The 428,546-nt window shown below is 71.6% G+C and carries 371 protein-coding genes, 18 tRNA genes, 1 other RNA gene, 7 pseudogenes and 1 riboswitch (1 of these 398 cut by a window edge); of the genes and pseudogenes, 195 read left to right on the plus strand and 202 right to left on the minus strand.

Annotated elements, in window-relative coordinates; genetic code table 11:
• On the minus strand, positions 1 to 1,339 hold the start of the coding sequence (locus tag AMK33_RS14090; RefSeq protein WP_073933153.1) for a helix-turn-helix transcriptional regulator. It extends 1,550 nt beyond the left edge of the window; only the first 1,339 of its 2,889 coding nucleotides appear in the window; the start codon lies at positions 1,337 to 1,339; its stop codon lies off the left edge, out of view.
• Positions 1,340 to 1,802: 463 nt separating this feature from the next.
• On the opposite strand from AMK33_RS14090, the gene AMK33_RS14095 reads away from it, so the two are divergent.
• The 3 genes from AMK33_RS14095 to AMK33_RS14105 all read left to right on the plus strand — a co-directional run bounded on the left by AMK33_RS14095 (position 1,803) and on the right by AMK33_RS14105 (position 5,344).
• Positions 1,803 to 2,486, plus strand: coding sequence for a helix-turn-helix transcriptional regulator (locus tag AMK33_RS14095; protein ID WP_079194863.1), 684 nt, complete (start codon positions 1,803 to 1,805; stop codon positions 2,484 to 2,486).
• 180 nt (positions 2,487 to 2,666) lie between these two features.
• The gene (locus AMK33_RS14100) at positions 2,667 to 3,311 is read left to right on the plus strand and encodes a DUF4255 domain-containing protein (protein WP_073933155.1); all 645 of its coding nucleotides are present in this window, start codon (positions 2,667 to 2,669) and stop codon (positions 3,309 to 3,311) included.
• Positions 3,308 to 5,344, plus strand: coding sequence for an ATP-binding protein (locus AMK33_RS14105; protein ID WP_073933156.1), 2,037 nt, complete (start codon positions 3,308 to 3,310; stop codon positions 5,342 to 5,344). The genes AMK33_RS14100 and AMK33_RS14105 overlap by 4 nt, the downstream gene beginning before the upstream one ends.
• A gap of 31 nt (positions 5,345 to 5,375) precedes the next feature.
• Here AMK33_RS14105 and AMK33_RS14110 read toward each other — a convergent pair whose 3' ends face one another.
• Positions 5,376 to 6,752, minus strand: a complete 1,377-nt coding sequence (locus tag AMK33_RS14110) for a ricin-type beta-trefoil lectin domain protein (protein ID WP_073933157.1) — start codon at positions 6,750 to 6,752, stop codon at positions 5,376 to 5,378.
• Positions 6,753 to 6,866: 114 nt separating this feature from the next.
• A complete protein-coding gene (locus AMK33_RS43800; RefSeq protein WP_443030917.1) occupies positions 6,867 to 8,468 on the minus strand; it encodes an eCIS core domain-containing protein in 1,602 nt (533 codons plus the stop codon).
• Positions 8,469 to 8,689: 221 nt separating this feature from the next.
• Here AMK33_RS43800 and AMK33_RS14120 point away from each other — a divergent pair, with 221 nt between their 5' ends.
• From AMK33_RS14120 to AMK33_RS14190, 16 genes are all read left to right on the plus strand, one after another.
• The gene (locus AMK33_RS14120; RefSeq protein ID WP_073933158.1) at positions 8,690 to 10,291 is read left to right on the plus strand and encodes a phage tail sheath family protein; all 1,602 of its coding nucleotides are present in this window, start codon (positions 8,690 to 8,692) and stop codon (positions 10,289 to 10,291) included.
• Positions 10,292 to 10,357: 66 nt separating this feature from the next.
• On the plus strand, positions 10,358 to 10,801 hold the full coding sequence (locus tag AMK33_RS14125; RefSeq protein ID WP_073933159.1) for a phage tail protein: 444 nt from the start codon (positions 10,358 to 10,360) through the stop codon (positions 10,799 to 10,801).
• A complete protein-coding gene (locus AMK33_RS14130) occupies positions 10,801 to 11,331 on the plus strand; it encodes a hypothetical protein (RefSeq protein ID WP_073933160.1) in 531 nt (176 codons plus the stop codon). The genes AMK33_RS14125 and AMK33_RS14130 overlap by 1 nt, the downstream gene beginning before the upstream one ends.
• Positions 11,328 to 11,486 carry a DUF6760 family protein gene (locus AMK33_RS42830; RefSeq protein WP_095534630.1) on the plus strand — a complete coding sequence of 53 codons (159 nt, stop codon included), beginning with the start codon at positions 11,328 to 11,330 and terminating at the stop codon, positions 11,484 to 11,486. The genes AMK33_RS14130 and AMK33_RS42830 overlap by 4 nt, the downstream gene beginning before the upstream one ends.
• A gap of 153 nt (positions 11,487 to 11,639) precedes the next feature.
• Positions 11,640 to 14,831, plus strand: coding sequence for a hypothetical protein (locus AMK33_RS44710; protein WP_073933161.1), 3,192 nt, complete (start codon positions 11,640 to 11,642; stop codon positions 14,829 to 14,831).
• A 47-nt stretch (positions 14,832 to 14,878) separates the two neighbouring features.
• Positions 14,879 to 15,304: a phage tail protein gene (locus AMK33_RS14140; RefSeq protein WP_073933162.1), complete on the plus strand. Its 426-nt coding sequence runs from the start codon at positions 14,879 to 14,881 to the stop codon at positions 15,302 to 15,304.
• Between the two features lie 60 nt (positions 15,305 to 15,364).
• Entirely contained in the window at positions 15,365 to 16,102 is a 738-nt protein-coding gene (locus tag AMK33_RS14145) for a CIS tube protein (RefSeq protein ID WP_073933163.1), read from the plus strand.
• Entirely contained in the window at positions 16,102 to 18,012 is a 1,911-nt protein-coding gene (locus AMK33_RS14150) for a VgrG-related protein (protein ID WP_073933164.1), read from the plus strand. Before AMK33_RS14145 ends, AMK33_RS14150 begins: the two co-directional genes overlap by 1 nt.
• A complete protein-coding gene (locus AMK33_RS14155; RefSeq protein WP_073933165.1) occupies positions 18,012 to 18,470 on the plus strand; it encodes a GPW/gp25 family protein in 459 nt (152 codons plus the stop codon). The genes AMK33_RS14150 and AMK33_RS14155 overlap by 1 nt, the downstream gene beginning before the upstream one ends.
• Positions 18,470 to 20,428: a putative baseplate assembly protein gene (locus AMK33_RS14160; protein WP_073933166.1), complete on the plus strand. Its 1,959-nt coding sequence runs from the start codon at positions 18,470 to 18,472 to the stop codon at positions 20,426 to 20,428. The genes AMK33_RS14155 and AMK33_RS14160 overlap by 1 nt, the downstream gene beginning before the upstream one ends.
• The gene (locus tag AMK33_RS14165; RefSeq protein WP_073933167.1) at positions 20,425 to 21,021 is read left to right on the plus strand and encodes a phage tail protein; all 597 of its coding nucleotides are present in this window, start codon (positions 20,425 to 20,427) and stop codon (positions 21,019 to 21,021) included. Before AMK33_RS14160 ends, AMK33_RS14165 begins: the two co-directional genes overlap by 4 nt.
• Positions 21,018 to 22,502 carry an NADase-type glycan-binding domain-containing protein gene (locus AMK33_RS14170; protein WP_073933168.1) on the plus strand — a complete coding sequence of 495 codons (1,485 nt, stop codon included), beginning with the start codon at positions 21,018 to 21,020 and terminating at the stop codon, positions 22,500 to 22,502. The genes AMK33_RS14165 and AMK33_RS14170 overlap by 4 nt, the downstream gene beginning before the upstream one ends.
• A 221-nt stretch (positions 22,503 to 22,723) precedes the next feature.
• Positions 22,724 to 24,178 (plus strand): FG-GAP-like repeat-containing protein, encoded by a 1,455-nt coding sequence (locus AMK33_RS14175; RefSeq protein WP_073933169.1) that lies wholly within the window; start codon positions 22,724 to 22,726, stop codon positions 24,176 to 24,178.
• A gap of 256 nt (positions 24,179 to 24,434) precedes the next feature.
• The gene (locus tag AMK33_RS14180) at positions 24,435 to 25,886 is read left to right on the plus strand and encodes an FG-GAP-like repeat-containing protein (protein ID WP_073933170.1); all 1,452 of its coding nucleotides are present in this window, start codon (positions 24,435 to 24,437) and stop codon (positions 25,884 to 25,886) included.
• 38 nt (positions 25,887 to 25,924) lie between these two features.
• Positions 25,925 to 27,349 (plus strand): FG-GAP repeat protein, encoded by a 1,425-nt coding sequence (locus tag AMK33_RS14185; RefSeq protein WP_073933171.1) that lies wholly within the window; start codon positions 25,925 to 25,927, stop codon positions 27,347 to 27,349.
• 118 nt (positions 27,350 to 27,467) lie between these two features.
• Positions 27,468 to 28,484, plus strand: a complete 1,017-nt coding sequence (locus AMK33_RS14190; RefSeq protein ID WP_073933172.1) for a Yip1 family protein — start codon at positions 27,468 to 27,470, stop codon at positions 28,482 to 28,484.
• 57 nt (positions 28,485 to 28,541) lie between these two features.
• On the opposite strand, the gene AMK33_RS14195 is transcribed toward AMK33_RS14190, so the two are convergent.
• Positions 28,542 to 29,039: a phosphoribosyltransferase gene (locus AMK33_RS14195; RefSeq protein ID WP_073933173.1), complete on the minus strand. Its 498-nt coding sequence runs from the start codon at positions 29,037 to 29,039 to the stop codon at positions 28,542 to 28,544.
• The gene (gene dcd / locus AMK33_RS14200) at positions 29,036 to 29,611 is read right to left on the minus strand and encodes a dCTP deaminase (protein WP_073933174.1); all 576 of its coding nucleotides are present in this window, start codon (positions 29,609 to 29,611) and stop codon (positions 29,036 to 29,038) included. Before dcd ends, AMK33_RS14195 begins: the two co-directional genes overlap by 4 nt.
• A 509-nt stretch (positions 29,612 to 30,120) precedes the next feature.
• Between dcd and AMK33_RS14210 the strand changes: the two genes are divergently transcribed.
• A tRNA-Gly gene (locus AMK33_RS14210) sits at positions 30,121 to 30,194 on the plus strand.
• A 197-nt stretch (positions 30,195 to 30,391) separates the two neighbouring features.
• A pseudogene (locus AMK33_RS14215) lies at positions 30,392 to 30,655 on the plus strand (NUDIX hydrolase); the annotation flags it as partial.
• Between the two features lie 594 nt (positions 30,656 to 31,249).
• Here AMK33_RS14215 and AMK33_RS14220 read toward each other — a convergent pair.
• On the minus strand, positions 31,250 to 31,609 hold the full coding sequence (locus AMK33_RS14220) for a helix-turn-helix transcriptional regulator (protein WP_073933483.1): 360 nt from the start codon (positions 31,607 to 31,609) through the stop codon (positions 31,250 to 31,252).
• A gap of 107 nt (positions 31,610 to 31,716) precedes the next feature.
• On the opposite strand from AMK33_RS14220, the gene AMK33_RS14225 reads away from it, so the two are divergent.
• The gene (locus AMK33_RS14225; RefSeq protein ID WP_235618097.1) at positions 31,717 to 32,124 is read left to right on the plus strand and encodes an STAS domain-containing protein; all 408 of its coding nucleotides are present in this window, start codon (positions 31,717 to 31,719) and stop codon (positions 32,122 to 32,124) included.
• 501 nt (positions 32,125 to 32,625) lie between these two features.
• Here the strand turns inward: AMK33_RS14225 and AMK33_RS14230 are convergent.
• The 3 genes and pseudogenes from AMK33_RS14230 to AMK33_RS14250 form a co-directional block, all read right to left on the minus strand.
• A pseudogene (locus AMK33_RS14230) lies at positions 32,626 to 32,829 on the minus strand (winged helix-turn-helix domain-containing protein); the annotation flags it as partial.
• Positions 32,786 to 33,082, minus strand: a complete 297-nt coding sequence (locus AMK33_RS14235) for a hypothetical protein (RefSeq protein WP_327379184.1) — start codon at positions 33,080 to 33,082, stop codon at positions 32,786 to 32,788. The pseudogene AMK33_RS14230 and the gene AMK33_RS14235, both read right to left, overlap by 44 nt.
• Before the next feature lie 481 nt (positions 33,083 to 33,563).
• Positions 33,564 to 33,842, minus strand: coding sequence for a hypothetical protein (locus AMK33_RS14250; RefSeq protein ID WP_073933177.1), 279 nt, complete (start codon positions 33,840 to 33,842; stop codon positions 33,564 to 33,566).
• 80 nt (positions 33,843 to 33,922) lie between these two features.
• Here AMK33_RS14250 and AMK33_RS14255 point away from each other — a divergent pair, with 80 nt between their 5' ends.
• Both AMK33_RS14255 and AMK33_RS14260 read left to right on the plus strand, forming a co-directional pair.
• On the plus strand, positions 33,923 to 34,678 hold the full coding sequence (locus AMK33_RS14255; protein WP_073933178.1) for a GntR family transcriptional regulator: 756 nt from the start codon (positions 33,923 to 33,925) through the stop codon (positions 34,676 to 34,678).
• Positions 34,679 to 34,705: 27 nt separating this feature from the next.
• Positions 34,706 to 34,966, plus strand: a complete 261-nt coding sequence (locus AMK33_RS14260) for a cold shock domain-containing protein (RefSeq protein WP_073933179.1) — start codon at positions 34,706 to 34,708, stop codon at positions 34,964 to 34,966.
• Positions 34,967 to 35,201: 235 nt separating this feature from the next.
• Here AMK33_RS14260 and AMK33_RS14265 read toward each other — a convergent pair whose 3' ends face one another.
• The 4 genes from AMK33_RS14265 to AMK33_RS14280 all read right to left on the minus strand — a co-directional run bounded on the left by AMK33_RS14265 (position 35,202) and on the right by AMK33_RS14280 (position 37,291).
• Entirely contained in the window at positions 35,202 to 35,447 is a 246-nt protein-coding gene (locus tag AMK33_RS14265) for a hypothetical protein (protein WP_143203831.1), read from the minus strand.
• A gap of 39 nt (positions 35,448 to 35,486) precedes the next feature.
• Positions 35,487 to 36,326, minus strand: a complete 840-nt coding sequence (locus tag AMK33_RS14270; protein ID WP_073933181.1) for a formylglycine-generating enzyme family protein — start codon at positions 36,324 to 36,326, stop codon at positions 35,487 to 35,489.
• A 258-nt stretch (positions 36,327 to 36,584) separates the two neighbouring features.
• The gene (locus AMK33_RS14275) at positions 36,585 to 37,028 is read right to left on the minus strand and encodes a PIN domain-containing protein (protein WP_073933182.1); all 444 of its coding nucleotides are present in this window, start codon (positions 37,026 to 37,028) and stop codon (positions 36,585 to 36,587) included.
• On the minus strand, positions 37,025 to 37,291 hold the full coding sequence (locus AMK33_RS14280) for a CopG family transcriptional regulator (RefSeq protein WP_073933486.1): 267 nt from the start codon (positions 37,289 to 37,291) through the stop codon (positions 37,025 to 37,027). Before AMK33_RS14280 ends, AMK33_RS14275 begins: the two co-directional genes overlap by 4 nt.
• 589 nt (positions 37,292 to 37,880) lie before the next feature.
• Here AMK33_RS14280 and AMK33_RS14285 point away from each other — a divergent pair.
• On the plus strand, positions 37,881 to 38,714 hold the full coding sequence (locus AMK33_RS14285; RefSeq protein ID WP_073933183.1) for a PIG-L family deacetylase: 834 nt from the start codon (positions 37,881 to 37,883) through the stop codon (positions 38,712 to 38,714).
• 384 nt (positions 38,715 to 39,098) lie between these two features.
• Here AMK33_RS14285 and AMK33_RS14290 read toward each other — a convergent pair whose 3' ends face one another.
• The 3 genes from AMK33_RS14290 to AMK33_RS14300 are packed head-to-tail and all read right to left on the minus strand — an operon-like array spanning position 39,099 to position 42,042.
• Positions 39,099 to 39,725, minus strand: a complete 627-nt coding sequence (locus tag AMK33_RS14290) for a hypothetical protein (RefSeq protein ID WP_073933184.1) — start codon at positions 39,723 to 39,725, stop codon at positions 39,099 to 39,101.
• Positions 39,722 to 41,359: a sensor histidine kinase gene (locus AMK33_RS14295; RefSeq protein ID WP_235618098.1), complete on the minus strand. Its 1,638-nt coding sequence runs from the start codon at positions 41,357 to 41,359 to the stop codon at positions 39,722 to 39,724. Before AMK33_RS14295 ends, AMK33_RS14290 begins: the two co-directional genes overlap by 4 nt.
• The gene (locus AMK33_RS14300) at positions 41,356 to 42,042 is read right to left on the minus strand and encodes a response regulator transcription factor (protein ID WP_073933185.1); all 687 of its coding nucleotides are present in this window, start codon (positions 42,040 to 42,042) and stop codon (positions 41,356 to 41,358) included. Before AMK33_RS14300 ends, AMK33_RS14295 begins: the two co-directional genes overlap by 4 nt.
• 164 nt (positions 42,043 to 42,206) lie before the next feature.
• On the opposite strand from AMK33_RS14300, the gene AMK33_RS14305 reads away from it, so the two are divergent.
• Together AMK33_RS14305 and AMK33_RS42435 are read left to right on the plus strand one after the other, a co-directional pair.
• Positions 42,207 to 43,088, plus strand: coding sequence for a DUF3152 domain-containing protein (locus AMK33_RS14305; protein WP_443030918.1), 882 nt, complete (start codon positions 42,207 to 42,209; stop codon positions 43,086 to 43,088).
• A gap of 194 nt (positions 43,089 to 43,282) precedes the next feature.
• On the plus strand, positions 43,283 to 43,423 hold the full coding sequence (locus tag AMK33_RS42435; RefSeq protein ID WP_158075122.1) for a hypothetical protein: 141 nt from the start codon (positions 43,283 to 43,285) through the stop codon (positions 43,421 to 43,423).
• Positions 43,424 to 43,836: 413 nt separating this feature from the next.
• Here the strand turns inward: AMK33_RS42435 and AMK33_RS14310 are convergent, their stop codons facing one another.
• From AMK33_RS14310 to AMK33_RS14320, 3 genes are all read right to left on the minus strand, one after another.
• Positions 43,837 to 44,964, minus strand: a complete 1,128-nt coding sequence (locus AMK33_RS14310; protein ID WP_073933187.1) for a hypothetical protein — start codon at positions 44,962 to 44,964, stop codon at positions 43,837 to 43,839.
• Between the two features lie 199 nt (positions 44,965 to 45,163).
• Positions 45,164 to 46,249, minus strand: coding sequence for an SPFH domain-containing protein (locus AMK33_RS14315; RefSeq protein ID WP_073933188.1), 1,086 nt, complete (start codon positions 46,247 to 46,249; stop codon positions 45,164 to 45,166).
• Positions 46,250 to 46,278: 29 nt separating this feature from the next.
• Entirely contained in the window at positions 46,279 to 46,716 is a 438-nt protein-coding gene (locus tag AMK33_RS14320; RefSeq protein ID WP_073933189.1) for an NfeD family protein, read from the minus strand.
• Between the two features lie 224 nt (positions 46,717 to 46,940).
• Between AMK33_RS14320 and AMK33_RS14325 the strand changes: the two genes are divergently transcribed.
• From AMK33_RS14325 to AMK33_RS14335, 3 genes are all read left to right on the plus strand, one after another.
• Positions 46,941 to 47,942: a TIGR00341 family protein gene (locus AMK33_RS14325; protein WP_073933190.1), complete on the plus strand. Its 1,002-nt coding sequence runs from the start codon at positions 46,941 to 46,943 to the stop codon at positions 47,940 to 47,942.
• Between the two features lie 163 nt (positions 47,943 to 48,105).
• Positions 48,106 to 49,107 carry a TerC family protein gene (locus AMK33_RS14330; protein ID WP_073933191.1) on the plus strand — a complete coding sequence of 334 codons (1,002 nt, stop codon included), beginning with the start codon at positions 48,106 to 48,108 and terminating at the stop codon, positions 49,105 to 49,107.
• 71 nt (positions 49,108 to 49,178) lie between these two features.
• Positions 49,179 to 49,415, plus strand: coding sequence for a hypothetical protein (locus AMK33_RS14335; protein ID WP_073933192.1), 237 nt, complete (start codon positions 49,179 to 49,181; stop codon positions 49,413 to 49,415).
• A 186-nt stretch (positions 49,416 to 49,601) separates the two neighbouring features.
• On the opposite strand, the gene AMK33_RS14340 is transcribed toward AMK33_RS14335, so the two are convergent.
• From AMK33_RS14340 to AMK33_RS42440, 7 genes are all read right to left on the minus strand, one after another.
• Positions 49,602 to 50,822, minus strand: a complete 1,221-nt coding sequence (locus AMK33_RS14340; RefSeq protein ID WP_073933193.1) for an FAD-dependent monooxygenase — start codon at positions 50,820 to 50,822, stop codon at positions 49,602 to 49,604.
• Positions 50,819 to 52,216, minus strand: a complete 1,398-nt coding sequence (locus AMK33_RS14345) for an MFS transporter (RefSeq protein WP_073933194.1) — start codon at positions 52,214 to 52,216, stop codon at positions 50,819 to 50,821. The genes AMK33_RS14340 and AMK33_RS14345 overlap by 4 nt, the downstream gene beginning before the upstream one ends.
• A 263-nt stretch (positions 52,217 to 52,479) precedes the next feature.
• The gene (locus AMK33_RS14350) at positions 52,480 to 55,023 is read right to left on the minus strand and encodes an FtsX-like permease family protein (RefSeq protein WP_073933195.1); all 2,544 of its coding nucleotides are present in this window, start codon (positions 55,021 to 55,023) and stop codon (positions 52,480 to 52,482) included.
• Positions 55,020 to 55,865, minus strand: a complete 846-nt coding sequence (locus tag AMK33_RS14355) for an ABC transporter ATP-binding protein (RefSeq protein ID WP_073933196.1) — start codon at positions 55,863 to 55,865, stop codon at positions 55,020 to 55,022. The genes AMK33_RS14350 and AMK33_RS14355 overlap by 4 nt, the downstream gene beginning before the upstream one ends.
• A 132-nt stretch (positions 55,866 to 55,997) precedes the next feature.
• Positions 55,998 to 56,705: a response regulator gene (locus AMK33_RS14360; RefSeq protein ID WP_073933197.1), complete on the minus strand. Its 708-nt coding sequence runs from the start codon at positions 56,703 to 56,705 to the stop codon at positions 55,998 to 56,000.
• A gap of 12 nt (positions 56,706 to 56,717) precedes the next feature.
• Entirely contained in the window at positions 56,718 to 57,950 is a 1,233-nt protein-coding gene (locus AMK33_RS14365; protein ID WP_201263024.1) for a sensor histidine kinase, read from the minus strand.
• Between the two features lie 377 nt (positions 57,951 to 58,327).
• The gene (locus AMK33_RS42440) at positions 58,328 to 58,480 is read right to left on the minus strand and encodes a hypothetical protein (protein ID WP_158075123.1); all 153 of its coding nucleotides are present in this window, start codon (positions 58,478 to 58,480) and stop codon (positions 58,328 to 58,330) included.
• Positions 58,481 to 58,643: 163 nt separating this feature from the next.
• On the opposite strand from AMK33_RS42440, the gene AMK33_RS14370 reads away from it, so the two are divergent.
• The gene (locus AMK33_RS14370; protein WP_073933199.1) at positions 58,644 to 59,417 is read left to right on the plus strand and encodes a polysaccharide deacetylase family protein; all 774 of its coding nucleotides are present in this window, start codon (positions 58,644 to 58,646) and stop codon (positions 59,415 to 59,417) included.
• 59 nt (positions 59,418 to 59,476) lie between these two features.
• On the opposite strand, the gene AMK33_RS14375 is transcribed toward AMK33_RS14370, so the two are convergent.
• Genes AMK33_RS14375 through AMK33_RS14385 form a run of 3 tightly spaced genes read right to left on the minus strand, consistent with a single transcriptional unit; the run spans position 59,477 to position 63,920 of the window.
• On the minus strand, positions 59,477 to 59,986 hold the full coding sequence (locus tag AMK33_RS14375; RefSeq protein ID WP_073933200.1) for an inclusion body family protein: 510 nt from the start codon (positions 59,984 to 59,986) through the stop codon (positions 59,477 to 59,479).
• Between the two features lie 59 nt (positions 59,987 to 60,045).
• On the minus strand, positions 60,046 to 61,884 hold the full coding sequence (locus AMK33_RS14380) for an alpha-keto acid decarboxylase family protein (RefSeq protein WP_073933201.1): 1,839 nt from the start codon (positions 61,882 to 61,884) through the stop codon (positions 60,046 to 60,048).
• Entirely contained in the window at positions 61,881 to 63,920 is a 2,040-nt protein-coding gene (locus AMK33_RS14385; protein ID WP_073933202.1) for a flavin monoamine oxidase family protein, read from the minus strand. The genes AMK33_RS14380 and AMK33_RS14385 overlap by 4 nt, the downstream gene beginning before the upstream one ends.
• A 955-nt stretch (positions 63,921 to 64,875) precedes the next feature.
• On the opposite strand from AMK33_RS14385, the gene sigJ reads away from it, so the two are divergent.
• The 3 genes from sigJ to AMK33_RS14400 all read left to right on the plus strand — a co-directional run bounded on the left by sigJ (position 64,876) and on the right by AMK33_RS14400 (position 68,384).
• Entirely contained in the window at positions 64,876 to 65,820 is a 945-nt protein-coding gene (sigJ, locus tag AMK33_RS14390; protein ID WP_073933203.1) for an RNA polymerase sigma factor SigJ, read from the plus strand.
• 100 nt (positions 65,821 to 65,920) lie between these two features.
• Positions 65,921 to 67,120 carry an NAD(P)/FAD-dependent oxidoreductase gene (locus AMK33_RS14395; protein WP_073933204.1) on the plus strand — a complete coding sequence of 400 codons (1,200 nt, stop codon included), beginning with the start codon at positions 65,921 to 65,923 and terminating at the stop codon, positions 67,118 to 67,120.
• Positions 67,121 to 67,547: 427 nt separating this feature from the next.
• The gene (locus AMK33_RS14400) at positions 67,548 to 68,384 is read left to right on the plus strand and encodes a DUF2182 domain-containing protein (RefSeq protein ID WP_073933205.1); all 837 of its coding nucleotides are present in this window, start codon (positions 67,548 to 67,550) and stop codon (positions 68,382 to 68,384) included.
• 18 nt (positions 68,385 to 68,402) lie between these two features.
• On the opposite strand, the gene AMK33_RS14405 is transcribed toward AMK33_RS14400, so the two are convergent.
• From AMK33_RS14405 to AMK33_RS43810, 4 genes and pseudogenes are all read right to left on the minus strand, one after another.
• Entirely contained in the window at positions 68,403 to 69,059 is a 657-nt protein-coding gene (locus tag AMK33_RS14405; protein WP_073933206.1) for a DUF1326 domain-containing protein, read from the minus strand.
• A gap of 369 nt (positions 69,060 to 69,428) precedes the next feature.
• Positions 69,429 to 70,937, minus strand: a complete 1,509-nt coding sequence (locus AMK33_RS14410; protein ID WP_073933207.1) for a DEAD/DEAH box helicase — start codon at positions 70,935 to 70,937, stop codon at positions 69,429 to 69,431.
• 243 nt (positions 70,938 to 71,180) lie between these two features.
• Positions 71,181 to 71,384 carry a cold-shock protein gene (locus tag AMK33_RS14415; protein WP_030856788.1) on the minus strand — a complete coding sequence of 68 codons (204 nt, stop codon included), beginning with the start codon at positions 71,382 to 71,384 and terminating at the stop codon, positions 71,181 to 71,183.
• A gap of 507 nt (positions 71,385 to 71,891) precedes the next feature.
• Positions 71,892 to 72,318 (minus strand): annotated as a pseudogene (locus AMK33_RS43810) (IS200/IS605 family accessory protein TnpB-related protein); the annotation flags it as partial.
• Here AMK33_RS43810 and AMK33_RS41380 point away from each other — a divergent pair.
• From AMK33_RS41380 to AMK33_RS14440, 4 genes and pseudogenes are all read left to right on the plus strand, one after another.
• Positions 72,319 to 72,765, plus strand: a pseudogene (locus AMK33_RS41380) (UDP binding domain-containing protein); the annotation flags it as partial.
• 452 nt (positions 72,766 to 73,217) lie between these two features.
• The gene (locus AMK33_RS14430) at positions 73,218 to 74,309 is read left to right on the plus strand and encodes an acyltransferase family protein (protein WP_235618099.1); all 1,092 of its coding nucleotides are present in this window, start codon (positions 73,218 to 73,220) and stop codon (positions 74,307 to 74,309) included.
• A 372-nt stretch (positions 74,310 to 74,681) separates the two neighbouring features.
• Positions 74,682 to 77,003 carry an esterase-like activity of phytase family protein gene (locus AMK33_RS14435; RefSeq protein ID WP_073933208.1) on the plus strand — a complete coding sequence of 774 codons (2,322 nt, stop codon included), beginning with the start codon at positions 74,682 to 74,684 and terminating at the stop codon, positions 77,001 to 77,003.
• Between the two features lie 271 nt (positions 77,004 to 77,274).
• Complete coding sequence (locus AMK33_RS14440; protein WP_073933209.1) at positions 77,275 to 78,855, plus strand: carbohydrate-binding protein; 1,581 nt, start codon at positions 77,275 to 77,277, stop codon at positions 78,853 to 78,855.
• Positions 78,856 to 78,923: 68 nt separating this feature from the next.
• Here the strand turns inward: AMK33_RS14440 and AMK33_RS14445 are convergent, their stop codons facing one another.
• Positions 78,924 to 80,087 carry a sugar ABC transporter substrate-binding protein gene (locus tag AMK33_RS14445; protein WP_073933210.1) on the minus strand — a complete coding sequence of 388 codons (1,164 nt, stop codon included), beginning with the start codon at positions 80,085 to 80,087 and terminating at the stop codon, positions 78,924 to 78,926.
• Between the two features lie 233 nt (positions 80,088 to 80,320).
• Between AMK33_RS14445 and AMK33_RS14450 the strand changes: the two genes are divergently transcribed.
• The 4 genes and pseudogenes from AMK33_RS14450 (at position 80,321) to AMK33_RS41395 (ending at position 82,981) form a co-directional block, all read left to right on the plus strand.
• Positions 80,321 to 81,175: an SCO2400 family protein gene (locus AMK33_RS14450; RefSeq protein ID WP_073933211.1), complete on the plus strand. Its 855-nt coding sequence runs from the start codon at positions 80,321 to 80,323 to the stop codon at positions 81,173 to 81,175.
• Between the two features lie 128 nt (positions 81,176 to 81,303).
• Positions 81,304 to 82,104, plus strand: a pseudogene (locus AMK33_RS42155) (recombinase family protein); the annotation flags it as partial.
• Between the two features lie 235 nt (positions 82,105 to 82,339).
• A pseudogene (locus AMK33_RS45170) lies at positions 82,340 to 82,402 on the plus strand (hypothetical protein); the annotation flags it as partial.
• Between the two features lie 33 nt (positions 82,403 to 82,435).
• On the plus strand, positions 82,436 to 82,981 hold the full coding sequence (locus AMK33_RS41395) for a hypothetical protein (RefSeq protein ID WP_167748570.1): 546 nt from the start codon (positions 82,436 to 82,438) through the stop codon (positions 82,979 to 82,981).
• A 110-nt stretch (positions 82,982 to 83,091) separates the two neighbouring features.
• On the opposite strand, the gene AMK33_RS14470 is transcribed toward AMK33_RS41395, so the two are convergent.
• Together AMK33_RS14470 and AMK33_RS14475 are read right to left on the minus strand one after the other, a co-directional pair.
• Positions 83,092 to 83,835, minus strand: a complete 744-nt coding sequence (locus AMK33_RS14470; protein WP_073933213.1) for a hypothetical protein — start codon at positions 83,833 to 83,835, stop codon at positions 83,092 to 83,094.
• 437 nt (positions 83,836 to 84,272) lie between these two features.
• A complete protein-coding gene (locus AMK33_RS14475; protein ID WP_073933214.1) occupies positions 84,273 to 84,548 on the minus strand; it encodes a winged helix-turn-helix domain-containing protein in 276 nt (91 codons plus the stop codon).
• A 750-nt stretch (positions 84,549 to 85,298) separates the two neighbouring features.
• Here AMK33_RS14475 and AMK33_RS14490 point away from each other — a divergent pair.
• Positions 85,299 to 85,448: pseudogene (locus AMK33_RS14490) on the plus strand (antibiotic biosynthesis monooxygenase); the annotation flags it as partial.
• A 22-nt stretch (positions 85,449 to 85,470) separates the two neighbouring features.
• Here AMK33_RS14490 and bla read toward each other — a convergent pair.
• Both bla and AMK33_RS14500 read right to left on the minus strand, forming a co-directional pair.
• Complete coding sequence (bla, locus tag AMK33_RS14495) at positions 85,471 to 86,391, minus strand: class A beta-lactamase (RefSeq protein WP_073933217.1); 921 nt, start codon at positions 86,389 to 86,391, stop codon at positions 85,471 to 85,473.
• A gap of 66 nt (positions 86,392 to 86,457) precedes the next feature.
• Positions 86,458 to 88,086, minus strand: a complete 1,629-nt coding sequence (locus AMK33_RS14500) for a penicillin-binding transpeptidase domain-containing protein (RefSeq protein WP_073933218.1) — start codon at positions 88,084 to 88,086, stop codon at positions 86,458 to 86,460.
• A gap of 114 nt (positions 88,087 to 88,200) precedes the next feature.
• On the opposite strand from AMK33_RS14500, the gene AMK33_RS14505 reads away from it, so the two are divergent.
• Positions 88,201 to 89,139: a LysR family transcriptional regulator gene (locus AMK33_RS14505; protein WP_235618100.1), complete on the plus strand. Its 939-nt coding sequence runs from the start codon at positions 88,201 to 88,203 to the stop codon at positions 89,137 to 89,139.
• The gene (locus AMK33_RS14510; protein WP_107425107.1) at positions 89,136 to 90,038 is read left to right on the plus strand and encodes a serine hydrolase; all 903 of its coding nucleotides are present in this window, start codon (positions 89,136 to 89,138) and stop codon (positions 90,036 to 90,038) included. The genes AMK33_RS14505 and AMK33_RS14510 overlap by 4 nt, the downstream gene beginning before the upstream one ends.
• A gap of 82 nt (positions 90,039 to 90,120) precedes the next feature.
• On the opposite strand, the gene AMK33_RS14515 is transcribed toward AMK33_RS14510, so the two are convergent.
• Both AMK33_RS14515 and AMK33_RS14520 read right to left on the minus strand, forming a co-directional pair.
• Positions 90,121 to 90,324, minus strand: a complete 204-nt coding sequence (locus AMK33_RS14515) for a cold-shock protein (RefSeq protein ID WP_003969786.1) — start codon at positions 90,322 to 90,324, stop codon at positions 90,121 to 90,123.
• 241 nt (positions 90,325 to 90,565) lie between these two features.
• Positions 90,566 to 90,946 carry a MerR family transcriptional regulator gene (locus AMK33_RS14520; protein ID WP_073933220.1) on the minus strand — a complete coding sequence of 127 codons (381 nt, stop codon included), beginning with the start codon at positions 90,944 to 90,946 and terminating at the stop codon, positions 90,566 to 90,568.
• A gap of 705 nt (positions 90,947 to 91,651) precedes the next feature.
• Here AMK33_RS14520 and AMK33_RS14525 point away from each other — a divergent pair.
• On the plus strand, positions 91,652 to 92,023 hold the full coding sequence (locus AMK33_RS14525; protein ID WP_073933221.1) for a DUF6479 family protein: 372 nt from the start codon (positions 91,652 to 91,654) through the stop codon (positions 92,021 to 92,023).
• Positions 92,024 to 92,025: 2 nt separating this feature from the next.
• Here the strand turns inward: AMK33_RS14525 and AMK33_RS14530 are convergent, their stop codons facing one another.
• Positions 92,026 to 92,802: a hypothetical protein gene (locus tag AMK33_RS14530; RefSeq protein ID WP_073933222.1), complete on the minus strand. Its 777-nt coding sequence runs from the start codon at positions 92,800 to 92,802 to the stop codon at positions 92,026 to 92,028.
• A gap of 198 nt (positions 92,803 to 93,000) precedes the next feature.
• Here AMK33_RS14530 and AMK33_RS14535 point away from each other — a divergent pair, with 198 nt between their 5' ends.
• Entirely contained in the window at positions 93,001 to 93,387 is a 387-nt protein-coding gene (locus tag AMK33_RS14535; protein WP_073933223.1) for a hypothetical protein, read from the plus strand.
• 42 nt (positions 93,388 to 93,429) lie between these two features.
• Here AMK33_RS14535 and AMK33_RS14540 read toward each other — a convergent pair whose 3' ends face one another.
• On the minus strand, positions 93,430 to 95,133 hold the full coding sequence (locus AMK33_RS14540) for a glycoside hydrolase family 13 protein (protein WP_073933224.1): 1,704 nt from the start codon (positions 95,131 to 95,133) through the stop codon (positions 93,430 to 93,432).
• Between the two features lie 185 nt (positions 95,134 to 95,318).
• On the opposite strand from AMK33_RS14540, the gene AMK33_RS14545 reads away from it, so the two are divergent.
• On the plus strand, positions 95,319 to 95,852 hold the full coding sequence (locus AMK33_RS14545) for a copper chaperone PCu(A)C (RefSeq protein ID WP_073933225.1): 534 nt from the start codon (positions 95,319 to 95,321) through the stop codon (positions 95,850 to 95,852).
• 25 nt (positions 95,853 to 95,877) lie between these two features.
• Here the strand turns inward: AMK33_RS14545 and AMK33_RS14550 are convergent, their stop codons facing one another.
• Both AMK33_RS14550 and thrS read right to left on the minus strand, forming a co-directional pair.
• Positions 95,878 to 96,861 (minus strand): nucleoside hydrolase, encoded by a 984-nt coding sequence (locus AMK33_RS14550; RefSeq protein WP_073933226.1) that lies wholly within the window; start codon positions 96,859 to 96,861, stop codon positions 95,878 to 95,880.
• A 39-nt stretch (positions 96,862 to 96,900) separates the two neighbouring features.
• Positions 96,901 to 98,124, minus strand: coding sequence for a threonine--tRNA ligase (thrS, locus tag AMK33_RS14555; RefSeq protein ID WP_073933227.1), 1,224 nt, complete (start codon positions 98,122 to 98,124; stop codon positions 96,901 to 96,903).
• Positions 98,125 to 98,424: 300 nt separating this feature from the next.
• Between thrS and AMK33_RS14560 the strand changes: the two genes are divergently transcribed.
• Positions 98,425 to 99,237: a hypothetical protein gene (locus tag AMK33_RS14560; protein ID WP_073933228.1), complete on the plus strand. Its 813-nt coding sequence runs from the start codon at positions 98,425 to 98,427 to the stop codon at positions 99,235 to 99,237.
• 36 nt (positions 99,238 to 99,273) lie between these two features.
• On the opposite strand, the gene AMK33_RS14565 is transcribed toward AMK33_RS14560, so the two are convergent.
• Positions 99,274 to 99,483, minus strand: a complete 210-nt coding sequence (locus AMK33_RS14565; protein WP_073933229.1) for a 4-oxalocrotonate tautomerase family protein — start codon at positions 99,481 to 99,483, stop codon at positions 99,274 to 99,276.
• Between the two features lie 131 nt (positions 99,484 to 99,614).
• Between AMK33_RS14565 and AMK33_RS14570 the strand changes: the two genes are divergently transcribed.
• Entirely contained in the window at positions 99,615 to 100,475 is an 861-nt protein-coding gene (locus tag AMK33_RS14570; RefSeq protein WP_201263025.1) for a helix-turn-helix transcriptional regulator, read from the plus strand.
• Between the two features lie 19 nt (positions 100,476 to 100,494).
• Here AMK33_RS14570 and AMK33_RS14575 read toward each other — a convergent pair whose 3' ends face one another.
• Together AMK33_RS14575 and AMK33_RS14580 are read right to left on the minus strand one after the other, a co-directional pair.
• Positions 100,495 to 100,770: a hypothetical protein gene (locus AMK33_RS14575; protein WP_073933230.1), complete on the minus strand. Its 276-nt coding sequence runs from the start codon at positions 100,768 to 100,770 to the stop codon at positions 100,495 to 100,497.
• 27 nt (positions 100,771 to 100,797) lie between these two features.
• Positions 100,798 to 101,541, minus strand: a complete 744-nt coding sequence (locus tag AMK33_RS14580) for a GAF and ANTAR domain-containing protein (RefSeq protein WP_073933231.1) — start codon at positions 101,539 to 101,541, stop codon at positions 100,798 to 100,800.
• A gap of 600 nt (positions 101,542 to 102,141) precedes the next feature.
• On the opposite strand from AMK33_RS14580, the gene AMK33_RS14585 reads away from it, so the two are divergent.
• The 8 genes from AMK33_RS14585 to AMK33_RS14620 all read left to right on the plus strand — a co-directional run bounded on the left by AMK33_RS14585 (position 102,142) and on the right by AMK33_RS14620 (position 110,353).
• Positions 102,142 to 104,370 (plus strand): glycoside hydrolase domain-containing protein, encoded by a 2,229-nt coding sequence (locus AMK33_RS14585; protein WP_073933232.1) that lies wholly within the window; start codon positions 102,142 to 102,144, stop codon positions 104,368 to 104,370.
• Positions 104,367 to 104,783, plus strand: coding sequence for a hypothetical protein (locus AMK33_RS14590; protein WP_073933233.1), 417 nt, complete (start codon positions 104,367 to 104,369; stop codon positions 104,781 to 104,783). The genes AMK33_RS14585 and AMK33_RS14590 overlap by 4 nt, the downstream gene beginning before the upstream one ends.
• A 17-nt stretch (positions 104,784 to 104,800) precedes the next feature.
• Positions 104,801 to 105,559 (plus strand): hypothetical protein, encoded by a 759-nt coding sequence (locus AMK33_RS14595; RefSeq protein WP_079194870.1) that lies wholly within the window; start codon positions 104,801 to 104,803, stop codon positions 105,557 to 105,559.
• A 52-nt stretch (positions 105,560 to 105,611) separates the two neighbouring features.
• Complete coding sequence (locus AMK33_RS14600) at positions 105,612 to 106,076, plus strand: hypothetical protein (protein WP_073933235.1); 465 nt, start codon at positions 105,612 to 105,614, stop codon at positions 106,074 to 106,076.
• Positions 106,077 to 106,198: 122 nt separating this feature from the next.
• A complete protein-coding gene (locus AMK33_RS14605) occupies positions 106,199 to 107,113 on the plus strand; it encodes a hypothetical protein (protein ID WP_073933236.1) in 915 nt (304 codons plus the stop codon).
• A complete protein-coding gene (locus AMK33_RS14610; RefSeq protein WP_235618101.1) occupies positions 107,113 to 108,414 on the plus strand; it encodes a hypothetical protein in 1,302 nt (433 codons plus the stop codon). Before AMK33_RS14605 ends, AMK33_RS14610 begins: the two co-directional genes overlap by 1 nt.
• 2 nt (positions 108,415 to 108,416) lie before the next feature.
• Positions 108,417 to 109,121, plus strand: coding sequence for an ABC transporter ATP-binding protein (locus tag AMK33_RS14615; protein ID WP_073933237.1), 705 nt, complete (start codon positions 108,417 to 108,419; stop codon positions 109,119 to 109,121).
• On the plus strand, positions 109,118 to 110,353 hold the full coding sequence (locus AMK33_RS14620; protein WP_073933238.1) for an ABC transporter permease: 1,236 nt from the start codon (positions 109,118 to 109,120) through the stop codon (positions 110,351 to 110,353). The genes AMK33_RS14615 and AMK33_RS14620 overlap by 4 nt, the downstream gene beginning before the upstream one ends.
• Positions 110,354 to 110,380: 27 nt before the next feature.
• Here the strand turns inward: AMK33_RS14620 and AMK33_RS14625 are convergent, their stop codons facing one another.
• Entirely contained in the window at positions 110,381 to 111,724 is a 1,344-nt protein-coding gene (locus AMK33_RS14625) for a helix-turn-helix domain-containing protein (protein ID WP_073933239.1), read from the minus strand.
• Positions 111,725 to 111,821: 97 nt separating this feature from the next.
• Between AMK33_RS14625 and AMK33_RS42840 the strand changes: the two genes are divergently transcribed.
• The gene (locus tag AMK33_RS42840; RefSeq protein WP_167748572.1) at positions 111,822 to 111,986 is read left to right on the plus strand and encodes a hypothetical protein; all 165 of its coding nucleotides are present in this window, start codon (positions 111,822 to 111,824) and stop codon (positions 111,984 to 111,986) included.
• 376 nt (positions 111,987 to 112,362) lie between these two features.
• Here AMK33_RS42840 and AMK33_RS14630 read toward each other — a convergent pair whose 3' ends face one another.
• Entirely contained in the window at positions 112,363 to 113,445 is a 1,083-nt protein-coding gene (locus tag AMK33_RS14630; protein WP_073933240.1) for a hypothetical protein, read from the minus strand.
• Positions 113,446 to 113,508: 63 nt separating this feature from the next.
• Entirely contained in the window at positions 113,509 to 114,675 is a 1,167-nt protein-coding gene (locus AMK33_RS14635; RefSeq protein ID WP_079194883.1) for a PP2C family protein-serine/threonine phosphatase, read from the minus strand.
• A 162-nt stretch (positions 114,676 to 114,837) separates the two neighbouring features.
• Here AMK33_RS14635 and AMK33_RS14640 point away from each other — a divergent pair, with 162 nt between their 5' ends.
• From AMK33_RS14640 to AMK33_RS14650, 3 genes are all read left to right on the plus strand, one after another.
• Positions 114,838 to 115,284 carry a hypothetical protein gene (locus AMK33_RS14640; protein WP_073933242.1) on the plus strand — a complete coding sequence of 149 codons (447 nt, stop codon included), beginning with the start codon at positions 114,838 to 114,840 and terminating at the stop codon, positions 115,282 to 115,284.
• 271 nt (positions 115,285 to 115,555) lie between these two features.
• Positions 115,556 to 116,617: a hypothetical protein gene (locus tag AMK33_RS14645; RefSeq protein ID WP_235618102.1), complete on the plus strand. Its 1,062-nt coding sequence runs from the start codon at positions 115,556 to 115,558 to the stop codon at positions 116,615 to 116,617.
• Positions 116,509 to 117,507, plus strand: coding sequence for an endonuclease/exonuclease/phosphatase family protein (locus AMK33_RS14650; protein ID WP_073933243.1), 999 nt, complete (start codon positions 116,509 to 116,511; stop codon positions 117,505 to 117,507). Before AMK33_RS14645 ends, AMK33_RS14650 begins: the two co-directional genes overlap by 109 nt.
• A 164-nt stretch (positions 117,508 to 117,671) precedes the next feature.
• Here the strand turns inward: AMK33_RS14650 and snpA are convergent, their stop codons facing one another.
• The gene (gene snpA, locus AMK33_RS14655) at positions 117,672 to 118,358 is read right to left on the minus strand and encodes a snapalysin (protein ID WP_073933244.1); all 687 of its coding nucleotides are present in this window, start codon (positions 118,356 to 118,358) and stop codon (positions 117,672 to 117,674) included.
• A 209-nt stretch (positions 118,359 to 118,567) separates the two neighbouring features.
• Here snpA and AMK33_RS14660 point away from each other — a divergent pair, with 209 nt between their 5' ends.
• Positions 118,568 to 119,488 carry a LysR family transcriptional regulator gene (locus AMK33_RS14660; RefSeq protein ID WP_073933245.1) on the plus strand — a complete coding sequence of 307 codons (921 nt, stop codon included), beginning with the start codon at positions 118,568 to 118,570 and terminating at the stop codon, positions 119,486 to 119,488.
• 24 nt (positions 119,489 to 119,512) lie between these two features.
• Here the strand turns inward: AMK33_RS14660 and AMK33_RS14665 are convergent, their stop codons facing one another.
• The gene (locus AMK33_RS14665) at positions 119,513 to 121,585 is read right to left on the minus strand and encodes a PhoX family protein (protein ID WP_073933246.1); all 2,073 of its coding nucleotides are present in this window, start codon (positions 121,583 to 121,585) and stop codon (positions 119,513 to 119,515) included.
• A gap of 253 nt (positions 121,586 to 121,838) precedes the next feature.
• Between AMK33_RS14665 and AMK33_RS14670 the strand changes: the two genes are divergently transcribed.
• The 4 genes from AMK33_RS14670 to AMK33_RS14685 all read left to right on the plus strand — a co-directional run bounded on the left by AMK33_RS14670 (position 121,839) and on the right by AMK33_RS14685 (position 127,583).
• A complete protein-coding gene (locus AMK33_RS14670) occupies positions 121,839 to 123,368 on the plus strand; it encodes a VWA domain-containing protein (RefSeq protein ID WP_073933247.1) in 1,530 nt (509 codons plus the stop codon).
• A 96-nt stretch (positions 123,369 to 123,464) separates the two neighbouring features.
• Positions 123,465 to 125,081, plus strand: coding sequence for a methionine--tRNA ligase (gene metG, locus AMK33_RS14675; protein ID WP_073933248.1), 1,617 nt, complete (start codon positions 123,465 to 123,467; stop codon positions 125,079 to 125,081).
• A 123-nt stretch (positions 125,082 to 125,204) separates the two neighbouring features.
• Positions 125,205 to 125,570, plus strand: a complete 366-nt coding sequence (locus tag AMK33_RS14680) for a PH domain-containing protein (RefSeq protein WP_073933249.1) — start codon at positions 125,205 to 125,207, stop codon at positions 125,568 to 125,570.
• A gap of 78 nt (positions 125,571 to 125,648) precedes the next feature.
• Positions 125,649 to 127,583 carry a glycosyltransferase family A protein gene (locus AMK33_RS14685; protein ID WP_073933250.1) on the plus strand — a complete coding sequence of 645 codons (1,935 nt, stop codon included), beginning with the start codon at positions 125,649 to 125,651 and terminating at the stop codon, positions 127,581 to 127,583.
• Positions 127,584 to 127,655: 72 nt separating this feature from the next.
• On the opposite strand, the gene aspS is transcribed toward AMK33_RS14685, so the two are convergent.
• A complete protein-coding gene (gene aspS / locus AMK33_RS14690) occupies positions 127,656 to 129,419 on the minus strand; it encodes an aspartate--tRNA ligase (RefSeq protein ID WP_073933251.1) in 1,764 nt (587 codons plus the stop codon).
• A gap of 145 nt (positions 129,420 to 129,564) precedes the next feature.
• Here aspS and AMK33_RS14695 point away from each other — a divergent pair, with 145 nt between their 5' ends.
• Complete coding sequence (locus AMK33_RS14695; protein WP_073933252.1) at positions 129,565 to 131,688, plus strand: ATP-binding SpoIIE family protein phosphatase; 2,124 nt, start codon at positions 129,565 to 129,567, stop codon at positions 131,686 to 131,688.
• A 7-nt stretch (positions 131,689 to 131,695) separates the two neighbouring features.
• Here the strand turns inward: AMK33_RS14695 and AMK33_RS14700 are convergent, their stop codons facing one another.
• The 3 genes from AMK33_RS14700 to AMK33_RS14710 all read right to left on the minus strand — a co-directional run bounded on the left by AMK33_RS14700 (position 131,696) and on the right by AMK33_RS14710 (position 133,991).
• On the minus strand, positions 131,696 to 132,328 hold the full coding sequence (locus tag AMK33_RS14700) for a sulfurtransferase TusA family protein (RefSeq protein ID WP_073933253.1): 633 nt from the start codon (positions 132,326 to 132,328) through the stop codon (positions 131,696 to 131,698).
• 90 nt (positions 132,329 to 132,418) lie between these two features.
• On the minus strand, positions 132,419 to 133,411 hold the full coding sequence (locus AMK33_RS14705) for a pirin family protein (RefSeq protein ID WP_073933254.1): 993 nt from the start codon (positions 133,409 to 133,411) through the stop codon (positions 132,419 to 132,421).
• A 115-nt stretch (positions 133,412 to 133,526) separates the two neighbouring features.
• Positions 133,527 to 133,991, minus strand: coding sequence for an SseB family protein (locus tag AMK33_RS14710; RefSeq protein WP_030856883.1), 465 nt, complete (start codon positions 133,989 to 133,991; stop codon positions 133,527 to 133,529).
• Between the two features lie 172 nt (positions 133,992 to 134,163).
• On the opposite strand from AMK33_RS14710, the gene AMK33_RS14715 reads away from it, so the two are divergent.
• The 3 genes from AMK33_RS14715 (at position 134,164) to AMK33_RS14725 (ending at position 137,768) form a co-directional block, all read left to right on the plus strand.
• A complete protein-coding gene (locus AMK33_RS14715; RefSeq protein ID WP_073933255.1) occupies positions 134,164 to 135,990 on the plus strand; it encodes an acyl-CoA dehydrogenase in 1,827 nt (608 codons plus the stop codon).
• A gap of 139 nt (positions 135,991 to 136,129) precedes the next feature.
• Positions 136,130 to 137,428, plus strand: coding sequence for a M18 family aminopeptidase (locus AMK33_RS14720; protein WP_073933256.1), 1,299 nt, complete (start codon positions 136,130 to 136,132; stop codon positions 137,426 to 137,428).
• 88 nt (positions 137,429 to 137,516) lie between these two features.
• A complete protein-coding gene (locus AMK33_RS14725) occupies positions 137,517 to 137,768 on the plus strand; it encodes a DUF6458 family protein (protein ID WP_030215226.1) in 252 nt (83 codons plus the stop codon).
• Between the two features lie 92 nt (positions 137,769 to 137,860).
• Here the strand turns inward: AMK33_RS14725 and AMK33_RS14730 are convergent, their stop codons facing one another.
• Positions 137,861 to 138,253 (minus strand): cupin domain-containing protein, encoded by a 393-nt coding sequence (locus AMK33_RS14730; protein WP_073933257.1) that lies wholly within the window; start codon positions 138,251 to 138,253, stop codon positions 137,861 to 137,863.
• Between the two features lie 51 nt (positions 138,254 to 138,304).
• Between AMK33_RS14730 and AMK33_RS14735 the strand changes: the two genes are divergently transcribed.
• Entirely contained in the window at positions 138,305 to 139,309 is a 1,005-nt protein-coding gene (locus tag AMK33_RS14735) for a GlxA family transcriptional regulator (RefSeq protein ID WP_073933258.1), read from the plus strand.
• A complete protein-coding gene (locus AMK33_RS14740) occupies positions 139,306 to 139,800 on the plus strand; it encodes an LURP-one-related/scramblase family protein (RefSeq protein ID WP_073933259.1) in 495 nt (164 codons plus the stop codon). The genes AMK33_RS14735 and AMK33_RS14740 overlap by 4 nt, the downstream gene beginning before the upstream one ends.
• Before the next feature lie 59 nt (positions 139,801 to 139,859).
• Here the strand turns inward: AMK33_RS14740 and AMK33_RS14745 are convergent, their stop codons facing one another.
• Positions 139,860 to 140,654: a carbon-nitrogen family hydrolase gene (locus AMK33_RS14745; RefSeq protein ID WP_073933260.1), complete on the minus strand. Its 795-nt coding sequence runs from the start codon at positions 140,652 to 140,654 to the stop codon at positions 139,860 to 139,862.
• A 219-nt stretch (positions 140,655 to 140,873) separates the two neighbouring features.
• On the opposite strand from AMK33_RS14745, the gene AMK33_RS14750 reads away from it, so the two are divergent.
• Complete coding sequence (locus AMK33_RS14750; RefSeq protein ID WP_073933261.1) at positions 140,874 to 141,698, plus strand: maleylpyruvate isomerase family mycothiol-dependent enzyme; 825 nt, start codon at positions 140,874 to 140,876, stop codon at positions 141,696 to 141,698.
• Between the two features lie 111 nt (positions 141,699 to 141,809).
• Here the strand turns inward: AMK33_RS14750 and AMK33_RS14755 are convergent, their stop codons facing one another.
• Complete coding sequence (locus tag AMK33_RS14755; RefSeq protein ID WP_073933262.1) at positions 141,810 to 143,120, minus strand: MFS transporter; 1,311 nt, start codon at positions 143,118 to 143,120, stop codon at positions 141,810 to 141,812.
• Entirely contained in the window at positions 143,117 to 143,773 is a 657-nt protein-coding gene (locus tag AMK33_RS14760) for a GntR family transcriptional regulator (protein ID WP_073933263.1), read from the minus strand. The genes AMK33_RS14755 and AMK33_RS14760 overlap by 4 nt, the downstream gene beginning before the upstream one ends.
• A gap of 305 nt (positions 143,774 to 144,078) precedes the next feature.
• Between AMK33_RS14760 and AMK33_RS14765 the strand changes: the two genes are divergently transcribed.
• Positions 144,079 to 144,927 (plus strand): D-alanyl-D-alanine carboxypeptidase family protein, encoded by an 849-nt coding sequence (locus AMK33_RS14765; protein ID WP_073933492.1) that lies wholly within the window; start codon positions 144,079 to 144,081, stop codon positions 144,925 to 144,927.
• 139 nt (positions 144,928 to 145,066) lie between these two features.
• Here AMK33_RS14765 and AMK33_RS14770 read toward each other — a convergent pair whose 3' ends face one another.
• Positions 145,067 to 145,666, minus strand: coding sequence for a hypothetical protein (locus AMK33_RS14770; RefSeq protein WP_143203834.1), 600 nt, complete (start codon positions 145,664 to 145,666; stop codon positions 145,067 to 145,069).
• Between the two features lie 272 nt (positions 145,667 to 145,938).
• On the opposite strand from AMK33_RS14770, the gene AMK33_RS14775 reads away from it, so the two are divergent.
• On the plus strand, positions 145,939 to 146,916 hold the full coding sequence (locus AMK33_RS14775; protein WP_073933265.1) for a BRO-N domain-containing protein: 978 nt from the start codon (positions 145,939 to 145,941) through the stop codon (positions 146,914 to 146,916).
• Positions 146,917 to 146,999: 83 nt separating this feature from the next.
• Here the strand turns inward: AMK33_RS14775 and AMK33_RS14780 are convergent, their stop codons facing one another.
• The 4 genes from AMK33_RS14780 to AMK33_RS14795 all read right to left on the minus strand — a co-directional run bounded on the left by AMK33_RS14780 (position 147,000) and on the right by AMK33_RS14795 (position 152,601).
• On the minus strand, positions 147,000 to 148,373 hold the full coding sequence (locus AMK33_RS14780; protein ID WP_073933266.1) for a dihydrolipoamide acetyltransferase family protein: 1,374 nt from the start codon (positions 148,371 to 148,373) through the stop codon (positions 147,000 to 147,002).
• 10 nt (positions 148,374 to 148,383) lie between these two features.
• Positions 148,384 to 149,361, minus strand: a complete 978-nt coding sequence (locus tag AMK33_RS14785; RefSeq protein ID WP_073933267.1) for an alpha-ketoacid dehydrogenase subunit beta — start codon at positions 149,359 to 149,361, stop codon at positions 148,384 to 148,386.
• A gap of 1 nt (position 149,362) precedes the next feature.
• Entirely contained in the window at positions 149,363 to 150,586 is a 1,224-nt protein-coding gene (gene pdhA, locus AMK33_RS14790; RefSeq protein WP_073933268.1) for a pyruvate dehydrogenase (acetyl-transferring) E1 component subunit alpha, read from the minus strand.
• 371 nt (positions 150,587 to 150,957) lie between these two features.
• Positions 150,958 to 152,601 carry a protein kinase domain-containing protein gene (locus AMK33_RS14795; protein ID WP_073933269.1) on the minus strand — a complete coding sequence of 548 codons (1,644 nt, stop codon included), beginning with the start codon at positions 152,599 to 152,601 and terminating at the stop codon, positions 150,958 to 150,960.
• Positions 152,602 to 152,949: 348 nt separating this feature from the next.
• Between AMK33_RS14795 and AMK33_RS14800 the strand changes: the two genes are divergently transcribed.
• Complete coding sequence (locus AMK33_RS14800) at positions 152,950 to 154,605, plus strand: protein kinase domain-containing protein (RefSeq protein ID WP_073933270.1); 1,656 nt, start codon at positions 152,950 to 152,952, stop codon at positions 154,603 to 154,605.
• 108 nt (positions 154,606 to 154,713) lie between these two features.
• Here the strand turns inward: AMK33_RS14800 and AMK33_RS14805 are convergent, their stop codons facing one another.
• Positions 154,714 to 155,253, minus strand: coding sequence for a bacterial proteasome activator family protein (locus AMK33_RS14805; RefSeq protein ID WP_073933271.1), 540 nt, complete (start codon positions 155,251 to 155,253; stop codon positions 154,714 to 154,716).
• Between the two features lie 603 nt (positions 155,254 to 155,856).
• Between AMK33_RS14805 and AMK33_RS14810 the strand changes: the two genes are divergently transcribed.
• Entirely contained in the window at positions 155,857 to 156,087 is a 231-nt protein-coding gene (locus AMK33_RS14810; protein WP_073933272.1) for a hypothetical protein, read from the plus strand.
• Positions 156,088 to 156,380: 293 nt separating this feature from the next.
• Here AMK33_RS14810 and AMK33_RS14815 read toward each other — a convergent pair whose 3' ends face one another.
• A complete protein-coding gene (locus tag AMK33_RS14815) occupies positions 156,381 to 157,364 on the minus strand; it encodes an NAD(P)H-quinone oxidoreductase (protein WP_073933273.1) in 984 nt (327 codons plus the stop codon).
• Between the two features lie 136 nt (positions 157,365 to 157,500).
• Here AMK33_RS14815 and AMK33_RS14820 point away from each other — a divergent pair, with 136 nt between their 5' ends.
• Together AMK33_RS14820 and AMK33_RS14825 are read left to right on the plus strand one after the other, a co-directional pair.
• Positions 157,501 to 158,550: an ATP-binding cassette domain-containing protein gene (locus AMK33_RS14820; protein ID WP_073933274.1), complete on the plus strand. Its 1,050-nt coding sequence runs from the start codon at positions 157,501 to 157,503 to the stop codon at positions 158,548 to 158,550.
• Entirely contained in the window at positions 158,547 to 159,395 is an 849-nt protein-coding gene (locus AMK33_RS14825) for an ABC transporter permease (RefSeq protein WP_073933275.1), read from the plus strand. Before AMK33_RS14820 ends, AMK33_RS14825 begins: the two co-directional genes overlap by 4 nt.
• 127 nt (positions 159,396 to 159,522) lie before the next feature.
• Here the strand turns inward: AMK33_RS14825 and AMK33_RS14830 are convergent, their stop codons facing one another.
• From AMK33_RS14830 to pdhA (AMK33_RS14855), 6 genes are all read right to left on the minus strand, one after another.
• Complete coding sequence (locus tag AMK33_RS14830; RefSeq protein ID WP_201263026.1) at positions 159,523 to 160,617, minus strand: potassium channel family protein; 1,095 nt, start codon at positions 160,615 to 160,617, stop codon at positions 159,523 to 159,525.
• A complete protein-coding gene (locus tag AMK33_RS14835) occupies positions 160,614 to 161,972 on the minus strand; it encodes a molybdopterin molybdotransferase MoeA (RefSeq protein WP_073933277.1) in 1,359 nt (452 codons plus the stop codon). Before AMK33_RS14835 ends, AMK33_RS14830 begins: the two co-directional genes overlap by 4 nt.
• Positions 161,972 to 162,865 (minus strand): NTP transferase domain-containing protein, encoded by an 894-nt coding sequence (locus tag AMK33_RS14840; RefSeq protein ID WP_073933278.1) that lies wholly within the window; start codon positions 162,863 to 162,865, stop codon positions 161,972 to 161,974. Before AMK33_RS14840 ends, AMK33_RS14835 begins: the two co-directional genes overlap by 1 nt.
• A 243-nt stretch (positions 162,866 to 163,108) precedes the next feature.
• Positions 163,109 to 164,569, minus strand: a complete 1,461-nt coding sequence (locus tag AMK33_RS14845) for a dihydrolipoamide acetyltransferase family protein (protein WP_073933279.1) — start codon at positions 164,567 to 164,569, stop codon at positions 163,109 to 163,111.
• The gene (locus AMK33_RS14850; RefSeq protein ID WP_073933280.1) at positions 164,569 to 165,573 is read right to left on the minus strand and encodes an alpha-ketoacid dehydrogenase subunit beta; all 1,005 of its coding nucleotides are present in this window, start codon (positions 165,571 to 165,573) and stop codon (positions 164,569 to 164,571) included. Before AMK33_RS14850 ends, AMK33_RS14845 begins: the two co-directional genes overlap by 1 nt.
• The gene (pdhA, locus tag AMK33_RS14855) at positions 165,570 to 166,712 is read right to left on the minus strand and encodes a pyruvate dehydrogenase (acetyl-transferring) E1 component subunit alpha (RefSeq protein ID WP_073933281.1); all 1,143 of its coding nucleotides are present in this window, start codon (positions 166,710 to 166,712) and stop codon (positions 165,570 to 165,572) included. Before pdhA (AMK33_RS14855) ends, AMK33_RS14850 begins: the two co-directional genes overlap by 4 nt.
• A 185-nt stretch (positions 166,713 to 166,897) precedes the next feature.
• Between pdhA (AMK33_RS14855) and AMK33_RS14860 the strand changes: the two genes are divergently transcribed.
• Complete coding sequence (locus AMK33_RS14860) at positions 166,898 to 167,383, plus strand: Lrp/AsnC family transcriptional regulator (protein ID WP_073933282.1); 486 nt, start codon at positions 166,898 to 166,900, stop codon at positions 167,381 to 167,383.
• 11 nt (positions 167,384 to 167,394) lie between these two features.
• On the opposite strand, the gene AMK33_RS14865 is transcribed toward AMK33_RS14860, so the two are convergent.
• Both AMK33_RS14865 and AMK33_RS14870 read right to left on the minus strand, forming a co-directional pair.
• Complete coding sequence (locus AMK33_RS14865) at positions 167,395 to 167,985, minus strand: TetR/AcrR family transcriptional regulator (RefSeq protein WP_073933283.1); 591 nt, start codon at positions 167,983 to 167,985, stop codon at positions 167,395 to 167,397.
• Positions 167,982 to 169,496, minus strand: a complete 1,515-nt coding sequence (locus AMK33_RS14870) for a 3-hydroxyacyl-CoA dehydrogenase (RefSeq protein WP_073933284.1) — start codon at positions 169,494 to 169,496, stop codon at positions 167,982 to 167,984. The genes AMK33_RS14865 and AMK33_RS14870 overlap by 4 nt, the downstream gene beginning before the upstream one ends.
• 160 nt (positions 169,497 to 169,656) lie before the next feature.
• Here AMK33_RS14870 and paaN point away from each other — a divergent pair, with 160 nt between their 5' ends.
• On the plus strand, positions 169,657 to 171,348 hold the full coding sequence (paaN, locus tag AMK33_RS14875; protein ID WP_073933285.1) for a phenylacetic acid degradation protein PaaN: 1,692 nt from the start codon (positions 169,657 to 169,659) through the stop codon (positions 171,346 to 171,348).
• Between the two features lie 9 nt (positions 171,349 to 171,357).
• On the opposite strand, the gene AMK33_RS14880 is transcribed toward paaN, so the two are convergent.
• Genes AMK33_RS14880 through AMK33_RS14890 form a run of 3 tightly spaced genes read right to left on the minus strand, consistent with a single transcriptional unit; the run spans position 171,358 to position 174,312 of the window.
• Complete coding sequence (locus AMK33_RS14880) at positions 171,358 to 172,131, minus strand: TrmH family RNA methyltransferase (RefSeq protein ID WP_073933286.1); 774 nt, start codon at positions 172,129 to 172,131, stop codon at positions 171,358 to 171,360.
• A gap of 10 nt (positions 172,132 to 172,141) precedes the next feature.
• Positions 172,142 to 173,395, minus strand: a complete 1,254-nt coding sequence (locus AMK33_RS14885) for an HTTM domain-containing protein (RefSeq protein WP_107425108.1) — start codon at positions 173,393 to 173,395, stop codon at positions 172,142 to 172,144.
• Positions 173,392 to 174,312, minus strand: a complete 921-nt coding sequence (locus AMK33_RS14890; RefSeq protein WP_073933287.1) for a DUF5819 family protein — start codon at positions 174,310 to 174,312, stop codon at positions 173,392 to 173,394. Before AMK33_RS14890 ends, AMK33_RS14885 begins: the two co-directional genes overlap by 4 nt.
• A 311-nt stretch (positions 174,313 to 174,623) precedes the next feature.
• Here AMK33_RS14890 and paaA point away from each other — a divergent pair, with 311 nt between their 5' ends.
• From paaA to paaE, 5 genes are read left to right on the plus strand one after another with little or no spacing between them, the layout of a single operon-like run.
• Positions 174,624 to 175,637, plus strand: coding sequence for a 1,2-phenylacetyl-CoA epoxidase subunit PaaA (gene paaA, locus AMK33_RS14895; protein ID WP_073933288.1), 1,014 nt, complete (start codon positions 174,624 to 174,626; stop codon positions 175,635 to 175,637).
• Positions 175,634 to 175,921, plus strand: a complete 288-nt coding sequence (paaB, locus tag AMK33_RS14900; RefSeq protein ID WP_030215302.1) for a 1,2-phenylacetyl-CoA epoxidase subunit PaaB — start codon at positions 175,634 to 175,636, stop codon at positions 175,919 to 175,921. Before paaA ends, paaB begins: the two co-directional genes overlap by 4 nt.
• Positions 175,918 to 176,652, plus strand: coding sequence for a 1,2-phenylacetyl-CoA epoxidase subunit PaaC (gene paaC, locus AMK33_RS14905; RefSeq protein ID WP_073933289.1), 735 nt, complete (start codon positions 175,918 to 175,920; stop codon positions 176,650 to 176,652). Before paaB ends, paaC begins: the two co-directional genes overlap by 4 nt.
• Positions 176,646 to 177,191, plus strand: coding sequence for a 1,2-phenylacetyl-CoA epoxidase subunit PaaD (paaD, locus tag AMK33_RS14910; RefSeq protein ID WP_201263027.1), 546 nt, complete (start codon positions 176,646 to 176,648; stop codon positions 177,189 to 177,191). Before paaC ends, paaD begins: the two co-directional genes overlap by 7 nt.
• The gene (gene paaE, locus AMK33_RS14915; RefSeq protein ID WP_073933290.1) at positions 177,191 to 178,249 is read left to right on the plus strand and encodes a 1,2-phenylacetyl-CoA epoxidase subunit PaaE; all 1,059 of its coding nucleotides are present in this window, start codon (positions 177,191 to 177,193) and stop codon (positions 178,247 to 178,249) included. Before paaD ends, paaE begins: the two co-directional genes overlap by 1 nt.
• Before the next feature lie 244 nt (positions 178,250 to 178,493).
• Here the strand turns inward: paaE and AMK33_RS14920 are convergent, their stop codons facing one another.
• The 4 genes from AMK33_RS14920 to AMK33_RS14935 all read right to left on the minus strand — a co-directional run bounded on the left by AMK33_RS14920 (position 178,494) and on the right by AMK33_RS14935 (position 182,116).
• On the minus strand, positions 178,494 to 178,823 hold the full coding sequence (locus tag AMK33_RS14920) for a rhodanese-like domain-containing protein (protein ID WP_073933291.1): 330 nt from the start codon (positions 178,821 to 178,823) through the stop codon (positions 178,494 to 178,496).
• Positions 178,824 to 178,875: 52 nt separating this feature from the next.
• Positions 178,876 to 179,715, minus strand: a complete 840-nt coding sequence (locus AMK33_RS14925; protein WP_073933494.1) for a hypothetical protein — start codon at positions 179,713 to 179,715, stop codon at positions 178,876 to 178,878.
• 91 nt (positions 179,716 to 179,806) lie between these two features.
• A complete protein-coding gene (locus tag AMK33_RS14930; protein WP_073933495.1) occupies positions 179,807 to 181,246 on the minus strand; it encodes a DUF2252 domain-containing protein in 1,440 nt (479 codons plus the stop codon).
• A 204-nt stretch (positions 181,247 to 181,450) separates the two neighbouring features.
• Positions 181,451 to 182,116, minus strand: coding sequence for a ScbR family autoregulator-binding transcription factor (locus AMK33_RS14935; RefSeq protein ID WP_073933292.1), 666 nt, complete (start codon positions 182,114 to 182,116; stop codon positions 181,451 to 181,453).
• 257 nt (positions 182,117 to 182,373) lie between these two features.
• Here AMK33_RS14935 and AMK33_RS43815 point away from each other — a divergent pair, with 257 nt between their 5' ends.
• Both AMK33_RS43815 and AMK33_RS14945 read left to right on the plus strand, forming a co-directional pair.
• Positions 182,374 to 183,333 (plus strand): ScbA/BarX family gamma-butyrolactone biosynthesis protein, encoded by a 960-nt coding sequence (locus tag AMK33_RS43815; RefSeq protein WP_073933293.1) that lies wholly within the window; start codon positions 182,374 to 182,376, stop codon positions 183,331 to 183,333.
• Entirely contained in the window at positions 183,330 to 184,256 is a 927-nt protein-coding gene (locus tag AMK33_RS14945; protein WP_073933294.1) for an NAD-dependent epimerase/dehydratase family protein, read from the plus strand. Before AMK33_RS43815 ends, AMK33_RS14945 begins: the two co-directional genes overlap by 4 nt.
• Positions 184,257 to 184,302: 46 nt before the next feature.
• Here AMK33_RS14945 and AMK33_RS14950 read toward each other — a convergent pair whose 3' ends face one another.
• Both AMK33_RS14950 and AMK33_RS14955 read right to left on the minus strand, forming a co-directional pair.
• Entirely contained in the window at positions 184,303 to 184,935 is a 633-nt protein-coding gene (locus tag AMK33_RS14950; protein ID WP_073933496.1) for a response regulator, read from the minus strand.
• Positions 184,936 to 184,958: 23 nt separating this feature from the next.
• On the minus strand, positions 184,959 to 186,242 hold the full coding sequence (locus AMK33_RS14955) for a sensor histidine kinase (RefSeq protein WP_235618103.1): 1,284 nt from the start codon (positions 186,240 to 186,242) through the stop codon (positions 184,959 to 184,961).
• A gap of 180 nt (positions 186,243 to 186,422) precedes the next feature.
• Between AMK33_RS14955 and AMK33_RS14960 the strand changes: the two genes are divergently transcribed.
• Both AMK33_RS14960 and AMK33_RS14965 read left to right on the plus strand, forming a co-directional pair.
• The gene (locus tag AMK33_RS14960; protein WP_079194873.1) at positions 186,423 to 187,169 is read left to right on the plus strand and encodes an ABC transporter ATP-binding protein; all 747 of its coding nucleotides are present in this window, start codon (positions 186,423 to 186,425) and stop codon (positions 187,167 to 187,169) included.
• Positions 187,163 to 189,607 (plus strand): ABC transporter permease, encoded by a 2,445-nt coding sequence (locus AMK33_RS14965; RefSeq protein ID WP_073933297.1) that lies wholly within the window; start codon positions 187,163 to 187,165, stop codon positions 189,605 to 189,607. The genes AMK33_RS14960 and AMK33_RS14965 overlap by 7 nt, the downstream gene beginning before the upstream one ends.
• A gap of 261 nt (positions 189,608 to 189,868) precedes the next feature.
• On the opposite strand, the gene AMK33_RS14970 is transcribed toward AMK33_RS14965, so the two are convergent.
• Positions 189,869 to 189,952: transfer RNA gene (locus tag AMK33_RS14970), tRNA-Leu, on the minus strand.
• Between the two features lie 527 nt (positions 189,953 to 190,479).
• On the opposite strand from AMK33_RS14970, the gene AMK33_RS14975 reads away from it, so the two are divergent.
• The 7 genes from AMK33_RS14975 (at position 190,480) to AMK33_RS15005 (ending at position 199,881) form a co-directional block, all read left to right on the plus strand.
• Entirely contained in the window at positions 190,480 to 191,334 is an 855-nt protein-coding gene (locus tag AMK33_RS14975) for an FhaA domain-containing protein (RefSeq protein WP_073933298.1), read from the plus strand.
• A 10-nt stretch (positions 191,335 to 191,344) separates the two neighbouring features.
• Complete coding sequence (locus tag AMK33_RS14980) at positions 191,345 to 191,857, plus strand: FHA domain-containing protein FhaB/FipA (RefSeq protein WP_073933299.1); 513 nt, start codon at positions 191,345 to 191,347, stop codon at positions 191,855 to 191,857.
• Positions 191,858 to 191,998: 141 nt separating this feature from the next.
• Positions 191,999 to 193,543 (plus strand): Stp1/IreP family PP2C-type Ser/Thr phosphatase, encoded by a 1,545-nt coding sequence (locus tag AMK33_RS14985; RefSeq protein WP_073933300.1) that lies wholly within the window; start codon positions 191,999 to 192,001, stop codon positions 193,541 to 193,543.
• A 27-nt stretch (positions 193,544 to 193,570) separates the two neighbouring features.
• Positions 193,571 to 195,019 carry an FtsW/RodA/SpoVE family cell cycle protein gene (locus tag AMK33_RS14990; RefSeq protein ID WP_073933301.1) on the plus strand — a complete coding sequence of 483 codons (1,449 nt, stop codon included), beginning with the start codon at positions 193,571 to 193,573 and terminating at the stop codon, positions 195,017 to 195,019.
• Positions 195,016 to 196,482 carry a peptidoglycan D,D-transpeptidase FtsI family protein gene (locus AMK33_RS14995; RefSeq protein ID WP_073933302.1) on the plus strand — a complete coding sequence of 489 codons (1,467 nt, stop codon included), beginning with the start codon at positions 195,016 to 195,018 and terminating at the stop codon, positions 196,480 to 196,482. Before AMK33_RS14990 ends, AMK33_RS14995 begins: the two co-directional genes overlap by 4 nt.
• Before the next feature lie 169 nt (positions 196,483 to 196,651).
• Positions 196,652 to 198,658, plus strand: a complete 2,007-nt coding sequence (gene pknB, locus AMK33_RS15000; RefSeq protein ID WP_073933303.1) for a Stk1 family PASTA domain-containing Ser/Thr kinase — start codon at positions 196,652 to 196,654, stop codon at positions 198,656 to 198,658.
• Positions 198,659 to 198,840: 182 nt separating this feature from the next.
• Positions 198,841 to 199,881 (plus strand): restriction endonuclease, encoded by a 1,041-nt coding sequence (locus AMK33_RS15005; protein ID WP_073933304.1) that lies wholly within the window; start codon positions 198,841 to 198,843, stop codon positions 199,879 to 199,881.
• Between the two features lie 90 nt (positions 199,882 to 199,971).
• On the opposite strand, the gene AMK33_RS15010 is transcribed toward AMK33_RS15005, so the two are convergent.
• The 5 genes from AMK33_RS15010 to AMK33_RS15030 all read right to left on the minus strand — a co-directional run bounded on the left by AMK33_RS15010 (position 199,972) and on the right by AMK33_RS15030 (position 203,658).
• Entirely contained in the window at positions 199,972 to 200,739 is a 768-nt protein-coding gene (locus AMK33_RS15010; protein ID WP_073933305.1) for a class E sortase, read from the minus strand.
• Positions 200,740 to 200,752: 13 nt separating this feature from the next.
• Positions 200,753 to 201,889 carry a class E sortase gene (locus AMK33_RS15015; RefSeq protein ID WP_073933306.1) on the minus strand — a complete coding sequence of 379 codons (1,137 nt, stop codon included), beginning with the start codon at positions 201,887 to 201,889 and terminating at the stop codon, positions 200,753 to 200,755.
• Positions 201,886 to 202,524 (minus strand): aminodeoxychorismate/anthranilate synthase component II, encoded by a 639-nt coding sequence (locus AMK33_RS15020; protein WP_073933307.1) that lies wholly within the window; start codon positions 202,522 to 202,524, stop codon positions 201,886 to 201,888. The genes AMK33_RS15015 and AMK33_RS15020 overlap by 4 nt, the downstream gene beginning before the upstream one ends.
• On the minus strand, positions 202,521 to 202,682 hold the full coding sequence (locus tag AMK33_RS15025; protein ID WP_185931086.1) for a hypothetical protein: 162 nt from the start codon (positions 202,680 to 202,682) through the stop codon (positions 202,521 to 202,523). The genes AMK33_RS15020 and AMK33_RS15025 overlap by 4 nt, the downstream gene beginning before the upstream one ends.
• 196 nt (positions 202,683 to 202,878) lie before the next feature.
• Positions 202,879 to 203,658, minus strand: coding sequence for a DUF881 domain-containing protein (locus AMK33_RS15030; protein ID WP_073933308.1), 780 nt, complete (start codon positions 203,656 to 203,658; stop codon positions 202,879 to 202,881).
• 141 nt (positions 203,659 to 203,799) lie between these two features.
• Here AMK33_RS15030 and crgA point away from each other — a divergent pair, with 141 nt between their 5' ends.
• On the plus strand, positions 203,800 to 204,054 hold the full coding sequence (gene crgA, locus AMK33_RS15035) for a cell division protein CrgA (protein WP_030857015.1): 255 nt from the start codon (positions 203,800 to 203,802) through the stop codon (positions 204,052 to 204,054).
• Between the two features lie 279 nt (positions 204,055 to 204,333).
• Here crgA and AMK33_RS15040 read toward each other — a convergent pair whose 3' ends face one another.
• Both AMK33_RS15040 and AMK33_RS15045 read right to left on the minus strand, forming a co-directional pair.
• Positions 204,334 to 205,224 (minus strand): rhomboid family intramembrane serine protease, encoded by an 891-nt coding sequence (locus tag AMK33_RS15040; protein ID WP_073933309.1) that lies wholly within the window; start codon positions 205,222 to 205,224, stop codon positions 204,334 to 204,336.
• A 103-nt stretch (positions 205,225 to 205,327) separates the two neighbouring features.
• Positions 205,328 to 205,864, minus strand: coding sequence for a peptidylprolyl isomerase (locus AMK33_RS15045; RefSeq protein ID WP_073933310.1), 537 nt, complete (start codon positions 205,862 to 205,864; stop codon positions 205,328 to 205,330).
• A gap of 338 nt (positions 205,865 to 206,202) precedes the next feature.
• Between AMK33_RS15045 and AMK33_RS15050 the strand changes: the two genes are divergently transcribed.
• A complete protein-coding gene (locus tag AMK33_RS15050) occupies positions 206,203 to 206,907 on the plus strand; it encodes a DUF5324 family protein (protein WP_073933311.1) in 705 nt (234 codons plus the stop codon).
• 124 nt (positions 206,908 to 207,031) lie between these two features.
• Here AMK33_RS15050 and AMK33_RS15055 read toward each other — a convergent pair.
• Positions 207,032 to 207,104, minus strand: a tRNA-Ala gene (locus tag AMK33_RS15055).
• A 182-nt stretch (positions 207,105 to 207,286) separates the two neighbouring features.
• Between AMK33_RS15055 and AMK33_RS15060 the strand changes: the two genes are divergently transcribed.
• Together AMK33_RS15060 and AMK33_RS15065 are read left to right on the plus strand one after the other, a co-directional pair.
• Positions 207,287 to 207,835: a helix-turn-helix domain-containing protein gene (locus AMK33_RS15060; RefSeq protein ID WP_073933312.1), complete on the plus strand. Its 549-nt coding sequence runs from the start codon at positions 207,287 to 207,289 to the stop codon at positions 207,833 to 207,835.
• Between the two features lie 87 nt (positions 207,836 to 207,922).
• Complete coding sequence (locus tag AMK33_RS15065) at positions 207,923 to 209,485, plus strand: serine/threonine-protein kinase (protein ID WP_073933313.1); 1,563 nt, start codon at positions 207,923 to 207,925, stop codon at positions 209,483 to 209,485.
• A 26-nt stretch (positions 209,486 to 209,511) separates the two neighbouring features.
• Here the strand turns inward: AMK33_RS15065 and AMK33_RS15070 are convergent, their stop codons facing one another.
• The gene (locus tag AMK33_RS15070) at positions 209,512 to 210,771 is read right to left on the minus strand and encodes a hypothetical protein (RefSeq protein WP_443030919.1); all 1,260 of its coding nucleotides are present in this window, start codon (positions 210,769 to 210,771) and stop codon (positions 209,512 to 209,514) included.
• 224 nt (positions 210,772 to 210,995) lie between these two features.
• Positions 210,996 to 211,124: a DLW-39 family protein gene (locus AMK33_RS15075; RefSeq protein ID WP_003999697.1), complete on the minus strand. Its 129-nt coding sequence runs from the start codon at positions 211,122 to 211,124 to the stop codon at positions 210,996 to 210,998.
• 339 nt (positions 211,125 to 211,463) lie between these two features.
• Here AMK33_RS15075 and AMK33_RS15080 point away from each other — a divergent pair, with 339 nt between their 5' ends.
• Positions 211,464 to 211,832 carry a DUF6344 domain-containing protein gene (locus tag AMK33_RS15080; RefSeq protein ID WP_073933314.1) on the plus strand — a complete coding sequence of 123 codons (369 nt, stop codon included), beginning with the start codon at positions 211,464 to 211,466 and terminating at the stop codon, positions 211,830 to 211,832.
• Between the two features lie 288 nt (positions 211,833 to 212,120).
• Here AMK33_RS15080 and AMK33_RS15085 read toward each other — a convergent pair.
• The 9 genes from AMK33_RS15085 to dnaA all read right to left on the minus strand — a co-directional run bounded on the left by AMK33_RS15085 (position 212,121) and on the right by dnaA (position 225,048).
• Positions 212,121 to 212,197 (minus strand) — tRNA-Ile (locus AMK33_RS15085).
• Positions 212,198 to 212,318: 121 nt separating this feature from the next.
• Complete coding sequence (locus tag AMK33_RS15090; protein ID WP_073933315.1) at positions 212,319 to 213,065, minus strand: DUF3566 domain-containing protein; 747 nt, start codon at positions 213,063 to 213,065, stop codon at positions 212,319 to 212,321.
• A gap of 18 nt (positions 213,066 to 213,083) precedes the next feature.
• Positions 213,084 to 215,678 carry a DNA gyrase subunit A gene (gene gyrA, locus AMK33_RS15095; protein ID WP_073933316.1) on the minus strand — a complete coding sequence of 865 codons (2,595 nt, stop codon included), beginning with the start codon at positions 215,676 to 215,678 and terminating at the stop codon, positions 213,084 to 213,086.
• Positions 215,679 to 215,720: 42 nt separating this feature from the next.
• Positions 215,721 to 217,781: a DNA topoisomerase (ATP-hydrolyzing) subunit B gene (gene gyrB, locus AMK33_RS15100; protein ID WP_201263028.1), complete on the minus strand. Its 2,061-nt coding sequence runs from the start codon at positions 217,779 to 217,781 to the stop codon at positions 215,721 to 215,723.
• 432 nt (positions 217,782 to 218,213) lie between these two features.
• Positions 218,214 to 218,756, minus strand: coding sequence for a DUF721 domain-containing protein (locus tag AMK33_RS15105; RefSeq protein ID WP_073933318.1), 543 nt, complete (start codon positions 218,754 to 218,756; stop codon positions 218,214 to 218,216).
• Positions 218,753 to 219,874, minus strand: coding sequence for a DNA replication/repair protein RecF (gene recF, locus AMK33_RS15110; RefSeq protein ID WP_073933319.1), 1,122 nt, complete (start codon positions 219,872 to 219,874; stop codon positions 218,753 to 218,755). Before recF ends, AMK33_RS15105 begins: the two co-directional genes overlap by 4 nt.
• Positions 219,875 to 219,962: 88 nt before the next feature.
• On the minus strand, positions 219,963 to 220,838 hold the full coding sequence (gnd, locus tag AMK33_RS15115; RefSeq protein ID WP_030857037.1) for a phosphogluconate dehydrogenase (NAD(+)-dependent, decarboxylating): 876 nt from the start codon (positions 220,836 to 220,838) through the stop codon (positions 219,963 to 219,965).
• A gap of 141 nt (positions 220,839 to 220,979) precedes the next feature.
• Positions 220,980 to 222,110 (minus strand): DNA polymerase III subunit beta, encoded by a 1,131-nt coding sequence (dnaN, locus tag AMK33_RS15120; RefSeq protein WP_073933320.1) that lies wholly within the window; start codon positions 222,108 to 222,110, stop codon positions 220,980 to 220,982.
• Positions 222,111 to 223,062: 952 nt separating this feature from the next.
• Positions 223,063 to 225,048 carry a chromosomal replication initiator protein DnaA gene (gene dnaA, locus AMK33_RS15130; protein ID WP_073933321.1) on the minus strand — a complete coding sequence of 662 codons (1,986 nt, stop codon included), beginning with the start codon at positions 225,046 to 225,048 and terminating at the stop codon, positions 223,063 to 223,065.
• A 392-nt stretch (positions 225,049 to 225,440) separates the two neighbouring features.
• On the opposite strand from dnaA, the gene rpmH reads away from it, so the two are divergent.
• From rpmH to AMK33_RS15180, 9 genes are all read left to right on the plus strand, one after another.
• The gene (gene rpmH, locus AMK33_RS15140; RefSeq protein WP_003956500.1) at positions 225,441 to 225,578 is read left to right on the plus strand and encodes a 50S ribosomal protein L34; all 138 of its coding nucleotides are present in this window, start codon (positions 225,441 to 225,443) and stop codon (positions 225,576 to 225,578) included.
• Between the two features lie 21 nt (positions 225,579 to 225,599).
• Entirely contained in the window at positions 225,600 to 225,971 is a 372-nt protein-coding gene (rnpA, locus tag AMK33_RS15145) for a ribonuclease P protein component (RefSeq protein ID WP_073933322.1), read from the plus strand.
• The gene (yidD, locus tag AMK33_RS15150; RefSeq protein ID WP_073933323.1) at positions 225,968 to 226,342 is read left to right on the plus strand and encodes a membrane protein insertion efficiency factor YidD; all 375 of its coding nucleotides are present in this window, start codon (positions 225,968 to 225,970) and stop codon (positions 226,340 to 226,342) included. The genes rnpA and yidD overlap by 4 nt, the downstream gene beginning before the upstream one ends.
• Positions 226,343 to 226,345: 3 nt before the next feature.
• Complete coding sequence (gene yidC, locus AMK33_RS15155) at positions 226,346 to 227,599, plus strand: membrane protein insertase YidC (protein WP_073933324.1); 1,254 nt, start codon at positions 226,346 to 226,348, stop codon at positions 227,597 to 227,599.
• Positions 227,600 to 227,614: 15 nt separating this feature from the next.
• Positions 227,615 to 228,127 (plus strand): Jag family protein, encoded by a 513-nt coding sequence (locus tag AMK33_RS15160; RefSeq protein WP_073933325.1) that lies wholly within the window; start codon positions 227,615 to 227,617, stop codon positions 228,125 to 228,127.
• A 122-nt stretch (positions 228,128 to 228,249) separates the two neighbouring features.
• Positions 228,250 to 228,966: a 16S rRNA (guanine(527)-N(7))-methyltransferase RsmG gene (gene rsmG / locus AMK33_RS15165; protein ID WP_073933326.1), complete on the plus strand. Its 717-nt coding sequence runs from the start codon at positions 228,250 to 228,252 to the stop codon at positions 228,964 to 228,966.
• Positions 228,967 to 229,257: 291 nt separating this feature from the next.
• On the plus strand, positions 229,258 to 230,334 hold the full coding sequence (locus tag AMK33_RS15170; RefSeq protein ID WP_073933498.1) for a ParA family protein: 1,077 nt from the start codon (positions 229,258 to 229,260) through the stop codon (positions 230,332 to 230,334).
• Positions 230,331 to 231,431 (plus strand): ParB/RepB/Spo0J family partition protein, encoded by a 1,101-nt coding sequence (locus AMK33_RS15175; protein ID WP_073933327.1) that lies wholly within the window; start codon positions 230,331 to 230,333, stop codon positions 231,429 to 231,431. The genes AMK33_RS15170 and AMK33_RS15175 overlap by 4 nt, the downstream gene beginning before the upstream one ends.
• 327 nt (positions 231,432 to 231,758) lie before the next feature.
• Complete coding sequence (locus AMK33_RS15180) at positions 231,759 to 232,376, plus strand: GNAT family N-acetyltransferase (RefSeq protein ID WP_073933328.1); 618 nt, start codon at positions 231,759 to 231,761, stop codon at positions 232,374 to 232,376.
• Between the two features lie 87 nt (positions 232,377 to 232,463).
• Here the strand turns inward: AMK33_RS15180 and trxA are convergent, their stop codons facing one another.
• The 7 genes from trxA to AMK33_RS15215 all read right to left on the minus strand — a co-directional run bounded on the left by trxA (position 232,464) and on the right by AMK33_RS15215 (position 242,298).
• Positions 232,464 to 232,802, minus strand: a complete 339-nt coding sequence (gene trxA, locus AMK33_RS15185; protein WP_030857059.1) for a thioredoxin — start codon at positions 232,800 to 232,802, stop codon at positions 232,464 to 232,466.
• 41 nt (positions 232,803 to 232,843) lie between these two features.
• Positions 232,844 to 233,812 (minus strand): thioredoxin-disulfide reductase, encoded by a 969-nt coding sequence (gene trxB / locus AMK33_RS15190; protein ID WP_073933329.1) that lies wholly within the window; start codon positions 233,810 to 233,812, stop codon positions 232,844 to 232,846.
• A 192-nt stretch (positions 233,813 to 234,004) separates the two neighbouring features.
• Complete coding sequence (locus AMK33_RS15195; RefSeq protein WP_073933330.1) at positions 234,005 to 234,922, minus strand: anti-sigma factor family protein; 918 nt, start codon at positions 234,920 to 234,922, stop codon at positions 234,005 to 234,007.
• The gene (gene sigM, locus AMK33_RS15200) at positions 234,919 to 235,644 is read right to left on the minus strand and encodes an RNA polymerase sigma factor SigM (protein WP_073933331.1); all 726 of its coding nucleotides are present in this window, start codon (positions 235,642 to 235,644) and stop codon (positions 234,919 to 234,921) included. Before sigM ends, AMK33_RS15195 begins: the two co-directional genes overlap by 4 nt.
• Before the next feature lie 31 nt (positions 235,645 to 235,675).
• The gene (locus AMK33_RS15205; RefSeq protein WP_073933332.1) at positions 235,676 to 237,403 is read right to left on the minus strand and encodes a protein kinase family protein; all 1,728 of its coding nucleotides are present in this window, start codon (positions 237,401 to 237,403) and stop codon (positions 235,676 to 235,678) included.
• Positions 237,404 to 237,544: 141 nt separating this feature from the next.
• Entirely contained in the window at positions 237,545 to 239,878 is a 2,334-nt protein-coding gene (murJ, locus tag AMK33_RS15210) for a murein biosynthesis integral membrane protein MurJ (protein ID WP_073933333.1), read from the minus strand.
• 44 nt (positions 239,879 to 239,922) lie between these two features.
• Positions 239,923 to 242,298 carry a DUF6049 family protein gene (locus AMK33_RS15215; RefSeq protein ID WP_073933334.1) on the minus strand — a complete coding sequence of 792 codons (2,376 nt, stop codon included), beginning with the start codon at positions 242,296 to 242,298 and terminating at the stop codon, positions 239,923 to 239,925.
• A gap of 198 nt (positions 242,299 to 242,496) precedes the next feature.
• Between AMK33_RS15215 and AMK33_RS15220 the strand changes: the two genes are divergently transcribed.
• Positions 242,497 to 243,963 carry a CCA tRNA nucleotidyltransferase gene (locus AMK33_RS15220; RefSeq protein WP_073933335.1) on the plus strand — a complete coding sequence of 489 codons (1,467 nt, stop codon included), beginning with the start codon at positions 242,497 to 242,499 and terminating at the stop codon, positions 243,961 to 243,963.
• 102 nt (positions 243,964 to 244,065) lie between these two features.
• Here the strand turns inward: AMK33_RS15220 and AMK33_RS15225 are convergent, their stop codons facing one another.
• From AMK33_RS15225 to AMK33_RS15240, 4 genes are all read right to left on the minus strand, one after another.
• A complete protein-coding gene (locus AMK33_RS15225) occupies positions 244,066 to 244,539 on the minus strand; it encodes an LppU/SCO3897 family protein (protein ID WP_073933336.1) in 474 nt (157 codons plus the stop codon).
• Between the two features lie 122 nt (positions 244,540 to 244,661).
• The gene (locus tag AMK33_RS15230) at positions 244,662 to 245,924 is read right to left on the minus strand and encodes an MFS transporter (RefSeq protein WP_073933337.1); all 1,263 of its coding nucleotides are present in this window, start codon (positions 245,922 to 245,924) and stop codon (positions 244,662 to 244,664) included.
• Between the two features lie 78 nt (positions 245,925 to 246,002).
• Complete coding sequence (locus tag AMK33_RS15235; RefSeq protein ID WP_073933338.1) at positions 246,003 to 247,085, minus strand: inositol-3-phosphate synthase; 1,083 nt, start codon at positions 247,083 to 247,085, stop codon at positions 246,003 to 246,005.
• Positions 247,086 to 247,129: 44 nt separating this feature from the next.
• Positions 247,130 to 247,813, minus strand: a complete 684-nt coding sequence (locus AMK33_RS15240) for a PadR family transcriptional regulator (RefSeq protein WP_030857073.1) — start codon at positions 247,811 to 247,813, stop codon at positions 247,130 to 247,132.
• Positions 247,814 to 248,209: 396 nt separating this feature from the next.
• Here AMK33_RS15240 and AMK33_RS15245 point away from each other — a divergent pair, with 396 nt between their 5' ends.
• Complete coding sequence (locus tag AMK33_RS15245; protein ID WP_201263029.1) at positions 248,210 to 250,852, plus strand: transglycosylase domain-containing protein; 2,643 nt, start codon at positions 248,210 to 248,212, stop codon at positions 250,850 to 250,852.
• Between the two features lie 98 nt (positions 250,853 to 250,950).
• Positions 250,951 to 252,459, plus strand: coding sequence for a glycosyltransferase family 87 protein (locus AMK33_RS15250; protein ID WP_073933339.1), 1,509 nt, complete (start codon positions 250,951 to 250,953; stop codon positions 252,457 to 252,459).
• 107 nt (positions 252,460 to 252,566) lie between these two features.
• Here the strand turns inward: AMK33_RS15250 and AMK33_RS15255 are convergent, their stop codons facing one another.
• From AMK33_RS15255 to AMK33_RS15265, 3 genes are all read right to left on the minus strand, one after another.
• Positions 252,567 to 253,598, minus strand: coding sequence for an alanine racemase (locus AMK33_RS15255; protein ID WP_030857077.1), 1,032 nt, complete (start codon positions 253,596 to 253,598; stop codon positions 252,567 to 252,569).
• 83 nt (positions 253,599 to 253,681) lie between these two features.
• Complete coding sequence (gene femX / locus AMK33_RS15260) at positions 253,682 to 254,803, minus strand: peptidoglycan bridge formation glycyltransferase FemX (RefSeq protein ID WP_073933340.1); 1,122 nt, start codon at positions 254,801 to 254,803, stop codon at positions 253,682 to 253,684.
• Between the two features lie 166 nt (positions 254,804 to 254,969).
• A complete protein-coding gene (locus AMK33_RS15265; RefSeq protein ID WP_073933341.1) occupies positions 254,970 to 255,284 on the minus strand; it encodes a hypothetical protein in 315 nt (104 codons plus the stop codon).
• A 317-nt stretch (positions 255,285 to 255,601) separates the two neighbouring features.
• Between AMK33_RS15265 and rpsF the strand changes: the two genes are divergently transcribed.
• From rpsF to rplI, 4 genes are all read left to right on the plus strand, one after another.
• The gene (gene rpsF, locus AMK33_RS15270; RefSeq protein ID WP_004929252.1) at positions 255,602 to 255,892 is read left to right on the plus strand and encodes a 30S ribosomal protein S6; all 291 of its coding nucleotides are present in this window, start codon (positions 255,602 to 255,604) and stop codon (positions 255,890 to 255,892) included.
• A 76-nt stretch (positions 255,893 to 255,968) separates the two neighbouring features.
• Positions 255,969 to 256,556, plus strand: a complete 588-nt coding sequence (locus tag AMK33_RS15275; protein ID WP_073933342.1) for a single-stranded DNA-binding protein — start codon at positions 255,969 to 255,971, stop codon at positions 256,554 to 256,556.
• A 42-nt stretch (positions 256,557 to 256,598) separates the two neighbouring features.
• Positions 256,599 to 256,835, plus strand: coding sequence for a 30S ribosomal protein S18 (rpsR, locus tag AMK33_RS15280; RefSeq protein WP_003949403.1), 237 nt, complete (start codon positions 256,599 to 256,601; stop codon positions 256,833 to 256,835).
• Between the two features lie 18 nt (positions 256,836 to 256,853).
• Positions 256,854 to 257,300 carry a 50S ribosomal protein L9 gene (rplI, locus tag AMK33_RS15285; RefSeq protein WP_030820148.1) on the plus strand — a complete coding sequence of 149 codons (447 nt, stop codon included), beginning with the start codon at positions 256,854 to 256,856 and terminating at the stop codon, positions 257,298 to 257,300.
• 82 nt (positions 257,301 to 257,382) lie between these two features.
• On the opposite strand, the gene AMK33_RS15290 is transcribed toward rplI, so the two are convergent.
• Positions 257,383 to 258,720 (minus strand): MATE family efflux transporter, encoded by a 1,338-nt coding sequence (locus tag AMK33_RS15290; protein WP_073933343.1) that lies wholly within the window; start codon positions 258,718 to 258,720, stop codon positions 257,383 to 257,385.
• 460 nt (positions 258,721 to 259,180) lie between these two features.
• Between AMK33_RS15290 and dnaB the strand changes: the two genes are divergently transcribed.
• Together dnaB and AMK33_RS15300 are read left to right on the plus strand one after the other, a co-directional pair.
• Positions 259,181 to 260,659, plus strand: coding sequence for a replicative DNA helicase (gene dnaB, locus AMK33_RS15295; protein ID WP_073933344.1), 1,479 nt, complete (start codon positions 259,181 to 259,183; stop codon positions 260,657 to 260,659).
• A gap of 23 nt (positions 260,660 to 260,682) precedes the next feature.
• Positions 260,683 to 262,071, plus strand: a complete 1,389-nt coding sequence (locus tag AMK33_RS15300) for a serine hydrolase domain-containing protein (protein ID WP_073933345.1) — start codon at positions 260,683 to 260,685, stop codon at positions 262,069 to 262,071.
• Positions 262,072 to 262,116: 45 nt separating this feature from the next.
• On the opposite strand, the gene AMK33_RS15305 is transcribed toward AMK33_RS15300, so the two are convergent.
• Both AMK33_RS15305 and AMK33_RS15310 read right to left on the minus strand, forming a co-directional pair.
• Positions 262,117 to 262,569: a GNAT family N-acetyltransferase gene (locus AMK33_RS15305; protein WP_073933346.1), complete on the minus strand. Its 453-nt coding sequence runs from the start codon at positions 262,567 to 262,569 to the stop codon at positions 262,117 to 262,119.
• Between the two features lie 9 nt (positions 262,570 to 262,578).
• Positions 262,579 to 263,043, minus strand: coding sequence for a MarR family winged helix-turn-helix transcriptional regulator (locus tag AMK33_RS15310; RefSeq protein WP_073933347.1), 465 nt, complete (start codon positions 263,041 to 263,043; stop codon positions 262,579 to 262,581).
• A gap of 142 nt (positions 263,044 to 263,185) precedes the next feature.
• Between AMK33_RS15310 and AMK33_RS15315 the strand changes: the two genes are divergently transcribed.
• Together AMK33_RS15315 and AMK33_RS15320 are read left to right on the plus strand one after the other, a co-directional pair.
• A complete protein-coding gene (locus AMK33_RS15315) occupies positions 263,186 to 264,394 on the plus strand; it encodes an MFS transporter (protein WP_073933348.1) in 1,209 nt (402 codons plus the stop codon).
• Between the two features lie 101 nt (positions 264,395 to 264,495).
• A complete protein-coding gene (locus AMK33_RS15320) occupies positions 264,496 to 264,918 on the plus strand; it encodes a GlcG/HbpS family heme-binding protein (protein WP_073933349.1) in 423 nt (140 codons plus the stop codon).
• 71 nt (positions 264,919 to 264,989) lie between these two features.
• Here AMK33_RS15320 and AMK33_RS15325 read toward each other — a convergent pair whose 3' ends face one another.
• Positions 264,990 to 265,856 carry a GNAT family N-acetyltransferase gene (locus tag AMK33_RS15325; protein WP_073933350.1) on the minus strand — a complete coding sequence of 289 codons (867 nt, stop codon included), beginning with the start codon at positions 265,854 to 265,856 and terminating at the stop codon, positions 264,990 to 264,992.
• Between the two features lie 197 nt (positions 265,857 to 266,053).
• Here AMK33_RS15325 and AMK33_RS15330 point away from each other — a divergent pair, with 197 nt between their 5' ends.
• Positions 266,054 to 266,683 (plus strand): HAD family hydrolase, encoded by a 630-nt coding sequence (locus tag AMK33_RS15330; protein WP_073933351.1) that lies wholly within the window; start codon positions 266,054 to 266,056, stop codon positions 266,681 to 266,683.
• Between the two features lie 10 nt (positions 266,684 to 266,693).
• Here AMK33_RS15330 and AMK33_RS15335 read toward each other — a convergent pair whose 3' ends face one another.
• From AMK33_RS15335 to AMK33_RS15355, 5 genes are all read right to left on the minus strand, one after another.
• Positions 266,694 to 267,176: an NUDIX domain-containing protein gene (locus AMK33_RS15335; RefSeq protein ID WP_073933352.1), complete on the minus strand. Its 483-nt coding sequence runs from the start codon at positions 267,174 to 267,176 to the stop codon at positions 266,694 to 266,696.
• An 87-nt stretch (positions 267,177 to 267,263) separates the two neighbouring features.
• Positions 267,264 to 268,169, minus strand: a complete 906-nt coding sequence (locus AMK33_RS15340) for a LysR family transcriptional regulator (protein WP_073933353.1) — start codon at positions 268,167 to 268,169, stop codon at positions 267,264 to 267,266.
• 216 nt (positions 268,170 to 268,385) lie between these two features.
• Positions 268,386 to 269,555, minus strand: a complete 1,170-nt coding sequence (locus AMK33_RS15345; protein ID WP_073933354.1) for a cystathionine gamma-lyase — start codon at positions 269,553 to 269,555, stop codon at positions 268,386 to 268,388.
• Complete coding sequence (locus AMK33_RS15350) at positions 269,552 to 270,043, minus strand: low molecular weight protein-tyrosine-phosphatase (RefSeq protein ID WP_073933355.1); 492 nt, start codon at positions 270,041 to 270,043, stop codon at positions 269,552 to 269,554. The genes AMK33_RS15345 and AMK33_RS15350 overlap by 4 nt, the downstream gene beginning before the upstream one ends.
• A 5-nt stretch (positions 270,044 to 270,048) precedes the next feature.
• On the minus strand, positions 270,049 to 270,426 hold the full coding sequence (locus tag AMK33_RS15355) for a phage holin family protein (RefSeq protein WP_073933356.1): 378 nt from the start codon (positions 270,424 to 270,426) through the stop codon (positions 270,049 to 270,051).
• A 59-nt stretch (positions 270,427 to 270,485) separates the two neighbouring features.
• Here AMK33_RS15355 and AMK33_RS15360 point away from each other — a divergent pair, with 59 nt between their 5' ends.
• From AMK33_RS15360 to AMK33_RS15375, 4 genes are all read left to right on the plus strand, one after another.
• Positions 270,486 to 270,803, plus strand: a complete 318-nt coding sequence (locus tag AMK33_RS15360; RefSeq protein WP_004929283.1) for a cupin domain-containing protein — start codon at positions 270,486 to 270,488, stop codon at positions 270,801 to 270,803.
• Positions 270,804 to 270,952: 149 nt separating this feature from the next.
• Complete coding sequence (locus AMK33_RS15365) at positions 270,953 to 271,165, plus strand: DUF5326 family protein (RefSeq protein WP_073933357.1); 213 nt, start codon at positions 270,953 to 270,955, stop codon at positions 271,163 to 271,165.
• Positions 271,166 to 271,475: 310 nt separating this feature from the next.
• Positions 271,476 to 272,189, plus strand: a complete 714-nt coding sequence (locus tag AMK33_RS15370) for an IclR family transcriptional regulator (RefSeq protein WP_073933500.1) — start codon at positions 271,476 to 271,478, stop codon at positions 272,187 to 272,189.
• 98 nt (positions 272,190 to 272,287) lie between these two features.
• A complete protein-coding gene (locus AMK33_RS15375; RefSeq protein WP_030857138.1) occupies positions 272,288 to 272,722 on the plus strand; it encodes an SsgA family sporulation/cell division regulator in 435 nt (144 codons plus the stop codon).
• A 67-nt stretch (positions 272,723 to 272,789) separates the two neighbouring features.
• Here AMK33_RS15375 and AMK33_RS15380 read toward each other — a convergent pair whose 3' ends face one another.
• Positions 272,790 to 274,214: a YibE/F family protein gene (locus AMK33_RS15380; RefSeq protein ID WP_073933358.1), complete on the minus strand. Its 1,425-nt coding sequence runs from the start codon at positions 274,212 to 274,214 to the stop codon at positions 272,790 to 272,792.
• Between the two features lie 255 nt (positions 274,215 to 274,469).
• Between AMK33_RS15380 and thiC the strand changes: the two genes are divergently transcribed.
• Both thiC and AMK33_RS15390 read left to right on the plus strand, forming a co-directional pair.
• Positions 274,470 to 276,266: a phosphomethylpyrimidine synthase ThiC gene (gene thiC, locus AMK33_RS15385; protein WP_073933359.1), complete on the plus strand. Its 1,797-nt coding sequence runs from the start codon at positions 274,470 to 274,472 to the stop codon at positions 276,264 to 276,266.
• A gap of 111 nt (positions 276,267 to 276,377) precedes the next feature.
• A complete protein-coding gene (locus tag AMK33_RS15390; RefSeq protein WP_073933360.1) occupies positions 276,378 to 277,832 on the plus strand; it encodes a VWA domain-containing protein in 1,455 nt (484 codons plus the stop codon).
• Between the two features lie 97 nt (positions 277,833 to 277,929).
• Here the strand turns inward: AMK33_RS15390 and AMK33_RS15395 are convergent, their stop codons facing one another.
• The 3 genes from AMK33_RS15395 to AMK33_RS15405 all read right to left on the minus strand — a co-directional run bounded on the left by AMK33_RS15395 (position 277,930) and on the right by AMK33_RS15405 (position 281,775).
• The gene (locus AMK33_RS15395; RefSeq protein WP_073933361.1) at positions 277,930 to 278,799 is read right to left on the minus strand and encodes a hypothetical protein; all 870 of its coding nucleotides are present in this window, start codon (positions 278,797 to 278,799) and stop codon (positions 277,930 to 277,932) included.
• 183 nt (positions 278,800 to 278,982) lie between these two features.
• Positions 278,983 to 280,074, minus strand: a complete 1,092-nt coding sequence (locus tag AMK33_RS15400) for a metallophosphoesterase family protein (protein WP_107425109.1) — start codon at positions 280,072 to 280,074, stop codon at positions 278,983 to 278,985.
• Positions 280,075 to 280,662: 588 nt separating this feature from the next.
• Positions 280,663 to 281,775 carry a LacI family DNA-binding transcriptional regulator gene (locus AMK33_RS15405; RefSeq protein WP_073933363.1) on the minus strand — a complete coding sequence of 371 codons (1,113 nt, stop codon included), beginning with the start codon at positions 281,773 to 281,775 and terminating at the stop codon, positions 280,663 to 280,665.
• 441 nt (positions 281,776 to 282,216) lie between these two features.
• On the opposite strand from AMK33_RS15405, the gene hisC reads away from it, so the two are divergent.
• From hisC to AMK33_RS15430, 5 genes are all read left to right on the plus strand, one after another.
• Positions 282,217 to 283,296: a histidinol-phosphate transaminase gene (hisC, locus tag AMK33_RS15410; RefSeq protein WP_073933364.1), complete on the plus strand. Its 1,080-nt coding sequence runs from the start codon at positions 282,217 to 282,219 to the stop codon at positions 283,294 to 283,296.
• Positions 283,297 to 283,556: 260 nt separating this feature from the next.
• Positions 283,557 to 285,062, plus strand: coding sequence for a cytochrome ubiquinol oxidase subunit I (locus tag AMK33_RS15415; protein ID WP_073933365.1), 1,506 nt, complete (start codon positions 283,557 to 283,559; stop codon positions 285,060 to 285,062).
• 20 nt (positions 285,063 to 285,082) lie between these two features.
• Complete coding sequence (cydB, locus tag AMK33_RS15420) at positions 285,083 to 286,087, plus strand: cytochrome d ubiquinol oxidase subunit II (protein WP_073933366.1); 1,005 nt, start codon at positions 285,083 to 285,085, stop codon at positions 286,085 to 286,087.
• A gap of 12 nt (positions 286,088 to 286,099) precedes the next feature.
• Positions 286,100 to 289,594, plus strand: a complete 3,495-nt coding sequence (gene cydD, locus AMK33_RS15425; protein ID WP_073933367.1) for a thiol reductant ABC exporter subunit CydD — start codon at positions 286,100 to 286,102, stop codon at positions 289,592 to 289,594.
• A gap of 149 nt (positions 289,595 to 289,743) precedes the next feature.
• Positions 289,744 to 290,802: a M23 family metallopeptidase gene (locus tag AMK33_RS15430; protein ID WP_073933368.1), complete on the plus strand. Its 1,059-nt coding sequence runs from the start codon at positions 289,744 to 289,746 to the stop codon at positions 290,800 to 290,802.
• Position 290,803: 1 nt separating this feature from the next.
• Here the strand turns inward: AMK33_RS15430 and AMK33_RS15435 are convergent, their stop codons facing one another.
• From AMK33_RS15435 to AMK33_RS15450, 4 genes are all read right to left on the minus strand, one after another.
• Positions 290,804 to 291,691: an HAD-IIB family hydrolase gene (locus AMK33_RS15435; RefSeq protein ID WP_073933369.1), complete on the minus strand. Its 888-nt coding sequence runs from the start codon at positions 291,689 to 291,691 to the stop codon at positions 290,804 to 290,806.
• An 87-nt stretch (positions 291,692 to 291,778) separates the two neighbouring features.
• Positions 291,779 to 292,681, minus strand: a complete 903-nt coding sequence (locus AMK33_RS15440; protein WP_073933370.1) for an LLM class flavin-dependent oxidoreductase — start codon at positions 292,679 to 292,681, stop codon at positions 291,779 to 291,781.
• A 63-nt stretch (positions 292,682 to 292,744) separates the two neighbouring features.
• Positions 292,745 to 293,293, minus strand: coding sequence for an RNA 2'-phosphotransferase (locus AMK33_RS15445; protein WP_073933371.1), 549 nt, complete (start codon positions 293,291 to 293,293; stop codon positions 292,745 to 292,747).
• Positions 293,294 to 293,410: 117 nt separating this feature from the next.
• Positions 293,411 to 295,171, minus strand: coding sequence for an SDR family oxidoreductase (locus AMK33_RS15450; protein ID WP_073933372.1), 1,761 nt, complete (start codon positions 295,169 to 295,171; stop codon positions 293,411 to 293,413).
• Positions 295,172 to 295,329: 158 nt separating this feature from the next.
• Here AMK33_RS15450 and AMK33_RS15455 point away from each other — a divergent pair, with 158 nt between their 5' ends.
• The 4 genes from AMK33_RS15455 to AMK33_RS15470 are packed head-to-tail and all read left to right on the plus strand — an operon-like array spanning position 295,330 to position 298,858.
• The gene (locus AMK33_RS15455) at positions 295,330 to 296,313 is read left to right on the plus strand and encodes an ABC transporter ATP-binding protein (RefSeq protein ID WP_073933373.1); all 984 of its coding nucleotides are present in this window, start codon (positions 295,330 to 295,332) and stop codon (positions 296,311 to 296,313) included.
• Complete coding sequence (locus AMK33_RS15460) at positions 296,303 to 297,220, plus strand: hypothetical protein (RefSeq protein WP_073933374.1); 918 nt, start codon at positions 296,303 to 296,305, stop codon at positions 297,218 to 297,220. The genes AMK33_RS15455 and AMK33_RS15460 overlap by 11 nt, the downstream gene beginning before the upstream one ends.
• Positions 297,217 to 298,128, plus strand: a complete 912-nt coding sequence (locus AMK33_RS15465; RefSeq protein WP_073933375.1) for an ABC transporter ATP-binding protein — start codon at positions 297,217 to 297,219, stop codon at positions 298,126 to 298,128. Before AMK33_RS15460 ends, AMK33_RS15465 begins: the two co-directional genes overlap by 4 nt.
• Positions 298,129 to 298,138: 10 nt before the next feature.
• A complete protein-coding gene (locus AMK33_RS15470) occupies positions 298,139 to 298,858 on the plus strand; it encodes an ABC transporter permease subunit (RefSeq protein ID WP_073933376.1) in 720 nt (239 codons plus the stop codon).
• Positions 298,859 to 299,219: 361 nt separating this feature from the next.
• Here AMK33_RS15470 and AMK33_RS15475 read toward each other — a convergent pair whose 3' ends face one another.
• The 9 genes from AMK33_RS15475 to AMK33_RS15515 form a co-directional block, all read right to left on the minus strand.
• Positions 299,220 to 300,023: an HAD family hydrolase gene (locus AMK33_RS15475; RefSeq protein ID WP_073933377.1), complete on the minus strand. Its 804-nt coding sequence runs from the start codon at positions 300,021 to 300,023 to the stop codon at positions 299,220 to 299,222.
• A complete protein-coding gene (serS, locus tag AMK33_RS15480) occupies positions 300,020 to 301,297 on the minus strand; it encodes a serine--tRNA ligase (RefSeq protein ID WP_073933378.1) in 1,278 nt (425 codons plus the stop codon). The genes AMK33_RS15475 and serS overlap by 4 nt, the downstream gene beginning before the upstream one ends.
• Before the next feature lie 537 nt (positions 301,298 to 301,834).
• The gene (pheA, locus tag AMK33_RS15485; protein WP_073933379.1) at positions 301,835 to 302,767 is read right to left on the minus strand and encodes a prephenate dehydratase; all 933 of its coding nucleotides are present in this window, start codon (positions 302,765 to 302,767) and stop codon (positions 301,835 to 301,837) included.
• 70 nt (positions 302,768 to 302,837) lie between these two features.
• Positions 302,838 to 304,124, minus strand: coding sequence for an iron uptake transporter deferrochelatase/peroxidase subunit (gene efeB, locus AMK33_RS15490; RefSeq protein WP_073933380.1), 1,287 nt, complete (start codon positions 304,122 to 304,124; stop codon positions 302,838 to 302,840).
• 6 nt (positions 304,125 to 304,130) lie between these two features.
• Positions 304,131 to 306,140: a copper resistance CopC/CopD family protein gene (locus tag AMK33_RS15495; protein WP_073933381.1), complete on the minus strand. Its 2,010-nt coding sequence runs from the start codon at positions 306,138 to 306,140 to the stop codon at positions 304,131 to 304,133.
• A gap of 13 nt (positions 306,141 to 306,153) precedes the next feature.
• Positions 306,154 to 306,609 carry a copper chaperone PCu(A)C gene (locus tag AMK33_RS15500; protein WP_073933382.1) on the minus strand — a complete coding sequence of 152 codons (456 nt, stop codon included), beginning with the start codon at positions 306,607 to 306,609 and terminating at the stop codon, positions 306,154 to 306,156.
• A complete protein-coding gene (locus AMK33_RS15505; protein ID WP_073933383.1) occupies positions 306,606 to 307,262 on the minus strand; it encodes an SCO family protein in 657 nt (218 codons plus the stop codon). The genes AMK33_RS15500 and AMK33_RS15505 overlap by 4 nt, the downstream gene beginning before the upstream one ends.
• A 93-nt stretch (positions 307,263 to 307,355) precedes the next feature.
• Positions 307,356 to 308,111 carry a YcnI family copper-binding membrane protein gene (locus AMK33_RS15510; protein WP_073933384.1) on the minus strand — a complete coding sequence of 252 codons (756 nt, stop codon included), beginning with the start codon at positions 308,109 to 308,111 and terminating at the stop codon, positions 307,356 to 307,358.
• Between the two features lie 188 nt (positions 308,112 to 308,299).
• Entirely contained in the window at positions 308,300 to 309,097 is a 798-nt protein-coding gene (locus AMK33_RS15515; protein ID WP_073933385.1) for a hypothetical protein, read from the minus strand.
• Between the two features lie 220 nt (positions 309,098 to 309,317).
• On the opposite strand from AMK33_RS15515, the gene AMK33_RS15525 reads away from it, so the two are divergent.
• Positions 309,318 to 309,782, plus strand: a complete 465-nt coding sequence (locus AMK33_RS15525; RefSeq protein WP_073933387.1) for an ATP-binding protein — start codon at positions 309,318 to 309,320, stop codon at positions 309,780 to 309,782.
• A gap of 95 nt (positions 309,783 to 309,877) precedes the next feature.
• On the opposite strand, the gene AMK33_RS15530 is transcribed toward AMK33_RS15525, so the two are convergent.
• Positions 309,878 to 311,335 (minus strand): aminopeptidase P family protein, encoded by a 1,458-nt coding sequence (locus AMK33_RS15530; RefSeq protein WP_107425122.1) that lies wholly within the window; start codon positions 311,333 to 311,335, stop codon positions 309,878 to 309,880.
• Positions 311,336 to 311,435: 100 nt separating this feature from the next.
• Positions 311,436 to 312,950, minus strand: coding sequence for a PP2C family protein-serine/threonine phosphatase (locus tag AMK33_RS15535; RefSeq protein ID WP_079194874.1), 1,515 nt, complete (start codon positions 312,948 to 312,950; stop codon positions 311,436 to 311,438).
• 504 nt (positions 312,951 to 313,454) lie between these two features.
• Here AMK33_RS15535 and AMK33_RS15540 point away from each other — a divergent pair.
• Positions 313,455 to 314,120, plus strand: coding sequence for a bifunctional DNA primase/polymerase (locus AMK33_RS15540; protein WP_073933390.1), 666 nt, complete (start codon positions 313,455 to 313,457; stop codon positions 314,118 to 314,120).
• A gap of 824 nt (positions 314,121 to 314,944) precedes the next feature.
• Here the strand turns inward: AMK33_RS15540 and AMK33_RS15545 are convergent.
• From AMK33_RS15545 to AMK33_RS15555, 3 genes are all read right to left on the minus strand, one after another.
• On the minus strand, positions 314,945 to 315,910 hold the full coding sequence (locus AMK33_RS15545; RefSeq protein ID WP_073933391.1) for a DUF5926 family protein: 966 nt from the start codon (positions 315,908 to 315,910) through the stop codon (positions 314,945 to 314,947).
• A gap of 151 nt (positions 315,911 to 316,061) precedes the next feature.
• The gene (locus tag AMK33_RS15550) at positions 316,062 to 316,706 is read right to left on the minus strand and encodes an ATP-binding protein (RefSeq protein ID WP_073933392.1); all 645 of its coding nucleotides are present in this window, start codon (positions 316,704 to 316,706) and stop codon (positions 316,062 to 316,064) included.
• A 166-nt stretch (positions 316,707 to 316,872) separates the two neighbouring features.
• Positions 316,873 to 317,703, minus strand: coding sequence for a glycerophosphodiester phosphodiesterase (locus AMK33_RS15555; RefSeq protein ID WP_073933393.1), 831 nt, complete (start codon positions 317,701 to 317,703; stop codon positions 316,873 to 316,875).
• 288 nt (positions 317,704 to 317,991) lie between these two features.
• Between AMK33_RS15555 and AMK33_RS15565 the strand changes: the two genes are divergently transcribed.
• On the plus strand, positions 317,992 to 319,527 hold the full coding sequence (locus tag AMK33_RS15565) for a S1C family serine protease (protein WP_073933394.1): 1,536 nt from the start codon (positions 317,992 to 317,994) through the stop codon (positions 319,525 to 319,527).
• A 64-nt stretch (positions 319,528 to 319,591) separates the two neighbouring features.
• Positions 319,592 to 319,678: transfer RNA gene (locus AMK33_RS15570), tRNA-Ser, on the plus strand.
• A 77-nt stretch (positions 319,679 to 319,755) separates the two neighbouring features.
• On the opposite strand, the gene AMK33_RS15575 is transcribed toward AMK33_RS15570, so the two are convergent.
• From AMK33_RS15575 to AMK33_RS15590, 4 genes are all read right to left on the minus strand, one after another.
• Complete coding sequence (locus AMK33_RS15575; RefSeq protein WP_073933395.1) at positions 319,756 to 320,235, minus strand: hypothetical protein; 480 nt, start codon at positions 320,233 to 320,235, stop codon at positions 319,756 to 319,758.
• 47 nt (positions 320,236 to 320,282) lie between these two features.
• A complete protein-coding gene (locus AMK33_RS15580) occupies positions 320,283 to 321,449 on the minus strand; it encodes a hypothetical protein (protein WP_235618106.1) in 1,167 nt (388 codons plus the stop codon).
• Positions 321,450 to 321,839: 390 nt separating this feature from the next.
• Positions 321,840 to 322,325, minus strand: a complete 486-nt coding sequence (locus AMK33_RS15585) for a hypothetical protein (protein WP_073933501.1) — start codon at positions 322,323 to 322,325, stop codon at positions 321,840 to 321,842.
• Positions 322,326 to 322,399: 74 nt separating this feature from the next.
• Positions 322,400 to 323,272 carry a bifunctional DNA primase/polymerase gene (locus AMK33_RS15590; RefSeq protein WP_073933397.1) on the minus strand — a complete coding sequence of 291 codons (873 nt, stop codon included), beginning with the start codon at positions 323,270 to 323,272 and terminating at the stop codon, positions 322,400 to 322,402.
• 371 nt (positions 323,273 to 323,643) lie between these two features.
• Here AMK33_RS15590 and AMK33_RS15595 point away from each other — a divergent pair, with 371 nt between their 5' ends.
• The 3 genes from AMK33_RS15595 (at position 323,644) to AMK33_RS15605 (ending at position 326,558) form a co-directional block, all read left to right on the plus strand.
• Positions 323,644 to 323,967: a hypothetical protein gene (locus AMK33_RS15595; RefSeq protein WP_073933398.1), complete on the plus strand. Its 324-nt coding sequence runs from the start codon at positions 323,644 to 323,646 to the stop codon at positions 323,965 to 323,967.
• Between the two features lie 241 nt (positions 323,968 to 324,208).
• Positions 324,209 to 324,775, plus strand: coding sequence for a SigE family RNA polymerase sigma factor (locus tag AMK33_RS15600; protein ID WP_073933399.1), 567 nt, complete (start codon positions 324,209 to 324,211; stop codon positions 324,773 to 324,775).
• Positions 324,776 to 324,914: 139 nt separating this feature from the next.
• Complete coding sequence (locus tag AMK33_RS15605; RefSeq protein ID WP_073933502.1) at positions 324,915 to 326,558, plus strand: long-chain fatty acid--CoA ligase; 1,644 nt, start codon at positions 324,915 to 324,917, stop codon at positions 326,556 to 326,558.
• 125 nt (positions 326,559 to 326,683) lie between these two features.
• Here AMK33_RS15605 and AMK33_RS15610 read toward each other — a convergent pair whose 3' ends face one another.
• Positions 326,684 to 327,925, minus strand: a complete 1,242-nt coding sequence (locus tag AMK33_RS15610) for an MFS transporter (protein WP_073933400.1) — start codon at positions 327,923 to 327,925, stop codon at positions 326,684 to 326,686.
• Between the two features lie 130 nt (positions 327,926 to 328,055).
• On the opposite strand from AMK33_RS15610, the gene AMK33_RS15615 reads away from it, so the two are divergent.
• Positions 328,056 to 328,634: a TetR family transcriptional regulator gene (locus AMK33_RS15615; protein ID WP_073933401.1), complete on the plus strand. Its 579-nt coding sequence runs from the start codon at positions 328,056 to 328,058 to the stop codon at positions 328,632 to 328,634.
• 12 nt (positions 328,635 to 328,646) lie between these two features.
• Here AMK33_RS15615 and AMK33_RS15620 read toward each other — a convergent pair whose 3' ends face one another.
• Positions 328,647 to 333,395, minus strand: a complete 4,749-nt coding sequence (locus AMK33_RS15620) for a PAS domain-containing protein (protein ID WP_079194875.1) — start codon at positions 333,393 to 333,395, stop codon at positions 328,647 to 328,649.
• A 284-nt stretch (positions 333,396 to 333,679) separates the two neighbouring features.
• Positions 333,680 to 334,189, minus strand: coding sequence for an SSI family serine proteinase inhibitor (locus AMK33_RS15625; RefSeq protein WP_235618107.1), 510 nt, complete (start codon positions 334,187 to 334,189; stop codon positions 333,680 to 333,682).
• 181 nt (positions 334,190 to 334,370) lie between these two features.
• On the opposite strand from AMK33_RS15625, the gene AMK33_RS15630 reads away from it, so the two are divergent.
• Together AMK33_RS15630 and AMK33_RS15635 are read left to right on the plus strand one after the other, a co-directional pair.
• Positions 334,371 to 334,461, plus strand: a tRNA-Ser gene (locus AMK33_RS15630).
• A gap of 190 nt (positions 334,462 to 334,651) precedes the next feature.
• Positions 334,652 to 334,724, plus strand: a tRNA-Arg gene (locus tag AMK33_RS15635).
• A gap of 102 nt (positions 334,725 to 334,826) precedes the next feature.
• On the opposite strand, the gene AMK33_RS15640 is transcribed toward AMK33_RS15635, so the two are convergent.
• From AMK33_RS15640 to AMK33_RS15655, 4 genes are all read right to left on the minus strand, one after another.
• Complete coding sequence (locus AMK33_RS15640; RefSeq protein WP_073933402.1) at positions 334,827 to 336,122, minus strand: hypothetical protein; 1,296 nt, start codon at positions 336,120 to 336,122, stop codon at positions 334,827 to 334,829.
• Between the two features lie 457 nt (positions 336,123 to 336,579).
• Positions 336,580 to 337,041, minus strand: coding sequence for a potassium channel family protein (locus tag AMK33_RS15645; RefSeq protein WP_079194886.1), 462 nt, complete (start codon positions 337,039 to 337,041; stop codon positions 336,580 to 336,582).
• A gap of 65 nt (positions 337,042 to 337,106) precedes the next feature.
• A complete protein-coding gene (locus tag AMK33_RS15650; protein WP_073933403.1) occupies positions 337,107 to 337,538 on the minus strand; it encodes a DUF7144 family membrane protein in 432 nt (143 codons plus the stop codon).
• Between the two features lie 83 nt (positions 337,539 to 337,621).
• On the minus strand, positions 337,622 to 338,098 hold the full coding sequence (locus tag AMK33_RS15655; RefSeq protein ID WP_073933404.1) for a MarR family winged helix-turn-helix transcriptional regulator: 477 nt from the start codon (positions 338,096 to 338,098) through the stop codon (positions 337,622 to 337,624).
• A 97-nt stretch (positions 338,099 to 338,195) separates the two neighbouring features.
• Between AMK33_RS15655 and AMK33_RS15660 the strand changes: the two genes are divergently transcribed.
• From AMK33_RS15660 to AMK33_RS15690, 7 genes are all read left to right on the plus strand, one after another.
• The gene (locus AMK33_RS15660; protein ID WP_073933405.1) at positions 338,196 to 338,597 is read left to right on the plus strand and encodes an HGxxPAAW family protein; all 402 of its coding nucleotides are present in this window, start codon (positions 338,196 to 338,198) and stop codon (positions 338,595 to 338,597) included.
• Between the two features lie 41 nt (positions 338,598 to 338,638).
• A complete protein-coding gene (locus tag AMK33_RS15665) occupies positions 338,639 to 339,523 on the plus strand; it encodes a DUF2797 domain-containing protein (protein ID WP_073933406.1) in 885 nt (294 codons plus the stop codon).
• 211 nt (positions 339,524 to 339,734) lie between these two features.
• On the plus strand, positions 339,735 to 340,637 hold the full coding sequence (locus AMK33_RS15670) for an amidohydrolase family protein (protein WP_073933506.1): 903 nt from the start codon (positions 339,735 to 339,737) through the stop codon (positions 340,635 to 340,637).
• Positions 340,638 to 340,739: 102 nt separating this feature from the next.
• Complete coding sequence (locus AMK33_RS15675; RefSeq protein WP_201263030.1) at positions 340,740 to 341,480, plus strand: response regulator transcription factor; 741 nt, start codon at positions 340,740 to 340,742, stop codon at positions 341,478 to 341,480.
• A complete protein-coding gene (locus tag AMK33_RS15680; RefSeq protein WP_073933408.1) occupies positions 341,477 to 343,048 on the plus strand; it encodes a sensor histidine kinase in 1,572 nt (523 codons plus the stop codon). Before AMK33_RS15675 ends, AMK33_RS15680 begins: the two co-directional genes overlap by 4 nt.
• 14 nt (positions 343,049 to 343,062) lie before the next feature.
• Positions 343,063 to 344,463: a bifunctional glycosyltransferase family 2/GtrA family protein gene (locus AMK33_RS15685; protein ID WP_073933409.1), complete on the plus strand. Its 1,401-nt coding sequence runs from the start codon at positions 343,063 to 343,065 to the stop codon at positions 344,461 to 344,463.
• Positions 344,460 to 346,655 carry an ArnT family glycosyltransferase gene (locus AMK33_RS15690; protein ID WP_073933410.1) on the plus strand — a complete coding sequence of 732 codons (2,196 nt, stop codon included), beginning with the start codon at positions 344,460 to 344,462 and terminating at the stop codon, positions 346,653 to 346,655. Before AMK33_RS15685 ends, AMK33_RS15690 begins: the two co-directional genes overlap by 4 nt.
• 52 nt (positions 346,656 to 346,707) lie before the next feature.
• Here the strand turns inward: AMK33_RS15690 and AMK33_RS15695 are convergent, their stop codons facing one another.
• Positions 346,708 to 347,187, minus strand: coding sequence for a PPOX class F420-dependent oxidoreductase (locus AMK33_RS15695; RefSeq protein ID WP_073933411.1), 480 nt, complete (start codon positions 347,185 to 347,187; stop codon positions 346,708 to 346,710).
• Between the two features lie 9 nt (positions 347,188 to 347,196).
• The gene (locus AMK33_RS15700) at positions 347,197 to 347,553 is read right to left on the minus strand and encodes an STAS domain-containing protein (protein ID WP_073933507.1); all 357 of its coding nucleotides are present in this window, start codon (positions 347,551 to 347,553) and stop codon (positions 347,197 to 347,199) included.
• A 245-nt stretch (positions 347,554 to 347,798) separates the two neighbouring features.
• Between AMK33_RS15700 and AMK33_RS15705 the strand changes: the two genes are divergently transcribed.
• The gene (locus tag AMK33_RS15705) at positions 347,799 to 348,524 is read left to right on the plus strand and encodes an ANTAR domain-containing protein (RefSeq protein ID WP_073933508.1); all 726 of its coding nucleotides are present in this window, start codon (positions 347,799 to 347,801) and stop codon (positions 348,522 to 348,524) included.
• Between the two features lie 27 nt (positions 348,525 to 348,551).
• Here the strand turns inward: AMK33_RS15705 and AMK33_RS15710 are convergent, their stop codons facing one another.
• The 3 genes from AMK33_RS15710 to AMK33_RS15720 all read right to left on the minus strand — a co-directional run bounded on the left by AMK33_RS15710 (position 348,552) and on the right by AMK33_RS15720 (position 352,539).
• On the minus strand, positions 348,552 to 349,373 hold the full coding sequence (locus AMK33_RS15710) for a YceI family protein (protein WP_073933412.1): 822 nt from the start codon (positions 349,371 to 349,373) through the stop codon (positions 348,552 to 348,554).
• Between the two features lie 117 nt (positions 349,374 to 349,490).
• Complete coding sequence (locus AMK33_RS15715) at positions 349,491 to 352,034, minus strand: MFS transporter (RefSeq protein WP_079194876.1); 2,544 nt, start codon at positions 352,032 to 352,034, stop codon at positions 349,491 to 349,493.
• A 13-nt stretch (positions 352,035 to 352,047) separates the two neighbouring features.
• On the minus strand, positions 352,048 to 352,539 hold the full coding sequence (locus AMK33_RS15720; protein WP_073933414.1) for a MarR family winged helix-turn-helix transcriptional regulator: 492 nt from the start codon (positions 352,537 to 352,539) through the stop codon (positions 352,048 to 352,050).
• Positions 352,540 to 352,826: 287 nt separating this feature from the next.
• On the opposite strand from AMK33_RS15720, the gene AMK33_RS15725 reads away from it, so the two are divergent.
• Positions 352,827 to 353,024: a hypothetical protein gene (locus tag AMK33_RS15725; protein WP_073933415.1), complete on the plus strand. Its 198-nt coding sequence runs from the start codon at positions 352,827 to 352,829 to the stop codon at positions 353,022 to 353,024.
• 106 nt (positions 353,025 to 353,130) lie between these two features.
• Here the strand turns inward: AMK33_RS15725 and AMK33_RS15730 are convergent, their stop codons facing one another.
• From AMK33_RS15730 to AMK33_RS15760, 8 genes are all read right to left on the minus strand, one after another.
• Positions 353,131 to 354,033 (minus strand): RNA polymerase sigma factor SigF, encoded by a 903-nt coding sequence (locus AMK33_RS15730; RefSeq protein ID WP_073933416.1) that lies wholly within the window; start codon positions 354,031 to 354,033, stop codon positions 353,131 to 353,133.
• A gap of 247 nt (positions 354,034 to 354,280) precedes the next feature.
• A complete protein-coding gene (locus tag AMK33_RS15735; protein WP_073933417.1) occupies positions 354,281 to 355,237 on the minus strand; it encodes an RNA polymerase sigma factor SigF in 957 nt (318 codons plus the stop codon).
• 177 nt (positions 355,238 to 355,414) lie between these two features.
• Entirely contained in the window at positions 355,415 to 355,708 is a 294-nt protein-coding gene (locus tag AMK33_RS15740) for a Dabb family protein (RefSeq protein WP_073933418.1), read from the minus strand.
• Positions 355,708 to 355,884: a hypothetical protein gene (locus AMK33_RS41400; RefSeq protein WP_107425113.1), complete on the minus strand. Its 177-nt coding sequence runs from the start codon at positions 355,882 to 355,884 to the stop codon at positions 355,708 to 355,710. The genes AMK33_RS15740 and AMK33_RS41400 overlap by 1 nt, the downstream gene beginning before the upstream one ends.
• Before the next feature lie 90 nt (positions 355,885 to 355,974).
• Positions 355,975 to 356,059 (minus strand) — tRNA-Ser (locus tag AMK33_RS15745).
• A 45-nt stretch (positions 356,060 to 356,104) separates the two neighbouring features.
• A complete protein-coding gene (gene tadA / locus AMK33_RS15750) occupies positions 356,105 to 356,536 on the minus strand; it encodes a tRNA adenosine(34) deaminase TadA (RefSeq protein ID WP_235618112.1) in 432 nt (143 codons plus the stop codon).
• 65 nt (positions 356,537 to 356,601) lie between these two features.
• Positions 356,602 to 357,147 carry a tRNA adenosine deaminase-associated protein gene (locus AMK33_RS15755; protein ID WP_073933420.1) on the minus strand — a complete coding sequence of 182 codons (546 nt, stop codon included), beginning with the start codon at positions 357,145 to 357,147 and terminating at the stop codon, positions 356,602 to 356,604.
• A gap of 368 nt (positions 357,148 to 357,515) precedes the next feature.
• On the minus strand, positions 357,516 to 357,725 hold the full coding sequence (locus AMK33_RS15760; protein ID WP_073933421.1) for a hypothetical protein: 210 nt from the start codon (positions 357,723 to 357,725) through the stop codon (positions 357,516 to 357,518).
• A 137-nt stretch (positions 357,726 to 357,862) separates the two neighbouring features.
• Between AMK33_RS15760 and upp the strand changes: the two genes are divergently transcribed.
• Positions 357,863 to 358,498 (plus strand): uracil phosphoribosyltransferase, encoded by a 636-nt coding sequence (gene upp, locus AMK33_RS15765; protein WP_030850262.1) that lies wholly within the window; start codon positions 357,863 to 357,865, stop codon positions 358,496 to 358,498.
• 58 nt (positions 358,499 to 358,556) lie between these two features.
• On the opposite strand, the gene AMK33_RS15770 is transcribed toward upp, so the two are convergent.
• The 3 genes from AMK33_RS15770 to AMK33_RS15780 form a co-directional block, all read right to left on the minus strand.
• Positions 358,557 to 359,168 carry a LytR C-terminal domain-containing protein gene (locus tag AMK33_RS15770; protein WP_073933422.1) on the minus strand — a complete coding sequence of 204 codons (612 nt, stop codon included), beginning with the start codon at positions 359,166 to 359,168 and terminating at the stop codon, positions 358,557 to 358,559.
• Between the two features lie 136 nt (positions 359,169 to 359,304).
• Positions 359,305 to 359,601, minus strand: coding sequence for a type II toxin-antitoxin system VapB family antitoxin (locus tag AMK33_RS15775; RefSeq protein ID WP_004943146.1), 297 nt, complete (start codon positions 359,599 to 359,601; stop codon positions 359,305 to 359,307).
• 452 nt (positions 359,602 to 360,053) lie between these two features.
• A complete protein-coding gene (locus AMK33_RS15780) occupies positions 360,054 to 360,776 on the minus strand; it encodes a siderophore-interacting protein (RefSeq protein ID WP_073933423.1) in 723 nt (240 codons plus the stop codon).
• A 76-nt stretch (positions 360,777 to 360,852) separates the two neighbouring features.
• On the opposite strand from AMK33_RS15780, the gene AMK33_RS15785 reads away from it, so the two are divergent.
• From AMK33_RS15785 to AMK33_RS15810, 6 genes are all read left to right on the plus strand, one after another.
• Positions 360,853 to 363,351, plus strand: coding sequence for a penicillin acylase family protein (locus AMK33_RS15785; protein WP_158075125.1), 2,499 nt, complete (start codon positions 360,853 to 360,855; stop codon positions 363,349 to 363,351).
• Positions 363,344 to 363,955 (plus strand): GNAT family N-acetyltransferase, encoded by a 612-nt coding sequence (locus tag AMK33_RS15790; protein WP_073933425.1) that lies wholly within the window; start codon positions 363,344 to 363,346, stop codon positions 363,953 to 363,955. Before AMK33_RS15785 ends, AMK33_RS15790 begins: the two co-directional genes overlap by 8 nt.
• Complete coding sequence (locus AMK33_RS15795; RefSeq protein WP_073933426.1) at positions 363,952 to 364,431, plus strand: cupin domain-containing protein; 480 nt, start codon at positions 363,952 to 363,954, stop codon at positions 364,429 to 364,431. The genes AMK33_RS15790 and AMK33_RS15795 overlap by 4 nt, the downstream gene beginning before the upstream one ends.
• Complete coding sequence (locus AMK33_RS15800; RefSeq protein WP_073933427.1) at positions 364,428 to 365,195, plus strand: SDR family NAD(P)-dependent oxidoreductase; 768 nt, start codon at positions 364,428 to 364,430, stop codon at positions 365,193 to 365,195. The genes AMK33_RS15795 and AMK33_RS15800 overlap by 4 nt, the downstream gene beginning before the upstream one ends.
• 148 nt (positions 365,196 to 365,343) lie before the next feature.
• Positions 365,344 to 367,089, plus strand: coding sequence for a copper resistance CopC/CopD family protein (locus AMK33_RS15805; protein ID WP_073933428.1), 1,746 nt, complete (start codon positions 365,344 to 365,346; stop codon positions 367,087 to 367,089).
• A 126-nt stretch (positions 367,090 to 367,215) separates the two neighbouring features.
• Positions 367,216 to 367,785: a DM13 domain-containing protein gene (locus tag AMK33_RS15810; RefSeq protein ID WP_073933429.1), complete on the plus strand. Its 570-nt coding sequence runs from the start codon at positions 367,216 to 367,218 to the stop codon at positions 367,783 to 367,785.
• A 28-nt stretch (positions 367,786 to 367,813) separates the two neighbouring features.
• Here AMK33_RS15810 and AMK33_RS15815 read toward each other — a convergent pair whose 3' ends face one another.
• Positions 367,814 to 368,479: a maleylpyruvate isomerase family mycothiol-dependent enzyme gene (locus AMK33_RS15815; protein WP_073933430.1), complete on the minus strand. Its 666-nt coding sequence runs from the start codon at positions 368,477 to 368,479 to the stop codon at positions 367,814 to 367,816.
• Positions 368,480 to 368,888: 409 nt separating this feature from the next.
• Between AMK33_RS15815 and AMK33_RS15820 the strand changes: the two genes are divergently transcribed.
• Both AMK33_RS15820 and gap read left to right on the plus strand, forming a co-directional pair.
• The gene (locus AMK33_RS15820; protein ID WP_073933431.1) at positions 368,889 to 369,845 is read left to right on the plus strand and encodes a GlxA family transcriptional regulator; all 957 of its coding nucleotides are present in this window, start codon (positions 368,889 to 368,891) and stop codon (positions 369,843 to 369,845) included.
• 121 nt (positions 369,846 to 369,966) lie between these two features.
• On the plus strand, positions 369,967 to 370,965 hold the full coding sequence (gene gap, locus AMK33_RS15825) for a type I glyceraldehyde-3-phosphate dehydrogenase (protein ID WP_073933432.1): 999 nt from the start codon (positions 369,967 to 369,969) through the stop codon (positions 370,963 to 370,965).
• 113 nt (positions 370,966 to 371,078) lie between these two features.
• On the opposite strand, the gene AMK33_RS15830 is transcribed toward gap, so the two are convergent.
• Positions 371,079 to 371,166, minus strand: a tRNA-Ser gene (locus AMK33_RS15830).
• A gap of 74 nt (positions 371,167 to 371,240) precedes the next feature.
• On the opposite strand from AMK33_RS15830, the gene ffs reads away from it, so the two are divergent.
• From ffs to AMK33_RS15860, 6 genes are all read left to right on the plus strand, one after another.
• Positions 371,241 to 371,335, plus strand: an RNA gene (gene ffs / locus AMK33_RS15835) — signal recognition particle sRNA small type.
• 50 nt (positions 371,336 to 371,385) lie between these two features.
• The gene (locus AMK33_RS15840) at positions 371,386 to 373,626 is read left to right on the plus strand and encodes a DNA polymerase III subunit gamma and tau (RefSeq protein WP_073933433.1); all 2,241 of its coding nucleotides are present in this window, start codon (positions 371,386 to 371,388) and stop codon (positions 373,624 to 373,626) included.
• Positions 373,627 to 373,715: 89 nt separating this feature from the next.
• Entirely contained in the window at positions 373,716 to 374,978 is a 1,263-nt protein-coding gene (gene purD, locus AMK33_RS15845; protein WP_073933434.1) for a phosphoribosylamine--glycine ligase, read from the plus strand.
• A 293-nt stretch (positions 374,979 to 375,271) separates the two neighbouring features.
• Positions 375,272 to 377,521, plus strand: coding sequence for a hypothetical protein (locus AMK33_RS15850; RefSeq protein WP_073933435.1), 2,250 nt, complete (start codon positions 375,272 to 375,274; stop codon positions 377,519 to 377,521).
• Between the two features lie 170 nt (positions 377,522 to 377,691).
• Positions 377,692 to 379,221 carry a N,N-dimethylformamidase beta subunit family domain-containing protein gene (locus tag AMK33_RS15855; protein ID WP_073933436.1) on the plus strand — a complete coding sequence of 510 codons (1,530 nt, stop codon included), beginning with the start codon at positions 377,692 to 377,694 and terminating at the stop codon, positions 379,219 to 379,221.
• A 69-nt stretch (positions 379,222 to 379,290) separates the two neighbouring features.
• On the plus strand, positions 379,291 to 380,190 hold the full coding sequence (locus AMK33_RS15860) for a phosphoribosylaminoimidazolesuccinocarboxamide synthase (RefSeq protein ID WP_073933437.1): 900 nt from the start codon (positions 379,291 to 379,293) through the stop codon (positions 380,188 to 380,190).
• Positions 380,191 to 380,232: 42 nt separating this feature from the next.
• Here the strand turns inward: AMK33_RS15860 and AMK33_RS15865 are convergent.
• The 8 genes from AMK33_RS15865 to AMK33_RS15900 all read right to left on the minus strand — a co-directional run bounded on the left by AMK33_RS15865 (position 380,233) and on the right by AMK33_RS15900 (position 384,818).
• Positions 380,233 to 380,308: transfer RNA gene (locus AMK33_RS15865), tRNA-Gly, on the minus strand.
• 22 nt (positions 380,309 to 380,330) lie between these two features.
• Positions 380,331 to 380,945, minus strand: coding sequence for a response regulator transcription factor (locus AMK33_RS15870; protein WP_030872152.1), 615 nt, complete (start codon positions 380,943 to 380,945; stop codon positions 380,331 to 380,333).
• The gene (locus AMK33_RS15875; protein WP_073933438.1) at positions 380,942 to 382,183 is read right to left on the minus strand and encodes a sensor histidine kinase; all 1,242 of its coding nucleotides are present in this window, start codon (positions 382,181 to 382,183) and stop codon (positions 380,942 to 380,944) included. The genes AMK33_RS15870 and AMK33_RS15875 overlap by 4 nt, the downstream gene beginning before the upstream one ends.
• 28 nt (positions 382,184 to 382,211) lie before the next feature.
• The gene (locus AMK33_RS15880; protein WP_073933439.1) at positions 382,212 to 383,006 is read right to left on the minus strand and encodes an ABC transporter permease; all 795 of its coding nucleotides are present in this window, start codon (positions 383,004 to 383,006) and stop codon (positions 382,212 to 382,214) included.
• Positions 383,003 to 383,965, minus strand: coding sequence for an ABC transporter ATP-binding protein (locus AMK33_RS15885; protein ID WP_073933440.1), 963 nt, complete (start codon positions 383,963 to 383,965; stop codon positions 383,003 to 383,005). Before AMK33_RS15885 ends, AMK33_RS15880 begins: the two co-directional genes overlap by 4 nt.
• Positions 383,966 to 384,092: 127 nt before the next feature.
• Positions 384,093 to 384,168: transfer RNA gene (locus AMK33_RS15890), tRNA-Gly, on the minus strand.
• A 98-nt stretch (positions 384,169 to 384,266) separates the two neighbouring features.
• Positions 384,267 to 384,338, minus strand: a tRNA-Gly gene (locus AMK33_RS15895).
• A gap of 162 nt (positions 384,339 to 384,500) precedes the next feature.
• Positions 384,501 to 384,818, minus strand: a complete 318-nt coding sequence (locus AMK33_RS15900) for a histone-like nucleoid-structuring protein Lsr2 (protein ID WP_073933441.1) — start codon at positions 384,816 to 384,818, stop codon at positions 384,501 to 384,503.
• A gap of 353 nt (positions 384,819 to 385,171) precedes the next feature.
• Here AMK33_RS15900 and purS point away from each other — a divergent pair, with 353 nt between their 5' ends.
• The 7 genes from purS (at position 385,172) to purM (ending at position 392,954) form a co-directional block, all read left to right on the plus strand.
• The gene (gene purS, locus AMK33_RS15905; protein WP_006133353.1) at positions 385,172 to 385,435 is read left to right on the plus strand and encodes a phosphoribosylformylglycinamidine synthase subunit PurS; all 264 of its coding nucleotides are present in this window, start codon (positions 385,172 to 385,174) and stop codon (positions 385,433 to 385,435) included.
• Positions 385,432 to 386,112 carry a phosphoribosylformylglycinamidine synthase subunit PurQ gene (gene purQ / locus AMK33_RS15910; RefSeq protein ID WP_073933442.1) on the plus strand — a complete coding sequence of 227 codons (681 nt, stop codon included), beginning with the start codon at positions 385,432 to 385,434 and terminating at the stop codon, positions 386,110 to 386,112. The genes purS and purQ overlap by 4 nt, the downstream gene beginning before the upstream one ends.
• On the plus strand, positions 386,109 to 388,367 hold the full coding sequence (gene purL, locus AMK33_RS15915; protein WP_073933443.1) for a phosphoribosylformylglycinamidine synthase subunit PurL: 2,259 nt from the start codon (positions 386,109 to 386,111) through the stop codon (positions 388,365 to 388,367). Before purQ ends, purL begins: the two co-directional genes overlap by 4 nt.
• A 264-nt stretch (positions 388,368 to 388,631) precedes the next feature.
• Entirely contained in the window at positions 388,632 to 389,429 is a 798-nt protein-coding gene (locus tag AMK33_RS15920) for a maleylpyruvate isomerase family mycothiol-dependent enzyme (protein WP_073933444.1), read from the plus strand.
• A gap of 49 nt (positions 389,430 to 389,478) precedes the next feature.
• Positions 389,479 to 390,264, plus strand: coding sequence for an META domain-containing protein (locus tag AMK33_RS15925; RefSeq protein WP_073933445.1), 786 nt, complete (start codon positions 389,479 to 389,481; stop codon positions 390,262 to 390,264).
• 62 nt (positions 390,265 to 390,326) lie between these two features.
• On the plus strand, positions 390,327 to 391,853 hold the full coding sequence (purF, locus tag AMK33_RS15930) for an amidophosphoribosyltransferase (RefSeq protein ID WP_073933446.1): 1,527 nt from the start codon (positions 390,327 to 390,329) through the stop codon (positions 391,851 to 391,853).
• Between the two features lie 33 nt (positions 391,854 to 391,886).
• The gene (gene purM, locus AMK33_RS15935) at positions 391,887 to 392,954 is read left to right on the plus strand and encodes a phosphoribosylformylglycinamidine cyclo-ligase (protein WP_073933447.1); all 1,068 of its coding nucleotides are present in this window, start codon (positions 391,887 to 391,889) and stop codon (positions 392,952 to 392,954) included.
• Positions 392,955 to 393,085: 131 nt separating this feature from the next.
• On the opposite strand, the gene AMK33_RS15940 is transcribed toward purM, so the two are convergent.
• A complete protein-coding gene (locus AMK33_RS15940) occupies positions 393,086 to 393,334 on the minus strand; it encodes a DUF3073 domain-containing protein (RefSeq protein WP_073933448.1) in 249 nt (82 codons plus the stop codon).
• Between the two features lie 323 nt (positions 393,335 to 393,657).
• Positions 393,658 to 394,746, minus strand: coding sequence for a Leu/Phe/Val dehydrogenase (locus AMK33_RS15945; RefSeq protein ID WP_073933449.1), 1,089 nt, complete (start codon positions 394,744 to 394,746; stop codon positions 393,658 to 393,660).
• Between the two features lie 220 nt (positions 394,747 to 394,966).
• Here AMK33_RS15945 and AMK33_RS15950 point away from each other — a divergent pair, with 220 nt between their 5' ends.
• Together AMK33_RS15950 and bldC are read left to right on the plus strand one after the other, a co-directional pair.
• Complete coding sequence (locus tag AMK33_RS15950; RefSeq protein WP_073933450.1) at positions 394,967 to 395,809, plus strand: hypothetical protein; 843 nt, start codon at positions 394,967 to 394,969, stop codon at positions 395,807 to 395,809.
• Between the two features lie 539 nt (positions 395,810 to 396,348).
• Positions 396,349 to 396,555: a developmental transcriptional regulator BldC gene (gene bldC, locus AMK33_RS15955; RefSeq protein WP_003949541.1), complete on the plus strand. Its 207-nt coding sequence runs from the start codon at positions 396,349 to 396,351 to the stop codon at positions 396,553 to 396,555.
• Between the two features lie 436 nt (positions 396,556 to 396,991).
• Here the strand turns inward: bldC and AMK33_RS15960 are convergent, their stop codons facing one another.
• The 7 genes from AMK33_RS15960 to AMK33_RS15990 all read right to left on the minus strand — a co-directional run bounded on the left by AMK33_RS15960 (position 396,992) and on the right by AMK33_RS15990 (position 403,829).
• Positions 396,992 to 397,177 (minus strand): DUF6274 family protein, encoded by a 186-nt coding sequence (locus AMK33_RS15960; RefSeq protein WP_073933451.1) that lies wholly within the window; start codon positions 397,175 to 397,177, stop codon positions 396,992 to 396,994.
• Between the two features lie 434 nt (positions 397,178 to 397,611).
• Positions 397,612 to 397,686, minus strand: a tRNA-Asp gene (locus AMK33_RS15965).
• Between the two features lie 93 nt (positions 397,687 to 397,779).
• Complete coding sequence (gene hrpA / locus AMK33_RS15970) at positions 397,780 to 401,760, minus strand: ATP-dependent RNA helicase HrpA (protein WP_073933452.1); 3,981 nt, start codon at positions 401,758 to 401,760, stop codon at positions 397,780 to 397,782.
• 107 nt (positions 401,761 to 401,867) lie between these two features.
• Positions 401,868 to 401,941 (minus strand) — tRNA-Phe (locus tag AMK33_RS15975).
• Between the two features lie 24 nt (positions 401,942 to 401,965).
• Positions 401,966 to 402,040 (minus strand) — tRNA-Asp (locus tag AMK33_RS15980).
• Positions 402,041 to 402,077: 37 nt separating this feature from the next.
• A tRNA-Glu gene (locus tag AMK33_RS15985) sits at positions 402,078 to 402,150 on the minus strand.
• 80 nt (positions 402,151 to 402,230) lie between these two features.
• The gene (locus tag AMK33_RS15990) at positions 402,231 to 403,829 is read right to left on the minus strand and encodes a metallophosphoesterase family protein (RefSeq protein ID WP_073933453.1); all 1,599 of its coding nucleotides are present in this window, start codon (positions 403,827 to 403,829) and stop codon (positions 402,231 to 402,233) included.
• A gap of 84 nt (positions 403,830 to 403,913) precedes the next feature.
• On the opposite strand from AMK33_RS15990, the gene AMK33_RS15995 reads away from it, so the two are divergent.
• From AMK33_RS15995 to AMK33_RS16010, 4 genes are all read left to right on the plus strand, one after another.
• Positions 403,914 to 404,264 carry a metallopeptidase family protein gene (locus AMK33_RS15995; RefSeq protein ID WP_073933509.1) on the plus strand — a complete coding sequence of 117 codons (351 nt, stop codon included), beginning with the start codon at positions 403,914 to 403,916 and terminating at the stop codon, positions 404,262 to 404,264.
• Positions 404,265 to 404,349: 85 nt separating this feature from the next.
• Positions 404,350 to 404,892: a hypothetical protein gene (locus AMK33_RS16000; RefSeq protein WP_073933454.1), complete on the plus strand. Its 543-nt coding sequence runs from the start codon at positions 404,350 to 404,352 to the stop codon at positions 404,890 to 404,892.
• 249 nt (positions 404,893 to 405,141) lie between these two features.
• Positions 405,142 to 407,262: a DEAD/DEAH box helicase gene (locus AMK33_RS16005; protein WP_073933455.1), complete on the plus strand. Its 2,121-nt coding sequence runs from the start codon at positions 405,142 to 405,144 to the stop codon at positions 407,260 to 407,262.
• A gap of 153 nt (positions 407,263 to 407,415) precedes the next feature.
• Positions 407,416 to 407,488 (plus strand) — tRNA-Lys (locus AMK33_RS16010).
• 77 nt (positions 407,489 to 407,565) lie between these two features.
• Here AMK33_RS16010 and AMK33_RS16015 read toward each other — a convergent pair.
• Positions 407,566 to 407,838 (minus strand): DUF3040 domain-containing protein, encoded by a 273-nt coding sequence (locus tag AMK33_RS16015; protein ID WP_073933456.1) that lies wholly within the window; start codon positions 407,836 to 407,838, stop codon positions 407,566 to 407,568.
• 419 nt (positions 407,839 to 408,257) lie between these two features.
• Between AMK33_RS16015 and AMK33_RS16020 the strand changes: the two genes are divergently transcribed.
• From AMK33_RS16020 to AMK33_RS16040, 5 genes are all read left to right on the plus strand, one after another.
• On the plus strand, positions 408,258 to 409,310 hold the full coding sequence (locus tag AMK33_RS16020; RefSeq protein WP_073933457.1) for a HAMP domain-containing sensor histidine kinase: 1,053 nt from the start codon (positions 408,258 to 408,260) through the stop codon (positions 409,308 to 409,310).
• A 30-nt stretch (positions 409,311 to 409,340) separates the two neighbouring features.
• Positions 409,341 to 410,000, plus strand: coding sequence for a response regulator transcription factor (locus AMK33_RS16025; protein WP_073933458.1), 660 nt, complete (start codon positions 409,341 to 409,343; stop codon positions 409,998 to 410,000).
• Between the two features lie 44 nt (positions 410,001 to 410,044).
• The gene (locus AMK33_RS16030; protein ID WP_073933459.1) at positions 410,045 to 411,178 is read left to right on the plus strand and encodes a dihydrofolate reductase family protein; all 1,134 of its coding nucleotides are present in this window, start codon (positions 410,045 to 410,047) and stop codon (positions 411,176 to 411,178) included.
• A 63-nt stretch (positions 411,179 to 411,241) separates the two neighbouring features.
• Positions 411,242 to 411,315: transfer RNA gene (locus AMK33_RS16035), tRNA-Met, on the plus strand.
• 319 nt (positions 411,316 to 411,634) lie between these two features.
• A riboswitch (cyclic di-AMP (ydaO/yuaA leader) is annotated at positions 411,635 to 411,792 on the plus strand.
• Between the two features lie 12 nt (positions 411,793 to 411,804).
• Positions 411,805 to 412,824: a M23 family metallopeptidase gene (locus AMK33_RS16040; RefSeq protein WP_073933460.1), complete on the plus strand. Its 1,020-nt coding sequence runs from the start codon at positions 411,805 to 411,807 to the stop codon at positions 412,822 to 412,824.
• A 91-nt stretch (positions 412,825 to 412,915) separates the two neighbouring features.
• Here AMK33_RS16040 and AMK33_RS16045 read toward each other — a convergent pair whose 3' ends face one another.
• From AMK33_RS16045 to AMK33_RS16060, 4 genes are all read right to left on the minus strand, one after another.
• Positions 412,916 to 414,268 (minus strand): PrsW family intramembrane metalloprotease, encoded by a 1,353-nt coding sequence (locus AMK33_RS16045; RefSeq protein WP_073933461.1) that lies wholly within the window; start codon positions 414,266 to 414,268, stop codon positions 412,916 to 412,918.
• 29 nt (positions 414,269 to 414,297) lie between these two features.
• Positions 414,298 to 415,152: a tRNA (guanosine(46)-N7)-methyltransferase TrmB gene (gene trmB / locus AMK33_RS16050; protein ID WP_073933462.1), complete on the minus strand. Its 855-nt coding sequence runs from the start codon at positions 415,150 to 415,152 to the stop codon at positions 414,298 to 414,300.
• A 376-nt stretch (positions 415,153 to 415,528) separates the two neighbouring features.
• Positions 415,529 to 416,785, minus strand: a complete 1,257-nt coding sequence (gene lhgO / locus AMK33_RS16055; RefSeq protein ID WP_073933463.1) for an L-2-hydroxyglutarate oxidase — start codon at positions 416,783 to 416,785, stop codon at positions 415,529 to 415,531.
• A gap of 55 nt (positions 416,786 to 416,840) precedes the next feature.
• Positions 416,841 to 418,265, minus strand: a complete 1,425-nt coding sequence (locus AMK33_RS16060; protein ID WP_073933464.1) for an MFS transporter — start codon at positions 418,263 to 418,265, stop codon at positions 416,841 to 416,843.
• Between the two features lie 717 nt (positions 418,266 to 418,982).
• On the opposite strand from AMK33_RS16060, the gene AMK33_RS16065 reads away from it, so the two are divergent.
• Positions 418,983 to 421,106, plus strand: a complete 2,124-nt coding sequence (locus AMK33_RS16065) for an asparagine synthase-related protein (protein WP_073933465.1) — start codon at positions 418,983 to 418,985, stop codon at positions 421,104 to 421,106.
• A 681-nt stretch (positions 421,107 to 421,787) separates the two neighbouring features.
• Here AMK33_RS16065 and AMK33_RS16070 read toward each other — a convergent pair.
• Complete coding sequence (locus AMK33_RS16070) at positions 421,788 to 422,543, minus strand: TetR/AcrR family transcriptional regulator (protein ID WP_073933466.1); 756 nt, start codon at positions 422,541 to 422,543, stop codon at positions 421,788 to 421,790.
• 378 nt (positions 422,544 to 422,921) lie between these two features.
• Here AMK33_RS16070 and AMK33_RS16075 point away from each other — a divergent pair, with 378 nt between their 5' ends.
• Both AMK33_RS16075 and AMK33_RS16080 read left to right on the plus strand, forming a co-directional pair.
• Entirely contained in the window at positions 422,922 to 424,301 is a 1,380-nt protein-coding gene (locus AMK33_RS16075) for an NAD(P)/FAD-dependent oxidoreductase (protein WP_073933467.1), read from the plus strand.
• 173 nt (positions 424,302 to 424,474) lie between these two features.
• Entirely contained in the window at positions 424,475 to 426,142 is a 1,668-nt protein-coding gene (locus AMK33_RS16080; protein WP_073933468.1) for an ATP-binding SpoIIE family protein phosphatase, read from the plus strand.
• Between the two features lie 53 nt (positions 426,143 to 426,195).
• Here AMK33_RS16080 and AMK33_RS16085 read toward each other — a convergent pair whose 3' ends face one another.
• A complete protein-coding gene (locus tag AMK33_RS16085; RefSeq protein WP_073933469.1) occupies positions 426,196 to 427,470 on the minus strand; it encodes an MFS transporter in 1,275 nt (424 codons plus the stop codon).
• 127 nt (positions 427,471 to 427,597) lie between these two features.
• Between AMK33_RS16085 and AMK33_RS16090 the strand changes: the two genes are divergently transcribed.
• On the plus strand, positions 427,598 to 428,146 hold the full coding sequence (locus AMK33_RS16090; RefSeq protein ID WP_073933470.1) for a MarR family winged helix-turn-helix transcriptional regulator: 549 nt from the start codon (positions 427,598 to 427,600) through the stop codon (positions 428,144 to 428,146).
• Positions 428,147 to 428,546 lie beyond the last annotated feature (400 nt).

A 428,546-nucleotide genomic window follows, 5' to 3' on the forward strand; every position in this document is an offset into this window, starting at 1 on the left:
GGACGGGCGCCATGGGCTCGTCCAGGGCGCGTCTCAGGAACGCCACGGCGCCCCGTGGGCAGCCGGCGCGGACCTCGTCGGCCGCGGCCTCGACCAGCACGTCGACGGCCCAGGGCTCGGCCACCGCGGAAGCGTGCGACAGGTGTCCGGCCACCACGGCGACCTCGGCGCCCCCGCGCATCAGCTCCTCGGCGGCGGTGCGGTGGGCCGCCCTGCGCCGGCCGCTCGTCCAGCCGCTCAGCACCGCGTCGCGCAGCAGCGGGTGCGCGTACCGGTGCGGGCCGTCCGCGTCCTGGCGCAGCAGACCCAGGCGGGTCATCGCGGTGAGCCAGCCCGCGACCCGGTCCGTGTCCGCCTGGGCCATCCTGGCGATGATCCGGGCCTGGGTGTCGCGGCGTTCGGCGGGGCGGCACCCCGGGTACCGGTTCCGCGCGGGCACGGTGCCGTCCGCGGACGGAGCCCGTGCGGCCCGTGCGGCACCGTCGTCCGCTTCCCCGCTCTCCAGCACGGCCAGGGAACGGGCGACCCCGGCCGTCGCCCCGCCCGCGCCGGCCAGCCACCAGGACACGGCGTCCGGGTAGGCGCCCGGATACAGCGCGGCGCAGGTGTCCGGCAGTGCCGCCGGCGGGGCGGACCCGTCGGTGGTGCCCCCGGACGACAGGTCCTCCAGCAGGGCGCGCAGCAGCAGCGGGTTGCCCGCCCCGGCCCGTACGCAGTCGGCCACCCGGTCGGGCGCGGCCTCGGGGAAGGCGGCGCGGACCAGGTCCGTGGCGGCGCCGTCGCTCAGCGGGGCGAGGGTGTGGGTGCGGGCGAGGGCGGGGGAGAGCCCGTGGGCGATGCCGGCGCCGGGCGGGTCGATGTCGTACTGGCTGCGCTCGGTGACCACCAGGAGCACCGGCAGCCCGTCGACGAGCCGGGCCGCCTCCGCCAGCCAGCGGCGCGAGAGCGGGTCGGCGGCGTGCACGTCGTCGACCGCCACGAACAGCGGGGCCTCGGCCGCGTACGTCTCCAGCAGCCGCCACAGCAGCGCGGACTGTGTCCGGTGGTGCGCGGTCCGGGAAGTACCGGGGTCCGCCGGGGAGTCGACGAAGTCCGCCTCCGCGCCGAAGAGCTGGTGGACGACGCCCCAGTCCGTACCGCTGTTCTCCGGGGTGCAGCGGGCCCGCAGCACCCACATGTCCCGGTCCGCCGCCTGCTGTGCGGCGGCCCTCAGGAGGGCGGTGCGGCCGGTGCCGGTGGCGCCGCGCAGCAGGAACAGGCGGCCCGATCCCTCACGGGCGCGTTCGGCCTCCGCGGCCAGCAGCCGCAGGGCGTCGTCCCGTTCACTGAGGGGTTCCACTGAGGGCAACGGTTCCTCCTGGGCCGGGGCGGATCGTGGTCGTGCGGGGTAAGGGCGGGTGACGGGGGACGGATCTCACGGGTGACCGGACGGAACAGCGGCCGTCCTCTCCCTGGAGGACGTGGAACAGGCCCTGCGGGTGCCCCGACGGGCCGGTCCGGGCGGCCTGTTGAGGCAAGAAGTTGAAACAAGGGGTGAATCCCTGCCGCAGGTATGGACGAAGTGCACCGGGTCGTGTTCCATTCCCGCAGAGCCGGGCCCCGTCCCCGTCCCCGGGCCCGGGCGGAAAGCGCAGTACGCAGGGCACGGCCGGGGTGTCCGGCGCGTGCCCGGCCGGTGAACGGCGCGCGTGATCTCGTGGTGCGTCTCGTGGTTCTCCACGATTGTCCGCGTCCCACCCGGCACAGGAGTGTGTGACCGAAGCATCGGACGCGGACACCACAGCGGTGCCCGCAACTCGGGTATGGGGAATCGGTTGCGCAGCTCGTTCGGAACCTCGGAAACGGCCCCGGCCGCCGGGCAGGGGACCCGGATCCCCGTGGTGGTCGACGCCCCGGACCCCATCTCCCGGGCCGGCGCGGCCAGTGAACTCCGCCGGCACCCGGTCATCGAGCTGGTGGAGGACGGCCGCCCCGGTCCGGACACCGTGGCCCTCCTCATCAACGACCACCTGGACGAGGGCCTGTTGACCCGGATGCGCAAGCTCGTGCGCAGTGACGGCAGCCGCGCCGTGCTCGTGGTCGGCGCGATCCGGGAGAACGAACTCCTCGACGTGGTCGAGTGCGGGGTCGGCGCGATCGTCTGGCGCCACGAGGCCACCGCGCACCGGATGGTGCGTGCCGTCGTGGCGGCCTCCCGCGGCGACGGGGACCTCCCCGGTGACCTGCTGGGCCGGCTGATCAACCAGGTGGGTACGCTGCACCGCACCTCGGCGGGCCATCCCGGTGGTCCCTCCTCCGGCCTGACGGCCCGTGAGGCCGACGTACTGCGCCTCGTCTCCGAGGGCCTGGACACGGGAGAGATCGCCGGAAAGCTCTCGTACTCCGAACGTACGGTCAAGAACGTGTTGCACGGCATCACCACCCGGCTGCACCTCCGCAACCGCGCGCACGCCGTCGCGTACGCCCTTCGGGAAGGTTACATCTGACCGAACAGGCAACCGAATTCGCCCTCTTGGGCAGCCCGTCGTGCCCGCTCCCGTCCCAGGGGGCGGGCACGGCACCGCGCGTCCAAGGGCACGATCGGTGGAGTCCGGCGGCCCGGTGGTACGGCAGCCGGTGAGCCGGTGAGCCGGTGAGCCGCATCACGGCAGAGCAGGAGTACGACGGTGATCCACGAGGTGGACGAGGTCCTCAAGGGGCTTCTCGGCAGCGGCGCCCTGGCCGGCTCGGGCATCGAGGTGTCACTGGACGCCCCGACCCGGGACTGGGCGGCCCGCCGCAACGCGCCCGCCCTCAACGCCTACCTCTACGACATCCGTGAGGAGGTCTCACGGCGCGAACGCGGCACGGTCGCGGTCACCGACGGCAGCGGCCAGGTCGCGAAGCGCCGCCTGCCCCCGCGCTGGTTCCGGCTGTCGTACCTGGTCACCGCCTGGACCAAGCAACCGCAGGACGAACACCGCCTGTTGTCCGCCGTACTGGCCACACTGCTGCCCCGCGAGATCCTGCCGCCCGCCGAACTGCCCGGCGCGCTGGGCGCGCTGGGGCTCTCCGTGTCACTGTCGGTGGCCGGCACCCAGACCGAGTCGCGGTCGCTGGCCGAGATCTGGTCCGCGCTCGGCGGTGAACTCAAGCCGTCGCTCGACCTGGTGGTGCTCGTCCCGTTCCCGTCCTTCCCCGAGTACGACGCAGGACCGCCGGTCACCGAGGGCGCGGTCGTACGGGTCCGCTCGGTCGACGGAGCCCAGGACGACTCACCCGGTCGCGGCCACCGTCCGCACCACGTCGAGCAAGGGAAGCGGAACCGTTGAACGGCCACCACCACGACCCGGCCGAGGCGCTCCTGGAGCGCGTCACGCGGCTCCGGGAACGGGTCGCCCTGCTGGTCGAGCACCGCGCCGCCGACGACCCGACCGCCGACGACCCGCTCCGCGGCCTGTACCTGTCCGAGGAGGCCGTACGGCACCGCCTCCGCGCCGTCCCCGCCCCGCCGGGGGACGACGGGGCGGGGGACGACGAGCCCCCCGGCGACCGGCTCGGTCCGCTCGCGCGGCGGCTCGGTCTGCGCCCGCTGGAGGTCTCGGTGCTGCTCGTGGCGCTCGCCCCGGACCTCGACCGCTCCTTCGAGCCCCTGTACGGCTACCTCAACGACGACGTGGGCCGCCGCCACGCCACCACCGGGCTCGCGCTCGACCTGTGCGGCGCCCCCGTGCACCGGCCCGAGGCCCGCGCCGTCTTCCACCCCTCGGCACCCCTGCGGTCCCTGGCCCTGCTCGACGTCGACGAACCGGAACGCCCCTTCCTCAGCCGGTCGTTGCGGGTCCCGGACCGGCTCCTCGCCCACCTCCTCGGCGACGACACCCCGGATCCGTCGTTCGCCGGGCGGGTCCGCCCGCTCACCGTGCCGTCCACCGCGGACACGCCCGGCGGCGACACCTTCACCGGGCGGCTCGCCGCCCGGCTGGCCGCCGCCCCGCTCACCGTCTACCTGCGCGAGCACCGCGAGGGCGAGGGCCTGGCGCACGCCGCGCGGGCCCTCCCCGGCGGCGCCCTGCACTACACCCCCCAAGGGCCGCACACCGGGGAACCGCTGACCGCCCTGCTGCGCGAGGCCCGGCTGCGGGACCGCGCCGTGGTCGTCTCCCCGCTCCCGGACGACCCCGGGGCACTCGTGCGGGCACTGTCGGTGCCCGATGTGCCGGTGGTGTTCACCGGCTCCCGGCCGTACGACCCGCAGTGGTGCGACCACGACCCCCTCGTCCTGGACGCCCCCCGGCTGGGAGCGGGCGCCGTGGACACCTGGGCCGCGGCCCTGGACGACGGGGACGGCGGGGCGGAACCCGATGCTCGTACGGGCACACCTGCCGCCCCCTCCGGCCCCCTCGGCTTCGATCTCGCCGCCACCGTGGCCCCGTACCACCTGAGCACGGACCGGGTGGCGCGGGCCGTACGGGCCGCCCGGCGCCTCGCCGCGTTCGACGGCACCGCCCTCGACCCCGGCCACCTCAGACTCGCCGCACGCCAGCAGTCGACCTCGGGTCTCGAACAGCACGCCCGGCGGATCCGGCCGGCGGTGACCTGGGACGACCTGGTGCTGCCCGAGGCGCCCCTGGCCCAGCTGCGGGAACTGGCCCGGCGGGCCCGGCACCGCGACCGGGTGCTCGGCGACTGGCGGCTCAGCGCCGGCGGCGGCCGGGGCCGGGGCGTGCTGGGGCTGTTCGCGGGCGAGTCGGGCACCGGCAAGACGCTGTCCGCCGAGGTCGTCGCCGCCGAACTGGGCCTGGACCTGTACGTCGTACGGCTGTCCTCCATCGTGGACAAGTACGTCGGCGAGACCGAGAAGAACCTGGAGCGCGTCTTCTCCGAGGCGGACCGCACCGACGCCGTCCTGCTCTTCGACGAGGCGGACGCGGTGTTCGGCAAGCGGTCCGAGGTCAAGGACGCGCACGACCGGTACGCCAACATGGAGAGCGCCTACCTGCTCCAGCGCCTGGAGTCCTTCGACGGCATCGCGCTGCTCACCACCAACCTGCGGGCCAACATCGACGAGGCGTTCACCCGGCGCCTCGACCTGGTGGTCGACTTCCCGTTCCCGGACGGCGCCCAGCGGCTCGCGCTGTGGCGGCACAGCCTCTCCCGCGTGCCGTGCGCGGACGGCGTCGACGCGCACGGGGTGGCGCGGGACTTCGAATTGTCCGGCGGTTCCATCCGCAGCGCCGTGGTCACCGCCGCCTACGCGGCCGCGGACCGGGACGGGCCGGTCAGCACGGCCGACCTGCTGGAGGGCGCGCGGCGGGAGTACCGCAAGGCGGGGCGGCTGGTGCCGGGCGAGGGCGCCTGGTAGCCGCCCCGGCCGGGGCGGGCCCGGTACCGGCTCAGGCCGACTGCCGCTGCCACTTCTGGTTGGGCGTGCCCCCGCACGTCCACAGGTGCAGCCCGGTTCCGTTCGCGGTGCCGCTCCACATGGCGTCGACGCACTTGTCCGCCTGCGGGTTGACGAGGTCCCACGCGGGACTCATCACGAAGTCCTGGGCGGGGTTGCCGCTGCACCGGGCAAGCTGGATCTCGGCGCCGTCCTCCTTGGAACCCCAGGCCACGTCCATGCACATGTCCATGGAGCGGACGGTGCCGTCGCCCCGGAAGTCCCACCGCTGGTTGGCGGCCCCGGGGTCGCAGTCCTGCAGCACCAGAGCGGTGCCGTCCTCCGCCTTGCCCTTCTTCAGCGGGACGGTGATGCACCGCTCGGACCCGTTGCCCACGATGAGGTCACCGACCAGGACGGCCGGCTCGTCCTCCTCCTCCTTCTGGCCGCCGCCGTCGCCGGACGGCTCCTCCTTCTCCTCGGAGCCCGCGCCGGCCGAGTCCCCGGTGTCCGCCGGCTTCTCCTGTTCGGGCGCCTTCTCCTCCTGCGACGGCTCGGCGCTCGGCACGGTGGCCGGTGCGGACAGCGCGGGGCTGGGGACGGGAATCGCACCGGCCTCGGTCTGCGCCATCTGCTCGGTGGCCAGGGAACGGACGTCGGGCTTGTACGTCAGCCAGATCACCACGAACGCGACCGCCAGCGCCACCGTCATCCCCAGCACCGTGGCCAGCCAGCCGGGCAGGAAGCCGCGCTGGACGAACTTCCCCTCCACCCCGAGCGGATCGACACCCGACCGCTGGACCGCCAGCGTGTACGGGCGCTCCTGCTTCGAACCGAACCAGATGATCTCCCGCGGCTTCAGCCGCGCCCTGACGAACACCGCACGTCCGGGCTCGATCTGCACATTGCCCGGATCCAGGTCGAACGAGAGCTGGTCACCGTTGTCGCTCCCGCCGATCGACGCGGTCACCTTCGTGTTCCCGAGGTTGTCCACCGCCAGCTTCGGACGCCCCCGCAGCCGCCCCTTCACCACCGGCGGCACCAACTCGGCGCGCACCTCGGTGAACGGGGTGACCGTCACGTTCCCCTCGGGGACGGCCGTCGCCTCGGGGTGTTCCGTGGGCGTGATCCGCACCGCGTACGGATGCGGTCCCGCCACCGCGTCCGGCGTCCGCGGCACGGCGAACGACACCTCCACCGTCCCCGTGGTCCCCGGGTACAACCGCAGCGACTGCGGCTCCACCCGCGTCCACGGCGCGAGATCCCCCACCGGCTCGAACCGGTACTCGTCCACCACGTCACCGGTGTTGCGCACCCGCAACCGCACCGTCGTGCCGCCACCGGGGTCCACCGTCGTGGACGCCGGTTCAAGAGAAGTCCAAAGGGTCACGTATCGACGTTAGGGGACACGCCCCGAGGGGTCAGGGGCCTGTGAGGCAGGGTCGGCTGCCCGGAAAGGCACCCGGTTGCCCGGCCCGGTGGCGGTACGTCCCCGGCCCGCCGGCTAGTCGTCCGCCTCCCATTCGGACGCGGACTCGTCCGGGTCGTGGCTGACGCCCTGGGCCAGCTCCGTCATGTCGCCCCTGAGGACCCCGTCCTCCAGGCGCTTGCCGGCCGCCTGCGCCATCCGCTCGACGGCGGCCTTGACCTCGGGGTGGGCCTTCATCCACTCCGGCATCACCCAGCCCGGGAAGAACTGGTCGTGGGTGCCCGCGGCCTCGACCTGGTACCCGTTGGGCCGGCCGATGTACTCGTTGACGGCGTCGAAGGCCCACTGGCAGCCGCGACAGGCCTTCTTGACACCGCCCATCATGACCGTCTCGACGGTGGCCTCTCCCTTCCTCGGGTTCGCCAGCCAGTGCTCGACGTGCTTGCCCAGCACGGTCATCTCACCGTGCAGGGAGGTTCCCTTCGCCGACTCGACACCGTCCGCGAACCACTGGACCGGCTTCCTCAGGGCCTCGTCGATGGCGAGCAGGCCCGCGGCCCCGCCGTGCGCCCCGGCGTAGGAACCGTCGACCTGGGCACGGAACTTGAGCCGGTCCTTGTTGGCTCGCGGGTCGACGTTGCGGTTCCGCGTCGCGGCCTTCGCCTGCTGCACCTCGTCGGACTTGTCGATGTAGAGCCGCAGTTCGGCCTCGACCACCTGCTTGTCGTTCGCGGTCACTTTCTTGTCACCGGTGTTCCCCGCGATGGCGAGGCGGCCGTCGGGCAGGAGCGACACGGCCAGATGGGGGGTGATCTTCTTCGCGCTGCGGGCGACGTTCTTCCTCTTCCGGTCGAGGAAGTCGCCGTTGGTGTCGACGATGGTCTGCAGCGCGATGCGGGACATCCGGTCCAGCATGCGCAGGGTCACGTCCCGGTCCTTGGCATCCGTCTCCCGGGTCTGCCGGAAACCGGGAGCGGCGGCGGGGGCGGGGGCGGCCTCCTCCGTCTCGGTGGCCCGCTGCACCTGTGGCGCACCCGTGTCCACGGCCCGCCGGCCGCCGTGGGCGCCCTCCGCGCCGGCCCGCGCCGGGGCCGCGCCGCTCATCACCCGGCGGGCGTTCGCCTCGGCCTCCCGCTCGAAGCGGTCCGCGGGGTCGCTGACCTTCAGCCCGCTGCCGTTGTCGTGACCGGAGACCGGCCCGCGCCGCTGCTGGACGACGTGCGTCAGCTCGTGCGCGAGGGTGTGCTTGTCCGCGCCGTCCCGGCCGACCACCACATGGCTGCCCGAGGTGTACGCGCGGGCCCCGACCTCCGCGGCGGAGCGCTGGGCCACCGCGTCCGTGTGCAGACGTACATCACCGAAGTCCGCGCCGAGCCGGGCCTCCATCTCCGTCCGCAGGGGCGCGTCCAGGGGCCGGCCCGCGCTGCGCAGCACCTGGTGCACGGCCGACCGCTGCACCGAAGGGGAGGCCGGCCCGGCGGGCAGGTGACCGCAGCTCGCGTCGTGCCGGTGGCGCTCCTCGGCCACGGCCCGGGACACCGCCGCGTTCCCCGCCGACCGTTGCAGGGCGAGCAGCCCGGCCGAGGGGCCTCCGGCGGCGCGTCCGCCGCCCTGGCGGGGCTTCGGCGACGGGACGCCCGGGGTCTGTTCGTTGCTCTGCTTGTCCTGCCCGCGCACGGGCACTCCCCTCGGCGGCGGATACACGTCACCGGCCAGGCTGCCAGGACCCCGGGGGGCCGGGAATGGCCTTCGGGGCAGCCTCGGGGGCAGGTACGGCGTGCCTTGCCCTTCCGGGCAACAGCGGTGCCCCGTACACGGCACTCGCAGACGTTCCGGGCGGCGCGCTGCGCGCGCGAGGGTGGGCGTAGACCTGACTCGTACCCCGAGGAGAGCAGAGCATGCCGTCCTACCTGTCGCCGGGCGTCTACGTCGAGGAGGTGGCCAGCGGCTCGCGCCCCATCGAGGGAGTGGGGACATCGGTGGCGGCCTTCGTCGGGCTCGCACCGTCCGGCCCGTTGAACGAGCCGACCCTGGTGACCAACTGGACCCAGTTCGTCGCCGCCTTCGGTGCCTTCACCGACGGGTACTACCTGGCGCACTCCGTCTACGGCTTCTTCAACAACGGCGGCAGCGCGGCCTACGTGGTCCGTGTCGGCGGCGCCCCGGGCGGTGCCGCGGGCGAGGCGTCCGGCGCCCCCGCCGCGGTGACCGGCGCAGCCGCGCCGGCCGCGCTGCCCGCCGGGACGCCCCAGCAGCTCGGCACGTTCACCGTGACCGCCGTGGCCGCCGGGTCCGGCCCGCTCAGCGTCGAGGTCTCCGACCCCGAGGGCGAGGGCCCCGCCGAGCGGTTCAGGCTCGTCGTCAAGGACGGCGACCGGCCCGTCGAGAGCTTCGACGTGAGCGCCAAGAAGAGCAGCCGCACCTATGTCGTCACGCAGGTGAAGGAGCGCTCCAAGCTCATCACCGTGCAGGAGGCGGCGCCCGCCGCGCAGCTCGTACGCCCGGAGAACCAGACCGTGGCCCTCGTCGCCCCGGCCGCCGCTCCCGCCACCCCGGCCGCCCCGGCCGCCGCCGGTGGTGCCGAGAGCCACCCCGGCCCGGCCCAGTACCTCGGGGACTCGGCGGACCGCACCGGCTTCGGCGGCCTGGAGGCCGTGGACGAGATCTCCATGGTCGCCGTCCCCGACCTGATGGCCGCCTACCAGCGCGGCGCCATCGACCTGGAGGCCGTCAAGGCCGTCCAGCTCGGTCTGATCGCGCACTGCGAGCTGATGGGCGACCGGGTCGCCGTCATCGACCCGCCCCCCGGCCTGAACGCCCGTGACATCCGCGTGTGGCGCCAGGAGACCGCCGGCTACGACTCCAAGTACGCCGCGCTCTACTACCCGTGGGTCAAGGTCTTCGACCCGGCGAGCGGCCAGACCAGGACCGTCCCGCCGAGCGGTCACATCGCCGGCATCTGGGCCCGCAACGACTTCGAGCGCGGGGTGCACAAGGCGCCCGCCAACGAGGTGGTGCGCGGCGCCGTCGACCTGGAGCTCCAGATCACCCGCGGCGAGCAGGACCTGCTCAACCCGATCGGCGTCAACTGCATCCGCGCCTTCCCCGGCCGCGGCATCCGCGTCTGGGGCGCCCGCACCCTGTCCTCGGACCCGGCCTGGCGTTACCTGAACGTCCGCCGGTACTTCAACTACCTGGAGGAGTCGATCCTGATCGGCACCCAGTGGGTGGTGTTCGAGCCCAACGACCACCAGTTGTGGGCCAGGATCCGGCGCAACGTCTCCGCCTTCCTCGTCAACGAGTGGCGCTCGGGCGCCCTCTTCGGCGCCCGGCCGGAGGAGGCGTACTACGTCAAGTGCGACGAGGAGACCAACCCGCCGGAGTCCGTCGACCTCGGCCGGGTCATCTGCGAGATCGGCATCGCGCCGGTCAAGCCGGCCGAGTTCGTGATCTTCCGGCTGGCCCAGTTCTCCAGCGGCAGCGGGGAGCTGGAGGAGTAGGGGAGGTCTTCTTCCCCTCTTCCCCGCGGTCTCCGCTCTCCCCTCCTCCGAAGGAAAGAAAGATAAATGAGTCTGCAGCCGGGTGACGCCCTCACGTCACACAATTTCGGCCTCCAGATCGACGGTGTGATGGTCGAGTACCTCGCCGAGGTCAGCGGCCTCAGCCTCGAACAGGACGTCATCGAGTACCAGCAGGTCTCGGCCCAGGGCAAGCCCGTCACCAAGAAGATGCCGGGTGTGAAGAAGGCCGGCACCTGCACGGTCGTCCGCGGCATGACCCAGTCCGCCGCGTTCAACCAGTGGATCAACGAGTCGGTCAACGGCGCGATGTCCACGGCCCGCAAGAACGCCACCATCATGGTGATGGACTACCAGAACAATCCGGTCAAGCGGTACAACATGCGCAACGCCTGGTGCAGCAAGATCGACACCAGCACGGTGAAGGCCGGTGAGGCCGCCGCGCTGACCGAGACCGTGACCATCACGTTCGAAGAACTGGTCATCGAGTAATGCGCCGCACCACCGCCCGGCCGGGATCCCTCCCGGCCGGCGCCGCCCCCGCCTCCGTCGACGGGGCCGCCGACGGGGGCGGCCAGGGGCCGTTCGCCCAGAGCCCGGCGCCACCACCGGAGCAGGCCGTGCCCGACCCCGTCGACCCGGCGGCCCAGGTGCTGCGCACCGAGTTCCCGTTCGAGCTGCCGCGCGGGTACGTCGACGACTCCGGGACCGTGCACCGGCACGGTGTGATGCGGCTCGCGACCGCCCGGGACGAGCTGATCCCGCTGCGCGACATCCGGGTGCAGGAGAACCCCGCGTACCTGTCGGTGGTCCTGCTCGGCCGGGTGATCACCAGGCTGGGCACGCTTCCGCTGGTGCACGACGGGGTGGTGGAGAACATGTTCGCCTCCGACCTGGCGTTCCTCCAGGACTTCTACCGGCAGGTCAACGCCGAGGGCCACACCCGGGCCGGCGTGACCTGTCCCCACTGCGAGCAGCCGTTCGAGGTCGAACTCGGCGGGAGCCGCCTGGGGGAATCGTGACGTACGCGACCGACCGGCTGCACGAGGAGATCGCGTACATCGCCTACCACTTCCACTGGAGCCTGGAGGACATCCTGGACCTCGAACACGGCGACCGCCGCCGGTACACGGAGCAGATCACCTCGCTCGTCACCCGCGCCACGGCGGAGGGCTGACGCGGCATGGGATTCCTCGACCGGTTGCGGAGGAACGCGCCGGGGAGGCGGGACGGGGCCGGCACGCCCGCCCCGTCCCCGGAGACGTCACTCACATCCGCGGGATCGGCCGATGCCGGTGGTGGCGATGACGGTGGCGGTGCGTCCGCGGCCGTGGTGCGTACCGCGGCCTGGCCCGGGCTGCCGCCGATCCAGCGGGCCACCGCCCGGCCGTCGTGGCCCGTCGCCGACTCCGGATTCGGCGGCAGGCTGAGCACCTGGCAGAACCCGGCCTTCACCGGCACGCTCTCCCACGCCGTGCTCGACGGCGCACCCGGCGGACTGGTCCAGGGTGTCCTCACCGCCTCGGCGCGGCCCTCGCCGGGACTCGAACTGCCCGCGCTCTCCCTGCCCGTCGCCGCTCCCGGCGAGCCCGGCACGGAGCAGCCGCCGGCGCAGCGCGCGGCAGCGCCCTTCACCGTCGACCGCCCCTCGGGCCCGTCGGTCACCCCCGTCCCCGCCCCGGCCCCCCGGTCCGCGGCCCTGACCCGGACGGCGGCCCCGGCGGCGCCCGTCCAACGGCGTGCCCTGCCGGTCGCCGTGGGCCGGGGCAGGGGCGGCTCCGGTACGCGCCCGGCCACCTCACCGGCCTCCCCGGCCACCGGGGGCAGCGCGCCCTCCGGCACGCGTCGCCGGCCGCTGCTCGGCGCACCCGTGACGGCCCCGCCCCCGGGATCCGCCCCGCTCACGAAGCCCGCGGCCTCCCACGACTCCCCGGCCCCGGGCACGCCTTCCGGTGTGCGGGCCGGGGCGGAGGTTCCCCGCGGCGTCGAGGAGGCCGGCCGTCCCGGCGGGCAGGATCCCGTGGTCCAGCGGGCCGTCGCGTCCGTGCGGCCGACGTCCGTACCGCGTGAGGACGCCGGAGAAGCGGCGGGGGAACAGGCACCGGCAGCGGCGTCCCCCTCCCCGGCTCCTCCGGTACGGTCCCTGGCGCCGGCCCGCGCGCTGACTCCCGCCGTGCCGTCCGCGCTGTCGCCCGTGGCGCCGAAGTTCCGCCCCGCGCCCGCGGCCGTACCCCTGCGGCAGACCGCGCCCGCCGTGCAGCGGCGGGCGGCCCGGTCCGGCGGCGGTGCCCCGAGCGCACGGCGGCCCGACGCCTCCGGACCGTCGGGCGGCCCAGGGGCCGAGGGCACCGGGCGGCCCGGCACCGCGCCCATGGACGGTGGCGCCGGCCTGGTGGCCCCTGCCGCCGTGCCGTCTCCCGTACCGACTCCTCCGGCAGGTCCTTCGGGGATGCCGGTGGCGTCACCCGGAGCGCCGACGGTGCAGCGCGCACCGGCCACGCCCGCCGGGCCGTCGACCGGTCCTTCCGGGAGTACCCGGGGCGACTCACCCGCGTCCGCGCCGGCCACCGTTCCCGTGACCGCCGTGCAGCGCCTCGCCCGGCCCGGCTCCACGGCGCCCGTCGCACCGCTCCGGCGGGTCCCGCCGGCACCGGTGCACCGGGGCACGGACGCTCCCGTGTCCCCCGGGGCCACGTCCTCGTCCGGTTCCTCCGCGTCCGTCGCCGCCGTCGGCGAGGTCCCGGCCGCGTCCGGCACCCGTCGGCCCTCCGCCGCTCCCACCATCGAGGCGGCCTCCGTCCAGCGGGCCGGGAGCACGGACGCCGCGCCGCGACCCGGTGTCCCGGCCACGGCTCCGTCCCCCGGCACGAACACTCCCGAAGCCGCCGCTCCCACCGTGCGGCGCCGCACGGGCCCCGGGACGGCGACCCCGACCGCCCCCCTCGGCGACACATCCGCCGTCCAGCGCCGCACGAACCCCGCAACGGCGATCCCGGCCACCCCCGTTCCCGCGCCCTCCGCCGCCACCCCCGGCGACACACCCACCGTCCAGCGCCGCACGAACGCCGGAACAGCGGGCCAAGCCCCCTCCCCCGTTCTTCCCGCCGCCCCCGGCGACACATCCGCCGTCCAGCGCCGCACAAGCCCCGGAACGGCGATCCCGGCCACCCCCGTTCCCGCACCCCCCGGCGACACACCCGCCATCCAGCGCCGCACGAACGCCGGAACAGCGGGCCAAGCCCCCTCCCCCGTTCTTCCCGACGCCCCCGCCGCCCCCGGCGACGTACCCCTCGCACCCGGTGCCCCGGCCGGCCCTCCGCCGTCCGGGACGACGGCTCCCGGAGCCGTCTCCCCCGCCGTCCAGCGCCGTACGGACCCCGGGCTGCCGGCGGAGGGCACGGGTCGTGCCGTGCTGCCGCCGCTCGGCTCCGCCTCCGTCCCCGTGCTGCCGCCGCTCGGCTCCACCTCCGTCCCCGTGCCGATGCCGAGCAGCACCGTCTCCGCCCCAGTACCTGCCGCCACGCCCATCGGGCCCCCCATTCAGCGGCTCTCGGCGACCCGGCCCAAGCCGCCCGCTCCGTCCGCGCCCGTGGTGCGGCGCTCCGGTTCCGCCGATCCGGTCGGCGACAACAGGAGCACCGCACCCGCACCCGGACCGGGCCCCCGCGCCGGGACGGGCACGCCCGTGCAGCGCCTCGCCCGGCCCGGCTCACCGGTGCCCGCCCGGCCCGGCCTCGGTGCTCCCCTTCAACGCCGCACCACGCCCGCGCCCTTGCCTGCACCCGCACCCGCACCCGCACCGGACTCCGCCCGCAGGAGCTCTCCGGACGCACCTGTGTCCGCACCCCCCGCCAAGCCCGCGTCGCCGCTGCTCGCCCCTGCCCCCGGGCAGTCCGTGCCGCCCGGCGCACAGGCCGCCGTCCCCGTCCAGCGCACCGTCGCGCAGAGCCCGGTGAAGAGCCCCGTGCCCGCGCCCACGGTGCCCGCCTCCCCCGGTCCGGTCCCGCTCCGCGCCCCCGCCGTCGCCGTCGCCCCGGTCCTTCCGGCCGCCCCCGCCTTTTCCTCCGCGCCGCCCGTGCAGCGGGCTGCCACGACGGCCGCTCCCTCGGTGACCCGACTGCACGCCCCCGACGCCCCGGCGCTCCCCGCTCTGCCGGTCCCCGTCCAGCGTGCCGCCGTGCCCGCCGCGCTGAAGTCGCTCTGGAAGAAGGCCGTCGGCCCGGCCCCGTCGAACACCCCCGGACCACCGCCCGCGCACACCCCCGAGCCACCCCCGCCGCACGACCCCGGCACCCCTCCGCCGCACGATCCCGGGCCGCCCCCGCCGCACGATCCCGGGCCACCCCCGCCGTACAGCCCCCACGACCCGCACGCCGGGCGGTCCTTCGATCCGCGTGCCCTGACCGACGGGCAGCTCGACGAGCTGACCCACCGTCTGGTCGGCCCGCTCACCCGCCTCCTCCGTACCGAGCTGCGGATGGACCGGGAACGCATCGGCAGACTCCGCGACCCCCGCACCTGACCCGTAACCGGCCGTCCCGTCCCCGCCCGCCTCCGAAAGGCCCTCCGATGTCCAGCGATCTCGATCCGGGATCCACCATCTTCTTCACCCTCACCATCGACGGGCAGAGCCTCGGCGCGTTCAACGGTTGTGAGGGGCTGGCGTCGACGGTGGAGGTCGAGCAGTACCGGGAGGGCGGCAACAACGGGTTCGTGTGGCAGTTGCCGACCCGGGTCACCTTCTCCACCATCCGGCTGACCCGTCCGCTGACCCCAGACACCTCGAAGGTCGCCGCCTGGATCTCCTCCGTGACGACCGGCGTCACCCGCCCCACCGCCCAGATCTCGGCGCTGCGCGCGGACGGCTCCCAGGTGGCGCGCTGGGGTCTGATCGACGTACTGCCGGTGAGCTGGCAGGGCCCCTCCCTGGACCCAGCGAACCCGGGCGTGGCCACGGAGGTCCTGGAGATCGCGCACCACGGATTCACGGACTGACCGCGACCGGCACCACAGACAACGCACCACACCGAACACCGAGGACGGAGACGAAGGACCATGGCAGCCAAGGGAGGCAAGGGCTCCAGGGGCGGAGCGGGCAAGAGCCTGGTGCGGGCCACGCTGGCCATCCACGAGCCCCCCATCGGCGACAGCACCACACCGGGCGGTCTGATCAAGACCTTCGACTTCGACTTCAACCCGGCGCAGCTCACCCTCACCCGCCGCGCCCAGTGGAAGAGCACCCCGTCCGCCGCCCTGCGCGACGGCCCGCTGCCCGAGTTCATGGGGGCCGAGGGCCGGAGCCTGTCGATGGAGATCTTCCTCGACTCCTCCGGCGACCCCGGTGACAACAGCGTGCTGAAGAAGGTCGAGGCGCTGTTCTCCTGCTGCGAGGTGACCGCCAAGAGCATCGCGGCGGACCAGCCGTCCACACCGTGGGTGGTGTTCGAATGGGGGTCGTTCTCCACGGCGCGGTTCACCGCGTACATCGGCAGTGTGGGGGCGAACTACACGCTGTTCGGCACCACGGGCGTACCGATCAGGGCGGCCTGCCAGGTGGAGCTGAACGAGATCCCCAGCCAGACGAAGGGGCAGAACCCGACCTCGGGCGCGCTCACCGCGCGGCGCGTGCACCGGGTCGTGGCGGGCGACACCCTGCAGTCGCTGGCCTGGCGGGAGTACGGGGACGCCGCGGCCTGGCGCTCGATCGCCGAGGCCAACGACATCGACGACCCGTCCCGGCTGCCCAACGGCACCGAACTGATCCTTCCGGCGGCCGGGGAGGTCGCGTTCTGATGGTCAAGCCCTCCTTCTCCAACATCGTCGACGTCACGTTCGACGGCAAGCCCGTGCCGCCCTACTTCGCCCCGCTGCTCGTCGGCGGCTGGGTCGACCTGGGTGCCGGGGTGCCCGGTGCCTTCCGGGTGACGTTCCGGGACGCGCACGGGCTGGTGCTCGGCAAACTGGGCATCAGGTTCGGCACCGAGGTGGTGATCTCCCCCGTCGCCCACGGCAAGGGCGCCGGCGACCCGCTGCTGACCGGCGAGGTCACCGGCATGGAGACCGACTACGACGGCACCGGCACCTTCACCGTGATCCGCGGCTACGACCGCGGCCACCGCATGATGCGCCGCCGCCGGGTCGCCGCCTACCGCAACCAGACGGCGTCCGACATCGCCCGCACCCTGGCCGGCCAGGACGGTGTCGCCGTCGGCGAGGTGCAGTCGACCAGGACGGTCTACGAGTTCATCAGCCAGGCCAACGTCACCGACTGGGACTTCCTGTCCCGGCTCGCCGACGAGAACGACATGGTGATGTCCCTCGACGCCAAGGGGAAGTTCCGGTTCGTCAAACCCGACCCGGCCTCCGGCGCGCCCCCCACCAGCACGCCCGGCGAGAAGAGCCCGTTCGTCCTCCAGGCCGGCACCGACGTGCTGCGCTGCCGGGCCGCGGTGACCTCCGCCGACCAGTACGGGCGGGTCGAGGCGCGCGGCTGGGACGTCGTCGCGAAGAAGGAACTGACCGCGACCGCGCCCACCACCGCCAACCCCGGCATCTCCATCGGCACCACCCCGCAGAAGGCCGCCTCGGCGTTCGGGATCGTCACCCTCGTGGAGACGGAGAAGCCCTACGACCGGCAGAACGAGGTGAAGTTCGCCGCGGACTCCCTCGCCGACGACGTCACCTCGTCCTTCGCCGAGCTGGAGGTCGTCGTGCGCGGCAACCCCAAGCTGCGCCCCGGCGTCCCCGTCACCCTCACCGACGTCGGCGCCCCCTTCGAGGGCAAGTACACGGTGACGTCCGCCCGGCACGTGTTCGGCGACGGCAAGCACTACGAGACCTGGATCACCGTCAGCGGCCGCCAGTGGCGCTCCCTGTTCGGGCTCACCTCCGGCGGCGGAGGCACCGGGGCGGCGGCCGCCGCACCCCGTCTGCCCAGTGTCGCCAACGCCCTGGTCACCGACGTACAGGACCCGCTCAAGCAGGGCAGGGTCAAGCTGCGGTTCCCGTGGCTGGACGACACGTACGTCTCCGACTGGACCCGTACCGTGCAGCTCGGCGGCAAGCGCGGCGGCGGGATCTTCCCGCTCGACGTGGGCGACGAGGTGCTGGTGGCGTTCGACCGGGGCGCCCTCGACCACCCGTTCGTCGTCGGCGGGCTCTACAACGGCGTGGACAAGCCGTCCCCCGTCCGGGACGTACCGCTGCACGACGGCGTGAAGCGGCGGGCGATCCGGCACACCCTGTCCGACCGCGACGCCAACCGCGTCGACCTGCTCAGCCAGACCACCGGCGCCCGCAAGCAGGGCGTCCGCGTCGCCTCCGGCGACGACAAGCTGATCATCAACCTGGACCGTACGAAGACGGAGATCACCGTCGACAGCAAGGGCACCGTCGTCATCAAGGGAAGCCGCTCGGTCTCCGTCGAGGCGGGCACCGACCTGACCCTGAACGGCAGGCGGTCCGTCACCATCAAGAGCGGCGGCCCGCTCACCCTTGAGGGCCGCGGCGCGGTCAGCCTCAGCTCGGCCGTCGGCGCCGTCAGCGTCGACGCCAAGGGCGCGCTGTCCCTGAAGGCCATGGGCCTGGCCACCCTCTCCGCGATGGGGAGCGTGCAGATCAACGCGGCGGCCGCCGTGGGCATCCGGGCCGCCACCGTCCCGGTCATGGGTCTGCTCACCGCCAACGGAAAGCCGGTGATCTGATGGCCGAGCAGTTCGTCGGATCCGGCTGGGCGTTCCCCCTGCGCATCGGACCCACCGGGGGCATCGCCCTGGTCAGCGGCGAGAAGGAGATCGAGGAGGCCATCCGGCTGGTCCTGGCCACCGCGCCCGGCGAGCGGCCGATGCGCCCGGAGTTCGGCTGCGCCATCCACGACCTGGTCTTCGCCCCCGTCAACGAGGCCACCGCCGGCCGCATCCAGCACGAGGTGTACGCCAGCCTCGACCGCTGGGAGCCGCGCATCGAGGTCGAGGAGGTGGAGGTCACCGCAGGCCCCGGCGAGGGCGTCCTGCACATCGACGTCCGCTACTCCGTCCGCGGGACCAACAACCCGCGCAGCCTCGTCTTCCCCTTCTACGTCATCCCCTCCCACGACGAGCCCGGTACGAGCGGCACGGCCGGTACGGGCGAGTCGGGCCCCCTCCCCGAAAGCGACCGCTGATGGCCCTGCCCTCTCCCCACCTCGACGACCGCCGCTTCCAGCAGTTCGTCGACGACGCCAAGCGTTACATCCAGCAGCGCGCCCCGGAGTGGACCGACCACAACGTCTCCGACCCCGGGGTCACCCTGGTCGAGGCGGTCGCGCACATGGCGGACCAGATCGTGTACCGCCTCAACCGGGTGCCCGAGAAGAACCACCTGGCCTTCCTCGACCTCGTCGGCATCACCCTGTTCCCGCCCACCGCCGCCCGTACCGACGTCACGTTCTGGCTGTCCGCGCCGCAGGACGAGCCGGTGGTGCTGCCCGAGGGCACCGAGGTGGCCACCACCCGCACCGAGCGCGACGAGGCCGTGGTCTTCGCCACCGAGCGCGAACTCACCGTCGTGCCCAGCTCGCTCGGCCGACTGGCCGTGCAGAACCGGGGCGAGCCGGTCGCCGACCGCACCGACGACCTGGCCGAGGGCAAGGACGTGCTCTGCTTCGCCGAGGCACCCCGCCCCGGCGACTGCATGCTGTTCGGCCTGAGCGCCGCCGTCCCGCACTGCGCCGTCGCCCTGGAACTCGACAGCCGCGTCGACGGCGTCGGCGTCGACCCGCGCCAGCCCCCGCTGGTGTGGGAGGCGTGGACCGAGGACGGCTGGACGGAGTGCGAGGTCGACCGCGACGCCACCGGTGGCCTCAACCGGCCCGGCGAGGTCGTCCTGCACGTCCCCGGCGGACACGTCCTCTCCCGCAACGGCGGCCACGAGGGCGGCTGGCTGCGCTGCCGGGTCACCGAGCCCCTCACCGGCCAGCCCTTCTACACCACCTCCCCGTCCGTGCGGGCCGCCGAGGCGTACACCCTCGGCGGCACCACCGGCGCCGTGCACGCCGAGACCGTGCGCGACGAGCCGCTCGGCGAGTCCACCGGCCTGCCCGGCCAGCGGCTGCGCCTGGCCCACGCGCCCGTCGTGGGCGACACCCCGCCCGTCCTGCTGCAGACCGCCGGGCACGACGGCTGGACCGACTGGGAGGTCGTCCCCCACTTCGCCGCCTCCCGCCCGTACGACCGGCACATCACCCTGGACGCCACCACCGGCGAGATCGCCTTCGGCCCCGCGGTACGCGAACCCGACGGCACCCTGCGCCAGTACGGCGCCGTCCCCCCGAAGGGCGCCGTCGTCCGCGCCCGCCGCTACCGCACCGGCGGGGGCAGGTCCGGCAACGTCGCCCGCGGCGCCGTCCGCGTCCTGCGCCGCTCCGTGCCGTACGTCTCCGAGGTCGTCAACCGGGAGGCCGCGCGCGGCGGTGTCGACGGCGAGACCGTCGAGGAGGCGAAGACCCGGGCGCCCATCACCCTGCGCGCCCAGGAACGCGCGGTCACCCTGCGCGACTACGAGGAACTCGCCCGCCGCGCCGCCCCCGACACCGCCCGCATCACCTGCCTGGAAGGGGAGGAGAGCGAGCACGGCGCGTACGCGGTCCGGGTCCTGGTCGTCCCCCAGGCCGTGCCGGACCCCGGCGGGCGACTGCGCTTCGAGCAGCTCGTCCCCGGCGACGCGCTGCTCTCCCGCATCACCCGCTACCTCGACGAACGCCGACTGATCGGCACCCGCCTCGCCGTCGGCCCGCCGTTCTACCAGGGCGTCACCGTCGTCGCCACCGTGCACGCCTTCCGCGGCACCGACACCGACCGGGTGCGCCGCCAGGCCCACGACGCCCTCTACCGCCACCTCGACCCGCTCACCGGCGGCGCCGACGGCACCGGCTGGCCCTTCGGCCGCCCCGTACAGGCCGGCGAGATCTTCGCCGTGCTCCAGCGCGTACCCGGCGTCGAACTCGTCGACCAGGTCCTGCTGCACCCCGCCGACCCGATCACCGGCAAGCGCGGCGAGGCCACCGACCGGATCGACCTGTCCGCCCCGTCCCTGGTGTTCTCCTTCGACCACCGGGTCCGCGTGATCGGGGACGGCGCGTGAGGGGCTCCGTCGACGGGCTGGGCTCCTCGGCGCCGATCGGCGCGACGCTGCCCGCGATCTTCGCCGACGACGATCTGGCGCAGCGCTTCGTCGCCGGGCTCGACGAGGTCCTCGCGCCCTTCCTGGTCGTCCTCGACAACCTGGACTCCTACTTCGACCCCGCGCTCGCCCCGCTCGACTTCACCCGCTGGCTGGCCGACTGGGTCGGCGCCGAGACCGACGGCATCGAGACCGACGGCGCCCCGGCGGACGGCCTCACGGGGGAGCAGCGGCTGCGGGCCGCCGTCGCCGCCGCCACCTACCTGCACCGGGTACGGGGCACCCGGCGCGGCCTGTCCGAAGCGGTGCGCCTGGTCTTCGGCGTGACACCGCGGATCACCGAGAGCGGCGCCGCCGAGTGGCACGCCCGCCCGCTCGGTCCGGTGCCCGGCGACCGCCGCCCGCACCTGCACGTCTCGCTGGCGCTGCCCGACCCGACCGCCGCCGACACCCACCGGCTGGACACCCTGGTCGCGGCCGCCCGCCCCGCCCACATGCCCTACACGGTCGAGGTCACCGCCGCGACCGCCGCCGAAAGGACCACCGACAGATGACCAGCCAGTCCTCCGGACCCGGCCGGGCCGCCCCCAGCTGCGCCGAGTGCGGCACCCCGGCGGAGCCCGGCCAGTCCTTCTGCGACTCCTGCGGAGCGGTCCTCGGCTGGGCCGACGACGGCCGGCCGGGACGCACCGAGCCCACGGCACGGACCACGACGGCCCCCGGCGCCGGTACCGGTACCAGTACCGGGTCCGCCCGGACCGACGCCGGCCACGGGGACGGCTCCGACGACCGGGGCCGTACCGCGATACCGCGGCCCCGTACGGCACCGGCAGCAGCCCCAGCAGCGGCACCGGCAGCGACGTCACGTGCCGACGACCGGGCCGCCGTACCGGAAACGCCCCCGCCCCACACCCCGTACGGACACGACAACGGACACGACAACGGGCACGACGACGGACCGGACCACGTCACCGGAACCGCCACCACCGCACCCGACCGGCCCCCCGTCACACCCCTCGCCCCCCACCCGGCCGACCCGCACGCCACGGCCCCCGACGACGACACCGAGCCCCTGCCGTCCGTGACGGACTCCCCCGAGCCACCGCCGCAGCACCACCACCGCCATGACGACGACGCTGCCGCCGCCGAGCGGGCCAGGTCCCTCCTCGTCCCCGTCGCCGACCCGGAGCCCCGCGCCCCGGACGAGCCCGCCGTCGCGCCGGTCCTGCCCGGACGTCCCGTCGCCCACCGCCCCCAGGTCCGCGCCGTGGGCCCGCAGTCCGACGCGGAGGGCGGCGTCCCCTGCCCCTGGTGCTCCACCCTCAACCGCCCCGAACGGCACTACTGCTCCCGCTGCGCCATGTCGATGACCCGCGGCGAGGACGTCCCGGGACGGCTGCCCTGGTGGCGCCGGATGTTCGGCGCCCGGGACGCCGAGTCGGCCTGGGCGGGCGAGCGCCCACGACTGCGCCGGGGCTTCGGCCACATCTGGAACTGGGTCGTCGCCGCCGTCGTCATCGGACTGGCCGTCGCCCTGATCATGAACCTGGGCGCGATGGTCCAGGCCACCCGCGACCACTTCGCCAAGCGGGCCCCGATCGGCCCGTCCAGCGTCAAGGCGTCCCGCTCCTTCTCCGAGCACGGCGCGCCCCTCGCCTTCGACAAGCTCAACAACACCTGGTGGGGCCCCGGCATCGCGCAGGCCGCCGAGGGCGAATGGCTGGAGGCCACCTTCGACCGGCCGACCCGCCTGCTGGACCTCGTGATCACCCCCGGCACCTCGACCAAGCCGGACCAGCTCTCGAAGTCGGCGCTCCCGCGTCAGCTCGACGCCCAGATCACCCTCGCCGACGGCGAGAAGATCACCCGCACCATCACCCTGGACCAGGGTGCCGGTGGTCAGCGCCGCAAGTTCCGGGTCGGTGAGGTGACCGCCGTGCGCTTCGTCCTGCGCTCGGCCTACGGCGCCGACCCGAAGAAGCAGGTGGCGATCGCCGAGATCGAGTTCTTCGGCCCTTCGAGCAACAACACCTAGGGGCCACCGGGGCCGGCTCCACGCCCGCCCCGGCTTCACCGTTTCGCCATTTCCCTATTTCGACATGTTCACGTACAACCCTCGGGTCCGCTCGGAGGTCTCTTGATCGGCGATCACCCATGAACCACAGGACAACTCGGGGCGAACACGGGTGACATGCCGCACCAGCATCCGTGGACGGCCGTACCCGGCGGCCGTCCCGCACACCGCAGGAGACCTCCTTGCACAAGAACCTCCGCACCGCTCTCGCGACCGCCACCGCGTCCGCGCTCACCGGCGGCCTGCTGGTCGCCATGGCCGGTCCCGCGTCCGCCGCCCCCTCGGGCATCGACAGCGACTTCAACGGCGACGGCTACCGGGACGTCGCCGTCACCGCCCCCCTCGCCTCCGTGAGCGGCAAGGGCAGCGCCGGTGCCGTGACGATCCTCTACGGCTCCCCCCAGGGCGCCGGCGCGAGCAAGACCCAGACCCTCACCCAGGACAGCGCGGGCGTCCCCGGCGCCGCCGAGAAGGACGACCAGTTCGGCGCCCACACCGCCCCCGGCGACTTCAACGGCGACGGCTACGCCGACCTGGCCGTGGGCGCCCCGGGCGAGGACGCGGGCACCGACGCCAACGGCGGCACCGTCGTCATCCTGTGGGGCGGCTCCGGCGGCCTGGCCGGCGGCACCACCGTGTCCGACCCCACCCGCTCCATCCACGACTGGTTCGGCCAGGTGGTCGCCGCCGGCGACTACGACGGCGACGGCAAGGCCGACCTCGCGATCGCCTCGGACATCAACAAGATCGACATCTACCGCGGCGGCTTCACCAAGTCCGGCTCCACCGGCGGCCGCTACACCGTCACCGCGCCCATCCTGAAGGTCTCGGGCACCGACATCTTCAACCTCACCCCCGGCGACACCAACGCCGACGGCCGCACCGACCTGGTCGTCGACGGCTTCGAGGGCGACAGCCAGAGCGACTACTCGTACAACGCCAACTACTGGCTGCCCGGCTCCTCCTCCGGAATCACCACCTCCGGCGCCCAGAAGCTCCCCGCCGGCGTCATCTCCGACATCGGCGACGTGAACGGCGACGACTACGGCGACATCGTCATCGGCAACTCGTGGGACCCCGGCACGGAGACCCCGGGCACCGCCAAGGGCGGATCGGTGGACGTCGTCTACGGCACGTCGTACGGCCCCGACGGCATCGAGCGCGTCAACCAGAACACCGCCGGCGTGCCCGGCAGCAACGAGACCGGCGACAACTTCGGCTACGAGGTCACCCTCGGCGACATCAACGGCGACGGCCACGACGACCTCGTCATCGGCGCGCCGGGCGAGGACCTGGGCGAGTTCAAGGACGCCGGCATGGTCACCGTGATCTACGGCGGGGCCGCCGGCCTCCTGGAGACCGGCTCCCAGTCCCTGCACCAGGACACCCCGGGCGTCCCCGGCGGCAACGAGGAGGGCGACGGCTTCGGCGGCGAGGTCCTCCTCTCCGACGTCACCGGCGACGGAAAGGCCGACCTGACCGTCGGCATCCCGTGGGAGAACGACTCCAACGGTCAGGCCGTCACCTTCAACTCCGACGGCCTGAAGATCAACGCCACCGGCCGCGGCATCGGCCTCGGCACCGTCGGCCTGTCGTCGGCGGGCTACCCGATGTACGGCTTCCACGTCAACGGCTGACCGTCCACGGCTGCTCGAACGCCCCGCGGGCCGGGACCGGCGATCACCGCCGGCCCCGGCCCGCGGCGCACGAAATTCCCGCGCACCGCGCGCACCGGCCCTCTACGGTTCTCGATCATGCGCCGTGCACGCGCACGCCGCCCCCGCACCACCCACGCGCCGTGCGCGCACGCACGCCGCCCCCGCACCACCACGGCACGTCCCCCTCACCCTTCCGGCACGCCGCCCGCGTCCGGCCCCCGCAGGAGAACCCCGCATGCACCAGCGCCCCGCCCGCCTCGCCCTGGCCACCGCCACCGCCGTCGCACTGACCGGCGGCCTGCTCGCCCTGTCGGCCCCTTCGGCCACCGCCGCCTCCGGCCTGGCCGGCGACTTCAACGGCGACGGATACCGGGACGTCGCCATCGGCGCGTCCAGCGCCGACGTGGGCTCCGTCCAGAGCGCCGGTGCCGTCGTCGTGCTCTACGGCTCGTCCTCCGGCGTCTCCGCCACGAGGAAGACCGTCGTCACCCAGAACTCCACCGGCGTCCCGGGCGCGGCCGAGACCGATGACCGCTTCGGCCAGAGCATGGCCGCCGCCGACCTGAACCGCGACGGCTACTCCGACCTCGTCGTCGGCTCCCAGTACGAGGCCATCGGCGACCGCGACGGCGTCGGCTCGGTCACCGTCCTGTGGGGCGGCAAGTCCGGACTGTCCGGCGGCTCGGGACTGCCCCAGCCGTCCGGCCTCGCCGAGTGGGGCGGCTACTCCTCCGGCATCGCCACCGGCGACTTCGACGGCGACGGCGACATGGACGTGACCGTCACCGGCCAGAGCCACACCCACCTCTACAACGGCCCCTTCACCCGCACCGGCACCCCCGTGAGCCACCAGGGCGTCGACGAACTCGGCTCCACCTACGAGGTGTTCGCGGGCGACCTGACCGGCGACCGGAAGGCCGAGCGCGTCTACCCGTTCGGCGTCGACGGCGACTCGGCCGGCGACATCAGCTACTTCCGCCACGACCCGGGCAACTGGGACGCCCACCCCGAATCCGACTACGCCCGCGTCAAGCTCCCGCACGCCGACGGCTCGGACGGCGTGATCGCCGACGTCGACAAGGACGGCTACGGCGACCTCGTCCTCGGCGACTACGGCGACCCGAGCGACGGCAACTCGGTCAACGGCCACACCGGCGGGCAGATCACCGTCTGGTACGGCGGCCCGGACGGACCCGACCCCGACCAGAAGCCGACCGTGATCCACCAGGACACGGAGGGCGTGCCCGGCGGCGGCGAGTACGGCGACCTGTTCGGCGCCGCGCTGAGCGCGGGCGACGTCAACGGCGACGGCTACGCCGACATCGCGGTCGGCGCCCTGGGCGAGGACCTGGGCACCAAGAAGGACACCGGCACCGTGACCGTCCTGTACGGCTCGGCCTCCGGCCTGACCGGCAAGGGCGCCAAGCAGTACTCCCAGGACACCGCGGGCGTCCCCGGCGCGAACGAGACCAACGACGCCTTCGGCATCTCCGTCCGCCTGGTCGACCTCAACAAGGACGGCAAGGCCGACCTCGTCACCGGCGCCGGCTACGAGAACGGCTACGGCGCCATCACCGTCATGCGCGGCACCGCCTCCGGACTCACCACCTCCGGCGCCGTCTTCCTCTCCGCCCGCGGCGTCTCCCTCCAGGGCAACGCCGGCTTCGCCTGGACGATCGCCCAGTGATCCCCCGCCCGCTTCCGCACGCCGCCCCGAGGTCCCCCATGCGCCTGCGCACCGCCGCGATCACCCTCGCCGTTGCCGCCCTGACCCCGTTCGCCCTCACGGCCCCCGCCGCGCACGCCGCCACGGCCGCCGTCCCGTACGACTTCAACGGCGACGGCCGCACCGACCTGGCGATCGGCGCCCCGGACGCCACCGTCGGCGGCCACGCGAAGGCGGGCGCCGTCTCCGTCGTGTACGGCGGCGCCGGCGGCCCGAACACCTCGGCCCGCGCCCTGATCACCCAGAACACCGCCGGGGTCCCCGGCGCCCCCGAGGCCGGCGACGCCTTCGGAGCCGCCGTGGCCTCCGCCGACCTGAACACCGACGGCTACGCCGACCTCCTGGTCGGCGTCCCCGGCGAGGACGTCACCGGCGACACGAGCAGCGGCACGGCCGTCGTCGTCTGGGGCTCGAAGTCCGGCCTGTCCGGCGCCCGGTCCCTCTTCAGCTTCTTCGACGAGGACTACGACCACTACGGCCAGGCCTTCGCCACGGGCGACTTCGACGACGACGGCGACCTCGACGTCGCGGTCGGCTCCACCGGCCCGGTCGTCCTGTCCATCGTGAACGGGCCGGTCACCAAGACCGGCGCGCACAACGGCGGTTCCGGCTCGCGGTACGACTGGTGGTCCTCCTCGCCCGGCGTCACCCACCTCACCTCCGCGGACGCCCCCGGCGACGGCCGCGGCCCGGTGGTCCTGCACGGCCGCGCGGAGCACACCGGCGACGCCGCCACCTCCCTGGCCGACCTGCGGATCGGCAACTACACGGACTGGCTGCAGCGGATGCCGGCCGGGTACGTCTCCGCGGCCGGCGACATCGACGGCGACGGCCACCCGGACTTCGCCGTCGGCAACGACCGGGAGACCTCCGCCGACGCCGGGGGCGCGAAGGGCGGCAAGGTCACGGTGGTCTACGGCGGCCCGGAGGGCCTGGACGCCGACCGCGCCCCGCTCGTCCTCACCCAGGACACCGCGGGTGTCCCCGGCGCCTCCGAGACCGGCGACCTCTTCGGCAGCGGCGTCGACCTCGGCGACATCGACGGCGACGGCTACGCCGACCTCGCCGTCGGCGCCGCGGGCGAGAACAGCGGGGCCGGCGCCGTCACCGTCCTGTACGGCTCGGCCTCGGGCCTCACCACCGAGGACGCCCAGTACTACACCCAGAACACCGCGGGTGTCCCCGGCGCCTCCGAGACCGGCGACCTCTTCGGCACCCGCGTCGTCCTCACCGACCACACCGGCGACGGCCGCGCCGACCTGTCCCTGTCCGCGCCGGGCGAGAACTCCGGCGACGGCTCGGTCTGGTCCCTGCGCGGCTCGGCGACCGGCCTGACGACCACGGGCTCCCTCAGCTTCGGCACGGGCACGACGGGCGTCTCCGCCACCGGCACCCCCCACCTCGGCTCGGTCCTCGGCGGCTGACCGCCGTCCGGGCCCGGCGGCGCCTTCCCCGACCGACGCGGGTCTCCGTCCTCCGTAGGACCGGGCCGCCCCGGAGCCCTACGGAGGACGGACGAACCGGCTGACGTCCCCTTAGGGGATGTCACAGCTCGGCAGCAAAGCCGGGCCCGAACGCCGGGGCCCGGCACGCGACCGGCCGGGACCAGGTACGTTCGAGGACGTGGCTGGATTCAGGATCGGACGCGGCCGGAACAACAACGGCGCTCCTCACGCGCGACCGCAACACCCCCCGCACGGGCAGCAGACGCCGCAGGGGCCGTCGTACGGCTACCCGCAGGCGCCACAGCCGTACCCGCAGCAGCCGTCGTACGGCCATGGCGGTGGTGGCGGTGGCGGCTGGCCGCAGGCGAACGGCGGCCCGGGCGGACCCGGCGGTCACGGCGAGCCGGAGTACTTCGGCGACGGCGCGTACCCGCACGGCGCCCAGGGCGCCCCGCACGACCCGTACGCGGCCAACAACCCGGGGCACACCCAGGCCTTCTCGATCAACGAGGACCCCTACAACCAGGGCGACACCTACCGCGCCGGCACGGCCCCGCCCCCCGGCCCGGCCGGCCCCCGCCTGCGCTGGAAGGACCTGCTCAAGGGCATCGTCCTGTCCCCCGCCCAGACGTTCCACCAGATGCGCGACTACTCGATGTGGGGCCCCGCCCTCGTCGTGACCTTCCTCTACGGCCTGCTCGCCGTCTTCGGCTTCGACACCGCGCGCGAGGACGCGATCAACGCCACGCTGTCGAACGCGATCCCGATCGTCCTGACGACGGCCGTCGCGATGGTGCTCAGCGCCTTCATCCTCGGTGTGGTCACCCACACCCTGGCCCGCCAGCTCGGCGGCAACGGCGCCTGGCAGCCCACGGTCGGCCTCTCCATGCTGATCATGTCCATCACGGACGCGCCCCGCCTGGTCTTCGCCATGTTCGCCGGCGGCGACGCCTCCTTCGTCCAGATCCTCGGCTGGGCCACCTGGGTGGCGGCCGGCGCCCTGCTCACGATCATGGTGTCCCGCTCCCACGACCTCCCCTGGCCGAAGGCCCTGGGCGCCTCGGCGATCCAGCTGGTCGCCCTGCTGTCGATCGTGAAGCTGGGCACGTTCTGACGCGGCGCACATGAAGGAGGGGGCTTCCGACCGGAAGCCCCCTCCTTCTTTCCGCCCTCAGGCGTCCAGCACCTGCCCGGACCGCCTGACGACCGGCGGCTGAACGCTCCACGGGAAGTTGATCCACTCGTCGGTGCGCTTCCACACGTACTCGCACTTCACCAGCGACTGCGTCTTCTCGTAGACCACGGCGCTGCGCACCTCGGCGACGGCGTCGAGGCAGAAGTCGCGTACGAGCTTGAGCGTCTTGCCGGTGTCGGCGACGTCGTCCGCGATCAGCACCTTCTTGTCGGTGAAGTCGATGGCGTTGGGCACGGGCGCGAGCATGACGGGCATCTCGAGGGTCGTCCCCACACCCGTGTAGAACTCGACGTTCACCAGGTGGATGTTCTTGCAGTCGAGCGCGTAGGCGAGCCCGCCGGCGACGAAGACACCGCCGCGCGCGATGCTCAGCACCACATCGGGCTCGTACCCGTCGTCGGCGATGGTCTGGGCGAGCTCACGGACGGCGACGCCGAACTGCTCGTAGCTGAGGTTCTCGCGCATGCCGCTCACACCTGCGTCCGGTGGAAGTTGAGGAAGGACCGCGAGGCCGTCGGCCCCCGCTGCCCCTGGTACCGCGACCCGTAGCGCTCACTGCCGTACGGGTGCTCGGCCGGCGAGCTGAGCCGGAACATGCACAGCTGCCCGATCTTCATACCGGGCCACAGCTTGATCGGGAGCGTCGCGAGGTTGCTGAGCTCGAGGGTCACGTGCCCGGAGAACCCGGGGTCGATGAACCCGGCGGTGGAGTGCGTCACCAGCCCGAGCCGCCCCAGCGAGCTCTTCCCCTCCAGCCGCGAGGCGAGGTCGTCCGGCAGCGTGATGACCTCGTACGTGCTGGCCAGCACGAACTCACCGGGATGCAGGATGAACGGTTCGTCCCCCTCCGGCTCCACGAGCCGGGTCAGGTCCGCCTGCTCGACCGAGGGGTCGATGTGGGGGTACCGGTGGTTCTCGAACACCCGGAAGTAGCGGTCGAGGCGTACGTCGATGCTGGACGGCTGCACCATGGCGTCGTCGTAGGGATCGATACGCACCCGTCCGGCGTCGATCTCGGCCCGGATGTCCTTGTCAGAGAGAAGCACGCCCCGAGAATACGCAAGGCGCGCGGACCGGCCACAATCGGCCACCCCACGCGCCCTCGCTCTACCGCTTGCTACCGCTCGCTACCGCTTCTGAAGACTCACCGGCACGACACTGCGAAGCCGCGCACAGCGCGGACACCGCAGAAGCCGGCCGGGGCCGAGTCGCTCGGCCTGCTGCATCGGAAACGAGGCGGCGGTGAACACGTGCCCATCGGCACAGCGGACGACGGTGCGCTCCATCAAGTCCAAGAGTCCCTTCCCCAAGAGGCCGCGTCCGGCCAACTGCCCTGACGCCAAAAGCCACATTACGGGATCAAAGGAACGACCCTCCAGGCGGCACCCCGCACTCGCGCCACGGCTTCACGGTACGCCCCAACACGTGCCCCCCGCAGCCACATCCACGCCCTGAAACAGGGTCAGGCCCCCGGGTCCTGAACACCGGAGGCCTGACATGGGGTAGAGTGAGCGAGCATCCGGACACCGTCGATTCGACGGGGCCTGGATCTTACGCGGGTGTAGTTTAATGGTAGAACATCAGCTTCCCAAGCTGAGAGCGCGAGTTCGATTCTCGTCACCCGCTCCACGCGAAACCCCCAGGTCATCGACCCGGGGGTTCTTTGTTGTCCAGACCAGTGGGCGGGTGCCGCACCACAACCGCACCATTAGCCCGCCGACAGCTCCTCCTGTGGTGCGCACGGTCGTCGGTGTGGCGCTTCGCACGCTCGGCGCGCACGAGGTCGCCAGTCCTGCGGCGACATCCCGCTGCCGCTCCTCGTCGGCGTGGTGGAGGAGACCGGCACCCACGTCGAGGTCGACGAACTCGCCGGTGTCCACAAGAACACGACCCGCGGCATCGTGGCCCTGGTCTTCCGCTGCAAGCCCTCCGGTGGCACCGAACGCACATCGAGCGAGTCGACAACGATCTCCTGGCTCACACCCGACGAGGTCAGCGAACGCATGGCCGAGGTCTACACGATCAGGCTCTTGGACGCCTTGGACGGCAACGGCCCCCACGTACGAAGCCACAACAGCAAGCAACTGCTCAGCCGGCGACAGAGACGAGTGGCACGCGCCGGCAGCCGAGGCATCTCACTGAGCTGTCCAACGTCCATGGCTTCCTCGAGGAGGTGCGACTTCGCCCCGGCGTGTGGCTGCGCAGCAACTCTCCCCCAGCATCAGGACTCCATACTGATCGGCAGCGATTGGCGTACCCACGATCGAGCTGTTCTTCAGCCTCCTCGATGAGTACCGAGCCGACCGCGACCCAGCTTTGTGGCCCCAACGGGATAAGACTTTCCCTACTTCATCAAGCCCGCGCGAGGCGCGGGCCGGCCCCTTGGGCTCGGCCCCTCTGCGCCTCCGGCGGGGGATCGGCCGGCACCGGGATGGAGGGGGTGCCGTCGCCGACCGCGGGCCCGTAGGGGTGTCTGCGGGTGCTCCCGTCCCGTCCGCCGCCGACCCAGACAGAGCCGAGCAGACGCGGCCCCTGGCGTCCAGGTCGTTCGTACAGTGGCGCGCTCCACCTGGACGCCAGGAACCACGCCCGCTCCACGGTGTGTGGGTCGACGGCGGACGGGATGGGAGCTGGGGTTGGCGGTGGGCCGAGGAAGAACGCGACGGCCGGCGTGTGACCTGGCACTACCTCACAGCGCTCGACCCCAACCGCCCGTACTGAGTAACCGGTTTCCTGACGCGTTCGGTCTCATCCCGCACGAGCAGGGACAGCAGAGAGGCTACTGAGAGGCCGGCTTCTGCCGGGTGCCGCAGCACCTTGTCCGGCTCGATTCGGTAGGTGTTCGTGCGCCCGTCGCGGGTGTGGGAGAGGTAACCATCCTGTTCGAGATCCGAAATGATCCGCTGGACGGCACGCTCAGTGAGTCGGCAGTGGGCGGCGATGTCGCGGATCCGGACGTTCGGGTTATCAGCGATGACTGCAAGTACACGCGCGTGATTGGTGATGAACGTCCATCCGGTGTGAGGTTCGGGCACTCCAACCATGCTCTGCATTTTAAGGCCCACCGTTGCTGGAACACAGATACATGACATACTTTTCAGGTAATCGATGACCTGCTCCCGCGAGGGGGCGGCGAAGGAGGAGGAGCCCGATGGTGCCCTGGGACGAGGCCGTCTCGCCGACGCTCATGAGCGACGCCGACGAGAAGCCGACGCCGAGACGGGCCATCGAGCATGTCCCGGAACAGGCCTCGGTGTACCAGTACGAACGGCGCGGTGCCTGGGTTGTCACCGCGCACGGCTCCTTCGACATGCACACGATCAGGCCATTGGCGGATGCGCTGAAGGCCGCTGTCGGACGGCATCCGAAGGTGGTGTTGGACGCCTCCGGCGTCACCTTCGCGGACTCGGCGTTTTTGAATCTGCTGATCCTCAACCACCAGATAGGCGCCCTGCGCGTGGTCTCGCCGTCACGGCAGGTTCGGCGGCTCTGTGAGCTCACCGGTGTCGACACAGTTCTGGAGGTACGACGGACAGTGGACGACGCCGCCGACTCCTGATGCGCCCTGCACCGAGCCACTGGACGCGCGTCGAGAGGGTCAAGCGGCACCGTCCTGGTTCAGGGAAGGGCGTAGCAAGCGGTTCCAGAGGTCAGAGCGCTTCCCTGTTCTCCTCCGGCGCCTGACCCGACCTGTGCGTTGGAGACAGCACACTCCAAGGCGAGTTGGCCCGGTGTTTGGCCGGCCGTACCCCAGCCGTGCCCGATCGAGTGGTAAGCCACGGGGAAAGCCGGACAGCGTCGGGGCCCTGACATGCAAACGGCCCCTGGCCAACTACCCAGGTCAGGGGCCGTTCTCAGTGCTCATCGCACGGAGGCGGTGGGATTTGAACCCACGGTGACATCGCTGCCACGACGGTTTTCAAGATCGTCGACCGCGACTCAACCATTGAGACTCCGCCGACCTTACGCTTTTCAGCCAAGTTCCCGTTGAGGCGAAGCACGACCGATGAAGACGCAGGCGAAGCAACCCGGACCAACGCCCGACGAACACCCAATGAATCCCCTTGCCGTGGGTCTTCTCGACGAGGCCTTCCGCCTGGAGTACGGCGAGGGCGTTCCGCAGCGTCGGTGTGCTGACCATGTACTGCGCGGCCAGATGCGCTTCAGAAGGCAGGCGTTCGCCGGGCTTGAGCCGACCGGTGGCGATCCGGTTCCGGAGGTCATCGGCGATGGTGTCGCGTCGCGAGGGCACGGGCGGGATCACCGCCTCTCACTCGCACGAGCCGCAGGGCGACGAGCCGGGTCATCGTGTGGACGGTCAGCAACTCACCCGAGTCGAAAACGAGTCGCTTGGCTCCGCCGGGCAGTTGGAAGAGGTCGGTCACCCGGCACTGCTGGCCCCCGACCTGGATGACGTCGCCGAGCTGCACGCTGGTCGAGGTGATCTCGACAGGGGAAAGCACCGCGCCGCTGAGTGCCGGCCCCCTCACCATGCCGCCTCCGCCGGTACCGAGCACTTGACGATGGTGTGGCACGAGCAGTCGCAGGTCTCGTAGATCACTGGCACGTCGACCGGCGCGGTGGCCGGGGACGACTCCGCGCAGGCGTGGTGTGTGCCGATGCGGCAGGAGGTCGACCGGTAGGAGTCAGGCCCGGGTTGGGTGCTGTGGGGTTGTTGGCGGGGAGGCATCAGCGGTCACCCGCCGCGGCGTACCAAGGGCCGGCGAGGGGAACGTAGCTCACGGCCGCCGAGCAGTGCCGTGCTCGTGCCTCACTGGCCAGTACGTATGGGCGGACGAGCGCCGTCTCCTCGCCCACGAGGACGCCCGTGTGCTCGCGGTGCCGACGCAGGAACAGCACTGCGCCGTAAGCGACTTCCGGGGACACGGCCACCGGCCGCGCAGGCGTTTCGGAGCGGCGGTGCCGACCCTTGTGGAGGTACCGCTCCCTGAGGCGCGAGGCGGTACGGCGGATACGATTGAGCACGGTGTTCAGCCCCTATCGCTGATGACCCGGTCCCCCCGACATCGCCCGTCGCGGGGACCGTTTGCGTACGACCGCCCAGAGGGTGCGGTCGTTCGAACTGGTGGCGAGGAGGCCGAAGCGGTCGGCATCGGCCACCGCTTCCAGGACCTCCCGCCATGACTCCGCGGAGAGTGGTTCCGGCACCTCCGCCTCGATGGCCGTGCAGTCGTCGCGCTCCTCCACGCGCGTGGCGAGCCCGACGGCCGATAACCGGGCTGCGATGGCCTCCGCGCGCACCTTGGAAGCAGGCACAAGACAGCCCTCCGGTTAGCGGCGATCACTTTGAGTGAAGCTAGTTAACTAAATTAGAGCTAGTGGACTAGATTTTCCATATGCCTGAGCAACCGCCCTACCTCCGCATCGCCGACGAGCTTCGACGGCGGATCGCGGAGCACGAGTGGGAGCCGGGGGACCGACTGCCCTCCCGCGCCCAGATCGGCCAGGAGTACGGCGTCGGCGACAACGTGGTGCGCCGGGCACAGGAGTTGCTGATCTCCCAAGGTGTGCTGGAAGGCCGCGCCGGTTCCGGCACCTATGTCGCCGAGCCACGGCAGCGCGTACGGGTGGTCCGGTCATCGGCACGCGAGCAGCTCAGCGGCTCCCCGTTCCGGGTGGACATGAAAGCCGTGGGCAGGCAGGGCGACTGGGAGAGCCGGACCGAGGCCAAGGTTCCGGCGCCGGTGGAGATCGCCGCGCGTCTCGGTATCACCGAAGGTGAGCTGTGCGTGCGGACGACGTACGAGTTCCTGGCGGACGGCAGGCCGGTGCAGCTGTCGACGAGTTGGGAGCCATATGACCTCACCGCCGGCACTCTCGTCGTTCTTCCCGAGGGAGGCCCGCACGCGGGAGCGGGTGTCGTGAACCGCATGGCCGCGATCGGCATCGCGGTCAGCCACGCCGTGGAGCAGCCGGAGCCGAGGCAGGCGACCGCCGAGGAGGCGTCGTTGCTCGGCGTCCAGAGGGCTGCCCTGGTCACGCACATCCGGCGGACGTACTACAGCGACGACGGTCGCCCAGTGGAGACGGCGGACATCGTGGTGCCCGCGGCTCACTGCGAGATCGTCTACGAGATTCCGATCAACCGGTGATGGCGCCATACGCGAAGGGAGCGGCAGATGGGTCGCCGCAGAGGGCCCCGTAAGGACACCGCAGTCGTGACCGCGACGGTGCGCGAGTGGAGCGACGAGGAGGGTTGGGGTGTCCTCGACTCGCCCGAGACTCCCGGAGGGTGCTTCGGCCACTTCTCCGACATTCAGGTGTCCGGCTTCCGCACGCTGTCACCAGGGCAGCAGGTCGATCTCACCTGGGAAGCGCCCGGCTTCAAGCAGGACGGATACGACTACCGGGCGGTGAGCATCGTTCCCCGCGCTGTCTGACATCCACGGCTGACATCGACGAGGCCGGACGGCGGTATACGACAGCGCCCCCGGACGACCGTCGGACCAGCCGACGACGGCACCAGGGGCGGGCGTAGATCGAACTCCTTGAAGCGGGTGTCGCCGGCTCAAGTCCTGCCGAGGGCGCCAGGCGAGACGGACTGGACAGATGACGGTCCGGGCCGTCTTGACGGCAGCGTTTGGCTGCAGTCGCCTACCGTGCCGACTGGCCGAGTCAGCGCGTGGGCTTCGCGACGTGCCCCAACGCGACGATCCCGATTCCGACCACGAGTAGCGACGGCGAGCCGAGATTCCAGCTCACCAGCATGAGCAGGGCTCCCGCTCCCCACAGCATCGGTTGCCGCACCAGCCCAGGGAGCCACTGCCCCGGCATACGGCCGAGAAGCAAGGCGTGCACTCCCAGGACTGCCCATGCGATGGCCGCAACGACCATCACCAGGCCAGCGATCATGAACAACATCCCCACCCCTTGGGTTGTCCCCGTCTCGTCGGCAGCTTCTCAGGCTGCCGGAACAGGCGCCGTCGCTGTGCCGGCGACCTCAAGGGACGCGTTCTCTGTACGTGTTGCATCTGCCGGATGCCGCTGGTGGGTTGGCACGGGTGCGACCGGGCGGACCGCGGTGAAGTCCTGGAGTTCGTCGCGGGTGGCGGAGAGCAACAGCAGCCACTCGTCGCAGCCCTGCCACGGAGAGATGTCGCCGCCGCCTCCGCGCACCACCCGCGGGCCGTCCCCGGTGCGGGGGCGTGCGTCCGCGAGCGCGTCCGTGAAATGGGGAATCCACACGTCGGCGCATATTTCGTTCGCCGACCCCATCGCCGCCAGCCCGAAGGCGTTCTCGGCCGCGGCGGTGCGGTCCTCGTCGGCGAAGTCGTCGAGCACCTGGTCCTCGTCCGGCCTCCCGTCCCCCCGGAAGGTCAGGGTGGTCGTACCTGCCCGGGCGGCATACTCCCACTCCGCCTCACTGGGCAGCCGGAAGGGCAACGGCCCGAGCAGGTCGTCCAGGTCGTCCTCGAGCCGTGCCGTGCTCGTATCCGATTCGGCGAAGCTGTCCTCGTACTCGGGCAGCCAGTGCCGTACTTGCGCCACCGTGAGCGGATGCCGGGCGATCAGGAACGGCTCGACCCGCACTTCCCGCACCGGCCGGGCCCGGTCAGCGCTGGTGAAAAACGCGTCGAGGTCGTCATCGGCGCCGTCGACCCGCTCGATGGCACGAACCGCGTCCAGTTCCGCGTCGGACAGGCCCATCCGGAACGTCCCACCGGGAACAGCCCGGAAGACCACTCCGGAAGGGGTGTGCCGCCAGGCCGGTCGGCCGGCCACGATCTCTTGAGCCCACATGGTGCCGGACGCTAGCAGCCGGGCATCCCGGCTGAAGGAGGGGATCAGGAAGGGAGTGTGGACGACTGGTCCCCTCCTGGACGCCGCAGCGCTGCACCACTACCGCACCAGATCGATCGGGGAACAGCGGGGAACCACGGTGAAGACGGTCGAGCCCAGAAGGAGTGAGGGCCGTACGTTCGTCCAGCTCAGCGCTCGAACCGTCCGCGAATGATCACAGCTTCCCAAGCTGAGAGCGCGAGTTCGACTCTCGTTGCATCAGAGCGGGAGATCGTCGGGGAGTACCCGGAACGCCTTGTGGTGGCCCAAGGGGCGTACGGCCCGGAAGCCACGGCGGTCGAGGGTGAGGATCGCGTCCGTGTCGTAGTCGGCAGCGAGCGCCACGTTGACCGCGTCAGCGAGGTCGAGGTCCAGCGCACGGTAGCGGACACGGACGGACTGGGCGGCACCCAGGTGGTCCTCCGTGATCTCCGGCATGACGACACGCCCCCGGCTCATCCAGCGCCGGAGGTCGTCGACCGCGCCGAGGGCGGCCATTCTGCCGAGCTCGCGCGTGGCGACATGATCCAGTTCGGCCAGCAGCAGCGGGGACATGACCAGGAGGCCGGCCGCCATGATCGCCTCGTTCGCCGCCCGGTGTTCCGGGTGAGCCGAGTCCAGGGCCGCCAGGAGGCCGGACGTGTCGGCGATGACAATGATCACGCGGCGGTTCCGGAATCCGGGTCGGTCTCACGGCGGACGGCGTCGGCGACCGTGTCACGCACCTCCGACTTGGAGGGCGTGCGCCCCGTTCCCTCGAAGGTGCGCGAGAACAGCGGCTCGTCCCAGACCCTGTTCGCCATGGCCGCGAGGTGGATGCCCTGGCGGATGATCTCGGCCTCGCTTATCCCCCGACGCTTCGCGGCCTCCTTGATGATCGCCAGGTCCTCGGGGTCGGCGTAGACGTTTGTGCGCTTCATGGACATGTACCAAGAGTAGTCCATGTACCGGATTGACACACGCGGGTTCCTCGTCCTTCGGCTCATCGGATGCCGCGATCGCAGAGGACAAAACCGGCCGCGTCCATCATGGGTGTGAGGCATTGGGCTGTGGCACCGCATCGTGCTCGCCGCCTCTTGCACCGAACCACTTCTCGTGGAGATCGGAGTCCGTAGGGGTGATCCCGCATTCTGCGATCTTCCGAGCCGAGGCGAGGTCCCGGCAGCCATGTGCGACCGCAACTGCCGCGCTCAGCCGCTCTGCGCATCCCCAGGCCCGCACACCGATCGGAATCTCACAGCTGGTGCCGGACGGAAGCCGAATCCGACGTGGTGCTGAGACGTGCAGGTCGCGCCCGCCCCCCGGTCTCGTTGAACGCCGACGCTCGAAGGCCGAGTGGTCGCGCCGGGAACAGCCGGTGCGTCCGGCGCGGTTGCACCGACCGAGGGGCCGGCGCCGGACGGCGGGGGCACCGAGGCCGCAAGGCCGTCCGCCCCACCAGGAGCCGGGCTCCAGGATCGCGGCACACCCGCCGCGTACCCGGGCCAGGACTTATATCCGCAGGAGGACTGTTTCATGACTGACCGGCCCTTGACGCTCATGGCAGTACACGCCCACCCCGACGACGAGGCCACCGGAACCGGAGGTGTCCTCGCGCGGTACGCGGCGGAAGGCATCCGCACGGTTCTCGTGACGTGTACCGACGGCGGTTGCGGTGACGGGCCGGGGGGTGTCAAGCCGGGCGATCCCGGGCACGACCCGGCGGCGGTCGCCTTGATGCGTCGTCAAGAACTCGAAGCGAGCTGTGACGTCCTGAAGGTCAGCGATCTGGAGACGCTGGACTATGCCGACTCCGGGATGGTGGGCTGGCCGAGCAACGACGCCCCCGGATCCTTCTGGCGGACCCCCGTGGAGGAAGGCGCGGCCCGACTCGCGGAGCTCATGCGGCACTACCGGCCTGATGTGGTCGTCACCTACGACGAGAACGGCTTCTACGGCCACCCCGACCACATCCAGGCCCATCGCATCACGATGGCGGCGCTGGAGATGACCGCGCTGACACCGAAGGTGTACTGGACCACGATGCCCCGCTCGGGGATGCGACGGTTCGGCGAGATCATGCGCGAGTTTCATCCGGACATGCCGGAGCCGGACCCTGCCGAGGCCGCCGCGATGGCCGAGATCGGCCTCCCCGACGATGAGATCACCACATGGGTGGACACCACCGCGTTCAGCGGTCAGAAGTTCGACGCGTTGGCCGCGCACGCCAGTCAGGGCGAGAACATCTTCTTCCTCAAGATGGGAAAGGAGAGGTTCGGCGAGTTGATGGGCACGGAGACCTTCGTACGTGTCCAGGACGCCACCGGCGCGGCCCTGCCCGAGAACGATCTCTTCGCCGGACTGCGCTGATCCGCCCGTAGGACCGGCCGGGAAAGCGCATCGACCGCACGGCGCGATCGAGCGGGTCGCTCACAGCGCTTCGGCGGTACTCCCCGGAAGGACTTCCCGCGCCTTCGAGTCGGCGGCGTGCCCATGACCTGCCCGTACGACGGGTCGACCACGGTCAACAGCGGTGCGGTCCTGGGCCCGCAGGGGTCACGCGGGAAGCAGACGGCCAGGCCGGAGGTGTCCGGCTGCACAAGCGCCGTCGCTTCCCGAGCTGAGAGCGCGAGTTCGGTTCTCGTCACCCGCTCTTCTTGGAACCCCAGGCCGGCGGCCTGGGGTTCTTTGCTGTCCGGACCAGTGGTCGGCCTGCCACCGTGCGGTCGGGCGCGGGGATGAAGTCACCGGTGGTCAGCCGGAGGGGTCCCACGGGGTCAGTGCTTCCGGCTGTTCCTGCGGAGAGGGTACGACGGGGCACGCGTGGTCCGACTGCGTCATCGCCCATCCGTCACCGAACACATGGAGGCTGCTGGGCGCGGCGGAACGGCGCGCGGTGTCGCCGTCGGCTTCCGCGTCGGCGCGGGGGACGGCGGTGGGGACCGGCGAAGCCGCGTGGTTCACCGTGCACGTCAGCTGGAGCATGGCCCGACGGCTCAGCGGAGCCGTCTCACCGGGGAGTTTGACGAAGAGGATGCCGCCGTCGATCGCCACCCGCGGCGCGTCCGTCAGGCGGGGCAGCTCCGTGGTGGCCGTCGCGGCCTCGTTCGCGGCCGGCCCCTCGAACAGCAGGCGTACGACGGCCTCGAAGTCCCCGGCGTCGTCGATCCGGCGGGGATAGGGCGTCAACTCCCCGTCGCGCAGGAAGAAGAGGGAGATGGTGGCGGGCGTCGAGGGTGGTGTCGCACCGGGGGAGAACATGCCGCTCGCCGGTGCGCCGGCCTCGATGACACCGGACGGGGGGACTCCGCACGCCGTGAGCGCGAGCGCGGCCACGGCCGTGAGCCCGGACAGTAGCGCTGCCGTGTGCGGGCCCCTCATCGAGTGCTCCCGCCGGCCTCGGTGCCGGTGGCGGTGGCGTCGCGGTGCAGGGGAAGTTCCACCGTGAAGACCGCGCCGCCCCGGGGCAGGTTCGCCGCCCGGATGCGCCCCCCGTGCAGGCGCACGTTCTCCGCCGTGATGGCCAGACCCAGCCCGCTGCTCTCGCTCCTGGCCCGTGAGGTGCTCGCCTTGTAGAACCGCTCGAAGATGTGCGGCATGGCCTCCTCGGTGATCCCCGGTCCGTTGTCGGTCACCTCGATGACGGCCCACGCCATGCCCGCCCCGTCCACCCGTACCCCCATGGTCAGCCGCACGGGCGGCTTCCCGTGCCGCAGCGCGTTGCCGATCAGATTGGCCGTCACCACGTCGAGCCTGCGCGGATCGACGTGCGCGCGGAGCACGCCCGGCCCGGGCAGCCGGGTCTCCACCTGCCCCGGCCGCCACCGGGAGTCGACGGTGCGCCGTACGGACTCGGCCAGGTCGATCTCGTCCCGGTTGAGTTCGGCCGCCCCCGCGTCGAAGCGGGAGATCTCCATCAGGTCGTTCACCAGCCCGCTCAGCCGGTTCGTTCCCTCGCTGATGAGCCGCAGCGCCTCACCGGTCTCCCCTTCCCCCTCCAGGTCCAGCACGTCGGTGACCGCCGACATCGCCGCCAGCGGTGTGCGCAGCTCGTGGGAGACGTCCGCCACGAAGCGGCGCCCCTGGGCCTCCAGGCGACGCAGCTCCCGTACGGTCCGCTCCAGTTCGGCCGCCGTCTCGTTGAAGGACTGGGAGAGATCGGCCAGTTCGTCGGAGCCGGTGACGTCCAGCCGTACGTCGAGATGCCCCGCGGCCATCCGGCGCGTCGCCCGGCGCAGCGCCCGTACGGGACGCAGTACGCCGCTCGCGGCGAGCAGCGCCAGGACGACGGCGAGGCACAGGGCCACCAGGGTGGCCCGCTCGATGCCGCTGACCATGGCCTCGACGTACCCCTCCTCGGTGGTCTGCGGGACCTCCAGGTACATCACGAGCCCGGAGAGCCTGGTCTCCAGGCCCTCGCCCCAGGTGTACGTGACGGGCATGCCGACGACGAGACGAGGACGCCCGTCGACGTTCATCCGCTGGAACACCGCGACACGTCGGTCCCGGACGGACCGGAGCATTTCGGGGCTCAGCTCGACGAAACCGGCGCTCGGCGCATAGGCGCGGTGGTCACCGTACGTGGCCATGATCCGCCAGCCCGACGAACGGTTCGCGTACAGCACCTGGTCCACCGCGGCCTGGAGGTCCGCCTGGTTCGGGGCAATGGGGATGTGGGGCGCGACGGCGTCGACGCTCGTACGGAACCGGTTGATGACGGAGTCCTGGCTCTGCTGGAGCACCCCCGTGCGCGCCTCGCGGAAGGCGAGGGCCCCGGTGCCCAGGGCGCTGGCCATGGCCACCAGGACGAAGGACGTCAGCAGGCGGGGGCGCAGGCCGCGCAGGGGGAGCGGGATGCGTGCCAGGGCCGCCCGGAGGAACCGCCGGGGGCCGGCACCCGGTACGGCGGCGGGGGGCTCTTCAGCCGTGGGGACCTCGGGTGCGGTTCTCCGCTCCCCGGCGGTCTTCCGCGTCCGTACGGTCCTCCGTGTCCGCGCGGACGTCCGGTCGCTCATGAGGTGCCGAAGCGGTAACCGAATCCGCGTACGGTCTGCACGTAACGGGGGTTCCTGCCCTCGCCGAGCTTGTTGCGCAGTCGCTTCACACAGGCGTCCACGAGCCGTATGTCGCCGTGGTAACTGTGTTCCCAGACCGCTTCCAGCAGCTGCTGACGGCTGAACACCTGGCCGGGCGAGGCCGACAGGGTCAGCAGCAGCCGCAGTTCGGAGGGGGCGAGGGTGACGGGTTCGCCGCGGTGCGTCACCACGAGCCCGGCGCGGTCGACGACCAGCTCGCCGTGCGTCTCCGCCCGGGGGCGGGTGCCGTCCGGCAGCGACGCGTCCTGTCTGCGCAGTACGGCCCGTATCCGTGCGTCGAGCACCCGGGCCTGCACGGGCTTCACCACGTAGTCGTCCGCACCGGTCTCCAGCCCCACGACCACGTCGATGTCGTCTCCCCGGGCCGTCACCATGATGATCGGCACCTGGTCGCGGTCCCTGATCCGGCGGCACACGTCCAGGCCGGACATGCCGGGCAGCATGAGATCGAGCACGACGACGTCCGGCCGGAAGGGGAGGAGCTGCTCCAGCCCCTCCTCCCCCGTTTCCACGGCGAAGACCTCATGCCCCTGATGCCGCAGACCCAGTTGGACGGCCCTGCGGACATCTAGGTCGTCTTCGACGATCAGGACCCGTGGCATTTCGGCAGTGTAAGCAGACCGGATGACGTGACCGTCCTGGGTGAGGCCCCTCTCCGACCGCCGTTACACAACGATCACACGGGCCGGGGAGCGCGGGGCGTCGTTATCGTTCCGTGACAACACCGGCTCATCGCGATCATCTGGAATGACCAGATTGACCTGCCATGCATTCGGCACGACGGCGGAAACCCGCACCCCCCACCGGCAGCACCGCGGTCGTTCACCGCGCAGGCCGCCGGCGGCGGTCCTCCCATCGCCGGGGACGGCCGCGCCGCCGGGGACGGAACCTGCTGACCGGCCTGCTGGTGGCCGTCGGCCTGCTGGGTTCGGCGGCGTATTTCACGGGAGGTGGGCGGAGCGACGCGTCGAGCGGTGCGCCGCGCCCGCGGAGCACGCACGTCACCCCCACTCCCACGCCGCCCGCTTCCCCCTCCCCCTCCCCCTCTCCCTCCGCGAGCCGGACCGAGATCGACGTCCCCCCGACGGGCAGCGGGACGTTCGTCACCGCGCAGGCCAGTGGGGAGACGGTGGGCAGCGGTTCCCGTCCGGTGCGCTACGTCGTGCAGGTCGAGACCGGCCTCGACATCTCGCCGTCCCAGGCGGCGAAGGAGATCGCCGGGATACTCGCCGCCCCGCGCGGCTGGACCCACGACCCGGACAACGCGTTCCAGCTGGTGAGCGCGGGATCACCGCACGACATCACGATAAAGATCGCGACACCGGCGACGGCGGACGCCCTGTGCTGGGCGGGCATCCAGCAGGACACCGGAGGCGAGTACAACTGCGAGGTTCCCGGAGGGGTGGTGGTGAACCTCAAGCGCTGGGTCAAGGGCTCACCCACCTTCGACGGACCGATCCAGGACTACCGGGCGCTGATCATCAACCACGAGATGGGGCACTTCCTCGGTCACTCGCACGTGACCTGCGGGGGCGCCGGGCGACTGGCCCCCGTGATGATGCAGCAGATCAAGGGCCTGCACGGATGCGTCTCCAACGCCTGGCCCTACGACGAGAACGGTGACCTCGTCACCGGGCCGCCCGTATGACCGGCGCCGGCCCCGAAGCCGGCCGGCACGGCGGTCGGCCGTTACAGCTCGGTCATGTACCGGCCCCAGGGCCATGAACTGCCGGCACCACTGTGAACTCCGCGTCCTTCCGCGCCCGCAGAATCCCCCCTCTCTCCGTCGAACGGAAGGAAACGACTCGATCCCGCACTGTCCGAAGACTGGCCGCGGCGGCGGTGAGCCTGCCGCCGCTGCTGGCGGCTTGTGGCACCGACGCCGACGCGAACGCCGGTCTCAAGAAGCAGTACCTCTTGGAGAACGCGATAGCGGCCTGCATGAAGAAGCAGGGATTCACCTACACCGTTCCTGGTCAGTGAGCAGGAGTGGGTCCTGGACCCGTTGCTGCTCGCTGCGGACATCCCGAACGGTGTTGGGTGTCCTGGACGTCCGCCTCGCCCTCGGTGGCGGGGGTGTCCGACGGGGCGGAGGCGTGCGCGGACGGCGAGGACGAGAAGGGCGCGGCCGAGGCGGCGTGGGACCCCGACGAGTCCTGGCACCCCGTCAACCCCGGGACGCAGGCCATCACCACCATCGCCGCCGGCACCGTCGTACCTCTGAGACCGGGCATGGGAAGTTCTTTCTTCGGCTCTTCGGCTCTTCGGCTCTTCGGCTCTTCGGCTCTTCGGCTCTTCGACCGACGAGGCTTCGGCTTCGGCCACGTCCTGTGTGACACCACGACCGGGGTGTGCGGCGCCGCTTCGTCACCGGACACACGGGAGGAGGGGGACCGTCATGCCGTCCGCACGTCGGCCGGAGGGCGGGGTGGCATGCCGCCGGCCGCCCGCAGGGTCACGGTGGCCGCGACGCCCGCGAGGGTGCCCCAGAGCAGTGCGGCGGTCACTCCCTCACCGAAGCCGGACGCCGCGTACAGCAGCCCCGAACCCATCCGCGATCCGTCGATCGCCATGCGCAGCGCCTGTCCGGCCAGCAGGCCGAGGACGACCGCGCAGACCCCGCACGCCGCCATGGCCGGGACGGACACCCGGGTGAGCAGACCGGGCAGCCACCGCAGGGCGCACCAGACCACGGCGAGGAGCAGGACGTCCCCGAGGCGGTACAGGAGCCAGTCGCCGAGCGGTGCGCCGGCCGGACCGGACCAGGCTCCGAGCAGCAGCCACTGGCGCAGCAGGTCACCCGGTTCACCGAGCGGCCCGTTCCCCGTGAAGGACGCCGTCTGGAGCGTGGCCGCGTTCGACCGGTACGACAGGACGACCAGGGACACCGCCACCACCGCGGTTCCGACGGTCGCGGCCAGCAGGGCGGGCCGCGCCGGAACGTTCTCGCGCGGCCGGGGCTCGTCGCCGCCCAGCGCGAGCCTCGCCACGAACACCGTCCATGCCGCCGCGGCCAGCGCCACCGGCACCACGATCGGCCGTCCGGCCGCGGAGAGGGACGCCAGCTGCGGCAGGAACCGGTAGCTGCCGTGTCCCCCGGCCGCGATGAGCCAGGGGGCCGACACCGTCACCGCCAGGGTCGCCGCCGCCAGGCCCCAGGCCCACAGCGCGAGCAGCGCGGCCCACGTCCGGCCGCGCTCCGGGGGGAGCCGGCGGACCAGGAGGAGCGCCCCGGCCGCGTAGAGGACGAACACGGCGGCGAAGCGGATCTGGATCGCCGTGTGGTGCAGACCGAGGTAGCGGGAAGCGCCGGTCCCGTCGGGGTACCCGCCCGCGGTCCCGCCGTAGGGTTCGTACGACCAGGGCAGCAGCCAGCTCTGGAGGCGGGCCGCGCTCTCCGGGCCGAGGACGTCGGTGGCGCCCTCCAGGCGCAGCGCGTCGGCGCTCGCCCCCGCCCACCAAAGGAGCAGCGTCACCATCAGCCCGCCCGCCAGCGCCGGTATCAGCGCGCGCCGGTATTCCATGTCTCCCCCGTGTCCGCCCGCCCGGCCAGGGGTCACCCCGGCCCACGGGACCTTACGGGGTCGCGGTCACGTACGGATCACGGTCCCGCTTCGTCCTGCCTGCGCTCACGGGGCCCTCCGCGTCGCCCCGGGGGGAGCGGCGTGCGCGGTCCGTCCGGGGCCCGGGAGCCCCGGACGCCTCACGGCGGGCCCGATGGGCTCAGCCACCGGGCGTCTGCCCCCGGTGCGGCGCCCGGGGCGACTTCGCGGCCTCGACGGCCTCCGCCTTGGCGTCGCTCACCGCGGCGGCGGCCTGCTTCTCGGCCTCGTGAGCGGCCGTGGCGGCGGCCTCGAGTTCCGGCGTCCGGCCTTCGGCCGGCGTGCCGTCGGCGGTGGCCGCCTCCTCCGGCCGCGTGGTTCGGGGAGGACCCTCCGCCGGCTGGTCACCGAACGCACGGGTGACGGTCCGGACCGCCTCGGTCAGCTCCCCCGGGATCACCCAGAACGTGTTGTTGTCGCTGCTCGCCAGGTGCGGGAGCGTCTCGAGGTACTTGTAGGCCAGGATCTTCGGATCGGCGTTGTTGCGGTGGACGGCCTGGAAGACGAGCTCCACCGCCTTCGCCTCGCCGTCCGCCCGCAGGATCATGGCCTGCTGGGTGCCCTGCGCCTCCAGGATGTCCTTCTGCTTCGTGCCTTCCGCGGTGAGGATCTTGGCTTGCCGCTCCCCTTCGGCGTGCAGGATGGCCGCGCGCTTGTCGCGCTCGGCCCGCATCTGCTTCTCCATCGCCTCCTTGATGGTGGCCGGTGGATCGATGGCCTTGATCTCGACGCGGTTGACCCGGATGCCCCACTTGCCGGTGGCGTCGTCGAGGACGGCGCGGAGCCGGGAGTTGATCTCCTCGCGCGAGGTGAGCGTCTCCTCCAGGTCCATGCTGCCGATGACGTTCCGCAGCGTGGTCACGGTGAGCTGGTCGATCGCCTGCAGGTAGTCGGCGACCTCGTAGGCCGCCGACCGCGGGTCGGTGATCTGGTAGTACAGCACGGTGTCGATGTTCACCACGAGGTTGTCCTCGGTGATCACCGGCCTGGGGTCGGACGAGTAGACCTGCTCGCGCACGTCGAGTTTGGTGTTGACGCGGTCCGCCACCGGCAGGACCAGGTTCAGACCGGGCTGCAGCGTCCGGCGGTACCGGCCGAACCGCTCGATGTTGTAGCGGCGCGCCTGCGGGACGATCCGCACGGCTGAGGCCATGAGGAAGACGACGACGATGACCGCCACGAGAGTGAGGACGACAACTGGATCCACAGTGCCTCCGTTGCTGCGTGTTCAGCCGTTCATGGAAGGAGTTCGCGGGGGTAGACGAGGGCCGTGGCGCCTTCGATCTCCATGACGTCCACCAGCGCGCCCACCGGGATCACGAGGCTTTCGTCGAAGGCGCGGGCGGACCACTCCTCGCCGGACAGTCTGATCAGGCCGCGGGTCGCGGTGACCTCCTGCATGACCTCGGCCCGCTTGCCGATCAGCGCGTCACTGCCTTCGTGCATGAGGGGTTGCTGTGCCATATGGCGCAGCGCGACGGGACGGACGATGAGGAGGCCCGCCGTCGCTGCCGCCGCCAGGGCCAGGAGCTGGCCGAGAAGGCCGATTCCCACACCGGCGACCACGGCGGCGACCAACGCGGCGCCCGCCAGCAGCCCGAGGACGAGTGTCAGGGTGAAGAACTCGGCGACACCCAGTGCCGCGGCGGCGAGCAGCCATACGAACCACGGCATCGCATTCGCCCTCCTTCAGGGGCCTTGTCCATCAAAGTTACCGCCCGGACCGCCGGACGGAACAGACATGGTGACCGTGGTTCTCGGCCGTGGGCGCTCCCACCACCCGGCTTCGGTCGGCTCGTCCCTCACACACCGGCCGAACCACCGGCCGAGGACTGGATCTGATCGCGTGCCCCGTGTCCTGCCCGCCGCGGCCACGCTGCTTGTGGTTGCTTGAGGACATGCTCAGCGGTGTACGCGCCCATGTTCTGCCGGCCTCCCAGCGCCGCTCGCTGGACGAGCTGGCGCAGGACCTGGTCCTGTCGTCCGGGGACACGGGGTCCAAGCGCTCGGCCTTCTGGACGATGCTGTCCCTGTCGTCGGTCATCGCGGCCGGCGGAGTACTGACGGATTCGACGGCCACCGTGATCGGGGCGATGATCATCGCTCCGCTGTCCACGCCGATCATGGGCACCGCCCTGGGCTCGGTGCAGCGGCGACGGACCGGATCGGCGGGAGTCGTCCTGGCCGCCTGCGCGCTGGTGATCGCGTTCGGGGCGGTGTTCTCCCTGGTGCTCCCCGGCGACTACGACCTGCTGTCGAACAGCCAGATCTCGTCACGTACGTCACCGGGGCTGATGGATCTGGTCGCGGCCCTGGCGACCGGCTTCGCCGGCGCGGTGGCGCTCGCCCGGCGGGACGTCGCCGCCGTTCTGCCCGGGGTCGCGATCGCCATCTCCCTCGTCCCGCCGCTGGTGGTGGTCGGAGTGTGCCTGGGGAAGCTGGCGGGATGGCTCGCGCTGGGCGCGCTGGTCCTGTTCGTGTCCAACCTGTTCGCCCTTCTCCTCGGCGGCATGACGACCTTCGCGGCCCTCGGCTACGGCACCCGTGCCGAGAGGACCGCCGGACGCCCCGCGCGCAGCGCCTACGCCGCCATGACCCTGCTGTTCGTCGTCGTGTTCGTACCGCTGGCGGCCAACACCGCGCTCACGCTCCTGATCAACACCTGGACCGGCCGGGCGAAGGACGCCGCGGACCAGTGGCTCGCCGACACACCGGGCGCGTCCGTCACCCGTGTCGACGCGGTGTCCCGGACCATGCACATCCACGTCCGCTCCCCCGGGGACCTCCCGTCGGCGAAGGCGCTGCTCGACCGTCTCCGGGGACAGATCCCGAACGGGATCCCGATCGTGGTGGACACGGTGCGCGGCCGACGCGTCGACGCCGGAAAGGTCGGCGACTGAGTGTCGCGCGGGCCCGGTACGGCTCGGCGTCCGAGGACCCGCCCCAGGTCGCGTACCGGCGCACGGACCCGGCCTGGGGGAGTGCGCCGAGGAGACACCCGCCGCCGCATGCACCAGACTCGGAGGGAGACCGCCGGTCGACCACGCCTGAAGGGCCGGGCCCGTGCACGATGTTCCGCTGTGGCTGTGGATGGTCTTCGCCGTCACCGTACTGGTGTCCCTGGCGGTCGATCTGCTCGCGCACCGGCAGGCCCACGTCATCGGGTTCCGGGAGGCCGCCGTCTGGAGCGGGGTCTGGGTGGGACTGGCGATCACCTTCGGTGCCGTGGTCTTCCTCGTGGTCGGGACGACCGCCGGAGTGGAGTACACCACCGCGTGGCTGCTGGAGAAGAGCCTCTCGGTCGACAACCTCTTCGTCTTCGCGCTGATCTTCGGCTACTTCAACGTCCCGCGCGCCTACCAGCACCGCGTCCTGTTCCTCGGCGTCCTCGGCGCCCTGGTCTTCCGGGGCGTCTTCCTCGCCGCCGGCGTCGCCGTGGTCAGCCGCTTCACCGCCGTCCTGTTCGTCTTCGCCGCCATCCTCTTCTACAGCACCTACAAGATCCTCAAAGAGGAGGAGGACAGCTTCGACCCCGGCAAGAGCATCGCCGTACGCCTGCTCCGCAAGGTCGTCCCCGTGCGGGACGACTACGCCGGCCCCCATTTCTTCGTCAAGGAAGCCGGCAGACGCGTCGCCACCCCGCTGCTCGCCGTCGTCGCCGCGATCGAAGCCGCCGACCTCGTCTTCGCCGTCGACAGCGTGCCCGCCGTCCTGGCCGTCAGCAACGACGCCTTCATCGTCTACACCAGCAACGCCTTCGCCATCCTGGGCCTGCGCGCCCTCTACTTCATGCTCGCCGGCCTGCTGGACCGGTTCCAGTACCTGAGCAAGGGCCTGGCACTCATCCTCGCCTTCATCGGCGTCAAGCTCATCCTCCAGGCGTCCCACGAGATCATCAGCCCCGCCGTGCCCGAGATCCCCTCTCCGCTCAGCCTCGCCGTCATCGCCGCCGTCCTGAGCGTCTCCATCGCACTCAGCCTGCTGCGTCCCCCGCCCGCCGGCCACGAGGGCGCACCGCCGGTGGCCGACACCGGAGCGTCCGAGGACCGCGCCGAGGACCGGTGACCGGGCCCGATCACCAGAAGGCCCCGCCAAAAGACCCCCAAAGGGGAATAAAAGGATAGTAATATGTCGGTATGTCCAGAACGAGAGAGCAGCCGACGCCGCCCCGGGCCGCGTACGTGTGCCGTTCGTGCAAACACCCCGTGACCGCCGTCCTGGAACGGCACAAGACGATGGGCGTCTACGTCCCCGCGTGGACCGCCGGTCCCTGCCACAACGCGAAGTGCCCCGACTACGTACCCGAACAGGTATCGGTCACATCCGTACGCGGCGAGACCTGGCGGACGCTCACCGGCTGGCAGCGCGACTGAACCGGAAGGGCGGCCGGCCCCCGCCGCGCGGGGGCCGGGCCGTCGAGCCCGGCGGTGGCGGCTCCCGTCACCGCCGCTCGTCGGAGTGCTGATGGATCAGGGTCGCCCTCCCGGAAGGGTGTGTCCGGTACGACGCAGGTCGTGGGTGGAGTCACCGGTCGGCCGGGGCCCGACCCGGCTCGGCGGTCATGCCGGGCGCGGGGGCTCGGGCAGAGTGAGCGCCGTATGAGCCGGTTTTCCCTCCGCCGGGGGCATGGCACTGAGGCTGCGAAGCCTGTCGTTCCGCTGCTCCAGGGCCTGGGCGGTGGTGGGGAAGAGTGTGGCGCCGCCCTGGCCGACCAGCCCCTGGTTCACGGTCACGAACTCCCGGGTGTCGCGTTCGTAGGCGGCGAAGCCCGCGACATGGTCCCGGTCCGCGAGGCAGCCGGCGAGCATGTACGCGCCGACGAGGGCGAGGCTGGTTCCCTGTCCGGTGAGGAACGAGGGCGCGTACGCGGCGTCGCCGACCAGCGCGACCCTGCCGCTGGACCAGCGGGGCATGCGGATCTGGCTGACCCCGTCGAAGAACAGGTCCTCCGCCTCGCGCAGGGCGGCCAGCATGCCCGGGACCTCCCATCCCGCGTCGGCGAAGACCTCGGCGACCAGGTCGCGTTGGGCCTGCGGGTTCCGGAACACGCCCATGGGCGGCTCCGGCCGGGCGAAGTTCAGGAAGGCGTGCACCTCGTCGTCGTCCCCCACGGCGTAGAGTGCCGCGGCCCTGCCCGGGGTGTTCCACATCACGGTCTCGTGGGAGAGCCCGAAGGTGTTGCGCATGGTGAACACGGCGAAGCAGTAGCCGAGGTAGCGGTGGAACTGCTCCTCGGGGCCGAACAGCATCTCCCGGGTGCGCGAGTGCATGCCGTCCGCACCGAACACCATGTCGAAGGTACGGCCGCCGCCCCCGCGGAAGGTGACGTCGACCCCGTGGTCGGTCTGGTCGAGGGTGTCGACGGAGTCGTCGAACAGGAACTCCACGTCGTCACGGACCGCCGCGTACAGAGCGTCGGTCAGGTCCCCGCGCCGTACCTCCAGATCCCGTCCCGCGACGCCGCCGGTGACGGCGTGCGGGTGCAGGGAGGTCACCTCGCTGCCGTACGAGTCGAGGAAGGTCAGCCGTCGCAGGTCGATGTGCGCGTCCCGCAGCCGCGGCAGGATCCCCATCCTCCGGACGACCTCCAGTGCGGTGCCGCGCACATCGATGGGATAGCCGCCCCCACGCAGGGTGGGCGCCTTCTCCACGACCGTGACCGCGTATCCGTAGCGGTTCAGCCAGAACGCGAGGGCGGGCCCCGCGATGCTGGCCCCGGATATCAGGACCTTGCGCCCCGGCGTGCCACGGACATCCGTCAGCTGATCGGTGAGGGTCATTCCTTGACTCCTTTGGGCATGGTGCGAGTGACGAACAAGGCCAGCGACGTGACGACGCCGGCTATGACGAAGCCGGTGACGTAGGCCGATTCGGCCGCGACCTCCGACCCGGAAGGGGTCGCGGCGGTGAGAAGCGCACCACCGAGCTGCCCGCCCACGGCGTAGCCGAGTACGCGGCTCACCAGGATCAGGCTGGTGGCGATGCCGGTGTCCTCGGCCTCGACGGCCGTGGCGGTGCTGGTCATCATCGCCGTGACGCACAGGCCGTTGGCCAGCGCGATCAGCGCCTTGCCGACGACGAGGTGCCAGATCTCGGTGTGCACGGACGCCAGGACGACCAGGGAGACGGCCATCATGACGACACCGGTGTCGACCACGGCACGCGAGCCGAAACGCCGGTCCCCGATCCCGCCGAGCGGCCCGGCCAGCGTCGCGGCGACGGCGCCGGGCAGCAGGAAGAAGCCGATCTCGGTGGCGCCGGCGCTGAATCCGTACCCGTCGCCGCGTTCGTCGAGCAGCTGCGGAACGAGATAGACCGCCATCGAGGTGCCGAGGCAGATCACGAACGTCAGCACACACGCCTTCCAGATCGCGGGCCGTGCCAGCATGCGCAGATCGATCATCGGAGAGGCCGCACGCCGTTCGACGGACACCCAACCCGTGACGAAGACGGCCAGAAGCACGACGAGGGCGCCGAGCACGAGTGGTTGCGAGGCCGCTTCGGGCGCCAGCGCGAGTACGAGCATGAGCGTGACCAGCATCCCGCTCAGGAGCAGCAGGCCGGGCCAGTCGACGCCGGCGTCGTCCGACCCGCCCGGCCGGTCGGACGGCATGAGCCTGTTCACGAGCAGGGTGGCCCCGACGACCGCGATCGTGGGCAGCGCGAACATCCAGTGCCGGGAGAGTTCTTCCGCCACCGGCCCGGCCGACAGCATGCCGGCCATCCCTCCTCCGACGAAGAGTCCGCTGACCACCCCGATGGCGACCTTCGACTCTCCCGGGGGCAGGTTTTTGCGCACGACGATGAACGACAGGGGAAGCGCGCCCACCATCGCCCCTTGCAGCACCTGCCCGAGCAGCAGCACGGGCAGGTTCGGGGCCAGGGCGGACACCGTGCCGCCGACCGCGACGACCACCATCAGCCGGATCAGGACCCGTTTCCCGCCGTAGCGGTCGCCGAACCTGCCTGCCAACGGCGTGATGAGCGCACCGGTGACGAGGAGCACGACGCTGAGCAGCGCTCCTTCGGACTGGCTCATGTCCAGTTCGCGTTCCAGGAGCGGGATCGTCGGTGACACCACCGACTCCAGAGCGCCGGTGGACAGCGCCAGTAAACCGAGGGCTCCGACAGCGGCCTTCCCGATGGCAGCCGGGGGAGCCGGGGTTGTGGTCATGAGTGTCCTTTCCGTCATTGCCGGGTGAGGAAGGGAGCAGCGGGGGGGTGCGCACGGCATGTGGCGCTGCCGCCCCGCGGCTCGTGCCGGACGTGGGCAAGGGCCGCCGCGGCACGGTGTGCGCTGCTCCGCGGTCCGAGAGACGGGAGCCGGTACGAGGTGGGAGCCGGTACGGGGCGGGAGCCGGTACGGGGTGGAAGCCGGGTACGGGATGGAAGCCGGGTACGGGGGCCGACGCGGTGCCGGCTGCCGCCCCGGACGGGCTAGGACCAGCGGCGCAGCGCGGCCCGGGCCGGCAGCGTGACCGCGAGCAGGGCCAGGCCGCCGACGGAGACCGCGAAGGATCCGTACATCAGCGGGGGCACGTAGGGCATGTCACCGGTCACGCCGTTCATCATCGGAATCAGCGTGGCCGCGGCGATCGCGGAGCCGAGGACCAGGCCCACCGCGGCGACCAGCAGGCCCTCCCAGCGGAGCATCGTCATCACCTGACGCCGGGTGGAGCCGACGAGGCGCAGCGTGCCCAGCTCGCGGCGGCGGTCCAGGACCGTCATCACCAGGGTGTTGACCGCGGCGACGGCGGCGAACCCGCCGAGGACCGCGGCCATGGTGTTGTTCATCCAGGCGCCCAGCCTCGCGTCGCGGTTCCGCTCGGTGGCGTAGCCGGAGGCGTCGGTGACCTCGCCCAGGGCGGTGAGCGACTTCTCCGAGCCGCCCCGTACCAAAAGCGTGCTGTCGAAGCCCGAGGTGACGTGCCCGGCCAGGGACGCCCGGTCCATGGTCACCGTGGCCAGGCCGAGGCCGCGGCCGTAGACCGCGACGATCTCGGGGCTGACCTCCGTCCCGTCGGGGAGGTAGAGCGGGAGCCGGTCGCCGACGCCGGCGTCCGCCGAGGTCGCCAGGGTCCTGTCGATGGCGATGCGGCCCTCGCCGAGCCGGTCGAGGCTGCCGTCGCGTACGTCCAGGTCCTGCACCTTCGCCAGCTCGGCGCCGGAGCCGGTGACGCCCTGGGTGGCCGCGCCCTGGAGCGCCTTGAACTCGCCGGAGCCGGTCGGCACGAGCACCTGCGTGTTCAGCAGCCCGACGGCCGCCTCGACGCCCGGCGCGCGGGCGGCGCGTGCCGCCGCGTCCACCGGGAGCCCGGCCGGGTCCGTCACCACGTGGTCCGCGGTGATGCCCGCGCGCAGCTGCTTGTCGGCGGCGTGGGTCTCGCTCGTGTGCATGAACACGAGGGTCGAGGAGAAGGCCACGGCGAGCACGATCGGGGTGATCGCGGAGGCGAGGCGGCGGGCGTTGGTGCGGGAGTTGGCGGCCGCGAGCCCGGCCGCCGGGCCCGCGCCGCGCAGCGGGAGGCCGAACAGGCCGGCGCACAGCCGGGCCACCAGCGGGCCGAGCAGCCCGACGGCGAGCATGAAGAGCATGACGACGCCGAGGGCGGCGCCGGCCGCGTCGTCTCCGGCGGAGCGGGCGGACACCCCGGTAAGGATCGCGCCTCCGACGAGGGCGCCGACGCCGAGAAGGGTGCGGACCGGGCCGGGCCGCAGCCGCTCCACGGACGCCTCGGACAGCGCCTGTCCGGGCTTGATCCTCGCGGGCCGGCGCCCGGCCGTCCAGCCTGCGCCGAGCGCGGTGAGCAGCCCCATGACGACGGCGGCGAGCAGCGGGAGCCCGGAGACGTGCAGGTCCACGGCTTGCGGGACGGCGCCCCGGTCCTGGAGCTGCCCGAACCACCAGTGCGCGAGCCCGATGCCGGGCAGGCAGCCGATGATCCCGGCGAGCGGCGCGACGAGCAGTGCTTCGGAGGCGACCGCGCGGCGGACCTGCCGCGGGGTGGCGCCGACGGCGCGCAGCAGGGCGAATTCGCGGGCCCGCTGACCGACCGAGAGCGCGACGGTTCCGGCGGCGGTGAAGACGGCGACGATGGCGGCGATGCCGCCGAAGGAGCCGCCGATTCCGAAGAGCGTCACCTTGGCGTACCCGAGGCCCGGGTCCTCGACGGCACCGCGGTCGTCACCGGTGTGGACCTGGACGCCGGTGCCGGCCAGGGCCTGCTTCACGGCGCCGGCGAGGGCGTCGGCGCCGGTGCCGTCCTCCGCCAGCACGACGACGGCGTCGGCCTTGCCGGGATGCCCGGCGAGCACGGGGGCCTGGGCGTCGGCGAACCAGGCCAGGGCGCCCGCCTCGCCGGCGTCGCGGGCGGTCTCCGCGGGGCCGGCCTCGGCGAGGCCCGCGACGCGGAAGTCCTGCTGCCCGGCGGCGGTCTCCAGCACGACGGTGTCGCCGACCGCGGTGTGCGCGGCACGGGCCGTGCCCGCGTCGAGCACGACTTCCCCTTCGCGGGGCGCGGAGCCGGTGGTCAGCGAGGTGCCGGTGAAGGTGTGCGAGCCCCATCCGTGCGCGGTGAGCACACCGCCCGGAACGGTCAGTGCACGGGCGCCGGAGCCGGCGCCGTCGTCCGTCGCGCGCACCGGGAAGGTGAAGTCCGCGACGGCGGCGGCCGCACCCGGCGCCCCGGCGGCCTTCGCCGCCAGCCCGGCGTCCATCCGTGCCGTGTCCGGCAGGGGCGTCGCCTCCTTCTCGCGGTCCTCGCCGCTGCCGGTGACGACGTACTTGTTCTGGTCCGCCGCCGCGACGACCGGCGCGTTCGCGTACCGTTCCGGCGGCACGGAGGCGCGCAGGCCGGTCTCGAGCAGGATTCCGCAGGCCGAGACGATCAGTGCGGACATCAGCAGCGCGAGGAAGGTCCCCGCGAAGGACGCGGGCTTGAAGCGGACGGCCTCACGGGCGAGTCCGTTGGGGCGCCTCATGCCGCCACCCCCGCCATCGCACCGGCGCGGGAGGCGCGCGAGGTGAGCACGGCCATCCGTGCCGCGATCTGCTCCGCCGAACCGCGCTCGAGGTGGTCGGCGAAGGAGCCGTCGGCGAGGAACAGCACACGGTCGGCCCAGGCGGCCGCGGCCGGGTCGTGGGTGACCATGACGACGGTGGCGCCCAGAGCGTCCACGGCGTTGCGCAGCAGGCCGAGGACCTCGGCGGCGGTGCCGGTGTCGAGGGCGCCGGTGGGTTCGTCCGCGAAGATCACGTCGGGGCTGGTGACCAGGGCACGGGCGACGGCCACGCGCTGCTGCTGGCCGCCGGAGAGCTCTCCGGGCCGGCGCTTCGCCTTGTCGGCGAGCCCGACCTGGGCGAGCACCGCCTGCGCCCGGCGCCGGTCCTGGCGCTGCCCGGCCAGGCGCATCGGGAGCAGGACGTTCTGCTCCACGGTCAGCGACGGCAGCAGGTTGAACGCCTGGAAGACGAAGCCGAGCCGGCTGCGGCGCAGCTCGGTGAGCTCGTTCTCGCTCATGCCGGTGATCTCCGTGCCGCCGAGGCGCACGGATCCCGCGGTCGGCCGGTCGAGCCCGGCGGCGCACTGCAGGAAGGTGGACTTGCCGGACCCGGACGGGCCCATGACCGCGGTGAACGTGCCGCGCGGCAGGGCGAGGTCGACGCCCGCCAGGGCGTGCACCGTGCCCGCCCCGCGGCCGTACTGCCGCCGGACGTCGCGCAGTTCGACGGCGAGACCGGGCGTGGCGGCCGGGACCTCGGGCCGGTTGTCCGCCTCCGGCCGGCTGTCCGCCTTCTGTCGCTTGTCCCTGCGTGGCCTCATGTCCCGTCTCCCTCGTACGCGCGCTTTCTGTGACGGGTGAAGAGTGCGGGGACGGCTGTGTGCCGGGCGTCATACCGGGGAGCCAATGTGGGGGTGCTACCGCGGTAGGGGATGGAGGAGGGGCGGGGGGTCCTACTCGCCCGGGGCCACCAGCCCCGACTCGTAGGCGAAGACCACCGCCTGGGCGCGGTCGCGCAGGTCGAGTTTGGTGAGGACGCGGCTGACGTGCGTCTTCACCGTCTGCTCGGCCAGCACCAGCGTCTGCGCGATCTCCCCGTTCGACTGGCCGCGGGCCACCAGGGTGAGGACCTCGGTCTCGCGTTCCGTCAGGCCTTTGAGCCGCAGCGCGGGCTTGCCCCGGGCGGCGGGGCGCTGTTTGGCGAAGTCCGCGATGAGGCGGCGCGTCACGGAGGGGGCGAGCAGAGCGTCGCCCGAGGCCACGACGCGGACCGCCGCGATGAGGTCGGCCGGCGGCGCGTCCTTGAGCAGGAAGCCGCTCGCGCCCGCCCGGAGCGCCTCGTAGACGTAGTCGTCGACGTCGAACGTGGTGAGCATCAGCACGCGCGGCCGGTGTTCCCCCACTGCCTGAAGGGCGTGGGAGGCGCCCCCGCCACCGGGTGCCGGCTCCAGGATGCGGCGTGCGGCCTCCAGCCCGTCCATCTCGGGCATCCGCACGTCCATCAGCACGACGTCCGGGTGGGTACGCCGGCTCAGCTCGACGCCCTGCGCGCCGTCGGGGGCCTCGCCCACCACGTCGATGTCGCTCTGGGCGGCCAGCAGCGCGGCGAAGCCGGCCCGCACCATGGCCTGGTCGTCGACGATGATGACGCGCGTCGTCACGTGAAGTCCTTTTCAGTCGAGGGAGTTCAGAGGAAGTCGGGCGGCGACCCGGAAGCCGCCGTCCGGCAGCGGCCCCGTGTCGAGGCTGCCGCCGACGAGCCGCACCCGCTCGCGCATGCCGACGAGCCCGTGCCCGGTGCCGCCCGCCTCGAGCGGCCCGTCGGGCGGCTGGGGCGGAGGTCCGTTGACGACCAGGACGGTGAGCCGCGCACCGCACCGCGGATCGGGCTCCGTCACCGACAGAGACACCTGCGTGCGGGCACCCGGCGCGTGTCGCACGATGTTCGCGAGGGCCTCCTGGACGATCCGGTACGCGGACAGGCCGACCGCCTCGGACACCTCGACGTCGCAGGGGGTGAACTCCACCGGTCCGACGGTCCTCGCCGTCGCCTCCACCAGCTGCCCGATCTGCGTCAGGCCCGGCTGGGGCACGAGCTCGCCGTGCGCCTCCTCGTTCCGCAGCACACCGAGGAGGCGGCGCATCTCGCCGAGCGACTCCCGCGCGGTCGCCGCGATGGACGTGAACTCCTCCCGTACGTCCGGCGGCAGCCTGTCGAGGCGGTACTCCGCGGTGTCCGCCTGCACCGTGATGACGGACATGTGGTGCGCCACCACGTCGTGCAGCTCGCGCGCGATCCGGGCGCGCTCCTCCAGCAGCGTCCGCCGGCCGCGCTCGGCCTCGCTGATCGTCTCCTGCTCGACCAGCCTGCGCTGCACCTCGTACCGCTCGCGCAGCACGCCGCCCAGCAGGAGCGCGACGCCGCCGAGGATGGTGAACAGCGACTCCTCGGCCCCGAAGCCGTGCGGCGCGACGAACCCCAGGCCGACATTCGCACCTGCCGTGGCGAGCCACACCAGCACCAGCGTCCGGCGCCGCTCGCGCAGCCCCAGGGCGAGGCAGAGGGCGACGTACCCGACGAGTTCCATGGGCGGGAACGGCCACAGCAGCCGCTCCTCGAAGTCGACGGCGAGCAGGGCCAGCGCCCCGGCCACGTCCGCGACGAAGACCACGCACCAGGCCTGCAGCGGCCGTACGACGGCGAGCAGCAGCGGCGCGGCCTGCGCGACGGCCAACCCGCCGGCGACGCCTCCGTTCAGGCCGTAGTCGGCGGTGAGGACCACGATGGTGGTGGGCAGCAGGGCGACGCACAGCACGAACGCCAGAGCCCACGGCAGCACCCGCACCCACGGCCGTGAGGCCCCCGCGAGCAGCGCGCGCGGACGTTCCTCCTCCACTGGGGTCATGGACACCAGCCTAGGTGCCGCGGGACGGCGTCAGGAGACGCGCGACCGCCGGGCGGAGTCGGCGGGGCTTGTCGCGCGGTGGCGTTCTCGGGGTGCGGCGGAGGCGGGCTTCGCCGTGTACTGCCGGCACGCGTGGTCACTACGGCGGTGGTCGGCAACGTCCTGGGGCGGCGCATCCATCCGTCTCCCTCTGTCTCGTCCGTGGGGAGACGAGAAGGTAGCGACGCGGTGGGCGCCGGGGCGTCACACCAGGGAGCCAGGACGCGGTGATACCCGGGTAGGGGGTGCGCCAGGTCCGGTCACCGCGCGGCATGGGCCGCACCGCCCCCGGTGGGCCCGTCCTGCGGGCAAGGACCTCCCGGAACGCCCGCCCTCCCCTACGCCACGATCTCCCCCGCGGCCGCGACGGTCCCCGGCGCCCCGCTCTCCCGCTGCTCGGACTGTGTCCGGTACAGCTCGGTGCAGCGGCCGCCGTCCTCCCCCGGTGCGCCCGGACCGGCCGCCCCCGTGTCCTGGTGCGTACGCACCACAGGCCGGCCCCCTGCGGCCGCCGCTCGTCGAGTTGTCCGCGAACTCCCCCGGCATTGTCCGTGATCGGTAACGGACGCATCCCGAGGGCACCGGACCCCGTCATGTCAGGTGGGTTCGGGGTGGCCGGGGCCCGACGGACAACTACGCGAGGGCGGGGCGGACATGGCACGGCACGGCGGCGGGCGGGGCTGGTACGGCAAGCTGGTCGGGGCGGCGCTCGGGGTGACGGTGCTCGCCGTCGGCGCCTCGGTGTGGACCGCGCAGGCCGACCCCGTGAGCGGTCCGTCGCCGAAGGCGACCGCGTCCGCCGCGCCGGGCGGTGACTCCGAGCAGGTCGACGTGAGCATCGCGCACGCCTCGGAGGCGGGGGCGCGCGGCGTCAACATCACCATCGACGACGGCCCCGACCCCGCGTGGACCCCCCAAGTCCTCGACATCCTGCGTGAGTACGGGGTGAAGGCCACGTTCTGCGTGACGGGGATCCAGGCCCAGGCCCACCCGGACCTCGTGAAGGAGGTCGTCGCGGCCGGGCACCGGCTGTGCAATCACACGGTGTCGCACGACGTCACGATGGACAAGAAGCCCGAGGCCTACCAGAAGAAGGAGATCCTCGACGCCGAACGCATGATCATCGAGGCGTCGGGGGGCGTACGGTCGATGTACTACCGCGCCCCCGGCGGGGCCTTCACCCCCTACAGCCGCGAACTGGCCGCCTCCCGGGGCATGCGCCCGCTGGGCTGGAACGTGGACACCAAGGACTTCGAGCAGCCGGGCGCCGACGCCATCGTCGCCACCGTCCAGCGGGAGATCGCCAACGGGCCGACCGTCCTCTTCCACGACGCGGGCGGCGACCGCGCCCAGACCGTCGAAGCCCTGCGCCGCGTCCTGCCCTGGCTCGAGGAGCAGGGCTACACCTTCGGCTTCCCGGTGCGCTGAGCCCTCGGTCCCTCCGCGACCGCCACCTCACGGAGGGACCGGCGTTCACCCGGGGGCCGTCAGGGCCGCTCGATGGTGATGAAGGGGTCCCACTGGAAGTACCCCTTCAGGTTGCGGTGGTGGTCCAGGATCTGGAAGAAGAAGTGGTAGGTGACCTTGCCGGTCCGCTTGACCGTCGTCCGCCAGTAGTGGTCCTCGTACTCCTGGGTCGTGAACGCCGGGCTGCCCTCGCTCCCCTCCCGCGGCATCGGGTAGACGCCGTCTACCACCTCGATCTCCGGCGTCCTGATGAGCACGTGCCCGCTGTCGTCGCTCACGTACCGGTACAGGAGTGCCGTGTAGTCGCTGCCGAGCGACAGCGTCGTCTCCCGCCACTTGACGCTGTCCCCGGGCTCGGCCCGGAGGTTCAGCTCGGCACCCGACGTGCCGATGATGTGGTCCTGACGGGTGGTCATGTAGATCAGGCTGTGGTCGACGTAGGTCGGCGCGTCGGGGTTCTTCGACGCGCCGGGGTTGCGTTCGACGATCGTCGCCGCGTCGAACGCGATCAGCACGTTGAGCTCGGCCATGTCCTGCCCCTTTCGGATACGGGTCGTGCTCTCTGCTCCCTGGCGGGCCGGGCGGCCCGTCAGGCGGTCGTGCCGGGCTTCGGCACCTTGTACGCCATCGCCCGCGGGTAGTCGTGCCGGTGCAGGCGGACGCGGACCAGCAGCGGTCCGGCGTTGACCGGGTCGGCGGGGTCGGTGAGGCGGGCCAGCAGGGCGTCCAGCTCGGCGGTGTCCGTGACGTGGACCCCGTGCGCCGGGGTGTCCCGGCCGGCGAACACGTCCGCGAGGCGGTCGTAGTGCCACGGGTGGAGGACGTTGTAGAAGTCCGGCTCGGGCCGGTCCTGTCCGGCGTAGTAGGACGGGTGGACCAGCATCTGCTCGATGCCGTAGAAGTGCCCGTTGTCCATGACGAACACCACCGACCGCAGCCCGAGCCGGGTGTGGGTGGAGATCTCCTGGCAGGTCTCCTGGAAGGCGCCGTCGCCGACGAACACCATCGGACGGGCGGGCGCGCGTTCGGGGGCGAGCGCGGCGCCGGTCGCCGCGCCGACCGACCAGCCGATGGACAGCCAGCTGACCTGGGACAGGAACCCGCCCGCGGGCAGCGACAGGTTCATCGAGCCGATGAGGGAGAACGCGGCGTCGGAGACGACCGTCCAGTCCTCCCGGGTCTCCTCGCCCAGGAAGTGGTTGATCCGGTCGAACACGCCGTCGTAGGTGAGGCGTCCGGAGTGCCGGGCCGCCGAGCCGGTGAGACGGAGTGAGGCCCGGTGGTGTTCCAGGGTGGCGGGGCGGTGCTCGGGCGCTCCGTGGTGGGCGTGGGCCTCGGCGTAGTAGTCGGCGGTCAGCCCGCCGGAGCCGTAGGCCTTGACCAGCGCGTCCTGGAGGGCGGGCAGCAGCTGTCCGAGCTGTACGTCGGGGAAGTAGGAGGTGCCGACGCTGACACCACCGTGCGCGGCCATCACCCAGTCGGTGCCGACGGACTGCTCGCCGCCGAGGTTCTTCGACGTGGACCAGGCGCCGAGCCCGATCCGGCAGGTGGCCCACTCCTTGAAGATCCGGTGCACGTCCGGATGGCTGGCGTGGCCGTTGTAGACGCCGTGGAAATGCGGCTGGTCCTCGTCGAGTACGGCCTTGGCGCCGACGGTGGTGCAGTACGGCACCCCGGTGGCCTCCACCAGGTCGGTGAGCTGCCCGCCGAGGCGGAACCGGTCGGTCTCCTCGCCGGCCCACACGATCGGGCGGGGCCTGCCGTCCGGGCCGGGGTGCTCCTCGATCAGGGTGAGGATCGCGTGCACGGCGTCGTCCAGCATCGTGCGGCCGCGGGCGCCGAGCGGCCGTTCGCGGGGGACGATCGGCGCCTCGGGTTCGGCACAGGGCTCGTCCCACAGGTCCTCCATGACCTCCAGGTAGACCGGCTTGAGCTCGGTCAGGCACGCGGTGAGCGCGGCGTCGATCTGGCCGGGGGCGAGGCCCGGGTGGGAGATGACCCGCGCGTCCGCGGTGACCTGCCGGTAGACGTCCAGGTTGCTCTCCGTGCGCGGGCTCATGTGGGAGGTCAGCAGGCCGAGGGCGCGCTGGTTCTGCCACTGCTCGTAGGGCGGGGAGGCGTTGACGGCGACGAGCGGGACCTGCTCGACGTAGGCGCCGCCGCAGGCGTTGAGCAGGTTGAACGCGCCCACGCTGTAGGTGACGGCGGCGGCGCCGATGCCGTGGATGCGGGCGTAGGCGTCGGCGGCCTGGCCGGCACCGCCCTCGGTGGGGGTGCCGACCCATTCGATGTCGCCCTCGGCGCGCAGGGCGGTCAGGAACGGGCCGAGGTGGTTGCCGGGGACGCCGAAGAGGTGGGTGATGCCCAGCTCGGCCAGGCGCAGGGCGAGGTAGCGGGCGACCGTGCACCCGGGGTCGACCGAGGTCATGACGTGTGCTCCTCCCGGTCCGGGCCCGGGGTGGTGACCGGCGGGGCCCGGTGGACGGCGACGGCGGCGCGGACGGCGCTCTCCAGGGCGCCCTCGATCCAGGCGTGCTTGAGGGAGGTGTGCTCCCCTGCGAAGTGCACGGGGCCCTCGGGCCGGGAGACGTCCAGGTGGAAGCTGGTCATCTGGTGCGGGGTGTAGATGGCGGCCTCGCCGAAGGCGTACGGGTCGCGGGCCCAGCTCTGGGTGGCGCCCCGGCCGCTGAAGAACACCTCGATGCGGCGGCCGTGCAGGGCCTGGAGGTTGCGCAGGGCGTAGACGTAGCGCTCGGCGTCGGGCATGGAGTCCCAGCGCGCGGCGTCGTCGGACCAGCAGTACGAGGCGAGGACGACGCCGCCGGTGCTGCCCTCGACCCGGTGCGACGGGTAGTACATGAACCGGTTGGGGTTGTCGGCGGCGGAGCCCCCGCCGAAGCAGTGGGTGGCGGGGCGGACGGCGGGGCCGCGCAGCGGCAGGGTGCTGTCGATCTGCCGCATCTCCTCGGTGACGCCGTTGTCCTTGACCGCGGCGCCGAGCAGGCCGGCCTGCGGATCGGGGAGGGTGACGCGGGGCGCGGTGTCCGCCCCGGCGCTGTGCCGGTAGTACGCGTACAAACCCGGTGCGATGTTCTCCAGCTCACTGCGCCAGTCGTCCTCGGTGAACTCCCACCACCGGTGGCTGAACTCCAGCAGCACCTTGGTGGCCTGGTCGTAGTGCGTCTCGATGATCGCGCGGCGCTTCTTGTACGACATCGAGGGGACGATCTCCACGAAGCGCAGCGCGGAGAACGGGACGGTGACGATCGCCAGGTCCGCGGTCCACAGCCGCGGCGGGGCCTGGGGGTCGTCCTCGGCGACGGTCTGTACGGCCACGCCCCAGCCGTCGGGACCGACGGCGCCGGTGCCCTCGGGATCGGCGTCGCGGCTGGGGTCGTGGTACTCGAGACGGACCATGCGGTGGCCGAAGCGCACCTCGTCGCGCAGGCCCTGGTGCAGGGCGTGCGGCAGGCGCCAGCTGCCGCCGGGGATCTCCCAGTAGCGGACGGCTGGGTTGATGTCGCTGCGGCTCAGGAAGCTGTGGAAGAAGGAGAGGTGCAGCCGGGAGGACATGTTCTCCAGCGTTCCGACGGCCTCGATCGCCTCGTCGCTGAGCCCGGCGTGGTCGCGCAGGAAGCCACCCATCGAGTAGCCGTCGAAGTCGCGGATCACCCGGGCCCAGCCCTCGACCCACTCGTCGAAGGGTTTGTCGACGCGCTTTCCGTCGACGATGTCGGAGTAGTAGTCGCGCACGCTCTCCAGCGCGTCGTCGACCATCTTCACCACGGGGGCGCGGACCTCGTCGTCGGTGAGGTGGAATTCCTCGTTGATCCGTTCGGGACCGGTGGTGTAGTCGGCCCGCCGCACCTGGACCCGGTTGGCGCGGATCCAGGAGTTGCCACGCTTGTCGGGCTCGCGGAAGTCGGGGCTGTCGTCGCCGTAGGTCCAGGTCCGGCCGGTGAAGGACGTGTACGTGACCGGGGGGACGGGGACGTCGGGGCCGCTGCCGGTGGAGGGGTCCACGTCCACGTTGTAGAACTGGCGGCGGCCGAGCCCGAGTTTGTCGACGAGGGCGAGGACGAGCGGATGGAAGTCGGGCAGCCGCATGGCGCCCGCCTCGGCGTACTGGGCGGGGTCGGTGAAGGGCTGGTGGTGCTCGGTGGCGCGGAAGGTCTTGATGCGCCCGCCGACGCGGCCGGTGTTGGCCTCGAGGATCGTGACGTCGTGGCCGGCGTCCTTGAGCAGGCGGCCGGCGACGAGGCCGGTGATGCCGGCGCCGACGATCAGGATCTTCTTGCGCGGGTGGTGGGTGGGGCCGAGGTGGCCCGTGTCGATCAGGGCGTGGAGGTAGTCGAGCTTGAGGTCCTTGTCGTCCGGGCCGACGAGAAGGAGTTCGCGGGCAAGTCGGAGACAGGTCTGCCAGCGCGCACGGGTGGCCGAGTTTTCCCGTGGAATGTCGGTCATAGCTTGCGATCGTAGAGATGGAGAAACGGTTTCCCGTTTTCCCCGGAAGGCAAAGTCCAAAAAACATCGATCGCACCGCTTGACGTGAATTCGGCTTGCTCGGATTATTCTTGCCGGACGACAGATTCACCAGGGACGGATGGGGAGCAAGGAACGAAGCCGAATCGATAATTCGCTTATGGAATGCGGAAATCCTGGTGTCTCGATGACGGTGGTCCCGCCGGCCGGCCGGGGGCGGAAAGGGCACGGCGACGGCGGTTTTCCGCCGAGCCGTCGCCGCCGCGGCCTCGCTCGACGTCGTCGGCGCCCCGACTGCCGTGGGTGCCGACGCGGGAGGCGGCGGCGCGATGCGGAGGGCATCTTCCCGCTTCCGCACGCCGGGTGACGGGCCGTCACCGGTACGAGGCGGGGGGCGGCGCCGGCGCAAGCCCCGCGCGCCGCACGCCGGTCGCGGGTACGGCCACGCCCGGACGTGGTTCACCGGAAGGGCCGCGCCGTTCCGGAGGCGTCCCGGTCCGAATTCGTATGAATGCGATGCGCGGCGCGCGAGCCCGCCCCTCCTCAGCCGTTCCGGAGACGAACCCCGGGATCACGGACCTGGATTCCCATCCCGTCGATGTGTGCGCGGGCTTCGGGGAGGGAAATCGCCTCGAGCGACGGCGCACTCCTCATCACCGAATTCCGCGACAACGCGCGGCCGGTTCCCCGTGTTTCCCCGGAGGGCCTGAGAGCGGCCGCCTCGGCCCGGTTCGCCGTGCCCGATCGCAAAGACACGACGACCTCGCGCCGGTGTGCGTCTCTCCGGTGCGCGTCGGAGCGGCCTCGGGGCGCGTTCGTCCCCGGCGGGAACGCCGGGCGCTCTCCGCAGGAGTCCCGGCGGGCGTCCGGAGCCCCGGCGGGCGTCCGGAGCCGCCGCCCGCGCCCCCGGGACCCCGGCCGGGCTAGGATCCGGAGCATGGCCCTGACCGTGAAGGACGTGGACCGGTTCGAGGCTTCCAGGCCCCGTCTGGAGGCCATCGGCTACCGCCTCCTCGGCTCCGCGAGCGAGGCCGAGGACGCCGTGCAGGAGACGTTCCTGCGCTGGCAGGCCGCCGACACCGGCCGCATCGAGGTCCCCGAGGCCTGGCTGACGAAGGTGCTCACCAACCTGTGCCTCAACCAGCTCACCTCGGCCCGCGCCCGGCGCGAGACCTACGTGGGCGAGTGGCTCCCCGAGCCGCTGCTCGCCGGCGACCGGATGCTCGGCCCCGCCGACACCGCCGAACAGCGCGAGTCGGTCTCGTACGCCGTCCTCGTCCTGCTGGAACGCCTCTCCCCCAACGAGCGGGCGGTGTACGTGCTGCGGGAGGCCTTCGACTACCCGCACCGGGAGATCGCCGGGATCCTCGACCTCACCGAGGCCGCCAGCCAGCAGATCTTCCACCGGGCCAGGAAGCACGTCGCGGACGGCAAGGCCCGTACCGAGATCGACGAGGCCGCCGCCCGGCGGGTCGTCGACGAGTTCCTCGCCGCCGCCACCAGCGGCCGGACCGAGCCGCTCGTACGGCTGCTCACCCAGGACGCCGTCGCGGTCGGCGACGGCGGCGGGAAGGTCCCGGCCCGAGCCAAGGCGTTCGAGGGCGCGCTCGCGGTCGCGACGTTCATGCGGGGCCTGTTCAAGCCGGGCAAGGCCAAGCGCGACATCGTGGGCGGCTCGCCCGGCGTCTACGCCACGACCGCCAACGGCGACCCCGCCCTGGTGGCGGTCCTCGACGGACGGATCGTCGGCATCATGTGCTTCGCGGTCACCCCCGAGGGCATCACCGCGATCCGCAACCAGGTGAACCCCGACAAGCTGGAACGCGCGACCCGGCTCTGGGCGGGCACCGACCACGGAGAACCCCTGCTCACCGCCTTCTGAGCATCATGTGACGCACGTCACTTCCCGCTCCTGTCAGGAAACGGCGGGCCGCCCGGTTCAAGGGGCGACCCGCCGAAGAGCCGACGACAGGAGCAGGGAAATGCAGCACCGCATCATCGTCCTCGGAGCCGGATACGCCGGAGCCGTCGCCGCCGGGCGCCTGGCCAAGCGGCTGCGCCGCGAAGACGTCGCGATCACCCTCGTCAACGCCGAGCCCGACTTCGTCGAACGCGTCCGCATGCACCAGCTCGCGGTGGGCCAGGAGCTCAGGCCCCGCCCCCTCGGCGAGATGTTCGCGGGCACCGGCGTGGAACCGGTGGTCGCGAAGGTGACGGGCGTGGACGCCGACCGCAGGACGGTCACCGTCACCGACGACACCGGGGGAAGCGAGCGACTGACGTACGACACCCTCGTGTACGCCCTCGGCAGCGGCTGGGACACCCGAGGCGTCCCCGGCGCCGCCGAACACGCCCACGAGATCGCGAGCCGCCCCGGCGCCCTCCGGCTGCGCGAGCGCCTGGCCGGCCTGGACGCGGGGCGGTCCGTGGTCGTGGTCGGCGGCGGACTCACCGGCCTGGAGGCCGCGACCGAGATCGCCGAGTCCCGCCCGGACCTCGACGTCTCCCTCGCCGCCCGCGGCGAACTCGGCGACTGGCTCTCCGCCAAGGGCCGCCGGCACCTGCGCAAGGTCGTCGACGGGCTCGGCATCACGGTGCACGAACAGACGTCCGTCACCGCCGTCGGGGCCGACCACGTCACCACCGCCGACGGCCGCTCCCTCCCGGCCGCGGTCACCCTGTGGACCACCGGCTTCGCCGTCCACCCGCTCGCCGGGGCCACCACCCTGGAGACCACCGGCACCGGCCGGATCGTGGTCGACGGCACCATGCGCTCCCTCTCGCACCCGGAGGTGTACGCCATCGGCGACGCGGCACTGGTGCAGGGGCCCGGCGACAAGCCGCTGCGGATGTCGTGCGCCTCGGGTGTCCCCACCGCCTGGCAGGCCGCCGACACCATCGCGGCCCGCCTGACCGGCGGCAAGCTCCCGAACACGCCGATGCGCTACTTCAACCAGTGCATCTCGCTGGGCCGCAAGGAGGGCCTGATCCAGTACGTCACCGCCGACGACCGCTCCGTCGACGTGGCCCTGACCGGACGCCTCGCCGCCCTCTACAAGGAACTGGTCTGCAAGGGCGCGGCCTGGGGCGTGGCCAACCCGACCCTCGGCGTTCCGAGCCGCCGCCGCGCCCTGGTCCACGAGCCGGCCGCCCCGGTCACCCCGCTCAGGCCGGCGGCCTGAACACGGCGGGGCGGTACGTGAGGGAGCGTCCGGTGTTGTGTCGTGGCGCGGACACAGCACCGGACGCGCCGCGTTCCCGCTCCTGCCTGACCGGGGCGGGCTCCGCGCTCTTCGGAGCCGCCGTGGGCGGTCGGCCGGCGTCCGGCGCCGCGCGTGGCGACGGCGGCGCTCCGGGTCCTCCTGCCGGCGCTGCCGGTGGTCGCCGTGACGGTCTGGCCGGCATGGTGGTTCTTCGCGACGCGGGGGACGCCGGCCGGCCGCCCCGGTGACTCGGGCCTCTGCCCGGCGAGCGACGTCCCGCCCCGGTGGTCCGCCCGGCTCCCCGCCTGACGCGACGGGCTCTTCGCGCTTCCCCGGCCGCGCGGCGTGAGGTCGCGGCGCGTGGGGATGCGTGCTGTCCTGGAGACAGCGGCAGGAGTACACACCGATGCGCCACAGCCGGACTTCCCCCCTCACTCCCGCCCGGCCGGCCGCGCCGACCGGGGCGGGCGGGGGCCTGCTGCCGGTCCGGGAGTTCGCGGTCGCCTGGTTCCTGGTCGTCCTGATCGCGGTGCCCGCCTGGGTTCTCACCATCGGGCAGGCCCGGGACATGGGCGTCGGGCCCGGCACGATGGGGATGGCGCTGCCGCTGTTCCTGCTGCTGTGGGTGACGATGACGGCGGCCATGATGCTGCCGTCCATGGCACCGGTGGCCCTCACCTGGGTGCGGGGGATCGGCCGGCGGTCCTCCGGCCGGGCGCGGGCCGCGCGCACCGCCGAGTTCTTGGGCGGGTATCTGCTCGTGTGGACCGCCTTCGGGGTCCTCGCCTACGCGGCCCTGGCCCTCACCGGCGACCTGGTGGACGACCGTCCGACCGCGGGACGCTGGATCGGCGCGGTGGCCTTCCTGCTCGCGGGCCTGTACCAGCTCGGCCCCCTCAAGAACGTCTGTCTGCGGCACTGCCGCGACCCCATGGGCCAGCTCGTGCGGTACGCCGCGTTCCGCCGGCCGGCCCGCGACCTGCGGGTGGGCGTCCACCACGGCGCCTACTGCGTCGGCTGCTGTGCGGGACTGATGGCCGTCCTGGTCCCGCTCGGCGTGATGAACGTGGCGGCGATGGCGGGACTGGCCGTGGTGATCTTCGTGGAGAAGCTGTGGTCCCGCGGTCCGCTGCTCGCCCGGGTCGTGGGCGTGGCGTTCCTCGTCCTGGCCGTGCTCGCCCCGTTCCAGGACTGGCTGCTGCCCGGCCTGGCGGGAACGATGTCCCCGATGCCCGGCATGTGAGTGAGCCGCCCCGGTCCTTTACTCCGGCCCGCTCCAGTCGAACCGGAAGTGCTTGCTCGACTTCCCCGAGCGTTCCCAGGAGAAGCCGAAGGCGTCGGCGCGGTCGGTGGTGGCCCGGCCCCAGGTGGCCACCTGGCCCGGCCCGACCTCGGAGCCCGGCGCGTTGTGCACCTGGACCCGTGCGCCGTCCGGCGTCGTCGGGCCGGTGAGCGCCTCGGCCGTGGCCGTGACCCGGCCGGGGATCTCCGCCCGCCACGTCGCGAGGTCCTCGTCGATCTCCACGTGGACGGGAGCGACGTCCGTGCCGCGCATCTCGGGGTGGAACATCTCCCCGAACTGCGCGGGCCATCCGCCCGCCTCACCGCCGAAGACGGCCCCGAGCGCGGCGCGCTGCCGCTCGTCGGCCCGTTCGTCGAGGAAGACCGCGGCGTACGGGTCGGTGTGCGTGCCGGCCCAGGGGTTGCCGGTGAAGGAGCCGAGCATCAGGACGTTGAGACCGTCGAGCCGCACGTCGCCGAAGCTGCCTTCCCGGATGTGCCAGACCAGTACGCCTTCGCAGTCGCCGTAGGTCGGGGGCTGGGCGAACGTACAGGGACACGGTATGGCGCACTTGCACACGTCGAACCAGTCGCCGGCCAGGTGCCAGCGCGTACCGGTGGTGACCTGCTCTGTCATCTCGCTTCCCTCCTGCCGGGCCCCAGGGGGCCCACTCGGAGCGGCGAGACCGCGTGTCCCGGGCCCGCGCCCGGGATGACGAGGCGGCCTCTCCTTTCCAGCTTGCACCTCACCACCGGGCAGGGGAACCCCATCCATGACGCCCCCGCCCCGCCGGACGGCGTCGCGGCCGGCCCGGCCCTTCGCGCCGGAGCACCGTGCTCGCGAGGTACTCCCGCCGACGAGGCGGCGGTACGACGACGAGGGCCCTGCCGGCGCGTGCCGGCAGGGCCCTGGTGTCTCTGTTGTCGCGGTTTTCCGCCTGTCCTCCTGTTGTCCTCCCGCGACGGCGGAGAACGGAACGACAGGGGGTTCGCGGTCCCGGCGGCTCTAGGCGGCCGGGCCGGAGTCGGGGCGTCGCGGTGTCCTGCGGCGGCCCTCTTCGCCGGCGGGGCGGCCCTGGCCGGCGCGGCCCCGGCGGCCTCGGCGGCTGCGGGAGGGGGAGGACGTGGCGCGGGGGCGTTCCACGGGCGGCGCGGCGATGACGACCGGGACACCGGAAGGGGCCTGGGCGCCTGTGATGCGGCTCAGCTCCGCCTCGCCCGAACGTACCTGGGTGATCAGGGGGGTGATGCCCGCCGAGGCCATCAGCCGGCTCATGTCGCGGCGCTGACCGGGCGTCACCAGGGTGACGACGCTGCCGGACTCCCCGGCGCGGGCCGTACGGCCGCCGCGGTGCAGGTAGTCCTTGTGGTCACTGGGCGGATCCACGTTGACGACCAGGTCGAGGTTGTCGACGTGGATTCCGCGCGCGGCGACGTTGGTCGCCACCAGCACCGTCACGTCCCCGCTCTTGAACTGGGCCAGGGTCCGCGTGCGCTGCGGCTGGGACTTGCCGCCGTGCAGGGCCGCGGCGCGGACACCGCTGCTCAGGAGGTGCTTGGTCAGCCGGTTCACCGCGTGCTTGGTGTCGAGGAACATGATCACTCGGCCGTCCCGCGCCGCGATCTCGGTGGTCGTCCGGTGTTTGTCCTCGTCGTGCACGTGGAGTATGTGGTGCTCCATCGTGGTGACGGCGCCCGCCGACGGGTCGACGGAGTGGACCACCGGGTCGGTCAGATAGCGGCGGACCAGGCGGTCGACGTTGCGGTCCAGGGTGGCCGAGAAGAGCATCCGCTGTCCGTCGGGGCGCACCTGGTCGAGCAGGGCGGTGACCTGGGGCATGAAGCCCATGTCGGTCATCTGGTCGGCCTCGTCGAGGACCGTGATGCCGACGTCGTCCAGCACGCAGTCGCCCCGGTCGATCAGGTCCTTGAGCCGTCCGGGCGTCGCGACGACCACCTCGGCCCCGGCGCGCAGCGCACCGGCCTGCCGGCCGATGGACATCCCGCCGACGACGCTGACCGGCCGCAGGCCCACGGAGCGGGCGTACGGGGTGAGCGCGTCGGTGACCTGCTGGGCGAGCTCGCGGGTGGGGACGAGGACGAGGGCGAGCGGCCGTCGCGGCTCGGCCCGCCGTCCCGCCGTACGGGCCAGTACGGCGAGGCCGAAGGCGAGGGTCTTGCCCGAGCCCGTACGGCCCCGGCCGAGTACGTCACGACCGGCCAGGGAGTTCGGCAGCGTCGCCGCCTGGATCGGGAACGGCGCGGTCACGCCTTCGCGGCCGAGCGTGGCCAGCAGCCGCGCGGGCATGTCGAGATCGGCGAACGACTCGACGGCGGGCAGTGCGGGCGTGATCGTCTCCGGCGGCGCGAACTCGCCCTGTACGACCCGTCCGGCCTGCCGGTCTCCGTGACCCTTGGAACGGCGCGGGCCGCCGGAGCGGGGGGAGCCCGAGCGGGGGGAGCCGGGGCCTCCCCCGGAACGGTCATGGGTGCGGGACGTGCGGGCACGCTTCATGCGGAACCTTCCTTGATGGGGCGCGTACCAAGGAATTCCCGCAGCACATGGGCGGCGCAGAGAATCTCGAGACGAGCCGAAGTCGATGGGGCCGAGCCGGGCCGGTGGAGAGGCCGACGGAGGATACGTCACCGGCCGGTGAGGTGGTGGAGCCGCCCCGTCACGTGCCCGGAAACGCAGCGAGCCGGGGCCCGCACCCCAGAGGTGCGGGCCCCAGCTGCGAAGTACGCGTCGGCGCCGGTGTCAGGCGGGAACGATGTTCTCGGCCGTCGGGCCCTTCTGGCCCTGCGCGATGTCGAACGACACCTTCTGGCCCTCGTGCAGCTCCCGGAAGCCCTGGGCGGCGATGTTCGAGTAGTGGGCGAAGACGTCGGGGCCGCCGCCGTCCTGCTCGATGAAACCGAAGCCCTTTTCCGGGTTGAACCACTTCACAGTACCGGTAGCCATGTCATTTCTCCTTCGGAGGCGTTATCGGGAATTCACCCTGCGCGAATTCCGTGTCGCCGTGATGATCAACCCGTAGGAAATGAACCCGCTGGCAACCACACCTGCAACCGATACCGACACTAGCACGGTGCGATCGGTCCCGCGTGATCGATAATTCCGTCCCGTCGGCGACCTGGGAATACGCACCGCGCCCGGCGCTTATTCCTCCCGTCACGGACACGAAGGTCACATCCCCGGTGCGCGACGGCCGCGGTACGTCACTGCCCGGAGGGGTGGATCGTGGCGTTCTCGGGACCTTCGGAGGTGTGTGGCCATCCGCCTGCCCCTGTTCTTGCGCGGTGCTCCCCCGTTCACGGGGAGGCGAAGCGCATCTCGATACTGCTCTGACCTCGTTTTTGGGCACGGATCCGCGCTGTTGGCTTCAGTCGGATCGCACGGGGTGCTGCTGGTTTTCGATCCGTCTCAGCCTCTCCGCCCTCTACGACCGGCCGGCAGTGGTCCTGCCGATCACCGTTCCCGGTCAGTGAGCATGAGTGAGTCTTGTGCCCGTTCCTGGTCGCTGCGGTCATCCCGAACTGTTCCGGGTGTCCTGGTCGCCCGCGTTCGCTCCGTGTCCGGCGGCACGGATCGTGTCCGTGGTCCGGGAAGGCGGGGGCGGGGTCCCTCACGCTCAGGAGTGTCCGGTCCGGCCTGGACGGTCCGGTGCCCGTGCACATCGCTCAGGTGTGCACGGGGCGGTGCCGTCCGACGCCGGACGGGACCGTCCCTGGGCGCGTCGTCCGATCGCGATGCCGGCCGCATCGTGACGGGTGGTCTTGCGGGTGGTGGTCGTCAGTGGCTCCTGCCGGTGCCGGGCGCCCCACTTCGAGGTGCAGGCGGGGTCGACGGCGACGATCGCGACACCGGTGGCGTCGGCCATGGAGGCCAGGCGGGCCAGGTGGACGACATCAACAAGCGCCGCCGCGCCCGTACCGTCGACCTCGTCCGCGAGCTCGCCGGCGGCGACCTCACCGGGGTCCGGGTGACCGCCCTCGGAGCGGCCTTCAAGCCCAACTCCGACGACATCCGCGACGCCCCGGCCCTCGACGTGGCGAACACCCTGCACCGGCTCGGCGCCCACGTCACCGTCGTCGACCCGGCCGCCACCGAGAACGCCCGGCGCAGCCACCCGCAGCTCGGCTACGGCACCGACGCGGTCTCGGCCGCCGCCGGCGCCGACGTCGTCGTCCTGCTCACCGAGTGGAACGAGTTCCGCCAGCTCGCCCCGGAGGCCATGGGCGCCGTCGTGAACCACCGCCGCATCGTCGACGGACGCCACGCCCTCGACCCCGCCCGGTGGCGTGCCGCCGGCTGGGAGTACCGCGCCCTCGGCCGCCCGTGACGAGGCGGTGCGCGAGGGCACCGGTTCCCGGGCCCGGCGCACCGGGAGCCCGAAGGAGCGGCCGCGGACACCTGCCGAGGACGTCGCCACCGCGGTGATCACGACCGTGGATCCGCCGGCCCCCGCCGCCCCGGGTTCCCGCGGTGCCGTCGGGCCGCGGGGCGGGCGGGCGGGGCGGTCCGGCGTGCCGCGGGCGTCAAGGCACCGGGGCCCGCGGCCGTGGTTTTCGTTCCGCCGACCCGGTGATCGGGTGCGGAAGAGGCATGCGTCCGCGGTTTCCGGAAAGGCGGAACGAGTTACTCCCATGTAGTCGGCAGCAGGGAGCGATCTCGTTCATGGCTCAGGAAGCGGGCCCGGCGACAGCAGAAGGATCCGGTACGGGGACGAAAGCGGCGGAGCCGCGCGGACGCTTCAGACCCGCCGCGGGGGGAGGCCGGGGCTTTCCGTCCGCGGTGGCGCGCAGCGGTCGGGTGAGCGGCCTGGACGGGCTGCGGACGGTGGCGGTCGCACTGGTGCTCGTCTACCACGTGGCCCCGGACGCGCTGCCGGGCGGCTCGGTCGCCGTGGACCTCTTCTTCACCATCAGCGGCTTCGTCATCACCCGGCTGCTGCTCGCCGAGTACGCCCGCACCGGCGGCGTCGCCCTGCTCCCCTTCTACCGGCGGCGCTGGCTGCGGCTCGTCCCCGCGCTGCTGGCCCTGTGCGCGGTCTGCGCGATCCTGTCGACGACCACCTCGCTGTGGGGTTTCGACAACTCCCTGCCGGCGGCGGGGCTGTCGGCGCTGTTCCTGGTCAACGTCGTACGGGCCACGGAGTCCGGGCCGTACGGCGACATGATGGGGCCGCTCGCGCACACCTGGTCGCTGGGGGTGGAGGAGCAGTTCTATCTGTTCTGGCCGCTCGTGCTGCTGGTGCTGCTGCGGTACGCCCGTGCCCGCACGGTGCTGCTCTGCACGGCGGCCCTGTGCGCGCTGCCCGTGCTGTGGCGCTTCGCCCTGTGGCAGCCGGACGCGGTCCACCGCATCTACAACGGCACCGACACCCGCGCCGACCAACTGCTGGCCGGCGCCCTCGTCGCCGTGGTCCTGGCGCGGCTGCGCGCCGACGATCCCCGGCTGGCGGCCCTGCGCACCTGGGCGGGCCGGCTGGCCTGGCCGGCGCTGGGCCTGCTGGCGCTGGCGGCCTGGCGGATGCCGGTGACCGCCGGCGCGGGCCCCTGGACGGCCTGCTGGTACACCGTCGGGTTCCTGCTGGTGGCGGCCCTGTCCGCCGCCCTGGTCACGGCCCTCGAACTGCGCCCCGCCCAGGGACCCTCCCGGCTGCTCTCACTCACGCCGCTGACCTGGGTGGGCCGCAACCTGAGCTACGGCATCTACCTGTGGCACTACCCCGTCGTACGCCTGCTGGCCTCCCTCGGCATGGAGGACGGACTCCTGCCGGCCACGGCCGTACTGACCGTCCTGCTGGCCCTGCTGTCGTACTACGCCGTCGAGGCACCGTTCCTGCGCAGGGCCCGGCGCCCCGTGCCGGCCCCGGCGCTCTGATCGGCTCCCGCCGCCCTCGGCCGGGGTGCGGGCGACCGGGGCGTCGGCTCGGCCGTGGCCCAGCCCGCGCCCGGCCCAGAGCCGATGGAGGGGAAACAGCCCGCCGGACTCCGCACCGCGTCGGTCACCGGGTTCTCCCGTCTCGCGTGCGCGTGGTCCTGTCGCGTGGACGACCGAGGGCGGGAGGCGAAGTCGTCGCCGCGGCGACACGGACGTCACAGGGCCTCGGTCCGGGACGGCCCGCGATACCGGTCCGCTCGCCGGACCGCCTCCGACGTACCCGGTGTTCGTCCGTTGTTCACCGGGACATCCGTCCGCGCTGGCCCCCGGCTGCGACGATCCGGCTCCGCAGTGGATCACACCGGAGGAACGATGCTCCCGAAGAGAACCCACGCCGCGCTCGCGGCCCTGGCCGTGACCGCGGGCGCCCTGGCGGGCGCGGGCGTGGCGCACGCGGGTCACGGGAAGGTCGCGGACCACGGCCGGCACCGGCCGGCCGCGTTCGAACGCACCGCGACCTACCCGGTCTTCCAGAACCGTCCGGCCGGTGAGGACGCCGCCTCCGAGACCGTCGCCGAGATCTCGGCGACCAGCGAGGACGGCCGCACGCTCGTCTACACGGACGCCGTCGCCCGGCGGATCGGCTTCCTCGACATCAGCGACCCCGGCCGGCCCAAGGGCCTGGGCACGCTGTCCCTGGCCTCGCTGGGCGACGCCGAGGACGAGCCGACGTCCGTGACGGTCGTCGGGAGTCACGTGCTGGTGGTGGTGAACACCAGTGCCTCCTACACCGAGCCCTCCGGCCGCCTCGACGTCATCTCGCTGCGCACCCGTACCCGGGTGGCCAGCCACGACCTCGGCGGGCAGCCCGACTCGATCGCGCTGAGCAGGGACAAGCGGTACGCCGCCGTCGCGATCGAGAACGAGCGCGACGAGGAGGCCGCCCCGGCCGGCGGCGAGGAGGGGGACCTGCCGCAGGCGCCCGCCGGGTTCGTACAGATCGTCGATCTGAAGGGGTCCTCGCCGGCCGGGTGGAACCTCCGGAAGGTCGCGCTGACGAAGGCCGACGGGTCCGCGCTGCCCGTACTGGCCGCCGCCGGGATCGCCGGACCCACCGACCCGGAGCCGGAGTACGTCTCCGTCAACAGTCGCGGACAGCTCGCCGTGACCCTCCAGGAGAACAACGGCGTCGCCCTCGTCGACCTGCCCACCGGGCGGATCACCAAGGCGTTCACCGCGGGCACCGCCTCCGTCGACGGGATCGACACCGTCGAGGACGGCGTCATCGACCAGACCGGCTCGATCACCGACGTGCCGCGCGAGCCGGACGCGGTCGGCTGGATCGACGACCGCTACCTGGCCACCGCCAACGAGGGCGACTGGAAGGGCGGCACGCGCGGCTGGAGCGTCTTCGACAGCCGCACCGGGAAGGTCGTCTGGGACGCGGGCAACACCTTCGAGCACATCGCCGCCCGCCACGGGCTCCTCGCCGAGGACCGCGCCGAGAACAAGGGCACCGAACCCGAGGGCCTGGCGATCGCCACGTACGACGGCGTGCGGTACGCCTTCGTCGGCTCCGAGCGCGGCAACTTCGTCGCCGTGTACGACATCAGCAGGCCCACCCGGCCGGTGTTCGAGCAGGTGCTGCCGACGACCAACGGCCCCGAGGGGCTGCTGCCGATACCGTCGCGCGGCCTGCTCGCGGTCTCCAGCGAGGTGGACGACGCCGAGGCGGGCGTGCGGGCCTCGGTGAGCCTGTTCCGTCTGGGCAGGGGCACGCCCGCACAGCCGTCCCTCGTCTCGGATGAGGACTCGGCCGGCGCGCCGATCGGCTGGGGCGCGCTCGGCGCGCTGTCGGCCGTGCCGGGCCGCTCCGACGAGCTGTACACCGTCACCGACGCCGCGTACGCCACGACCCGCATCCTCACGATCGACGCGAAGCGCGAGCCGGCCGTCGTCAAGCGGGAGCTGACCGTCAAGGACGCCGACGGCAACCCGGCCGGTTACGACGCCGAGGGGATCTTCGCCCGTCCGCGGGGCGGCTTCTGGCTGGCCGTCGAGGGCAGGACCGGCGCCGGGAACCGGCTGGTGCGCCTGGACCGCTCCGGTGTCACCCGGCAGGTCGTCCCGCTGCCGGCGGACGTCGCCGCGGGTCTCGGCTCGCAGGGCTTCGAGGGCGTCACCGCCACCACCGACGCCCGTGGCCACGAGATCGTGTGGGCCACGCTCCAGCGCGAGGTGAGGACGGACCCGGCGGGTGTCGTCCGGCTCGGCCGCTACGACGTCCGGGCCGGCACCTGGAGCTGGTACGGCTACCGGCTCGGCACCACCACCACGGCCGGCGACTGGATCGGGCTGTCCGAGATCACGGTGGTCGGCGACCGGCTCGCCGTCGTCGAGCGCGACAAGCTGAACGGCCCGGCCGCGAAGGTCAAGCGGATCTACACGGTCGCCCTGCCGAGGACCGCCGCCCCGGCGGACACGCTCCCCGTCCTGCCGAAGCGGCTCGCCCACGACGTGCTGCCCGACCTGCGGGCCACGAAGGGCTGGACGCAGGAGAAGCTGGAGGGCCTCACCGTGGCCGGCAACGGCCGCGTCTACGCCGTCACCGACAACGACGGCCTGAGCGACTCCACCGGCGAGACCGTCTTCCTGGACCTCGGCAGCAGCCGCCGGATGTTCGGCCGCGGCTGACCCGTCGCACACCGCCCGTGCGGCCGCCGGCTCCCACGCCGGCGGCCGCACGGGCGTGAGGGCGGCTACGCCGCCCGCTCCGTCGGCCCGGTCCGGTGCGAGCAGCCGGCGACACACCCCGGATGTTCATGAGTGTGAATCTGATTCAACGTCAAAGCTCTTGACGTGCCCACGGCAGGCCCCTACGGTCCCGGAAAGCGCTTTCTGCGTTCATGCACTCGAACGCACCGAGGAACTCGTCCCACCAGCCGACCGAACCTGGAGACGAACGATGCACTTGAGACCCGCCCTCGCCTGCGCCGGCCTGCTGGCCGGCACGCTCGTCGCGTTGTCCGGCAATCCCGCGCAGGCCGCCACCGTGCGGTACGAGGCCGAGGGGTCCTCGGCGGTCTGCACCGGCGCCGTCGAGAACGAGTGGGCCGGATACTCCGGCAGCGGCTTCTGCAACGGCACCAACGGTACCGGCGGCTACGCCCAGTTCACCGTGAGCGCCTCCGCCGACGGCACGGCGACGGTCCAGGTGCGCTTCGCCAACGGCAGCGGCAGCGCACGCGCCGCGAACATCGTGGTGAACGGCAGCACGGTCGCGTCCGCCTCCTTCGAGGACACCGGCGACTGGACGGGCTGGACGACGAAGACGCTCACCGTGCCGGTGCGGTCGGGCGGCAACACCGTCCGGTTCACGCCCACCTCGTCCGCCGGACTGCCCAACCTCGACTACATCGACGTGGAGACGAGCGGCGACACGACCACCCCGCCGCCGACCGGCTCCACGCTCTACGTCGCACCGGGCGGCAGCGCCGGCGCGTCCGGCACCCAGTCCGACCCGACGACGCTCACCTCCGCGATCGACCGCATCACCCCCGGCGGCACGATCTACCTGCGCGGCGGCACGTACAACCACTCCCAGACGGTCACCATCCCGGCCGGCAACAACGGCACCTCGGGCGACCGGACCGAGCTGGCCGCCTACCCGGGCGAGACGCCCGTACTGAACTTCTCGGCCCAGAGCGAGAGTTCGTCGAACCGCGGGCTCGCCGTGAACGGGTCGTACTGGCACGTCAAGGGGATCGTCGTCGAACGCGCCGGGGACAACGGCATCTTCGTCGGCGGCAGCAACAACGTCTTCGAGCGCACCGTGACCCGCTACAACCGCGACACCGGCCTGCAGCTCTCCCGGATGACCTCCGACACCCCCCGCGACCAGTGGCCGTCCAACAACCTCGTCCTGAGCGCGGAGTCGCACGACAACGCCGACTCCGACGGCGAGGACGCCGACGGCTTCGCCGCCAAACTCACCTCAGGACCCGGCAACGTCTTCCGCTACGCCGTCGCCCACAACAACATCGACGACGGCTGGGACCTCTACACCAAGGACGACACGGGCGCGATCGGCGCGGTCACCATCGAGGACTCCCTCGCCTACGAGAACGGCACCCTCTCCAACGGCGGCCAGGCCGGCAACGGCGACCGCAACGGCTACAAGCTCGGCGGCGAGGACATCGGGGTCGACCACGTCATCCGGCGCAGCATCGCCTACGACAACGGCAAGCACGGGTTCACCTACAACAGCAACCCGGGCTCGATGACCGTCTCCAACAACGTCAGCATCGACAACGCCGAGCGCAACTTCAACTTCGACGACGGCAGTTCGGTGTTCCGCAACAACACCTCGTGCCGCAGCGACGACGGGTCGAACGACAGGATCGTGGGCAACTCCGACAGCTCGAACCAGTTCTGGTCCGGCTCCAACGGCTCCCGGTGCGCCGGCTACTCCGGCGGGCTGGACTGGTCCTTCGCCTCGGACGGCCGCCTGGTCGTCACCTTCGGCGGTGACGTCGTGACGCCGTAGGGACCGTGACGCGATGGCCGGCCCCCGGGTGGGAACCGGGGCCGGCCATTTCCTTTCCCTATGACTCCCTACGACGTCAGGCCGATCTCCGCGCAGTCCGCCGCGTACGCCCCGGTGCAGATCTCCTCGACGGTGTAGACGCCGTCCTGGACCACTGTGGCCTCGATGTTCTCCCTCGTGAGGGCGACCACCGGGACCAGCATCGCCGGGATGTCCTTGCGCGTCGGGCTGTCGACCACGTCACGCGCCAGCGCGTCGAACTGGATCGACCGCTCCTGCACCTTCGCCACCGCCATGTCCGCGGCCCCCGTCGCCTCCAGCAGGAACGACTTGTACACCGTCATGTACTGCTTGCCCGAGACGACCCGGCGCACCGCCGCCAGATCGGCGTCCTGCCCGGTCACCGGTGGCAGGTCGGTGACACCCGCGTCCTCCAGCACCTCGATGACGGCACCGGCCATGCCGTCGTTCGCCGAGTAGACGGCGGCGATGTTCCCGGCGCCGACCTCCTTCACCGCCTCGCGCATGTGCTCCGCGGCGACCTCGGGCAGCCACTTCCTGGTGTCGTACGACTTGACGATGTCCACCTTGCCGTTCAGTTCACCGAGCGCGCCCTTGCGGAACAGCGCCGTGTTCGGGTCGGCGGGCGCGCCGTTCATCATGACGACCTTGCTGTTCTCGGCGTCCTCGCCGAGCGCGTTCACGAGGGCACGGCCCTGCACCTGACCGACCAGCTCGTTGTCGTGGGAGACGTACGCGTCGACCGGACCCTCGGCGAGACGGTCGTAGGCGATGACGGGTATGCCCGCCCCCTTCGCCTTCTCCACGTCCGGCGCGATCGCCCTGGAGTCCACCGCGTTCACCACGATCACGTCGACCTCGTCGGCGACCATCTTCCGGAACTGCTCGCTCTGCCTGTCCTTGCTGCCCTCGGCGTTGGCGTAGACGACCTCGCCCTGCTTGTCGGTGAGGGACGAGACACGGTCCTCGATGAGGGGGTGGTCGAACTTCTCGAAGCGCGCCGTGTCCTTGTCGGGCAGCAGCAGGCCCACGGTGATGTCGTAGCTCCTGCCCGGTGACGCGGACGCGTCGTCGCCGCCACCCACCGCGCCGACGACACCGCACGCGGTGAGCGACAGGGCCGACAGGCCGACGGTCAGGAGCAGGGCGGGGCGGCGTACGGAGGCGGCGCGGGTACGGGAGGTGGTGTGGGGGGTGGTACGGGGGTTCACGTGGGGGCCTTCCGGGCGAGTGCTGCGGGGCGACCAGGTGACTGTGTCCGTTGTGCGGTGGTGCGGCATCCATGCTCACGGCACTCTCGCGAGCTGCGCGGAGAATGTGCGCAGGAGCGGCACACAGGCTGCACACAGTGGGCCGGGAGCGTCGTTAGCGTGGCTGTCCCCTGCTCCGGACCGGTCGCCCCGGCGGGCGTCGGAGTCGGTACGTCAACTCAGGAAGACAGCGGATGGACTACTGCTCCACGTGTCGCCGGCACCTGAACGGCGCCCTCGTCTGCCCGGGCTGCGGTGCCTACGCCCCCGACATCGCGCCCGCCGTCATCGGCGGCCGCACCGTCCCCCGACCGGCGACGGCCGCCGCGACCGGTGCCGTCGTCACTCCCCCGCCCTCACCTCCCGGCGATGTACCGCGGGCTCCCGGGCCCACGGGTACGGGCCGGGCAGCGCGGCGGCGGCAACTGGTCCGCTGGAAGAAGACCCAGCGACGGGCCCTGGTCGCGACGGCCGTCGCCCTCGTCGGCGGCGGACTGGCCCTCGCCTCCCTGGACCGGGGCGGCACGGACCGCACCCAGGCCGCCACGGCACCCGACCTCCGGGGCATGGGCGGCGCGGAGGCCCCCGCGGACCAGTACGACGACGGCCTGGACGTCCCGACGTCCTCCCCGGACCGTACGGACCGTACGGACCGGTCGCCCTCGGCCGACGACAGGCGCGGGCGGACGGACGCCGAAGCCGCACCGGCGCCCACCACCCCCTCCGACACCCGCACGGACGGCGCCGCCGTCCCGGAGACGGCGGTGCCGTCGCAGCCGCGTACGACCTCCCCGGACTCCGTCTCCCGCTCCGGTGCGCGCTCGGACACGGGATCGGGATCAGGATCGGGACCGGAATCCGTGTCCGGCTCCGAGACGGCCACCCGGCCGGCGTCCCCGCCCCCGGCCGCCGACAGCGACGGCGGCGGCACCGACGGCCGCACCGATCAGGGTGACGGCTCCCAGCCCGCCCCCTCCCCTCCCGCCACACCACCGGCGACCGAGCCGGACCCCTCCCGACTCTGCCTCCTGGTGATCTGCCTCGGCTGACCTCCCGCCGGGGTGGCGCGCCCGCACGGGCCGCGCCCCGCCGCGTGACCCGGACCGGCCCTGCGGGGAATTCGGTATATGAGCATCATTGAAACCAAATAAGTGGTCAAATTGTGCACATGGCATTGATGAACGCCCAGAAGGGGACTCCCGACCAAGTCCGCGCCGTCGTCTACATCCGCCAGTCGAAGCGGCGCGAGGGCGATTCTCGTACGTCACCAGAGGCACAGCACGTGAAGTGCGATGCGCTCATCGCGGCGAAGGGCTGGCACCACGCCGGTACGTTCGCCGACATCGGCGTTTCCGGCTGGGACCCGGACGTCATCCGTCCGGAGTTCGAGGCCATGATGGAGGCCGCCCGTAACGGTGAGATCGACGCCGTCGTGGTCTTCATGCTGTCGCGGCTCACCCGACGCGGCGCGATGGAAGCCATGCACATCCAGGAAGAGTTGTCCAAGTACGGCGTCCTGCTCGTGTCCGTCGAAGAGCCCTACCTCGACACGTCCACTTCAATGGGTATCTCCATCTTCGGTCTGATCGCCGCCCTGGCCCAGCAGGAGTCGGACATGAAGTCCGCCTACGTCACCGCGACGAAAGAGACCCTGCGCAAAGCCGGCTCGCATGTGTCGGGCATGGCACCGTACGGCTTCACCACGGAACGCGTGTCCCGCGAGGGTCTGTCGATCGTCCAGCTCGTCCCGGACGACGACGAAGCGCCCGTGGTCCGGCGCATGGTCGAGGACGCGGTGAACGGCACCAGTGCTTCCGCGATCGCGACCAAGCTCACCCAGGAAGGCGAGCCGACCAAGACCGACCGGCTTGGCGACACAGGGAAGAATCGGCTCAAGGCCCGGCACGCGCGCGGGATGTCCAAGCCGCTGGAGCGGACACCGTGGCACAGCACGACCGTCTTCCGCGTCCTCCGTGACCCGCGACTCGCGACTCGCCGGGTACGCGATCACCGGCCAGGGCCGGAAGGCCGAGATCCTGTACGTCGACGGCGCACCGCTCATGGCACACAAGCCGATCATCCCGGCGGAAACGTGGTGGGAGCTCCAAGACGTCCTCAACGGCCGGTCGACCGTTCCCCGGCGCGAGAAGCGATCCGTCCCAACACTGCTGGCCGGGCTGCGCATCCTGCGGTGCGGCGTGTGCGGGGCGAACATGGTCGGCGACGTCCGCAGCGGGAAGCCGTACTACCGGTGCCACCGCCCGCGTGGTGCGGTCGCCGGGCACGGCGGGCTGGCGGTCTCCCAGGGCGTGGTCGACGACATCGTGGCTCGCCGCGTGTGGATGCGACTCTCCGCGCTGGACCCGGCCGACCCGGCGGACAGCCGCCTACTCACTGAAGCCTCGAAGCGGTTCACCGCACAGCGCGACACCAGTGAACGCAAGGCCGAGCTGGTCGCAGCACGCACCGAGCTGGAACACGTCCGCGCCGCTCGACACAACCTCCAGACCGACCGCGAAGCCGGGCTGTACGACGACGAGACCGGCCAGGTCATGTACCGCGAGTCGGCGCTGCGGCTGAGGGACCAGGAAGCCGTCGTCACGGCGCGCGTCGCCGACCTGGAAGCCGCCGCCGAGAACACGGTGGATATCCCGGCGGAGTGGACCGAGCCGGGCGAGGACCCGATCGGCCCCGGCTCACTGTGGGAGTCGTGGGACCTGGCCGAACGGCGCGCGTTCCTGGCACTGTTCGTCGATGCGGTCGATATCGCCAAAGCCGCCGGACGCGGCTTGCGCGCGAACACCGAGGAGCGCGTGGGCATCCGGTGGGCGGGTGAGGACGGCGACAAGGTGTAGGCACCGCGCTCGCCCACTGGCGTCCATCCAGCGCGATTACACGCCCTATCGGTCCCCGCCTTGCCCCACCACCGAACCCCCCGGGTGGCGGGGCCATCCCCTGTACAGATTCAGCCGACTGGCTTGAACGTTCCACAGTCGTTCTTGAACAACTCCCCAGCCTGCAGCGTCACCGTCAACGTACGGGCCTGGGTCACAAACTGGTTCGCGATGATGTCCCCGGACTGCGACGTGCGTTCCCAGTAACAATCCGAGAACTCACCCTTCGCCCGGTACGTGCCTGGACCGATCTCCTGCACATCCGACTCAGACTCCGGGTCGAACGGTGCCGGGTTCGCCTTCACCTCATACTCGCCGCCCGATATCCACCGCTCATAATTCCCAGACGCAGCAGCCTTGACCGTCTTCGACCACTCCGGGCACAGCTTCGGCACCCCGAACTTCAGGATCGCCTCACCGTCATCCGTCATGTAGCCGCCCTCGGCCAACCACTGCGCCGGTGACCAGTCCTCCGCCTGGTCCGGCAGTGAGTCACACATATCCTGCACGTACTCCGCCGCCGACCCGTACAGGCTGTCGTACACCCAGCCTTCCGCATCCGCCTTCGCGTTGATCTCCCCCTCCGGCCCCGATGTGGCCGGCTCCTCGTACACCTCTTCTTCCCTGATCAGCGAGTCTTCTTCCTCGACCAGCGAGTCGTCTCCCGGGTTCAGAACGTCGTCCTGCAACTCCTCGATCGACGGCTCCGACTCCCGGGCGGCCGGAGTCTCCTCGCCGTCCCCGCAGCCGCCCAATACCAGCATCGCGGCCGCAGCGAGCGCCACAGCCACCCCGCCCCCACGCACATCTCCCATACCGGGCATCGTGCCCCCACGACCCAGATCAAGGGAACAGATCGTGGAAGATCGACGATCATTCGTGACAGGGCGGGGCCAAGCAATCACATAAGAGCGGGAGCCCCCGCTCCGGTAACACGACCGCGACGACGCCGACCACTGGCGCACGGCGAACGACCGCGCGCTCGCCGTGCTGGACGTGCCGTTGAAACGCAACGCCGAGCTGGCCCTGGCGCTGATCGGTGGCGCGGCCCCGTACGCCCCGGCCGCATGACGCCCACTAGCGCCATCCCCACAACCGCATACACCCAACCTGCCCTGGAGCCGCTGGTCATCGCCTACCGCGTCACCACAGTGTCCGACGGCAGCGCCGCTCTGAAGCCGGTCACGTCCACCAGTCGCCGCCGTCCGCGTCGTGCGTCCGCCGCCGCGTCCGGCACGGCCGTGTAGATCGTTTACACGCCTTCGTCAGGATCCCCATTGCGGGACCCTGGCGGGGGCGTTTCTGCGTCTGGGGTTCCGGTCACGAAGGAGCCCTTGTGCGGGACCGTGGTCACCAGCCCGCGTTCGCGTAGCACCTTCACCGCGCGCCGGACGGTGTCGATGGACACGCCGTGCTCCGTGATCATCGCGCGTTCGCCAGGCAGGGCAGCACCCAGCGCGAACCGCACCGATCGAATGTCGGCCTCGATCTCGTCGGCGAGCCGAACGTAGGCATACCGCAAGTCCATGAGTTCAGCGTCGTCCGTGGCCCCGTACGGCGACGCTTGGCCACGCGGTGCCAAACACAGCCACGCGGGCCCACGCAGTTACGTACAGTGTCCATACGGAAAGACCCCGGCGACGCGTGCGAGGCGTCCCGGGGCATGGCCTAACGCTGACAAGAAGCGAACGACATTGCGAAGCCTACTGGCCGTCATCCTGAGCCTGTTCCTGCCTGCCGTGGAAAGCGACGAGCAGCCGTGCCGACCCGGGTACGCCGGGTTCCCTGGCCGTTGCCGACTCCGCGCCTTCCGCGTCCGGCAGAGGTGATCGGAGCGGACGCCTTCCCGCTCATCCGCCCGTACCTCATCCACCACGAGCGCGAACAGGAACGCCGAGGGCAGCGTGAGCGACGGCGTGCGGCGGTGCTGGCGACGATGGGCCAGGACTACGCGGGGGTGTCGGCATGAACGATGAACGGATGCCCGCCGAGCAGTCCGCCGACGAACAACCCGACCACGTGCTTATGACCATGAGCGTGTCCCGCGACGGCGGCCGGACCTGGTCGAAGCCGATCGAGGTCATGTCCGGCGATGACCTCCCGCCGCGCATGACGTCGACCTGCCGTCGTGCGAGTGCTATCGGTGCGTGCCGACCCGTAAGCACGAGCTGAGCGAAGCCCTCCGACTGGTCAACGAACGGTCCCGCAACCGCGTGTAAACGCACTTCCCCTGACAACGCCCCGTCTCCCACCCTCAGAGGCGGGGCGTTCGGTGTCGCGGACCGAGGAGGACTTCCAGCGCTGGATGGCCGGCCGCGGCCAGGCCGCCCACGGCGGGGCCCAGGGCGAGAAGCCCCGCCCGGCGGCCACGGACGCCACGCTGTGGTCCTTCGAGGTGGTCCAGCAGGCCGCGCCCAAGCAGGACTGACGCCGGAGCCGCCCCCCTCGGCTCAGAGCAGGGCGGCGAGTACGCGGCGGGTGGCCTCGGCGACCAGGGCGTCGCTGGGGTCGGCCCCGCGGTCGGGCCGCTCGGTCAGGACGGCGATCACCAGCGGGGCGCCGCGCGGCGGCCAGAGCACGGCGACGTCGTTGGCCCGGCCCCAGTCGCCGGTGCCGGTCTTGTCGCCGACCTTCCAGTCCCGGGGAACGCCGGCCCGGACGCGCAGGTCGCCGGTGGTGTTGCGGACCAGCCAGTCCGTCAGCAGCTCCCGCTTCGCGGCCGGCAGGGCGTCGTCGAGGACGAGGGCGCGGTAGTCGGCGGCGACGGCCCGGGGGCTGGTGGTGTCGCGCGGGTCTCCCGGCGGGTTGCTGTTCAGCTCGGGTTCGTCGTGGTCGAGGCGGCTCACGCGGTCGCCGAGTCCGCGCAGGTGGGCGGTGAGTGCGCGCGGGCCGCCGAGTTCGCGCAGCAGCAGGTTGGCGGCCGTGTTGTCGCTGTACCGTACGGCCGCGTCGCAGAGGTCGCGGAGGGACATGCCGGTCCCGACGTGCTTCTCGGTCACCGGTGAGTAGGCGACGAGGTCGGCCCGGGTGTAGGTGACGCGCCGGTCCAGACGGGTGACCGGGTGCCGGTCCAGGACCGCGGCCGCCGCGAGCGTCTTGAAGGTGGAGCAGAGTGCGAAGCGTTCGTCGGCGCGGTGGACCACGGTGGCGCCGGTCCCGGTCGCGAGGGCGTACACCCCGAGCCGGGCGCCGTACTCGCGTTCGAGGTCGGTGAGGCTCCGGGGGTCCACCGGTGAGGGCGTGGGGGTGCGGCTCGGTGCCGGCGGGCCGGCCTGGCCGCGCTCGCGCGCCGGGGTGCCGGTGGCGCATCCCGCCACGGGGGCGAGGGCCGCGGCCAGCAGTAACGCGCGGCGGGAGGGGCGTGCGGTCACGGAGGTCCCTTTCGGACGGTTCGGGCAGGACGGCTCGGACAGGACTGTCAGGTCAGGACGGTTCGGTCAGGACTCGGGTACGGCGGACAGCAGGGAGCGGATCACCGGTCCCGCCGAGCCGCCTCCGGTGACGCCCTCCTCGACCACGCAGGCCACGGCGACATCGCCCCGGTGGGCGACCATCCAGCCGTTGTTGTCCTGCTCGTCGGAGACCTCCGCGGTACCGGTCTTGGCGCCGATGTCGCCGGGCAGGTCCGCCAGGACGCGCGCGGTTCCCTCGGTGACGGTCGCCCGCATCAGCTCGCGGAGCTGGGTCGCGACCTCCGGCGGGAGCGGGGTCGTGGCGGTCGTGTCCTCGGTGCCGTCGACGAGCGAGGGCTGGTGGAAGGTGCCGGACACGGCCGTCGCGGTGACCGACGCCATGATCAGCGGGTTGGCCTGGACCCGGCCCTGCCCGATCATCGACGCGGCCTTCTCCGTCGCGTTACGGGGCACCGGCACGGAACCGTCGTACGACGGAACGCCCACGTGCCAGGTCTGGCCGACGCCGAAGTACTTCTTCGCCACCTCCCCGAGCTCCCCCTCGTCCAGCTTGCCGCGCAGGCTGATGAACGCGGTGTTGCAGGACTCGGTGAAGTCCTTGCGGAAGGTGGCGCCCGGGTGTTCGGACGTCTCCACGTTCTGGAACCGTTTGCCGACCGTGAGGTACTTGGGGCAGTCCACGACGTCGTCCGGGGCGACCGCGCCCTTCAGCAGCAGGGCACCGCTGGTGACGATCTTCCAGGTGGAGCCGGGCGCGTAGGTGCCGGAGACGGCGCGGTTGAAGCCGGAGGCGGGCGAGTTGGCCACGGCCAGGATCTCGCCGTCGTCGATGCGCAGGGCGACGAGCGCGGCGTTCTTGCCGTCGGCCTCGGCGAGGGCGCGTTCGGCGGCGGACTGCCAGTCGGCGTCGAGGGTGGTGCGGACGGGGCCGTCGTCCTTGAGGGTGTCCTCGCCGCCGAAGGACGCCTCCGTGCGTTCCACCTTCCCCGTGGCCCGGTCGACGAGCTGCACCGCGCCGCGCGGCCCGCCGCCGTCCCCGCCGCCGGCGAGCTGGGCGAGTACGGGGGCGAGGGAGGCGTGGGTGGTGCCCGACAGGGTCGCGCCGTCGCGGTCGGTGGCCTCGACCGGCTCGGTCTCCTCGCGTTCCAGGCGGAACTTCTCCGTATCGCTGAGCCGCGGGTGGACCAGCGACAGCTTCCAGTCCACTTTCCAGGCGCCGTCGTTCTGCTCCCGCAGCGGCAGCTTCGAGGCGTACGTCCAGGTGCCGAGGCCCTTGACGGGCATCCGCGCGGTGAAGGGCACGGTGACCGTGCCGTCTTCGGCCTCCTCCGGCTTTCCGGCCGTGAGCTTCGGTTTCTCGATGTCGAGCCCGGCGGTGAAACTCCGCAGCACCTCCTCCGCGCGGTCGGGTCCGGTCGTCCGGGCGGCCGCGTCGGGCAGGCGTCCGGCGGCCCAGTCGGCGAGGAAGGCGCGGGCCTCGGCCACCGCCTCCGGGTCGGGGCCGGCCTCGTCCTCGAAGGGGCCGAGGCCGGCCGCGTACGCCCCGCCGGCGGCGATCGCGGCCACCACCGCCACGGCGGTGAGGGCCTTCGCCGTTCTGCGCGGGCGGCGACGGCGGGGGGCGTCATGGGGGAAGTCGGTGTAAGAACTCATGCGCCGACAACAGCAGCGGCGAGGCCGTACGTCCAAGACCGCTATCGGTCACAGATCGATTAGTACTCGATATCATTACTGGTCGTGGACCTGGTGCGGCACCTGGAGTGCTTCGTGGCTGTTGCAGAAGAGTCACACTTCGGGCGTGCCGCGACCCGTCTGGGGATGGCCCAGCCGCCGCTGTCACAGCGCATCCAGCGGCTGGAACGGGAGCTGGGCGTCCGGCTGTTCGAGCGGACCAGCCGCCAGGTGACGATCACCGAGGCGGGGCGGCTGCTGCTGGCCGAGGCCCGTGAACTCCTCGCCCGTTCCGAGTCGTTCCTGGCGACCGCGCGCCGGGTGCGCGACGGCGAGACCGGGCTGCTGCGGGCGGCGCTGCCCCCGGACCTCTCCGGCGAGACCGTCGCCGCCCTGCTCGCCGACTTCGGGCGCCGGCACGGCGGCCTGGAGCTGGAGCTGCACGAGCTGTCCACCGCGCAGCAGCTCGCCCGGCTCGCGGCCCACGAACTGGACGTCGGCATCGTCCACCACCCGTGCGACGTCTCCGGCCTGGAACTGGGCCCGGTGCTGCGGCGCGAACTCGGCGTGCTGCTGCCGCGCGCGGCCGGGGCGTCCGGGTTCGACGAGGTACCGCTGGTCGCGCTGGCCGGCCACGACCTGATCCTGTTCCCGCGCGCCGCGGCCCCCGCCCTCTACGACGACCTGCTGACCACCTGCGCCCGGGGCGGCTTCACCCCCGCCGTCGTGCGCCACGGCCAGGGCGCCAGCTTCGTACGCGGTCTGGTGCTCTCCACCGGGGCCGTCGCCCTGTGCCCGCGCGACGCCCTGCCGCCGTCCCCGGAGGGCGGGGACCCGGACGTCGTATGGCGTCCGCTCACCGGCGGGGCGCCGGCGCTGCGGCACTCCGCCGCCTGGTCCAAGGGGCGCGGCGACGCCGCCGTGCACGCCTTCGCCGAGGCGGCCACGCACGCGCTGCGCACCACCGCCGGAGCGACCTCCGACGTACCGTCCCGCCCGCTGCACCTGCGCCCGGCATCGGAGTACTGGCTGTGACCGACGCCCTCGCCCGCATCCACGCGGCCTTCGCCGACGCCGGGGTCACCGGCCGGCTGCACGCGCTCGACATCGACTCCGGGGCGCAGCTCGACGCCGGGGCGGACCAGCCGGTCCCCACGGCCAGTGTCCACAAGCTGTGTGTCCTGGTCACGCTGCACGAACAGGCGGCGGCGGGCCTGCTGGACCTCACCGAGCAGGTGGAGTGCCCGCCCGCCGGACGCACCACGGGCCCCACCGGGGTCGCCGCCATGCTGGACGCGGTCCGGATGTCCCTGCGCGACCTGGCGTTCCTGATGATGACGGTCAGCGACAACGCCGCCGCCGACCTGCTGCTGCGCCGGGTGGGCCTCGACGCCGTCAACGCGACGACGGCCCGGCTCGGCCTCACCCGGACGCTCGCCGTGCACTCCTTCGGCGAGATGCTCGCCACCGTGAAGGAGGACGCCGGTCCCGACGGTGCCCGGGCGCTCGCCGACCCGCGGGTCATCACCCGGCTGCGGGCGCTCGACCCGGCCCGCACCAACCGCAGCACGCCGCGCGACATGACCCGGCTGCTGGCCGCCGTGTGGCGGGACGAGGCGTGTACGCCGGAGCACGGCGCGGCCGTCCGGCGGATCCTGGGGCTGCAGGTGTGGCCGCACCGCCTGGCGTCGGGCTTCCCCTTCGACGACGTGCACGTCGCCGGGAAGACCGGCAGCCTGCCGACCCTGCGCAACGAGGTCGGCGTGGTCGAGTATCCGGACGGGGGCCGTTACGCCGTCGCCGTGTTCACCCGGACCGCGCACACCGCGGCCACTCTTCCGGCGGCCGACGCGGTGATCGGCACGGCCGCGCGGACCGCGGTGGACGCGCTGCGGGCGAAAGGGCTGCGGTCACGTCGGTCCCGCGCCGAATGAAAGCGAATAAGGGGTCGGAAAACGAAGAGCAGGGGCCCGCACCGAAGTGCGGGCCCCTGCTCTTGCAATCCCTGCGCCTGGATCAGGCGGGGACGATGTTCTCCGCCTGCGGGCCCTTCTGGCCCTGCGTGACGTCGAAGCTCACCTTCTGGCCTTCCTGGAGCTCACGGAAGCCGGAGGTGGCGATGTTCGAGTAGTGGGCGAAGACGTCGGCGCCGCCGCCGTCCTGCTCGATGAAGCCGAAGCCCTTTTCCGAGTTGAACCACTTCACCGTACCGGTGGCCATATCAATTCTCCTGAGACAGTGCCGGGACTCGCACTTTACGAATCCCTTCATCGTCGCGATGATCACCTGCCCGGAGACCCGGTAGCAAACTGGCAACCACAACTGCAACTGGCGTCAGCCTAGCACGGAAAAAGTCAACGGCAAGCGAGGAAAATCACTGGAATAAAACGCCGGTGGCGTGTTTAGGGAAAGAGATTTTCTTCAGCGGGAGCGGAAATACTGTTTCGGCGGGTATAGATTTTCAGCGGCGTCCGTGGACCGTCCCCGCGTCGCGCCGGCGCAGCTCCTCGTTGGCGCGTTCGGCCTGTTCGAGCTGGTCCTCGAGGCTGATGATGCGGCACGCGGCGTCGACCGGTGTGCCCTGGTCGACCAGTTCGCGGGCCCGGGCGGCCAGCCTGAGCTGGTGGCGCGAGTAGCGGCGGTGGCCGCCCTCCGAGCGCGTCGGGGTGATCAGCCGCGCCTCGCCCAGGGCGCGGAGAAAAGCGGGTGTGACTCCGACCAGTTCGGCGGCCCTGCCCATGGTGTAGGCCGGGAAATGGTCGTCGTCGAGCCGGTCGGCGACGGGGAGCCGGTCCTGGTCCGGCTGCCGGCCGTCGGCGTACGGCTGACTTTCCGAGGGCATACGCACCTTTCCGCGGACCACGGTGGGCACGGTCCGCCACGGGGACGGGTTCCCCAGGGGGGAACTCTAGTCGGCCCGATGGAAAACCTGCCGTGGCGACGGCAGATGTCCTGCGCCTGGACGCGTACGGCTGCTACGCCTCCTCCCGGCGGGTGCGGTACGGGCCCGTTGCGCCGAGCCCGGTCCAGTGGTGGTGGGACCGCCACTGGACCGGAGGACCTCGACGTCCGGCAGATGGGTGGGCGGCCATGAAGCCGTCGGCGCGGAGGCCGGGCGCGTGCCCCTCAGTCGGCCACGGAAAGCCGCATCGCCGATGCCGACGCGGGTGGGGAAGCGACGGTGGAGCGTCGCACCGCCGGTGCCGGCCCGGCGGACGACGGCGGCCGCCGGGGCGTCGAGCCCCCGCCCGACGAAGACCACACGGACCACCCCCGGCAGCCGGCCCAGCCGCCCCGCCTCCCGGCGCCGGGAGGCGGGGGTGGTGGGCTGCTCGCCGCCGGGCGTCGGCGCCGACGGGTGCGGGGGCAGGAAGGCCGGGTACGGGCCCCGAGCTGCACACGTGGGGACGCGACGGCCCGTCCCGGCCTTCCTCTGGGCGCAATCTGTCATGCCGTGGGAGCGGGCGCCCGCCGGGGCGGGCCACGAGCGTGACAGGGTCGGACATTCCAGGCGCTTTATCTCATTTCTTCGGCCATACTCGGAAACATGAACACGGCAACGTATGTAGTTCTGGCCGTCAGTACGCACAGGTGGGCCGTCTTCGCGGCCTTCATCGGCGGACTGGTCGTGGCCGGTGCGCTGATCTGGGCCGTACGTGTCGGGATGCGGTACATGGACCGGGAGGAGCCCCGCCCCGCCCCGGAGGACCAGCCGAGACTGCCGGACGGCGGCGCGGTCCACGAGATGCGGGAGATGCGGGAGCCGGACGAGATGCCGGACATGTCGAGGACCGGCTCACGGCTCATGCCCTACGAGCTCCATCACTCCGCGACCAGAACGGGCAAGGACCAGCAACGCAAGCGTTGGCTGCCCGGTTCCAGCGGCGGCTTCGGCAGCGGAGGCCCCGGGCACGTGTGACGTCAGCGGGCCGCGGCGGCGGCCGGGGCGGCGGCCCCCACGGTGATCTGGATCTGCTCGCTCGACGCGCTCACGCCGTTCAGGGCGGCGGTGGCCTGGAGCCGGTTGGGGCCGTCCGGGAGGGCGGGACCGGGAGCGCAGCTCCAGCGGCCGTCGGACCCCGCCGTGTCGGTGCACACCTCGTGGCCGTCCTTGTCGGAGACGGTGATCCGCGCGCCCGGGTGGGCCGTACCGGCGATCGCCGGCCGCGCGCCCAGCGGCACACCGGACTCCGGGCGGGTCAGGGTCGGCTCGTCCAGCCCCACGGTGACCAGGCAGCCGCCGGTCGCCCGGAGCGCGCCGGCCGCGTCCGCGAGCCGCAGGACGCATCCGTTCAGCCGGGTCCCGGGCACCGCGTCCGCGGGGACCGCCAGCACGAAGGGGAAGGTGCCCGCCCGCCAGGGTAGCTCCGCCGAGACCGCGGTGTAGGCGGCGCCGCGGCCGTCGGCGGCCACGGTGCCCCGGTAGCCGGGGGCGTCGAGGGGAACACCCGTCACCCGGGCCCCGGCGGGGGCGGTCAGGGTCAGCGTGGAACCGTTGCCGAGGGCGGGGCCCGTGAGTCCCACGGCCTCGACGATGCCGTCCCGGCCGGGCGGGATCGTCACCTCGCCCCACAGGACCCGGTCGCGCGCCGCCGGGGCGCCGTCGGCGGCGGAGGCCCCGCCCGCCGGCCACGCGCCCGCGAGGATCCCGGCCGCCGTCAGTACGGCGGCCGCCGCTGTCCTGCCGGACCTGTTCATCGTCGGCGGGCTCCCTGTACGGCCGTCACGGACACCCCCGGAGCCGATTCTGCCGGGGTGTCCGCGCGGGCCGCCCGCACTGAACGGCCGTACGGGTGGGCCGGGCGCGGAACCCGCTTCCGGACCGGACGGCGGGAGGGGCACAGTGGAGCGAAGGGCATCGAAAGGCAGTGAAACGGGCACGGGAGGTGTTCCGGTGTGATCACCGAGCTTGCCGTCGAACGGGTCGAGTTCACGTGCGGCACGTGCTGGCACCACTGGAGCGTGGACTACGACGTCCAGCGCAACATGGACGGCCGCGGGGAGGAGTGGGAGTACTTCTACCGGGACAACACCGCCGTCCCCTCCCCGTACACCCCCGACGGCGCCCCGTCCTGCGAGCACTGCGGACGCCACTGGGTCGGACACCTGGTCGCCCGCCGTCCGGTACCGCTGCCGGGCGTCTCCGACGCGCCGCGCAGCCGCGTCCCGCCGGAGGGCCTGCACCGTCCGGAGCGCCACCGGGCCCCGCTGCTGGAGGCCGACGGCCATCCGCAGCCGCCCAGGGAGCCCCCGGAGGTCCGGTCGGCCACGGGCCCGCCCTGACCGCCCCGGTCCCGGCCCGCCGGGAACGGGGCGGTGTGCGGGTCAGCGGCCGAGCCAGGCCGTGGTGTCCGGGCCGAGGCGGCCTTCCTCCAGGGGTGCGCTGGTCAGCAGGACCTCGCCCGCCGGGAGGGAGACCGGGTCGGGGGACAGGTTGGTCACGCAGCGCCAGCCGTCGCCGCGGTCGAACTGCAGGACCCCCGCCGGGGTCTCCTCCGCCCAGGTCAGCGTCTCGCCGTCGATCAGCTTGCGGCGGGTGCGCAGGGCCGTGCGGTACAGCTCCAGGGTCGAGCCCTCGGCACCGTCCTGTGCCTCGACGGCGTACGCGGCGAAGGACGGCGGCTGCGGCAGCCAGGCACCGGCCGCCCCGAAGCCGTACGACGGACCGGTCGTCGTCCACGGCAGCGGCACCCGGCACCCGTCGCGGCCCTTGCGGACGTGCCCGGTCTGTTCCCAGATCGGGTCCTGGAGGACCTCGGTGGGCAGGTCGGCGACCTCGGGCAGGCCCAGCTCCTCACCCTGGTAGAGGTAGGCCGAGCCGGGGAGCGCCAGCATCAGCAGGGTGGCGGCGCGGGCCCGGCGCAGTCCGGCGTCCGGGTCGACGGCGGGGGCGCGGCCGCCGGACAGCAGCCAGGCGTTCTCGTCCGTGCCCGGCGGCAGCATCAGCCGGGAGGCGTGCCGGACGACGTCGTGGTTGGAGAGCACCCAGGTCGCCGAGGCGCCCGCGGCGTGCGCGGTCTGAAGCGAGTCGGTGATGACCTGGCGCAGCTCCTCCGCGTCCCACCCGGCCTGTAGGTACTCGAAGTTGAAGGCCTGGCCCAGTTCGTCCGGACGGGCGTACAGGGCGCGCCGGGCGCCGGGGACCCAGGCCTCGGCGACGGCCATCCGGGGCGGGGAGTAGGCGTCGAGGATCTTGCGCCAGTCGCGGTAGATCTCGTGCACCTCGTCCCGGTCGTAGAAGGGGTGGGTGCCGGGCGGGAAGTCGGTGAGGGCGCCCTCGCGGCTCAGCTCGGGGGCGCCGAGGTCGCGCAGCGGCTCGTCGAGGTCCTTGGCGAGGGCGTGCGCGACGTCCACGCGGAAGCCGTCCACGCCCCGGTCGGACCAGAACCGCAGGGTGGTGCGGACGTCGGCGCGGACGTCCGGGTGGCCCCAGTTGAGGTCGGGCTGCTCGGCGGCGAACAGGTGCAGGTACCACTGTCCGTCCGGCACCCGCTGCCAGGCGCTGCCGCCGAACACGGACTGCCAGTCGGTGGGCGGCAGCTCGCCCCGCTCCCCCTTGCCGTCGCGGAAGACGTAGCGGTCGCGGGCCGGGGAGCCGGGCCCGGCGCGCAGCGCCTCCTGGAACCAGACGTGCTGGTGGGAGCTGTGGTTGGGGACGATGTCGACGATCACCTTCAGGCCGAGCCGGTGGGCCTCGGCGACGAGCGCGTCGAAGTCGTCGAGGGTGCCCAGGCGCGGGTCGACGTCGCGCGGGTCGGCGACGTCGTAGCCGCCGTCGGCGAGCTCGGAGGGGTAGAAGGGGCTCATCCACAGGGCGTCGACACCGAGTGTGGCGAGGTGGGTGAGGCGCCGGGTGATGCCGCGCAGGTCACCGAGTCCGTCGCCGTCGGCGTCGGCGAAGCTGCGGGGGTAGACCTGGTAGACGACGGCCTGCCGCCACCAGTCGGGGTTCCTGGAGGAGAGGTCGGGCGTGGCGTCGGGGGCGGGGTGCGGCGGCCGGGGGTCGGGCGTGGGGGTGCGATCGGTCACGCGGTCTCCTCTGGGTGCGTGCGGGTACCGGCAGAGAATCTGTCCACAACACCGTAAAAGCGAACACACCGACAGCGGGGAGCCATTCCCTGCCGGTGTGGCGAGATCCTTTCCGCACGGTTTGCCGGAATCCACCCGGGCTACTCAGCGCGGAGGACGGTGACCCGCGAGAGGAACGAGCGACCATGGCCCTTTCCCGCACACCGCGCTCCCGGCACGGCCTGGTGGCGACCGCGCTCGCCGTCACCCTCGCTCTGGCGGGGAGCGGCTGCGGCGCGGACGAGGACTTCTCCCTTCCGGACTGGGACGCGCCGGGGCAGAACGCCCGTGTCGGTGACCTGATGATCCGGTACGCGCATCTGGCCGAACCGACGGGTGATCCGTGGCAGCCGGGCGACGACGTCCCCGTGTACGCGTGGCTCTACGACAAGGGCGGCGGGGACGACCGGCTGGTGGGCGCGAGTTCGCCGATCGCCGAGTCCGTCGACATCGTCGACGCCGACGAAGAGCGCCTGCCGGACGGCGTGGAGCTGCCCGAGAACGACCTGGTCGAACTGGAACCCGGCAAGGACCACCTGGTCCTGCGGGACGTGCGCCAGGTGATCAGGGGCGGCGACGCCACCGAGATCACCCTGCGGTTCGAGGACGCCGGATCGACCACCTTCGGCATCCAGGCGCAGCCGCCCGTGTACGACGAGAGCACCGGTCCGAAGCAGTGACCTCCGGCCGCCCCCCGGTGAACGGCTACTCCGAGGTGCGCTCGACCGTCGCCAGATACAGCTGGACATAGCGGGCCACGTCCACGTCCAGGCCGACGTCCACCAGGGGCTGCTCGCGGGTGCCCTCGTGGATCTCGGACTCGCCGACGCGGGGGCGGCGGTCGACCACGGTCTGGCCTCGGGCCGGGCCGGGGGCCAGGGAGACCTCGACGGGGAGCCGGTGGGTGGTCAGGCCCTCCGGGTCGGCGACCGCGCACAGCGCGCCCGCGTCACCGAGGCCGCCGGCGTCCTCGGTGGGGTCGTCGGGGCGGCTGCCCGGCGTGGCGGGGCGGTGCGCGAGCAGCTCACCGGCGAGCCGGGTGCCCGGTTCGCCGCTCGCGCGCAGCCGGCGCACGTCCGCCGCCGGGACGACGACCCGGGTGAACACGTCCAGGCCGTACATCGTGATCGGCACCCCGGCGGTGAGCAGGATCGCGGCGGCCTCCGGGTCGTGCCAGACGTTGAACTCGGCGACCGGCGTGGCGTTCCCGACCGCCGCCGCGCCGCCCATGAACACGATCCGCTCGATGTTGCGGGTGACCTCGGGGTGGGTGCGCAGCAGCAGGGCGACGTTGGTGAGCGGGGCGGTGGGCACGAGCGTGACCGGGCGCGGGGAGGCGAGGATCTCCCGGCGCAGCAGGGTCACCGCGTCCACGTCGGCGGGGGTGCGGCGCGGGGCGGGCAGGCCGAGGTCGCCCATGCCGTCGTGGCCGTGGACGTGACGGGCGGAGCGCGCCGCCTCGATCAGCGGACGCTCGGCACCCCGCGCCACCGGGATCTCCGGCGCGCCCGCCTGCTCCAGCACGGTCAGCGTGTTGCGGACGACACCGTCCACGTCCGTGTTCCCGGCCACGCAGGTCACCGCGCGCAGGTCGATCCCCGGGTGGCGTACGGCGAACAGCAGGGCCAGGGCGTCGTCGACACCGGTGTCGCAGTCGATGATCACCGGAACGGGCCGACCGTTGGTCACGACGAGGACTCCTTCCGCCTGCACACGTGACTGCCGACCCTACGCGGCATCCCAGAGACCGGTACCCCGCCGGCCTGACCGCTCCGCGATCCGCCGCAGCAGCTCCTCCACGGGCAGGGCGCCGGGCCGCCTCCCGTCCCTGAGCCGTACGGCGAGCAGCCCGTCCTCGGCCTCCCGGGTGCCGAGGACCGCCTGGTACGGGACCAGCCGGGACCGGCGGATCCGGGCACCGAGGCTGCCCTCGCCGGTTCCGGTCACCTCCGCCCGCAGGCCCAGCTCACCGGCCCGCCGTACGACGTCGTACGCCCGCTCCTCCTGTGCCCCGCCCACCGGCAGCACCGCGAGCTGCACCGGTGCCAGCCACACCGGGAGGGCGCCGCCGTGTTGCTCCAGGAGGTGGGCGACCGCCCGTTCCACGCTGCCGATGACGCTGCGGTGCACCATGACGGGGCGGTGCCGGGCGCCGTCGGGGCCGGTGTAGCGCAGGTCGAAGCGTTCCGGCTGGTGGAAGTCGATCTGCACGGTGGACAGGGTGGCCTCGCGGCCCGCCGGGTCGGTGATCTGCACGTCGATCTTCGGGCCGTAGAAGGCGGCCTCGCCCTCCACGGCCTCGTACTCGACCCCGGAGGTGTCCAGGACCTCACGCAGGAGGGCGGTGGCCCGTTCCCACAGGGCGGGGTCGGCGACGTACTTGCCGCCGCCGCCCGGCAGGGAGAGACGGTGGCGGGCGGCGCGGATGCCGAGGTCTGCGTAGGCGCGGGAGATGAGCGAGAGGGCGGCGCGGGCCTCCTCGACGGCCTGCTCCAGGGTGCAGAAGATGTGCGCGTCGTTGAGCTGGATGGCCCGTACGCGGGTCAGTCCGCCCAGCACCCCGGACGGCTCGGAGCGGTACATGCCGCCCAGCTCGGCCAGGCGCAACGGCAGCTCGCGGTAACTGCGGGAGCGGGAGCGGTAGACGAGGGCATGGTGCGGACAGAGGCTCGGCCGCAGGACGACCTGCTCCGCGCCCAGCTCCATGGGCGGGAACATGTCCTCGCTGTAGTGGTCCCAGTGCCCGGAGATCTCGTACAGCTCGCGTTTGCCGAGCACCGGCGAGTACACGTGCCGGTACCCGGCCGCGCGCTCCGCCTCGCGGACGTACTCCTCCAGGGTGTGCCGTACGACGGCGCCGTCGGGCAGCCAGTACGGCAGGCCCGCGCCCATCAGCGGGTCGGTGTCGAACAGGCCGAGTTCGCGGCCGAGACGTCGGTGGTCGTGCTGCACGGTGGGCTCCTCGTGGTCGGGAGGCGAGCACCACGCGCGACGAAGCCCCGGGGCACTCGCCCCGGGGCTTCGTCAGTGGTCAGCTGTCAGCGCGCCGGGACCTGGTCCGGCGTCGTCGTGCGGGACGAGTGGGCGCGCTGCATGCCGACGACGCTAACAGGGGGACGGGCGGCGGGCGAGCCGTTTTCCCTCCGGGCGGCTCACCCGGACGGCCCGCCGCGCTGGTGGGGCGGGCGGCCCGGTGATGCCGTAGGAGCACGTCCGCTCGTGGACGGCCCGGTTCCCCCAGGAGGCACCCCGATGACCCATGCCCCGGCCGCCGCCCGCACCCTCCTCGCCGCCGCGCTGTCGGTGGCGGCCCTGCTGACCGCGGCGGCGTGCGTGGCCGGCGACCGGGAGGTGCCGCGCGCGCTGCCCGCGGGCGTGTCCGAGCCCCCGGCGGCCTCCGCTCCCGCGTCCCCCGCGGCTTCCCCCGCCGCCCGGCCCTCACCCTCCGCCCAGGCGCTGAGCGAGGAACAGCTACGGGCGGCGCTGATCACGGAGGCGGACCTGGGGGAGCCGTGGATGGCGAGCCGGGGCGCGGCGACCTGGCGGGACGGGATGCTCAAGGCGAGGACGGAGAACGCCGACTGCCGCCGGCTGCTCGACGCCCTCTACACGGAGGAGCTGTTCGGCCCGCCGGCCGGACCGAACGCCACCGCCACGCTCGACGACGCCTACAACGACTCCCAGCTGCGCTACCAGGTCGCCGCGCACCCGCCCGCCGACGTGGACCGTGTCCTGGCCTGGCTGAGGACGCTGCCGGAGAAGTGCGAGCGGTTCGAGGCGACCACCGTCCGGGCCGGCGCCCAGCTCGTCGAGGTGGCGGAACTCCCGCTGCCGGAGGCCGGTGACGCGCGGGCGGGACTGCGGCTGACGATGACCGGGAAGGCGTCCGACGGAGCCCCGACGTACCTCACCGTGAACCTCGCGGCGGTCCGCGTCGGCGAGGACACGATCACCCTCACCAACGGCGGCCTCGGCGCGGTCCTCCCCGAGGTCACCCAGGCGATGACCCAACTCGGCGCGGACCGCCTGGCGGACGTCGGCCGGCAGGCACGGGTACGGGTCTGACGGGCGGGGCCCCTTTCCCGGCTTTCCGGCGGCGGGTCAGGCGTCGCCGTTGAGCATGGCGGCGGTCAGGACGTTGCCGGCCACGCCCCAGCCGCCGTCGGCGACTTCGTCGACGAGGACGACGGTGGTGGGCCGGGCCCGCTCACCGTAGATCTCCGCGTACAGGTCGGTGGTGCGCTCGACGATCTTCTTCTTGTCCTCGGCGGTGAGGGTCCCCGCGGGGACCTTGAAGTGGGCGAAAGGCATGACCGTTACTCCTTCTTCGAGCTCTTCGAGTTCTTCGAGGGTGATGTCCTCCACGGTGCGCGCCGCCGGACGGCGGAACCAGGGGATGTCGTCCCCTGTGCCGGCCGCCCGGCCGGGCGGAGCATGGGGGCATGGGTTCTGTGAGACACACCGAGCTGGGCGCCTTCCTGCGGTCGCGGCGGGAGCGGATCCGCCCGGCCGACGTCGGGCTCCCCTCCGGGCCCCGGCGCCGGGTTCCCGGGCTGCGCCGTGACGAGGTCGCGCAGCTCGCCGGGGCGTCGGTGGACTACTACAACGAACTCGAGCGCGGAGCCGGCTCCCAGCCGTCGGAGCAGATGCTCGCCGCGCTGGCCAGGGCACTGCGCCTGACCGCCGACGAGCGCGACCACCTCTACCGCCTGGCGAACCGCCCGGTGCCGGTGCAGGGCGGAGCCGCCTCGCACGTGCACCCCGGGATGCTCGACCTGCTCGCCCGGCTGACGTCGACACCGGCGCAGGTCATCACCGACCTGCACGTCACCCTCGTACAGAATCCGCTCGCGGTGGCGCTGCTCGGGGACCACTCCGGTTTCCGGGGCGCGCGGGCCAGTTTCGTCCACCGGTGGTTCACCGAGCCCGACGCCCGGCGGCTGTATCCGCGAGCGGATCACGCGGCCCAGTCCCGCGCCTTCGTCGCCGATCTGCGCGCGGCCGCCGCCCGGCGGAACGCGAAGGACGCGGAGGTGCGTTCGCTGGTCGGCGCGCTGCTCGACGGCTCCGCCGAGTTCGCCGCGCTGTGGGCCGAGCACGACGTGGCGTTCCGCCGGGACGACCGCAAGCGCATCGTCCACCCCGCCCTCGGCGTGGTCGAGGTCAACTGCCTCAACCTGTTCAGCGAGGACGGCCGGCAGCGGCTTCTCTGGTTCACCCCGGCGGTCGGCACCGACAGCGCCGAGCTGCTCGGCCTCCTGTCGGTCATCGGCACCCAGGAACTCCCCGGGGCGGCCCGCTGACCGCTCGGGCGGGGGTGGTTCAGCTCAGGCGGTCCACGGCCTGCTTGGCCTCGACCAGGTCCGCGCCCGTGGTCTCGCGGTAGAGCTTGATCGCCTGGATCTTCTTGCCCTCGCGTACGAGGGCGAGGATCTCGTCCCTCCCCGGGATCTCCTCGTGGAGGCCCAAGTGCCGCATCACCGCGTCGAGTCTGCGCTCGACGCGGGCGGCGCGGCGGTCCGCCCGGGAGAGGTGGTTCCGGATCGACATGACGCCGAGGATCACGACACAGGTGAGGAAGAGAATGGCTATGTCCATGACCGTGAAGAGTAGGCAAGCGCGCGGTCAGGGCGTGTCGAAGCGGCGGCGGTGGGCCACCACGTCCAGGGCGACCTCCAGGGCCGTGCGGCCGTGGGCGAAGGCGTCGGCGCGCAGCCGGGCCAGGGCCTCGTCGGCGCCGATGCCCAACTGGGCCATGATCATGCCGACGGCCTGGTGGACACGGTCGTGGTCGGCGGCCAGTCCGCTGAGCCAGGGTTCGTCGTCGCCCTGGAGGTCGTACGGCAGGTCCATCAGCGCCACCGTCATGACGCCGGCGACGAGCCGGGCCACCCGGAGTTGGCCGTCGGTGAGTCCGCCGGGGGTGTCGCGGTAGAGGTCGAGGGAGCCGACGCAGACGGTGCCGCTGCCGAGGGGGAGCGCGTACACGGCGCGCACTCCGGCGCCGAGCGCCTGCTGGGCGAAGACGGGCCAGCGGTCGGCGCAGCCGGCGGCGGCGAGGTCGCGGGCGAGGACCGGCGTGCCGGCCTCCAGGACATGGCGGCAGGGGCCGTCGCCCAGGGTGGCCTGGAGCTGGGCCAGACGCGCGGCCTGCGGACCGGAGGCGCCGAGCTGTACGGGCAGCAGGCCGTCGCCGCGCAGCGACACGCTCGCGCCGTCCACCGGCAGCAGCTCGACGGCCACCGCGCACAGCCGCCCCGGCACGGCGGCCGGCTCGGTGTCACGCAGCTCCGCGGCGATCGCGCCGAGCACCCACTCGTCGTCCCTGTCCGGCTCGCCCCCAGGGTCGTCCCCGGGCCGCACGCCCACCGCCTCCTTCGGCCGTTCACCCCCGGAAGTGAGCCCCCGACTACCCGGCCCGCCCCACTCCGAAACCCGGACCTCGGCTCGTTCCCGAGCCTCTCACCGGCCCGCACGCGGACGGTGCGACCACCCGTTCCACCGGGCATGGACATGGTCGGTTTCGCGCCATCCCGTACCGCACCCGGCCGACCGGAACGTTCCGGTCCTCCATCACCGCACAGGAAAGACACAGGGAAAACGCAGGGCAAAACCAAACGATTGCCCACTTCTCCCCGGGCCCCGGCGGCGTCGGCGTGATCAAGCCATCCTTCTTTACGGATCTTGCACCCTTCCTTCACTGTCCACCTATGGTGATCGCCGGGCCGAAAAGGATGATTCCTCGAACACAGGTTCGACACACCATCCGTTGACGGGGGAGATCGTCGCCATGGGGGAGTCCGCCTTTCACACCGGTGCCGGCTGCCCGCGTCGTCCACACCGGCACAGCCCGTCCCCCCGCCACTGAACGCACCGTGGCACCGGACGGCCAAGCACGCTCCCCGGCCTGTTCGCCCCTTCGCTCCTCACCTCGCCGAACCGCGACCACTCAAGGAGAAGCCGCCCCCCATGGCCGACGAAATGGTTCTCAACGCCCAGAAGTTCATCAACCGCGTCTACGGCAGCCGCATAGGAATGACGGTCGAGGAGAACGGGCGAACCGGGTGGCCGGTCATGTACGCCCTGACCCGCGCTCTTCAGTGGGAACTCGGCATCGACGCGCTGTCGAACAACTTCGGCCCCGGCACGCTCTCCACACTGCAGTCGAGACACCCGGTCATCAACGCCTCCACGGCGCCGTCCGCCGACTTCATACGCATCATCCAGTCCGGTCTGTACTGCAAGGGATACGACGGCGGCGGCATCGACGGAAAGTACAGCGACCGAGTCGCCTCGTCCGTCGCGCGGCTCAAGGCGGACATGGGCGTGGACTCGGTGTACCCCGGTTCCGACCTGGTTCCGAAGGTCTTCAAGGGCCTGCTGAACATGGACGCCTACGTCACCGTCAACAGCGGCTCCGACACCATCCGTTCGATCCAGCAGTGGCTCAACGGGCACTACATCCACCGCAGGGACTTCTTCGTCATCCCCTGCGACGGCCACCACTCCCGCGACGTCGCCAAGTCACTGCTCTTCGCCATCCAGTACGAGTTGGGGATGGCCGACGGCACCGCCAACGGCAACTTCGGCCCCGGCACCCAGGCCGGCCTGAGGAACCACACCGTCGCGGTCGGCACCGTCGGCACCTGGGCGAAACTGTTCACGGCCGCGATGATCCTCAACGCGCGCAACGTCCCTTTCGGGAACTTCACCGGTGACGTCAAAGTCGGCGTGGAGGCGTTCCAGTCGTTCGTGAAGCTGCCCGTCAGCGGCATCGGCGACTTCCAGACCTGGTCGTCGCTGCTGGTCTCCTACGGCGACCAGTCCCGTAGGGGCGAGGCATGCGACGGGGTCACGCTGATCACTCCGGCGCGCGCGCGGACACTGAAGTCCGAGGGCATCAAGTACGTCGGACGGTACCTGTACAACCCGGACCCCACCCCCAGCGGCGACCTGGTGCACAAGGAGATCCAGCCGGGCGAGCTGAAGACGATCGCCGACAACGGGCTGCGCTGCTACCCGATCTTCCAGACCTTCGCCGACTCCGCCGACTACTTCCGTCCGGAGCAGGGGACGGCCGACGCCAGACTGGCCGTGGCCCAGGCGGCGAAGCACGGCTTCAAGCACGGCGCGCGGATCTTCTTCGCCGTCGACTACGACACCCAGGACTACGAGATCACCGAGTGGGTCCTCCCCTATTTCCGGGCCATCGCCCAGGAGATGGCCCACATCGACGACGCGTACCGCATCGGTGTGTACGGGACGCGCAACGTGTGCTCCCGCGTCTCGGCCGCCGGGTACGCCTCGGCGTCGTTCGTGTCCGACATGTCGTCCGGCTACTCCGGCAACCTCGGCTACGCCATGCCCGCCAACTGGGCGTACGACCAGATCGTCACCCGCACCGTGGGGTCCGGTGACGGCCGGATCGAGATCGACCACAACATCGCGTCGGGGCGGGACATCGGGGAGAACAGCTTCGACCCGGTCGCCCCCGACACGCTTCTCGACAGCGAGCTCCCGACGGAGGCGCACGAGGCGCTGCTGCTGGAGATCCGGCAGACGATGAAGGACATCGGCATCGGGGAGACCTCGGCCAACACCAAGTGGTCGATCAAGCAGAGCCTCGACCTGGTGCTGCACAACGACGCGTTGATCACCGGTATGGCCCGCGCCCTGAAGATGCGCAAGTCCCTGATCCAGGTGCCCGTGTTCTGGGAGACCCGCCACTACGACACGTCCCTCGACTACCTGGGCGACATCGGCGTCCGCGTCTACCACTCGGGCGTGCAGACCGTCCCGCCGCTCGCGGACAGGTTCATCAAGCGGGACGCCAGCACCGGACCCGGCCAGATCTTCGCGGCCACCGCCATCAACGCCCGCAACCAGGCCATCAGGGACGGTGTCCTCAGCGGGGCGACACGCGACCCCGCCAGCGACGCCGACGTGTGGGCGATCTGGCAGCAGCTGAACGAGGACCCCGAGTTCAACATCCGGCAGGTCGGCTACGTGCACCGCTACCACGCGGTCAAGTACGGCGTGCCCCGCCCCAGTCTGACCTCCTCGCCCCAGAACGTCTTCGATTACCTCAAGTACTACCAGGGCGACACCTCGAACGCCGAGACGGAGGCGGAGAAGCGGCTCCAGGTGTACGGGACGTTCGAGAAGTACAACGCGCTCTCCCGGGGCGACGTCTGGTGACGGGTGCGGGACGGGAGGAGAACACGGTCCTGGCCGAACTGCGCACCACACGGAGCCGTGTGACGGCGACCCTCGGTCTCGCCGTCGTCGTCAACCTGCTGCTCGGTTACGTCGGCAACAGCGTCATCGACATGCCGTGGCGCCTCCTCGAGACGTGGGTGCTCCCCCGGCACGGCTGGGCGGAGCAGCCGTCCCCCGCGGACACCGACGACGGCATGGGACCGGCCGTCGCGGCGATCGTCCTCCTCACCGTCCCGTACCTGCTGATGTGCGTGTTCGCGAACTACCTGGTCGTCCAGGCGGTCAACGTCTTCCGCGCCTGGTACGCGCTCGTCGCCGCCGCGGCGCTCGTCGCGCCCGCGGTCGCGTTCACGATCGATCCGATGCTGTACGCCGAGATCCCTCGGCCATGACAGAAAGCCTCCCACACATGCCCATATCGCGTCGTGCCGCCCTGAAGCAGGCCACCGCCGTCGCGGCAGGCATGACTGTCGTCGGCCTCACCGGCAGTCCTGCCTCCGCCGCCACTCCCCCGTCCGCGCCCACCTCACCGACACCGCCCGCCCCGATCGACATCTCGGAAGCCCTGCGCCGTCACCGGGCCGAGCAGGAGCGCGTCCACACCGGCAAGCCGTCCCTCAACGGATGGGAGATGGAGAAGGTCGCCGACGACGCCGGCAGCGTGTGGACCTGCCCCGTCCCCGGCACTCCGCTGCGCGGAGCGCAACTGCGCCTCGGCGACGTCGAGTCGGTACTGGTGCACGTGATCCGCCGTTTCCACTACGAGGTCGACGAACTCAGAGCCGGTGACGTGATCGGCTGGCGCCACCCGTCGGAGGTGCGCGGGGGCCTCGCCGAGTCCAACCAGGCGTCCGGCACCGCGGTGCAGATACGGCCCGGTTTCTACCCCTCCGGTGCCCGGGGCGGGTTCTTCCCGAACCAGCTCACGGTCGTCCGGGACATCCTCGTCGACTGCGCGGGCGTCGTCCGCTGGGGCGGGGACGACACGGTCCCCGACGAGTCCCTCTTCTACATCGACACCAAGCCGGGCGACGAACGGCTCGTCCGTGTGGCGGCCGGGCTCCGCCGCCGGACGGCGGTGCCCGGCCGGGGCGCCGGCTCCGGCCCCGACCCCTTCCGGCCCGAGCGCCGTGAGGCCGCGAAAAGGCTGGCCCGCCGGCAGAGCTGACCGTACGGGTCCGACCGAGGAAACCAGTGCACGAAGACGAAAGGACCACCCTGTGCGCAAGAAGATCCCGTTCATCGCGACCGCGGTTCTGGCCCTGGGGGTCGCCGGCGCTCCCCAGGCGCAGGCGAACACCGGATTCGAGAACCAGATGAGCCCCGAGGCCTGCCAGAAGTCGCAGGCGACCTCGCAGTTCAAGTACGCGATCTACTACAACTCCAACTACGGCGGCGCCTACCGCAACGTCGGCTACAGCGTGTGGGACTTCGCCGACGAGCGCATAGGCGGCGCGCCCCAGGGCGGTACCCAGCCCTTGAAGTTCTGCCACGGCGGCAACGGCAACCTGCAGGGCATCAAGAACAACGCCGCCTCCGTGAAGAACAAGCACACGACCTACTACGCCGTGACGTACTTCAACAGCGGTTACAAGGGGTCCGCCGACTGGTCGAGCCCGCGCTCGCAGACGAACCTCTCCGTCACGAAGAACGAGAACGCGTCGTTCGCCTGGCAGACGCTCTGAGCCCGGCCCCGGTCCGCACCGGGGCCCGTCCCTGACGGCCGCCGCACGACAGACGGGTGCGGAACGGGAACGGACCCCCGCCCCGTTCCGCACCCGCCGTCTCCCCGACAGCAGGAACACAGATGCTCCAGATGATCAAACGACGCGGCCTGGGCGCCCTCCTCGCCGCGACGGCAGTGGTGCCGGTCGCCGGATGCTCGGCCGTCACCGCGGACTCGAACCCGTCCGTGGCGACCCCTGAGCCGACGGTCCCGTTCGACGCCGCCGACCCCGCCACCTGGGTCCTGCCGATCGAGGGCTACCTCCCCTCGGACAGCGAGCGGAAGCAGATATCGCAGGCCAGGAAGATCCTGGTCGGCGACTGCATGAAACGCTTCGGCTTCTCCTGGAAGCCCGCTCCCGAACTGCCGCGCCTGGGCCCGAAGACCCTGGTCGACTGGCGCTACGGCATCCACGACATGGCGCTGGCCGAGCAGCGGGGCTACAAGCCCGCGGCCGCGGAGCAGGAGGCGTACGACAAGGCGGTCAAGGTCGGCGCCACGGACATCACGACGGGCAGCGACGCGGAGACATGGGCGCTCCAGGGCGGCGCACCGAAGGTGGGGGACGAGCCGGTGCCCGAGGGCGGCTGTGTGGGCGAGGCCGACCGGAAGATCGCGGACGGCTCGATCACCGCCGAAGCGGCTCAGCAGGTCAGCAACGAGGCGTTCATCCAGTCCCAGCAGCACCCCGACGTGGTCGAGGCCTTCAAGGCGTGGTCCGCCTGCATGAAGAAGAGCGGGTTCGACTACGCGCGCCCGCTGGACGCCAGCGACGACCCCCGGTTCGGAACCCGGGAGGTCACACCGCTCGAGATCAGGACGGCCACGGCCGACATCGCCTGCCGGGAGAGCACCCGGGTGGCCAGGATCTGGTTCGACACCGAGGTGGCGATCCAGAAGGAGACCATCGAGAGCCGGCCGGAGCAGCTGAACGAGGAACGCGAGTCGCTGGACGCGGCCGTGAAGAAGGCCGCCGACGTCGTGGCGGGTTCCTGATGGGGAGGCCCGACACCACGGACGCGGAGACGACCGTCCTGCTGGCGGACTCCCGCGGCTCGCACGGACTCGTCCGGCGCAGACGGAGCCTCGGCGTCCTCGTCGTGGCGTGCCTGGTGTGCACCGGGGCGGGAGCCGGAGCCGCATTGCTCGTCAGGTCCCCGGCCCAGGTCGCCGCAGACGCGGCACCACCCCCGCGGAGCGTCCTCACCGCACCCGTCGAACAGCGGGTGATCTCCCAGGCCCTGATCACCCGGGGCAGGATCAGCGCGTCCCGGCACACCGACATCTCGGCCGGTCCGTCGGCGGACAAGGAGGTGGGCCGGTCGGTGGTGACGAAGGTCCGCACCGCTCCGGGCGAGAAGATCACTCCCGGCCAGGTGGTCCTGGAGATATCGGGACGCCCGCTGTTCGTTCTCGAAGGCGCCCTCCCCGCCTACCGCGACCTCGCGCCCGGAAAGCGCGGGGACGATGTCGCCCAGTTGCAGAAGGCACTGCGGGAATCCGGTCATCCCACCGGCAGCGACCCCTCGGGCGTCTTCGGCCTCGGAACCCGGGGAGCCGTGACCTCCTTCTACCGGTCCATCGGCTACGAGGCCCCGACCGCCGAAACCCCGGTGCCCCTGACCGAGGAGCCGGAGCCCGGCGGGACGGCCCTTCCGACGGCCGGGAACGACCGGGTGCCCGCACCCGCCGTCACGGTGTTCCCGATGTCCGAGGTCGTCTTCGTCCCGTCCTTCCCCGCCCACGCCGACGAGGTGCGCGCACACGTCGGCGACGAGGCCACCACCGGCCTCCTGTCCGTCTCGTCCGGCGGTCTGACGGTCGAGGGCTCGGTGACGCCCCAGCAGAAGGACCTGGTCCGGCCCGGACAGGAGGTGCGCATCCACGCGGAGCTGACCGGACGGCAGTTCACCGGAAAGGTCGCCTCCGTCTCCAGGGCCACGGTCTCCGCGAAGGACGGCGACCAGGAAGCCGCAGCGGAGAACTACACCGTGAAGGTCACCCCGTCCGAGCCACTGCCCGCCCGGCTCAACGGCGAGAACGTACAGCTGACCGTGGTGGCGGCCTCCTCCGAGGGCGAGGTTCTCGCCGTCCCCTCGTCGGCCGTGTCCACCGGCGCCGACGGACTGACCGCCGTCACCGTGCGGAAGGGCCGGACGGAGCTTCGGGTCCCCGTCACCGTCGGCATGTCCGGAGACGGCTTCGTCCAGGTGACCCCGGTGGAAGGCGCCCGCCTCGAAGCCGGCGCCCGGGTCGTCGTGGGCGTACAGCCGGGAACCACTGTGGGCGGGCCGTGACCATGTCCGGCGACGGCACACCGGTGATCGAGTTCCGGGACGTGGGGCTGACCTACCCCGGCCCTCCGGCGGTGCACGCCCTGCACCCCTGCGATCTGAGCATCGCCGGCGGGGATTTCGTGACGGTGGTGGGCCCTTCGGGCTCGGGGAAGTCGACGCTCCTGAACATCGCGGGACTCCTCGACACCCCCACACACGGCCGCTACCTCCTCGACGGCATCGACACCACGGCCCTGAGCGCCTCCCACCTGGCCGCGCTGCGCGGCCGGCGCATCGGGTTCGTCTTCCAGGCCTTCCATCTCCTGCCGCACCGCAGCGCGCAGGAGAACGTCGAACTCGCCATGGTCTACCAGGCGGTACCGCGCCGGCTCCGGCGCCTGCGGGCGGCGGCGGTACTGGACCGTGTGGGTCTGGGGCACAGGGCCGCGGCCCTGCCGACACAGCTGTCCGGCGGGGAGCGTCAGCGCGTCGCGATCGCACGCGCCCTGGTGGCCGAGCCGTCGCTGCTGCTGTGCGACGAACCGACCGGCAACCTCGACTCCGCGACCGCCGCCTCCGTACTCGCGCTGCTGGACGAGCTGCACCGCGACGGCATGACCATCGTGGTGATCACACACGATGCCGAGGTCGCGCGGCACGGGCAGCGCACCGTCACGATCCGGGACGGCGTTCTGTCCGACCCCGCACGGCACCGAGGGGAACTGTGAGACAAGGGCGATCCATCCGGGGCCGGTCCCGCCTGGCACTACGTGACCTGCTCTCCGAGGCCGTGGCCGGCATGCTCCAACGCCCCGCCCGAGCGGTCCTCACCGCGCTCGGCACCGTGCTCGGCGTCGGTTCCTTCATCGCGGTGCTGGGACTCACGGCCACGGCCGCCTCCCAGATCGACACGCGGTTCAACGCGCTCACCGCCACGGAGGTCGGCGTCGTCGACGTCGGCTCCGGCAACGCCGCCGCCCCCGCGCTCTCCTTCACCGAGGACGCCGAGGCGCGCATCTCACGCCTGAACGGGGTCCAGGCGGCAGGGGTGTACTGGAACGTCCGGCTGGGGCCCGAGGACGGTGTGCGAGCCGCGCCCGTGGGCAAGGCCAACGGCGCCGACGCGCAGACACAGGTGATCGCCGCTTCGCCCGGCATCTGGCCGGCGGCGCGGGCCGGGTTCGCCCAGGGGCGCGGCTTCGACGACTTCCACGACCGGCACCGGCAGGCGGTCGCGGTGATCGGCTCGGCCACGGCGGCACGCCTGGGCATCACCACGCTGCACACCCGCCCCGCCGTCTTCATCGGCGGCTCCTCGTTCACCGTGATCGGCATACTCGAGGACGTCGAGCGGAAACCGGAGCTCCTGATGTCCGTCACGGTGCCGCGCTCCGTGGCCGAGCGGACCTGGGGAACGCCGAGCGGCGAGGGGGCCCGGATGATCATCTCGACCGAGCTCGGTGCCGCCGGCCAGATCGCCGAGGAGGCGGCTCTCGCCCTGCGGCCGGAGCACCCCGAGTACTTCAGAGTGACGCCGCCTCCGGACCCGCGGTCGCTGCGCACCGCGGTGAGCGACGACCTGAGCCAGCTCTTCCTCCTCCTCGCCGGTGTGTGTCTCGTCATCGGCGCCGTCGGAATCGCCAACACGACCCTCGTCGCCGTGATGGAACGCACGGGGGAGATCGGGCTGCGCCGCGCCCTGGGGGCCCGCGGGATCCACATCACGTCCCAGTTCCTGGCCGAGTCGACGGCACTGGGACTCGTAGGGGGCCTGGTCGGCACCTCGATCGGTACCGTGGTCGTCGTTTCGGTGGCGGCCGCGAAGAGGTGGACGCCGGTCCTCGACCCCGCCACCCTGGCCGTGGCCCCGGCCCTCGGCCTCGCCACCGGGCTCCTGGCGGGCCTTTACCCCGCCTGGAGGGCTTCCCGTATCCCTCCTGTGGAGGCGCTGCGCCGTTGACCGTCCTGCCCGGCCCGCGCCCGCCGTTCACACCGGGGGCTGGGCGGGCGCCGGGCCCAGCGTGGTCGTACCCGGGGCCGTGCGGTGGCCCAGGCCGGTGCGGTAGGCGTCCAGGGCCGCCTCGACGCGGCCGGTGCGGCGCAGCAGGTCACCGAGGAGGCGGCACAGGTCGGCCAGGTCACCGGCCGCGCCCGCGCGTTCCAGCAGGCTCATCGCGCGCACGTAGTGCTCCTCGGCCCGCTCGGCGTCGCGGGCGTCCTCGGCGATGATCCCGAGCAGCCGGTGCGCCGCCGCCGCGTGCACCGCGCCCCGCTCGGGGGAGAGCCCGCCGAGCACGTCCTCCAGCAGGGCCGCCGCCTCCTGGGAGCTGCCGCGCCGGCGCAGTACGTCGGCCAGTTCGACGGTCACCTGGCTGCTGTAGAGGGACGCCCGCTTGGCCGACAGCATCGCCAGCGCCTCGCGCATCTCCTCCTCGGCGCGCTCCAGTTCGCCGTTCTGCGCGTACACGTAGCCGCGCATCCAGTGGCAGTTGGCCAGCTCGGTACGGAGCTGCAGCCCGCGGTACAGCTCGGCCGCCTTGGCCAGCGAGGCGTCCGCCTCGGCGAGGCGGCCCTCGGCGAGCAGGGTGCGGGCCACCGACCGGTGCATGCGCGCCACCAGCGCCGGGTCGCCGGACTGCGGCGCGAGCGCCAGCGCGAACTCCGCCGCCTGCGCGGCCCGCGCGTGCGCGCCCATGTCCATGTACGGGCCGATCGCGCTGGCGTAGAGCAGCAGCAGCGCGTCCGGGTCGTGCAGGCCGCCCCGGTTCAGCTCGTCGATCGTGGACTCGAGGAGGTAGACCGCGTACCGCAGTTCGCCCGCGAGGTAGTGGGCGACGGCCCGTCCGCGCAGCGCCGGCACCCGTGCGGGCAGCGGTGCCTCGGCGAGCCGGGCCTCGGAACGCTCGAAGTACTCACGGCCCTCGGCCAGTTCGCCGGTCTCCAGGGCGCACTCCCCGAGCCCTAGCAGCGCGGCGGCCTGCTCCTCGGCCAGGCCGTGCGCCTCCGCCTCGGCGAGCAGCCCGGCGTACTGCTCCACCGCGGCCTCCGTCTCGCCGACGGCGAGCGTGCGCTGCGCCTCGGTCAGCCGCAGGTGCAGCTCGGTCACGAGCCGGGCGGAACGTCCGGTGGCCAGTTCGTCGAACGCGACTCCGAGACGGTCGGCGAGATGCCGTAACGCGTCGTCGGAGGGGCGCACCCGGCCCGCCTCCAGCGTGGAGACGTACGCGGGCGTGTACACCGGCTCCGCCAGCTGCCTCTGGGTCAGCCCGCGCTCCACCCGCAACTGCTGCACCCGCCGCCCGATGGTCGCCGGCTCGTCCCGTTCCCCCACGCCAACTCCCCCAGTGCCCCTTGCCGTTCGTGTCCGACAGCCCCTAGGTTAAACCGCGAATTAAACGTGCTTAACCCGTCGCTGTTGGGAGGTCGCCGTGCTGGAACCCACACGCACCACCGAACGTTACGCCCGTGGCCTCGCCGCGGCCGTCGCCGCGGTCGCGGCACTGGTCCTGGCGGCCAACGCGGGCCCGGCCAAGGCCGCCGACCCCGAACCGGACCGACGGACCACGGCACCGGTGGCGGAGGCGGTCCGGTAGGAACACGCACCCCGGTCGCACGGGCACGCGGGCGACGGCCCGAGCCGCAGAGCCTTCCGCACCGCCCCCGGACCCCGGCCGCACGGCATGCGGGCGACGAGGACCGCCGCGGGCACGGAGCTTCGGTCCGCCGCCCCCGCCCGGAGGCCCGGCCGGCCGCGCCGTCGGCCGGGCAGGGCCCCTCGCACACGGTCGTGTCCAGCCGCCCAGCGGGGTTCCGTCGTCCGTCGGGGAGTCCCGCCGCACGGCCTGTGGGTTCCGCCACCCGACGGGGGCGTCGTCGAAGAGCATCAGGGCGGGCCGTGCGGTGGCATCCGGGGAGCACCCCTGCGGCGGGGTTCGCGGTCGGGGCGCCGTGTTCCGGGCCGGCCGGCGCTCAGCTCTGAGTCTGCAACTGCCTTAGCTGACGCCGTACATGGTCCAGGGCGCCCTCGCGCCGCCCCGGCACCCGGCCGCGCAGCTCCGCGAGGACCGGACCGAGTTCGCGGGCACGGGCCGGGTCGCCGATCCGGCCCCACTGGTGGTGTGCCCGGTCCACGGCCGTCTCGACGGCGGGCGCGTCCGCCGGCTGTCCGGCGGTCAGCCGGGCGCTCGCGACGGTCAGCCAGGTACGGCAGCTGCGCGCCGCGTCCCCGGCCAGCATCGCCAGGTCCGCCCGGACCTCCGTCCAGTGCAGCGCCTCCTCGGAGGCGGGCCCGTGCGCCAGACCGGCCGCCTGCTCCAGCCGCGCGGCGAGCGCGTCGGCGTCCGCGTGCCGGCCGGAGCGCACGGCGGCGGTGACGGCCGCGTGCGGATCCCCCGGCACCGGACCGGGCCGCGCCAGCAGCAGCTCCGTGCCCTCGCTCTCCGGCGCGATCCGCGTCAGCGCCTGCTGGTGCAGCTCCTCGTCCGGCGGACGCCATCCGCTGCGCAGGATCGTCGCGACCGCCTTCATGTACGCCGGTGCCGCGACCCCGCGACGGGACGGCGGCGGGGGCGCGACACGGCCGTAGACGGCGTTGGCGGGGCCGCAGTCGAGCGGGGACGGGCCCGGCGGGCGCGACGCGCTCAGCGCCCGCCAGGTCTCCGGGTCGGCGTGCAGATCGAGGAAGAGCGTCGTCGCGCCCGCCGGACGCAGCCGCAGCTCCTCCCGGAACCAGTGCCACGGCAGCCCGGTGTACCGCACGGTGGGCGCGGTCGTCCGGGCCAGCGCGAGGTGCGGCAGCCGCTGGCGGCGGTCGAGCTGGAGCTGACCGGTGACGTACACGGTCAGCGGTCCGGGCGCCGCGGCGGCGGCGCGCAGCCGGGTCAGTACGGCCTGCGGCTCCAGCGGGTCGGCGAGTTCGACGACGTTCGCGGTCTCCGCGCCGGACAGCACGGCGGGCGGCACCGCCGCGAGGACCGGGAGCACGGACGCCGCGTCCACCAGCCGCCCGCGGCCCAGCGGCGAGGCCGCCAGCAGCAGCACGGTTCCGGGCATGGTCCCCTCCCCTGTCGATCACCTACGGCAGCACGGTAACCGCTGCGGCTGCGAAGGGTGGTGTCAGTAGGGTGAACGTCCCCCTTCGGGGCCTTCGCCCCCCGGCGCGCGGGAGAGGCGGGGCGCGCGGGGCAGGCGGGGCGCGCGGATCCGTCGTACCGCGAAGGCCGTGGTGTCGTCGACCAGGTGCCCCCGGCTGTGCCGCAGCGTCCCGTCCCGTACGACGGCGACCAGCCGGCCCGGCGCGACGACCCGCGGGTCCGCCGTCACCGCCCGGGTCAGGTCGTCGGCGAGCCGGTAGAAGTCGCCGGCGCCGTCCCGCGCCTCGGTCACGCCGTCGGTGACCAGCAGCAGCGTCTCACCGTCGGCGACCGGCACCCGGCACACCGGCGGCGGATCGGGGCCGAGGTCGCGGCAGCCGAGCGGGAGACCCCCGCGGGTCGGCAGGGACCGTACGCCGTCGGGGCCGACGGCGTACGGGGGCTCGTGCCCGAAGACGACGGCGTCCACGACATCGGTCCGGTCCGGGGGGAAACCGAGCAGGACGGCGGTGGCGAACCGGTCGCGGTCGCCCCGGCCGAGGGCGGTGGTGTACTCGCGGTGCCGCAGTACCCGGGTCTCCAGATGGTCGGCGACGGTCGACAGGTCGGCCTCGTGGTAGCCGGCCTCGCGGAACGCCCCGAGCAGCACCGACGCCGTCTCCACCGCGCCCAGCCCCTTGCCCTGGACGTCACCGACGAGCACCCGGGTGCCGTACGGGCCCGGCTGGATGTCGTAGAAGTCGCCGCCGACGCGGGCCTGGGCGTCCGCGGTGAGGTAGATCCCGGCGTGCTCCAGGCCGCCCCAGCGCGGCGGCAGGGGGCGCAGCACGGTGCGCCGTACGGTCTCGGCGACGTCCCGCATGTGCAGCGCGCGGCGCTCACCGCGCACCCGCACCACGCAGGCCAGCGTGGCGAGGACGCCGCCGGCGGCGACGAGGATGAAGTCGGGCAGCCCCGCCTGGAACTGGTGCGGCCAGGCGCTGTCCACGACGGTGTACGTGACCATCGCGAGCACGGCGAACAGGACCGTTCCCCACACCCCGCAGATCGCGGCGGCGATGCCCGGCACCAGCACGATCCAGGAGACGGTCCGGAACTCGCCGCCGGTGTTGTAGTCGATGGACACGATGGCGACGAGCAGCAGCAACGGCGGCACCCAGGCGACGCTGCGCCCCCTCAGCCGCAGCATCTCGTGCCGGTGCACGACGTCGTGCGGGCCCTGTCCCCCGCTGCCCTGACTCACCGCCCCAGCGAAACACGGCGCCGTGCGGCCCGCATCCGGTCCCCGGTTGCCGACCGGCCCGGGGAGGTGTGCCCTGGTAGGCGGGGGCGAGGAGAGAGGAGTGCTCTCATGACGCACGCGGCACCCCGGCCCCGGGGCGCGATCGAGCGGGGCGGTACGACCCCCGACCTCTTCAGCGCACGGACCCACCTGGCGGCGAAGGTCGTCATCCCCGTCCTGCTCGGAGTCGTGTACGGCTACTGGGTGGCGGCCAACCGCCGCTACGGCGGGCCGATCACCGTGGAGAACTTCCTGTACGGCTTCTTCGCCGGCCTCGTGTTCTCCCTGCTGTTCATGGCGCTCCTCGCCCTGGCCCCGAAGGTGCGGCGCGAGCTGCACGCGGTGCTCTGGGCCGCCCTCAGCGGCAGCGCGCTCGGCTTCCTGGTCATCCAGGCCCCCAGCCCCGGCGTCCTGCGCTCCACGATCCTGGGCCTGCTGGTCGCGGCGGGAGTCTTCGTGACGATGTTCTACCGCTTCTACACCCACGAGGACGCGACGGGCCACAGGATCGGGTGAGACGCTCCGCGATCCGCGGGCAGTCGTGCCTCCCCCAGTGCCTCAAGGGCCTGGGAGGTACCCCCAGGGCGGCACGGATGGACGGTGGGGGTGCCTCCCGCTCACGGGCCCCTCCCGCTCGAGCGAAGCCGAGAGTGGGGGAGAAGCCGAGAGTGGGGGAGGCACCCCGCAAACGCCGGGCAGCGCGAACACCCCCGCCCCACCCCGACGCGGGCCCCCGCACAACCGCCCGTTCGGGCCGCCAACACTCGCGCCCCCACCACCCGCCACCTTGACTGAAGGCGTGGCCCCCCACGACACCCGCCTCCGCAACGCCCTCTCCGCCGCCCTCCTCACCCTCACCTGCCTCCTCACCCCCTGCGGCACCCTGGCCGCCTGGGCGGCCGCCCTCGCCGACACCGGCCACTACGTCGACACCGTGGCCCCGCTCGCCACCGACCCCGCCGTCCGCGACGCCGTGGCCGACGCCGTGGGGGACGAGGTCGTACGGGAACTGGACGCGGAGACGGTCGACACCACCCCCCTCGGACCGTTCATCCGCGAAGCGGTCCGCTCCTTCACCCGCACCGACGCGTTCCGCACCGCGTGGGAGGCCGGCAACAGGGCCGTCCACGACGCCGTCCTGCACGCCCTGCGCGACGACGCGGCCGCCCCCGGCCCGGTCACCGTCGACCTCGCCCCCGTCACCGCGCAGGTGCGGGCGCGGCTCGCCGCCGACCACCTGCCCTTCGCCCACCGCATCCCCGTCGAGCACACCGAGGTCGCGGTGGTGCCGGCCGGGGAGGTGGCCGGACTCCGGAAGGGGTACCGCGTACTGGACGCCGCCGCCTTCTGGCTTCCGCTCGCGGCCGTCGTCCTCGCCGTCACCGGGATCGCCGTCGCCGCCCGCCGCCGGCGCGCGCTCACCGCGACCGGCCTGGGCACGGCCCTGGGCGGCGCCCTGCTCGCCCTCGCGATCGCCGTCGGCCGCCGGCTCACCCTGGCCGACCTGCCCGAACGCGTCCACCGCCCGGCGGCGGGCGCGGTCTACGACGCCCTCACCGCCACCCTGCGCACGGCGTCCTGGCTCCTCCTCGCCCTGGGCCTGACGGTGGCCCTGGCCTCCTGGCTGACCGGCCGCCACGGCAGCCGCCGCGAACCCCCGCCCCTCACGACCACCCGCCACACCCCCTCATCCGTAAGGAAGAATCCGGGCATCGCACCCGCGAGCGGAAGGCCGGAACGTTGGACACTGCGACTGCCGACCCGACAGTCACCGGGGACGGGGCGGGGCGGACGGGGGGACGGCGGCGGTTCGGCGCCTGGTGCGCGGGGCTGCTGTTCGCCGGGGTGAGTGTGGTCGTCGGCTGCCGGACCGCCGACACCGACGGCATCACCCCCGTGCCCCAGCTCCTCGCCTTCCTGCCCTGGCTGCTCGTGCCCACGGCCGTCGGGCTGCTGTTCACCCTGTTCGCCCGGTGGTGGACCGGCGCGGTGTGGGGCGTGGCCCTGCTGGGGCTGCTGGCCTGGTTCATCGAGCCGTACGGGAAGACCGGCGATCCCACCGGGCCGCCCGTCGCCGAGCTGCGGGTGCTGACCTCGAACGTGGAGTTCGGGCAGGCCACCGGCGCGCTGATCGACGCCGTACGCCGTGCGGAACCGGACGTCGTGTTCGTCCAGGAGTGCGAGTACACCTGCGACGCGGCGTTGAAGCGGGAGCTGACCGACACCTACCCGCACCGGGAGGCGGTGGAGGGCGGCGGCTCCGAGGGCTCGGTCGTCCTCAGCCGTTTCCCGCTGCGTGCCACCGACGGGGTCCCCGGCACCATGGGCATGCCCGGCGCCGTCGCCGACGTCGACGGGCACGCCGTACGGTTCCAGCTCGCGCACCCCATGCCGCCGCTGCCCGACCAGGTCGGCCTGTGGCAGCGGGAGCTCGGCCGGCTGCGGGACGCGGCCGCCGCCGGCCGGGACACCCCGACCGTGCTCGCCGGGGACTTCAACGCCTCCCAGGACCACGCGGCCTTCCGCCGCATCCTCGACACCGGCCTGCGCGACGCGGCCCGCCTGACCGGCGCCGACCGAACCCCGACCTGGCCCTCCCGCACCACCCCGGCCTTCGGCACCCAGATCGACCACGTCCTGGTCTCCGAGGAGTTCGCCGCGAACCAAGCCCGCTTCCTCGACCTCCCCGACACCGACCACCGAGCCCTACTGGTCGACCTCACACTGCACGGCGCGTGACTGGCGGCTCCCGCCGCAGCTGCGGGTAATCGTGCCTCCCCCAGTGCCTTGAAGGCCTGGGAGGTACCCCCAGGGCGGCACGGGTGGGCGCAGCGGCACCGGCAAGCGCCGCGAGCCGACACACCCCCCGGCCGCCCCCACACCGTGCGGCTACCGACTGCCGACTACCGCGAGGACTTCTGCAACGCCTTCTCCGCCTTGTCCAGCGCCGCGGCGAACCCATACGCCCACAACTGGTTCACCCGCGACCGCTCCGCGGAGTTGGGGTACGCGTTGGTGCAGGACGGCCCGGGCCCGCCCCCGGACATCAGCTCGCTGCACGGCCCCGAGTAGTGGTCCGGCAGCCCGAGCACGTGCCCGGTCTCGTGCGCGGTCACCCGCGTCGAGTTGTAGATCTGGTTCTGCCGGTAGTCGAGGAAGATGTACCCCCGCCCGTGCCCGTCGGTGGACGCGTACGATCCGCGCGAGTCGTTGCCCTCGTAGTACCTGAAGTCGACACCCGACGTGCCGGCCTGGAGTCTCACGTTCGAGACCGAGCTGTTCCAGATCTGCGTACTGCGGGATATCTGGGTGGCGAACGAGGGCGCCCGGGAGGCGTCGTAGACGACGGTGACGGCGGCCGCGCCCGTCGGGTTCGCGGCCCGCTTCTCGGCCGCCGACTTCAGCACGGCCTCGAAGAAGGCCCGGTTGGCCGCCGCCTCCTCCGACGACCCGTCGTAGGCGGCGTACGGGGCGGACGAACCGGCGTCGACGGGCGCGGGGGCCGCCGTCGCCGGGGCGATGCCGAGGCCGAGAGCCGTGAGGCTCATTCCGGCGGCGGTGAGCACGGACATGGGCACGCGCATGCGCATACGCATCGATGACTCCTTGAGGTGGGGGTCGAGTCACATGTCACCGAGGAGTGTGTGCGCCTGTGCGGCGGCTGTGATGATGGCAACCGGTGATAGGACGGCCCTATCGACCGACTCCGGCCACCCCGCCGCGCACGCCCGACTCCGCCTGAACGGACGCGGTTTGTGTGTCTGGTGAAACCTGAACTTCCGCCTTACCCTCCCAGGGCATGGAGCTTGAGGTCAGGCACCTCAGGGCGCTGTGCGCGATCGCCGACACCGGCAGTCTGCACCGAGCCGCACGCCAACTCGGCGTGGCTCAGCCCTCGTTGAGCACGCAGTTGCGGCGCATCGAACAGGAGCTGGGCGGTGCCCTGTTCGTGCGTGCGCGCACCGGCTGCCGTCCCACCCCACTGGGCCGGCTGGTGCTCAGCCGCGCCCGCCCGCTCGTCACCGAACTGCGCTCGCTGGTCACCGAGGCCCGTGCCGCCGCCGGCGGCCAACAACTGCGCATCGGCTCCACCGCCAGCCGGGCCCTGGCCGGCTGGCTGCGACGGCTGCGCCGGCACTGGCAGGAGCCCACCCTGCACATGGACGTCTCCGCCAACGCCCTGCTGCGCATGGTCGCCGACGGGCAGCTCGACGTGGCGTTCGTGCACGAGGTCGAGGGCTGTCCGCTGCGCGTCCCCGAGGGCCTGCGCACCCGGGTCCTCGTCGAGCGCGAACCGCAGTGCGTATCGCTCCCGGCCGACCATCCTGCCGCCGCGCACCCGGTGGTCCACCTGTCCGACCTGGCCGGCGACCGCTGGATGATCGACCCGGCGGTCGACGGCGAGTGGGACGCCGTACGCCGGGTCCTGCACGCCGCCGGGATCAGCCCGCGCGTGCTGCACGGCGACTATCACACGGCCGCGTCCCTGGTCGCCATCGGCGAGGCCGTCACCGTGTGCCAGCCGACCTCGCTCTCCCGCCCCGAGACGGCGGTCCGCCGGCTGCACGGTGACCCGCTGGGCGTACGGCTGCTGCTGGCGGCGCGTACGGAGTCGGAGCTGGAGGGCGTCTATCCCGATCTGGCCGAGGCGTACCGGGAGGTGGCGCGGCAGGCACCGGCGTACCGGGAGTGGCTGGAGGACCCGGTGCCCGGGCCCTGATCCGGCCACTCCCGGACGGTCGCGTCAGACGCCGATGTCGCGGCCGTCCGCGCGCCACACCGCGACGACGGCCGGGCGGACGTACGTGCCGGGCCCGTCGGGCCAGGCGCTGGCCGGCTGGTCCACGGTCGCCCCGTCCACCTCGCCCGGGTGCTGTACGGCGACCAGCACCCGCCGGTCCTGGATGACCGGGCCGCAGGTCTCCGCACCGTTGGGCACGGTGAGGAACTGCTTCAGCTCACCGCGCCGGTCACCGCGCGTGGCGACGCCGAAGAGGCCGTCGTGGGAGCCGAGGGCGCTGCCGTCGGTGGAGATCCACAGGTTGCCGTGGTCGTCGAAGGCGACGTTGTCCGGGCAGGAGATCGGGCTGACGGAGTCCTTCGGGAACCCGGCGAAGTACGTCGCCGGGTCCTCCGGGTCGCCCGCGACCAGGAACAGGGACCAGGCGAAGCGGGTGCTCTCCGGCCGGTTCCAGCGCTCGGTCAGTTCGAGCACGTGGCCGTGCTTGTTGGAGTTGCGCGGGTTGGCCTCGTCGGCGGCGGCGTAACCGGCCTTGCCGCGGTTGGAGTTGTTGGTGAGGGCCATGTAGACCTTGCCGGTGACCGGGTTGGGCTCGATGTCCTCGGGCCGGTCCATCTTGGTGGCGCCGACCTTGTCACCGGCGAGGCGCGTGAAGACGAAGACCTCCTCGGCGGTCATGCCCTCGACGTGCGAGACGGCGCCGTCGGCGGTGGCGGTGGCCAGCGGGATCCACTGACCGCTGCCGTCGAACTCGCCGTCCTTCGGGAGCTTGCCGGTGCCGTCGATCTCGATGGCGGGCGAGTCCCCGGACAGCTTGGCGACGTAGAGAGTCCCCTCGTCGAGCAGCGAGAGGTTGTGCTCCCGCGCCCAGCGGCTGTTGCCGTGCCGCATCCGCTTGCTGCCGACGAACTTGTAGAAGTAGTCGAACCGCTCGTCGTCGCCGGTGTAGACGACCGGGCGCCCGTCGTGCGTCAGCCGCACGGTCGCGCCCTCGTGCTTGAACCGGCCGAGCGCGGTGTGCTTGCGGGGCGTGGAGTCGGGGTCGTACGGGTCCAGCTCGACGACGTAGCCGAAGCGGTGCGCCTCGTTGGGCTCCTGGGCGAGGTCGAACCGCTTGTCGAACCGCTCCCACTTGCGCTCGGTGGCGCCGGTGCCGATGCCGTACCGCTTGTCGGTCGCGCTGCTGCCGTTGGCGAAGTACTGGTTGAAGTTCTCCTCGCCGTGCAGGGTCGTGCCCCAGGGGGTGGTACCGCCGGCGCAGTTGTTGAGGGTGCCGAGCACCTTGGTGCCGCGCGGGTCGGCGGAGGTCTTCACCAGGTCGGACCCGGCGACGGGGCCGGTGAGCCGGAACTCGGAGGTGGCGGTGAGCCGCCGGTTGAGCCGGTGCCGCGTGACGGGCGTCAGCTTCCCGCTCCGCCGCTCCTCCTCCACCGCGACGACGGCCAGCCCGTGCGCGGCCCAGGCGATCTCCACCTGCTCGCGGGTGGGGTTGTCGGCGTCGTAGTCCCGGAACATGAGGATCTCGTCGGTGTACTCGTGGTTGGCGACGAGGAGCTGCCGGTCGCGCTCGCCGCGCAGGGGCAGCAGCGCGAGGAAGTCGCAGTTGTACCCGAACTGCCCGGCCTGTGCCTTGGCACTCTGCCGCTCCGGGTCGAAGGCGGGCGCGCCGCGCAGGATGGGCTCGCCCCAGCGGATGACGACGTTCTGCCGGTAGCCCTCCGGCACGGTCACGGCGTCGTTCGTGTTCGGCGCGACGGGCGTGAACCGCAGACCGCGGGCGCCCTCGGGTTTGTGGTGGTGGCGGCCCTTCGCGGCCGCGGCCGCCTGCGCCTCGGGAGCGGCGGCGACGCCGACCGCCCCGGCGCCGGCGGCGGCCACCGTCACGACGGCGGCGGCGCGCATCATGGAGCGGCGGCTGAGGGCACCGGCGATGACGTCACCGACGTACTCGTTGGAGCTGGTGTTGGGCACCTCGTGGAAGCAGGCGTCACCACACCGGAAACGGCAGGTCATGGCGGACCGACCGCCGGGGTGGGAACCGGACGGCGTTCCGATCAACGGCAGCAGCTTTCGCACGTTCTCTCTCCTTGGGTGCCCGTGGTGTCAGCGTGACCGTAGGAGTACATATGTGCGGTAGCCGGGCGGCCGGGTGAACGGTGCGTGAACCTGCGGCAGCATCTGGGAAGTTGCACCGGGCCGAATCGCACCCTTGACATATACGATTCCGCAAACCCAACCCTGCCCAAGATCGCCCTTGCGGGCCGCTAACCTTACGTGTCCGTCCTGGCCAGGGATTGACGGGCATCAACTCACGCGAAGGGTTGCGCACATGGGCATTCTCACTCTCCTGCGGAACGCGTTCGGCCGGTCACGCAAAGCGAGGTCCGCCGAAGCGGAGGGTGCGGCGGACGCCGCCGAGACGGCGAGCACGTCCCCGGCATCGCCCACCCCGACGAAGCCGGCCCCGAAGGTCCCGTCCCCGTCCCCCGAGCCCACCCCCGCGCCCCGCACGGCCTCGGTCCCGGAACCCCGCGAGGAACACGACCTGGTCTCCGCGGCCTTCGACAACATCACGGTCCCCAAGCCCACCCGCTCGGACGACCCCACGGCCCCCGCCCAGGAAGCCAAGGCGACCCCGGAGCCCGACCCCGCACCCGAACCGAAGGCAGAGCCCGAACCGGAAGCCAGGCAGGAACCCACGCCTGAGCCGGCAGCCGAGGCAGAGCCGGAAGCCGAGCCGACGGCAGAAGCCGAGGCGAAGCCCGAGGCCACCACCGAGGCCGAGCCGGAGCCGGCTGCCAAGGCGGAGCCTGAGGCCGAGGCTGAAGCCGAGCTGACGTCCACGGCAGAGGCAGAGGCGAAGCCCGAGGCCACCACCGAGGCCGAGCCGGAGCCGGCTGCCAAGGCGGAGCCTGAGGTCGAGGCCGAGGTGGAAGAGAAGCCCGAGGCTGTCACTGAGCCCGCGGCCGCCGACGGCGAGGACGCCCCACAGGGGCCACCCGCACCCGACGACGAGAGCAGCACGGGCGGTGCGGGTGGGAACGAATCCCCGGCCGAAGGCGAAGCCGAGGCCGCACCCGAGCCGGAAGCCGAGCCGACGGCAGAGGCCGAGGCGAAGCCCGAGGCCACCACTGAGGCCGAGCTCAAGACGGAGCCGGAGGCAGAGGTCGAAGGCGAGGCCGAGCAGCCCACCCCGAAGCCGGCCCCCGCCACACCCCCCACAAAGCTCCGCAACACCACCCTCACCACCGCCTACAAAGCAGCCGGCGCCACCCTCAAGAAGCACGACCTCACCGGCACCCGCGCCAAGATCTACCTCGTCCTCGACCGCTCCGCGAGCATGCGCCCGTACTACAAGGACGGCTCCGCCCAGGCCCTCGCCGAGCAGACCCTCGCCCTCGCCGCCCACGTCGACACCGAGGCCACCCTCCACGTCACGTTCTTCTCCACCGAACTGGACGGCACCGGCGAGCTGACCCTCACCGACCACGAGAACAAGATCGACGAGCTGCACGCCGGCCTCGGCCGCATGGGCCGTACCAGCTACCACGCGGCCGTCGAGGCCGTCCTCACGAAGCACGCCGAGGAGCCGGCCGGCACCCCCGCCCTGGTGGTCTTCCAGACGGACGGCGCCCCCGACGCCAAGACCCCCGCCACCCAGGCCCTCACCGACGCGGCGAAGAACCACCCCACCGTGTTCTTCTCCTTCGTCGCCTTCGGTGAGCACGACAACAAGGCCTTCGACTACCTCCGCAAGCTGAAGACGGAGAACACCTCCTTCTTCCACGCGGGCCCCACCCCCCGCGAGCTCACGGACAAGGAGCTCTACGAAGGCGTACTGGCGTCCTGGCGCCCGTAAACCCTTCCTGACCTCTGTCGGGGGGCGGACGGAATTCCCGTCCGCCCCCCGAAACGCGTGTGAGTCGATCTCCACGAGCCCAGTAGGATTTCGACCATGGCGGCCACTGGATCCGAGAAGCAGGGGGCGAAGGCGTACTACGTCTCGACCCCCATCTACTACGTCAACGACGCTCCTCACCTGGGCCACGCCTATACGACCGTCGCAGGCGACGTGCTCACCCGCTGGCACCGCCAGCGCGGCGAGAAGGTGTGGTACCTCACCGGCACGGACGAGCACGGTCAGAAGATCATGCGCACGGCCGAGGCGAACGGGGTCACCCCGCAGGCCTGGGCCGACAAGCTCGTCACGGAGTCGTGGAAACCCCTCTGGGAGCACCTCGACATCGCGAACGACGACTTCATCCGCACCACGCAGAAGCGGCACACCGACCGCGTCCAGGAGTTCGTGCAGGACCTGTACGACAAGGGCGAGATCTACAAGGGCGGCTACGAGGGCCCGTACTGCGTGGGCTGCGAGGAGTACAAGCTCCCCGGCGAGCTGCTCGACGGCGAGGGCGAGTACGCGGGCCAGAAGCTGTGCCCGATCCACAAGAAGCCGGTGGAGATCCTCAGCGAGGAGAACTACTTCTTCAAGCTCAGCGAGTACGGCGAGAAGCTCCTCGCCCACTACGAGGCCAACCCGGGCTTCATCCAGCCCGAGTCCGCGCGCAACGAGGTCGTGAACTTCGTCCGCCAGGGCCTGCAGGACCTGTCCATCTCCCGCTCGACGTTCGACTGGGGCATCCCGATCCCCTGGGACGAGAAGCACGTCATCTACGTGTGGGTCGACGCGCTGCTGAACTACGCCACGGCGGTCGGCTACAACGAGAACCCGGAGAAGTTCGAGGCCACCTTCCCCGCCGACGTGCACCTGGTCGGCAAGGACATCCTCCGCTTCCACGCGATCATCTGGCCGGCCATGCTGATGGCGCAGGGCCTCCCGCTGCCCGGGAAGGTCGCCGCGAACGGCTGGCTGATGGTCGGCGGCGAGAAGATGAGCAAGTCCAACCTGACCGGCATCAAGCCGCAGGACCTGACCTCGCACTTCGGCGTGGACGCGTACCGCTGGTACTTCCTGCGGGCGATCGCCTTCGGCCAGGACGGCAGCTTCTCCTGGGAGGACTTCTCCGCCCGCTACACCAGCGAGCTGGCGAACGACTACGGCAACCTGGCGTCCCGCGTGGCCGCGATGGTCGGCAAGTACTTCGGCGGCGAGCTGCCGGCGTCGACGGCCGACGGCGAGGCCGAGCGGGCGGTCCACGACGGCCTGGCGAAGGCGGTCGCGGAGGCGGACCGGAAGATCGGCGAGGAGCTGGACTTCCAGGGCGGCATCCTGGCGGTGTTCGACTTCGTGAAGCAGGTCAACGGCTACATCACGGAGCAGGAGCCCTGGAAGGTCGCCAAGGACACCTCCGACGAGGGCAGGGCGCGCCTGGCGACGATCCTCTACACGGCCGCGGAGTCCCTGCGCGCGGTGGCGGTCCTGCTCAACCCGGTCATGCCGGAGACCTCCGCCAAGCTCTGGGACTCCCTCGGCGCGGAGGCCGGCCTCGGCGCCCTGGCGGACCAGAAGGTCCAGGAGGCCGGCACCTGGGGCGTCCTGCCCGCCGGCTCGACGGTCACCAAGGGTTCGGTCCTCTTCCCGCGTCTCGAAGAGAAGCCGACCGCGTAACACGCTCGCTACAGCCGGGGCCCAGGACGGAGGGAAACCTTCTCCTGGGCCCCTCCGCTTGCGAAGATCATGTGAAGACGGTCGAGATCCGGCCGTCACCACTCACGTGGGGGGACCCGTTCCATGGCACTCTTCGGCAACGCGCACACCGTCGACCCGGCCCAGGCGCAGCAGGACTACGCCCGTCTGCTGGGCCACGGCGAGCAGGTGCACGCCGCGTTCCTGCTGATCCGCGACACCATCCTGTTCACCGACCGCCGCCTGATCATGGTCGACAAGCAGGGCATCACCGGCAAGAAGGTGGAGTACCACTCCGTCCCGTACCGCAGCATCACGCACTTCGCGGTGGAGACGGCCGGCACCTTCGACCTCGACGCCGAACTCAAGATCTGGATCTCCGGTTCCCCGACCCCCATCGAGAAGACCTTCACCAAGGGCGTCGACATCTACGAGGTCCAGGCGATCCTCACCCAGTTCGTGGCGCGGTAGCCGCCGGCACGACGCGCACCGACGGGCCCGGGAACCACCGTGTCCGGGCCCGGACACGGTGCGGGTAATGTCCGGAGGATGCCAGGACTCAAGGTCAGCGTCATCGTTCCCGTCTACAACACCGGTCAGTACGTCGACGAGTGCGCGCCGTCGCTGCTCGGACAGAGCCTGCCGGCCGACGAGTACGAGGTGATCTACGTCGACGACGGGTCGACGGACGACACGCTGGGCCGGCTGGAGAAGCTCGCGGCCGGGCACCCGAACGTCCAGGTGCACACCCGGCCCAACTCGGGCTGGCCGGGCGCGCCGCGCAACCTCGGCATGCGGCACGCCAAGGGCGAGTACGTGCAGTTCGTCGACCACGACGACAAGCTCGGGACCGAGGCCCTGGAGCGGCTGTACGAGCACGCGAAGCGCAACGACGCCGACGTGGTGATCGGCAAGATGTCCAGCACGATGGTCCGCCCCCGACGGCTGTTCCGGCACACGGTGGACGCCTGCACGATCGAGAACGACGAACTGATGCAGAGCCTGTCGCCGCACAAGATGTTCCGGCGGGCCTTCGTCGAGGAGCACGGGCTGCGGTTCCCGGAGGGGCCGTGGATCCTGGAGGACCTGGCCTTCGTCACCGCCGCCTATCTGAAGGCGGAACGCATCTCCGTCCTCGCCGACTACCCCTGCTACTACTGGATGAAGCGGGACGACGGCGGCAACAACACCCGGCACCGGTTCAACCCGCGGCACGGGTTCTGGCCCAACTGCCGCACGATCGTCCGCGGGATCAAGGACGGCACCACCCCCTCCGACGACATCGACGCGCTGCAGAACCGGCTGCTGCACCGCCTGTACCACGTGGAGGTCCTCTCCAGGGCCCGGGAGCCCGAGATCCTCCGCGAGGACCGGGCCGAGCAGCTGCCGCGCTTCGAGGCGGCCCGCGAGGTGGCGCTGGAGGAGTTCCCGCCGGCCGTGCGGGAGGGACTGCCCGGAGTGTCGCGGGTCCGCGCCGAACTGCTGGAGAGCGGTGACTTCGACGGGGCGCGGGCGTTCGCCGAGCACATCCGCGCGGTGAAGGCGCGCGGCGAGGCCGGCCCGCTGCGGTGGGAGGACGGCTGCCTGGTCGCCGACATCACGCTGGACCTGCTGCGCGGGGACGGCGAGCCGCTGGTCCTGGTCGAGCGGGACGGCAGGTGGTGGCTGGACCCGGAGCTGCTGGACGGCGTGCCGGGCGCCGAGGACGGGTACGAGGTGCGCGATCCGTTCCGGCTGGCGTACGCGGAGATCGTGGTCAAGGACCGGGACCGGGAGGACTGGTGGTACCCGGAGGGTGACCTGGAGGTCCGGCTCGAACCGGCCGGCGACGGACGGTCCCGGCCGGTCGCGTCCGGGCGGCTGCGCATCGACCCGGAGCGGCTGGCCGGCGGCGGGCCCCTGGGGCGCGGGGTGTACGACGTGTGGGCGTTCGTCCAGCTGCTGGGCGTCGACCGGATGGTCCGGGTGACCGGCGGGGGTGACCCGGGCACCCCGGCCGCGGGCCCGGCGCTGACCGGTGGGCGGCTCGCGCTGCCGTACTGGACGGCCGGCGGCCAGCTCGCCCTCGACCTGGACCAGCGACAGCGCCGGTTCGGCCCCGACACGGCCGGGGCCGCCGCCGCCAACGACGCGCGCGCCGGACGGTCGCTGCCGCTGCCGTACGTGACGGTGGCGTCCGGTGGCCAGGCGCGCGTCAAGGCCGCGGTGTCCGCGCTGACGGTGACCGCCGAGCTGGTCCCCGCCGCCGACGGGACGACGGTGCGGCTGCGCCTCCCCGCCCGCCTCGGCCTCGCGGACGGACGCCACCCGGTCACCTTCCCGAAGGCGGACACCCCGGTCGCGTACGCCGTCGTCAGCGACGGGGAGCTGCTGCGGCTGGAAGGCCCGGCCTACGCGGCCGGCACCGGACGCCGACTCCTCGACGCGGTCGCGGGCAACCGCCGGGCCCGGCGCGTACGGAGCCGGCTGGGCCGGCGGCACTGACCTCGTCCGGCCGCGCGGACGGCGAAGGGCCCGGAACCGGTGTCGGTTCCGGGCCCTTCGCCGTGGCCGGGGTTACTTCGGCTGAGGCTTGCGCACCGTCAGGTGCAGCTCCTTCAGGCGGGCCTCCTCCAGCTCCGTCGGCGCGCCCATCATCAGGTCCTGGGCGTTGCCGTTGAGCGGGAAGGCGATGGTCTCGCGGATGTTGGGCTCGTCGGCGAGGAGCATGACGATGCGGTCCACGCCGGGGGCGATGCCGCCGTGCGGCGGGGCGCCGAAGCGGAACGCGCGGAGCATGCCGGCGAACTTCTCCTCGACCGTCTCACGGTCGTAGCCCGCGATCTCGAACGCCTTGAGCATGATCTCCGGCTCGTGGTTCCGGATCGCGCCCGAGGACAGTTCGACACCGTTGCAGACGATGTCGTACTGCCAGCCGAGGATGTCCAGCGGGTCCTGGGTCTCCAGGGCCTCCAGACCGCCCTGCGGCATCGAGAACGGGTTGTGCGAGAAGTCGATCGCGCCGGTCTCCTCGTCCTTCTCGTACATCGGGAAGTCGACGATCCAGCAGAAGCGGAAGACGTTCTCCTCGAACTGGCCGGCGCGCTTGGCGGCCTCGACCCGCACCGCACCCATGATCTTGGAGACCTCGTCGAACTCGCCCGCGCCGAAGAACACCGCGTGGCCGGGGGCCAGGGAGAGCCGCTTGGTCAGCTCCGCGACGTTCTCCTCGGTGAGGAACTTCGCGATCGGACCGCTCAGCGTGCCGTCCTCGCCGACGCGCACCCACGCCAGGCCCTTCGCGCCCTGGGAGACCGCGTAGTCGCCGAGCTGGTCGAAGAACTTGCGGGGCTGGCCGGACACGTCCGGCACCGGCAGGGCGCGTACGTGCTTGCCGGCGAAGGCCTTGAACTCCGAGCCCTCGAAGATGTCGGTGATGTCGACGAGCTCCAGTTTGGCGCGCAGGTCCGGCTTGTCGGAGCCGTACTTCAGCATCGCCTCGCGGAACGGGATCCGCGGGAACGGGGACGTCACATGACGGCCGTCGCCGAACTCCTCGAACAGCTCGGTCATGAGCTTCTCGATCGGCTGGAAGACGTCCTCCTGCTCGACGAAGCTCATCTCGACGTCGAGCTGGTAGAACTCGCCCGGCGAGCGGTCCGCGCGGGCGTCCTCGTCACGGAAGCAGGGCGCGATCTGGAAGTAGCGGTCGAAGCCGGAGATCATCAGCAGCTGCTTGAACTGCTGCGGCGCCTGCGGCAGCGCGTAGAACCTGCCGGGGTTCAGGCGGGACGGGACCACGAAGTCACGGGCGCCCTCCGGGGAGGTGGCGCTCAGGATCGGCGTCGCCATCTCGTTGAAGCCCAGCGCGGTCATCTTGTGGCGGATCGCCGAGATGACCTGCGTACGCAGCATGATGTTGCGGTGCATGCGCTCGCGGCGCAGGTCCAGGAAGCGGTACTCCAGACGCCGCTCCTCGTTGACACCGTCCTCGGCGTTGATCGTGAAGGGGAGCGGGGCGGCGGCGCCCAGCACCTCGACCACGGAGACCTCGACCTCGACCTCACCGGTCGGCAGCTCGGGGTTGACGTTCTCCGTACCGCGCGAGACGACCTTGCCGTCGACGCGGACCACGGTCTCCTTGGAGAGCTTGTCCAGCGCCTCGTACGCCTCGGTGCCCGGGCGGGCCACGAGCTGCGTGATGCCGTGGTGATCGCGCAGATCGATGAAGAGGATGCCGCCCAGGTCGCGCCGATTGTGCAGCCAGCCACTCAGCCGGACGTCGGTGCCGACGTCAGAGGCGCGGAGCTCGCCGCAGGTGTGGGACCTGTACCGATGCATCGTCGTTCATCCAGCCTTCGCGGATCGGGGTCGTTGTTTCACGTGAAACTCCCCCCAAGCCTACCGGCCGGGCCAAGATCGCTTCTCCGTCATTACCGGCCGGGCGCAGTGGCAGTTTTCGACACCATCTTCATAAAGTGGTGCAATGCGCACTGGTGAGCCCCTGCCCGCCCTGGGGGACGTCCTCGCCGCCCTCGACACCGGCCTGTGGCACTGGGACACCGCGGCCGGGCTGGTCACGGTCGACGCCGTGGCGGCACGGCTGCTCGGGCTCCCCGCCGAACAGGTCACCCTCACGGAGGCCCAGGTACGAGCCCGCCTGCACCCCGTCGACTGGAATGAGATCACCGGAGTGGTCCAGCTCGCCGTCGCCGAGGGCACCCTCGCCGAGGTACGCATCCGGATCATGGACGACCAGAACCGGGTCGTCCGGGTGGTGCGCAGCCGCTCCAAGCCCTCCTTCGACCGCGCCCGCAAGGCGTACGTCCTGACCGGCAGCCTCCAGGAGGTCACCGAGCCCACCCCGGGCACGCCCGCCGGGCGCAGCGCGGTCACCGGCGACTGGCGGCGCTCACGGGAGGCGTTCCTGCTGGACGCGGGCCGGGCGCTGGCGGAGGCGCGGTCGACGCAGGAGGTGCTGCGGGTCGCGGCCAACCTGTCGATGCCGGGCTTCTCACCGGACGGACTGGCCGTTTTCGGCGTCGAGGGCGACCGGCTCACGATCATCGGCCACCACGGCCAGGATCCCGACGACCACCACCCGTTCACGTACATGCCGCTGGACACGGACTACCCGGCCGCCGAGGTGGTGCGCACGGGCCGCGCGGTCTACCTCTCCTCCCCGGCGCAGTACAAGGCCCGCTACCCGCTCACCTGGCCGCTCGCCCAGCGCTTCGGCCGCCAGTCCTGGGCCTTCCTGCCGCTGACCTCGTCCGGCCGCACGATGGGCGCCTGGCTGGCGGCCTTCGCCTACCCGGTCGCGTTCACCCCCGACGAGCGTTCCGTGCTGACCACGGTCGCCCGGATGCTGGCCCAGGCGCTGTCCCGCGCGGGCACGGCCGAGAGCGAGAAGGCGCTGAGCGAGGGCCTGCAGCGCACGATGCTGCCCGAGCTCGGTCCGGGCATCCCGGGCATGAGCATCGCCGCCCGCTACGTCCCCACCGGCGGCGGGCTCCAGGTCGGCGGCGACTGGTACGACGTCATCCCGCTGCCGAGCGGACGGTTCGCGATGGTCATCGGGGACGTCCAGGGCCATGACGTACGGGCGGCCGGGCTGATGGGCCAGCTACGGATAGCCCTGCGGGCCTACTCCTCCGAGGGACACCGCCCCGACGCCGTGCTCTCCCGCGCCTCCCGCTTCCTGCACGGGATCAACGAGGCGGACCCGGTGGAGCTGCGCTTCGCGACCTGCCTGTACGTAGAGGTCGACCCGGTGATCGGAGTACTGGAGGTGGCCCGCGCCGGACATCCGGACCCGGTGATCCGCATGGCCGACGGGACGGTGCTGGCCCGGCCGACGGCGGGCGGGCTGCCGCTGGGCATCGACCCGGACGCCGACTACCCCACCACCCGGCTCGTCCTGGAGTCCGGCGAGACCATGCTGATCTGCACGGACGGGCTGATCGAGACCGGTGGCCACGACCTGGAGACCGGCTGGCAGCGGCTGCGCGGCATCCTCGAGGAGCACAAGGGCGACCAGGAGGAACTGGCCGACGCCCTGGTGCAGGCGGTGCACGGCCCCTCCTCCCACCACACCACCGGCCCGCTCGCCGACCGCCGCGAGGACGACATCGCCATGATGCTGCTGTCCCGGGAGGGCGAGGGCTGCGGCTGCGGCGTGGGGTCGGACACGGTGGGGCCGCCGGTGCGCCGCACGGCGCTGACGGTGGCGCAGGCCGAGCCCGAGCGGGTCTCGGTGGCCCGCCAGCAACTGCGCGAACTCCTCCACGACTGGTCCTCGCCGGACCAGGTGGACTCGGCGGTGCTGCTGCTGTCGGAGATGCTCACCAACGTCCTCGTGCACACCGACACCGACGCCCTGCTGCTCGCCGAGGTCACCGGCGGCAGCGACGGCCGCCGGATGCGCATCGAGGTCACCGACGCCGGCGACGACCTGCCGCACATGCGCCGGCCGGGCGAGCTGGCGTCCTCCGGACGCGGTCTGGTCCTGATCGAACTCCTCGCCCACACCTGGGGCGTCGCCCCGCGCGGCGAGGGCAAGAGCATCTGGTTCGAGCTGTACGAGACGGAGGAGGCCGGTCCGCACTGAACCCCGCTCATCCCGCGAGGGGGTTCCCGTGCCCGGGGAGCCGGCCGCCCGGCGGCAGGTACCGCACCCGGCCCGCCGGGTCGGTCACCGGTGTGAACCCGGCGGCCCGCAGCCGAGCGGCGTACTTCTCCCTGTACCGCCGGTTGACGGCGAATCCGACCGGCAGGAGGGCCATCAGCGCGGCCCAGGCGAGGGCGGCGTAGACCACGGTCATGCCGCCCGAGCCGAGAACGAGGCCGACGGGCAGGGCGAGCGCGACGGCGCCGATGCCGGTGATCAGGATCCGCTGCTTGTCGGTGTACATGGCGGTGATGTCGAACGTGATGCGAGCCTTGAGGAGCTCGACCTCTTCGGGCGCGATGCGCGGCAGCTCACCGCCGTGGGCGGCCCCCGGATAGTGCGCCCGGTTGCGCGCGGCCCGCTCGCGGGCCTCGGGGCTGAGGTCGGGCACGATCACGATCAGGTACTGGTCGCCCTTCGGCCCGCCGCCCTGCCGTACGTCCGCGTACTCGTAGCCGAACTTCTGGGCCATGGCGGCGAACCGAGCGAGCTTCGTCGTGGTCGGCACGGCGCAGGTGACCCGTACGGGCTCCCCGCTCTCCATCTGCCGCAGCATCTTCCGTACCCGGCGCTTGCCCATCGGTGCCCGCCCTCTCTTCAGCGACCCGGCCGCGTACGGACATCATCGTGTCCGTACGCGGCCGGGTTCACTGCCGGAACCGGGCAGTGTTCAGGCGCCGTTGCTGCCGGCCGCCGGGCCGCCCTCGGACATCCCGTGCACGGCCGGGACCGTACCGAGCCGGCCCTTCTGGAAGTCCTCGAAGGCCTGCTGGAGCTCGTCGCGGGTGTTCATCACGAACGGGCCGTAGTGGGCCATCGGCTCCCGGATGGGCTGCCCGCCCAGCAGCACGACCTCCAGGTCCGGGGTGTGGGAGTCCTGCTTCTCGTCCGCGCGGACGGTCAGCGAGGAACCCGCGCCGAAGACGGCGGTCTGGCCGACGTGGACCGGACGGCGCTCGGTGCCGACCGCGCCCCGGCCCGCGAGGACGTACGCGAGACCGTTGAAGTCCTCGCGCCAGGGCAGGGTGATCTCCGCGCCCGGCGCCAGCGTCGCGTGCACCATCGTGATCGGCGTGTGCGTGACGCCCGGACCCTCGTGGCCGTCCAGCTCACCGGCGATGACGCGCAGCAGCGCGCCGCCGTCGGGGGAGGTGAGCAGCTGGACGCTGCCGCCCCGGATGTCCTGGTAGCGCGGCGCCATCATCTTGTCCTTGGCGGGGAGGTTCACCCACAGCTGGAGCCCGTGGAAGAGCCCGCCGGACATGACGAGCTGCTCCGGCGGCGCCTCGATGTGCAGCAGGCCGGAACCCGCCGTCATCCACTGGGTGTCGCCGTTGGTGATGGTGCCGCCACCACCGTGGGAGTCCTGGTGGTCGAAGATGCCGTCGATGATGTAGGTGACGGTCTCGAAGCCGCGGTGGGGGTGCCAGGGCGTGCCCTTCGGCTCCCCGGGCGCGTACTCCACCTCACCCATCTGGTCCATCATGATGAACGGGTCGAGATGGCGGTAGTTGATCCCGGCGAACGCCCGGCGCACCGGGAAGCCCTCGCCCTCGAAACCGCTCGGCGCGGTCGTGACGGTGAGCACGGGGCGTGCCACGGCGTCGGCGGGCGCGGTCACACGGGGCAGCGTCAACGGGTTCTCGACGGTCACTGCAGGCATGTCGGTACCTCCTCGGGTACGCCCATTTTAGTTGAGCGTTGAACTTCTTGCCACCCCGAACGAAGAAAGCCCGGAGGACATTCCCTCCGGGCCCGGTGTTCAGGAGTGGCAGGGGTCAGCCATACATGCGGCGCATCGCGAACTCGACCATCTGCTCCACGGCCTTCGCGTCGAACACCATCCGGTGCTCGCCCTCCATGTCGAGCACGAAGCCGTACCCCGTGGGCAGCAGGTCGATCACCTCGGCGCCGGTGATCACGAAGTACTTGGACTCCTTGCCCGCGTACCGCCGCAGCTCCTTCAGCGAGGTGAACATCGGGATCACCGGCTGCTGGGTGTTGTGCAGGGCGAGGAATCCGGGGTTGTCGCCGCGCGGGCAGTAGACCTTGGAGGTGGCGAAGACCTGCTGGAAGTCCTCGGCCGCCATCTGCCCGGTGGTGAACGCGCGCACCGCGTCGGCGAGCGAGGGCGCGGACGGCTCCGGATACAGCGGCGCCTGCTGCCCGTACCCGCCCTGCATCTGCTGCTGCGGCGGGACGTAACCCTGCTGTGCCCCTGCGCTCTGGTCGTAGCCGTACATGCCGCACAGACTACTGATGCGGCGGGAGGGCTGGGTCACAGATGTCCGGATCGGGGTTGCTTCTTATTACCGACGGGTAGCATCATCGTAGCTACTTGCCGGTACGTGAATCATGTGAATCAGTCGCGAGGAGTCAGTGCCTCGCCGATACCTCTCTTACGGAGCCGTCGCCATGGGGCACTACAAGTCGAATCTCCGCGACATCGAGTTCAACCTCTTCGAGGTGCTCGGGCGCGACAAGCTGTACGGCACGGGTCCGTTCGACGAGATGGACGTCGACACCGCGAAGAGCGTCCTCGAGGAGCTGACCCGGCTCGCGGAGAACGAGCTGGCCGAGTCCTTCACGGACGCCGACCGCAACCCGCCGGTCTTCGACCCGGAGACCAATACCGCGCCGGTCCCGGCGTCCTTCAAGAAGAGCTACCAGGCCTTCATGGACTCCGAGTACTGGCGCCTGGGCCTGCCCGAGGGCATCGGCGGCACCACGGCTCCCCCGTCGCTGATCTGGGCGTACGCGGAGCTGATCCTGGGCGCCAACCCGGCCGTGTGGATGTACTCCTCCGGCCCGGCCTTCGCCGGGATCCTGCACGACGAGGGCAACGAGGCGCAGAAGAAGATCGCGCGGATCGCCGTCGAGAAGCAGTGGGGCTCCACCATGGTCCTCACCGAGCCGGACGCCGGCTCGGACGTGGGCGCGGGGCGTACCAAGGCCGTGCAGCAGGAGGACGGCTCCTGGCACATCGAGGGCGTGAAGCGGTTCATCACCTCCGGTGAGCACGACATGTCGGAGAACATCCTCCACTACGTGCTCGCGCGTCCCGAGGGCGCCGGACCCGGCACCAAGGGCCTGTCCCTCTTCCTCGTCCCGAAGTACCTCTTCGACTTCGAGACCGGCGAGCTGGGCGAGCGCAACGGCGCCTACGCCACCAACGTCGAGCACAAGATGGGCCTGAAGGCCTCCAACACCTGCGAGATGACCTTCGGCGACCGCCACCCCGCCAAGGGCTGGCTGATCGGCGACAAGCACGACGGCATCCGCCAGATGTTCCGCATCATCGAGTTCGCCCGCATGATGGTCGGCACGAAGGCGATCTCCACGCTGTCGACGGGCTACCTCAACGCGCTGGAGTACGCCAAGGAGCGCGTCCAGGGTCCGGACCTGGCCAACTTCATGGACAAGTCCGCGCCCAAGGTCACCATCACCCACCACCCCGACGTGCGCCGCTCGCTGATGACGCAGAAGGCGTACGCGGAGGGCATGCGCGCGCTGGTGCTGTACACGGCGTCGGTGCAGGACGCGATCGCGGTGAAGGAGGCGGCGGGCGAGGACGCGAAGTCCGAGCACGCCCTCAACGACCTCCTCCTGCCGATCGTCAAGGGCTACGGCTCCGAGAAGGGCTACGAGCAGCTCGCCCAGTCGCTGCAGACCTTCGGCGGCTCCGGCTTCCTCCAGGAGTACCCGATCGAGCAGTACATCCGGGACTCCAAGATCGACACCCTGTACGAGGGCACCACCGCGATCCAGGGCCAGGACTTCTTCTTCCGGAAGATCGTCCGCAACCAGGGCGCGGCGCTGAACTCGCTGGCCGAGGACATCAAGAAGTTCCTGGCGCTCGGCGAGGGCGGCGAGGAGCTCGGCGCGGCCCGCGAGCACCTGGCCAAGGCGGCCGTCGAGCTGGAGGCCATCGTCGGCCTGATGCTCACCGACCTCGCGGCCACCGAGCAGGACGTCAAGAACATCTACAAGGTGGGCCTGAACACCACCCGCCTGCTGATGGCGTCCGGTGACGTGATCGTCGGGTACCTGCTCCTGCGCGGTGCCGCGATCGCCGCCGAGAAGCTCCCGACGGCCTCCGCCAAGGACGTCGCCTTCTACACCGGCAAGATCGCCGCGGCGAAGTTCTTCGCGGCCAACGTCCTGCCCGGCGTCACCCTGGCCCGCAAGGTCGCCGAGGGCGTCGAGCTGGACCTGATGGAGCTGGACGAGGCGGCGTTCTAGCCCCTTCCGGGAGATCCGGGGACCTCCCGGGACCCTCCCGGACCTCCCCGGACAGACCCCACGAGATCCAGCCGGACCCCGCCCGAGGGCCCGCTCCCGCACAGGGAAGCGGGCCCTCCCGCTCGTTAAGGTGAACCCCATGAGCGAACCCCCCCGCTTCGATCGCGGCCACACCGACGACCTGATGTCCTTCCTGGCGGCGAGCCCCACGCCGTACCACGCCGTGGCGAACGCCGCCGAGCGGCTGGAGAAGGCGGGCTTCAGGCAGGTCGCGGAGACGGACGCCTGGGACGGGTCGGCAGGTGGCAAGTACGTGCTGCGCGGCGGCGCGATCATCGCCTGGTACGTCCCCGAGGGTGCCCCCGCGCACACCCCGTTCCGGATCGTCGGCGCCCACACCGACTCCCCCAACCTGCGCGTCAAGCCCCGGCCCGACAGCGGGGCGCACGGCTGGCGCCAGGTCGCCGTGGAGATCTACGGCGGGCCGCTGCTCAACTCCTGGCTCGACCGCGACCTGGGCCTGGCCGGCCGGCTCTCCCTGCGCGACGGCTCCACCCGGCTGGTCAACGTCGACCGTCCCCTGCTGCGAGTCCCCCAGCTCGCCATCCACCTGGACCGCTCGGTCAACGCCGACGGCCTCAAGCTCGACAAGCAGCGGCACATGCAGCCGGTGTGGGGCATGGGCGACGACGTGCGCGACGGCGACCTGATCGCCTTCCTGGAGGAGACCGCCGGGCTCCCGTCCGGCGAGGTCACCGGCTGGGACCTGATGGTGCACCCCGTCGAAGCACCCGCCTACCTGGGCCGCGACCGCGAGCTGGTGGCCGGCCCGCGCATGGACAACCTGCTCTCCGTGCACGCCGGCACGGCCGCGCTCACCGCCGTGGCCGGCCGGGGCTCCGGCCTCCCCTGCATCCCCGTGCTCGCCGCCTTCGACCACGAGGAGAACGGCTCCCAGTCCGACACCGGCGCGGACGGCCCGCTGCTCGGCGGCGTCCTGGAGCGTTCGGTGTTCGCGCGCGGAGGATCGTACGAGGACCGGGCCCGCGCCTTCGCCGGCACCGTCTGCCTCTCCTCCGACACCGGTCACGCCGTCCACCCCAACTACGCGGAGCGGCACGACCCGACGCACCACCCGCGCGTCGACGGCGGCCCCATCCTCAAGGTCAACGTCAACAACCGCTACGCCACGGACGGTTCCGGCCGGGCGGTCTTCGCGGCGGCATGCGAGAAGGCGGACGTCCCGTTCCAGTCCTTCGTCTCCAACAACGCGATGCCGTGCGGCACCACCATCGGCCCGATCACCGCCGCCCGGCACGGCATCAGGACCGTCGACATCGGCGTGGCCATCCTGTCGATGCACAGCGCCCGCGAACTGTGCGGCGCGAAGGACCCGTACCTGCTGGCGAACGCGCTGGTGGCGTTCCTCGACGGCTAGTCAACTGTCCGTCCGCCGACGGCGCATGGGTGCCGCCCGCCCGGGTACCCGGTCCGGACCGGAAACACCGGACAGGGAGGCGACACTCATGGGCCTCGGCGGATGCATCATCCTCATCGCCGTGGGAGCAATCCTCACGTTCGCGACCGACTGGGACATGCAGGGTGTCAACCTTGACCTGGTCGGCGTCATCTTCATGATCGTCGGTCTGATCGGCGTCGCGACGTTCAGCAGCATCGCCCGGCGCAGGCGGGTCGTGGTACCCCCCGCCACCCCGGTCGTCGACGACACCACCCGCCCGCACACCCGTGACGGCTACAGCGACGGGTACGGGGTCTGACCGGGGGCCGACTGCCACACCGAAGGGCGCGGGAGAGTTCGTCTCCCGCGCCCTCACTGCTGCGCGGCGGCTCGGGAGCGCGGTGGCGCCGGTCAGCCGAGCGGGTGCCCCGTCGTCGTGTCCACGTGGTCCGTCACCCCGTCGTGGCGGTCGCCGGTGGTGAGGGTGCCGGTGGGCTCGAAGAGGAGGATCGCGGTGGGGACGGGGGCGGAGGGCTTGTGCTCGGTGCCGCGGGGGACCGTGAAGACGGAGCCCTTCGGAAGGACGACCGTGCGTTCGCCGGACGGCTCGCGCAGGGAGATGCGCAGTTCGCCGTCGAGGACGAGGAAGAACTCGTCGGTGTGGTCGTGCACGTGCCAGACGTGTTCGCCCTCCACCTTGGCGACGCGTACGTCGTAGTCGTTGACGGCGGTGACGATTCGGGGGCTCCACTGCTCCGTGAAGGAGGCGAGGGCCCGGTCGAGGGAGAGGGGTTCCTGTGCCATGCCCTCATCGTCGGCGGTGCGCCGGCACGGCGACAGTGCTAGAAATCGCGCATGCCGCAAGGATCCTCTCAGCCCGTGCGCACCCATCACGTCGCCGTGATCGTCGACGAGGGCACCAATCCGTTCGAGGTCGGCGTGGCCACCGAGCTGTTCGGGCTGCCCCGGCCCGAGCTGGGGATGTCCTGCGCGCCGTACCGGGTGACGCTGTGCACGCCCACGCCGGAAGTGTCCATGAACCACGGGTTCTTCACCATGACCGGGGCGGCCGGGCTGGACGCCGTGGACGACGCCGACACCCTCGTCGTACCCGGGCGGCCGGACAACGTCGTACCGCGCGGTGCGGCCGTCCTCGACGCGATCCGGAGCGCGTACGCGCGGGGCGCCCGTGTCGTCAGCTTCTGCACCGGCACCTTCGCACTCGCCGAGGCGGGCCTGCTGGAAGGGCGCCGCGCCACGACGCACTGGATGTGGGTGGACAGCTTCCGGGAGCTGCACCCGAACGTGCTGCTGGAACCGGACGTGCTCTTCGTGGACGACGGGGACGTCCTCACCGCCGCGGGCAGCTCGGCCGCCCTGGACCTGGGGCTGCACCTCTGGCGCCGGGACCACGGCGCCGAGACCGCCAACGCGGTCTCCCGGCGCCTGGTGTTCGCCGCGCATCGGGACGGCGGGCAGCGCCAGTTCGTGGAACGGCCGGTTCCGCCCGTGCCGGACGAGTCCCTGGGGCCGTTGCTGGCGTGGGCGCAGGCACGGATGGGCGAACCGCTGACGGTGGCGGACCTGGCGGCGCGGGCGGCGGTGAGTCCGGCGACCCTGCACCGGCGTTTCCGCGCGCAGCTCGGTGTGACACCGCTCGCCTGGCTGACCGGGGAGCGGGTCGCGCTGGCGTGCCGGCTCATCGAACGGGGCGAGGCACGGCTGGACGTCGTGGCCGCGCGCAGCGGCCTGGGGACGGCGGCGAACCTGCGGGCGCGGCTGCGGCGCGAGACGGGACTCAGCCCGTCGGCCTACCGGCGGCGTTTCGGAACGCGGGGCGGGGAAGCCCTGGATCCATGAGATTCCTTGTGCGGGACCGGATCCTCGGGATCGGGGACGACTACTGGATCGAGGACGACCACGGGAACAAGGTCTTCCTCGTCGACGGCAAGGCGATGCGGCTGCGGGACACCTTCGAGCTGAAGGACACCGAGGGGCGCGTCCTCATCGACATCCGCCAGAAGATGTTCGCCCTGCGCGACACGATGGTGATCGAGCGCGGCGGGGAGCCGCTGGCGACGGTCCGGCGCAAGCGGCTGTCGTTGCTGCGCAACCACTACCGGGTGACCCTGGCGGACGGCGGCACCGAGCTGGACGTCAGCGGCCGGATCCTCGACCGGGAGTTCGCCGTCGAGTACGACGGCGAACTGCTCGCAGTGATCTCCCGGCGTCTGCTGACCGTACGGGACACCTACGCCGTCGACGTCGTACGCGAGGACGCGGACCCTGCGCTGCTGATCGCGGTGGCGGTGTGCGTGATCCACCTCGCGGAGAAGGAACGGGAGGACTAGGCCCCGGTCAGTGGCGGGAGAACCGGGGCCTGGTCAGCGGCGGGAGAACCGGGGCCTGGTCAGCGGCCGGGGCGGTCCAGGCCCAGGACGCGGTCCTTGAGGGCCGGGAAGCGTTCGCGGGTGCCCGCCACCGTGGTCGGGTCGAAGTCGACCGTGAGGATCTGTTCGCCGGGGCCCGCCTCGGCCAGGACCTCGCCCCACGGGTCCACCACGATCGAGTGACCCGCCTGCGGAACTCCCGCGTGCGTCCCGGCCGTTCCACACGCGAGGACGAACGACTGGTTCTCCACCGCCCGTGCCTGAGCCAGCAGCGTCCAGTGGGACCGGCGGCGCTCCGGCCAGCCCGCCGGGACGACGAGGGTCTCGGCGCCGGCGTCGACGAGACCGCGGAAGAGTTCGGGGAAACGGAGGTCGTAGCAGGTCGCCACACCGACGACGGTGTGCGGCAGACGGACCGTCACCAGTGCGTAGCCCGCCCCCATCAGCACGGCCTCGCCCTTGTCGAAGCCGAAGCGGTGGATCTTGCGGTAGGCGGCGACCAGCTCACCGGAGGGGGAGAAGACGAGCGAGGTGTTGTAGAGGGGGCCTTCCGGGTCCCGCTCGGGGATCGAGCCCGCGTGCAGCCACACGCCCGCGTCGCTCGCGGCCTTGGCCATCGCCTCGAAGGTCGGCCCTTCGAGCGGTTCCGCCTCACTGCCGAACTCCTCGTACGCGAACGCGCCCGTGGTCCACAGCTCCGGCAGCACGACGAGATCGGCCCCGGCCTGATCCCGTACCATCCCGGCGACCCGGAGCCGACGCGATTCGACCGATTCGTCCTCGTTCACGGCGACTTGGAGCAAGGAAGCGCGCACACTACCACCGTCCTGGCATTCGACCCGCGCACACGGGCCTACGATCGTCACACGAAAGCACTGCCGGGGTGCCTCACAGCAGCGTAACTTGGGGGCGCCCCCGGTTCGAGCGAAGCCGAGAACTGGGGGAGACCCGAGACACGCACGAAGTGCAGCCACCGCCCACTGGCACCGCCGCCACAACCTGCCCGTGTACCGACCGCCGAGGGGTCCCGTTCCGTGAGCCTGCATCCCACCCTCCAGCCCTACGCCGACGCCTGGACCCACTCCATCGAGGCGATATCCGAGCTGGTGCAGCCGCTCCCGGAGGCCGACTGGAACCGGCGGACGCCGTGCCCGGGATGGTCGGTCCGCGATGTCGTCTCGCACGTCATCGGCCTGGACTCCGAGATGTACGGCGACCCCCGCCCCATCCACACGCTGCCGCGCGACCTGTTCCACGTCACCAACGACCACCAGCGGTACATGGAGATGCAGGTCGACGTGCGCCGCCACCACACGTCGCCGGAGATGACCTCCGAGCTGGAACTCATGATCATCCGCCGCAACCGTCAGTTGCGGAACGAGAACCGTGAGCCCGGCACCACGGTGCGCGGCCCGCTCGGCACGGAGCTGACGCTGGAGGAGTCCATGCGCCGGCACGCCTTCGCCGTGTGGGCGCACGAGCAGGACCTGCGCACGGCCCTCGGCCGCCCCGGCAACCTCGACTCCCCCGGTGCGTACATCGCCCGTGACGTGCTGCTCGCCGAGCTGCCGCGCGTGGTGGCCGAGCTGGCGCAGGCGCCGCGCAGCTCGGCCGTGGTCCTCGACGTCCACGGACCGGTGGAGTTCCTGCGCACCATCCGCGTCGACATCCAGGGCCGAGGCACCCTGGAAACGGCCCCGGCCCTCGGCCCGGCCGCCGCCCTCACCCTCGACTGGGAAACCTACGTCCGCCTGGCCTGCGGCCGGGTGACGGCGGAAGCGGTGACGGACAGGGTGAAGACGGAGGGCGACCTGGACCTGGCGGCGGCGATCCTCCGCCACTTCGCGGTGACGCCCTAGCCGCGCATCCGCGGGCAGTCGTGCCGCTGGGGCGGCACGGGTGGGCGCGACGGCATCCGGCAAGCGCCGGCCGCGCGACCCACCCCCGCCCGGCAGCAACACCGGGCGCCGTCACACGGGCACATGCACGGAGGAAACCCGGCTCGCAACCAACCGCTCCCGCTCCGCCCGAGCCGCCCGCCTCCGCAACCGCAGAATCTGGGTGACACCCAGGGCCTGCAGCACAAACACGGACGAGAAGGCGACGGCATAGTCGTCCCCGGTCGCGTCCAGCAGCACCCCGACCGCGAACAACGTCGTCATGGAAGCCACGAACCCTCCCATGTTCGTGATCCCCGACGCCGTCCCCTGCCGCTCAGCCGGATTCGCCGGCCGCGCGAAGTCGAACCCGATCATCGACGCCGGCCCACAAGCCCCCAGCACCACGCACAACACCACCAGCAGCCACATCGGCGCCGTATCCGCCGGATAGACCAGGGTCGCGGCCCACAGCACCGCCGTCGCCCCCACCGTCCCCAGCGCCAGCGGCAGCCGCGCCCCGTACTGCCGAGCGATGACCTGGCCGTAGACGAGCCCGAAGACCATGTTGGACAGCACGACGAGAGTCAGCAGCTCACCGGCGACCGCCCGCGACAGCCCCTGCGCCTCCACCAGGAACGGCATCCCCCACAGCAGCAGGAACACCATCGCCGGGAACTGGGTCGTGAAGTGCACCCACAGCCCCAGCCGCGTCCCCGGCTCCCGCCAGGAAGCGGCGATCTGACGGCGTACATAAGCAGCCCCCTGGTGTGGCACCGGCTCCGGTTCGTACCCCTCGGGATGGTCCTTGAGGAAGAACAGAAGCAGCACGAACACCACGACACCGGCCACCGCGCTCCCCGCGAACGCCGCCGTCCAGCCGATGCCGTGCAGCAGCCGGGCGAGGACCAGCGTGGAGACGAGGTTTCCCGCCATGCCGGCCAGCCCCGCCATCTGCGCGATCAGCGGCCCGCGCCGGGCCGGGAACCACCGGGTGCCCAGCCGCAGCACGCTGATGAACGTCATCGCGTCACCACAGCCGAGCAGTGCCCGCGAGGCGAGCGCCATGCCGTACGACGGTGAGAACGCGAAGCCGAGCTGCCCGGCCGTGAACAGCACCACGCCGATGCCCAGCACCTTCTTGGTGCCGAGCCGGTCGACCAGCAGCCCGACGGGTATCTGCATGCCCGCGTAGACCAGCAGTTGGAGGATGGAGAAGGTGGACAGGGCGGAGGCGCCCACGTCGAAACGGTCGGCGGCGTCGAGGCCGGCCACACCCAGCGACGTACGGAAGATGACGGCGACGAAGTAGACCGATACGCCGATCCCCCACACCGCGAGGGCGCGCCGTCCGCCTTGGGGTGCCCCCTCTGGGGGAGGGCCCCCGGGCAGCGTGCCGCTCATCGCACCTCACCCCTGGCCAGGTGGGAGAACCAGCCGACGTGCCGGTGGACGACCCCGACGGCCGCCTCCGTGTCACCGGAGCGCAGCGCCTGAAGGATCTCCCCGTGCTCGGCGAGGGTCTTGGCGATCCGGTCGGGGTGGGAGTGCATCACGGCGACGCCCATCCGGAGCTGGCGGTCGCGGAGCTGGTCGTAGAGGCGGGAGAGGATCTCGTTGCCGCCGCTGCGGACGATCTCGGCGTGGAAACACCGGTCGGTGACGGAGGCCGCGGCGAAGTCACCGGCCGCGGCCTGCTCCCTCTGCCGGGCGAGCAGCTCCTCCAACCGCTCGATGAGACCGGGCGGCGCGGGTACGGCCTTCCTGGCGGCGTGCTCCTCGACGAGCAGCCGGGTCTCGACGACGTCGGCGATCTCCTGCGCGGAGACGGGCAGGACGAGGGCGCCCTTCTTCGGGTAGAGCTTGAGCAGCCCTTCGACCTGCAGCCGCAGCAGCGCCTCGCGCACGGGGGTCCGCGAGACCCCCACGGCCTCGGCCAGCTCACCTTCGGTGAGCAGCGTCCCGCCCTCGTAGCGGCGGTCCAGGACGCCCTGCTTGACGTGGGTGTAGACGCGGTCGGCGGCTGGGGGTTGCTTCACGGGGGCCATGCTGGTCATGCGGACAGGATAGATACAACACGCACGCATGGAAGAATCCATCCACGATGCGGACTCCGATACGGGCTCCGGCGCGGGCTCCGGGGCGGGCTCCGGCGCGGGCTCCGATACGGAATCGGAGAAGTCGGAAGTGACCCCCGATCCAGGCACAACCATCCGCACACGTCGCGAGTCAGACAGGCGCGGCCCCCTTATGGGCCGCACCTCAACTTGGCCGCAGGGTACGGCCATTCCAGGTAATCGGGGTATTCGACTTGAAGATCGACATTCAGGGCATCCGTATCCGCAGAGCCGTCGGCGTCGCCATGACCACCGGCGCCGTGCTCGCCTCCGGAGCCCTCTACGCTGCGCCCGCGCAGGCCGCCGCGGCGCCGTCCATCGTCGCCAAGGGCGGCTATGTGATGAACAACGCGAACGGCAAGTCGCTGTACACGAAGGCGGCGGACACGCGTCGTTCGACCGGCTCGACGACGAAGATCATGACCGCGAAGGTGGTGCTGGCGCAGAAGAACCTGAACCTGGACGCCAAGGTCACGATCCAGATGGCGTACAGCGACTACATCGTGAAGAACAACGCCTCGTCGGCGCGGCTGATCGTCGGTGACAAGGTCACCGTGCGCCAGCTCCTGTACGGGCTGATGCTGCCGTCCGGCTGCGACGCGGCGTACGCGCTGGCGGACAAGTTCGGCTCGGGCAAGACACGTGCGGCCCGCGTGAAGTCGTTCATCGGCAAGATGAACTCCGAGGCGAAGAAGCTGGGCCTGAAGAACACCCACTTCGACTCCTTCGACGGCATCGGGAACGGCAAGAACTACTCGACGCCGCGCGATCTGACGAAGATCGCGAGCAGCGCGATGAAGAGCTCCACGTTCCGCTCGATCGTGAAGACGAAGAAGTACACGGCGAAGACGAAGACCAAGACGGGCAGCACCCGCACGATGGCGCCGTGGACCAACACCAACACGCTGCTCAGCAGTTACAGCGGCACGATCGGCGTGAAGACCGGCTCGGGCCCGGAGGCCAAGTACTGCCTGGTCTTCGCCGCGACCCGCAACGGCAAGACGGTCATCGGCACGGTCCTCGCCTCCTCCTCCGCCGCCCAGCGCGAGAAGGACGCGAAGAAGCTCCTGGGCTACGGCTTCGGCAAGATCTGACGTACGGAACGACGGGGCCCACCGATACCGGCGGGCCCCTTTCCTCTGCCTCACACTGCCGTCCGCACGAGCTTCCGACGGTGGACAACTCTGGTCCCGAGACCGTGACCGGAGGTTACGGTCTCAGCATTCCCGCACGTCAGCGGGGTTCCGCACTCTCCCTGAGAGCCCGCACGAACGCGTCCGGCGCGTCGGCGGACGCATAGACGGTGTCGACGTCCGCGCTCTCGCCGTCCCCGAGATCCATGGGTACGGGTGGGTCGAGGTGCAGCCGGACGCCCACCGTGCCGCCGACCGAGCAGGCGACGGCGGTCGGCTCGGCGGGCACCCGGCGCAGCCCTCGGCCGGGGATCGTCCGCAGGCTGCGGGAGGCCGAACGCACCGCTGAGCGAGGCAGATCCAGGCTGCCCATGAAGCCGGTGTGCAGGACCACCCGGGCCGGCGAGACCGTATGGGGGTGCCGGGCCAGCGCGGCCAGGACGCCGAAGCCGGTGAGGATGAGGGCGAGTTCCAGGAGCGCGTGGAGCAGCCGGGCCGACGGCGGCAGGATCTCGGAGACGATGAAGGCCACCGGGATCTCGGTGAGCGTCAGGGCCATGACCATGGAACGCAGTTCGGAGGAGTGGCGTAACGCCGTCGACCGCCCCTCGCCCCGGGCCGGAGGGCGACGGACGACCGTGGCGCAGAGGGATCGGGACAGGATGCGTGCCCGGTGACGCAGCGGCGGCTTGGGGGTCACCTTCGGCACTGCTTCTTCGACCTCCTGGCGAGCCGGCGAGCGGGCGGGCGGGAAGGCCCTTGAATCAGCCTAGAAACGTCGAGATCGCCAGAACCAGTGACATCTGTCATGGAAAGGAACAGGGTCGTGTGGTGGTCGCAAGATCCGCCATACACGCTCCCGTCGGCCGGCACAGCCGTTTCGGTCAGCTTCGCTCGCAGTCGTGAACATCATCGAACCGGCTGGCATATGCGTTCTGCCCCGCTCTACGTTCCGCAGCGGAGGTAATTCACATGAACGAACCCAGCAAACGGAAGAACTCCGCTGAGCAGCACGAGGCGATCGACGTCAGCGACTTCGTGTACGCGGCGACCGGCGCCCGGGTGCGGAGGCTGACGATGCCGGACGGGATGCACTGGTTTCCGGCGGCGGATGTCTGCAAGGAACTCGGTCACACCAACTCTCGGAAGGCGCTCACAGACCATGTCCCGGACGAGCACCGAGAGATTCTCGAGACTGTAACTGGAGGTTACGGTCTCAGCGTTCCCGCAGGTAGGGAGTGGCGTCGAGACTTGCAAATCATCTCTCTGCAAGGTCTCATCCTCCTCGTCAACGCCTGCACCAAACCGTCCTGCGCCCCCTTCAAGCAGTGGGTCGCCGAAGTGATCGAGACCGTTCAGCGGGAGGGTTCCTACTCTCTCGACGAGGCCGAGGTGCAGTCCTCCGAGCCCGGCGCTCCCATCGCCTACGCCATGCCGGAGCAGGTCGCCGAGGCCATCGTCCGGCTGGAGGCGCACAACCTTCAGCTGGACGAGAAGCTGGCCGACGGGCAGCGCGAATCGATCACTTTGCAGAAGGAGATGGTGACCCTGCAGAGGGAGCTGCTGGTCACCCAGCAGGCCACCCTCGCCGTGCAACAGGCCATGGTCCGGGCGCTGGAACGCATCGCGGACCGGTTCGACACCCTCGTCCTCGAACGTCGGACGCCCACCGCCCTCCTCACCGCGCGGCCCACCACCGAGTCGGTGCTGGCCGACTGGCGGCAGCGGCTGTCCGTGACCGAGGACGTGTGGGCGGTGGCCGTGGTCATCGCCCCGGTGCTCGTCGAACAGGGGGAGCTGCGCGAGCCGTTGGAGTCGATCGCCGCCCGCACCGGGCTTTCCGTGCGGCGCGTCAACGACTGCCTCCGGCTGCTGCGCAAGCACGCCTGCATTCGCTCGCGGGGCGGGGCCGAGGACGGGGCTCCGGTGTACGTGCTCCATCAGGTCTGAGCGGACCGGCACAGCAGGAGGGGCGTCGCAATCCGAACTTGCGGCGCCCCTCCTGTCTCATGAACCTACCTGGTTCGCGGGCCTCACGCCCAGGTGATCAGCCGCTTCGGCTGCTCCAGGACCGCCGCCACGTCGGCCAGGACCTTGGAGCCCAGCTCGCCGTCGACCAGGCGGTGGTCGAAGGAGAGGGCGAGCGTGGTGACCTGACGGGGCTTCACCTTGCCCTTGTGGACCCACGGCTGGGGCTTGATCGCTCCGACCGCGAGGATCGCGGACTCGCCGGGGTTGAGGATCGGCGTGCCCGTGTCGACGCCGAAGACGCCGACGTTGGTGATCGTGACCGTGCCCGCCTGCATGGCGGACGGGGAGGTCTTGCCCTCGCGGGCCGTGGACACCAGTTCTCCCAGGGACTCGGCCAGTTGCGGCAGTGTCTTGGCGTGGGCGTCCTTGATGTTCGGGACGATCAGGCCGCGCGGGGTGGCCGCCGCGATGCCCAGGTTGACGTAGTGCTTGACCACGATCTCCTGGGCCGCCTCGTCCCAGGAGGCGTTGATCTCCGGGTTGCGCCTGATCGCGACCAGCAGGGCCTTGGCGATCAGCAGGAGGGGGTTCACGCGCAGGCCCGTGAACTCCTTGTCCTGCTTGAGCTCCTCGACCAGCTTCATCGTCCGCGTCACGTCCACCGTCACGAACTCCGTGACGTGCGGCGCGGTGAACGCCGAGCCGACCATCGCCGCCGCCGTGGCCTTGCGGACCCCCTTGACCGGGATACGGGTCTCGCGGGCGGTGTCGTACGACACCGGGGCCGCGGGGGCGGCAGCCGGGGCGGCGGCAGCCGGGGCGGCCTCCTGCGGAGCCGGAGGCGCCACCGCCGCGTGGACGTCCTCACGGGTGATGATGCCGTCCGGGCCGGTCGGGGTGACCGTCGTCAGGTCGACGCCCAGGTCCTTCGCCAGCTTGCGCACCGGGGGCTTCGCCAGCGGGCGCTCCTGGGAGACGGCGGGGGCACCGTGGCCGTTCAGCTCCGGCTGGGCAGCGGTGCCCGGGGCCGGCGTCTTGCGGGGGCGGCGGCGCGTCGAGGACGTCGCCACGCCGTAGCCGACCAGGACCGGCTGGCGGGCCACCGGCTGCTCCTCGGGTTCCGCGGGCTCCTCGGTGGGGGCGGGTGCCTCCTCCTGAGGAGCCGGGGCCGCACCGCCCGCGACGTCCACCGCGATGATGGACGTGCCCACGTCCACCGTGGTGCCCTCGGGGAAGTGCAGCTCGCGGACCACACCGTCGTAGGGGATGGGCAGTTCGACGGCCGCCTTCGCCGTCTCGACCTCGCAGACCACCTGGCCGTCGGTGACCGTGTCACCGGGCTGGACGTACCACTTGAGGATCTCGGCCTCGGTGAGGCCCTCGCCCACGTCCGGCATCTTGAACTCGCGTACGGACGCGTTCGTCATCGTCGTCACGACCCTCTCCTCAGTACGCCAGCGAGCGGTCGACGGCGTCCAGCACCCGGTCCAGGTCCGGGAGGTAGGACTCCTCCAGGCGGGCCGGCGGGTACGGGGCGTGGTAGCCGCCCACCCGCAGCACCGGGGCCTCCAGGTGGTAGAAGCAGCGCTCCGTGATCCGCGCGGCGATCTCCGCGCCGGAACCGAAGAACACCGGTGCCTCGTGGACGACGACCAGGCGGCGGGTCTTCTCCACCGACGCCTGGATCGAGTCGAAGTCGATCGGGGAGACCGAGCGCAGGTCCAGCACCTCCAGGGAGCGGCCCTCCTCGGCCGCCGCGTCCGCGACCTCCCGGCAGAGCTTCACCATCGGGCCGTACGCCGCGAGCGTCAGGTCCGTGCCCTCGCGCACCACGCGCGCGGTGTGCAGCGGGCCGGGGATCGCCTCGGTGTCGACCTCGCCCTTGTCCCAGTAGCGCCGCTTGGGCTCGAAGAAGATCACCGGGTCGTCGCTCTGGATGGCCTGCTGCATCATCCAGTACGCGTCCGACGCGTTCGACGGCGACACGATCTTCAGGCCGGCCACGTGCGCGAACAGCGACTCGGGGGACTCCGAGTGGTGCTCCACCGCGCCGATGCCGCCGCCGTAGGGGATGCGCACGACGACGGGCATCTTGACCTTGCCCAGCGAGCGGGCGTGCATCTTCGCGAGCTGCGTGACGATCTGGTCGTACGCCGGGAAGACGAAGCCGTCGAACTGGATCTCCACTACAGGGCGGTAACCGCGCAGGGCCAGGCCGATCGCCGTACCGACGATGCCCGACTCGGCGAGCGGGGTGTCGATGACGCGGCTCTCGCCGAAGTCCTTCTGCAGGCCGTCCGTCACCCGGAACACGCCGCCGAGCTTGCCGACGTCCTCGCCCATGACGACGACCTTCGGGTCCGCGTCCAGGGCGTGCCGCAGCGACTCGTTGATCGCCTTGGCCAGGGCCATCTTGTCCGTCATGTCACTTACCCCCGTCCGCGTCCGCGAACGACGCCTGGTACGCCGCGAACTGCGCACGCTCCTCGTCCACGAGCGCGTGTCCGTCCGCGTACACGTTCTCGAAGATGGCGAAGTGGTCCGGGTCCGGCATGGCACGGACCGCTTCGCGCACTCGTTTGCCCAACGCCTCGCTCTCGGTCTCCAGTTCCGCGAAGAATCCCTCGTCCGCGTGGTTTGAGGCTTCGAGGTAGCGGCGAAGACGCAGGATCGGGTCCTTGGCCTCCCAGGCCAGGCGCTCCTCGTCGCCGCGGTAGCGGGTCGGGTCGTCGGAGGTGGTGTGCGCGCCCATGCGGTACGTGAACGCCTCGACCAGCGTCGGGCCCTCACCCGCGCGGGCCCGCTCCAGGGCCCACTTGGTGACGGCCAGGTTCGCCAGCACGTCGTTGCCGTCCACGCGGACGCCCGGGAAGCCGAAGCCCTGCGCGCGCTGGTACAGCGGCACGCGGGACTGCTTCTCGGTCGGCTCGGAGATCGCCCACTGGTTGTTCTGGCAGAAGAACACCACGGGGGCGTTGTAGACCGCGGAGAAGGTGAAGGCCTCGGCCACGTCGCCCTGGCTGGACGCGCCGTCGCCGAAGTAGGCGATGACCGCGCTGTCCGCGCCGTCCTTGGTGACGCCCATCGCGTAGCCCGTGGCGTGCAGGGCCTGCGAGCCGATGACGATCGTGTACAGGTGGAAGTTGTTGCCGTTCGGGTCCCAGCCGCCGTTGTTCACGCCGCGGAACATGCCGAGCAGATTGGTCGGGTCCACCCCGCGGCACCACGCGACGCCGTGCTCGCGGTAGGTGGGGAAGACGTAGTCGTCGTCGCGCAGCGCCCGGCCGGAGCCGATCTGCGCCGCCTCCTGCCCGAGCAGCGAGGCCCACAGGCCCAGCTCGCCCTGGCGCTGCAGGGAGGTGGCCTCGGCGTCGAAGCGGCGGGTGAGCACCATGTCGCGGTAGAGGCCGCGCAGGTCGTCGGCGGTGATGTCGGCGACGTACTGGTCGAACTCGGCGTTCTTGACGCGCTTGCCCTCGGGCGTCAGCAACTGGACGAGGGCGGGCTCGGCGCTCTTCCCGGCGCCGGTGGCCTTCTTGGCGCTGGTGGCCTTCTTGGTGGTGCTGGTGGTGCGCTTGGTGCCGGTGGTGCCGGCCTTCGTTCCGGCGCTGCGTCGCGGTGTGCGCGCGGCAGTGCTCTCCACGGTCACGTGTGCTCCTCCGTCGGTCCGGCCCCCGGGGTTGCCGGTAGGCCAGTGCGGCTCACCTGTTCTCGACCACCGGGCACGGGGTGGGTGCCACTCGGCCGGGAACAGGCGTGACAGGTGCCCCGGCGAGCGCCCTGCAAGAGGCACGTTACCCAGTGCTCCACATCTCTGTGAAACCCCTCTGACCTGCGATTTTGCTTGGATTTCCAAGTAAATCGGGGAAGGCGTCGAAGGCGCGCTGGTCACAGCCTCGCAGGAGGCCGGAGCAACGGCACGTTATCCCGGCCACCCCGGACTCGGGAAGGGTCGAGTTTCGTGACCGGAAGTGGTACGCCGCGCGGGGTGAACGGGGGTACGGAGGGAGCCGGGCGGGGTCAGCCGCCGGTCACGCCTTCGATGCTGCCCGTGCCGGCGTTCTCGCCGCCCGCGTTCTCGCCGCCCGCGTCCGTGCCGCCGTCCCCGGTACCACCGTCCCCGGTGCCGCCGTCCCCGGTACCACCGTCCCCGGTGCCGCCGTCCCCGGTGCCGCCCGACGGGGTCGGCTGCGTGGACGTCGGCGGGGCGCTCGGCTCCTCGCTCTCGGTCTCCGTCTCCGTGTACGTCGGCTCCGTGGACGGCGTGTACGGCTGTTCCCAGTTCCCGCCGGACCCCGTACCCGGGTCGGTCTCGGTCTCCGTGCCCGGGTCGGTCGTCTCCTCGGTCGCCTCGTCGCTCGGGCTCTCGCTGGCCTTCTCGTCCCCGGTGCTCTGTGTCACGGACGGCGACGTGTCGGTCTTGCCCCCGCCCCCGCCCCCGCCGCCGTTGTTCAGCGCCAGCGCGACGCCCGCCGCGACGGCGATCACCGCGAGCACCGCGAGGACCCACAGCTTGCCACGGCCGCTGCCCTTGTTGCCGTGGCCCTCGAAGCCGCCGTCGTCACTGCCGTACCCACCGCCGTACCCGGCGGGCAGGATCGGCTGCGGGATCGCCGCCGTGCCGGAGACGTCCGGGTGCGGCATCGCGGTCGTGCCCGCGAAACCGGCCGCCGGGGTGCGCGGGCCCTCGTGCATCTCCACCGGGCCGGTGTTCCAGGTGCCGGTGTGACCGCCCTGCTCGTAGAGCATCTGCAGCGCGTACTGGATCAGCCCGCGCATCTCCTCGGCCGTCTGGAAACGGTCGTCGGGCTCCTTGGCGAGGGAGCGCATGACCAGCCCGTCCAGCTCCGGCGGGCAGGCGTCCGAGGCCTCCGACGGGGGCGTGGGGATGTCCTGGACGTGCTGGTAGACCACCGACAGCGGCGTCTCACCCGTGAAGGGGGGCCGCAGCGCCAGCAGTTCGTAGAGCAGGCAGCCGGTGGCGTACAGGTCGGACCGGTAGTCGACGGCCTTGCCGAGCGCCTGCTCCGGGGAGAGGTACTGCGGGGTGCCCATGACCATGCCGGTCTGGGTCATCGTCGTGGACGCGCCGTGCAGCGCGCGGGCGATGCCGAAGTCCATCACCTTCACGGCACCGTTGTGGGTGATGATGACGTTGGCCGGCTTGATGTCGCGGTGCACGATGCCGTGCTGGTGCGAGTAGGCGAGCGCCTCCAGGACACCGGAGACGATGATCAGCGCCTGCTCGGGGCCCGGGGCCTCGGCGTTCATCAGCAGGTCGCGGATGGTGCGGCCCTCGACGATCTCCATCACGATGTACGGGACCGACTGGCCGCCGACGACGTCCTCGCCGGAGTCGTAGACGGCGACGATGGCATGGTGGTTGAGACCGGCCACCGACTGCGCCTCGCGCGTGAAGCGCGCCTTGGAGACGGGGTCCTCGGCGAGGTCGGCGCGCAGCAGCTTGACGGCGACCGTGCGGCCGAGACGTACGTCCTCGGCGGCGAACACCTCGGCCATGCCGCCCCGGCCGAGCCTGCGGGTCAGCCGGTACCGGCCGTCGCCGACGAGCCCGCCGTTGCCCCAGTTGTCCGGCGCGTCCGAGATGCCGCCGCCAGTCGCCTCGGGGTCGGACGGGCCCTGAGCGCGCTGCTGCTGTGCCATCAGTCCTCGCCGTCGTTTCTGCCCGCGGTGCGCGCGGTGTTGTTACGGTCTTCGTCGGCCACGCTACAGCCTCGGCGTGTGCCCCCGGTCCGGGACGGGCCCCCAGGACCGGCACGAGACGGACCGGCCATGAAACCCGTACTCCGTACTGTCGTGCAAATTCCGTGTACCGGTAGTACGACCGCTGTAACGCTTCCGCGACGCTTCCTTCGCGTACGGTCACGGAACGGGCACCGCGCTTGACGTGTCAGTGGCCTGGGGCAGACTTGGCCGGGAATAGCGCATTGGATCTACGACGGATCGGCCACCGGGACGGCGGCGCCGGAGAGGCTACGGGGGACGCGGAACATGAGCCAGGACGGCGCACAGGGCCACAACGCGGGGCGGGCGCTCGCCGGCGGACGTTACCAACTGCGGGACCTGCTCGGCCAGGGCGGCATGGCCTCGGTCCACCTCGCCTACGACAGCGTGCTCGACCGCCAGGTCGCGATCAAGACGTTGCACACGGAACTCGGCCGGGAGCAGGCCTTCCGTGAGCGCTTCCGCCGTGAGGCCCAGTCCGTGGCGAAGCTCACGCACACCAACATCGTCTCGGTCTTCGACACCGGCGAGGACGATGTGGACGGCATGACGACGCCGTACATCGTCATGGAGTACGTCGAGGGCCGCCCGCTCGGCTCCGTGCTCGACGAGGACGTACGGCAGCAGGGCGCGATGCCCGCCGACAAGGCGCTGAAGATCACCGCGGACGTCCTGGCGGCCCTGGAGATCAGCCACGAGATGGGGCTGGTCCACCGCGACATCAAGCCGGGCAACGTGATGATGACCAAGCGCGGCGTGGTCAAGGTCATGGACTTCGGCATCGCCCGCGCCATGCAGTCCGGTGTGACGTCGATGACGCAGACCGGCATGGTCGTCGGCACCCCGCAGTACCTCTCCCCGGAGCAGGCGCTCGGCCGGGGCGTGGACGCCCGCTCCGACCTGTACTCGGTCGGCATCATGCTGTTCCAGCTCGTCACCGGGCGGCTGCCGTTCGAGGCGGACTCGCCGCTGGCCATCGCGTACGCGCACGTGCAGGAGGAGCCGCCGGTCGCGTCCTCGATCAACCGTTCGCTGCCGCCGGCCGTGGACGCGCTGATCGCCCGCGCGCTGAAGAAGAATCCGAACGAGCGTTTCCCCAGCGCGGAGTCCATGCGCGGGGAGTGCCTGCGGGTGGCGCAGTCCTTCCACCCGGCCCCGCCGAGCATCGTGCCGGGCGCGCAGGCGCAGAGCGGCGCGGGCGTCGGCTCCGCGGTGTTCCCGCCGGTCGGCCAGGCGCCGCAGGCACCCACGGGCAACGTGCAGACGCCGTACCAGCCGACGCCGGCGCCGCACCCGTACGGCACCCCGGCACCGTCCGCGCCGTCACCCGCGTACGGCTATCCGCAGCAGGGCGGCTACCAGACGCCCGCCCCGTCGCCGTACGCGCCGCAGCAGGGGCAGGGGCCGGGGACCCCGCCGCCGTACAACATCACGCCCCAGACGTCCGGCTCGGCGGGCGGCTCGGGCGGCGGCCGGAACAAGCCGGTGATCATCGGGTCGGTCGTCGTCTCGCTCGTCGCCGTCGGCGGGCTGATCGCGGCGCTGATGATGAACGGCGGTGACGAGGATCCGCAGGCCGGCGGCGGAGGCGCTTCGGCCTCGGCGTCGGCGACCAAGGCGGAGGGCTACCGCGGACCCGACACGTCGAAGACGATCGACAAGGAGGAGTGCGAGGAGCCGAAGGAGTCGTACAACGACCCCGACAAGGTCCGGCTGCCGAACTTCAAGTTCAAGTACATCGGGTCCGTGAAGGAGTGCTTCCAGGCCGCCGGCTGGGGCAACCTCAAGATCCTCGAAGTGGACGAGAACACCTACGGCGAGGGCTCCGTCCGGGAGCAGTTCCCCCCGGCGGGCACGGACGTCGACCCCGAGAACATGCCGCAGATCACGCTCAAGGTCTCGACGGGCAACCCTCCGTCCTGAATCCCGGCCGTACGCGACACGGCGAAGGGGCCCGGCATCCAGTGCCGGGCCCCTTCGTGGTGTTCGGACAGGGACGTCGCGCGGTCTACGGCAGGGACGTCGCGCGGTTTACAGGTACGGGCCGCCCGAGCGGCCGCCCGGGTGCAGGTCCTCCGAGCCGTCACCGGCGCCGGGCGGGAGGGCGCGGCGCATCTGCTCGAGCTGGGCGCGCGCGGCCATCTGCTGGGCGAAGAGCGTGGTCTGGATCCCGTGGAACAGGCCCTCCAGCCAGCCCACCAGCTGGGCCTGCGCGATCCGCAGTTCGGCGTCGCTCGGGGTGCCCTCGTCCGTGAAGGGCAGGGAAAGCCGTTCCAGCTCCTCGACCAGCTCCGGAGCCAGACCGTCCTCCAGTTCCTTCACCGAACTGGCGTGGATCTCCTTGAGGCGGACCCGGCTGGCCTCGTCCAGGGGAGCCGCGCGCACCTCCTCCAGCAGCTGCTTGATCATGCTGCCGATCCGCATGACCTTCGCCGGCTGCTCCACCTGCTCCGTCACCGGGGTCTCGCGGGAGTCCTCGTCTCCGGTGCCGCCGCTGAGCGCCATGCCGTCCTGGCCGACGACCAGGATCTGCGGATTCTCCGGCGACCGTTCGTTCCTCGGCATCTCCATGCCGCCATTGTCGCGCACGGCCGTGTGCCGCTTCGGCGGTGCCCCCGGAAGCGGGGCCCTCCGGCGGGGGTCCACCCGACGGCCGTATCCGGAATGCCGGGATCGTTCGGGAATGCCAGGCTGTTTGGCGTCCATCCGGCCCATCTTGCCGACGGTGTGACCGAGCACCGGCCGGCGCGGGAGGTCACGGTCGTGGCTCCATGGCTGCGTGTAGTGGGGGCGACGGTTGTTCTGGTCACGGGGGCGGCGGTGGTGCCGTACGGCCCTGTCGTGGCGCCCCTCGGCGCGGGGGTGGCGTACGGGGTCGGCGCCGCCCCCTCTTCCGCGTCCCCGCCCCCTCCGTCCTCGTCCCCCTCGCCCTCGTCGTCGCCCTCCGGGGAGCCGTCGCGGGCCGGGAGCCGGCCGGATGAGGGCCGGGACCGGCCGGGGCGGCACGAGGGGGCCGAGAGGGAGTCGCGGGAGCGGGAGCGGGAGCAGGCACGGGAGCGGGAGCACGGCGACCGGGACGGTCCGGACGACGGGGGTGCGGGCGCCGTACCGCGGAGGCCGGGGCGTGCCGAGGGGGTGAGCGAGCCGCCACCGCGACCGGGGGAAGACGGGGCCGTGTCCCGGGCACCGGACGCGGGCGACACCGTCCCGCGGACACCGGCCTCCCAGGCTGCGGTCCCCTTGCCCTCCGCGACCTCGCGGGCGGCGGAGCCGAACACGGTCGCCTCCTCCACCGAGCCCGTACTGCGCATCCTGCCGCTCGGCAGCGGCCTGATGCTCATCGGACTCGGCTTCGGCCTCGCCTTCGTCGCACTGCGCATGCGTCAGGGGCGCGGCGCGTCCTGAGCCGGCGAAACCCCCTGCCGGGCATCTCCCGACAGGCCGCGACGGCCCCCCGCACACGGCCTCCCGGCACCCGGGCCGCGGCATCACCCAGCGGCGGCGCCGCCGCTGGGTGGACCTCCTGCCAGGGCGCGGACCCCGGGGCCGGCCCGGGTTCCGCGCCGTCTCCCCGTACCGCACCGAGCGGGACACGCACAGGGCGGTGCCGTACTCGGACGGGAGCCCGCCCCCGGTGGACGCGGACGGCGTGCCGCGCCGGAAGCGGGGGCAGACCCCGCCCCGGCGGCCGGCCCGACTCAGTTCGGTGTGACCAGCAGGACCTTGCCGATGTGTCCGCTGTCCTCCACGACCCGGTGGGCGGTGGCCGCGTCCGGCATCGGGATCTCGCGGTCGATGACGGGGCGGACCCGGCCGCCGGTGACGAGCGGCCAGACGTGTTCGCGTACGGCCGCCACGATCGCCGCCTTCTCCTCCAGGGGCCGGGCGCGCAGCGAGGTCGCGCTGATGGCGGCGCGCTTGCCGAGGAGGGCGCCGATGTTCAGCTCACCCTTCACCCCGCCCTGCATGCCGATGATGGCGAGTCGGCCGTTGACGGCGAGGGCCTGGACGTTGCGGTCCAGGTACTTGGCGCCCATGTTGTCGAGGATCACGTCCGCGCCCGCGCCGTCGGTGGCCCGCTTCAGCTCGGCGACGAAGTCCTGCTCGCGGTAGTTGATCAGGATGTCGGCGCCGAGTTCGGCGCAGCGCTCCAGTTTCTCCGTGGTGCCGGCGGTGACGGCGACCCTCGCGCCGACGGCCTTCGCGAGCTGGATCGCCATCGTGCCGATGCCGCTGGAGCCGCCGTGCACGAGGAGGGTCTCGCCGGGGCGGAGGTGGGCGACCATGAAGACGTTCGACCAGACCGTGCAGACGACCTCCGGGAGCGCCGCGGCCTGGTCGACGGTGAGCCCCTCGGGTACGGGCAGCAGCTGCCCGGCCGGGACGGCGACCTTCTCCGCGTAGCCGCCGCCGGCGAGCAGCGCGCAGACCTCGTCGCCGACGGCCCATCCGCTCACCCCGTCACCGAGCGCGGCGATCCGTCCGGAGCATTCGAGACCGGGGTGGGGGGAGGCGCCGGGCGGGGGGTTGTAGAAGCCCTGCCGCTGGAGGATGTCGGCCCGGTTGACGGCACCGGCCACCACCTCGACCAGGACCTCGCCGGGGCCGGCCACGGGGTCGGGGACCTCGTCCCACACCAGCGCCTCGGGCCCACCGGGTTCGGGAATCGTGATCGCATACATGAGGGGGACGGTACTCCTGGGGCGGGCACGCGGGCCGGACCGGCCGCCCCGGGAAATCCGTGTGCGGGAGCGATGAGTTTGCGCGACGGTGAAGGTCTGTCCATGCGTAGCCCAAGCATGCGGAAGGACCCGAAGCATGAGCACGCAGACGTCCGGCCTGGCGATCGAGACCGCGGGCCTGGTCAAGACCTTCGGCGAGACGCGGGCCGTCGACGGCGTCGATCTCACCGTGCCGGCCGGCACGGTGTACGGGGTCCTCGGACCGAACGGCGCCGGCAAGACCACCACCGTGAAGATGCTCGCCACCCTCCTGCGGCCCGACGGCGGCGAGGCCCATGTCTTCGGTCACGACATCGTGCGCGAGGCCGACGAGGTGCGCGGCCGGGTGAGCCTCACCGGCCAGTACGCGTCCGTGGACGAGGACCTCACCGGCACCGAGAACCTGGTCCTGCTGGGCCGGCTCCTCGGCCACCGCAAGCCCGCCGCCCGCACCCGCGCCGCCCAGCTCCTGGAGGCCTTCGGGCTCACGGACGCGGCCGGGAAGCAGGTCAAGCACTACTCCGGCGGCATGCGGCGCCGTATCGACATCGCCGCGTCCATCCTCAACACCCCCGACCTGCTGTTCCTCGACGAGCCGACGACCGGCCTGGACCCGCGCAGCCGCAACCAGGTGTGGGACATCGTGCGCGCGGTCGTCGCCCAGGGCACGACGGTGCTGCTGACCACGCAGTACTTGGACGAGGCCGACCAGCTGGCGTCCCGGATCGCCGTCATCGACCGCGGCAAGGTGATCGCCGAGGGCACCAAGGGCGAGCTGAAGGCGTCCGTCGGCGCCGGGTCCGTACATCTGCGGCTGCGGGACGCCGAGCAGCGGCCGCTCGCCGCCGACCTGCTGCGCCGCGCCCTCGACGCGCGGGTGCAGGCCGAGCCCGACCCGGTGGCGCTGACCGCCCGCCTCGCCGCGGCCGCGAGCCACGACACGGCCGCCGAGCAGGCCGCCCGCGCACTGAGCGAGCTGGCCCGCGCCGGTGTCACCGTCGACAACTTCTCGCTCGGCCAGCCCAGCCTGGACGAGGTGTTCCTGGCCCTCACCGGCCACGACACGCGCGTGTCCGACGCATCCGACACATCCGACACATCCGGTCAGGACGACTCCCACGACCCGAAGGACGAGGTGGCGGCATGAGCACCACGACGACCACCGAGAGCGCCGAACTCGCCCCGGTGCGCACCGACTCCCTCGCCGAACTGCTGGTCGCCGAGGAGCGCCCGCCGCGGCCCAGCGCCTGGTCGGCCTCGCTGACCTTCGGCTGGCGGGCGATCCTGAAGATCAAGCACGTGCCGGAGCAGCTCTTCGACGTGACGGCGTTCCCGATCATGATGGTGCTGATGTACACGTACCTGTTCGGCGGGGCGCTGGCCGGGTCGCCGAAGGAGTACATCCAGTTCCTGCTGCCGGGGATCCTGGTGATGTCGGTCGTGATGATCACCATGTACACCGGGGTCTCGGTCAACACGGACATCGAGAAGGGTGTCTTCGACCGGTTCCGCAGCCTGCCGATCTGGCGGCCGTCGACGATGGTCGGCTATCTGCTCGGCGACGCCCTGCGCTACACCATCGCGTCCGTCGTGATGCTGACCGTCGGCATGATCCTCGGCTACCGCGCCGACGGCGGGGTCCCCGGAGTGCTCGCCGGGATCGCGCTGCTGGTGCTGTTCTCCTTCGCCTTCTCCTGGATCTGGACCATGTTCGGGCTGATGCTGCGCACCGAGAAGTCGGTGATGGGCGTCAGCATGATGGTGATCTTCCCGCTCACCTTCCTGTCCAACGTCTTCGTCGACCCGCGCACCATGCCCGGCTGGCTCCAGGCGTTCGTCAACAACAGCCCCGTCACCCACCTGGCGTCCGCGGTGCGCGGACTGATGGCGGGCGACTGGCCGGCCGACGAGATCGCCTGGACGCTGGGCTGGGCCGGACTGTTCGTGGCGGTCTTCGGGCCGGTCACGATGCGGCTCTACAACCGGAAGTAGATGCGACCGTACGACCGGAAGCAGGCGGCCTCAGCCACGGTTTCGACTGCGACCTCAGCCACGGTTTCGACTGCGACCTCAGCCGACAGTCCCCACTGCGGTCTCAGCCTCAGTCCCCACGGCGGTCTCAGCCGCGGAACGGGCGGACGTCGGGCGCGATCTGTGTGCCCGGCGTCGCCCGTACGATCGTGATCAGCCGGTCCGTCAGCTCCAGCGTCCCGACGTCCCGGTCGTCGTAGCCGAGCACCCGGTGCCCGCGTACGACACTCACCACCAGGTCGCCGAGCTCCCGTGGTGTCTTGCCCACCTCGACCTTTATGACCGGCCGCTCCACTATGTCGAGCCCGGAGCCCTGCTGGATCAGGTCCTCCATGACCATGCCGGCCGAGGGGCTGAGCACGGACAGCCCGAGCAGCCGCCCGGCCGCGCTGGCGCTGGTGATGACCGCGTCGGCGCCCGACTGCTTCAACAGCGGGGCGTTCTCCTCCTCGCGCACCGCGGCCACGATCTTCGCGCCCCGGTTGATCTGCCGCGCCGTCAGCGTCACGAGGACGGCCGTGTCGTCGCGCTGCGTCGCGATGATGATCTGCCGTGCCCGCTGCACCTCGGCCCGCTTCAGCACCTCGCTGCGCGTGGCGTCCCCTATGACACCCGCGTAGCCGTCCGCCGTGGCCGCGTCGATCGCCTTCGCGCTGGGGTCGACGACCACGACCTGCTCCTTCCGGAGCCCGGTCGCGCAGACGGTCTTGATCGCGGACCTGCCCTTGGTGCCGAACCCGACGACGACGGTGTGATCGCGCAACGCGGACCTCCAGCGGTTCAGTCGCCACTCCTCCCGCGTGCGTTCGGTGAGGGCCTCGAGGGTGGTGCCGACCAGGATGATCAGGAACAGCACGCGCAGCGGCGTGATGACGAAGATGTTGGTGAGCCGGGCACTGTCACTGACCGGCGTGATGTCGCCGTACCCGGTAGTGGAGAGGGTGACGGTCGCGTAGTAGAACGCGTCGAGGAGATCGAGGGACCCGTCGGAGTTGTCGTTGTAGCCACCCCGGTCGGCGAACACGACGATCGCCGTCACCACCAGCACCACCAGGGCCATCGACAGCCGTTTGGCGACCTGGCGGACCGGATGCTCCACCAGTTTCCTCGGGAGTTTCACCCGATGGGTCACCAGGTGTTCGTCCGCCTGGCGAGCGATGGCGTCCTGGCCCGGAAGTTTCACGTGAAACACACCCCGATTCCCCCGGACGTCCAGGGCAGATCGAGCAGTTCCGCCTCCTGGCCGGGCCGTGCACCGCCGGGGGGTACGACGGCGAGCGCGTCGGCCGCCGCGATGCCGCGCAGCATGGCCGGCCCGTTGTAGAGCAGCGGCAGCGCCCGATCGCCGCGCAGGGCGACCGGGACCAGCCGGGTGTCGTACGGGTGTCCCTGCACCCCGTCCCGCAGCGGCAGCGTGTACGGCTCGGGGGCGGGGCGGGCCGCGAGGGTGCGCAGCAGGGGCTCGGCGAGCGTGAGCAGGCCGGAGACGGCGGCGAGGGGGTTGCCGGGCAGGCCGACGAGGTGCTGGTCGTCCTTGGTGCGGGCCAGGAGCATGGGGTGGCCGGGGCGCACCTGGACGCCGTCCACGAGGAGTTCGGCGCCGATGCGGCGAAGCGCGGGGTGCACGTGGTCGACCGGTCCCGCGGCGGTGCCGCCGGTGGTGACGACGACGTCGGCGTCGGATGCCGTGATGGCCTTGTACAGCGCCTGTTCGGTGTCGCCGACCCGGCGTACGGCGGTGACCTCCGCGCCGAGTGCGCGCAGCCAGGGCGGCAGCAGCGGGCCGAGCGCGTCCCGGATCAGCCCGTCGTGCGGCAGGCCCTCGCCGAGCAGTTCGTCACCGAGGACGAACACGTCGACGCGGGGGCGGGGGACTGCGGTGAGCGTGTCGTATCCGGCGGCGGCGGCCATGCCCAGGACGGGCGGGGTCACCGGGGTGCCCACGGGCAGCAACTGATCGCCGCTGCGGCACTCCTGGCCACGGGGGCGGATGTCCTGGCCGTGGGTGACGGTGTGCGGCGGCCGGGTGGCTGCGGTGACGTGCAGCCGACCCTTGTCGTCGGTGCGGCCGTGTTCGCTGCGGAGTACGGCGGTGGTGTCCGGGGGGATGCGGGCGCCGGTGGCGATGCGGACGGCCTCGCCGTCGGTGAGCGGGGTGTGCGCGGCGTGCCCGGCGAGGACGCCCTCGTCCCGCACGGACCAGGGGCCGGGGCCGGAGACCGCCCAGCCGTCCATCGCGGAGGTGTCGAAGGAGGGCAGGTCGGTGAGGGCGGTGAGGGGGGCGGCGAGGGTGAGGCCCAGGGCGGAGGCCAGCGGGACGGCGACCGGGGTCAGATAGCCGGTGCGTCCGCCGGTGCCGTGGCGCGGGGCGTTCTCGGCGATGGCGCGGGCGTCGGGCCAGGCGGTGGCGTCGTGGTGCGGGTGCGGGTGACGGGGGGTGTCTGTGGTGTCGCCGGGGTTTTTCTTCACGAGGGCGAGCGCCTCCTCGACGTCGAGGTCGTCGGCGTTCTCGTCGGTCCGGGCGGCGCGCGCGGTCATCAGGCGTCCGGGCGGGTGTCGGGGGCTTCTGGGGTGGTGTCGGAAGACTTGGGGGTGGCGCCGGAAGTCTTGGGGGTGGCGTCGGGGGTTTCCTCGTCGGCCCAGCGCAGGGCGAGTGCCGCGGCCTTGCGGGCCGCCTCGGCGACGGCCTCCCGGTCGCCGCCCGCCCGCGCGGCCGCGTAGCCGACGAGGAAGGTGGTCAGCGGCGCGGCGGGCCGGGCCACCCCGTGGGCGGCGTCGCGGGCGAGGTCGAGCAGTACGCCGGTGTCGACGTCCAGGTCGATGCCCAGCTCGTCCTTGACTGCGGAGATCCATTCATCCAACACGTGTCCATGCTCCCTGATGCGTGCCCTGGCAGTGGCGATGTCGTCCCAGGTGTCGCAGTCGAAGGACGCCACCGGGTCGGAGATGCGGGTGAGGTCGAGCGAGCCGGTCAGCCGGCGCAGGGGCAGCCCGGTCAGCTCGCCGTGCCGGCCGGTGAGCACGGTCAGTTCGCGGCGCAGGGACCCGGTCCGGTACGCGGCGACCAGCGGCTGGTCCCGGCCGTCGGAGTCGGTCAGCAGCACGCCGTCGGCGGTGCCGTGCCGGAGGGGTGCCAGCAGTCCCCGCACCGTGCGGTGGTCGAGGAAGGGCAGGTCCGCGGAGAGCAGGACGACCTGGTCGGCCGTGGTGTGCCGGAGCCCGGCGGCGAGCGCGGCCAGGGGGCCGCCGCCCGGGGGTTCCTCGCGGGCCCAGATCACGGGCCGGGCGGTGGGGCGGGGGCCGGCGACGACCACCGTGGTCCGGGCACCGGCACAGGCCGCGAGCACCCGGTCGAGCAGCGCCCGGCCGCCCACCCGCACCCCGGGCTTGTCCGCGCCCCCGAGCCGCCGGGCGGCGCCACCGGCGAGCACGACGGCGTCGTACGCGGAGTCGGGGCCCCCGGAGGGGCCGCTGGAGGAACTGCCGGAGGAACCGCCGGAGGGACCGTCGGGAGGGTCCCCTGAGGGACCACCGGGAGGATCACCGGAAGGATCGCCGGAGGGACCACCGGATGGCTGATACTCGGTCACCCTCCGAGTATGCGTGCCCCCGCGATCACAGGGAACGCGGGGGCACCGAGACGCGGCCGGGGAAACCGGTGGCTCGAAGCGGACTCACAGCGTCCGCAGCAGCACCGCCGGTTGTTCGACACAGTCCGCCACGTACCGCAGGAAGCCTCCCGCGGTGCCGCCGTCGCAGACCCGGTGGTCGAAGGTGAGCGAGAGCTGCACGACCTGCCGCACCGCCAGCTCGCCCTCGTGCACCCATGGCTTGGGGACGATGCGGCCGACGCCGAGCATGGCGGCCTCGGGGTGGTTGATGATCGGTGTGGAGCCGTCGACGCCGAACACGCCGTAGTTGTTCAACGTGAAGGTGCCGCCGGTGAGCTCCGCGGGCGTCAGCGTGCCGGTCCGGGCCGCCTCGGTCAGCCGGGCGAACTCGGCCGTGAGCGATTCGGCGCCCCGCGCGTGCGCGTCCCGGACGACGGGGACGACCAGCCCCCGGTCGGTCTGCGCGGCGAAACCGAGGTGCACGTCGCCGTACTGGACGATCTCCCTGGCCTCGGTGTCCACCGAGGAGTTGAGCTCGGGGAAGCGGGCGAGCGCGGCGGTGCAGACGCGGGCCAGCAGGGCGATGACGGATATCTTCGGCCCGCCCGCCGCGTTCATCGCGGCCCGCGTGCGCATCAGTTCGGTCGCGTCGGCATCCACCCAGCAGGTCGCGTCGGGGATCTCGGTACGGCTGCGGGAGAGCTTGTCGGCGACGGCCCCGCGGATGCCCTTGAGGGGGACACGGGTCACGCCCGGGGTGCCCGCGGCCGGTGCCGGCGCGCCCGCGCCCGCCCGGTCGGTCCGCGTGCGCGGTTCGCCGGTCGTCGTGCCCGTACGGCCCTGGGCGGCGGCGGCACGCAGGGCGTACTCCACGTCCGCGCGGAGGATCAGCCCCTCGGGTCCGGAGCCGGTCAGCTCCCGCAGGTCCAGGCCGTTCTGCCGGGCCAGCCTGCGCACCAGGGGCGAGATCACGGGGACGGGGCCGTCCACCGCGCCCGGGGTGCGGGTCTGCACGGCGGCGGGCTGCGCGGTCCTGGGCTTTCCGTTCGCCACGGGGGTGGAAGGGGCGGCGGGGGCCGTGGGTACGGCGGGGGTCGCGGGGGCCGTCTGCGGCGGACGGACGCGGCGGCGCCGGGCCGGTGCCTCCGCGGTGCCGTAGCCGACCAGGACGTTGCCGGAGCCCTCGGTGGCGGGGGTCCCACCGCGCGCGCCCTCGGATTCCGCGGACTCCGCGGGTTCCGCGGGACTCGCGTCCCCGGCCGGGCGGCCGTCGGCCGGCTCGCCCACCGCCACCGTCAGCAGCGGAGCGCCGACGGGCAGCTCCGTGCCCTCCGCGCCGAAGCGGGCCGTGACGACACCGCCGTAGGGGCAGGGCACGTCCACCATCGCCTTGGCCGTCTCGACCTCGACGACCGGCTGGTCCACGGCGACGACGTCACCGACCTCGACCAGCCAGCGCACGATCTCCGCCTCGGTGAGCCCCTCACCGAGGTCGGGCAGCTTGAACTCCAGCACCTGTGCCATCAGCTCTCGGCCTCCCATTGCAGACGCCCCACGGCGTCCAGGATCCGGTCCACTCCGGGCAGGTGGTGGCGCTCCAGCATCGGCGGCGGGTACGGCAGGTCGAACCCGGCCACACGCAGCACCGGTGCCTCCAGGTGGTGGAAGCAGCGCTCCGTGACCCGGGCCGCGATCTCCCCACCCGGGCCGCCGAAGCCACCCGACTCGTGGACGACGACCGCGCGCCCCGTCCGCCGTACCGAGGCGCACACCGTCTCGTCGTCGAACGGCACCAGGGAGCGCAGATCGACGACTTCGAGGTCCCAGCCCTCGGCCCGGGCCGCCTCGGCCGCCTCCATGCAGACGGGCAGCGACGGCCCGTACGTGATGAGCGTGGCGCTCCGCCCTGAGCGCCGCACCACCGCACGGCCTATCGGTTCAACGGCCGTCGGCTCCTCCGGGTTCCAGGAGTCCTTCGACCAGTACAGCCGCTTGGGCTCCAGGAAGACGACCGGGTCGTCGGAGGCGATGGCGGCGCGCAGCAGCCCGTAGGCGTCGGCGACGGTGGCGGGCGTGACGACGTGGAGCCCCGGAGTCGCCATGTAGTACGCCTCGGAGGAGTCGCTGTGGTGCTCGACGCCGCCGATGCCGCCGCCGTAGGGGACGCGGATGGTGAGCGGCAGGGGCATCTTCCCGCGCGTGCGGTTGCGCGTCTTCGCGACGTGCGAGACCAGCTGCTCGAAGGCCGGGTAGGCGAACGCGTCGAACTGCATCTCCACGACCGGGCGCAGTCCGTACATGGCCATGCCGACGGCCGTGCCGAGGATGCCCGCCTCGGCCAGCGGCGTGTCCGTGCAGCGGTCCTCGCCGAACTCCTCGGCGAGTCCGTCGGTGACGCGGAAGACGCCGCCGAGGGTGCCGACGTCCTCGCCCATGACGTGCACGGACGGGTCGGCGGCCATGGCGTCGCGCATCGCGCGCGTGAGGGCCTGCGCCATGGTGGCCGGCTTGACGGCGACGGTGGTCATCGCTGTGCCCCTTCCGGCTCGGCCTCGGCCGCCAGCTCGGCCCGCAACTGCTCGCGCTGTTCCAGGAGCTGGGGGGTGGGCTCGGCGTAGACGTGGGTGAAGAGGTCCATGGGGTCGAGCGCCGGGTCCTGGTTCATGCGGGCGCGCAAGGAGGCGGCCATGGTCTCGGCGTCCTGGCGGGCGGTCTCGACGCCGGTCTCGTCGAGCAGTCCGCGCCCGGTCAGCTCGTGCTCCAGCAGGGCGATCGGGTCGTGCTGCTTCCAGGTCTCGACCTCGGCGTCACCGCGGTAACGGGTGGCGTCGTCGGCGTTGGTGTGGGCCTCCACGCGGTACGTGATCGCCTCGACCAGGGTCGGACCGCCGCCCGCGCGGGCGCGGCGTACGGCGTCGGCCAGGACCTCGTGCACGGCGGCGGCGTCGTTGCCGTCGACCAGGCGGCCGGGCATGCCGTAGCCGACGGCCTTGTGGGCCAGCGACGGGGCCGCGGTCTGCTTGGCGAGCGGTACGGAGATCGCGAAGCCGTTGTTCTGGACGAGGAAGACCACCGGGGCCTGCCAGACGGCGGCGAAGTTCAGCGCCTCGTGGAAGTCGCCCTCGCTGGTGCCGCCGTCGCCGACCATGGCGAGCGCGACCACGTCGTCGCCCTTGAGGCGGGCGGCGTGCGCGAGACCGACGGCGTGCGGCAGCTGGGTGGCGAGCGGGGTGCTCAGCGGGGCCACGCGGTGCTCGTGGGGGTCGTAGCCGGTGTGCCAGTCGCCGCGCAGCAGGGTGAGGGCCTCGACGGGGTCCACTCCGCGCGCGACGACGGCGAGGGTGTCGCGGTAGCTCGGGAAGAGCCAGTCCTGCTCCGCCAGGACGAGCGCGGCGGCGACCTCGCAGGCCTCCTGGCCGGTGCTGGAGGGGTAGACCGCGAGACGGCCCTGCTTGGTGAGGGCGGTGGCCTGCGCGTTGTAGCGGCGGCCCTTCACCAGCTCCGTGTACAGCCGGCGCAGCAGCTCCGGGTCGGCCTTGGCGGCCGCCTCGGTGCCGAGTACGCGGTACGGCTCCGCGTCGGGCAGCAGCGGCGCGGGGTCGGTACGGGGCTGCCAGGCGGGCGGCGGGGTCGGCCGGTAGGCCCCCCGCTGCTCCATGACCGTCATGACGGCACCTCCTCGTGGGATGTCGGAGACGCGGCGTCTGTGACGCGCCTCACCAACCGATTGTTCGGTCGCCGGCACATTTTGGCTACGGGTGGCACCAGGCTGTGGACAAACGGTTCTCCACAACCTGTGATGGATGCAGGACGTCCACGGCGGAGAGGTGGGGGCGGGTGGCATCTGAACAAATGGCCGAGGGCCAGGAGGGGGGCGGGCCGCTTGCTCCCGCGCGGCCCCTGGACGCCATCGACCAGGACATCCTGCGGATGCTCCAGGCGGACGGCCGCGCGTCGATACGGTCGGTCGCCGAGCGGGTGCACGTCTCCCGCGCGAACGCGTACGCGCGCATCAACCGGCTGGTCGAGGACGGTGTCATCCGCGGCTTCGGGGCCCGCGTCAACCACGAGCGGGCCGGCCACGGGACGTCCGCGTACATCACCCTGAAGATCGTCCAGAACACCTGGCGCACGGTCCGCGAGCAGCTCCGGCAGCTCCCGGGCGCCTCGCACATCGCGCTGGTGGGCGGGGACTTCGACGTACTGCTGCTGGTGCACACGCCCGACAACCGGGCGCTGCGCGAGCTGGTGCTCACCCGGCTCCAGGCGATCCCCGAGGTGCTGAGCACGCGCACCCTGCTGGTGTTCGAGGAGGAGGACCTGGAGCCGCAGGGGTGAGGTGAGGGCCCTCAGGGCGCCTTGCGCAGCCCTCCGAAGGCCAGCTGGACCACCGCGTCGGCCACCTCGAGCTCGTTCATGCCGCGCCCGTCCGGCCGGTACCACTCCACGATCGAGTTGATCATGCCGAAGACCAGCCGGGTCACCAGGCGCACCTCTATGTCCTCGCGCACGTCCCCGTCGGCCGCCGCGGCCTTCAGCAGCGCCGCCACCCGGTGGTCGAACTCGCGCCGCCGCTCAAGCGCCCACCGCTCGGTGCCCGTGTTGCCGCGCACCCGCAGCAGCAGCGTCACGTACGGCAGCTCGGCGATCAGCACCTCGACCATGCGCCGTACGACGTACTCCAGCCGCCCGGCGGCGCGCCCCACGCGCGCGTGCTCCTCGTCGAGGATGCCGAAGAGCCCGTCCAGGGCCCGGCTCACCGCGCGGCGCAGCAGTTCCTCCTTGCCGGCCACGTGGTGGTAGATCGACGACTTGGAGATGCCGGCGGCCTTGGAGAGGTGCTCCATGGAGGTGCCGTCGTAGCCGCGCTCGTTGAACACCTGGACGGCGACGGACAGCAGCGTCTCCGGGGTGTACGTGTCGCGCCTGGCGGTGGTCATGGGGTGTCCTCCCTCTCGCGGGTGGCGCACGCGTACCGGTAGAGCGCGAGGGACGGCGCGTAGCGGCCGGACGGGTCGATCTCGTGCATTTCGTCCAGCAGGGCGCCGGCCCAGCCGCGGCCGAGGCGGCGGCTCCACTCGAAGGGCCCCAGGGGGTAGTTCACACCCAGCCGCATCGCGGTGTCGATGTCCTCCTCGGTGGCGACGCCCTTGGCGGCCGCGTCGACCGCGAGGTCGATGATCCGGGCCACCGTCCGCGCGACGATCATTCCGGGGACGTCCCCGATGACGCTGACCTTCTTGCCGAGCGCCTGGAACAGTCCGGTGGCCTCGGCGACGGTCACCGGGGAGGTGTCCTGGGCGTGGGACAGGGCGATGCGCGTGGCCGCGCGGTAGTCGAGGGCGAGGTCGAAGTAGACGACGTCGCGGAACTCCACGGAGGTCTGGCCGTCGGCGAGCACGAGTTGGCCGCCTCCGGGCAGCACCAGGCGGGTGCCGTTGTCCTCGTCCTCCTCGCGCACCTCGATGCCCGCATCGCGGATCAGGGCGAGCAGCTCGGAGGCGGGACCCAGGTCACCCTCGGCGACGACGTACGCGGGCGGTTCGGCGGGCTCGGCGGTGTGCGGTTCGGGGCGCTCGGCGCCGCCGCTGTGGTCGTACCAGCCGTGCCCGGTCTTGCGGCCGAGGCGGCCGGACTCGACCAGGCGGCGCTGGGCGAGCGAGGGGGTGAAGCGCACGTCCTGGAAGAAGGACTGCCACACCGAGTGGGTGACGGACTCGTTGACGTCCTGTCCGATGAGGTCGGTCAGTTCGAAGGCACCCATGCGGAAACCGCCGGACTCGCGCAGGACCGCGTCGATGGTGGCCGGGTCGGCGCCCTGTGACTCGTACACCGCGAAGGCCTCGGCGTAGAAGGGCCGGGCGACGCGGTTGACGATGAAGCCGGGGGTGTCGGCGCAGGCGACGGGCGTCTTGCCCCAGGCGCGGGCCGTCTCGTACGCGCGCGTGGCGTACGAGACGTCGGTGGCGAAGCCGGAGACGACCTCGACGAGCGGCAGCAGCGGGGCGGGGTTGAAGAAGTGCAGGCCCACGAAGCGGCCGGGCACGCGCAGGGCACCGCCGATCGCGGTGACGGAGAGGGAGGAGGTGTTGGTGGCGAGCAGGCAGTCGTCGGAGACGACGTCCTCCAGCGCGCGGAACAGCTCCTGCTTGACGTCCAGGCGCTCCAGGACGGCCTCGACGACCAGGGCGCAGTCGGCGAGCTCGGCCAGCCCGTCGGCGGGCCGCAGACGGGCGCGGGCCGCGTCCCGTTCGGCGGCGGTGAGGCGCTCCTTCTCCACCAGCCGGTCGAGCCGGGCGCCGATCGCGTCGGCCGCCTGACGGGCCCGGCCGTCAGCGGCGTCGTACAGTCGCACGGGATGGCCCGCGACCAGCGCGACCTGGGCGATTCCCTGGCCCATGGTGCCGGTGCCGACCACGGCCACGGGACTGCTGAGGTCGAGTGCTGTCATGTGCGCGATCCTCCCGCACGAGGTTTTCCACAGATGCGGCGGACCCCCTTGTCCCGACCGATCGTTCGGTTACTCTAACTCTGACCGCCCGTTCTGACTACGTTTCCGCACAGGTCCATGAGCTCGACGAAGAGTTCCTGAGACGAGGAGTTGGTCCCGCATGGCCGCCGAACCCACGGCGCACGAGCTGATCGCCCGGCACCGTCCCACCCTGGACCAGGCGCTGGAAGCGATCCGCACGCGCGCGTACTGGTCCCCGCACCCCGAGCACCCCAAGGCGTACGGGGAGCACGGCAGCCTGGACATGGCGGCGGGCAAGGCCGCCTTCGACGCCCTGCTCGGCACCCGCCTCGACCTCGGCCAGCCCGGCACGGACGGCTGGGTGGACGGCGAGACCTCCCCGTACGGCATCGAGCTGGGCGTGAGCTACCCGCACGCGGACCTCGGCGAGCTGCTGCCCGCCATGAAGGCGGGGATGCGGGCCTGGCGGGACGCGGGCGCGGAGACCCGCGCGGTGGTCTGTCTGGAGATCCTCAAGCGGATCAGCGACCGGACGATGGAGTTCGCCCAGGCGGTCATGCACACCTCCGGCCAGGCGTTCATGATGGCGTTCCAGGCGGGCGGTCCCCACGCGCAGGACCGCGGCATGGAGGCGGTGGCCTACGCGTACGCGGAGCAGGTCCGCACGCCCGACACCGCGGAGTGGACCAAGCCGCAGGGCAAGCGCGACCCGCTCGCGCTCACCAAGCGGTTCGTCCCGGTACCGCGCGGCATCGGCCTGGTCATCGGCTGCAACACCTTCCCTACGTGGAACGGCTACCCGGGCCTGTTCGCCTCGCTCGCCACCGGCAACGCGGTCCTGGTCAAGCCGCACCCCCGCGCGGTGCTGCCGCTCGCGCTCACCGTCCAGGTGGCCCGCCAGGTGCTCACCGAAGCCGGCTTCGACCCGAACCTGGTGGCGCTGGCCGCCGAGCGGCCCGGCGAGGGCATCGCCAGGACGCTGGCCACCCGCCCGGAGATCCGGATCATCGACTACACCGGCTCCACCGAGTTCGGCGACTGGCTGGAGAGCAACGCCCGCCAGGCGCAGGTGTACACCGAGAAGGCCGGCGTCAACACGGTGATCGTGGAGTCGACCGGCGACTACAAGGGGATGCTGGCCAACCTGGCGTTCTCCCTGTCGCTGTACAGCGGCCAGATGTGCACCACCCCGCAGAACCTGCTGATCCCGCGCGACGGCATCACCACCGACCAGGGCCCCAAGTCCTTCGACGAGGTCGCCGCCGACCTGGCGAAGGCGGTCGACGGCCTGCTCGGCGACGACGCCCGCGCGAACGCGCTGCTGGGCGCGATCGTCAACCCGGACGTCAAGGCCCGCCTGGAGGCAGCCGCCGGGCTCGGCGAGGTCGCCCTCGCCTCCCGTGAGATCGCCAACCCGGAGTTCCCGGGCGCCGTGGTGCGCACGCCGGTGATCGTGAAGCTGGACGGCGCCAAGCCGGACGCCGAGGCCGCCTACATGAGCGAGTGCTTCGGCCCGGTCTCCTTCGCCGTCGCCGTCGACTCGGCCGACGACGCGGCGGAGCTGCTGCGGCGCACGGTCCGCGAGAAGGGCGCCATGACGGTCGGCGCGTACACGACGTCCCCGGAGGTCGAGGAGACGGTGCGGGAGGTCTGCCTGGAGGAGGCCGCCCAGCTCTCCCTGAACCTCACCGGCGGGGTGTACGTCAACCAGACTGCCGCCTTCTCCGACTTCCACGGCTCCGGCGGCAACCCGGCGGCCAACGCGGCCCTGTGCGACGGCGCGTTCGTGGCCAACCGCTTCCGGGTGGTCGAGGTGCGCCGGGAGGCGTAGGACACCGTTTCAGGAAGGTGCGCCCCCGGTGGCGCTCCAGTGGTACAGCGTCATGGCCACACTGGTCGCGAGGTTGTAGCTGGAGACCTGGGGGCGCATCGGCAGTGCCACCAGGTGGTCGGCCCGCGCGCGGAGCTCCGCCGACAGTCCGCTGCGCTCGGAGCCGAAGGCGAGCAGCGCGTCGTCCGGCAGCTTCAGCGAGCGGATGTCCTCGCCCTCCGGGTCGAGCGCGAAGACCGGGCCGGGCGGCAGCTCCTCCACAAGCAGCCGTTCCACGGCGGTGGCGAAGTGCAGCCCCGCCCCGCCGCGTACGACGGTGGGGTGCCAGGGGTCGAGCGTGCCGGTGGTGACGACCCCGGTCGCCCCGAAACCGGCGGCCAGCCGGATCACCGCGCCCGCGTTGCCGAGGTTGCGCGGGTTGTCCAGGACCACCACGGGGGCCGTGCGCGGGGTGTGCGCCAGCTTCTCCAGGTTGCCCGCGCGGGAGGGGCGTACGGCCAGGGCGGCCACGGCGGTGGGATGCGGGCGCGGCACGAGAGCGGCGTACGTCCCGTGGGGCACCTCGGTCAGCAGCTCCGCCAGCGCCTCCCGCACGTCCCCGGCCAGCTCGTCGGCGAGGGCGAGCGCGCCGGCCCGGTCCGCGGTGAGCGCCACCGGGACCTCGGCCCCGAAGCGCACGGCGTGCTTGAGGGCGTGGAAGCCGTCGAGCAGCACGGCGGTACCGGCCAGGCGGTGCCATGCGGAGACGGGGTCGGCCGGAGTCTCGGGAGCGGGGTCGGTCATGGCGTGCAGCCTACGTGCGCGGGCCCGGCACTCCGCCGGGTGCCGGGGCGGCCTCCGCCGGGTCCTTTCCGACCGGATGGTCGGCCGGGCGGTCGGCCGGGGGCCGCGGTCGCGGAACCGACGTCCCGCGCGGGCGCGGCCGCCCCCGCGCGCGTGCCGCGAGGTTCCCGAGGCGGCGCAGGAAGGCCGTCGGCAGGAAGACCGCGTCCGCCGCGATCATCGCCAGGGAGAAGAAGGGCAGTCCGAGCACGACGGCGATGACCGCGTGCTCCGTGATCATGAAGGCCAGCAGGACGTTCTTGACCCGCCGGTTGAACAGCGTGAACGGGAAGGCGACCTGCACGGCGACCGTCCCGTAGGTCACCAGCATCACCATCGTGCCGCTGGCCGACAGCAGGTCCGCGAGGGCCGGCCAGGGGGAGAAGTACTCCAGGTGCAGCGGGTAGTAGACGGCGGTGCCGTCCTGCCAGCGGGAGCCCTGGACCTTGTACCAGCCGGCCGTGGCGTAGATCAGACACGCCTCGGCCATGATCACCAGCAGCGCGCCGTTGTGCACGACGTTCGCGACGACGTCCAGCAGGATCCGCGGCTGCCCGGTCTCCGCGCGGCGCCCCACCAGCCACCACAGCGCCTGCGCGAGCCATACGGTCCACAGCAGCGCCGGTATGAACCAGTCGCCGTCCATCCGGCCCGCCAGTGTCGCCAGGAGCAGCAGCAGGCCCAACACGCCCCACAGCACCGGACCGGTCCGGTCGCGCGGCCACTCGCCACGCGCGCGTGCCCCGGCCGCGCGGCGCGCGCGGCGCGCGTCCAGGGACCAGACCCGGCCGCAGCGCGTGAACACCAGGTAGATCGACATCAGGTGCAGGACGTTGTCGCCGCCGTCCCCCATGAAGACGCTGCGGTTCTGCAGCGCCAGCACACCCACCATGAACAGCACCGACATGGTGCGGGTGCGCCAGCCGAGCAGCAGCAGGAGGCTCCACAGCACGGCGAGCGCGTAGACGGCCTCGAACCAGACCTGGCTGTCCGACCACAGCAGCGGCGTGAAGGCGTCGTTCGTCGCGACCAGCTGGTCGGCGAGTTCCCAGCTCCAGGGCCCGTCGGGGCCGTACAGCTCCTGGCGGTGGGGGAACTCGCGCAGCAGGAACAGCAACCAGGTCAGGCTGAAGCCGATGCGGATCACGGCGGTCTGATAGGGGCCGAGCGCGGAGTCGGTGACGCGGGCGATCGCACGGGACAGGGCCAGCGAACAGCGGTTCACCCCGCGCCTCCCCGGGCCTCGTCCTCGGGCAGTGACCACCAGGACAGCGTGCGGTACACGGGTGTGGTGGAGATCTTCTCCCCGCTCCACTCGGGCGGCGGCACCTGGGCGGTCCGTGAGCGGATCTGGACGCGCTCGACGGCACCGCCCGGGCCGGCCGCGTCCGCGCGGTCGAGGCGCAGCACCGCGATCCGGCGCAGATACGTCTCGGACAGCGCCCCGCGCAGGCCCACCGGCCGGTTGTCGTCGTCGTGCGTGGCGGCGAAGAAGTCCCAGGCGCGGCGCAGCTCGTTCTGCTGGGTGTGGCTGGGCAGGAGGTTGCCGTCGATGGCGCGGCCGTCCTGTGCGGACAGGTCGTACCAGCCGGTGGTCCGCGTCCCCCCGTCCGCCGTGCGGATCTCGGCACGCACCTGGACGGCGATGTCCTGCTGCAACGGGTTCGGCGCGAACAGCTTCCAGTTCTGCTCGAACTCCGGGTAGATCCAGTTCTCGACCGTCTCGCCGTGCTTCTTGCTGACCGTGTTCGCCGGCGCGACGTGCAGGAACGTCATACCGAGGTGCACACAGACCGTGACCGCGACGACCGCGAGCGCCACCGCGGCGCCGATCTGATAGCGCAGGGAGAGCGCGGCCACCCCGGTACGGGGGCCGGCGGGCGGGCCGGCGGACGGCGTCCCTGCGGGCGGGCCGGGGGCGGCGTGAGGGCCGGCGTCGGGATCGGCAGGGGAGTGCGGGAGGCCTTCCGGGCGGCCGGTACCGGGCGGTAGGGCTCCTGGTGCGGGTGAGCCGGCCGGGGCGGCGGACTCGGCCGGGGCGGCGGGCCCGGGCAGGGCGGCGCCCGGTTCCGGCCCGCCCGGCCCGGCGGAGGGCCCCGCAGGGCCGTGCCGGGCGTTCGAGCCCTTGTCGTACGCGTCCATTCCGCCCCGCTCCCCGATCCCGGTCCGTCGCCGCGCCCTCCGGCCACGAGAACGGCGTTCCGCCCCGCACGACCGCTCCGCCGTGTCGCACGGAACGGTACTCAGCACCGGCCCCCCGAGCACAGTCCCGCCGGGATCCCGTTCCCCGGCCGTATCCACAGCGCGGCCCGAGCCCTCGTTGTCCACAGGCGGTCCCCGCAGGTTATCCACAGCGGTTGACACCTCGCGGCGCCCGTCTCACCATGGAATCGCACGAACCGAACGATCGGTCGGGAGCGTGCTCCGGGAAGCATCCAGTCGAGGGGGACCTCATGGCGACAGCAGCCGCCCGCGATACGGCCGGCAGCCAGGCGTACGACGCACCGGCCGGCGCCGGCGACACCGCCGGCTACGAGCGTGCCTTCGACGCGGCCGTCGCCGCCGACGAGCGGATCGAGCCGCGTGACTGGATGCCGGACGCCTACCGGGCCACGCTCGTCCGGCAGATCGCCCAGCACGCGCACTCCGAGATCATCGGCATGCAGCCGGAGGCCAACTGGATCACCCGCGCGCCCTCGCTGCGCCGCAAGGCGATCCTGATGGCCAAGGTGCAGGACGAGGCCGGGCACGGCCTGTACCTGTACAGCGCCGCCGAGACCCTCGGCACCAGCCGCGACGAGCTGCTCGACAAGCTGCACTCCGGCCGCCAGAAGTACTCCTCGATCTTCAACTACCCGACGCTGACCTGGGCGGACGTCGGCGCCATCGGCTGGCTCGTGGACGGCGCGGCGATCACCAACCAGGTGCCCCTGTGCCGCTGCTCCTACGGCCCGTACGCGCGCGCGATGGTCCGCATCTGCAAGGAGGAGTCCTTCCACCAGCGCCAGGGCTACGAGCTGCTGCTGGCCCTCAGCAAGGGCACCCCGGAGCAGCACGCGATGGCGCAGGACGCGGTGGACCGCTGGTGGTGGCCGTCGCTGATGATGTTCGGCCCGCCCGACGACGAGTCCCAGCACTCCGCGCAGTCGATGGCCTGGAAGATCAAGCGGCACTCCAACGACGAGCTGCGCCAGCGCTTCGTCGACATCTGCGTCCCCCAGGCCGAGTCGCTCGGCCTCACCCTCCCCGACCCGGACCTGAAGTGGAACGAGGAGCGCGGGCAGCACGACTTCGGGGCGATCGACTGGTCCGAGTTCTGGGACGTCCTCAAGGGCAACGGTCCGTGCAACGAACAGCGGCTGACCCGGCGCAGGCAGGCCCACGAGGAGGGCGCCTGGGTCAGGGAGGCCGCGGCGGCCCACGCGGCCAAGCACACGAACAGCGAGACAGGAGCTGCGCGAGCATGACCCACACCGACTGGCCCCTGTGGGAGGTCTTCGTGCGCTCGCGCCGAGGACTGTCCCACACCCACGCCGGCAGCCTGCACGCCCCGGACGCGGAGCTCGCCCTGCGCAACGCCCGCGATCTGTACACCCGGCGCGGCGAGGGCGTCTCGATCTGGGTCGTCCCGTCGTCCGCGATCACCGCCTCCTCGCCCGACGAGAAGGACCCGTTCTTCGAACCGGCCGCCGACAAGCCCTACCGGCACCCGACGTTCTACGAGATCCCCGAGGGGGTGCGGCACCTGTGACGACGACCCCCGCCAAGGACACCGCCCACGCGGCGGCCGCGCTCGCCCTCGGCGACGACGCGCTGGTGCTCTCCCACCGCCTGGGCGAGTGGGCCGGTCACGCCCCCGTGCTGGAGGAGGAGGTCGCCCTCGCCAACATCGCGCTGGACCTGCTGGGACAGGCCCGCGTACTGCTGTCGATGGTGGGCGACGAGGACGAGCTGGCCTATCTCCGTGAGGAGCGCGCCTTCCGCAACCTCCAGCTGGTGGAGCAGCCCAACGGCGACTTCGCCCACACCATCGCCCGCCAGCTGTTCTTCTCCGCCCACCAGTACCTCCTCTACGGCGAACTGGCCGCGGGAAACGGCCCGTTCGCGCCGCTGGCCGGCAAGGCGGTCAAGGAGACCGCCTACCACCGCGACCACGCCGAGCAGTGGACGCTGCGGCTCGGCGACGGCACAGACGAGAGCCACGCGCGGATGCAGCGCGCCGTGGACGCGCTGTGGCGCCACACCGGCGAGATGTTCCAGCCCGTCGAGGGCCTGGACGTCGACTGGATCGGCCTGGAGACGGTCTGGCTGGAGTGGGTCTCGGAGGTGCTGCGCCGGGCCACCCTCACGGTGCCCGAGGGCCCGCGCACGGGAGCGTGGACCGCCGGTGCGGGCCGTCAGGGCCTGCACACCGAGCCCTTCGGCCGGATGCTCGCCGAGATGCAGCACCTGCACCGCAGCCATCCGGGGGCGACATGGTGACCACCCTCACCCCGCTGGAGGCCGAACTCCTGGAGCTCGCCGGTTCGGTGCCCGACCCCGAACTGCCCGTACTGACCCTGCGCGAGCTGGGCGTCGTGCGCGCGGTGCACGCGCGCGGTGCGGACACCGTCGAGGTCGAGCTGACCCCCACGTACACCGGCTGCCCGGCCGTCGAGGCGATGAGCCTGGACATCGAACGGGTGCTGCGCGAACACGGGGTGCGCGAGGTCACCGTGCGCAGGGTGCTCGCCCCCGCCTGGTCGACCGACGACATCACGGACGAAGGGCGCCGCAAACTCCGGGAGTTCGGCATCGCCCCGCCGCGTGTACGGACGGCCTCCTCCGGACCGGTCCCGGTGGAGCTCGGGGTGACCCGCACCCGTGAGACCCGGCCGGAGGAAGACGCGGACCCCGTGCGCTGCCCGCACTGCGGCTCCGCCGAGACCGAACTGCTCAGCCGTTTCTCGTCCACCGCGTGCAAGGCGCTGCGCCGCTGCCTGGCCTGCCGTGAACCGTTCGACCACTTCAAGGAGTTGTGATGGCCCGCTTCCACCGGCTCCGGGTGGCCGCGGTCGACCGGCTCACCGACGACTCCGTCGTCCTCACCCTCACCGTCCCCCCGCACCTGGCCGAGGAGTACCGGTACGCCCCCGGACAGCACCTGGCGCTGCGGCGCGTCGCGGACGGCGAGGACATCCGGCGCACCTACTCCATCTGCTCCCCCGCACCCGACGGCGAGGCGCCGAGCACCCTCCGGGTCGGCGTGCGGCTGGTCGAGGGCGGCGCCTTCTCCACGTACGCACTCAAGGAAATAGATCTCGGCGACGAGCTGGAGGTGATGACCCCGGCCGGCCGCTTCACGCTCCCTCCCGCGCCCGGCCGGTACGCGGCGATCGTCGGCGGCAGCGGCATCACGCCGGTGCTGTCGATCGTCTCGACCCTCCTCGCGCGCGAGCCCGAGGCCCGGTTCTGCCTGATCCGCAGCGACCGGACTGCCGCCTCGACGATGTTCCTGGAGGAGGTCGCCGACCTGAAGGACCGCTACCCCGAGCGGCTCCAGCTGGTGACGGTGCTCTCCCGGGAGGAGCAGCAGGCGGGGCTGCCGTCCGGACGGCTGGACCAGGAGCGGCTGACCGGGCTGCTGCCGGCCCTGCTGCCCGTGGAGCAGGTGGACGGCTGGTTCCTGTGCGGGCCGTACGGCCTGGTCGGAGGGGCCGAGCGGGCGCTGCGCGGACTGGGTGTGGCGCGCTCCCGCATCCACCAGGAGATCTTCCACGTGGACGCCGGTACGGCGACCGTCACTACGGCGCCCGCCCCCGCGCACAGCACGGTCACCGCCCGGCTCGACGGACGCGGCGGAACCTGGCCCGTCCAGGACGGCGAGTCCCTGCTGGACACGGTGCTGCGCAACCGGCCCGACGCGCCCTACGCCTGCAAGGGCGGGGTGTGCGGAACCTGCCGCGCCTTCCTCGTCTCGGGCGAGGTGCGGATGGACCGCAACTTCGCGCTGGAGTCGGAGGAGACGGAGGCGGGCTATGTCCTGGCCTGCCAGTCGCATCCGGTGACGGAGCGGGTGGAGCTGGACTTCGACCGGTAGGAGCCCCAGCTCGCTCCGGCCCGACCTCGTGGGCCGGGGATACTCCGGGGTCGCTCCAGGGCCGCTCCGGTGGCACCCCGGCTCTCCGGCGCCGCTCTCCGGTGCCGACCCTGCCATCCGGCACCGCTCTCCGGTGCCGGCCCGGCCGTCCGGTGTCGCGCTCCGGTGCCGCCCAGCGCCGCCGGGAGCCCGCAGGCCGCGCCCGGCGGGCCGGCCGAGCGCGCGGGTGTCCGCGGGAAGGGTGTTACAGAACGTGCCCCGGCGCTCCGTCGTCCGTGACGACCGGGCGCCCGGCGGCCTCCCACACCTGCATGCCGCCGTCCACGTTCACGGCGTCGACGCCCTGCTGGGCCAGATACATGGTGACCTGCGCCGACCGTCCGCCGGAACGGCAGATCACATGGACCCGGCCGTCCTGCGGGGCGGCCTCGGTCAGCTCACCGTAGCGGGCCACGAACTCACTGATGGGGATGTGCAGCGCCCCTGCGGCGTGGCCGGCCTTCCACTCGTCGTCCTCGCGGACGTCCAGCAGGAAGTCGCCGTCCTCGATGTCCGCGACCCGGACCGTGGGCACACCAGCTCCAAAACTCATGCCCCCGACGCTACCCGACCGGGCGGTCCCCGGCTCAGGCCAGCAGCGCCGCCAGCTCCGCCTCGCGTTCGGTCACCTGGGTCCGCAGCTGCTCGGCGATCTCCTCCAGGAGCCTGTCGGGGTCGTCCGGGGCGAGGCGGAGCATCGAGCCGATGGCGCCGTCCTCCAGTTCCCTGGCGACCAGCGTGAGCAGTTCCTTGCGCCGGGCGAGCCATTCGAGGCGGGCGTAGAGCTCCTCGCCCGCGCTCGGGACGCGCTTCAGCTCCGGTCCCTTGGCCCACTCCTCGGCGAGTTCGCGCAGCTCGTCCTCGCTGCCGCGGGCGTAGGCGGCGTTGACGCGGGTGATGAACTCCTCGCGGCGCGCGCGTTCCTTCTCCTCCTGCGCCAGGTCCGGGTGGGCCTTGCGGGCGAGGTCGCGGTAGAGCTTGCGGGCCTCCTCGCTGGGCCGCACCCGCCGCGGAGGCCGGACCGGCCGGTCGGTGAGCATGGCGGTGGCCTCGGGGAAGAGGCCGTCACCGTCCATCCAGCCGTTGAGCAGCTCCTCGACGCCGGGGATGGGCATCAGCCGGGCGCGCGCCTCGTCGGCCCGGCGCCGGTCCTCGGGGTCGTCGCTGCGGGCGGCCCTGGCCTCCAGGATCCGGGCGTCCAGCTCCTCGAGCCGGGCGTACATCGGGCCGAGCTTCTGTTCGTGCAGCCGGGAGAAGTTCTCGACCTCGACGCGGAAGGTCTCCACGGCGATCTCGAACTCGATCAGCGCCTGCTCGGCCGCGCGTACGGCCTGCTCCAGCCGCTCCTCGGGCCGCGCCGCGCCCCCACCGCCGGGGGTCCGCTCCGCGCCGGCGCCGCCACTCTGCTCACCTTCCGAGGTCGTCACCCGGACAGCGTAGGCCACCCGGCCAGGCAGCACCTCCCGCTCCGGCGGCGCACTCCCCGACCGGGGACGCGCGCCCGACCCGGACGGCCGCTCACACCCCCGTCTCCGCCGCGATCCGTCCCGACCGCACCGCGGTCACCAGGTCGGTGTGGTCGGCCTCGGTGCGGTCGGCGTAGGCGACGGCGAAGGCCGCCACCGCCTCGTCCAGTTCGTCGTTCTTGCCGCAGTACCCGGCGATCAGGCGGGGGTCGGCGCTGTGGGAGTGGGCGCGGGCCAGCAGGGCGCCGGTCATGCGGGCGTAGTCGTCGATCTGGTCGGCGGCCAGCGCTGCCGGGTCGACGCTGCCCTTGCGGTTGCGGAACTGGCGCACCTGGTAGGGGCGGCCGTCGACCGTCGTCCAGCCCAGCAGGTTGTCGCTTATCACCTGCATCCGCTTCTGGCCGTGGACCACCCGCCTGCCCTCGTGGCCGGCCTCCGGGGCGTCGAACCCGGCCGTCGGCAGATGCGGCACGAGTGCCGAGGGGCGGGCCTCCTTCACCTGGAGGACCAGGGGCTCGCCCCGGTGGTCGAGGAGCAGCACGACGTACGAGCGGGTGCCCACGCTGCCGGTGCCGACGACGCGGAACGCCACGTCGTGCACCGCGTGCCGGGCCAGCAGCGGGTGACGGTCGGGCGGGAGCGTGCCGAGGTACTGCTCCAGCGAGGCGGCCACCGCGGCGGCCTCGCCGTCCGGTATTCGGCGCAGGACCGGCGGCGCGTCGACGAAGCGGCGTCCGCCGTCCCCGGTCGTCTCGGTGGACTTGGCCGCGAACCGGCCGCTGGTGTTCGCGCGGGCCTTCTCGGAGACCCGCTCCAGGGTGCCCAGCAGGTCGTGGGCATCGGTGTGGGAGACCAGTTCCTCGTCCGCGATGGCGTTCCAGGCGTCCAGCGCCGGCAGCTTGGACAGCAGCCGCATGGTGCGGCGGTAGGCGCCCACGGTGTCGTGGGCCGCGGCACGGCAGGTGTCCTCGTCCGCGCCGGCCTCGCGCCCGGCGAGCACCAGGGAGGTGGCGAGCCGCTTGAGGTCCCACTCCCAGGGGCCGTGCACCGTCTCGTCGAAGTCGTTCAGGTCGATGACCAGTCCGCCGCGCGCGTCGCCGTAGAGGCCGAAATTCGCCGCGTGGGCGTCGCCGCAGATCTGGGCGCCGATCCGGGTCACCGGCGTGCGGGCCAGGTCGTACGCCATGAGGCCCGCCGATCCGCGCAGGAAGGCGAACGGTGTCGCCGCCATCCTGCCCACCCGGATCGGTGCGAGCTCGGGCAGCCGGCCCCGGCTGGACTCCTCGACGGCGCTCACGGCGCCGGGGCGGGAGACGTCCGGGTCGAAGGTGGCGTGTGCCGCGCGGGGAACCTGACCGCGCAGGGCCTTGCCCTCGTCCTTGGGGCTGCCCCCGGCGGACCGCTCGGCGAATCCCGGCACCCGCGGCAGCAGCCGCGCAGGGGCCGTACCGCCGGTCCCGCTCGCACCGGCAGGCTCGTGAGTCCCGGACATCACGGCAACGGCTTCGGTCACGGCGACCGCCTCCCCGTACACATACGTGCCGTACACACGCGTCGACATCGATCGTGCCGACCGTACAGCCGGTGGCCGAAACTCGTCAGACCCTGTGGACAACTCTTCCGGTGTGGAGAAGTCCTGTCCCAACCCGGTGTGGACGAAGTCCGGGTCCAACCCGGTGCGTACGAGGTCCGGGCCCTACCCGACCTCCGCCACCTCTCCCGCCGCCGGCAGCAGCCGCCCCTCGGCGAGCAGCCGCCCGGCGCGGTCCTGGGAGATGTCCAGCCGGGCCAGCACGGCCGGAACGGCCACGCCCGGCAGCATGTGGTGGAAGAGCACGGCGACCCGGTGCTCCAGGTCCTGCCGTTGGCAGCGCAGCTGCGACATGAGCTGCACTCCGGAGAAGCTCGCGACCAGCAGTTCCGCCGTCTCCGTCGCGTCGACGTGCGGCAGCAGTTCGCCTCCCGCCTTGGCCTCGGCCAGGGTCCGGGTGGTCTGGTCGATCCACATGCCGAACGCCGGAGTGCGGTCCAGCCCCAGCGCCCCCTGGTCCAGGGCCAGTCCGACGCTGGCCCGCACCAGCGGCTCGGTCCGCAGCCGCAGCGCCAGCACCAGGCCCGAGTCGACGAGTTCCTGCAGTTTGCTGGACTGGGGCGGCAGGGAGATCGCGAGCTGCTCCTCGAACACGCCGAGCGCCAGCTCCTCCTTGGAGCCGAAGTGGAAGTACAGCGCGCCCTTGGTGACCCCGGCCCGCTCCAGGATCTCCCCGATGGTCGCCGAGGTGTAGCCGCGTTCGTCGAAGACGGCCGCCGCCGCCTCCAGGATGGTCCGCCGGGTGCGGATCGCGCGCTCCTGTCGCGCCATCGGGTGCCTCCTGATCTGGGTGGATCTCATGGATCTCGTGGGTCGCACCGCGCGGTCACCGTGAAGCTGCCGTGAAGCCGTCGTGAAGCCGCCGTGCGGTCTGTCGTGTCGTGCGGGGCGCGTGGGCTCGTCTCCGGCGGTGTGGATCACCCTTGGAAAAAAACCAACTCGTCCGTATCTTAGTGCGAGCCGCCCGGAGGTCCGCTTCCCGATCCCGGGTGTTCCTCATGCCGCAGCCGGATTCCTGGAGCGCCCCCATGGAGGATCAGACCGGACAGCGGGTCCCGCCCGCAAACACCGCCGGCAGACCCGGTGCCCGCACCCGCGTCACCACCGAACTCGCCCACCGCCCCCGCGCGGCGGACGTCTTCCCGGTCGAATGGGTCCGGCTCTCGGACGTCCGCTTCCGTGTCACCGCGCGCTGGCCCGCCGACCACGCCTTCTTCGGCCCCGTCGACGACCGCCGCCAGGATCCGATGATCGTCGGCGAAACGTTGCGTCAGACCTCGATGGCCCTCGCCCACGCGGAGTTCGGCGCCCCCGCCGACACCCACTTCGTCATGCGGGACCTGGACGTGACCACCGACCCGGACCGGCTGCTGCTCGCGGACGCGGACGAGCCGGTCACCGTCGACGTCGTCTGCTCCGAGGTCCGCCGCCGGGGCCGGGGCCTGAACGGCATGCGCACGACGATGGAGTTCCGCCGCGCGGGACGCCTCGTCGCCCGGGGCACCGGCAGCACCGGCTGCACCTCCCCGGCCGCCTACCGCCGCCTGCGGGAACGCCAACTGGCCGCCCAGGGGGCCCGAATACCACTGCCGGAACCGGTGTCGCCCGAACTGGTGGGCCGCCACCGCGCGGAGGACGTCGTCCTCGCCCCCGCGGACCGGCCAGACTCATGGCTGCTGCGCGCGCACACCGGGCACCCGGTCCTCTTCCCGCGCCCCAACGACCACGTCCCCGGCATGGTCCTGTTCGAGGCGGCCCGCCAGGCCGCGACCGCGGCGTCGGGCCGGCTGCCCTTCCTGCCGTCCGAACTGGCCGTCTCCTTCAGCCGCTACGCCGAACTGGACAGCCCCTGCCGGCTCGACACCGAAGTGCTCGACAAGGGCGAGGACGAGGTGACGGTGCGGGTGTCGGGCACACAGGACGGCCGGCCCGTCTTCGCCGCCACCCTCACCTGCGCGCCCACGGCCCCGGTACGGTCCCTGCCGTGACTGTCGATCTCCTGGTCACCGGCGCGACGGGCTTCATCGGCAGCCGGGTCGCGGCAGCGGCCCTCGAACACCCCGAGGTCCGCGTCCGGTCGCTGTCCCGCCGTACGCCGCCCGCGCGGCCGGACTCCAAGGCGGTGCCCGGCGACCTCGCCGACCCGCGCACCCTGCACGGCACTTGCGCCGGCGTCGACGTCCTCGTCCACTGCGCCTCCCGCGTGGGCGGTGACCCGGAGTCCGTCACCGCGGTCAACGACCTCGGCACGAAGGCCCTGATGGAGGAGGCCGTACGGAGCGGAGTGCGCCGGATCGTGTACGTGAGCACCGCCGCCGTCCACGGCCGGGGCCCCTTCCGGGGCGTGCGGCCCGGCGAGGTCCCGATCGCTCCCGCCTCCGCCACCAGCCGCACCCGCGCGGCGGCCGAACGGCATGTCCTCGACGCGGGCGGCCTGGTGCTGCGCCCGCACCTGGTGTACGGCGAGGGCGACCGCTGGGTGGTCCCCGGACTGGTGGGACTGCTGCGGGAGTTGTCCGCGACCGTGTCCGGCTGCGAGGCGCTCCAGTCGATGATCGACGTCGACACCCTGGGCCGTGCGGTCGTCGCCGCGGCACTGTCCCCCGCCCATGGCCCCGGTGCCCACTACGTCGCCCACCCGGACCCCGTACCCGCCTCGGAGCTGCTCGCGGCCGTGTGCGAGCGGGTGGAACGGCCCGGCGGCGGCGCTTCGGTGGACGTGGACACCGCACTCGCCCGGGCCGCCGGGTCCCCGCGTGCGCTGCATCACCTGGGCATGCTCACCGTGGACCACTGGTTCGCGGACGACGACTTCTGGAAGGACCTGTACTGCTCACCGGGCGAGGGGTTCGCCCGTACGTTCGCGCGGTCGGCAACCTGGTACCGGTCGTACGCGGTGACCGACCGGTAAAAGAACCGCCTGGACGGTTTACGCGACCACATCCGGTAACGACCGGTCACGCCCGCAGATAAGCCAGCACCGCGAGAACCCGCCGATGCGTCTCGTCCGTCAACGGCAGGTCCAGCTTCGTGAAGATGCTGCCGATGTGCTTGCCGACGGCGGCCTCCGACACCACCAGCTCGCGGGCGATCGCGCCGTTGGACTTGCCTTCCGCTATCAACGCCAGCACTTCCCGCTCCCGCGGGGACAGCCGCTCCAGCGGATCACGGCGGTGGCGCAGCAACTGCCTTACGACCTCGGGGTCGACCACCGTGCCGCCGTCCGCGACCTGGCTCAGCGCGGTCACGAACTCCTCGATCTGGCCGACCCGGTCCTTGAGCAGATAGCCGATGCCGGTGCCGTCGCCGGAGTCCAGCAGGTCGGAGGCGTACCGGCGCTGCACGTACTGGCTGAGCACGAGAACGGGCAGCGTGGGCCGCTCGGTGCGCAGGCGCACGGCCGCGCGCAGACCCTCGTCCTGGAAGCCCGGGGGCATCCGGACGTCCGTCACCACGATGTCGGGTTCGTGTTTCCCGGCCTCGGTGATCAGCGCCTCGGCGTCGCCGACCGCCGCGACGACCTCGTGCCCGCACTGCTGGAGCAGGCCGATCAGGCCCTCCCGCAGCAGCACGCTGTCCTCGGCCAGCACGACGCGCAGTGCTCGGCCGTCCGTCAGGGAGAGCAGGGGGCGCAAGGGATCTCCACACGCAGCAGGGTCGGTCCACCCACCGGGCTGGACAGGGTGAGTCTGCCATCGAGCACCGACACCCGGTCGGCGAGTCCGGTCAGCCCGCTGCCCGCCCCGGCCCGTGCGCCGCCCCGTCCGTCGTCGCGGACCTCCAGCAGCAGCCGCCCGTCACGGTGTCCGCCGTCCACCCGCGCGCGGCTCGCCCCGCTGTGCCGGGCGACGTTGGCGAGCGCCTCGCACACCACGAAGTACGCGGCGGCCTCGACCGGCGTGGGCAGCCGGCCGGTGAGGTCCAGGTCCACGTCCACGGGTACGGCGGACCGGTCGGCGGCGTCGGCGACCGCGGCCTCGAGCCCGTAGTCGGCGAGGACCTGGGGGTGGATGCCGTGGATGAGCTCCCGCAGCTCACGCAGCGCCCGGCCCGCCTCGTCGTGGGCCTTGGCGAGCCGGTCGGCCAGCGGTCCGGGCGGCGCCTCCAGGCGGGCCAGACCCAGCGTCATCGTCAGGGCGACCAGACGCTGCTGGGCCCCGTCGTGCAGATCGCGCTCAATACGCCGCCGCTCCGCCTCGAAGGCCTCCACCAGCCGCACCCGGGACCGGGTCAGTTCGGTCACCCTGGCGTCCAGGGCGGTCTCGCGCGGGGCGATCAGCAGCCGGGTCAGCCCCGCGCGGGCGCCCGCCGCGACGCCCAGCAGGTAGGAGCCCAGGGCGAGCAGGACGATCCCGAGCAGGGTGGCGCCGGCCGCCGCCGGCCAGGTGGTGACCGTCCACAGTTTGAGGACCTTCGCCTCCTCGCCGTCCCCGGCCGTGGCCATCAGCAACGGGGTGGCGGTCACGGCCGCCGGGAAGAGCAGGCCGGCCGTGAGCGCGAGGGCGTCGACCGGCCACAGCAGGACCGCGAACAGCAGGGCGTGCCCGAGCTCCCGCCAGGTGGCCCGCTCCCGCAGCCGGGCGGTCAGCCAGGCCCGCAGGCCGGGGGTGGCGGGCGGCAGGTGCGGGTCGGGTGCCGGATCGCGGTCGGCCAGCCGCAGCCGCCACCGCTCCAACCGGGCCACCGGTATGCCCGCGAGGGCGGTGCCGAGCAGCAGTGGCAGTCCCACCAGGACGAGCGCGAGCGCCCCGCCGGCCGCCACCGACACCACGATGCCCACGAGCACGACCGCGCCGGTCACCGCGCCGGTGAGCAGATATCCGGCCGAGCGCCACGGCCACGCCGACAGCGCGTAGCCGGGACGGGACATGGCCTGCCAGGGATTTCGAGGCTGCATGCGGATCACGGTAGAAGCCCGCGCCGGACGCGGCCATGGGCCTGGACGGAGGCTTCGGGGTATGCCTGGCCCTACCCCTTTTCTCGCCCCTGCCGCACTGCGCCGACCGGCTCCCGGACGGTTTCGTGGTCGCAGGCGAGCAGCCCGGAACCGCCGGGCCCGGACAGGGGAGTGGGGCACATGAGCCAGAGGGACGGCGACGCGATCACCTTGCGTCGGGTGAGCCGGCGGTACGGGTCGGGCGGCGGGGCGGTGAGCGCGCTGGACGAGGTCTCCCTCGCCTTCCCGCGGGGAAGTTTCACTGCCGTGATGGGCCCGTCCGGCTCCGGCAAGTCGACGCTGCTGCAGTGCGCCGCCGGGCTCGACCGGCCCACCTCGGGCTCGGTCACCCTCGGCGGCACCGAGCTGACCGGGCTCGGTGAGAGACGGCTGACCCTGCTGCGCCGCGAGCGCGTCGGCTTCGTCTTCCAGGCGTTCAACCTGCTGCCTGCGCTGACCGCCGAGCAGAACGTCGCCCTCCCGCTGCGGCTGGCCGGCCGGCGCGTGCCGCGGGCCCGGATCCGTGAGGCGCTCCACCAGGTCGGTCTCGGTGACCGCGCCCGGCACCGGCCCGCCGAGCTGTCCGGCGGCCAGCAGCAGCGCGTCGCGCTGGCCCGCGCCCTGGTCACCCGCCCCGAGGTGCTGTTCGCCGACGAACCGACCGGCGCGCTGGACTCCCGCACCGGGCACGAGGTGCTCACGCTGCTGCGCGGCATGGTGGACCGCGAGGGGCAGACGGTCGTCATGGTGACCCACGACCCGGTGGCCGCCTCCCGCGCCGACCGTGTGGTCTTCCTGGTCGACGGCCGCGTCCACGGCGAGCTGACCGGGGCGGGCGCCGACACCGTCGCCGCGCGGATGGCCGGGCTGGAGGCCGCGCCGTGCTGAGCCTCGCCCTGCGCACCCTGCGCGCCCGGTGGATCACCTTCGCCGGCAGCTTCACCGCCCTCGCGCTGGGCGTGGCCCTCCTCACCGTCATGGGACTCGCCCTCGCCTCCTCCCTGGACGCCCCCGCGCGGGAGCCGGAGCGGTTCGCCGCCGCCCCGGTCGTGGTCAAGGGCGCGGACACCCTGCGCGTACCGACGCCGAACGGCGAGAGGACCGAGGAACTGGCGCACCCGCGCGCGGTGCCGGCGGCGACCGTCGCGAAGCTGCGCCGGCTCGGCACGGTCGTCGAGGACCGCTCCTATCCCGTCCGCGCCAAGGGCGCTCCCGGCGAGCTGACCGGCCACCCCTGGTCCACCGCCGCGTTCGCCCCGTACGCCCTCGAGGCGGGCCGTGCGCCCCGCGCGGACGACGAGGTCGTCGTCAGCGGCGACTGGACGCGGCCCGGCGCGCGGGTGCGCACGGACCACGGCACCGTGCGGGTCGTGGGCACCGTGGCCGGCCGTGGCTTCGAGCACGCCGTCTTCCACACCGACGCGCGCGCCGCCGTGTTGTCCCCGGCCGTCGTCCAGCTGGTCGTGGACGCCGACCCGGCGGCCGTGCGGGAAGCGGTGCGCGGAGTCGGGGGCGTCCGGGTCCTCACCGGGGACGGCCTCCGGTACGCCGACGCGGATCCCGGGCGGGACAGCGAGGCGCTGACCGCGATGAACGCCCTGTTCGGCACGGCGGGCGGGGTCTCCGCCTTCGTCTCGGTGTTCGTGGTGGCGTCCACCTTCGCCTTCGCGGTCGACCGGCGGCGCCGGGAGTTCGGGCTGCTGCGCACCGCGGGGGCCACGCCGGGTCAGATACGGCGCATGGTGGCCGCCGAGGCCCTGCTGGTCGGGGTGCTCGCCTCGGCCGCCGGCTGCGCGCTCGGCGGGTACGCGGCGCCCTCGCTGGCCGCGTGGGTGGTCGACGTGGAGCTGGCGCCGGGCTGGTTCACGATCGGCGACGCGGACTGGCCGTACCACGTGGCGTTCTGGACGGGGCTGCTCGTCGCCCTGAGCGGTGTCGTCGTGGCCTCCTGGCGGGCGGGGCGCACGGGCCCCGTCCAGGCGCTGCGCGAGGCGTCCGCCGACAGCGGGGCCATGACACGGGGGCGGTGGCTGTGCGGCGCGGCTCTGCTGCTGACCGCCGGGGTGACGCTCGCCGTGGCGCTGCTCGGCGATCCGGGCGACCTGCTGCACCGCAAGACCTACGTCAGCCGGCCCATGCTGCTGATCACCGCCGCCGCGCTGCTCGCCCCGCTCGTCGTGCGCCCGCTCACGAGGCTGCTGACCTGGCTTCCGGGAGCGATCGGCATGCTGGTGCGTGAGAACGCGGCCGCCGGGGTGCGCCGTACGGCCGCGGTCGCGGCGCCCGTACTGGTCACGGTCGCCCTCGCGGGCTCATTGCTCGGCGCCACCACAACCCTGGACCGGGCCGGGGCCGCCGAGACGCGGGAGCGGACCACCGCGGCGTTCGTCGTCACGGCCGCGGGCGACGGGGCCTTCGACGCGCGGACGCTGGACCGGCTGCGCGCGGTGCCCGGCGCGCGGGTGTCGGCGAGCGCGCCGAGCGCGGTGTACGTCCTGGAGGAAGGTGTGGCGCTGGTCAGGTCCGAGGCCCGGGCCGTCGACCCCGGGGCGCTGGCGGCCACCGCGCGGCTGCCGCTCGCCGCGGGGAGGGTCACCGACCTCGACGACGACTCGGTCGTCGTCAACGAGGAGTGGGAGCGGCACACGGTGGGGCAGCGCGTGCGGGTGTGGCTCGGGGACGGCACGGAGCGGACGCTGCGGATCGCCGCGGTGATGACCACCGGCACCGGCGACAACGGCGTCTACGTCACCCCGGCCAACGCTCCGGGCGCCCGCGCTGACCGGGTGGACGTCGCCCTCGCGGACGGCGCCGACGCGCGCGTGGTGGCCGCCGGGCTGGAGCGGGCGGTGCGGCCCGCCGGCGGTCGTGTCCTCACCTCGGAGCAGTGGCTCTCCGCCACGGCCCCCGGGACGGAACGCACCATCCGTTACGGCCTCCTGCTGGTCCTCGGCATCGCCCTGCTGTACACGGGCATCTCCCTGGCCAACACCATGGTCATGGCGACCTCCGACCGGGTGCGCGACCTCGCGGTCCTGCGGCTGGCCGGGGCCACGCGGTGGCAGGTGCTGCGGATGGTGGGCGCGGAGTCGCTGACGGTGGTCGCGGTCGGCGCGGTCCTGGGCCTGACCGTGGCCGCGCTCAACCTGGCCGGCATGTGGGGAGCACTGGCCCTGCTCTCGGCCCCCGCCACGATCACCCTCCCCTGGTCCACGCTCGCCGCCGTCACGGCCGCCTGCGCCGTACTCGCCACGGCCTCCGCGGTCGTCCCCGCCGCCCTCGCCCTGCGCCGGCCCGCGCTGGAGTCGGCGGGTGTCCGCGAGTGAATCCCTCGCAGCTTGCGCTGAAGTCGGCGGGCATCCGCGAGTGAGCCCACGCGACCCGCTCCGGAGGTCCCGCCGACGCCCTCCCCGCTCTCTTCCGAGGCCTCCCCGGAGGCCTCGGAAGGGCGGTCTCGGAGGTGGACGGCACACCGCTCCACGACGAAAAGGATCATGAGATGTTCCTCACACATCATCCCGCCGCCACACCCGCCCCGAGCACGCGAAACGGGCGGCATCCGATGGATGCCGCCCGTTTCGACGGTGTGCGCGAGGGGGGAGTTGAACCCCCACGCCCTTGCGGGCACTGGAACCTGAATCCAGCGCGTCTGCCTATTCCGCCACCCGCGCATTGGGTGTGTCTTCCGGGCCCTGCCCCTTGGGGCCTTGCGCCTTCCGACACCCAGAACATTAGCACGCTGGCCGGGATGGATTCACATCCCTTTCCCCGCGACCGCTCCCACCGCCCCCGCCGCCCCACCGGCCCCGACGAGCCCGTATCGCCCCGGCCGGCCTCCCCCGAGCCCCTGATGTCGCGACGCCGACTGATTCACGTATCAACCTCGTACCGGTACTCCCCGTCTGTCCAGGAGCCGGGTGGAGTCCACAGCCGGGTGCGGGACACTGGTCTTCGGCCCCCTCTACGATCCATGGCAGAACGACGCCCACGAGCACGGCCGAAGGAGTTCGCCGAAGGAGTTCGAAGAGGGGCTCCGGAGGGAACTTCGTCAGGCGTCGACACCCGTCGACCGGGCCGACAGGGGGAACCAGCCGATCGACCGGCGCGTGGATACGATCAGTAAGCAGTACCAGGTAGGCGGTGCACGAAACGGTGCGCCGGGCAGTACACAGGACGGCAGCTACGGAGGAGGTGCCCCATGGGAGTCCTGAAGAAGTTCGAGCAGCGTCTCGAAGGTCTGGTCAACGGCACCTTCGCCAAGGTGTTCAAGTCCGAGGTGCAGCCCGTGGAGATCGCGGGAGCGCTCCAGCGGGAGTGCGACAACAACGCCACTATCTGGAACCGCGACCGCACCGTCGTACCCAACGACTTCATCGTCGAACTGAGCACCCCGGACTTCGAGCGGCTCAGCCCGTACTCCGGCCAGCTCGGCGACGAGCTCGCCGGCATGGTGCGCGACTACGCCAAGCAGCAGCGCTACACCTTCATGGGCCCCATCAAGGTGCACCTGGAGAAGGCTGACGACCTCGACACCGGCCTGTACCGGGTCCGCAGCCGCACGCTCGCCTCCTCCTCCGCCGGCCAGGCCCCCGGCGCTCCCGGCGGCGCACCGCCGGCCGGCCGCCCCGGCGGCTACGGCCACCCGTCGGCAGGCCCCGCGGGCGCCCCGCCCATGCCGGCCGCACCGCCGCCCGGCGGCAGGCCCGGCGGTGGCGGTTACGGCTACCCGCAGCCCGCGGGCGGCCAGCGGCCCCCCGCCGCCCCCGGCGGACGCACCCGCTACTGGGTCGAGATCAACGGCACCCGCCACCAGATCTCCCGCGCCACCCTGGTGATGGGCCGCAGCACCGAAGCCGACGTACGGATCGACGACCCCGGCGTCTCCCGCCGGCACTGCGAGATCCGGACCGGAACGCCCTCGACGATCCAGGATCTCGGATCCACCAACGGCATCGTGGTGGACGGGCAGCACACCACCCGCGCTACGCTCCGCGACGGCTCGCGGATCGTCGTGGGCAGCACCACCGTTATCTATAGGCAAGCCGAAGGGTGAAGCGGGGGCAATGTCAGAGCTGACCCTCACGGTCATGCGGCTGGGGTTCCTGGCCGTACTGTGGCTGTTCGTGATCGTGGCCGTGCAGGTCATCCGGAGTGACCTGTTCGGCACTCGCGTCACCCAGCGCGGATCACGGCGGGACGCCGGCCGGCCGCAGCAGGCCGCCCGCCAGGCACCTCCGCAGCAGCGCCAGCAGTCCGGCGGCGGTGGCCGCCGCGGCCGGAACACCCCCACCAAGCTGGTCGTGACCGAAGGCACCCTCACCGGCACCACCGTCGCCCTCCAGGGCCAGACCATCACCCTGGGCCGGGCGCACGACAGCACGATCGTGCTGGACGACGACTACGCCTCCAGCCGCCATGCCAGGATCTACCCGGACCGCGACGGTCAGTGGATCGTCGAGGACCTGGGCTCCACCAACGGCACCTACCTGGACCGGACCCGGCTGACGACCCCCACACCGATTTCGCTGGGCGCACCGATCCGCATCGGCAAGACCGTCATCGAGCTGCGGAAGTAGTGCTACACCAATGAATGAGCGCGAGCGGAGCGAGCACGCAGTGGGGGTCCCCGACCAGGGTCCCGGCGCGCTCCCGACCGGAGGGTGGGCAGTGTGGCTCGACACGACCGGCTGTACCCGGAGCCGACTGGCGAGGTGCGCATGAGCCTGTCTCTGCGCTTCGCCGCCGGATCGCACAAGGGCATGATCCGGGAGGGCAACGAGGACTCCGGTTACGCCGGTCCGCGCCTGCTCGCCATCGCCGACGGCATGGGCGGCGCCGCCGCCGGCGAGGTCGCCTCCTCCGAGGCGATCTCCACCATCGTCGCCCTCGACGACGACGTCCCCGGTTCCGACCTGCTCACCTCGCTCGGCACCGCCGTCCAGCGGGCCAACGACCAGCTGCGCATGATGGTCGAGGAGGACCCCCAGCTCGAGGGCATGGGCACCACCCTGACCGCCCTGCTGTGGACCGGTCAGCGCCTCGGCATGGTGCACGTCGGCGACTCCCGCGCCTACCTCCTGCGCGACGGCGTCCTCACCCAGATCACCCAGGACCACACCTGGGTGCAGCGTCTGGTCGACGAGGGCCGGATCACCGAGGAAGAGGCCACCACCCACCCGCAGCGCTCCCTGCTGATGCGGGCCCTCGGCAGCGGCGAGCACGTCGAACCCGACCTCTCCATCCGCGAGGTCAGGGCCGGCGACCGGTACCTGATCTGCTCCGACGGCCTGTCCGGCGTGGTCTCCCACCAGACCCTCGAGGACGCCCTGGCCAGCTACCAGGGCCCCGAGGAGACCGTCCAGAACCTGATCGAGCTGGCCCTGCGCGGCGGCGGCCCCGACAACATCACCGTGATCGTCGCCGACGTCCTGGACCTCGACACCGGCGACACCCTCGCCGGGCAGCTCTCCGACACCCCGGTCGTGGTCGGCGCCGTCGCCGAGAACCAGAACCAGCTCTCCGACAACGGCATCATGCAGACCCCCGCCGGCCGCGCCTCCGGTCTCGGCAGGCGGCGCGGAGAGAGCGGCGGCGGGGGCGAGTTCGGCCCGCCCGGCAGCGGCGACATCACCGGCTTCATCCCCACCGACGGCTTCGCCTACGGCGACGACGACTTCGTCAAGCCCGGCAAGAACCGCCGGTGGCTCAAGCGGTCCGTCTACAGCCTGCTCGCGCTCGCCGTCCTCGGCGGCGGCCTGTACGGCGGCTGGCGCTGGACCCAGACGCAGTACTACGTCGGCACCAACGGCGAACACGTCGCCCTGTACCAGGGCATCAGCCAGGACCTGGCCTGGGTCTCCCTCTCGGAGATCGAGAAGGACCACCCCGAGATCGAACTCAAGTACCTACCGCCCTACCAGCGGAAGCTGGTCGAGGCGACCATCGCCGAAGGCGACCTCTACGGCGCCCGCGCGAAGATCGAGGAACTGTCGGTACAGGCCTCCGCGTGCAAGAAGCAGGCCGAGCGGCGTTCCGCCGAGAGCGAGAAGAACGCGAAGACCGGCGAGGGCGAGGCCGGAGGCACCACGGGAACCACACCCGCCTCCTTCACGTCCAAGGCTTCGCCGACGCCGAACCCCTCGGGTTCGACGAAGGCCCCGGAGCAGTCCACGCCCCCGTCCACGACCGCACCCACTTCCAGCCCCGGCCCCAGCCTCTCGGAGGAGGAGCAGAAGGTCGTCTCCCTGTGCGGTAAGCAGTAGGCAAGCCGTGAGAGGCCCTGTCACACGATGAGCAGTACTACCAACCCGTCGACGCAGCACACGTCCACGATCGGCGCGATCGGAGCGCCCAGCCGCCGCAACACCGAGCTGGCGCTCCTGGTGTTCGCCGTCGTCATCCCGGTCTTCGCCTACGCCAACGTGGGACTCGCCCTCGACGGCGAGATGCCCACCGGACTGCTGAGTTACGGCCTCGGTCTCGGCCTGATGGCGGGCGTCGGCCATCTCGCCGTACGGAAGTTCGCCCCGTACGCGGACCCGCTGCTGCTGCCGCTGGCCACCCTGCTCAACGGCATCGGCCTGGTCGCCATCTGGCGCCTGGACCAGTCGAAGCGACTGCAGGCGAGCAGCACGTTCGTCGAAGCGGCGCCGCGCCAGCTGATGTACTCCGCGCTCGGCGTCGCCCTGTTCATGGCCGTACTGTTCTTCCTCAAGGACCACCGCGTCCTGCAGCGCTACACCTACATCTCCATGGTCGGCGCGCTGGTCCTGCTGCTCCTGCCGCTGGTCCCGGGCCTCGGCCACAACGTCTTCGGCGCCAGGATCTGGATCAAGATCCCCGGTCTCGGCACCCTCCAGCCGGGCGAGTTCGCCAAGATCGTCCTCGCAGTCTTCTTCGCGGGCTATCTCATGGTCAAACGCGACGCCCTGGCCCTCGCCAGCCGCCGCTTCATGGGGCTCTACCTGCCCCGCGGCCGTGACCTCGGCCCGATCATCGTCGTCTGGATCATCTCCATCCTGATCCTGGTCTTCGAGACCGACCTCGGCACCTCGCTGCTGTTCTTCGGCATGTTCGTGATCATGCTGTACGTCGCCACCGAGCGGACCAGCTGGATCGTCTTCGGCCTGTTGATGTCCGCGGTCGGCGCCGTCGGCGTGGCGAGCTTCGAGCCGCACATCCAGACGCGTGTGCAGGCCTGGCTCGACCCGATGCGCGAGTTCGAGCTCAGCCGCGCCGGGGTCAGCGACGGCATCGTCCACTCCGAGCAGGCCATGCAGGCCCTGTGGGCCTTCGGCTCCGGTGGCACCCTCGGCAGCGGCTGGGGTCAGGGCCACTCCGACCTCATCGGCTTCGCCGCCAACTCCGACTTCATCCTCGCCACCTTCGGCGAGGAGATCGGCCTGGCCGGCGTCATGGCACTGCTCCTGCTCTACGCGCTGATCGTGGAGCGCGGCGTGCGCACCTCCCTCGCCGCCCGCGACCCGTTCGGCAAGCTGCTCGCCATCGGCCTGTCCGGCGCCTTCGCGCTCCAGGTCTTCGTCGTGGCCGGCGGCGTCATGGGCCTGATCCCGCTGACCGGTATGACGATGCCCTTCCTGGCCTACGGAGGTTCCTCCGTCATCGCCAACTGGGCACTGATCGGCATCCTGCTCAGGATCAGCGACACCGCCCGCCGTCCGGCGCCCGCCCCCGCCACCAACCCCGACGCCGAGATGACCCAGGTGGTCCGCCCGTGAACAAGCCCCTGCGCCGGGTCGCGATCTTCTGCGGCCTGCTCATCCTCGCCCTGCTCGTCCGGGGCAACTGGCTGCAGTACGCCCAGGCCGACAAGCTGGCCTCCGACGACGAGAACCGCCGCGTCAACATCGAGCGCTACGCCACCCCGCGCGGCAACATCATCGTCGACGGCAAGGCCATCACCGGGTCCGTCGAGTCCAAGAGCGGCGACTACAAGTTCAAGCGCACCTGGACCGACGGTGCCATGTGGGCGCCGGTCACCGGCTACTCCTCGCAGGCCTTCGGGGCCAACCAGCTGGAGAAGCTGGAGGACGGCATCCTCACCGGCAACGACGACCGGCTCTTCTTCCGCAACACCCTCGACATGATCACGGGCAAGCCGAAGGAGGGCGGCAGTGTCGTCACCACCCTCGACGCCGCCGCGCAGAAGGCCGCGTACGAGGGCCTCGGCGACAAGAAGGGCGCCGTCGCCGCGATCGACCCGGAGACCGGCAAGATCCTGGCACTGGCCTCCACGCCGTCGTACGACCCGTCGAAGTTCGCCGGGACCTCCGACAAGGACGCCAAGGCCTGGCAGAAAGTCCAGAAGGCGAACAACCCCGACGACCCGATGCTGAACCGGGCACTGCGCGAGACCTACTCGCCGGGCTCCACCTTCAAGGTGGTCACCGCCGCGGCGGCGCTGGAGGAGGGCCTGGTCACCGACATCGACGCCAAGACCGACACGCCGGAACCGTGGATCATGCCGGACACCACCACGCCCCTGCGCAACCACGGGAACATCCAGTGTGAGAACGCCAGTCTGCGAGAGGCCCTCAAGGTCTCCTGCAACAGCGTCTTCGGCAAGCTCAGCCACGAAGTCGGCAACGAGAAGATGATCGAGTACGCGGAGAAGTTCGGCTTCAACAACCCGGAGCTGGACACCCCCGTACGCGCCGCCGAGAGCGTCTTCCCCGAGGACAACAGGTCGCAGAACGCCATGGCCGGCATCGGCCAGGCCTCCAACCGCGCCACCCCGCTCCAGATGGCCATGGTCACCGCGGCCATCGCCAACGACGGCAAGCTGATGAAGCCGTACATGGTCGACCAGCTCAAGGCCGCGAACCTGGACACCATCGAGACGACCGAACCGCAGGAGCTGTCCCAGCCCCTCTCCTCGGAGAACGCCCAGAAGATCCAGGAGATGATGGAGACCGTCGTCGAGGACGGCACCGGAGGCAACGCCCGGATCGACGGCGTCACCGTCGGCGGCAAGACCGGTACCGCCGAGCGCGGCGTCAACAACAGCGGCAAGCCCTACGCCTGGTTCATCTCGTACGCCAAGACCGACGAGGGTTCCCCGGTCGCCGTCGCCGTCATCGTCGAGGACAGTGCCGCGACCGGTGCCGACATCAGCGGCGGCGGCCTGGCCGCACCGATCGCCAAGGCCGTCATGAAGGCGGTCCTCAAGGGCAAGCAGTGACCCCGGTCACGTCCGCTTCACATCGGTGCACGTTGCGGTACCGGTCCTGTATCAGCTGACGTACTTGGCCAGGTCACACAAAGCGAGCCGGGTACGGTAGGCCCGGACGGCAGCCTCCGGCGGCACAAGTGTGCCTCCCGGGACCGACGGAGAGGGCTGGTAGGTAGCTATGGAAGAGCCGCGTCGCCTAGGCGGCCGGTACGAGCTGGGCCCGGTGCTCGGCCGTGGTGGCATGGCGGAGGTTTACCACGCGCATGACACCAGGCTCGGGCGCCAGGTGGCGGTGAAGACGCTGCGCGCGGATCTCGCACGCGACCCGTCCTTCCAGGCCCGGTTCCGCCGGGAGGCCCAGTCGGCCGCCTCGCTCAACCATCCCGCGATCGTCGCGGTCTACGACACGGGCGAGGACTACATCGACGGGGTCTCCATCCCGTACATCGTCATGGAGTACGTCGACGGCTCCACGCTCCGTGAGCTCCTGCACAGCGGCCGCAAGCTGCTGCCGGAGCGCACGCTGGAGATGACCATCGGCATCCTCCAGGCCCTGGAGTACTCCCACCGGGCCGGCATCGTCCACCGCGACATCAAGCCGGCCAACGTCATGCTGACGCGCAACGGCCAGGTCAAGGTCATGGACTTCGGCATCGCCCGCGCGATGGGCGACTCCGGCATGACGATGACCCAGACCGCGGCCGTCATCGGCACCGCGCAGTACCTCTCGCCGGAGCAGGCCAAGGGCGAGCAGGTCGACGCGCGTTCCGACCTGTACTCCACCGGCTGCCTGCTGTACGAGCTGCTGACCGTCCGGCCGCCCTTCGTGGGCGACTCCCCGGTCGCGGTCGCCTACCAGCACGTACGGGAGGAACCGCAGCCGCCGAGCGTCTTCGACCCCGAGATCACGCCCGAGATGGACGCGATCGTGCTGAAGGCGCTGGTCAAGGACCCCGACTACCGGTACCAGTCGGCCGACGAGATGCGCGCCGACATCGAGGCCTGCCTCGACGGCCAGCCCGTCGCGGCGACCGCCGCCCTGGGCGCGGTCGGCTACGGCGGCTACCCCGACGACCAGCCGACGACGGCCCTGCGCCAGGATGCCGGTGCCGCGGCGGCGACCTCGATGCTGCCGCCCATGAACCCGGACGACGGCGGCTACGGCTACGACGACCGCCAGAGCCGCCGACGCCAGCCGAAGAAGAACAACACCTCGACGATATTGCTGGTCGTGGCGGGTGTCCTGGTCCTCATCGGCGCGATCCTGATCGGCCGCTGGGCCATCAGCGGCAGCGGTGGCGTGGGCAACGACAAGGTCGCGACCCCGAACTTCGTCGGCGAGACCAAAGCGGACGCCGAAAAACTCGCCGTCAACGGCGACTTGCAACTGACCTTCGAAGAAGCACCCTGCGAGGAGCAGAGCAAGGGCAAGATCTGCGACCAGGACCCCGACGCGGGCGTCAAGGTCGACAAGGACTCCACCGTCACCCTGACGGTGTCCACCGGGGCACCGAAGGTCGCGGTGCCCGACGTGCAGGGCCTCACCTACGAGAAGGCGAAGTCCCAGCTCGAGGAGAAGGGCTTCACGGTCGAGCAGGAGACGGAGGTCTCCGACCAGACCCCGGGTGTGGTCATCGGACAGGACCCCGAGGGCGACACGGAGCAGGAGAAGGGCAGCACGATCACCCTCACCGTCGCCAAGGAGGCGGACAAGGCCACCGTGCCCGACGTCACCAACAGGACCTGTGACGAGGCCAAGACGCAGATGACCGCCAACGAGCTCGTCGGCAACTGCGTCCAGGTGGAGACGGACAACCCGGCCCTGGTCGACAGGGTCATCGGAACCGATCCCGTGCAGGGCACCCAGCTCGCCAAGAACTCGCCGGTGACCATCCAGATCGGCAAGGCCAAGGAGAACCAGACCTTCGCCATGCCGAAGGTCACCCAGATGACGGTCGCCCAGGCCAAGCAGGTTCTCGCCGGGGCGGGCCTGCAGCTCGAGAAGATCCAGGGCGGTGGCGACGACAACGCCATAGTGCTCCAGAGCACCCCGCAGGAAGGCCAGCAGGTCAAGAAGGGCGACAAGGTCACCTTGGTCGCCCTCGGCGGCCAGCAGGGCAACAATGGAGGCAACAACGGCGGCGGCATCTTCGGCGGCCTCACCGGCGGCCGCGACGACGACTGACGCGTAGCACCCCGTACGACAGGAGCCCCGGCCCTCTCCGGAGAGGGCCGGGGCTTCCGTCATGAGCCCGCCCCGCACACGCGTCCTCGCTTCGCTCGTGCCTTCGCCCGTCACCCCTCGTTGATCGGGTGGGGTGGGGCATCTGAGTTCTGCCCCGAGCACCGAACCGAAAGGGGCAGAAAGTGATCAACGAATCCGCACTCCTGGAGTCGAAGACTCTGCGCAGCAGCGTGCTGGACCGGACGGACGTCCTCGACAGGGTGAAGGCCCTGTCGCTACTGCCGGACGGGATGCATGTGACGACGGCGATGGCGGCGGCGTACTTCGAGGTCACGATCGAAGCCGTCCGACAACTGACCAAGCGCCACCGTGAAGAGCTCGAAGTCAATGGAATGGCGGTACTCCGAGGCTCTGACCTGCGGCAATTCGAGAGTGACAACATGTCACGCTCGCTGGGAAGTTATCCACAGGCCCGTCGGAGCCTCACCATCTACTCCCGGCGAGCCATCCTCAACGTCGCCATGCTCCTCCGCGACAGCCACGTCGCCCGTCAGGTACGCACCTACCTGCTCGACATGGAGTACCTGGCCCGCACACAGCCTGTGGAAAACCCTCCGCAGCCCGACCCCGCCCTGCTCGACGACCGCATCGACCAGCGGATCACCCGCATTCTCGGCACGACGGTCGTGCCGATGTTCAACGCCCTGATCGCCACCTCCGGTGAACACCGCCGCGAACTCATCGAGCTCCGCGAGGACATCGAGAACGTCGAACGCACGCTGTGCCGGCACCACCGCCGGATCAGCGGCCTGGAGGAAGAGATTCCGACAGACCGGGTCAGGGACTCCATCGCGGCCATGACCTGGCAGGCGTTCGAACGTCATGTGGCCGACCTGCTGCGCCGGGACGGCTGCAACGAGGTCGTCGTACGACAGACCTACATCGACCGGGGCATCGACATCACCGCACGCACGGCCGACGGCCGTACCGTCGCCGTCCAGTGCAAGAACCGGGCGGGCCACCGCCACGTGCCGAGCTCGGACATGCAGAGGTTCGCCGGAGCCGCGCGAGCCGTCGAACGCGTCGACGTCGCCCTGTTCGTCACCACGTCCTACTTCAGCCACGAAGCACAGGCGATCGCCGACCTGAGCGGAGTCCTCACCGTGGACCGTGCGGAACTGGAGGCGTGGAGCGCCGGAGCGCGGCTGAAAGCACTGCGCTAGGACCATGGGCAGAAGGCCCGAAGCCGCAAAAGCAGGTTGCGGCTTCGGGCCTTCGCCATGGTAGACAACCGTCCCCCTCGGCAGGGGGATTCAGCGCAGTTCCTCCGGCGGTGTCCGTTCCTCGTCCACCTTCTCCGTGCGGACCAGTTCCCCCCACACGATGTACCGGTACTTGCTGGTGTACACCGGCGTGCAGGTGGTCAGCGTGATGTAGTGGCCGGCCTTCTTCCTGCCGGACTCCTTCGGGATCTTCCCGAGGACGTCGACGTTGTACTTCGAGGTCTCGGGGAGGATCGCGTAGGTCTTGTAGACGTACCAGGTGTCCTTCGTCTCGAAGACGATCGGGTCACCCTTCTGGATCTTGTGGATGCCGTGGAACTTCGCGCCGTGCCCGTCCCGGTGGGCGGCGAGGGAGAAGTTGCCCTCCTTGCCTGAGGTCGGCAGGGTCGCCTTCACGGGGTCGGTGTAGTAGCCGGCGACGCCGTCGTTGAGGACCTTCATCGACGTGCCCTTCTCGACGAGGATCTCGTCACCGCTCATCGCGGGCACGTGCAGGAAGCCGATGCCGTTCTTGCTGTCGTAGGAGGCGGGCTCACCGCTGCCACCGCCGTCGTCGGACTCCTGGGACCAGGAGTCGCGGACCTTGTCCGCCTGCTTGTCCGCCGCGCGGTCGGCGACGACGTTCGTCCACCACAGCGAGTAGACGACGAACAGGCCGAGCACCAGGCCCACGGTGATGAGGAGTTCCCCGAAGAAGCTGACCACCATCGCCACCGGCCCCAGCCTGCGGCGGCCCGGTGGCGGCGAGGACGCGGGCGCGTCGGCGTGTTCTTCGGTGTCGTCGGCGGTCGCTGCCACGTTTCCTCTGCCCTTAACTGACGAGCGCATCCGGCTTGCCCTTGCTGCGCGGCCGTTCCTCGACCATCTTGCCCCAGACGATCAAGCGGTACTTGCTGGTGAACTCCGGTGTGCACGTGGTCAGCGTGATGTAGCGGCCGGGCCCGGTGAAGCCCGAGCCCTTCGGCACCGGGTCGAGGACGCTCACATTGCTCGGCGACGTCACCGGCAGGATCGACGCCATCTTGTAGACGAAGTACTCGTCCTGCGTCTCCACCACGATCGGGTCGCCCGGCTCCAGCCGGTTGATGTACCGGAACGGTTCCCCGTGCGTGTTGCGGTGGCCCGCGAGCCCGAAGTTGCCGGTCTTCGCGTCCGGCATCGCCGTCTTCAGCGCGCCCTCCGCGTAGTGCCCCACCATGCCGCGGTCGAGCACCTTCTTGCTGCTGATGCCCTCGGCGATCGGCACCACGACGTCCAGTTTGGGGATGTGCAGCAGCGCGAAGCCCTGCCCCGGCTCGAACGCCCCCGGCTTGCGCTCGCCGCTGGCCCAGTCGTCCTGGAGGTCGCTGACCTCCTTGCCGGCCTGCGCGTGCGCCCGCACGTTCGTCCACCACAACTGGTAGGTGACGAACAGCAGCATGAGCACACCGCAGGTGATGAACACCTCGCCGATGGCCCGGCTCGCGACGACCGCCGGACTCGCCTTGCGCGCCCGCGCCTGCCGACGCGCCTCCACCCGCGACAGCGGCGCCCGTGGCACCCCCTCAGGCGCCTCTGACGCCCCTTCCCGGCCCGCGTCCGCACCAGGGCCCTCCACGGCCTTGTGAGAGCCTCCACGGCGCCCGTGGCGCTTCCTGGCGGCCTTCCTGCGGGCCGCACGCCCGCCCGGCGCCGCTAAAGGAGCCGACGCTGACTCCTCACGCGCCGTCCGAGCCGTCCGCTCCGGCGGCTCGGGGATCCGCAGCGCCACCGTCTCCTCGTCGACCGGCGGCAGATACGCGGTGCTCTCGGCAGCGCCGCCACAGGAGCCGGACGCCGTGTCGCCGTACCAGCCGTCCCCGTACGCGCCCGGCGCCCCGTACGGCTGTCCGCCGTACGAGGTGTCCTGTTCGCCGGCGCCGCCGTAGGCGTCGGCGCCGGACTCGCGCTCGGGGCGCAGCGCGGTCACGCCGTGGCCCTGCCCACCACCGGGGCGAGCCCCGCCGACCTCGCCACCGCGCCCTCGTCGCCGCACTCCACCAGCCAGTTGGCCAGCATCCGGTGGCCGTGTTCGGTCAGCACCGACTCGGGATGGAACTGCACACCCTCGACCAGGAGTTCACGGTGCCTCAGCCCCATCACCATGCCGTCCGGCGTCCTGGCCGTGACCTCCAGCTCCGCCGGTACCGTGGCCGGGTCGGCGGCCAGCGAGTGGTAGCGGGTCGCCGTGAACGGGGAGGGCAGGCCCGTGAAGACGCCCTTGCCCCCGTGCTCCACCGGCGACGTCTTGCCGTGCAGCAGCTCGGGCGCACGGCCCACGACACCGCCGTACGCCACCTGCATCGACTGCATGCCGAGGCAGACGCCGAAGACCGGCACCCCGGTGGACGCGCAGTGCCGGACCATGTCCACGCAGACGCCGGCCTCCTCGGGAGTGCCGGGGCCCGGCGACAGCAGCACCCCGTCGAAACCGTCCTGGGCATGCGCCGTCGACACCTCGTCGTTGCGCAGGACCTCGCACTCGGCGCCCAGTTGGTAGAGGTACTGGACCAGGTTGAAGACGAAGCTGTCGTAGTTGTCGACGACGAGAATGCGCGCGCTCACTGGTTGTCCACCGTCACATCGTTGAAGGGCAGCAGCGGCTCGGCCCACGGGAAGACGTACTGGAAGAGGACGTAGACCACGGCGACGATCAGCACCAGTGAGATGAGTGCCCGCACCCATCCGTTGCCCGGCAGATGCCGCCAGATCCAGCTGTACATGCCGTCCCTTCCGTCGTACCACGGCACCAGACCCACGCCGTACGCCAACAGACTAACGGCGCGACCCCTCCGGTTTCCCGGCCTCCACAGGCTGTGTGAGGTCAGGGCCGGCCCGGCCACGTGCACCCACGCATACGTGGTTCAGGGCCGCTCTTCTCGATGTCCGGGCTGTTTCACGTGAAACCGGGACGGGCCGCTACTCCACGGGCTTCGCGTAGTGCAGGTCCACCGTGCCCGCGTAGCCGGGCAGTGTCACCGTCCCGTTGTCCTCGACCTGCCAGCCGAGCCCGTAGACGTTGACGTACACCATGTAGTTCTGGATCGCCGGCGAGGCGCTGAGCGCCTTCTTCAGCTTCCCGGGATCACCGACCGCCGTGATCTTGTACGGCGGTGAGTAGACGCGGCCCTGGAGGATCAGGGTGTTGCCCACACAGCGCACGGCGCTGGTGGAGATCAGCCGCTGGTCCATGACCTTGATGCCCTCGGCGCCGCCCTGCCACATCGCGTTCACCACGGCCTGGAGGTCCTGCTGGTGGATGACCAGATAGTCGGGCTGCGGCTCGGGGTAGCCGGGGAGCTTCGCGGTGGCGTCCGGCGGCGCGTCGTCGAGGGTGACCGTGATCGCCTCGCCCTTGAGCTTCTGCGTGCCGGCACGCTTCTCCAGGGCGGCGAGCTTGTCGTCCTCCGCCTTGGTGCTGCCGTCGTCGCGCTCGGCGAGGGCCTCCACGTCGTCGCGCAACACTCCGTTGGACTCCTCCAGCTCGCCGTTCTTGCGGCTGCGCTCGTGGATCAGGTCGGAGAGCTTCAGCAGCGAGGCGTCCGTGCGGATGTTGGTGCCCTTGGCCGTGTCGAAGCTGGTGAAGAAGATGAGTCCCGCCAGAGCGAAGACACCCGCGGTGAGGATCCGCACGGGCCGGAGACGGCGTCGGCGGGCAGGACTGGATTCCTTCCCGGGGAAGTCGGCAGAATTGCTCAACGTACCCTTATCTCCTTCGGCGCCGTGGAAGCACTACGCTAACGGACGCCCGGGGGAGTGCTCGGAGTCCCCTTGTACGCTGCCCCGAGCCCGACCCAGTTCCCTGCGCGGCCACGCAGCGCATCGACAGGAGAGACCCTCGTGCCGAAGTCACGTATCCGCAAGAAGGCCGACTACACGCCACCGCCGGCGAAGCAGACGACCGCGCTCAAGCTGACCAACCGTGCCTGGGTCGCGCCGGTGATGCTGGCCATGTTCCTCATCGGCCTGGCCTGGATCGTCGTCTTCTACGTCACCGACGGTTCGCTGCCCATCGACGCCCTGGGCAACTGGAACATCGTGGTGGGCTTCGGGTTCATCGCCGCCGGGTTCGGCGTCTCCACCCAGTGGAAGTAACGCCCGCCGTACGGTGAGCGCTCCTCTGCCCAGGGCTGTCCATCAGCTCTGGGCAGGGTTGTCCTCTGGGTTATCCACAGGCCTTGTCCACATGTGGATAGGAGACCCGATCTGTGGATAACTTTCAGGCCGTTGACGCCGGTGTGACAGAAATACCAGTAACCGAAAATCTGTTCGCACACAGCCTGAGCTGCGGAAACGCTGGTCGATCACCCAGCGCACAGCCTTCCCCGCACCCTGTGCACAAGATCCGACACCTACTGTGGACAAACTCGGGGCTCAGGTAAGCTGCGCCGTCCTCAACAGGGTCATCAGGACGACCACGGCCAGGACCAGCGCACATGTGCCGTACTGCACCAACGCCCGCCGCTCGCGCGGGGCGTGCACCATGGCGTACCCGATCACGACACCGGCGACGAGCCCTCCGACATGGGCCTGCCAGGCGATGTTGCCCCAGCCGAACGTGATGATCACGTTGATCACCAACAGGGCGATGATCGGCCGCATGTCGTAGTTGAGCCGGCGCATCAGTACGGCGGTGGCACCGAACAGCCCGAAGATCGCTCCGGACGCACCGAGTGAGCCCTGGTTCGGGGCGACGATCACGTACGTAAGCGCGCTACCCGCGAGCCCGGAGACCAGGTAGAGGGCGAGGTAACGGGCTCGACCGAGCGCCTCTTCCAGAGGTCCGCCGATCCACCACAGGCTGAGCATGTTGAAGATGATGTGGATGTAGCTGCCGTGCAGGAACATCGCTGTCAGCAATCGGTACCACTGCCCCTCCGTGACGCCTTCGACCGATCCGAGGAGGGGGATGTACGCACGGCCGATCAGCTGGAAGTGGTCGGTGAAGCGGTCGCCGAGCGACAGCTGGACCAGGAAGACGGCGAGGCAGAACCCGACCAGGATCTTGGTGATCAGCCGGGGATCGGCGGCGACGGCTCCACCGGCGAGCGTGCGGGGCATGGAGGCCGTCGGCGCGTGCCCCGTGCCGGAACCGCTGCGGACACACTCCGGGCACTGGAACCCGACCGAGGCGTCGACCATGCACTCGGGGCAGATCGGCCGCTCGCACCGGGTGCAGCGGATGCCGGTCTCGCGGTCCGGGTGGCGATAGCAGACGGGGACGCGCTGGGCGTCCTGCGGACTGCCGGCTGCCTGGTCGTCCATGGGATCCCCTAGGTCGTGTGGAAAAGCCCCGCCCCGCCCATCCTTACGGATGAGCGGGGCGATTGGTTCCCTTCGAGGGCTTTCGCACTCCGGGGACGAGGTGTCAGCCCTTGCTGATCTCGCCGATCACGACCGACTCGATCACGACGTCCTTCACCGGACGGTCGGTGCGCGGGTTGGTCTGCGCGGACGCGATGGCGTCGACGACCTTCTGGCTGGCGGCGTCGGCGACCTCGCCGAAGATGGTGTGCTTGCGGTTCAGCCAGGCCGTCGGGGCGACGGTGATGAAGAACTGCGAGCCGTTGGTGCCCGGGCCGGCGTTGGCCATCGCCAGCAGGTAGGGCTTGTCGAAGCGCAGGTCCGGGTGGAACTCGTCCTCGAACTGGTAGCCGGGACCACCGGTGCCGTTGCCCAGCGGGTCTCCGCCCTGGATCATGAAGCCGCTGATCACCCGGTGGAAGACCGTACCGTCATAGAGCTTGTCCGTGGTCTTCGCACCGGTCTGCGGGTGAGTCCACTCCCGCTCGCCCTTGGCGAGCTCGACGAAGTTCTTGACCGTGATCGGCGCCTGGTTCGGGAAGAGCCGGACCTGGATGTCGCCGTGGTTGGTCTTCAGGGTGGCGTTGAGCTGCTCAGCCACGATGTGCCTTCCGTTGTCTTTCCGTGACTCCCTGATCCTCGCACGGACGGGGCGCGCAGTCGCCCGGCGTCCGTACACAGGTGGGGAACCGGGCCGTTCCGCTTGCACGGAACCCGGTGAGTGGTCCCGCGCCGGGGGCACATGGCGGCGATCCGTGGCATTGTCGACGACAAGCTCCCGTTGCCCGGATTCATCCTTTATCACAGTCGATATCACCATCGAACAAGTTCATCGGCACCCGGATGCCCGTCCGCGCATGCCGCGCGGTGACCCGGCAGGCATGATCCGTAAAAGGGTGGAAAGTCGAAATACCGTACGCCACCGAGGAGGAGGAACCCGTGACCCGCATCGACAGCGTGCGCGCCGCGACCGGTTCGGCGAAGGACAGCGTGCTGCACGCCGCGGAAGTGGTGGCGCCCTACGCCGACACGGCCAAGGTCAGGGCCGCGCACTACGCGCAGGAGGCCCGCGTACGGCTCGCGCCCATGGTGACGCAGGCCGCAGGCCAGGCCCGCGTCCAGTACGGCGCCCATGTGCAGCCGTATCTGGAGCAGGCCCGGACGCATGTGCCGCCGAAGGTCGACCTGGCCGCTCACCAGGCCGCCGACCGCACCCGCAAGGTCGCCCGGCAGGCGGCGGACTACTCCCGTCCGAGGATCGAGCAGGCGGTGGCCGCCGCCGGTCCCGTGACGGAAGAGGCCGCGGCCCGTGGCGCGGCAGCACTGGTCGCGCTGCGCGGCCAGGTTCCGGCGCGGCAGATCCAGAAGCTGGTCCGCAAGCAGCGGCGGCGGGCGAAGGCCGGCCGTGCCGCGAAGGTGGTCCTGCTCCTGGGCACCGTGGCGGGCGGCGCCTTCGCCGCCTGGAAGTGGTGGGACAAGCAGGCCAACCCGGACTGGCTGGTGGAGCCGCCGGCCGCGACGGATGTGTCGTCGGGGTCGGCCAAGCTGACGTCGGTGGACGGCAGCAGCGGGGCCACGCTCGACCCGGAGGTCGAGGCCAAGGAGGCCGAGGAGGAGGCCGCCCGGCGCGACGACCAGACCTGACGCGCGGCGGCGTCAACGGCGCGGTGGGGCAGGAGACTTGGGTGTCTCCTGCCCCACCGCGCCGTTTCACGTGAAACAAGAAACCCCTCCCACCGCGTTTCCGCAGGTGAGAGGGGCCCGAATGTGGAGCCTAGGGGAGTCGAACCCCTGACATCTGCCATGCAAAGACAGCGCTCTACCAACTGAGCTAAGGCCCCGGAGGAAAGCGTCCACCTGCGAGAACCGCATCCCGGTGGGCGCCTGGGACCAGAGTACCGGGTCCCCCCGGGGATTCCGCAAAAAGATTGGGGGTCCCCGTGACCAACCACTCTCCGTAAGATGCTCGGACGTGGTTCGCTACAGCGAACCACGGTTCTTGGGGAAGCGATGGGGAGACGCAATGGACGCCGCACAGCAGGAAGCCACCGCAAGAGCGCGGGAACTGCAGCGGAACTGGTACGGGGAGCCGCTGGGGGCGCTCTTCCGTAGGCTCATAGACGACCTGGGCCTCAACCAGGCTCGTCTCGCGGGGGTTCTGGGACTGTCCGCACCGATGCTGTCGCAGCTGATGAGCGGCCAGCGGGCGAAGATCGGGAATCCCGCCGTGGTGCAGCGGGTGCAGCTGCTGCAGGACCTGGCGGGGCAGGTAGCCGACGGCAGTGTGAGCGCGGCCGAGGCGACCGAGCGCATGGACGAGATCAAGAGGTCACAGGGGGGCTCGGTGCTCAGCAACACCACGCAGACGACCAGCAGTTCGGGGGCACCCACGGTCAAGCGGGTGGTCCGCGAGATCCAGTCCCTGCTGCGTTCGGTGGCCGCCGCCGGCGACATCATCGAGGCCGCCGACACCCTCGCCCCCACGCACCCCGAACTGGCAGAGTTCCTCCGGGTCTACGGCGCGGGCCGCACCTCCGACGCGGTCACGCACTACCAGTCCCACCAGAACTGATTCCCCGCCCGGCGGCCGAAGGGGGGTCCGGCCGCCGGGACGCGCGGAAGACGGGGGGACACCGCAGGGGAAGGGCGACGCACAGCGATGGGTGAGGTCTTCGCCGGCCGGTACGAACTGGTCGATCCGATCGGGCGCGGGGGTGTCGGTGCCGTCTGGCGTGCCTGGGACCACCGCCGCCGCCGTTATGTGGCCGCCAAGGTCCTGCTGCAGAGCGACGCCCACTCCCTGCTCCGTTTCGTGCGCGAGCAGGCGCTGCGGATCGACCATCCCCATGTCCTGGCGCCCACGAGCTGGGCCGCCGACGACGACCAGGTCCTGTTCACCATGGACCTGGTCGCCGGCGGTTCGCTGGTCCACCTGGTCGGCGACTACGGTCCGCTGCCGCCGGCCTTCGTCTGCACCCTGCTCGACCAGTTACTGTCGGGGCTCGCCGCGGTGCACGCGGAGGACGTCGTGCACCGTGACATCAAGCCCGCCAACGTGCTCCTGGAGGCCACCGGCACGGGCAGGCCGCGGCTGCGGCTGTCGGACTTCGGCATCGCGATGCGGCTGGGCGAGCCCCGGCTGACCGAGACCAACCTGGTGGTGGGCACGCCGGGTTATCTCGCGCCGGAGCAGCTGATGGGCTCCGAGCCGGACTTCCCCGCCGACCTGTTCGCCGTGGGCCTGGTGGCGCTGTATCTGCTGGAGGGCGCCAAGCCGGACGCCAAGGCCCTCATCCAGTACTTCGCCGACCACGGGACGCCCGGCACGCCCCAGGGCATCCCCGAGCCGCTGTGGCAGGTCGTGGCCTCACTGCTCCAGCCGGATCCGCAGGCGCGGTTCCGTACGGCCACGGGGGCGCGGAAGGCGCTCTCGGCCGCCGCGGAGCTCCTTCCGGAGCCCGGCCCCGACGACGAACTGATCGAGATCTTCGACCAACTGGGACCCCTGCCCCCGGGGTTCGCCGCGGACGGTCCGCTGAAGCGGGCTTCGGGCGTGGTGCGTACGGCCCCGGAGGAGGAGCGGGGCTCCTCGCCCGGCTCCGGATCCGGCCGGGACACGGACGGTGCGGACGCCTCCGGCGGCACGACCGGCCCAGGGTCCGTCCGGCCGGCCACGGCGGCGGGCGCCGGCACAAACGCCGGAACCGGCTCGGGGGAGCTCGGGGCGGGCCCGGACGGGTCAGGGGCGCTCGGTGTGGGCCCGGACAGGGGCGTCGTACCCGCCGATCCACGTCTGGGCGCCGCGTCCGGCGCCTTCCCGCAGCCGCCCGGCATGTCGGACACCGGGAGCTTCCCCCTGCCGCCGCCCCGGGCCACGATCACCTCCTCCCCCGCGCCCGCTCCGCCGCCCCCCGAACGGGCCCCCCAGTGGCCGGTACAGCACCAGTCGGCCGCCGTGTCCCCCCACGACCCCACCCATCAGCTCCGCTCCCCCCTGCCACGGCCGGCCGCGCGTCCCGACGCCTCCACCGCGGAGTACACCGCCCAGGCCTCGCAGGCTCCGCCTCTGGGCGAGGCACTGTCACAGCGTGGGTCCACCGCCCCTCGGACCCATCGCCGGCGCAGCCGCCGCCCCGGTCCTCCGGCACAGGTGGTCGTTCCCCTGCTGCTGCTGGCCCTGGCCTGCTACGCCGTGGGGTTCTGGGCCCTCACGCGCGTCTGACCGCCGCTGTCCGAGCCGTCCACGGCCTACGGCACGGCCCGCCGCCGGGCCGCCAGCGTCCACACACCGAGCCCCGCCAGCAGCGCGGTACCCGTACCGATGCCGCCCACCGCGAGCGCCCGGAAGGCGGCGTCGTCGCCCGCGTCCTCGCCCTCGGCCGCCGTCTCCCGGTCCTCCTCCGTGACCGTGAAGGCGTCCGGCGGCACGGGCTCCCCCGCGTATCCGGGCCCGTCCTGTGCCGCACCGCTCAGCCGCACCCGCAGCGTCAGCGGGACGGGCCCGTCGCCGAAGTCGTCCGCCACCGCGGCCGAGAGGTGCGCGACGAGGTAGTAGGAGCCGGCGAACCGCATCGCCCCGACCTGGCGGCCGGCGGCGTGCCGGTTGACGTACGCGACCGGCGGGAGGGGCGCGAGGCTCTCCGCCTTCTGGCCGCCGTCGTAGCCGACGCCCACGTCCACGACGTGACCGCGTACGGGGTTGTAGAGGTCCAGGTCCAGCGCGGCGGCGGTGTAGCCTCTGACGCCCTTGCTCGAACCGCCCAGTTCGGCGGTGGCGTAGAGCTGCCGTCCCCAGTCGACGGGGACCTTGTAGAAGAGTGTCTGACCGGGGCGGATGTCGTCCCGCCAGACTCCCTGGCCGACGGGGGTGGCCCGGGAGAAGCCCGCGCCTCCGGAGCGCCGTTCGGGCTTCCCGGTGAGGGGCTGGGGCGGGGCGGAGTTCCACTCCTTCGGCGCACTCGTCGCACCGGCCTGCTCCAGAGGGGGCTCCGCCACCGCGGTGAGCTCCGTCTCCCAGGGGCCGGGGGAGGAGCCCTCCCCGTCCGGGTCGACGCGTTCGACGCTCAGGTAGTACGTACCGGCCTCCTGGCAGAGCGATCTCCTGGGGGAGATCTCCCGCATGGCCCACGCGGCGACCGGATGCCGGCTGCCGGCGGTGCCGAAGCTCGCCGTGTCCACGTCGCAGGAGCGGCCCTCGCCGTCCTGCACGGACACCTTGACCCCGTCGATGACGGAGGCGGTGCGGCCGGCCGGGGGTACGGCGGTGGCGGAGACGTAGGTGCTCGTGGTGGCGTCGAGTTCGAGGCGGTAGTAGACCGCGCCGCTCGCCGGGAGGGTGCTCCGGTAGGTACGGCCGGGCTCCAGTCGTTCCACGGCGTCCGCGGTGCTCACGGAGCCGTCGATCCTCCGCGCGTCCTCGGCGAAGGCGTAGGCCCCGATGCCTTCGGCGGCCTCGTCCGCGACGGCCACCCGCCCCGGCGGCACACCGGCCAGTCCCAGCACCGTCACGGACACGAGCGTCACCACGCCCGCACGTCCGCCGGCCGAGGGCCCGCCGTGCCCGGACCGGGCCCTGCCCCGCCGTCCCCTCACGCGCCCACCCCTCGTCGTCGCCCGGACGTCGCACCGCGCCCATCCTGCCCCGCGGACGAGGTCCTCCGACAAGTCCCCGGCACACACAAAACCCCGACCGCGCGGGCGGCCGGGGTCTGTTCAGCGTCGGATATCGGTACTCACGAACCCGTGGGCACGGAGTCAGTCGCCTCCGTCCACAGATCCTGCTCGGCGCGATCCGCCTGGATCTGGCGGTACACGAGGAGCCCGCCGATGGCGGCCAGTGCGACCAGGAGAAGCTTCTTCACCGCGCGACCTCGTCTTTCCTTGACGTAGGGGACCTCTGGCGCCCGACTATACACACCGGTCGATACCGATCGGTGACCTGCGTCGACCCCTCCAACTGCCCTCCGGCACGGCGCAGTAGAAGCGGAGTACGGCGATCCGGCCGGAGGGTGATCACATCCGCACGGACGGTCACTTTGGCGGCTTCTCCGCCACCTCCGCATCTTTTCTCCGCTTATGCACCCATCCGTGTGGTGTTCATCTGAACATCCACGCGCCACGGGCGTCGGTCCACCACTTCGCGGTCCCCATACACATCATGAGGGAAGTACGCAAATCGCCCAACCCGAAAGTGAGGGGCCATGGCCCGGAACAAGGTCATGAAGCTGTGGAACGCCATCGTCACCGCCTTCCTCGCGCTGTGCACGGCGCTCGGACTCATCACCACGACCGCTTCCGCGGCCGTACCGCAGACCGACAAGACGCGCAACAGCGACAGCACCCCGAACGTGTCGGCGACGACGACGCCCCCGCGGTCCTGGCCACTGTCCAGGGCCCTGCCCCCCACGATGAAACAGCGCATCCACGCCGAGGCCCACGGCAAGTCTCCCAGTTGCCGGCACCGTCCGTCCTCGGACACGACGGCGGAGTCCGACTCCGCGGACTGCTCCGACGGCACGGTGTTCACCCGCACGGAACCCGCCACCGGCCGCATCCCCCTCCAGCGCTGATCACGGAGCCTCCACCACCCTCTCCTCGCGCCGTCGCCGCTTCCCCGAGTCCTGGCGAACTCGCGTACAGCACCACGGCCCGAGCCGACACCAGAAGACCCCGGTCGACATCCGACCGGGGTCTTCTTCGCCGTCCACGGCAGGGGACGGATGTCAGCCACTGCGATCGCTTCAAGGTCATCACCTGGGGCTCGTCCCTCTGGGCAAGACCCTGGGGTGCCGTTCACCGGCTGATGTGCCCCGTGAATGACAAGACCCCCAACCGTGATCGGTCGGGGGTCTTCTCGCTGGTGGGGCTAACAGGATTTGAACCTGTGGCCTCATCCTTATCAGGGATGCGCTCTAACCAACTGAGCTATAGCCCCGCCGCGCTCTGCGGTGTGTGTTCCGCGCGCTGACTCCTGAAGATTAGCGCACGACCGGGGCAGTCCCAAAATCGGTTGTCGCGGGACCCTCAAAACGGGCGGGGAGACCGCTGTGAGCAGCTCACTCGTCCTCGGCCAGCGTCAGCTCGACACCGCCCACGAAACCCGCGGAGAGGTTGTAGATGAACGCGCCGAGCGTCGCCAGCGCCGTCGCCAGGACGACGTCGATGACCGCGATGATCGTCGTGAACATCAGGACGTTGGGCAGCGACAGGAACGACTGGAGGTCGAAACCGTTCGACTCGTTGGAGCCGGTCGCCTCGGAGATCGTGCTGCCGACCGTCGAGAACACGCCCATGGCGTCCATGACCATCCACAGCACCGCGGACGCGACGATCGTGCAGATGCCGAGCGCGATGGAGAGCAGGAAGCTGACCTTCATCACCGACCACGGGTCGGCCTTCGACACCCGCAGACGTGCCTTGCGCACGCGCGGGGTGGTGCGCGCCCCCGTGCGGGGACGTCGTACCGCGCCGGTCTGGCCGGCCGCCGTACCGGTCTGCGCCGGGTAGGCCTGCGGCGGGTGGTACGGGCCCGCCTGCTGCTGCGAGTGCCGTTCCCCCGGCAGTGGTGAGGCCGTCTGAGCGGCGGCGCCCTGGCCGGGCGCGGCCTGCTGCGGGCCTCGGGTGTCCGTCACGGTTCCCCCCTGGGATCCCTGCCTGTCGGACGAGGAGGCGTCCTTGGCGGGCGGCTTGATCGCTTTGAGATTGGTCGTGTGCGGATCCGCCGCCCGCGCGGCGGAGCCACGGCCGCCGCCGTCCGTTCCCCTGCTGGTACCGGCCGGTCCGGCGCCCGTGGCTCCACTCACGCTGACTCACTCCTCGTGCTACTCGGCCGAGGGCGCCTCACCCTCGTCCGTACTGGTGGTCGCGTCCCCGTCGGTGGTCTCGTCCACGGCCACGTCGCCGTCGACTTCCTCCGCCTCGCGTCCGGCCTCGGCGTTACGGGCGATGCCGACCACGGCATCGCGCTTGCCCAGATTGATCAGTTGGACGCCCATGGTGTCACGGCCGGTTTCCCTGATCTCGTTGACTCGCGTACGAATCACACCGCCCGACAGCGTGATGGCGAGGATCTCGTCGGTCTCCTCGACCACCAGCGCGCCGACGAGGGTGCCGCGGTCCTCGACGATCTTGGCAGCCTTGATGCCGAGGCCGCCGCGACCCTGGACGCGGTACTCGTCGACGGCGGTCCGCTTCGCGTACCCGCCGTCCGTGGCAGTGAACACGAACGTACCGGGTCGAACAACATTCATCGAGAGCAGCTCGTCCCCCTCACGGAAACTCATGCCCTTGACGCCCGAGGTCGCGCGGCCCATGGGACGGAGTGTGTCGTCCGTCGCCGTGAACCTGATCGACTGTGCCTTCTTGCTGATCAGCAGCAGATCGTCGTCGGCCGAGACGAGTTCGGCGCCGATCAGTTCGTCGTCGGAACCGTCCTCCTGCTCCCGCAGGTTGATCGCGATCACACCGCCCGAGCGCGGGGAGTCGTAGTCCTTCAGCGACGTCTTCTTCACCAGGCCCGCCTTGGTGGCCAGGACCAGGTAGGGCACCGCCTCGTAGTCGCGGATCGCGCGGATCTGGGCGATCGTCTCGTCCGGCTGGAAGGCCAGCAGGTTCGCCACGTGCTGCCCGCGCGCGTCCCGGCCGGCGTCGGGCAGCTCGTAGGCCTTCACCCGGTAGACCCGGCCCTTGTTGGTGAAGAACAGCAGCCAGTGGTGGGTGGTGGACACGAAGAAGTGGTTGACGATGTCGTCTTCCTTGAGCTTCGTGCCGCGTACGCCCTTGCCGCCGCGCTTCTGGGCCCGGTAGTCGTCGGTCTTGGTGCGCTTGATGTAGCCGCCGCGCGTGACCGTGACGACGATGTCCTCCTCGGCGATCAGGTCCTCGATGGACATGTCGCCCTCGTAGGGGATCAGCTTCGTCTTGCGGTCGTCGCCGTACTTCTCGACGAGCGCGGCCAGCTCCTGGCTGACGATGCCGCGCTGGCGGACCGGGGAGGCGAGGATCTCGTTGTACTCGTTGATCTTCGCCTGGAGTTCGTCGTGCTCCTGGACGATCTTCTGGCGCTCCAGGGCGGCCAGCCGGCGCAGCTGCATCTCGAGGATGGCGTTGGCCTGGATGTCGTCGATCTCCAGGAGGTCCATCAGGCCCCCGCGCGCGATCTCCACGGTGTCACTGCGCCGGATCAGCGCGATGACCTCGTCGATGGCGTCCAGGGCCTTCAGCAGGCCGCGCAGGATGTGCGCCCGCTCCTCGGCCTTGCGCAGCCGGAAGCGCGTACGGCGGACGATGACCTCGATCTGGTGGTTCACCCAGTGCCGGATGAACGCGTCCAGGGAGAGTGTGCGCGGCACGCCGTCGACCAGCGCCAGCATGTTGGCGCCGAAGTTCGACTGCAGGTCGGTGTGCTTGTAGAGGTTGTTCAGGACGACCTTGGCGACCGCGTCCCGCTTCAGCACGATGACCAGGCGCTGGCCGGTCCGGGACGACGTCTCGTCGCGGACGTCCGCGATGCCGCCGATCTTGCCGTCCTTCACCAGGTCGGCGATCTTCTGCGCGAGGTTGTCGGGGTTGGTCTGGTAGGGCAGCTCCGTGACCACCAGGCACTGGCGGTTCTGGATCTCCTCGACCTCGACCACCGCGCGCATGGTGATCGAGCCGCGGCCCGTGCGGTACGCCTCCTCGATGCCCTTGCGGCCGACCACGAGGGCGCCGGTCGGGAAGTCGGGGCCCTTGATGCGCTCGATGAGCGCGTCCAGCAGCTCCTCGTGCGAGGACTCGAAGTTCTCCAGGTACCACTGGGCACCGGCCGCGACCTCGCGCAGGTTGTGCGGCGGGATGTTGGTCGCCATGCCGACCGCGATGCCGGCCGAGCCGTTGATCAGCAGGTTCGGGAAGCGGGCCGGCAGGACGGTCGGCTCCTGGGAGCGGCCGTCGTAGTTGTCCGTGAAGTCGACGGTCTCCTCGTCGATGTCACGGACCATCTCCATCGCCAGCGGCGCCATCTTCGACTCGGTGTACCGCATGGCCGCCGCCGGGTCGTTGCCCGGCGAGCCGAAGTTGCCGTTGGAGTCGACGAGCGGCATCCGCATCGACCAGGGCTGGGCGAGGCGCACCAGGGCGTCGTAGATGGAGGTGTCACCGTGCGGGTGGTAGTTGCCCATGACGTCGCCGACGACGCGGGCGCACTTGTAGAAGCCGCGCTCGGGGCGGTAGCCACCGTCGTACATGGCGTACAGCACGCGGCGGTGCACGGGCTTGAGGCCGTCACGGACGTCCGGCAGCGCACGCGAGACGATGACGGACATCGCGTAGTCGAGGTAGGAACGCTGCATCTCCGTCTCGAGCCCGACGGGCTCGACACGCATCGCCAGGGCGTCACCCTCGGGCGTCGTCACAGGAGTGTTCTCGTCGGTCATTGCTGGTGAAGGTCCTTCCTGGTGCGGTCAGCTGAGACCGACTCAGATGTCGAGGAAGCGGACGTCCTTGGCGTTGCGCTGGATGAACGCGCGGCGGGCTTCGACGTCCTCGCCCATGAGGACCGAGAACAGGTCGTCGGCCTGGGCGGCGTCGTCCAGGGTGACCTGGCCGAGGACCCGGTGCTCCTGGTCCATCGTGGTGACGCGCAGCTCCTCGGCGTTCATCTCACCGAGACCCTTGAAGCGCTGGACGGAGTCCTCGCGGATACGCTTGCCGGCGTTGCGGCCCATCTCGATCAGCGCGTCGCGCTCGCGGTCGGAGTACGCGTACTCGAAGTCGTCCCGGCCCCACTTGATCTTGTAGAGCGGCGGACGGGACAGGTACACGTGCCCGGCCTCGACCAGCGGCCGCATGAAGCGGAACAGGAAGGTCAGCAGCAGGGTGTTGATGTGCTGGCCGTCGACGTCGGCGTCCGCCATCAGAATGATCTTGTGATAGCGGAGCTTCTCGATGTCGAAGTCCTCGTGCACACCCGTGCCGAACGCGGAGATCATCGCCTGGATCTCCTGGTTCTGCAGGATCCGGTCGATGCGCGCCTTCTCGACGTTGAGGATCTTGCCGCGGATCGGGAGGATCGCCTGGTACTGCGGGTTGCGGCCGGACTTGGCCGAACCGCCGGCGGAGTCACCCTCCACGATGAAGATCTCGCACTTGGTGGGGTCGTTCGACTGGCAGTCGGACAGCTTGCCCGGCAACGACGCCGACTCCAGCAGGCCCTTGCGGCGGGTCAGGTCGCGCGCCTTGCGGGCCGCCACGCGCGCGGTGGCCGCCGCGATGCCCTTGCGGATGATGTCCGCGGCCTCGTTGGGGTTGCGGTCCAGCCAGTCGTTGAGGTGCTCGTAGACGACCTTCTGGACGAAGGTCTTCACCTCGGTGTTGCCCAGCTTGGTCTTGGTCTGGCCCTCGAACTGCGGCTCGCTCAGCTTGACCGAGATGATCGCGGTCAGACCCTCGCGGATGTCGTCGCCCGTGAGGTTGTCGTCCTTTTCGCGCAGCAGCTTCTTGTCCCGCGCGTACTTGTTGATGAGCGAGGTGAGCGCCGCGCGGAAGCCCTCTTCGTGCGTACCGCCCTCGTGGGTGTGGATGATGTTGGCGAAGGAGTACACGCCCTCCGTGTAGCCGCCGTTCCACTGCATGGCGACCTCGAGGGACAGGTGCCTGTCCTTGTCCTCGGCCTCCAGGTCGATCACGGTGGGGTGCACCACGTCCCCCTTGCGGGAGTTGAGGTACTTCACGAAGTCGAGGATGCCGCCCTCGTAGTGGTACGAGACGGCCTTGACCTCGTGCTTCTCGTCCTCGCCCGCCTCGTCCGCACCGGCGGTGGCCTTCGCCGACTCGCGCTCGTCGGTGAGGTTGATCCGCAGGCCCTTGTTGAGGAACGCCATCTCCTGGAAGCGCCGGGAGAGCGTCTCGAAGGAGTACTCGGTGGTCTCGAAGACGTCCGGGTCGGCCCAGAAGGTGACCGTCGTGCCGGAGTCCTCCACCGCCTCGTGCTTGGCGAGCGGCGCGGTCGGGACGCCCAGCTTGTAGTCCTGCGTCCAGCGGTAGCCGTCGCGCTTGATGTCGACGGACACCCTGGACGACAGGGCGTTCACGACGGAGACGCCGACACCGTGCAGACCACCGGAGACCGCGTAGCCGCCGCCGCCGAACTTGCCGCCCGCGTGCAGCACTGTCAGCACGACCTCGACGGCCGGCTTCTTCTCGACGGGGTGGATGTCCACCGGGATGCCACGGCCGTTGTCGACGACCCTGACGCCGCCGTCGGCGAGGATCGTCACGTCGATCGTGTCGGCGTGACCGGCCAGCGCCTCGTCGACGGAGTTGTCGACGACCTCCTGCACCAAGTGGTGCAGTCCTCGCTCACCGGTGGAACCGATGTACATACCGGGTCGCTTGCGGACCGCGTCCAGACCCTCGAGGACGGTGATCGCACTGGCGTCGTACGAGGCGGTGACCTCGTTGCCCGAGGTGGTCGCCGCGGTGTTCACGCCGGTGTCGGTGGACGGGATGTTCTCGTTGGGGTTGCCGGAATCGGCCACGAAGCGCCCTTTCTGGCACAGCACGAGCCGGGCTCGTCGGCAGGTTGCCGGAGCGGCTGCGGCATGTTGCGTTGGTAAGCCTTGATCAGCGTTGCTCAGCTTTTCCCGGGCGGTCCCCACGTTCGGGGCGGGATTGCCTTCCATTCTACCGGTAGCACTGACATCGATGGGGGTTTGCCGGTACCTGAGTCCGCATGTGCCGCCCTCAACCGGTCTCGTCCGACTCCCGATATGCGGATGGGGGCTCCAAGAGCCCCACGAGGGCACTCAGCGCTTCGGGCCGTCAACCCTTGGCTACTTAGGAGTCAGGTGGCGATTCGCAACCGTGTGCGGTGCCACGACGAAGCGGGCACCGGCGGCGGGACAGCGCTGTCGAGACCCGTGTTGTGATGTCCATCACGTAGGGCTGAAGGGCCCGGAACGGGCGCCCGATCACCCGTACGTGTCCCCGGGACCCGTGCTTCCGGGAGCGCGCAGGGGCCCGAAGCGACGGACGGGACCGCCGGGGCCGACGACCTTGATCAGCCGCACGGTGCCGTGCCCGAGATCCTCGTTCAGACGCGCGACCAGAGTCGGCGCGAGCAGCCGCAGATTCGTCGCCCACGCCGTGGAGTCGCAGCGCACGACCAGCACCCGCTCGTCCTCGTCGTACCGCTCCGGCTCGCAGTGCTTGGCCACGTCCTCGCCGACGATCTCGGGCCAGCGCCCCATCACCCCGCCCACCGCGGCCGGGGCCTCCCAGCCGCGCTCGCTGAGCAGCCGGTTGATCGCCGGGCCGAGCGCCATCGGATCACGCCGGTCGGCGCGCGCGCCGGAACGCAGGCCACCGCGCCGCGCCTGCTTCTTCTGCTGCACCGCGTCCCCACGCGCGCGTGCCGCCTCCTTGGCCGCGCGCAACGCCACGCGCGCGAGGTCGACACCGGACGGCTCGGGGGCCTTCCCGGCACCGCTTTTGGGCGTGCCCTGGTCGCTCATACGCGCTCCACCGTCCCCTCGGCCACGGCGAACCGCGCACCCGCCAGCACATGGGGCACGTCGTCGTCGACCGCCGCGGTCACCAGGACCTGCTCGCCGGGCGCCACCAGCTCGGCCAGCCGCTCGCGCCGCCGCGCGTCCAGCTCGGCGAAGACGTCGTCGAGCACCAGCACCGGCTCGTTGCCCTCCGCCCGCAGCAGGTCGTAGGAGGCCAGACGGAGCGCCAGCGCGTACGACCAGGACTCGCCGTGGGAGGCGTAGCCCTTGGCGGGCAGCTGGCCCAGCTTGAGCAGCAGGTCGTCGCGGTGCGGGCCGATCAGGGTGACACCCCGCTCGATCTCCTGCTTGCGTGCCTCGGCGAGCGCGGCCATCAGCTGCTCGAAAAGGTCCTCGCGCGTGTGGGCCTCGCCGGGCGCGGACGGCTTGTACTCCAGGGCGACCGGTCCGCCGCCGGGCGCGAGCTGCTCGTACGCCTTGTCGGCCAGCGGCTGGAGCGTGGCGATCAGGTCCAGCCGCTGCGCCAGGAGCTCGGCGCCCGCACGCGCGAGGTGCTGGTCCCAGACGTCGAGCGTGGACAGGTCCAGGGTGCGGCCGCCGTGCCGGCGCGCCAGCGCGGCCGACTTCAGCAGGGTGTTGCGCTGCTTGAGCACCCGGTCGTAGTCGGAACGGACACCGGCCATGCGCGGGGAGCGCGCGGTGATCAGCTCGTCCAGGAAGCGGCGCCGCTCACCGGGGTCGCCCTTGATCAGGGCGAGGTCCTCGGGCGCGAACAGCACCGTGCGGACGATCCCCAGCACGTCCCGGGGTCTGACCTGCGAGGACCTGTTGATGCGGGCACGGTTGGCGCGGCCCGGGTTCAGCTCCAGCTCGACGAGCTGCTGCCGCTCGCCCTGCCGGACCTGGGCCCGGACGATCGCGCGGTCGGCGCCCATGCGGACCAGCGGGGCGTCGGAGGAGACCCGGTGGCTGCCGAGGGTGGCGAGGTAGCCGACCGCCTCGACCAGGTTCGTCTTGCCCTGCCCGTTGGGTCCGACGAAGGCCGTCACCCCCGGGTCGAGCGGGACCTCGACCCGGGGATAGGACCGGAAGTCGGCCAGCGACAGATGCGTGACGTGCATGGTCGTTCCGCCGACCTCCCCCGGCGTTGCGGACCGCGGAAACGGTCCTGTGGATACGGTCCTGTGCGTACGGGACGTGCCCTGTGGACTACTTCTTCTCGACCGCGTGGCCGCCGAACTGGTTCCGCAGCGCCGCGATCATCTTCATCTGCGGCGAGTCCTCCTGACGGGAGGCGAACCGCGCGAACAGCGAGGCGGTGATCGCCGGCAGCGGGACCGCGTTGTCGATGGCGGCCTCCACAGTCCAGCGTCCCTCACCGGAGTCCTGTGCAAAACCCCGGAGCCCGTCCAGGTGCTCGTCCTCGTCCAGGGCGTTCACCGCGAGGTCGAGCAGCCAGGAGCGGATGACGGTGCCCTCCTGCCAGGAGCGGAACACCTCCCGGACGTCGGTCACCGAGTCGACCTTCTCCAGGAGCTCCCAGCCCTCGGCGTAGGCCTGCATCATGGCGTACTCGATGCCGTTATGGACCATCTTCGCGAAGTGGCCCGCACCGACCTTGCCCGCGTGCACCGAGCCGAAGTCGCCCTCCGGCTTGAGGGCGTCGAACACCGGCTGCACCTTGGCGACGTTCTCCTTGTCACCGCCGTACATCAGCGCGTAGCCGTTCTCCAGGCCCCAGACGCCGCCCGAGACGCCGCAGTCGACGAAGCCGATGCCCTTGGCCGCCAGCTCCTCGGCGTGCTTCTCGTCGTCCGTCCAGCGGGAGTTGCCGCCGTCCACGACGACGTCCCCCGGCTCGAGCAGCTCGGCGAGCTCGTCGATCGTGGACTGGGTCGGCCCGCCCGCCGGAACCATCACCCACACCACACGGGGGCCGCTGAGCTTGTCCACAAGCTCCCGCAGGCTGTGGACATCGGCGAGGTCCGGGTTGCGGTCGTATCCGAGGACGGTGTGACCCGCGCGGCGAATCCGCTCGCGCATGTTGCCGCCCATCTTGCCGAGGCCGACGAGACCGAGCTCCATCAGTTGTGATCCTTAGGTATGCGACGTGGCGTGACGGCACGTACGTGCCGGCGTCCGAGCCTAAACCCGGACGCCCGCGCACATCTGTGGGCATACGCGCTCATACGCAGCCCTCACCTGCGGCTTTGCTCGGAACGACGGTCAGCCGCTGAGCCGCACCGGCATGATCAGGTACTTGTAGGCGTCGTCCGCCTCCGCGTCCACCGCCGGACGGCCGCTGAGCAGCGCCGGCTTGGTGGACGTGGTGAAGGACAGCTGGGCCACCGGGGAGTCGATGGCGCTCAGGCCGTCCAGCAGGAACGTCGGGTTGAAGGCGATCGAGATGTCGTCGCCCTCCAGCTGGGCGTCGACCCTTTCCACAGCCTGTGCGTCGTCGCTGGAACCGGCCTCCAGGATGAGCACGCCCTGCTCGAAGCTCAGCCGCACCGGGGTGTTGCGCTCGGCGACCAGGGCCACGCGCTTGACGGCCTCCACGAAGGGGGCGGTCTCGATCACGGCGACGCTGTTGAACTCGGTCGGGAACAGCGTGCGGTACTTCGGGAGGTCGCCCTCCAGCAGACGCGTGGTGGTACGGCGGCCGGCGCCCTCGAAACCGATCAGGCCCTCGCCCGCGCCCGAGCCGGACAGCGCCAGGATCACCTGGTCACCGCTGGTCAGCGCCTTGGCGGTGTCCTGGAGCGTCTTGGCGGGCACCAGGGCGACCGCGGAGACCTCCGGGTTCTCCGGCTTCCACAGGAACTCGCGGACCGCGAAGCGGTAGCGGTCGGTGGAGGCCAGCGTGACGGTGTCGCCCTCGATCTCGATGCGCACACCGGTGAGGACGGGCAGCGTGTCGTCACGGCCGGCCGCGATGGCGACCTGCTGCACGGCGGAGGCGAAGACCTCGCCGGGGACCGTGCCCGTCGCGTTCGGCATCTGCGGCAGGGCCGGGTACTCCTCCACAGGCAGTGTGTGGAGTGTGAACCGCGAGGAGCCGCAGACCACCGTCGCCCGTACACCGTCTGTGGAAATCTCCACCGGCCGGTTGGGGAGGGCGCGGCAGATGTCGGCCAGCAGCCGGCCCGAGACGAGGACCGTGCCCTCCTCCTCGACCTCCGTCTCCACCGACACCCGCGCGGAGACCTCGTAGTCGAAGCTGGACAGGCTCAGCTGGCCGTCCTCGGCCTTCAGGAGCAGGCCGGCGAGGACAGGGGCCGGCGGACGGGCCGGGAGGCTGCGCGCCGCCCAGGCCACTGCCTCCGCGAGTACGTCGCGTTCCACCCGGATCTTCACTGTTGCCGCCTCCTGCTGTTGCCGGCGCTTCTCGCCCTGCCTGGCTTTCGTCGTCTGACTCGGTGTCGTCGGTCCCGGTGAGGGGAAGGACACCGGGAACAGTCTGACGCACCGCACTGACAGTAGGTGCCCCTCGGGGTCAAGTCGTGACGAGTGGCAGTCGGGGCCGAGACACCGAGTTGTGCACAGGGCCCCCTTCGAAACGGATTCCTCGCTCTCTCTAGTTGGGAGTAGTAGTAGGGCCTGTGGATACCGTGGATAACCTCGTTTCCGCAGGTCAGGTTGGGGATTTTGTCCACGGGCCCTGTGGGTGGAGGCCGTGGACAACTGGGCCTCTCTGTGGAGAACAGAAAGTTCTGCACATCCCGTACACAGGGAGGGGCGAGTTCTCCCCAGCTCCGTCCCCAGGTTTGAGGCTCTTTCCCACAGGCCCCTTCGGCAGCTCGGTGTGACGCCTTTCACTCGCCACGGTGAGAGAGTGCGTTGTGTTGCCGAACAGTGGACAGCCATGTGGAGAACCGGGCGATCACTGGGGACAACCACCTCCAGCCTGTGGGTTGCCCGTGGACAACTCGGTGCACAGGTTGTGGGCCTCCAGTTTGCCCACAGCCTGTGGAGATCGTTTTTCCACGTATCCACAGCCCGCTGAACTGGCCCGATGGCTCCTCGACAGGCTGCCCTGTGGACAAGATCGGGACAACTTCCCGGTCCCCAGGATGTGGACGGGAAAAAGTCACCGAATCTGTGGAGGAAGGCCGTAACCCGGCTTCGAAATCGAACAGCGCCGAGGTGCTCCATGAGGAGGCGAGGCGCCCCGGGCCGCGGCGAGGGCGCCCTCGGACCGCTCCAGGACACGTCAAGAGCGCCCTCGGATCGCCCGCGCGACACGAAAAGGCGCCCCCGGATCGCTCCAGGGGCGCCCTCGACGGAGTCCGTCCGGCCTGCGGGCCGCTCAGCCGGCCTTGATGCGGTTGGTGAGCTCGGTGACCTGGTTGTAGATGGAGCGCCGCTCGGCCATCAGATTGCGGATCTTCCGGTCGGCGTGCATCACCGTGGTGTGGTCGCGGCCGCCGAACAGCGCGCCGATCTTCGGCAGCGACAGGTCCGTCAGCTCACGGCACAGGTACATGGCGATCTGGCGGGCCGTCACCAGCTGCCGGCCCCGGGAACTGCCGCACAGGTCCTCGACCGTGAGGCCGAAGTAGTCGGCCGTGGCGCCCATGATGGCCGTCGAGGTGATCTCCGGCGTCGAGTCGTCACCGCCGGGCATCAGGTCCTTGAGGACGATCTCCGTCAGGCCCAGGTCCACCGGCTGCCGGTTGAGCGAGGCGAACGCCGTCACCCGGATCAGCGCGCCCTCCAGCTCACGGATGTTCCGCGAGATCCGGGAGGCGATGAACTCCAGCACCTCCGGCGGGGCGTTGAGCTGCTCCTGCACCGCCTTCTTGCGCAGGATCGCGATGCGCGTCTCCAGCTCCGGCGGCTGGACGTCGGTGATCAGACCCCACTCGAAACGGTTCCGCAGCCGGTCCTCCAGCGTGACCAGCTGCTTGGGCGGCCGGTCGCTGGAGAGCACGATCTGCTTGTTGGCGTTGTGGAGCGTGTTGAAGGTGTGGAAGAACTCCTCCTGCGTCGACTCCTTGTCCGCCAGGAACTGGATGTCGTCGACGAGCAGGATGTCCATCTCGCGGTACCGCTTGCGGAAGCTGTCGCCCTTGCCGTCGCGGATGGAGTTGATGAACTCGTTGGTGAACTCTTCCGAGCTCACGTACCGCACGCGCGTGCCGGGGTACAGGCTCCGCGCGTAGTGCCCGATCGCGTGCAGCAGATGGGTCTTGCCGAGCCCGGACTCCCCGTAGATGAACAGCGGGTTGTAGGCCTTCGCCGGTGCCTCGGCGACGGCGACCGCGGCCGCGTGCGCGAAGCGGTTGGACGCGCCGATGACGAACGTGTCGAAGAGGTACTTCGGGTTCAGCCGCGCGGTCGGCTCACCGGGGCCGGCCGCCGGTGCCGGCTGCGCCGCCAGCGGACCGGGCGCGCCGGTGGTGGGCAGGTTCGGACCCACGGGGCCGCCGCGGTGGACGTGCCCGGAGCCGGAGGGCGGGTCGGGCAGCTCGCGGCGCCTGGCGTCGCGCTGGTCGTAGTCGCCGCGTGACGTGTCGTAGTCGGAGCGCTGCTGGTCGTAGGACGGCCGGTCCGTGGGCTGCGGACGGTAGTCCTGTGCGGGCGGGCCGCCGCCGTAACCGTCCTGCGAGCCGTACGAGTCCTGGGATCCGTAGGTGTCCTGCGAGCCGTAGGTGTCCTGCGGGGGTGTGGCGTACGGGTCCCGCTCCGGGAAGCCGAGGCGCTGCTGCTGCCAGCCGTACTCCTCCTGCGCCGGCCGCGGCCAGGCGCCGGGCTCCGGACGCTGGTACTCCGACGGGTAGGCGGGGCGGGCGGTGGGCAGCTGGTCACCGGAGGGGCCCTGCTGCTGGTCGGTACGGCGGCGGCCGTAGCTCTCGTATCCCTCGTAGCCGTCGTACGGATCGCGCTCCTGCCGGTCGGACCGCTCCAGGTGATCGGGGCGGTCGGGGCGCTCGGGGCGTTCCTGGCGGACGGCCGGAAGCTCGGGCTCCTCGTAGCGCGGCTGGGGGCGGGGCGCCGGTGGGGGCGAGGGTTCGCCGGCGGTGTCGTCGACGGTGATCGCGATGCGGATCGGGCGTCCGCACTCGCGGCTCAGGCTCTCGCTGACGACGGGGGCGAGGCGGCCCTCGAGCACGCCCTTCGCGAACTCGTTGGGCACGGCGAGCAGCGCGGTGTCGGCGACGAGTGCCAGCGGCTGGCAGCGCCGGATCCAGTGCTCGTCCTTGCCCTCGACCCCCTGTCCGCGGCCCTCCCCGAGGAGCTGCTCCAGTACGCGTGGCCACACTGCGGCAAGATCGGCAGGTACGTCAGCCACAGGGCACGCTCTCTCACAGGTCCTTCGATCGTGTGATGCGGAGGACGGGTCGGGATGTGAATCGGGTGGTGGGGGGATTAAGGAAACGACTCGTCAAGGGAACGAACCGGAGTCAAGCCACGGTAGTCAGCGCGGCCGGTACGGTTCAAGTTGTTGTCCCCAGGCTGTGGACAAGTGTCCCCCAGTCGTCGCCGGTTTGACCGAATGGCGCAGCCGCGCGTACCGTGACCAGGTCGAGTTGTCGATGGCTGCTGCCGCCTGCCTCCGATGGGCACAGATCACGCAAGGTGATCGGTCAGCGGTGCACTCGGGCGTAACGCGAGCTACTCGTGGGCGCACGGTGACAGCCAGGACGGCACCCCGCAAACACCGAGTCTTTCTGGAGCCCCCGAGTGAGCAAGCGCACCTTCCAGCCGAACAACCGTCGTCGCGCCAAGACCCACGGCTTCCGGCTGCGTATGCGCACCCGTGCCGGCCGCGCGATTCTCGCGTCCCGCCGCAGCAAGGGTCGCGCCCGTCTGTCCGCCTGATCCCGGTCAGGTCATGACGTCGTGCTGCCCACCGAGAACCGGCTGAGGCGGCGCGAGGACTTCGCGACCGCGGTACGACGAGGGCGCCGGGCAGGAAGCCGGCATCTCGTCGTCCATCTTCGTAGCGGTGCCACGGACCCGCATGCGCCTGGGGAGAGCGCTCCCCCGTCGTGTGCGGGTTTCGTCGTGAGCAAGGCCGTGGGCGGTGCGGTGGTGCGCAACAAGGTGAAGCGCAGGCTTCGCCATCTGATGCGCGAGCGAGTCGACCAGTTGCCCCCCGGTAGCCTGGTAGTCGTACGAGCGCTGCCCGGTGCGGGTGACGCCGACCATGCACAACTGGCCCGAGACCTGGATGCCGCCCTGCGGCGGCTGCTGGGAGGGGGCGCGCGATGAAGTACCCGCTGCTGGTTCTGATCAAGATCTACCAGTGGACGATCAGTCCGCTGCTGGGACCGGTGTGCAGGTACTACCCGTCGTGTTCCCACTACGGCTACACGGCCATCGACCGGCACGGTGCCATCAAGGGCACAGCGCTCACGGCCTGGCGCATCCTCCGGTGCAATCCGTGGTCGCCGGGTGGTGTGGACCATGTTCCGCCGCGCAAGCGTCCGCGGTGGCACGAAATGCTGCGTGACGCCTGGCGTGCACGCAGGGGCGGGACCTCCGCCGCCGAACCGGCCACCGAGGGGCGGACCTCTCCCACAGGTCCGACGAGCCCTTCGAGCCCGGCCGCAGAGACCCCGTCCCATGCCCAAGGAGCATGATCAGTGGACACGATTGCCAGCCTCTTCAGCTTCATCACGACACCTGTCTCCTGGGTCATCGTCCAGTTCCACAAGGTGTACGGCGCCATTTTCGGCCCTGACACCGGTTGGGCCTGGGGCCTGTCCATCGTGTCCCTGGTGATTCTGATCCGTATCTGCCTGATCCCGCTCTTCGTGAAGCAGATCAAGGCGACGCGCGCGATGCAGACGCTCCAGCCGGAGATGAAGAAGATCCAGGAGCGCTACAAGAACGACCGGCAGCGCCAGTCCGAAGAGATGATGAAGCTGTACAAGGAGACGGGCACCAACCCGCTCTCCTCGTGCCTTCCCATCCTGGCGCAGTCACCGTTCTTCTTCGCCCTCTACCACGTGCTCAACAGCATCGCGTCGAACGACACCATCGGTGTGATCAACGAGCGCCTGCTGGAAAGCGCGCAGAAGGCCCACATCTTCGGTGCCCCGCTCGCGGCGAAGTTCACGGACAGCGCGGACAAGGTCGAGGCGCTCAACTCCTCGCTGACCGATGTGCGTGTCGTCACGGCCATCATGATCGTCCTGATGTCGCTGTCGCAGTTCTACACGCAGCGCCAGCTGATGACGAAGAACGTCGATACCACGGTGAAGACGCCGTTCATGCAGCAGCAGAAGATGCTGATGTACGTCTTCCCCATCATCTTCGCCGTCTTCGGCATCAACTTCCCGGTCGGTGTCCTCGTCTACTGGCTGACCACCAACGTGTGGACCATGGGCCAGCAGATGTACGTCATCCACAACAACCCCACGCCGGGTTCCAAGGCCCAGGCCGCGTACCTGGAGCGCCTCTCCAAGAGCGTCTCCAAGCACGGCAAGACCCGCGGCCGCGGTGAGCGCGCCATCGTCAAGGCCATCGTCGCCAAGGGCCGGGACCGTAACGAGTACGAGCGCAAGTTCGTCAACGGTCTGAACAAGGAGGGCCTCGCGGCCCAGGCCGACGGCACGGTGATCAAGAGCGAGAGCACGGCCGCCGCCCAGGCCGAGGACGCGGCCGCCGCCAAGCGGCAGCAGCCCAAGCGGCAGACCAAGTCCCAGCGCCAGTCCGGCACGGCCAAGGCGGCCGGTGAGCCCACCTCGCTGACCAAGTCCGACGAGCCCGAGGACGCCAAGCCCGCCGGCCCCGCCAAGAAGGACAACGCCAAGTCCGCCGGCAGTACCCGCAGCAGGGCCCAGTCCGGGCAGCGCAAGGGTCCGCAGCGGCCCAAGTCCCCGTCCAAGAAGTAAGAAGGAGTCCATCCCGTGACGGAAGGCACCACCTCCGCCGCTGCCGAGGGCGCAGACACCCTGACCCGCCTGGAGCAGGAGGGCGAGATCGCGGCGGACTATCTGGAGGGTCTGCTCGACATCGCCGACCTCGACGGCGACATCGACATGGACGTCGAGGCCGACCGCGCCTCCGTCTCGATCATCAGCGACACGGGCAGCCGTGACCTGCAGAAGCTGGTGGGCCGTGACGGTGAGGTGCTGGAGGCGCTCCAGGAGCTCACGCGTCTGGCCGTGCACCGGGAGACCGGGGACCGCAGCCGTCTCATGCTCGACATCGCCGGCTACCGGGCCAAGAAGCGGACTGAGCTGTCCGAGCTGGGCGCCAAGGCCGCGTCCGAGGCCAAGAGCAGCGGCAAGGCCGTGAGGCTGGACCCGATGACGCCGTTCGAGCGCAAGGTCGTGCACGACGCGGTCAAGACGGCCGGCCTGCGCAGCGAGTCCGAGGGCGAGGAGCCGCAGCGCTTCGTCGTCGTGCTTCCCGCCTGATCGGCCCTACGTTCCACCGGCCCCGTCTGTTGCGCAGACGGGGCCGAACTTTGTCAGCCTGATAGTTCTGTGGTTCTGGTGTCGACGCCCGGTGTCGGCACGGTACGGAAGGACGGTCCCCCGTGACGGAGGCAGCGGAGCTTCCCCCCGCGCCCGAGCAGGCACGCGAGGTGTTCGGAGATCGCTTCGAGGACGCGGTCCGGTACGCGGAGCTGCTCGCCGAGGCGGGCGTGCAGCGCGGCTTGATCGGGCCGCGTGAGGTGCCCCGCCTGTGGGAGCGGCATCTGCTGAACTGTGCGGTGCTCTCAGAGGTCGTGCCCGAGGGGGTGACGGTGTGTGATGTGGGCTCGGGTGCCGGCCTGCCGGGCATCCCCCTGGCACTGGTCCGGGAGGACATCAAGATCACTCTGCTGGAGCCGCTGCTCCGGCGTACCAACTTTCTGACCGAGGTCGTCGAGCTGCTCGGACTGGACCACGTGACGGTCGTACGTGGCCGGGCCGAGGAGGTCATGGGGAAGCTGCCTCCGGTGCACGTGGTGACTGCTCGCGCCGTGGCTCCGCTCGACCGCCTCGCCACATGGGGCATCCCTCTGCTGCGGCCCTACGGCGAGATGCTGGCGCTCAAGGGCGACACCGCCGAGGAGGAGCTGAAGAGCGCGGCGACGGCGCTGAGCAAGCTCGGTGCCGTGGAGACATCCATCGCGCATGTGGGCGAGGGCGTCGTGGATCCGATGTCCACGGTGGTGCGGGTCGAGGTCGGCGAGAGTCCGGGCGGTGTGCGGTTCGCGGCGAAGCGCGCGAAGGCCGCCCGTACGGGACGGGCCCGACGCCGGCGCTGAGGGCCGGACGTACTCCACACAAGCTGCCGAACCCATGCATGCCGGAGTGTCGCGGCAGTGCCGCCCCGGCCGCTGTGCATCGTGTTTCACGTGAAACGTCGCTCACTGCTGCACGGCATCATCAGTCGGGGCCGCGCCGCGGCCGAACCCCGTGACCGGAAGCCCCTCGGTTCGCTCGGAGAGGCTCCTGTTCCCGACGAGACACCGGCCTCCTCAAGAGGTATGGAGTTGTCCACAGAGGTGGATTTCTCCACAGAACGTCAGGGCTCACTGGTTCACGACCCCGAAGGCATGGGAGGCTCTGTTCATAGCGAGCCTGAAGTCGAGGAGAGTGAATCCTTGCGGTCCGACGCCAACATCGCGGGACCGATGACCGATCCGGTCCCCGGTCCCCGTACCGAGTCGACGGGAGCGGATGTTTCACGTGAAACACCGCCTCCGATGGACGACACTCCCATCGGTCGTGCTGCCCAACTGGCGGTGGAGGCTCTGGGGCGAGCCGGTGAGGGCCTGCCACGGCCCGAGCAGACCCGCGTCATCGTGGTCGCCAACCAGAAGGGCGGTGTCGGCAAGACGACGACCACCGTCAACCTTGCCGCGTCGCTCGCTCTGCACGGCAGCCGTGTCCTGGTGATCGACCTCGACCCCCAGGGCAATGCCTCCACAGCCCTGGGCATCGACCACCATGCCGAGGTCCCCTCCATCTATGACGTCCTGGTGGAGAGCAAGCCGCTCGCGGAGGTCGTCCAGCCGGTCCCCGATGTCGAGGGGCTCTTCTGTGCACCCGCCACGATCGATCTCGCCGGTGCGGAGATCGAGCTGGTGTCGCTGGTGGCGCGAGAGAGCCGGCTGCAGCGGGCGATCCAGGCGTATGAGCAGCCGCTGGACTACATCCTCATCGACTGCCCGCCCTCACTCGGCCTGCTGACGGTCAACGCGATGGTGGCCGGCCAGGAGGTCCTGATCCCGATCCAGTGCGAGTACTACGCGCTGGAAGGGCTGGGGCAGTTGCTGCGCAACGTCGATCTGGTGCGGGGGCACCTCAACCCCACCCTGCACGTATCGACGATCCTGCTCACCATGTACGACGGCCGGACGCGCCTCGCGTCACAGGTCGCGGACGAGGTGCGCACCCACTTCGGCGACGAGGTACTGCGGACGAGCATTCCCCGCTCCGTCCGTATCTCGGAGGCGCCGAGCTATGGGCAGACGGTGCTGACTTACGATCCTGGATCAAGCGGTGCCCTCTCCTACTTCGAGGCGGCACGAGAGATTGCGCTGAGGGGTGTCGGCGTCAGCTATGACGCGTCGCAGGCCCACCTCGGCGTACGGCAGAACGATCCGAGCATGGTGGAGGGCGTCCAGTGAGCGAGCGACGGAGGGGGCTGGGTCGTGGTCTCGGCGCACTGATCCCCGCTGCCCCGACAGAGAAGACGGTGACACCGTCTGTGGTGGGCGGCAGTGTCCCCACGTCTTCTGCGACGATGCCGATACTGCCGAATGAGCGAGGGGTGGCCGCCGCGAAGGTGGCCACGCTGTCGGATGTTTCACGTGAAACGGATGAGGCCTCGACTCATGGGGCTGTGGCCGTGCCCGCGCCGCCCATGGGTGCGCACTTCGCCGAGATCCCCCTCGATGCCATCACGCCGAACCCCCGGCAGCCGCGTGAGATCTTCGACGAGGACGCGCTGTCCGAGCTCATCACCTCCATCAAGGAGGTCGGTCTCCTCCAGCCGGTCGTCGTACGGCAGGTGGGGCCCGCGCGCTATGAGCTCATCATGGGTGAGCGCCGGTGGCGTGCCTGCCATGAGGCAGGGCTCGAGGCGATTCCGGCGATCGTGCGGGCCACGGAGGACGAGAAGCTCCTCTTGGACGCACTGCTGGAGAACCTGCACCGTGCCCAGTTGAACCCGCTGGAAGAGGCCGCCGCCTACGACCAGTTGCTGAAGGACTTCAACTGCACGCATGACCAGCTGGCGGACCGCATCGGCCGGTCCCGGCCGCAGGTGTCCAACACCTTGCGTCTGCTGAAGCTCTCTCCGACCGTTCAGCGCAAGGTCGCCGCCGGTGTGCTGTCCGCTGGACACGCACGCGCGCTGCTGTCCGTCGAGGACGCGGAGGAGCAGGACCGGCTGGCCCACCGGATCGTGGCCGAGGGGCTGTCGGTGCGGGCGGTCGAGGAGATCGTGACCCTGATGGGTTCACATCCCCAGAAGGATCGTCGGTCCAAGGGGCCGCGCGCCGGGGCTCTTGTCTCGCCGGCGCTGACGGATCTGGCGACGCGTCTCTCGGATCGCTTCGAGACGCGGGTGAAGGTCGACCTGGGGCAGAAGAAGGGCAAGATCACCGTCGAGTTCGCCTCCATGGAGGACCTCGAACGCATCCTCGGCACCCTCGCTCCGGGTGAGGGACCCGTTCTGCAGAAGGGTCTGGTGGACGACGGCTCCGTGGAGACCGAGTCCTGACCCCTCGACGGGTTCGGCCGAGCGGCCGACCGGGTGACCAGGGGCGGACCGTGTCCGGTGTGTGCCGGAACACGGTCCGCCCTTTGCTTTTTGGCGGTATCGATGGAATCTCTTCGTGGATACGATGCGTTCGGACAGGGCGCATCCACCCGGCAGTACCTCTGAGAGCAAGGCAGGGGCCATGCGAATGACGAGCCGCACCGGACTGGTGAGCGCGGGGCTGGGGGTGGGCGCCGTCAGCGGCTTCATCGGCAGCCTGCTCAGGGAACGGAGCGCTCTGACAGCCGCCCGCAAGGCAGCGGGCGAAGGAAGCGAGGAACAGCCTTCATGGGCCGTCGGCTCGTACCGCTCACGCTGGACAACCTTCCGGACCTCCCCCAGCGCTGCCGCTCGTGCGTCTTCTGGGAACTCGACCCCGTCAGCGGCGAGGCAGCGGTAAAGGCGGGAACCTCCGCGGTCGAGAAGGAGTCGTGGATCTCGGCCGTCCTCCTGGACTGGGGGTCCTGCGGAAGGGTCGTCTACGTCGATGACGTCCCCGTGGGCTTCGTCCTCTACGCTCCCCCCGCCTATGTGCCACGCTCTACGGCGTTTCCCACCAGCCCCGTGTCGCCCGACGCGGTGCAGCTGATGACCGCGTTCATCATGCCGGGGTACCAGGGACAGGGGCTGGGCCGGGTGATGGTGCAGACGGTGGCCAAGGACCTGCTGCGCCGGGGCTTCAAGGCGATCGAGGCGTTCGGCGACGCACGTTGGAAGGAGCCTGCCTGTGTACTGCCCGCCGACCATCTGCTGGCCGTGGGCTTCAAGACGGTCCGGCAGCACCCCACCCACCCCCGGCTGAGGTTGGAGCTGAGGACGACGCTCTCCTGGAAGGAAGACGTGGAGATGGCGTTGGACCGGCTGCTCGGGGCCGTGCAGAAGGAGCCGGCGCTGCGTCCCCTCTGATGCTCCTCATACGAATGGGCCGACCCAGATGGGTCGGCCCATTCGTGTTTCACGTGAAACATGTGCCGCCGGTAAGGCGGTCGGTCATCACTTGGCGGCGGTGATGAACTCCTCGAGGTCGCGGACGATCGCGGCCTTCGGCTTGGCGCCGACGATGGTCTTGGCGACCTCGCCACCCTGGTAGACGTTCAGGGTCGGGATGGACATGACGCCGTACTTGGCGGCCGTGGCCGGGTTCTCGTCGATGTTCAGCTTGACGATCTCGATCTTGTCTCCGTGCTCAGCGGCGATCGCTTCGAGGGACGGAGCGATCTGACGGCACGGACCGCACCAGGCGGCCCAGAAGTCCACCAGGACGGGCTTGTCGTTCTTGAGGACGTCCTGCTCGAAGGAGTCGTCGGTCACATGCTTCAGGGTGCCGGCCACAGCGGGCTCCTTAACTGGTTGATGCGTGAGGAGGGTGGGGGTCAGACAGCGGTCTTCTCGGGCTCGGCCTTCTCCTCGTCCGCGAGAGCGGCGAGGAAGCGCTCGGCGTCGAGGGCGGCGGCACAGCCCGTACCGGCCGCGGTGATCGCCTGGCGGTAGGTGTGGTCGACCACGTCGCCGGCCCCGAAGACACCGGTGAGGTTCGTGCGCGTCGAGGGCGCCTCGACCTTCAGGTAGCCCTCTTCGTCCAGCTCCAGCTGGCCCTTGAAGAGCTCGGTGCGCGGGTCGTGGCCGATCGCGATGAACAGGCCGGTCACCGCCAGGTCCGAGAGCTCGCCGGTCTTGACGTTGCGCAGCTTCAGGCCCGAGAGCTTCTGGTCGCCCTGGACCTCGGCGACCTCGCTGTCCCAGACGAACGAGATCTTCGGGTCGGCGAAGGCACGCTCCTGCATCGCCTTGGAGGCGCGCAGGGTGTCACGGCGGTGGACGATCGTCACGGACTTGGCGAAGCGGGAGAGGAAGGTGGCCTCCTCCATCGCGGTGTCGCCACCGCCGATCACGGCGATGTCGTGGTCCTTGAAGAAGAACCCGTCACAGGTGGCGCACCACGAGACGCCGCGGCCGGAGAGGGCGTCCTCGTTCGGCAGGCCGAGCTTGCGGTGCTGCGAGCCGGTGGTGACGATGACGGCCTTCGCCTTGTGGACCGTGCCGGCGGTGTCCGTGACGGTCTTGATCTCACCGGTCAGGTCGACGGCGACCACGTCGTCCGGGATGAGCTCGGCACCGAAGCGCTCCGCCTGGGCCCGCATGTTGTCCATGAGCTCGGGGCCCATGATGCCGTCCTGGAAGCCGGGGAAGTTCTCGACCTCGGTGGTGTTCATCAGCGCGCCGCCGGCGGTGACGGCGCCCTCGAACACCAGGGGCTTCAGCGACGCACGGGCGGTGTAGAGCGCCGCCGTGTAGCCGGCGGGCCCCGAGCCGATGATGATCACGTTACGGACGTCGCTCACGGCTTGTTTCCTCGTCTCTGGTCTGCGTCGGTCGACCGGGGGAGCTTCTTTCGGAACTCTCACCCCGTCCAACGGATCCTAAGGGGCGCGCATTCCCGCCGTGTCCGGGCACACGGGCACGGCCCGCTGCAGACAAGGGAGAAGCGCACACCGTACGGGATACCACGCAGGAGGGAGATGAAGCGTCGGTCGTCAGGAGCGCGTGTAGGAGTGCTTCAGCAGAACCTTCGCCGTGGCGGCCGCAGACGGATTGTCCACACAGGTCGCCTCGACGATGTACGCGGTCACACGGGTGTCGTCCGAGACGTCGGGAAGCACGACGAGCAGAGCGTCCTTCCCTTTGTAGACGCCCTTCTCGGTGGCGAGCGCGGCGTCGTTGCGGCCGATGCCGTCGCTGACGCACTTCGGCACCACGGGCTCCTTGAGGACCCTGGGATTGACGGCGTCGGACTCCGACTGCGATCCGAGTGTGTGGACGGTGCCGGGGCCCTTCACCTTCCCCTGGCTCTGTGCGAGGAGATCGGTGACCTGCTTCTCCAGTTTTCCTTCGGAGAAGGTGTCCGAGGCGGTCGTCCGGGACCCCTCGTCCGGGCCGGTGCCGTCGTTCATGGAGGACAGCACCACCGACCCGAGCCCCAGAGCGGCGACCGTGAACACGGTCCCCAGGACGGCGACCCGGCGGCGCCCACCCCGCAGACGACCCTTGCGTCCCGGTCCGGTCGTGGTGGAGCGGGGGCGCCCGGCCGGCCGGTCCTGGGACGCCGATGTTTCACGTGAAACATGCACAGGCTCGTCGTCGGAGGACGAGGGAGAAGCGCCGGCGGGCTCCCCGGAGGCCTCCGGATCCGGCGCCGTGGCGTGCAGCAGGGCCTCCGCGGCCAGTGCGGCGTCGATGCGGCCCGCCACCTCGGCGGGCATGCGGGGCGGGCCCGGCGCCGTGCCGAGCAGGTCCCGGATCTCCTCGAGCGAGGCATGGACGTCCGCGCAGAGCGCGCACTCGTCCAGATGCCGGCGCACGTCGGCGCTCCGGGCGGACGGGAGGAGCCCCTCGGTCAGGTCGGAGATCTCCGCGACGTCCGGGTGCTCCGCCATGTCTGTCGTCGACGTCACGCTCGCCCACCTCCGCCCTTCACCGCAGCCGGGTCGTTCGATCCTGGGTCCGGCGGATCCGCTTGTCGCGGGCCCGCTGCGGGTGGGACGGACGTCCCCTGCGTCCGGTTCCGTCCCTCACCCTGTCTCCTGCTCTCACCGGGGCCGTCCGGCCGTAGATGAGTGAGCAGGGGCAGGAGTCTGGCTCTGCCCCGCGCGCAGCGGCTCTTCACCGTGCCGGTGGGCACATCGAGGATGCGGGCGGCTTCGGCGACCGGATAGCCCTGCATGTCCACGAGGACGAGTGCGGCCCGCTGATCGGGCGGGAGGGTGCCCATGGCTTCGATGAGCTGGCGGTGCAGATCGTTGCGCTCCGCGGGCGCGGAGGCGGACTCGTGGGGTTCGAGCAACTGCTCCAGGCGCTCCGTGTCGTCGACCGGAGCGGTCTTGCGGGAGGCCGCCTTGCGGGCGCGGTCCAGGCAGGCGTTCACCGTGATCCGGTGCAGCCATGTCGTGACGGCCGACTGGCCGCGGAAGGTGTGGGCGGCCCGGTAGGCGGAGACGAGGGCGTCCTGGACGGCGTCAGCGGCCTCCTCGCGGTCGCCGAGCGTCCGCAGCGCCACGGCCCAGAGCCGGTCACGGTGCCGCCGCACGAGTTCACCGAAGGCCTCGGGGTCGCCCTTCACATGGCGGGCGAGGAGGTCCTGATCACTGACGTCGCCGTAGGTGCTGCCGTCTGCCATCGGACCCCCTCCCCTGGGATGCGGTGAGCTGTCAGCCGAGGATTTTGATGTCGGTGATGGCCTGCTTGTAGCCGGGCTGGCTGTAGTTGACGGAATCCTGACCGGAGTACGGCATAGCGGTCAGCCACACCAGCACATAGCGGCTCTTCACCGGTTTCTCGACCGTCACCTTCGCGGACGTGCTGTTCGTCGTCGTCTCACCCAGCTCCTTCATCGAGCTCAGCGGTGTGGACGAGCTCAACGAGTCGGTGGCGTACAGCTTGACGGTGGTGTGATCACCGCCGTAGCGCAGGGAGAGCGTCGCGGACGACACCTCCTGGTCGGAGCCGAGGTCGTAGACGATGCCGACTCCGGGCTTGATCACTATTTTCGGACCGTCCGTGTAGCTGTTGGTCCGCCATCCCGTCGTCGTGCTGTTGTCGTACGTCAGGCCGACGTCGCCCGGGTGCTGGGCTTCGCCCCCGGCCACGTACTCCTGGGCGCCCTTGATGCCGAGGGGCTTGGCCGGCTTGGGCTTGTCGTTGTTCTTGTCGTTGTCGCCGCCGTCGGTCGTCTGGGTCTGGTTGGTGTCGTCGGACTGTTTGTCCTGCTCCAGGAGCGCGTCCGCGAGCTGCCAGCTGCCCAGGCCCAGCGCGGCGATCAGCAGAGCCGAGACGGCCCACTTCAGCGCCTTGCCCGTGCGGCTCTGCAACGGAGAAGGCGGAGCCGGCACCGGCTGGGTGACACCGGGGTGCGGCGCCGGGCGGCCGTAGGTGCCCTGCTGGTACGTCGTGCGCTGGTACTCCGGAGGAGTGGTGAACGCGGGCTCCGGCGGGCGGATGCGGGGCATCTCGCCGATCGCCTTCACCAGTTCCTCGGGCGTGGTGCACGCCGACTCGTGGCGCGAGGCCGTGGCGCCGTCGTTGGCGAGCGCCCGCATGGCCAGCTCGGACAGCCCGCGGTGGACACCGGCACGCACCTGGTCGGGCGGGATCAGCCCGATGTCCTTCGGCAGCCCGGACATGCCGTAGGCGTCGCTCTCGTACGGCCAGCGCTGGGTGAGTGCCGCGTAGAGCAGGGCGCCGATGGACTCGGTGTCGGTGCGCTGCGGGGTGTCGGAGCTGACGCCGCGCAGCGCGGCGTTGACCGCGAGGCCGCGGATGCGCCACTGGCCGGTCGAGGTGCGCAGAACGGCGTTGGGGTTCAGCCGCAGATGGGCGAGGCCTTCGCGGTGGGCGGCGGCCATGGCGGCGGCGATCTGACTGACCATCTGGTAGGCGTCGTACACCTCCAGCGGGCCGACCGCCAGGAGTGTCGTCAGTTCCGTGGCGTCGGGGAGCCACTCGTGGACGACGTAGACGACGTCGTTCTCCTCGACGGCGTCCAGGACCTGGACGAAGCGCGGGTCACCCAGCAGGGCGGCGGAACGGGCCGCGGCCAGGACCGACCGGGCGCGCGAGTGATCCGCGGGCAGGATGTGCACGCCGACGGCGCGGCGGAGCTTCTCGTCCACAGCACGCCAACTGCTGAACCCGTCCAGACGGGTGACGCACTCCTCGAGGCGGTAGCGCCTGGCGAGCTTGTGACCGCTGTGCAGTTCGGGTGGCGAGGTCATCGCGGAACCCTCGCTCCCGGTGCCCTCCTGTGCCTCGTCGTTGTCCGTGTCCCGCTCCCGGTTCTGGGCCACCCCGTCGGCCGTGGACTGGTCCGCCTGTGCGGTCAGCGGCTGCTCACCGCTGTTGTCTGCCACGTCGACGGCAGCTGTGCTCCGTTCGGCCACCGTCGTTCCCTGCCTCCCCATCCCATGCGCGTCGGCCGGCGTCCGTCGCGCGCCGTTCGACGCCGAGACCAATTGTGCCCACAGTCCGCCGCTATGCACGACACACAGTGGCCGACGATGGTTGTGCGCCTACCCCCTGGCTCAGCGTCCAAGGCGTCCGCGCACCATACCGACCAGCGAGTTGACTTCCTCGATCCGCATCCGGCGGGCGGCCACGAAGAAGACTCCGAACAGTACGGCCCCACCGGCCAGCAGTGCCGCGAACGAGCCCAGGACGCCCTGGCCGAGTGTCTGCACGACCCCGTAGCAGGCCGCGCCGCTGAGCAGCGCGGCGGGAACGGAGGCGATGCACAGCCGGGCGTAGGTCCGCAGCACCCGGGCGCCGTCCAGGTCCCCGCCCAGCCGCTTGCGCAGCCGGCGCCAGGCGACGCCGACACCGATCACGTAGGCCAGGCCGTAGGAGGCGGCCATGCCGACCACGGCCCAGCGGGCCGGGAGCACGACGTAGCAGATGCCCGAGGCGATCGCGTTGCCCGCGGCCACGATGACCGTGTTGTAGAAGGGGGTTCGGGTGTCCTCGTACGCGTAGAAGGCCCGCAGGACGACGTACTGCACCGAATAGGGGATCAGGCCGAGGCCGAAGGCCATCAGCATGTAGCCCATGTTGGTGGCCGCTTCGGTGCCGGAGGAGCCGAACATCAGCGTGCACATCGGGATGCCGAGCGAGACGAAGCCGAAGGCGATCGGCACGATCGCGACGGCCGTGGTGCGCAGGCCCTGGGAGATGTCGTCGCGGATGGCACCGCTGTCGTCCTCGGCCGCCGAGCGCGAGATACGGGGCAGCAGGGCGGCCATCAGGGAGACGGTGATGATGGCCTGGGGCAGGCCCCAGATCAGCTGGGCGTTGGAGTAGGCACTGAAGCCTGTTCCCGCGATGTCCGTGTCCTTCACCGACGCGGTCGCCAGCTGGGTGACGACCAGTGCGCCCGCCTGGTTGGCGAGGACGAACAGGATGGTCCACTTGGCGAGCATCGCCGCCTTGCCGAGCCCGTGGCCCTTCCAGTCGAAGCGCAGGCGGATACGGAACCCGGTCTCGCGCAGGTACGGGATCATCGCCAGGGCCTGGACGACGAGGCCGAGGAGAACGCCGACACCCAGGAGCCGCAGGCCCTCCGGCGGGATGTTCGTGACCTCCATCTTCGAGTCCGCGGCGGTGCCGTAGACCCAGATGAAGGTGCCGAGGGTGACGATGATGACGATGTTGTTCAGGACCGGGGTCCACATCATCGCGCCGAACCGGCCGCGTACGTTGAGGATCTGACCTATCACCACGTGAACGCCCATGAAGAAGATCGAGGGCAGGAAGTAGCGGGTGAAGGTGACGGCGACGTCGTTGGCCGCGGGGTCGGTGGCGACCGGGACCGACAGCGCGCGCACCAGGAGCGGGGCGGCCAGCCACGCGAGGGCGGTGAGGGCGGCCAGGGCCACCATCACCAGTGTCAGCAGGCGGTTGGCGTAGGCCTCGCCGCCGTCTTCGTCTTCTTTCATCGCTCGCACGAGTTGCGGCACGAAGACGGAGTTGAGGCCGCCGCCGACGGTCAGGATGTAGATCATCGTCGGCAGCTGGTAGGCGATCTGGAACGACTCGCCCAGCAGGGCGAGGCCGAGCGCCGAGACGATCATCGCGGACCGGATGAACCCCGTGAGACGGGACACCATCGTGCCCGCCGCCATCACGGCGCTCGACTTCAGCAGTCCCCCGGCCCGGCCGCCCTTCTTCGGGGCGGGAGCCGGTTCGGGTGCGGGAGCCTCGGCGACGGGAGGCGGCGTGGCGCCCGCGTAGTGGCCGGGCGTCGAGGACGCCGGTCCCGGCACCGGCGCGTAGGGCTGCCCGCCGCTCGCCGGCGGGTGGGCCGGGTGTCCACCGCCGTGCTGCTGGGGGTACCCGCCACCCTGCTGCTGGGGGTATACGCCACCCTGCTGGTCGGGGAAGGCGCCGCTCTGCTGCTGGTCGCGGAACAGATGGGCGAAGGCGTCCGGCTCGTGGCGCTGGTCGCCGGCCTGGCCGACCAGGTCGTCCACGCCCACGAACTGCGTGGTGCGCGGGTCGTCGCCGTACGGCAGGTACTGCGTCGGTCCGTCCGGTTCCGGCGCGGGGGTCCGGGCCCACACCCGCGGGTCGGGAGCGTACGGGGACTGGGGCGGCTGCCCGTACAGCGGCTGCTGAGGGGGGTGGGCGCCGGGAGGGGGCGGCGGGTGCGCGGCGCGGTCGTAGAGCGCCTCGGCGACCGGGTCCTGGGCGGCGAGGTCCTGTGCCCGGTAGGGATCCTGGTCGTAGGCGTCCTGGAGGTACGGGTCGGCGGGCGGCTGCGGCACCTGGTCGTGCCCGGGCGGCGGACCCTGCGGGGGGTCCGACTCGGGATAGCCCGAGTTGCCCGCGGCATGGCCGCGGTCACCGTCGTACGGCGCGTTCATGGTTACCCCACCTCATCGTCCCGGGCCCACCGGCCACGACATCCTCAACGGTCCACTCTCTCACCCGTGCCGGACGGGTCGGCGTTCTCCGGTGCGGTGTCCGGTGCCGGGTCACTCGGCTGCTCCGGGTCGTCCGCCCCGGACTGCTGAGTGGGACGCTCTCCGGCGGTTTCCGGGTTCTGCGGGTCGTCGGCGTCCTCGTCCGCCCCGTGGTCCCGCTCCTGGACCTCGCGGGCCGCGGCCCGCTTGCGCTGGGTGTACATCCGGAAGCCGGCGAGGACGAGCAGCAGCACGCCACCGCCGATGACCAGCATCACCGTGGCGGTGATCTCGGTGACCTTCACGTCGAACGTGACGGGCTCGCCGTACTTCTGGCCGTCCTGGGTATACAGCTGGGCGACCACCGTCGCCCGTCCGTTGGCGTTGGCGGACGTGGTGAACTTCACCGACTGGCTGTGGCCGCCGGAGACCGCGACGGGCTGCTCCTCGTAGGCGTCCCCGTCGATCTCGAGACGGGTCGGGTTGGTCGAGGTGAGGCGCAGCACCAGGTGCTCGACGCCCTGTACCAGGTTGTTCTGCACCGTCACGGGGATGGTGGCACTGCGGCCGGAGAGTTTCGTCTCCGACTTGTCGATCAGTCTGACCTGGCCGAGGAGCGTGTCGAGGTAGGCCTCGACGCCGCTCCGGTAGATCGCGGCCTCCGACTGCCGGCCCCGCCAGGACACGGACATCTCCCGGTTCAGGGCGCGCCCGAACGGGGTCACCACCCGGGACTGGTCGGAGAGGATCACCTTGAACTTGTCGAGCTTGGCCTGCGTCCTGGCGATCTGCTCGAACGTCGTCCGTGGCAGCTCGTGCTTGCGCAAGGAGGAGGGGTACGCGGAGGCCGAGGGAACCTTGGTGGTGGCGGCGGGGTCCGGCTGGGCCTTGGCGGCAGCCACGAGGTCCTGGGACTCGGACCAGGTGCCGTCCTGGAGGATCGTGAGCGCCTCGGCCATCGTCTGGGCCTGGCTCGCGGACGGCGTGCGCTGCGGTGCGACGACGACGCTGCGCTGCTTCCCCGTCTGCAGACCGAGGGTCAGGCTCTGGGCCAGGAACCGCTGCACCGCGAGCGTGGAGGTGGAGGCCTTGGTCATGTCGCCCTGGAACGCCGTGGACAGCCGCGCGTCCGCGACGACGGCCGTGGTGCCGCCGCCGATGGGCCGGGGCGCGGAGGGCGTGTACGACGGGCCGCCGGTCTCCTCGAAGGTGTCGCTGCGGGCGATCACCTTGTCGGCTCCGGCGGATGTGGCGACCTTGACGATGGAGGGGTCGACGGCGCCGTCGACGGGCCAGGCGAAGTCCGTGCTGGGCTTGACGTGGAGGATCGCGTCAACGGTGCTGGAGGCGACGTCGGTGGCTTCCTTGAGGTGGCTCAGCGAGCCGCTGACGGAGGTGCCGTTGTGGGCGAGGGAGGCCAGGTCGGGGTCGCCGAACGGCAGTGCGACGACCTCCTTGTCCGCCACGGCCTCCTGCACCTCGGTGAGCCAGCGTTTGGCGACCGCCTGCTGACTGCCGACGACGGTGTCGTCACCCTCGCCGGGGACCTCGTAACGGTCCGTCATCGCCTCGACGGACGCCAGCAGGTCCGGATCGATCACCCAGGTGACGTCGAGGTCCTTGCCCAGCGCCACCATCCGGTCCAGCCGGCCGCCCGGGGAGATCTCTTTGGCGAGGTCGTCGTCGTGGAAGACCGGCGTCTGCTGCTCGTCCGAACCCGTCTCCGCCGTCATGTGGACGGTGGAGATCAGCGGCCACATGAACGTCGTCTTCGTCTTCGTGCCGGCTTCGTCGGGCTGCCACGGCAGGAACGTCCGCTGGACGCCGAGGGTCTGAGGCCACGGCTGGGCGGAGGTCTCCCCGGAGAGCGCCACGGCCAGCTGGTAGACACCGTCCTGCCCGAGATCCAGCTTGTCCATCGGCACCGAGATGGTGAAGGGCTGCGAGACACCCGGAGTGAGCTTGGCGAACTCCTCGGAGTACTTGTCGCCGATCTCCGGGCCGAGGGCGCTCTGCACGTCGGTGCTGTTCTTGGCGACGCCGTCGATGCCCGAGCGGGTGTTCAGCAGCGGTCCCACACGCAGCCCCACGTGGGCGTCGGTGACGGTCTGCTTGCCCTTGTTGGTCACCGTTCCGGACACGGTGACGGTGTCGTCCTCGGTGGGGGCGGCGGGAGTGAGGGTGTCGACCGAGACGGAGACCGAGCCCGCGCCGGAGGCGGCCTGCGCCGCGTCCGCCCCCGCGGCGTCCGCGGGGGGCGCGGCGGGCAGCTGGACGAGCCCCGTCAGCAGGGGCACTCCGGCGAGCAGGGCTCCGGTGCGCCGCAGCCAGCGGCGGGCAGGTGAGGGACTCGTCCCCTGGAAGTCTGCCGCCTCGGCCACGCGCTCGCCCGTCCCTCGTCTTCGTCAGTGTTCGTCGGAATGTGCGTCCACGCATGGTAACGATGTGCGCTGGCAGGAAGTGCCGCGGACCGGTCCACAAGATCGGGGACGTGGGCTTGTCCGTGTATCGGCCGGGGTGTCCGCGCGTGCGTTATTGGGGGAGCCCTCGGCGGTTCGGGCCACGTACCCTCTTCTGTTGTGCCGAACGCCAACGAAGAGACCAGTGCCCTGAGCCAGGCGCAGGACCGCGCCGTGAGTGAACTGCTGCGGGTCGCCCCTGTCGCCGACGACCTCGCCCGCCGCTTCCAGGAGGCCGGGTTCTCACTCGCCCTGGTGGGCGGCTCGGTGCGGGACGCGCTGCTCGGCCGACTCGGCAACGATCTGGACTTCACGACCGACGCCCGCCCGCAGGACGTACTGAAGATCATGCGCCCCTGGGCGGACGCCGTCTGGGACGTCGGGATCGCCTTCGGCACGGTCGGCGCACAGAAGGAGGCCCGCGTCGGGGATGCCGACCGGAGCTTCCAGATCGAGGTGACCACCTATCGCTCGGAAGCGTACGACCGCACCTCGCGCAAGCCGGAGGTGTCGTACGGCGACTCCATCGAGGAGGACCTGGTCCGGCGTGACTTCACGGTGAACGCGATGGCCGTCGCGCTGCCGGAGAAGCGGTTCATCGATCCGCACGGCGGTCGCGTCGATCTGGCCGCGCGGGTGCTGCGCACCCCGGGCACGCCCGAGGAGTCCTTCTCGGACGATCCGCTGCGGATGATGCGGGCCGCCCGGTTCGCGGCCCAGCTCGACTTCGAGGTGGCACCCGAGGTCGTCACGGCGATGAAGGAGATGGCCGGCCGTATCGAGATCGTCTCCGCCGAGCGCGTACGGGACGAGCTGAACAAGCTGATCCTCTCCACGCACCCGCGCAAGGGACTGTCCCTGCTCGTGGACACCGGGATCGCCGCATACGTGCTGCCCGAGCTGCCGGCCCTGCACCTGGAGCGGGACGAGCACCACCGGCACAAGGACGTCTACGACCACACGCTGATCGTCCTGGAGCAGGCGATGGCCTTGGAGGAGGACGGCCCCGACCTGACCCTTCGCCTGGCGGCCCTGCTGCACGACATCGGCAAGCCGCGCACGCGCCGCTTCGAGAAGGACGGCCGCGTCTCGTTCCACCACCACGAGGTGGTCGGGGCGAAGATGACCAAGAAGCGCATGACGGCGCTCAAGTACTCCAACGAGCTGGTGAAGGACGTCTCGCGTCTCGTCGAGCTCCATCTGCGCTTCCACGGCTACGGCACGGGAGAGTGGACGGACTCCGCCGTGCGTCGCTATGTCCGTGACGCCGGACCGCTCCTCGGCCGGCTCCACAAGCTGACCCGTTCGGACTGCACGACCCGCAACAAGCGCAAGGCCTCGGCACTCTCGCGTGCGTACGACGGCCTGGAGGAGCGGATCGCCCAGCTCCAGGAGCAGGAGGAGCTGGACGCCATCCGTCCGGACCTCGACGGCAACCAGATCATGGAGGTCCTCGGCGTCAAGCCGGGCCCGGCCGTCGGCCAGGCGTACAAGCACCTGCTGGAGCTCCGGCTGGAGAACGGTCCGATGGGGTACGACGCGGCGGTGGCGGCGCTCAAGGAGTGGTGGGCCGGGCAGCAGGACTGAGGGCATGGAACGGAGTCATGTTTCACGTGAAACATGGCCCCGCTGACATGACGAGGGCGGTGTTTCACGTGAAACACCGCCCTTCGAGTCCGCGTGGAAGTGTTACTTCACTTCCTTGAGGCAGAGGACCACGTTGTGGCTGCTGTCGCCCGTCTGGTAGTAGGAGATCGTCGCCTCCTTGACGGCCTCGCACTTCGAGTCGTCGCTGGTGTTGTCGAACTTCTCGACGACCTTGTACTGGGCGTCGCTCGAAGAGCAGTCCACCGTCTTGAGGTCCGGGCTGATCTGCGTGCCCTCGTTGTGCATGCAGCTGCCCACGGACGTGGTCTCGGCGTCGCTCTGGCCGAAGAACCACTTGCCCACGCCGATGAGTACCGCGATGACGATGAAGCCGACGATGCGCAGCATCTTCTTGCTGAAGCGCCCGGCGGGAGCGGGCGGCGGGACCGGCGCACCCGGCGGGGGGAACCCGGGCTGGCCCGCCTGCTGCGGGAAGGTGGCCGGGCCCTGGGGCTGGCCGTAGGGCTGCTGCTGGCCCTGCGCGAACGGATTGCCCTGAGGCGGCGGAGTGGTCACTTGGGGTCCCCCTGGAACATGGGTGCGTGGCGCGAAAGACGCGTTGATAAGACGCACGTAAGCTACCGGCCCGCACTGACAACTCCGTAGCCCAATAAGGCTCTGTGGCGTTGATGTGACACTTACTGACGCTCAAAACGGGCCATAGCCACAGCTACTGCTCCGTAGATAACGGCGATCGTTACCACCAGCGGGACCGATCGGCCGTCCGGCGGGAGCATCAGGGCGGCCACTCCCGCGGCACCGACGAAGGCCACGTTGAACAGGACGTCGTACACGGAGAAGATCCGGCCGCGGAAGTCGTCGTCGACACAGGCCTGGACGAGGGTGTCCGTGGCGATCTTCGCGCCCTGGGTGGTCAGGCCCAGGACGAACGCCCCGGCCAGCAGGGGGCCGGAGGCGAAGGGCAGGCCGAGCGCCGGCTCCAGTACGGCCGCCGCCGCGGCGCACACCACGATCCAGCGGCCGGGGCCGAGCCGCCCCGCGGCCCAGGGTGTGAGGACGGCCGCGGTGAAGAAGCCGGCGCCGGACACCCCCAACGCCAGCCCCAGGAGGGCGAGTCCCTCGTCGGTGGTCGACGTCAGGGCGTACCGGCAGAGCATCAGCAGCATGACGAGCATCGCGCCGTAGCAGAACCGCATGAGCGACATCGCCGCGAGCGCCCAGGCGGCCTCCCTGCGCCGGGGCGCGGCGAGGTGCCGTACGCCCGCCGCCAGGTCACGAGCGGTTCCGGTGAGTGCCGTGGCCAGCCGGGGACGTACCAAGGCCCGGTCGGGACCTAGCAGTTCCTTCGCCATGCGCAGCGATGCCACGGCCGCGCACAGGTACAGCGCGGCGCCCACGAGCACCACGGCCGCATCGGAGTCGGCGACGACCAGACGGACGACGAAGGCGAGCCCGCCGCCCGCGGTCGCGGCGAGCGTCCCGGCGGTCGGGGACAGGGAGTTGGCGACGACCAGCCGCTCGCTGTCCACCACGCGCGGCAGCGCGGCGGACAGCCCGGCGAGGACGAAGCGGTTGACGCCGGTGACGCACAGGGCGGCGACGAAGAGGAGCCAGTCGGGCACCCGGACGAGGATCAGGAGGGCGGTCACCGAGGCCATCAGGGCGCGCAGCAGGTTGCCGTAGAGGAAGACCTGGCGGCGGCGCCAGCGGTCCAGGAGGACTCCCGCGAAGGGGCCGACCACGGAGTACGGGAGGAGCAGGACCGCCATCGCGGAGGCGATCGCCGCGGCCGACGTCTGCTTCTCGGGGGAGAAGACCACGTAGGCGGCGAGCGCGACCTGGAAGACGCCGTCGGCGCCCTGGGAGAGCAGCCGGACGGCGAGCAGACGCCTGAAGCCCTGGAGGCGCAGCAGGACGCGCAGGTCACGGACGACGGCCATGGGGCACAGCCTCACATACGGAGAGGGTCTCCGGGCCATGCGACCCGGAGACCCTCAACTGCCCACAGTGGGGAGGTCTTAGCGCTCGACCTCGCCCTGGATGAACTTCTCGACGTTCGCGCGGGCCTCGTCGTCGAAGTACTGCACCGGCGGGGACTTCATGAAGTACGAGGACGCCGAGAGGATCGGGCCGCCGATGCCCCGGTCCTTGGCGATCTTCGCGGCGCGCAGGGCGTCGATGATGACACCGGCGGAGTTCGGGGAGTCCCAGACCTCGAGCTTGTACTCCAGGTTCAGCGGGACGTCACCGAACGCGCGGCCCTCCAGGCGGACGTAGGCCCACTTGCGGTCGTCCAGCCAGGCCACGTAGTCGGACGGGCCGATGTGGACGTTCTTCTCGCCGAGGTCCCGGTCGGGGATCTGCGAGGTGACGGCCTGCGTCTTGGAGATCTTCTTGGACTCGAGGCGGTCGCGCTCGAGCATGTTCTTGAAGTCCATGTTGCCGCCGACGTTCAGCTGCATCGTGCGGTCCAGGACGACACCGCGGTCCTCGAACAGCTTCGCCATCACGCGGTGCGTGATGGTGGCGCCGACCTGGGACTTGATGTCGTCACCGACGATCGGGACGCCCGCCTCGGTGAACTTGTCCGCCCACTCCTTGGTGCCGGCGATGAAGACCGGGAGGGCGTTGACGAAGGCGACCTTGGCGTCGATGGCGCACTGGGCGTAGAACTTCGCCGCGTCCTCGGAGCCGACGGGCAGGTAGCAGACGAGGACGTCGACCTGCTTGTCCTTGAGGACCTGGACGACGTCGACCGGGGCCTCGGCGGACTCCTCGATGGTCTCCCGGTAGTACTTGCCGAGACCGTCGAGGGTGTGGCCGCGCTGGACCTGGACGCCGCTGTTCGGCACGTCGCAGATCTTGATGGTGTTGTTCTCGGAGGCGCCGATGGCGTCCGCGAGGTCCAGGCCGACCTTCTTGGCGTCCACGTCGAAGGCGGCGACGAACTCGATGTCACGGACGTGGTAGTCGCCGAACTGGACGTGCATCAGGCCCGGGACCTTGGACGCCGGGTCGGCGTCCTTGTAGTACTCGACGCCCTGCACCAGCGATGCGGCGCAGTTGCCCACGCCGACGATGGCTACGCGAACCGAACCCATTCCGGTTGCTCCCTGTGTGTACGAGTGAGGCCCTTCAGGGGGTCTCACGTGGCGGTGTCGTCGGGCGTATCCGGCCGGGGATCGTCCCCGGTCCGGGGCAGGCCGCCCGTCGCTCCAGATGTGGTGTCCTGCTGAGCGGGCCCCCCGGTGGCGGACCCCTTCAGGTCCCGCCCGGCCCGCTCGCTCTCGATGAGCTCGTTCAGCCAGCGCACTTCGCGCTCCACGGACTCCATCCCGTGGCGCTGGAGCTCGAGCGTGTAGTCGTCGAGGCGCTCCCGGGTCCGGGCCAGGGAGGCGCGCATCTTCTCGAGGCGCTCCTCCAGCCGGCTGCGGCGGCCCTCGAGCACGCGCATGCGGACGTCGCGCGACGTCTGCCCGAAGAAGGCGAACCGCGCGGCGAAGGTCTCGTCCTCGTACGCGTCCGGCCCCGTCTGGGAGAGCAGCTGCTCGAAGTGCTCCTTACCCTCCGCCGTCAACCGGTAGACGATCTTGGCGCGGCGCCCCGCGAGCGGAGCGGCGAGGGCGTCCTCGGTGGTGTTCCCCGGTTCCTCGATCAACCAGCCGTTGGCGAGCAGCGTCTTGAGGCAGGGGTAGAGCGTCCCGTAGCTGAACGCACGGAACACACCCAGTGACGTATTGAGTCGTTTGCGCAGCTCATAGCCGTGCATCGGAGATTCGCGGAGCAGGCCGAGTACGGCGAACTCGAGGATCCCGGAACGCCGGCTCATCGTCGCCTCCCCTCTGCCGCGGTCGTGCCGTGACGGGCTCGTGTGCGGCTCGTCGCCGCCTTTATGTCGAGCTGATGTATCGACTCGATACATCACGACGATAGAACGGCCTTCCGGATGCGACAAGGGGCAGAAAGGTGAACGGGATCACATCGCCGATTGATAGGGAGCAAGTTGCCTGATTTGAGGTGAACTTCTGTGCTCGGCGGGTTTTGACGGTGCGTAGTCTGTGCGCCATGCACACCACCGGGAACCGAGTGACGCCTGGGGACGTCTTGCTCCCCGGTGCAGTACGGGTGAATGCGGGAAGCGCCGCATCCGTACTTCGGGGGGACCGGAAACCAGCCGCCGTTTCCAGGCGCGCAAGGGTGCGCCTGCCCGAGGAGTAGTCGTTCGATGAGCGAGCACCGTCGCAAACCGCCGCAGCCGCAGGGAGGCGGACGTGCCGCGGCCCGACGCGGCCAGTCCGGCTCGTCCTCCGGCCGCCGCGCGGCACCGCGAGGCGCCACAGGGTCTCCGTCCGATTCCTATGGGTCGGGCTCCCGTGGCTCGGGGGGTGAGGAGCATACGTACAGTAGCCGCGCCGAGGCACGACGCGCGGCACAGAGAGGCGGGGGCCGCCGTGCCGGTGCCGCCGGCCCCGGCCGGGGCGGGGGGCGCTCGGCCCCTCCCGGAAAGAAGCGGATCATCGACTATCCGCGCTACGACAAGGACGGCTGGCGTCGCTGGACGCCGTCCTGGAAGCTCGTGTCCGGCCTGTGCATCGCGTTCTTCGGAAGCCTGGTCGCCGTGGCGGGGATCGGGTACGCGATGGTGAGCGTGCCCAGCGAGGAGAACGCCATGGCGTTGTCCGAGAACAACGTCTACTACTGGGCCGACGGCACCCAGATGGTCGCCACCGGCAGCGGGCAGAACCGGCAGAACGTCACGATCGACCGCATCCCCGAGGCCATGCAGTGGGCGGTGATCTCGGCCGAGAACAAGAGCTTCTACGAGGACTCGGGCATCGACCCCATGGGCATCGCCCGGGCGCTCGGCAACATGGCCACGGGTGGTGACACCCAGGGCGGCTCGACGATCACCCAGCAGTTCGTGAAGAACACCTACCTGAGCCAGGACCAGACGATCTCCCGGAAGTTCAAGGAGATGTTCATCTCGATCAAGGTGGGCACCAAGCTCTCCAAGGCCGAGATCCTCCAGGGCTACCTGAACACCTCGTACTACGGCCGTGGCGCCTACGGCATCCAGGCCGCCGCCCAGACCTACTACGGCAAGGACGCGGTCGATCTCACGCCCAGTGAGTGCGCCTTCCTCGCCGCCCTGCTCAAGGGACCGACGTACTTCGACCCGGCGGGCAACACGAACCTCGACTCCTCCGCCACCGCCGAGAAGAACCGCGAGCGTTCCGAGGAGCGCTGGAGTTGGATCCTCGAGCAGATGCACGGCGACGATCACCTCTCGGACGCCGAGTACCAGAAGGCGATCAAGGGGTACCCCGAGCCCCAGGGCCGCAAGGCGATCAAGGGCATGACCGGCCAGGTCAGCTATCTCGTCGACACGGCGAAGCGCTACGTCCTGAAGAACTCCGACATCACGGAGGCGCAGTTCGACCAGGGCGGCTACCAGATCTACACGACCTTCGAGAAGGACAAGGTCGAGGCGCTGGCCAAGGCCGTGAAGAAGGTCGAGAAGGAGAAGATCGACCCGAAGAAGCGCGAGGAGGACCAGCACGTCCAGTTCGGCGCGGCGTCGGTGAAGCCCAATGACGGCGCGATCGTCGCTCTCTACGGCGGTGCCGGCTTCGAGAACGGTCACTTTAACAACAACGCGGACACCTCGGGTATCCCCGTCGGTTCGACGTGGAAGCCGTTCGTGCTGGCCGCCGCGATGCACCATGGCACGTACAAGACGGACGGCGTAGGCGTCTCACCGCTCAGCAAGTACAACGGTGACGACCACCTGCAGATCAAGGAGAACGACGGCTCCCTCGTCCTCAAGAAGGACAACACGCCCTTCTACCAGGAGAACGAGACCGACTACAAGTGGGGTTACATCACCCTGCGCAAGGCGATGGAGCAGTCCGTCAACACCCCCTTCGTGCAGCTCGGCATGGACGTGGGGATGGAGACGGTGGCGGACGTCGCCGAGAAGTCCGGCATCTTGAAGGAGAGCTTCGCCACCCGCGACCCGTCATTCGCCCTCGGTACGTCGACCCCCAGCGCGATCCGCATGGCCGACGCCTATGCGACCTTCGCGGCATCCGGCAAGCAGGCCGACCCGTACTCGGTGACCGCCGTCAAGCACAAGGGGTCGGAACTGCCCGGTTTCGAGAAGCCGCGTGTCACGCAGGCGATGCCGGAGAACGTGGCGAACAACATCACCGACATCCTCGAGAACGTGATCGAGAACGGTACCGGTTACAAGGCGCAGGAGCTGGGGCGTACAGCAGCCGGCAAGACGGGTACGACCGACAAGAACAAGTCCGCGTGGTGGGTCGGCTACACCCAGCAGCTCGCGACCTCGGTCGGGATGTTCCGCGAGGACCCCAAGGACCACAAGCTGCTCTCCATGAACGGCACGGCGGGTGATGAATCCATCCACGGTGGTGACGTTCCCACGCAGATCTGGACCGAGTACATGAAGGCCGCGCTGAAGGGCGAGGACGACCCCGGATTCCCCAAGGCCGAGAAGATCGGTGAGATCGCGGACGGGATCGGAGCGCCGTCTCCCACTCCGACCGCCACGGAGACCGAGGAAGAAGAGGAGAAGGAGACGCCGACGGCGCCTCCGTCGCCCACGCAGACCGAGGTCACGCCGCCGCCACCGACCAACACCGCCACGTGCGGGCCGTTCGACTTCAACTGCGAAGACGACGGTGAGGAGGACAACGGCGGCACGGACAACGGCGGCACGGACAACGGCGGCACGGACGGAGGGGCGACCAGCTCGCCGGATCCCACGTCCAGTAGCGACACCGGAAACAGCAACGGCAACGGCAACGGAGGCGGTGGTGGTTTCTTCGGAGGCCCGGCCGGTTAGCCGACCTGTCGCCCGGCTTGGGTGTTTCACGTGAAACATGGGCCGCCGCACCTTCGGGTGCGGCGGCCCTCGGCGTATCCCCGGTCATGTACGGCAGGATGTGCGGCATGCCCAGTGGAGAATCGACGCAAGCGAGCGTCCACGAGCCGGAGCCGGTGCGGCCGACCGAGGAGGACCGGGTCGCCGCGGCCGGCAGCGAGCTGATCGGCGGTCCGCTCGGACGGCGTGCTCTGACCGGGACCTCCTGGTGGACCCCGGTGCGAGTGATCGCGCTCGTGGCGATCGGCATGTTCGCCCTCGGCCTGGTGCAGAAGGCCCCCTGCTACAACGGTGCCTGGTTCTTCGGCGCCAGCTCCCAGTACACGCATGCGTGCTACTCGGACATCCCGCACCTCTACCAGGGACGCGGCTTCGCCGACGGGCTGGTGCCGTACTTCGACAGGCTCCCCGGGGACATGGAGTACCTCGAGTACCCGGTGCTGACCGGCCTGTTCATGGAGGTCGCCGCCTGGCTCACCCCCGGCAGCGGCAGCATTCAGGACCAGGAACAGTGGTACTGGATGGTCAACGCCGGAATGCTCATGGCGTGCGCGGCCGTCATCGTCGTCTGCGTGACCCGTACGCACGCGCGGCGGCCCTGGGACGGCCTGCTGGTCGCCCTGGCACCGGCCTTCGCGCTGACCGCGACCATCAACTGGGACCTGCTGGCGATCGCTCTGACGGCCGCCGCGATGCTGATGTGGTCGCGGGGGCGCTCCCTCGCCTTCGGTGTCCTCCTCGGGCTCGCCACGGCCGCCAAGCTCTACCCCGTGCTGCTCCTCGGGCCGCTGCTGGTGCTGTGCTGGCGCGCGGGACGATGGCGGGAGTACGGCACGGCCCTCGGCGGCGCGGCCGTCGCCTGGCTCGTCGTGAACGGGCCCGTGATGCTCTTCGCGTTCGACGGCTGGTCGAAGTTCTACACGTTCAGCCAGGAGCGAGGCGTCGACTTCGGTTCCTTCTGGCTGATCCTGGCGCAGAACTCGGACGACCCGCTGAGCACCGACACGGTCAACACGCTCGCCACGGCGCTGATGCTGCTGTGCTGCGTGGGCGTCGCGGCCCTCACGCTCACGGCCCCCCGCCGACCGCGCTTCGCCCAGCTCGCCTTCCTGATCGTCGCGGCGTTCATCCTCACCAACAAGGTCTACTCGCCGCAGTACGTCCTGTGGCTGGTGCCGCTGGCGGCCCTAGCCCGGCCGAAGTGGCGGGACTTCCTCGTCTGGCAGGCCTGTGAGGTGGCGTACTTCCTGGGCATCTGGATGTACCTCGCCTACACGACCAGCGGGGACGCCCACAAGGGACTGCCCACCGACGGCTACCACTGGGCGATCGGCGTGCATCTGCTGGGGACGCTCTACCTGTGTGTCATGGTCCTGCGCGACATCCTGATGCCGGAGCGGGACCCGGTGCGCCGGTCCGGTGACGACGACCCCTCGGGCGGGGTGCTGGACGGAGCCGAGGACGTGTTCGTGCTCGGGCCGGCGGCTCGCCCCGCTCGTCACGCGGCCCACTTCGAGGGGCCTCCGGTCGAATGGGGCAGGACGGAAACCACCGGAGGTTCGCTCTGAGCGAACAACCCGGAGGGTGACGCTCCCTCAGGGAGCGGGAAAGGCCGTACACGGGAGAACCGTGTACGGCCTTTCCCGCTGTCAGCGCGTGTACGGCCTTCCCGCTGTCAGCGGTCGACGAGCCGGTCGAACTGCGTGGTGGTGTGCCGGAGATGGGCCACCAACTCCTCGCCCACCGTCGGTTCCGGCGCGTCCGCCGGCACGAACAGGATCGACACCTGCATGTGCGGCGGCTCGGCGAACCAGCGCTGCTTGCCGCCCCAGACGAACGGCGAGAGGTTGCGGTTGACCGTGGCGAGGCCGGCGCGGGCGACGCCCTTGGCCCGCGGCATGACCCCGTGCAGGGCCTTGGGGGCCTCCAGGCCCACTCCGTGCGACGTACCGCCCGCCACGACCACCAGATAGCCGTCGGAGGCGGCCTTCTGCTGGCGGTAGCCGAACCGGTCCCCCTTGGCGACGCGCGTGACGTCCAGGACGGCGCCCCGGTACTCGGTGGCCTCGTGGTCCCCCAGCCAGAGCCGGGTGCCGATCCGGGCGCGGAAGCGGGTCTGCGGGAACTGCTGCTGCAGCCGGGCGAGGTCGTCGGCCTTGAGATGGCTCACGAACATGGTGTGCAGCGGGAGACGGGCCGCCCGCAGGCGGTCCATCCAGCCGATGACCTCCTCGACGGCGTCCGAGCCGTCGGTGCGGTCCAGCGGCAGATGGATGGCGAAGCCCTCCAGCCGGACGTTCTCTATCGCGGAGTGCAGCTGGGGCAGGTCCTGCTCGCTGATGCCGTGCCGCTTCATCGAGGACATCACCTCGATGACCACCCGGGCGCCGACCAGGCCGTACACGCCGTCGACGGACGACACCGAGCGGATGACCCGGTCGGGCAGCGGCACCGGCTCCTCGCCGCGCCGGTACGGCGTCAGCACCAGCAGGTCACCGCCGAACCAGTCCTTGATCCGGGCGGCCTCGTACGTCGTGCCGACGGCGAGGACGTCCGAGCCCAGCCGGGTGGCCTCCTCGGCCAGCCGCTCGTGGCCGAAGCCGTAGCCGTTGCCCTTGCAGACCGGGACCAGCCCCGGGAACTGCTCCTGCACGTGCTTGTGATGCGCCCGCCAGCGCGCGGTGTCGACGTAGAGCGTGAGCGCCATGGCCGGACCTGGAACCTTTCTCGTGGCTGCGGTGTATCAGAAGTATGGGAGCGAACGGAGCCGCCGGAGCGGCGAAACAGAGGTCAGCGGCGCGACATGTAGATGTCGAGCGCCTTGTGGAGCAGCTTGTTCAGCGGGAAGTCCCACTCGCCGAGGTACTCGGCGGCCTGGCCGCCGGTGCCCACCTTGAACTGGATCAGACCGAAGAGGTGGTCGGTCTCGTCCAGCGAGTCGGAGATGCCGCGCAGGTCGTAGACGGTCGCGCCGAGCGCGTAGGCGTCGCGCAGCATCCGCCACTGCATCGCGTTCGAGGGCCGGACCTCGCGGCCGATGTTGTCGGAGGCGCCGTAGGAGTACCAGACGTGCCCACCGACGATCAGCATCGTCGCCGCGGACAGGTTCACGCCGTTGTGCCGGGCGAAGTACAGCCGCATGCGGTTGGGGTCCTCGGTGTTGAGGGCCGACCACATGCGCTGGAAGTACGACAGCGGGCGGGGCCGGAAGTGGTCGCGCACAGCTGTGATCTCGTACAGCCGCTGCCACTCGGGCAGATCGTTGTAGCCACCCTGGACGACCTCGACGCCGGCCTTCTCCGCCTTCTTGATGTTGCGGCGCCACAGCTGGTTGAAGTTCTTGTGGACCTCTTCCAGGGCGCGGTTGGCCAGCGGCACCTGGTAGACGTAGCGGGGCTGGACGTCCCCGAAGCCGGCGCCGCCGTCCTCGCCCTGCTGCCAGCCCATGCGGCGCAGCTTGTCGGCGACCTCGAAGGCGCGGGGCTCGATGAAGTCGGCCTCCAGGTCGCGCAGACGCTTCACGTCCTGGTCCTGGATGCCCTTCTTGATGGTCGAGGCCTCCCAGCGCCGGATGATCACCGGCGGCCCCATCTTCACCGAGAACGCGCCCTGCTGCTTCAGGTGGGCGAGCATCGGCTCGATCCACTCCTGGAGATTCGGCGCGAACCAGTTGATGACCGGGCCCTCGGGCAGATAGGCGAGGTAGCGCTTGATCTTGGGCAGTTGCCGGTAGAGGACGAGACCGGCACCGACCAGCTCACCTGTCCGGTCGTCGAACCATCCGAGGTTCTCCGAGCGCCATTCCGCCTTGACATCAGCCCAGGCCGGGACCTGCATGTGGCTCGCCGACGGCAGGCTCTGGATGTAGGCCAGATGCTGCTCTCGGCTGATGGTCCTCAGGGTCAGGCTCATTCGGGGCGCTCCTCGGGCTGGTGTGTCCCCATGGGTTCAGGGGCTCCGGCTCTCGCGCGAAGCCTACTGCGCCTCGGGGGCGCCCCGGTTGGGCGCACGGGACCTTCGCCCCGGCCCGTCGCCGGCCGGGGCGTTCGACGATGTTCGAAAGAGGGGGTGCCCGACGTCAGTCGAAGAGACCGCCGAAGAGGCCCCCGTGCGCCATGCCCAGGAAGAACCCGACCGCCGCGGCACCCAGGCCCAGGACGAGGCCGAAGCGCTCGCGGGTCGTCACCGAGATCCACTGGCCGTACACGCCGGTGAGGATCCCCACCAGGCCGGTCCAGGAACTGAGCAGGTGCAGGTGGTGGAACATCGCCGTGATGAAGGACGTGATACCCAGCACCAGGGTCACCGCCATGAGGGTGTCCTGGAGCGGGTGGGGTTTGCCGTCCGTGGCGAAAAGGCCTCCGGCGGTGTTGGGTCGCAATGCCTGTGCCATGGGGCACCTCCTGCGAAAGGCGGCGGATCGTAGCGCCGTACACACCCGATGTGTACAGATTGACTGTCCCCACGGCCGGATTTCAACCGGAAGCCGCTGTGCGGGTACTCTGTACCGTCCGCACCGGTCTCTGTCCGGACAGAGCCAGGCAAGCCGAGGAAGGGCCACGGTCCGCCCCGGCCGGCCTGGGAGATCGCCGCCCGGCCTCGATTGTCAGTGGCGGCTGTTTTACTGACAGGCATCGTTGCGACAACGCATCACGACCCTCCTGCCACGGAACGACCGTGGCCGCTGAGTCCAAAGGAGGTGGGTTCCACATGCGTCACTACGAGGTGATGGTCATCCTCGACCCCGACACCGAGGAGCGCGCTGTCTCCCCGCTGATCGAGAACTTCCTCTCTGTCGTCCGTGACGGCGGCGGAAAGGTCGAGAAGGTCGACACCTGGGGCCGTCGTCGTCTCTCGTACGAGATCAAGAAGAAGCCCGAGGGCATCTACTCGGTCATCGACCTGCAGGCCGAGCCTGCGGTCGTCAAGGAGCTCGACCGCCAGATGAACCTGAACGAGTCGGTCCTCCGGACCAAGGTCCTCCGCCCCGAGACCCACTGAGCTCTTCCGCTCAGCTGATCCCGGGACTCGAGTAGCAGCACAAGCAGCCAGCAGCAAACCCGCCGAGAGGTTCCCCATGGCAGGCGAGACCGTCATCACGGTCGTCGGCAATCTTGTCGACGACCCCGAGCTGCGCTTCACCCCGTCCGGTGCGGCCGTCGCGAAGTTCCGTGTCGCGTCGACGCCCCGCACCTTCGACCGCCAGACGAACGAGTGGAAGGACGGCGAGAGCCTGTTCCTGACCTGCTCGGTCTGGCGTCAGGCGGCGGAGAACGTCGCCGAGTCGCTCCAGCGAGGCATGCGCGTCATTGTGCAGGGCCGGCTGAAGCAGCGGTCCTACGAGGACCGTGAGGGCGTCAAGCGCACGGTCTACGAGCTGGACGTCGAGGAAGTCGGCGCCAGCCTGCGCAACGCCACGGCCAAGGTCACCAAGACCACCGGCCGCGGTGGTCAGCAGGGTGGTGGCGGCTACGGCGGCGGTGGCGGCCAGGGTGGCGGCGGCTGGGGCGGCGGCCCCGGCGGTGGCCAGCAGGGCGGCGGCGCTCCCGCCGACGACCCGTGGGCGACCGGCGCTCCCGCCGGTGGCCAGCAGGGCGGTGGCGGCGGCTGGGGCGGTGGCTCCGGCGGCAGCGGCGGCGGCTACTCGGACGAGCCCCCCTTCTAGGCGGGCCGTACCCACACTTCTTGATCACACAGGAGAAACATCATGGCGAAGCCGCCTGTGCGCAAGCCTAAGAAGAAGGTCTGCGCATTCTGCAAGGACAAGGTCACGTACGTGGACTACAAGGACACGAACATGCTGCGGAAGTTCATTTCCGACCGCGGCAAGATCCGTGCCCGCCGCGTGACCGGCAACTGCACGCAGCACCAGCGTGACGTCGCCACGGCCGTCAAGAACAGCCGTGAGATGGCGCTGCTGCCCTACACCTCCACCGCGCGATAAGGGAAGGGTGACCGACTCATGAAGATCATCCTCACCCACGAGGTCTCCGGCCTCGGTGCCGCGGGCGACGTCGTCGACGTCAAGGACGGTTACGCTCGCAACTACCTGGTTCCGCGGAAGCTCGCGATCCGCTGGACCAAGGGCGGCGAGAAGGACGTCGAGCAGATCCGTCGTGCTCGCAAGATCCACGAGATCCAGACCATCGAGCAGGCCAACCAGGTGAAGGCCCAGCTCGAGGGCGTCAAGGTCCGCCTGGCCGTCCGCTCCGGCGACGCCGGTCGTCTCTTCGGTTCCGTCACCCCGGCCGACATCGCTTCGGCGATCAAGGCCGCCGGTGGTCCCGAGGTCGACAAGCGCCGCATCGAGCTGGGCTCGCCGATCAAGACGCTGGGCGCCCACGAGACGTCCGTGCGTCTGCACCCCGAGGTGGCCGCCAAGGTCGACATCGAGGTCGTCGCCGGCTGAGTGCCGCGCTCGCTGAAGCAGTGAGCATGGGGGCCGCACCCTTCGGGGTGCGGCCCCCGTCGCCGTGTTCCACGTGAAACGGTCAGCGTGCGGCGCCCGTGACGATCCAGCGGCCGGAGCGGGTGCGGAGCCACAGGGTCAGCATCCGCACGGTCATCATGAGCGTCATCGTGGCCCACAGTGCGGTGAGTCCGCCCCCGAGTGAGGGAACCAGCAGGGCGGCGGGGGTGAACACCGCGAGGGTCAGCAGCATCGCCCAGGCCAGGTACGGTCCGTCGCCCGCGCCCATCAGGACCCCGTCCAGGACGAAGACGACGCCGCAGATCGGCTGGGACAGTGCCACCAGCACCAGGGCGGGCAGCGCCGCGTCCGTGACCGTGGCGTCACTGGTGAACAGGGGAAGGAACACCGGCCGGGCGAGCACCACCAGGACGCCGAGGACGACACCGACCGCGATACCCCACTCGACCATGCGGCGGCATGCCTCACGGGCACCCCGGTCGTCGCCGGCGCCCAGATAACGCCCGATGATGGCCTGCCCGGCGATGGCGATGGCGTCCAGCGCGAAGGCGAGCAGGCTCCACAGGGAGAGGATGATCTGGTGGGCTGCGATCTCGGAGTCGCCGAGACGGGCGGCGACGGCTGTCGCGATCATCAGGATCGCCCGGAGCGAGAGGGTCCGGACCAACAGGGGAACGCCCGCCCGGGCGGACGCCCTGATCCCGGCGGCGTCCGGGCGCAGCGACGCCCCGTGCCTGCGTGCTCCGCGCAGCACCACGGCCAGGTAGACCGCGGCCATGCCGCACTGCGCGATGACGGTGCCCCAGGCGGAGCCCGCGATGCCCAGGCCGGCGCCGTAGACCAGGGCGACGTTGAGCACACCGTTGGCGGCGAAGCCGGCGATGGCGACGTAGAGAGGTGTCCTGGTGTTCTGCAGTCCGCGCAGGACACCGGTCGCGGCGAGAACGACCAGCATGGCCGGTATGCCGAGTGTGGAGATCCGCAGATAGGTGGTCGCGTGGGGAGCCGCTGTGTCGGAGGTACCGAAGAGGTCCACGAGGGCGGGGGCCGTGGGCAGGACGACGGCCATGACGGTGGCGCCGAGGAGCAGGGCCAGCCAGATTCCGTCCATGCCCTGGCGGATGGCCGAGGGGAGGTCGCCGGCTCCGACGCGCCGGGCGACGGCGGCCGTGGTGGCGTAGGCCAGGAAGACGAAGACGCTCACGGCGGTCATCAGGAGGGCCGAGGCGACGCCGAGACCGGCGAGCTGTGCCGTGCCCAGATGGCCGACGACGGCGCTGTCCGCCATGACGAAGAGCGGCTCGGCGACGAGAGCGCCGAAGGCGGGGACTGCCAGCATGACGATTTCGCGGTCATGCCGCCGTCGAGCGGCTCCGGGCCGCGCGGGGGCCTGTGTCATGTGCACCAATCTAATCGTCCACAGGTAAGAGATGCAAAGCTCTGTAGACCCTTACTCTGTGGCTCTGGGTGTGGGCTTGGGTACATCGCATGAAGCGATCTTGAGCCGACTGGGAAACTTTTTCTTCTGCACAGCCGGTGGATGATGAAAGCGCAGGTCACGGCCTTGTGGACATCAAGGGTTTGGTCTTGTTCACAGGGCTGTCCACCGGCTCGTGCACAGGTTTCGCGGAGTTCTCCACAGCATTGGGCCGGTCGTCCACAGGGCCTGTGGATAACCAGATTGGCTGACGGTGCCGACGGGCCTACGGTGGTCCGGCGCTCGCTCCGTCCACCGGTTTCAGAAACGCCACAAATCCGGCGCGCGACAACTGGAGTTGGGCCTCTTATTTGTCAGTGCCGTGCCGTAGAACAGAGAGGCACGGCGAGGTCCGTTCCGGCGGACGGGAGGAGGTGGCTCGGTGAGCATTTCCGAGCCCTTGGACGACCCGTGGGCCGAGAGCGGACCCAGTGATCGTCTGCCCGCCTCCCGTCGCCGCGAGGACCGGGGCAGGGGCCGCGACGAGCAGCACGACCGCGGCCGGGACAACGGCGCGTGGGACGGCGGAGGCTCCGCGTTCGAAAGGGTGCCGCCGCAGGACCTCGAGGCCGAGCAGTCCGTGCTGGGCGGCATGCTGCTGTCCAAGGACGCCATCGCCGACGTCGTCGAGATCCTCAAGGGCCACGACTTCTACAAGCCGGCGCACGAGACCATCTACACGGCCATCCTCGACGTCTACGCCAAGGGCGAGCCGGCCGACCCCATCACCATCGCCGCGGAGCTGACCAAGCGCGGTGAGATCAACAAGGTCGGCGGGGCCTCGTATCTGCACAACCTCGTCCAGACGGTCCCCACGGCGGCCAACGCGGCCTACTACGCGGAGATCGTGCACGAGCGCGCAGTGCTGCGCCGCCTGGTCGAGGCCGGCACGCGCATCACACAGATGGGATACGCGGCCGACGACGACGTCGACGAGATCGTCAACCGCGCGCAGGCGGAGATCTACGCGGTCACCGAGCAGCGCACCAGCGAGGACTACCTGCCGCTCGGCGACATCATGGAGGGCGCGCTCGACGAGATCGAGGCGATCGGTTCGCGCAGTGGTGAGATGACCGGGGTGCCCACCGGGTTCACCGACTTCGACTCGCTCACCAACGGCCTGCACCCGGGTCAGATGATCGTCATCGCCGCGCGTCCCGCGATGGGCAAGTCGACGCTCGCCCTGGACTTCGCGCGGGCCGCGTCCATCAAGAACAACCTGCCGAGCGTCATCTTCTCGCTCGAGATGGGGCGCAACGAGATCGCGATGCGCCTGCTGTCCGCCGAGGCCCGGGTCGCCCTGCACCACATGCGCTCCGGCACGATGACCGACGAGGACTGGACGCGCCTGGCACGCCGGATGCCGGACGTCTCGGCGGCACCGCTCTACATCGACGACTCCCCGAACCTGTCGATGATGGAGATCCGCGCCAAGTGCCGTCGCCTCAAGCAGCGCAACGATCTGAAGCTGGTCGTCATCGACTACCTCCAGCTGATGCAGTCCGGTGGTTCCAAACGCTCCGAGAGCCGTCAGCAGGAGGTCTCGGACATGTCCCGTAACCTCAAGCTGCTCGCCAAGGAACTGGAGATCCCGGTCATCGCGCTCTCCCAGCTCAACCGTGGCCCCGAGCAGCGCACGGACAAGAAGCCGATGGTCTCCGACCTGCGTGAGTCCGGGTCCATCGAGCAGGACGCCGACATGGTCATCCTGCTGCACCGCGAGGACGCCTACGAGAAGGAGTCCCCGCGCGCGGGTGAGGCGGACCTGATCGTGGCGAAGCACCGAAACGGTCCGACGGCCACGATCACGGTCGCCTTCCAGGGCCACTACTCGCGTTTCGTGGACATGGCGCAGACCTGACCTGTTCCTGCTGAACTGAGGGCATGACGACACCTCATCAGGGAGAACTGCTGCCCGGTACGCGACGGGCGCTGCTGCACAGGATCGCCGTCGCCCAGAGCGAAGGACGCTCGCCGTCGCTCGTCGCGGCCGTGGTGCGGGGTGGGAAGACCGTGTGGACGGGGGCGCGGACGTCGGTGGAAGGGCACGCTCCGGACGAGCACGTGCAGTACCGGATCGGTTCGATCACCAAGACCTTCACGGCCGTTCTGGTGCTCCGGCTGCGCGACGAGGGAGCGCTCGATCTCGCCGACCCGCTGGATGAGCACCTTCCGGGTACGGGCGTGGGCGACGCGACCGTCGCCGAACTGCTCGCGCACAGCGGCGGGCTGGCCGCGGAGACGCCCGGTCCCTGGTGGGAGCGGACCCCTGGTTCCCTGCGCCCCGGCCTCGCCGACGTGCTGGGTGAGCGGCCCCTGGTGCACCCCGCTGGCCGGCGGTTCCACTACTCGAACCCCGGATACGCGTTGCTCGGCGCCCTGGTCGAGAAGCTGCGCGGCGCCCCGTGGGAGGAGGTGCTCCGGCGCGAAGTGCTCGTACCTCTGGGCCTGCGTCGTACGACCGTGCGCGCGGAAGCGCCGCACGCGGGTGGCTGGGCGGTGCATCCGTGGGCCGATGTGATGCTGCCCGAGCCCCTGGAGGACCTCGGGGTGATGGCGCCCGCCGGTCAGTTGTGGTCCACCGCGGCCGATCTGGCGCGTTTCGCCGCCTTCCTGGTCGAGGGCGACGAACGGGTGTTGAGCGCCGAGTCGTTGCGGGAGATGAGGACGCCGGCCGCGCCGGTCGAGGCGGCGGACGTGGCGAGCGGCTACGCGTACTGCCTGGGCATGGAGATCCGTCACCAGCACGGACGTTCCCTCGTCGGGCACACGGGTTCGCTGCCGGGCTTCCTCGCCTGCCTCACGATCGGCGAGGCGGACGACGTGAGCGCGGTGGTCCTGACCAACTGCACGTCCGGGCCGGCGCCGTTCACGGTCGCCGCCGACCTCGTCCGGATCGTCGCCGAGGCGGAACCGCGTATCCCGGCTCCCTGGCGGCCGCTGCGAGAGGTGGATCCGGCGGCACTGGAGCTGGTGGGGCAGTGGTACTGGGGGACGTCCGCGTTCGCGCTCCGGCTCCCGGCCGACGGTCTCGTCTCGCTGGAGCCGCTGTCCGGCAACGGCCGGCGCTCACGTTTCCGTCCGGCGGAGGACGGCACCTGGGTGGGCCTGGAGGGCTACTACGCCGGGGAACTCCTCAAGCCCGTACGGCGGTCGGACGGGTCGCTGAGCCATCTCGACCTGGGCTCGTTCGTGTTCACGCGCCAGCCGTACGACGAGAAGGCTCCTGTGCCGGGCGGGGTGGACCCGGCGGGATGGCGGGGTATCCGTTAGCGTGCGGGGCCCTGTTCCGCGTGAAACAGGGCCCCGGGCCTTTGGTCACAGCGGCAGTTTGAAGCCCACGTGGGAGGCCGTGAAGCCGAGTCGCTCGTAGAAGCGGTGGGCATCGGTCCGGGTGCTGTCGGAGGTCAGCTGGACCAGTTGGCAGCCCTCGCGGCGGGAGGCGTCGATCGCCCACTCGACGAGCCGGCTTCCCAGGCCGCTGCCGCGCTCGTCCGCGTGGACGCGGACCGCTTCGATGATCGACCGGGTGGCGCCGCGGCGGGAGAGTCCGGGAACGACCGTGAGCTGAAGCGTGCCGACGACGCGGCCTTCGCGGACCGCGACGACCAGGTGCTGGTTCGGATCGGCGTCGAGCCGCTCCAGAGCGGTCAGGTACGGGCTGAGGTCGTCCGGCGACTCGCGCCGCGCGCCCAGAGGGTCGTCCGCGAGCATGCCGACGATCGCGGGGACGTCGTCGGCGACCGCGGCCCGTATCTCCAGATCATCCATGCCGGCACCCTACGCGGGCACCGGCGCCTTCAGCGTTTCCACGGCCCGGACCAGGGGAGCGAGGTCGGGATTCTCCGCCGCCGTGTCGAGGGCCTCGCGCAGGGCCGTGTCGTTGGTCGGCCGCGCCTCGGCCAGCAGCTTGAGGCCGTCCTCGGTGACGTTGGTGTAGATGCCCCGGCGGTCGGTGGGGCACAGGTAGCGCTCCAGTAGTCCGCGGTCCTCGAGACGGGTGACCAGGCGCGTGGTGGCGCTCTGGCTGAGTACGACCGCGTCGGCGACCTGCTTCATCTGCAGATGGCCCCCGTCGCCGTCGTGCTGCCGGCTCAGTACGTCGAGCAGGGAGTACTCCCGCACGCTCAGATCGTGCCGGGCCTGAAGGGCGCGCTCGATATGGGCCTCGATCCTCCCGTGCAGCAGGGAGAGTGCGCACCAGCCCTGAGCGAGGGCGGTGAGCGCGGGATCCGTGGCTGTCATGGGCGTTTCCTCCGTCCAGGAGCTGCTGACACCAGGGTAGAGCAAGCCCGCAATATACGGCGCTTGCAAATAGTAGGCGTCTGCAATTATTGTCGGAGCACGTAAGGCGCTCCTGCAATCTTCTGGGAAGGTCTGTCCCCTCATGCCTCTCGCGCTTCTGGCCCTCGCGATCGGGGCCTTCGGAATCGGAACCACGGAGTTCGTGATCATGGGCTTGCTGCCCGAGGTCGCGGGTGACTTCGGTGTCTCCATCCCCACCGCCGGCTATCTGGTGACCGGCTACGCGCTGGGCGTCATGCTCGGCGCCCCGCTGATGACCGTGCTCGGCACCAGGATCTCCCGCAAGCGGATGCTGATGCTGCTGATGGGGCTGTTCATCGCGGGGAACCTGCTGTCCGCGCTGGCCCCGTCCTTCGGCCTCATGCTGACCGGGCGGGTGGTCGCCTCGCTGGCCCACGGCGCCTTCTTCGGTATCGGCTCGGTGGTCGCGGCCGACCTGGTCGCCCCGGACAAGAAGGCCGGAGCCATCGCCCTGATGTTCACCGGACTGACCGTCGCCAATGTCGTCGGCGTTCCGCTGGGCACGCTCGTCGGCCAGTCCATCGGCTGGCGGGTCACCTTCGGCATCGTCGCCGCCCTCGGGGTCGTCGGCCTGGCCGGCATCGCCAGGCTCGTCCCGGACATGCCCAAGGCCGAGGGTGTGCGGCTGCGTCACGAACTGGCCGCCCTGAAGAACGTCCAGATCCTGCTCGCCATGGCGATGACCGTCCTCGGGTTCGGTGGCGTCTTCGCGGCCATCACCTACATCGCGCCGATGATGACGCACGTCGCCGGCTTCGCCGACGGCTCCGTGACCTGGCTGCTGGTCCTCTTCGGCCTCGGCATGGTCGGCGGCAACCTCATCGGCGGCAGGTACGCGGACCGCGCCCTGATGCCCATGCTGTACCTCTCCCTGGGCGCCCTCGCCGTCGTCCTCGCACTCTTCACCCTGACCGCGCACAACAAGATCGCCGCCGCCGTCACCATCGCCCTCATCGGCGCCCTGGGATTCGCCACGGTGCCGCCCCTGCAGAAGCGGGTCCTCGACCAGGCGCACGGTGCCCCCACCCTGGCCTCGGCCCTGAACATCGGCGCCTTCAACCTCGGCAACGCGCTGTCCGCCTGGCTCGGCGGCCTCGTGATCGGGGCCGGCCTCGGCTACACCGCACCCAACTGGGTCGGCGCCGTTCTCGCCGCGAGTGCCCTGGTGCTGGCGTTCGTCTCGGCCGCTCTCGAGCGCCGCGACACCCCGCCCGGCACCGTGCTCGCCGGTCCGGTGCCCACCGAGCGGCGGACCGCCGTCCCCCACTGACCCACAGGACCGGCAGGTGCGGGGCCAGGGTCGTCCCCGCATCCGCCGACTCCTCACTCCGGCACTGCCGACATCACCCGCACCACAAGGAGAAGCACCTCATGAGCACCACCACCGCCGTCGCCCCGCTCACCACCGCGGAAGCCGAATCCCTGGTCGTCGCCGCACGCCAGGCCGCCGAGGCGGCCGGTGTCACGGTCAGCGTCACCGTCCTCGACGCGGGCGGGCACCTGCTCGCCTTCCGCCGGGACGACCGCGCCGTGCTGATCTCCGGGGAGACCAGCACCCGCAAGGCGTACACCGCGCTCCAGTTGAACGCGCCGACCGCCGACCTCGTGGACGCCGTGCAGCCCGGGGGCCTCTTCCACACCCTGCCCACCGCACTCGACCGGCCGCTGCTGTTCATCGCCGGGGGCGTGCCCGTCCGGCGCGACGGCCGGCTGATCGGCGCGGTCGGTGTCGGCGGTGGCGCCCCGGAGCAGGACCATGCCTTCGCCACGGCCGCCGTGGAGGCCCTCGTCTGACGACGATGCCCACCGCACGTGACGACGCCGGCCCCGAAATTCGGGGCCGGCGTCGTCACGTGCGGTGGACGTCAGGCCGCAGCGACCGTCACCGGGGCGAACCGCCGACTCCAGTCCCCGGGCAGCTCCGTGATCCCGTACGTCATGACGGCGTTCGACGCGACGGACGCCAGCCCGTGTGCCTTTGCCCAGCTCAGCAGTTCTTCGTGCCGCACATCGATGTCGGTGCGCAGCGGCCGGTCGGTGCGGGCGGCGAGCGAAGCGAGCAGTGCCTCGGCCGTCGCCGTGTCGCGGGCGATGAGCGGCCCCACGACATGGGTCTCCATGTTGGGCCAGGCGGCCGCGTAACCGATGATCCGTCCGCCTTCCTCGGCGACGCGCAGCTGATCGGCGAAGGCGGGCAGGCGGGCGACGATGTGCGTCCGGTCGGCACCGAACACCTCCTCGTCGAGCCGGACGACCGAGGGAAGATCCTCCGCGGTCGCGGCCCGGGTGGCGACCTCCGCCCGGTCACCGGTGGGGACGAAGTGGCCGCGCAGCATCTCGGCACGGCCGGTGACCTTGAAACCGAGTTCCTCGTAGAGCGGCCGGCCACAGGGAGTCGCGTGCAGGGTGAGGGGCGTGGTGCCCATCGCGGAGACGATGTGACGCATGAGCCGGCGTCCCACGCCCCGGCGGGCATGCCGTTCGGCGACCAGGACCATGCCGACGGCCGCGAGAGCGGGCTGTTCCCGCGGCCCGTACTCGGTGACGACACAGGCGGCCACCAGGCCACCGTCGGGATCATCGATGCCGTAGCCCTTCCCGGCCGCGAGGAGGAGGCCCCACTTGTGCTCCTCCCGTGGCCACCCCCGGTCCTCGGACAAGTCGGCGCAGGCGGTGAGGTCGCGGAGCGTCAGACGGCGGATGGGCAGAGAGGCAAGGGAAGGTGTCGGCACGCAGGTCAGGCTGTCCGACAGGGGGCTTCGGCGTCCACCCGTTTCAGGAGACTCGTGCGAGCTTTTGGCCATGCCATGATCACGGGCGGAGCGCGGACACGGGCACGGGATGTTTCACGTGAAACGTACGAGAACGGCGCGTGGCCGGTTCCTTCTCCCGGAGACGAAGGGAGCAGGAGCCGTTAATCTCGTCGCTCATGGCGAGGCTGCATCTCTTCGATCTCGACGGCACCCTGCTCCACGGCACCTCGGCTCCCGTGGAGATCTCGCGGCAACTGGGGCTGGAGGCCGAAGCGGTGGCCCTCGACCGGGCGATCTCGTCCGGCCTGATCGGGCCACCGGAGTACGCCACACAGGTGCACACGCTCTGGGCCGGCCTCACCGAGGCGCATGTGGCGGCGGCGTTCGAAGCGGCTCCGTGGCTGGCCCGTATCCGCGAGGTCTGGGCGGAGCTCACACGGAACGGTGACTACTGCGCCGTTGTCTCGCTGTCCCCGTCCTTCTTCGTGGAGCGGCTCACCGGCTGGGGTGCGCATGCGGCGTACGGCTCTCGCTTCCCCGCCGTGCCGTTCATGGAGCCCGTGGACCCGGCCGGCGTCCTCAACGCGGCGGCCAAGGTCCGGATCGCCGACCGTCTGTGCGCGGAGTTCGGGGTGACCCGCGCGGACTGCGTCGCCTATGGCGATTCGATGTCGGACAAGGATCTGTTCGGCGCGGTGCCGGTCTCCGTCGCGGTCAACGCGGACCGGCATCTGACCGGCCTCGCGACCCACTCCTACACGGGGCGGGACCTCTGGGAAGCCTACGAACTGGTGCAGGCCGCGTAAGGGGTGGGCGTCACCCCAGGTCGGGGGCGTGCATGGCGCGTACGCCCTCGATGTTGCCGTCCAGGTAGTGTCGCAGCGACAGCGGTACCAGGTGGACGGAGGCGATCCCGACGCGGGTGAACGGCACGCGGACGATCTCGTACTCGCCGACGGGTTCGTCGACCTCCGGGCCGTGGCGCAGGGACGGGTCCATGGATTCCAGGCGGCATACGAAGAAGTGCTGCACCTTCACGCCGGTGGCGCCGCCGTCCTCGCCGATGTGCTCCACGGTGTCGACGAAACAGGGCACCACATCGGTGATCTTCGCGCCGAGCTCCTCGTACACCTCCCGGTGCAGGGCGTCCACGACAGTGGAGTCCTCCGGCTCCACTCCGCCGCCCGGGGTGAGCCAGTAGGGATCCACGCCGGGTTTGGTGCGCTTGATCAGAATCAGGTTCTCGCCGTCCAGCAGAACGGCTCGGGCGGTGCGCTTGACCACGGATCGGACGGTCATGGAGGGAATGTGGCCCGGCTGGTTCCACGTGAAACATCGCGGGAGGGCAGCGGCCGGCTTCCCGCGGTGGGACACCGGACCGGCGGGTCAGCACCAGCCGGTGGCCGCCCGTTCCAGCCACTCGTGGGCCCGCGCGATGTGCGGCATCGCCAGCGTGCCGGTACGGACCACCAGGAAGTACGTGCGCAGCGGGGGCACCGTCGGTTCGTGCAGGGCCACCACCTCGCCCCGCCCGAGCGCGCCCGCGCACAAGTAGCGGGGCAGCACCGCCAGCCCCGCCCCCGCGGCGGCGCAGGCCAGCACCGCGCGTAGATCCGGGACGATGACGGTGCCCGGGGCGACGGGGCGGGAGTCGAAGACGGAGGCCCAGTAGCGGGCGACGAAGGGCAGCGACTCGTGCACCTCGACCACCGGGACGTGTTCCAGGACCGACGGACCCGTGCGGTGGAGCGTGCCGGAGCCGATCCGCTCGGCCCAGCGCGGGGCGGCGACCAGGACGTGCTCCTCGTCGCAGAGCGCGGTCGCCGAGAGCAGGGCGCCGCGTGGCCGGACCGTGCTGATGGCCAGATCATGATGTCCGGCGGCCAGTCCCTCGAGGACCTCCTCGGCGGTGCCGAAGGAGGCGCGCAGGGCGTAGCTCTGGCCGTCCTCGCCGGTCAGCTCCGTGAGCGCGGGCAGTGCCCGTTCGGCGGTGAACTCCAAAGGGCCGGCCAGATGCAGCGTCCGTAAGGAGGAGTCCTCCTCCAGGCCGGACTCGGCTATCTCCACCAGGGCGTCGAGATGCGGTGCCGCCTTGTGGGCGAGCTCGTCCCCGATGGTCGTCGGTGTCACACCGCGCGCCTGCCGAAGGAACAGGGGCCGCCCCAACTGCCGTTCCAGTGTCCGTATCTGCGAGGTGACGGCCGGCTGGGAGAGGCCGAGCAGGGCGGCGGCGCGGGTGAAGGAACCGGCCCGGTGCACGGTCACGAAGGTCCGCAGCAAGGCCAGATCCACGCCACACCCTCCCTCGCCGGACCGGCTACGGGCCCGGACGTCCAACTATAAATAAGTCGATAGGTCGCTGTCGCTACTGTGATTGGACACTGACACTGAGTCAACTAGCCTTGGTCGCGCGGTTCTTCGCGCGCGGAACCGAGGACGGTCCGAGCCACGAGGGGGGAGGCTCGGACCGTCCGCCGCAGTGTGCCGGGCGCCTGCCGGCCCGGCCGGTCAGCCGGCTGACGCGTCCAGGGCGCGCAGTACGTCCGCGACCAGGTCCTCCGGGTCCTCGGCGCCCACGGAGAAGCGGATGAAGCCCTCCGGCACCGCGTCCCCGCCCCAGCGCCCGCGCCGCTCCGCCGTGGACCGTACGCCGCCGAAACTCGTCGCGTCGTCCACGAGCCGCAGCGCGTCGAGGAAACGGTCCGCACGCGCGCGCGTGGGCAGAGTGAAGGACACCACGCACCCGTAGCGCCGCATCTGCTGCGAGGCGATCTTGTGCGAGGGGTCGTCTGGCAGCCCCGGATAACGCAGCCCCGTGACCTCGGGCCGCTCCCGCAGCGCCCGGGCGAGCGTCAGCGCGGTGACGTTCTGCCGGTCGACGCGCAGCTGGAGCGTGGCGATCGAGCGGTGCGCGAGCCAGGCCTCCATGGGTCCGGGAATGGCGCCGACGATCTTGCGCCAGCGGCGGACGGCGGCCATGGCCTCGGCGTTCCGGCCGGTGACGTACCCCAGGAGCACGTCGCCGTGCCCGGTGAGCTGCTTGGTGCCGCTGGCCACCGCGAAGTCGGCGCCGAGCTCCAGCGGGCGCTGGCCGAGCGGCGTCGCGAGGGTGTTGTCCACGGCGACCAGGGCACCGCGCGCGTGCGCCGCCTCGGCCAGCCGTCGTACGTCGCACACGTCGAGCCCCGGATTCGAGGGCGTCTCGATCCACAGCAGCTTCGCACCGTCGAGGACCTCGAGCTGGGCGTCGCCGCCCGTCGGCGCGGTCCGCACCTCGATGCCGTACGTCTCCAGCTGCTCCCGTACCAGGGGCAGGGCCTGGTAGCCGTCGTTCGGCAGGACGACCGCGTCCCCGGCGCGCAGCTGGGAGAAGAGCACCGAGGAGATCGCGGCCATGCCCGAGGCGAACACCAGGGCCTCGACGTCGTCCCGGCCGGGCGCCTCCAGCTCGCCGATGGCCCGTTCCAGCAGCGTCCAGGTCGGGTTCTCGTCCCGGCCGTAGGTGTACGGGCCGGTGGGGTCGCCCGGCAGATGGAAGTGGGCGGCGAACACCGGCCCGGGCAGGGTCGGCTCGTGCTTGACCGGCTCGGGCAGCCCGGCCCGCACCGCGCGGGTGCCGTCGCCCGCCCCGTCCGGCAGCGCCGGCCCGTGGCCCGCGCCCGTCGTCGAATCGTTCATGCCGCTCGTCCTTCCACCTGCTCATGTACCGCGGCGAGCAGTCCGGTGCTCGCCGCCTCCACCATCTCAAGACACGCGTCGAACCCGTCCGCGCCCCCGTAGTAGGGGTCCGGTACGTCGAGATCGTCGCCGGCGTCGGGATCGTAGGAGCGCAGCAGACGCACCTTGTCCGCGTCCCGTTGTGTGGGCGCGAGGCGGCGCAGTACCCGGAGGTGGCCGGAGTCGAGCGCGATGACGGCATCGAGGCGGGCGAACCAGGACGGGTCGAACCGCCGGGCCGTGTGGCCGGTGTCGTAGCCGTTCTCCCGCAGCACGGTCACCGTGCGGGGATCGGCGCCCTCGCCCTCGTGCCAGCCGTCCGTACCGGCGCTGTCCACCTCGACCAGGCCGTCGAGTCCGGCCTCCGCCACCCGCGCGCGGAAGACGGACTCGGCCATCGGGGAGCGGCAGATGTTGCCGGTGCAGACGAAGCAGACGCGGTAGGTCATCGGCTTCAGTCCCCGTCGGGCAGGACGACGTTGAGCGCCCAGGAGACGACGGAGATGATCAGACCGCCCAGGACGGCCGTCCAGAAGCCCTCCACGTGGAAACTCAGGTCGAGCTGGTCGGCGAGCCAGGAGGTGAGCATCAGCATCAGCGCGTTCACCACCAGGGTGAACAGCCCGAGCGTCAGGATGAGCAGGGGGAGACTCAGCAGTTTCACCACCGGCTTGACCAGGAAGTTCACCAGTCCGAAGATCAGTGCGACCAGGAGCAGCGTGCCGATCTCCTTGCCGGTGCTGTCACCGGTCAGGGTGATGTCGTCGAGCAGCCACACCGCGACCGCCAGGGCGCCCGCGTTGGCGATCGTCTTGACTAGGAAATTCATCATGTGTCTGATCGTGGCAGACACGATCGGACTCGGGCAGTGAGGCAGGGGCGGGACAGGCGATGAAGGCATTCCGGCTGGACGAACTGGAGGCGGAGCGCGCCGCCAACGACGGGGCATACCTGCAGTTCCTGCGCGAGCGGAACATGTCGGTCGGCCTCTACGCCCTGGACGCCGGCGCCCAGGACCCGCAGCAGCCGCACAGCCAGGACGAGGTGTACTTCGTCGTCAGCGGCCGCGCGGCGATCACCGTCGGCATGGAGACCACCCAGGTGGCACGCGGCAGCGTCGTGTACGTACCGGCCGGAGTGGCCCACAAGTTCCACCACATCAGCGAGGATCTGCGGGTCCTGGTGGTGTTCTCTCCCCCCGAGAGCTGAGGAGCGCCGTCGGGGTTCCCTAGGGGAACGGTCAGGGGAGGACAAGGGATCCGAAGCCCCCGCCGGAGCCCCCGCCGCCCTAGCATCGAGTGCAGGACATCATCGACACGACCCGGCACCCGGCGGGCGGAGAGGTAAGGACGAGGGCGATGCGAGAGATCTTCGCGGGACTGCCGTGGTGGGTGAAGTGGATCGCGGTGCCGGTCATCGCCCTGGTCGTGTTCGGCGGGCTGATAGCGAGTGTGGTCGGCTTCGTGGTCAATCTGCTCTTCAAGGCGCTGGTCTTCGTGGCGCTGGTCGGCGGACTGATCTACGTCGTACGGAAGTTCACCTCGAGTTCCTCGTCGCGCAGCGACTGGTGAGCCGAGGGGAACCGGTGAAGCGGTAACGGGAATCACCGGTTCCCTCGGGCGGGGGAAGTTTCTCCGGCGGGCCGTCCGCACGCGGTGACAGCCCGTTAGAGTCCGGAACTCGACGCGGGGACGATCCCCGCGAGCGGCGACCCCCACCCGTGTTCCCCGCACGGGCTGCCCCCTCGCGTTTCGGGAGTGACCCTTGGCCACGACTGGCACCGGCTCCGCGCAGCTGACCGCGGTCCCCCCGCAGCCCCGCTCGCCGGCGCCCCCCGCACCGCCGCCCACCGTCACCCTCATCGGCTCCGTCCAGCGAGCCATGCGCCTGCTGGAGACCGTCGCCGGGCACGGCTACGGGGCTCCCGCCAAACAACTGGCCCGCGAGACCGGGCTGGCGCTCCCCACCACGTACCACCTGCTGCGCACCCTGGTGCACGAGGGCTATCTGCGCCGCGACAAGGGGCTGTTCTTCCTGGGGGAGGCGACGGAACGGCTGAGCAGCAGCGGAGCGGAGCAGAAACGTCGCAGCACGGTGGCCGAGACCCTCGCCCGCTGGCGGGACGCGATCGGCGCCCCCGTGTACTACGCCGTGTACCGCGAGGGCGAGATCGACGTCGTCTGCGTCTCCGACACCCCCGCCCATCCCGCGGTCGAGGAGTGGGCCGACTTCCGGGAGACCGGACACGCCCACGCGATCGGCCAGTGCCTGCTCTCCCAGCTCGACGAGGAGGCGCGCCGCGACCACCTCGACCGCCATCCCGTGCGGCCCCTCACGCCGTACACCGTGCGCGACGACCACAGCCTGCTGAGGCGCCTGGAGCGGACGCGGCGGATGGAGCCGGTGGTGGAGCGTCAGGAGTACGTGCTGGGCACGGTGTGCGCGGCGATCCCCCTCACCGTCGGCAGCACGGCCGCGTCGGTGGCCATCTCGCTGCCCGCACACCAGGCCGAGCGGCTCGCCCCCGCGGCGCAGCGACTGCAGGCCGAGATGGGGCGTCTCGTCGGGTCACTCACGCTGTCTATCAGTATCTGAAAACTCACTCCTTGTGATCTGCTGTGTACGTTCAGCAAGATTCCCTCTGGTGTCAGGGTCCATGCCCGGCCAGTCCGTGGCGAATGACGGGGTAGGCGATGCGCGAATCCGTACAGGCAGAGGTCATGATGAGCTTTCTCGTGTCGGAGGAGCTGTCCTTCCGCATCCCGGTGGAGCTCCGCTACGACACCTGTGATCCCTACGCCGTGCGGCTGACCTTCCACTTGCCGGGGGACGCCCCCGTGACCTGGGCGTTCGGCCGGGAGCTGCTGATCGACGGCGTCGGCCGGCCGTGCGGGGAGGGCGACGTACGCGTCTCGCCGGTGGACCCCGACGCGCTGGGCGAGGTGCTGATCCGGCTTCAGGTCGGCAGCGACCAGGCGCTGTTCCGTTCGTCGACGGCGCCGCTCGTGGCCTTCCTGGACCGCACCGACAAGCTGGTGCCACTGGGCCAGGAGGGGGCGCTCGCCGACTTCGACGCCCACCTCGACGACGCGCTGGACCGGATCCTGGCGGAGCAGAGCGCCGGCTGAAGCGTTACGCCAGTCGGGTGGACCGGTGGCGGAACGCTTCAGCGCGCTCCGCCCGCCACGCGGGACGTCAGCGCTTACGGCGCCTGCCCCGTCCGCCGCGCCCCACGGCCGGCCGCGCGTCCGGCGCCTGCCCGGTCCCCTGCGTCTGTGCCGGCCCGTGTCCCTGCGCCCGTGCCTGAGCCGTCGGGCGGTCGGCCGAGACCACCAGCGCGGCCAGCGCCGTGGTTACCGGCACCGAGGCCACCAGGCCGATCGAGCCGATCAGGGTGCGCACGATCTCCTCCGCGACCAGCTCGCTGTTGGCGACCGTCCCCACGCTGCTCTGCGCGATGGAGAACAGCAGCAGCAGCGGCAGCGCGGCGCCCGCGTAGGCGAGGACCAGCGTGTTGACCACGGACGCGATGTGATCGCGGCCGATGCGGATGCCCGCGCGGTACAGCCCGCGCCAACCCGTCGACGGGTTGGCCTCGTGCAGCTCCCAGACCGCGGACGTCTGGGTGACCGTCACGTCGTCGAGGACACCGAGCGAACCGATGATGACGCCGGCCAGCAGCAGACCGCTCATGTCGATTTCGGGATACAGCCCGTGGATCAGACCGGTGTTGTCGTCGGTGTTGCCGGTCAGCGCGGCCCACCCGATGAACACCGAGCCCAGGACGCCGATCAGCAGCAGCGAGATCAGTGTGCCGAGCACCGCCACCGACGTACGCGCCGACAGCCCGTGACACAGGTACAGCGCGATCAGCATGATCGCGCTCGCCCCCACCACGGCCACGACCAGCGGATTCGAACCCTGCAGGATCGCGGGCAGGATGAAGAAGTTGAGCACCAGGAAGCTGATCGCCAGCGCGACCAGCGCCATGACGCCGCGCAGCCGCCCCACGGCCACGACGGCGAGCGCGAAGATGCCCGCGAGCAACGCCAACGGGAAGCGCCGGTTCACATCGGTGACCGAGTACTGGAGGTCCTCGGGCGCGGAGGGCTCGTAGGCCACCACGACCTTCTGGCCCTCGTGCAGCTGCCGGGACTGGTCCGGCTGCACGATCTCGTCGAACGTACGGCCCTTGTCGTCGCCGGTGTCGACCCGGATCGTCGCCTTCTTGCAGGTGCCGTCCGCCTGCTGCTGGGCGGAGGAGCCCTCGGCGGTGGAGGTGTCGCCGGTCGGGACGCCTCCGGAGGCGTTGACGGACTGACAACTCAGCTCGACCACCGTGGTGACCGTGGCGTGCTGCGTCTGCCGGTCGAAGCCGACACCGGTGCGCTCGTGCGCCGGGGCACCGCCCGGCCACAGCACGGCGAGCCCGATCAGCACCGCCGCCGCGAACGGGATGAGGATCGCCGCGATGACCTTGCGCAGGTGCTGGGAGACGGGCGCCGCCGGGCCGTGACCGTGGCTGTGTCCGTGCCCGTGTACGTGGCCGCCGCCGTCTCCGGCGCCGGGCGCGCGCGACGGTTCGGGCGGTGGGAACGGAGGAGGTTGAGTGGGGCTCACCGCCCGATCATCGCAAGAACGGGAGGGGGCCCTCTGTTCACCGCGCCAGAAATGACGCTAGCGTGGAGTCGCTTTTGTACACGCGGGAGCTCGGAGCACCGGGCTGAGAGGGCGCTGACCTCCGTCCCAGCGACGTTTCACATGAAACATCACCGTAGGACGAGTGATGTTTCACACGGAACGTCGGCAGACGGAAACCGCTGCGTCGACCGCCGAACCTGTTACCGGGTAATGCCGGCGTAGGGAGTAGGTCTCATGACCAACAAGGACGCACGCACGCCTGCCTCCACGCAGAACCCGACGGAGACGTCGGCGAACGGGGAGGCCGGGAAGTCCATCGGCTGGCACAAGGCGTACGTCGAGGGCACACGCCCCGACCTGCGGGTGCCGGTCCGTCAGGTGCACCTCACCAACGGGCAGTCGGTCACGCTGTACGACACATCGGGCCCGTACACCGATCCGCTCGTCGACACCGACGTCCGCCGGGGCCTGGCTCCGCTGCGGGAGAACTGGATCATCTCCCGCGGCGACACGGAGGAGTACGCGGGCCGCCCCGTCCGTCCCGAGGACGACGGGATCAAGCACACCTCTCCGCGCGGGGGCCTGCGCAATCTGGACGCCGTGTTCCCCGGCCGGCCGCGCCTGCCGCGCCGGGGCCGCGCGGGCCAGGCGGTCACCCAGCTCGCGTACGCGCGCCGTGGCGAGATCACGCCCGAGATGGAGTACGTGGCGATCCGGGAGAACGTCGCGCCCGAAGTGGTCCGCGAGGAGATCGCGGCGGGCCGGGCGGTACTGCCGGCCAACGTCAACCACCCGGAGATCGAGCCGATGATCATCGGCAAGCGGTTCCTGGTGAAGGTCAACGCCAACATCGGCAACTCGGCGGTGACGTCCTCCATCGAGGAGGAGGTCGAGAAGATGACCTGGGCGACCCGCTGGGGCGCCGACACGGTCATGGACCTCTCCACCGGCCGGAACATCCACACCACCCGCGAGTGGGTGCTGCGCAACTCCCCCGTCCCCATCGGCACCGTGCCGCTCTACCAGGCCCTGGAGAAGGTCGACGGCCGGGCCGAGGACCTGACCTGGGAGATCTACAAGGACACGGTCGTCGAGCAGGCCGAGCAGGGCGTGGACTACATGACGGTCCACGCGGGCGTGCGCCTGGCGTACGTACCGCTCACCGCGAACCGCAAGACGGGCATCGTCTCGCGCGGCGGCTCGATCATGGCCGCGTGGTGCCTGGCGCACCACAAGGAGTCGTTCCTTTACGAGAACTTCGAGGAACTCTGCGAGATCCTCGCCGCGTACGACGTCACGTACTCGCTCGGCGACGGCCTGCGGCCCGGGTCCATCGCGGACGCCAACGACGAGGCGCAGTTCGCGGAGTTGCGCACGCTCGGGGAACTCAACACGGTCGCGAAGCGTTTCAACGTTCAGACCATGATCGAGGGCCCGGGACATGTCCCGATGCACAAGATCAAGGAGAACATCGACCTTCAGCAGGAGATCTGCGATGAAGCCCCGTTCTATACGCTCGGCCCGCTGACGACGGACGTCGCGCCCGCGTACGACCACATCACGTCCGGCATCGGCGCCGCGATGATCGCCTGGTGGGGCACGGCCATGCTCTGTTACGTCACGCCCAAGGAGCACCTGGGCCTGCCCAACCGTGACGACGTCAAGACCGGCGTCATCACCTACAAGATCGCCGCCCACGCCGCCGACCTCGCCAAGGGCCACCCGGGTGCCCAGGAATGGGACGACGCGCTGTCCGACGCCCGCTTCGAGTTCCGGTGGGAGGACCAGTTCAACCTCGCCCTCGACCCGGACACGGCACGCGAGTTCCACGACGAGACCCTGCCGGCGGAACCCGCCAAGACGGCCCACTTCTGCTCGATGTGCGGACCGAAATTCTGTTCGATGAAGATCTCCCAGGACATCCGTCGTGAACACGGCGGAAGCCGGGACGAGATCGAGGAGGGGATGGCCCAGAAGTCGAAGGAGTTCGCGGAGGCGGGCAATCGCGTGTATCTGCCGATCGCGGACTGAGCGTTCACCGCGGACGGCGCGGGGGCGGTGCCCGTCGTGGCCACCGCTCCCGCGGGGTGGCGGGTGCGGTGGCCCCTCCCCTTCGCCGGGGCGGGTGGGCAGACTGGCCCCATGACAGCGAGTCCGATGAGCAAGGGGTCCAATCTTCCCGTCGATGCCCGCGTGGTGCGCGTTGAGCTCGCTTGGGCGGCCGGGGCCGGTGTGCCCGACATCGACGCCTCGGCGCTGCTCCTCACGGAGGCCGGGCGGGTGCGGGACGACGGGGACTTCGTCTTCTACAACCAGCCTCGTCACACGTCCGGCGCCGTGACGCATCTCGGGAAACAGCGCGGTACGCGGGACACGACCGACACCGTGGAGGTGGACCTGGGGGCCGTGGAAGGGGTGGTCGAGCGGATCGTGCTGTGCGCGTCGGCGGACGGCGGGACGTTCGGGCAGGTGCCGGGACTGGTGCTCAGGCTGCTCGACGCCGGGGCGGGGACCGAGCTGGCCCGGTTCGACATGGCGGCGGGGACGGAGACCGCGTTCATCGGCGGCGAGTTGTACCGGCGGCAGGGGAAGTGGAAGTTCCGGGCGGTGGGGCAGGGGTACGCCTCCGGGCTCGCGGGCCTGGCCACGGACTTCGGCATCACCGTAGACGACGCGCCCCCGGTCGCGTCCGCCTCCCCTGCGGCCGCCACGTCTCCGGTCCCGCCGGCCTCCCCCGCGACCACCGCGACCCCGGTTCCGCCGCCCCCGCCCGTTCCTCCCGCCGTGCCGCTCGCGCCCGCCCAGCAGCCCGCCGTGCCCCACCCCGGTGCCCCGCGGCTCACCAAGGGCGAGGAGAGGCTGCCCGTCGACATGCGCAAGCGATTGTCGCTGCGCAAGGAGCAGGTGGCGGTCAGTCTGCGCAAGCACGGGGCCGCCGAGGTCACCGCGCGCGTCATCCTCGTACTCGACGCCTCCGGGTCCATGTCCTTCCTGTACTCCAAGGGGGTCGTGGCCGACGTCGTCGAGCGGATGGCGGCGGTCGCCGCGCAGCTGGACGACGACGGTGAGATGCAGGCCTGGACGTTCGCCTCGAACCCGGCCCGGCTGCCGGATCTGCGGCTGGGGGAGCTTCCCGAGTGGCTGCGGCTGCATGTGCGGGTGGGGGAGGTGGGCCTGTTCCGGCGCGGCCGGAAGAAGGGGCTGGAGCCCAGCCAGGTCGACATGCGGGACGTGGGCATCCAGAACGAGGAGCAGAAGGTCATCGCCGAGGTGCGGGCGTTCGTCCGGGGCAATCCCGCGTCCGCTCCGACCCTCGTCCTGTTCTTCTCCGACGGTGGCGTCTACCGCAACAAGGAGATCGAGCGCGAGCTCCGTGAGGCGGTGGAGGAACCGGTCTTCTGGCAGTTCGTGGGGCTGGGCAAGTCCAACTACGGCGTGCTGGAGCGGTTCGACACGCTGCCGGGACGCCGCGTCGACAACGTCGGGTTCTTCGCCGTCGACGACATCAGCACCGTGCCGGACGCGGAGCTGTACGACCGTCTGCTCTCCGAGTTCCCACAGTGGATCACGGCCGCGGGACGGGCGGGGATCCTCTGAGCCCCGGCCCGACCACCGGACCCGTCATCGGCCCCGCCCGTCCACCCGGCTCGCGCCTCCGTTACGGAGAGCGCAAGCCGACGGACGGGCCGCCCGGCTACTCCGGCTGGTGCTCCGGTCCCCCGAAGTCCGGGCTCGAGTAGTCCGGACTGGAGTAGCTCGGCCGTGTGCCACGGGCCGCCCCCTCCTCCGGGCTGGAGAAACCCGGCCGGTCGTACCCCAGGTGCGGGATACGGCTGGTCGGCGGAGGCGGCGCCGTGTGCTGCAGCGCGGTGGACGTCGCCGGGTCGGTGAGCGCGTCCCGCAGGAACGGCAGGATCCCCCGCTCCAGCAGGGCCTCGCGCCAGGCGTCCCTGGCCAGGGTCACCTCCCCGTCGAGCTCGTCGTACGGCACGCCGAGCGCCGAGGGCTTGTTGCGCAGCGCGGTGAGCAGCAGGCCCACGGCGGCGACGAGGATGGCGACCGCCGTCACCGCGCCGAACACCCACCCCGTGGTGAGCATGGTCCGGGCGAACGCGGCGTCGGGGTCGAGCATCCGCAGGACGTAGCCGACGAGCAGGAAGATCGCGGCCGCGGTTCCGGCCAGGACGGGTGCCAGGACGGCGACGACGGCGACGGCGCCGGCCCCGGTGGTCTCGGCGACCTCTCCCATGGTGGCGGCGAGCCCCATCGCGTTCGTGCCCGGCTCGGTGGAGCCGGACTCGCGGACGGACGGGGTGGACGACTCCGGTGGCCGGCGCCGTTCCTCGCGGACCTTCACATAGTGCTGGTACTCGGTCGCCGCGGCCGTCGTGATGATCGCGGTGGCGTTGAGTGCCATCGTGCGCAGTTGTTCCGAGTTGAGCCGCTGTCCGACCGCGGCCAGTTCCGGGTGGTGTGGTGCGGAGCGCAGCGCCTCATCGAGAATCCGCTGGTATTCCTGGCGGTCCTCGCTCAGCAGGTGCTGCGGAACGCTGTTCATGTGCATCCCCCGATGCTCCGTAGGGCTTGGGGCTCGGCATGCTGACGAGCCGTCGGGCAGAAACGGAGGGGAGCCTGCTACGGATAAGCCGATGGTAGAGCGGTGACGGCGCGCGGTGACAGGGGGTTTACCGAAATTGGCACGTGCACGGGGCGGTTGCGGGCCGCACGGTCACGGCCCGCTGAACCGTCAGATGCCCAGCGGCAGTTGCTGGACCAGCAGTTTTCCGGCCATGGTGACCCCGCCGTCCATCGCGATGGCGAGTCCGTCGGCGTAGACATGAGGTCCGGTGACCACGGGGCCGCTGTCGTCCTCGCCGTCCTCGGAACCGACCTGGCCCGTCAGATAGGGGATCGGGCTGTGGCCGTGAACGATCCGGGTGCCGCCGTACGTATCCAGCAGGGAGCGCACCGCGTCGGCGCCGCCCTCGTCGCGGAAGGAGAACCGCTTGGTGAACTTGCGGAACAGGTCCCAGACCTCGTCGGCGTCGTTGCGGGTGAGTGCCTCGCGGACGGTGTCGTTGACCTCTTCGATGGAGCGGCCGTAGTCGAGGTAGGCGGTGGTGTCGGAGTGCAGCAGCAGATGGCCGTCGACCTCCTCGACGGCGTCGAGACGGGACATCCACTGCAGGTGGTGGTCCTGGAGGCGGTCCATGTCGGTCTTCTGCCCACCGTTGAGCAGCCAGGCCGCCTGGAAGGTGGCGGTGCCCGCGCCGGAGTTGACGGGGGTGTCGCCGAACCGCTTGGCGCCGAGCAGCAGCAGCTCGTGGTTGCCCATGAGGGCCTTGCAGTAGCCGCCGGCGGCGGCGGCCTCGGCGGACAGCCGCATCACGAGGTCGATGACGCCGATGCCGTCCGGGCCGCGGTCGGTGAAGTCGCCGAGGAACCACAGCCGCGCGGTGCCGGCGCACCACTGGCCCGCCGAGTCGAGCAGGCCCTGCTCCTGGAGGGCGGCCACCAGCTCGTCGAGGTAGCCGTGGACGTCACCGACCACGTACAGCGGTCCCTGGCCGGTGACGGGCTGCGGGGCGGGGACGGACGCGGGGTCGACGGTCACCTGAACAGTGTCACCCCGATTGATGACGGGGAGGTCCCGCTGGGTGGGCGTGTATCCCTCCGGGTAGGTCTCCTCGGAGGGCGGGACGACGTCGCCGGGGTGCGTGCTCTGGGCGTACGGACCGGTCTCGTGGACGTACGCGGGTACCCGGAAGTCGCGCAACGTCGCCGTCCGCTCCACCTCGGGTCCCTGACCGGCCCCCTGAGTCATCGACCCCTCCACCATCGCGCCGCTTCTGCACCGCGTCGGACTGCCTGGTCGCAGCGGCCCGCGGTGTCGTGGGCCCATCATAGGAATGCGGATCGCGCCGTGTGATGACCCAGGGGTGGTGAATCAGAGCAAGACTCCGGTTCACCGCGGCTTTCGCCCCGTTTGAGTGGGTCTTCGTCCGCCCTGGACCCGCCCCTGCCACGCGCCTTCCGCCAGTGACCGGCCACCACCGTGTTCCGTGGGCCCGCCCATTTCTCCCGGAGGGGCGACCGGAGAGCCCTTTCGTTCCACTCCTCCAGGGGGCGCCGCGAAACTGCCACTTCCCCCCTCCGGAAGCGGAAGCTCCACGCGCTCCGACCGCGATACGCCCCACCCGGGCCCCTGCACCCCGACCACCAGGGCTCCCGCAGGCGCCCGTCCACGGGGGTGGGATGTGGTGGTGCGGCGGAGGCCGCCGCTTACCCGGTTCCCACCCCGGTTCACTGTGGCGGCACGGCACGGGCCCGACTGCGGCGGCCTCGCCGCACCACCACACCCCCGACCCCACGACGCACCCCCACGCGGGCTCCCGCGTCACGAGCGCTCCGGCACGCCCTCCCCGCCTCACGACCCCTTCGGCGACCTCGGCGGACTGACCGTCGTACGGGGCGGACGCCGCTGCGAGGAGGTCCGCACGATCAGCTCGGTCGGTATGACCTGCTCCACCGGCTGGTCCGAGTCGACCCCCTCGATGGCGTCGATGAGCAGCTGGATCACCGCCGTGCCGATGCGGCGCGGTTTGAGGGAGAGCGTGGTGACGGGCGGCTCGGTGTTGGCGTAGACCGTGGACTCGCTGCAGCAGACGAGCAGCAGGTCGTCCGGGACGCGCAGGCCGTAGCGGCGGGCGGCGGCGAGCAGATCGGTGCCGTTCGGATCGAACAGGCCGTAGACGGCGTCGGGCCGGTCGGGGCGGGCGAGCAGCCGGTCGGCGGCGACGGCGCCCGCGCACGGATCGTGCGCCGGGTAGGCCTCGTAGACCGGGTCCTGGCCCACGCGCTCGCACCAGCGCAGATACGCGGTGGTCGACAGGTGGGTGTACGTGTCGGTGGTGGTGCCGGTGAGCAGGCCGATGCGGCGGGCGCCGGCGTCGGCGAGGTGGTCGAGGATGCCCGTCACGGCGGCCTCGTGGTCGTTGTCGACCCAGGCCGTGACCGGCAGCGAGCCGGCCGGGCGGCCGTCGGAGACGACCGGTAAGCCCTGGCGGACCAGCTCGCTGACGACCGGGTCCTGGTCGGAGGGGTCGATGACGACCGTGCCGTCCAGGGCGACGTTGGACCACACGTCGTGGCGGGAGGTCGCGGGCAGGATGACGAGGGCGTAGCCGCGGGCGAGCGCGGCGGAGGTGGCGGCGCGCGCCATCTCGGCGAAGTACGCGAACTCGGTGAAGGTGAAAGGTTCATCCCCGTACGTCGTCACGGTCAGGCCGATGAGTCCGGACTTCCCGGTGCGGAGCGTACGGGCGGCGGCCGAGGGGCGGTACCCCAGTCTGTCGGCCACCTCGCGGACGTGGCGCCGGGTGGCGTCCGGGAGCCTGCCCTTGCCGTTGAGGGCGTCGGAGACGGTCGTGATGGAGACTCCGGCGGCGGCGGCCACGTCCCTGATGCCCGCTCGTTCCGGCCGGCTGCTTCGGCGTGAGGTATCCGCGCGGCTCACCTGGTGCTTCCCTGCTGCTGTCATGGCGAGCCGATAGTAGGGCTCATGCGGTGGGGTAGGGCGGACGCATATGCACGCGTTGACAGGCACGTTTCTGCATGATCGTTTAGAGTCAATTGCCTTGGAAATAAAGGGCGTTGAACGTTCCCATGCCAGGAGCTGACGTGTCGGCGCATGCGAGCCTGCCGTGGGTGCGATGTTGCGAAGAGGTCTCAACTCACCTGCACGGGGGACGCGCGCCACGGCGCAAGCCACCGGCGCATAGATATATGTACAGCGCGCCCCTGGCCCGCACGCCATTCGTACACCTTCGGGTTATGTTGCCCTTGTTGCCGCTGTGACGTATGAGGCAGGCGTGAGCATCAGCCGCTCCTCTACGCAGCGGCGCCGAATCCTCTTAAGGTGAGCAGTATTGGATGTCGGCGGCGGACACGGGTGCCGCCGGTCTTCGCGAGGAGGACTGCGGTGAGCGAGACGAGCCCCAAGCTGCGCGCCGAGCTGGAGGGGATCCCCACGTACAAGCCGGGCAAGCCGGCGGCGGCCGACGGACCGGTGGCGTACAAGCTGTCCTCCAACGAGAACCCCTATCCGCCGCTGCCGGGCGTGATGGAGACCGTGACGGCCGCGGCCTCCTCCTTCAACCGGTACCCGGACATGGCCTGTACGGCGCTGATGGCCGAGCTGTCCGAGCGCTTCGGCGTCCCGGTGTCCCACGTGGCCACCGGCACCGGATCGGTCGGTGTCGCCCAGCAGCTGGTGCAGGCCACGGCGGGCCCGGGCGACGAGGTGATCTACGCCTGGCGGTCCTTCGAGGCGTACCCGATCATCACGCAGATCAGCGGTGCCACCTCGGTCAAGGTGCCGCTGACCCCGGGCGATGTGCACGACCTGGACGCGATGGCCGAGGCGATCACCGACCGGACCCGGCTCGTCTTCGTCTGCAACCCCAACAACCCGACCGGCACGGTCGTACGGCGGGCCGAGCTGGAGCGCTTCCTCGACCGGGTGCCGGGCGATGTCCTGGTGGTGCTCGACGAGGCCTACCGCGAGTTCATCCGGGACACCGAGGTGCCGGACGGCGTCGAGATCTACCGCGAGCGGCCCAACGTCTGCGTCCTGCGGACCTTCTCCAAGGCGTACGGCCTGGCGGGGCTGCGCGTCGGCTTCGCCATCGCCCACGAGCCGGTGGCGGCGGCGCTGCGCAAGACGGCGGTGCCGTTCGGGGTGAGCCAGATCGCGCAGGACGCGGCGATCGCCTCGCTGCGCGCCGAGGACGAGTTGATCGGCCGGGTCGGCTCGCTGGTCTGTGAGCGCAACCGCGTGATGGACGCGCTGCGGGACCAGGGCTGGACGGTGCCCGAGACGCAGGCCAACTTCGTCTGGCTGCGGCTGGGGGAGCGCACGGTGCCGTTCGCTCAGGCGTGCGAGCAGGCGGGTGTGGTCGTCCGGCCGTTCCCCGGGGAGGGCGTGCGGGTCACGGTCGGCGAGACCGAGGCGAACGACATCTTCCTGAAGGTGGCGGAAGGCTTCCGCAGGCAGCTCTGACCGGCGTGCACGTCCAGGCGGTCGGTGGCTTGTCCGCCGGCCGCCTTCGTGTGTGCCGGAAGTGCGCGCAGAGGGGTTGACGTCACAGGGGACCCCCCTTCCCGGTCAGGAAAGCAGTAGGTCATAATTGCTTGTGAATGTGAACGCGTTCACAAGCACATCCCGTTTTCTTCCGAGATGTCGGGGACTTCCCCCGAGGTGCCGAGGACGAACGGGATCAAGCAGGCCGCCGCGACCACGGCGAAGTAAGGAGCGACGACGTGGATCTGGCTCTGGCGCCGGAGACCCTGGCGCGATGGCAGTTCGGTATCACCACCGTCTACCACTTCCTCTTCGTTCCCCTGACGATCTCGCTCGCCGCCCTCACCGCGGGGCTGCAGACCGCCTGGGTGCGCACGGAGAAGGAGAAGTACCTCAAGGCGACGAAGTTCTGGGGCAAGCTCTTCCTGATCAACATCGCGATGGGTGTGGTCACCGGCATCGTGCAGGAGTTCCAGTTCGGCATGAACTGGTCCGACTACTCGCGGTTCGTCGGTGACGTCTTCGGTGCCCCGCTCGCCTTCGAGGCCCTGATCGCCTTCTTCTTCGAGTCCACCTTCATCGGCCTGTGGATCTTCGGCTGGGACAAGCTGCCCAAGAGGATCCACCTGGCCTGCATCTGGATGGTCTCGATCGGCACCCTGCTGTCGGCGTACTTCATCCTCGCCGCCAACTCCTGGATGCAGCACCCGGTCGGCTACCGGATCAACGAGGAGAAGGGCCGCGCCGAACTCACCGACTTCTGGCTGGTGCTCACCCAGAACACCACCCTCAACCAGGTCTTCCACAGCTTCTCGGCGGCCTTCCTGACCGGCGGCGCCTTCATGGTGGGCATCGCGGCCTTCCACCTGATGCGCAAGAAGCACATCCCCGTGATGCGGACCTCGCTCCGGCTCGGCCTGGTCACCCTGGCCGTCGGCGGTCTGTTCACCGCGATCAGCGGCGACACCCTCGGCAAGGTCATGTACGAGCAGCAGCCGATGAAGATGGCCGCCGCCGAGGCCCTGTGGGACGGCGAGGAACCGGCACCGTTCTCCGTGTTCGCCTACGGCGACGTCGACAAGGGCCACAACAAGGTCGCCCTGGAGATCCCCGGCCTGCTGTCCTTCCTCGCCCACAGCGACTTCGATTCGTACGTGCCCGGCATCAACGACACCAACGAGGCCCTCCAGGAGAAGTTCGGCCCCGGCGACTACAAGCCCATCGTCCCGGTCGCCTACTGGGGCTTCCGCTGGATGATCGGCTTCGGCATGGCCTCCTTCTCGCTCGGCCTCCTCGGCCTGTGGCTCACCCGCAAGAAGTTCCTGCTCCCGGCCGCCCACCGCACCGGCGAGGACGAGGTCCCGCACCTGGTGCTGCTGAAGCAGCCCCTCGGCTCCCGGCTCACCCGGCTGTACTGGCTCCTCGCGCTGTGGACCATGGCGTTCCCGCTGATCGCCAACGCCTGGGGCTGGATCTTCACCGAGATGGGCCGGCAGCCCTGGGTGGTCTACGGAGTGATGCGGACCGAGGACGCGGTCTCCCCCGGTGTGTCCACGGCCGAGGTCATCATCTCGATGTCCGTCTTCACCCTGCTCTACGCCGTCCTGGCCGTCATCGAGGTCAGGCTGCTCGCCAAGTACGTCAAGGCGGGCCCGCCCGAGCTCGGCGAGTCCGACCTCAACCCGCCCAAGAAGCTCGGCGGCGACCACCGTGACGCCGACCGGCCGATGGCCTTCTCGTACTAGGCAGAGGGAGCCGCACCGTCATGGAACTGCACGACGTCTGGTTCGTCCTGATCGCCGTCCTGTGGACCGGCTACTTCTTCCTGGAGGGCTTCGACTTCGGGGTCGGCATCCTCACCCGGCTGCTCGCCCGCGACCGCGCCGAGAAGCGGGTGCTGATCAACACCATCGGCCCCGTCTGGGACGGCAACGAGGTGTGGCTGCTCACGGCCGGCGGCGCGACCTTCGCCGCCTTCCCCGAGTGGTACGCCACCCTCTTCTCCGGCTTCTACCTGCCGCTGCTGCTCATCCTGGTCTGTCTGATCGTCCGCGGTGTCGCCTTCGAGTACCGGGCGAAGCGGCCGGAGGAGAACTGGCAGCGCAACTGGGAGACAGCGATCTTCTGGACCTCGCTGCTCCCGGCCTTCCTGTGGGGCGTGGCCTTCGGGAACATCGTGCACGGCGTGAAGATCGACGCCGAGTTCGAGTACGTGGGGAACGTCTGGGACCTGCTCAACCCGTACGCGCTGCTGGGCGGCCTGGTCACCCTGACGCTGTTCACCTTCCACGGCACGGTGTTCACGGCGCTGAAGACGGTCGGTGAGATCCGGGAGCGGGCGCGGAGGCTGGCCCTGCGCGTCGGTCTCGTCACCGCCGTACTGGCGTCGGCCTTCCTGCTGTGGACACAGGCCGACCGCGGCGACGGCACCAGCCTGGTCGCGCTGGTCGTGGCGGTCGCCGCGCTGGTCGCCGCCCTGCTGGCGAACCAGGCGGGACGCGAAGGATGGTCGTTCACCCTGTCCGGTGTCACCATCGTGGCGGCCGTGGCGATGCTCTTCCTGACGCTGTTCCCGAACGTCATGCCGTCCACGCTGGACGCCGACTGGAGCCTGACCGTCACCAACGCCTCCTCCAGCCCCTACACCCTGAAGATCATGACCTGGCTCGCGGTGATCGCCACGCCGGTGGTGCTGCTCTACCAGGGCTGGACGTACTGGGTGTTCCGCAAGCGGATCGGCACCCAGCACATCGCCGATCCCGTGCACTGAGGTGTGTTTCACGTGAAACCGATCGACCCGCGCCTGTTCCGGTACGCCCGCGCCACCCGTGGCTTCCTGGCGGCGGTCGTCGGCCTGGGCGCCGTCGGGGCGGTGCTGGTCATCGCCCAGGCCATGCTCATCGCCGAGATCGTGGTGGGTGCGTTCCAGGACGGGCTGTCCACCGGGGAGCTCGGCACTCCCCTGCTGCTTCTCGTCGTCGTCGCACTCGGCCGCGGTCTGGTCGGCTGGCTGACCGAGCTGGCCGCGCACCGGGCGAGCGCCGCGGTGAAGTCGGAGCTGCGGGGCCGGCTGCTGGAGCGGGCGACGGCACTGGGACCGGGATGGCTGGACGGGCAGCGCACCGGATCGCTGGTCGCCCTGGCCACCCGTGGGGTCGACGCCCTCGACGGCTATTTCTCACGCTATCTCCCCCAGTTGGGGCTCGCGGTGGTCGTCCCGGTGGCGGTGCTGGCGCGGATCGTCACCGAGGAGTGGGTCTCGGCGACGATCATCGTGGGCACCCTGCCGCTCATCCCGGTCTTCATGGTGCTGATCGGCTGGGCCACCCAGTCCCGGATGGACCGTCAGTGGCTGGTGCTGTCCCGGCTGTCGGGCCACTTCCTGGACGTCGTCGCCGGACTGCCGACGCTGAAGGTCTTCGGACGGGCCAAGGCGCAGGCGGAGTCGATCCGCCGGATCACCGCCGAGTACCGGCGGGCGACCATGCGGACGCTGCGGATCGCCTTCATCTCCTCCTTCGCGCTGGAACTGCTCGCCACGCTGTCGGTGGCGCTGGTCGCGGTGACGATCGGCATGCGGCTCGTCTACGGCGAGCTGGACCTCTACACCGGCCTGCTCATACTGATCCTGGCGCCCGAGGCCTATCTGCCGCTGCGGCAGGTCGGCGCCCAGTACCACGCGGCGGCGGAAGGGCTGGGGGCGGCCGAGGACATCTTCTCGGTACTGGAGACGCCCGTACCCGCGCCGGGGACGGCAGCGGTCCCGACCGGCGCCCTCGCCTTCGAGGACGTGACGGTCCGCCACCCCGGCCGGTCCACGGACGCGGTGACGGACGTGTCCTTCACCGTCGCCCCCGGGGAGACGGTCGCGCTCGTCGGACCGAGCGGCGCGGGCAAGTCGACCCTGCTGAACGTGCTGCTCGGGTTCGTCCGCCCCACCGGGGGCCGGGTGCGGATCGGGGGAGCCGACCTCGCCGGACTCGACCTCGCCGAGTGGCACGGTCGCGTCGCCTGGGTACCGCAACGGCCGCACCTGTACGCCGGGACGATCGCCGAGAACGTACGGCTGGCCCGGCCCGACGCTGACGACGACGCCGTACGGCGCGCCCTGCGGGACGCCGGGGCACTGGAGTTCGTGGACGCGCTGCCCGACGGCGCCGGAACCGTGCTCGGCGAGGACGGAGCGGGACTGTCGGCCGGTCAGCGGCAGCGGCTCGCGCTGGCCCGGGCGTTCCTCGCGGACCGGCCCGTCCTGCTGCTCGACGAGCCGACGGCCGCGCTGGACGGCGCCACCGAGGCCGATGTCGTGGCGGCGGTGCGGCGACTGGCCGCCGGACGGACGGTGCTGCTCGTGGTGCACCGGCCGGCGCTGCTGGCCGTCGCGGACCGGGTGGTGCGGCTCGCCGAACCGGCTTCCGCGGGCGTCCACGGGGAGCCCGTACGCCAGGCGGCCGGCCCCGCGTCGGCCGCAGAAGCCGCTCTCGCACCGGTCGGCGAACCCGCCGGGCCCGAGGCGGACACGGTCCCGGGCGGTGTCCTCGCCCGCGTCCGTGCCCTGTCCGGCGCCCGGCGGGGGAGGATCACCCTCGCGCTGCTGCTCGGCACCCTCGCCCTGGGCAGCGCCGTCGGGCTCATGGCGACCTCCGGGTGGCTCATCTCCCGGGCCTCCCAGCAGCCACCCGTGCTGTACCTGATGATGGCCGTGACGGCGACCCGCGCCTTCGGTATCGGCCGGGCCGTGTTCCGCTACGCCGAGCGGCTCGTGTCGCACGACGCCGTGCTGCGTATGCTGGCCGACACCCGGGTCGCGGTGTACCGGCGCCTCGAGCGGCTGGCGCCCGCCGGGCTGCGCGGCACCCGTCGGGGCGACCTGCTCTCCCGGCTGGTCTCCGACGTGGACGCGCTCCAGGACTACTGGCTGCGCTGGCTGCTGCCGGCCGGAGCGGCCGTCGCCGTCTCCGCCCTGTCCGTCGGCTTCACCGCATGGCTGCTGCCCGAGGCCGGGGCCGTGCTCGCGGCCGGGCTGCTCGCGGCGGGCGCCGGCGTGCCCCTGCTGACCGGTGCCGTGGCCCGGCGCGCGGAGCGCAGGCTGGCACCGGCGCGGGGCGTCCTCGCGACCCGCGTGACCGATCTGCTCACCGGCACCGCGGAGCTGACCGTCGCCGGTGCCCTGCCCGCGCGGGCCGCCGAGGCGCGCCGGGCCGACGGCACGCTCACCCGGATAGCCTCGCGCGCCGCCACCGCCACCGCGCTCGGCGACGGGCTCACCGCGATGGTCTCCGGACTGACCGTCGCGGCCGCCGCCCTCGTCGGCGTCCAGGCCGTGGCCGCCGGCCGGCTGGACGGTGTGGCCCTCGCCGTCGTCGTCCTCACCCCGATGGCCGCATTCGAGGCCGTCCTCGGGATGCCGCTCGCCGTGCAGTACCGGCAGCGGGTGCGCCGCAGCGCCGAGCGCGTGTACGAGGTCCTGGACGCCCCGGTCCCCGTACGGGAGCCGCAGGCGCCCCGGCAGGCGCCCGCGTCGCCGTTCCCGCTCGTGGTCAAGGGGCTGGCCGCCCGGCACCCCGGGCAGGACCGGGACGCGCTCGCCGGGGTGGACCTGACGCTGGAACGGGGCCGCCGGATCGCGGTGGTGGGCCCGTCCGGCTCCGGGAAGACGACCCTCGCGCAGGCGCTGCTGCGGTTCCTGGACCCGGACGCGGGCGCCTACACGCTGGCCGGGGTGGACGCGTACGCCCTGGACGGCAACGACGTACGGCGGCTGGTCGGACTGTGCGCGCAGGACGCGCACCTCTTCAACAGCTCGGTACGGGAGAACCTGCTGCTCGCCAGGAAGGACGCGACCGAGGACGAGCTGCGCGACGCTCTTCGCCGGGCCCGGCTGCTGGAGTGGGCCGACAGCCTGCCCGACGGGCTCGACACGCTCGTCGGCGAGCACGGGGCGCGGCTGTCCGGCGGGCAGCGGCAGCGACTGGCGCTCGCCCGGGCGCTGCTCGCGGACTTCCCCGTACTGGTGCTGGACGAACCCGCCGAACACCTCGACCTGCCGACCGCCGACGCGCTCACCGCCGACCTGCTGGCCGCCACCGAGGGCCGTACGACGCTGCTCATCACCCACCGGCTGGCCGGTCTGGAGGCGGTGGACGAGGTGGTCGTACTGGACGAGGGACGGGTGGTGCAGCGCGGTCCCTACGACGAACTGGTGGCCGCTGCCGGTCCGTTGCGGGCGATGGCACGCAGGGAGGAACAGGCCGGACTCCTGGCGGCGGCACGCTAGCCCGGCGGACGCCTTCGGCGTGACGGAACGTCAATCGGGGAGGAGAAGACGGCTGTTCGGCGGTATCGCTGGTCCGTACGGGGCGAGTGGTCCCCCATGTGTACGACATGAACAGGACCGTGCGCCGGGGCGGGTCCAGGATCGCAGTCATGCGCTTCACCCGCCGCCATCCGCTGCTCACCGCCGTGCTGCTGTGCGCGCTCGCCGTGCTCGCCGCCCGGCCCGCCGACGGCGACGGCTCCCACGCCCCCGGTCACGGCTCCGCGTCCGGCGTCAGCGCGGAGGTGGCGCGGCTGTACGAGGAAGCGGCGGCGGCGACGGAGCGGTACGAGGCCGGCCGGCGCGAGGCCGAGGAGCAGCGGGCCAAGGGGCAGCGGCTGGAGGAGCGGCTCGACCGGGAGCGGCGGGAGATGGCCGTGCTGCACGAGGACCTGGGCCGGATCGCGAGCTCTCAGTACCGGGACGGCGGCGGGCTGCCGCTCACCGCGCACATGCTGCTCGCCGACGACCCCGAAGAGCTGATGCGCGGTCAGCGGGTGGTGCGGCAGGCGGAGATGTCGCTCGACAAGGCGATCGGCAGGAGCGAACGGGCCGAGGCTCGGCTCGCCCGCGACGAGGCGAGGGCCGCGGCGGCGTGGAAGAAGCTGGAGGAGCGGAACACGGAACTCGCCGCCCTGCGGCAGGGCATCGAGCGGAAGCTCGAAGCGGCGCGGTGGAAGCTCCAGGGCCAGGCGGACGCCTCCGTCGCGGCCGGCGCCTGCCGCGGCGCGGTCCGCCTCGACCAACCCCGGACGCGGTTCACCACCAGTTGGGTGGCGCCGGTGGAGACGTACGAACTGTCCGCCTCCTACGGCAGCGGCGGCGCCCGGTGGGCGAACCGGCACACCGGGCAGGACTTCGCGGTGCCGATCGGCACGCCGGTGCGGGCCGTGGGCGCCGGGAAGGTGGTGAAGGTGTCCTGCGGGGGTGCCTTCGGCATCGAGATCGTGGTCCGGCACGCGGGCGGCTACTACACGCAGTACGCCCATCTCGCGGCCGTCGCCGTCGACCAGGGGGAGCGGGTCACGCCCGGGCAGTGGATCGGCCAGTCCGGCACCAGCGGCAACTCCACGGGCCCGCATCTGCACTTCGAGGTGCGGGTCACACCGGAGACGGGGTCGGCGGTGGACCCCGTGCCGTGGCTGGCGCGGCACGGGGTGTCGCTCTGAGCTACGGGTGCTCGTCCAGCAGGCGCTCGATCACCACGGCCACCCCGTCGTCGTTGTTGGCGACCGTGCGGCCCGAGGCGGCGGCGACCACGTCCGGGTGGGCGTTGCCCATCGCGTAGGAACGGCCGGCCCAGGTCAGCATCTCGACGTCGTTCGGCATGTCACCGAAGGCGACGACCTCCTCGTGCGAGATGCCGCGCTCGGCGCAGCACAGGGCGAGCGTGCTGGCCTTGGACACCTCGGGGCCGCTGATCTCCAGCAGGGCGCTGGGGCTGGAGCGGGTGACGTTGGCACGGTCGCCGACGGCGAGCCGGGCCAGGGTCAGGAAGGCGTCGGGGTCGAGCTCGGGATGGTGGGCGAGGATTTTGAGCACCGGCTCGGCGGCGGTGTGGGAGTCCGGGGCCAGCAGCTCCTCGGCGGGAGCGAGCGTGTCCGGGACCTCCATGTGCAGCTTCGGGTACGCCGGCTCCTGGTTGAAGCCGAAGGTCTGCTCCACGGCGTACACCGTGCCCGGCGCCGCCTCGCGCAGCAGCCGTACGGCGTCCAGCGCGTTCTTCCGGGGCAGCTCGCGCACCTTCACGAAGCGGTGCGCGCCGGGGCCGCCGTGCAGGTCGACGACGGCCGCGCCGTTGCCGCAGATGGCGAGGCCGTGGCCGTGGACGTGGTCGCTGACGACGTCCATCCAGCGGGCCGGGCGGCCGGTGACGAAGAAGACCTCGATGCCCGCCTCCTCGGCGGCGGCGAGCGCGGCGACGGTGCGCGGCGACACCGACTTGTCGTCGCGCAGCAGGGTGCCGTCGAGGTCGGTGGCGATGAGCCGCGGTCGGGTGGGGGCTGCCTGGGTCTCGGGCTGTCGGGTCGCTGAGGTCACCCGGCCATTGTCCCGCATATGCCCGCACGACCGTGCGGGACTCCGCACATCTGAGTGGTTACCGCCGTCACCAGCGGTCTTTCCCGTGCCCCGGGACAGCAGAGGTCACCGGAGCTGCGCCGGCGCCTCCATGGCGATCCGTTCGAAGACCTTCTGATCCGCGGCGAAGTCCGAGTCGGGGATGGGCCAGTGGATCACGATCTCGGTGAATCCCAGCTCGGCGTGGCGGCCCGCGAAGTCGACGAAGGCGTCCAGGGACTCCAGCGGACGGCCCCGGTCCGGGGTGAATCCGGTGAGCAGGATCTTGTCCAGTCCGGTCACGTCCCGGCCGAGCTCGGCGCAGGCGTCGGCCAGCTTCTCCGCCTGGCCGCGAATGGCCTGAACCGACTGTTCGGGCGTGCCGTTCTCGTACAGCCGGGGATCGCCCGTGGTCACCCAGGCCTGCCCGTGACGCGCCGCGAGCCGCAGCCCGCGCGGTCCGGTGGCCGCCACGGCGAACGGCAGCCGGGGCCGCTGCACACAGCCCGGGATGTTGCGCGCCTCGTGCGCCGCGTAGAAGTCGCCCTCGTACGACACCGACTCCTCGGTGAGCAGCCGGTCGAGCAGGGGCACGAACTCGGCGAAGCGGTCGGCGCGCTCGCGAGGTGTCCAGGGCTCCTGGCCGAGCGCCGTGGCGTCGAAGCCGGTGCCGCCCGCACCGATCCCGAGCGTGACGCGCCCGCCGGAGATGTCGTCGAGGGAGATGAGCTCCTTGGCGAGGGTCACCGGGTGCCGGAAGTTCGGCGAGGTCACCAGCGTGCCCAGCCGCATCCGGTTGGTCACGGCCGCGGCGGCGGTCAGGGTGGGAACGGCACCGAACCAGGGGCCGTCCCGGAAGGTGCGCCAGGACAGGTGGTCGTAGGTGTACCCCGTGTGGAAGCCGAGCTCCTCGGCACGCACCCACGCCGAACGGCTGCCCTCGTGCCAGCGGCGGTACGGAAGGATCACGGTGCTCAGGCGCAGAGTCATATCACCGAGCCTATGCGGCGAGCCGTGTTTCACGTGAAACGATCACGCCGCCCGTGTTCCGCCTCAGTGGCTCGCGGGAAACCGCAGATACCGGCTCGGTACGGCCCGGGTCAGCCACACGCCGTTGGCGCTCATGTGGAAGACATGGCCGTCGCGGTGCATGGCGGCCGCGTCCACGGACAGGACGACCGGGCGGCCCCGGCGGGCGCCGACGCGGGTCGCCGTCTCGCGGTCGGCGGAGAGGTGCACGTCGTGCCGGTTCATGGGCCGCAGCCCCTCGGCGCGGATCGCCTCCAGGTTCCGGGCGACGGTGCCGTGGTACAGGTACGGCGGTGGGACGGCCGGTGCCAGTCCGAGGTCGACCTCGACGCTGTGGCCCTGGCTGGCGCGGATCCGGGTGCCCTCGACGGCGAAGCGCCGCTTGTCGTTGGCGGCGACGACGTGGTCCAGCTCCTCCCGGGTGAACCGGAAGCCGTGCGCGGACGCCGCGGTGATCAGCGCCTCGATCTCGACCCAGCCGCCCTCGTCGAGGGCGAGCCCGATCCTCCCGGGCTGATGGCGTAGATGCTTGGAGAGGTACTTCGACACCTTCACGGTGCGTCTTTCATCCATCCGTTCAGATTGCCGGGAGAGACGCGCATCACGCGATCGATTTAGCTCCGGAGGTTTGATCCACAGCCAAGTGCGGTTATCCACAGGGGAATTGACGCCCGCTGTGGACAACCGGCCTCACATCGGCGGCTTCACCCGCGCGATTCTCCGCAGTGCCCCCGGCATCCACCGCGACAGCGCGTACGCGGTCCGCGCCTCCGGGGTGACCGGCACCACCGCCTCGTCACGCGCCACCGCCCGCAGGATCGCGGCGGCGACCTTCTCCGGCGGATAGTTCCGCAGCCCGTACAGGCGTGCCGCCCGCTTCCGCAGCCGCCGCTCCTCCTCGGCGTCCACACCCGCGAAGCGCGCGGTGGAGGTGATGGAGGTGTTCACGAACCCGGGGCACACCACCGTCACGCCGATGTCCCGGCCCGCCAGCTCCGCCCGCAGGCACTCGCTCAGCATCAGCACCGCCGCCTTGGACGTGCTGTAGGCGGGCAGCGCCCTGGACGGCTGGAACGCCGCCGCCGAGGCGACGTTGACGATGTGGCCGCCCTGCCCGCGCTCGGCCATCCGCCGCCCGAAGAGCCGGCAGCCGTGGATCACCCCCCACAGATTGATGTCGAGGACCTTCTTCCAGTCCTCCGGGGTGGTGTCGAAGAAGGAGCCGCCCAACCCGATGCCGGCGTTGTTCACCAGGACGTCCACCACGCCGTACTCGGTGGTGACCCGCTCGGCGAGCTTCTCCATGGCCTGTTCGTCGGACACGTCCGCCGTCTCCGCCCAGGCCGCCGCCGCGCCGCGACCGCGGGCCTCCCCGGCGGTACGGGCCGCGGCCTCCGCGTCCCGGTCGACCGCCAGCACGCGCGCGCCCGCCTCCGCGAACGCGAGCGCGGTCGCCCGCCCGATGCCGTTGCCCGCCCCCGTGACCAGGACCAGCTGCCCGCCGAAGCGGTCGGCGTACCGGCCCGGAGCCGTCACCTCCGGCCGGCCGTCCTCCACGGACGCCACGAACTCGCCGATCCACGTCGCCAGCAGGTCGGGGCGGGTGCGCGGGATCCAGTGCCGGGCCGGCAGCGTCCGCCGGGTCAGCCGCGGCGCCCACAGCTCCAGGTCCTCGTAGAGCCGCTCCGAGAGGAACGCGTCCCCCAGCGGCGTGATGAGCTGCACGGGCGCGTGCGCGTGGGCGTCGGCGCGCGGGCTGCGCAGCCGGGGCCGCACGTTGTCCCGGTAGAGCCAGGCTCCGTGGGCCGCGTCCGACGGCAGGGACGGGGTCGGGTAGCCGCCGCCACCGGGCACCTTCTCGACGCGCTCCAGGATCCGCGGCCAGTGCCTGCCGAGCGGGCCGCGCCAGGCGAGTTCGGGCAGCACGGGCGTGTGCAGCAGGTACACGTACCAGGACTTGGCGCCCTGGCCCAGCAGCTGGCCGACCCGGCGCGGGGTGGGCCGCTTCAGACGGCGGTTGATCCAGTGCCCGAAGTGGTCGAGCGACGGCCCCGACATCGACGTGAAGGAGGCGATCCGACCCGCGGTGCGCCCGACCGTGACGAACTCCCAGGACTGCACCGAACCCCAGTCGTGCCCCACCAGATGCACCGGCCGGTCAGAGCTGACCGCGTCGGCGACGGCCAGGAAGTCGTCGGTCAGCTTCTCCAGGGTGAACCCGCCGCGCAGCGGACGCGGCGCCGTGGACCGGCCGTGGCCCCGGACGTCGTACGCCACGACGTGGAAACGCTCGGCGAGCCGGGGCGCGACCTCCGACCACACCTCCTTGCTGTCCGGGTAGCCGTGCACCAGGACGACCGTCGGCCGCCCGCGCTCACCCAGCTCGGCCACGCACAGCTCGACCCCGCCCGCACGCACCCGGCGCTCCCGCGCACCTCTCAGTCCCGTCACACCGGCGAATGTGGCAGTTGTCGCAAGGACCGTCAACGGTGCCCCGGAGCCTGTGCATAACTCTCAGGCAGGGCTCCCCTACGGGTCCGTACGACTCCAGATGGAGCCCAAGACGGCTCTCCGGTCTGACGACCGGAGTGGTGCGGGTCACTAGTGTCATGGACGTGACTGTGATCGCGACCGAAAGCCTGAGCAAGCGGTTCCCCAGGGTGACCGCTCTTGACCGGCTCTCCGTGGACGTCGGGCCCGGTGTGACCGGACTCGTCGGAGCCAATGGAGCCGGCAAGTCCACACTGATCAAGATCCTGCTGGGTCTGTCCCCCGCCACCGAGGGCCGCGCCGAAGTGCTCGGACTCGATGTCGCCACCGAGGGCGCCGCCATCCGCGAACGGGTCGGCTACATGCCGGAGCACGACTGTCTGCCGCCGGACGTCTCGGCCACCGAGTTCGTCGTCCACATGGCGCGCATGTCCGGACTGCCGCCCACCGCCGCGCGGGAGCGCACCGCGGACACCCTGCGCCACGTCGGCCTCTACGAGGAGCGCTACCGTCCCATCGGCGGCTACTCCACCGGCATGAAGCAGCGGGTGAAGCTCGCGCAGGCCCTCGTGCACGACCCCCAGCTGGTCTTCCTGGACGAGCCCACCAACGGCCTCGACCCGGTCGGCCGCGACGAGATGCTCGGCCTGATCCGCCGCATCCACACCGACTTCGGCATCTCGGTCCTGGTCACCTCGCACCTGCTGGGCGAACTGGAGCGCACCTGCGACCACGTCGTGGTCGTCGACGGCGGCAAGCTGCTGCGCTCCAGCTCCACCACGGACTTCACCCAGAACACCACGACCCTCGCGATCGAGGTCACCGACACCGACGAGCACCCGGACGGCACCCGCGCGGTGCGCGACGCGCTCCACGCGCGCGGGGTGACCGTCGAGGACGGCAGCGGACTGCCGGGCGCCGGACACATCCTGCTGCTCACCGCGCAGGGCGAGGACACCTACGACCTGGTCCGGGACGTCATCGCGGACCTCGGCCTCGGCCTGGTGCGCATGGAACAGCGCCGGCACCACATCTCCGAGGTCTTCAAGGACGACACGGACAGCGGCGCGCAGCGGAAGGAGGCGGTCGGCCATGGCAACTGAGCAGTCCACGCAGACACCAGCCACCGCATCGGGTGACACCCGTATCCACAACATCGGCTACCGCTCCTACGACGGCCCCCGCCTCGGCCGCTCCTACGCCAGGCTCTCGCTGTACTCGCAGTCCCTGCGCGGCGCCTACGGCCTCGGCCGCTCGGTGAAGTCCAAGGTCCTGCCGATGCTGCTGTTCGTGGTGATGTGCGTGCCCGCCGCCATCATGGTGGCCGTCGCCGTCGCCACCAAGGCCAACGACCTGCCCGTCGACTACACGCGCTACGCGATCATCATGCAGGCCGTCATCAGCCTGTACGTCGCCTCGCAGGCACCCCAGTCCGTCTCGCGCGACCTGCGCTTCAAGACCGTACCGCTGTACTTCTCGCGGCCCATCGAGACCGCCGACTACGTACGCGCCAAGTTCGCCGCGCTGGCGTCGGCCCTCTTCATCCTCACCGCCGCTCCCCTGCTGGTGCTGTACATCGGCGCGCTGCTGGCCAAGCTCGACTTCACCGACCAGACCAAGGGATTCGCGCAGGGACTCGTCTCCGTGGCACTGCTCTCACTGCTCTTCGCCGGCATCGGTCTGGTCATCGCGTCGGTCACCCCGCGCCGCGGCTTCGGCATCGCGGCCGTCATCGCCGTACTGACCATCTCCTACGGCGCGGTCTCCACGCTCCAGGCGATCGCGGAGGTCCAGAGCAGCGGCGACACCGCCATCGCCTGGATCGGCCTGTTCTCGCCGATCACCCTCATCGACGGCGTGCAGTCCGCCTTCCTGGGCGCGACCTCCGCCTTCCCCGGCGGGGTGGGTCCGAGCAACGCCGAGGGCGTCGTCTACGTCCTGTTCACCCTCGGCCTGATCGCAGCCTGCTACGGCCTCCTGATGCGCCGCTACAAGAAGGTGGGCCTGTGACCACGCTCAGCATCGACCACGTCTCCCGCTGGTTCGGCAACGTGGTCGCCGTCAACGACATCACCATGACCATCGGCCCCGGCGTCACCGGCCTGCTCGGCCCCAACGGCGCCGGGAAGTCCACCCTCATCAACATGATGGGCGGCTTCCTCGCCCCCTCCACCGGCACCGTCACCCTCGACGGACAGCAGGTGTGGCGCAACGAGGCCATCTACAAGCACATCGGCATCGTCCCCGAACGCGAGGCGATGTACGACTTCCTCACCGGCCGCGAATTCGTCCTCGCCAACGCCGAACTCCACGGCCTGGGCGCCAAGGCCGCCCAGCAGGCGCTCGCCACGGTCGAGATGGAGTACGCGCAGGACCGCAAGATCGCCACCTACTCCAAGGGCATGCGGCAGCGTGTGAAGATGGCGTCCGCGCTGGTCCACCAGCCGTCGCTGCTCCTCCTCGACGAGCCCTTCAACGGCATGGACCCGCGCCAGCGCATGCAGCTCATGGACCTGCTGCGGCGGATGGGCGACGAGGGCCGCACCGTGCTGTTCTCCTCCCACATCCTCGAAGAGGTCGAACAGCTCGCCTGGCACATCGAGGTCGTCGTCGCCGGCCGGCACGCGGCCAGCGGTGACTTCCGCAGGATCCGCCGCCTGATGACGGACCGCCCGCACCGCTACCTGGTGCGCTCCAGCGACGACCGCGCCCTCGCGGCCGCGCTGATCGCCGACCCGTCGACGTCCGGCATCGAGGTCGACGTGGCGGAGGGCGCCCTGCGCGTCCAGGCCGTCGACTTCGGCCGCTTCACCGCCCTGTTGCCGAAGGTCGCGCGCGAGCACGGCATCCGGCTGCTCACGGTCTCGCCGTCCGACGAGTCCCTCGAGTCCGTCTTCTCGTACCTGGTCGCGGCGTAGGAGGCCCCTGATGTACGACCCCACAGTCGCCCGGCTCACCTACCGGGCCCTGCTCGGCCGTCGCCGGGCCCTCATCCTGGGCGCCCTGCCCCTGCTGCTGATCGCGATCTCCCTGGCGGTGCGCGCCCTCGCCGGCGCCGACGACCAGACCGCGGCCGACGTCCTCGGCGGGCTCGCGCTCGCCACCATGGTGCCGATCATCGGTGTCATCGCCGGAACCGGAGCCATCGGTCCCGAGATCGACGACGGCTCGGTGGTGTACCTGCTGTCCAAGCCGATCAAGCGACCGACCATCATCTACACCAAGCTGATCGTCGCGATCGCCGTCACCATGGTGTTCTCGGCGGTGCCGACCCTGATCGCGGGCTTCATTCTCAACGGCAACGGCCAGCAGGTCGCCGTCGCCTACACCGTGGCCGCACTGGTCGCCTCCATCGCGTACGCGGCGCTCTTCCTGCTGCTCGGCACGGTCTCGCGGCACGCGGTGGTGTTCGGGCTGGTCTACGCGCTGGTCTGGGAGGCGCTGTTCGGCTCCCTGGTGCCCGGCGCGCGCACGCTGAGCGTCCAGCAGTGGTCGCTGGCGGTGGCGCAGAAGGTCTCCGGGGGCGACCTGGTCACCTCGGACGTGGGTCTGACGACCGCGACGGTGCTGCTGGCCGCGGTCACCGTGCTGGCCACCTGGTACGCCGGGCAGAAGCTGCGGTCGCTGACGCTCGCCGGCGAGGAGTGAGGACCCCTCGCCGGTTTATTCGGTGGCGTCCGACTTGCCCGGCGGGCAGAGTGGTTGTGTCCGCATCGCCGGGAAAGTCCGGCGTCATCCGCTGGGAGAGGAGCGGGACGGTGCCCATGCACGGCACGTCCCACTTCTGTCAGGGCAGCCCGTGGCGGACTCCGGAGTCGTCCCTACCGCTCCGCCGAGTCCGCCCGTACGGGGAGCTGCCCGGGGCGGCCGCTTCGAGCACGCGCATCTCTGGCGCGTGGGCCGCCCTTCCCTGCTTCGTTGTGGCGGGGCGGGTGGGGTCGCGCAGCCCGGCGTTTGCGGAGTGCCGCTGCGCCCACCCGTGCCGCCCCAGCGGCACGACTGCCCGCAGTTATGCCAGCAGTCGATCCACCACTGCCGCGATGCCGTCCTCCTCGTTGGAGGTGGTCACCTCGTTGGCTACCGCCTTCAGTTCCTCGTGGGCGTTGGCCATGGCTACGCCGTGGGCGGACCAGGCGAACATCGGGATGTCGTTGGGCATGTCGCCGAAGGCGATCGTCTCCGCGGCCTTCATGCCCAGCCTGCGTGCCGCCAGTGACAGCCCCGTGGCCTTGGACAGGCCGAGCGGGAGCAGTTCGACGATGCCCTCGCCCGCCATGGTGACGGTGACGAACCCGCCCGCCGCGCGGGTGGCCGCGTCGGCGAGCTCGTCCGAGGTCAGCGTCGGATGCTGGATGTACAGCTTGTTCAGGGGCGCCGTCCACAGGTCCGACGCGTCCGTGAACGGGGTCGCGGGCAGGGCGCCCACGACCTCGTAACCGGGACCGACCAGCACCTCGCCGTCCAGGCCGTCGCGGCTCGCTGCCAGGTACAGCGGGCCGACCTCCGCCTCGATCTTGGCCAGCGCCACTCCGGCCAGCTGCCGGTCCAGGGTCACCGACGTCAGCAGGCGGTGCGCCCCGGCGTCGTACACCTGGGCGCCCTGGGCGCAGACGGCGAGGCCCTCGTAGCCGAGGTCGTCGAGTATGGGACGGGTCCAGGGGGCCGCGCGGCCGGTGACGACGATGTGCGCGGCGCCCGCCGCGGTGGCCGCGGCGAGCGCGTCACGGGTGCGGCGGGAGACCGAGTGGTCGCCCCGCAGCAGCGTGCCGTCGAGATCGGTGGCGATCAGGCGGTAGGGGAAGGCGGTGCTCACTTGGTGACCGGCTCCAGGATCTCCCGGCCGCCCAGGTACGGACGCAGCACCTCCGGCACGCGCACGGAACCGTCCGCCTGCTGGTGGTTCTCCAGGATCGCCACGATGGTGCGCGGTACGGCGCACAGCGTGCCGTTGAGCGTGGCCAGCGGGCGCACCTTCTTGTCCTCACGGACGCGGATCGACAGCCGGCGCGACTGGAACTCGGTGCAGTCCGAGGTCGAGGTCAGCTCGCGGTACTTGCCCTGGGTCGGGATCCACGCCTCGCAGTCGTACTTGCGCGCGGCCGAGGAGCCCAGGTCGCCCGAGGCGACGTCGATCACGCGGAACGGCAGCTCCAGCGAGGTCAGCCACTGCTTCTCCCACTCCAGCAGCCGCTGGTGCTCCGCCTGGGAGTCCTCCGGTGCGACGTACGAGAACATCTCGACCTTGTCGAACTGGTGCACGCGGAAGATGCCCCGGGTGTCCTTGCCGTGCGAGCCGGCCTCGCGGCGGAAGCAGGGCGAGAAGCCCGCGTACCGCAGCGGCAGCCGGTCGGCGTCGATGATCTCGTCCATGTGGTACGCGGCCAGCGCCACCTCGGACGTGCCGACCAGGTAGAGGTCGTCCTTGTCCAGGTGGTAGACGTCCTGGGCCGCCTGGCCGAGGAAGCCGGTGCCCGCCATCGACTGGGGGCGCACCAGCGCGGGGGTCAGCATCGGCGTGAAGCCGGCGGCCGTGGCCTGCGCCATCGCGGCGTTCACCAGGGCGAGCTCGAGCAGCGCGCCGACGCCGGTCAGGAAGTAGAAGCGGGAGCCCGAGACCTTGGCGCCGCGCTCGACGTCGATGGCGCCGAGGAGCTGGCCGAGCTCCAGGTGGTCCTTGGGCGCGAAGCCCTCGGCGTCGAAGTCACGGATGCTGCCGTGCGTCTCCAGCGTGACGAAGTCCTCCTCGCCGCCGACGGGCACGTCGGGGTGGACGAGGTTGCTCAGCCTGAGCAGCAGGTCCTGGGTCTCGGTCGCGGCGGTGTCGCGGTCGGCGTCGGCCGCCTTGACGTCGGCGGCGAGCTGGCCGGCCCGCTTCAGCAGCTCGGCCTTCTCGTCCCCGGCCGCCTTGGGGATGAGCTTGCCGAGCGACTTCTGCTCGGCGCGCAGCTCGTCGAAGCGGACGCCGGACGACCTGCGCCGCTCGTCGGCAGACAGGAGGGCGTCGACGAGCGCGACGTCCTCTCCACGGGCGCGCTGCGAAGCACGCACACGGTCGGGGTCCTCACGAAGCAGGCGAAGGTCAATCACGCGGTCAAGGCTACCGGTGCGGGGTGACGCCTCACGACTCACTATTGCGGTGCGGTGACGCGCGTTCCGTTATGAGGGAATTGCGTGCAATGTTCCGCAAGGTCAATGAATGTGGCCCTCCCCCTGGAACGGGTCAGTTCACGGGACGCCGGTTGACCGGGATTCCTTGCGCGGTACGGAACTTGGGCTTCGGTTGTCCACAGGCATCCACACTCTCGGGGAGTTATCCACAGGGTGTGGGGAAGATCTGTGGACTTCGGAATTGATCGCTCCGAAACGTCTGATCAAAGCCGAGGATTCCCAGGACAAACTCCCTTCCTCCCCACTTTTGAGTGGAAAAGGCTCACCCCAAAGGGTTGACCAAAGGAAAAGGGTGGACGAAGGAGGATGTGCGGGGTGATGAACAAGGTCATGCGCCGTGGGGCGATTTGTCGACTGGATGGGGCTTCGGTGTCGACTTGTCCCCAGATGGAGAAGCGGACCTGTGGATAACTCCTGTGGACAACGAAAATCAGCAGGTAGGACCGGCCGGTCCTGTCAGAACCGGCCGTCCTGGCACCGTGCGACCCAGTCCGCCGCCCCCACGAACTCCTCGTCCGACGTCCCGGGGAACGGCGGTCGCACCTCTCCGGGACGCACATCCGCACGCGGGTACGAACCGAGGAAACGCACCTGCAGACAGATCCGCTTGAGCCCCATCAGCGCCTCGGCCATCCGGCGGTCCGAGATATGCCCCTCGGCGTCGATGCAGAAGCAGTAGTTGCCGATCCCGGCACCGGTCGGCCGGGACTGCAGCAGCATCAGGTTGATGCCACGGGTGGCGAACTCGCCCAGCAGGTCACGCAGACCGCCGGGGTGGTCGTCGCGCTGCCACAGCACGACGGACGTCTTGTCGGCGCCCGTGGGCGCGGCGGGCCGGGCCGGGCGGCCCACCAGCACGAACCGGGTCTGGGCGTTCTCCGCGTCGTGGATCTCCGTCTCCAGCGCCTCCAGGCCGTACCGGGCGGCGGCGAACTCACCGGCGAAGGCGGCGTCGTACCGGCCCTCCTGGACCAGTCGCGCACCGTCCGCGTTGGAGGCGGCCGACTCCCAGACGGCGTCCGGGAGGTGCGTCTTGAGCCAGTTGCGGACCTGCGGCTGGGCGGCCGGGTGGGCGGTGACCGTCTTGATGTCCGACAGCTTGGTGCCCGGACGGACGAGCAGCGCGAAGGTGATCGACAGCAGCACCTCGCGGTAGATCATCAGCGGGGTGCCCGCGACCAGTTCGTCGAGGGTGGTGGTGATGCCGCCCTCGACGGAGTTCTCGATGGGGACGAACGCGGCCTCGGCCTCGCCGGTGCGCACCGCGTCGAGCGCGGACTGCACGGACACGTACGGGATCAGCTCACGGGTGGCCGCCTCGGGAAGCGTACGCAGGGCGACTTCGGTGAAGGTGCCCTCTGGGCCGAGATACGCATAGCTCGCTGGCATGACCTCACCCTAATGGGCCCCGGCCGACGGCAACCCCGCCAGAGCCCTCAGGGGTGACACAGGGCGGTTCTCACCCCTCCAGCAGCCGCTGCCCCACATACTCTCCCTCCGCCGCGCCGCCCGGCACCGCGAACAGCCCGCTCGCCTCGTGGCGGACGAACGGCGTCAGGGCGTCACCCCGGTCGAGCTTGCGCTGCACCGGCACGAAGCCGCGCAGCGGATCGGCCTGCCAGCAGATGAACAGGAGCCCCGCGTCCGGCGCCCCGTCCGCGTCGATGCCGTCGTGGTACGAGAACGGCCGGCGGAGCATGGCGGCACCGCCGTTCTGGTCGGGGCGGGTGATCCTCGCGTGGGCGTTGAACGGGACGACCAGGTTGCCCCGGGAATCCGTCTTCTCCAGGTCCATCTCGGACGTCTCGGTGCCCCCGGACAGCGGCGCCCCGTCGGACTTGCGGCGCCCGATGACGCTCTCCTGCTCCTTGACCGGCAGCTTCTCCCAGTCGTCCAGCAGCATGCGGATACGGCGTACGACGACGTAGGAGCCGTTCGCCATCCAGGCCGGCTCGCCCTTCCCGGGGACGAAGATCCGTTCGTCGAAGTCGGACTCGGCGGGTTTGGGGTTGCGGGTGCCGTCGACCTGGCCCATCAGGTTGCGGGCGGTCATGGGACGGTCGGTGGCGCCGGGTGAGCGGTTGAAGCCGTTCATCTGCCAGCGCACCTTCGCCGCGGAGCCCGCGTCCTTCTGGACGGCGCGCAGGGCGTGGAAGGCCACGAGGGCGTCGTCGGCGCCGATCTGCACCCACAGGTCGCCGTTGCTGCGGGCCTTGTCGAGGTGGTCGGAGGAGAAGTCGGGCAGCGGGTCCAGGGCGACCGGACGCTGTTTCTCCAGGCCGGTGCGGGCGAAGAAGCTGTGGCCGAAGCCGAAGGTGAGGGTCAGTGAGGAGGGGCCGGCGTCACGGGCCACGCCGGTGTCGTCCTGCGCGCTGGCCTCGCCCGCCATCAGCCGACGTGCGGTGTCCGACCAGCGGCGCAGCAGGGCGGCAGCCTCCTTGCGTCCGGCCCCGGGGGCGAGGTCGAAGGCGATGAGATGGCCGCGGGCCTGGAGTGGCTGGGTGATGCCGGGCTGATGTTTCACGTGAAACTCGACCCGGCTGTCGCCCACCGACGTCAGCGGGGTGGCACCGGCGGGTGCCGCCGCGTATCCCGCGGCCCCACCCGCCGCCCCGAGGACGAGCCCGGTGGCACCGGCCGTGCCGAGCAGCCGGCGCCGGGAGATGCCGTTCCCGGTGGTCCGGTCCCCGGGCTCCTCCTGGGGCGCTCCGGGGGTCCGGGCCTGGGGAAGGGTCTGGTCAGCCATGGTGGTTCAGCCGATCTTCGTGTTCTTCGAGACGGTCACCTGGTCGATGTCGGAGGTCCGCACGGTCACCTCGACCTTCCAGTCGCCCGTCATGGGGATCTGTACTCCGCTCGCCGACCAGTGTCCGGTGGTGATGTGGTCGGGGACGACGGGCAGCGGCCCGATGCCCTTGGCGGAGAGGGTGAAGGCGACCTTCACCTCGGGGATGTCGAAGGCCTGGCCGTCCGGGCCCTCCACATAGATGTGCATGTCGTTGTCGCCGACCCGGGCGGGGTCGAGGTCGACCGTGACGACGCCCTTGCCGTTCTCGCCGCCGGTGTCGAAGGGCATGTTCAGCGTCACCGCGCCGGTGCCCTGGCCGGTCGGGGCGGACGACGAGGACGAGGCGGAGGTGGCCGCCGCGGCCTCCTGCTCGGTGCGCCCCGGCTCGGTCTGCGTCAGCACGGTGGTGACGGCGAGCAGGACGACGGCGATGCCCGCCTCGGCGAGTACGGAGCGGCGCAGACCGAAGCGGTTGGGGTCGGCGTCACGCAGCCGCTTCTGCCGGGCGCTCTCCATCGCGGCCCGCTGTCGGGCGAGCTGAGCGGCCCGGGCGTCGCCGCCCTTTCCGGATCCGGATTCGCCCTTCCCGGATTCGCCCTTCCCGGACTCACCGTTCCCGGATTCGCCCTTCCCGGACTCACCGTTCCCGGATTCGCCCTTCCCGGCTCCGGTGGCTTTGCCTGCCCCTGCCGGCTGCTTCTCCTTCCCCCTCTCCTCTTCTTCCTCGCGCGCTGCCGGGGCCGGTGCCTCCGCCAGCCGTGCCGTCCAGCGCCGCGAGACCGAGGCGATCGCGACCATCACCACCACGAGCCCGATCTTGGCGAGCAGCAGTTGCCCGTACCGGGTGTCGGTCAACGCCGACCAGGAGCCGAGCTGTCGCCAACTCTGGTAGACGCCTGTGACGACCAGCGTCACCACGCTGCCGAAGGCGAGCCGCGAGAACCGCTGGACGGCGTCCTGGCCGACCGGGGTGTCGGCGGGCGCCCGGTAGAGGGCGACGAGCAGGGCGGTGAGTCCGCCGAGCCAGGCGGCGACGGCCAGCAGGTGGAGCACGTCGACGGGCATGGCGATGCCCGGCTGGAGTCCCTGGGAGGCGTGCTCGGACATGGCCCAGCTCGCGGCGAGCCCGGCCGCCACGACGGTCCCGCCGATCGCCAGCCCGAAGGTCAGGTCCCGCTTCTCCTCGGCGTCCCGCTTGTCATAGGCGCCGAACAGCACCGCGATGAACAGGGCCGCCGCGGCGAGCAGCAGCAGCCGGGAGACCAGTGCCGCGCCGGTCTTCGTCTGGAGCACGTCCCCGAGCAGCGACAGGTCGAAGACGTCGCCGACCTTCCCGGAGGTGGTGTAGGAGCCGCGCAGGAGCAGCAGCGCGAGCGTGGCCGCGGTGAGCGCCAGCCATCCGGAGACGACCAGCCGCTGTACCGCCCGCACCCCGGCGCCGCGCCCCCAGCAGGCGAGCACGAAGGCGGCCCCGCCGGCCATGACGACGAAGCCGGCGTACGACACGTAGCGGCCGATGTCGTACAGCCAGCCGACCAGGCCGTCGTCGGAGGCCTGCGCGCAGGCGGAGACGGAGGTCTCGGAAGGGGCGCCGATGGAGAAGGTGAAAGCACCGGCGACGGGATGGCTGTCCGCGGACACCACCTGGTAGGCCACGGTGTACGTGCCGTCGGGCAGCCCGCTGAGCAGCCGCACGGTGTACGTCGTGCCGCTGAGGTTGGCCGGGTCGCCCTTGTCGACCCGCTTGCCCTTGGGGTCGAGGACGCGCACGGCGTCGTCGCTCACCGCGATCTGCTCGGAGAAGGTGAGCGAGACCTGGGTGGGCGCCGTGTCGACCACCGCCCCCTGCCCGGGATCGCTGCCGGTCAGCGCGGCGTGTGCGGAGGCGGGAGCGGCTCCGGCGAGGAGCGCGCCGGTGACCGCCAGGAGCAGCAGCACCAGGATCCGCACGCGGGGGGCGATGGTCTGGGTCACAGGGGTGTCTCCCTCAGTGTCCGGTCTTCGGGGTGTAGGTGGCCGGCTTCACCGGTATCTCGACCGTGACGGGGTCCGACTCGGCGAAGCGCAGCTCGACGGAGACCTTCTGACCCTGCTTCGGCTTCCGCTTGAGCTGCTCGAACATCAGATGGCTGCCGCCGCTCTCCAGCACCAGGCTGCCGTGGGCCGGGATGTCGAGGGCCTCGGCCTCCTGCATGGCCCCGTCGACGGTCTCGTGCACGGTGACCTGGCCGGCGACATCGCTGCTGACCGAGGTCAGCCGGTCCGCGGAGTCGCCGTCGTTGGTGATGGTGAGGAAGCCGGCGGCCATGTCGGAGACCGGCTGTGGCATGTACGCGGAGCCGACGGACAGCTCCGCCGCACCGCCGTCCGAGCCGCCGCAGCCGGTCAGGGCCAAGGCCAGCGCCCCGGCGACGACCATGGCCGCGGCTGCCGGGCGCCTCACGGGTTCTCGCCCTTGATGATCTTGGGGAGGTCCTTGGTGTAGTCCTCGACGGTGGCGTCCTCGCCGTAGAGGACGTAACCGCCGTCGGTCTCCGGTGAGAAGGCGATGACCTGGGTGCCGTGGTCGGAGACGGTCTTGCCGTTGTCGTCCTTGCGCGGCGGGTCGATCGAGATGCCGAGGGTGCGGGCACCGGCCTGGATGGTGTCGAAGTCGCCGGTCAGGCCGACGACCTGGGAGTCGATGCCCTTGAGCCACTTGCCCAGCGCGGCGGAGGTGTCACGCTCCGGGTCGGTGGTGACGAACACGATCCGCAGCTCGTCCTGCTGCTCCTGGGGAAGCTGCTTCTTGGCCACGGCGAGGTTGTTCATCGTCAGCGGGCAGACGTCGGGGCAGTGCGTGTAGCCGAAGTAGATCAGCGTGGGCCGGCCCGCGGTCTGCTCGCGGAGGTCGTACTCCTCGCCGTTGGTGTCGGTGAGGACGAGGTCCGGCTTCTCGAAGGGCTTGTCGAGGACGGTGGCCGCCTTCTGGGCGCCGGCCTCCTCGGACACCACGGCGACGGGGTCACCGCTGTCGTTGTTACCGCTCCCGCAGGCGGAGAGGGTGAGGGAGGCGGCGGCGAGCAGGGCCGCGGCCGCGAAGGTCTTCTTGCGCATGAATGGTCCTGAGAGGTGAGTGCTCCGGCGCGCACCGGGAGGTCACGTGGGCCGTGAGCGGCCCGGTGCGCGCCGTCCAGATGAGGAGAGGGGTCAGGCGGTGGCGCGCCGACGACCGGCGAGGACGCCGTAGGCGACGCCCGCGGCGCCGACCACGATGCCGACGACGCCCAGGACGCGGGCGGTGGTGTCCGTGCCGCCGGAGTCGCCCTCGTCGCCGGAGGCGGAGGTCTGGGCGGAGGCGTTCTCGGCCGCCGCGGTGTCGCCGGAGGCCTTGTCGTCGTCCGCGGCGCCGTGCGAGTGACCGTCCTCGGAGGCCTCGGACAGGGTGAGCACGGGAGCCGGGTGCTCGGGCTCCTCCTGGCCCTCCTGCGGCACCTCGATCCAGCGGACGACCTCCTTGTTGGAGTACGTCTGCAGGGCCTTGAAGACGAGTTCGTCGGCGTCCTCGGGCAGCGTGCCGACGGACACCGGGAACTTCTGGAAGAAGCCGGGCTCGATGCCGTCGCCCTTGGCGGTCCAGGTGACCTTGGAGACGGCCTCGTTGATCTTCTTGCCGTGCATCTCCAGCGGCTTGTCCAGCTTGGACGTGGTGACCTTGACGTCCCAGCCCTCGACCGGCTGCGGCATCACGGACGCCAGCGGGTGGTCCGTGGGGAAGGTGACCTCGAGCTTGGTGGTCGAGGCGTCGTCCCGCTCGTTGGGGACCTTGAAGCCGACGACCGCGTAGCCGCCCTTCGCGGCCTCACCCTCCGGCTGCACGCTGACGTGCGCGAAGCAGGGGGTGGACACGGCGAGGACGGCGGCACCGGCGACGGCACCGGCGGCGGCGATACGGGAAGCCTTCATGGCAGAAGCACTCCGCTTCGGTTGAGGTTTCACTGACGGTGAGGGATGTGCCGCGCGTACGACCGGACGGGTCTGTCGGGCAGGACGGCCGGGCGCACACGGAAACGGCCGCACGCGCGCGTGCCGCACGCCGGCGCCCCTCTCCTCGGCTCCTCGGCCGGAAAACCCGGAGTGGTGGTCGCCTCGCGTCAGGCGGCGAGAGCGAGTGCGGTGCCGGCGGCCGGCGGGCCCCGGCGGATCACCGTGTGGTGCAGCCCGGCGGAACGGGGCGGAAGCGGGGCGAGCAGCGCGGTGCGCGCCATGCGCGGGGCCCCTTCCGGTGCTCCCGGGAGCCCGGCGCGCAGGGCACGCACCAGGGCGAGCGCCGCGCGGAGGGACCGTACGAGGGCGCCCTCGGCGACACCGTGCGCCGACAGTTCGGCCAGCCGCAGCAGGGCCAGGTCGCCGCGGCGCAGCAACCATCCCGCGGCCAGCGCCGCGAGGACGTGGCCGAGCAGCATCGGCAGTGACGGCAGCAGGGACGCCGGGACGTCCGCGGCGGTCTCCGCGTGGGTGGCGGCCCCGGCACGGTGGACCCGCGCGTCGATGAGGACGCGCTCGGCCTGCGCGGGGCTGAGCCCCGCCGCGGCGGTCCCGCACAACAGCCGCGCGGCCCGCTCGACCAGCGCGGCGTCGGAGAGCGCGGACGACGAACCCGTGGCGGGTGTGCCGTGCTGCCCCAGGCCGAAGAGGGTGTGCAGGGCCGTCTGGCCGCACGCCAGCAGCACCGCGGTCCCCGGCAGCGACCGGGTGCGCCCGGTGAGGGGGGCGGCGACCGCGAGGGCCCCGAGGAAGCCCGCGCCCAGCGTCCACAGCGGTACGGCGGTGCAGGAGGCGAGCGTGTGCCCTGCCCCGGCCAGCACGACGCAGACCGCGGCGAACACCGCGGCCCGCAGGATCCGGAGGCCTCGTCCGGAGCGTGTCGTACGCGGGTGGGGGGCAGACATGGCGAGCTCATCATCGCACCGGCCCACCGGCCGCCGTACGGCAGGTCCGCAAGATGAGGTACGACCGGAAGGTCACATCTGCTACGACACACCCCACATACACCGATCGGATCCACGACACACCCGCCATATGGGCGGTGTCACGTCAACTTCACGCTTACCGGCGAGCACTCAGGGCAATACGTAACGGTATGTCGAGCCGCAGCCAGGAGGCTGGAGCATGAGCATCTGGTGGTCACTCCATCTGCGGCGCGACGCCGCCAGCGTGCCGCTCGCCCGGCGCCTGCTGCTCGGCACCATGGAGACCGCGGGCGTCGACCCCGACATCTCCTACGACTTATCGGTCGCCCTCAGTGAGGCCTGCGCGAACGCGGTCGAGCACGGCGGGGACACCGCGCGGGACGGCACCTCGGAGGCGTTCCGGGTGACCGCCTACCTCGACGGCGAGAAGTGCCGCATCGAGGTCGCCGACGCGGGCCCCGGCTTCCCCGGCGCGACCGGGAACCGCCCCCGCCCGCCGGCCCGTCCCGCGCCCTCCGACGCGGAGCACGGACGGGGCCTGTGTCTCATCAGGGAACTCGCCGACCACGTCCACATCGGCAACAAGCCGGGCCGCGGCGGAGCGGTGGTGAGCTTCGACAAGATCCTCAAGTGGCGCGAGGACGCCCCGCTCGTCGCGGTGTAGTGAATCGGCGGTGCGGCGAGTCGTGGTGCGGCGAGTCGCGGTGCGGCGACGGGAACGGCCGGGCACGCGCGCGTGCCCGGCCGTCGCGCGGTACGTCAGCCCTTCAGGGCCGCCATCCACGCCTCGACCTCGTCCGACCGCCGGGGCAGCCCGTCGGACAGGTTCCGGTTGCCGTCCGCCGTGACGAGGATGTCGTCCTCGATGCGGACGCCGATGCCGCGGTACTCCTCGGGCACGGTCAGGTCGTCGGCCTGGAAGTACAGACCCGGCTCGACGGTGAGCACCATGCCGGGCTCCAGCGTGCCGTCGACGTACGTCTCGGTCCGTGCGGCGGCGCAGTCGTGGACGTCCATGCCGAGCATGTGACCGGTGCCGTGCAGCGTCCAGCGGCGCTGCAGCCCCAGCTCCAGCACCCGCTCCACCGGGCCCTCGACCAGGCCCCACTCGACGAGCCGCTCGGCCAGCACGCGCTGGGCGGCGTCGTGGAAGTCGCGGTACTTGGCGCCCGGCTTCACCGCCGCGATACCGGCCTCCTGGGCGTCGTACACGGCGTCGTAGATCTTCTTCTGCAGCTCGCTGTACGTGCCGTTGACCGGCAGCGTGCGCGTGACGTCGGCCGTGTAGTACGTGTGCGTCTCCACGCCCGCGTCGAGCAGCAGCAGGTCACCGGAGCGGACCGGGCCGTCGTTGCGCACCCAGTGCAGCGTGCAGGCGTGCGGTCCGGCGGCGCAGATGGAGCCGTAGCCGACGTCGTTGCCCTCCACGCGGGCGCGCAGGAAGAACGTTCCCTCGATGTAGCGCTCGGACGTCGCCTCGGCCTTGTCGAGGACCTTCACGACGTCCTCGAAGCCGCGCACGGTGGAGTCGACGGCCTTCTGCAGCTCGCCGATCTCGAAGTCGTCCTTGACCAGCCGCGCCTCGGAGAGGAAGACGCGCAGCTCCTCGTCGCGCTCGGCGGTGACCTTGTCGGTCAGCGCCGCCTCGATCCCGGCGTCGTACCCGCGCACCACCCGCACCGGGCCGGTGGTCTCGCGCAGCGCGCCGGCCAGCTCGCGGACGTCGGAGGCGGGGATGCCGTACAGCTTCTCGGCCTCGGTGAGGGAGTGGCGGCGGCCGACCCACAGCTCGCCCTGCCCGTCCAGCCAGAACTCGCCGTTCTCGCGGTTGGAACGGGGCAGGAGGTAGATCGTCTCCTTGTGGCCGTCCGCCGTGGGCTCCAGGACGAGGACGCCGTCCTCCGTCTGGTTGCCGGTGAGGTAGGCGTACTCGACCGACGCGCGGAAGGAGTACTCCGTGTCGTTCGAACGCGTCTTCAGGTTGCCCGCGGGGACGACCAGACGCTCACCCGGGAAACGGGCGGAGAGCGCCGCGCGGCGGGCGGCGGTCTCGGCGGCCTGGGGGATCGGCCGCAGATCATGCAGCTCGGTGTCGGCCCAGCCGCTCTTCATGCTCTCGGCCAGCTCGTCGGACACGCCCGGGTACAGGCCGTTCTTGCGCTGCTTGACGGGCTCTTCCTCGGCAGTCTCCGGGGTCTCCGGCAGCTCCTCGGCCACGGTCATCCTCCTCGATACGGCACTGGACCACCCCCCATCGTACGGTCGGGCGGAAACAGCCGAACGGGGCACGGAACGGTAGCGGAGAGGGACGGGACGGCTACTCGAACCGCGCCGCCAGCAGCACCACGTCCTCCCTGGAGTCCGCCGTGTCCGCGCCCTCGGGCAGCACCGCGCGCAGGACGTGGTCGGCGACGGCGCCGGGGTCGCGGCGCAGTGCCTTCGGCACCCCAGCCGCCGCCGCGTGCAGCCGCGCGAAGGCGCGGTCGGTCGGGTCACCGGTGCGGTGCAGCAGCCCGTCGGTGTAGAGCAGCACCGTCTCCCCCGGCTCCGCCTGGACCTCCACGCTCGGCGCCTCCCAGCAGGCGAGCATGCCCAGCGGCGCGGAGACCGACGTCTCGACGAACTCGGTGCGGCGCTCGCCGAGCAGCAGCGGCGGGCTGTGCCCGGCGCCGGCCAGCGTGATCCGGCGCAGCGCGGGTTCGCAGTAGCCGAACAGGGCGGTGGCCGACCGGGCGGGCTCGGTGAGCCGCAGCAACAGCTCCAGGTCGGACAGGACGGCGACCGGGTCCTCGCCCTCCATCACGGCGTACGCGCGCAGCGACGCCCGCAGCCGGCCCATCGCCGCGACCGCGCTGGGTCCCGACCCGGTGACGGACCCGACGGCGAGACCGAGGGCCGCGTCCGGCAGCGGCAGCGCGTCGTACCAGTCGCCGCCCCCGCGCGGGGAGGTGCGGTGCCGCGCGGCGAGCTGGACGCCGGCGACCCGGGGGAGACGGGAGGGCAGCAGTTCCTCGGCCATCGTGGCCATGCACGCGCGCGTGCGCTCGAGTTCGAGGAGCCGGGCCAGGTGCTCGGCGGCGTGGCGGACGTACAGGCCCACGAGGTGACGCTGCCGCTCCGACGGCTCGGCCGGCTCGTCGTAGAGCCACACCGCGGCGCCCAGGCGTCCGGCGGCCCCGGTGGCGAGGGGGAGGGCGAAGCTGGCGGCGTAGCCGAGGCGGGCGGCGACCTCGCGGTGCCGGGGGTCGAGCCCCTTCTCGGCGAACAGGTCGGGTTCGGCGATGCCGTCGTCGGCGCCGGGCAGCCCGTCGAGGATCCTGCCGTACGGCAGTGCGCCGCGCGGCACCGTCTCCATGTGGCCGAGATCCGCGCGGGCCAGTCCCAGGCCGATGGTGGTGGCCGGGTCGAGACCGTCGGCGGGTTCCAGGGCGACGAGCCCGCGCCGCGCGCCCACCAGGGCGGCTCCCGCGCGCAGCAGCTCCTGGAGCGCCTCGTCGAGCGTGCTCGCGCGGGCCAGGCGTTCGGTGAGTTCGTGGAGGGTCGTGAGGTCGGATACCCAGCCGGCGAGCCGGTCCTGGAGCAGCGCGCCCGGCGCGTTCTGGGGGTTTGCCGGGGGAGCCGGGGAGGTACCCGCGGTGACGGACGCGACAGTGTGTGCGGGTGAGGGAACCGTTGAATCGATTCCGGCCACTTTCGGAGGGTGCGGAGCGTTCATGGTGTCCGGCTTTCCGACCGGTACGTACTGCTCAAAAGCATCGCAAACCCCCATGTCATTCTGCGTCGCCGGCAGTGTCTCCACATGTACACGTACTCGTGAGGAGATGTCCAGCATTGTCCTGCTGGGATTCCTGGTGTCCGTGGGACTGGAGAGAACTCCCCGCAGACCCCTTGCCGAAATATGAAGTTGGCTTGAAACTGCCTCAGGGGGAGGCATATTGCGGTCGACTGGCCTTGCTCGACGGAGCGTCACAACGGTCGTGATGGGTACGTACTCGGTGAAGGCCAGGGGTGGTTGGGAACCGCTCGGGAACCTGGCGACGGACCCGGGCGTCTTAACCACCGACGACCGTGCCCCATCCTCCCGTGGCGGAGGCGGAGAGAACCACGCGCGACGGCAAACGCCAGACTTCGCCACCCCCACGCCACACCCGTACTTCTGATAGACGCGGTACGGGCGGAACGGCCGCGGAGGCAGCCCATGCTCGGCCCATAGGGGTACCCCCTGCCCGGCGCGGGGGTGTGATGCGCCCATAGGTACGCACAGTGAAGTGATCGACACATGACGTGATCTGGACCACGGTGTTGCCAGGCGTGCAACGGAAAGGAACGAGCGCTCATGCGCGAGATCCTCGGAAGGCGACGCAGGCTCCTGTCCCGGCGCGGCGACGGAGGGCCCGATCTGATCGGCGCGGCCCTGACCTTCGCCACGGACTGGCAGTGGCCCGTACTCCCGGGCGTGGCGGCGGACCCGCAGGGCCGGTCCCGCTGCGCCTGCCCCGACCCCGAGTGCACGGTGCCGGGTGCCCACCCGTTCGACCCCGGCCTCCTCGCCGCCACCACCGACGCGCGCATGGTGCGCTGGTGGTGGGGGAACCGGCCGACGGCGCCGATCGTCCTCGCCACCGGAGGCAAGGCCCCCTGCGCGGTGTCCCTGCCCGCCCTGCCGGCCGCCCGCGCCCTCGCCGCGCTCGACCGGCGCGGCATGCGGCTCGGCCCGGTCGTCGCCTCGCCGGCCCGCTGGTCGATCCTGGTGAAGCCGTACTCCATGGAGCAGCTTGGCGAGCTGCTGTACGCCAAGGACTTCGTCCCCGGCTCCCTCCGCTTCCACGGCGGGGGCGGCTACCTCGCGCTGCCCCCGTCCGAGACCGCGCAGGGCGAGATCCGCTGGGAGCGCGCACCACTGCCCGGCTCGGCCTCGCCGTGGGTGCCCGACGTCGAGGCGGTGGTGGACGCCGTGGTCGACGCCCTCACTCGTACGGGTGTGAGCGCGCCCGAGATGTAGCGGGTGCGCGCACGGCATCCTGGCCGGGGCGCGGTCTTCTCCTCCCGGACCGGGGTGTCCGCGCGCCTCGCGGGCGCCGTGGCGGCCTGCGCGGTGCGCGGTTGTGTGCTGCCGTGGCGGGGCCGGGGGGCACGCCTGCGGGGCCGGCCGGTGCGGCACGGCCCACCGCGCGCGGGACGCCAAGGTGCCGCTGCCGCCGACGAGGGTCACCCGTCCGGGCCCGGGCCCGGGGACCGGACCGGTTCCGTACGGCCCACCGCGCGCGCAGCGACGGCGTGATGCCGCCGTGCGGCGTGGCCCCGCGCTCTCCTCCCCTTCCCTGACGGCGTAGGGGCGCGGACCTGTGTGCCGGCGCAGGGGCAGGACCTCTGGGCGCGGACCCACCACCGCAATGCCACCGGCGATGCCTGGAACGCCGTACCCGGCCTCATGGGATCCGGCGACGGACATGCCGCGCCGGGAACGGGTTGCCACGCACGAGACGCCGGGCCGACGCGGTCAGGGTGGTCGGGGTCGGCGCCGTGAGGGGACCGCAGCCGTTGCGCTCCGGAAGCAACTCGCTTATGGCGACGGGCGGTTGACGGACGACCGCGTTCCGTGAGCGGCGGCCGACACGCAAAGACCCGGTTGCTGGCGACGGGGGATGCACCAGCAACCGGGCTACTGGAACGGTAACAAGAGATCGGCGGTTAGCAAATTCGATCTCGGCTTTTCCGGTCACCGACTGGCTTGCCCGCGCCGGGAGTTGCGCATGGGATCGATGGGGCGCGACAGGGCGGTTCCGCAGGCCGGGCGACCGGCGGAACCGGGGGTGCGGCCCGGCCTCAGCTCAGCGTGACCTGGCGGTTCGTCAGACCGCCGCGCGCGCGGCGCTCGTCGGCGGTCAGCGGCGCGTCCGTGGCCAGCGCGGCGGCGAGCCGCTCGGCGAACTCGGCCGCCGGCTTCTCCACGTCCTCGGCGCCGACCCCGCTGGGCAGGTCCCAGACCGGCACGGTGAGCCCGTGAGCGCGGAAGGAGCCCACGAGACGGGTGCCCTCACCGAGGGAGGAGCCACCCGCCGCGTGCAGCCGCGCGAGAGCGTCCAGAAGCTGCTCCTCGGGATGCGGCATGACCCACCGCAGATGGTTCTTCTCGGGCGTCTCGCACCAGTACGCGGAGTCCACGCCCGACAGCTTGACGGTCGGGATGGCCGCGGCGTTGGCCCGCTCCAGGGAGGCGGTGACGTCCGGCGTGGCGTTCTCCGGGTCCGGGACCCAGAACTCGAACCCGCTGTGCACGACCGGCTCGAAAGCGCCCTCGGGGTCGAGCAGTTCCTGCAGTCGGGGACCGTCGGCGGGGGCGCGCCGGGCCTGCACCGGAGTGCCCGGGTCGGCGGCGAGCGCGCGCTGCAGGGTGTCGGCGAGGTCGCGGCTGATGTCGCCGGAGGAGGTGTCGTTCTGCAGGCCGAGCAGGACCGAGCCGTCGTCGCGGCGCAGGGCGGGCCAGGCCATCGGCAGCACCGTGGCCAGCGTGACCGACGGGACGCCCTCGGGCAGGCCGTCCTTGAGCGTCAGTTCGACGGTGGCGGCCGGCACCAGCTCGCGCAGCGCCACCCAGTCGCACTCGCCCGGCAGGCCCTCGAACGGGCGGTGCACCAGCTCGGTCACCGCGTGCGCGGCGGCGCGGCCGTGGCAGGCCTTGTAACGCCGGCCGCTGCCGCACGGGCAGGGCTCGCGGGCGCCGACGACCGGGATCTGCCCGTCCGTGAGCTGCGGGCGCTTGGCCTTCGTCTGGGGTCGCTTCTTGGCCATCGTGGGTGTCTCCCGGTTACGGCTCGTCTCGTACGGGCGCGAGCCTAGCCGTTCACACCACGGCCGGCGGGAACCTGTGGACGACGTGCCGACCTGTGGACACCGGGGAGACCGCGCCGGACCGGCGCCGTCTCCCCGGCCGGGGCCGCCCTCAGTCCAGGTCGTCGAAGACGTCCGCGAAGTCCAGCCCGGGTATGCGGGAGACCGCGGGCGCCGTCACCCGTGCGGCGAAGTCCTCGCGCCGGTGCCCGGCTCCGGCATCCGGGTCGTACACGTCGTCGTGGACGACGACCCACACCGTGACCTCGCCCGGCACCTCGTCGCGTACGCCCCAGTCGTCGGCCAGCGCGGTGATGATGTTCAGCCCCCGGCCGCCGTGCGCCGTGACCGACGGGGTGGCCGGAGCCGGGCGGGTCGGGCCGCCGCCGTCCGTGACCTCCACGACGAGCCGTCCGCACGGGTCCACCCGCCAGGCGGCGCGTACGTCCCCGTCCCCGGCCAGGGCGTCACCGAGCGGCCGGCCGTGTTTGCACGCGTTGCTCAGCAGCTCGGAAAGAATCAGTACGGCGTCGTCGATGACCGGGTCCGCCACACCGCCGTCGCGCAGCTGCGCGCGCATACGGCGCCTCGCCTGCCCCACGCCCGCAGGGCCGTGGGGCACGGCCATGCTCGACGACGTGGGCACCTCCTGTGCCACCACCAACGCCACCCCCGAGACCTCCTTCGCCCCACGCCACGGTGTGGATGCCCCATGGGCCCGAACCGGAAACCGGTCGATCCGTGAGCGGTGACGCACTCCAAGCGATCGAACACGCACCGAACGCGCCGGAGCACTCCCCGTAGCCGTGTGGCTGGATCTCGTCGCTGTGGCCGAGATGTGAGGATGCGCCGGGATCGGGCACGGGGTCAAGGCTTGTGCGCACTGCTCCTGGGGCCGGTGGGGCGGGTGGTGCGCCGCGCGGTCAGCGGCCGAGCTGATCGAGCACCGCGCGGGGGCGGTTGGTGATGATGGCGTCCACGCCGAGACGCACACAGAGGTCCACGTCCTCCGGTTCGTTCACGGTCCACACGTGCACCTGGTGCCCGGACTGCTTCAGGCGCTCGATGTACGCGGGGTGGCTGCGCACGATGCGGATCGAGGGCCCCGCGATCCGCACGCCGGCGGGCAGGCGTCCGTCGCGCAGCCGCGGCGAGACGAACTGCATCAGATAGACCGTGGGCAGCGTCGGCGAGGCGGCACGCACGCGGTGCAGCGACCGCGCGGAGAAACTCATCACGCGCACCGGGGAGTCCTCCGCTGCGGCGGGCGCGTCGAGACCGAACCGCTTGAGCAGGAGCAGCAGCCGCTCCTCCACCTGTCCCGCCCACCGCGTGGGGTGTTTGGTCTCGATCGCCAGCTCGACCCGGCGCCCGGCGTCGGAGACCAGCTCCAGCAGCCGCTCCAGGGTGAGGACGGAGGTGGCCTCCCGGTCCTCCGGGCGGTGCTCCCAGTCGGGCTCCTCGACGCGCGGCCCCCCGAAGGCGTCACGGCTCTTCCAGGAGCCGAAGTCCAGGGCGGTCAGATCGGAGAGCTCGAGCGCCGACACCGCACCGCGCCCGTTGGACGTACGGTTGACGCGACGGTCGTGAACGCACACAAGGTGGCCGTCGGCGGTCAGGCGCACATCGCATTCGAGCGCGTCCGCACCGTCCTCGATCGCTTTGCGGTACGCGGCCAGGGTGTGCTCGGGGGCGTCCTCGGAGGCCCCCCGGTGCGCGACGACTTGGGTCAGGTGCTGCCGTGCGTGGGTCACCGCGTCATGGTGCCACCGTGCACGGGTAGACGGGTGCTCGGAGTGGAGTGAACGGTGTCGCCGTCCGGTCGGAGGCATCGAGTGGCGTGCCTTACGTGAGTAATGCCCTATATAAAGAATGGCCCCGGACCCACAGGAACGGCTTATGGTGCCCTGACGGCCCGTGGGAAAAGCTGACGTCATACAAAGAGACATGCACAGCTGCATCGCGCCGGACTCGTGGACGGGCGTGAACGAGCGTGACCGAGTGCGACCGACAACAACAGCCGTGGATCGAGGAGAGAAGCTGTGAGCACCGAGAACGAGGGCACCGCGGTACCCCCGGCGCCGTCCGCACCGCCGCCCGCGCCGGTGGATGCTCCCGCTGCTCCGGCGCACCAGGGGCACCCCGCCCCGGGAGCGGCTCCGGAACCGGCCCCGTCCGCGCCGCCGCAGGCACCCGCACAGCACGCCGACCAGGGATACGGCTCCGACCCCCAGACCCCGGTGAGCGAAACCGGCTGGGACCCGCACGGCGCTCACGGTACTCACAGTGCTCACGGCGCCCACGGAGGCCAGGACCCCACCCCTCCCTCCTCCGCCCCTGACGCCTCCTGGCCCCCGCCCCCGCCGCCGTCCACCCCGTCGTACGGCGGTGGCGGTGACGGCGGCGCCGGGCACGGTTCGGGCGGCTGGGGCTCCTCCTACCAGCAGCCGGCGCCGAAGAACGGCGGCGGGCGCGGCCGTCTGCTCGCCGCGGTCCTGGTGGCCGCGCTGGTCGCGGGCGGCGCGGGCGGCGGCCTCGGCTACACGCTGGCCAAGGAGAACGACAGCAACGGCTCGACGACCGTCTCGGCGTCCACCAGCGGCGGCAACGTGAAGCGCGACCCGGGCACGGTCGCCGCCGTGGCCGCCAAGGCGCTGCCGAGCACGGTCACCATCGAGGCCGAGAGCAGCAGCGGCGAGGGCGGCACCGGCACGGGCTTCGTCTTCGACAAAGAGGGCCACATCGTCACCAACAACCACGTCGTGGCCGAGGCCGTCGACGGCGGCAAGGTGACGGCGACCTTCCCCGACGGCAAGAAGTACGACGCCGAGGTGGTCGGACACGCACAGGGCTACGACGTCGCGGTCATCAAGCTGAACGACGCCCCCTCGGACCTGAAGCCCCTCCCCCTGGGCAACTCCGACGAGGTGGCCGTCGGCGACTCGACGATCGCGATCGGCGCGCCCTTCGGCCTGTCCAACACGGTGACGACGGGCATCATCAGCGCGAAGAACCGCCCGGTCGCCTCCAGCGACGGCAGCGGCAGCCAGGCGTCGTACATGAGCGCCCTGCAGACCGACGCGTCCATCAACCCGGGCAACTCCGGCGGTCCGCTGCTCGACGCGCAGGGCAACGTGATCGGCATCAACTCCGCGATCCAGTCCACCAGCAACGGTGGCTTCGGCACGGGACAGGCCGGCTCGATCGGCCTGGGCTTCGCCATCCCGATCAACCAGGCCAAGTACGTCGCCCAGGAACTGATCGAGACGGGCAAGCCGGTGTACGCCAAGATCGGCGCGTCGGTCTCCCTGGAGGACGCGACGGGCGGCGCGAAGATCACCGAGCAGGGCGCGGGCGGCTCCGAGCCCGTCGACCCCGGCGGCCCCGCCGACAAGGCCGGCCTGCAGCCCGGCGACGTCATCACCAAGCTCGACGACCGGGTCATCGACTCCGGCCCCACCCTGATCGGCGAGATCTGGACCCACAAGCCGGGCGACGAGGTCACGATCACCTACGAGCGCGACGGCAAGGAACACACCGCGGAACTCACCCTGGGCTCCCGCGTGGGCGACAGCTGACCTCACCCGCGGACCCCGAACCCGTTACCCTTGTCCCCGCGCCGCCGATCACCGGCCGGCGCGGGGAGGCGTGCCCGAGCGGCCGAAGGGAACGGTCTTGAAAACCGTCGTGGCAGCGATGTCACCGTGGGTTCAAATCCCACCGCCTCCGCGCGATGAGCAGTGAGAACGGCCCCCGACCAGGTGCGCGGTCGGGGGCCGTTGTGCGTTGTGGTGCTCGTGCGCGCTTCAGCGGGTGGGGGTGTCGCTGGATATCGTCAGGTCTGATCTTGCTGCTTCATGGAGGACGTTCAGCGCCTCCACCAAGGGGATCGGGCGAAGTTCGGCTGTTCCGTTCGAGGGGACGCGCGCTGTTCTGAGGAGTTCCCAGGTCCGCTGGTTGACGGCGTGTGCGGCGGTGGCGGCCCTGTCGTCGCTCAGCAGGACGAAGGTCTCGAAGAGGATCGATCTCTTCTTCTCGTTCCCCTCCATCTCGGTCAGCGCGTCAGACGGGTCCTTCCCCTGGTCACGGGCCCGCCCGGCGTCCATGGCGGCCCTCTGGATCTCCTTGATGCACGACACGTACTCGATGTATGTGTCGAGTTTTCGCTCGTCCCACCGGGTGGCCATCAGGTGCCGCAGCTTTGTCCGCTCGGCCATGGCCGTTGCGAAGTAGGACGTCAGGGCGCCGATGAGGACGCCGACCAAGGTGATGATCTGGGTGGCCATGCCGGACAACGTACCCGCGCGGGAACCTGCCGGCCGGGGAGTGTGGGTCAGGGGCGTTCGCGGGTGGCCGGGTTGTTCAGGCAGAGGGCGATGTTGCGGACCGCCGCGGTGAGTTCCTCGATCACCCGGGCCGCCTGCTCGGCGTTGTGGAAGGACGGGCTTCCTGTCAGCGCCAGGTCCAGTTCCTGCGCGGACCGGAGGGCCGGCCCGAGGCCTTCGAGGGAAGGGGAGGCGGTGGCGGGCGCCTCGGCCGGCGCGGTGGCGGGCACGCTCGTACCGGCCGCGGGAAGAGGTCCGGGTGTCGTCGGGTCCGCCGCGGGTGTGCCGGAGGCCGCGGGTGCCGGCTGGTGTGCAGGCTCGGGCGCGGCCGGGGGCGCCGACGGGGCGGTCGGCGGTGTGCCGGTCCCCGGGTCTGCCCGGCGTCCGTCGAACGGGGTGGGGAAGGCGCCGAAGTCGCCGGTCACGGAGGCGCATTCCTCCGCCTCCGGCCGGTGCGGGTCCTGGGGGGTCCGCCGGTCGTGCGGGGACACGTCCGGCGCGTGGCGCGTGCGGGGGAGTACGAAGTGCTCGAAACCCGGGAACGAGGGAGTGGCGGGGTGGGCGGAGGAGCGCGGGTTGTACTCGGCCTGCCACTGCATGCGGTAGCGGTCGACCTGGTCGGCGCAGGCCGTGCGGGCGTGGAAGACGGCTGTGTCCTCCCCCAGGTCCGGGTACCAGAGGTTCGGGCCCGGGAAGCGCACGGTCCGCACCCGCGGCCTGATCGGCTCGGCGCACCCCATGCAGCAGCCCTCCGGCACCATGAGCGGGATGCCGCCGTCCTGTTCCGGCCAGCGGGGGCCGCCCTCCCAGCGGTACTCCCCGTGGTGGCAGGGCGGCAGCTCGCCGCAGGCGCGGCAGACGGCGTAGTGCTCGGGGAGGACCCGCCAGTCGTGGCTGGCGGGAGCGCACCAGTGCTTCGGTGTGGAGCGGGGCAGGTTCTCGTTGCGCAGCACCAGCACCACCGGGCGCTTGTAGAACTCGGCCCGCTCGGGGGCCGGTTTGACCGCCTGGTTGTTGGCCCGCCGCAGTTCGTTGGCGTGCCACCACAGTTCCACGTGGTCGCGCCAGGCCTTCTCGTAGGAGTCCGGCCACCAGTTGCTCGGGTAGCCGTTGATCTCCAGGATGCGCCACCCCTGCCGGTCCAGTACCACGATGGAGCCGGCTCGCAGTCGCATGTGCGTTCCGTTGTCCCCCTCGTCCGGCCAGTCGTGACGGCCGATACGAGTGGGCTGGTCTGGGAGCCACCTGCGAACCTGCATGTCATGCTCCTCGGCAACGAAACTTCATAGTTTCAACTGGGGCAGTGGGCAACATTCTGAACAATCAGGACGTTTGGGGCGCTGTAGACACGCGCACGCTGCTGATAGCAGGTGATCGAAAACGTCTTCCGCGGCATCGTTTTCTTTCGTCCGGCCCCCTGTCACCAGGCTTTTTCGGATCTCGGGCCGTCGTCGGGGGTGGACTTCGCAGAGGCCGGGGCAGCGGCTTCGTACCCCGGTGACGGGGCCTGACACTCACCCGTACGTGTGATGACGTTCAGGCTGTCGCCACTCCGTACGTGTGCATCACCTCGCGGGACCGTCACCCCGCGCGCCCGGAACGAGTCCGAGCGGCGGCCTCTGGAGCTCTTCGTCCTCGGCCAGCCGTTCCCAGGGCAGGTCCCGCAGTGAGGGCTCCGTGTCGCAGCCGGACGGTACGCGCGGGGAGGGCTGGAACCAGACGACGGTGAGGCGGGAGCGGTACAGGGAGCGGTCGTGGGCCGGGTCGAGTGCCTCGGACCGGAAGCTGCCGACGCACGTCACGGCGGGCAGCACCTCCACGGGGCCGAAGGCACCCGCGTACTGGTCGGGGTACTCGCGCGGGGGCGGGATCAGGTGGACCGGAGTGCCGGGGAAGGCGCGCTCGGCGGACCGGAGCAGCCAGTCGATCGTCCTGTCGTTGAGGGGTTTGCACGGGTAGCCCTCGAGCAGCCCGCCGTACGTCGACGACATCCGCAGCTCGCAGAGGTCGACCGAACGGCCGGAGCCGAGGTGGACGCGGGCGAGTGACATGGTCGGAGCTTTGGAGCGGTGGTGCATCGGGGTCTTTCGGTTCTCAGGGAGGAGGGAGCACGGGCGGGGGGTGGTCAGGGGCGGTGCCCCGTCATCCGGGCCGCCGACGCGATCGTCGCGCGGGCTTCGCGTTCGGACAGGCCGGTGCTGAGGGCCGCGCCGACCAAGGGGTCCACCAGAGCGGGGCCGATTCCGTCCTCGTAGGCGCGGCAGGCCGCCCAGAACAGGCGGGTGTTGCGCTGGCCCTCGTGCGCCGCGAGGACGAACTGGACCAGGCCCTGGCCGTGTCCGTCGGCCGGTGGGGGCGTCGGGTGGTGGGTGCGGGGCGGTGGGAGGAGCAGGCGCAGGAGGGCGGGCGGGCATGGCGCCGGGGCCAGGCGCGCGGTGCCCGGAGCGGTGGTGTACGGGCCGTGGTCGGTGTGGGAACCGGGGCCGACGAGATAGCCGCCGGCGCCCCGGATGTCGATGCCGGGGGCCAGCCGGCCCGCGGAGTTGGGGACGACGACGTCCGGCGGGCCGCTCAGCCACAGGTGACGGCCTCCGCTCGGGGTCAGGACGATCACCGTGGCGGGGATCGTGAACAGGTGGCGTCGGGCCAGTTCGCGCAGGGCGGCGAACGAGTCCGTACCGGTCTTGGTGTCCAGGTCGACGCCGATGAGGTGGTGCGGGGGCAGTCCGCAGGCGATGCCGTAACCGGTGGCGCGGGGCGCGGCGGCGAACAGTGCGCGGATGCGGGTGGGGTCGGTGGAGGCGTCGTGGACGCCGTGGCCGAAGCGGCCGCACTCGCCGTGGCAGGGCGGGCTTGACGGCTCCGGGTCGTCGCGGTGCGGGGAGCGCAGGGCCGGGAGTTTCGTCCGGGACAGGGGGATGACGGCCAGTCCGCGTTCGGCGGCTGACAGGGCGTGTGCGAGGGCCAGGGTCGCGGCCTGCCGGTCGGTGGTGGCCATGCCTCTATTTTCGTACACATGTTCGAGGATGGGAAGGGGGAGCGCTCGGCGCGCCGAGGTGGGGGCGTGGGTGGGAGAAGTGGCGGAACGCTTCGTCCCTTACGGGGAGCGGGGTGGAGGGTCCTATCGGAAAGGGGTGGGATTCAAGGGGCGCGTCGGGGTTTATCGCCTTGTCGTCACGCTTGCGTGCGAATGACGGTGTCCAGGGTGGTTCGCCGGGGATTCCCTGGGCAACCCTGATCTCGCGACGTCGTGCACAGCACCGGGGCGGGGGGACAACTTCCCTGGTGACAGCCGTACTTCACGCGCACACGGTGATGAGCCACACCCGGTCGTGAACCGGTGCGTCCTTGTTCTGGAGGGAACACAACATGGCAAGCATCCGTACCGCCCGCGTCATCGCCGCGGTCTCCGCCCTGCCGCTCGCGGCCGCCCTCTTCACCGGCGTCGCGGCGGCGGACAGCGGCGCCCTCGCGGACGACGGATCGATCGCGACGGCCACGAGCTCCGAGGCCGACGCCCTCGGCAGCGGTGTCGGCGGCGACAACTTCGGCAACTCGGCCACCTCGCAGCAGCAGGCCACCGGATCCGGCGCCACGAACCAGAACAACACCGCCCAGGTCACCGGCTCCGCCTTCACGACCGTCAACCAGGGCAACGACAACGTGGCCATCGGCTTCACCCCGCTGTGGTGAGGCCGGCGCCCTGACCGTGCGGGGGTGCTTCGTGGGGTGCGGGGCGTCCGGGCGGCGGTGCTTCGGCACCGTCGCCCGGACGTTCCAGGGGGGGTCCCTCAGGGGTCGACCCGCAGTACCCCTCACCCGCTGGTCCACCTTCAGGAGGTGCAGCCAGCCCCACCCCTACAACCTGAGGGGGACGCGCCTTCGGGACCTGCGGGCGATCCGCCGGACAAGGTCCCGCTCATAGCGTTGAGCCATGACCACACCCGTCTGCACCAGCGCTTCGAAAGCCGCCACCCCAGCGACAGCGGCGCAGACCCTCCCGTACCCGTCGTTCTCGTCGTACATGAGGGCTCGCCAGCCGGTGCTCCTGCGTACCGCCCGGTCGCTGACCGGGAATCCGAGCGACGCGGAGGACCTGCTGCAGACCGCGCTCGCCAAGACGTACGTCGCCTGGGAGCGCATAGAGGACCACGGGGCGCTCGACGGCTATGTGCGCAGGGCGCTGCTGAACACGCGCACCTCGCAGTGGCGCAAGCGCAAGGTCGACGAGTTCGCCTGCGACGAGCTGCCCGAGCCCGACCCGGTGCCCGGCGGCGACGACCCGGCCGAGCAGCAGGCGCTGCGCGACGCGATGTGGCGGGCGATCATGCGGCTGCCCGCGCGGCAGCGGGCGATGGTCGTGCTGCGGTACTACGAGGACCTCAGCGAGGTGCAGACGGCCGAGGTGCTCGGCGTCTCGGTGGGCACGGTGAAGTCGGCCGTGTCGAGGGCGCTCGGCAAGCTCCGCGAGGACGCCGAACTGGGGCTCGTCCGCGGCTGACACGCACCGGTCCGCCGACGCGGCGTGATCGATCATTCGCTCCCCTAGTGACATACCGCGCGGTATGTGCGCAGAATCAGCGCAACCCTTACCGCCGCGCAGGCAATGTCGCCCAGGAGGACGCCCCGTGCTGAGCACCATGCAGGACGTACCGCTGCTGATCTCGAGGATCCTGACCCACGGGTCGACGATCCACGGCACCTCACAGGTGACCACCTGGACCGGCGAGGGAGAACCGCACCGCCGTTCCTACGCGGAGATCGGCGCCCGAGCGGCCCAGCTGGCCCACGCCCTGCGCGACGACCTCGGTGTCACCGGCGACGACCGGGTCGCCACCCTCATGTGGAACAACGCCGAGCACGTCGAGGCGTACTTCGCGATCCCCTCCATGGGCGCCGTCCTCCACACCCTGAACCTCCGCCTCCCGGCCGAGCAGCTCGCGTGGATCGTCAACCACGCCGCCGACCGGGTGGTCATCGTCAACGGTTCGCTGATCCCCCTCCTCGCGCCGCTGCTGCCGCACCTGAAGACCGTCGAGCACGTGGTCGTCTCCGGTCCCGGTGACCGTTCCGCGCTGGCGGACGCCGCCGCGCGGGTGCACGAGTACGAGGACCTGCTCGCCGGACAGCCCGTCGCCTACGACTGGCCGGAGCTGGACGAGCGCGCCGCCGCCGCCATGTGCTACACCTCCGGCACCACCGGCGACCCCAAGGGCGTGATCTACAGCCACCGCTCCATCTACCTGCACTCCATGCAGGTCAACATGGCGCAGTCGATGGGCCTGACCGACCAGGACACCTCGCTGGTCGTGGTCCCGCAGTTCCACGTCAACGCCTGGGGCCTGCCGCACGCCACCTTCATGACCGGCGTCAACATGCTGATGCCGGACCGCTTCCTGCAGCCCGCCCCGCTCGCCGAGATGATCGAGGGCGAGAAGCCGACCCACGCCGCCGCCGTCCCCACCATCTGGCAGGGGCTGCTCGCCGAGCTGACCGCCAAGCCCCGGGACGTCTCCTCCCTCACCCAGGTCACCATCGGCGGCTCCGCCTGTCCGCCCTCCCTGATGGAGGCGTTCGACAAGCTGGGCATGCGGGTCTGCCACGCCTGGGGCATGACGGAGACCTCCCCGCTCGGCACCATCGCCCGCCCGCCGGCCCACGCCGTGGGCACCGAGGAGGAGTTCGCCTACCGGCTGACCCAGGGCCGCTTCCCGGCCGGCGTCGAGGCCCGCCTCACCGGCCCCGGCGGCGAACGCCTCCCCTGGGACGGCGAGTCCGCGGGCGAGCTGGAGGTGCGCGGCGCGTGGATCGCCGGCGCCTACTACAACGGCCCCGACGCCGAGCCCCTGCGCCCCGCCGACAAGTTCAGCGAGGACGGCTGGCTGAAGACGGGTGACGTCGGGACGATCTCCGCCGACGGTTTCCTCACCCTCACCGACCGGGCCAAGGACGTCATCAAGTCCGGCGGCGAGTGGATCTCCTCGGTCGAGCTGGAGAACGCGCTGATGTCCCACCCGGACGTCGCCGAGGCCGCCGTCGTCGCCGTCCCGGACGACAAGTGGGGCGAGCGCCCGCTGGCCACGGTCGTCCTCAAGGAGGGCTCCACCGCCGACTTCACCACCCTGCGGGCCTTCCTCCAGGAGGAGGGCAAGATCGCCAAGTGGCAGCTTCCGGAGCGCTGGACGGTGATCACGTCGGTGCCGAAGACCAGCGTCGGCAAGTTCGACAAGAAGGTGCTGCGCAGGCAGTACGCCGCTGGGGAGCTGGACGTCACCCGGCTCTGACACCGGCGTACGCGGGATGCGCCGGGCGGTGAGGCGGAACCTCGCCGTCCGGCGGTGTGCGGCTCAGTTCACCGGGTGTGCGGGCGGCGGGTGTCCCGGTCGTACGGCGACGGCTGTCATCGCCGTCACCGCCGTACCGCCGTGCTCCCCCACCCCAGCGCCAGCCAGACCGCCGCCACCGCCGACACCCCGCCCCAGCCGAATTGGGTGAAGGCGGTGCCCGCGAGGGCCGAGGCGGTGGCGCCGCCTGCGAAACCGGAGACGACGTAGGCCGTGTTGGCGACGGCCGGGCTGGAGGTGGTGGTCAGGGCGAGGGTCTGGTTGGCGACGTGGGAGGCGACCAGGGCCGCGTGGATCGCGGTCGCGGCGACGAACAGCGCCCAGATGACCTGCCCGCCCAGCCAGAACAGCGGCACGGAGACGGCCGCGAGCAGATACGCCCCCCGTACGACCCTGGCGGCGCCGAAGCGGTCGACCAGCCCGCCCGCCAGCGGCGCCACCGCGCTCGCCGCGAGCCCGAAGAGGCCGAACAGTCCGGCGGTGGCGGTGGACAGGTCGTAGGCCGGGCCCGTCAGCAGCAGGGCGAGCGAGGTCCACAGAGCGCTCCACGCACCGAACATCCCCGCCTGGCGCACCGACGCGCGCCACAGGTCGGGCGAGCGGCGCAGCAGTCCGGGCAGTGCGGCGAGGCCGCCGAACAGCGAACCGTCGCGGCGGCGCCGCCCGGACGGCAGGACGAGGGCGGTGGCGGTGCCCAGGGCGAGCGTGAGGACGGCCGCGCCCGCGAACACCCACCGCCAGCCGAAGGCCTCTCCGGCGAGTCCGCCGAGGACCCGGGCCGCGACGATGCCGGTGAACAGGCCGGCGATCACGGCCGCGACGTGGCGGGCGCGGCGGGCGGCGGGGGCGCGTTCGGCGACCAGCGGGACGAGGAGCTGCGGTACGACGGTCCCGGCCGAGGCGACGAACACGGCGACCGCCAGTGCGCCGGTGCTCGGGGCGACCGCGCTGGCGATCAGGGCGGCGGTGGTGACCAGGGTCAGGACGGTGACCAGCCTGCGCCGGTCGGCGGTGTCGCCGAGCGGGGCGAAGAAGAGCAGGCCGACGGCGTAGCCGAGCTGGGCGACCGAGGCGATCCAGGCCACGGCGGACGGCGTGGAGCCGAAGTCGCGGGCGATGAGGGAGAGCAGCGGCGCGGCGAGGTAGATGTTGGCGGCCGTGACCGCGGTGCACACGGCGATGAGCATGAGGAACGCGCCGGAGCCGCGGGACGGGCTCGGACCCGGACCCGGATTCTGATCGGGAGTGGTGACCGGTGGCCTGCGGGCCTGCCGGCCGGTGGTGTTGGCGCTGGGCGCTGAGGACATGAGCGGGATACCCCTTCGAGCCTGCTCTAACAACTAACTGGTTGGTTGGCTGATGGAGGGAACAGTCTGCGTCCCCGCCGGATTCCCTGTCAACCAAACAGTTGGTTACAAGGGGCGCTACCCTGTCCCCATGGCAGTCAGGGACCCCGAGGCCACCAAGGCCCGGATCTTCGAGGCGGCGGTCACCGAGTTCGCCCGCCACGGCATCGCCGGTGCCCGCATCGACCGCATCGCGGCCGAGGCGAAGGCCAACAAGCAGCTCATCTACGCCTACTTCGGCAACAAGGCGGAGCTGTTCGCGATCGTCCTCGAGCGGAAGATGCTGGACCTCGCCGAGTCCGTCCCCGTCGACCCGGACGACATCGAGAGCTGGGTCGACCGGCTGATGGACTACCACGCCGCCCACCCCGAACTGCTGCGCCTGCTCTTCTGGGAGGGCCTGGAGTACGGCACCGACGAACTGCCCCACGAGGGCGAACGCCAGGAGCACTACGTCCGCAAGGTCGCCCTGCTCCAGGACGGCCAGGACCGGGGCGTCGTCACCGACGCCATCCCGGCCGGCGACCTGCTGTTCCTGCTGACCGCGCTGGCCAACTGGACGGCCGTCGTCCCGCAGATGCGCCGCATCCTGGTCGGCGGGGAGCCGGACGACCGCGCCCGGCTGCGCGCGTCCGTGAAGGAGGCGGCGCGCCGCCTGGTCGCCCGCTGACGGCGGTGCGGGTCAGTTGGTCCCGATCCGCGACAGCAGGTCGACGATCCTGTCCTGCACCTCTTCACTGGTGGACCGCTCCGCCAGGAACAGCACCGTCTCGCCGGAGGCCAGCCGCGGCAGGTCCGCCTGGTCGACGGCGGCCGTGTAGACGACGAGCGGGGTGCGGTTGAGCTGCCCGTTCGCCCGCAGCCAGTCGACGATCCCGGCGGGCCCGGCCTGGCGCGGGTGCACGCGCATCAGGTCCATCACCACCAGGTTCGGCCGGAACTGCCCCGCCAGCGCCACCGCGTCGGCGTCACTCGCGGCCCGCGCGACCTGCATCCCGCGCCGCTCCAGCGTCCCGGTCAGCGCCAGCGCGATCTCCGCGTGCTCCTCGATCAGCAGCACGCGCGGGGGGTGCTGTTCGCTGTCGCGCGGCGCGAGCGCCTTCAGCAGTACGGCGGGATCGGCGCCGTACGCGGCATCGCGCGAGGCCTGTCCGAGCCCGGCCGTGACCAGCACAGGCACCTCGGCGGCCACCGCCGCCTGCCGCAGCGACTGCAGGGCCGTACGGGTGATCGGCCCGGTCAGCGGGTCCACGAACAGCGCGGCGGGGAACGCCGCGATCTGCGCGTCGACCTCCTCGCGCGAGTGCACGATCACCGGCCGGTAGCCGCGGTCGCTCAGCGCCTGCTGGGTGGTGACGTCCGGCGCGGGCCACACCAGCAGCCGGCGCGGGTTGTCCAGCGGCTCCGGCGGCAGCTCGTCGTCCATCGGCTGCGGACGCGGCGGGTCCGCCACCTCGACGGCCCCGCCCGGACCGTCCAGCGGCTCGGGCCCCTCGGCGGCGTCCGCGTCGGGCGCCCCTATGGCGTACGACCGTCCGGTGCCCTCGGTCGTCGGCGCGAGCCGGGAGTGCGCCGGCGCGTGCGCGTGGGCGTTCGCGGGTACGGGCTCGGCCGACGGGTGCGGGCGCGCGCCCTGCTCGTTGCCCGCGGCCGGGTCGGGGCGCGTACCGAGCTTGCGGCGGCGGCCGGAGCCGCCCGGCTGGTGCGGAGGAGGCGTGGCCGACGGCAGCGGCTGCTGCACCTGGGCGGCCTGCCGGTTGAACGGCACGCCCTGTCCCAGCGTCCGCACGCTGATCGCCCGCCCCTGGGTGGAGTTCGGATCGACCGGCGCCGAGGACTCCGCGGGCAACGGCTGAGCGGCCCGCTGCGCCGGCGCGCCCTCGGGCGGCAACGGGGTGCCGGCGGCGGGGGTCGGCTGCGACGGACCCGCGGTCGCCGGTACGGCCGTACCGGCACCGGAGGTGTCACCGGCTGCGGGCCACTGCTGCGGAGCGGGACCACCTTCGGCCGCAGCGCCCGACCCGGGCGCGGCCTCGGCGGGAAGCGGCTGAGCGGCGGGAAGCGGCTGCGCCGCCTGCTCCTGTGCGGGTACGGGGGCGCCGTGTGCCGGGGGTGTGATGCTCTGCGGTGGGATGGCGGCACCGTGTTCCGGAGCGGGGGCCCCTTGCGGGGGGACGGCCGCACCTTGTGCCGGAATGGGAGCGCCCTGCGGGGGGACGGCCGCGCCCTGTGCGGGTACGGGGGCGCCGTGTGCCGGGGGTGTGATGCCCTGCGGCGGGACCGCAGTGTTGTGTGCCGGTACCGGAGCCCCTTGCGGGGGAACAGCCGCGCCATGCGCCGGAACAGGAGCACCGTGTGCCGGGACCGCGGCGCCCTGCGGCGGGACCGCAGCACTGTGTGTGGGCACGGGGGCCCCTTGCGGAGGAACGGCCGCACCCTGTGCGGGTACGGGAGCACCCTGCGGCGCCGCGGACGTGCCCTGCGGCGGGACCGCGGCCCCCTGGACCGGGACAGCCGCCCCCTGCGCGGGCACGGGAGCACCCTGTGGCGGAACCGGAGCACTGTGTGCGGGCACGGGGGCCCCTTGCGGAGGAACGGCCGCACCCTGTGCGGGTACGGGAGCACCCTGCGGCGCCGCGGACGTGCCCTGCGGCGGGACCGCGGCCTCCTGGACCGGGACAGCCGCCCCCTGCGCGGGCACGGGAGCACCCTGTGGCGGAACCGGAGCGCCCTGCGGCACGGCAGGCGCCCCCTGCGCAGGTGCCGCCCCCCACTGCGCCGAAGCCCCTGGAGCCTGGACGGCCGGAAGGGGAGCCTCGGTGGGTGTGCCGTCGGGCCCTGCCGGCTGGGCGACGGCCCGCCGTCGGCGGCCCGTCGGCGCGCTGGTGGGGTGCGGCTGCGGCGGGGTGTGGTCGTCGGCCTGGTCGTGCGGAACGGCGTCATGGCGGCCGTTGTCGACCCCGGCCTGCCCGACAGCCCCAACTCGCCCAACCACCCCGGCCTGCTTGACCGCCTCGGTCTGTCCGACCGCCTCGGCCTGTCCGACCGCCTCGGCCTGGGCCGGCCGGTCGGTGTGCTGTTCCTGGTCCGCCTCGGCCGGTGGCAGTGCGAACACCGTACGGGGTGCGGCCTCCTGTGCCGCCGCCCGCTCGGTGGCGGCGGCCAGCGCACGCCGGCGCCGTCCCGTCGGCTGCGACTGCGCCTGCCCCGAAGCCTGGGCCGGAACGTGCACCGCGACCTCGGCCTGGGGCGCCTCGGCCGCCCCGTCCCCGCCGGACGGCGCGGGCAGCGCCGGCGGCAGCGCGTGCTGTTCGCCGGCCCCCTGCCGGGCACGCTGCCCGGACGGCCCCGGCACCCCCTGCGGCGGTACGGTCCCGCCCAGCCCCGTGTTCGACGCGGCGGCCCCCGCCGCATGCTCGGCGGCGGTGACGACGGCCCCCTCGGACACCCCGGCGGCCCCCGCGAGTTCGACCTCGGCCCCCACCGCGGCCGGCGCGCCCTCGGCCGGCCGGCCGCGCCGCCGCCCGGTACCGCCGGACGCCTGCGCGGGCTCGTCGTCGGCGGCGGCTGCCGCCCGGCGCCTGCGCCGGCCGGTGGGCGCGGAGTCCGTACCGGAGCCGTCGTCCGCGCCCGGCACCTCGCTCTCCAGGAAGGCGTCCACGGACGCGCGCCGCGCCCGGCGCCGCCCGCCACCACCGGGAGCCGGCTCGGCGGGAACGGGAGCGGTCTCCTCGGCCGGCACCATCGGCTCGGCGGCCGGCACGGACCCCGCCCCGCCCCCGATCGGCACCTCGAGGACGAACGCGCTGCCGCTCATCCCGGGCACCTCGTGCGTCTGCAGCACACCGCCGTGCGCCCGGACGATCCCGCGCACGATCGGCTCGTGCACCGGGTCGCCGCCGCCGTACGGTCCGCGCACCTCGATGCGTACGACCTCACCGCGCTGCGCCGCCGCGACCACGACCGTGTTGTCCAGGTAACCGCCCGCCGACACCGGCGTGTTGCCGGTCGCGTCGACACCCGCGACGTCCGCGACGAGATGCGCGAGGGCGGTCGCGAGCAGCCGAGGGTCGACCTCGGCCTCGATGGGCGGCGCGTGCACGGCGAACTGCACCCGCCCGGGGCCGATGAGCTCCACGGCACCGTCGACCCCGGCGGCGACGACGGCGTCGAGCATCACCTTCGTACGGGCGACCTGCTCGCCGCCGGCGTCGAGCCGCTGGTAGCCGAGGACGTTGTCGATGAGGGTGGTGATCCGGGCGTAGCCGGCCGACAGGTGGTGGAGCACCTGGTTGGCCTCGGGCCACAGCTGCCCGGCGTCGTCGGAGGCCAGCGCGGACAGTTCGCGGCGCAGCTCGTCCAGCGGGCCGCGCAGGGACCGCCCGAGCAGGGTGAGCAGCTGGTCGTGCCGGGCGGCGAGGGCCTCGTAGCGGTCCTTCTCCCGCTCGCCGAGCGCGGCGTACCGCTCCTCGTTCGCGGCGAGTTCCTCCGCGTGCTGCTCGCGCAGCTCCTCCAGCTCGGTGACGTGGCCCTGACGCAGGGCGGTGAGCTCGGAGCCGTGCTCCTCGGCGAGCCGCTCCAGCTCCTCGGCGTGCTCCCGCTCGGCCTGCTCCTTCTCCTCGGCGAGCGCGTCGTAGGGGCGGCGGTCGAGGAACGTCATGACGGCGCCGACGAGCTGGTCGCCGTCGCGCACCGGCGCGGTCGTCAGGTCGACCGGCAGCTTGTCGCCGTTCTTGGCGTACAGCACCTGGCCGCGCACCCGGTGCTTGCGCCCGGAGCGCAGGGTGTCGGCGAGCGGGGACTCGTCGTACGGGAAGGGGGCGCCGTCGGCGCGCGAGTGCAGGACGAGCGTGTGCAGTTCGCGCCCGCCGAGTTCACCGGCCCGGTAGCCCAGTATCTGGGCGGCGGCCGGGTTGACGAGGACGATCCGCCCGTCGGTGTCGGTCCCGACGACACCCTCGGAGGCGGCCCGCAGGATCATCTCGGTCTGCCGCTGCGAACGCGCCAGCTCGGCCTCGGTGTCGACGGTGCCGGAGAGGTCGCGGACGACGAGCATCAGCAGCTCGTCGCCGGTGTAGCCGGAACTGTCGTACGCCTGCTGGCCGTTCTCCAGATTCGCACTGGTGACCTCGACCGGGAACTCGGTCCCGTCGGTCCGCCGGGCGACCATCCGCGTCGGCTTGGTGCGCGCCCGGGGATCGATGTGGTCGGGCCGCCGCATGGACCCGGGGATGAGCTTGGAGTCGAACTCCGGCAGCAGATCCAGCAGCCCCCGCCCCACCAGCGCCGTGCCGGGGGTCTCGAAGGCCTCCAGGGCGATGGCGTTGGCGTTGACGACCGTCCCGTTGGCGTTGACCAGCACCAGGGCGTCCGGAAGCGCGTCCAGTATGGCTGCGAGGCGAGCAGTGCCCCGGGATGGCCTGCTGCTCACGAGACGCTTCCTCCCTGTTACCGCGACGTGCCGACCGCTCGGGCCATCTTGCCAACCTGCCCGCAGCGTGTCACGCGAGGGAGTCTAAGGGCTGGGGTTGCGCTCGCGACGCCGGATGGGACGGACATCGCACGGGAAAGTGACGGCGATGTGACGCCCGGTAGGCCCGGAACCCGTGACTGCCTGCGCCGACGCGCCACGAACCTTCGCGGGACCTTTACGCCCCCTGTGCCCCGACTCGCCACCACGCGCCCCGTCACTCCCACCACTCCCGGAGGTTTCCCTCACCCGCGTCCCCCGGTGCCCGCTTCGGGCAGCAGCGGCACCAGCCGGTCCCAGCGGGCGATCTCGCATCCGTTCGTACGGTCGTAGGTCGCGTCGACGGGGCGGCCGGCCCAGGTGCCGGTGACGCGGGCGCTGGCGGGCCCGCCGTACTGCAGGGTGCAGACGGCGTCCCGCGGTGCCGGGGCGAAGGCGTCCCGCCCCCACCGCGTGTTCCGCTCGACGGCCGCGCAGGCCCCGGCGGGGTCGGGGTGGCTGCCGCCACCGGGCCGGCACCGCACCTCGTACGTCCCGTCCGCCCCGCCGCCCGCGTCGCGCACGGTGACGGTGAGGCGGTCACCGCGCGGAGGCGCGTCCTGCGCGTACGCCGCCGGGGGCGCGGTGGACAGCGAGGTGAGGGCCGCGACGGCGACGAGCCGCCGCAGCACGGGGCGCGCGGTGTCCGCACGCCGGATCCGCGACACGACCTGTGGGATGAGCTGCGACACGAACTGCGACATGACCTGCGACATGACCTGATCAACGCGCCACCGCGCGGGACGTTGCGCCACACCGACGCGACGGCCGGAAGTGCTTTGCCCTGCGGGCTCCTCGCCTAGTACCGTGGGTGGCGATTGGTGACACCCCACGCGGGTGTGTCATCATCGGCACGCACCGATCCACTCGCGCTCACGCGCGGAGGGTTCTGTGCATGGAGGCGTCGCCTAGTCCGGTCTATGGCGCCGCACTGCTAATGCGGTTTGGGTCTTAAAGCCCATCGAGGGTTCAAATCCCTCCGCCTCCGCACCGATCACGAAGCCCCGGCCCCTGCGGCCGGGGCTTCGTCGTTGTTGCCCCGTCGATCCCGCGTTTGCGCAGGTCACAAGGGGTGGGCCAAACGGATTTCACATGGCGGCGGCAGTCATGTAATGTTCTTCCTGTCGCCGCGAGCGGGCCGAAAGGGCCGGGAAGCGGCGAGAAAACTGAAGAGACAAGCACTCGTAGCTTAACGGATAGAGCATCTGACTACGGATCAGAAGGTTGCAGGTTCGAATCCTGCCGAGTGCACAGCAGGCCAGAGGCCCCGTGGAGTGATCCACGGGGCCTCTGGCTTTCCACGCTCCGGGGGTGCGCGGGTGCCCGGCCGCGGGGGCCGGGCACCCGCCGCGGTCAGGCGTTGTCCGTGGTCCTGCGGCGGCGTGCGGCGAGGACCGCTCCGGCGCCGAGTACGGCGGTGAGGGCGCTCGTGAGGGCGAGCGGCGCCATCGCGGAGGACGTACCGGTCCTGGCGAGGCTGCCGCCGACGCCGGCTCCGGTGGTCACCGTCTGCTTGGTCACGCCGCCCTGTGCGGAGGGGCCCTTGTCCGTGCCGGGCTTCGTGGTCTCCGGGCGCTTGTCCTCGTTCTCGCCGGCCGGGCCGGGCTCGGCCTCCTCGGCCGGGCCGGTCTCGCTGCCGACGGGCAGGAGCTTGAAGTCGTAGCGCTTCATCGGGCCCAGGACGCAGGGGTTGTACGCGCTCTGGGCGTCGCCGGCGAACAGGGCGAAGGCGTCGGTGGCCTCGGCCACGGAGTCGACCTTCATCCGCAGCTTCACGTCGTTGCGCTCGCCCGGTTCGATGCTGTCGATGTGCGCGATGTGCTCGGGCTCGTCGCCGTTGAGGGTCTGCCAGTCCGAGCCGTCGGACCACTTCACCTCCAGGACGCTCTTCGCGTCGCGCTGCTCGCCTTCCACGTGGAAGAACACCAGGGGGTCCACGGTCAGTGTGCGGTCGGTCCCGTTGGTCACGCGCAGGGTGAAATCGACGGTGGTCCCGGCGACGACCTTGGACGGAAGTCCCACCGCGAGGGAGGTCAGCCCGTTCTCGCGGACGCACTTCTTGGCGGTGGCGAGTGCTTCTTCGGCAGCCTTCCTGGCCTTGTCGGCCTTCTCGAGGGCGACCTGGAACAGGGTGTGCTCGCGGCCGGCCGCCACCCTGGCGTTGATCAGCGCGGTGCCGGCCTTCTCGGCCTCGGCGTCTGCCTCCTGCTGGGCGGTGACCGCCTTGGCCAGTTCTTCCCGGGCGGCTTCGAGGGCCTGCTGCGCCTCGGCCTTCTCCGCGTCGTCCTGGGCCGCTTCGAGTTCTGCCTCGGCGTCCGCGACGGCCTGCTCGGCCGCCTCCGTGACGTCGGCCGCCTCCTTCGCCGCCTTGTCCGCGGCGATCGTCGCAGCCTTGAGCGGGTGCGTGTCGGATTCCAGGGCCTTCAGGGTGGCCTTGGCCTCCTTCTGGCCTTCCTCCTTGGCGATGACGGCTTCCTCGTACGCCTTCTTCGCGTCGGCGGCGGCCTTGACCAGTTCCGCGTACGTCGGCTGCTGCTGCACCTGCCCCGCGGACGTCCCGGCGGCGAGGGCCGGAGCGGCGGTGAGGAGCGTGACGGGCGCGGTCACCGCGACGGCGGCGGCCACGGCGAGGGTACGGCTGAATCTCACTAGGGACCTTTCCTGGTGGGAAGCGGGGGAGAACGGCCAGCGAGAAGAAAATGCGGGCATCCTGCGTATTGCCGAGTTTATTTGCCCAGGGCGGTGCGGGCCGGTGTTTCTTGCCGTACCACGGTCCCCTCCAGGGATATTCGACTGAAGGAAACGGGCGAATGAGGATGGTTGTTCAGGGCGCCTGAATTTAACTGTGGCGTATGTCACTCCGGCGGCGGGGGTGGGGCAGGACTGGCCGTCAACGGCCGTGCGCTCGGGACCGGTTCACGCCTTTGATTCTCCATGACATATGGATCCCGGAATTCCCGGAAGGCCCAGAGGATTCGTGCGGCTCGGGCGGCGGGCGGCGGGATGTTCCGGGCGGCGGGGAAGAAGTTTTTCCGGGGCGAAGCCGAGGGCGGCCCGTACGTCCGCCGCGCCCGTGTGCGGGGATTTCGGTCGCACGACATGGGTGTCACTCCGGACGCCGGGGATTCTCGTGGCGCCGGAGCGCGGTGCGGAGGTGGTTGGTCAGGGCGGTGGCCGCCGCCGTGAGGAAGACGAAGGTGTAGAGGATCTGCAGGATGGTCACCAGGCGGGCCGCCTGGCCGTGCGGGGTGATGTCGCCGTAGCCGACGGTGGCGAGGGTGACCAGGGTGAAGTAGAGGGCGTCCAGGCGGGTGGCGATGCCGTCGAGCTCGCCGGGGCGCTGGGCCAGGGCCTGGTAGGCGGTCGCGAAGACCAGGATGGACAGGCTCATCAGCAGGGGGATGACCAGCCCCGGGCGGACGTCCGGGCGGCCGAGCAGGACGTGGACGACCTGCCGCAGCAGCAGGAGCGCGATCAGCGTCAGCGCGAGGCCGAAGAGGAGCCAGCTCAGGGCCGGGCGGCGCGGGCCCAGACGGTCCAGGGGCAGGAGGAAGTACGCGGTGGCCATCGTCGCCACGCCCGCCGCCTGGACCAGCCAGGGCCACAGGGCGCTCCAGACCGTGAACGTGCGCTCTAGGCCCGGGACTCGCGGCGTGGTGCGCACAGGGCCCAGATGATGAAGCCGTCGATGATGAGGAGGGCGATCGACCAGACCGGTGCGTGGGGCAGCCACACGAAGTTGGCGACCATGCTGAGTCCGGCCAGCGCGATGCCCACCATGCGGGCCCAGGTGGCCCCGGTGAACAGGGCGAGACCGGCGACGGTCACCAGGGCGCCGAGGATCAGGTGGATCCAGCCCCAGCCGGTCAGGCTGAACTCGTAGGTGAAGTTCCGGGTGGCGACGAAGACGTCGTCCTCGGCGATGGCGGCGATGCCCTGGAAGATCGCCATGATGCCGCCGAACGTCATCAGGACCGCCGCTGCCGCCGTCCAACTCGTCGCCCAAGGGCTCCTTGCTTCCCACCCGGCCTGGTGGTGGCGTGTGCCGCTGACATTGCTCGCCATGTGTCCGACCTTTCGGCTGTCCCCGAGCGTTGCAGCCCCTCAACCAGGTTTGCACTCCGGTCCCCGCTCGGCACCTCGGCGTCTCAGTCGGTGCGGCAGTGCTCCTCCAGGTAGTCGGCCGCGACCGTGTTCGCGCGACGGAACCAGTCGTGGAGCACGGCGATCTCCTCCGGGGTGTAGTCGGCGAAGAGCTCGTTGATGCGGGCGTAGTAGGGGTCGTAGATCTCGCGCGTGCGGGCCAGGGCGTCCGGCAGGGCCTCCACGCGGACGCGGCGGCGGTCCGCGGGGTCGGGGCGGCGGGTGATGTAGCCCGCGCGTTCCAGGCGGTTGAGGATCCCGGTCATCGCGCCCGTCGTGACGTGGACGCGGTCCGCCAGCTCGCCGGCCGTGAGCAGGTCCTCGCCGGCCTCGATGACGAAGGCGAAGCAGGTCAGGTCGGTGACGTTCAGACCGACCTGCTGGGCGATCTCGTGCTGGCCCACCAGGTGGGTCGCGACGAGCTGGTCCATCGCCCACAGCGCCTGCTCCGGCGTGGCGGGCTGGCGCGGCTTGGCTTGCATTCCGGGTTTCCTCGTTTCCCTTAGCTCGTGAGGGGTTTCGTGGTAAATCTCTTACGACGTGAGAGATTCTGGCGTCGACGGCGGAGGGGGCAGGCACGTGAGCGCACATCCATATGACCACGGGCACACGGTCGCGGGGTGGACGGGTTTCGGGATCGCCGGGGCCGGTACCGCGGTCGTGGGGTTCGGGATCGTCACGGTGTCCGGACCGCTGCTGGTGGGCGGGGCGTCGATCGCGCTCGCGGGCCTTGTCGTCACCTGGGTGCTGCACCTCGCCGGGTGGGGCAAGCAGCCGGGGCCCCGGCCGAGGGAGCAGTGGGGGTGGCGGGTGCGGGACCTGAGCGCCCGGCAGGGGCACGCGGGGTGCCTGGGCTGCCGGCTGGCGGGCCGGGGGCGGGGCGGGGCGCGGGCGGCGGCCGGGCCGGTCGTCGTACCCGCGGCGCGCGGTGGCGTACCGGACGCGCAGCCTCCCGTGGGGGCGGGGCGGACCGGCGGCTGAACCGCGGCCGTTGTCAGTGGTGCCCCCTAGTCTCGGCAGAGATGGCACAGGCGTGGAGATGCTCGGGGCTGCGGTGGTCGGCGGACGGTCCCGTGCTGGCGTGGGAGGGCGGCCGGCGCTCCGCGCTGACCCGGGGGAAACGGGTGGCCTTCGGGGTCGGGGAAGGGGGAGTGCGGACATGCGTGGGGGCACGGGGGTACGCGTGTCCGCTCGGGGCGGCCGTTCCGGGGCGGAGCACGGGGGCGCGCTGCGAGGAGTGCGCCCGGCTGGACCGGGCGCACTCGGTGGCCGCCGACACCCTCGCGGACGATCCGCGGCCCTACCGCGTGTACCTGGCGTGGTTCGGGCCGGGAATGACCAAGGTCGGGATCACCGCCGTACAGCGGGGGCCGGCGCGGCTGCTGGAGCAGGGGGCGGTCTGCTTCAGCTGGCTGGGGACCGGGCCGCTGATGGCGGCGCGGCGCACCGAGGAGCTGCTGCGCGCCGCGCTCCGCGTGCCCGACCGGATCCCCTACGCCGGCAAGCGGGCGGTGCGGGCGGTCCTCCCGGACGGGGAGGAGGAGCGGGCGGCCGAGATCGCCGGGTTGCACGCGCGGGCGGTCGCCCTGGACGGATGGCCGGAGTCGCTCGCCCGTGAGCCGTTCCGGCCGGTCGATCACGTCGGGGTGTTCGGGCTGTCGGGGGCGCCGGCCGCCGTGGGGGAGGTGAGCGAGCTGGTCGCCGGGGGCGCGGTGAGCGGGGAACTGGTGGCCGCCGCCGGTCCCGATCTGCACCTGGCGACGGGGGCGGGGACGGGGAAGGGCGTCGTGGTGCTGGACACCCGGCTGCTGACCGGGTGGGATCTGTTCCCGGCCCGGGGACGTGAGTTCGCGGTGCCGGTCAGAGCGGTCAGGGACCGGGCGGCGGCGCAGGACGGGCTGTTCTGATCCGGGAGCCGACACCCCCTGGACTCTGTTGGCGAATCCGCCGGACGGCCGCCGGGCACCCGCCTCGGCACCAGGACGGGACCCCCCTCCCCGCCAAGCACCGCATAAGCGGCGTCACACCGGAGAAGCACCCCCCTCACCGAACGGCGGCGGGACGCGCCGACAGCATGCCTCTGGACCCCGACCGCGGTCGCGGGTGATCGTGGGCGGCATGAGCGCCCACCCCGACACCCGTACCGAAGCCGACGACGTACGGCGCTTCTGGAAGGGGCTCGGGCTGCCCGGGCTCGTCGACGTGCACACGCACTTCATGCCGGAGCGGGTGCTGCGCAAGGTGTGGGCCTACTTCGACGCGCTCGGGCCGCTGACCGGCGGCGTCGAGTGGCCGATCACCTACCGGGAGGAGGAGGCCGCACGGGCCGCGCTGCTGCGGGAGTTCGGCGTGCGGGCCTTCACCGCCATGCTCTACCCGCACAAGCCGGGCATGGCGCGCTGGCTGAACGGCTGGGCGGCCGACTTCGCCGCCCGCACCCCCGACTGCCTGCACACCTCCACCCTTTTCCCCGAACCCGGAGTCGTGGACCACGTCCGGGACGCCGTCGACGCCGGCGCGCGGGTCTTCAAGGCACATGTGCAGGTGGGCGCGTACGACCCGGCCGACGAGATGCTCGACGGCGCCTGGGGGCTGCTCGCCGAGGCGGGCGTGCCGGTGGTGATCCACTGCGGGTCCGGGCCGGCGCCCGGCAAGCACACCGGGCCCGAGCCGATCGCCCGGGTCCTGGCCCGGCACCCCCGGCTGCGGCTGATCGTGGCGCACCTGGGGATGCCCGAGTACGAGGACTTCCTGGACCTCGCCGAGCGGTACGGGGAGGTGCGGCTGGACACCACGATGGCGTTCACCGACTTCAGCGAGCGCCTGGCGCCGTTCCCCCGGCGGGCCCTGCCCCGGCTGGCCGCCCTCGGCGACCGGATCCTGCTCGGCTCGGACTTCCCCAACATCCCGTACCCCTACCTCCACCAGCTCCACGCGCTGGAGCGGCTGGACCTCGGGGACGCCTGGCTGCGGGCGGTGTGCCACGACAACGCGGCCCGGCTCTTCGGCCTGCCCGGCTGAGCGGGGCCGCCCCGCCCGGGCTGGGAACAGCTTGTGAGTTTCTCAGGTAAAACACAGGTTCCCGAAAGGGTGTTCTCAGAGGCCCCGGACATCGTGTACGCCATGACCACGATCTCGCCCCAGGGGCGCACCGAACTGCTGAGGCCGGACGGGAGCCCCGTCCGCGTGCTTGTGGTGGACGACGAGCAGTCGATCACCGAGCTGCTGTCCATGGCCCTGCGGTACGAAGGCTGGCAGATCCGCAGCGCGGGGGACGGCCAGGGGGCCCTCCGCACCGCACGCGAGTTCCGGCCCGACGCCGTCGTCCTGGACATGATGCTGCCGGACATGGACGGCCTGGCCATCCTCGGCCGGCTGCGCCGCGAGCTGCCGGACGTGCCCGTACTGTTCCTCACCGCCAAGGACGCCGTCGAGGACCGTATCGCCGGACTGACCGCCGGCGGTGACGACTACGTCACCAAGCCGTTCAGCCTGGAGGAGGTCGTCGCCCGGCTGCGCGGACTGATCCGCCGCTCCGGCGCGGCCGACCGCCGCTCCGAGTCGATGCTCGTCGTCGGCGACCTCACCCTCGACGAGGACAGTCACGAGGTCACCCGCGGCGGCGACAACATCCACCTCACCGCCACCGAGTTCGAGCTGCTGCGCTTCCTCATGCGCAATCCGCGGCGCGTGCTCAGCAAGGCCCAGATCCTCGACCGGGTCTGGTCGTACGACTTCGGCGGGCAGGCGAACGTCGTCGAGCTGTACATCTCGTACCTGCGCAGGAAGATCGACGCGGGCCGGGAGCCGATGATCCACACCCGGCGCGGTGCCGGCTACATGATCAAGCCCGCGGTCTCGTGAGCGGACGGCGACGGCCGCGTCCGCAGCGGCGGGCGCGCACCCCGCGCACACTGCGGACGCGGCTCGTCGTCGCGTCCGTGGTGCTGATCGCGGTGGTGTGCGCGGTGATCGGTACGGTGACCACGCTGGCGCTGCGGTCACATCTTTACGAGCAGCTCGACGATCAGGTGAGTGAGGTCGCCGATCGCGCGGTGGGCGGTCCCGAGAAGGACGGACCGCCGCCTCAGCTCCTGAGGGGCGAGAACCCTCTCGACTTCGTCACCATGGGCCCGCAGCGCATCGGCACCATCGGCGTCACCATCGAGGAAGGCCGGGTAACCGACGGGATCGTCAGCAAGCGCAAGACGCAGGACGGCGTCCCGACGTCCGAGGCGACGCAGCTCACCGCGGCCCAGCTCGCGGCCGTCGCCACCGCCCCGCGCGACGACCACCAGCACACCGTGTACATACCGGGCCTGGGCGAGTACCGGGTGCAGTACGAGATCGGCCGGAAAGGCGAGTTCTACGTAGCGCTGCCGACCGACGACACCAACGACACGATCGACACCCTCATCCTGGTCGAGGTCAGCGTCACCGGCGCCGGACTGGTCGCCGCCGGGATCGCCGGGTACGTACTGGTCGGCGTCGCCACCCGTCCCCTCCGCAAGGTCGCCGCCACCGCCACCCGGGTCTCCGAACTCCCCCTCCACACCGGCGAGGTGAACCTCGAGGAGCGCGTCCCCGAGTCCGAGTGCGATCCGCACAGCGAGGTCGGCCGGGTCGGTGCCGCGCTGAACCGGATGCTCGACCACGTCCACGGAGCGCTGCACGCCCGCCAGGAGAGCGAGACCCGGGTACGGCAGTTCGTCGCGGACGCCAGCCACGAGCTGCGTACGCCCCTGGCCTCCATCCGGGGGTACGCCGAACTCACCCGGCGCGGCCGGGAGCAGGTCGGCCCCGACACCCGGCACGCGCTCGGACGGATCGAGTCCGAGGCGGGCCGGATGACCCTGCTCGTCGAGGACCTGCTGCTGCTCGCCCGCCTGGACGCGGGCCGGCCCCTCCAGTTCGAGGAGACCGACCTCGTACCGCTCGTCGTGGACACCGTCAGCGACGCCCGGGCCGCCGGCCAGGAACACGTGTGGCGGCTCGAACTGCCCGACGAGCCCGCGCCGGTGTGCGCCGACGCCGCCCGGCTCCAGCAGGTGCTCGTCAACCTGCTGGGCAACGCCCGCAACCACACCCCGCCGGGCACCACCGTCACCGCGCGGGTGCGCCGCAACGGCCCCTGGCTCTGCGTGGACGTGGTCGACGACGGGCCGGGCATTCCGCCCGCGCTGCTCCCGCGCATCTTCGAGCGGTTCGCGCGCGGCGACTCGGCGCGCACCCGTGCCACCGGTTCGACCGGTCTGGGCCTGGCCATCGTGCAGGCCGTGGCGACCGCGCACGGCGGTGCCGTGACCGTCGACAGCGTGCCGGGACACACCGCGTTCACGCTCCATCTCCCCGCCGTCGAAGCGCAGTCGGCGTCCGAGCCGTACTCACAGCCACGGCACAGCGTCACCACACGGGCACGACAGGGCGTTTGAGCAGAGTCGGTTCCATGCGAACCGATTCTTCTCCCGGCACCCTGCCGGCGCGGGAGCACCTCCCGGCCGCCGGAGCGGGTACGCCGGTCCTGGACGTAGTGATCCCCGTCTACAACGAGGAGAAGGACCTCAAGCCGTGCGTCCGCAGACTGCACGAGCACCTGACCCGCACCTTCCCCTACGCCTTCCGCATCACGATCGCCGACAACGCCTCCACGGACAGCACCCCGCACGTGGCCGGCCGGCTGGCGGAGCGGCTCCCTCAGGTGCGGTCGGTGCGCCTGGAGCAGAAGGGGCGCGGCCGGGCGCTGCGGACCGTCTGGTCCGCCTCGGACGCCCCCGTCCTCGCCTACATGGACGTGGACCTGTCCACCGACCTCAACGCGCTGCTGCCGCTGGTCGCCCCGCTGATCTCCGGCCACTCCGACCTCGCCATCGGTTCCCGGCTGAGCCGCAGCTCCCGCGTCGTGCGGGGCGCCAAGCGGGAGTTCATCAGCCGTTCGTACAACCTGATCCTGCGCGGCTCGCTCCAGGCCCGCTTCTCCGACGCGCAGTGCGGGTTCAAGGCGATCCGCCGTGACGTGGCGCAGGTGCTGCTGCCGCTGGTGGAGGACAGCGGCTGGTTCTTCGACACCGAGCTGCTGGTCCTCTCCGAACGAGCGGGGCTGCGCATCCACGAGGTGCCGGTCGACTGGGTCGACGACCCCGACTCCACCGTGCACATCGTGAAGACGGCGACCGACGACCTCAAGGGCGTCTGGCGGGTCGGCAGGGCCCTGGCCACCGGCTCGCTGCCGCTGGACCGGCTCGCCCGCCCCTTCGGCGACGACCCGCGCGACCGCACCATCCAGGACGTACCGCAGGGACTGGCCCGCCAGCTCGTCGGCTTCTGTGTCGTCGGCGTCCTGTCCACCCTCTTCTACCTGCTGCTCTACAGCGGCTTCCGGACCTTCACCGGCTCCCAGGTCGCCAACGGGCTCGCCCTGCTGGTCTCGGCGGTCGCCAACACCGCCGCCAACCGGCGGCTCACCTTCGGCGTGCGGGGACGCGGCGGGGCCGTACGGCACCAGGCGCAGGGGCTCGTCGTCTTCGGCATCGGTCTCGTCCTGACCAGCGGCTCGCTCGCCGCGCTCAACACCGCGACCAGCGACCCCGCCCACTCCACCGAGCTGGCGGTCCTCGTCGCGGCCAACCTCGCGGCGACCGTGCTGCGGTTCCTGCTCTTCCGGGCGTGGGTGTTCCCGGACCGCGGCCGGTCCCACGAGACCCCCGCCGAGCCCGCCTGGCAGGACGCCCCCGCCGAGCCCGCCTGGCAGGACGCGACCCTGCCGCTCCAGCCGGTCCGCTCGCCGCTCCCCACCCGTCCGTCCCGCCCTTCCCGCCCTTCCGACCTCGACCCGAGGGACTTCCGATGACCACGCAGCACGACCAGACGAGTCCCCCGGCGGACCCCGCCGCCTGGGGACCCCCGCCCCCGCCCCCGGGGGCGGCCCGCCACGCCGCCCCCGGGCCGGGCGAACCCCGCGGGCCCCTCGCCCGCAGAGCGTGGCGCGGCCGGCCCGAGGACCCCCGCTGGGTGCGTCCCGCCTTCCTCGGCCTGCTGCTGGTGACCGGGCTGCTCTACCTCTACGACCTGAGCGCCTCCGGGTACGCCAACTCCTTCTACTCGGCGGCCGTGCAGGCGGGCAGCGAGTCCTGGAAGGCGTTCTTCTTCGGCTCGCTGGACGCGGCGAACGCCATCACCGTGGACAAGCCCCCGGCCTCGCTGTGGCCGATGGAGCTCTCGGTGCGGGTCTTCGGCCTGAACTCCTGGGCGATCCTCGTTCCCGAGGTGCTCATGGGCGTCGGCACGGTCGCCGTCGTGTACGCGGCCGTACGCCGCCGCTTCGGCCCGGCGGCCGGTCTGATCGCGGGCGCGGTCCTCGCGCTCACCCCGGTCGCGGCGCTGATGTTCCGGTTCAACAACCCGGACGCGATGCTGGCGCTGCTGATGTCCGTCGCCTGCTACCTCGTCGTCCGCGCCCTGGAGGACGGCCGTACGAAGTGGCTGGTGTGGGCCGGGGCCGCGATCGGCTTCGCGTTCCTCGCCAAGACCCTCCAGGCCTTCCTGATCCTCCCGGCCCTCGCGCTGGTCTACGGCGTCTGCGCGCCCGTGCGGCTGAAGAAGCGGCTGGGGCAACTGGCCCTGTCGGCCCTCGCGCTGGTCGTCTCCGGCGGCTGGTGGGTGGCGGTCGTCGAGCTGTGGCCGGCGTCGTCGCGGCCGTATGTGGGCGGCTCGCAGAACAACAGCTTCCTGGAGCTGACCTTCGGCTACAACGGTCTCGGCCGGCTCAACGGCGAGGAGACCGGCAGCGTCGGCGGCGGCGGTGGCGGCGCGGGCGGCGGCGGACAGTGGGGCGAGACCGGCTGGGACCGGATGTTCAACTCCGAGATCGGCGGCCAGATCTCCTGGCTGCTGCCCGCCGCGCTGATCCTGCTCGTCGCCGGCCTGGTCCTCACCCGGAAGGCCGTACGGACCGACCTCGCCCGCGCCTCGTTCCTGGTGTGGGGCGGCTCGCTGCTGATGACGATGGTGGTCTTCAGCTACATGGCCGGCATCTTCCACCAGTACTACACGGTGGCCCTCGCTCCGTACCTCGCGGCCGTGGTCGGCATGGGCGCGGCGGCCCTGTGGGAGAAGCGGCGGGCGCTGTGGGCGTCGCTCGCCCTGGCGGCGGCCGTCACGGCCACGGCGGCCTGGGGGTACGTGCTGCTCAACCGCACGCCCGACTATCTGCCGTGGCTGAAGTGGCTGGTCCTGGTCGGCGGGCTGGTCGCGGCCCTCGGGCTGGTCTTCGCGGGCAAGGTGGGGCGGCAGGTGGCGCTCGCGGCGGCGGGGCTGGGCCTGGTGGCCGCGCTGGCCGGCCCGACGGCGTACACGCTGAGCACCGTGCAGGAGGGACACACCGGTTCGATCGTCACCGCCGGTCCGGCCGGGGCGAGCATGGGCGGCGGTCCCGGCGGAGGCGGTGGCGGGGGTGGCGGCTTCCCCGGCGGGGGCGGACCCGGTGGGCAGAACCAGCAGGGCGGCCAGGGCCAGGGCCAGACCCCGCCCGGCACGGGCGGCAACGGCACCGGCGGCTTTCCCGGCGGCGGACCCATGGGCCAGAACGGCCAGAACGGCCAGGGCGCCCCGCAGAGCGGCACCGGCAACGGCGCCGAGGGCCGCATGGGTGGCGGCGGCGGAATGGGCGGCCTGCTCGGCGGCGCGGACGTCGACTCCGAGGCGAAGGCGCTGCTGGAGGCCGACGCCGGCGACTACACCTGGGTCGCCGCGGCCATCGGCGCCCAGAACGCCGCGAGCTACCAGCTCTCCACCGGTGAACCCGTGATGGCGATCGGCGGCTTCAACGGCACCGACCCGTCCCCGACGCTCGACCGGTTCAAGAAGTACGTGGCGGACGGGAAGATCCACTACTTCGTCGCCGGCGGCGGCATGGGTGGCGGAATGGGCGGCGACTCCGGCAGCTCCTCGCAGATCTCCACCTGGGTGCAGGAGAACTTCAAGGAGGTGACGGCCGGCTCGGCCACCTTCTACGACCTCACGCAGAAGACGACCGACGACTGACGGCCTCTCGATGAGGGACGAGGGCGGTGACATCCCATGTCCCCGCCCTCACCTACGTCCCCTGCTCCCCCTCGGCCAGCCGCGCCGGGAAACCCCCGGTCGCCACCGGGCCCCAGCGCTCCGGGGTGATCCGGATGATCGACTTGCCCTGCTTGACCATGGCGGCGCGGTACTCGTCCCAGTCCGGGTGCTCGCCGGCGATGTTCCGGTAGTACTCCACCAGCGGCTCCACGGACTCGGGCGAGTCCACCACCTCGGCGGTGCCGTCGATCTGGACCCACGGCCCGTTCCACTCGTCGCTGAGGACGACCAGGCTCACCCGGCTGTCCCGCTTGGCGTTGCGGGTCTTGGCGCGCTCGGGGTACGTGGAGACCACGATCCGGCCCGAGTCGTCGACCCCGCAGGTCAGCGGCGAGCCCTGGGGACCGCCGTCGGCCCGCCGGGTCAGCAGGATCGCCCGGTGCCGGGGCCGTACGAAGTCCAGCAGCTCGTCGAGGGAGACACGGGTGTTCGTCGCGATGTTCGGTGCCATGGCGTCAGACTAGGCCGCCAGTGCCTCGGGGAGGTTGTCGTACACGGGGACGTCGCGGCGCAGGCCCGTCAGTTCGAGTACGCGGGCGGCCACACTGTCCGGGCGGGCCACCACGTACACGAGGGTGCCGGGGCGCAGCAGCCGTCGTACGTCGTTGATGAGGCGGACGCCCTGGGAGTCCATGAAGCCGGTCGCGATGAGGTCGAGGACCAGGACCCGGGCACACCGGCCGTCGCCGGGACGGGCCCTGGCCATGATGGCGTCGAGGAGTCCCCCGGCGTTGGAGAAGTCGATCTCCGGGGGGAAGCGGAACAGCGCGTGCTCGGTCACGTCACGCGGTTCGGAGGGGTTCGGCAGGAAGGTCACGGTGCTCACCTGGCAGACATGCGTCGTCCGGGATTCCGGTAAGGCCACTTCCTGACCCGTCCGCCCATTTCACCACGCCGGAGCGCACCGGTGGAAGCGGACCGGATGGGCGATCGGCCCGGACGTCCATACCCCAGGTCCGGGCGTCACCTCATCGCAACCGAACAGATAGAGTTCTGTGCGTCCTGTGCTCGCAGTCGGGAATGTGCTGCGGAGCTCTCCTGCGCACGGCCGTGGTGCCGTGCATGCCGAAGAGGTTCGTGGTGGCTGCGTCCCGGTTTTCTGATTTGCCCCGTTTCCCAGCTGGGTTGGAGCTGGCGGAAGCGCTCACTGCGGCGGCACAGCGACTGCACGAGACGTCCGCCCCGGACACCACCCTGGACACCGCCGTCCGTCTCGCGGTCGACCTCGTGCCCGGCGCCGACCACGCGGGCATCTCCGTCATCGAGCGGGACAACCGGCGTTCCACGCTCGCCTGGACCGACGACGTCGTACGCGCCGCCGAGGAGGGCGACGACCCCGGGGACGGGCAGCGGCCGTACTGGCACCGCCTGTGGACCGCCCCCGTGGCCGAGGTCGAGGACAGCGAGAACGACGAGGGCGACGAGGCGCTGTCCGGACTCGGCCTGCGGTCCGTGCTGTCGCTGCGGCTGCGGGCCGACCGCCGCCGGCTGACCGTGCTCACCGCCTACGCCCGCAAGCCGCGCGCCTTCGACGAGACCGCGCTGCGGGTCGGCCGGCTGTTCACCGCGCACGTCGGTATAGCCCTCGACTCCGCCACCGTGCGCGAGCAGCTCACTGAGGCCATGCGCACCCGGGACCTGATCGGCCAGGCCACCGGCATCCTCATGGAGCGCCTGGACATCGACGCGGCCGGCGCCTTCGACAGCCTGGTCCGCGCCTCGCAGCGGGAGAACATCAAACTGCGCGACCTCGCCCGCCGCATCGTCGACCCCAACCACACCCCCTGACGGGTCCTGACGGGTCCTGACGGGGCCTCACGTGGCCGGAAGCGACTCCCCCTGCACCGCCTGGACGTCCAGCTCCACCCGGAGGGTCGTGCCGATGGCCGCGATGCCGGCCTGGACGACCTGGTTGTAGTTCATCGCGAAGTCCTCGCGCCGCAGTTCGGCCGTGGCGCGGAAGGCCGCCCGGGTGCCGCCCCAGGGGTCCGCCCCGGTGCCGAGGTAGGCCAGGTCCAGGTCGACGGGCCGGACGACACCCCGCATGGCCAGCTCGCCGTGGACCGTCCAGCGGTCGGAACCCGCCCCGGTCAGACCGGTGGACCGGTACGTGATCTCGGGGTACCGCTCGACGTCCAGGAAGTCCGCGGACCGCAGATGGGTGTCGCGCATCCCGTTGCCGGTGTCGATGGACGCCGCCCGGATCACCGCCTCCACGCGGGACTCGGCGACGTCGTCCGGCGCGACCTCCACCAGGGCCGCGAACTCGGTGAACCGGCCCCGCACACTGGAGATGCCCAGGTGCTGGGCGACGGCCGCCACGCTCGAATGCGCCGGGTCCACGGTCCACGGCCCCGGCGGCGGCAGCTCGGTGCCGCCCTGCCGGGCCAGCGTCACCGTCCCGACCTCGGCCCGCCCGCTCGCGGTGACGATGGCGCTCGCGGCGGCGGGCGCGTACCCGACCGCGGTGACGACGACGGTGTACGCCCCCGGCGCCAGCGCGGTGGTGTCCCGCACGGCGCCCTCGGCGTCGGCCCCGGCGCGCAGCACCTGCGTACCGGTCCCGTCGGTCACCGTGACGACCGCGTGCGACACGGCCCATCCGTCCCGGGTGCGGATCCTCGCGGTCAGTGACATCCCGTTTTCTCCCTGCACATGCGTATACGCGTACAAAATGGTCGTGGACGGACCGGCCCGCGGCGGGGGCGCGTCTCCGCTACAGGACGCGCCCGCCCGCCACGGGCCGGGGTCTGACTACTCGCCCGGGTGGGCGAGCTCGATGTCGTGGTCGTCGACACCGGTGCCGGAGACGGTCAGCGCCGTCGCCACCGGCGGGTAGCCCGTGGCGATGACGGTGTACTCGCCGCCGTCCAGATCGGCGAAGGCGTACGCGCCGTCCGCACCGGTCGTCGCCGTGCCGGCCACGTTGCCGGCCGCGTCGACCAGGGTGACCCGGGCGTCGGCCAGCGGCCCGTGCGGGGCGCGGACCACGCCCCGCACCTGGGCGCCGGTCTCCAGGTCGACCTCGACCCGGGTGACCCCGGTGCCGCCCACCTCGACGGGCAGGGCGCGCGGCCGGTACCCGGCGGCGTTCACCGCCACGGTCACCGCGCCCGGCACCAGCTCGGCGAACGAGAACTCGCCCTGCTCACCGGTGCTCCCGGTGGCCAGCAGATCGCCGCGCACATCGGTGACGATCACCATCGCGTCCTTCACCGGCAGCCCGCCGTCCGCCGTGCGGACCAGTCCGGTCAGCCCGCTGGTGCCGCTGAGCAGGATGTCGTAGGCGAGGGGTTCGCCGTTCACGACGATCGTGGACGCCTGCGGCTGGTGGCCGTCGGCGGCGGCGATCAGGACGTACGATCCGGCGCCGGGCGCGTCCACCGCGTACGCGCCGTCGGCCTGCGCCACCGACCGGCCGAGCTGACGTCCGCCCAGCGAGATCAGCGTGACGGCGGCCTGCGGCACGGGCGCGCTGTCGGCGCCGCGCACGACACCGCGTACCGGGACGCCACCGGAGACGGGTGCCTCCGGCTCACCGGGGCCGGCCGCCGTGGCGACGGCGGCGAGGCGCTGCGTGGCCGCGGTCCCGGCGGCCGAGGGGGCCTGGGCGATCGCCGTCGCGTCGGCCGGGACCGGCTCGTCGGCGGCGCGGGCGGCCTCGGCGGGAGCCGGTGCCACCGGCGGGGCGGTCCCGGCCGAGGCCTCCGCGGCCTGGGCCAGCGCGCCGGAGGTCCGCAGCGGGACCTCCTTGATGAACAGCGTCACCAGGAAGGCGAGCAGGGCGATCGGTGCGACGTACAGGAAGATGTCGGCGATGCCGTGCCCGTAGGCGCTCTCCAGCCAGGTGCGGATGGACGGGGGCAGCAGGTCCATGTCGGGGATCGTGCCGCTGCCGGAGGTCTTGGCGGCGGCGGCCTGCTCCTGCGGGCTGAGCTGCCCGATGGTGTCCTGGGCGTAGCCGCTGATCCGGCTGGACATGACCGAGCCGAGCACGGAGACGCCCACCGCGCCGCCGAGGGACCGGAAGAAGGTCACGACGGAGGAGGCCGCGCCCAGGTCGCTCGGGGCCACCTGGTTCTGCGTGCACAGGACCAGGTTCTGCATCATCATGCCGACGCCGAGGCCCATGAGCGCCATGAAGACGCCGATGTGCCAGTACGGGGTGTCGTAGCGCATGGTGCCCAGCAGGCCCAGGCCCGCCGTCAGCAGCACGCCGCCGGCCAGCAGCCAGCTCTTCCACCTGCCGGTCTTGGTGATGATGATGCCGGAGACCGTCGACGATATGAACAGGCCGCCGATCATCGGGATGGTCATGACGCCCGACATCGTCGGGGACTTGTCCCGGGCCAGCTGGAAGTACTGGCTGAAGTAGACGGTGCCCGCGAACATCGCGATACCGACGAACAGCGAGGCCAGCGAGGCCAGGGTGATGGTGCGGTTCCTGAACAGGCGCAGCGGGATGATCGGCTCGTCGGCCTTCGACTCGACGAGCAGGAAGATCAGCGTCAGGACGATCGCGCCGCCGACCATGACGCCGGTCTGCCAGGACATCCAGTCGTACTTGTCGTCGGCGAAGGTGACCCAGACGAGCAGCAGGCAGACGGCCGCGGTGACGAAGAAGGCGCCGGCCCAGTCGACCTTGACCTTCCGCTTGACCACGGGGAGGTTCAGCGTCTTCTGCAGCACGATCAGCGCGATGACCGCGAAGGGCACGCCGACGTAGAGGCACCAGCGCCAGCCGAGCCAGCTGGTGTCGGTGATCACGCCGCCGAGCAGCGGGCCGCCGACGGTCGCGACGGCGAAGGTCGCGCCCAGGTAGCCGGAGTAACGTCCGCGCTCGCGCGGGGAGATCATCGCGGCCATGATGATCTGAGCCAGGGCGGACAGACCGCCGGCGCCCAGGCCCTGGATGGCGCGCGCGGTGATCAGCATCGCCGGGTTCTGCGCCAGACCGGCCACGACGGAGCCGATGACGAAGACGACCAGGGCCGCCTGGACCAGGATCTTCTTGCTGGTGAGGTCGGCGAGCTTGCCCCACAGGGGGGTGGAGGCGGTCATCGTCAGCAGCGAGGCGGTGACGACCCAGGTGTAGGCGCTCTGGCCGCCGCCGAGGTCGGAGACGATCTCGGGCAGGGCGTTGGTGACGATGGTCGACGACAGGATGGCGCAGAACATGCCGAGCAGCAGCCCGGACAGCGCCTCCATGATCTGCCGATGCGTCATCGGAGCGTCTGCGGAGGAGCCTCCCCCGTGCTTGGCATGAGCCCGCACACCGTTCGGTGTGGTCGTTGCCATGGACTTCCTTCTCTTACGTGCTTGCGGGTGTACGGGTGGTCTGTTCGGGAGCGGGAGATGCCGGGCGGGGCACCGCTCGGCAGTCGCCGAAGCTGTCTCTGAGCCGGGTCATCAGCTGGGTGAGCCGGCGGACCTCGTCGTCGGACCAGTCGTCCAGGCGCTCGGCGAGAAGCTGGGTGGACCGCCGGAACAGCTCGTCGAGCTGGGTCCGGCCGGCGGGGGTGAGGTGCAGGATGCGGGACCGTTTGTCGGCGGGGTCGGGGGAGCGTTCGATCCAGCCGCGTTCGGCCAGGTGGGCGACGTGGCGGCTGGTGACCGACATGTCCACGGACAGCAGCTCGGCGAGCCTGCTCATGCGCATGTCGTCGTGGCGGCCGAGCAGTGTCAGCACGGCGGCGGAGCCGCTGTGGCAGTCGGCCGGCATGATCCGGTTCATTTCCCGCTTGACGGCGCCGAAGGCGCTGAACTGTCGAACCAGCTCCTCGTACTGCGCCTGCTCGGCCATGACACCTCCCGTTTTGATTGCTTAGGGCAACGATAGGAATCGATGGTTGCTGAAGGCAAATAAAAACGGGCCTCCTGACTCAAAAACTTGGCAAAGGCAAGTAATCGCGAAAGTAAACCCGCAGGCCCGGGCATGTCCGCACCGTCGGTGCCGCCCGTCGGCCCTTGTCGGCGCCACCCGTCAGCCCCTGTCGGCGCTGCCCGTCACCCCGTGCCGGCGCCGCCCGTCGGCCCTTGCCGGCGCCCCCACTTGGGCGCCTCACCGGGCATTCGCTAGGGTCTCGGGGCATGGCTAACACCCAGGGCCCGCAGGGCAACCACGACCCCGCCGGCAGCACCCAGATGTTCCGCGCGTTCGTCGACGAGGAACCCCAGGGCCGGCAGGCCGCCGCGACCACCGGCGGCGGCCCGCGGATCGGCCTGATCGTCGGCATCGTCGTCGCCGTGGCGGTCGTCGCGGCGGTGGCTTGGCTCGCACTGAAGTAGCCGACAACGCGGCGGCCGCCGTTGCGCCCTCACAAGGCGCCCCGGCGGCCACGAAACCGATGTCACGCGCGGAGCGTCCCTCGGGCGCTCCGCCTTCTGTCGTGCCTCAGTCCGAGATCAGGCCCTCCCGCAGCTGGGCCAGCGTCCGGGTGAGCAGGCGCGAGACGTGCATCTGGGAGATGCCGACCTCCTCGCCGATCTGCGACTGGGTCATGTTGGCGAAGAAGCGCAGCATGATGATCCGCCGCTCCCGGGGCGGCAGCTTGGCCAGCAGCGGCTTGAGCGACTCGCGGTACTCCACGCCCTCCAGCGCCGTGTCCTCGTAGCCGAGGCGGTCCGCGAGCGAGCCCTCGCCGCCGTCGTCCTCGGGGGCGGGGGAGTCCAGCGAGGACGCCGTGTACGCGTTGCCGACCGCGAGCCCGTCGACGACGTCCTCCTCCGAGACGCCCAGCACGGCGGCGAGTTCGGCGACCGTCGGGGAGCGGTCCAGCTTCTGGGAGAGCTCGTCGCCGGCCTTCGTCAGCGCCAGGCGCAGCTCCTGCAGCCGGCGCGGCACCCGCACCGACCACGACGTGTCGCGGAAGAACCGCTTGATCTCGCCGACCACCGTCGGCATCGCGAACGTCGGGAACTCCACGCCCCGTTCGCAGTCGAAGCGGTCGATCGCCTTGATCAGCCCGATGGTGCCGACCTGGACGATGTCCTCCATCGGCTCGTTGCGCGAGCGGAACCGCGCCGCCGCGTACCGCACCAGCGGCAGGTTGAGCTCGATCAGGGTGTCCCGGACGTAGGCGCGCTCCGGGCTGTCCTCGTCCAGTACGGCGAGCCGCAGGAACAGGGAGCGGGACAGGGTGCGGGTGTCGAGGGCCGCCGTGTCCGGGAGTTCCGGAGCGGGCGTGGTCGGGAGGGCCGGGCCCTCGTCGATGGGGCCGAGTGCGTCGAGAGCATGGGGAGCTGTCTCGCTCTCCGCGAGCGTGAGCACCTTCGAGCTGCCCTGTTCTGCGGACATGCCACCCCCTTTGGGTCGCGGGACGGTCGCGGCGGACGCTCCCCGATCGAGGAACGCAGCCATCACCTGGAATACCGGCGCCGAGGCTCCGGCAAACGCGCTTTCCGCAGAATGTCACATGTCGGCAACGCGCTGTAGTGACATGTCGACATCTGAGATGCGAATCGGCCCTGGAAACAAGGGGTCTGACGGGCTTTCGGACCAGAAGCGCACAGAAAAGCGCTGTGGGGCGATTCGCTCTTTCCGGTTACGCCTCGATCCTGTTTGCGGACCGCAGCCGCTGGAAGCTACGCGCCAGTAGCCGGGACACGTGCATCTGCGAGACACCGAGTTCCGCACTGATCTGCGACTGGGTGAGATTGCTGTAGTAACGCAGCAGCAGGATGCGCTGCTCCCGCTCGGGGAGCTGGACGAGCAGGTGCCGGACGAGGTCGCGGTGCTCGACGCCGTCCAGGGCGGGATCCTCGTACCCCAGCCGGTCCAGCAGTCCCGGCATCCCGTCACCCTCCTGCGCGGCCTCCAGCGAGGTGGCGTGGTACGACCGTCCGGCCTCGATGCAGGACAGCACCTCCTCCTCGGTGATGCGCAGCCGCTGGGCGATCTCGGTGGTCGACGGGGAGCGCCCGAAGGCGGTCGTCAGGTCCTCGGTCGCGCTGTTGACCTGCACCCACAGCTCGTGCAGCCGGCGCGGTACGTGGACGGTGCGGACGTTGTCCCGGAAGTACCGCTTGATCTCGCCGACCACCGTCGGCATCGCGAACGTCGGGAACTGCACGCCCCGGTCCGGGTCGAAGCGGTCGATGGCGTTGATCAGCCCGATGGTGCCGACCTGGACGACGTCCTCCATCGGCTCGTTGCGGGAGCGGAAGCGGGCGGCGGCGTAGCGCACCAGCGGCAGGTTGGCCTCGATGAGCGCGGCGCGCACGCGGGCGTGCTCCGGCGTGCCCGGCTCCAGCTCCTTGAGCTGGCCGAAGAGCAGTTGCGTCAGGGCCCGGGTGTCGGCGCCGCGCCGCTTGGCGGGGCTCACCGGCAGGTCGTCGGCGGTCGGGGCCGGGTCGGGGGAAGCCGGGTCGGGGGAAGCCGAGCCGGAGGAGGGTGAGGCGGGGGAGGGCGGAGCGAGGGAGGGCTGGGCGGGGGCCGGGGCCTGGACCGCGTCGGGGGACACCTCGTCCTGGGGCGGCGCAGTACTGGCCGGCACGGTCAACGCCACCTCTTCATCGCTCACATCGTCCGTCAACTCATCCCTCAAAAGCGGTCATAGCATCACAAGACTGACTCAGTGTGCGCAAGTACCGCATATTCCGTGTTGAGTGCCAAACATGGACGTATGGCACAACAAAACCCCCCGCCGTCATGGCGGGGGGCTCCGGGAGACGGAGTGTCAGAATTCGTAGTCGGCGATCACCCACGTGGCGAACTCGCGCCACAGTCCGACACCCGCCTGGTGCTCCGGGTGCTCCACGTACCGGCGCAGCGCCTCCGCGTCCTCGAACGCCGAGTTGATGGCGAAGTCGTAGGCGATGGGGCGGTCGCTGATGTTCCAGGCGCACTCCCAGAAGCGGATCTCCGGGATCTTGCCGTCCAGCGTACGGAAGGCCTCCACGCCCTCCACGACCCTCGGGTCGTCGCGCTCGACGCCCTCGTTCAGCCGGAAGAGCACCAGGTGGCGGATCATCACTTTCCTCCGTTGGCCAGCCAGGTCATGAAGTCGCCGATGGCCTTCGCGGCCTCCGATATGCCCTCGAACCCTATCTGGACGTAGTCGGCCGCGGTCTCCGGGTCCGTGATGATCAGGTACAGCACGAAGACCACAAGGACGTAGACGGCGATCTTCTTCGCGTTCACCGCCACCGCGGCCCCCCTGTCACTGGTGTCACACGAGCATCGAGCGGCCCCATGATCGCACGAAGGGCCCCGTCTGACGACGGGGCCCTTCACCGGCGGTAGCGGAGGGATTTGAACCCTCGGTGACTTGCGCCACACTCGCTTTCGAGGCGAGCTCCTTCGGCCGCTCGGACACGCTACCGAGGGAGACCTTACAGCAAGGTGGTGCGTGGTTTGAAATCGGTATTCAGCGGTTCCGGAAGAACTCCGTGAGCAGCCGGGCGCACTCCTCGGCGAGCACGCCCTCGATCACTTCGGGGCGGTGGTTGAGCCGCCGGTCGCGGACGAGGTCCCACAGCGAGCCGACCGCGCCCGCCTTCTCGTCCCGGGCGCCGTAGACCACCCGGTCCACCCGTGACTGCTGGAGGGCGCCCGCGCACATCGTGCACGGCTCCAGCGTCACCACCAGGGTGCAGCCGGCCAGCCGCCACTCCCCGAGCGTCGCGGCGGCCCGCCGGACGGCGAGGACCTCCGCGTGGGCCGTGGGGTCGCCGACGGCCTCGCGCTCGTTGTGGGCGGCGGCCAGCACGGTGGTGCCGTCCGGGGCCAGCACGACGGCGCCGACGGGGACGTCCCCGCCCCGGACGGCCCGTGAGGCCTCGTCCAGGGCGAGCCGCATCGCCGCCCGCCAGGGGTCGCGTACCGGGTCCGGCGGTCCGGACGGGGTGGTGGTGGCCGGCACGGTCAGCGGACGGTCTCCAGGACCTCCGAGGCGCCCAGGGCGTCGGCGATCTCGGTGACGGCGTCCTCGGTCATCGAACGCAACTCCTTCTCGCTCACGCCCAGGTCCTCCAGGACCTGCGCGTCACCGACCGGCCCGTGCGGCACGGCGTCGGCGCCGCCGGCGGACGCGGCGCCGTCGTCCGTGCCGTCGTCCTCGTCGTCCGGTTCACCGTCCTCCGTGCCGTCGAGGTCGAGGGCGTCCAGGTCGGTGCCGTCGTCGCCGGGTTCCCGGCCGAGCAGTTCGTCGGTGAGCAGGATCTCCCCGTAGCTGCTGCGGGCGGCGGCGGCTGCGTCGGAGACGTAGACCCGAGGATCCTCCTCGCCGTCCACGCGGACGACACCGAACCAGCCGTCCTCCTGCTCGATCAGCACGAGCACCGTGTCCTCGTCGGGAGATGCCTCCCGGGCCAGGTCGGCCAGATCCGACAGGGTTTCCACATCGTCGAGCTCCGTGTCGCTCGCTTCCCACCCGTCTTCGGTGCGCGCGAGCAGTGCGGCGAAGTACACCGTGACTCTCCCACTGGTCATAGGCGTGCCGGTTGGGGGTCCCCCCGGCGGAGGTGTTGCGGGCGGGGAGACGGCGCTCCGAGCCCCACCCACTCGGAATCGTGGCAGAAACAAGGCCATCAGGGGACGTCTTCGGCTCCCTGTGTCCGGCATTTTGATCGCAGTACGCCGAGTGCGCCCACGAAGGACTCACCAGCGCACTCCTTGCCGCCACGTGCGGATCGTACGCGGACTCACGCGCCTTCCCCGCACGGGCACTTCGGCAAACGTGTGCGCGTGGCGCGATCTTCCCGCGGCCGGGTGCGATTTTCTCCGGTGCGGCTTGTCGGCGGAACCCGGTGCGGCCTGTCGGCGGAATCCGGTGCCGGCTACCAGCGGAAGGTGCGCATGCGCATCGCGTGGCGCAGCCGGGCGGCCTTGGCGCGGCGCGGCTGGACCCGGTCGCGCAGTTCCCGGGCCTCGGCGAGGTCGCGCAGGAACCGGGCGCGTCGGCGCCGCCGCTCGGCCTCCGTCTCCGTCCCTGCCGGATCGGGTGTCCCGCGCGGCGACGGATCGTCTCGGTTGTCCTGCTCAGGCATCGGTTCACCACCCCAGTCCGTCCCTCCCACCTTCCCCCGGACGGGCGGTTTGACGCCAGCGAACGAGTGATGGGCGCACGGGGGGCTTGCCGTGCGCGGGGACGCCGGGCCTGCCGGGCCCGGTTAATGTTGACGCCATGCGTCTCCACGTCGTCGACCACCCCCTGGTCGCCCACAAGCTCACCACGCTGCGCGACCAGCGCACCGACTCCGCGACCTTCCGCCGTCTCGCCGACGAGCTGGTCACCCTGCTCGCCTACGAGGCCACGCGCGACGTGCGCACCGAACAGGTCGACATCCAGACGCCGGTCGAGCGGACCACGGGTGTCAAGCTCTCCCACCCGCGCCCGCTGGTGGTGCCGATCCTGCGGGCCGGTCTCGGCATGCTGGACGGCATGGTCCGGCTGCTGCCGACCGCCGAGGTGGGCTTCCTCGGCATGATCCGCAACGAGGAGACGCTGCAGGCATCGACGTACGCCACCCGGATGCCGGAGGACCTCTCCGGGCGTCAGGTCTACGTCCTGGACCCGATGCTCGCCACCGGCGGCACGCTGGTCGCGGCGATCCAGGAGCTGATCCGGCGCGGCGCGGACGATGTGACCGCCGTGGTGCTGCTGGCCGCGCCCGAGGGCGTCGAGATCATGGAGCGCGAGCTGGCCGGCACCCCGGTGACGGTCGTGACGGCGTCGGTCGACGAGCGGCTCAACGAGCACGGCTACATCGTGCCGGGCCTCGGTGACGCGGGGGACCGGATGTACGGGGCGGCGGAGTAGGCCCCGCGCCCCCGCGGCTCAGTAGCTCTTCTCCGGCTCTTCGTAGCTCTTCTTCGGTTCAGCAGTTCTTCTTCGAGGCGGGCGTCGCCTTGGGTTCGGCCAGTGCGGTCAGGGCCCGGTCGGCGTCCGCCTTCGTCGTCAGGGTGTTGAATCCGTCGCCGATGATCAGGTCGACCTCGGTGCCCTTGCGGGCGGGGTCGGTACGGCGTTCGGCGTCGGCGAGCTGGGTGCCGAGCACCGGCAGCGAGGTGTCGAGGGCGGCGGCGGGCCCGAGGAGCACGCCGGTGCCCTTGACCTTCTTGTCGTACTCCTTGGTCGCGTTGCCGATCTCGCCGATCTTGAAGCCGCGCTTCTTCAGCTCGTCGGCGGTCTTCTGGGCGAGTCCGCTGCGGGTCGTGGCGTTGAGGACGTTGACCGTGATCGTCCCGGGCCGGGGCAGCGCCTTCGGGACGGTCGTACGGCTCACCGTGTCGGCGCAGGCCGCCTTGGTGCCGTTCGCGGAAGCGGAGCCGCCGCCGCCGGTGAACACGTCGATGAGCTGGAGCGTGCCCCAGCCGCCCACGCCGAGCACGGCTGCGGAGGCGACGGTCAGGACGACGAGCCTGCCGCGCCGCCGGGGCCGGCGCATCCGCGGGTACTTGTCACCCGTGATCCGGTACTGGCCGCCCATGCCGGGTGGAGTGAGCATGCTCATGGGCGCAGCGTAGTGCGCTCGGGCGGCAATGCATACCAGATGATCATCCGACTGGGCGCAGCCCGACCCGAAAGGGTCAAACCGGGCCGCGCGGGGGGACGCCGGTCGAGCGTCAGTCCAGTTCGAGGACGCGGGCGTGCAGCACCTGGCGCTGCTGGAGCGCGGCCCGCACCGCGCGGTGCAGCCCGTCCTCCAGGTACAGATCGCCCTGCCACTTCACGACGTGCGCGAAGAGGTCGCCGTAGAAGGTCGAGTCCTCGGCGAGGAGGGTCTCGAGGTCGAGCTGCTGCTTGGTCGTCACGAGCTGATCGAGGCGGACCGGGCGCGGCGCGACGTCCGCCCACTGCCGGGTGCTCTCCCGGCCGTGGTCGGGGTACGGCCGGCCGTTTCCGATGCGCTTGAAGATCACACGGAAAGCCTACCGGTCAACGCGTTCCGGGCGCAGCCATGGCGACGCAGTGCGACGCCGGAAAAGGCACCCGAATACGGGGCGAAACGGGATGGTGATCTGATATGACCGATCACGGGACCGAGCCATCGACCACCGCTTCCGAGACCCCCGGCCGTTCTTCCGCCCTCCCTGAGGACTGAGGGAGGCTTCCGTCCGCTTCCCGGAATCCCTCGCGGCCGTTGCTGCGGCCTCTCGCCGGGCTGTGGGACGCGTGCCGGGTCGCTTGCCGAAGCCGGGGGTTCCTCCGGTCGTCCCGGCGGCTCCCCGCCGTCGGCGGCGTCCCGGCGGACGGCTTCGGCGGCATCGTCGTAGTGCTCCGCGAGGTACCGGCACGCGGCGAACGCCTCGGGGCGTACGCCGCGATCTCGTGTGCGGCCGGATCGTCCGCGGCGAGCCGACCGCGTTCCGGCTCAGTTCGCGCGCCAGTACCCCAGTGCGTGCACCCGCTGCTTCGGCACGTCCAGTTCCTTGCGTACGAACGCCGACAGCGCGCGGGTGGTCGCGGTGTCGCAGGCGATCCACACGTACGGGTCGGGGGTGGACCGCAGCAGCTCGGGCAGGTCGGTCCGGACCTGTTCGAGCAGCGCCGCCCCGGCCCCCGACCGGGGCACCTCGCGCACCTCGATCCGGTCGGGTTCGGCCCGGAAGGGCAGCCCGTCGAGGGTGCCCTCGAACCAGACGGTCGCCGGAGCCGCACCCAGCGCGCCGAGCAGCGAGTTGATGGCCGGCAGCGAGGCCGGGTCGCCGATCGCGACGATGTGGGAGGGGCCGGGGTCCGGCTCCTCGAACCCCGTGCCCTGCACGGTCGCCTCGATGGTGTCGCCGGGCTTCGCCGCCCTGGCCCAGTCGCTGGCGCACCCCTCGTGCAGGGCGAACTCCAGGCTGAAGGTGCCGGCCGCCGGGTCGGGGTCGACCAGGGTGTACGCCCGCTGGTGCGGCTTGCCCGCGTTGTCGAACCACAGCCGCACCCACATCGTCGGGTGGACACCGGTCGCCGCCAGCATCCCGCCGTCGGTGAAGCGCACCCGCCGGTAGTCGGCGGTGACGTCCTCCGCGCCGGTCACGGTGAACGTGAAGTCCTTCGCGCGGAACAGTTTGAGGACCGCGCCCTCCCAACCCCGCCCCTGCCCCATCGTGTCTTCACCCTTCGCGTACGATTTCGCCACGGTTCACTTAGGGGAGCCTAACCTAATGGGAAATGAGGGCACAGTGGGTGGCGAGATCTTCCGGGACCCCTGGGGCGTCCCCCATCTGCGCGCGGGGAGCGCGAACGAGCTCGCGTACGCCCAGGGCCGGGTCACCGCCCTCGACCGGGCCTGGCAACTCGAGGTCGAACGGCACCGCGCGCAGGGCACCTCGGCCTCGTTCCTCGGCCCCGAGGCACTTCCCTGGGACCGTTTCGCCCGCCGCGCCCGCCTGGCCGACACGGCCCGCCACTGCTGGACCGAACTGCAGCGGACGGACCCGGAAACGGCGGAGTGGGTACGGGCGTACGTGTCCGGTGTGAACGAGGGCCTGGCATCCGCCGGTGAGACGGACTCCGGCCCGGCGCCCGCGTCGGACGGCAGCTCCGCCGTGAGCGGGACCGGCTCGGCGGACCACCCCGCCGGGGCCCCGGCCGGGCAGGCCGGCAGCGGGGGCCCGGTGTCCGAGGCCGCCCCCGAGTTCGCCCGCGCGGGCCTTCGTCCCGGTCGCTGGGAGCCCTGGACCCCGCTCGCGGTCTGGCTCTCCACCCACATCCTGTTCGCCGGCTTCCCCGCCAAGCTCTGGCGGGCGCACGTCACCGCCCACCTCGGAGCGGACGCCGTGGGCCTGTTCGCCTCCGACGGTCCCGGCACCGCCGGCAGCAACGGCTGGATGGTCGCCGGGGGCCGTACGACCACCGGGCACGCGGTCATCGCCGGGGACCCGCACCGCTTCATCGAGGACCCCGGCGTCTACCAGCAGATCCGCCTGTCCTGCCCGGAGTTCGACGTCGTCGGCCTCGCCGTGCCCGGCGTCCCCGGCATCGCCCACTTCGGCCACACCGGCACGGTCGCCTGGGCCATCACCAACGCCATGGCCGACTACCAGGACCTCTACCGCGAGCGGCTGCGGCGCACCGGCGCCGGGGTGGAGGCGCTCGGCCCGGACGGGACGTGGCACCGTGCCGCCCGGCACACCGAGACCGTCGAGGTGGCGGGCGAGGAACCGGTCGAGGTCGAGGTCATCGAGACCGACCGCGGCCCCGTCGTCATCGGTGGCCCCGAGGGCCTCGACGACGGCGTGCCCGAGCCCGGTGAGCCCCCGCTCGCCGTCGCCCTGCGCTACCCGCCCCGCGTCACCGGCGACCTCGGCTTCGGCGCCCTGCTGCCGCTGCTGCGGGCCCGCCGGACCGCCGACGTGGACCGGGCCGTCGACCTGTGGGCCGAGCCGGTCAACGTGGTCATGGCCGCCGACACCGAGGGCGGCACCCTGCACCGGGTGGCCGGCCGGGTCCCGGTCCGCTCCGAGGCGAACGGGACCCGCCTGGTGCCCGCATGGGAACCCGGCCACGAGTGGCGGGGCTGGCACGAGCCGCCGCGCGCCGGACTGACCGACGGTGTCGCGGTCATGGCGAACCAGCGCGGCCCGGCGACCCCGCTGGGCGTCGAGTTCGCCCCGCCGCACCGCGCCGACCGCATCACCGCCCTGCTGGCCCGGCAGACCCGCTGGTCCGCCGCCGACATGTCCGCCATCCACATGGACACCCACCTCGCCTCCGCCACCCCCCTCCTGAACCTCCTCGCCACCCTCGACGGCCCCACGCCGAACGCCCCCGCTGCCGCTGCCGCGGTCGCGGTCGACGGCTCGGGCGGCCCTGTTGCCGGGAGTGACGGCTCGGGCGTGAGCGCTCCTGCCGCCCCGCTCGACGACTCGGCGTCGAGTGGTCCCTCCGCCGACCTGAGCGCCCCTGCCCTCGCTGCCGCTGCCGCTGCCGCTGCCGCTGCCGCGGTCGACGGCTCGGGCGGCCCTGTTGCCGGGAGTGACGGCTCGGGCGTGAGCGCTCCTGCCGCCCCGCTCGGCGACCCGGCCACCAGCGGCCCCCTCTCCACCCCCGCCGCCACCCTGCGCGACCGTCTCCTCCAATGGGACCGTCGGATGGACGCGGACAGTGCCGACGCGGCGCTCTTCGCGGCCGTGCGGGGCGCCGTCGTGCGGCGGCTCGCCGCTCACCCCGCCTTCGCCGCGGCCGCCACGCCACCCCCGTACCCCGAGGTCTTCCGCCCCTGGCTCGCCCTCGTCCCCCGCGTCGGCCACGCCCTCGAACACCTCCTCTCCGCCGAGGAACTGTTCGGCGTCGACCGCCCGGCGGTGGTCCGCGCGGCGCTGGAGGAGGTGGCCGCCCGGCCGCCCGCCGGCACCTGGGGCGACACCCACCGCCTGGCCCCCTGGCGGGCGCTGCCGCCGACCACGCCGTACGACGAACCCGGCCTCTCCGGCGACCACGACTGCGTGCTGTGCACCTCCCCCGTGCCTGGTCTCACCGACCTCGCCGCGCGCGGCCCGGCCGCCCGCTACGTCTGGGACCTGGCCGACCGGGAGAACAGCCGCTGGGTGGTGCCGCTGGGCGCGTCCGGCGTACCCGGCTCACCCCACCACCGAGACCAGCAGCCCCTGTGGCTCGCCGGAGACCTGGCCCCGGTCCTCACCGACTGGGCACAGCTGAAGAAGGAGACCGATGTCTGACCCGTACGCCTCCCGCGCCGCCGTCCACGAGCAGGCGGTCGACGGCTTCGGCACCGTACGCGTCCTGCCGCTGGACCCGGCCGCCGACGCACCCCTCCTGCACCGCTGGGTGAGCGAGGAACGCGCCGTCTTCTGGGGCATGAACGGCCTCACCGCACAGCGGGTCGCCGAGATCTACGCCCACATGGACACCCTCGACACCCACCACGCGTACCTCGTCCTCAAGGACGGCGAACCCGCCGCGCTGCTCCAGACGTACGAACCGGAGGCCGACCGCGTGGGCGACTGCTACCCCGTCGAACCCGGCGACATCGGCGTCCACCTGCTGCTCGCCCCCGCCACCGGAACCGGGAGTCCGCGCCCCGGCTGGACCGCCGCTCTGACGGGCGTCCTGACCGCGTACGTCCTGCTCGGCCTCGACCGGAAGCGCATAGTGGTCGACCCGGACGTGGCCAACGAGAAGGCCGTCGCCCGCTTCCTCAAGCAGGGTTTCACCGCCGGCCCCGTGGTCGTACTCCCGGAGATCGACCTCCCGGACGTGTACCTGCCCGAGAAGAAGGCACAACTCGCCTTCCTCACCCGCGAGGTAGCCTTCGGCGGGTGACCCCCGACGACTTCGTCGCCCACTACGGACTGGAGCCGATCCCCCGCGAGGGCGGCCGGTTCCGGCAGACCTGGGCCGGTCCCGCACGCCCCGACGGCCGCCCCGAGGGCACCGCCATCATCGCCCTGCTCACCGACGCCCCCGGTGACTTCTCCGCCCTGCACCGCCTGCCCGCCGACGAGATCTGGCACTTCCACCTCGGCGACCCGCTCCACCTGCTCCTCCTCGCCCCCGACGGCACCGCCCGTACCCCCGTGCTCGGCCCGGACGTCCTCGGCGGCCAGCACCTCCAGCTCACCGTCCCGGCCGGCACCTGGATGGGCGCGCGGGTGGCGGCGGGCGGCGCCTGGACGCTGTTCGGCTGCACGATGGCACCCGGCTTCACCTACGAGGGCTACGAGCACGGCGACGCGGCGGAACTGACGGCGCGCTACCCGGACCGGGCGGCACTCATCGTGGAACTCTGCCGTCCATGAGCCAAAAGGGTCTGCTCGACGGCCAGGTCGCCCTGGTCACCGGCGCGGGCGGCGGTATCGGCCGGGGCGTCGCGCGGCGGTTCGCCGAGGAGGGCGCGGCCGTCGCGCTGCACTGCCGTACGGCGACGGCCTCCGCGCGGGAGACCGCCGACCGCATCCGGGAGTCGGGCGGCGAGGCCGTCGTCCTCCAGGCCGACCTCACCGACGAGGACGCCTGCCACCGCGTGGTGGCCGAGGCGGCCGACCGGCTCGGCGGCCGGCTGACCGCGCTCGTCAACAACGCCGGCGTCCAGCCGGTCCAGGAGCTCGCCGGAATGACGGCGGCCGAATGGCGCACGGTCGTGGACACCAACCTGACCACCGTCTTCGCCTGCACCCAGGCGGCGGCGGAGCTGATGCGGGACGCCGGAGGAACCATCACCCACATCGCCTCCGTCGAGGCCCACATCCCGGCGCCCGGCCACGCCCACTACACCGCCTCCAAGGCGGCGGTGGTGGCGCACGCCCGCGCGGCGGCCCAGGAGTACGGCCCGTGGGGCGTGCGCGTCAACACGGTCTCGCCCGGCCTGATCGACCGGGAGGGCCTGGCCGACGCCTGGCCCGAGGGCGTACGACGCTGGCGGCAGGCGTCCGCCGTGGGCCGGCTCGGCCGCCCGGAGGACATCGGCGACGCCTGCGTGTTCCTCGCCTCCCGGCTCGCGTCCTGGGTGACCGGCCACGACCTGGTGGTGGACGGGGGAGCCACGGCCCGGCCGACCTGGTGAGCACACCGGGCCCGCCATCCGTACGTAACCCGGAGCGGGACGGCCGGGAGGCGGGTACGACGTGGAGCGACGGCGGAGCGAGGCGGCGGACGATGGCGGACGACACGGAACCCCGAACAGTCGCGGACCCCGGCGACTTCAAGGGCTGGTGCTGCTGGGCGCCCTGCTGGTCCTGCTCGTCCTCGGCGGCGCGGCCCCGGCGAGCGCCCACGCCGCCCTCCGCGGCAGCGACCCCGAGGGCGGAAGCGTCGTCAAGTCCGCGCCCCGCCACCTCACCCTGACCTTCACGGAGTCCGTCGGCCTGCTCGACGACTCCTTCCGTGTCTACGGCCCCGACAACCGCCGGGTCCACCTGGGCGAGCCGCAGCACGCGGACGGCGCCTCCGACACCGCCCGCGCGGACCTGCCCGGCGGTCTCGCCGACGGCACGTACACGGTGGCCTGGCGGGTCGTCTCCGCCGACAGCCACCCGGTCTCCGGCGCCTTCACCTTCTCCATCGGCACACCCTCGCCCACCCCGCCCGCCGCCCCCGCGGACCACGCCGAGCACCCGGTCACCAAGAGCCTCTACGACACCGGCCGCTACCTCGCGTACATCGCCGCCGCGCTGCTCATCGGCACGGCGGCGTTCGCGGCGCTGTGCCGGCCACCGGACCCCGCCCCGCTGCGGCTGCCGCTGCTCACCGGCTGGTGGACCCTGCTGACGGCCACGACCGCCCTGCTCGTCCTGCGCGCCCCGTACGAGAACGGCACCTCACCGGCGACCGCCCTCGACCTCTCGGCGTTCACCGACACCCTCACCGGCCGCCCGGGCATCGCCCTGCTGACCCGCCTGGCCCTGCTGCTGGTGGCAGCGCTTCTCGTACCGCTCCTGAGGCGCCGCGACCCGCGGACCCGCCTGCCGGCCGGCGCGGCGATCGCGATCGCCCTGGCCCTGACCTGGGCGGCGGCCGAACACGCCTCCGCCGGTATCCAGGTCCCGTCGGCCATGACGTCGTCCGTGCTCCACCTGCTGGCGACGGCGTGCTGGCTCGGCGGCCTGGCCGCCCTCCTCCTCACCCTCCACCGCGCGAAGACCCCGCCGCCGACCGCCACGGTCACGCGCTTCTCCCGCCTGGCCCTCGCCTCGGTGACCGTCCTCGTCGTCACCGGCGTCTACCAGTCCTGGCGCGGCCTCGGCTCCTGGTCCGCCCTCACGGAGACGTCGTACGGCCGGACCCTGACCGTCAAACTCGCCGCGACGCTCTTCCTGCTGTTGGCGGCGGCCCTGTCCCGCCGCTGGACGGCCCTTCTGGCGACACCGGCGACGGTGGAGGAACGCGTACCGGAACTGGTGGGCGCGCCCGGAGCCCCTCCGGAGCCAAGGCCAGTGATCTCACCGACGGACGAACCGGGGGACCGCCACCGCCGAGCCCTGCGCCGCTCCGTACTCGCCGAAGTCGTCGTGGCGGTGGTCGTCCTGCTGGTCACCACGGTGCTGACCGGCACCCTCCCCGCCCGCGCGGAGGCGGAGGCGGCCAAGGCCCCCGAGCCGCAGGTGGCCGGCCTCCCCGGCGCGGAGGCGTTCACGGTCCCCTACGACGTGGGCACCCCCGGCGGCCGGGGCACGGTGCAGCTCACGATGGACCCGGGCCGGGTGGGCGAGAACGGCCTCCAGGCGGTGGTCTTCGGCCCCCGGGGCGCCCTGACCTCCGTACCGGAACTCCGTGCCTCCTTCACCCTCGCGGCGAAGGACATCGGCCCCATCGACGCGAAACTGACCGACCGAGGCGGCTACTGGGCCACCAACGACCTCGACCTCCCCCTCGAAGGCACCTGGACGATGAAACTGACGATCCGGGTCTCCGAGGTGGACCAGGTGAGCGGGACGCGGCAGGTGGAGATCACCCGCTGAACACGTGCCGGGCCGTCAATGACGCGTGACACGTAAGGATTTCGTCATCCGCCACGCTGTTCCGGACGGCCGGTCCGCCCCGTTGGATGGGAGCCGAGACAGGTGATCCCCAGGAAGGCGAAGGACATGGGACGGGTGCGGAGCGCGCTGGTCAGGCCGTGGACGGTCGGGGTGCTGATGGTGGCGGTCGCCGGGGCAGGCTTCGGGCTGTACTGGTTCCAGCCGTGGAAGCTGTGGCAGGACGAGACGGTGCAGGAGGCGCTGCCCGAGGCGCCGGCAGCCGTCTCGACACCGCCTGCCGGGGGACCGTCCGGGGCGGAGTCCACCCCGCCTCCGGCCGGCCCGGCGACGCTGGCGAGCGGCGAGTTGATCAGCCACGAGCACGCGACGTCCGGCACGGTGAAGTTCGTGCGGCTGTCCGACGGCAGTCATGTGGTGCGCCTGGAAGGGCTCGACACCAGCAACGGTCCCGACCTGCACGTGTGGCTGACCGACGCGCCGGTGAAGGAAGGACGCGCCGGCTGGCACGTCTTCGACGACGGCCGGTACGTCAGCCTCGGCAAGCTCAAGGGCAACAAGGGCAGCCAGAACTACGCCGTGCCCGAGGACATCGACCCGTCCCGCTACACCAGCGTCAGCATCTGGTGCGACCGCTTCGACGTCTCCTTCGGAGCGGCGGAACTCACCCGCGCCTGACGGCCGGGCCGGACGTCACGACACCGCGTCACGCCGTCCCGCAGCGACTGCGGAGGAGTTCCACACCGTCGCCTTCGAGATCGTCGCAGTACGCCGCGCGCCCGGTCATGGCCATGATCAGGGCCAAGGTGGGGCCGGACACGAGAGGCCCGGAACCGGTCGCGAACGGGCCGTCGTCCGCCACGAGTCTCAGGCCCCCGATGCGTCCCTTGGCGACGACCACGAGATCCGTGCCCTGGTAGTACTCGGCCGTCTCCGTGACGACGTCGATCGGATGGTCGCGGCGGATGCCCAGCGGACGCCGGATGTCCTCCCCGTGCACGACCGTCTCGCCCAGCATGGCGATGGCGGGCAGGAGAGGCTTGGTCGTGCTCGGGACGACGCGCCGGAAACGCCCGAGGGTCTCGCCCGGGGTCGCGCCGAGCTGCTCGGCCAGCCGCACGGCCACCTGCTTGTCGAAGTCGAACCGGCAGCGGATCACACCCGCCAGCCAGCGCACGGTGTCGAGACTCGCGCCCGCGGTCAGGTGCGCCAGCACCTCACGTACCGTCAAACCGTCGCAGAGCGAGGGCGTCGTCCACTGCTCGTCCGTCAGCCCCGCGAGATCGGCCGCCAGCGCCGCCCGTTCGGCGCGGATCAAGGGCCAGACCCCGGTCTCACGATGGCGGTCTGCTGTCAGTGCCGGATCAGTCATACGAAGGAAGACCCTTACCTCGGAGCAAAGTCATCGTTCATGAGCGATCTTTGTCCGCGAGCCCGAGGCCTGACGGTACGTGACCGGTTTGCGGTGGTCGCGGACGGCGAGTACGGCTTCGCGGGCGAGGGCGGCGGCGCGGGCGGTGCGGCTGCCTCGTGGGGGTGCCTTGCGCGCTGTGGCCCGGCGCGACGGTACGGCAGCCCCGGCACAGGCCGCCGATGAAGGCGGCAGGGCGGCCGGTCGCGCCGCACTCGGTGCGCTCCGGCATGAGGCGGCCGTGGAAGCGGGGTTCGGGAGTGTCGAGCCGTGGACGGCGTAGGCACGGGTGGCAGCTTGTCCCGTAGGCGGCGGGTGAGGGGCTCCCGGACGAAAGGTCCGGCCCCGCGCTCCCCCGTACCCTGTCCCCGTGCCGTCCTCCCGCCTGCATCGTGTCGCCGTTCTCGTGCTCGTGGGGGCGAAGCCGCTCGACGTCGGTATTCCCGCGCAGGTCTTCACGACCCGCGCGAGCATGCCGTACGAGGTGCGTGTGTGCGGGGCGGCGCCCGGGCTGGTGACCGGTGGCGACGGGCTGTCGTACTACGTCGCCCACGGTCTCGACGCGCTCGCGTGGGCCGACATCGTCTTCATCCCCGGCTACCGGTTCCCGGACCGCGACGACCCGCCGGGGGCCGTCGTCGACGCGCTGATCGCGGCCCACGCCCGGGGCACGCGGCTCGCCGCCATCTCGACGGGCGCCTTCGCGCTCGCCGCCACGGGCCTGCTCGACGGCAGACGCGCCACGACGCACTGGCACTACACGCGGGCGCTCGCGGCGAAGCATCCGCTCGTCCGGGTCGACGAGAACGTCCTGTTCGTCGACGAGGGCAGCGTGCTGACGTCGGCGGGCGCCGCCTCGGGCATCGACCTGTGCCTGCACATCCTGCGCGGCGACCTCGGAGTGGCCGCGTCGAACCACGCGGCCCGGCGCCTGGTCGCGGCCCCCTACCGCAGCGGCGGCCAGGCGCAGTACGTACCGCGCAGCGTGCCCGAGCCGCTCGGCGAGCGGTTCGCCGCCACCCGCGAGTGGGCGCTGCACCGGCTCGGCGAGTCCCTCACCCTCGAGGTGCTCGCGCGGCATGCGGGGGTCTCGCCGCGCACGTTGTCGCGGCGCTTCGTCGAGGACACGGGGTACACGCCGATGCAGTGGGTCATGCGCGCCCGCGTCGACGTGGCCCGTGAGCTGCTCGAGCGTTCGCAGCGGAGCGTGGAGCAGATCGCCGCCGACGTCGGTCTGGGCACCGGCGCGAATCTGCGGCTGCACTTCCAGCACATCCTCGGCACCACGCCGAGCGAGTACCGGCGCACTTTCGCCCAGGGCGAGTAGCCCGTCGGCACGTGGCGCGATCCTTTTGAACCATGGCGATCGCGCCGCTGTCACGGGCGGACGCCGCACGCGACGCTGGTGGCGAACCGCAGGGATCACAGGGACCGAAGGGACACCCCTCATGACGCGCATCGCGATCAACGGATTCGGCCGCATCGGACGCAATGTGCTGCGCGCACTGCTCGAACGCGACAGCGACCTCGACATCGTCGCCGTGAACGACCTCACGGAGCCCGCCACCCTCGCCCGGCTGCTCGCCTACGACACGACGGCCGGCCGGCTCGGCCGCCCGGTGACCGCAGACGGGGACGCCCTCGTCGTCGACGGCCGTCGCATCAAGGTGCTCGCCGAGCGCGAACCGGCGCGGCTGCCCTGGGCCGAGCTCGGCGTGGACATCGTGCTCGAGGCGACCGGCCGCTTCACGTCGGCCAAGGCCGCCCGTGCCCACCTCGACGCCGGCGCGAAGAAGGTGCTCGTCGGTGCGCCGTCGGACGGCGCCGACGTCACGCTCGCGTTCGGGGTCAACACCGGCGCGTACGACCCGGACGTGCACACGATCGTCTCGAACGCCTCGTGCACGACCAACGCGCTCGCGCCGCTGGCCGCGGTGCTCGACGAGCTCGCCGGCATCGAGCACGGCTTCATGACGACGGTGCACGCCTACACGCAGGAGCAGAACCTGCAGGACGGTCCGCACCGCGACGCCCGCCGCGCCCGTGCCGCCGCCGTCAACATCGTGCCGACCACGACGGGTGCCGCCAAGGCGATCGGTCTGGTGCTGCCGAACCTCGACGGCAAGCTGTCGGGCGACTCGATCCGGGTGCCGGTTCCGGTGGGCTCGATCGTCGAACTCAACACGACCGTCGCCCGCGACGTGACGCGCGACGAGGTGCTGGCGGCGTACCGCGCGGCGGCGGAAGGCCCGCTCGCCGGCGTCCTCGAGTACTCGGAGGACCCGCTCGTGTCGTCCGACATCACGGGCAATCCTGCCTCGTCGATCTTCGACTCGGCCCTCACCCGTGTCGACGGCCGTCACGTCAAGGTGGTCGCCTGGTACGACAACGAGTGGGGCTTCTCGAACCGGGTGATCGACACGCTCGGGCTCCTCGCCACCCGCTGACGGGAGGGAGCAGGGCGGCCCCGTTCCGCCGTCCGCTTCCGGAACCGCGACCGTACACGTCGAAGGGCCCCCTGTTTCCAGGGGGCCCTTCGACAACGTGCCCGGTGAGGCACTGGCGGAGGATACGAGATTCGAACTCGTGAGGGGTTGCCCCCAACACGCTTTCCAAGCGTGCGCCCTAGGCCTCTAGGCGAATCCTCCGGTGGGAACATTACATGACCGAGAGGAGTGCTCGCGAACTCGTTCCTCGCCCGCGACATGGGGTAGCCTCTGGCGTAGCCCCTCACGCGGCGCTATCTGATTGAACTCCCCCAGGGCCGGAAGGCAGCAAGGGTAGGTCGGCTCTGGCGGGTGCGTGGGGGGCGCCTGTGTTCCGGGCGTACGGGCCGGTTGTCAGTGGACGCCTATAACCTCGTATGCGTGTCGTCTCTCGCGTTGTACCGCCGCTACCGCCCGGAGTCCTTCGCCGAGGTCATCGGGCAGGAGCATGTCACCGACCCGCTGCAGCAGGCGCTGCGGAACAACCGGGTCAATCACGCGTACCTGTTCAGCGGTCCGCGCGGGTGCGGCAAGACGACCAGCGCGCGGATCCTGGCGCGGTGCCTGAACTGCGAGCAGGGCCCGACCCCGACGCCGTGCGGGGAGTGCCAGTCCTGCCGTGACCTCGCGCGCAACGGACCGGGTTCGATCGACGTCATCGAGATCGACGCCGCTTCCCACGGTGGTGTGGACGACGCCCGTGACCTGCGCGAGAAGGCGTTCTTCGGGCCCGCGGGCAGCCGCTACAAGATCTACATCATCGACGAGGCCCACATGGTCACGCCGGCCGGTTTCAACGCGCTGCTCAAGGTCGTCGAGGAGCCACCGGAGCACCTGAAGTTCATCTTCGCCACCACCGAGCCCGAGAAGGTCATCGGGACCATCCGGTCGCGTACGCACCACTACCCGTTCCGGCTGGTGCCGCCCGGCACCCTGCGGGACTACCTCGGTGAGGTGTGCGGCAAGGAGGACATCCCCGTCGACGAGGGCGTGCTGCCGCTCGTCGTGCGGGCCGGTGCCGGGTCCGTGCGTGACTCGATGTCCGTCATGGACCAGCTCCTCGCCGGTGCGGGTGAGGACGGTGTGACGTATGCCATGGCCACCTCCCTGCTGGGGTACACGGACAGCTCGCTGCTCGACTCCGTCGTCGAGGCCTTCGCGACCGGTGACGGTGCCGCCGCCTTCGAGATCGTCGACCGGGTGATCGAGGGGGGTAATGACCCGCGGCGGTTCGTCGCCGATCTGCTGGAGCGGCTGCGGGACCTCGTCATCCTCGCCGCCGTGCCCGACGCCGCAGAGAAGGGGCTCATCGACGCCCCCGCCGACGTGATCGAGCGGATGCAGGCACAGGCCGGCACCTTCGGGGCCGCCGAGCTGAGCCGCGCCGCCGACCTCGTCAACGAGGGGCTCACCGAGATGCGCGGCGCCAACTCGCCGCGCCTCCAGCTCGAGCTGATCTGCGCCCGCGTACTGCTGCCCGCCGCCTACGGCGACGAGCGCTCGGTCATGGCCCGGCTGGACCGGATCGAGCGCGGGGTGAACTTCTCCGCGGGCGGCGCCGGTGCCGGCATGCCCGCCGTGGCGTACGTACCCGGGCCGGAGGCCCACGGGGGGGCGCCGGGGCAGGGCTTCGTCGAGCCGGGGGGCGGTCCCGCTGCCGCCCGTGCGGCGGTACGAGGGCCCGGTCCCGCTCCTGTTCCGGCGCCGTCCGCCCCCGCTCCCGCGCCCGCTCCCCCCGTCCCGCAGGTTCAGCAGCCCCCGGCGCCCGCCGCCCCGGTGCCGTCCGAGGCTCCGCCCGCGCCCGGTGCTCCCAGCGCCCCCGGTGCCTGGCCCACCGCCGCCTCCGCCGGTGGCGGCCGCCGGCCGGGCGGCTGGCCCACGGCCGCCCCGGCGGGCGGGGCCCAGTCCTCGGCCTCGGCCCCGGTCGGCGCCCCCGCGCCCCCACCTGCCGCCCCCCAGGCGGCCCCCGCGCCCGCGCCCTCGGGCGGTGGCGGCGGTGGGCTCGACCCCCGCATGCTCTGGCCGAACATCCTGGAAACGGTCAAGAACCGTCGTCGCTTCACCTGGATCCTGCTCAGCCAGAACGCCCAGGTGACCGGCTTCGACGGCACGATCCTCCAGATCGGCTTCGTGAACGCCGGCGCGCGGGACAACTTCCTCAGCAGCGGCAGCGAGGACGTACTGCGTCAGGCGCTGGCCGAGCAGTTCAACGTGCAGTGGAAGATCGAGGCGGTCGTCGACCCGTCCGGCGGCGGGGGTGGTGGCGGGGGCATGGCGGCACCGGCCGCGGTCCCGGCCGGGCCACCCGCCGGCGCCCGTAACGGCGGCGGTGGCGGCGGCTACGGCGGTGGCGGCGGGTACGACGGCCCCGGAGGCGGTCAGCGGCCCTCCGCCCCCCAGGCGAGCGCCCCGGCCGCCGCACCCGCGCAGCCGACGAGTACCCCGCCGCCCGCACCCGCCCCGGCGCCCCGCCCGTCCGCCCCTGAGCCGCCGCCCGTCTCGCCCGAGGACGACGTTCCCGAGGACGACGACCCCGACCTGGACGAGTCCGCCCTCTCCGGGAAGGACCTGCTCGTCCGCGAGCTGGGCGCGACGGTCGTCGAGGAGGTCACGAACGACTAGGTGTTCGGAGGAACGCACGAACGGCGTCCGCTCGTCCCTTCGGAAGCCCGCACAAAACGAACCCGCCGTCTCCCGTTAGGCTGACCCCCGTGAAGGTCCTCGTCATCGGCAGCGGCGCCCGCGAACACGCCCTGTGCCACTCCCTGTCCCTCGACCCCGACGTCACCGCGCTGCACTGCGCCCCCGGCAACGCCGGCATCGCCGGGGTCGCCGAGCTGCACCAGGTCGACGCCCTCGACGGCGCGGCCGTGTCCGCGCTGGCCGCGCGGCTCGGTGCGGACCTCGTGGTGGTCGGCCCGGAGGCGCCCCTCGTCGCCGGTGTCGCCGACGCCGTGCGCGACGCGGGCATCCCGGTCTTCGGCCCCTCCAAGGAGGCCGCGCGGCTCGAGGGCTCCAAGGCCTTCGCGAAGGACGTCATGGCGGGGGCCGGCGTGCCCACCGCCCGCAGTTACGTCTGCACGACGCCCGAGGAGGTCGACGCGGCCCTCGGCGCGTTCGGCGCCCCGTACGTCGTCAAGGACGACGGGCTCGCGGCCGGCAAGGGCGTCGTCGTCACCGACGACGTCGAGGCGGCCCGCGCGCACGCCGGTGCCTGTGAGCGCGTGGTGATCGAGGAGTTCCTCGACGGCCCCGAGGTGTCCCTCTTCGCGATCACCGACGGCGAGACGGTCGTACCGCTCCAGCCCGCCCAGGACTTCAAGCGCGCGCTGGACGGCGACGAGGGTCCGAACACCGGTGGCATGGGGGCGTACTCCCCGCTGCCGTGGGCCGACCCCAAGCTGGTCGACGAGGTCATGGAGACGGTTCTCCAGCCGACCGTCGACGAGATGCGGCGCCGTGGCACCCCGTTCTCCGGGTTGCTCTACGCCGGTCTGGCGATCACCTCGCGCGGTGTCCGCGTGATCGAGTTCAACGCCCGCTTCGGCGACCCCGAGACCCAGGTGGTCCTGGCCCGGCTGAAGACCCCGCTGGGCGGCGTGCTGATGGCCGCCGCCACCGGCAACCTCGCCCACCTGGAGCCGACGCGGTGGAGCGACGAGGCCGCGGTCACCGTGGTCGTCGCCTCGCACAACTACCCCGGCACCCCGCGCACCGGCGACCCGATCACGGGCCTGGACGAGGTCGCCGCCCAGGACGCCCCGCACGCGTACGTGCTGCACGCGGGGACGAAGCGGGACGGTGACGCGGTCGTCAGCGCGGGCGGGCGCGTGCTGTCCGTCACGGCGACCGGCAAGGACCTCACCGAGGCACGCGACCGCGCCTACCGCGCGGTGTCCCGCATCGGCCTCGACGGCTCCCAGCACCGTACGGACATCGCGGCGAAGGCGGCGCGGGAGGCGCAGGACGCGTAAGCCGGACGGGCCGGTCCCCGTCCCGGCTCCGATGAACCCCGCAGGCCCCGGATCCGTCTCAGGATCCGGGGCCTGACCCTTGCCGTCCGTCATTCACCTTTCCCCAAAGCCATTCCATCGAGTGAGCGATGCGCCATCCGGCTGACGAGAACCGGGGCCCCAACTATGGTGCCGCGCAAGCGTTCCGGCACTTGGCCCATCGGCATTGCGATGTCAGTGGCGGGTGCCACAGTGGGGGAGTGGGCAACGCCGAGACAGCGTCAGGACCGCCGGGAGGGAGGTGAGGACGGGCCATGAGCGGAAGCGGAACGGGAGCGGAGGCGGGCGCGCGGACCGCGCGGTCGCACGCGCTGGCCGTGCTGCGCGTCCGGAGCCGGGCACTGGCCGTCGCCCTGCTGCCGGCCGCCGTCGCCGTGATCCTGCTCGTCGGCGGGTCCACCGGCCATCTGCCGGGCGGCGGCTGGGACCTCGCCCGCCGGCTCCTCACACCGGTCGCGGTGCTGGTCCTGCTCGTCGCCGCCGGTGTCGCCCTGGTCGTCGTACGGGCCCGGCCCGCCATGAGCCCCACGGTCCCGATCGCCGAGGACGCGGCCCCGGACCTGTACCGGATGGTGCGCGACCTCGCCGACCGGCTCGACGTCCCCGCCCCCTCCGCGATAGCGCTCACCCCGGACTGCGACAGCTGGCTGGAGGACCGCACCCATCCGGCCCACGGCCCCCCGCCCGCCGAGGAGCACGGCGACATAGCCGGTGCGGGGCAGCCCGTCCGGGGCAGGGCCGCTGCCGCGCCCGTGCTGGTGATCGGTTCCCCGTTCCTGTGGTGGATGCGGGTGGGCGAGCTGCGCGCGGTCCTCGCCCCGGTCGTCGCCGGTACGGGACCGTCGGCGCACCCGGACATAGCCGCCGCCCGGCGCTTCGTGCGGGGGCTGGACGCCGCGGTGGCCGTGTCCTCGGCGCCCCGCCGGGGGCCGGTGGTCCGCGGGGTGCTCGCGGGTGTCGGCCGGGTCGCCCGTCTGCTGCTGCGCGGCTGCCGGGGGCATGCCGCCGAGATGGAGCGCGGGGTCGCCGCGGCGGCGGCCGAGCGTGCGCAGGCCGTGGACTACGGGCTGCGGATCGTCGCCCAGGAGCAGGTGGGGCTGGCGTACGCGGGCTGGGACCGGCTGCTCACCCGGGTGGCGCTGCCGGCCTGGCGGATGGGCCGCTGGCCCTCGCGGCTCAACGCGGGAGTGGTGGCGGCGCTGACCGAGCTGTCCCGCCGGGACCGGCTGGCGGAGGGCTTCGCCTCCCGTCTCGGCGAGCGTCCCGCCTGCGACCTGCTGGAAGAGCCGGGCACGGTGGACGAGGCCGCCTCGCTCCTCGCCGCCCGCCTCTTCCACGGCGGGCCCGCGGAAACCGGCCCGGACTGGTCCCCGGTCCACTGGGGCGACTACCCGGAGGAGGTCGTCGACCGCAAGTGGCGCACCGACGCCGCCCGCCTCCACCGCGTCCTGGACGCCCTCCACGTCCCGCCCGCCCCCGACGAGCCCTCGGCCCCCGGCGGCCCCACCCTCGCCCGGGTCCTGACCCACCTGACCACCCCACCCACCCGCCCTACGGCCCCCGGCCCCCTTACGGCACCCACGGACCGCGACCCGTCCACGAAGCCGCCCCCGCCCACGGAGTCCGCCTCACCTGCGGATCCCGGCCCTCTTACGGCACCCACCTCACCCACGGACCGCGCCCCGTCCACTGAGCCGCCCCCGCCCGGGGAACCCGCCCCGCCGATGGATCCGGCCCCGTCCACGGAACCTGCCCCGCTGACGGCCGCTGCCCAGCCCACGAGGTCCGCCCCGCCCACAGTGCCCGCCTCACCCAGGGATCCCGCCTCGTCCGAGTCCCACCCGTCCGGCGGCTCCGCCACCCCGTTCACGGACCGTGCCTCGTCCACGGAGCCCATCCGCCCTGCGGACCCCGGCCCTCTTACGGCGCCTGCCTCACCCACGGACCGTGGCTCGTCCACTGAGCCGTCCCCGCCGACGGAGCCTGCCGCGCCTGCGGAACCCGCCCCGCCGATGGATCCGGCCCCGTCCACGGAGCCCGGTTCACCCGCTGGGCCGGTCACGGATCTCGGTCTGTCTTCGGCTCCCGATCCCGACGACGAGGACCTGGCCGGTGCCACCACCCGCAGTGCCGCTCTCGCCGTCCGGCTGAGTGCCGAGCTGGCCCGGGAAGAGACGGCAGGGTCCTCTGCTGCCGGCGCGGGCACCGTCCCCCTCCGGGACGACCAGGCGCTCCCCCTCTTCCCGCTCCAGCCCCCGCGCACCGCGCGTGAGCTGCTCGCCGATCACATCGCGGCGATGGTCTGCTGCGCCGCGATGGACACCGCGGGTGCCACCCCCGGCCTCGACTGGCTCGACGGCCCCACGCTTATCCTCGGCGGCGCACGGGCCACCGACCTCTCCTCCCAGGTCCTGGTCCTCATCGAGGACGGCGATCCCTCCGCCCTCCGGCTGTGGCTGACCCGGCAGGGCATACGCCCCGAGAAGCCCGTACGGCTCGTCTGAGCCGGCGGCCCCCTCCCCCGGAGCTCCGGAGCTCACCCTTCCGTTTTCGGTCAATTCAAGACGAACGGTGACGGAAGGCGTGCGCAATGTGATGTGCTTGGACCGTTCGCGCCCCCTGGCAAGAGCGCGCGACATACGACAACCACATAACACCAGGGAGGGGAGCGATCATGGGTTCGGAGCAGATCCGCCGCTGGGAATCGGGAGCACTGGCGCACGCCGTGAACGACCCCTTCGGACAGGGCCCCCTCCCGTGGCTGCGCGGCAGCGAGACGTACTTCGGCGACAGCGGCCAGGTCGTCCCCTGGTACGTGGACCCGGAGCCGTACACGGACACGGAACGGGCCGCTGCCGCCCGCGTCCCGAAACGGGGCGGCCCGAGGATCCCCGCCCCCCGTGCCTCCTCCGACTCCGTCGGGCCCCGCGCCGCCGACGACGTGCACCGCCAGATCAAGGGCTTCGCCTCCACCGGCGCGGTCGCCCCCGGCGAGTCCATCGACTTCCACATCACCGTCGACCCGCCCCAGCCGTTCGACGTCGACGTCTACCGCATCGGCCACTACAGCGGCCACGGCGCCACCAAGATCACCTCCAGCCCCCGCCTCTCCGGCATCGTGCAGCCGGCGCCCCTCACCGCCGACCGCACCGTCTCCTGCCACCACTGGTGGCTGTCCTGGCGGTTACCGGTCCCGTCGTACTGGAGCGTCGGCGCGTACGTCGCCGTCCTCACCACCGCCGACGGCTACCGCTCGCACATCCCGTTCACCGTCCGCGACAGCCGCCCCGCCGACCTCCTCCTGGTGCTGCCCGACGTCACCTGGCAGGCGTACAACCTCTACCCGGAGGACGGCCGTACCGGCGCGAGCCTCTACCACGCCTGGGACGAACAGGGCAGGCTGCTCGGCGAGGCCGACGCCGCCACCACCGTCTCCTTCGACCGCCCGTACGCGGGCGCCGGCCTCCCGCTGCACGTCGGCCACGCCTACGACGTCATCCGCTGGGCCGAGCGCTACGGCTACGACCTCGCCTACGCCGACGCCCGCGACCTGCACGCCGGCCGGATCGACCCCGCCCGCTACCGGGGCCTGATCTTCCCCGGCCACGACGAGTACTGGTCGGCCCCCATGCGCACCGCCGTGGAGCACGCCCGTGAGCACGGCACGTCCCTCGTCTTCCTCTCCGCCAACACCATGTACTGGCAGGTGGAGCTCGCCCCCTCCCCGTCCGGCCCCGCCCGCCTGCTGACCTGCCGCAAACGCCAGGGCCCGGGCAAACCGACCCTGTGGCGGGAACAGGACCGCGCGGAGCAGCAGCTCCTGGGCATCCAGTACGCGGGACCCGTCCCGCAGCCGCACCCGCTGATCGTCCGCAACGCCTCCCACTGGATGTGGGAGGCGACCGGCGCGCAGGAGGGCGACGGCATCGAGGGCATGGTCGCGGCCGAGGCCGACCGCTACTACCCGCGCACCCCGCTGCCCGAGCACGAGGAGCGCGTGCTGCTCGCCCACTCCCCGTACACCGACCGCCGGGGCGTCCGCCGCCACCAGGAGACGTCCCTCTACCGGGCCCCCTCCGGCGCCTGGGTCTTCGCCTCCGGCACCTTCGCCTGGTCACCGGCCCTGGACCGCCCGGGTCACGTCGACCCCCGCGTCCAGCGCGCCACCGCCAACCTCCTGGACCGCATCTGCAAACGCGACTGACCCCGGGCCACGACCGTTCGCCCCATACGGGAGAATCGAGTCACTTGGAAAGAACCACAGGGAGAAACCGTGTCCGGATTCGTCGAAAAGCCCGAGCCGATCCAGGTTCCGGGTCTGGTGCATCTGCACACCGGCAAGGTGCGCGAGCTGTACCGGAGCGAGGCGGGCGACCTCGTGATGGTCGCCAGTGACCGCATCTCCGCCTACGACTGGGTGCTGCCGACCGAGATCCCCGACAAGGGCCGGGTCCTCACCCAGCTCTCTCTGTGGTGGTTCGACCAGCTCGCCGACCTGCTCCCCAACCACGTCCTGAGCACCGAGCTCCCGGACGGCGCCCCCGCCGACTGGGCCGGCCGCACCCTGGTCTGCAAGTCCCTGAACATGGTCCCGGTGGAGTGCGTGGCCCGCGGCTACCTCACCGGCTCGGGCCTGGTCGAGTACGACGAGTCCCGTACGGTCTGCGGCCTCGCCCTCCCCGAGGGCCTGGTGGACGGCTCCGAACTGCCCGCCCCGATCTTCACCCCGGCCACCAAGGCCGCCGTCGGCGAGCACGACGAGAACGTCTCCTACGAAGAGGTCGCCCGCCAGGTCGGCGCGGAGACCGCCGCCCAGCTCCGCCAGGCGACCCTCGCCGCCTACTCCCGCGCCCGGGACATCGCCCGCGACCGGGGCATCATCCTCGCGGACACCAAGTTCGAGTTCGGCTTCGACGGCGAGCACCTGGTCATCGCGGACGAGGTGCTCACCCCGGACTCCTCCCGCTTCTGGCCGGCCGAGCAGTGGGAGCCGGGCCGCGCGCAGCCGTCGTACGACAAGCAGTTCGTGCGGGACTGGCTGACCTCCGCCGAGTCGGGCTGGGACCGCAGGAGCGAGCAGCCCCCGCCGCCGCTGCCGGAGCACATCGTGGACGCGACCCGCACCAAGTACGTGGAGGCGTACGAGCGCCTGACCGGCACCACCTGGAGCTGAGCGCACGACGAAGGCCCCGGTCGATCGACCGGGGCCTTCATGTGGAGCGAACGACGAGGTTCGAACTCGCGACCTCAACCTTGGCAAGGTTGCGCTCTACCAACTGAGCTACGTTCGCATGCGCCGTGGCGCGACACCCACTATACCCAACCCCGCTCCCGTGCGAGACGGACCGCCGCATGACGGTTCTCCGCGCCGAGCTTCGAGACGGCCGAGGAGAGGTAGTTCCGCACGGTCCCCTGGGACAGCGCGGCCCGCTCCGCGATCTCCGCCACGGGTGCCCCGTCCGCCGCGAGTTCCAGCACCTCGGCCTCGCGCGCGGTCAGCGGGGAGTCGCCGGCGGCGATCGCGTCGGCGGCCAACTCGGGGTCGACGTAACGGTTTCCCGCGTGCACCGTGCGGATGAGCTCCGCGAGCCGCTGGGCACTGACGGTCTTGGGGACGAACCCCCGCACGCCCGCCGCGAGCGCCCGCTTCAGATGCCCGGGCCGCCCGTGACCGGTCACGATCAGCACCCGGCAGCCGGGCAGCTCCGCCCGCAGGGATGTGGCGACCTTCACACCGTCCGCGCCGGGCATCTGCAGATCCAGTACGGCGACATCGGGGGCGTGCGCCCGCGCCATCGCCAGCGCCTCGGGACCGGAGGCGGCCTCGGCGACCACGAGGAGGTCGTCCTCCAGGGAGAGCAGGGCGGCCAGCGCGCCCCGGATCAGATGCTCGTCGTCGGCGAGCAGTACGCGGACGACGTCCGTCACGACGCGACCTCCAACACGGCCTCGGCACTCAGGGGCACCTCCGCGACCAGCCGGAACGCACCCTTGCCGATGCCTCCGGCGGTCAGCGTGCCGCCCACCGCCGACAGCCGCTCCCGCAGCCCCGCCAGGCCCGAGCCGCCCACACCGCTCGGGCCGGCCGCCCCGGACGGAGCCGCCGCCCCGTCGTTCTGCACCGTCAACACCACACGTCCCTCAGGCATCCGCACCGACACGGTGCACTTCTTCGCGTCCCCGTGCCGCAGCACGTTGGTGGTCGCCTCCCGCACGACCCAGCCGAGGGCCGACTGCACTTCACTGGGCAGCCCGCCCGTCTCACCGCTCACCTCGCAGTCGATCCCGGCCGCCCTCAGCACTCCCCGCGCACCGCTGAGTTCGGCCTCCAGGTCGATCTCCCGGTAGCCGCGCACCACGTCGCGCACCTCCCGCTGGGACTCCTGGGCGATGCGCTGCACCTCGATCATCTGCTCCACCGCCTCGGGCCGCTCGCGCCGCGCGAGCTGGACGGCCAGCTCGCTCTTGAGCGCGATCACGGCGAGGTTCCTCCCCATCACGTCGTGCAGGTCCCGCCCGAACCGCAGCCGCTCCTCGGCGACCGCGAGCCGGGCCCGGGTCTCGCGCGCCTCGTCGAGCGCGAAGACGGCGTTGAGCAGCCAGACGGAGAAGACCGCGGTGAAGGCGAGGAAGCCGGAGCCGGCCAGCACGATCGCGGCCGTTCCCAGCGCGGTGGGGACGGGCGCGCCCAGCAGCAGGAGCACGAGGAACGTTCCGGCCCCGAACCCGCCGACGACGGCGAGGGCGCGCCGCCGGTCGCGCACCCCGAGCGTGATCATGCCCGCGCCGAAGCAGAGCACGCCCCCGAAGACCGAGCCCGCGGCGGTGTCGACGCCGTCACCCGGCGGCCCGTGTTCCGCGATGACGAGGGCGGCGACCGCGAGCGCCGCGGTCAGGACGCCGAGCGTCCACATCAGCCGCAGGGGCTGGGGGCACCGTCCGCGGGTCCAGTCCAGGGACCGGGAGACGATCACCATGCCCAGCGCGGCGTGCGCCGTGACCAGCAGCGCCAGGACGAGTGCGAGCCGTCCGCCCACCCGTCCGAAGGCCGGCAGGCCGATCGCGGCCATCTCGGAGAGGCAGACGGAGTGGAACGACCACCGCGTGTACGTCTCGACCTTCGCCGGTGTGCTCTTGCGCCCCCACCAGCCGCCCGGCCTGCTCATGTCCCGCTCTCTCCCGCCCTCGCGTACGTCAGTGCCTCGGCTCCCAGCGGAACCACCGCCGTACAGCAAACACCGCCAGCAGGGTCCAGGCCACCGCCGTCACGAGGGCGCCCAGCGCCTCGGCGGCCGACAGGTCGCCGGTCCAGCCGCCGCGCACCAGGGTGACGACGGGTGTCAGCGGCAGCAGTTCGCAGACGGAGGCCACCCGGTCGGGGAGCAGCTCCAGCGGGACGAACATGCCGGAGCCGAGCATCGAGACGATCATCAGCGGCATCGGGGTGACCTGCGCGCTCTCCCCGGTGCGGGTGAAAGCCGCGGTGACGGCCGCGAGCGCGGCGCACATCACGAGCCCCAACAGCAGGCCGAGGACGGCCAGATGCGGTGCGGACGGCGCGGACATGTCGAGCAGTACCGCGCAGGCCACGGTCAGTACCAGGCACTGCACAAGGCCGGTGAGGACGGACGGCAGCGCGGACCCGCCGAGGATCTCGGCGTCCCGCAGCTCGCCCGTGCGCAGTCGCTTGAGGACGAGTTCCTCACGGCGGACGACGAAGACGCCGACGAGGGCGGAGTACACGGCGAACAGCAGGGAGAAGCCGACGGCGGCGGGCAGCACGACGGCGCCGGGGGTCAGTCCCGCCTCGGCGAGGTCCATCTCCTCGGCCGCCGACCGCACGCTCAGCGGCAGCACCAGCGGCACGAACAGCGCGGCGACGAGCGTGCCCTTGCTCCGCCCCAGCAGCGTCATTTCGGCGCGGGCGAGGGAGGTCATCCGGCTCACCGGTGTGGTCGTGGTCCTGGCCGTGCTTGTGGTCGTGCTCATGCCGCGTACTCCTTCGTCGCCGTCGTCCCCGCCGACGCGTCCTTGGCGATCCCGAGGAACGCCTCCTCCAGGGATGCCGACCGCACGTCCAGCCGGCGCAGTTCCACCCCGGCGCCCCGCGCCCACACCAGCAGTCCGGTGGCCGCCCGCTGCAGTTCACGGGTGCGCAGCCGGACGGTCCGGCCGTCGACCGTGTGCTCGCTCACACCCAGTTCGGCCAGCGGCGGCAGGTCGCCCACGAAGTAGCCCTCGGGCAGTTCGAAGGTGATCCGGGACGGCTCGCTCGCGGTCACCTCGGCCGGGGTGCCGGTGGCGGCGATACGGCCCTCGTGCATGATCGCGAGCCGGTCGGCGAGGTTCTCGGCCTCCTCCAGGTAGTGCGTGGTGAGCAGCACGGTCGTACCGCCGTCGCGCAGCGCGCTCACCAGCTCCCAGGTGTCCCGGCGGCCTTCGGCGTCGAGCCCGGTGGTGGGTTCGTCGAGGAAGAGCACCTCGGGGTCGCCGAGCAGCGCGAGCGCCAGGTCCAGGCGGCGCCGCTGGCCCCCGGAGAGCTGCTTCACCCGGACGCCGGCCTTCGACTCCAGCCCGACCAGCGCCAGCACCTCCCGCTCGGGGCGGGCCCCGCTGACGCACCCCGCCCACATCCGGGCGGTCTCGGCGACGGTCAACTCGGAGGGGAAGCCGCCTTCCTGGAGCATCACGCCGGTGCGGGGCCGTACGGCGGCACGGTCGGTGTACGGGTCGTGGCCGAGCACCCGGACCCGCCCGCCGGCCGGGGCGGCGAGCCCTTCCAGCAGCTCGACGGTGGACGTCTTGCCGGCGCCGTTGGTGCCCAGCAGCGCGAAGACCTCGCCGCGCCGCACCGAGAAGTCGATCCCGCGGACCGCTTCGAACCCGCCCCCGTAGACACGTCGCAGGCCGGTGACCTCAATCACGTGTTCGTGTTCGTTCGCTTCCATGCTTCGAGCATCCCGGCGGCCGGGACGGCACGGCAGTGCGGGCTGTCATCACCGGACATGACAAATGTCAGACGGGCCTTGAGCGAGCGCACGACAAAGGCCCCGGTCGATGACCGGGGCCTTGATCTGGAGCGGACGACGAGGCTCGAACTCGCGACCTCAACCTTGGCAAGGTTGCGCTCTACCAACTGAGCTACGTCCGCATTGCCCCCGACCAGCTCTCACTGATCGGTGCGAGCACCAGCCTACCCGATGCTCCCCCAGAGGGGGGACCCCCAGCGTGATCGGTACGGCGATGCAGAGCGGGTGACAGGAATTGCACACTGCGCCTTCCCCCTGGAAGGGGGATGTTCTACTACTGAACTACACCCGCGTGTACTCCGTGAGCCGGGCCTTTCGGCCTCGCCCCTCGGCGTGCTCCAGACTCTAGCTGATCAGCAGGGGTGCTGCGCAAGTCGGCTGCCGTGAGGGGCCGGTGACCGGCCGTCGGGGCGGGGTACCGGACCGGCCCCGGCGACCGTCACACGCAGCCGGCTCACCGCGCCGCGGCGAACGCCTCGTAGACCTTCTTGGGGATCCGCCCGCGCGCGGGGACGTCCATCTTGTTCGCCTGTGCCCAGGCGCGGACCGCGGCCGGGTCCGGGGCGACCTCCGTCTGCCGGTACGCCTTGCCGGAGCGCGACCGCTTGCGGCCGGCGTCCACGTAGGGCTCGAGGGCCGCACGCAGTTTCCTGGCATTGGTTTCATTGAGGTCGATCTCGTACGACTTGCCGTCCAGTCCGAAGGCGATCGTTTCCGCCGCTTCCGAGCCGTCGATGTCGTCAAAGAGAGTGACCACGACCTTCTGCGCCACGAATATCGGTCCCTTCGTGCGGCATCTCTCGTCCGGACGTCCGTGATGACGTGCCGGTACATCGTCGAGATGTCGGCTGTTCGCCTGTAATCGGGCAAAGTATCTGCTAATGACAATTCATTTGTACAGTGCCCGGCATTGCAATGTGAAGCCCGACTAAATCTGTCCGCGTGTCCGGTGCGCAATAGAGATGTGCGGGCGAACAGGGATCTTTCCCGGAACTTTTCCCCGATGTCTCCCCGCGATGCCGAATCGTGACGGCGCTCACGTAGTTTCCTACAACTCTACTCGCGTAGAAATTTTGTGCGGGTAGTCTGAAGGGACCTGCTCAGCACCACACACCGGGAGTGCCAGTGGCACGCGTCGTAGTCGACGTCATGCTCAAGCCGGAGATCCTCGACCCCCAGGGCCAGGCGGTGCAGCGCGCACTGCCGCGACTGGGTTTCGAAGGGATCTCGGACGTCCGTCAGGGAAAGCGATTCGAACTGGAAGTTGACGGGCCGGTCGACGAGGCCGCGCTCGCCCGTATCCACGATCTTGCGGAATCCTTCCTCGCCAACACCGTGATCGAGGACTTCACCGTACGGGTCGAGGAAGTCGCGGAGGCCGCGAAGTGACCGCTCGTATTGGCGTCGTCACTTTCCCGGGCAGCCTGGACGACCGGGACACGCAGCGCGCGATCCGCGTCGCCGGTGCCGAACCCGTCGCCCTCTGGCACAAGGACAAGGACCTCAAGCAGGTCGACGCCGTGGTGCTGTGCGGCGGTTTCTCGTACGGCGACTATCTGCGCGCCGGCGCCATCGCGCGCTTCTCGCCGGTGATGGACACCGTCATCGACCAGGCCAAGGCCGGCCTCCCGGTGCTGGGCATCTGCAACGGCTTCCAGATCCTCACGGAGGCCCACCTGCTGCCCGGCGGGATGCTCGGCAACGACCACCTGCACTTCATCTGCCGCGACCAGAAGCTGCGGGTGGAGAACACGGACACCGCCTGGACCACCGACTACTCGGCCGGCCAGGAGATCCACATCCCGCTGAAGAACATGGACGGCCGCTACGTGGCCGATCAGCGGACGCTGGACGAGCTGGAGGCGGAGGGCCGCGTCGCCTTCCGCTACCTGGACGTCAACCCCAACGGCTCGCTCAACGACATCGCCGGCATCACCAACGCGGCGGGCAACGTCGTCGGCCTGATGCCGCACCCCGAGCACGCCGTCGAGCCGCTGATCGGTACGGGCCGTACCGACGGCCTGCCGTTCTTCACCTCGATCCTCAAGAAGCTGGTCAACGCATGAGCCGGACGCCTCTGGACACGGTCGAGCACGCGGCCGCGACCCCCGACGTCGAGCTGCCCTGGGCCGAGCTGGGCCTGAAGAAGGACGAGTACGAGCGGGTGGTGGAGATCCTCGGCCGCCGCCCGACCGGCGCCGAACTCGCCATGTACTCCGTCATGTGGTCCGAGCACTGCTCGTACAAGTCCTCCAAGGTCCACCTCCGCCAGTTCGGCGAGAAGGCCCCCGAGAACGACGCCCTGCTCGTCGGCATCGGCGAGAACGCCGGTGTCGTCGACGTCGGCCAGGGCTACGCGGTCACCTTCAAGGTCGAGTCGCACAACCACCCCTCCTACGTCGAGCCCTACCAGGGCGCGGCCACGGGTGTGGGCGGCATCGTCCGCGACATCATCGCCATGGGCGCCCGCCCGGTCGCCGTGGTCGACCCGCTGCGCTTCGGCGCGGCGGACCACCCGGACACCAAGCGCGTCCTCCCGGGCGTCGTCGCCGGCATCGGCGGCTACGGCAACTGCCTGGGCCTGCCCAACATCGGCGGCGAGGTCGTCTTCGACGCCTGCTACCAGGGCAACCCGCTGGTCAACGCCGGTGCCATCGGCGTGATGCGGCACGAGGACATCCACCTCGCCAAGGCGTCCGGCGCGGGCAACAAGGTCATCCTGTACGGCGCCCGGACCGGCGGCGACGGCATCGGCGGCGCGTCGATCCTCGCCTCCGAGACCTTCGACGACGCCAAGCCGTCGAAGCGCCCCGCCGTCCAGGTCGGCGACCCCTTCCAGGAGAAGCTCCTCATCGAGTGCACCCTGGAGGCGTTCAAGGAGAAGCTGGTCGTCGGCATCCAGGACCTCGGCGCGGCCGGTCTGTCCTGCGCCACGTCCGAGCTGGCCTCCAACGGCTCCGGCGGCATGCGCGTCACCCTCGACGACGTACCGCTCCGCGACTCGACGCTCTCCCCCGAGGAGATCCTGATGAGCGAGTCGCAGGAGCGCATGTGCGCGGTCGTCGAGCCCGACAAGGTCGACCGCTTCCTCGAGATCTGCGACAAGTGGGACGTCATCGCCACCGTCATCGGCGAGGTGACCGACGGCGACCGCCTGGAGATCTTCTGGCACGGCGGCAAGATCGTCGACGTCGACCCGCGCACGGTCGCCCACGAGGGCCCGACGTACGAGCGTCCGTACGCCCGCCCGTCCTGGCAGGACGAGCTCCAGGCGGACGACGCGAACAAGCTGCCCCGGCCGGGGACGTCCGACGAGCTGAAGGACCAGGTCCTGAAGCTGGTCGGCTCGCCCAACCAGGCCTCCAAGCAGTGGATCACCCAGCAGTACGACCACTTCGTGCAGGGCAACACCGTCCTCGCCCAGCCCGAGGACTCCGGCATGATCCGCATCGACGAGGCGTCCGGCCTCGGCGTCGCGATCGCCACCGACGGCAACGGCCGCTACGCCAAGCTCGACCCGTACACGGGCGCGCAGCTCGCCCTCGCGGAGGCGTACCGCAACGTCGCCACGACCGGCGCCAAGCCCCTCGCGGTCTCCGACTGCCTGAACTTCGGCTCGCCCGAGGACCCGGCCGTCATGTGGCAGTTCGCCGAGGCCGTACGCGGTCTGGCGGACGGCTGCCAGCAGCTCGGCACCCCGGTGACCGGCGGCAACGTCTCGCTCTACAACCAGACGGGCGAGGCCGCCATCCACCCGACCCCGGTGGTCGCGGTCCTCGGCGTCATCGACGACGTGGCCCGCCGCACGCCGGTCGCCTTCCAGGAGGACGGCCAGCTCCTGTACCTCCTCGGCGACACGCGTGAGGAGTTCGGCGGCTCGGCCTGGTCCCAGGTCGTCCACGACCACCTCGGCGGCCTGCCCCCGAAGGTGGACCTGGAGCGCGAGCGCCTGCTCGCCGAGATCCTGATCTCCGCCTCCCGCGACGGCATGATCGACTCCGCGCACGACCTGTCCGACGGCGGTCTGATCCAGGCGGTCGTCGAGTCGGCGCTGCTGGGGGAGAAGGGCGCGCGTCTGGTCGTACCGGACGGGCTCGACGCCTTCACCTTCCTGTTCTCCGAGTCGGCGGGGCGCGCGATCGTCGCCGTGCCGCGCTCGGAGGAGGTCCGCTTCAACGACATGTGCGGTGCGCGCGGCCTCCCGGCCACCCGCGTCGGCGTCGTCGACGGCGACACGGTGGAGCTCCAGGGCGAGTTCGCACTCCCCCTGGCCGAGCTGCGCGAGGCACACGAGGGCACGATCCCGGCCCTGCTGGCCTGATCCGCCCGCTCCTTCCGCACGCAGCCCCCGCCCGGTCCGCCGGGCGGGGGCTGCGGCGCAGCGCGGTCATCGCCGGATCGCCCCTGCTCGAGACGGCGGGGACGGAGCGCGTCGGGCAGACACTCGCCGCGTCGGCGACTCCGTCGAGCCGCACCTGTCCTTCCGGCCGAGGGACGGCCCCGCCCCGGACACCGCGCGCGGCACGGGCGTTCCCCGCCCGACGTACCCGGTCCGGCGCCGGTCGCGCCCGCATAGGCTGCCGCCATGCCACCGGCCAAGAAGCGCGCCCGTACCTACGACCCCGCCAAGACCCGCGCCGCCGTACTGGCGCAGTTCGGGAACGTACGGGCGGCCGTGCGCGCCCTCACCCCCGAGCAGCTCGCGCTGCCCACCCGGCTCGGCGACTGGACCGTACGGGAGCTGGCCGCGCACGTGACCATGGCGGTGGAGACGGTCAGCCGCAACCTCGACCGCGAGGCACCACCGAAGGCCGAGCTGGCCCTCCTCGACTGGCCCTTCGCCACCGCCGCCCGGGCGAGCGGCATCGCCGACGACACCCGCGCGCTGGCCGGCGCGAACGCCGACCTCGACGCCCTCTACGCCCGCACCGAGCAGCGCTTCACCGAGCGCCTCGCCGACGCACCGGGCACCCGTCTCCTCGCCACCCGGACCGGCGCCATCACCCTCGCCGACTACCTGGTCACCCGTACCGTCGAGCTCGTCGTCCACACCGACGACCTGAACGCCGCCGTGCCCGGCCTCGACATCCCGTACGACCGTCAGGCCCTGGCGGCCTGCACCCGGCTGCTGGCCGACGCGCTCGCCGCGAAGGCGCCCGGCGGCTCCACGGAGGTGCGGATCCCGCCGTACGCGGTCGTGCAGTGCGTGGAGGGGCCGAGGCACACGCGGGGCACCCCGCCGAACGTCGTCGAGACCGACCCGCTGACCTGGATCCGGCTGGCCGGCGGGCGGACGGCCTGGCAGGACGCGGTGGCCGGCGCGAAGGTCAGCGCGAGCGGGGAACGGGCGGACCTCGGACCGTATCTGCCGCTGCTGGGATGAGTCCGGGACGGAAGGGGAACCGCCTGCTCCCCGCTCACGTCGAATCGGCATGTACAGGCAGAAGCATCAGCAGCGCATGACCCTGACGGCCCTCGCCGTGCTCGTCGTCCCGCTCGCGGCGGCCTGTGGCAGCGAGAAGGCGGGCGCCGGCAGCGGCACCGCACAGGCGGAGGACCCGGTCACCGGCGTCCGCTGGACCATCGACAGCGTCACCGTCGACGGCACCACCCACCGCGCCCCCGACGGCGCGCACCTCACCCTCGACGACGACGGCGGTGCCGAGGGCGACTACGGCTGCAACCTGTTCAAGGGCCGGGTCACCTTCGAGGGCGACCGGATCCGGCTCGGCGACCGGGAGACCACCCTGCGGGGCTGCGACGAGCAGGCCATGGACCTCGAAAGCACCCTCGCCGCCGCCCTCGGCGACGGCGCCCTGAAGACCGACGTGAACGACGGCCGGCTCACCCTCACCACCGAGTCCGGCGACACCGTCCGCCTGAGCAAGGCGGGGGACACCCCGCTGTACGGCACCGAGTGGACCGTCACCACCCCCGCCGTCGACGGCCGCGCCCACCTCACCTTCGACAAGGAGGAGGGCACCGTCTCCGGCCGCCTCGGCTGCAACCACGTGAACGCCGACGCCACCGTGCGCGACGGCCATATCACCCTCGGCGTGCCGTCCCTGACCCGAATGATGTGCGAAGACTCACTCATGGACAGCGAGAAGGCGCTGACGAAGCTGTTCAACGGCACCGCGGACTACCGGATCGAAGGCCGGACCCTCACGCTGACCAGCGAAAACGGCACCAGTGTGCGGGCCGTCGCACAGCGTTGACCCACAATCGGGGCCGTATCCCGCATTCGGACCAGCGGCCGGCCTCGCCTACACTCGGAGACGTGCCACGTGGTGACGGACGACTCAACCACGACCTGCTCCCCGGTGAGAAGGGCCCCCAGGACGCTTGCGGCGTCTTCGGTGTCTGGGCTCCGGGTGAAGAGGTCGCCAAGCTCACGTACTTCGGGCTCTACGCCCTCCAGCATCGGGGCCAGGAATCCGCGGGTATCGCGGTCAGCAACGGCTCCCAGATCCTCGTCTTCAAGGACATGGGCCTGGTTTCCCAGGTCTTCGACGAGACCTCGCTCGGTTCGCTCCAGGGTCATATCGCGGTCGGACACGCCCGCTACTCGACCACCGGTGCCTCCGTGTGGGAGAACGCCCAGCCGACGTTCCGCGCCACCGCGCACGGATCCATCGCGCTCGGCCACAACGGCAACCTGGTCAACACGGCGCAGCTCGCCGAGATGGTCGCCGAACTCCCCAAGGAGAACGGCCGCGCGCCCAAGGTGGCGGCCACCAACGACACCGACCTGATCACCGCCCTGCTGGCCGGCCAGCGCGCCGCCGACGGCGAACCGGTGACCGTGGAGCAGGCCGCGCACGTGGTCCTCCCGAAGGTCAGGGGCGCCTTCAGCCTCGTCTTCATGGACGAGAACACCCTGTACGCGGCCCGCGACCCGCAGGGCATCCGCCCGCTGGTCCTCGGCCGCCTGGAGCGCGGCTGGGTGGTCGCCTCCGAGTCCGCCGCCCTCGACATCTGCGGCGCGAGCTTCGTGCGCGAGATCGAGCCGGGCGAGTTCGTCGCCATCGACCAGAACGGGCTGCGCACCTCCCGGTTCGCGGAAGCGAAGCCCAAGGGCTGTGTCTTCGAGTACGTGTACCTGGCCCGCCCGGACACCGACATCGCCGGCCGGAACGTGTACCTCTCGCGCGTCGAGATGGGCCGCCGCCTCGCCGCGGAGGCCCCGGCCGAGGCCGACCTGGTCATACCGACCCCGGAGTCCGGCACCCCGGCCGCCATCGGCTACGCGGAGGCGTCCGGCATCCCCTTCGGCGCGGGACTGGTCAAGAACGCGTACGTCGGACGTACGTTCATCCAGCCGTCGCAGACCATCCGGCAGCTCGGCATCCGCCTGAAGCTGAACCCGCTCAAGGAAGTCATCAAGGGCAAGCGCCTGGTCGTCGTCGACGACTCGATCGTGCGCGGCAACACCCAGCGCGCCCTGGTCCGGATGCTCCGTGAGGCGGGCGCCGCCGAGGTCCACATCCGGATCTCCTCGCCGCCCGTGAAGTGGCCCTGCTTCTTCGGCATCGACTTCGCCACCCGCGCGGAGCTCATCGCCAACGGCATGACGATCGACGAGATCGGCACCTCGCTGGGCGCCGACTCCCTGGCGTACATCTCCATCGACGGCATGATCGAGGCGACCACCATCGCCAAGCCGAACCTGTGCCGCGCCTGCTTCGACGGCGAGTACCCGATGGAGCTGCCCGACCCGGAGCTCCTCGGCAAGCAGCTGCTGGAGACAGAGCTGGCCGCCGGCACCGCCGCCCCGGCCTCGGTCGACGCGATCCGCCGCCCGTAAGCCCTGACGGACGACACGAAAGCTCTCACAGTCATGTCCCAGAACACTGGTGCCAGCTACGCAGCGGCGGGCGTCGACATCGAGGCGGGCGACCGCGCCGTCGAGCTGATGAAGGAGTGGGTGAAGAAGACGCGGCGCCCCGAGGTCCTCGGCGGCCTCGGCGGCTTCGCCGGCCTCTTCGACGCCTCCGCCCTGAAGAACTACGAGCGGCCCCTGCTCGCCTCCGCCACCGACGGTGTCGGCACCAAGGTCGACATCGCGCGGCAGCTGGGCGTCTACGACACCATCGGCCACGACCTGGTCGCCATGGTCATGGACGACATCGTGGTGTGCGGCGCCGAGCCGCTGTTCATGACCGACTACATCTGCGTCGGCAAGGTCCACCCCGAGCGTGTCGCCGCCGTCGTCAAGGGCATCGCGGAGGGCTGTGTGCTGGCCGGATGCGCCCTGGTCGGCGGCGAGACGGCCGAACACCCCGGTCTGCTGGGTCCGGACGACTTCGACGTCGCCGGGGCCGGTACGGGCGTCGTGGAGGCCGACCGGCTGCTCGGCGCGGATCGTATCCGTACGGGTGACGCGGTGATCGCCATGGCGTCCTCCGGGCTTCACTCCAACGGTTACTCCCTCGTCCGCCACGTGCTGCTGGAGCGGGCGGGACTCGCCCTGGACGGCCGGATCGACGAGCTGGGCCGCACCCTCGGCGAGGAGCTCCTGGAGCCCACCAAGATCTACTCGCTGGACTGCCTGGCGCTGATCCGCACCACCGAGGTGCACGCCTTCAGCCACGTCACCGGCGGCGGACTCGCGGCCAACCTGGCCCGCGTGATCCCCGACGGGCTGCACGCGACCGTGGACCGCTCCACCTGGACGCCCGCACCGGTGTTCGACCTGGTCGGCCGGACCGGTTCGGTCGAGCGGCTGGAGCTGGAGAAGACGCTGAACATGGGCGTCGGCATGATCGCGATCGTGCCGCAGGAGTCCGTGGACGTGGCGCTGGCGACGCTGGCCGACCGCGGGGTGGACGCCTGGGTGGCCGGTGAGATCACCGACCGCGGCGAGCACACCACGGGCGCGACCCTCGTCGGTGACTACGCGAAGTGAGCGACGGTGCGCTGCCCGCGCGGTGAACGTGCGGGCAGCACATCAGGAGCTCAGGGCTGCGGAGGCAGCACTAAACCCGGTCGGTGACCGGAGCCACCGACCGGGCTGGTGTCCAGCTGTTCAGCGCAAGGTCAAGCGCCGCGACGCTGTTGCGAGGACGGGCCGTCCTCGTCCTCGTCGTCGTCCTCATAGAGGTCGGCGTACCGTGCGTACAGGTCGTCGTCTTGCTCATCGTCCTCGAAATGCTCACCGTTCGGTGGCTGGTTCGATGGCGATGCGCCCAGCTCCTCGGCCAGGCGTGAGAGATCAGTCCCACCGCTGTTGTACTTCAGCTGGCGGGCGACCTTCGTCTGCTTGGCCTTGGCCCGGCCGCGCCCCATGGCTCGACCCCCTCAACGACGGGGCTCGACGGCCCCAGAGTCTTGACACGCGTTCATGGTCCAGAACGGTCTCTCCGCGGAGAGACCGGTCCGTAGGGCTTCCACGGTACCTGAGCCCGCGCCCATACGGTACGTCGCCCGCATGACGTGCCCGCGCCCAGGACCTTCGAGGTACCCCGTCCTCGCAGGTCAATCGCGATTTTAACCACTTATCGGCGGTCGACCCGCCGGGAGAAGTGAGAGTTCTCTCCAAGTGCCCCCCGGCGGGTACCGCTCACCTGTACGAGGGCGGCCCGAGCCGGGCCGGGCCGCCCGCGCACACCTCATCGCGCCGGGCGCGCCTCCGCCATCCGCTGCTCGGCGATCCGGTCGGCCGCGGCGGCCGGCGGAATCCCGTCCTCCTTCGCACGCGCGAATATGGCCAGCGTGGTGTCGAAGATCATGGACGCCTTCGCCTTGCACCGGTCGAAGTCGAAGCCGTGCAGCTCGTCGGCGACCTGGATGACACCGCCGGCGTTCACCACGTAGTCGGGCGCGTAGAGGATCCCGCGGTCGGCGAGGTCCTTCTCCACGCCCGGGTGGGCGAGCTGGTTGTTGGCGGCGCCGCAGACCACCTTGGCGGTCAGCACCGGCACGCTGTCGTCGTTCAGCGCCCCGCCGAGCGCGCACGGGGCGTAGATGTCCAGGCCCTCGGTGCGGATCAGCGCCTCGGTGTCGGCGACGGCCGACACGCCCTGGGGGTGCCGGTCGAGGATCCGCCGCACGGCGTCCTCGCGCACGTCGGTGATCACGACCTCGGCGCCCTCGGCGCGCAGGTGCTCCACCAGGTGGTGGCCGACCTTGCCGACGCCGGCGACACCGACCTTGCGGTCGCGCAGCGAGGGGTCGCCCCACAGGTGCTGGGCGGCGGCCCGCATGCCCTGGTAGACGCCGAAGGAGGTGAGCACGGAGGAGTCGCCCGCGCCGCCGTTCTCCGGGGAGCGGCCGGTGGTCCAGCGGCACTCGCGGGCCACGACGTCCATGTCGGCGACGTAGGTGCCGACGTCGCAGGCGGTGACGTACCGGCCGCCGAGCGAGGCGACGAACCGGCCGTAGGCCAGCAGCAGCTCCTCGCTCTTGATCTGCTCCGGGTCGCCGATGATCACGGCCTTGCCGCCGCCGTGGTCGAGCCCGGCCATGGCGTTCTTGTACGACATCCCGCGCGCGAGGTTCAGCGCGTCGGCGACGGCCTCCTCCTCGGAGGCGTACGGGTAGAAGCGCGTACCGCCGAGGGCGGGGCCCAGCGCGGTGGAGTGGATGGCGATGACGGCCTTGAGGCCGGTGGTGCGGTCCTGACAGAGCACGACTTGCTCGTGGCCCCCCTGGTCCGAACGGAACAGGGTGTGCAGGACGCCGTCAGATACGTCGGTCACTGTGGTGACTCCTGAGTAAGTAGCGGCGGGTGGGGTCGGCCCCCGTAGAGGTGGCGGGGACCGTGGCACGAGATTAGATCCTTACGCGCCCGTCGGAGGCACCGTGTCCCGGATCACCTCCGTCCGGAGTACCGCCGTGCGACGGTTTGCAGGGGTTTCCCACGCGTCCGGGCGGGGGCCCGACAGGTTTTCGCGACGGCCTTCGGGGGAGGGACCAGGCGTGCCCAAGGTGTCCTCGGTGATCGTCCCCTACGCGACCTACTTGCGCGTGTACGAACCGCTGGCCGCCTTCCCGGAGCCGGAACGCGGCCACTGGGCCCGTTACGCCCGCCGCCCCGACCGCCCCTCCTGCCAGGACGAGCTCCGCCGGTCCCTGGCCGACCTCGCGCCCACCCCGCCGGTACCGGTGCCGGTGCACGAGAGCGACGACGCGTTCGTCCTTGAGGCCGACGGCGTGGTCTGCGTCTGCCCCTGGCACACCCGGCTGCGCGGCTGGCAGGCCCTGGGCGAGCTCGCCGAGGACTTCCCGCTGCCGGTCCTGGACGCGCTCCTGCCCCCGGTCGTACGGCACCAGGCGACCCGGGACTACGAGCGCTGGCTGGCCGGCCACCCCGACGCCCGGCCGTGGATCCGCACCGCGACCTGGCAGGTGCCGATCAACTGGTTCGTGCTGTTCGCGGACGACGAGCGGGAGTACGTCAAGGGGGCCGTCGGCGAGGAGCCCGTCCTGCGCTACCGGACCCCGATGGTCCAGGCCCGTCGGCGGGTGGCGCGGGGGCTGCGGGCGCTCAGGGACGCCGTGGACGAGAGCCTGCTGATCGACGGCCTCGTGGACGTCGGGCGCTGGCTGGAGGAGTTCCATCCGCGCTCGCTGGTCGAGCTGGACTACGGCGGACTGGTGCACGCCCTGCCGGCCGGCACGCTCGAGGACGACCATTCGGCGGCGGACGTGGCCGAAGGGATCGCGGCGCTGCGGCGCGGTGACGGGGAGGGCGCCGGGGAGGCCTACGGGCGCCTCGTGGAGCGCTGGCGGTCGGTCCGCGACCTGCGTTCGGCGAACTGACGTTTGACCAAACGCCGTTCTTGGGGTTTTGTCTTCGCCCTGAGGTGTCTGAGGTTCCGTCAGTGCGGGCCCGACAACGGACGTAGAGGCCGATCCGGGCGTATGTCCCAAGCGCGTCAAGCGTGACGGACCGCACTTACGTGGCCCTTGCGCCCCTTGCCCACCCTCATGCCAAAATAGGACAAGGAGTCCGGGGAGGACTCTTCCGTCCTGCTGTGCTCAACTATGGGCGGATTCTCGGTAATGCACGCTTTAGGGGGTCCGGTGACTCCTGATCGCTGCTGTGACTGATCGTCACAGTGACGTGACTGTCCGCTATGGCATGGTCCATCGGCTTCCGCGGCTGATGAACACCTGGGAGGGCAATTCCATCGGTTTGGCCGACGTGGCTGGACAGATGGTGTAGTTGTAGTGCCGAGGACAAGCCGTTCGTCCTATAACCGACTCGACTCGCGTCCGCCATTTCGGGCAACGCGGGTCAAGGTGCAGAATTTAGAGGAAAGAACCGAGAAGGTTCGGTTCTCCCGAGGAGGCCGCTCATGACCGCTCGCACCCCTGATGCCGAGCCGCTGCTGACCCCGGCTGAGGTCGCCACCATGTTCCGCGTCGACCCGAAGACGGTCACGCGCTGGGCGAAGGCAGGCAAGCTCACGTCGATCCGCACGCTCGGCGGGCACCGCCGCTACCGCGAAGCCGAGGTCCGCGCACTGCTCGCGGGCATTCCGCAGCAGCGCAGCGAGGCCTGAACAACCGCATGAACCGGGCAGCACCGGCTGGTCCCCCACCGGCCGAGACGCCCGGGAACCCTGGCTCCAAGCGACGCGGGGACTGCCCCAACAGGCCCCTCGCCCAAGCTGATCAGAGCTTTCCAGGCAACTGAACGAGGGTGCGTCGTCGATCGCGCTGGACTCCGCCGAGTCCAGCGCGATCTTTTTTGTGCGCCCGTGAGGGGCCGGTCCGGTCCTGACGGGCCCCCGGGAGCGCTCTGTGCGCGGGCTTGTCGGACTCTGGGGACGGGTGGGGGATCACCTGTGTGCCGGCCGACGCGGACCTCTCCGAGTAGTGCAATTGCACATATTAAATTGACCTGTTGTAGGAGAGGTGTAAGTACTGCACTTCTTGAAACTCATACGGTGACACCCGTCACATACCGGTTGGCTTGTTGAGCCTGTGGCATATGCGCTAAAGAGAACGGACGTTGGGGCCGGGTTGTTCCCCGGCCGGCCGGGAGGCGTCCGGGGCGTCCATCGCCAGCCGCAGGAGGTGGTGGCAGATCGGGCAGTGCCGGGTGAGGTGCCGGTACGACGACGCGGCCGCCAGATGCGCACGGAGCAGCGCCCGTGTCTCGTGCCTGGCCGATGCAGCCATCAGTCTCCTAGCGGGGTGCCACCGGCTTTGGCTGGTGGGGGAATTGCTTCCCTGTCCTGTGGTCTTTTCCTTTCGTCCCGTAAGGGACCGGTTCGGGCTGGACCGCAACCCTCGGGGTTGGAAGCCCCCCTCCTTCAGGTGGGGGAGCGGAGTCACACGCCACCTCCGAGGGGTTGCACCGGGCGGTGCTCTGCTTCCTGGAGTACCGAGGGGCAGCAGGCCCGTCAAGACGGCGGAGGGGCGCACAGGGGCACGCAGCGCCCCGAACCACACAAGAGGGCCCGGGTCCGAAGACCCGGGCCCTCTTGGTCACTGGGGCCCTGACGGGATGTGCTGTGTCCGATCGCGGCTCCGCCGCGGGGCGCGGCCTCGGTTGGGGGTGCTCATGCGGAAGGCCCGCGTCCCTTGCGGGATGCGGGCCTTCCGGTTTGTTGCGGTCCTGACGGGATTTGAACCCGCGGCCTCCACCTTGACAGGGTGGCGAGCACTCCAAACTGCTCCACAGGACCAGGTTTCGCAGCGCCATTCCTGCGTTGCGCTGCGAGAAGGACTGTACAGGAGGTGGAGCCTCCTGGTCGAACTCACCCTGCGTGCGGATGCCGTTACGGTACGGCCGCGTCGATCGCCTTCACGATCCGCTTGTCCGACACGGGGTACGCCGTGCCGAGCGCGTGGGCGAAATAGCTGACCCGCAGCTCCTCGATCATCCAGCGGATGTCCAGCACCTGCCGCGGCACCGGCCGCCCCTGCGGCAACTGCTCCAGCAGCCACGCGTACTCGTCCCGCATCTCATGGACCTTCGCCATGCGCGTGCTGTCCCGCTGCACGTTCGAAGGCATCTGCTGCAGGCGCCGGTCCGCGGCCACCAGGTAGCGCATCAGGTCCGGCAGCCGCCGCAGCCCCGCCTCCGTCACGAAACCGGGCCGTACGAGCCCGTCAAGCTGCCCCCGTACGTCCTGGAGGTTGGGCAGCAGCGCGGGGCTCCGCACGCCCTTCAGACGGCGCTCACAGGCCTGCCACGCCGCCAGCACCTGCTGCACCTGGCCCACCGCGCGGACCGTCGTGTCGACGATCTCCGCGCGGACCTTGTCGTACAGCTTCCGGAACGACTCCTCGTCCCACACCGGCCCGCCGAAGTCGGCGATCAGCCGGTCCGCCGCCGCCATCGCGCAGTCGTCGAACAGCGCCTGCACCGAACCGTGCGGATTCGCGGACAGCGCCAGCTTCTGCGCGTTCGTCAGCTTCTCGGACGCGAACTTCGCGGGGTTCACCGGGATCGACAGCAGGATCAGCCGGCGCGTGCCCTTCCACATCGCCTCCGCCTGCTCGGCCTCCGTGTCGAACAGCCGCACCGACACCGTGTCACCGTCGTCGACCAGCGCCGGATACGCCTTCACCGGCTGACCGGCCCGGCGCGTCTCGAACACGCGGGTCAGCGAGCCGATCGTCCAGTCCGTCAGCCCCTTGCGCTCCAGCGACTCGCCGCCCTGGCGCTGCGCCGTGGCGGCGGCCGCCTGCGACAGCGCCTTGCGGGCCTTCGGCCGCAACTGGAGCTTGAGCGCCTCCAGGTCCTTGTCCTCGGCGACCTTGCGGCGCCGCTCGTCGACGATCCGGAACGTCACCTTCAAATGGTCCGGAACCCGGGACCAGTCGAAGTCCTCCGCCTCGAACGGCACCCCGACCATCCGCTTCAGCTCACGGGCCATCGTCACCGTGAGCGGCTCCTGCAACGGCACCGCCCGCTCCAGGAACGCCTTCGCGTAGTTCGGCGCCGGCACGTAGTTCCGCCGGATCGGCTTGGGAAGCGACCGGATCAGCTCCGTGACGACCTCCTCGCGCAACCCCGGGATCTGCCAGTCGAAGCCCTCGTCCGTCACCTGGTTCAGCACCTGGAGCGGAACATGGACCGTCACACCGTCCGCGTCCGCACCCGGCTCGAACTGGTACGTCACCCGGAACTTCAGCGGACCCTGCCGCCACGAGTCCGGGTAGTCGGCCTTGGTGACCGCCTCCGCCGACTCACGGATCAGCATCTCTCGCTCGAAGTCGAGGAAGTCCGGCTGCTCGTGCCGCTTGTGCTTCCACCACGAGTCGAAGTGCGCCCCCGACACCACGTGTTCGGGGATCCGCTGCTCGTAGAAGTCGAACAGGGTCTCGTCGTCGACCAGGATGTCCCGGCGCCGCGCCCGGTGCTCCAGCTCCTCGACCTCGGTCAGCAGCTTCCGGTTGTCGGCGTAGAACTTGTGGTGCGTCCGCCAGTCGCCCTCGACCAGCGCGTTCCGGATGAACAGCTCGCGGGAGACCTCCGGGTCGATCCGGCCGTAGTTCACCTTCCTCTGCGCCACGATCGGTACGCCGTACAGCGTGACCTTCTCGTACGCCATCACGGCCGCCTGGTCCTTCTCCCAGTGCGGCTCGCTGTACGTGCGCTTGAGCAGGTGCTCCGCGAGCGGCTCCACCCACTCCGGTTCGATCTTCGCGTTGACCCGCGCCCACAGTCGGGACGTCTCCACCAGCTCGGCCGACATCACGAACCGCGGCGGCTTCTTGAAGAGCGCCGAGCCCGGGAAGATCGCGAACTTGGCGTTCCGCGCGCCCAGGTACTCGTTGCGCCCGCCGTCCTTGCGGCCGGCGCCCGGACCGGAGTCCTTGGACTCCTTCACGTCCTTCATGCCGATGTGCGACAGCAGACCGGCCAGCAGGGAGACGTGGACACGGTCGTCGGGGGCGTCCTCGTCGTTGAGGTGGATGCCCATCTGCTTGGCGACCGTGCGCAACTGCGTGTAGATGTCCTGCCACTCGCGGATCCGCAGGAAGTTCAGGTACTCCTGCTTGCACATCCGGCGGAACGACGACGACCCGCGCTCCTTCTGCTGCTCGCGGACGTACCGCCACAGGTTCAGATACGCGAGGAAGTCGCTGGACTCGTCCCGGAACCGGGCGTGCTGCTGATCGGCCTGCGTCTGCTTGTCGGCGGGCCGCTCCCGCGGATCCTGGATGGACAGCGCGGCGGCGATGACCATCACCTCACGGACACAGCCGTTCTTGTCCGCCTCCAGCACCATGCGCGCGAGCCGCGGGTCCACCGGAAGCTGTGCCAGCTTCCGCCCCGTCTGCGTCAGCCGCTTGCGCGGGTCCTTCTGCGCCGCGTCGAGCGCGCCCAGCTCCTGGAGCAGCTGCACGCCGTCACGGATGTTGCGGTGGTCCGGCGGGTCGATGAACGGGAACTTCTCGATCTCGCCCAGGCCGGCCGCCGTCATCTGCAGGATGACCGAGGCGAGGTTGGTGCGCAGGATCTCCGCGTCCGTGAACTCCGGACGGGCCAGGAAGTCGTCCTCGCTGTACAGCCGGATGCAGATGCCGTCCGACGTACGGCCGCAGCGGCCCTTGCGCTGGTTGGCGCTGGCCTGCGAGACCGGCTCGATCGGCAGCCGCTGCACCTTGGTGCGGTGGCTGTAGCGGGAGATGCGGGCGAACCCGGGATCGATGACGTACTTGATGCCCGGCACGGTCAGGGACGTCTCGGCCACGTTCGTCGCCAGCACGATCCGGCGGCCGCTGTGCTGCTGGAACACCCGGTGCTGCTCGGCGTGCGACAGCCGCGCGTACAGCGGCAGCACCTCGGTCGACCGGTACCGCTTCTTCGTCAGCGCGTCCGCCGTGTCCCGGATCTCCCGCTCACCGGAGAGGAACACCAGGACATCGCCGGGCCCCTCCGCCATCAGCTCCTCGACGGCGTCCGTGATCGCGGTGATCTGATCGCGGTCGGCGTCGTCGGAGTCCTCCTCCAGCAGCGGCCGGTACCGCACCTCCACCGGATACGTACGCCCGCTGACCTCGATGATCGGCGCGTCCCCGAAATGCCGGGAGAAACGCTCCGGGTCGATGGTCGCGGACGTGATGACGACCTTGAGGTCCGGCCGCTTCGGCAGGAGCTGTGCGAGATAGCCGAGCAGGAAGTCGATGTTGAGCGACCGCTCGTGCGCCTCGTCGATGATGATCGTGTCGTAGGCGCGCAGCTCGCGGTCGGTCTGGATCTCCGCGAGCAGGATGCCGTCCGTCATCAGCTTGATGAAGGTGGCGTCCGGATTCACCTGGTCGGTGAAGCGGACCTTCCAGCCGACGGCCTCGCCCAGCGGCGTGTCCAGCTCCTCCGCCACCCGCTCCGCGACCGTACGCGCGGCGATACGGCGGGGCTGCGTGTGCCCGATCATGCCCCGGACGCCCCGGCCCAGCTCCACGCAGATCTTCGGGATCTGCGTGGTCTTGCCGGACCCGGTCTCACCCGCGACGATCACCACCTGGTGATCACGGATCGCCTCGGCGATCGCGTCCTTCTTCTGGCTGACGGGGAGCTGCTCGGGATACGTGACCGCGGGCACCCGGGCGCGCCGCCCGGCCATCCGCTCCTCGGACCCGGCGACATCCGCCTCGATCTCGGCGAGCACGGCGGCGCGGGCCTCCGGCTTACGGATCTTGCGTGCGCCTTCGAGCCTGCGCCCGAGCCGGTGCGCGTCGCGCAGCGACAGCTCGGTGAGGCGGGAGGCGAGGGAGCCGAGAGCGGGGGCAGAGTGCGTAGACATACGGACTCCAGGATCTCATCCCGCGAAAATTCGCGGCCAATGATTTTGCCGGGGCACATGTGCGGGGCACACAACAAGGCCCCGATCGATGATCGGGGCCTTTGCTGTGGCTGGGGCCGGGGTCGAACCGGCGACCTATCGCTTTTCAGGCGATCGCTCGTACCAACTGAGCTACCCAGCCGAGGTGTTTCACGTGAAACACCAGCGGTCCTGACGGGATTTGAACCCGCGGCCTCCACCTTGACAGGGTGGCGAGCACTCCAAACTGCTCCACAGGACCAAGCGTGTCGTACGACAGTGTCGCACAGGGTGGTGCGTGCCCCCAACGGGATTCGAACCCGTGCTACCGCCTTGAAAGGGCGGCGTCCTAGGCCGCTAGACGATGAGGGCTATCGGCCCGCCTGGGCGCTTCTCAGCGCGTCGGGGACGTGAGAAGCATACGTGCTGTCGGCAGCGTTCGCCAAAACGGTTTACGGCGAGGGCGTCGAGGGGGTGGCCGAGGGGGTCCCGGAGGAGCCGGAGGAAGGGGACGGCGAGGTGGTCGCGCCCGGCTGGTTCTCCTTCGGGAGGTGGCGGCTGACCTCCGCCGTGGTCAGGCCGAGGCCGCCCAGTTCGATGGAGTCCCAGGCCTGGAGGCGGCGGGTGTCGCGGTCGAAGTAGAGGATCGACGTCTCGATCGGGTCCGGGTACTTCCCCTCGATCGCGCGCAGGCCGCTGCCGCCGGTGGAGCCCTCGACACGCAGCCGGGTGCCGTACTGCATGACCTCCGTCTCCTCGCGGTGGATGTGCCCGGCCAGCACCAGCGGCACGGTGCCGTCGACCTCGCGCGCCGCCGACGGCTCATGGGCGACCGCCACGTCCACCGGGGTGCCGGCGGTCCGCTGGTCGCGCAGGGCGGAGGCGAGCCGGGCACCCGCCAGCTCCTGGGACTGCTCCGCCCCGGTCTTCTTCGAGCGGTCGGGGGTGAACTGCGGATCGCCGATGCCGGCGAAGCGCAGCCCGGCGACCGTCTTCGCCTTGCCGTCGTCGAGGACGTGGACGTTCTTCAGGCCTTCGAGGTAGCGCTGGGTGACGAGCGAGTCGTGGTTGCCGCGGACCCAGACGTAGGGGGCGCCCAGGTCCTCGATGGGGTCCAGGAAGCCGTTCTCGGCGGCGGTGCCGTGGTCCATCGTGTCGCCCGAGTCGACGATCACGTCCACCTGGTACTGCTCCACCAGCGAGGCGATGATCTTCCAGCTCGCCGGGTTGAGGTGGATGTCGGAGACGTGCAGCACGCGGAGGGTGGTCGGGTCCGGCTGGTAGGCGGGGAGGGTGGAGGTGGCGTCGTAGAGCTTGGTCACGTTGGTGACCAGGCGCGCCAGCTCCTTCTGGTAGACGTCGAACTCCGTGACGATGCTGCGCGCGTCGCCGACCAGGGACGGGGCGGAGGAGAGCAGGCCGGAGAACTTCGGCTCCAGCACGGAGTCGGGGTTCCAGGTGGCGTACGCCGTGCCGCCGGACGCGGCCAGCAGGCCGAGGGCGAGGCCGCCGGCGGCGAGGGCGCGGCGGGGGCGGCGGTAGACGGCGAGGCCGAGGGCGGTGGCGCCGGTGACCACGGCGACGCAGGAGCGTACGGCGAGGTCGGCGGTGCCGTGGACGATGTCCTCGGTCACCTCGTCCTGGAGGCCGGAGAGGCGCTCCGGGTGGTCGACGAGGGCCTGGGAGCGTTCGGGGTCGAACTGGTCGACGTTGACGTCCAGGCGGACGGGGGCGATATGGCTGTCGAGCTGGAGGGCGCCCAGCGGGGAAATGTTGATCTTCGTGCCGCCGGTGACGGAGGGGCGCAGGGTCATGGTGGTGTTCATGGGACCCACGGGGACCCGGACGTTGCCGACGATCAGCAGGCCGAGCCAGGCACCGAGGACGACCACGGCGACGAGGCCGGCCGCGCGCATCCAGGGCCGCGGCTGCGGGGCGAGGGTGAGCGTCGCGGTGGTGGGCCGGAGGGGGCGCCGGCGGCGGGTGAGGGCCCGCGGGACCCGTGGAAGGCGATGGAGGGCGTTCAGGACGGCGGAGGGGACGCGGGCCATTGGTCCCGTATGCCCAAGTCGGTGGCCGGATATGCGGGTGCCGTACGCAACTCGTACGGACGGCTCGTACCCGACAATGGCTTCGTGCTGGAGATGACGCGCGAGATGTTCGAGGAGCTGGTCGCCGAGGCGCTGGACCGGATCCCGCCGGAGCTGACGCGACTGATGGACAACGTCGCGGTGTTCGTGGAGGACGAACCGCCGGCGGACGATCCGGAGCTGCTCGGGCTGTACGAGGGGACTCCGCTGACGGAGCGGGGCGAGTGGTACGCGGGGGTGCTGCCGGACCGGATCACCGTCTACCGGGGGCCGACGCTGCGGATGTGCGAGTCCCGGGAGGACGTCGTCGCCGAGACGGAGATCACGGTGGTGCACGAGATCGCCCACCACTTCGGCATCGACGACGCCCGGCTGCACGCGCTCGGCTACGGATAGGCCGTACACGAGGATGTGCGCGTGTCTTCTTGCGGGTGGTGGGAGTTGGGGTTGTTGACCCTGTACTCCAACCGGAGGTGGCCCCGTGCGCCGCTTGTACGTACCCGTCCGCCTGGCCGCCACGGTCGTGGCCGTCGCCGCTGCCGCCGGCTGCATGAGTGTGGGTGAGGACGGTGCGGGCGGGAGCGGCGGGCCGTCGCACTCCGCGGGGAGGCCGGGCGGTGAGGCGCCGGACGGGGGTGCCACGGTGTCGGGCGGCGGTGCCGGGTACGGCGCCGCGTCGGCCGACGGGGCGCGCGGGGACGGCAAGAGCGAGAAGCGCAAGGGGCAGGGGAAGAAGGACAAGGCCGGGAAGGCGGCGTCCGCCGAGGCCACGCCGTCCGCCGGGGTGAGCCGGTCCGCGCCGGCCGACGACGGGCCGGACGGACCCGCGGAGCCGACCCCGGACGACGGGCCCGTCCCCCCGGAGCCCTCGCGCACGCCCGACCCGCAGCCCACGCCGACACCGCCCGAGCCGTCGGTCACACCGGAGCCGACACAGGCGGAGCCGTCCTCGTCGGCGCACCAGCCGCCCGAGACACAGTTGGCGCAGCGGGAGCCGGCGCCGGAAGCGGGGGCGCCGGTCTAAGCCCTCCTCTCCAGCACTTCCCCGCCCGCCGGACCCCGCGCTCACCTGCCGATTTGCTATTGGGGGTGCCGGGTGCGTATGGTGGCAGATCGTTTGATCCTATTTGCCCGGCGCCACTGCAGAGCGCGCCGTGTGGCGCGTACTCTCCCTTGCCGTGGTGGACCGCATCGAGGCGGTCGTAATTGCGAATCGCGAATCACGGAGTTGACGGGCGCGTGCCGAAGAGACTCCGGAAGGTTTCGCATTCGTATGCCCATCGCCAGTACTGATCACGTCGTCGTGCCCGAGAACACCGAGGACACCGACATCACCCCCGCCCCCGAGGCGGCCCCCGAGACCACCTTCGCCGACCTCGGCCTGCCCGAGGGCGTCGTGCGCAAGCTCGCGCAGAACGGCGTGACCACCCCCTTCCCGATCCAGGCCGCGACCATCCCGGACGCCCTGGCCCGCAAGGACATCCTCGGCCGTGGCCGCACCGGCTCCGGCAAGACCCTCTCCTTCGGCCTGCCGACCCTGGCCACGCTGGCCGGCGGCCGCACCGAGAAGCACAAGCCGCGCGCCGTCATCCTGACGCCGACGCGCGAACTGGCCATGCAGGTCGCCGACGCGCTCCAGCCGTACGGCGACGTCGTCGGCCTGAAGATGAAGGTCGTCTGCGGCGGCACCTCGATGGGCAACCAGATCTACGCCCTCGAGCGCGGCGTCGACATCCTCGTCGCCACCCCCGGCCGCCTGCGCGACATCATCAACCGCGGCGCCTGCTCCCTGGAGAACGTGCAGATCGCGGTCCTCGACGAGGCCGACCAGATGTCCGACCTGGGCTTCCTGCCCGAGGTCACCGAGCTGCTCGACCAGGTCCCGGCCGGCGGCCAGCGGATGCTGTTCTCCGCCACCATGGAGAACGAGATCAAGACCCTCGTCGACCGGTACCTGAACGACCCGGTCAGCCACGAGGTCGACGCGGCGCAGGGCGCGGTGACGACCATGTCGCACCACATCCTCGTCGTGAAGCCCAAGGACAAGGCGCCGGTCACCGCGGCCATCGCCTCCCGCAAGGGCCGCACCATCATCTTCGTCCGCACCCAGCTCGGCGCCGACCGCGTCGCCGAGCAGCTCCGCGACGCGGGCGTGAAGGCGGACGCGCTGCACGGCGGCATGACCCAGGGCGCACGCACGCGCACCCTGGCCGACTTCAAGGACGGCTACGTCAACGTCCTGGTCGCCACCGACGTCGCCGCGCGCGGCATCCACGTCGACGGCATCGACCTGGTCCTCAACGTGGACCCGGCCGGCGACCACAAGGACTACCTGCACCGCGCGGGCCGCACGGCGCGCGCCGGCCGCACCGGCACCGTCGTCTCCCTGTCCCTGCCGCACCAGCGCCGCCAGATCTTCCGGCTGATGGAGGACGCGGGCGTCGACGCCACGCGCCACATCATCCAGGGCGGCGCCGCCTTCGACCCCGAGGTCGCCGAGATCACCGGCGCCCGGTCCATGACCGAGGTGCAGGCCGAGTCCGCGGGCAACGCGGCGCAGCAGGCCGAGCGCGAGGTCGCCCAGCTCACCAAGGAGCTGGAGCGCGCCCAGCGCCGCGCCTCCGAGCTGCGCGACGAGGCCGACCGCCTGCTGGCCCGGGTCGCGCGCGAGCGGGGCGAGGACGTCGAGACGGTGGTCGCCGAGGCGGCCGAGGCCGAGGTCTCGCTGCCGGAGCAGCCGACCGCGCGGGACGTCGAGCGGACCGAGCGCGTGGAGCGTACGGAGGCTTCGGCACCGTACGAGCGGCGCGAGCGCCGGGACGACCGCCGTGACGACCGTGGCGGCTTCCGTCGTGACGACCGTCGTGACGACCGTGGTGGGCGTTCCTTCGAGCGTCGTGACGACCGCGGCGGTTTCAACCGCGACCGTGGTGACCGCCGTGACGACCGCGGCGGCTTCCGCCGCGACGACCGCCGTGACGACCGTGGCGGCTTCCGTCGTGACGACCGTCGTGACGACCGTGGTGGGCGTTCCTTCGAGCGTCGTGACGACCGGGGTGGCTTCAACCGCGACCGTGGTGACCGCCGTGACGACCGTGGCGGCTTCCGTCGTGACGACCGTCGTGACGACCGTGGTGGGCGTTCCTTCGAGCGTCGTGACGACCGCGGCGGTTTCAACCGCGACCGTGACCGTGGCGAGCGTGGCGGCTTCCGCCGCGACGACCGTGGCGGCCACCGCGGCAGCGACCGTCCGTTCAACCGCGACCGCCAGGGCGACCGCCCCGGTTCCCACTCCGGCTCCCACGACCGCCCGTACGGCCGTCGTGACGACCACCGCGGCGGCGGCTCCTTCGGCCGCCGCGACGACAAGCCGCGCTGGAAGCGCAACGGCTGACGCAGGCTCACCGAGCCGACCGGAAGGGCCCGCACGACACCCGTCGTGCGGGCCCTCCCGCGTTCCGCGCGGGACACGTCCGGACCCGCCTCCGCGATACCCGATCGGAGTCCCGGCCATGTCCGGCTATGCTCGGGGAGGCAACATCGCCAGGGGCCCTTAGCTCAATTGGCAGAGCAGTGGACTTTTAATCCATTGGTTGTGGGTTCGAGTCCCACAGGGCCTACTTCTCGCAGGAGCGGCACATCGCCTCTGACCTGCTGCGCGGCGCTCGGACCGGCTTCGGCCGGCTCGGGCGCCGTGTCATTTCGCGGGGCGCTCGTCCCGGTTCGGGTCGAGGAGCTGCACGGCGATCCCGGTGAGGACCAGGCCCGCCGCGATGAGGAGGCCGTCGGGGACGACGATGCCCGCGGCGAGCATGGTCACCCCGACGGCCAGCGCGCACCAGGCGCTCGTGCGCCGGTACTCGCGGGGGCGGGCCGGACGGCCCTCGGAGAGTGAGCGGACGAAACGGGGGTCCTCGTGTTCGAGACGGGCCGCGAGGTCGACCAGGCGCTCGTCGTCGGACTGGGGCACGGCTCCTCCTTCCCAGGGAGCGGCCGCCCGGTGACACCACCGGCGGCCATCGCTCCGTGACGCCGGGGGGCGTAAGAGGGTGAACCGTCGGCCTGCCGCGAACTCGGCCCGGTACAAGGGAGTTTGCCCTTGTGCCGACGTCGTCACCCGTCCGGTACGGCAGACTCCAGCGTCGCCCACCGCCACCGCCCGCGGCCATCCGTCACGGGCCCCATCCGCCCTGGGTGCCACCGCCTACGCGGGCCGCCCCGCCGGCCGTGGTCCCGGGGAAAGATGGGGGCTGTCACCGATGGCGCGGGAGCCCGCCCGGCGCACACGCTAAGAGGGACGGCCCGCGCCGCGCCCCCGGTCCGCGGGCCGTCGGCTCCCCCGCACCGGGAGCCCACGGCGAGCGGCCGACGGCGAGGAGGTGGTACGGGGTGCCCCTGTTCTGGCGGATCTTCCTGCTGAACGCCGTCGTGCTCATCATGGCCACGGCCCTGCTGCTGGGACCCGTCACGGTGTCCACGCCGGTCCTGCTCACCGAGGCCGCGGTCCTCACGGTGGGGCTGGCCGCCATGCTCGTCGCCAACGCGCTGCTGCTCCGCGTGGGTCTCGCCCCGCTGCAGCGCCTGACCCGCGCGATGACGACGACGGACCTGCTCCGCCCGGGACACCGCCCGGCGGTCGGCGGGCGGGGCGAGATCGCCGAGCTGATCGCCACGTTCAACACCATGCTGGACCGGCTGGAGGACGAGCGCGCCACGAGCAGCGCCCGCGTCCTGTCCGCGCAGGAGTCCGAGCGCCGGCGCGTAGCCCGCGAGCTGCACGACGAGGTCGGCCAGTCCCTCACCGCCGTACTGCTCCAGCTCAAGCGCGCCGCCGACCACGCCCCGCCCGGCCTGGGCGAGGAGCTGCGCCAGGTGCAGGAGACCACCCGGGCCGGCCTGGAGGAGATCCGGCGCATCGCCCGCCGGCTGCGTCCCGGCGTGCTGGACGAGCTGGGGCTGGCCAGCGCGCTCAAGGCCCTCGCCACCGAGTTCGGCGGGCCCGGTCTGAGCGTCCGGCACCGCCTCGACGGGGACCTGCCCGAGCTGGACCGGGAGTCGGAACTGGTCATCTACCGGATCGCCCAGGAAGGCCTCACCAACACCGCCCGCCACGCCCGGGCCCGCCGCGCCGAGATCGCCCTGCGCCGCGCGCCCGGCGGCGTGGAACTCCGCGTCCGTGACGACGGCCGCGGCATCGGCGTCGCCCCGGAGGGCGCCGGCATCCGCGGGATGCGGGAGCGCGCCCTGCTCGTCGGCGCCCGGCTGACCGTGGACCGCGCCGCCGACGGCGGCACCGAGGTACGCCTGGCCGTTCCCGTCCCCGCCCGCTTCCCCGCGCACGCCCTCGTCCCCGCACGGGAAGCCGCGCCCGTCCCCGTACGGGAGTCGGCGCCCGTTCCCGTACGAAAGTCCGCGCCCGCGCACGCCCCGCCGCCCCCGTGACCGACGCCCCTCGACCGGAAACGCTGGAACATGACCGACCCGGCCCCCACCCGCATCCTGCTCGCCGACGACCACGCGCTGGTCCGCCGGGGGGTTCGCCTCATCCTCGACGGCGAACCGGATCTGACCGTCGTCGCCGAGGCCGCCGACGGTGCCGAAGCCCTCGAACAGGCCCGTGAGCACCGCCCCGACCTGGCCGTCCTGGACATCGCGATGCCCCGCCGGACCGGCCTCCAGGCGGCCCGCGAGCTCTCCCGCACCCTGCCGGGGACCCGCATCCTCATCCTCACCATGTACGACAACGAGCAGTTCTTCTTCGAGGCCCTCGCCGCCGGAGCCTCGGGCTACGTCCTGAAGTCCGTCGCCGACCGCGACCTCGTCGAGGCCTGCCGCGCCACCGTGCGCGGCGAGCCGTTCCTCTACCCCGGCGCCGTCAACGCCCTCATCCACAATTACCTCGACCTCGCGCGGGAGGGCCGCACCCTGCCGGCCAAGGCGATCACCGACCGCGAGGAGGAGATCCTGAAGCTGGTCGCCGAGGGCCACACCTCGCAGCAGATCGCCGGTCTCCTCGTCATCAGCCCCAAGACCGTGGAGCGGCACCGCGCCAACCTGCTGGCCAAGCTCGGCCTGAGGGACCGCCTGGAACTCACCCGGTACGCCATCCGCGTGGGGCTGATCGAGCCCTGACCGGCAGACTGGACCCCCACACCTGCCCCACCCGGAGTACGCCGATGCCGCACCCGTACGTCCTGCTGTCCGCCGCCGTCTCCCTCGACGGCTACCTGGACGACACCGGCCCCGAGCGGCTGCTGCTGTCCGGCCCGGCCGACTTCGACCGGGTCGACGAGGTACGGGCGTCCGTGGACGCCATCCTGGTCGGCGCCGGCACGATCCGCGCCGACAACCCCCGGCTGCTGGTCAACTCGCCCGGGCGGCGCGCCGCCCGCCTCGCCGAGGGCCGGGCCGAGTACCCGCTCAAGGTCACCGTCAGCGGCTCCGGCGACCTGGACCCGGCGGCCCGGTTCTGGCACACCGGCGGCGAGAAGGTCCTCTACACGACCGACAAGGGCGCCGAGCGCGCCCACGCCCTCGGTCTCGCCGCCGACGTCGTCCCGCTCGGCGCCGAGCTCGACTGGCGGCGGCTGCTGGAACACCTGCACGCCGAGCGCGGAGTGCGGCGGCTCATGGTCGAGGGCGGCGGCACGGTCCACACGCAGCTCCTCACCGAGGGGCTGGCCGACGAGCTCCAGCTCGTCCTCGCCCCGCTGTTCGTCGGCGATCCCAAGGCCCCTCGCCTCTTCGGCCCCGGCTCCTACCAGGGCGGCCGACTGCGGATGGTCGAGACCCGCCCCGTCGGCGACGTCGTCCTGACGCGCTACGAGCCCACCGCCCCCGGCACCGGCCCGCTGCCCTCCGCCGCCGACCACCACTGGCTGGCCCTCGCCTGCGAGCTGGCCGCCGAGTGCCCGCCCTCCCAGACGGCGTTCAGCGTGGGCGCGGTCGTGGTGGCCGCCGACGGCACGGAGCTGGCGCGCGGCCACTCCCGGGAGGGAACCGACCCGGTGGTGCACGCGGAGGAGGCCGCGCTCGCCAAGGTCGACCCCACGGACCCCCGGCTCGTCACCGCCACCGTGTACTCCAGCCTGGAGCCCTGCGCCCGCCGCGCGTCCCGGCCCGCGCCCTGTGCCCGGCTGGTCCTGGACGCGGGGGTGCGGCGGGTGGTCACGGCCTGGCGCGAGCCGGACACGTTCGTGGCGGGCGCCGACGGCAGCGGCGTGCTGGCGGGCGGGGGCGCCACCGTCGTCGTCCTGCCGGAGCACGAGGACCGCGCCAAGGCACCCAACGGCCACCTGCTCGGCCGCTGAGACCGGGCCGCCGGTAATGGGTGTGCGCCATGTCCCGCTGATGGCGTACACTGGTCTCAACGACGCGGGGTGGAGCAGCTCGGTAGCTCGCTGGGCTCATAACCCAGAGGTCGCAGGTTCAAATCCTGTCCCCGCTACTGAAGGCCGAGGGCCGGAATCCAAAGGGTTCCGGCCCTCGGTGTTTTCTGTTCCTCTTCCGCTCCCACCCGCTCCCCGTTCTCACTCAACGTGAGCGATCCACCCCGCAGCGCATAACGACTGACGCACGGTCAGAAATCACCCGCCACCCGAGACGGCCTGAGGCGCGGTCAACTCGCCCGTTTTTGGCCGCCCATGGCACTTAAGTCCCCCCGGAAATCGTTAATGATCAAGAGGAACAGCTTGGAATCCGGCCCTCGCGTCTATTAACGTTCGATAACGCAGCGCGGTCGTCCCAGCCGTCACAGAAGGCGGCTCCGTGCGCACGCGCCGAATCCCGCAAGGGAACCGGGGAACCACCACCATGGGGTGAATCGCGTGGATACCGCCGTGGCGACACGGCTCGTATACGCGCGTAGGAGACCTTCCCGCTCCGAACCCGTCAGCTAACCCGGTAGGCGAAGACGGAAGGAAAGGAGCGCGCCCACGTGGCGTCCAACCCGCCTGCCCCCGAGGCCCCGTTCAAGCCGGGCGACACCGTCGCCTACGGCGCCGGCCGCACCGACGAGGGCCCCTTCGAGGAGTGGAACCCCACCGCGGAGTCCCTTCGCCCCGTACGTGGCCGGCATCGCGTCTCCAAGCAGCGCGGCGGAGGACTCGCCCGCAGCTCCACCGTCCTGGGCGTCGGCGTCATCGCGGCCGTCGGCGCCGGCGGCATGGCCAGCGCCCAGACCGGCAAGCCGCCGGTCTCGATCTCCATGCCCGACCTCCCCAACGTGGGTTCCCTCATCTCCGACGAGGAAACCCCCAAGGGATCGTCCACCCCCCTCAGCACCCTCGGCATGACCGCCGCCGACACCGAGCAGGGCACCTCCGGCGCCGGTGAGGCGCTGCGCACCCGGATCATGGCCCAGGTCGAGCAGCAGCAGAGCCAGGCCGAGACCAAGGCCGCCGCCGAGGCCGTCGCCGCCGCCGAGAAGCAGGCCGCCGAGGCCGCCGCCAAGGCGGAGAAGGAAGCCAAGGCCAAGGCCGAGGCCGCCAAGAAGAAGGCGGAGGAGGAGGCCAAGAAGAAGGCCGAGGCCGAGCGCCTCGCCGAGCTGGCCAAGCAGTACGCGCTGCCGACCTCCTCGTACACCATCTCCTCGACCTTCGGTCAGGCCGGTGCCTACTGGTCCTCCGGCCACCACACCGGCCTCGACTTCGCCGCCCCCACGGGCACGCTGATCAAGGCGGTCCACACCGGCACGATCACCTCCGCCGGCTATGACGGCTCCTACGGCTACAAGACCGTGCTCACGCTCGACGACGGCACCGAGATCTGGTACGCCCACCAGTCCTCCATCAGCGTCAGCGTCGGCCAGAAGGTCAACACCGGCGACGTGATCGGCCGCGTCGGCTCCACCGGCAACTCCACCGGCGCCCACCTCCACCTGGAGGTCCACTCCGGCGGCTCCGGCTCGGGCATCGACCCGATGGCGTGGCTGCAGAGCAAGGGCCTCACCCCCTGAGCCCTGCCGCTTCCGAACCCCGGCAGTCCCGACGACGACCCCCCGACGTCAGGGCTGCCGGTCAGGTGTTCTCGGGGGCGGTGCGGGGCCGTCAGGACCGGTGGGCGTCCGGGTCGTACGTGGCGTACGGGTACCCGTACGGCGGCTGTCCGTACGGTGGATGCCCGTAGCCGCTGTAGCCGCCGTATGCGCCGTACCCGCCGTACCCCGCCCACGGCGCCGCGGCGACCGGAACCCGGGGCGCGGTCACGCGGGCCGCGTGCTCCAGGGCCGGCCGGGCCGCCGACCGCCGGTGCCACAGCTCCAGCAGCAGCTCGCGTTCCCGCGTGATGAAGTCCGTCCCCGCCCGCCCGATCCGCCCCCGGTGCCGTAGGAACGCCAGCGACGTCGCGTACGCCTCGTACGCGGCGACCGACCGCGCCGCCGCCTTCCCGCCGTGGCGGCGCGCGTACTGCCGGGCGACGCGCCGCGCCCGCATCGAGCCCAGTGCGAACGGCTCCGCCGCGTCGATCCACCCGGCGGCCACGTACGCGGGCAGCTCCGCCCGCACGGTCCGCAGCTCCCGCTGTCGCGTCCACACCGCCAGCCAGGTCAGCAGCCCGAACACCGGCACCATGAACGCCGCGTACACCGCGAGGAAGCCGTACTGGCCGAGCGCCGAGGAGCCGTTCCACAGCGCGTGCACGCCCATCGCGAGGAGCAGCCCGCCGAGCGGCAGCAGTACGCGCCGGGCCCGCTGCCGGTCCGCGGACAGTGCGGCGATGCCGAAGCCGATCCCGGTGAGCACGGTGAACAGGGGATGCGCGAACGGCGACATCACGACGCGGACGAAGAAGGTCGCCGCGGTGACCGAGGCGATGCCGCTGTCGCCGGTGAGCTGGTCGGTGCCGAAGGCGGTGCCGAGGTAGAGGATGTTCTCGGTGAACGCGAAGCCGGTGGCGGTGACCCCGGCTATCACCACGCCGTCGAGGATCCCGGTGAAGTCGCGTCTGCGGAACAGGAACACCAGCAGGACGGCCGCGGCCTTCGCGGACTCCTCCACCACCGGCGCTATGACGGTCGAGCCGAGGGTGTCGGCGCCGGTCGGGTCGGCGGTCGCCGTCGCTATCCACCGGGTGGCGAAGCTGTTCGCGACGATCGCCATCAGCGCCGCCGCGCAGGCACCCCAGGCGAAGGAGAACAGCAGGTTCCGCCAGGGCCCTGGCTCGACCCGGTCCAGCCACCGGAAGGCGGCGACGAGAAGCGGCACGGGCAGGACGGCGAGGCCGAGCCCGACCAGGAACCCCTGCGTCCCGGTCTGCTCGCGCACCAGCGCGAGGATGACCAGCCCGGACAGGGCGAGCAGCGTGATCAGCGCGCCGTACCGCACCCAGGGCCGCTGCCACCAGTGCGCGTGCCGCGGCGCTCCGCCGGGAGGCGTCGGGTACGGGGGACTGGTGGCCACGGGATCGACCCTAACGAGGAGGGGCGGTATCAGGCTCGGTCTGCTGCCTGCTCGTCCCGCGGTACGTGGCGGAAGAGCACGTCGTTCACGACATGACCCTTCTCCAGTCCCTGCCCCTCGAAACGGGTGAGCGGCCGGAAGGCGGGACGCGGCGCGAAACCGCCGTCCGGCCGCGTGTTCTCGAAGCCGGGGTGCGCGGTGAGCACCTCCAGCATCTGCTCCGCGTACGGCTCCCAGTCGGTGGCGCAGTGCAGCACCGCCCCCGGCGCGAGGCGGGTCGCGGCGAGGGTGAGGAACTCCGGCTGGATCAGCCGCCGCTTGTGGTGCCGCTTCTTCGGCCAGGGGTCGGGGAAGTAGACGCGCAGCCCGCCGAGGGAGCCGGGAGCGAGCATCTCGCGCAGCAGGATGATCGCGTCACCGTTGCCGACCCGTACGTTGGTCAGCCCGAGCCGGTCGGCGAGGTTGAGCAGATTGCCCTGGCCGGGGGTGTGGACGTCCACGGCGAGGATGTTGGTGGCCGGGTCGGCGGCGGCCATCCGCGCGGTCGCCTCGCCCATGCCGAAGCCGATCTCCAGGACGACGGGGTTGTCGTTGCCGAAGAACTCCGCGAGGTCGAGCCGCCGGCTGCCGTCGATGTCGAAGCCCCAGGCGGGCCACAGCCGCTGCAGGGCGTCCGCCTGCCCGGCGGTCACCCGGCTGCGCCGCGGCTGGAAACTCCGGATCCGCCGCTCGAAGTGCGACCCGGCGGGATCGGCCTTCGGCCCGTCGGGAAACCGGGGCTCCCCCTTGGCCCGGGTATGCCGGACGGACACCCCGGGCGTGTGCGGCGAGTCCTGGCCGGGGGCGGGACGAAGGGCTTCGGAAGCGTTAACGGTGTCAGACACAGTGCCTCCGATTTTACGGGGCCCGTGCACCGAGCCCCGGAACGGAATCCGGGAGGCCCCTGCGGGGGCGGTGGAGCCGAGGGGTGCCCGGGGTTCCGGCCGGTGCGGTCCTTTTGGACCGGGGGCCGGCTGTCGTGGTCCAGGGAGGTCTCCGCGGGGGCGGTGAGGCCGAGAGGGCGCCCGGGGATTCTGGCCGGCGCGGGCCTTTCCGGGGGCGGGGGCCGTTCCGCCGGGGTCGGTTGTGGTGGTGCGATGTGTGTCAGGTCGCGGTTCGTGGTGGTGCGCCCGTCGGTGTCCCGTCCCCCCCGGTCAGGACGGCGTGGACCCGTCCCCGGTCGCCGCCGTGGCCCCGTGTGCGGGAGCGGCGACGCGGGGTTCAGCGCCCCGCTGTCTCCAGTGCCGCCCGTGCCCGTCGGGCGACCTCGCGGCCGATCGGCAGGGATGCCGTCGCCGCCGGGGAGGGGGCGTTCAGTACGTGGACCGTGCGGGCGGTCTCCTGGATCAGGAAGTCGTCGGCCAGGGTGCCGTCCCGCAGGACCGCCTGGGCCCGTACTCCGGCAGCCGCCGGTACCAGGTCGTCCTCCCGCACCGCGGGCAGCAGCCGGCGCACGGCCCGGGTGAAGGCATGCCTGGAGAGCGAGCGGTGCAGTTCGCCGGTGCCGTACCGCCAGTGGCGGCGGGCAAGCTGCCAGGAGCCCGGCCAGGCCAGGGTCGCTCCCAGCTCGCGCGGACGCACCGTGCGCCAGTCGTAGCCCTCGCGGGCCAGTGCCGGTACCGCGTTGGGGCCGACGTGGACGCCGCCGTCGATGCCCCGGGTGAGGTGGACGCCGAGGAAGGGGAACGCCGGGTCGGGCACCGGGTAGACCAGGCCGCGCACCAGCTCCGGCCGGGCCAGCTCGTAGTACTCGCCGCGGAACGGCACGATCCGGGCGCCGGGCTCGTCGCCGGTGCGGCGGGCGATCTCGTCGCAGTGCAGACCGGCGCAGTTCACCAGCACCCGGCCGCGTACGACGTCACCGCCGGCCGTCAGGACGGCGACTCCCCGGTCGGGGCGGCGGTCGACGCGTATCACCCGTGCCCCGTAGCGGATCTCCGCGCCCGCCGCCTGGGACGCCTCCGCGAGCCGGCGGGCCACCGCGGTGAAGTCGCAGATGCCGGTGGTGCCGACGTGGATGGCCGCCAGGCCGTCGACCTCCGGCTCGTACTCCGCGATCTGCGCGCCGCACAGCTCGCGGACCGCGATGCCGTTCTCCCGGCCGCGCTGGACCAGGGCGTGCAGCCGGGGCAGCTCCTCGCGGGTCGTGGCGACGATCAGCTTGCCCGTCACGGCGTGCGGTATGCCGTACTCCGCGCAGAACTTGACCATCTCCGCGGCGCCCGACACCGCGTACCGCGCCTTCAGCGAGCCGGGGCGGTAGTAGACGCCGCTGTGGATGACACCGCTGTTGCGGCCCGTCTGGTGCCGGGCGGGTCCTGGCTCCTTCTCCAGCACCGCGACCCGCGTGCCCGGCGCCGCGCGCGTGAGCGCGTACGCCGTCGACAGGCCGACGATCCCGCCGCCGATCACCAGTACGTCGCAGTCGTACGACCGCCCCGTCACCACCCGCACCACCTCCCGCGTCCGATAGTGCACTGCGCCACTGACAACGCCTTCAAACCCGAAAGGCGGGTTCTCGGCGCGGATCGGGTCAGGCGGTCGTCATCAGCAGCGGGCGGGCGCGCTCACGCAGTTCGACCACGCGGGGTTCGTCGCCGTAGGGCTCCAGGCGGTGCAGGAGGTCCCTGACGTACTCGGTGGTGCGGACGGACGAGATGCGGCCCGCGACCTCCACCGCGCGGACGCCCTGCTCGCAGGCCGCGTCCAGGTTGCCCGACTCCAGTTCGGCGACCGCCGAGACGACCAGCCGCAGTCCGTGCGAGCGCACGAACTCCTCCGTCGGACTGGACAGCGCCTGCTCGGTGAAGCGGCGGACCTGGCGGGGCGCCTTCAGGTCGCGGTAGCACTCGGCGGCGTCGGCGGCGAAACGGTCGTAGGAGTAGAAGCCGAGCCAGGTCGGGTCGCTGTCGCCGGGGCGGGAGCGTTCCAGCCAGCTCTCCGCCGACTTCAGGGCGGCACCGGCCGCCTGGGCGTCCCCCGCGCGTGCGTGCGCGCGTGCCTCGACGAGGCGGAAGAAGCTCAGGGTGCGGGCGGTGGCCAGGCCCCGGTTGCGCTCCAGCGCGGCCTGGGCGAGGTCCACGCCCTCGTCACCGAAGCCCCGGTAGGTCGCCTGAAGCGACATCGAGGCGAGTACGTAACCGCCCAGCGGGACGTCGGCCGCCGCGCGGGCCAGGCGCAGGGCCTGGATGTAGTAGCGCTGGGCGGCCTCCTGCTGGCCCGTGTCGAAGGCCATCCAGCCGGCCAGGCGGGTGAGTTCGGCCGCCGCGCCGAAGAGGGAGCGGCCGACGTCGTCGGAGTAGGAGCCGAGCAGCAGCGGGGCCGCCTCGACCCTCAGGCATTCGGGGACCATCGACGAACGCCAGTCCCCTCCGCCGTACTTGGAGTCCCAGCGCCGGGCGTCCTCGGCGGCCTCCCGCAGTTTCCGCACATCGCTGTGGCCGACTTTGGACGGTGCGCCGGAGCCGTCGGCGGGGTTCGCCTCACGCGCCACCGAGCTGTCGGCCGGGGTTATCAGCCAGCGCGACGCGGGCGTCGCGTACGCGCTCACCGCGAACGATCCGGCGAGCGACTGCCAGATGCCGCCGGAGCCGGCTCTGCGGCCCGCCAGGTCCAGCCGGTACAGCTCCGTGGCGGAGCGCACCGCCTGTCCGACGTCACGGGGGAAGGCGAGGCCCACCTCGGGTGCGGGGTCCGCGTCCGCCAGGCCGATCTCGTGGAGCGGCACCGGGCGGCCCAGCTTCTGGCCGATGGCGGCGGCGATCAGGTGCGGAGCGGCGCCCTGCGGCACCATGCCCTTCGACACCCAGCGCGCCACCGACGTCTTGTCGTAGCGAAGTGTCAGTCCTCGCTGGGCGCCAAGGTCGTTGACGCGTCGCGCGAGGCCTGCGTTGGAGATTCCCGCGAGGGCGAGAACGGCGCCGAGCTTTTCGTTCGGCCCGCGTTGCTCCCTGGACATGCGCCACCCCTCGACACAGACGGCTGCCGCGCTGGCATAACCACGCGGCATTCGTAAACCCAGCGTAGTTCGCCGCATCCCAAGCGTTAAGGGGCATTCTTCCGGATGGCGGGATTGTGGTCCGTACTGAAGTACGGGTCCGATACGCGCAGTTGCGGCGCGCTCCCGGTGTGTGGCCGTGCGCCCGTGTGTGCGCTCTTCTCCGGCCATCGAGGGAGCGGTTCCATGGTCGGTGCGTGGGTCGGCCCGCTGTACTGGATCCAGTGGGCTGGGGGACACCGCCGCCTTCATCCCCGCGGGCGGCGGAACGGTCCGGGAGGCGTGTTCCGTCTCCCGGACTGCGCGACCGCCCAGCGGTGCGCAGAGCCTGTACGGAGCGTGTTCGAGACTGGCCTCACCGCTCCGATTTGGCCGAAAATCGACCCCACTCTTTCGGGTGTATCACCGCTTCTACGCTGGTAGTTGACGGCGCGTTGGGGGTTTAAAGGGCGCGCTATGGGGGCGCATTCGCGTCGTGATGACCTGGCCGGTCGCGCGGCGCCGGTACGGTGACTCCTCTGTGGCGGGCGCCCGTCCGGGGCGGGGCGAGTGTCTCCGCCGGGGCGCATCCGACGGAGCGCGTACGGCTCCGGCACCCCTCCTGAGCGCCTCCTTCATGGCAGCATGGGGAACCGGTTCGTACGGTGCACTGGTTGTCCACAGCATGTGGAGGCGGCGATGCGGTGGTTGGTGGGATGGAGCAGCACCGCCGCGGGCGCCACGGGGTTCGGCCCCACCGGCTCCGCCGGCGCCACCGGGATGGACGGCGAGACCGTGCACCCCGTGGGATCCCAACTCCTGTGGGGTGACCCCGACCCGCTCTGGGCGGTCGGCGACTGGCGCCCCGACGAGGTACGGGTGGTCAAGGCCGACGAGCAGACCCGGATCGCCGTCCTCGGCACGTGCGGGGCCTCCGACGAGCAACTGCGCGTCGCGCTGTTCGCCGCGCGGGGCGGGGCGCTGCGGCACCTGACCGCCTGGCCGGGGAGCTACACGGCGGTCGTGCAGGTGGGGCGCCGGGTCACCGTCTGCGGTGATCTCGCCGGTGCCCGGCCGGTCTTCCACACCCCCTGGGCGGGCGGCACCGCGTACGCGACCGCCGCGCTGCCGCTCGCCGACCTCATCGAGGCCAACCTCGACTTCGGACACCTCGCCGCGCTGCTCGCCGCCCCCGACGTGCCGGCCGCGCTCCACGACTCCACCCCGTACGACGGCGTGAAACGCATTCCGCCGGGGCATGCGCTGATCCTGCGCGCCGGGGCGCGCGAGATCGCCGGGTACGAACCCGTCGCCTCGCTCGCCGTCGCCGCGCCGCCCGCCGACCCCGACCGCGCGGTGGACGCCGTGCGGGACGCGCTGGTCGAGGCCGTACGGACACGGCTGGCCGCGCCCCGGCACGTTCCCGGCGCCGGTGTCGACCCCGGGCCCGTGCCCGGGATGGGCCCCGCCGAGCGGCGGGCGGCCCGCGGGACGCCCGTGCCGGGGATCGGGGCCGATCTGTCCGGCGGGCCGGCGTCCGGGGCGCTGGCGCTGCTGGCCGCGGGGCTGCCCGGGATGCCGGGGACCGTGCTGGGGCACGGGACGGGGGCGGGGGAGCGGCTGCTGGCCGTCACCTTCAACGACCTCGCCGGTGGGTTCGGTGGGGTGCGGGACGACGACGAGCTGTCACGGGCGGGGGCGCTGGCCGCCAATCCGCGGCTGCACCACGTGGTGGTGGCCGGCGCGGAGTCCACGCTCCCGTACGTCGATCTGGACGGGCCGCTGACGGACGAGCCCGGGCCCTCGCTGGTGTCCGCCGCGCGGCACCGGGCGCGGCTGGCGGCGGGGAGCGCGGATCACTTCACCGGGTACGGGGCGAAGCAGGTGCTGGACGCGCATCCGGCGCGGCTGGCCGATCTGCTGATGGACCGCAAGCGGCGGCATCTGGTGCGGCCGGTGGCCGCGCTGGCCAAGGCCGACGGGTCCGTGATGGTGCCCGCGCGCGTGTACGCCGCCGCTCGGCGGCTGGCGCGCACGCCGTACCGGGCGGGGCTGGAGTCGCTCGCGGAGCGGCTGTTGCAGCGGCGGCTGGACGACGACGGGCCCGGGGGTGCGGCGGATGCCTCGCTGGCCGCGCTGACCTGGGGGAGACCCGGGCCGGCGGCGCGCTGGCTGACGGGTGAGGCGTTGGCTGAAGTATCGGTTCGCCTGCAGGCGTCGACGCGGCGGTCCGAGGTGGGGCCGGGGCAGCGGCCCGGCGATTTCCGGGCGCGGGCGGCGCTGGCCCGGCACGCGGCGGATCTGCGGGTGCTGGAGCAGGCGGCCGAGGTCCGGTCCCAGCGGCTGCACGCGCCGTTCCTCGACAACCAGGTCGTGCGGGCGTGCCGGGCGCTGCCGGAGGCGCTGCGGGTGCAGCCGGGGGCGCGGGCGTCGATCCTGCGGTCGGTGCTGGAGGGGGCGGGAGTACGGGAGCTGCCGGCGGGCTGGGGGGCGCCGGGGGCGGTCGGCTCGGCGACCGCGGCGCGTACGGGGCTGCGGGTGGCGGCGGACTCGCTGGTGGCGCTGTTCGACACGCCGCTGCTGGCGGAGGCGGGGCTGGTCGAGGCGCGGGTGGTGCGCAAGGCCCTGCGGGGCGCGGCGGAGGGTGAACCACTGCCGCTGGACGGCCTGGCGGATCTGGTCGCCCTGGAAGTGTGGCTACGCCGCCTGCTGGCCCGCAGGGGAACCTGCTGGACCGGCACCCCGGCCCGCCAACGCGCGGTCCCGGGCGGAATCACCCCCCAACGCGGCGCCTTGGGCGCCGGCACAGCCGGCACCCGCTGAGGTTCGCCTGCGGTGCAGGGTTCGGTCTGGTGGGTGGGATGGCTACGGTGCGGGGTTCGGTCTGGTGGGTGGATGCCTGCGGCGCAGTGTTCGGTTCGGTGGGGGCTTGGGTAGCGCCTAGGGCCGGTAGGTGGGTCGGGGCCGCGTCGGGGGTGTCCGTCCTCGGACTGGCGCGAAATAGGTGTCTCGGATGGCCGGGGGTGCGGACGCGCCAGCCACTGCGGGCGGCCACCCCCGCCCCGTCCCCTCCTCGCCGTGGGCGACTACATGCCGCCGTCCCCGCGCCCCGCGATCCGCATTCCGAGTCCTGCGCCCCGCGCCCACATTCCGCACCCCGCGCCCACATTCCGCACCCCGCGCCCGCATTCCGTGCCCGCATTCCGCGCCCCGCGGGCAACCGTGTCGCCGCCCCGCCGTTCCCGCGGGCAGCCGCATGCCGCGTTCCCGCGGGCAGTCGTGCCGCTGGGGCGGCACGGGTGGGCGCGACGGCACCCCGTAAGCGCCGGGCTGCGCGAACCACCCCCGGCCCACACCAACGTGGAGCACCCCGCAAGGGCGGCCGCGCAGACCGCCCCCGGTGCACGCCCACACGGGGCACCCATACGGCACGGGCCCACGAAAACACTGAGGCACCCCGCAAGCACCGAACCGCACAGCCCCACCGGTGCCGCCAAGCCACCCCTACGCCGGGCGTGAACGCAACCCTTCCAGCAAGATGTCCAGCAACCGCGCCGACGCCGCAGCCTGCTGCGCCGCATCCGGCAGGGACGGCGCCGCCGTCGCGATCACCAGCAGGACGTCGGACACCGACACATCCGGCCGAAGCTCGCCCGCGGCCCGCGCCCGGTCCACCAACTGCCCGACAACATCCAGCAGCTGCGCCGCCCCGGCATCGTCCTCCGCCGCCACAGCCGCCGGCGCCTCCGGCACCAGCCGCAGCTCACCCGCCCCCGCCACCTGCGTCCGCTGCTGCGGCAACCGCGCATGGTCCGGCAGACCGTGCTCCTCCGCCACACCCACCCGCAGCACCTGCGGCGGCAGCAACCGCCCCGCGCCGGACGCGACCGACGTGCGCAGGAAACGGGACAGCGCCGACCACGGCTCGTCCTCCTGGCCGAGCGCCGCCCGCGCCTGGTCGGTCAGCCGGGAGGTCTCCTCCTCGGCGATCCGCCGCACCAGGACGTCCTTGCTCGGGAAGCGCCGGTACACCGTGCCCACGCCGACCCGTGCCCGGCGCGCCACGTCCTCCATCGGCGCGCCGTAGCCCAGCTCGCCGAAGACCTCCCGCGCGGCACGCAGCACGTGCTCCAGATTGCGCTGGGCGTCCACGCGCAGCGGCGTCGTGCGCGCCCCGTCCGGGCGTCCGCCGCCCGTGGGCGCGCTCATGGTCGCGCCGGCCGCGAGAGCGGAAGACCAATGAGAGTCCTGAACATGCATATGTATTCCCCCGGTAATGACGTCTCCCCCCGGAGACTTCTCCCCGCCATTGATGTCCGGGGCGCGTGGAACAGGCCCGGCTTGTCGGTCCCGCCCGTCGCGAGCCCGATGAGCGCATCCCCCTACACCCCGTCGACAGACGAACATAGTTGAGAGGGGGTCAATTCAGAAGGGGCAGGTTCCGCACGGAGCGCCCCTCGATCGGAGTACGGGGCGCATACGTCCCGAATGTACCCCTGAGTGAGGTCCAGATCACCGCTGCTGACCTGGGGGAATTCCGGCAGGGTCGGTGAATCGGCCAACCCGGTGTGTGCGGGCCCTCCGGTCACACAATTCGTCGGGGCTGTGGACAAACGCAAGCGGCGGGTGCGTCATGGGATGGTGAAGGAACGTGCGCGCATTCTCGTTGTCGGCGGCGGCTACGTCGGGATGTACACGGCCCTGCGCCTCCAGCGGAGGCTGAAACGGGAACTCGGGCGGGGCGAGGCCGAGATCACGGTCGTCACCCCGGATCCGTACATGACGTACCAGCCCTTCCTCCCCGAAGCGGCCGCCGGTGCCATTTCCCCTCGCCACGTCGTCGTACCGCTGCGTCGTGTCCTCGACCGGTGCCACGTCGTCATCGGCGAGGCCACCCGCATCGACCACGCCAAGCGCACCGCCACCGTCAGCACGCTCGCCACCGGCGAGGAGGGCACGGGAGGGCGGCAGATCACGTACGACGAACTGGTGCTCGCGCCCGGTTCCGTGTCGCGCACCCTGCCGATCCCCGGTCTCGCCGATCACGCCATCGGCTTCAAGACGGTGGAGGAGGCCATCGGCCTGCGCAACCATGTGCTGGAGCAGATGGACATCGCCTCCTCCACCCGTGACCCCGCCATCCGGGACGCCGCCCTGACCTTCGTCTTCGTCGGCGGCGGCTACGCGGGCGTCGAGGCGCTCGGCGAGCTGGAGGACATGGCCCGCTACGCCGCGCGGTACTACCACAACATCCGGCCCGAGGACATGAAGTGGATCCTCGTCGAGGCGTCCGGGCGCATCCTGCCCGAGGTCGGGGAGGAGATGGGCCGGTACACCGTCACCGAACTGCGCCGGCGCAACATCGACGTACGTCTCGAGACGCGGCTGGAGTCCTGCGCCGACCGCGTCGCCGTGCTCAGTGACGGGTCACGCTTTCCCACGCGTACGGTCGTGTGGACCGCCGGCGTCAAGCCGCATCCCGTCCTCGCCGCCACCGATCTGCCGCTGAACGGGCGAGGGCGGCTGAAGTGCACCGCCGAGCTGGCCGTGGTCGGGACCGCGCACGCGTGGGCCGCCGGGGACGCCGCCGCCGTCCCCGACGTCACCGCGCGGGAGCCGGGGCGGGAGTGCGCCCCCAACGCGCAGCACGCGCTCCGCCAGGCGCGCGTCCTCGGCGACAACGTCGTCCGCTCCCTGCGGGGTGAGCCCCTGGAGACGTACGCCCACAAGTACGCCGGTTCCGTCGCCTCGCTAGGACTGCACAAGGGCGTCGCCCAGGTGTACGGGCGCAAGCTCAAGGGCTACCCCGCCTGGTTCATGCACCGGACCTATCACCTCAGCCGGGTCCCGACCTTCAACCGCAAGGCGCGGGTCGCCGCCGAGTGGACGCTCGCCGGGCTCTTCAAACGGGAGGTCGTCTCGCTCGGTTCACTCGAACACCCCAGGGCGGAGTTCGAACTGGCGGCCGGTGGAAAGCCTTCTCAGGACCCCCCGCACAACCCGAAGGGGTCGTCCTGACCGGACCCAGGAACTCCAGCGGCCGGACCGGCGTCTGACGGATGTCGGCCCGGTCGGCACCCTGCCAGACTGGTCCACCACCGCGGGCGGGCCCCCGCCCACCCCGGTGCGGCCCCCGGGGCCCCGGCCGGTCCCGGTTTCCGGCCGCCGACAACTACACGAGGCAAGGATTCGTGAACTTCACGCGCTGGAGCGCCCGGCTCCCCGGAACGCAGCGCCGCGCCGCAGCGCGGAACGAGCAGGCGGTCTCCCCGGACCGGCGGGGAGAGGGCTCCGTGCCCGGGGCCCGCGCCGAACAACTCACCGACGACGTGCGGCCCGTGCCCGCCGTCGACGATCTCGGGGTACGCGAGGTCCTGGACCACGTCCCCTCCCTCGTCGCCCTGGTCCACGGCCCCGACCACCGCATCGCCTACGTCAACGACGCCTACACGGCGGCCTTCGGCGCCCGCCCGATCGGCGCCCCCGCGCGCGGAGCCCTCCCCGAGCTGGAGGCACTCGGCCTGCTGCCCCTCCTCGACCAGGTCCTGCGCAGCGGCAAGTCCCGCACGGTGAAGTCCCGCAAGGCCCCCGACGGCCGCTCCTACACCTTCACCTGCACCCCGGTCACCGAGGGCGAGGGCCGCGGGGTGCTGGTCTTCGCCACCGACGTCACCGACCACGCCGAGGCCGCCGAACGCCTGCGCGCCAGCGAACGCCGCCAGCGCGAGACCGCCGTCACCCTCCAGCGCTCCCTCCTCCCCCAGGAACTGGAGGAGCCCGACGACCTGCGCGTCGCCGCCACCTACCACCCCGGCGGCACCGAGGCCGCCGTCGGCGGAGACTGGTACGACGTGATCACCCTGGGCGGCGGCCGCACCGCCCTCGTCATCGGCGACGTCATGGGACGAGGGGTGCGCGCGGCGGCGGTCATGGGCCAGCTCCGTACGGCCGTACGGGCCTACGCGCGGCTCGACCTCCCGCCGCACGAGGTGCTCCAGCTCCTCGACGGCCTCGCCATGGAGATCGACGCCAACCAGATCGCCACCTGCGCGTACGCCATCCACGACCCCAACGAGGGCAGCCTGGTGTACGCCTCCGCCGGCCACCTGCCCATCCTGGTCCGCGACGAAAACGGCACCGTCCGGCGCGCCGACGAACCGACCGGCCCCCCGCTCGGCACCGGCGGCTGGATGCACGCGTCCGGCTCCGTCCCCCTCACCCCCGGTTCCACCGCCGTCCTCTACACGGACGGCCTGGTCGAGCGGAGGAACGAGGACCTGGACGAGGGCATCGCCGCCCTGGAACGCGCCCTGGCCGGAGCCACCGGCAGTCCCCAGGTCGTCTGTGACCGCCTGGTCCGCTCGGCCGGCGTCACCCCGGACCACGACGACGACGTCGCCGTCCTGGTCCTCCAGCACCCCGCCCGCAAGGGCGCGGAGAGCGAGCTCTTCCGCAACGCCGCGCTGGAACTGCTCGGCGGGGTCGAGGCGGCCCCACGCGCGCGTGCCTTCGCATCCGGCGTGCTGACCAGCTGGCGTTTCCCCGTCGAACTGCACGACCTGGGCGTCCTGGCCACCAGCGAACTGGTCGCCAACTCCCTCCAGCACGGCACACCGCCCATGCGGCTGCGGCTGCGCCGCACCGACCGCCGCCTGATCATCGAGGTCACCGACGGCGACGACCACCTGCCGAGGCGCCGCCGCGCGGAACCCGGCGACGAGTCCGGCCGGGGCATCGCGATCGTCGCGACGATCGCCTCCGGCTGGGGCAGCAGACGCACCCCGGGCGGCGGCAAGGCGGTCTGGTGCGAATTCCTCCTGCCGAAGCCGAAGTCGGAGCCGAAGACGCCCGGCTCGTAACAGAGCCGGGCGTACGGGTTGGGTTGTACGGGGGTGAGGCAGGGGCGCGTGGATCAGACGTGCGCCGGAGCCTGTCCCGCTGCCGCGCCGCCCTGCACCACCACACGGCTCCGCGCCACCGACGGCTGGTCCTGTACGTCCGTGAGCTGCCGCCCGAGCCGCACCGCCAGCACCGTGATGCCCAGCGAGAACAGCAGGAAGATCACGACGTACGGCGCGTGCAGCGAGGCACCCAGCGGCCCGCCCACCGCCGGGCCCACGGCCAGCGCGAGCTGCTTCACCAGGGCGAACGCCGAGTTGTACTGCCCCGCCATCCCGGCCGGCGCGAGATCGGCGACCAGCGGCGCGAGCGTCGGCGACAGCATCGCCTCACCGAGCCCGAACAGCGCGTACGTCGAGATGAACGCGGCGGTCGCCATCGTCTGGCTCCCGTTCCCCAGCCCCGCGTATCCGGCCACGGCCCACGCCACGGCCCAGATCAGCCCCACGGACGCGATCACGCGCGAGCGCTTGCGCCGCTCGACGAACCGCAGCACCGCGAACTGCGCGACCACGATCACCAGGGTGTTCGCGGCCAGCGCCGTCCCCAGCGCGGAGGTGGAGATCCCGGCGGCCTCGACGCCGTACGCGCTCAGCCCCGACTCGAACTGTCCGTAGCAGGCGAAGAACAGCACGAAGCCCAGCACACACAGCTGCACCATGGCCCGGTTGCCCAGCAACTGCTTCCAGCTCCCCTTGGCCGACTGCGCCGGAGCGCCCCCGGCGCGCGACGCGTGCGGCATCCGCGCCGTCGCCATCACCACGACCAGCAGCAGGAACATCGCCGCCTCGATCGCGAAGAGGAGAACGAAAGAGCTCGCTTTCGTGGGATCCACGAGGTGACCGCCGATGAGACCGCCGACGCCGAGCCCGAGGTTCTGCAGGAAGAACTGCGTGGCGAACGCCCGCGACCGGTTCTCCATGGTCGAGCAGTCCACGATCATCGTCGCGAGCGCCGGCTGCATCACCGCCTGCCCGGCGCCCAGCGCCGCCGCCGACAGCAGCACGGTCGCCGCACCACTCGACAGGCCCAGGCTCAGCGCCCCGACCGCGGCCGTGACCAGGGCGACGAGCAGCACCGGCAGCGGGCCGCGCCGGACGATCGCCCGTCCGGCGAACGGCAGCACGATCAGCGCGGCCACGGCGAAGACGGCGAGTACGAGACCCGCCGTCATGGCTCCCAGCCCTCGCACCTGCGCCACATAGACGTACAGGTACGGGACCGTGAAGCCCAGCCCGAACGCGCTGAGTGCGTTGCCCACGTGGATCCGGCGCATCGCCGCGCCCATCGCCCTGGTCACGTTCACCTCTCTCAAGCAAGTAGTTAGGAGTGAAGACTTAGAAGCTAAAGTTCGATGCTAAAGGCTACACAGTGAAGGACTTCAAGGCAAAGGAGGGGCGTGCCATACTGCGGCCATGGGCGACACCTCCGGCCTCGGCGAGCCGACACTCGAAGAGCAGATCGCCGCGTACCAGCGCGAGTTCCAGGACCTCGACCCCCAGGTCGAGAAGATCGTCAACGCGCTGTCCCGCCTGAACCGCCGTATGAACGTCGCCTACGGCCGTCAGACCGCCGAGCTCGGCATCACCAACGCCGACTGGGAGGTCCTCAAGGCCCTCGTCCTCTCCGGCGCCCCGTACCGCATGGGTCCCGGCGACCTCGCCAAGCGCCTCGGCCTGACCCCGGCCGCCATGACCCACCGGATCGACCGCATGGTCACCGAGGGGCTGGTCGACCGGGAGCGGGACGAGACCAACCGGGTCCGCGTGATCGTGGAGCTGACCTCCGCCGGCCGCGAGAAGTGGCTCGAGGCGATGCGCCTGGCCACCGTCTTCGAGGAGGACCTCCTCCAGGACCTCGACCCGGACGAGCGGACGACGCTGGGCGAGGTCCTCACCCGCCTCCTGCGCCGGGTGGAACACGCCCAGCCGGACGCCGGCGGACGCCTCAGCGACCTGGACTGAAAAATCTTGGGCAGGAACTGTTGACAGCCACCACTCCGATCCGTAAGGTTCTTCGGGTTGCCACGGGGCCGTAACGGTTCTTCGGCAGCACCTTCCGCCGCATCCGCGGCACTCAAAACCCCAGCACGACCTCCCAGTGGAAAAGATTTCGGCGTGCCCGAATTCAATTCCGACCCTCGATTTGAGGAACACGGAGAGAGTCCGCTAAGGTTTGAGACGTCGGAACGGCCCAACGGCCGGGAAGACAGCCCGCTCTGACCGGGAATCAGGCCCGAAAGGATCTGATAGAGTCGGAACCGCCGGAAAGGGAAACGCGAAAGCGGGAACCTGGAAAGCACCGAGGAAATCGGATCGGAAAGGTCTGATAGAGTCGGAAACGCAAGACCGAAGGGAAGCGCCC

This window comes from Streptomyces sp. CB02400 (assembly GCF_001905725.1).
GTDB classification, from domain to species: domain Bacteria; phylum Actinomycetota; class Actinomycetes; order Streptomycetales; family Streptomycetaceae; genus Streptomyces; species Streptomyces atrovirens.

Coding starts and splice junctions, on each gene's coding strand:
- AMK33_RS14470 (WP_073933213.1), bottom strand. CDS start 83,835: ATGGGAGATGTGCGTGGGGGCGGGGTGGCTGTGGCGCTCGCTGCGGCC.
- rpsF (WP_004929252.1), top strand. CDS start 255,602: ATGCGTCACTACGAGGTGATGGTCATCCTCGACCCCGACACCGAGGAG.
- AMK33_RS15780 (WP_073933423.1), bottom strand. CDS start 360,776: ATGGGGCAGGGGCGGGGTTGGGAGGGCGCGGTCCTCAAACTGTTCCGC.
- AMK33_RS14180 (WP_073933170.1), top strand. CDS start 24,435: ATGCACCAGCGCCCCGCCCGCCTCGCCCTGGCCACCGCCACCGCCGTC.
- AMK33_RS14865 (WP_073933283.1), bottom strand. CDS start 167,985: ATGACCACCGCCAGGCGCGACACGTACACCCCGGAGACGCTGCTGTCC.
- AMK33_RS14220 (WP_073933483.1), bottom strand. CDS start 31,609: ATGGTTGGAGTGCCCGAACCTCACACCGGATGGACGTTCATCACCAAT.
- AMK33_RS14560 (WP_073933228.1), top strand. CDS start 98,425: ATGACCCATGCCCCGGCCGCCGCCCGCACCCTCCTCGCCGCCGCGCTG.
- AMK33_RS15885 (WP_073933440.1), bottom strand. CDS start 383,965: ATGGAAGCGAACGAACACGAACACGTGATTGAGGTCACCGGCCTGCGA.
- AMK33_RS15695 (WP_073933411.1), bottom strand. CDS start 347,187: ATGGCACCGAACATCGCGACGAACACCCGTGTCTCCCTCGACGAGCTG.
- AMK33_RS14610 (WP_235618101.1), top strand. CDS start 107,113: ATGGGGAGGCCCGACACCACGGACGCGGAGACGACCGTCCTGCTGGCG.
- AMK33_RS14260 (WP_073933179.1), top strand. CDS start 34,706: ATGGGTCGCCGCAGAGGGCCCCGTAAGGACACCGCAGTCGTGACCGCG.
- AMK33_RS14570 (WP_201263025.1), top strand. CDS start 99,615: ATGGGTTCTGTGAGACACACCGAGCTGGGCGCCTTCCTGCGGTCGCGG.
- AMK33_RS15230 (WP_073933337.1), bottom strand. CDS start 245,924: ATGGCCGTCGTCCGTGACCTGCGCGTCCTGCTGCGCCTCCAGGGCTTC.
- pdhA (WP_073933281.1), bottom strand. CDS start 166,712: ATGACGGTCATGGAGCAGCGGGGGGCCTACCGGCCGACCCCGCCGCCC.
- AMK33_RS14860 (WP_073933282.1), top strand. CDS start 166,898: ATGGCCGAGGGCCAGGAGGGGGGCGGGCCGCTTGCTCCCGCGCGGCCC.
- AMK33_RS15685 (WP_073933409.1), top strand. CDS start 343,063: ATGCGAACCGATTCTTCTCCCGGCACCCTGCCGGCGCGGGAGCACCTC.
- AMK33_RS15650 (WP_073933403.1), bottom strand. CDS start 337,538: ATGGCGAGCAATGTCAGCGGCACACGCCACCACCAGGCCGGGTGGGAA.
- AMK33_RS15505 (WP_073933383.1), bottom strand. CDS start 307,262: ATGCGCAAGAAGACCTTCGCGGCCGCGGCCCTGCTCGCCGCCGCCTCC.
- AMK33_RS14345 (WP_073933194.1), bottom strand. CDS start 52,216: ATGACCACAACCCCGGCTCCCCCGGCTGCCATCGGGAAGGCCGCTGTC.
- AMK33_RS15460 (WP_073933374.1), top strand. CDS start 296,303: ATGGCAACTGAGCAGTCCACGCAGACACCAGCCACCGCATCGGGTGAC.
- paaB (WP_030215302.1), top strand. CDS start 175,634: ATGACCCACACCGACTGGCCCCTGTGGGAGGTCTTCGTGCGCTCGCGC.
- AMK33_RS14635 (WP_079194883.1), bottom strand. CDS start 114,675: ATGCTGCGGCTGAGGGGGCGCAGCGTCGCCTGGGTGCCGCCGTTGCTG.
- AMK33_RS14815 (WP_073933273.1), bottom strand. CDS start 157,364: ATGTATGCGATCACGATTCCCGAACCCGGTGGGCCCGAGGCGCTGGTG.
- AMK33_RS15320 (WP_073933349.1), top strand. CDS start 264,496: ATGAGCACCACCACCGCCGTCGCCCCGCTCACCACCGCGGAAGCCGAA.
- AMK33_RS15800 (WP_073933427.1), top strand. CDS start 364,428: ATGAGCCAAAAGGGTCTGCTCGACGGCCAGGTCGCCCTGGTCACCGGC.
- AMK33_RS14320 (WP_073933189.1), bottom strand. CDS start 46,716: ATGCCGTGGTTCGTATGGCTGCTCGCCGCCGCGGCACTGGGTGTCGCC.
- AMK33_RS14545 (WP_073933225.1), top strand. CDS start 95,319: ATGGCCCTTTCCCGCACACCGCGCTCCCGGCACGGCCTGGTGGCGACC.
- AMK33_RS15925 (WP_073933445.1), top strand. CDS start 389,479: ATGTACAGGCAGAAGCATCAGCAGCGCATGACCCTGACGGCCCTCGCC.
- AMK33_RS14990 (WP_073933301.1), top strand. CDS start 193,571: ATGAGCAGTACTACCAACCCGTCGACGCAGCACACGTCCACGATCGGC.
- cydB (WP_073933366.1), top strand. CDS start 285,083: ATGGAACTGCACGACGTCTGGTTCGTCCTGATCGCCGTCCTGTGGACC.
- efeB (WP_073933380.1), bottom strand. CDS start 304,124: ATGGCTGACCAGACCCTTCCCCAGGCCCGGACCCCCGGAGCGCCCCAG.
- AMK33_RS14450 (WP_073933211.1), top strand. CDS start 80,321: ATGGACTACTGCTCCACGTGTCGCCGGCACCTGAACGGCGCCCTCGTC.
- AMK33_RS14640 (WP_073933242.1), top strand. CDS start 114,838: ATGACGCACGCGGCACCCCGGCCCCGGGGCGCGATCGAGCGGGGCGGT.
- AMK33_RS14370 (WP_073933199.1), top strand. CDS start 58,644: ATGGCACGGCACGGCGGCGGGCGGGGCTGGTACGGCAAGCTGGTCGGG.
- AMK33_RS15060 (WP_073933312.1), top strand. CDS start 207,287: ATGGACGCCGCACAGCAGGAAGCCACCGCAAGAGCGCGGGAACTGCAG.
- AMK33_RS15760 (WP_073933421.1), bottom strand. CDS start 357,725: ATGCCTGAGCAGGACAACCGAGACGATCCGTCGCCGCGCGGGACACCC.
- AMK33_RS15440 (WP_073933370.1), bottom strand. CDS start 292,681: ATGACTCTGCGCCTGAGCACCGTGATCCTTCCGTACCGCCGCTGGCAC.
- rpsR (WP_003949403.1), top strand. CDS start 256,599: ATGGCGAAGCCGCCTGTGCGCAAGCCTAAGAAGAAGGTCTGCGCATTC.
- AMK33_RS14835 (WP_073933277.1), bottom strand. CDS start 161,972: ATGACCGCGCGCGCCGCCCGGACCGACGAGAACGCCGACGACCTCGAC.
- AMK33_RS14170 (WP_073933168.1), top strand. CDS start 21,018: ATGACCAGCCAGTCCTCCGGACCCGGCCGGGCCGCCCCCAGCTGCGCC.
- AMK33_RS14725 (WP_030215226.1), top strand. CDS start 137,517: ATGGGCCTCGGCGGATGCATCATCCTCATCGCCGTGGGAGCAATCCTC.
- paaA (WP_073933288.1), top strand. CDS start 174,624: ATGGCGACAGCAGCCGCCCGCGATACGGCCGGCAGCCAGGCGTACGAC.
- AMK33_RS16030 (WP_073933459.1), top strand. CDS start 410,045: ATGCCGCACCCGTACGTCCTGCTGTCCGCCGCCGTCTCCCTCGACGGC.
- AMK33_RS15590 (WP_073933397.1), bottom strand. CDS start 323,272: ATGGCCACCACCGACCGGCAGGCCGCGACCCTGGCCCTCGCACACGCC.
- AMK33_RS14730 (WP_073933257.1), bottom strand. CDS start 138,253: ATGGCACAGGAACCCCTCTCCCTCGACCGGGCCCTCGCCTCCTTCACG.
- AMK33_RS14310 (WP_073933187.1), bottom strand. CDS start 44,964: ATGGAATACCGGCGCGCGCTGATACCGGCGCTGGCGGGCGGGCTGATG.
- AMK33_RS14930 (WP_073933495.1), bottom strand. CDS start 181,246: ATGTCCGGGACTCACGAGCCTGCCGGTGCGAGCGGGACCGGCGGTACG.
- AMK33_RS15535 (WP_079194874.1), bottom strand. CDS start 312,950: ATGCTGGACATCTCCTCACGAGTACGTGTACATGTGGAGACACTGCCG.
- AMK33_RS16075 (WP_073933467.1), top strand. CDS start 422,922: ATGGTGAAGGAACGTGCGCGCATTCTCGTTGTCGGCGGCGGCTACGTC.
- pknB (WP_073933303.1), top strand. CDS start 196,652: ATGGAAGAGCCGCGTCGCCTAGGCGGCCGGTACGAGCTGGGCCCGGTG.
- AMK33_RS14255 (WP_073933178.1), top strand. CDS start 33,923: ATGCCTGAGCAACCGCCCTACCTCCGCATCGCCGACGAGCTTCGACGG.
- AMK33_RS15435 (WP_073933369.1), bottom strand. CDS start 291,691: ATGCGGGACAATGGCCGGGTGACCTCAGCGACCCGACAGCCCGAGACC.
- tadA (WP_235618112.1), bottom strand. CDS start 356,536: ATGCGGCTCGCCCTGGACGAGGCCTCACGGGCCGTCCGGGGCGGGGAC.
- purM (WP_073933447.1), top strand. CDS start 391,887: ATGTCCCAGAACACTGGTGCCAGCTACGCAGCGGCGGGCGTCGACATC.
- aspS (WP_073933251.1), bottom strand. CDS start 129,419: ATGCATCGGTACAGGTCCCACACCTGCGGCGAGCTCCGCGCCTCTGAC.
- AMK33_RS15940 (WP_073933448.1), bottom strand. CDS start 393,334: ATGGGGCGCGGCCGGGCCAAGGCCAAGCAGACGAAGGTCGCCCGCCAG.
- AMK33_RS15245 (WP_201263029.1), top strand. CDS start 248,210: ATGAGCGAGCACCGTCGCAAACCGCCGCAGCCGCAGGGAGGCGGACGT.
- AMK33_RS14850 (WP_073933280.1), bottom strand. CDS start 165,573: ATGACCACCGTCGCCGTCAAGCCGGCCACCATGGCGCAGGCCCTCACG.
- AMK33_RS14340 (WP_073933193.1), bottom strand. CDS start 50,822: ATGACCCTCACCGATCAGCTGACGGATGTCCGTGGCACGCCGGGGCGC.
- AMK33_RS15025 (WP_185931086.1), bottom strand. CDS start 202,682: ATGTACAGCTGGATCTGGCGGCATCTGCCGGGCAACGGATGGGTGCGG.
- snpA (WP_073933244.1), bottom strand. CDS start 118,358: ATGCGCATGCGCGTGCCCATGTCCGTGCTCACCGCCGCCGGAATGAGC.
- AMK33_RS15375 (WP_030857138.1), top strand. CDS start 272,288: ATGCGCGAATCCGTACAGGCAGAGGTCATGATGAGCTTTCTCGTGTCG.
- AMK33_RS15255 (WP_030857077.1), bottom strand. CDS start 253,598: ATGGCGCTCACGCTCTACGTCGACACCGCGCGCTGGCGGGCGCATCAC.
- AMK33_RS15730 (WP_073933416.1), bottom strand. CDS start 354,033: ATGTCCGCAGAACAGGGCAGCTCGAAGGTGCTCACGCTCGCGGAGAGC.
- AMK33_RS15455 (WP_073933373.1), top strand. CDS start 295,330: ATGGACGTGACTGTGATCGCGACCGAAAGCCTGAGCAAGCGGTTCCCC.
- AMK33_RS15720 (WP_073933414.1), bottom strand. CDS start 352,539: ATGGCCGAGCAGGCGCAGTACGAGGAGCTGGTTCGACAGTTCAGCGCC.
- AMK33_RS15300 (WP_073933345.1), top strand. CDS start 260,683: ATGACGACACCTCATCAGGGAGAACTGCTGCCCGGTACGCGACGGGCG.
- AMK33_RS15670 (WP_073933506.1), top strand. CDS start 339,735: ATGAGCGCCCACCCCGACACCCGTACCGAAGCCGACGACGTACGGCGC.
- AMK33_RS14300 (WP_073933185.1), bottom strand. CDS start 42,042: ATGCCACGGGTCCTGATCGTCGAAGACGACCTAGATGTCCGCAGGGCC.
- AMK33_RS15400 (WP_107425109.1), bottom strand. CDS start 280,074: ATGGTGGAGGGGTCGATGACTCAGGGGGCCGGTCAGGGACCCGAGGTG.
- AMK33_RS14130 (WP_073933160.1), top strand. CDS start 10,801: ATGCGCCGCACCACCGCCCGGCCGGGATCCCTCCCGGCCGGCGCCGCC.
- AMK33_RS14800 (WP_073933270.1), top strand. CDS start 152,950: ATGAGCCAGGACGGCGCACAGGGCCACAACGCGGGGCGGGCGCTCGCC.
- purL (WP_073933443.1), top strand. CDS start 386,109: ATGAGCCGGACGCCTCTGGACACGGTCGAGCACGCGGCCGCGACCCCC.
- murJ (WP_073933333.1), bottom strand. CDS start 239,878: ATGAACGCGCCGTACGACGGTGACCGCGGCCATGCCGCGGGCAACTCG.
- AMK33_RS14695 (WP_073933252.1), top strand. CDS start 129,565: ATGCGCACTGGTGAGCCCCTGCCCGCCCTGGGGGACGTCCTCGCCGCC.
- AMK33_RS14500 (WP_073933218.1), bottom strand. CDS start 88,086: ATGAGTTCTTACACCGACTTCCCCCATGACGCCCCCCGCCGTCGCCGC.
- AMK33_RS15665 (WP_073933406.1), top strand. CDS start 338,639: ATGGCACAGGCGTGGAGATGCTCGGGGCTGCGGTGGTCGGCGGACGGT.
- AMK33_RS14355 (WP_073933196.1), bottom strand. CDS start 55,865: ATGAGGCCACGCAGGGACAAGCGACAGAAGGCGGACAGCCGGCCGGAG.
- AMK33_RS15330 (WP_073933351.1), top strand. CDS start 266,054: ATGGCGAGGCTGCATCTCTTCGATCTCGACGGCACCCTGCTCCACGGC.
- AMK33_RS14530 (WP_073933222.1), bottom strand. CDS start 92,802: ATGAACAGGTCCGGCAGGACAGCGGCGGCCGCCGTACTGACGGCGGCC.
- AMK33_RS14630 (WP_073933240.1), bottom strand. CDS start 113,445: ATGCCCGGAACCGTGCTGCTGCTGGCGGCCTCGCCGCTGGGCCGCGGG.
- AMK33_RS15705 (WP_073933508.1), top strand. CDS start 347,799: ATGCCGAAGAGGTTCGTGGTGGCTGCGTCCCGGTTTTCTGATTTGCCC.
- AMK33_RS14475 (WP_073933214.1), bottom strand. CDS start 84,548: ATGGACTTGCGGTATGCCTACGTTCGGCTCGCCGACGAGATCGAGGCC.
- AMK33_RS14935 (WP_073933292.1), bottom strand. CDS start 182,116: ATGGCGCGACAGGAGCGCGCGATCCGCACCCGGCGGACCATCCTGGAG.
- AMK33_RS14975 (WP_073933298.1), top strand. CDS start 190,480: ATGGGAGTCCTGAAGAAGTTCGAGCAGCGTCTCGAAGGTCTGGTCAAC.
- AMK33_RS15875 (WP_073933438.1), bottom strand. CDS start 382,183: ATGAGCAGGCCGGGCGGCTGGTGGGGGCGCAAGAGCACACCGGCGAAG.
- bldC (WP_003949541.1), top strand. CDS start 396,349: ATGACCGCTCGCACCCCTGATGCCGAGCCGCTGCTGACCCCGGCTGAG.
- AMK33_RS14715 (WP_073933255.1), top strand. CDS start 134,164: ATGGGGCACTACAAGTCGAATCTCCGCGACATCGAGTTCAACCTCTTC.
- AMK33_RS15525 (WP_073933387.1), top strand. CDS start 309,318: ATGAGCATCTGGTGGTCACTCCATCTGCGGCGCGACGCCGCCAGCGTG.
- AMK33_RS14705 (WP_073933254.1), bottom strand. CDS start 133,411: ATGCCTGCAGTGACCGTCGAGAACCCGTTGACGCTGCCCCGTGTGACC.
- AMK33_RS15815 (WP_073933430.1), bottom strand. CDS start 368,479: ATGACTGATCCGGCACTGACAGCAGACCGCCATCGTGAGACCGGGGTC.
- AMK33_RS15310 (WP_073933347.1), bottom strand. CDS start 263,043: ATGACAGCCACGGATCCCGCGCTCACCGCCCTCGCTCAGGGCTGGTGC.
- AMK33_RS15445 (WP_073933371.1), bottom strand. CDS start 293,293: ATGGATGAAAGACGCACCGTGAAGGTGTCGAAGTACCTCTCCAAGCAT.
- AMK33_RS14795 (WP_073933269.1), bottom strand. CDS start 152,601: ATGGCACAGCAGCAGCGCGCTCAGGGCCCGTCCGACCCCGAGGCGACT.
- AMK33_RS14440 (WP_073933209.1), top strand. CDS start 77,275: ATGCACTTGAGACCCGCCCTCGCCTGCGCCGGCCTGCTGGCCGGCACG.
- AMK33_RS15470 (WP_073933376.1), top strand. CDS start 298,139: ATGTACGACCCCACAGTCGCCCGGCTCACCTACCGGGCCCTGCTCGGC.
- AMK33_RS14680 (WP_073933249.1), top strand. CDS start 125,205: ATGGCACTCTTCGGCAACGCGCACACCGTCGACCCGGCCCAGGCGCAG.
- AMK33_RS14225 (WP_235618097.1), top strand. CDS start 31,717: ATGGTGCCCTGGGACGAGGCCGTCTCGCCGACGCTCATGAGCGACGCC.
- paaD (WP_201263027.1), top strand. CDS start 176,646: ATGGTGACCACCCTCACCCCGCTGGAGGCCGAACTCCTGGAGCTCGCC.
- AMK33_RS15740 (WP_073933418.1), bottom strand. CDS start 355,708: ATGATCCGCCACCTGGTGCTCTTCCGGCTGAACGAGGGCGTCGAGCGC.
- AMK33_RS14285 (WP_073933183.1), top strand. CDS start 37,881: ATGACTGACCGGCCCTTGACGCTCATGGCAGTACACGCCCACCCCGAC.
- femX (WP_073933340.1), bottom strand. CDS start 254,803: ATGAGCCTGACCCTGAGGACCATCAGCCGAGAGCAGCATCTGGCCTAC.
- AMK33_RS15545 (WP_073933391.1), bottom strand. CDS start 315,910: ATGGCCAAGAAGCGACCCCAGACGAAGGCCAAGCGCCCGCAGCTCACG.
- AMK33_RS15265 (WP_073933341.1), bottom strand. CDS start 255,284: ATGGCACAGGCATTGCGACCCAACACCGCCGGAGGCCTTTTCGCCACG.
- AMK33_RS14095 (WP_079194863.1), top strand. CDS start 1,803: ATGGGGAATCGGTTGCGCAGCTCGTTCGGAACCTCGGAAACGGCCCCG.
- AMK33_RS14605 (WP_073933236.1), top strand. CDS start 106,199: ATGCTCCAGATGATCAAACGACGCGGCCTGGGCGCCCTCCTCGCCGCG.
- AMK33_RS14395 (WP_073933204.1), top strand. CDS start 65,921: ATGCAGCACCGCATCATCGTCCTCGGAGCCGGATACGCCGGAGCCGTC.
- AMK33_RS15240 (WP_030857073.1), bottom strand. CDS start 247,813: ATGAGCCGGCGTTCCGGGATCCTCGAGTTCGCCGTACTCGGCCTGCTC.
- AMK33_RS15305 (WP_073933346.1), bottom strand. CDS start 262,569: ATGGATGATCTGGAGATACGGGCCGCGGTCGCCGACGACGTCCCCGCG.
- AMK33_RS15335 (WP_073933352.1), bottom strand. CDS start 267,176: ATGACCGTCCGATCCGTGGTCAAGCGCACCGCCCGAGCCGTTCTGCTG.
- AMK33_RS15770 (WP_073933422.1), bottom strand. CDS start 359,168: ATGGGCGGCCAGTACCGGATCACGGGTGACAAGTACCCGCGGATGCGC.
- metG (WP_073933248.1), top strand. CDS start 123,465: ATGGCGGCCACTGGATCCGAGAAGCAGGGGGCGAAGGCGTACTACGTC.
- gap (WP_073933432.1), top strand. CDS start 369,967: ATGACGCGCATCGCGATCAACGGATTCGGCCGCATCGGACGCAATGTG.
- AMK33_RS16005 (WP_073933455.1), top strand. CDS start 405,142: ATGCCCATCGCCAGTACTGATCACGTCGTCGTGCCCGAGAACACCGAG.
- AMK33_RS16025 (WP_073933458.1), top strand. CDS start 409,341: ATGACCGACCCGGCCCCCACCCGCATCCTGCTCGCCGACGACCACGCG.
- AMK33_RS15585 (WP_073933501.1), bottom strand. CDS start 322,325: ATGTCACTCGCCCGCGTCCACCTCGGCTCCGGCCGTTCGGTCGACCTC.
- AMK33_RS14765 (WP_073933492.1), top strand. CDS start 144,079: ATGACCACCGGCGCCGTGCTCGCCTCCGGAGCCCTCTACGCTGCGCCC.
- AMK33_RS14160 (WP_073933166.1), top strand. CDS start 18,470: ATGGCCCTGCCCTCTCCCCACCTCGACGACCGCCGCTTCCAGCAGTTC.
- AMK33_RS16060 (WP_073933464.1), bottom strand. CDS start 418,265: ATGTCCAGGGAGCAACGCGGGCCGAACGAAAAGCTCGGCGCCGTTCTC.
- AMK33_RS14985 (WP_073933300.1), top strand. CDS start 191,999: ATGAGCCTGTCTCTGCGCTTCGCCGCCGGATCGCACAAGGGCATGATC.
- sigJ (WP_073933203.1), top strand. CDS start 64,876: ATGGCCCTGACCGTGAAGGACGTGGACCGGTTCGAGGCTTCCAGGCCC.
- AMK33_RS14295 (WP_235618098.1), bottom strand. CDS start 41,359: ATGAGCGACCGGACGTCCGCGCGGACACGGAGGACCGTACGGACGCGG.
- AMK33_RS14150 (WP_073933164.1), top strand. CDS start 16,102: ATGGTCAAGCCCTCCTTCTCCAACATCGTCGACGTCACGTTCGACGGC.
- AMK33_RS14525 (WP_073933221.1), top strand. CDS start 91,652: ATGAACACGGCAACGTATGTAGTTCTGGCCGTCAGTACGCACAGGTGG.
- AMK33_RS14400 (WP_073933205.1), top strand. CDS start 67,548: ATGCGCCACAGCCGGACTTCCCCCCTCACTCCCGCCCGGCCGGCCGCG.
- AMK33_RS15065 (WP_073933313.1), top strand. CDS start 207,923: ATGGGTGAGGTCTTCGCCGGCCGGTACGAACTGGTCGATCCGATCGGG.
- AMK33_RS14615 (WP_073933237.1), top strand. CDS start 108,417: ATGTCCGGCGACGGCACACCGGTGATCGAGTTCCGGGACGTGGGGCTG.
- AMK33_RS14880 (WP_073933286.1), bottom strand. CDS start 172,131: ATGACCGACCCCGCTCCCGAGACTCCGGCCGACCCCGTCTCCGCATGG.
- recF (WP_073933319.1), bottom strand. CDS start 219,874: ATGCACGTCACGCATCTGTCGCTGGCCGACTTCCGGTCCTATCCCCGG.
- gyrA (WP_073933316.1), bottom strand. CDS start 215,678: ATGACCGACGAGAACACTCCTGTGACGACGCCCGAGGGTGACGCCCTG.
- AMK33_RS14710 (WP_030856883.1), bottom strand. CDS start 133,991: ATGTACGGCTACGACCAGAGCGCAGGGGCACAGCAGGGTTACGTCCCG.
- AMK33_RS15395 (WP_073933361.1), bottom strand. CDS start 278,799: ATGCACATGAACAGCGTTCCGCAGCACCTGCTGAGCGAGGACCGCCAG.
- AMK33_RS15655 (WP_073933404.1), bottom strand. CDS start 338,098: ATGCAAGCCAAGCCGCGCCAGCCCGCCACGCCGGAGCAGGCGCTGTGG.
- AMK33_RS14755 (WP_073933262.1), bottom strand. CDS start 143,120: ATGAGCGGCACGCTGCCCGGGGGCCCTCCCCCAGAGGGGGCACCCCAA.
- AMK33_RS14565 (WP_073933229.1), bottom strand. CDS start 99,483: ATGCCTTTCGCCCACTTCAAGGTCCCCGCGGGGACCCTCACCGCCGAG.
- AMK33_RS14375 (WP_073933200.1), bottom strand. CDS start 59,986: ATGGCCGAGCTCAACGTGCTGATCGCGTTCGACGCGGCGACGATCGTC.
- AMK33_RS15580 (WP_235618106.1), bottom strand. CDS start 321,449: ATGCGACTGCGAGCCGGCTCCATCGTGGTACTGGACCGGCAGGGGTGG.
- AMK33_RS15605 (WP_073933502.1), top strand. CDS start 324,915: ATGCAGGACGTACCGCTGCTGATCTCGAGGATCCTGACCCACGGGTCG.
- AMK33_RS15350 (WP_073933355.1), bottom strand. CDS start 270,043: ATGACCTACCGCGTCTGCTTCGTCTGCACCGGCAACATCTGCCGCTCC.
- AMK33_RS14670 (WP_073933247.1), top strand. CDS start 121,839: ATGGGCATTCTCACTCTCCTGCGGAACGCGTTCGGCCGGTCACGCAAA.
- AMK33_RS14290 (WP_073933184.1), bottom strand. CDS start 39,725: ATGAGGGGCCCGCACACGGCAGCGCTACTGTCCGGGCTCACGGCCGTG.
- AMK33_RS14960 (WP_079194873.1), top strand. CDS start 186,423: ATGAGCCAGAGGGACGGCGACGCGATCACCTTGCGTCGGGTGAGCCGG.
- AMK33_RS14575 (WP_073933230.1), bottom strand. CDS start 100,770: ATGGACATAGCCATTCTCTTCCTCACCTGTGTCGTGATCCTCGGCGTC.
- AMK33_RS14405 (WP_073933206.1), bottom strand. CDS start 69,059: ATGACAGAGCAGGTCACCACCGGTACGCGCTGGCACCTGGCCGGCGAC.
- AMK33_RS15250 (WP_073933339.1), top strand. CDS start 250,951: ATGTGCGGCATGCCCAGTGGAGAATCGACGCAAGCGAGCGTCCACGAG.
- AMK33_RS15540 (WP_073933390.1), top strand. CDS start 313,455: ATGCGCGAGATCCTCGGAAGGCGACGCAGGCTCCTGTCCCGGCGCGGC.
- AMK33_RS14350 (WP_073933195.1), bottom strand. CDS start 55,023: ATGAGGCGCCCCAACGGACTCGCCCGTGAGGCCGTCCGCTTCAAGCCC.
- AMK33_RS14845 (WP_073933279.1), bottom strand. CDS start 164,569: ATGGCACAGGTGCTGGAGTTCAAGCTGCCCGACCTCGGTGAGGGGCTC.
- AMK33_RS15610 (WP_073933400.1), bottom strand. CDS start 327,925: ATGTCCTCAGCGCCCAGCGCCAACACCACCGGCCGGCAGGCCCGCAGG.
- AMK33_RS14185 (WP_073933171.1), top strand. CDS start 25,925: ATGCGCCTGCGCACCGCCGCGATCACCCTCGCCGTTGCCGCCCTGACC.
- AMK33_RS15365 (WP_073933357.1), top strand. CDS start 270,953: ATGCGAGAGATCTTCGCGGGACTGCCGTGGTGGGTGAAGTGGATCGCG.
- AMK33_RS14435 (WP_073933208.1), top strand. CDS start 74,682: ATGCTCCCGAAGAGAACCCACGCCGCGCTCGCGGCCCTGGCCGTGACC.
- AMK33_RS16065 (WP_073933465.1), top strand. CDS start 418,983: ATGCGGTGGTTGGTGGGATGGAGCAGCACCGCCGCGGGCGCCACGGGG.
- rplI (WP_030820148.1), top strand. CDS start 256,854: ATGAAGATCATCCTCACCCACGAGGTCTCCGGCCTCGGTGCCGCGGGC.
- AMK33_RS14380 (WP_073933201.1), bottom strand. CDS start 61,884: ATGACCTCGGTCGACCCCGGGTGCACGGTCGCCCGCTACCTCGCCCTG.
- AMK33_RS15675 (WP_201263030.1), top strand. CDS start 340,740: ATGACCACGATCTCGCCCCAGGGGCGCACCGAACTGCTGAGGCCGGAC.
- AMK33_RS15345 (WP_073933354.1), bottom strand. CDS start 269,555: ATGAACGATTCGACGACGGGCGCGGGCCACGGGCCGGCGCTGCCGGAC.
- AMK33_RS15790 (WP_073933425.1), top strand. CDS start 363,344: ATGTCTGACCCGTACGCCTCCCGCGCCGCCGTCCACGAGCAGGCGGTC.
- AMK33_RS14335 (WP_073933192.1), top strand. CDS start 49,179: ATGTCCAGAACGAGAGAGCAGCCGACGCCGCCCCGGGCCGCGTACGTG.
- AMK33_RS14775 (WP_073933265.1), top strand. CDS start 145,939: ATGAACGAACCCAGCAAACGGAAGAACTCCGCTGAGCAGCACGAGGCG.
- AMK33_RS14760 (WP_073933263.1), bottom strand. CDS start 143,773: ATGACCAGCATGGCCCCCGTGAAGCAACCCCCAGCCGCCGACCGCGTC.
- AMK33_RS15715 (WP_079194876.1), bottom strand. CDS start 352,034: ATGGCAACGACCACACCGAACGGTGTGCGGGCTCATGCCAAGCACGGG.
- AMK33_RS14325 (WP_073933190.1), top strand. CDS start 46,941: ATGCTCAGCGGTGTACGCGCCCATGTTCTGCCGGCCTCCCAGCGCCGC.
- AMK33_RS15990 (WP_073933453.1), bottom strand. CDS start 403,829: ATGGCCCGCGTCCCCTCCGCCGTCCTGAACGCCCTCCATCGCCTTCCA.
- AMK33_RS14720 (WP_073933256.1), top strand. CDS start 136,130: ATGAGCGAACCCCCCCGCTTCGATCGCGGCCACACCGACGACCTGATG.
- sigM (WP_073933331.1), bottom strand. CDS start 235,644: ATGGCAGACGGCAGCACCTACGGCGACGTCAGTGATCAGGACCTCCTC.
- AMK33_RS14305 (WP_443030918.1), top strand. CDS start 42,207: ATGCATTCGGCACGACGGCGGAAACCCGCACCCCCCACCGGCAGCACC.
- AMK33_RS14955 (WP_235618103.1), bottom strand. CDS start 186,242: ATGCAGCCTCGAAATCCCTGGCAGGCCATGTCCCGTCCCGGCTACGCG.
- thiC (WP_073933359.1), top strand. CDS start 274,470: ATGACCAACAAGGACGCACGCACGCCTGCCTCCACGCAGAACCCGACG.
- AMK33_RS15315 (WP_073933348.1), top strand. CDS start 263,186: ATGCCTCTCGCGCTTCTGGCCCTCGCGATCGGGGCCTTCGGAATCGGA.
- AMK33_RS14685 (WP_073933250.1), top strand. CDS start 125,649: ATGCCAGGACTCAAGGTCAGCGTCATCGTTCCCGTCTACAACACCGGT.
- AMK33_RS16070 (WP_073933466.1), bottom strand. CDS start 422,543: ATGCATGTTCAGGACTCTCATTGGTCTTCCGCTCTCGCGGCCGGCGCG.
- AMK33_RS15390 (WP_073933360.1), top strand. CDS start 276,378: ATGACAGCGAGTCCGATGAGCAAGGGGTCCAATCTTCCCGTCGATGCC.
- AMK33_RS14270 (WP_073933181.1), bottom strand. CDS start 36,326: ATGTGGGCTCAAGAGATCGTGGCCGGCCGACCGGCCTGGCGGCACACC.
- AMK33_RS15625 (WP_235618107.1), bottom strand. CDS start 334,189: ATGTCGCAGGTCATGTCGCAGTTCGTGTCGCAGCTCATCCCACAGGTC.
- AMK33_RS14385 (WP_073933202.1), bottom strand. CDS start 63,920: ATGACCGACATTCCACGGGAAAACTCGGCCACCCGTGCGCGCTGGCAG.
- AMK33_RS15710 (WP_073933412.1), bottom strand. CDS start 349,373: ATGTCACTGACCGCGAGGATCCGCACCCGGGACGGATGGGCCGTGTCG.
- AMK33_RS14515 (WP_003969786.1), bottom strand. CDS start 90,324: ATGGCCACCGGTACGGTGAAGTGGTTCAACTCGGAAAAGGGCTTCGGC.
- AMK33_RS14740 (WP_073933259.1), top strand. CDS start 139,306: ATGAGATTCCTTGTGCGGGACCGGATCCTCGGGATCGGGGACGACTAC.
- AMK33_RS15170 (WP_073933498.1), top strand. CDS start 229,258: ATGGGAGGCTCTGTTCATAGCGAGCCTGAAGTCGAGGAGAGTGAATCC.
- AMK33_RS14125 (WP_073933159.1), top strand. CDS start 10,358: ATGAGTCTGCAGCCGGGTGACGCCCTCACGTCACACAATTTCGGCCTC.
- AMK33_RS15370 (WP_073933500.1), top strand. CDS start 271,476: ATGCGCCTGCTGGAGACCGTCGCCGGGCACGGCTACGGGGCTCCCGCC.
- AMK33_RS15235 (WP_073933338.1), bottom strand. CDS start 247,085: ATGGGTTCGGTTCGCGTAGCCATCGTCGGCGTGGGCAACTGCGCCGCA.
- AMK33_RS15645 (WP_079194886.1), bottom strand. CDS start 337,041: ATGGCCACCGCGTACTTCCTCCTGCCCCTGGACCGTCTGGGCCCGCGC.
- AMK33_RS14805 (WP_073933271.1), bottom strand. CDS start 155,253: ATGGAGATGCCGAGGAACGAACGGTCGCCGGAGAATCCGCAGATCCTG.
- AMK33_RS15515 (WP_073933385.1), bottom strand. CDS start 309,097: ATGTCTGCCCCCCACCCGCGTACGACACGCTCCGGACGAGGCCTCCGG.
- paaN (WP_073933285.1), top strand. CDS start 169,657: ATGGCCGCCGAACCCACGGCGCACGAGCTGATCGCCCGGCACCGTCCC.
- AMK33_RS14735 (WP_073933258.1), top strand. CDS start 138,305: ATGCCGCAAGGATCCTCTCAGCCCGTGCGCACCCATCACGTCGCCGTG.
- AMK33_RS16090 (WP_073933470.1), top strand. CDS start 427,598: ATGGGCGACACCTCCGGCCTCGGCGAGCCGACACTCGAAGAGCAGATC.
- AMK33_RS14155 (WP_073933165.1), top strand. CDS start 18,012: ATGGCCGAGCAGTTCGTCGGATCCGGCTGGGCGTTCCCCCTGCGCATC.
- AMK33_RS14415 (WP_030856788.1), bottom strand. CDS start 71,384: ATGGCTACCGGTACTGTGAAGTGGTTCAACCCGGAAAAGGGCTTCGGT.
- AMK33_RS15430 (WP_073933368.1), top strand. CDS start 289,744: ATGCGCTTCACCCGCCGCCATCCGCTGCTCACCGCCGTGCTGCTGTGC.
- AMK33_RS43815 (WP_073933293.1), top strand. CDS start 182,374: ATGGAGGATCAGACCGGACAGCGGGTCCCGCCCGCAAACACCGCCGGC.
- hrpA (WP_073933452.1), bottom strand. CDS start 401,760: ATGTCTACGCACTCTGCCCCCGCTCTCGGCTCCCTCGCCTCCCGCCTC.
- AMK33_RS15600 (WP_073933399.1), top strand. CDS start 324,209: ATGACCACACCCGTCTGCACCAGCGCTTCGAAAGCCGCCACCCCAGCG.
- AMK33_RS15960 (WP_073933451.1), bottom strand. CDS start 397,177: ATGGCTGCATCGGCCAGGCACGAGACACGGGCGCTGCTCCGTGCGCAT.
- AMK33_RS15180 (WP_073933328.1), top strand. CDS start 231,759: ATGGGCCGTCGGCTCGTACCGCTCACGCTGGACAACCTTCCGGACCTC.
- AMK33_RS14595 (WP_079194870.1), top strand. CDS start 104,801: ATGCCCATATCGCGTCGTGCCGCCCTGAAGCAGGCCACCGCCGTCGCG.
- AMK33_RS15040 (WP_073933309.1), bottom strand. CDS start 205,224: ATGGACGACCAGGCAGCCGGCAGTCCGCAGGACGCCCAGCGCGTCCCC.
- upp (WP_030850262.1), top strand. CDS start 357,863: ATGCGTCTCCACGTCGTCGACCACCCCCTGGTCGCCCACAAGCTCACC.
- AMK33_RS14980 (WP_073933299.1), top strand. CDS start 191,345: ATGTCAGAGCTGACCCTCACGGTCATGCGGCTGGGGTTCCTGGCCGTA.
- AMK33_RS15080 (WP_073933314.1), top strand. CDS start 211,464: ATGGCCCGGAACAAGGTCATGAAGCTGTGGAACGCCATCGTCACCGCC.
- AMK33_RS15360 (WP_004929283.1), top strand. CDS start 270,486: ATGAAGGCATTCCGGCTGGACGAACTGGAGGCGGAGCGCGCCGCCAAC.
- AMK33_RS14585 (WP_073933232.1), top strand. CDS start 102,142: ATGGCCGACGAAATGGTTCTCAACGCCCAGAAGTTCATCAACCGCGTC.
- AMK33_RS15880 (WP_073933439.1), bottom strand. CDS start 383,006: ATGAGCACGACCACAAGCACGGCCAGGACCACGACCACACCGGTGAGC.
- AMK33_RS14410 (WP_073933207.1), bottom strand. CDS start 70,937: ATGAAGCGTGCCCGCACGTCCCGCACCCATGACCGTTCCGGGGGAGGC.
- AMK33_RS14140 (WP_073933162.1), top strand. CDS start 14,879: ATGTCCAGCGATCTCGATCCGGGATCCACCATCTTCTTCACCCTCACC.
- AMK33_RS15855 (WP_073933436.1), top strand. CDS start 377,692: ATGGGTTCGGAGCAGATCCGCCGCTGGGAATCGGGAGCACTGGCGCAC.
- AMK33_RS14890 (WP_073933287.1), bottom strand. CDS start 174,312: ATGGACGCGTACGACAAGGGCTCGAACGCCCGGCACGGCCCTGCGGGG.
- AMK33_RS15810 (WP_073933429.1), top strand. CDS start 367,216: ATGGGACGGGTGCGGAGCGCGCTGGTCAGGCCGTGGACGGTCGGGGTG.
- AMK33_RS15850 (WP_073933435.1), top strand. CDS start 375,272: ATGAGCGGAAGCGGAACGGGAGCGGAGGCGGGCGCGCGGACCGCGCGG.
- AMK33_RS15290 (WP_073933343.1), bottom strand. CDS start 258,720: ATGACACAGGCCCCCGCGCGGCCCGGAGCCGCTCGACGGCGGCATGAC.
- AMK33_RS15405 (WP_073933363.1), bottom strand. CDS start 281,775: ATGACAGCAGCAGGGAAGCACCAGGTGAGCCGCGCGGATACCTCACGC.
- AMK33_RS15105 (WP_073933318.1), bottom strand. CDS start 218,756: ATGAGCGACCAGGGCACGCCCAAAAGCGGTGCCGGGAAGGCCCCCGAG.
- AMK33_RS15510 (WP_073933384.1), bottom strand. CDS start 308,111: ATGAAGGCTTCCCGTATCGCCGCCGCCGGTGCCGTCGCCGGTGCCGCC.
- AMK33_RS14120 (WP_073933158.1), top strand. CDS start 8,690: ATGCCGTCCTACCTGTCGCCGGGCGTCTACGTCGAGGAGGTGGCCAGC.
- AMK33_RS15355 (WP_073933356.1), bottom strand. CDS start 270,426: ATGATGAATTTCCTAGTCAAGACGATCGCCAACGCGGGCGCCCTGGCG.
- AMK33_RS14365 (WP_201263024.1), bottom strand. CDS start 57,950: ATGACCCCAGTGGAGGAGGAACGTCCGCGCGCGCTGCTCGCGGGGGCC.
- AMK33_RS14820 (WP_073933274.1), top strand. CDS start 157,501: ATGAGCACGCAGACGTCCGGCCTGGCGATCGAGACCGCGGGCCTGGTC.
- AMK33_RS15920 (WP_073933444.1), top strand. CDS start 388,632: ATGCCACCGGCCAAGAAGCGCGCCCGTACCTACGACCCCGCCAAGACC.
- AMK33_RS14785 (WP_073933267.1), bottom strand. CDS start 149,361: ATGACGGACAAGATGGCCCTGGCCAAGGCGATCAACGAGTCGCTGCGG.
- AMK33_RS14870 (WP_073933284.1), bottom strand. CDS start 169,496: ATGACAGCACTCGACCTCAGCAGTCCCGTGGCCGTGGTCGGCACCGGC.
- AMK33_RS14700 (WP_073933253.1), bottom strand. CDS start 132,328: ATGGGCAAGCGCCGGGTACGGAAGATGCTGCGGCAGATGGAGAGCGGG.
- gnd (WP_030857037.1), bottom strand. CDS start 220,838: ATGGAGCTCGGTCTCGTCGGCCTCGGCAAGATGGGCGGCAACATGCGC.
- AMK33_RS15725 (WP_073933415.1), top strand. CDS start 352,827: ATGGCTAACACCCAGGGCCCGCAGGGCAACCACGACCCCGCCGGCAGC.
- AMK33_RS14660 (WP_073933245.1), top strand. CDS start 118,568: ATGGAGCTTGAGGTCAGGCACCTCAGGGCGCTGTGCGCGATCGCCGAC.
- paaE (WP_073933290.1), top strand. CDS start 177,191: ATGGCCCGCTTCCACCGGCTCCGGGTGGCCGCGGTCGACCGGCTCACC.
- AMK33_RS14825 (WP_073933275.1), top strand. CDS start 158,547: ATGAGCACCACGACGACCACCGAGAGCGCCGAACTCGCCCCGGTGCGC.
- AMK33_RS15575 (WP_073933395.1), bottom strand. CDS start 320,235: ATGGCCACCCAGATCATCACCTTGGTCGGCGTCCTCATCGGCGCCCTG.
- AMK33_RS15615 (WP_073933401.1), top strand. CDS start 328,056: ATGGCAGTCAGGGACCCCGAGGCCACCAAGGCCCGGATCTTCGAGGCG.
- AMK33_RS16085 (WP_073933469.1), bottom strand. CDS start 427,470: ATGGGCGCGGCGATGCGCCGGATCCACGTGGGCAACGCACTCAGCGCG.
- AMK33_RS15595 (WP_073933398.1), top strand. CDS start 323,644: ATGGCAAGCATCCGTACCGCCCGCGTCATCGCCGCGGTCTCCGCCCTG.
- AMK33_RS14280 (WP_073933486.1), bottom strand. CDS start 37,291: ATGTCCATGAAGCGCACAAACGTCTACGCCGACCCCGAGGACCTGGCG.
- yidD (WP_073933323.1), top strand. CDS start 225,968: ATGAAGTACCCGCTGCTGGTTCTGATCAAGATCTACCAGTGGACGATC.
- AMK33_RS14520 (WP_073933220.1), bottom strand. CDS start 90,946: ATGCCCTCGGAAAGTCAGCCGTACGCCGACGGCCGGCAGCCGGACCAG.
- AMK33_RS14265 (WP_143203831.1), bottom strand. CDS start 35,447: ATGTTGTTCATGATCGCTGGCCTGGTGATGGTCGTTGCGGCCATCGCA.
- AMK33_RS14190 (WP_073933172.1), top strand. CDS start 27,468: ATGTCACAGCTCGGCAGCAAAGCCGGGCCCGAACGCCGGGGCCCGGCA.
- AMK33_RS15690 (WP_073933410.1), top strand. CDS start 344,460: ATGACCACGCAGCACGACCAGACGAGTCCCCCGGCGGACCCCGCCGCC.
- AMK33_RS14145 (WP_073933163.1), top strand. CDS start 15,365: ATGGCAGCCAAGGGAGGCAAGGGCTCCAGGGGCGGAGCGGGCAAGAGC.
- pheA (WP_073933379.1), bottom strand. CDS start 302,767: ATGCCAGCGAGCTATGCGTATCTCGGCCCAGAGGGCACCTTCACCGAA.
- AMK33_RS15275 (WP_073933342.1), top strand. CDS start 255,969: ATGGCAGGCGAGACCGTCATCACGGTCGTCGGCAATCTTGTCGACGAC.